Raw genomic sequence first — 461,373 nt, 5'->3', positions numbered from 1 at the left:
TCCACCACTGAAATCACCCGGCCATGCCTCCAGATGCGTGGAATCCGCCGGGATACCGACTTCTCCAAACGCTTGTTCAATACGTTGGCTGGACTGGCGGGAGGGAACTTTCTGCAGTCGGAGAACTTCCTCCATGTGTGAACGGATATTGAAAACCGGATTGAAGCTCGCTGATGGTTCCTGAAAGATATAGCCAATTCCGGATCCCCGGACCTGTCTGAGGGCTCTTTCCCCAAGGGAGAGGAGGTTATCCGGGCTGCCTGCAAAACTCACTTTGCCCCGGTAAGCTGGTGCGGCCTTCTCGGGAAGCAATCTCGTGAGGGCAAGCGCGGTGACGGATTTCCCGCTTCCACTCTCCCCGGCAAGGCCGACTATCTCACCGGGTTGTATTGAAAAATCGATACCACGAACGGCCTCGATGCGGGGACTCCCAAGATGCACGCAAAGACTCTCAACCGTGAGCAGGGGCTTGATGCTGGCATCGACGGAAGTCATTTCCAGCGGATTAGTCGATCAGGTCCAGTTGGTCCGCCCCGGCTTTGCTGATACCGGAAATTGCCCAGCCGGCAGCAGTCAGGATACGGCCCTGTGGGGTGCGCTGGAGGTAGCCTTCCTGGATCAGGTAGGGTTCATGGACTTCCTCAAGCGTGTGTCGCTCCTCGCCGACCGCCACGGCAATTGTCCCGAGCCCGACTGGTCCGCCTTTGTAGTGACGAGCCATTACATCCAGAATGCGTTTATCCATTTCATCAAGGCCTCGTTCGTCTATTTCCAGCAACGAAAGAGCCTTGGCCGCGATATCGGCCGTGATCACGCCGTCTCCGCGTTCCTCGGCAAAGTCCCTGACAAAGTGAATCAAGTTATTTGCGATCCGCGGTGTGCCACGGGCGCGGCCGGCAATCTCGGTTGCCCCATCATCCTTGACAGGAACTCCGAGGAGTTTGCAACTCCGCTTGACGATTTTGACCAAATCGCCCCGGTTGTAGTAATCGAGTCTCGACTGCAGGGTGAAGCGACTTCGTAGAGGGGCGGTGAGCAAGCCCATCCGGGTGGTTGCCCCAACGAGGGTAAAGCGCGGCAGGTTCAGACTGACTGACCGGGCATTCGGGCCCTGGTCGATCATGATATCGATGCGGTAATCCTCCATCGCGCTGTAGAGGTATTCCTCCACGGTCTTGGGAATGCGGTGCATCTCATCAATAAAGAGAATATGTCCCTCTTCGAGATTGGTGAGCATCCCGGCAAGGTCCCCGGGCTTTTCGATCACGGGTCCCGAAGTGATGACAACCTGTTTTTCCATGACATGCCCGATGATGTGGGCGAGGGTGGTCTTTCCCAGACCTGGAGGACCGCTCAGGAGCACGTGGCTCATCACATCGCCCCGCTTCCGGGAAGCACCGGTCATAATCATCAAGCGCTCAATCGTCTTTGGCTGTCCGGTAAAATCATCGAAGGAGATGGGCCTGAGGGCGGCATCCCGGTTCTCTTCGCGATTCAAGGCTTTCTCGAGAAATTCATTGCCTTTCGGAGTTTCTGGCGCGTCAGGCATCTTCAAGTAATTCGCTGGGCAATAAGGATTCATCAACCCGGTTAATCTTTGCCCCGAGTGCATTCAGCTTGCTTTCGAGGGATTCGTAACCCCGGTCAAGGTGGTAGATTCGCTGGATCCAGGTCGTGCCTTGTGCGGCAAGCCCGGCAATGACAAGAGCGGCACTGGCGCGCAGGTCGGAGGCCATAATCGGGGCCCCGTAAAGCTGATCGACGCCTTTGACGACGGCAGAAGCACCTTCCATGGAAATGTGCGCTCCCATGCGCAGCAACTCCGGCACGTGCATGAAACGGTTTGGATAAATGCGTTCGGTGATGAAGCTGAGACCGGGTGTGAGGCTCATCAAGGCGAGCATCTGTGCCTGCAAGTCAGTCGGGAAACCGGGGTGGGGCAGGGTAATGATCTCGACCGGCTTGTATTCACCTGAATTTTTCTTGACCGTAATCTGGCGCTGGTCGGGAAAAATTTCACATTCCACGCCACAGGATTCCAGTGTGTCGAGGAGTGCGCGCATGTGGCCCGGGACAACGTTTTCAACGGTGACCTCCCCATGTGTCATGGCCCCGGCGATCAAAAGCGTTCCAGCCTCAATCCGGTCGGGTAAGACCGAGTGCTGGCATCCCTTCAATTCCTTGACTCCCTCAATCTTGAGGTAGTGGCTTCCAATGCCGTGGATTTTGGCTCCCATCTTGACGAGCATCTGGCAGAGATCGACAACCTCTGGCTCGCAGGCGGCGCTCTCGATCCTCGTCACTCCGGGGGCAAGCACAGCTGCCATGACCATATTGGCCGTTCCGGTGACGGTGGGTCCGTGTCGGCCTCCCAAATAGAGATAATCCCCACGCAGCCCGGATCCATCGACCTCGACGTAACCGTTGCGGACATCAATGGTGCATCCCAGACGGCTCAAGCCCTTCAAATGCAAATCAATCGGGCGGGGCCCAATGACACAACCGCCTGGCAGGGATACTTCGGCCCGCCGCAACCGGCCGACCAACGGACCGAGGAGGCAGACAGAAGCACGCATTTGACGCACCAGCTCGTAGGGAGCCCGATGATGGACTTCCTTAGCCTCAATCTCCCATGAATGCGGTCCGGTCTGGTCAACCCTTGCCCCAAGGTATCGGAGAATCTTGGCCATGAAGCGGATGTCCGTCAGGTCGGGGACTGCCTCAATACGGCATGTCTCTCCGGTCAGGAGTGTTGCCGCAAAAATCGGCAGGGCTGCATTTTTAGCCCCACCCACGGAGACAGATCCGTTCAGCGTGTGGCCTCCCTCAATTTGGAAAACGTCCATTTCCGAAAACCTTAGTTTGGCTGTCCTGATTGTCCGCCGTCCTTGGGTTGTCCATCTCTGGAAGACCCTTGGCGGTTGCCCTGCGAACGCCTCCCGCGGCGCTGACCCCTCGAGCGATTCCTGGACTTGGCTCCGTCAGGTTTACGCTCACTGCTGCCTTCTCCCGGCTTGTTCCTGTTTCTATCCTGCCCCTGTTTCTGGTTATCCTGTTTTGGCTTGTTGGAGCGACTGCGCTTGCGAGGCCTTTTGCCGGACGGTTTGCCCTCTTCCTTGGGATTTCCTCCCTCTGGACGGGGTTTACGCTTGCCCTGGGGACGTCTTGTACGATTTCGAGACCGTGGCCCCCGCTGTTGTCGCGGCCGGCGGTTTTTCTTCTTTTTCTTTCCGAACAGGGAAGAGAGGAACTCGCGGAGAGCCTTCAGTAATCCGGCCAATCCGGATCGCCCCTGTCGCTTTGCATCGATACGGGCAGCCTGACGGAATTCCTTTTCCATCTGGCGGATGGAAACTGGCTCCACATCCACCTTCTGGTAAGGCGCAGTGCGCTTGCGCTCCCTTGGTTTTTCACCAGATCGCTTAACCGGCCTGTAATCAACAGCTTGCATGGAATGCGGGGCAATTGGGACTATCCGTTTGCGACCCGATTTGGGCCCCTTGGATTCATATTGATCAATATTTTCAAAATCTGGCATGAGTGTCTTCCGTCTTGGACCGATTGAAGGTTAAAAGCCCATCAACCAGCAAGATAAAAGGATATGAACTTGCCCTAAAGGCGGGATAATCGCATCACCTAGGAATGGATAAGTTGGAAGAGATATTCTCGATGCAGGCAACGCTCAACCGGCGAATTGGCGTGGAGCTTGAAGGACTTGATGAGGCTGAAAAGACGCGTTGGGTCTTGAATTACACGCGGGCCATGGAGCAGGAGCTGGCAGAGCTGGTGGATTCCGTTCCCTGGAAATGGTGGGCCAAGTACCAGGAATTTGATGAGCAGAATGCAAAAGTCGAAGTGGTGGATCTCTTTCACTTTCTTGTATCGCTGGCCCAGGTTCTTGGGATGACGGCAGAAGATGTCTATGATGCCTACACCAAGAAGAACAAAGTCAACCATGAACGCCAGGAGAGCGGTTACTCCACCAAGGACGAATCGGACTCACGGCATATTTGACCGGGACTGGTAGCTTACCAATAGATCCGGTGCTTTGGCTTGACGGGCAACTTGCCCCGCCAGTACAGGATGAGGAGGGCCCCGAAGAGCATACCGCCCAAGTGGGCAAAATGCGCGATGCCGGTGCGCAATCCTGAGACACCCAGAAACAATTCCAAGCCGCCGAAAAGGATGACAAAATAGCGTGCTTCCATTGGAATTGGCGGGAAGAGAAGCATGATCCGGCGATACGGGAAGAGCATCCCAAAGGCCAGAAGGATGCCATAGGTTCCTCCAGACGCCCCAATTGTGGGGTAGGGGTTGCCGCCGCTTTTAAGTGAGATTGAGGCGACAGTGAGCTGGATAATCCCCGCCCCGACGACACAAGTCAGGTAATAGGTGAGGAAACGCTTGGAGCCCCACCGCAGTTCAATTTCGCGCCCGAACATCCAGAGCGCGAGCATGTTGAAAAAGATATGGGCAAAATTCCCGTGGAGAAAACCATAGGTGAGAATCTGCCAAGGATAAAAACTGATATTCGCCCCGGCAAGAAATCCCTTGGACTGGGCCCACTGGTCAATGCCTATCGGCCATAGGGCCAGATATTTCTCAAGCATTCCGCCATTTTGTCCGCCGAAGAACATTTGCAGGAAGAATAACATCCCGTTGGCGATCAGGAGATTCATGATTACCGGCGGGAGGATCTGGTTGGATTCGCGATAAAACTGATTCGACATTGACGATATAGTGTAGGCAGCTTTTTCACAAAGCAACCCTCCGGAGTAAGTTCATGGGGCAAATTACTCAAAAAATACGCCGCGGGGTTTGCATTGCGACAATCGCTTTGCAAAGTGTTGATTTCAACTATTCATCATCAATCAATTGAACAATGGCCATATCAGTAAACAGCATCGCTCCCGAATTTACCTTGAAGCAGAAGACTGCCGACGGGCTCAACGACGTTTCCCTCAAGGATAATGCAGGAAAGAAGCAGACCGTGCTTCTGTTTTTCCCTCTCGCCTTTACCAGCGTCTGCCAGAAGGAATTGTGTTCGGTCTCCGCTGGATTGGATCAATACAGTGATCTGGATGCCGACGTCTGGGCAATCAGTGTCGACAGCCCTTTCGCCCAGGAGGCATTTGCCAAGTCCACGGGCATCACCATTCCGCTGCTTTCAGATTTTAACAAGGAAGTCGCCACAGCCTACGATGTGCTTTACGCGGACCTTCTCGGTCTGAAAGGCGTGGCCAAGCGCAGCGCTTTTGTCGTCGGCAAGGATGGTAAAGTGACCTACAGCTGGTCAAGCGATGACCCCAAGCAGTTGCCGCCATTTGACGAGATCCAGGCGGTTCTCCGCTAGTTTCATCCTCTTTTAAGATGCCCGGCTAGACAGCCGGGCATTTTCTTTTCCATGTTTAATATAGACAAGGCTGGCCGACCTTTTCTTAAATGGCGGCTTTGTCGAAAGTAACTATGAGTGTAACAAGCGATCCATTTTCCGCCCGCAAGCCCTTCCGTTCCGGCGAACTGTACAGTCTGCCAGCTCTTGAGGAGCAGGGCCTCGGTCCAATTTCCCGTTTGCCGATCAGCATCCGGGTCGTTCTTGAGTCTGTCTTGAGAAATTGTGACGGACAGCGCGTCCACGAGGCAGACGTCCGTGCCCTTGCTGCCTACGATGCAAAAAATCCCGGGACAAAGGAGATTCCCTTTGTGGTCAGCCGCATCGTCCTGCAGGACTTCACCGGTGTTCCATTGCTTGTGGATCTCGCGGCGATGCGCGATGCGGTCAAGTCGGTCGGCGGCGACCCGGCTGTGATCGAGCCGCTGGTTCCTGTGGATCTGGTGGTGGACCACTCGGTCCAAGTTGACCGTTCAGGGACGGCCTCCTCCTTCCTCGACAACCTGAAGATCGAATTTGGCCGCAACCGTGAGCGGTATGAATTTCTCAAATGGGGCCAGCAGGCCTTTGAAACATTCGCCGTGGTGCCACCGGCGATCGGAATTGTCCACCAAGTGAATCTCGAATATCTCGCCAAGGTGGTTTTTGAGCGGAACGGAGTCTATTACCCGGATACGCTTGTCGGGACCGACTCCCACACGACCATGATCAATGGCTTGGGAATTGTTGGCTGGGGCGTTGGCGGAATTGAGGCCGAGGCAGGTATGCTTGGGCAGCCAATTGCTTTCCAGACCCCGGAAGTGATCGGTGTCAATCTCACTGGAGCGATGCGTGAAGGCGTGACCGCGACCGACCTGACCCTGCGGATTACCCAGTTGCTTCGTGCGGAGAAGGTGGTCGGAAAGTTCGTGGAATTCTATGGTGAGGGGACCGAGAGCCTCTCACTGCCGGACCGGGCCACTATTGCCAACATGGCACCCGAATATGGCGCCACGATGGGCTTTTTCCCGATCGATGAGAAGACCCTCAATTACATGCGCATGACCGGGCGCTCAGAGGAAAGTATCGAGCAGGTTCGCGACTATTATATTGAACAAAAGATGTTTGGTATCCCCAAGGAAGGTGAGATTGATTACAGCAAGGTGCTGAATCTCGACCTTGGCACCATTGTTCCGAGTGTCGCCGGGCCAAAGCGTCCGCAGGACCGCATCGATGTGCCTGACTTGAAGAATGTCTTCAATGGCTTGATGGAAATGCCTGTTGCTGAGGGCGGCTTCGGTGTTGAGGCAGGGGAGCGTGGTCGCTCGCTTGAGGTGGAAATTGAAAAGCCTGACAACGGTGGAACCCTCACGGCAACCCGCTCGGGCCTTTCGCATGGATCAGTCGTCATTGCCGCCATCACGAGCTGCACCAACACCTCGAATCCCTCGGTTATGATCGGGGCGGGCCTGGTGGCAAAGAAAGCCGTCGAGCGCGGTCTGGAGGTCAATCCTATTGTAAAGACCTCCCTCGCACCGGGTTCACGAGTGGTGACCGAATACTTAAACAAGACAGGTCTTCAACGCTATCTTGACCAGCTTGGTTTCAATCTTGTGGGTTATGGATGCACGACCTGTATCGGTAACAGCGGACCCCTCGATGGACCGGTTGAGGCGGCAATCGAGGAAGGTAATCTGGTGACAGCATCTGTTCTCAGCGGAAACCGCAACTTCGAGGCCCGGGTCCATAGCGCCGTGAAGGCGAATTTCCTCATGTCCCCGCCATTGGTGGTCGCCTACGCACTTGCCGGGCGTGTGGACATCGACCTCGATACGGAATCCCTCGGCAATGACTCGGAGGGCAATCCCGTTTATCTGAAGGATATCTGGCCGACCCATCGCGAAATTGAGGAGGCTGTGGCTGACGGGATTCGCCCGGCCATGTATTCCAGCCAGTACAGCGATATTTTGAATGCCAATCCTGAGTGGAAGGAAATCGAATCCTCCACCGGGGCCATTTATTCCTGGAAGGATTCGAGCACTTACATCCAGAAGCCGCCTTTCTTTGATGGCTTTGATTTGGAAGTTGGCTCAATCACAACCTTCGAGGGGATGCGCCCGCTGGCCCTGCTCGGGGATTCCGTGACAACCGACCACATTTCCCCAGCTGGTAATATTCCTGAATCCGGACCGGCTGGCCGTTACCTGAATGAGCACGGCGTGGAGAGGAAAGATTTTAATTCCTTCGGGTCACGGCGTGGTAATGACCGCATCATGACACGCGGAACCTTTGCCAACGTGCGCATTAAGAACCGAATGGCAGATGGGAAGGAAGGTGGTTACACCAAGCTCATGCCGGAAGGTGAAGTCGTGGACATCTTTGACGCCTGTCAGGAATATGCCAGGCGGAACACGCCACTGATTGTCTTTGGTGGAGTGGATTATGGAATGGGTTCAAGTCGTGACTGGGCCGCGAAGGGAACCAATCTTCTCGGGGTCAAGGTGGTCGTGGCAAAGAGTTACGAGCGCATCCACCGTTCCAACCTGATCGGCATGGGAGTGCTTCCCCTTGAATTCAAGGATGGCGAGAATGTTGATTCCCTTTCCCTCGATGGATCAGAGGTGTTTAATCTCAAGGGACTGGATAATAATTTGAAACCTGGCCAAGAGGTTGATCTTGAGATCGTCCGAAGTAACGGGAATGTCGATACAGTATCCCTTCTGGTGCGCATCGATACTGGTATTGAGGTCGAATATTATCGACACGGCGGTATTCTTCCCTATGTTTTACGGAGTCTATTGAAGAACGCCAAGTAGCTTAATTACTCCCGTTGAGCCGATCACCATGTCACAGGACGAACCCCATTTCCTTGTCAATCCCTACGACGATCCGGTTATTGTGAAAATCAATGGGAAGGCCTCTTTCATTAACAGCGGGCCGGTCAAGAATTTGTTCGATCGTCTGGTCGAGCAGGGGAAGACCCGGTTTGTCATTGATTTCCAGCAATGTTCAGGAATGGACAGCACATTCCTCGGTATCCTTGCCGGACTGGGAATCAAGCTGATGAAGATGAAACCCAAAGGCACGGTTGTTCTGACTCGCCTGGGTGCGCGTAACAGCGAGCTAGTGCGTAACCTTGGGCTGCATCGCCTGCTCATCCTTGATGATGGAGCGGCAACCGCTGCAGATAATGCACAACTTGAGGCGGTCGGGGATCAATCGGACAAGTCCCATCTTTCGGAAGTCGAGAACGCCCGTCTGGTTTTGCAGGCCCATGAGAATCTTGTGGAAATTGACGACTCGAACAAAACAAAGTTTCAAGACGTCATTTCCTTCCTGAAGAACCAGATGGAGGAACAGTAGGAACGGATTCAACATGCTGCTGGTTTTTTTCTTCGGGTTGGCTCTTGGAACAGGAATTGGCTGGTTTTTCTGGTGGACTGCCCGTCGTGAAAACACGCGCCTTGACGAGCAGCGTCAGATGCTTGCGCAGGAAAAATTGATCGTTTTCGATTTTGTCCATAACATGGTCGAGGCAATCGGGGAGGGCGTTACGCGGCAGGAATTGTTTGAGCGTGTAGTGCACGCGGCCATTCTCAGTACCGGTGCGCTCAGTGCCTGTATTTTCGAGTGTGAAGGCGATCGGATCCGTGGTGTCTCGGTGGAAGGCCTTTTTCCCCCGCACCGTCCCCTGCCGCCCAGTTCACGGGTGAAAATCACCACGCGGGCCAAGTTCATTGAGCAAATCCTCAAGTCGGAGGTCTTCAAGATAGGCGAGGGGCTTGTCGGGACAGCAGCCCAGAGCGGCAAAGGGATCCTGATTGAAAACGCCCTGGAGGATCCCCGCATCATCAAGCATGATGATCCGGCCTTGGAAGTGCGCAGTGTCATCGTTGTTCCGATCCTCTTCCGCGACCGGAATATCGGGGTCCTTGCGATGGTCAATCCTTCCGACGGTGGATCATTCGGAGAGACAGACTTTTCACTCGCACAGAGCCTGGCCGAGCAGGCGGGACTGGCTATCCACAATCTGGATTTGATGGCCTCCCAGATTGAAAAGAACAAACTGGACAGTGATCTGGGATTGGCGCACGAGATTCAGAGCATGCTGCTTCCAAAGGAATTTCCAGCAGTTCCAAATCTGGAAATGGCCACCATCTACAAGCCCGCGCAAAAGGTCGGGGGTGATTTGTATGATATTTTTCCAATTGATGAGAATCGCGTGGGCATCGCCATTGCGGATGTCTCTGGAAAGGGGATTCCGGCCAGCCTCTTGATGGCTATTTGCCAGAGTAACCTGCGCCATTTTGCCCGGCATATGGATTCGCCAGCCCGAGTCTTGAGCGAGTTGAACGAAGTCATGGTCGGCGAGACGCGCCCGGAGATGTTTGTCACCATCATTTACGCCGTGGTTGATCTTGCCGCTGACGAGATTGTCTTTGCCCGGGGCGGACATGAGCTGCCGATTATCGTGCATTCCGCGGATAATGCCCCGGTAGCCCATGAATTTCTTCAAAGTGAAGGAATGGCCCTTGGAATGGTTCCCAATGAGATCTTTGACATGGCCATCCAGGATTTAACGATTCCCTTCAAGAAGGGCGATATTCTCGCTCTCTACACAGATGGTGTGACGGAGGCCGTGAACGTGGAAGGGGTGGAGTTTGGAAACTCACGCCTGGCCGAGGTGGTCAGTACTTTGCGGGCTCGCACTTCAGAGGACTTGGTCAGTGGGATTCTGGACCGGATTTCCCTGTTCTCAGGCGACGGCGACGGGCAGGTGGACGATTTCACGGTCGTGATTGCGAAACACCTTTGATGCCCACCCGGGACCGCTGGCACGGTTTTTATTGTCAAGAAGACTGGCATCTGGTCTAAACCTGCCCACAGTGTCTAGATACATGACTTCCACGCAAGAAATCGACAAATCAAGCGTTCCGGACAGCTCCGGGCACTTTGGACCATACGGAGGGTGCTATGTGCCTGAAACGCTCATGACCTGCCTGCAGGAACTCACCCGGGCCTATGAGAAGGCAAAGGCTGAGCCTGAATTCATGGCGACATGGCACCACTACCTGAAAACCTATGCCGGGCGGCCGACCGGACTGTATTTTGCCGAAAACATGACCCGCAAACTCGGGGGTGCACGCATCTACCTCAAACGCGAGGACCTGCTGCACACGGGAGCGCACAAGATCAATAATGTTCTCGGTCAGATTCTCCTCGCCAAGCGGCTTGGGAAAGAGCGTATCATTGCTGAAACAGGAGCCGGACAACATGGGGTCGCGACGGCTACAGTATGTGCCAAGTTTGGCATGGAATGTGTGATCTACATGGGTGAAGTCGACATGGAGCGTCAGGCCCTGAATGTGTTTCGCATGCGTCTCTGCGGTGCGGAGGTGCGTGGCGTCAAGACCGGACAGCGTACGCTGAAGGATGCAGTCAACGAAGCCATGCGTGATTGGGTCGCCAGCTCAGGCAACACGCATTACATCCTGGGTTCCGCCCTTGGGGCACACCCATTTCCGATGATGGTCAGGGATTTTCATAGTGTTATTGGTCAGGAGACGCGGACGCAAATCATGGAGGCTGAGGGCCGCCTTCCGGATGAGATGGTTGCCTGTGTCGGCGGCGGCAGCAACGCCATCGGGTTTTTCCACGAATTTCTTGAGGATCCGTCTGTTCGTCTCGTCGGCGTTGAGGCGGGTGGGCGTGGCATATCACAAGGCGAGCATGCCGCGCGCTTCCAGGGCGGGAAGATGGGCGTCCTGCAAGGTTGCAAGACCTATATCCTCCAGAACGCTGACGGTCAGATTGAGCCCACTCATTCAATTTCGGCAGGCTTGGATTACGCCGCCATTGGTCCGGAACATGCCTGGTACCGGGATCTGGGACGAATCGAATACGCCTATGCCTCGGATGATGATGTGCTCAAGGCCTTCAAGTTCCTTTGCCAGACCGAGGGAATTCTGCCCGCGCTTGAGAGTACGCATGCGATTGTTTATGCCATGGAACGGGCCCCGCAAATGGCGCCGGAGGCAATCCTCTGTGTCAATTTGAGCGGGCGGGGAGACAAGGATGTGAGCGAAATTGAACGGGTTCTCAAGGAAATGGGAGAAAATGCATCATGATGTATTCAATGACGGGGTTTGGCCGTAACCAGACGAATTTCGCCGGGATGGATATCTCCGTCGAGATCAATTCGGTCAACCGCCGCAACCTCGAGATTTCGGTTTCCCTTCCACGTGAGTGGCAGTTGCTCGAGCGTGACATCCAAGCGCTTCTGCGCGGGGCCTTTGCCCGCGGCAAGCTCCACGTGAGTATCCAGGCCCAGCCCGCTGCGGCGGAGAGCGGCTTTCACTGGGACGAGGCTGGCTTGGATTCCAGCCTCAGGCGCCTTGGTGAGGTTGCTAAGCGTCAGGGGATTGACTGGCCACCCGGCGCGGATGCCCTCGTGCGCCTGGCTGCCCTGAATAAAGTGGATGTCCTCCTTCCGGGCAGTGATGAAATTTCCGTTCCGCTGATGGAGTGTGTCAAGCTGGCTGCCGGGGAGTTAAAGGACATGCGCGGCACTGAAGGCGCTGCCCTTGAGAGCGATTTAAAGGATCGCCTGAGTGCGTTGAGAGGAGGGCTGACCACCATTGGTGAGGAATCTTCCAGCACCGTCCCCCGGTATCGCGAGATCCTCTTCCAGCGTCTCGGCCAGGCTAACCTTGAACTCGACCTCAATGATGAACGTGTGCTCAGGGAAATTGCCATCTTTGCGGACAAGTGTGATATATCGGAAGAACAAACCCGACTGGAGAGCCATTTTGACCAGTTTGCGGAGTGCCTGGCAGCCGGGAGCCCAATCGGACGCAAATTGGAATTTATTCTCCAGGAGATAAACCGGGAATTTAACACCATTGGATCAAAGTCCAATAATGTCGAAATCAGTCGGCATGTGATTGAAGCCAAGAACGAGGTTGAAAGGATCCGTGAGCAGATCCAGAATATCGAATAAACAGTATTTTTTATCATGAAAACAGCTCGATTTTTCCCCATTTTGATTCTTCTTTTCCCAGCTGTGGCATTTGCTGCCCGGGGCGGGCATGCCCCCTCTGAAGATACCGTCACGCTGCCATTTTCGCTGGCAGCCTACGAAGCCTATGAAAAGGCGCACGGGATGGAATCGCTCACGAGCATTCTGCTGCACCGGATTCAGGAAAACCCGTTCAATCTTGTAGCGAGCATCATTTTCCTGATGGCGGTCGTGCATACCTTCATGGCCAGCAAATTCCAGAAGATGGCTCATCATCTGGAGATTAAGCATCGCGAGGAGCTTGAGAAAAAGTATATCGCAGAGGGAAGGGACCCGGCTGACAGCAAACGCAAGGATACCAGCTTTTCCGCAACAATCTACCATTTCCTTGGGGAAGTGGAGGCAATTTTCGGCATCTGGTGCGTGCCTCTCCTGGTTTCGATTTTCTATTTCTATGGATGGGGTTCCGCCACTTACTACATTGACGAGGTCGTTAACTACACTGAACCGGTCTTTGTCGTTGTGATCATGGCCATCGCCTCCACACGGCCAGTGCTGCATTTCAGCGAACTCATCCTTGGCAGGATTGCGGGTATCGGGGGACGCTCACCCAAGGCATGGTGGTTTAGTATTCTGATTGTCGCTCCCTTGCTTGGATCCTTCATAACAGAACCTGCAGCAATGACTATCGCCGCCCTTCTGTTGGCGAAGACGATTTACACGCTCAAACCCAGCAATAAATTCAAATATGGCACCCTCGGGCTCCTCTTTGTCAACGTCTCGGTTGGCGGGACCTTGACGCATTTCGCAGCCCCTCCAGTTCTCATGGTGGCTGGCAAATGGGGTTGGGACATTGCCTTCATGTTCACGCATTTTGGTTGGAAGGCTTTTGTCGGGATCATTATTGCCACCTCTGTTTACGGGTTTTTCCTGCGCAAGGAATTTGCTGTCCTGAAGGAGACTGCCGATGCGCGTGAGGCTGAGCATACAGGTGCTCAAGAAGAGCCAATTCCGCTTTGGATCACGATTGTCGTGCTGGGTTTCATGGCATGGACCGTCTTCAATCTGCATAATCCACCAATTTTCATCGCCGGTTTCCTCTTCTTCATGGCTTTTGTCCAAGCCACCGCCACGCACCAGGACGACGTAAAGATCAAGGGACCGATTCTCGTCGGATTTTTCCTTGCTGGACTGGTGACGCACGGGTCCCTGCAACAATGGTGGATTGCACCCATCCTCAGTCAGCTGGGTGAGTTCAGTCTCTTTACAGGTGCAACCGTTCTCACTGCCTTTAACGACAACGCCGCCATCACTTTCCTTGCCAGTCAAGTACCTGCGTTTGATCCGATGTTGGGTGAATCGGCAGTCATCAAGGAATATGCCGTTGTCGCCGGAGCCGTTACCGGTGGGGGCTTGACGGTCATTGCGAATGCGCCCAATCCTGCGGGGCAATCCCTGCTCAGTCGTTACTTTGAGGATGGTGTCGCTCCGGGCAAATTACTCCTCGGTGCATTGTTCCCGACTTTGGTCATGGCCGCCTGTTTCATGATTCTCCAATAGGGGGCAATTTTATCGAAACAAATTCCACGGGAAGTTGTCTTCACGGCAACAAGTCCTAAATTTGTTTCTTATTATGCCTGTTGCCCGTTCCCTATCATGCATCGCGTTCTTCGCGATCCTCATTAGTAGTTCCTCCCCCGTTTTCGCACTGGATCGGCCCCTTGATCCATCCTCGGAGGCAGGCGATTCATGGCTTATCCAGATTGCTGAGGACGCTTCCCCACAGGATGTTGCCAAATCGCTTGGGGCCATTTATGCCGGACCCGTACGCGGAGTGAAGGGTTATCACAGGGTTCGCTTTTTAGAGAATCTGCAAAGCCGCCCGGACGATCTTGCCAGCAGGGACAACATAATCCGCCAATTAAAGTCCCGGTCAGAAGTGCTGCGTTTTGAGGAGAACCGGATTATTTATCGCTACCCGAGAAGTTTTGCTCCCTTGGATCCACGTTTTCCCGAGCAGTGGCATCTCGAGAATGTCGGCCAATCCGGCGGCCTTCCTGGTGCGGATATCAATGTCCGTCCAGTTTGGGATTCTGGAATTACGGGTGCCGGTGTCACAATCGGTGTTGTTGACGAAGGTATCCAGTACGCGCATCCGGATCTTCAATCAAACTGGATCAACGGATCTGGCTACGATTACAATGATGACGATTCTGACCCTGCGCCTGACCCCTTCGATACCGATGATCGTCATGGAACAGCGGTGGCGGGGATTTCCCTTGCAGCATCGAACGAGCTGGGCGGTTTGGGTGTCGCGTATGATGCGTCGCTGGTTCCGCTTCGCCTTATCGCCGGGGGTTTTGAATTTGGCGAGGAAGCGGAGGCCCTTTCCTATCATGTCTCTTCCGGGATTCCGGTCGACATCTACAATAATAGCTGGGGGCCTTCTGATGATGCGGGTATTCGCTATGTCGATATTTCCAGTGTCTTGAAAAGCGCCTTCGCCAGTAATACCTCGAACGGTCGAAACGGGAAAGGGACGATCTACGTGTGGGCAGCAGGCAACGGGGGACTGAACGGAGACAACTCCAATTACGACGGATATAACGCCTCTCCGTACACCATTTCCGTAGCGGCGTTGGGGGATAATGACGTAAAGGCGGGATACAGTGAGCCGGGAGCCAACCTTCTTGTTTCAGCCCCAAGTCGCGGGTTGGGAGCGGGCATTCTGACCACGGACAATACCGGTACTTCCGGATATTCGGATGCAGACTATTACGAGAACTTCAGTGGAACCTCAGCGGCTGCCCCGATTGTCTCAGGCGTGGTCGCCCTAATGCTCGAAAGACGACCGGAACTGGGCTGGCGGGATGTTCAGAAAATTCTCGCCCTGACCGCCGTTCCTGTCGACTTCATCGAAGGGGAATGGACTTCCAATGCGGCTGGACACTGGGCCAGTCACAATTACGGCTTCGGCCGCGTTGACGCGCATGCCGCTGTCCAGTTGGCCGCTGATTGGCCGCTCCTTGGAGCAAGGCAAGTTGCCCAGGCCACCTCCACCGCATCTACATTCCTCCCGGAGGGCTCTCTCGTAAATCAGTCCCTCCAGATTAACCGTAATATCCGTGTCCAGCACGCGCGCATCCGGGTTAGCCTGTCCCATTCGGACTGGGGAGATCTGCGCTTCGAGCTGCGCTCGCCAAACGGGACCCGCAGCGTTCTTGCGGAACCTCATCGTAATTCCAATTCCAGCGGAAGCCCGGGAAGCTGGACCTATTTGTCCACGCACTTTCTTAATGAACTATCCCTAGGCGAGTGGGTGCTTTCCATTACCGACGATGGAACTGGGGGAAGCGGTTCCTTACTCGGATGGTCCCTCGAGCTTTGGGGAACGGAAATTTCAGCGCAGGAAAACAAACCGCCTGCAGCCGAAAGTCTTGTTGTTGAAAGCACGAGCTTTCCCATCGAGGTCGACGTGCTGGACGGAGTCACCGATGCGGATGGGGATTCCCTGACTATCCTCTCCATCCAGCAGCCACGCTTTGGAACCATCGAAAGTATCTCATCCAGGCGGATCGGATTCTCGATGGGCCAAACAAAGAATGGCCTCGATTCATTCAGTGTCTTAATTTCAGACGGCAACGGCGGGGTCCTGCGGCGAATTGTTCAAATCCGTGACCCACGTCCCGTTGGCCGGAATGATCTCTTTCCGGTTCTGGCGGACAGCACTACTGAATTGCCTGTCCTGGAAAATGACCTTGATCCCGACGGTGACACATTGCGGTTGACCCGTATCTTGAGTGAAGTCAATGGCAGCGCGACAATCACAGGCGAGGGGACCATAGCCTACACGCCGCCCGCTGGATTCAAAGGGGTCGAGCGCATCCAGTATGAGCTGACGGATGATTCCGACGGAATATCCACGGGGTGGGCCACCGTGATTGTCCAGCAGTCCGCGGATGTTGTCCTGGATTTTGACGGGGAGGATGACTTTGTCCGTCTTGATAATGCCCCCGGCCTCTCGATCCGGGATGATTTTACCGTGGAAGCATGGATCTATCCGGAAGACTACGGCGAATATGTGACTGGCTTCGGGCGGATCTTTGACCGGTCTACATTCATATTCTTCCTCAACGGATTTGATCATTCCTTCTACAATGACAAGAGCCTTGTCGCCTACTTCATTCTGGAGGACGGTTTCACCACAGTCGCAGCCAACTCGATCAGCGATTCCATCCAGCTTAATGAATGGCAGCATGTAGCGATTTCCTATGACAGCGGCAATTTTTCGACGCCGGTCCGTATGTATGTCAATGGAGTCCCGGTAAGTCTAAGCTATCCTCTTGAGGGGAGCAGTGCACCCTCACAGCCACTTGCTGACAACAGCAACGCCCCTCTTTACATGGGTGAAGCCCCCTCGGGAGCTCGCGCCTTCAAGGGCTCAATGGGTGAGTTCCGGATCTGGGACAGTGTTGTTTCTCCCGCGCTTATCGGCGCACGCCATGCCAGCCGCCTGACCGGAGTCGAATCCAGTCTGCAGTTTTATCTGCCCCTGAACAAAACCCTTGCCCCAGAAGCTATCTCGGGAGGGTCCCTGCCTGTTGTTGCAGATATCTTCGAGGCACAGCGAGTACCGCGGATTCTTCCGTGGCGCGAGTTGGAAAATAACTACACGATTCTCTCCAATGAGGGTAACGGCTGGTGGCAGGATCGAACACTTGGACGGCTTTACGGAGACTTGTATCCCTGGGTTTACCTGCCGACCCTTGGTTGGGTCTATAGCGGACATGGCGAGGGCAATGATCCTTATGTCCTTTATTCGGATAGTTCCGATCTGGGCTGGCTGGCGACAGACAGGAATCTTTACCCATGGTTCTATCAGTATGGCACCGGGAATTGGATCTATTACCTGCAAGGACCGGAAAATCCAACCTGGTTTTATTCCTTCAGCCGGTCGGATTGGTTCTCTTTAAATTGATCCTCCGAGGGCCTTTGATCTTCCAGCCATTCAAGTGCGTCTGCCCGGGTGGTGAATGCCCCGTCCAGTTGTCGCTCGTAGGCATTGTCCAGAAATCTGCCCATGTGAGGGCCGGGTGTCCAACCTCTCTTCATCAAGTCGTGTCCATTCAAGAGCGGCTTGGGTCGGGTTGACGTCACTTTCAATTGGCGTGCCTGGGCAAGCAACCAGTCGTTGGCTTCATGACTGTTGTCCGGGATCGGAGGCCGGCCCGCCGAATCAGCCCGGAAGACCCGCAGAAGAAGATCCAGACGCCCGCAATCCCGCGAAAGGCGCCGGATGGCCGAAGGTGAACTCTTCTCCTGAAAGAGAATCGCTGGTCGCATGTGACACTTAATGAGCGGAAGAACCTGCTCGGCCAACTTCGTGGCCAGATTCAGGCGTTTCATGAATGCCCTTGCTGGTTTCAAGCCAGCGGTCTCATGGCCGTAGGAGCGAAGGTGGCCATCGATCAATTTGGTTGTCGAGGGCTTGCCCATGTCATGGCAGAGCACGGCAAATCCAACGATGAGATCTTCCTCCCGATTGCCAGACCGCTCCCGGGCAAAGGCGTCCAGACAATGCAAAGTGTGTTCATAAACATCCCCTTCCGGGTGCCATTCAGGATCCTGGGGGCATCCGGACATGGCTGCCAGCTCGGGAAAGTATTGAAGCCACCTGCATTCCTCCAGGAAATGAAGCCCGGCGGAAGGGCTTTTCCCTTCCAGCAAGAGTTTTTCCCATTCGGCAAAGTATCGCTCCGGCGAAAGTCCCTCAGGGGTGAGGTTCTTACAGAGGTCGGTTGTTTCCCTGCACACGGTTGCAGGAATCCGGGCTGCGAATTGCATTGCGCGAAGAACACGCAGGGGATCCTCGGAGAATCGTTCCGAGCAATGCCGGAGGCGCTTTGCCTCAAGGTCGGCAAGACCTCCCAGCGGATCAATTAATCCTTCCTCGAGCATATCGAAGTAGATTGCATTGACCGTGAAGTCCCTTCGCATGGCCGCTTCCTCAAGTGACATTCCGGGATCGATCGAAATATCAAATCCCCGATGTCCTGATCCCCTCTTGGATTCTCTTCTCGGCAGACCGACATCCACGGGCCAACCGGATAGCTTGTAGATACCAAAGGCTTTTCCAACCTTTGTAAAAGGGGCTAATTCACGAAGGAGGGATTCAAGGATGTCCGGTTCCAGTTGAAATACTTCAACATCAAAATCGAGGACTTCTTCTCCCAGAAGGGCTGAGCGGACGCAGCCTCCAACGAGGTAGGCCTTGCCTCCCGCATCGGCGCACAAGCGGGCCAATCTCATCAAAAAAGACCAGTGCGACTGTGTGTAGTGGCGGGTAAGGTCTTTCATAGGGGTTTCAAGTTGCCAAAGCGGATGCGCTCTGACAATCAAACATCACCCAATTATGACGGAGATTACCGGAAGAAGCCCCGCAGTCCTTGTTGTCGAGGATGATCCTCACGGGCTGAGCTTTATGGTATCGAGCCTGTCCCTTTCCGGGTTTCGGGTGATCAGTGCACAATCAATCACGGAAGCACGCAGGCAATGTGAGAGCGAATCCCTGGCACAACTCTGGGCGATTCTTTGCGATTACCGCCTTCCCGATGGAAACGGAATCGAATTCCTGAAATGGGTTCATGCCGAAGATCCGAATCTCGCGTTTTTGATCATCACGGGTCAGGGCGAAAAAGCGATCGTCCAGAGCGCGCTTACTGGGGGGGCTTTTCACTACTTGGAAAAACCGGTCACCCACCGCGAGCTTCAGCGGGTCATGAAGGACGCCGTGGTCGATACCCAGCGACTGAGGCAATCCGTTCTAGACAGGCAGGGGCTCAGGGATCTGAAGCAGTTTGATCAAAAGATGAACAGCAGGATCCCCGAGGAACTCAGTGACAGGGTCCAGATATTTTACCAACCCCTTCATGAGGTTGGGGGAGATTTTTTCATCACACATTCTAAATCGCCCGGCGAGTGGGTCCTGCTGGTCGGGGATGTTTCAGGACATGAGATCAAGTCCGGTTTTGTCTCCACTTATATTCAGGGCATGTTCAGGGGTTGCCTGGAAAACGGTTGCCCAGTCCAGGAGTTTCTGGAGTTGTCCAACAGCACGCTCAGAAAGAGAGGGTTTTCCCAATCCCTGGATGAGGATGTGATCAGTCTTTCCTGCTCCACCTTTTACATCCCGCCAAGTGGGACCAGTATTTGCCACTGGAACTTCGGGTTTACTCCATGTTATGTCGTCTCGGAAACGGGCAGGATTCAGACAGGTGACTCTGGAAAATTCCCTCTGGGTTGGATGGAGGAAATTGATGTTGCCGATGTTCGAATACCCATAAAAGGGAACGCCCAGCTAATAATTTTTACAGATGGATTGCCCGAATTTGCAGATGAATTGAAAGTGAATGCATTTAGTTTGCTGTATGCTTTGATGCACGGCCAAAAGTCTATCTATGACTTGCCTATTAGTCCGAAGGACGACATACTCGTTCTCAGTTATTCATTGAAATCCCAAATACCCTTGAACTCCCAATTTCAGCCAGTTTTAAGCGAGCACTACGCCGGGACGGAGGTTGAGCATATCGACCACCTTCAGTCCAATTGGCGTCGAAGTATTTCCTTTGCCTTGGAAGACAAGCTCGGTGACCGACTCTACGATCTCCTCATTTGCATCCGGGAAGGCATGCTGAACGCGTTCATCCATGGATGTGAAAAAGCCCCGGACAAGTTTGCTCATTTACAGATCAGTATTAGTCCTGAAAAGGATCGCCTCCGGATTGTTATCGATGATCCCGGCCGGGGACATTCATTCGACTTGAAGAAACGCCTTGAGGATATCGGCCATACCGGCTCTCAGCATTTGGGGTTGGGAATTATCCAGCATTTGAGTGACGAATTTCATTTGGAAAACAAGGGGACGTCACTGGTCTTTGATTTTGAAATTTCCCCTGTGCCGGCGTAAGGATATCTAGGAATGGTCAAGGAACAAATTATTGTGGGAGCCGATCTTTCGGACAGACTTTCCAGCCATCTGGACGCTGCCAAGAAGCGGCTCCATATTGAAATCAAGGATGATGTGACAAGCACCCCAGTGCCAGATCTCCGTATTGGCATCAAGGAGATCATGGAAAAGGTGGACCCAGCAAAGTGGAACGCCCTTTACCTGGACATGCGCTCTTCCCGGGTAGTTGATTCAATGGGAATCAACTGGCTCTTTGCGGAAAGTGTCCGGGTCAAGGAGCTGAAGAAAAAAATGGTCATCCGGATCAGTAGTCCGGCGATTCACCGGGTCATGGAATTTGCCGGGCTGGATAAACTGGTGGTTCTGAAATACCGCCGCCGCAAGCAGACCCGTTAGATTGTTCCCGGTCTGGTCAGACGTTGATATTGAGTTTCTTCATTATCATTTCCAGATCCACATTATCGGCGATCAGTTTCTTAATAACTGGAATCTTGTCTGCATCCTGAGGTTGTGTCTTTACGGTCATTGAATTTATCCTGGACGCGACGGTATAACTTTCGCCCTTGCTGATCACCACGGGAATATTGGTCTGGGCAATCATTTCCATGATGTGATGGGACGGTTGTATGTTGCGGGTCAGGACAATTCCCGCAAGGGGCCGCTTGCCGGCCACACTGCATGCAGCAATTGTCAGCAGCAGGATATCCTCACGGTCTCCCGGGGTTATGATCAACATTCCCGGCTTGATGTAATCGATCAGGCTGTTGGCGGTCATGGCCCCGACAACGATGTTCCGAACACGGTTATTCTCGCCGGTTGATTCCCCATTGAGCCATCGTCCTTCGACTGCCTCGACAACCTGTGAAAGATTCGGGTAGGTGAGGGTTTCGGTATCCGGGATGAGCCCGAGAAGAGGAATCCCCATGGCCTCCAGCGCCTTCCCTGTATACTGGCGAACCAACTCCATGCGAGATGGATCAACCTTGTTGAGAATGGCACCAATGACCTCGACGCCAAACTTATCAAAGAGGCTCTTGTTGAGGGAGATCTCATCGACCGGCTTCCCAATGCCTCCACGGGCGACAATAATGGCCTTGGCTCCAAGCAGTCGGGCTACCTCAGCATTTGACAGGTTGAAAATGGAGCCAACCCCAGCATGCCCCGACCCCTCAATGATTATCATATCCTTTTCATATGCTGACCGGTCGAAGGCCCGCAGGACGCTATCGACCAATACGGGATGCATACCCTTCGGGTCATCTATAAACCGACGGGTAAAGGTGCCATCGATCGCCACGGGGCTCATGCTTTCGATGGGAGTGTGGATATCGTAAGTCGTATCAAAGAGGACTGTATCCTCGTCAATCAGGTGATCATGAAACTTAACAAAACGTTGGCCGATCGGCTTGATGTAACCGACTTTTTCCAGCTTGTGCTGGATGGCTGCAAAGAGCCCAAGGCAGGTCGTTGTCTTGCCATCGTTCTGCCGGGTCGCGGCCACAAACAATCGCGGCGTCAATGAGTTTTCGGGTTTGGTCAGGTATTCCTTCATCCAACAAAGCGCTCGAGGGATTCTACTGGCTTCCGAAGAGGAGCTTCCGGTTGATGGCCTGGGAGGCCGTGATAACAGCTGTTCCAAAAATATCGTACACGTGGGCTCCCCGACTGATTTCGGCACAGGGCTTTTGCAGGCCAATAATGACCTGCCCGTAGGTTCTCGCGCCCGCGACCACCTGGAGCAGCTTGGAGGCAATATTCCCTGAGTTAAGGTCGGGGAAAACAAGGATGTTGGCCGTTCCGGCAACCTCGCTATTGGCGAGTCCCTTTTGCTCTGCAACTTCGGGATCGAGAGCGGCATCGAGCTGCAGTTCACCTTCAAAATCGACTGGAATAGCCCGCGCGGCTGCCTTTGCTTCGGCGATTGGGACGGCCTCGCGAATCTTCCCGATGGAGGCATGGACGGGACGTTTGGCATGCGAGGCAAAGCTGAGAAAGGCCACCCGTGGGTTTTCCCCGGTGAGATGCCAGGCAATTTCCGCAGTGGAAACTGCAATGTCGGCAAGCTGTTCCGACGAGGGATCGGGAATAACCCCGCAGTCGGCGAAAAAGAGTAATCCGTCCATGCCGATTTTCGTGTTTTCCTGATCCAGGACAAGCATCGATGAGGCGGTATTGACTGTGGGTTGTGTCGGAATTATCCGGAAAAGAGATCGCAAACCGCTCGAGGTTGTGACGGTGGCGCCTCCTACAAGGGCATCGGCACGTCCAGAGACAAGCATCAGGGCGGCGAAGTTGTGACGGTCCAGAAGGAGGCTCTTCTTTTCCTCAGGGGAAAGGTCCGCATAGGCAGGTAAGGCCTCAATCATTGGGAGGAACATGTCAAAATCATCACTCCGCTGGGGATCCATAATACGGATTCCGTCAAGGCGTATATCCAGTCGCTGTGCCCGGTCCTTAATTTCGGTACGGTCACCGAGGAGGACGGGAACGCCGCACTTCTGGGTGGAAAATTGACGAGCCGCCTGGATGATCCGCGGATCGCTTCCCTCCGGGAAGACGACACGTTTTGGGTGCCTCTGCAGCTTGCCCAATAATGAATCCATAAATGACATGACGAGTGGTGATTTAAAAGAGGCGCATAATGGGTGAAGAATTGACCTAGTGGAAGGGAAAACGGATGGGAGATCAAAGTTCCGGCAGGACTTTGGATAATTTTCTCGTCCTTGGACGACCCTCTGGGCAGAAAGACAGATATGGGTAAGTTTTCACGGAGAGTCTCCGAAGTGGCTGGCTGGACTATGGCCTCCCGTGTGCTTGGCCTTGCCCGCGATGTTCTTCTCTTTGCCTCGCTTGGCTCGGGCCCGTTGAATTCCGCTTTCATCCTGGCTTTCACGATTCCAAATTTATTTCGCCGACTCCTTGGTGAGGGAGCCCTGACTTCCTCCTCAATACCCGTCCTGGCCAGCTCGCTAGAAAAAGACGGTCAGGAGCAGGCCTTTTCTCTCCTGAATGCGATCATGGTGCGTCTGGGTTTGGGGCTTCTGCTCCTGCAGGTGGTCGCCATTCCCCTTTTCTGGGGCACTCGACTGATCCCCGGTCTTCCTGAACGCTGGTACCTTGCCTCAGACCTTTCGCTGATCCTGTTCCCGTATATGTTCTTCATTTGTCTCGGGGCTCTGGTTTGCGGGATGCTTAATGTCCTTGGACGATTTGGCTTAGCCGCCCTGAATCAGGCCTGGCTCAATATCGCCATGATCTCGGCAATCCTTGCGGGTCTCTTTTTCGTCCCAATGAGTGGTTGGCAAAGGGTCGTCCTGATTTCCGCAGGGGTCCTGCTCGGAGGCGCGCTTCAATTGCTGGTTCCCCTTTTCGGGTTGGTCCAGCAAGGTTGGCGCCCGCGCCTTGGATTGGATTCCCATCCAGAGCTCTCCAAAGTCATGCGGCTATTCCTTCCGGGACTGCTCGGGGCTGCAATTTTCCAAATCAATATTCTCGTTTCGCGATTTCTCGCCTTTTCCCTGGATGACACGGCCACCGGGCTGCTTTACATTTCCAGCCGTCTGGTGGAATTGCCCCTCGGAGTCTTTGCCATAGCAATTACAACCGTTGTTTTCCCCGAACTGTCACGCCTGAGCTCCAGTGGCTCAGAGGATGGGTTTCAGAAGGTCTTCACCAAGGGACTTAGTCTCATTTTCATGATCACCCTTCCCGCCGCCCTCGGGCTCATCCTCCTGGCAGAGCCCATCCTCGGCTTTCTTTTCGAATGGGGTTTGTTTGAATCGGGAGACGTGCGAGCTGCCGGACCGGTTTTGATGGCAGCTGCTTGTGGCTTACCCTTTTTTGCGTGGTCGACACTTCTCACGCGTGCCTGGTACGCACGGCAGGAGATGCGAACACCCGTGCTCTTCGCTGCGGTAAACCTTTTTCTGAACCTTTTCCTTGGACTAATTTTGATGCGGATCTACGGAGCTGTCGGCTTGGCCCTGTCCAACACGCTCAGCTCATTGGTCCACTGCCTGGCCTTGCAGGCATTTCTTCCTGGTCGCTCGATCAAGTGGAAAGGATGGCAAACTCCCGCAATTCTATTACTTGGCTTGAGCGCCCTCAGCGCCCTTGCCGTTTTCGGACAGCAATTGATTCAGGAACTGAATTTGCCCGGCAAACTGGAAGATTCCCTTATTATCTTTGTTCTGATTCCGCTGGCCGCTGGAAGCTATTTTCTCGTCCTTTGGTTTTTAAGGCATCCGGCCTTGAAAAACCTTCTCAGAAAAGCGCTTTAGGCGATTTACTGCGGTGGCAATTCCACCGGTGGACTGAAGACGGTATTGAGAATCCCGGCGTTTACCTGAATTTCATCGAGGGTAAGTGTGGAAAGTGTTTTTCCTTCACTGATCCGGCTGATCTTCCTCGCAAAGGTCACACCTTCAATCGATTCAAAAGAAGCGGGAATGAGCTCTGAAAGAAGCGTTCCTTCCTGATCATACTCAAGGATTCTGCGCTCTAGAAAAGTTTTCTTTTCAATATGGTGCACCATGCTGGACCCATCTGGAAAGCGGGCGATCACCTTGTAGCAAGGAAATCCGGCAATCTCCACATCTTCACCCAGCTCAATTTCCGCATCCGTCTCCGTATAATTCACGAGCACATTCTCGAGCGGGGCTTGCCGGATGAAGTTCTTCATGAACTGTCCACGCATCCGGTCATGAAAGGAATTCCTCCCGGATTCGCGGGCGTACCAGGCGACCTTGCCATCGTAAGCCTGGACAAAGCGAACTTGACCCTTGTCTAAAATGACCCGGACAAGGTTGGGCTTTTTCTTGAGGACCGTGATGGCATCTGAGACGCCGTTACTGTAGATGATTTCCCCACTTAGCCGGACACTACGGATTTCTTCCAATGCGGCCCGTCCTCCCATGCTCTCGATGTAGCGCTCGAGGACATAGATGACATCCTCTTCGTTGCTTTGACCCATAGTGGGGGTACAAATTCCTGCTGAGGCGATTATGGTGACCCAGATAGAAAAGATTCGGAATGCCTTCATAAGCATCGTGATACCGGATTAATTATCTCCGGTCAAGCGAACCGGCAACCCCGCGGATGCGAGATGCTCCTTGGCCTCCGATATGGTGAATTCACCAAAGTGGAAGATACTCGCCGCAAGGACTGCCGAAGCATGTCCCTCCTTGAGCACATCAACCAGGTGTCCGAGCGTACCCGCCCCACCGGAAGCAATGACAGGGACCTCAACCACATCTGCAAGGGCGCGAGTCAGCGGAATATCATAACCAGCCTTGGTGCCGTCCGCGTCCATGCTTGTGAGGAGAATCTCACCTGCACCCCTGCGGACAACTTCCTTTGCCCAGTCGACAGCAAGCAATTCCGTCGGTTTACGACCCCCATGGGTATAAACACGCCATGTGCCTACCGTGGCATCCCACTTTGCGTCCATCGCGACAACGATGCATTGGTTTCCAAACCGGTCGGAGGCGGAGGATATCAAATCCGGATCGAGAACAGCGGCCGTATTCAGACTGACCTTGTCCGCCCCGGCATTGAGCATGTCGCGGATATTTTCAACAGAGCGAAGGCCACCCCCGACGGTCAGCGGCATAAAGCAGTGAGAGGCCGTCTCCTCGACGATGTCGCGCATGATATCGCGCTCGCTTGAAGAAGCCGTGATATCGAGAAAGACCAGCTCATCGGCGCCCTGTTGTTCATAGACCTTGGCAATTTGCGCAGGATCGCCAGCATCCCTCAACTCCTTGAAGCGCACTCCCTTAACGACACGTCCGGCATTCACATCCAGACAGGGAATGATGCGGACAGAAAGCATTGTTTCGGGGCGACTCCTTAGGAGTCGAGCATTCCGACATCCGGCGAGAAAGAGAGGGTCAACCGGTATTGTTGCCCGGGGCGCATGACGAGGGGATGATCCCGGACGAGCGTCTGGATATAATGAATATTGCCCCAGTAGGTACGGTACCCGAGCTCATTGGTCACGACTTCAGTTTCCTGCCACACGGCTTGGAAGTCATCCTTCTCAACATTGCAACCAAGACCTTCTTCGCCGAGGGCGAAGGTCATCGGGGCATGCTTTTCAGAGTGCGGGGATCCGATTGCCAAGGCATAACGGAATTTTTCGCATTGCACCTGGCGCTTGACCGTGAAGAGGAATTCGCTGGTGATTTTGTCATCGGCGAAAGTCCAGGAAACCTTTACGCTGCCCAATCCGGAAACAATTTCCTCGTCAGTGGTAATCAGCTCGGGCTGTTCATAGCGGAAATAAAAACTTTTGCGTAGGCCGAGACCGGTCACACAGCGTTTACCATAAAAGGCCGGAATGAAGGTTTTTCCGTCGATCGTCAGCTCGGGGAGCATGATCGGGAGGTACTTGTTCACCGGCCAATCAAAAATTCCGGGGCAATGCGGGAAGGGAAGGTAGTCGGATGTCCCGGATTTGCCACTGCCCATCAGGGGAAGCTGTAACTGCAGTCCACTCTCCGGATTCTGGTACAAGAAGAGGCCTTGTTCCTTCTTGGAACCGCGATCAAACATGATGTAGCGGCCACCGGCTTTGCGTGTTGTGACCGCGCCTTCCATCGGTTTTCCGATGGCGCTGGCCAGTCGAGCCCATTGGGAGAGATACCGGACACCATCGAAGTTGGCCATCCGCGTTGTATGCTCAGGCCGCGTGTCCCGTTCACCATCACGGATCACGAGAAATCCCTGATCCTGGTCGAGATAGGTGAGGAAGAAATACTGGAAGAGACGGCGCAAGGTATCAATGTAGAGCCCCTCCTTGTCCGAAGTGATCCAGCCGTCCCGGAGGGCCTGAAGTATCAGGGAAATACAGTGCATCTGTCCGTAGACCCCAATCGACTTGCCGATAATCCAACCCTGTCCGTCTGAGCGGACCAGGTCTGGCAAGAGGCGGAGATACTTCTCAGCCACTGTGCGCAGGCTGGGAAGTTTCCGGTCACGCAGGTGAATATTCGCGTGCAACTGGAGTGCCTGGCGCATGAAGACCAGACTCATCGGGCCGTACAAATCAAAGACCCCGCCAATGCCTACACGCGGATTATCGTCAATAAAGCCGCCCGAGCTGGTTTGCTGGACGCGTTCGATGAAACGGTCAATGATCTTGCCGGTCTCATCCTTCTTGGAAAGCCCCATTGAAAATCGGGTGACTGCCTTTGCGACGTTAAAGGCCTGAAAGTGGCTATCGTAGTCCGTCCGGCTGAGCAGGCGCCGGTCAAGGCACTCCCGGGTCGGATCGAGAAGGCGTTCCCAGACCGGGTTGCGCTCCTTTGCCGGACCAAATGAAAGCAGTCCGAGGGCGGCATAGCCGAGACCATTTTCATAGGATTCATCATTGAAGGCCTGTGCGGTCAGGCATCGGGCGGTCAGATCGACCAGATCGGAACCATCAAACTGGTTGTCCGAAGTGGCGCGATAGAATTCGCCCAAGGCAAGGGCCACATGCCCGGGTTCGTCTTGGCGGCTGGCCTCCCCTGGAACCGGGTCGATTGTCCCGTCCGGCTGAATGGCGCTCACATTCTGGCCGAGCATTGCACGGGCCATATCTAGGCATTGGTCTGCGAAGTTTTGCATTCTCGAAAGTTGAGGAGTTAAGGCGTGGGCAAAATTGCGGGCAAGTTAAAAAGCCGTGTAAACGCCATCCTGCTGAAAAAGGTTCTCTAAATATCGATGAGTTTGAAGAATTGTTCGTTTGTTGTGGTCTTGGAGAGGCGTTCAACGGCACTTTCCGCGGCATCCTCGATTTTCTGTGCAGCAAGGGCCCGGCGGAAGAAGTGGGCTTTCTTGAGATCGTCCTCGGGGAGGATCAATTCCTCGCGCCGGGTACCGGAGGCGGCGATGTTGATGGCCGGCCAGATACGCAGCTCCGCGACTTTTCGGTCAAGGACCATTTCCATGTTACCGGTTCCCTTGAATTCCTGGAAGATGAGGTCATCCATTTTGCTGCCTGTCTCGATCAGGGCGGAGGCAATGATGGTCAGGCTTCCCGCTTCCTCGGTGTTGCGGGCGGCAGAAAAGAGCTGACGCGGTTTTTCAAGGGCCCGGATATCAAGTCCGCCTGTCATTGTGCGGCCACTGCCGCCCTTGGCGGAGTTGTAGGCGCGGGAAAGCCGTGTCAGGGAGTCCATGAGGACGACGACATCGGCCCCGGCTTCCGTCTGGCGTTTGGCGTAATCAATGGCGAGCTCGGCAATGGCGAGGTGGTTGCGGGTATCCTCGTCGTTGGAGGAAGCAAAGATGATTCCGGGGCAATTCCGCTTGATTTCCGTCACTTCCTCAGGCCGTTCATCGACGAGGAGCATGACAATCTTGCATTCCGGATGGTTGTGGTTCACGCCGATGGCGATGTCCTGAAGGAGGGTTGTCTTGCCGGTCCGGGGTGGAGCAACAATCAAGCCGCGCTGGCCTTTGCCAATCGGGCAGAATATATCCATGACCCGGCAGGTCATATTTCCCGAGCCGGATCGCTCGAGCCGCAACCATTCATCCGGCGCAATCGTTGTCAGCTGCTCGAAAGCGAGTTGCTCACGGCGTTCCTCAAGGGTCATGCCATCGAGTTTTTCGATGAACCGAACCTTGGGATTGGGATGTTTGCCATCGGCCTGTCCGTTGCCCTCGACATGATGACCGCGCTTCAGCTTGAAGCGGCGGACCAGCTCGCGGGGGACAAAGGGGTCGCTGGGACGTGTTTTGCCGTTGTGGGCAGGATTTAGCAATGTGCCGGCCTTGTTGTTCTGAGGATCAAAAATCCCCTCAACCGGGACAGAATTCTGGGAGCCGTTTTCGGATTCCATGGATACGAAAGATGATAACTTGTTAATAGTGCAGTCCGTTTTCACAAATGGACCAAACGCTCGAGAGCGAATCATGCAGAATGCCGGTCTTGGATATGCTCAGCAGGATAAATCCCTCATCCCTACGACCTGACGCAAGATAACCGTCATTAGGAGACAATTTTCCAGACTGTCAATGCCGGATAAATTTGGGTGAAAAAGTTACTTGGGGGACAGGCAGACTGGGTTCCAGAATTGTTTTCATGATTTCGAGCAAACTGGATGCACATGGAAAAGCCGGGTTCAGCCTTCTTGAACTTCTCGTTGTTTTGGGAATCCTCTCGCTCCTTGCGGGGTTGGCGACTGGGGGAAGCAAGGGCATCCAGAACTGGCTCGCAGCCAGTGAGAGCCAGAGCCTATTCATGGAGATCGCGAATGCCTGCCAGCAATACCGGATGGAACACGGAGAGTGGCCGGAGGCTTTCCGCGCTGGCGAAACCGACTTGAATGCTGCAGCCGAGGATTGGTCCAAAGCGTTGGCCGGTTATCTGGAACGGCGGGTTTTGGACCGGGTCCTCCGGGATGGGTTCGGGAACACGCGGCTCTTTCTGGTTCTGGATTCAGACGGAGACCATTGGATTGAACCCGGGCAGTTTGAAGCAATGGAGGAGGGGATTGTGCCCGACCGTATCTGGGCGCGAGTGGCTATTTACAGCCTGGACGAAGCGGGCAGGTTAACTGCAAAAAGCTGGACCGATGAGGATTAAGGTCAGCCACGGGTTTGTCCTGCTTGAGATTCTTCCTGCGCTCATGCTCTTGTTGGGAGCCTTGGCCATTTCTGGACGCCTTCTCGCACACACGGTGGAGACGAGGGATCGCAGCCACCGGATGCTGCTGATACAAGACGGTATCATGCCGGTTTGGATGGCCTGGCAGGTGCGGGGTGGGTTTGCTGCGCTGGCCAGTTTGGACGAAAACGGGACCTGGATGATCAGGACCTTTCCGGATTCCTCCTGGCTGCCGATGGATCCTGAATCAGCCCGTGCACGGCAGTTTCTCTTTCGCCGGATTCCTTCTTTAAACCCGGACAGTTGGAAAATCAGTCTGTTTATGAAAGATGGCAGCGGGGTGGGGCGATGGATTGAACTGACCCGTATTTTAAACCTCGAGGAGTTGCCTGAAGAATGAATCTGGAGCGAAGAGGCGGAGTCTCAGGCATGATATGGATGGAGATTCTTGTGGCCCTTGCGGTTACCGCTTTCATTTTCCTTGCCGGAATGCGGGCCCTGCATGGATTTATGGAAAGTCTTGCAGCTGGCCGGGTTCAACAAGTTCGCTTACTTGAGATGGAAGGGCTCCGGGATTCTATCCAACGTGCTTGGGATCAACGGTCTTCCCATCCCTTTCAGAATTTACCCTGGCTGGAGGTCGAGGGCTTGCAGATTGGGGATTTTGTCAACCTTTCGACCTTGCGGATGCGTACACATTCTACAGGAGGAGATCCTGTCTTTTGGGAGTTGAAGCGTGACCGAGCACACTGGTTGCTTTGGGATACTCCAAGTGGCGTAGAGGGCGATTACCAGCAAAGGCAACTGCGCTACCAGGGCGAAATCCATGTTGAAGTGAAAAAGGGCTCATGGTTACCGGGTGAAGTGCCGGAACGTATGACCTGGCTCTTTCCAGATGCCGTGGACAGTCACATGAAGGAGGGATTTGCCATTCTTCAGGTTTGGTGAATGGTTTTGGGGACAGTATGATGAAAAGTTTTCTTCACTGGGTATGGGCCGCACGGCCCAAGACTCTCCCCGCCGCCGCTGTCCCGGTAATGATTGGCGGGGCACTGGCCTTTTTATCCAGTCAGTTTGCATTTGTTCCCTGGCTGCTCTGCCTGGTTTTCGCGCTTTTGATCCAAATCGGCACAAATTACGCGAATGATTATTACGATTTCATCCAGGGAGCCGATGATGAGCGCCGGATTGGCCCGGACCGGGCCGTCGCCTCGGGATGGATTCGCCCAAAGGCAATGCGCAACGGCATGTGGCTTGTCTTCGCCATTGCCTTCATCGCGGGATGCGCCCTCGTTCCATATGGTGGGCCTGCCTTGTTGATCATCGGGATCGCCTCGATTGTCTGCGGAGTGGCTTACACCGGCGGACCTTATCCGCTTGGTTACAATGGCTGGGGCGATGTCTTTGTCTTTATTTTCTTTGGTTGGATTGCCACCGGGTTCACCTTGTTTGTCCAGTCCGGGACATTTGTCCTGGTCCTGCCGTCGGCCAGTGGCCTCTATTGGACCTGGCTCGCGGGCCTGCTTCCGGGAGCCCTGGCGACAAATTTGCTCGTGGTGAACAATGTGCGTGACGAGCCGCTGGATCGCGAGGCTGGAAAACGAACATTGGTCGTGCGCTTGGGCCGGACTTTCGGACTTTGGGAATACGGGCTTCTTAACGCCCTGTCCATTGCCGTCCCGGTGTGGTTTGCTCTCGCTGGTGGAGCCTGGTTCTGCCTGCTCGTGTTGCTGGCCACTCCGTTAATGATTCGAGCTACACAATTGCTCGCCGGCGCGCGTGACCGTTCAGCCTATCAGCGCGTTCTTGGAATGACAGCGGGATTGCTCGTCATCACCGGTGTCCTGTTTTCCCTTGGCCTGGTTTTGTCTCGGACCTGAGGGCGGGCATCAGCCCAAGGCCTCCATGTCCAATTCAAAGGAGCCGACACGTGTGGCGGGGCCCGTCATCCTCACAGAAAAGTCATCATCGATGTGCAACTGGATCTGGCCACCGGGCATGTTAACAGTGATATCAGGCCCAACGCAGCCCATACGGCGGGCGACAGCCCCCGCAGCGCTCGAGCTGCTTCCGCTGGCCAGCGTGTAACCAGCACCGCGTTCCCAAATTTCGATTTGGATCGTATGGTCATCAATAATCTTGAGAAACTGGACATTTGTGCGGTTGGGAAAGAGGGGATGGTTTTCAATTATCGGGCCGAGTGTGTGAGCTGTTTTGGAAGAAATCTCCTCCATTGGCAGGACGCAGTGCGGGTTGCCAATTGTGGCGGCGTACATCCGGTACGTCGTGCCTTCCAGTTCGATTTCCTTGTCGACCACTTCTCCCTCAATCTCATTAACCGGGATGACGGCCGCCTCAAAAGACACTTTACCCATCTCCACTGTGATGGAGGAGGCATCCTTATTGACTTCACAGGAGACAATGCCGCCCAGCGTCTCAACCGTGAAAGATGCTGTTGTGACCCGGCCGGTGTCGCGCAGGTAACGGGCGAAAATCCGCAGGCCATTGCCGCTTTTCTCGGCTTCGCTCCCGTCAGGATTCAGGATGCGCAGCCCGAAATCCGCATTATCTGTTTCTATTGGGCCGTACAGGATGCCATCCGAGCCGAGCCCGAAATTACGGTGGCAGATTGTCCGAATGTCATTCTCGGAGGGGAGCTCCGGGCAATCCTTCGGATCTAGGACAAGGTAATCATTTCCGAGCGCGTGGTATTTTGAGTAATGCATATGTCTGATTGATCTGAATATCCGCAATTTCGCTGTTTTCAACACAGGAAAAATGTCTAAACTGCAAGCATGGTTCGAGTTCAGCTTGATGAAACGCTTCTGGAGGACCGTATTCAGGAGCTTGGCAGGGAATGTTTTGAGGAGATTCGCGGACAGAAGTTGAGTTTGATGGATCCCAAGGCCTACACGGGAAAGCTCATGAATTGGGCCATGGAAGATCCGGATTTCCGAGTGGCGCTCTTCCGCTTCGTCGATGTACTCCCGGGACTGACGGATAGCGCATCCGTCATCCGGCATGCCCAAGCTTACTTCAAGCCGGTGGCGGGCCGCTTGCCCGGCCTGCTTCAGTGGGGGCTTGATCTGGATCCGGAAAGTCTAAGGGCAAAGGCCGCGGCGGCATTGATCCGGAGGCAGATTTCTTCGCTTGGGCAGCAGTTTATTGTTGGCGGAACCCCGGCTGAGGCGATTCGAAGGCTTAAGAAAATTCATGCCAAGGGAATGTGCACGACGGTCGATCTTCTTGGTGAGGCCTGTGTGAGCGAATTGGAGTCAGAGGTTTACCTGGATCGCTACCTTGAGTTGCTGGAAGCCCTTGACGGGGAGCTTCCGGTAAACATCTCGGTCAAGCTATCTGCGCTTTATTCGAGGAGCAAGCCAGTCGGTTTTGATGAAAGTGTCGCTGTACTGAAAAAACGACTACGCAAGATCTACTCGCGGGCCAAGGAAATCGGAGCCTTTGTCTATGTCGACATGGAGGACACGACAAAAATCGACATCACGCTTGAAGTGGTCCAATCGCTACTGATGGAGGATGAATTTCGTGGATGGGCGGACGCGGGAATTGTCCTGCAGGCCTATTTGCGCAGAACCAAGGTGGATGCAGAAAGGATTCTGTCATGGGTAGAGGCAAGGGGCACGCCGATCAGTGTCCGTCTCGTCAAAGGGGCTTACTGGGACACAGAAACAATACTTGCCCGCTTGGCATCGTGGCCTATCCCGGTATGGCAGAAGAAGCCTGAGAGTGACCGGACTTACGAGGACATCAGTCGGTTCTTATTATCTCATGCGGATGTTCTCCGGCCGGCTTTTGCTTCACATAACCTGCGTTCCCTGGTCCATTCCATTGCGGTGGCCGAGCAGTTGGAGCTGTCCTTGGAGGCCTATGAGTTCCAGACCTTGTATGGAATGGCAGATCCCATAAAGTCTGTATTCGTCAAGCGAGGTGTGACAGTCCGTGAGTACGCTCCGATTGGAGACATGTTGACGGGGATGGCATACCTCGTCCGGCGGCTTTTGGAAAATACCGCCAATGAAGGCTTTATCCGTTCGGGCTTTCTTGAAGGCGAGTCAGCGGAGCAATTGCTGGCCAAGCCGGAACTGGATTCCAGTGACACCGGCAGGGAGTATCTCGAGGTGAACCCAAAGGAGGAATTCCTCAATGTTCCATTGCTGGATTTCAGCATTGGAAGCAACCGGGATGGAATACGCGAGGCCCTCGGCCAACTTCGTCAGCGTCGTGAAGGAGATTTTCCCCGCATTCTCCCTTTCATTAACGGTAAACCCGTCAAGGACTGTCCGCATTTCATTGCCAGCGATTCGCCGGAGGAGACGGGGTTTACGCTAGGGACCGTGGGAATGGTTGGGCCAGAGCACCTTGAGCAGGCTGTAGAGGTCTTGAAGGGCGGCTTTGCTAAGTGGCGTGAGACAAATCCCGCGCTTCGGGCCAGGGTGCTCTTCAAGGCAGCAGACCTGATTGAAGTCTCCCGAAGTGAGCTTGTGGCCCTTATTATTCTGGAATGTGGCAAGCCTTGGATCGAAGCAGATGCCGATGTGGCAGAAGCGATTGATTTCTGCCGCTATTACGGGAAGAACGCGCTCGATCTTTTCAAATCGGAAAATCTGTGTGCCTACGACGGTGAGGAAGACCACCACTTTTATGAAGCACGTGGTATTTGCGGGATCATCTCCCCGTGGAACTTTCCGTTGGCGATTCCCTGTGGAATGTTCAGCGCTGCCCTCGTCACGGGTAATGCCGTCATCCTGAAACCGGCTGAACAGAGCACGCTGGTCGCCTCTCGGTTATTCCAGATATTTTTGGAAGCCGGGATGCCGGCGGATGTCGGGGCCTTCCTGCCCGGGGAAGGGGAGACAATCGGAAGGTCAATTGTCCAGCATCCGGAAATTGACACACTGGTCTTCACGGGCTCAAAAGCCGTTGGGATGGATATTATCCGGGAGGCGGCCGTCCTCCGGAAGGGCCAAACCCATGTCAAACGCGTGATCGCTGAAATGGGCGGAAAGAATGCCATTGTTGTCGACGATGGAGCTGATCTGGATCAGGCCGTGAAAGGTGTTTTGTATTCAGCTTTTGGATACGCTGGGCAGAAGTGCTCGGCCTGTTCACGGCTTTACGTGCATACATCGATCCATGACCGGTTCATCGAGCGCCTGACCACTGCTGTCCAATCCTTGGTAGCTGGCCGGGCCTCGGATCCTTCGGTGGACTTGGGCCCGGTCATCGATGATGATGCCATGAAGCGCATCAACGGGGCAATTGCCTCCGCGGGATTGGAGGCCGTCATGGGCCGTCTTTCTGCCGACAGGGAAGCAGGCCGTTACATTCCTGCCACGCTCTTTGTCGAAGTCGACCCGGACCACAAACTTCTTCAGGAAGAATTGTTTGGTCCTGTTCTGGCCGCCGTCCGTGTGGACAGCTTTGAGGAGGGCATCCGGCTGGCCAATGCTCATGAATACGGCTTGACGGGAGGTGTTTTCAGTCGCCATCCGGGACACCTGCAGTACGCCGCCCGGCATTTCCGGGTTGGCAACCTGTATTTGAACCGGAGTTGCACCGGTGCCCTCGTGGGCAGGCAACCCTTCGGCGGATTCAAGCATTCAGGCGTGGGATCAAAGGCGGGTGGACCAGACTATCTGAAGCAATTTGTTCTCCCCCGGATCGTCTGTGAGAATACCTTGAGACAGGGATTTGCCCCGATGGAGCATGATTCCTAGGATTTTCCTTTAACTTACTGCTGTATATGCCTTTAACCCCTAAGGCATGAGCGATTTAAGAAAGGCCTTTCTCGTGACGGATGCCTCAGGCTTTCCGGGGCACAGCTTGTGCATCCTTCCAAAAGCGGGAGAAATTTGGACTGGATTTTGTTGCAGTTCAGCCTGTTCAGGATTGGTTGCTTGCTGGGAATTGATCAGCAGCCCCTAATTTTCTAAGAATGAATTTCTATTTTACATGGTTTATTGTTGCCGTCGCCCTTGGGGCCTTGGGGGTTTGGTTGGCCCGTGGCTACGCCCGCAAATTCAAGCTATTTGACCAGCCCAACGAACGCAGTTTTCACAATGTGCCCACGCCTCGCATTGGTGGGATTGGCCTGCTCCTCCCGGTCCTGGTCGTGACTCTCCTGCTTGTGGGGATCCGGAACATGGGATATTCAGTCTACTGGCTGGGCATGCTCCTGCCGGCTGTCCTCGTGGCTCTGTTGTCGTTCTTCGATGATTGTTTTGATTTGTCCCGTTTGATACGGTTTGCCGGTCATGGAGTTTGCGCGATCCTCCTGATGCTACTTCTGCGAAATGCCTGGGTTGGGGCACCGTTGCCATTACTAGGGACTTTGCTTCCGGTCCCGATTGTCGCATTACTGCTCTTTATCTGGATTACCGGCCTCACTAATTCCTACAATTTCATGGATGGGATTGACGGTATTTCCGCCATTCAGGGGATTGTCGCCCTCGGTGGTTGGCTCAGTATCTGGTTTTTTGATCCTGCGGTTTCACAGGCATCAGGTGTCCAACAGCTGGTTATGCTCGGCATTCTGGGAGGCCTGGTGGGTTTCCTTGTTCTCAATTGGGCTCCAGCCAGTATCTTCATGGGAGACGTCGGCAGCACCTTTCTCGGGTTCTACTTTGCTGCGATTCCCTTTGGTGCGACAGCAGTAGGGCTACCGTTTGACCGTGCCCTCGAGGCCTCCGTGTTCTTTGTCTGGCCGTTTATTGCCGATGCCTCAATGACCTTTGGACGAAGGGTCATTCACCGGGAGTCTATATTCAACGCCCATCGGTCGCATGTTTACCAGATATTGGCCGGGACTTTTGGCACGAGGGATGCCGGACACCAGTTTACCAGTGTCTTTTACGGGCTCTTAGCACTGGTTGGAGTGGGGCTTTACTGGACGGGGGGTCCCCTGTGGGCCAAGCTTTGTGTCCTGCTTTGGGTCTGGCTGGCCGTGGTTGCCTGGACTTACGGGTTGCGTAAAAATTCACAATTAGGTCGTTCTGTCTCGACAGTTAAGGGAGCGGGGGATGACAATTCCCTTTCCCAATCTTCCTCAGCTGTTTCCATAATGCCATTCGATATATTTCTGAGCCCGCCAGAACTTACCGAAGCCGAACGACTCAATGTCATCAAGGCCTTGGATAGTAATTTTATTGCTCCGGTGGGTCCGCAGGTGAACGAGTTTGAGGAGAAGTTAGCCAGTTACCTGCAGCTGTCTGAGCTGCACGCCTTGAACAGCGGGACGGCAGCAATTCATTTGGGGCTTCGAGCCTTGGGTGTCGGCCCGGGGGATTGTGTCATATGCCCGGATTTGACCTTTATCGCCTCGGTGAATCCTGTGCGCTACCTAGGAGCTGAACCTGTTCTGGTGGATGTGAGTGAGGACAACTGGGCAATTGATCCAGACTCAGCCCGCGAAGCCATCCGCACCTTGAAAGCGGAGGGGCGTACGGTCAGGGCCATGGTGGTTGTCCATGCCTTTGGCTTGCCGGCTCCCATGAAGGAGTTGATGGAAATCGCCGACGAAGAAGGGGTTCCCGTTCTCGAGGATTGTGCCGGTGCCTTTGGGAGCCGGATTGGGGATCAATCGGTTGGTTCATTCGGGGCGGCTGCAGCTTTCTCATTCAACGGCAACAAAGTCCTCACTACGAGCGGAGGAGGGGCACTTTACATCAAGGATCCTCAACGGCGGCAAGCAGCTCGCAGTTGGGCCAACCAAGGTAAGGTCGCCGGACAGATCGGTTACGAACACAATACACTGGGTTATAATTACAAACTTTCCAACATATCCGCGGCCATTGGTCTTGGACAGCTTGAGACACTCGATCAGCGCCTTGCCCGCAAGGCGGGACTATTCCAAAAATACAAGGAGGCCTTTTCAGGAATGCCGGAGGTCACCATGATGCCCGAGCCGGATTATGGTCGGAACAACTACTGGTTGAGCTGCCTCGGCGTGAACAGTAGCGGCCACGCTGAAGAAATTGTTGCCGATCTTCGCACGCATCGAATTGAAGCCTCTCCCATGTGGAAGCCGATGCATCAACAATCGCTGAACCAGGATTTACGTTACTTCGGCATCAAAGCCAGTAATAATATCCATCGCCGATTTCTTTCCCTGCCGAGTGGATCCAGCCTGACGGCTGAACAATTGGAACAGGTCTGTTCGATTGTCAGGGAAACCCTCAAGGGGAGATAGGGAATTCCGGTTGGTGGAGCTTCCCATCAGGGTAGCCTGCAGCGTTTACGGGATTGCTGCCCAAGGACCTGCCTCCGAAATTAATAATAACGGATGTAAGCTTCCCGGCGCAGGCGCTCAAGCCACTGTTCCTGGGCTTGGCGAGCGAGTTGGCTGGCAAGGATCTCCTCAATGCGGTCACGCACCTCATTTATTGGTTGGATACCCTCGTCGCGCTTATCCTCAGCAAAGAGAATGAAGGTCTGGTCTCCAAGTTTGACCGGATTGCTGTAGGCATTCTTGTCCAATTGGAAGGCTACCGCACTGAGCTCATCCTTCAGGTCGGGTCTCTGAATCCAGCCCCAGTCCCCACCGCGCTCCCGGCGTGAGTCCTGACTGTACTTCTGGGCAACTTCGGAGAAATCCGCCCCATCATTCAGCTCAGCATAGATGTTTTCGATCGTTTGCCGCATCTGATCCGGGTTTTCATCCGCCAGCGGGCGCAACATGATAATGCGCAACTTGACGGCTTCCTCTTCGTAGAAATTGATCTTGTTTTCGTTGTAGAATTGCTCGATGCGCTCAGGGGAAATCTGTGACTGTGATTTTCTTTTTTCGGCTCGCATGATGCTCACGACAATGCGCTCGCGCAGGTCATTGCGAAATTCCCGCACATTCTTGCCTTGGCTTTGGAGGTATTCGAGGAAGCGGGAACGGTCATTCTCGAAATCCTCGATGAGGATTCTGTCGTACTCGTTCTCGACGTAGGTCTGAGGGATATTAAATTCCTTGTCCTTGAACTCCTCGACAATGAGGACGCGGTCGATGAGGTTTTGCAGGACCTCAAAGTACAGTTCTTCCATTCTGGTGGTGAATTCCGCCCGTGAGCGTGAGGATTCACGTATTCTGGGGATCAGCGGAGCCATTTCCCGGCGCAGTTCCTCAAATGTGATGATGGTGTTTTCGACTTCCGCGGCGATCCCTTGCTTAAAGGGAGGATCCCAGACATTATGGGCAGTCTGGGAAATGAGGGAGCCGACTGGTATCAAAGCCAGGCAGAATAAGGAAAGTCGTGTGAGCAGTGTAGATCTCATGGTTTAGTGTTGTGACACTGGCGTGTCAGGAATTGTTCAATATCGCGTAACCTTAGGTCTGCGGTATTGCCGGTCAAGCGGGGAAATCTACCGGATAATTTGATGTACTGGCCACTCCTGGCGTGGGCTGGGAGGCACTTCAGCCGATTGCCTTCCGTTTCCACTGACCGGATCTGCGCCATTTCCGCGCGGACGCGGATCCGGGAAACCGTCAGGAGGCGTTTGACCGGTCGAGGATGCTTGCCAAAGCGGTCCTGTAATGCCTCGCCGATCTCATCAACCGTTTCCAGAGAGCCCGCCATTGCCAGCTGGCGGTAGAAATCGATCCGTAACCGGGTCTCCGGAAGGTATTCACCCGGCAGGTAAGCGGAGACCGGATCAATGCGGGTAGCAGCGATTTCCTCCTCCACAAGTGCGCCAAATCCGGTCTCGGACCGGCGCGCAGAGGCCTCCCCGGATCGTCCCTCCAAAATAAAGTCGAGGGCGACATTGGCGCGGATGCGGGCAGCGACCTCTTCGCCTTTCAAGCGCTGGATACTTTGCCGGAGCAACTGGCAATAGAGGTCAAAACCGACTCCGGCAATATGGCCGCTTTGCTGGTGGCCCAGGAGGTTTCCAGCCCCGCGGAGCTCCAGATCGCGCATGGCGATACGAAATCCCGCCCCGAGCTGGTTATGCTGGCGCATGGCTGAAAGGCGCTTGCGGGCCAGATCGAGCATCTGTGCGTGACGGTGAAGAAGGAGGTAGGCGTAGGCCTGCCGCTTGAAGCGCCCCACGCGCCCGCGCAATTGGTAGAGCTGGGATAATCCAAAGCGGTCAGCCCCCTCGATGATGATCGTGTTGCAATTCGGGATATCGAGGCCGTTTTCGATAATCGTCGTACAGACCAGAATGTCGGTTTTTCCGGCAACAAACTGGGTCATCACACGCTCCAGTTGCAATTCCGACATTTGCCCGTGGCCAACTTCAATTTTAGCGCCCGGAACAAGGTCATTGAGCTGGGCGGCGACGGAGTCAATTGTCTGGACGCGGTTGTGCAGGTAAAAGACCTGGCCACCCCGGTCCAGCTCACGGGTGATGGCCCGCTTGACGAGATCGGGGTCGTAAGTGCGGACGAGTGTCTCGATAGGCAGGCGGTCGGCTGGCGGAGTCTCGATGACACTCAGGTCACGTGCCCCCATCAAGGCGAGGTAGAGTGTCCTTGGAATGGGTGTGGCGCTCATTGAAAGCACATCGACTTCGGTTTTGAATTGCTTCAGCCGTTCCTTGTGCCGAACGCCGAAGCGGTGCTCCTCGTCGATGACAAGAAGACCAAGATTGGCAAATCGCACATCCTTGCTCAGGAGGCGATGGGTTCCGACAACGAGATCGATCTTCCCATTAGCCGTTTCCGAAATAATCGCCTTTTGTTGGGCGGCATTGCGGAACCGGCTGAGCATCTCGACTGAAATGGGGTAGGCGGCAAAGCGCTCACGGAAGGTTTCGAAATGTTGCTGTGCAAGGACTGTCGTGGGTACCATGATGGCGACTTGGTATCCATCCATCACCGCCTTGAAGGCCGCCCGGATAGCCACTTCAGTCTTTCCAAAACCAACATCCCCGCAGACCAGTCGATCCATGGGCTTGGCCAGTTCCATATCGAGCTTGGTATCCTCAATGGCCTGTGCCTGATCCTCTGTTTCCTTGTAGGGAAACGCGTTTTCGAAGGCGCGTTGCCAGTCGGTATCCGGATTGAAGGCGTTACCCGGTCCATGGGCGCGGGTTGCCTGCAGCTGCAGCATGTCCGAGGCAAAGTCGATGGTTGCTTTTTCCGCGGCGGCGCGGGTCTTGTCCCAGAGGTTGCTCCCCAGCTTGCCCAGTTTGGGGTTGGATCGAGTCAGGCCGACGTAACGGGTCAGCAGGTGGGCGTCGTGTAGCGGGACGTGCAAGGTGACATTTTCAGCGAACTCAATTGAAATGACCTCTTCTTCACGGCCGCGAACCTCCATCTTTGACAGTCCCCTGTATCGGCATATGCCATGGGACAGGTGAACAAGGTAATCCCCGTCGGCGAGGTCGGCAAAATCGAGAAGTGAATCGACGCGTGTCCGGTGCGGGAGGAGCCTCTGCCGGTGGATCTGCTTCCTCGAAATATGTCTCCCCAGCCATTCCCTTTCGGAGACGACTACCAGTGGGCTGCCTTTCGGCCTGTCCATCCAGCGGAATGAATCCTTTGCTTCTCCCCGGATGAGGAAGCCCTCCGGAATATCCCCGGGAAGAAATTGGACATTCAGGGAAGCGTGATCCATCTGCCCGAGGAGGGTTTGGATTTCACGGACTTTACCTTCCGAAGAAGCGAGTCCGATAATCCGGGCACCGTCCCCGGACTGCCATTCCTGCAGACGTGAATAAAACTCCTTCCGGGCCCGGGTTTCCTCCTCGAGATGCTCCAGTCCGAGTGTGGACTCAAGGGGTTGTGGCCGGTAGGGTTCAAGCGACTCAAACGGAAGCGTTGTAAATGTCGTGGCCGTATCGATACATTGTGGATCCGTCTCCAGCTCCTGCAGGCCGATCCATGTATCGGATTTGTCATGACGAAAATCGATCAGCGAGGCAAGTGTGGCCCGTTGGTCGCGAATCCGCTCGAAGACGGAAAACTTCTGTGGCGCGGATTCAACCAGTCGGGCCGGTTCCAAAAGAATCCATTGGACCGATTTCCCGAAGTAATCAAACAGGGCCTGCTCCGAGGTATGGCTTTCCCCAACCGAGCGGGCGGCGATGGTTACCTCCTCCAGCTTTTCAAGGGATCGTTGTGTCGTTGGATCAAAGCTGCGGATTGATTCCAGCTCATCCCCGAAAAAGTCGAGGCGTACGGGTGCGCTTGCGTTTAGCGGATATACATCGATCAAGCCCCCACGGAGGGCGAATTGACCCGGGCGCTCACAAACTGCCTCAGAATCATAATCCATATCTCCGGCCAGCCGTTCCCGGAGCTGTTTGAAATCAACTGCCTTTCCCGCCCGCAAGCGCACCTCGAGCCGTATGAGCTGATCGCGAATGGGAACCGGTGAGAAAAGTCCCTCTGGTGTTGTGAAAATGGCCAGACGCTCACTCTTGCCCGTTCCATCGAGGAAGTTTGAGAGTTCTGTCAGCGCTGTGAGGCGGTCGCATTCAAGCTCTTCCCTCAAGCGTTCCGGAAGTGGGTCGTCTGGATCTTCCACAGGCGGGGGAGCTGGAAGGAGTGCGAAGTGAAATTGGCGGGAAGCTTTTTTTTCAAGCCCAGTGAACAGGGGAACTGTTCCGATCAAGCTCTGGGTTTCGGTGGCACTGGGGCACAGGATGACGGAAACCGGAGACTTCGACTCAAGTAGCCGGTCGGCCAGGGCGAGTGGCATCGCGGATGGAACAATGCCCGAATACAGGCCCACATTTTTGCCGGCCGGGATGCGGAATGCTTTCATCGATCAGAAATGAGAAAGTGTGGGAGTCCGGGCCCGTTAATTCTGGACCGGCATTTTTTCGAGGGCATCCAAAGCGGCAGCGGCCTCAGCCAGTTTCTTTGAAGGGCCCGATCCTTCACCTTTGCAGGTCCCTTCAATCCAGACCTCGACTGAGAAATGCTTGAGATGATCCGGACCCGATTCCTCAACCAAGCGGTACTCAATGGATTCATTGCCCAGAGTCGGCTGGAGCAATTCCTGTAATCGGCCTTTGGGATTGTGGCTTTCCGTTTGCCGGTCAAGACGAGTCTCTATTTCGCCATAAATTTCCCGGGCGACTTGGCGGGTGGCCTCAAGCCCTCCATCAAGGTAAATTGCCCCGACGACCGCTTCAAAGGCATCCTCCAGAATGGAATCCCGGTCGCGCCCGCCCTGTGCTTCCTCCGCATCGCCAAGTCGAAGATAGCTTCCCAGATCCAGTTCCCGTGCGAGTTGACAGAGCTGGTTGCCCTTGACGAGCATCGAGCGGAAGCGGGTCAAGGCACCTTCCCGCTCCTGGGGCAATTCCGCAAAGAGTCGTTCAGCGACAACCAGTCCCAGAACGGCATCCCCGAGGAACTCCAGACGCTGGTTATGCTCACTTTTACGATCCTCCTGTCCATAGGACGGGTGAGTCAGCGCGCGGCGGAGCAAGTCCTTGTCCGTGAACTGGTATTTCATCCGCTCTTCCAATGCGGTAGCGCCTGCAAGTGCTTCAGCCATTGGAAAGAGCCTGTCCCTATTTCCTTTTCAGGTCAAATCGCTTGGCGACTTCCTTGGAGAGCTCACGATAGGCGAGGGCGCTTGCGGAAAGCCCGTCGTAATCATAGATGGTCTGCCCGTAACTGGGGGCCTCGCCAAGGCGGATGGAGCGGGGGATGACTGCCTTGAAAATCTTTTCGGGAAAATGGGTCTGCACCTCGTTCACGACCTGACGGCTGAGATTGGTGCGGACGTCGAACATGGTCATCAGGATGCCGCCGACATCCAGCTCCGGATTGATTTCCGCTTCCCGCAGTTGTTCCACCACCTTCAGGATTTGGCCAAGCCCCTCAAGGGCCAGATACTCGCATTGCAGGGCGATCAAAAGGTGATTGGCGGCAGCGAGGGCATTCATTGAGATCATCCCGAGTGCAGGCGGGCAGTCCAGGATGATGGCCTTGAACTCGCCTTCGTTGCGAAGAGGCTCAAGCATTTCCTTGAGCCGGATGAGATAGTTTTCCTGCTGGCCCAGTTCAATCTCCAACGCCGCCAGATCGACCTCGGACGGGATCAGGAAGAGGTTCTTCCGCTTCGTCTCGATGACTTTCTCAGCCAGTGAACCCTCACCGTGAAGGGGACCATACACACTTCCGCCCGGGCTTTTCTCATACCCCATTCCGGAAGTGGCATTGGCCTGCGGATCCAGGTCAATGAGCAGGGTGGGGATTTTCAGGTCCGCCAACCCCGCTGCCAGATTGATGGCGGTCGTGGTCTTCCCCACACCGCCCTTTTGATTCGCAATTGTAAATACTGTCGCCGACATGCCCAGAGTGTGCCCAATCCATGGCACTCAAGTAAACGACAAAGTCAGCCTTCAGGGCAGGTTTTCTAAAATTTCCCGTTGACCTTTCCCTCAGATCGCTGATTTTTCCTATCTTCTTTGGGCGCGGTAGCCAAGTGGTAAGGCCGTGGACTGCAAATCCTCTACCGTCGGTTCGATTCCGACCCGCGCCTCCATCCTTCGCTCCTCACTTTGTTCGGAGCTTCGGATGGCAAGCCATCCCGGGTCTACAACAAAAAAGGGGTCTACAACAAAAAGTGGGGACTGCGTATTATTTTGATGGTTCATGATGTGTAACAGGCCTCTGGCCTGTTGTTTTGTTTACAGAGGGTTAGCCGCACTGAGCGATAACGCGGTTTCGCTAAGTCAATTCAAAGGCCAGAATGGTGATATCATCCTGCTGGTTGGGTGATTGGGTAAATGCAGAAACCTCTTCATAAAGGGTATCGATCGTTTCCTGGATCGGCTTTCCTGCGAGCGCCTTGATACGGTCCATCATGCGCTTGTTGCCAAATTCGTTCCCCTCAAGGTCTGAGGCTTCGATGATTCCATCCGTGAAGGCAAAGAACCGATCACCAATATGAAGATCGATTGTGTTTGCTTTGGAGGCGGTGGTGCCGGGGATGCCCATGACAGTGCTGTTGGGCAGATCGATCAGTTCGACAGAGTAATTTTCCTTCCGATAGACAAGCACTTGTCGGTGTCCCGCATGCGACACGATGAGGTTGCGGCTACCGTCTTCCCGGCGCGCTTCGAAGTGACCTGCGAGTCCTGTCACGAAGCCGTTGTTGATTCGACCGGTGATCCCTTTGTTGACGGAGTCGAGGAAGTCACGCGGATCATCGTTATACACTTCAGCACTATGAGCGGTGAGGTATTTGATCAGGACCGTATAGAAAGCCGCCGTCACGCCATGACCGCAGACATCGCCCATAAAGAAGAGCAGGCGGTTGCTTGGGTTGCGCGGGAAATTGATGATATCGCCTCCAACGAGTGTCATCGGTTTCCAGAGGTGGGCAATTTCGAGATGCTTGATTTGGGGAACCCGACCCGGGATCATCACACTCTGGACGTTCTGGGCACTCTCGTAATCAGAGCGCATGACCTCGTTTTGTTCACGCAAGCGTTGCTCGCTCTTGGCGAGTCTTTCCTGAGCGATCTTCTCGTTTGTGACATCCCGCGAAATGCCGATAATGCCTGCGAGTTTTCCAGATTTCAGATAAAGCGGGGCCTTGGTCGATGAAACCCAGGTGATGTGCTTGTCCTCCCAAGTCTCCTTCTCAATCTTGTTAATGATCGGTTTTTCCGTCCTTAGGATTTCCTGTTCGTCCTCGTAGGCCTGCTGGGCATGCTCCTTGGTGAAGAGATCAAAGTCCGTCATCCCTTCAAGGTCGTGTCGGTTCTTAAACCCGTGCATATCAGCGAGTGCCTGACTGCAGGATATGAAACGGCTTTTTTTATCTTTGATGTAGATGCGATCGGTTGTCTGTTCCATTAAGCTCTCAAAGAGGCGCTTGGCAGATGCGCGCAATAGCATGGAATTGCCGTCGGGCTCGATTTTGGCCGGCTTTTTCATTTGGCGTTCGAAAGCTAGTTCATTTGGAATGCATGGCAAATCCAGAGCGTTTTTTTGCGGACGGGAGTGGGTCGGCCCGGGAGTTGCATTTCCTTAACATGACCAAATCGGGCGAATTCCAATTCAAAATGAGCCCAATCTGCTCTTGAAAGGGAGTTGTAAACGCTTGATGCTGGCAATTTCTAATGGACCAAGCCATCTATAATTCAAACAAACAACGATACTCCACATGTTAAATATCGCCCTTTTTGGACCTCCTGGTGCCGGTAAAGGCACACAGTCTGAATTTCTGATTGAGAAGTACAATCTGACCTATATCTCGACAGGCGAACTCCTGCGCAAGGAATTGACTGAGGGAACGGCGCTTGGAGAGCAGGCACGTGAGATCATCGCTTCGGGCGGGTTGGTGCCGGACGAGATCATCGTGCAGATCATCGAGAAGACAATTGCGGAGAATTCGCAGGCAGACGGATTCCTTTTCGACGGCTTTCCGCGAACAACGATTCAGGCATACATTCTCGAGGGGCTGATGATCAAGCTCAACACCTCCCTCACTTGCCTGATTGACCTTGAAGTTTCGGAAAAGATTTCCATCGAACGTCTGGTCAACCGGGGCAAGACATCCGGCCGAAGCGATGACAATGAGGCCGTCATCCGGAACCGGCTGAAGGAATATCATGAGAAGACCCTGCCGGTCCTGCAGTTTTACAAGGACAAGGGTGTTCGCTATCAAGTGGATGCCTCCCGCTCGGTTGAGGAAGTAAATCGCGACGTCCTTGAAATTGTGCGTAAGGAACAGCGTAAGCGCTTGTTCAATGTGGTCATTTTCGGTCATCCCGGATCGGGACGCGGATCACAGGGGCGAGCCTTGGCCGAGCACTTCGGCCTCGAGTATGTGGCCACAGGACCGATGCTTGAGAAGGAGATCCGGGAAGGAACGGAACTGGGCAAGAAAATTGAAGCGCTCTACGAGAGCGGCAAGCTGGTCACGGATGAGATTGTCGTCCCGCTGATTGAGCAACGGCTCGAGAATTCCAAGGGCGTGAGGGGATTCATCTTTAAAGGGTTCCCGCGTACGCTCGTACAGTCGTACATTCTGGAAGGTCTCCTGCGGAAGCATGATGCGACCATCTCAAAGGTTATTGAGATTGAAGTGCCCACCTTGGAGCTGATCCGGCGATTGGATGAGCGCAGCAAGACGGACCGCTGCATGCCCTACGACAGCAGCACGGCGAAGATCGTCAAGCGCTTGCAGGAGCATGAAACCAAGACCGTCCCGGTGATTGAGAAATACAACCAGCTGCACGAGGTTTTTAAAGTGGATGGCATGGATTCGTTCGAGGTCGTTTTCAAGCGGATCGCAGATATTATCGAGCCTCCCGTGCTTTAGCGACGCAATTTCCGGTCTATGCGGATTTCGGCGGCCTTTTCATTGCTGACAAGGGTTGAATAATCCCGCCAAGGTGCATTAACTTGGCTGTTATGAAAGAACATGAGCAGCCAGACGCGGGCAAGTGCCCGGTCGACCACACAGCAATGGCATCCGCGGGCAAATGCCCGGTCATGCACGGGGGAAATACCGCCGCCGACAAAAGCATGGATTGGTGGCCCAATTCCTTGAATCTGGAAATTCTTCATCAACACGATTCCAAGACTGACCCGATGGGCGAGGGTTTTGACTATCGGGAAGAGGTGCAAAAGCTGGACTTTAACGCCCTCAAGAAAGACCTGCACGCCCTGATGACAGAAAGCCAGGACTGGTGGCCGGCTGATTGGGGCCATTATGGCGGGCTCATGATCCGCATGGCCTGGCATGCCGCCGGATCCTACCGGACTTCCGATGGTCGTGGCGGTGGTGGCACCGGAAATCAGCGCTTTGCCCCCCTGAATTCATGGCCCGACAATGCCAACCTGGACAAGGCTCGCCGCCTTCTCTGGCCGATCAAGAAAAAGTACGGAAACAAGATCAGCTGGGCCGACCTGATGATCCTTGCGGGCAACATCGCCTATGATTCCATGGGCCTGAAGACATTCGGGTTTGCCTATGGACGACCGGACATCTGGCATCCGGAAAAGGATATTTACTGGGGTGCTGAAAAGGAGTGGCTCGCTCCCAGCGACGAGCGCTACGAGAATGTTGACGATCCCAGCACGATGGAAAACCCCCTTGCTGCTGTGCAGATGGGGCTGATCTACGTGAACCCGCAGGGCGTCAATGGCAACCCTGACCCGCTCAAGACAGCGGCCCAGGTGCGCGAAACCTTTGCCCGCATGGCGATGAATGACGAAGAGACCGTGGCCCTGACCGCAGGCGGTCACACAGTCGGCAAATGCCATGGCAATGGGGACGCTGAGTTGCTTGGTCCTGAACCGGAGGCGGCCGATGTGGAAGAACAGGGCCTTGGCTGGAACAACAAGACGAAGCGCGGTGTCGGCCGGGATACGGTCACCAGCGGCCTCGAGGGAGCCTGGACAACCCATCCGACCAAGTGGGACAACGGTTATTTCCATCTCCTTTTCAAATACGATTGGGAGCTTAAGAAGAGTCCGGCTGGAGCATGGCAGTGGGAACCCATCAACATCGAGGAAGAGGACAAACCTGTCGATGTGGAAGACCCGTCAATCCGCTACAATCCGCTCATGACGGATGCTGACATGGCCATGATCAAGGATCCGGAGTACCGTAAAATCTCAGAGAAATTCCACAAGGACCCGGATTATTTTTCCGAAGTCTTTGCCCGCGCATGGTTCAAGTTGACGCACCGTGACATGGGTCCCAAGACGCGCTATATCGGCCCGGATGCTCCCGAGGAAGAATTAATCTGGCAGGATCCGGTTCCGGCAGGGTCCACCGCTTACGATGTTGAGGCCGTCAAGACGAAGATTGCGGCCAGCGGTCTTGGTATCAGCGAAATGGTGACAACTGCCTGGGACAGCGCACGGACCTTCCGGGGATCTGACTTGCGCGGTGGCGCAAACGGGGCCCGTATCCGCCTCGCCCCCCAGAAGGATTGGGAAGGCAATGAGCCCGAGCGGCTCGCCAAGGTCCTTTCCGTTCTTGAAGGCATTGCCGCCGAGGCAGGCGCCAGCTTGGCCGATGTCATTGTGCTTGCTGGGAATGTCGGTGTTGAGCAGGCCGCCAAGGCGGCAGGCATTGACCTGATCGTGCCATTCACACCCGGTCGTGGTGATGCCACCGATGAGATGACCGATGTAGAGGCCTTCGACGTCCTTGAGCCGATTCACGACGGCTTCCGGAACTGGCTCAAAAAGGATTACGCAGTCAGTGCCGAGGAGTTGATGCTCGATCGCGCGCAGCTCATGGGGCTGACCGGGCCTGAAATGACGGTTCTCATTGGCGGAATGCGCGTTCTCGGGACAAACCACGGGGGCACCAGGCACGGGGTCCTCACGGACCGTGAAGGTGTGCTCACAAACGACTTCTTCGTCAACCTGACGGACATGGCGTACACGTGGAAACCAACCGGTGAAAACCTGTATGAAATCCGCGATCGTAAATCAGACTCGGTCAAATGGACAGCCACCCGGGTGGACCTCGTCTTTGGCTCCAACTCAATTCTGCGATCATACGCGGAAGTGTATGCCCAGGACGATGCCCGGGAAAAGTTTGTGAAGGACTTTGTCGCGGCATGGACAAAGGTGATGAATGCGGACCGGTTTGATGTGGCCTGATCGCCCTCTTAACGTGGTTGCTCTTTGGCTGCTCGCACTTGGGCTCCTGCCAGTTCTGGCAGGGTGCTCCAGTGGCGGGCAGATTGCCGACTTCCACAGTGATGGTTGCTCGCTGTTTCCCGACCGGTCATTGATCTCGGAAGAGGATTGGTGCGACTGTTGTTTTGAACATGACATCGCCTACTGGATGGGTGGCACGAAGGAGGAACGCCTCGCAGCCGACATCGCCCTGCGGGAATGTATCCTTGAGAAAACAGGCAATACCGAGCTTGCCGAGCTGATGTATCTTGGGGTAAGGGCTGGCGGCAGTCCCTATTTCTACAACTGGTACCGCTGGGGATATGGATGGAGCTACGAGCGCAAGTATCAGCAACTCACACCAGATGAGCGGGCAATGGCCGAAGCCAAACTGGAGACCTACTTTGCCAGTAATCCAGCTCATCCCTGCGTGGATGATTGAGTCGCTCGCGCCCCTTTCGATTCCGGATCCACACTTTTCACTGATAACGATTAAGGTTGTCAGCATCGCTCTTTGCTGAGCACCTGCCGGTATGAAACCACGTATCAAGCTCGCCGCCGCCACGACACCCGATGGAGGGACACTTGCTCTCTATGAGCATGATGGCGCCTGGTCCATGAGCCTGAACGGTCAGGAACTGATGCATTCCCGGGCAACTGCCTCAGAGACACTGATGGGGGAATTGGGCGTGGAACATCTGGATAAAGATGGAGCTCCCCGGATCCTGATCGGAGGCCTTGGCCTTGGGTTTACGCTCCAAAGCGTCCTGAGATCGGTTTCCAGCAAGGCAATTATCGAAGTGGTTGAGTTGTTTCCCGATGTGGTTTCCTGGAATCGTGAATTCCTGAAAGATTTAAACGGGTCGTTGCTGGAAGACCCGCGGGTCGAGGTGAGAACCGAGGATGTGGGGGGAGTGATCCGCAGCGCGAATCCAGGTACTTACGATGTCATCCTTCTTGATGTGGATAACGGCCCCGTGGCCATGGTGGTCAAGGCGAATGCCTCCCTTTACTCACCATCTGGCACTCACTCGATTCGCAGGGCATTGAAGCGCAAGGGCAGGGCAGTGCTTTGGTCAGCGAGTCAGGACAAAGCCTTTGAAGAGAGGCTGACCCGTCAGGAATTTTCCGTGCAGGCTGTTCCGGCCAAGGTGCATGCCGGTGCCAAGCGACCCGCATACACGCTATATATAGCGGACCGTGCCTGATTCAGTTGCCTGTGACTTTCTCATCCAGCAAAGGTGGGGCATTTTGCGTACCGCCCGCCTCAGCCTTCACATAGGAATGAGCCACTGAACCAATCCAGCAGACGAGCAGGACGACATGGGCAATCCCAAGTAGCAATGCGTCGTCCCCGGTCGGCTTTTCATAGATCAGGACTTGAATAGCCGCTGGATCCAGCGGTACTTCGCCGCTGATGATCCGATCCATGATGCTGTTGGCCCGATTGTAGGCATATTTCACTACAAAGATAACCGGGATCAGCGTCCCGACCATGAACAGGATTCCCCACGACCAGAGCCGCAAAAGGAAATGTCCTGTTCCCGGAAAGACAAGCAGGGAAAACAGGACGACCTTGGTGGACTTTTTCATGGATGCTTCAAATTCACCTGTCCCATGGGCAATGACAATGCAAAAGCAGGAGTTGCCATCCGATAGTTGATGGGTTTAACTGGGATGACTCGTAAACATGGACATGGACAAACAACTCGCCCTCAGGATCACGGCTCTAACTGGCGCTCTTGGAATTGCCCTTGGGGCCTTCGGGGCACATGGGCTGGAAAGTCATTTGCTGGAGTCTGGCCGTCTGGAGACTTGGAAGACGGCAGCCTTTTATCATCTTCTGCATGTTGTCGTCATGCTGGTTCTTGTTCTCCGTACAGATTGGCGACCTTTGCCCTGGTTGGGCTTTTTTTCGGGAGTCTGTATTTTTTCCGGTAGCCTGTATCTTCTCTCCCTGACTCAAATCGGCTGGCTGGGAGCGATTACCCCCATTGGCGGGGTACTCCTGATCGCTGGATGGGTCAGTCTTGCATTCACTAAACAATCCGCATCATGAATCTTCTTTTAAAAATTCTTTTGGCCATTGTCTCGCTGACGGTGGTGGTATTTCTTGGTTTCGCACTCCTTCTGCTTTATAGCCCGGGATTGCAAAAGAGTCTTCTTCTCAAGACTCTCGAGGCGCGGCCCGGGGTTGTCGCTTCGGTGGACACAGTGAAGATCCGCCTCTCAAGCGCGCAAATCCACGGTTTGAAGATTGTCGCGGGCCCGGAAAGCCTGAATCTCGCCTCCTTGGATGCGAAGTATTCCCTGGGTGGACTCTTCGGGGGAGGGCTCAAACTCGACTCGCTGCGGATGGAAGGATTTCATCTCGATGTAGCGGCAGACAGTGGCAACTCCCTCTTGAACGGGTTGGGGGCACCTCAAGCCGAGACTGTTCCGAGAGGGACAAAATCGCCCGGCACCACGGCTGGCGGAATTCCGGTTGATATTGGTCTGGTGCGCCTCGAGGGCCTTGTCAGTTTGCCGAATGACCTTGAAGTGAGTTTTAACCTGAAGATGGACAACATTCGTCCCGGCAATGCGGGTGCAATGGGCTTGGATGTTGATGTCAAGGGGATCGGTCCGGAGGCGGCCTTCCAATTAGCCGAGCTCCGCATGACAGGCGCACTGAACCAGAGCGAAGCTGGTATATTTGATCGAGTCGAAGGGCAGTTGAATGCTCGGCTGCTCGAGAAGCGGGCAACCGAATGGCTGGAAGCAAGCATGGAACCGCGATTCACAGGCAACTCAACCGAGTTTTCCGCAGTGGTGCAGTCCCTGCAGCTGAGTAAAGGAAGCACAAAACTCATTGAAGGGAATTTGAAAGCGAATGGAACCCGCCCGGGTGAAGATGCATGGTTGGTTGCCTATTCGGCTGAATTGACTTCCGATCTCGCCCTCGTGTCCGGACTCTCGATTGTCCCCATCCCTCAGCCCTTGGACAGCGGTAAATTAGATTGCCGCTTGAGCGGTCAATTTGTTGAGGGGCAGGAGGCGACGTTAAATGGTTTTCTTGAAGTGCGGGATTTGCGCCCAGCCAATTATGTCGGCCGGACACTTTCCTTGCAGATCGAGCCCGCCCTTGTTGCCCGCATGACCACCGAAACCCTCGAGCTGAGGAGCAAGTTGCGCCTGGTTGGTCCAGAGACAGTGACCACCGGAACAATTGCCGCCGACTTTGTGCCGGGGAGTGAGGGTCGTCAGAGCTTTGACTGTACGGTCGATTTGGATGAGTTGAATCCGGAAGAATGGGAGCCTCTGAAGGCATCATTCGTCAGTGTGGAATCCGCACCATCCGAGCCCCGCGACACGACAGCGGATACGACTGCCCCTTGGTCAAATTTCGAGGGCAAGGCGACAGTTCGGATCAAGCGCCTTCATATCGGGGAGAGTTCCTTTGAGGACATGGTCTCGACGCTGACAATTGATGCCGGCAAGTCCGTTCAAATGCAACTTGGCGGGCGTACTGGACAAACCCCATTGGAGGCAATTGCCACTGTGAGTTTTAATCCTGTTACTCCTGCCCGTCCGTATGCCCTGAATGGTGCCCTCAAGGTAGAGGGTTTGGATGTAACGCCTTTTTTGAAGGCTCCAAACAGCAGGCGTCCAGTGATTCTTGAGGGAATCTTCGACGCCAAGGGAACCTTTCAATCAAGCGCCCCCAATCTCGCTTTTCTTGCAGATCAGCTGACAGGAGATTTTATTCTTCGCTCCGCAAGCCGCGGAATATTTCGTCCATTGGGCGAGAAAACATCCCTTGCTACTGGAATCTCCGGGCTGCTGGGAGCCCTCGGGGGAAGCAGCAACAAGGTGGGCTGGGTCCAGGAGGTCATTGATCAGCTGAAGGAAATCCCCTTTACTCAAATGAGTTTTCATTTTGGACGTGAAGACAACTTGAATCTCTTTCTCCGGGAGTTGGATCTGGTAAGCCGGGAGACACGTATTCGCGGGGAGGGAATTCTGCAATACCGGGAAGGCGCATCCTTGATGCAACTCCCCATGGATTTGCGCTTCAATCTCTTTGCCAAGGGAAAGCTTGCGGAAGCGCTTAGGACTGGAAACCAACTTAAGTCAGATCAGCCGGACGATTTGGGCTATTTCCCGGGCCCTCCGCTTCCACTGCGGGGCTCGCTCGCCCAGCCGGAATCCCTGCTGATCAACCTGCTTATGGAATCAGGTTCACAGTTGCTTCCCGGCCTGTTGGGACCGAAGAAATAATAAAGAAAATTCAGGGCTCCTTCAGGCGATCTTGTTGATCATGCTGGCCAGATACCCGGCCCCGAAGCCGTTGTCGATATTGACGACGCTGAGGCCGGAGGCACAGGAATTCAGCATTGCCAGAAGGGCTGTGGCACCACCGAAACTGGCCCCGTAGCCAACGCTTGTAGGGACTGCAATAACTGGTGCCTTCACCAATCCGGCAACGACACTTGGCAAGGCGCCTTCCATGCCGGCAACGGCAATGACAACGCGGGCCTGTCGTAGGACTTCCGTTTCCGCGAGGATCCGGTGAAGACCCGCAACGCCCGCATCGTAAATTGGTTTGACCGAATTGCCATAGAACTCAGCTGTGATCCGTGCCTCTTCGGCGACTGGCACGTCGGACGTACCTGCACAGGCAATACAAATAAAGGTCTTTGTGAGTTCGGGCTTGGTGTGCTGGAGTGTAAGAATCCTCGCCGTCTCATGGTACACCGACCCGGGAAATTCCTTCACCAGGGGCTCGGCTTTTTCTTCGGTCAAGCGACTCACCAGAATATCCTGACCATGCTGGCTGAGGCTGTTCATTATGTCCCGCAGTTGATCAACAGTTTTCCCCTGTCCGAAAATAACCTCCGCAGCGCCGTTGCGGTCCAATCGATCGTGGTCTACACGGGAGTGGCCCAGATCGTGAAAGAGTTTTCCACGAAGCTGCTCTTCCGCAGCCGCGGGATCCAATTGGCCGTCTTTGACCGCCTGTAGAATTGTATTAACTGTCGACATCTTGATTACGAATAAGGGTTTCTATCTCCGCGAGGGAGAGATTGTTTTCACGGGCCAGCTTGGCCAAATCATCAAATTCAACTTTGGAGCGGGTTGTTCCACCCTTGAGTGTAGCGATTTTTTCGCTCACTGTTCCCAGGGGAGTTTTCACTTCCCGTGATTCACGGTTCAGGCTGTTGCGGTTCCATTCCCTCCAGCGAATGCCCAGCGTCGTGCTGTGCTTGAATATCAGGGCAGTGAGCTCTTTCCGCTTTCCGGGGTCGGCGAGAACCGTGAGGACGCACCCCATCCGGCCCTTTTTGAAGGTGGCCGGTGTTTGCCAGACATCCAGTGCCCCGGCTTCCATGATCAACTCAGCCAGGAAGGCGATATGCTCGGGCGTCATGTCGTCCAGATTGGTCGCCAGCTCAATGATTTGCTCATTGCCCGAATCAGAATCTGTATCGGTTTCCAGCATGGTGACATAAAGGACATTTGCCACTGACGGATCATCGCGTTGACCTATCCCGATCCCGTTGGCGACGGAGCGCCCGTTGAGTGCCTCGCCAAACACGCAGCCTTTGCCCGCGAGGAGGGCGGCCCCGGTCGGGGTGGTTGCTTCCTTGGCAGTGCCTCCAAGGCTTACCGGAAATTCCGCGACCAGCTTGGCGGTGGCAGGCGCAGGGACCGGCATTTTTCCGTGCGCGCACTGGACGGTCCCGGAGCCCAGTTCGATGGTGGATGCTGAAATCTTTTCCACACCAAGCAGATTCCAGCAAACGGCCGCCCCGACAATGTCGAGGATGGAATCCACCGCGCCGACTTCGTGAAAGTGGATCTTATCAGCCGGTTTCCCGTGAACTGCTCCCTCTGCCTCCGCGAGGACGCGAAAGACCTGGATGGCATCGTCCTTTACCGCACTGTCCAGTGAGGAGCTTTCAATGATGTCACGGATATCCGCGAAGGTGCGGTGATGGTGTTCGTCCTTGTAATTGACATCACAACGAGTGCCGCTGATGCCTTTGCGCTGGTCCTTGTGAAAGTTGATCTCCCAGCCCTCAAGGCCGAGTTTGTTTAATTCATCAACGAGTGCCTTTGGATCAACCCCAAGATCGATCATTGCTCCGAGGTGCATGTCGCCACAGATTCCAGCCGGACAATTGTAGTGCAATACCTTCATAAGTCAGTGTAGTGAGAAACAATTACAGGCCCAGATGGATTGCCGTGCCACATCCAAGGATGACAAGTCCCGCCATAACATGCCCGTAGCGTGCAAGTGGTTTCAGGGCGACCATTTGAACACCCTTTGAGAGGAGGAAAACGGTGCCGATCATGGTGGCAACTGTCGAGACAGCAAAGACAAGCGTTGTTGCCACTGCCAGTTGGCCATTTTGTTGAAAGGCGGGAAAGAGCAGCAGGGGAATGAATGCTTCACAGGGCCCAAAGACAAAAATAATGAACAGGCTCCACGCGGTTGTGGAACTGCGTACCCCTTGTCCTGCCTCATGCGGATGCGCATGCGCTCCGTGGTGCGTATGCTCGTGGGAGTGCACTTCGCCGTCCGCATGCCCGTGCCAGTGTTCGTGTGGTTTTGACCGGGACAGGTTTCGTGTTGCCCAGATCAGGTAAAGCAAGCCGAGGATGATTAAAAGCCATGCAGCGAGCTCACCCCGGACAGCTTCAATGGCCTCAAGCCCGCCAAGGCTCCAGCCAGCCGCCAATCCAATTGCACCGAGGAGGATGGATCCGGCAACGTGTCCGATTCCACACAAAAGGGTTACTGTCAAGATTCGCCTTGTACTCCAGTCTCGAGCTTTCCCGAGCGCGACAAATGGCAGATAATGATCCGGGCCCATCAGGGTATGCGTGATGCCGATTACGCATGCGGTGAGGAGCAGGGCTGATGTGCCTGGGTCGGTCGGGATCATGCATGGAATATTGTGGCAGTCCCGTAATCGTGCAAATCAAAAGCGGGTCGGAGGGAGTCCAGGGCCTGACAAAGTTGTATTAGTTGTATGCCAAAGTCACTCTCGCGGCAGTGGTTGACAAGCGATTGCCTCTATTCAATCTGTAGTTATGGCTCCCTCGATGACATCCCTGCAAAAGCATTTAAAAATGCTGGAGGACTGGTTTTCCAAGTCCCAAGGGGCCCTTGTCGCTTTTTCCGGCGGGGTGGACAGCTCCCTCGTCGCCTTTCTGGCCCTTCATTTCCTGGGAAAAGACCGGTGCCTTGCGGTGATCTCCGCTTCGCCCAGCCTGAAAATGTCCGAGCTGGACGGAGCGCGGCAATTTGCCCGGAAACACGGTATCCCGATCGAGGTGATCGTCACCCGTGAGATGGAGAATCCGAATTACACCAGCAATCCGAACAACCGGTGCTACTACTGCAAGCATACGCTCTATACCGAGCTGGACAACTTTCGGGAGCGCTTCCCGGGTTGGCAGGTGATGAATGGACAGAATACGGACGACCTCGGGGACTATCGTCCGGGATTGCAGGCGGCAAAGGAATTTGAAGTACGCGCACCGCTGGGCGAGTGCGGAATCGACAAGGAAGGGGTCCGCAACCTGGCCTCACACTTCGGTCTGGAATGTTGGGACAAACCGGCCAGTCCCTGCCTTGCCTCACGTGTTCCCTACGGTGAGGAAGTGACCTTCGAGAAGTTGCGCCAGATTGAGAAAGGGGAAGCGCATCTTCTCAGTGCTGGCTTTCCTGTTTGCCGTGTCCGGCACTTCGGCGAAGCCGCGCGGATCGAAGTTCCACCGGAAGAGATCAGTCGCCTGAAGTCGCTTGAAGCAGAGACGCAACAAGCCTTCAGGAAAATCGGATTTGGGCAGATCGAAATTGATCCTGAAGGATTTGTTTCAGGAAAATTAAACCGGGTCCTTGGAAGCGCCAGCTAGGCGCTGTACCTAGGCGAAGTAGTATTCCGAGCGGCGGGCAATTTCCGGATAATCCACCCGGTACTGGCACTGGTCACGCAACGACTCCAGGTCAATATGGGCAAAGTCACGCTCAGCCTTGTTGAGGTTCCTGAACTCTTCCCGTGCCTCGAAGTTGCCATCCAATTCGTAATACATGACGTAGCGGGATATGTCCTGGAAAGCGTATTCGGTCTTCTTTGCCGCGGCATCACAACTCGGGCAACCGGGACACATCGGAATTGTTGTCAGGGCAGCAACTTCACCCAGGGCCCTGCGCGTTTCCAATGGAAGAGCCTTGCTGAATGAGCGGGCGGCAACCGTATTTTCCTCCAGTTGTGAAATATTTTCCATTGCTGAACAAATCGACGCAATCCGCGGATCACTCCAGACTGCCTGGAGAACCACTTGATGCGTGGTGAGCTCGGTTCCCTCGAGCTTTGGATGGGTCTTGGGAGCCTTGGCAAACGGGCGCATTTCCTTCATTGCCACCAGACCGATCCCCGCCTTGTGGCAGGCATCGAGTGCCTTGTCCAGGTCATCACCGGGTTCCATCATCGGATTGTACTTCAGCATGATCACATCGACAAAGCCTCCCTCGGCAGCGGCGTTCAAATATTCGATGAGGTGCTTGTCGTGACAGGAGAAGCCGCAGAGCTTCGTTTTGCCGGAAGCCTTCAATTCATCGAAGACCTTCTTCAGGCGATCGCTTTTCGGCCATTCGAGTGATTCCTCCCCATATTCCTTGACGCCCATTGCGTGAATGAAAAACAGGTCGATATAGTCGATGCCCATATTATCCAGCCGCTTGTCAATCATCGTCAGGAGCTCTTCGGGACCCTTTTTCGGATGGTCCTTGGTGACAATAAAGGCGTCCTTCCGGCGTTCCGGGTAACGATTCACCCATGCGCCGACATCCTGCTCGGACTTGCCCTTCTTGTAGCAATCAGCGGTGTCAAAATAGCGAATCCCCATTTTCCAGGCGAGATCGATGTATTGGGGATTGTGGGCCGACATCATGCCACCGAGGTTGAGCATGGTCACCTCCGGACCGTTGCGGCCCAGTTTGCGCATCGGGAGGGGCTCCGGCTCTTCAGCCTTTTTGCTGCTGGCATGGGCTGTGGCCGGAATAGCGGTAATCGCAGCCGGAATAGCAACACTGGATTTCAGGAAATTACGACGAGATGTGGGTGTTTGTTTTTTCATGACACTTTTATTTCAGGATTTGAGTTTTCGTTCGAGGGAATCGATCCGTTTAGCCATACGGCCGAGGATTTTCCGGTGGGCGGGAGGAAGCTGGGCGCACACCTCACAATGAAAGCGAGTGGCGTTGCTGTTCTGTTCAGGGTATACGTAGGGGGCCCCGCAGACTTGGCATTTCTTGTCGCGGGTGGCTGGTTGGAGCTTGATCTTTTTTTCTGGCATGGCTGATCAGCGTTTGCGTTTCACAAGATCCAAAAGGGTTGAGGTGTCACCGCCATCCATGAGCAGGCGGCGCTCGTCCGAGCGGGTTTCACCAATGGCTGTTACACGGATGGCAGCATGGTCCTTGACCGGACATTCATGTTCGCAGATTCCACAGCCGATACACAACGACGGGTCCACATAGGGACGGCGGAGCGTGATCATGTTGCCGTCGCGTTTCTTGATTGTCACCTCGCGCGAATAGATGGCCTTGGGCGAGGTGGGGCAGACCTCCTCACAGACGACGCAGGGTGTTTCCATGGTCCAGGGAAGGCAGCGGCCATGATCATAGAAAGCAGTCCCGATGCGCACGGGTCCCTGCTCGGCAAATTCTCCGCGTCCATTCTTTTCCTCAATGGAGATGCGCTGAATGGCTCCCGTCGGGCAAACCTGGCCGCACAAGGTACAATTCAGCTCACAGTAGCCAATCTTCATGTTGAGGATGGGTGTCCAGAACCCTTCCAGGCCGGCCTCCATCAAGGTGGGTTGAAGGACGTTGGTGGGGCAGACCCGGATGCACTGGTCACATTTGATGCAACGCTCAAGGAATCCATCCTCGTGTACGGAACCCGGTGGGCGAATCACTTTCTTGTTGAAATTGGAATCGCTGTCGCCCGAGCCCCTTGCCACGGCATAACCGGCCATGCCGAACAAGGCCCCCATTGCAGCCCGGCGGCCGGGAAGTGGGGGACCGCTCACTTCGTGAGCTTTATTCGGCATGAAGCTGAAGGAAATCGCATCTACCGGGCAGTCGTCGATACATTCAAAGCAGACAAAGCATTCGCTCTTTCTCAACTGTGTATGCGGATCGCTGGCGCCCTGGCAATTTTTCAGGCAGGCATCACAATCGATGCAGGTGTTCGGATCGCGCTCAATGCGCCAGAGGGAAAAGCGTGAGAGAAATCCGAGGAAAGCGCCCAGGGGACAGACCGCGCGGCAGAAAAAGCGCGGAATGATCACATTCATTCCAACAAAGAAGAACAGGATGAATCCCACCAGCCACGCGCCGACGTGAAAGTATTGCTTGATGTAAAATGAATCGGGAAGAAGGAGGTTGATCCCGGGAAGGATGGCGGTGCTCATCGACCGGTGAAAGAGGCAGATCGGATCCAGCAGGCCGATCTGCAGGGAACCGAAGAGGGCGGCGACCAGCATCGCGACAAGCAAGACATACTTCAATTGTTGCAGATGGCGGAACCTGTTGGCATCGATGTTCCATTGTTCGTCCCTGCTGCCAAAGAGGAAACGGGTAAACTGATGCAGGGTTCCGTACGGACAGATCCAGTTGCAGAAGAATCGCCCGAGGACAAGGGTTGGGATTAACAGGACCAGTCCCAAGATCAGGGATTTGTAAATCGTTCCCGTGGTCAGGGAGGTCGCAAATCCAACCAGGGGATCCAGCTCAAGAAAGAGCGAGACCGGATATCCCTTCAGGTAACGCAAGTCGGTGATGATGACAAAAAACAAGAACAGGCAGAAAAAGAAGGTCTGCGAGACAATGCGGACGCGTGTGATGCGCATGTCCGCAATGACCGTCTTGATAAACCAGCTGACTGCCCGCGAAAAGAGGTTCTTCTTTTTTTCCGGACCTGAGTGTTCCTTCTTTTTTGCTGATTGAATGTAGGCTGTGACCGGCGAATCAGTTTGCGGAGGATTCGGCGTGGAGCCTCCACCGCCGTCGCAACCGCAGGTTTCCTTGTTGCAGCTCATACGCGCACCTCCTTCCAGGATGAATCCTTCCAGTTGATGTTACCCAGGCCGCGGGCATGCGCCTTGTGCAGGTAATCCAGATTGGCCAGGTCCCGCTCAAGCAATTGTGTGTATCCATAACTGTCTACAGCGACCATGTCCGTGCCAGCGACAACAGTACCCATTTCCTTGACATCGGAGAGGCGTCCACCGGTCGGGCCATTGCTTTGGAGGACGTGCATTCCATCGAGGACGACGAGCGTCGGCTTCATCATCAGGGCAAAGTCCGAAATGATGCTGTGGATATGTTGATGGAATTGGTTTCTCCTCCCGCCGAGAAGACCGTACCAGTTCTTCATGGTCATGGAAGCGCTGCACAAGTTGTGATCCTTGCAGGGGGCAATTCCGATAACCTTGTCCGCCTGTTCAAACGGGCGGTGAAAGAGTGGCCAATGGCGCAGGATTTCCCCTTCGAGTTGCAAGTGGGTGAAGGCCCCTTGTTCCGGGTAGATCAATTCGAGATTCAGTTCCTTGGCAACCGCCTCCAATCCGCTTTTCAGGAAACATCCTGCCGGGCTGTTGATGGGATTGTCCGCGACGATCACCTTGCGCGCGCCGGCTTCGAGGACCAGTTGGGCAACCGCCCGCAGGCTGTCGGGATGCGTTGTTGCAGCAAGTGCGGGTGGCCGGTCAAAGGCGACATTCGGTTTCAGCATGACGACATCACCTTTTTTCACAAAGCGCTTCATGCCACCAAGGGCCTCAATTGCGGCCCGCGTAGTCGCGATCCGTTCCTGCCCGTGGGCAATTGCCAGATCGGCGAAAGTTCCCGTGTTTTCGACGGTGAAGCCGGGCAGGATAATGCCGGACTTGTCACCAAATCCGGGCACAAAATGCTGTCGTTCCCAGAGCCAGAAGCCGGCCGCAAGGGCAGCTGCTGAGGTGGCACCGGTCAGGGTCAGCTGCCGGATAAACTGGCGGCGATCCATTCCTTTGGGATCGGGGACTACGGGTTGGCGCGGCATGGGTTTCTTTTATTAGTAGCTAAAGTCTTCTTCGGGTTCGCTTGTCTCTGCCCCGGCAAGCTGTGCCATGACAAATCCCAGCGCGAGCTCCCGGTCAGGGGCATTTATGACACCAGAGACAAGTTGGTCACGGGTGTAGATGACGCTCCATTCTCCAAACACTTCCCCGATGAATACACTTGTTCCGGCTTCCTTGAATTCCTCGTCAAGGGTTCCGTATTTTGAATAAAACTCCCGAAGCGATTCCCAATTGGACAAGGCGGTCGAGGAGTCGGCAGACTGCTGGGCAAAGGAGGACAATTCCGTACCGTCAATGTTGTAACGGGCCTCAAAGACCGCGTTCAGGACCTCCTGCCCGTAGGCGTTTTCATTGATATAGGTGAGCGTTCCGGGTAACTGGCCGGAAGCGGGTAGGGCGAGGCGGCCCTCCATGCCGGAATCATCATTCGGGAGTGAGATGACGAGCTGCCGGGCAAATGATTCCGCGGCCGCCAGAACGGTGGGGTCATCCGAGGAGGCGAGCAATTGCACATAGACCGGCCCGTGCCGGAGAAAAAATCCCATGCCGCTGAGGTAACCGTCGCCGGCAAACTCCAGGGGAATTCCAGAGGGATCGCGTTCCGCTGAGAAAATGCCGAAGGCGTTCAGCGGGGAGGCCATCCGGAAAAGGAAAACATCGACAAATTCGCCTGCTGAACCCTCGAGGGAGAATGACCGTGCAGTCAGTTCCTGGAAATTGTACTCAAAGTAGGCCGGCGCCCGGCCGTTGATTTTCTCGTAAAGGGTCGCCTCCGTGTAATGCTCGGTAGTGCCCATGGGGACGAGGGACTCGACAAATGACGGCAGAACCTTTGCCGGTGCGGTAGCGCTTCCGCTACTCTGTGCGACAAACGCCTCATTGGATCTCAAATCTGTTTCGTTCCGCAATGTTGCCGCTTTGCCCTCAACCGCTTGGCGCGTTGATTCAAGTGCGCCGGCGTCACCCGTGTACGTTGCCGGATCAAAGCGACTGCCTTTCATGACGATGCCAACCGCGATTCCAGCCAGCAAAACGAGAATAATCCCACCAATGGTCTTTTCCTTCAGGTGGATATCCGTGCGGTGGAAGGGTTTTCTCTTGGCTACTTGAGTCACGTTGGGGGGATGGTTGGTTGAGAGCTGCCGAGAACGGCGCGAACACCGCCTCTTTCTTCTTCTTACAAGAAACGCCCCGTGGCTCAACAAAATTTTGTCTCAGTCACCCCACAACCACGGTCTGGATGTTGGTAAATTCCCGGATTCCCAGCTTGGCCAGTTCGCGCCCGTATCCGCTTTTACGGATGCCACCGAAGGGCAGCCGCGGGTCGGATTTGACAAAATCGTTAATGAAGCAACTGCCCGCCTTGATCCGTGAGGCGATTGAGCGGGCCTTTTTCGTGTCCTTGCTGAATATGGCGGCTCCCAGCCCGAATTCTGAGTCATTGGCGATATTCAGGGCCTCCTCAGCATCACTTGCGGCGATAATTGCCGCCACTGGGCCAAATGTTTCCTCCTCGTATGCGGGCATGCCCGGCTTGACCTCGTCGAGCACGGTCGGTGGGTAAAAATATCCGGGACGGTCGGGTATTTGACCGCCCATGAGCAGCCTGGCTCCAGCCGCCACACTTGATGTAACCTGCTTGTGCAGGTCGTCCCTGAGATCGGCCCGCGCAAGCGGCCCGAGATCGGTGTCGGGTTCCTCGGGGTCTCCCATGAGACGCGTGGTCATGCGGGAAATCAGTTTTTCGGTAAACGCCTCCCTGACGGAATCCAGCACGATGAAGCGTTTTGCCGCGATACAGCTCTGGCCACTGTTTAAGAGGCGGCTCTGGGCGCACTTTTCAGCTGCCAGATCCAGGTCGGCATCCTCGAGGATGATGTAAGGATCGCTCCCGCCGAGCTCGAGGACACTCTTCTTAATCGCTTTCCCCGCCGCCGCGGCGACAGCGCTTCCAGCAGCTTCGCTGCCCGTCAATGTAACGGCCTGAATATCGTCGGACTGAATTGCCTGTTGGATTTCCTCCGGGCCGGTGATGATCGTCCGGAACAAGTTTTCCGGGTAGCCGGCTTCGCGGAAGACATCTTCAATGGCCAATGCGCAGCCGCTGACATTGGAGGCATGTTTTAAAATGGCCCCGTTTCCAGCAGTCAGTCCCGGAGCGGCAAAGCGGAAGACCTGCCAGAATGGAAAGTTCCACGGCATGACTGCGAGGACCACACCCAGCGGCTGGTAAGCGACATAGCTCAGTGCGGCATCCGAAGGAACTGACTCGTCTTGGAGAAACGTCGGGGCATTTTCTGCAAAATAGCGGCAGACCCAGGCGCATTTCTCGATTTCCGCGCGCGACTGGCTGACCGGCTTGCCCATTTCGCGTGTGATCAGAAGAGCAAACTCATCCAATCTTGATTCAAGGACTTCTGCGGCCTGGTGGGCGAACTGAGCCCTTTTGTTACACGATACCTGAGCCCATTCCTGTGCGGTCGAGGTTGTTTTATTCAAGATTTCCCCGACCTGCCCAAAGTCCATGGACGGGTATTCACGGATTAGCCCTTCTGTGGCAGGATTAACAGATTTCACCATGCCTATGTTCTATGACTTGAGCGTTGCAATTGCAAGGGGCTCCTTTCCATCAGAAGCAAGTGTTCTATCGAGCCGTTCTGGATGGAATTTTCACTGAAGCGTTGTCTTCTCCCCGAATCCGGTCATATTCCTTTTCATGAAAGTCAATAAACTCCTTCTTGTTCTCCTCGCAGTTTTTACCCTGTCCATGAACCAGCTATCCGCCCATTGCCAGGTCCCTTGTGGCATCTACGGGGATGATGTCGTATTCGGGGAATTGACGACGGATGTCGCCACCATTGAAAAAGCGATGAAAGAGATCGTTCGGCTCGGCGGGGAAGAATCCGTCAATTATAACCAGCTTGTTCGCTGGGTGACCAACAAGGAAGCGCACGCACAGAATATTCAGGATGTCATGTCCGCCTATTTTCTCGCCCAGCGTATCAAATTGGAAGCGAAAGATACCGCCCCGGAAAAGTACACGCAACTGGTTGAACTAGCGCACGAGATCACTGTCCTTGCCATGAAGTGCAAGCAGACCACGGATCTGGCCAATGCGGCTAAATTGAGCGAAGCGTTGCACGATTTCCAGCACGCTTACCAGGGAAAATAAGTTGCTTCAGCTTGTCTCTTGGGCTAGGTTCCAAGTATGGACTTCGGGGCAACCGTATCCGATTTGCACATCTTCAGCCACCACTCGCGGTCGAAGCAATACCTGCGGCACATTGAGGAAACTGCTGGCAAGGCGAAGGTCTTTGTCCTGAACGGGGATATCTTTGATTTCAAGTGGTCGGAGCATGGCGTATTCAGCCGTTCCGTAACGGCGGCGACACGGTTTATCAAGGAACTGATTGAGCAGGCGCCGGACTGCCAGTTCTTCATTACATTGGGCAACCACGACGCGGTACCTCCCTACATGGATGCCTTGGACGAGCTGGCGCAGAGTCATCATAACCTCACTTGGCATGAGTTTGCCGTCCGGGTGGCCGACCGGGTATTCCTCCATGGCGATGTTATCCATGCGGGTTGTACCAACGATGCCCTGCGTACTTTCAGGAGCAAGCTACAGCGACCGGCAAATGGTCATGCCCTGCAGCGTATGGCACATTCAGCGATACACCGGTCGCGTGTCTCGTCGGTGGCTCTTCGAATGGTTCCCAAGAGACTGCTCGCATCGCGAATTCTGGCTTATCTCGACCACGAGGACTGGCTGAATAATGGGTCCATTCGGCATGTCTACTTTGGTCATACACATAATCACTTTGAGGATTTCCAGCACCAGGGGTTTACCTTTCACAATTGCGGTGCGGCAACTCATGGCGCACGGCTCCGTGTTGTCCGGTTCCCGCTGAAAAAGAAGTCAGCATGAAGAATGATTTGGAAACCCCCTTGGATTCCGGAGAGCACCGAGCTCTCAGGGATCAAATGATTGAGCAGCAACTGCGCCCAAGGGGAATTGAGGATGAGGCTGTTCTTGAAGCAATGGCGCGTGTTCCCAGGCAACTCTTTGTTCCTGTGGAGCTCCGGGCAATGGCTTATGCTGACGGACCACTTCCAATCGGCGAAGACCAGACAATCTCCCAGCCCTATATTGTCGCTGTAATGAGTGAGGCACTACAATTGAAACCGGGTCAGCGTGTGCTTGAGATTGGAACGGGTTGTGGATACCAGACGGCGGTGCTTGCGGAAATGGGACTTAAAGTCTATACCATTGAGGTCTTGCCGGGTTTGGCAGATGAGGCAAAAAGCAGGCTTCGATCAATCGGGTATGGGGACGTTGAATTTCGCACAGGCAACGGCCGTCATGGCTGGCTGGAAGAAGCCCCGTTTGACGGAATTATTGTCACGGCAGCGCCGGTGGCTGTTCCGAACGTATTCCTTGATCAGCTTGCTCCGGAGGGGCGTCTCGTTATCCCGGTCGGCAGATGGAGCCAGGAGCTTCGTGTGTATCGAAAAGATCGTGACGGCTGCATCGAGCGACAATCCCTTTTTCCGGTCCGGTTTGTTCCCCTTGTCAAGACCCCTTGAGTATTCGGGTCTGACGGAACATTCCGGAATCAATCCTGCACCAGCTTGAGGTGGTGCCGATGGTCTTCAAGCAGCTTCAGTTCAATTGAATAACAAGGATAGTCCTCGAAAAATCCGGGTATGTGCTCAGGCCATTCAACTGCGATCAGGAATGGGGACGCCAGAAATTCCGCAATGCTGAGGGTGTCCAGCTCATGGGCGTCCGAAAGGCGATAGGCATCCATGTGGACCAACTGTCGCCTCCCTTGATATATCGTGTAGATATTGTAAGTGGGACTGGTAACCGATTTTCTGATTCCCAAGCCGTGGGCAATGCCGCGGACCAAAGTTGTTTTCCCGCTGCCAAGGTCCCCACTGAGGGCGAGGGCAACATCATCCGGCAAAGCTTGTGCCAACCTGGCCCCGAGGGCTTCGGTTTCCTCGGCAGAGCCGGTGCAGATGCCCGCCTTCAATTCCTCCAGAATACTCATGGCCTTTTATCAGTTTGGGACCGGCGGCCTCAGCCAGTGACATTCGCCGGAAGGAGCAGGATCCAGATAATGGAATTCAGATTGAAGAAGGCGTGGAAGAAAATGGGAACGCGGATACTTCCAGAAAGTTCATAAGCAAAGCCGAGACAGACCCCCACTGCAACGAGGCCCGGAAGGCTTTGCACATTCCCGTGCACGAGGCCAAACAGGGTTCCACTGATCAAAAGGGACAAGGCCACGGAAGTTTTGCCCTTGAAGAAGCGATAAATTCCTGCCCGGAAGACCGTTTCCTCAACAACTGGGGCAACCACGACAGCCAGAAGAATCAATCCTACGAAGACAATTGGGCTGCTTGCTTCCTGAAAGAGGACGACGGCATCCTGCAAAGGCAGATTGATGTCAAATCCCTGTTGGCGCAGATACTCGAGCAAACCATTCCATGCAACACCCACACCGTAGACAACCGGGAGGGAGGCGAGAAAGTAAAACAATCCGAGAAAGAGGCTCTGGCCCAGCGAAATGATCTTCGGACTGATGGGCCCCTCATTTGCACTGCGGAAGTGAAAACGAAAGCGAAGGAATACGTATAGCATCCCTGCCTGAAGCAGAATCCCGCCCATAACCATCATGCCTGTTCCCGGTTCAGAGCCTTCCCCGCTCATCCAGCTATAGAATTGCATGAGCATCGCCCCGGAGAGAACAAACCAGAGCGTCAGGGTCACCATGAAGAGGGCGAAGTCACTCGTCTTGAGGGGCCAAGGGGAAACGGTATGTGTCCCGATCCGGCGGGCACGGCCAACTTTGAGAATGAGGACGATGAAGGAGACCAGGCTTCCCAGCAGGAGCAGGATCATATAGGCCAGGACAAAGGGCTGCTCCAGCAACCATGCTTCAATCTCTTCCGGTGTCATTGTGCGGTAATTTGGTTTCCATCCCAGACAGTCTTGCCAGCGACGATTGTGCGAAGGACCTTGCCCTTCAAGCGCTTTCCGTTCCACGGGCAGTTGGTGGATTTTCCATGAAACTGGTCTGGATCGACAACAATTTCCGCATCGGGATCGAAAAGGGTGATGTCTGCCTTGGCTCCCGTGGAGAGGGTGCCCGCGGGAAGATTGAGGATCTCCGCGGCCATGTGCGTCATGCGGGCGATCAGGAACGACAAGTCGCAGCGACCGGAATGGACAAGGACCTCAAGCGAAGCGGCAAGGGCGGTTTCCAGGCCAATGATGCCGAACGGGGCAATGTCGAACTCGTTGTCCTTCTCGTCCGCTGTGTGCGGAGCATGATCGGTGGCAATCACCTCAAGGGTGCCATCCAGGACGCCTTCGATGACAGCCTGCCGGTCTTCCTCAGTACGGAGTGGGGGATTCATCTTGAAGACCGGATCGTAGTCCTTGCAGCACTCGTCCGTAAAATACATGTGGTGGGGTGTTGCTTCGCCCGATACGCGGATTCCGCGTTTCTTGGCCCGGCGAATGATGTCGACCCCATAGGCTGAGCTCACGTGCTGCATGTGGATGTGTGCGTCAAACTGTCGGGAGAAGACGACATTGCGGGCAATGATCAAGTCCTCCGCAGCACTGGGCCAGCCCTTCAAGCCCAGCTTCAGGGACCAGTAACCCTCATTCATGACGGCGCCTTGGGTCATGCTGGCATCCTGGCAATGGTCCATTACCGGGAGGTCAAACATGCGGGCGTATTCTACGGCCCGCCGCATGATTTCATTGTTCTGCACGCAAAGCCCGTCATCCGTCACCGCGACGATTCCCTCGTTTTTCAGGGACCCGATCGGAGCGAGCTGCTCGCCCTTCATTTCCACGGTCAGGCAACCTGTCGGGTAGACATTGACGATGGCGTTGCGTGTAATGGAATCGTTGATACGCCGGATGGTTCCCGGATTATCACCGACTGGGCTGGTATTGGGCATGCAGACAATTGTCGTGAACCCACCGGCTGCTGCAGCCCGGGTCCCGCTGGCAATGTCCTCCTTGTGTGTCTGGCCGGGTTCGCGCAGATGAACATGAATATCGACAAGCCCCGGACAGACCACAGCGCCTTGCGCGTCGATGACCTCGGCCGCCTTCAACTCCGATTCACTGAGCGAATCGACGATGACTCCATCGCGTGCATACAGGTCGCCCGTTCCGTCCCGTTTGTTCGCCGGATCGATCACGCGTCCATTCTTAATCCAAAGTATGCTGCTCATTCTGAAATCAGGTTTTTATTATTGGCGGCCATGCAGAGGTAGATGACTGCCATCCGGTTGAAGATGCCATTCGCGACTTGCTGGAGGATGACCGAGCGGTTGCTGTCGGCGAGGGATGAATCCAGCTCAACGCCGCGGTTGACCGGCCCCGGATGCATAATGATGGCATCCGGCTTGAGCCAACTGGCCCGTTCCTGGTTCAAGCCGTAGAGGCTCTTGTATTCGCCCAGGCTCGGAAAATGGGTGGAAGTCTGCCGCTCATGCTGTATGCGGAGCAGCATGACCACATCGGCGTCCGCGAGGGCGGACTTCAGATCCAAATCCACTTCCACGCCGAGTTGGCGGAACCCGTCCGGGACAAGAGTGGCCGGGCCAGATAATGTGACCGAGGCGCCCAGCTTGTTCAGGGCGAATATATTCGATCGGGCAACGCGGCTGAAAAGGATGTCCCCAAGGATGGTGATTTTCTTGCCCTCGAGCGACTGGCCCAGCTTTTCGCGCATCGTGAAGGTGTCGAGCAGTGCCTGGGTCGGATGCTCGTGGGCCCCGTCCCCCGCATTGATGACCGGCACATTGAGGATTTTGCTTAAGTAGAGCGGGGAACCGGCTGCACTGTGTCGCAGGACCACCGTGTCCGCCTGAAGGGCCTCGACCACCTGGGCTGTGTCGCGGAGAGATTCTCCCTTGGTCAAGCTCGAGGCAGCCTGCTCGACGAGGGTGACATCGGCTCCGAGGCGCTTGGCGGCGATTTCAAAGGCAATCCGCGTTCGCGTGCTTGGTTCGATGAAGAGGTTCAGGATGGTCCGTCCCCTGAGCGAAGGTAATGACGCGGGGTTCGTGGCCATGATCTCCTTGAAATGCTTTGCCAGAGCGTGAACGGTGTCGATTTCCTCCCGTGTGAGGGATTCGATGGAGATCAGATCCTTGCGGGTCCAATTTGCGATCAATTCATTCATGGTTTGGATGGAGGATTCGCCTTGGAGTGATCGGCCAATCCCTTGATTCACTGGGGAGTTTTGGAGGATGAATTCCAACGACGCAACCCTTTAGGATAATCATTGGACAAGGTTGCCATTTCAGGAGGGATATCTACGGTTGCCACAATGTCAGAGGACATCTCAACGGCTGCCAGCCATGCCAACCTGCCTTTCGGGACGCTTGTCATTCAGGCATTGGACCGCCTCGGGGTGGAACATTTTATCCTGTCCCCGGGGTCCCGGTCGACCCCACTGGCCCTCGCGGTGGGCTCCCTCGGTGCGGGCAAGTCCACGGTTTTTATCGATGAGCGGTCGGCTGCATTTCATGCCCTGGGCCGGATCAAGGCCACCCGGCGACCAGTCGCCCTGATCTGCACTTCCGGCACTGCCGGTGCGCATTACTATCCGGCAGTCATTGAGGCACGGGAGGCAGGACTGCCCCTGATTGTGTTGACTGCTGACCGGCCACCTGAGCAAAGGTATTGTCATCACGGCCAGACGATCGACCAGCAAAAGCTTTTTGGCAGCTATCCGCTTTTCCACGCGGAGCTACCTGTCCCGGAAACTGGTTCTTCCATTCTGCGCGCGGTGCGGGAAATTTGCCGCAGGGCGGTTGAGGCTTCGCTTGGAATTCCCAATGGACCCGTTCACTTGAATTGCCCCTTCCGGGAACCGTTCTTTCCCAAAGAAGAGGAGGCCGGTGATCCGGATCCTTCTTTGCTTGAGGGACTGAAACCGGTGGTGGCTGCAAGAAGCACAAGCGATCTGCCCCTTGAGCTGCCCGAGCGCACGCTCATCCTTGCTGGTCCGAGGCCATGGAAGGATCCGCAAAGTGAGTTGGATGCCATTCTTGAGCTATCAACAAAGCGCGGGTTTCCCATCCTGACCGACGGGAGCAATCCCTTGCGCTATTCAGCTGGTGATGCCGCACAAGTCATTGTTCATCACGACCGCATCGTCCGGGATGACGCGCTATGGAAATCCCTTGCACCCGAGGCAGTTGTGCTCTGGGGCGAGCCACCGACCAGCAAATTGCTCCGGCAGCGCCTTTCGGAGCTGGATCTGCCAGGCTTTCAAGTCGGGAGTGGCAAACCGGGAATGAACCCTTTCCACGGAAAAATCGAGTGGGCCGGCACCTCCCTGGAAGCCTTTGTCGGGCGTGTCGACGGCCCCGCGGGATCTTTTGGCGCTATCTGGGCTGAGGAAGATGGTCGGATGGAAAGCCGGTTGGCCGCGGTATTGGACGAACCACATCCACTTTTCGAGGGTGATATTCATCGTGTACTCTCTCAGGCCCTTGCTGCGGGTACACCTGTCTGTTTCGCCAGCAGTCTGGCCATTCGTGATGCCGAGTGGTTCATGCCGCGCAGCAAATCCGGATTGGTACCGTTTAGCCAGCGCGGGGCCAATGGAATAGACGGGACCCTATCCCTTGCACGGGGGATTGCCGCCGGTAGTGGCCACCCGGTCTGCCTTGTCACGGGTGACCTCGCCTTTTTGCATGATTCAAACGGGCTCCTCGGCTCGGCCAGTGACGAAAACGGGCTGCTCGTCATCCTTATCAACAATTCCGGCGGTGGCATCTTTGAGCATCTGCCAGTGGCCGGGAAGAGCGCCGACTTTGAGCGCTTCTTTGGCACGCCACAGGAAGTGGATTTCAAGCAACTTTCGGAAGCGCACGGGGCACGACATCAGCGGGTTGAATCAATCGACGAGCTGCAGTGGGCCATCGAGGTCTGGAATCCGGCAGGCGTGACCGTCATTGAAATCCCCGTTGACCGGAAAATCAGCCGTGACTTGCATCGCCGCTTTATTGGATCAGGATTTGGAAAATAGGAGTTTGATATGAAAGCCCAATGGAAAACCGTTAAAACGTATTCAGATATTCTCTACGAAAAGTGGAACGGCATCGCCAAGGTGACGATCAACCGGCCGCATCGGCGCAATGCCTTTACGCCTGACACGGTGGATGAATTACTCGACGCATTCCGCGACGCAGCCAATGACACGCAGACGGGGGTTGTCCTCCTGACGGGTGCAGGACCGCACACCGACGGGAAGTACGCCTTCTGTTCAGGTGGTGACCAAAAAATCCGTGGCGAGCAGAAGGGCGGCTACGTCGGCAAGGACGGTGTTCCGCGCCTCAATGTCCTCGAGCTGCAACGGCTGATCCGGAGCATGCCGAAGCCGGTTATTGCGCTGGTTGCGGGCTACGCAATCGGGGGCGGCCATGTCCTCCATGTCATTTGTGACCTGACAATTGCCGCTGACAATGCCATTTTCGGGCAGACCGGTCCTCGGGTTGGCAGTTTTGATGGAGGATTCGGCAGCAGCTACCTGGCCCGGATTGTCGGACAGAAAAAGGCGCGGGAAATTTGGTATCTATGTCGTCAATACAACGCTGAGGAAGCTGAACGCATGGGCCTGGTGAACAAGGTGGTACCTGTCGACCAACTGGAAGAGGAAGGCATCGAATGGGCACTGGATATTCTGGAAAAGAGCCCCCTTGCAATTCGTTGCTTGAAAAGCGCGTTCAATGCGGATGTCGACGGACAGGCTGGCCTGCAGGAATTGTCCGGAAATGCCACGTTGCTTTACTATCTCACCGAGGAAGGCGAGGAAGGGCATCGGGCCTACGTGGACAAGCGCAAACCGGATTTCGGGAAGTATCCCTGGCTCCCTTGAGGACGAGACTGCGGTTGTCCCTCCGCGTGTGAAGCAAACCTACTCCTTGGTCGGATTGCGTTTAACCTTGATCGTGCGGAATGGCGCGCCCGTGATGGGCTCATTCTTGGAATAGGATTCCTGCACCATGTAGGGAAAATCCAAGCGGATAATGTCCTTGCTGTTGTCGACCCATGTAATGACGACGCGGTCATTCTGGAGACGCCATTTGCCCGGGTCAGTCCCCGTACTTCCTGTAACTGATGGTGAGCGGTAGGCATTTCCCCATCCTTCAATGGAAATATATTCGCTCCTCCCTTGCTTTTCCACAGGTGTCCATGTCCCGCGGATATCGACGACTGTCAGCCGGCTGAAGTTACCGGCATCAAAGTAACGTTCTGCCTCAGCTGGTTGGACCTTCTCCGCTGTGGCGGGATTGCGCGGCTTGTCGGTGAGATTGTCCTTCGGCTTGTAAGTCCCGAGGGAATATCCCCCTTTTTTATTTTGCATCAGGACATCCCGACGATTGTTAGGCCATGAGACGATGACACGGTCCCCATCTGTCCGCCACTTGCCGCGCACGGCCTGATCACCTTCCCAGTCCCGGAGAGCCACGGTTGCTTCCCCGCTGCGGGCCAGCCTCAAGTAAAAAAACGGCTCGCCACCACCAATGCCGAAGATCCCGGTGGACTGGTCGATCTTCCAAAAGCCAATGAAGGCATTTCCCATCGTAATGGCAGGGGCTTGCTGTGGATCGGGAATTTCCTCTTCCCGGATACGGGTTTCATCACTTTTGATGGTGAGGCTGCCCGGAATTCGTGAATCAACGCGAACGCCTCGAATTGTCAGGAAGGGGTCTTCCATGAGGGAGCTGCCCGGCTGCCAGCTTTTGCGCTCAACAGCGTTGTCCCCGAGTTTTTTAAAGGTATCCACATGACCTGTTTCCCAACGGGCGGTCAGCACATCTCCGGCTCTCGTCCATGTCCCCTTCTGGATGGCGCGGCTGCTGGTGCCAGCCCAGAAACAAGAGAGCCGGCCACCCCGTTTGATGATGACCACGCACTTGTCACCTGCGGGTTCCTGGATTTCCCAGAATCCGTAAAAGGGCCCCGGGTCAACTGATTCAACCTCGTCGCTGGTCTGTGCGGCAAGCGGAAGGGCCAAAAGCAAAATGGAGAAAACCAAGAAGGACTGGAAGGGAAGGGGATGTTTCATGAATTTAATGGTCAGTTGTCTCTATAATTGTTCCCCGCTAATTCGGGGTCAATGGTTTAGGTCTCTTCCCAAGGCAGAAAAGTTCAAAATTGAGTGACTGACCTCACCCTCAATGAGGGCCTCCCGGTCAGTTTTCTGCTTCGCATCAACAGTTATTCCATGCTGGAAATTGAAGGAGTAGTCCCCTGAATCATCCCGCTTGTAGAATGGGAGTTCCTGAAGCGGTGCGGGGACCGTACGCACCGTGTTGAACGGTTTTTTAGGGCGACTTGGGTAATTCAGGTTGTGGACAACGGCGTCCGCCCCGCCAGCCCCGTTGGACAGGATCTTCCCGATTAGCTCGGAAGCGTGTTGGGCGCTGGCATCGAGCAGGGACTGCCAATCATCCGGAAGCGCTCCTTTCGAATGTGTGACATGCTCGAAAATGTTGTCCGGGATTTCCTGTGAAATGGCAAAGGAGGGAAGTCCCCAGAAGGCTCCTTCCAATGCGCCGGCAACCGTGCCGGAACAGTAAATCAGGGGAATCGAAGTGTTATACCCGATATTAATCCCCGAAACAACGGCGTCTGGCCGCTCTGGCAACAGGTTGCCCAATGCGATATTGACACAATCGGTAGGCGTTCCGTCGATGGTCCACGCCTTCCAAGGCAATTCCGGGTGCTCCTCGACGCGGACCGGGCGGCGCCTTGAGACAGCGCGGCCAATCCAGCTTTGTTCCTTGGCTGGTGCGGCGATTGTGATTTCAAAGTGTTCGCTCAGCGCGCGGGCAATGGCGTGGAGGAAACCCGATTCGATTCCATCGTCATTTGTAATAAGGATGTGCTTGGGCATGTGGTCTCTAGTGTAGGAGAGCTGGGCTTTCTTCAAGACCATTGGCCGGAAATTCGCAAAAGAAATTCCCATGGTCGGCCGGGGTTAACCTTGAAATGAGGGCCGGAAGGCCTCAGTTTCAAACCATGTCACGCGATGTTACTCTTTTTACAGGCCAATGGGCCGACTTGCCCCTGGTAGAACTGCTCCCGCTCGTAGCCGATATGGGCTATGACGGGGTTGAACTGGCCTGTTGGGGCGATCACTTTGATGTCAGCAAAGCCCTTTCGGATGAGGCTTACATCCCGGCAAAATGGGAATTACTCCAGAAGCACGGACTGACCTGCCACGCTATTTCCGCGCACCTTGTAGGGCAGGCGGTCTGCGACCTCATCGATGAACGGCACAAAGCAATCCTTCCCGACAGTGTCTGGGGTGACGGTGATCCTGAAGGCGTGCGCCAACGCGCTGCGGAGGAAATGAAAGCCACCGCGCGCGCCGCGAGAAAGTTTTTCGATGCCCGACCGGACGAGCAGGTCCTTCCGCCTGTGGTCAACGGCTTCACCGGCTCCTCCATCTGGCATGCGTTGTACGCCTTTCCGCCAACAAGCCAGGACTACCTCGACAAGGGATTTGAGGATTTCGCCAAGCGCTGGTTGCCGATCCTGGATGTTTTCGAGGAAGAGGATGTGAATTTCGCCCTTGAGGTCCATCCAACCGAGATTGCCTTTGATATCGCCAGCTCCGAACGGGCTCTTGAGGCCATCAACGGACACAAGCGCTTTGGATTCAACTATGATCCCAGCCACCTTGGCTACCAGGGTGTCGATTATGTGAAGTTCATCCGCGACATGTTCGAGCGGATCTATCACGTCCACATGAAGGACGTCTGGTGGAATCGCGGGGATGGGTCAGTGGGCGTGTTCGGGGGGCATACCGAGTTCACGGATCCGCGCCGCTACTGGGATTTTCGCTCCCTTGGGCATGGCGATATCGACTTCGAGGAGATCATTGTCGCCTTGAACGATATTGGGTACACGGGGCCGCTCTCTGTCGAATGGGAAGATGGACGCATGGATCGTATCCATGGAGCAGAGGAGGCCTGCATGTTTGTCCGGAGTGTGGATTTTCCCCCGAACCGGATCGCTTTCGACGCGGCCTTTGATAAAAGCAACCAGTAGCGCATTCCGCCATTCAGGAGACTTGATATGAATCGCAAACTACGCATGGGAATGGTTGGGGGAGGACGGGATGCCTTCATTGGTGCGGTACACCGCATGGCGGCCAATCTTGACGGGCAGATTGAACTGGTGGCAGGTGCCTTTTCCTCCGATCCTGAGAAGTCGCGCTTGAGTGGTGAGGATCTATTCCTTGATCCATCCCGGGTCTACGGCAGCTACGAGGAAATGGCCGCGAAGGAGGCGGCTCTTCCAGAGGAGGAGCGCATCGACTTTGTCTCGATTGTCACGCCGAACCACATGCATTTTCCGGTCGCCAAATGCTTTCTTGAGGCAGGCTTCCATGTTGTCTGCGACAAGCCGATGACATTTGATGTCGAAGAGGCCGTGATGCTGAAGGAGATTGTCGAAAAATCCGGAAAAGTCTTCGCCCTGACGCACAACTATACGGGCTATCCGATGGTCAAGGAGGCTCGTCAGCTGGTTAAATCCGGCAAGCTCGGGAAGATACTGAAGATTGTCGCCGAGTATCCACAGGGCTGGCTGATCAAGAACATCGATGCGGAGGGCCAGAAGCAGGCGGCCTGGCGGACCGACCCGACGAAAGCGGGAGCCTCCAGTTGCATCGGGGATATCGGCACGCATGCGGAAAATCTCGGACGCTACATCACGGGGCTTGAATTGGAAGCGGTCTGTGCGGAGTTCACCTCCTTCGTACCGGGAAGGAAACTCGAGGATGATGGAAACATTCTCGTCCGCTACAAGGGCGGGGCCAAGGGTGTCCTTTACGCCTCGCAGGTTTCAGTTGGCGAAGAGAACAGCCTGACCATCCGGGTTTATGGCGAGAAGGCATCCCTTGAGTGGAAACAGGAATATCCCAATGACTTGCTCATGAAGTACCCGGAAGCACCGCGGGAGCTGTTGCGTCGCGGAAACCCTTACCTCAGCGAGGAAGCGAACAAGTTTTCCCGCATTCCCGCAGGACATCCTGAGGCCTTTATCGAGGCCTTTGCCAACATCTATCTGGAGGCCGCACGAGCTATCCGGGATGCGGTTGAAGGCGTTTCTGTTGGCGGCCCTTACGATTTTCCGACTGTCGATGACGGGGTGGAGGGCATGCGGTTCATCCAGACAGCTGTCAATTCCGCCAAGGCGGAGGCGTGGACGCGGTTCGAGCGCTAGGTCATCATCCCTGCTGGTTAAAACAGGCCGACAACAATACTCAGGGAAATAATGGAAAACACCGTGCTGAGGACGATTCCCCCGGAGGCCATGGCCTCGTCCCCGTCCAGTTCCTTGGCCATCACATAGCTGGCCACAGCCGTCGGCGTTGCCGCAAAGATCATGAGCAGGAGGGTTGTTTCGCTTGAAAGGTTGAACGGCAGGCTCATCACCCATGCAAAAAGCGGGGTTACCGCTGTTTTTAAAATGGCCGAAAATGTTGCACTCCGATAACGGCCTTCCATGGAGACCACGGCCATGCCTCCCCCGACACAGATAAGGGCCGCCGGTGCGGCTATCCTTCCGACAAACTCCAGTGTATTGTAAACCGGCTCCGGCAAGCTGAAGGGAAGCAGAAAAAGAATGACGCCGCCCACCGAGGCTAGAATGAGGGGATTTGTGGCAATGCTTTTCAGCATGCCCCGCATTCTGTCCGAGGCGTCCCCATCGCGACTACCAATGAGCAGCAGGACTGAAACAACATTATAGAAAATCATCGTCGGGGCGAAGACAAAGATGGCCTGGGCGACAATACCGGCCGCGAATTCCTTTGGGTAATCCCGAAGTGCGTAGACGAGGACGGGGATGCCGATGAAGGCGAGGTTTCCGCGGAATGAAGCTTGGATAAAGGTCCCGAATTGCCAGCGCTGGAGCTTCAGCAGGCGCGCTGTCAGAAAGGCGGCACCAATCACAAGAAAGGTGGCCGCCATGTAGATGAGGAAAGTGGGAACAGTCCCGCTTGGAAGGCTTTGTGCAGTTGCCAGCCCGTTAATAATCAGTGCAGGCAGGGAGATATAATACACAAACCGGTTCAGCTCATTGAGAAAATCCCGCGAGAGGAATGTCTTTCGAGCCAGAATGTAGCCCAGTCCAAGGACTGCGAAGACCGGGAATAAAGTTGAAATGATGTAGCCCATGCAGATTCGACAAGCTGGGTTTCAAGGATGGTATTGTCAACGCACCGGCAATTGTCTAATCATTCAGGAATGAAGATGACGGAACGTATCGAAGACGGATTTGAGGATGTGCTGGGAAAAGCCGCCTCGGGGTTGGGACTGGACCTTCTGCAACTGAGTGAAAGAACCGGCATATCAATTGAAGACCTGAACGCGCTGATGGAGGGCAAGTTCGATGAGGAAGCTTGTCTTCTTGTCTCAAGGGAGCTCCACCTGGATGGGCCGTCTGTTGTGCAGTTGGCCAAGGGAACCTGGCGTCCCGAGCCGGTTGATCTGAAGGGTCTGACCGGTTATACAACACCTTTCCCGGTTCCTGGATACGAGGAAATGACCGTCAATAGCTTCCTCGTTCTTGATTCAGAATCAAAATCGGGGGCGGTCTTTGATCCGGGGGCCGATGTCAGTGCCCTGCTGGCCGACATTCAGCGTCTGGATATCAAGATTGAGCGGATTTTTTTAACCCATTCGCACGATGATCACATCCACGCCCTTTCGGAATTACTTGAAAAAACAGGAAATCCTCCCGTGTGGATTCATGAGAATGAGCCCTTGTCGGGCTTAAATCATTTTTGCGAGGGCAGAATTTTCCGGGTGGGCGGCCTCGAGATTGAGAGCCGCCTCACCAATGGGCATTCCCCGGGTGGAACAACTTTTGTCGTCAGTGGGCTCTCAAAGCCGGTGGCGATTGTCGGCGACTCGCTCTTCTGCTGCTCACAGGGTGGAGCGCCAAATGCTTATGAACGGGCGTTGGAGAACAACCGTAAGAAGATTCTCAGCCTTCCCGATGAGACAATCCTCTGCCCCGGGCATGGACCGGCGACCACCGTCGGGGAGGAGAAACAGAACAATCCGTTTTTCCGTCGCTCCGATTCCTGAGGAGACAGCTCCGCTCTCCTTTTGGCGATTCCCGGCGCAATTATTCGCGCACCGGAACGGGCGGCCTGACAATTAAATCCCTCCGCATTCCTTGTCCTATGTCCTTTGGAATTTGGTGATCTTGTGCGGTAGATTTTGTCTTTTCACTTTAAAAATAAATAAAATGAAAATCATTTAAGTAAAAACTTAAGTAATTATCAGCCATAATTATCACATCTATCGAATACTTTAATACATGTTCAGACATCCAAAGTAGCCTTGAATTTAGGAATCAGGGGAAATATTCGTTGTGTAACCAAGCCGGGGTTGTCGAAGGATTCGATCAGGCAAATCCGGAAGAATTAACCACAAACGAAATAAATAAGATGAAAAGTACCCCCCAAATGTTGTTACGGATAGCCAGTGGCCTTCTGTTGCTTGCTCCGCTCGGGCTGATTGCCCAGCACGGGAGCATGAACTACGTCGATGCGACAACCTGTCTGAACTGCCACCAGAACTTCCACCCGAACCTGCAGTCGGATGTCATGAACAGCCTGCACTGGACCTGGGAGAAGACCGATTCGGCAACCGGCCAGGTTGTTGGCAAGAAGAACGTGATTAACAACTACTGTATCGCGGTTGCCTCGAACGAGCCGCGTTGCACAAGCTGCCACATTGGTGTCGGTTACGCGGACAATACATTTGATTTCGATGATCCGAGCAAAATTGACTGCTTGGTTTGTCATGACCAGACGGGTACCTACAAGAAGGTTCCGACCGGGGCCGGTGCGCCTGATCCAGGAGTCGACTTGACTGCGGTGGCACGCAGTGTCGATTTGCCAGACCGCAACAACTGTGGTATCTGCCACTTCTACGGAGGTGGTGGTGAAGGGGTGAAACATGGCAGCATGGATTCATCGCTTTTGAATCCATCCCGCGAGCTTGACGTGCACATGAGTGCCGACGGTGGAAACATGGTCTGCTCGGATTGTCACGCCCCGGACGAGGACAACCCGCACGACATCGTGGGCTCCCGCTACTCGCAGGCTGCTCCTGACAACATGATGTGTAAGAACTGCCACGAGGCAGAGGGACCGGTTCACGCAAACGGCTTCCTCAACACGCACGCCGATACGGTGGCCTGTCAGACCTGTCACATTCCGGCCTATGCTCGCGGCGGCAAGGCAACCAAAATGTACTGGGACTGGACTACAGCCGGGCAGAAGAATCCTGATGGATCTCAGATTGTCACGAGGGACGCTGACGGAAACGTCATCTATGACACCAAGAAGGGGTCCTTCATCTGGAAGGAAAATGTCATCCCGGAAACAAAGTGGTTCAACGGAACAGTCACTTACACACTTCTCGATGATCAATTACCAGCAGGCCGTGTGACCATCAACAAGCTTGGTGGAGACATCAATGATGACAATGCCTACATTTTCCCGGTAAAGCGCTTTGTCGGCCGTCAGCCTTACGACGCTGGGGCGAACACCTTTGCCGTGCCGAATCTCTTCCCGAACAATGCGGAAGACACGACTGCCTATTGGAAGGCCTTTGACTGGGATGCCGCACTGACTTCCGGTATGGATTATGTCGGACGCACCTTTGTGGGACCGGTTGGCATCGTCGATACGGAAATGTTCTGGATCCAGAATCACATGGTGGCTCCAAAGGAAATGGCCCTTACCTGCACGGATTGCCATACTTGGGGAAGCCGCATCAACTTCTACGAACTCGGGTTTGAAAATGCCCAGGCGCTTCAGACCAGCATGCAGAGCGACCCATGGGTCAATACCGGTGACTGGATGGGCTGGATCAATGTGGATGCAGATCCATGGATCTGGGTCATGGACATTGGCAAATACATCTACATGCCGGGTGGCGCGATCTCCAGCGATGGTGGCTGGGCCTACGCTCCTAAATAATCCCGGGCGGTATTTTATCAGCTTTGTGGTTTCGACCATCGGTGGGACATTCCCACCGGTGGTTTTTTTTATCTGAGCCGCGTTGACGAAGAGGATGGCTAAGGTATTCTCAGGAAAAGGTGTTTTATGAAAGTCGGTGTAGTTAAGGAAGTGAAGGCGGATGAAAACCGCGTAGCTTTGACCCCTGCGGGAGTGGAAGCCTTCTGCGATCGTGGACACAGCATACTGGTTGAAGCAGGCGCAGGCGAGGGAAGCGGATTTAGCAATGAGGAGTATGCGGAGGCTGGAGCGGCCATCCTGGGCTCAGCTGGTGAAGTCTGGTCAACCGCGGAGATGGTCCTCAAGGTCAAAGAGCCACAAATGAGCGAGTTCGGGCATATTCGTGAAAACCAGATTGTCTTCACGTATTTCCATTTTGCCGCTTCCGAGGAACTGACCCGGGCAATCATCGAGACCAAGTGCATCGCGATTGCCTACGAGACAATTGTCGACAACAAGGGCCAGCTGCCACTCTTAACACCAATGAGCGAAGTGGCCGGCCGGATGGCGGTGCAACAGGGTGCGAAGTATCTTGAGAAGGCACATGGTGGACGAGGAATACTTCTGGGCGGGGTGCCTGGAGTGCCGCCGGCTACGGTGGTTGTTCTTGGAGCCGGGGTCGTCGGCATGAATGCAACCAAGATGGCGGCCGGGCTGGGGAGCCTTGTTTATGTGCTGGATGTCAACCTGGAACGGCTTCGCTACTACAGCGATGTCATGCCGTCGAATGTGATCACCATGATGTCCAACAAGGCAAACCTTCGGAAGACGCTCGCCGATGCGGATCTGGTTGTATCGAGTGTTTTAATACCTGGAGGCAAGGCCCCAAAACTGATCACCAAAGAGACGCTTAAGATCATGAAACCCGGGGCGGTCATTGTGGATGTGGCGATTGATCAAGGGGGATCAACGGAGACCTCTCGTCCAACAACGCATCGTGACCCGATTTACACGGTGGACGGAATTGTTCATTACTGTGTCACCAACATGCCGGGAGCAATGCCAATGACATCAACCATGGCCCTGACCAATGCCACGATCCGTTACGCGCTTGAACTGGCGGACAAGGGCTTTGCTGCCGCGATACGGCAGCACAAGAGCATTGCCATGGGGGCCAACATTGTCCGCGGCACCATCACGCACCACGGCGTTGCGGAAGCGTTCGGGCTTCCCTACGAACCTGTTTACGAAGTGCTCAAGGGCTAGTGCCCATCGGGTATTCGGGCATGAATCAGCAACGGCCTCCGGTCGGCCGGGTCGGATTGCTTTCCACCTCGATTGTTATCAAGGATTAGAAACACATCAGAGCCATCGACAACAAGCCCCTCGGCCTGACCATAGGTTTGTGACCGGTATGCCCAGCGAGGATCAGTTTCGATGTTTTCAAAGCCCCAGGCCGCTGTTTCTTCCCATACACCGTCCCGCTTCTCCAGCTGAACGACCAGATGGGCATTTCTGAATAGTGCGTAAAGGTTTGAATTGTCCGCATGCAGGCCTGAAAAATCGGGTAACCGCATGAGCGGGAGAGCCCCTTTGTAGGGAGATTCCATGTGGAGCTGTGCCTCGATCTCCAGGGAGCTGTCCAATCCGCTCCATTCGACCAGTCCCCGTTTTTCCCTTTCGGCAGCTCCGATCCAGTGGTTTGGGCCGAGCCATGCTACGCCTTCAAAACCGGCATTACTCTTCGCAAACAAGCCAAGTGACCGTCCCTTATTCCTCAGGTCCGGGGTTATCCAAACGGCCGTCCCGTCCGCGGTGACACGCAGGAGCCTGCCGCGTTCCTCAGAAATCAGGTAAAAGCTTCCCCCGGGATCCGATGTGATTCCCTCCCAGTCCATGGTGCGGCGATCCGGTGGAGAAAACTGGATGTGCGGAACGAGCCTTGCCACATTTCCCTCAAGTTCCACCCGGAATATCTGGTTGTTAACCTTGTCAGCGACCGCATAGAGGCGCCCGTCATGCAGGGTCATTCCCGACGGTTCAAGAAGTGTGGGGGATTCAACCGGATAAACTGAGACAAGCTCCAGGTCGGGGATGATGGAGCCAGTCGTGGCCTTGCCGAACGGGCGACATCCGGTGAAGAAACACACACCAAGGCACAGCAAGAAATGTATTCGAAACATCATTACTTAAATGGGAGGAAAGGCAATTGGGGCAAGAATGATAAAACCCAGACCCGCGGTAACGGTTGCGGAAAGAAGGCGTAACTTGTTGAGCGAACGAAGGGAAATATCTTCCGGGACGCGATGGCCGAATAGCCCTGCGACAACGATGAAGTGAAGATGCCAAAGCATCTGCCCGACAACCGCTCCGAGTGAAAAGAGGCAGGCGGCCATCCATCCGGGTCCGCGCAAATGGATTCCGACCGATAGAATAAAGGCCGCCCAGAGTGGGAAACGCCAGGGCATGATCAAGCTGCGCCAAAAGCTCATGACGAAGAGGCCTGAGATATTGGCCGTGGTGGCTGTCTTCAGTAACCTGACTTCGGGGGCCTTGATGCAACGGTATGCCATCCAGAATAGGAAAAGAACCGCGATTGCCCTGAGGTGGAAATCCATTTCCTGCCAGAAAAGGGGATACTGAAAGAGCAAAACACTCGCCAGGAGGCACCATGGCAACTGGCCAAGGGAAAGTCCCAAGGCCGAAGCAATCCCGGCCATCCATGTTCGGCTGACGGTGACCTGGATAACCCAAACGGAAGCAGGCATGACAGCAGCTGAGTAAAGCAGGCTGAGCCAGATTCCACCGAGAATTGCCAATTGGGGACCACTCATTTTCGCAGGTAGTTAGTTTAAAATTTGGCGAGAGGTCAAAGCCTTGTCGTAAATCCTGCCTGAATCCCTATTGGGACTTGAAAAGCAACTGAGTTTGAATCACTTCTCGGTGTATGGTTATTGATTCTGAAATTCGAAATCAGCTGGAAGAAATCACACGGCGTGCCGGACACCTGTGGAGGTATCTTTGACGTCCCCAAGCAGGAGGAAAAAATTGCCTCGCTCGAGGAGAAGATGGCCCAACAGGACTTTTGGGACCATCAAGAGGCGGCCAACAAGGTCGTGACGGAAGTCAGCCATACCAAGGCGCGGATCCAGCCCATCAAGAAATTCCATGAGCGCATAGACGATGTGAAAACGCTCGTGGAGTTGGTTGAGGACGCTGATGATGAGGATGGTCAGGAGTATTTCAAGGAGATCGTTGAGAGCGTTGGGAAGATGGTCAAAGATCTCGACGCGCTTGAAATCCAGAGCTTCCTGGGAGGTAAAATGGACCGCAATAACGCGATCTTGTCCATTAATGCCGGAGCCGGTGGGACCGAATCCTGTGATTGGGCGGATATGCTCTACCGGATGTACGTCCGCTGGGCGGAACGAAGTGGCTACACGGTGGAAACGGATGACCTCTCACCCGGGGAGGAAGCAGGAATCAGCCATGCCACCATCCGGATTATCGGAGCCAATGCCTATGGCTATGCCAAGGCTGAGCGCGGAGTGCACCGCCTTGTCCGGATCAGTCCCTTTGACAGCAATGCCCGCCGCCACACCTCTTTCTGCGCAGTGGATGTGATCGCCGAGTTGGATGATGACATTGACGTGGAGATCAAGGATGAAGACCTGCGTGTTGATACATACCGCGCATCCGGTAAAGGCGGGCAGCATGTCAACAAGACTGATTCAGCTGTCCGGATGACCCATCTTCCGACGAATATTGTTGTCCAGTGCCAGAACGAGCGCTCACAGCTGAAGAACCGGGCGACCGCCTTGAAGATGCTCAAGTCACGCCTGTATGAAAAGTACGAGGATGAAAAGCGTGCCGAGATGGAGAAGTTCTACGGGGCCAAGGGCGAAATTGGCTGGGGCAACCAGATCCGGTCATATGTTTTTCAACCCTACCAAATGGTGAAGGACCTGCGCACGGGCGTCGACACGTCGAACATCCAGCAGGTGATGGATGGTGACTTGGACCGGTTTATCCACGCTTGGCTTCGGGCTGGGTGTCCGACAAGCCGGAACAAGGATATCAAGATCGAGGACTAGGGTTCTGGTTTGGAATTTTTAATTGGGAAACGCGACCATTGAGTGACGGACTGACATATGAGGCACTGAAAAAGGCCTTTGGGGCGCAGAGCCTATTTGAGGACAAGACCTGGCGGATTTCTCCAGAGGCATGGCCTTTGGATAAAAAGCAGATCAAGGAGATTCATCAGATAGGGCAGGCATGTCTTGAGTTTTACCGTGCCTCTGAGCTTCTTTACACACGCTCTCACGAGAACAAGAATCTTCTCCGCAATGCCGAGCTGAAGGCTCCCTGGGTAGCCGATTATCTGGATCGGGGAAAGCCCGACTGGCTGGTGCGCCATGCGCGCTCAAAGACCATGCGCCGGAGCCAGCCAATGGTTATCCGACCGGATCTGCTGGCAACGGAGGAGGGCTTTGCATTGACTGAGGTTGACTCGGTTCCCGGCGGTATCGGGCTGACGGCGTTCCTCAATGACTTGTACGCCCCCGAGCCCGGCATTGTCGGCGCAGAGGAGCGAATCGTGCATGCCTTCTACTCATCGATGGCCTCGCTTCGTCCGGACAAGGAGTATCCTGTTGTTGCCATTGTTGTCTCGGATGAAGCCTCCACTTACCGTCCGGAAATGGAGTGGTTGGCCCGACGCCTCCAGACGCATGGGAAACGGGTTTATTGTCTTCATCCCGGCGATGTCTTTCCCGTTGGGGATACATTGTGCGCGGACATCGATGGGAACCCGGAGGAAATTGATGTGCTATATCGCTTCTGGGAGCTGTTCGACCTCGATAACATTCCAATCTCGCGGCATATCCTGCAAATGCTTGAAGACGGTGCTCCGCTAGCGGTAACCCCGCCCATGAGACATTTTCAGGAAGAGAAGCTGAACCTTGTTCTCTTCCATCATCCGCGGCTGGAGCACTTCTGGCGTGAGAACCTCAGCAAGCCCAGTTTTAAGTTATTGAACCGGATCATTCCAAAGGGCTGGATCATGGACCCTGTTGATTTGCCCCCCAATGCCGTGCTGGACGCGCCCCATATCGGAGGCAATCCCATCTATAAGTGGGAGCAGCTGGCGGATGCCTCACAGAAGGAAAGAAACTTGATCATGAAACTGAGCGGTTTTCATGAAAATGCCTGGGGAGCGAGAAGCGTGCTATATGGAAGCGATGCCTCCCGGGAGGAATGGCTCGACGGGATCAAGGAAGCGCTGGAAGGTGCCGGGGATAACCTGTATCTACTTCAGGAATACAAGAAACCAGCCAGATTAAAACACCCTGTATTCAGCCCGGAAGGGGAGTTGTTTCAAATGAATGGGCGCCTTCGGCTTTGCCCGTATTATTTTGTCGAGGGTGAGCAAGTCGAAACCGGCGGGGTTTTGGCCACCTTTTGTCCGGCTGATAAGAAGATCATCCATGGCATGCGCGATGCCGCTCTCCTGCCGGTGAAGCTGTCCTGAGTCCTAGGCTGAAGTCCCGCCTTCAGGCAGTCTTATCAACCCCAGAATTCCTTCTGTATAATATCGTAATGGGCCTTGTCAACGGGCTGGATGGAGAGGCGCATTCCTCGCTGGGCCACCTTCATTTTACCAAGCTCCGGATGGGCCTTGATTTCCTTTAAGGTAACCGGACGCTTGACCGCTTTGCGGTAGCGGACATCCACAACCAGCCAACGCGGGTTTTCCGGATCCGACTTTGGATCGAAATAGTTGCTCTTCTTGTCGAACTGCGTTGGATCGGGATACGCCTTCGAGCTGGAAATTTCCGCGAGGCCGACGATTCCCGGCTCCTTGCAATTGGAATGGTAGAAAAGGACGACATCCCCCTTGCACATGTCATCCCGCATGAAATTGCGCGCCTGGTAATTGCGCACGCCTTCCCACATGGAAGTGCGCTTGTCAGCCTTTTTCAGGTCATCGAACGAGTACACGTCCGGCTCGGATTTCATCAGCCAGATATTCATGAGAGTCGTAGATCTTGTGTTGGAGTCCCGCCTTCAGGCGGTCTCAGGTTGGCTTTTAGTCTGCGAAGGCCGGTAGAGGGAGGCGGTGTGGCCGACTTCCCCGCACACCGTGGAGCGCGTGGACTCGGCAATGGTCTGAAGCCATTGCTTCCGGGTTGGCTTGTCCGGTGCTTCAAGGCGAATCTTGATCAACCCATCCTGTGTGAGCGCCTGGTCAACGGCCTTGATCACAGTGTCTGTGGCACCAGAGCGACCTACCATCACAGCCGGTTTAAGATTCATCGCGCGACCACGATAGAGTTTACGTTCAGCTGAACTGAGGGCGAGGGATGATGTCATTATTCACTTTTCTCCAAATTGTTTAGCCAGGCGGCCAGAACGGCCTCCAGCTTGTCGGGCATGGTGCCGCCACCCATTGCGAAGTCGGGCTTGCCGCCCCCTTTGCCGCCTAGTTCGGCGGTGAGTGTACGGACCAGATCTCCAGCCTTGAAGCCCTTTGCGATTGCTTCATCGGAAGCCATGGCGACCAAGGTCACCTTCTCGCCCAAGGGGGCACCAAATACGAGAAGATCTCCTTCTATTTCCTTGAAAGCCTTGGCAGCCAAGGTGCGCAAGTCGTTTGGATTATCAACCTGTAGTCGCTTAACCAATACACAAAGCCCTCCGATCTGCCTGGTTTCATCCTTCAACTCGGCCGTCTGGCTGCTTTGTGCCTGTGCCTTCAACTGCTTCAAGCTTTTCTCCGCTTCAGTCAGCCGGTTTTGCAGGTCCTTGACGCGGTCCGGCAGCTCAGCTGGCTTGGAGGCGAAGGTTTGCGCCAGGTTGGCCAATATCGAGAAGCGCTCCTCAATCAATCCGGAAGCAGCACTTCCGCAAACTGCCTCTATTCGGCGCGTACCGGCAGCAATTGCCGATTCGGAGACAATCTTGAAAGGACCAATTTCCCCGGTTGCTGAAACGTGTGTGCCTCCACATAGTTCCTTGCTCCATCCTCCCACATCGACAATGCGGACAGTGTCGCCATACTTTTCCCCGAAGAATGCAATCACGTCTTCCGGCTTCTCGGAGTAGGGGACTTCATACCATTTTACCGGATCGTTCTCCAGGATCTTTTCCTGGCAGAAGTTCTCGATTGCGCGGAGATCCTCCGTACTGATCTGCTCAAAGTGGCTGAAATCGAAGCGAAGGCGGTCTGGGCCGACAAAAGAGCCTGCCTGTTGGACATGGGTGCCAAGAATGGACCGCAAGGCATGATGGAGAATGTGCGTTGCGCTATGATGGCGTTGTACCGCTTTACGGTAAGGGACATCAACATTCACTTTGGCCGTCTTGCCGACAGCGGAAGCATCCAGGTTTCCGCTTACCTCGTGCAGGGAATGGCCGTTTGCATCACGGGTTGTATTGACGAGTGGATACGTTTTGCCATCGATCGACAAACTCCCCTTGTCACCGACTTGTCCACCCATTTCCGCATAGCAAGGTGTCTTGTCCAGGACAATAAATGTCTTTCCTTCGTCTGTTATCACATTGGTGACGACTGCTTCAGTGCCGGTGAGTCTGCCGTTGTCGAAACCAATAAACTCGGTGGAGCTGCTGTCATCCGAATCTTCCGAAACGCGGATCACGCTGGTCTGTCGTGCTGCCCGTGCCCGCTCCCGCTGGATATTCATTGCCTTCTGAAACCCTTCCGTATCAACGGTGAGGCCCTTCTCAGCGGCTATGATCTGGGTGAGGTCAAGTGGGAAACCGTGTGTGTCGTAGAGGGTAAAGGCATCTTCCCCGGAGATCTGGTCTGGGTCAGTAGAGAAAATCTTCTCGAGCATCAGGAGCCCTCGCTCGATCGTTCGCTCAAAGGCTGCTTCCTCGCTGGCGATGATTTTCCGGATGATCGTTTCCTGGGTTTTCAGTTCCGGGAAGACTCCTCCCAGGATTTCTATCACTGGTTCAACCAACTTGGTGAAAAAGCCATCCTTTAAGTCAAGCCGGCGTCCATACAGGACAGCCCTGCGGAGAATTCGTCGAAGGACGTAATTACGGCCTTCATTTCCGGGCAGGATTCCGTCAGCGATGGCACAGCTCAGTGTCCGGATATGGTCGGCAATGACACGGAAGGCGATATCCAGCATTTCCGCCTCAGTTGGTTCGTGTGGGTTAGCCGGCAGGGTGGCCTTGTATGAATGCCCGCACATTTCCGAAATCTGGGCGAAGATTGGCGTGAAGAGGTCGCAATTGTAATTACTGGGCGGATTTGAGAAATCCGTGAATCCCTTGGTTGTGGCAATAATCCCGGCAACCCGTTCAAAGCCCATGCCGGTATCGATGTGCTTGTTCTTCAACGGGCTGAAATTGCCATGCTCATCGGCGTTAAACTGGATAAAGACCAAGTTCCAGAGCTCGATGCAGTAAGGTGAGTCGGCATTGACGAGCTTGCCTTGCGTATCGCCGGCAGTGGTCAGGTCAATGTGGATCTCCGAGCAGGGACCGCAGGGGCCCGTATCTCCCATCATCCAGAAATTGTCTTTCTTGCCGCCGGTCAATATCCGCTCTTCCGGGACAAGACCGCTCTTCTTGAGTACCTTCGCCCAAATGTCGTAGGCCTCCTGGTCAAACTCGGCCGGATCGCCCTTGCCGGGCTTGTAGACGGTCACGTACAACCGGTCTGTCGGGAATTTCCACACTTCGGTCAAAAGCTCCCATGCCCACTCGATGGCCTCTTTTTTGAAGTAATCCCCGAATGACCAGTTTCCCAGCATTTCAAAGAATGTCTGGTGATAGGTATCCAGTCCGACATCATCGAGATCGTTGTGTTTACCGCCTGCCCGGATACACTTCTGGGTATCTGCGATGCGCCGGTCTGCCGCTTCCCGGTCACCGAGAAAATACGGCACGAAAGGATTCATGCCGGCATTGGTAAAGAGCAAGTTGGGCGCGGTTGGCATCAGCGAGGCTGACGGCACGATCTTGTGCTGCTTGCTGGCAAAGAAATCAAGAAACGACTGACGGATTTCAGCGGAGGTCATGGCTTTTGATAGTAATATTTTGTGGCGTAGTGAGCGGGTTTATCCCGCAAAAACCGTAATTGCGGGGTAAACCCGCTCACTACAACAAGCGATCATCTTATAAGTGGGTCAGAATGGCATCGGCCATTTGGCGCGTGTTGACGGCTTCGAGACCAAAGGCGATGTCACCGGTGCGGATGCCTGATTCAACAGTTTGGCGGACAGCATTCTCAATCCGCGAGGCCACCTCGTCCAGCCCGAAGCTGAAGCGGAGCATCATCGCACCGCTCAGGATTTGCGCGCAGGGATTGGCCACGCCAAGTCCGGCAATGTCGGGAGCCGTCCCGCCGGCCGGCTCATAGAGTCCGAAAGGATGACCGAGGGAGTTCATTTCCAGTCCGAGGCTTGCGGAACAAAGCATACCGAGACTTCCGCAGACAATTCCCATCTCGTCGCTGAGGATGTCCCCAAACATGTTTTCGGTAAAGAGGACATCAAACTGGTTGGGCTCTCGGGCCAGTTGCATGGCGGCATTATCGACATACATGTGGCTGAGCTCGATTTCCGGGTAGTTTTTGGCGAAAAAGGCTGTCACTACTTCACGCCAGAGAACAGAAGTGGTGAGGACATTGGCCTTGTCGACTGAGCAGACTCGCTTATCCCGTTTCAGGGCGGTCTGGGCTGCGACTTCAGCAATTCGCTCAATTTCGCTGCGCTTGTAAATCATCGTATCCAGCGCCTCGATGTCACCATCAGGCAGTTCGCGGCGCGCCTTTGGCTGGCCAAAATAAATACCTCCGGTCAATTCCCGGATACAGACAATATCGATCCCTTCAGGAATGCGCTCGGTCTTGAGAGGGGAGGCGGCGACCAAATCCGGGTAGAGGAGTCCAGGGCGGATGTTCGCGAACAACTGGAAGTGCTTGCGAAGTGGCAGGAGTGCGGCTCGCTCAGGCTGTTCGGCAGGTGGAAGGGATTCCCATTTGGGGCCGCCTACACTGCCAAATAAAATCGCCTCGTTATCCTCGCAGACCTTGACCGTTGAAGGAGGAAGGGCCTCTCCATGTTCATCGATAGCCGCCCCGCCGACGGCGGCATTCGTTGTTTCCAAGGTGTAGCCTGAGCCATCGATCGCCTTTTGGAGGACTTCGAGAGCCACTTCCATGACTTCAGGGCCGATTCCATCACCGGGGAGGACTGCAAATTTCAAGGATTTCATAATAATTGTTACAAAACCTTGGACAATGGGAAATGTGTGCCTGAATTGGCAATCTCTTTTCCGGTCTCATGAGGAAGGATCGGCTTGCGGTTACCCAGGAATCTTATTGTGATCTATCTATGTTTCAAAGAACTAAGGATGGCTGGAGGCAAGCAAGTCCACGTTCGAAGGTACTCCTAGTGGGTTCTGCTGTCGTGATTTTCATATTGTTAGCGGCCGTTGTCTGGTCCGTCTTCCGCAGCTTGAATGAGGAACCGCCTGTTTATGAACCATTGACGAACAGTTTGGAGGTAGACGACTCCCTCGAAGCGCTGGTTCCGGATGCAAATGCTCTTCCGGCGCCGAAATCACTCAATCGCGCAGTCCTCGAACGCCATTTTGCGGCAATCGGTGGGGTCAAGCGGCTTACGTCGATCAACAGTTTGCTCGTATCGGCCGATATCGACTTAACGGATGGAGAGTCGATGTCCTTTGTTATTGCCAAGAAGAAAGGGGAGCGAATCCGTCTTTCATACAAGAGGCAAAACGTGACAATCACGATGGTTGTTACGCCGGAGGACGCCTGGCGCAGTGTCCGGAGGGATGGGAAACCAATCCAGGTGGAAGATCTTGCCCTGAAGGAACAGGACAACTTGAGGCGGTCATCCTATGTCGTGAGCGAGCTATTCCTCGCCATGAATAATTCCTGGACAACCGAATATCTTGGCCAGCAGGCGTTCAATTATCAAATGGCCTATTGTTATGAGGTTAAAGTGAATCCAAGACATATTGTCCGCTTTTTTATAGATCCGGATACCTTCCTCGATATTGGACGCGAGGAGCGGACATTTGAGGAGGATGGGACATTGACCGTATCCCGGTCAATCAACTCTGACCATATGGATATCAGCGGCCTCAAGGTCCCGGCTATGATAGAGACCTACGTGAATGACAAACTCACGCAGACGCTTGTTGTACGGGATGTTGAGCTGAATCCAGGTATTCTGGACAGCACCTTTATACGCCCGGATTTACCTCCATCTCCAGAGGAATAATTCTGGTCAAACCGTTACGGCTTTCAAGGGGACAGGATCCAGGATCTGGCATTTTGGGTCCCATTCAGTCAGTCGGCTCTTGAACCAATCCCGCGAGTCGGGATCACCGTGGTGAAGGACGACGCATCGGGGATTCCTTGCCTTGGCAAATTCAAGTAATTCCTCCCGGTCAGCGTGGGAGCTCAGATCAAACTTCTCAATCCTCGCCATTGCCGCGACGGCTTTGCCCAAGCTCTTGAAAAGGAATTTGTCACCTTGGTGCAATTTAAGGATCTTCCCGCCCGGCGTATCGGGATCACAATAACCGACGAAGGCGATGGTATTCTGGTGTGACTCAAGAAGAGTGGAAGCCGCCTTGTAGGAAGGCGTGTTTTCCACCATCATGCCGCTGCTGAGCAAGTAAATTCCGGGTCGATCCTTACCCGGGCGATGCTTGTCGGGCATCTTGCAGGCATTCAATTCCCGGAGGATTTTGCGCCGGATGCGCACATGGGGACTCTTGCGTGAAATCCGGTCAAACTGGTTCAGCAAGTCGATTCCAAGACCGCTTATATAAATCGGGAGTTCTTTTAATTTACCGGTTGATCGCGCATGATGGAAGACAGCGAGGAGTTCCTGCATTCTCCCCAGGGCAAAGACCGGAATGAGAATGGATCCGCCATGCGAGACGGTATCCATGATGCAGCGAAGCAAGCGCTCAATCTCACTTTCACGGCTGGCGGCGCGCTCGGTGGATCCCCGTGTCGTCTCAAGGATCACCGTATCCATGTCGCCTTGGGGGAATTCCGCACCGTCCAGAAGGATCGTTTTCTCAAAGAGGACATCCCCGCTGTGGAAAATCCTCTGATGGCGGTATTCAAAGAGGATTCCCATCGCGCCCGGGATGTGTCCGGATGGATGGAGAGTGAAGGAAATCCGGTCTCCGGAGTCTGCTTCAAAGTGTCGTGCCTGACCCGGTGTGAGCCCGATCACCTGGCGTGAACAGGCTGAGATGTCCCCGTAGGAATAGAGAGGATAATCCGCAATCCCGAGCTCGGCCCGCTGTCGATCCATGACATTGCAGGAATTCTGTAGCATGCGCCGATAGAATTGGGCGGTATCATGGCTCATGATGATCGGCGTGTTTGGATGGTCCTTGGCGATGACTGGCAAGGCCCCCAGATGGTCAAGATGGCAATGGGTGACGAATATCAGGTCAATATGCAGCCCATAAAGCTTTTCGAACCGGGGGAGGGCCTCACGGCCAATTTTCTTTGGATGGATTCCGGCATCGATGATGATGTTGAGTCCTTCAAATTGAAGCAGGAGACAATTCGCGCCAATCCCGCCGTGAGCGTTCAGGTCAGTCAGTTGCACGCTGCATCTCCGGGAATAGTCATCTTGAACTCCGGTATCACGACGGAGAAAAGGGCTCCCTCGGCATCAACTCCATGGAAGGCTCCTCTTGCGTGGGCATTGCCTGGAACCAAGTGAAAGGAGGTGTAGGAAAAGGACTGCCCGGGGGTCAGCTCAGGAGTCCGGCCAATCACCTTGTCCCCCTCGAATACATCCATCTTCCCATCTTCATATTCGAGAATCCATTTGCGGGCCAGGATAGTCACGCTGGTTTCCGCATGGTTGTGTATGGTCAGGTGGTAAGCAAAGAGATGTGGCTTATCCGCCGGGGCATGGATCGGATTGTAGCTGTATTTCAAATCATCCAGAGTCACAAAAAGGCCCTCTGGACTTGGTTTGGATCTGGCGCCTTGCTCATCCATTAGTTGGCTCCTCGTTCCGTCATAAATCGATGAGTCAGGGCAGTCTTCAGCCCGGTAACTGGCAAGAATAAAAGCTTCTTCCCGGGAGCAGGAATTTACGCTTGCGAAAACGCCTTCAGTCTTTGTCGTCTTCGATTGTGACGAAAACAGCCCTCATCAGCGTCAGCGACAAAACTGGAATAGTTCCTTTTGCAAAGGAGCTTGTAACGCGCCACGGCTTCCGGATTCTCTCCACTGGAGGAACGGCCAAGGCCATTGCCGAAGCCGGAATCGAGGTGATTGAAGTAGGCGACTACACCGGCTTCCCCGAAATGATGGAGGGCCGCGTGAAGACGCTTCACCCGAAGATCCACGGCGGGCTTCTCTGCCTGCGGGAGAAATCGGAGCACATGGAGCAGGCGGCGGCACATGATATTGAAATGATCGATATGGTGGTCGTGAATCTGTATCCCTTTGAGGAGACCGTGGCTAAAGACGGAGTCACTCGGGAGGAGGCCATCGAGCAGATCGATATTGGCGGTCCCTCGATGTTGCGGAGTGCGGCCAAGAACCATGCCTCTGTCACTGTTATCACCGATCCGGCGGACTACAGTCGTGTGCTGGCAGTCCTCGATGAGCCCGGTGAATTGGCAGCCCTGCGCCGCGAGTTGGCTATCAAAGTCTATGCGCGGACAAGTGAATATGATGGGGCCATCACAAAATTCCTGAGTCAGGCCGGGACAGACGAACCCGACTTGTCAGCCATTTCCGGACTTCCTGACACATTTTCAATCGAGGCCGAAAAGGCGTCTTCCCTGCGCTATGGGGAAAACCCACACCAGCAGGCAGCGTTGTACGGGCGGTTTTTTGAGGTCTTCGAGCAGCTCCAAGGGAAGGAACTCAGCTTCAACAATATCATCGATATTTCCGCCGCGACCTACCTCATTGGTGAATTTGAGAGCCCGACCGTTGCGATTCTGAAGCACACGAACCCGTGTGGGGTGGCCAGCGCCGACTCGCTTGTCGAGGCTTGGGATCAGGCCTTTGCCACAGACCGACAGGCTCCCTTCGGGGGAATCATTGTCGTCAACCAGACCGTTGACGGTGAGCTCGCCCAGAGAATCCGGGAAATTTTCTGTGAAGTCATTATCGCGCCACATTTTTCAGACGATGCGCTCGAGCAATTCGGTAAGCGCAAGAACCTGCGCTTGATGATCAACCGCGAGGGGGTTCGAACCGATTCATTACAGGACATCCGTTCAGCAATCGGAGGCTTCCTCGTCCAGGACCGTGACCAGAAACGTTTGCGCCCCGCTGAGTGCAAGGTGGTCACGGAGCGCCAGCCAACCGAGGCGGAGTGGGCGGCCATGTTGTTTGGCTGGAAAGTCGTGAAGCACGTGAAGTCCAATGCGATCGTCTATGCCGCTGCTGAGCGGACCCTCGGTATTGGGGCAGGTCAGATGTCCCGCGTCGACAGTTCACGGATTGCGGTATGGAAAGCTGGGGAAGCTAAGCTTCCGCTTGCCGGGTCAATTATTGCTTCGGATGCCTTTTTCCCCTTCGCCGACGGGCTCGAGGCAGCCGCTGACGCTGGCGCTACTGCCGCCATCCAGCCGGGTGGCTCAGTTCGAGATGAGGAAGTGATTGCCGCGGCAAACAAGCGCGGCATGGCAATGGTCTTTACCGGAATCCGGCACTTCCGCCATTAACTGGCGATGTTTTCCTGGTAGAATTCCTGGAGGACTTCCATCCGCTTTTTCTCGAGGATCTCTTCCTCGATCTCCTCGGTGCTCCGCTGGCGCTCGTTGGCGATCAATGCCTTCCGCATCCGCGTCAAGGCCATGTTTTGCAGCTGGCGCACGCGCTCGCGGGTGATTTCGAACATTTCGCCGACTTCTTCCAAAGTCTTTGGCTTGTCCCCGCCGAGGCCGAAGCGCAGGCGGACAATCTCCGCTTCCCGTGGGTCTAATTCGTCAATGAGCTGGTTCAGGTCGTTGACGACATTCTTGCTCTGGAGGTTGTCCAGTGGATTGATCGAATTCTCATCTCCAATAAGATCACCAAATTCGGTCCCATCATTGTCCCCGATAGGCGCATCCAAACTTGCCGGACGCACGCTCACGGATTTCAAATGGGCGACCTTGTTCACCGACATTTCCATTTCGTAGGCGATTTCCTCGTCTGTGGGTGGGCGGTCAAGGGCTTCCTCCAGCTCGGTGGCAATACGGCGCATCCGGGCAATTTTGTCCACAAGGTGGACGGGAAGGCGGATCGTTTTGCTTTGATTGGCCAAGGCGCGCTTGATGGATTGCTTGATCCACCAGGCTGCATAGGTCGATAATTTCCCGCCTTTGGCAGGGTCAAATCGCTCAACCGCCTTGATCAGGCCGATGTTTCCTTCGCTGATCAGATCGAGCAGCGGAAGTCCGAAATTGGAATAGTCATGCGCTATTTTAACGACAAGGCGCAGGTTTGCCGTGATCATCTTCTCGCGAGCCTTGTGGTCACCTTTTTGGATCAAGGCCGCCAACTCAACCTCTTCCGAGGGCTTCAAGAGCGGGGTTTTCCCGATTTCCTGAAGGTATAGCTTGATGGTGCTTCTATCCGCACTCGGAAGCTTGCGGACATCGTCAACCTCTGGGGTGACGGCGGAAGCACTGCGGCCTACCTGTATTTCTTCGATCTCGGGTGCGGTGTCTATGAGTTTCATGTTCTTAAAGGTTTGAGTTAATGCGACGTGGAATATTCTCAAAAATTTACCGGCTGGCGTAAATCTAACTGCGGAATACGGGTCGGATTTCCGGTAAATGGGCCCCGGGTCGGGTAAACGGTAATTCCGGGAATTCAACTGTGAAAATATACGCCACTTTTAATTGAGACTAAGAATCAATAAAAACGTTCAAAGAGACAAGGGAAAAAGGCTGAAGGGAGAGGTTGCATGGAAGGAGAAAGGAAGAAATAAGAGAAACTGATGCGAGGAAGAGAGGAGACGGTAACGGTCGTACCGCTGCGCGGGTTGGGGCGCGGACTGGCTTATTGCATACCGGAGGGGATGGAGGACCGGATTGGTGTGGGGAGCCTTGTCCGGATGCCGCTGGGGAACCGGACTGAGCACGGGATAGTGGTACGGATGGGGGATGATGGTGAATTTGAGCGTGGCCGGATGAAGCAGTTATTTGGGCTGGAGCAGGCCTTTCCGGTGGTGCGGGAGGATGGCATCCGGCTGGCGAACTGGATGGCCGGGTATTACAGCTGCGGGATGGAACAGGTGCTGGAAGTGATGATTCCGGGGGCTGTTCGCCGGGGGATGCAGCAGAAGCAGGAGCGCTTTGTAACACTCGCGGAGAAACTCGATGGAGAAATCCTGGCACAGCTTGAGCGTCGTGCTCCCAAGCAGCACGCGGTGGTTGAGTTCATGCGAGGGCAGGTAGCCCGCGACAGCTGGCCCCGCGGGCTTATAATCAAGCGATTGAAGGTGTCGCCGACTGTAATCGACGGGCTGGTGGAGAAAGGCCTGTTGGTGGAGCGCCGGGAAGCATCCGAGCGGGTGGCCTACGCGGATGGGATCAGCGAAGGGGAGCATGTGGTGACAACCGGGTTTGAGCTGACGGGCGAGCAGGCAGCGGCGGCCTCAAGTATTCGCGAGAGCCTGAAGGAAGGCGGATTCCACGTACACTTGCTCCACGGGATAACAGGTTCCGGAAAGACGGAAGTCTACATGCGGATCATGAAGGACGTCCTCGCGGCCGGGGGAGGGATTATTTTCCTCGTCCCGGAAGTGGCCTTGACGCCTCAAACCGTGGGACGACTCCGGGCACGCTTTGAAGCGGTTGGGGGTGACAAAGTCGTGGTCTGGCACAGCCACTTGTCGGACGGCGAGCGTTATGATGCCTGGCGCGCCTTGGCCACGGGCGAAGCGAAGGTCGTCGTCGGAGCTCGCTCAGCGGTCTTTGCGCCTGTGGAAAACCTGCAATTGATTGTTGTCGATGAGGAGCATGAGCCTGCCTACAAGCAGGAGGAAGTGCCCCGCTACAACGGAAGGGATGTGGCGGTTTACCGGGCCATGATCAACAAGGCCCTGTGCGTTCTTGGGAGTGCCACGCCCTCTCTGGAGACCCTCCATAACGTGGACATCCAGAAATACAAACTGGACCGCCTGGACAAACGGGTGGACGACCGGCAACTTCCCTTGATGCATGTGGTGGACATGCGCCGGGAGAAGGGTGGCAAGGTTTTTTCGCAGTTGCTCGCTGACAAACTGCAGGACCGGTTGGAAAAGAAGGAACAGGCAATTCTTTTCCTCAATCGACGTGGCTACGACGCTTCCCTCCACTGCCCGGATTGCGGCTTTGTCGCGGTATGCGATTTCTGCGACATCACGATGACCCATCACTTCTACGATCGGCGCATGCGGTGTCACATGTGCGGATCGGAAACCTCCGTGCCGTCAACGTGTCCGAAGTGTCGGTCACCAAAAATCCGCTACAAGGGTTCCGGCACACAGAAGGTGGAGACGATTGCCAAAAAGATTCTCCCACACGCGAACATTGTACGCATTGATGCGGACACAATGCGCCGACGCCATGCCTTCCGGGAGCAGCTGACGGCCTTCCGGCAGGGAAAGATCGACGTTCTTGTCGGGACGCAGATGATCGCAAAGGGACTGGATTTTCCGAATGTGACCCTTGTTGGCCTTTTGGATGCCGACATCTCGATGCACCTTCCCGACTTTCGTGCCTCGGAGCGGACCTTCCAGTTGTTGGTGCAGGTATCCGGACGGGCTGGACGTGGCGACCGTGCCGGGGAAGTGGTCGTGCAAACTTATATGCCCGCATCCCCGCCAATCCAGTTTGGCCGTCAGCAGGATTTTGACGGATTTACCAAGGAGGAATTGGATCACCGGAAGGAATTTGGTTATCCGCCATACCGCCATTTGATTCACCATCTCATCCGCGGACAGAATCAGGAGAAAGTTGAGTTCTATGCAAAGCAATGGGTCCAGCAGGTCGGGAAGGGGCTCCAGAAGAGGGGAGTCGAGATCCGGGGTCCAGCACCTTGCCCGGTGGAGCGGATTCAGAACATGTTCCGTTACCAGATCTGGTACTTCACGCCCAACGTTGGCCGTATAATGCCCTTTTTGAATGAACAACGCCGTGCCTTCAAGTGGGACCCCGAGCTGATCGAGATCATCGATGTCGATGCGCAGCACCTGATTTAGGGAGGCAGGTCCAGTGTCCCTTGATTTCAGATGGGAAGGAACTTAATCAGATATTTGGAGCGGTGGTCCCTCGATGCAGTCCTGGTGGCTGGTGCCTGGGGGATTGCTGTGGGCAGAACAGCTGCAAGGGATATAGACTTGTGGTCCATCCTCGTCCTGATCCTTTCGACTTGGCTGACCTATGTGGCTGACCGCCTGTGGGACGTTCGTCCGGGCCGACCCGTGCCGCAGACAGATCGCCATATGTACTATAAATGCCACTACAAGGAATTCTTCCTGTTGTGGGGCACACTGTTTGTCGGGTCGCTGGTGTTGTCGTGGTTGGTTCTTCCCTTCTGGAAGTGGGCTGGAGGCTTGGTGCTTGTCGCTGGAATTGTGGGCTACCTCGCCGTGCTAAGCTGCACCTGGAAGGACTCCACCCGCTTCTTCCTCAAGCGTATTGCGGTGCCAGTTATTTTTATGGCAGGTGTCGGATGGATGTCGGAAGGCTGGCGCACGCCTGAGGGCCTCGCTGCACTATTCGTCTTGTTGTGCTGCGCCTTCGCCAACTTGTTCCTGATTTCGTATCAGGAAAGTCGCGACAGTATCCGGCCCAGCTGGCTGGAACCAGCCCTGAAGTGGTCCCTCTTCGGCGTAGCTGTATCCGGCACTCTCCTCGTTTTTCCCTTTTGGTCTGTTGGGTCGGGCGCCCTTTTTTGCGGAGTGCTATATCTGGGGCTTTACAGCCACTTGATGAAGAGCAAGGAAACTGTTTCGGGGATCCGCGCAGTGGTCGACACAATCCTGGCACTGTCTGCGATTGTGATTCTGTTGCTAGGGATGCTGCCAAATGCCTAGCAGGCAGGGATGCCTGCCACACATCTCCATGTCTCAGTGCTTGGCTTCTTCCACTTCTTTCTCGGACACTTCCCAGCAGTCGTCCGTGTAGAGGAGCGATTCGATCGAGCCATGGCCCAAGCGTGACTGGGCTTCTTCAATCTGGCCCGCGACAGCGGCATCATAAGTCGGACGCTCAACTTTGCGCAGGATGCCCATTGGCGTCGGGTAGTCGGGATGTGTCATCTGGGCCAGCATCTGGGTGTAGAGAGGGCTTGGATGATCAGACTGGTGGACGAGGATTTCCGACATGTCGGCCCCACCAGCGCCCACGATAACCTTCTCCGGGGTCAGTCCATTGAGGCGAATTCCGTGGTTGCGATCCTTGCCGCAGAGAAGTGGCTGACCCTCCTGCAGGAACATCAGCTCTTCCTCTCGGGTTTGCTTGCTGTAGACGGAGTCCCAGGTCTTGTCATTGAAAATGACGCAGTTCTGAAGGATCTCAATGAAGGAGACCCCTTGGTGAGCGTGGGCGGCCTTGAAGATTTCCACCATGTGCTTGACGTTTGTGTCATAGGTCCGGGCGATGAAAGTCGCCTCGGCTCCGAGGGCAAAGAGGAGGGGATTGATCGGGTTGTCGACTGATCCCATGGGCGTGCTCTTGGTGCGTGTGCCAACGGGTGAAGTCGGGCTGTACTGCCCCTTGGTCAATCCATAGATGCGATTGTTGAAGAGGATGATGTTGACGTTCAGGTTGCGCCGCAGGATGTGCAGGAGGTGATTGCCGCCAATACTCAGCCCGTCACCGTCACCGGTGATGAGCCAGACGCTCAGGTCCGGATTGGCGACCTTGACCCCGGTGGCCACAGCGGGTCCGCGTCCGTGGATGGTGTGGAAGCCGTAGGTTTCCATATAATAAGGGAAACGGCTGGAGCACCCGATCCCGCTGATCACGGCAAAGTTTTCACGGGGCACACCAAGCTCGGGAAAGGTGCGTTGCAGGGCGTTGAGGATGGCGTAGTCGCCGCATCCCGGGCACCAGCGTACATCATTCGCGGTGACAAAATCTTTTTTCTTAAGCGGTTCTTCGGGTGTGGTTGTCATGGCTCAGGAGGGGATGAGGTTAAGGATGGCATCGCGGATTTCCGCGACCTTGAAGGGGCGGCCCTTCATTTTGTTCAGCGGCACGGCATCGATCAGGTAGCGTGCGCGGACCAGCATGGCGAGCTGGCCGGTATTCAATTCTGGAATGATCACTTTTTTGAATTGTCGTAGTGTTGCCTCGAGATCATTCGGGAGCGGATTCAGGTGGCGCAGGTGCACACTGCTGACCTTGTAGCCTTCCGCTTGCAGCGTTCTCACGGCAGAGGTCACGGCACCAAAGGTCCCGCCCCATGCAAGGGCAAGGACATCGCCTTCCGGTTCGCCGTTTATAATGAGGGGCGCGTATGAATCAGCGATCCGCTGGATCTTGCTGGCTCGCATTTCCGTCATGTGCTCGTGATTTTCCGGATCGTAACTGACTTCCCCAGCATCGTTCTTTTCCAGACCGCCGAGCCGGTGTTCGAATCCCTTCGTTCCAGGGATTGCCTGGGCGCGTGCGAGCGTTTCAGGATTTCGTTCGAACGGCCGGTAAGGGCCGTCAGTGTTGGGCGTGGGGACTTCAATTGGGCTAAACTCACTCAGGTCAGGCAGGCGCCATGGCTCAGCGCCGTTGGCGACGTAGAGGTCACTCAGGATAATCACCGGAGTGCTGTAAGTGATGGCAATCCGCATTGCCTCGTAGGCGACCGGGAAACAGTCCGAGGGCGACATCGCCGCGACGATTGGGAGAGGGCTTTCCCCGTGCCGGCCAAACATCGCCTGCAAGAGGTCTGATTGCTCGGTCTTGGTCGGCAGGCCAGTGCTGGGACCACCACGCTGGATGTTGCAGATGACCAGCGGCAATTCGACCGAGGCCGCGAGCCCCATGAATTCGGATTTGAGGCACATCCCGGGTCCGCTGGTTCCGGTGATCCCAATGGATCCGGCAAAGCTCGCTCCAAGGGCCACCCCGATCGCGGCAATCTCATCCTCCGCCTGGACCGACTTGATCCCGAAATGCTTGTAGGTGGAGACCATCTCCAAAATGGAGGAGGCAGGGGTGATCGGATAACCCGAGTAGACGAGTTCCTTTTCCGCCTGACGAGCCCCCGCAACCAAGCCGAGGACAAGCGCTTCGTTGCCCGATATCTTCCGGTAGCGGCCCGCGCGGACAACTGCCTTGGTCACCATATAGCGGTTGCGATGAATCTCCGAGGTCTCCCCGAAAAAGTAGCCGGCCTTCAGGACCTGGACATTTGCTTCCGCGACCTCGGGAAGTTTTTTACCCCACTTGTCCTGGACAAACCTGGTTGTCGGATCGAGCGGGCGACCATACACCCAGTAGGTGAATCCAAGGGCGAAGAAATTCTTGCAGCGCAGCTTGTCGCGGGTCTTCAAGGCGCTGTCCTTGAGAGCTTCCTTGGTCAGTTCGGTGATATCAATCGGGACAAGCTCGTACTTCTTGGCCAGCTCCGGATCCTCAAGCGGGTTGCTCTCGTAGCCCGCCATTTTCAGGTTCTCGGGCGTGAACGCCCCCGTATTGACGACCAGCATGCCGCCTTGTGTGAGGTCGTCCAGATGGACCTTCAGGGCCGCCGGATTCATCGCGATAAGCGCATCCGGCTCATCACCGGGGGTGAGGATTTCGCGGCTCCCAAAGTGCACCTGAAAGGCGGACACGCCTGGGATCGTCCCTGCGGGTGCGCGGATTTCCGCCGGGAAATCCGGGAAAGTGGCAATGGCATTCGGGACCACGACGCTGCTGTCGGTAAACCGTTCCCCAACCGTTTGCATGCCGTCGCCGGAATCACCCGCGAACCGCACCACCACCGATTGGCGCTCTTCAAAACCAGAAATTTTTTCAGTCATGTTTCTTCAGGAGTAGGGAGTGAGAATTGCCGTCAACTTGCGAAAGCTCCGGTCGGAAGTCAACGCGGGATGATGTGGGGTCCCTGCCTAAATGCCTCCTAGTGATCAAGAATCGACAATTGGCGGGATTCTGTCGCACTGGATCAGTGTGGATATGCAGATAAACCGCCCACGAGCTTCATTATGCCCAGCAATTGGCCTGCTGGCCGGGCTGGCTTGTCTCCTTATCTGCTTTTCCGGATGTGCGAGCACTTCAGCAGGGCCTCGCGACCAGATCGGCCAGGTGGAGCAGATCGAATCCTCCTCACTCCGGACAGCTTTGCTCGCGCTTGGTCCGGATGTGGCCTACGATGAAGCCTATCGCGTTGCCGAAACCGCCCTCAGGACATCAAGTATATTGGCTGAGGAGTATGGAGTGGGGGCTTCTCCCATTGTCCACAACATGCTCGTCAATGCGGGCTTGCGTGACCGGGGACTCTGTTACCACTGGGCCGAGGATATGGAAGCCGCCCTGATCGGACTTACCCTGTTTACCCTCGAAGTGCGCCAGATCATTGCCCGGGAGAATACTATTCGTGAGCACAATGCGGTCGTTGTGACCGCCAGGAACCAGCCGCTCAGCGAGGGAATTGTCCTCGATGCCTGGCGCGATTCAGGGGATCTGTTTTGGGGCCCGCTCAGCGAAGACAAGTATCCCTGGCAGGAAAAGATCCCCTCGGGACAATAGCAGCTGTGGATTCGGTCCGCCCAGTGCCTTTTCTTCGTTCTTAGGCTTGCCATCTTACCCCCCTTTTGGCCAATTTCCTTCCCTTTGACGGAGAGATGGCAGAGTGGCCGATCGTGACTGACTCGAAATCAGTTGTACCAGCAATGGTACCGGGGGTTCGAATCCCTCTCTCTCCGCCATCCTTCGCTCTCCGAGCTTCGGATGGCGCAGCCATTCGGAGTGAGGCTAGAGCAAGGATGCCCTGCGTAGCTCGAACGCAGTGAGAGCGAAGCACGGGCTCAAGATCCAACCTACAGGCCAGCCATAGCCGAGGGTGTGCCAGACGTACACCGGGCATAAATAAAATGGCACTTGAACAGCTTCTCGGTTATCAACCCTCCAATCTTTCCAGGAGCTAACGTCACCTACATCTGACTAAACAACGAAACACCCAGCCCGCCTTCCTCCTTCGCCTTGCAGGCTTCGGCGGACAGGCTGTGGGAAACCGGTAATCGCGCGACCCATCCTTCGCCACACTGCGGAGGGCACCGCTGTTCAAGCTATGAGCTCCGCAGCAGTGCTCCAAGCAAGCTGAGGTCAATTGGATTTAGACGCTCGCGGGTTCAGCATGGATTTTCAGTCCCAGTGCGTTGATGACCTTGAGGATCGTTTCAAAGCCGGGAGATCGTTCACCGGACAAAGCCTTATAGAGACTTTCGCGGGATAAGCCGGCATCGCGGGCGACCTGAGTCATCCCCTTAGCCCGGGCAATATCTCCGAGGGCCTTGGCAATGCGGGCGGCATCTCCGGGAGCATCTTCCATGACAGCTTCAAGATAGGCAGCCATCTCCTCCGGAGTGCGCAAATGTTCGGCGACATCGAATCGACTGGTTTGAATCTTTTTCATGATGGTTCCTCCAAATTTTTTGATAAGTGAATAGCTCGTTTGATATCCGTGGACTGCGTTCGTTTGGTACCTCCTGCCAGCAAAATCACGATCTCCCGCCCTTGCTGGCAATAGTAGACCCGGTAGCCCGGTCCGTAATCAATCCGCATTTCAGAAACTCCCGACCCAACCGGTTTTACATCGCCCGTGTTACCCGCTTCCAGTCTTTGGATTCTCACCAGGATGCGGGCCCGAGCACGGATGTCCTTTAGTCCATCCAGCCACTTGCCGAAAACTTCTGTCTTGCGGATTATTCGCATGATTCAATATGTAGCCTACTGGCTACGCCTGTCAATTGATTGTTCATGCCTATTTTTCCCCGGGGAATCCAACAGAACACGACTAATCGCTACTCTGGTGCATTGATTATGCCTCCACGGAAAAATTACCAATTTGGTAAGTAGCAGTGAATAAGAGCTTTATAAAACCCAGTTCGAGTCCCTCTCTCCCCCAATCGTCTAGCTCATGGCAGGAGGGACAGGGAAATAGTCCGGTACATAGCCGCACGGAACCGCGTCTGGGCCGGAAAACTTATCTTGGAAAAGATGAAGAATTCGCCAATATTCCCGTGCACGAGCTATGGAAGAAGAATTGGAAAAACTACAAGGCCTCAAAGATCAATTGATCCTCTACCTAGTGGAAAACGGCATGCGCCTCTTTCTGGCGGTGGTCATTATCCTCGTCGGATTCTGGGTTGGGAAATCGCTGTCCAAGCTGATTCTGAAGATCTGCGACAAGCGCGGGCTCGATGTGACCCTCGCCCGGTTTTTTGCCGGATTCACCAAGCTCATCGTCATTGTCTTCGCTGTCATCATTGCTCTCAGCAAGGCGGGCATTGAGATTACCCCGTTTGTCGCGCTCCTCGGTGCCAGCGCCTTCGGGCTCTCCCTTGCTGTGCAGGGTCCGATCTCCAATTACGGAGCTGGGATTGTCCTTATCGTGACGCGGCCCTTCAAGGTTGGCGATACGCTCAGCGTCAGCGGGCAATCGGGAATCGTTGACAACATCGCCCTTGGGCACACGCAACTCTACAATGAGGATGATGAAAAAATCACGATCCCCAACCGGAAGGTGCTGGGGGAGATCTTTGTCAATTCACAGGAATTCAAGATTGTCGAAGGTGTCGTGGGAATTGCCTACAGCGAGGACCCTGAAGCAGCGATACGATGTGTCCGCGATGCCATCCATTCTGTTAAGGAAGTGGCCCCTGACCGCCAACCAGATGTGGGGATTGACGCGTTTGCCGACTCCTCAATCAACATCGGTTACCGGGTCTGGGTGCCTACCCAGATTTACCATAAGACCCGATACGGGATTAACTTGGCCATTTTCCAGGCACTCCAGAAGGAGAACATCGCGATCCCGTTCCCCCAGAGGGATATCCATATTATCAACAAGGAAGTATAAAGCGACCGGCAAACGGTCTTACGGAAGCGCTGGAAGCCCTACCACTCTTCCCAGCTGAGGGTGCAATAGTTGTAGAATCTTCGAGGATCCATCGAGTCCTTTTGGTAATACAACCAGCAGCCATCGGAAAACCTGAAGGCAAAGGGGTAGAAGCTGGATGAAGTCCACCAGAAGGCCTCCATTCCGCTGTCCCAGAAAACGATGTTCTCCGGATTGTCGCCAATCGGGTGTAGCCAGTGGTTTTGCTGGTGGTAAGTCCACGATTCGTGCGCCACGTTGAAGTACCCAAACCAGTCCAGCCAGAACCAGTTGTTGGCGAGCCCGATTGCGCCGGTCCAGAGAGATTTCCTTCCCGACAAGGTTTGCCAGTCATCACTGGTGAAACCAACTCGATAGACGGCCATGAACTCTGTTCCATCGGGATGAATGGTCAGGCAGAGATCCCCACAGTCATCTGGAGGCCCAAACGAGGGGGCTCGTGACCAAGTGCCGAAAACGGTTTGCCCGTCCAGTACGCCATCAAAGCGTGCCTCGGCGCCATCCATAGCAAAGGAGCCCGCCACTCCGTCACCGCTCTGACTCGCCTCAAGCTTGCCAAGCTCCGTATCCCATTGTCCATCCATGGAATAGCCGCCCGGGGGTGGGGTGATGGTGGCCGGGTCCCTGCTGCAGGTGTAGAAGAACTGGTTTTGTCCCACGTTGCTCTCGCTGTCCCGAAGCCTCACGAGGAATCCGGCCTTGCCGGAAGTGAAATCGGGCGGGAAATCAATAGCCGTGCAACCCGTATTGCGGTAGATGATCCCCTCCTTGCTGCCGGAAACCCCAGGATCGTATTCATCAAAGACTCTCAATCCGGGCTCAAATGGATTCACTTCGAGGAATTGAATCCATGTGATGTCCCCGTCCGGGTCTTCATAGGTAATTTCGACCTGATAGGTGTCCTCCGCGATCCAGACACCGGGCGCATCGACACTCTTGATGACGGGTGAGTTGCCACCGGTAACAGCCGCCCCCGGGCATATCCCGATAATTGCCCGGAAGTCCCATTTGTAGTAATCGCCATCGTAGGCACTGTCGTCATGGATAAAGAGCCTGAAATCCCCGTAGGGAGGGGTGATGCTGCCCGGATGCAAATCGTTCCTGCCACGGACAGCCGCGGCAACAACCTCCGAACCACCTGTCATATCCCAGGCACGCACGCTGTAGGTGCCCGGCTCAAGTGTGACATACGCGAGGGCGAGGTGTGTGTTGGTTTCCGGATCCCGGCCGCGTTCTGTTCTGACAAGGGCAACAGGTGCCCCGTCCTTGAGGACCTGGACAATGATATTGGGCAACGCGGGCCATACGAGGGGGCTCGCTTGGCAGTCAGCTTCCGGATCCGGCCACCTGTTGTGCGATGTCTGGATTTCCACGAGGTGCTGGCGAGCCGTCGCGAGCGTCGCCAAAAACAGTACTACGGTAAAAAGCAACCCGGTAAACCTGGCCCTGAAACGCGCTATCCTCATGGGATCTGCCAATCGCTCTAATGTTGTGTGTAATCTGTGTACGAAATACGGGGGCGAAGTTTAATAAATGTATCCGATTCGAATGAGACAGTCAAGTCGCGAACCCCCGCCTGCTTGATCGTAGAGAACTAATCAATCAGACAGTAGCTCCCTTTGATTCGGCTCCCACCCGCACCGTACCGTAACTGTTTACCTGTCCCTATGTTCCTCCTATGTTCCTCCCGAAGAGGAAGCAGGTTGACCGTTATCGTCAATTAAAGTTGGGGACCGGTTTGAGAGGCTGACGTTTAGGAGACGCGTGCTTTTTACCATTGAGCCATTTCCCTATAATCGTGCTCCTTACGAAGAGGTGGTAACTGGCAAACAGAATCGGAAGGGAAACTGCCAGAATAATGAAATACTTGAGTGCTGCCGGCCACGGTTGCTCCGCTATGGCGATTTGCACGGGAACGACAACGACGAGGTGGACCAGGTAAATCCAGTAGGAGGCGTCCGCGATATACTTCCAAAATGCAGACCGGGTCTGCGCAAATCGCTGGAAGAGGGTGATTGTCCCGATAACGAAGGCCCACATCATCGTCACATAGGCAAGCTGGTACACGTGCTTGTAAAGCTCACCTTTCAGCGACACCAGTCCGAGCAGGACCAACGCGTCGTTCAGGAAGTAGACGAGGAATGAAAGCCCAATTCCCAACCCGACCAGGAAAAACCCGCTTGAGGCACACTTGAGTTTGCCAAGGAGACCTGTGTTCCGATGAAGCATCCAGCCAACCAGAAAGAATAGCCCGTAGAGCAGAGTCGTTGGCAGGTGAGGAATCAGCGATTCATTCGGCGTATCAACGGTCCATTCATTCATGGTCCAAAGAATCGGAACAGTCACAACGACGAGAACGAGCCAGCCAAAGCGAGCGTTGAAGAGCATTGCAAAACCGTTATCGGCAGCCCTGCGCAATCGGTGATTGAAGCTACGTCCAGCCGTGCTGCTGACCAGCGCCCGGGCGACCAGAATAACTCCGTAGATAACAAGCAATTGATGGAGGAACCAGAGGTGCATCAAGCTAAAGTTCTCGATCCAGAAATCCTTTTGCATGAGGGCACCTATGGTGAGTTTCCAGGCAGGCATGGAGTGGAATTCCTCAGGGATGCCCATGTCGGATAACCGTCCCGCTTGAGCAAATCCTGAGATCCAGATCCACGATAAAACAGGAAACAGGATTAACCACCCCATCATGAAAGGAAGGAAAATGCGGGACAGGCGGTTAAGGATGAAATGCCGGGCACCTGCTCGATGATAGACGAGATGGGCGAAAAATCCGGCAATCAGGAAGAAAAGTTCCATTCGGAAAGAGTGACTCAAGAACTGGAACCAATCGGCTATCCAATGAGTATTTTTGTCGAGAACAGCCCATGACAAACGTTCCGGACAAAAGGATTCAGCCGCATGAAAAAATACCCCAAGGAGCAGCGCGAATCCACGCAGAGCATCAAGCGAGTGGAAGCGTTCGGTTTGAGGAAGCTCTTGGGTTGTCTGCATGTCCTGACCTTTATTCATAACGGCATATGCGTTTTCTTATTGTCGCGAACGAGGTGATTGTGTTCGCGAACGGGATTACGTCCAGAAGTTTGCTGAAAACCGAAAACACAGGGGATTTGTCCAATTTTGAAAAAGAATTCGATGATCCGTGCCCCATCGGCTTTCTCCTTGCCCGGTTTATAAATATAAATCAGGCTTGAAAGCATGATATGGAAAGAACTTTATCGGATCATGTTGTGGGTGGTGCTTATGCCACTGACTGGGTGGGCTGCGGAGCATTGGATTGGCTCCGATGACGAGCTGGCGAATCTCTTTGACGGGGGGCAGGTGGGGCCTGGTGACACGATCATATGGCGGGATGGTGTTTACCTCGACCAACGGATCCATGTGTCGGCGAGTGGAATTGCGGGGGCGCCGATTCTTCTCCGGGCGGAAACGCCTGGCGGAGTGATGTTCAAAGGTGAAAGCGCGATCAAGTTTGGGGGCGACTACATTGAGGTTTCCGGGTTTTATTTCTACAATGGAGATGACCACGACCGGGATATTCCATCATCGTTGGTGCAATTCCGTTCCAACAATGGCAACCGGCACGCACACCACTGCCGTCTGACGGAATGTGCATTCGTCGACTACAACTTTTGGGAAGTGGACAGTGATGATGACGACGAGGACGGGGATACCACGGAAAAGATCTGGGCAAATTCCAAATGGGTGCAGATTTACGGAACAAACAACCGGGTGGATCATTGTCACTTTTCGGGGAAGATTGTCCGTGGAGCCCTGATCGTTGTGGAAATGGTCCCGCAAGACGGGGATGACGGAACACCCTACGCCTCGTTTGCCCATCGGATTGACCACAACAGCTTTGGTCCAAATCCGGTTGGCTGGTCCGATAATGAATTTGAAACAGTACGAGTGGGGACCAGCAATTATGCCAATTTTCGCGGGGATATCGTTGTGGAGCACAACCGGTTCTTTCAATGCGACGGGGAGATTGAAGTGATCTCGAACAAAAGCAGCTATAACACGTATCGCAACAACGTGTTGATAGGCTGCAAGGGATCCTTGGTCCTGCGCCATGGTGACCATTGTGTCGTCGAAAACAACCTGATCCTTGGCATGGGGCGTAGCGGCACGGGTGGGATCCGTCTCAACGGCGAAGGCCACCTCATACGTGGCAATTATATTGAGGGCATCCGTGGGACCGGACTTCGAGCGGGAATCACCTTGCGGGCAGCGGGGCGTGTAACCGGAGCGGACACAAACGGAGGGTACGAGCAAGTGCGCAATGTCGAGGTCGTCCATAACACTGTGCTTGATGCCCGGGAATCGCTGCAGCTCTGTGAACTGGGCTCAAAGGATAACAATTACAGGCCAACTGATACCATTATTGCGAACAACCTGATTGTATCGGCGACCGGTCCGCTTGTGCAGTGGGATGAACCGCCATCGGCAATGACCTATGCTGGCAACCTTCTTCACGGAGCGACCGCCGGCATCAGTGACCCGGGTTTTATGGAGGCAAACCCAAATTTGGAGTTGCGCAAGGACTGGCTGATGCAGCCGGGCATGACGGGTGCCGCGATTGATACTGCGGATATACTTTACGCAGGACTCGAGTCTGATCTGGATGGTGACCTGCGGTCAGATGGAGCTGATATTGGCGCTGATGAAAGAACTGAGCGGACACAGTTGCTGGCACCGGTTTCTCCCGACACAGCCGGACCGAGCTGGCTGTCCGAGTCTGTTCTGGACACCGCTCATGCAGTTGAATTTTCCAGCGCCAGTGAGCTGGTATGGAAACTGAATCTGGGGGCCATCCCCTTGGTGGGTGAGCTTGACCTGCGCCGCGGTGAACTGGACGGCAGCACAGCCTGGCCAGCGCTTTTTGAAGCAAGCCGGGAGGGAGAAGTTTGGTCTTTGCGCATTCCCTTGGATGAAATGACTCCCCGGATGTTTTTCTGGATGAAGGCCGCACAAACTTTGGACGCATCCCAAGAGGAATTGATGAGGGACTATAAATGAAAATTCCAATTGAGTGCGGGGATGGTTCCAGACTCCACGTGAGCCGGGTGGCGATCGGATGCTGGGCCATGGCTGGCCGCGAATACTGGGGTCAACAGGACCGGAAAGAATCCACTGCAACCCTGCATGCGGCTTTGGAAGCAGGTATCAACTTTTTTGATACAGCGCCCGTTTACGGAGACGGCGCTTCAGAAGAACTTCTTGGGGATGTCTTCCGCGGATGTCGGGATGAGGTGGTGATCGCAACCAAGGTTGGCCGCCATGACCTGACGGAAACTGGCATGCGTCAATCCTGCGAGGAGAGTCTACGCCGTCTTCAAACGGACATCATCGACCTGTACCAAGTGCATTGGCCGAGCCATGTCCTTCCACTCGATGAGACGCTCGCGACGCTTCGAGATCTCCAATCAGAGGGAAAAATCCGCGCATTCGGGGTCTGTAATTTCGGTCCGCGGGATTTGTCAGACTGGTTTTCCGGCGGGGGACCGGCAACGACGAACCAGTTCCCTTATTCTCTCCTGGCGCGGGCAGTTGAATTTGATGTGATTCCGCCGATGATCAACAAAGGGATGCGCATCCTTGCATACAGTCCACTTATGCAGGGATTGCTCACGGGAAAGTTTTCCGACGCGGATGAAGTTCCCGATCGCCGGGCCCGCAGCCGCCACTTCCGTGCCGATCGTCCATACAGCAGTCACAATGAACCGGGTTGTGAAGATCTGACCTTTGCCACGCTGGAGGCAATTCGCGCCCTAGCCGGCGAATGGGGTTTGGATATGGCTCCCCTGGCCCTCGCTTGGCTTCTCCACCAGGAGGCGGTGGGGAGTATAATTGTTGGAGTACGCTCACCCTCGCAGTTGGCCGAAAACCTGGCTGTGGCCAAATTACGGTTGGATCGTCAGCAACTTGACTCCCTCTCTGCAGCAACGACAGCCTTGAAGGCGACTCTCGGTCAGGAGTGTGACCTATGGATGCATCCAAGTCGCATTCGATGAAATGATCACCTGATTCCGTAGAGTTGGTAGAACCGAAGCTCCGCCAGATAAGCCTAACCGGCGTTTAGGTCTGGCGATGGAAATTATTATTAAACATCTTATTCTGTTTGGGGATATCGTTAAATATTTCGATAAGTACATTAAGCATAAAGGCTTATGAATTTGTATGCCGCCTCTGATTCACCTTTGGTTGGAGAGAATATATTCGATTGTCCTTGCCTCAGAAATCTCTATTCATATTTATAAATATCTCTATCTAGAACCTTTGACTGCGTGTTCTCTGTCAAGAACCATCAAATTTTCTAACTAATCCAATCCCTAATCAGATGAATATGAAAAAGCTCATTACCTTCACAATTGCTAGCGCGTCGGCCTGTGTGGCCTTCGCTGAAGTCACAAGTATCTTCATGGATACAGGCGACCTTGCGGCAAACTTTTCCACAATCAAGGGCGACGCCAGTTCCACCCCGGATGATTCTTCCGGTGAATTGCGGATTGCTGATTTCAGCACTGCGGACAAGCCGGAAGCTTATGTCTACCTAACTAGTCCTCTTATGGACGGATTCCAGTTGGACTTCGATTTCCGTAATGAAAGCCAGCCTACCTACAATGCGGATGGCAGTGCCCCGGGAACCGCTTCGAATGGTGAAATTCGATTCCGCTTTGGCAATGACATCGATCCCACTTCCAACAGCAAGACCGGGCTACAACTTGGTTTCAAATGGGACACGGATTTCCGTTTTGGTTATGACAACGGCGACAATGGTGGTTTGAGCACAAGCAGTGTGTCCGGCGAACACGATGGTGGAACAACCTATTCGGTTTCTCTCGTGGCCAACAATTCCACTGTCAATACGTTGGACTTCACCATGGGTGGGGTAGCCTACACGCTCCAACCGCTTACGTACTCGATCTTTGTCGACGGCGTCCTTGCCGACCAGGATATCCTTCTGCAGACCGGAACCGCTGATTATGATCCAGCCGCCGGTATCAGCCGCTTTGGTTTCCTTGGAGACAGCGACGCCAAGGGTGGCGCCGAAGTCTATTTTGACAATGTGGTCCTCAAGACTGGTGATTCGATTGGCGAAGGGGGATCTTCCGGCTGGCTCGGTTACATGGTTGAGGATGGCTATGCTGACACAGGCAACTGGTTGGGCTTGGTCAATGTAGTCAACGCCCCGTGGATATACAACGAAGCTCTCACGGGCTGGATGTATCTGGAAGAAACGAGTGCCTCTGAAGACGGCGCCTGGATCTGGGTCTATCGTCCGTAATCCCTGTTCTGTATTTAGCGCATTTCCAAATCGGGGAATTCGGTGGGCTGGGGCCTTCCGGTCAACCCCAATTGTACCGGTGAACCCCTCATTGGCAGCTAATTTGCCCAGGTGAGTTTTCTGTGCTTGCGTTTCAAACAGGAGTCAATTCATAATTATAAAATGGGATCATTACTCAAAAAGAATGCCTTTGTTTCCGGTGCGGAACAAGGAATTGGTAAAGCGGTGGCGGAGCATCTGATTGATGCGGGTTGCGATATTTTCATCCATTATTTCATGGGTGAGGAGGGGCCGAAGGAGCTGGTCGCCCGAGCCGAGGCGAGAGGGCAGCGGGCCGCTTACGGACGGGGCGACCTGACCGATGAAGGCGAAGCCACAGCTTGTGTGCAGGAGGCCATTGAGTTCCTCGGTGGTATGGATGTGCTGGTGAATAATGTGGGTGGCATAATCGGCCGAAAATACCTTGGTGAGATCGACGTAAAGTTCTGGCAGACGGTTCTGGATGTGAACATGACAACGATGCTTCACGTCACGCAGGCATCCCTTCCAGCACTTGAAAAGGCGCAGGACGGGGCGAGCGTGGTAAACCTTGCTTCACTTGCCGGTCGCTGTGGAGGCCACTCCGGCTCACTGGCGTATTCTACAACAAAGGGAGCGGTACTCACTTGGACGCGTTCCCTTGCCGCCGAGCTTGGAGGCAAGGGCATTCGGGTAAATGCGGTGGCCCCGGGCTTGATCCTCGGAACCCGTTTTCACGACAAGCACACGACGAAGGAGTCCGCTGATGCCACGATTTCACAAATTCCCCTGCAGCGAGCCGGTAACGCCGGAGATATTGCCCGCACAATCACTTTCCTCGCCAGCGAGTATGATGGCTTCATTTCCGGAGCGACAATAGACATCAACGGTGGTATCTACAGGATGTAGGGGCCAGAGCGAGCCATCCGGCAAAAGTAACCAGTCTTGAGGCTTAGGGTTTCCTGACCTGAAGCCAGTCCGCGATTTGCCCTGCTAGGCTTGCGTAGTCTGTTTCCGGGCCCGAGTCACCGGAGGGAAACTGGTCGAGGTCGACGACGAAACAATCGCCCTCGGGTTCACCCGGAGTATTCTTTCCTCCGGGGACTTGAAGGTCGCGATACTGGCCATCCAGCAACTCTGGATAAATGGCCGGCTGGAAATAATGGGGACGGTAAGACGGTTCCCGCTGGAGACGCTCCCAATCGTCGCGAAGGCGCTTTATGGCACGCTTCTCAGCACTGGCACGGCTAAAAACAAGAAAAATAAAGCGAACTTCCCCATAGCTGCGAAGCTCATCGCGGAAGGCCCGGGTGAGGGCGGAGCACGAAATGATGCTGACTGGTCCCTCCTCCCGGTTGCGTATGATATCTCCAATCTTCGCTTTCCAGATACGGCGATCTGCGTCTGTGAGGGGCCTTCCGAAGGTCATCGATTCAATGGATTCCTTCGTGTGTAAATCATCTCCTTCGATGTATTTAAAATCAAACCCGCCGCGGCTTGTGAGGCGCTTGATCAGGGTTGTCTTTCCGGTCAGGCAAATGCCGCCGACAATGATGGTAGGGAAATTCATCTTCAACCAGGGTGTTTAAAATCAGCGAGGGAATCCTCTGGGGCGGGCGGATAGCATTCAAGGAGAGTCAGCCCGTCCGGGCCCGGTTCAATTTGAAATTTTTCCAGATCCGCGGGACAAAAGAAGCGATCGTAAGGACCGACTGCGCGCTGCCCTTGACTGTCGTCGATAACGCCGGTTCCAGAGGTCACGATCCCGATGAAAGCTTGGGCTCCTTCCCATACAGCATTTCTGGTGAATGTGGACTGGCGCAGAGTGAAGCGCGGATTCCGGTCTTTTTCGAGAAGCGAGAACTGGTGTCCTCCCCCCGACCATTCACGGCGTGCCAGGGGATTGCAGCGATAGCGGGCAATTGCTTGTTCAAGTGGCAACGGATCGTAGTCAAAAACATCAAGACAGAAGTCGAGATCGCGCTGCATGAAGCGAGCTGATTCAGGCAGGACATAGCCGCCGCGTTCGAACTCAAATCGAACGGCAAGATCAGAGGGTTCCATCACCTCAACCATGAGGATGCCTGGCCCGATGGCGTGCGGACGGCCACCCGGAATAAAGTACGTTTCCCCGACCTTGACGGGGATACGATCAAAGCAGGCTTCGATTGCGGCAATGTCCTGCTCTTCAATCATGCGCTTGAACTCGGCCCGCGATGGTGGGCGCTGGAAGCCGATATAGATGTAGGGATCCTTGATCTCAGGCCTCATTGCCAGAATATGGTAAGCCTCGGCTTTCCCTGAGGGACCAAGCTTGTGCCTTCTCGCGAATTCTGCGGTCGGATGAGCCTGGAAGTGCAGGCGGATAGCTGAATCAAGCAATTTTACAAGAACCGGCAAGTTTGCCCCATAGGCTCCGGTGTGGTCTTTCCCCAAAAAGGCAACAGGATCCCGGGCAAGAAGGTCGCGGAACCTTGGCTGGTCTCCTTCAACCACTCGTGCAAGGCCTTCCCCGTCGGGTCGTTTGACCGGGTTGACAGCCTCGGTTGTTGAGCCCACCCAGTCCTCAGGCCAATGGTCATCACGTGGATTGGATTTACCTTGAAGTCGGTCCAATGTGGCGCCTCCGGGATAGCTGCGCCACACTCGCTCTGGCTGGAAGGTCAGGATTCTACCGGATAGTTCCATCGTAATCAGGGTTTCCGGTCGCCCGGATTTACTTTCTTGGAAGCTTGGTACAGAAGGGTCCCGATCGCGACAATCAAAAGTCCGCAAAAGGCAAAGCAGAGGCGGCCGGAGAGCTGGTTGGGAATGGCGACACCCAGCAAGGTGATGAAACCTCCGTAGACAAAACAGAGTAATCCCAGAATCCTGGCCTGCTTCCCGTCCGATTCAACGCCTCCTTCGCCCGTATAATTGACCGGTTTCTTCAGGTTTTCGAAGAGCTTTTCAGTGGCTGGCTTTTCCTTGTAACCGGTGAGACGGCCGATCCAGATCGTGAGGAAGAACCAGACGGAACAGACAAATATGTTTCCCAATCCACTGATTATATAGAGAAGATCGGATGCTTCACGGCCGCTCAGGTCCGTGTATCCCAGCCAGGAAGGATCAAATTGGAATTTGGCGATGTAGGAGAAGGTCAGGCCGACGATCAGGCTCGACCATGCCGCCCATCTTGGGGCCCCTTTGAAAAAGATCCCCCAAACCAATGGCATGGCATATGGGATCGCGATAAGCGCCCCGAAGAGGACCATGATTTCAAATAGATCATACTGCTGGATTTGGCTTATCATCAGAGCTGAGCATATGATCAGGACACCAAAAAGTGCGGAAGCGATCTTGCCCGCAACGAGAAGTTCCTTCCCTGATGCGTCCGGCCGGAAAACCGGATTGTAGAAGTTCTTAACGATTATGCCGGCGTTGCGATTGAGGCCCGAATCCATCGAGGAGATGGTTGCGGCAAAGAGCGCACAGAGAAGCAACCCAAGCATTCCCGCTGGCATTAGCTCCAGTCCGATGAAAACAAATGCCCCTTCGTGTGCTTTCTCTCCCAAGTGGGGGAAGACAAGACTCAAGTCCGGCTGGATGATTGAGGCCGCCATCGGCGGAATGAACCAGATGAAAGGTCCCACGAACATGAGGGTAGCTGCCATCAAAGCCGCCTTCTTGGCTTGCTTGTCGTCTTTCACCGCAAGGTAGCGGTAAGACTCGAACATGTTGTTCAATTTGAAGGATTGGATGACAAAAGCAGCAAATATCCAGAGGTAGACAAAAGATGCATCCTCGGACTCCCACACCTTGAAGTGGTGCTCCGGCACTTTCTCAATAAAGCCAGAAAGTCCGCCAACCGCCGGGTGACTCAGCGCTAAAAAACATGCCACTATGGTGATGCTCATCAGAAGCACAGTCTGCATGAAGTCCGAGGCAATGATGGCCCAGGATCCTCCGGTCACGCTCATGAATACCACGACCACGCCCACGATGATGATCGTCACGCTCATCGGAATATTGAAAAAGCTCGAGGCCACGATGCCTAAGCCGTTCAACCAGATCCCGGCATAGACTATACTCATCGGAACCTGAATCCATGTGAAAACCTGCTCATTCTTGTTTCCATAGCGGTCTCGGACCGCCTCGATCGGAGTGATCACCCGCAGACGGCGAAACCGGTGGGCGGTCAGGAAATAGTTCCCCAGGTAGCCGACCGCATTTCCAAAGAAGACGGCCGCCACCAGCGAACCGTCCAGATAGGCTTTGCCGGCCGCCCCGGTGAAGGTCCAGGCGCTGAATTGCGTCATGAACGCCGATGCCCCGACCAGCCACCAGAGGATACTCCCGCCGGCGCGAAAGTAATCGCTGGCATCCTTGCTGAATGCCCGGAAGATGAGACCCAGGCTGAGTTGAAAGCCAAAATAGAAGACCACCACAAGGAGGTCCCAAGAGTTGAGGTTCGTGCCAAACATAGAGCAGTTGGTTGAATGGGGTGATCTGGGCTTGCCGGCCTCAATCCCGGAGGATCAGACCGCTCTCCGTTAATAATTATTAAATTCTGATCAGGAGCTTCTGGAGCTGGCAAGACTTTTCGGCACCCCGGGATGAATTTTCAGCGCTGGCAAGCGAGCCGACCCGAGAGAAGTGGGGGCACCCGAAGGACACCTCAGGAGATCGGCGGAACCGTCGGCGGGGTGCGCTTTAGAGCTTTAACGAGGCCCTCTCAGGGGAATTTATAATTCTTCCGATAATTATAAAAAGAAGATTGCAAATCTGATGGGTGCGGCCATTGGTAGGAACAACTTGTTCGGACCGCACTGGGGTTCTTGATGGCCTCCGCGCCGTGTCCGCCAACCAGACAAATTTCAACATATGAGCAAGAAGACTCCCAGCCAAGCTGCCATCGCGAAACACCTTGGTGTTTCACAGGCCCTCGTTTCAATGGTTTTGAATGGTCGCAAGGAAGGGATTTCCCCGACGACTTTTGACCGGATTTGGAATTATGCCATCACCGCCGGGTACACCCCAAAGGGAATGAAAGTGGATCATGTGTCTGGCGGAGCGGTTCGCCGCACCGCTATCGGTTATTTTCTGCGGTCCCCATTCAAACTCGCGACAAAAACCAATTTTTTCAGCCATGTGACCCAAGGACTGCATGACTATGCCTCGGAGAATGACCTTAACTTGATTTTTCTTGGGCCCGAGTCGGATGCGGATGACCGCATGCTGCGACGGGTCAAGGAGACGCTTCCCACTTTGCGTGGGCTGGTTATTCTGGGCGAGATCGCCCCCGAGTTCCAATCATTTGTAGATGATATGCAGATGCCGACAGTCATCGTGAGCTCGCGGGCCACCGGCATTTTTCACTCGGTTAATTCGAATGAGGTGAAGGCCGCCCAGCTCCTCACCCATCATCTTTTTGAATTGGGGCACCGCCAATTTGCTTTTCTCGGGGGATTGGCCCCCAAAGGACGCTACCTCGAGCGGCGCGAAGCGGTTATTCAAAGCTTCCAGCAAGCAGGTGTTGATCCAGCCAGGTGCCGGTTTATTGAGGAGGCCAGCGGTGCGGACCGGGCCGAGGGCTTCAAGGCAGCTGATCAATTGATCAGGGAATGCGCGGGCAAGGACTTGCCAACTGCCTGGATTGTCGGGAATGGAACCATGGCCCGCGGGGTCTGTAGCAGGCTGTTCCAACAGGGGATCAAAATTGGCGGGGAAGTCAGCGTAGCGGCTATCGATATGACACGCGTCTGCTGGGAGGAAATTCCCACACTGACCTCCGCTTCCGCGATTCCCGAAGACCTCGGATGGGAAGCAGGACGCCTCCTTATTGAGGCGCAACAAGGGGACGACCAGCCCCTTCAGGACATCGTCCTTCCCGTTAAACTGGTTGTTCGCGATTCAACAGGCCCCGCTCCCGTGTCCGTCCCCACTAATACTACCCTGGTCGACGCTTGAGGCGGGCCGTCTTTCTCCCTCTCCCAGGTGTGAAATGGGGTTAATATATTAATAATAATTATTAATATAGTATTGACCCCGGTCGTGTGCCTGAGAGACTATGAGGGAAATCCCGAGTCTCCGAATTCCCCTTGCTGAATCACTGTTCGGGCAGCCTTTTGCAAGTAGTCCAAACATGTACTTCCCGCCGTCTTCGCGTCGGCACAACCCAAAATAATAATTATGAAAATCCGGTTCCGTTCCCGGGTTATCCCGTTTATGAGTGGCTTAAATCCTAGAATTCTGGACCTGTTGCAGGTCTTCTCAACCCCTGGTTTTCGCTTTAGCTGTCATGGGCGTGGGCGAAGGAATCTCCTTGAATTCAAGAGGTTGCTTGCGGTGAAGAAACATTTCCTTCGCTTGCTAAGCTATGGTGTTTTGGTGATTCCCTGCACGTATGCCATGGGTGCCGACTATGTGGTATCGAGTGAAGCTGATTTCTCAGCCTTGCCGACGACCTTGCAAGCTGGAGACACCGTCAGGATTCAAGCCGGGACTTACACGGATATCCAACGGACTCTCAAGGGAACTGGCACCGCGGGGAGTCCCATAAGCGTGTATGCCGAGCCGCTGGGCGGAGCCGTATTCGAGGGATTGACTCGGTTCACCCTTGATGGATCACACATCATTCTGGCTGGGCTTGTTTTTGATGGCAACGGCGGGCCTGTATCCAGTAACGGAGTTGTCCAGCTTGCGAAGGCATCGGATTCCTGCCGTGTGACAAACTGCCAATTCAAGGACTTCAATGCAGGCCCGGCATCTTCGTATTGGCTTTTTGCCTACGGGTTCAACCACCGGATTGACCACTGCAGTTTCGAGGGAAAAACAACCGAGAATGTGACGGTCAATTTCAAGCCAGACAGTTCGGAGGGTGGGGCATCGGTCACCCGGAACCATCGGTTTGACCACAATTACATGGGTCCACGGACCGTCATTGGAACAAACGGCTACGAGGGTATCCGGATCAGCGACAGCAGCAGGCAAGTCTACCGGATGGAAGTGACGGTGGAACACAATCTGTTTTTCCAGACGATCAAGAATTTGAGCGCGGACGAAATGGAGGTCATTTCAAACAAGTCAGCGGGGAACATTTTCCGGTACAACACGTTTATGGACAACGATGGACAACTTACCCTGCGGCATGGTGACGAGTGCATCGTGGAGGGGAATTTCTTCTTTGGCAGCGGAACCGGTCGCGACTCGGGTGTACGTGTAATCGGGCAGGATCACGTGGTCAGGAACAATTATTTCGAGGGAATCCAAGGGACTGGGCTGCGTTCAACGGTTGTGGTCATGGCAGGGGACAACGACTGGCCAGCAAGCGATGACAGCAATGGCTACGAGGCGGCAGACCGGGCCGTCATTGCCAACAACACGTTCGTGGATTGTAAGCGCCCGATCAACATAGGAGAAGACAAGTCAGACGGCGTTGTTCCGGATGATGTGCGGATCTTGAACAATGTTGTCCAGAACTCAGGTATATCCGGAATTGTCTTTGATCTCCAATATGCCACATCCCTGATGGAATTTGGTGGTAACCTTGTCTATGACATTGGTGGCAATTACGGGACAACAGGTCTTTCCGGGGTGACTTATGGTGTTTTTCCCGATCTTGTTCCCGACGTTGGACTGGGGTATTCTATTCCTTCCGGAACCAGCCCCTGTCTGGATTCCGGTCTAGTGGATCCACTGATTTTTAATGATATACGGGGCCTTCCACGAACTGACGGCAACCCGGATATCGGGGCGTATGAGGTCGGTGCCGCTGGAACTCCAATTGGAGCGCCTCTGGCCAGGGCTGAAGTGGGACCTGCCTATTATGGAGGCCCATCCGGCAGTTATTCACCTCCGGGTTCAATCCCGGAAATCCTGACAGCTTCGTTTCCGGAGGCACCGCTCAACGGGGCCTACTCCGTGAGCGTTGTCTCCATAGGTGGAGACGCTCCTTTGAGCTATTCCGTCAGCGTTGGTTCCCTGCCCGTCGGGCTTACCCTCGATTCGGTCAGCGGAACCATTTCGGGGACGGCAACTGCGCCCGGTGTCTTTCCGTTTTCCCTGAGGGTTAGCGATAATGACGGGGACTTCTCCGACAAACCATTTAGTATCACAGTCCAGACGCAGGAAACTTTAATAGTTGACGAAACCTTTGCGGACGAAGAGCGGGCAACGCAGGATTTGTCCAATAACTCGATGGCGTGGTATTCCTCATCGGGGACATCGAATGTGATTGATCCGTCAGCCGGCGTACCGGAGCTGACCCAGCTGACTGGGAACAGCGGGCGGGGGCTTCTGGCCTTCTTTGCGGATTCGGGTAGTCCGGTTTCGCTGGCAGCCGGCGAAACTTTGCTCATCCGTTTTGAAATCCGTTTTTTTGCCGGAACCACGGTCTTGGTTTTCGACGGGACGGAGAATGATTTCCGGATGGGGACTTGGGACAGCCATGGCAATCGGGACACTACGATGATGGACAATTTCAAGGGTACCTCTACATCAAGCCCGAACCCCGACTTTGTTGACTATACGGGCTACATGTTTTCGGGCGGTTTAGACTCGGCGCGAAATATTTCCCTCAGGAAAAAGATTGTTCCTTCTGATCCAATTCTGATCGGCTCGACCTCCGTCTACACCTCCCTGGGATCCACTTCCAACAGTGAGCATACCACGATTTCCGATGGTGTGATCTACACGGGAAGCCTGAGCCTTGCAAACACAGGCAGCGACCTGACCCTCACTTACTCATTGGATCAGGGGAGCATCAACTATGCGCTCCTGACGCGAACTGACTCGACCAGTCCCAACCTGACTTTTGACACCGTGGCGTTCCACCTCAACAGCCGTGTTGCGGACGGGTTCACATTGGACCGGGTGGAGGTTCACAAGCTGAGCTCGGTCAACCTTTCCCAGGAATTGATCTCCGGCGAGATCCTTAGCGGAGGGGACATGAAGGTAGTCGTCCCAAGCCAGTCAGGAGCCCGTTATCACCTGCAGGTCTCAACGGATCTTTCCTCAACTTCGTGGGGAACTGTTTCCAGCCTTGACGGCACCGGGGCGGACTTGGAATTCACAACGTCCGGACCGACCTCCCCGGGCGAGAAACTTTTCTACAGGGTTGTAGCAATCGTTAACCCGTAATGCTTTACGGGATAGAAAATCCACCTTGGTTATTATATTACCCGGCAGGCCCTTTCGGGGCCTGCCTTTTTGTTGCGGCAAACCGGCTTTGCCGCAGGCAGGTACTCGAGTTGAAAACCCAATGCTTATCGGAAACAGGCTGGCCAATTACTGTCAATTCGGATCGAGTAGATCCGGGATCGGTAACCATTCAGCGCAAGGGCGCGCCTTTAATCTTTAAATCAAGTCTGCTACTCAGGAGAAAAAAGATAATGAAGAAGTTACCATACATATTGTTGACCCTTTTGGTAACCCAGGTTCTGGCGCCACCTTTACCCGCAGGCAGTGAAGGCTATCACCCGCCTGTGGCTGAGACCTTTCCAGATCTTCTTATGCCGGTTAATTTACGCCATCTCAACATACGCAATCCTTCCGTGACGGCGATCGTCCGGATTGGAACTGATGGCGAAATCCTGGATCATGTTGTTATCAGCGCTAGCCATGCGCAGCTTATTGGACCAGCCGAACGGGCTCTCAAGTTCGCTCGGTTTCAACCAGCCCACGATGAAACCGGCACACTTGTTGCCGACTTGAATCTGGAGGTACATTTCCGCGACCCTGGCCGGGAAATTGCCGGAACAATAGCCATGTCGGTTACAGATCACATCGATGAAAATATCCAAGGTCTGGCGCACACCCAGCCAGCGATGCAAATGAGCCTTCCTGATGAGCTCGACAAACCGCTTTCAGTGTCCGGGGACGGTGAGATCCTGGTGCCCGTGGACGCCGATGACCAACCCGTCAAGGGACGAGCTGTGATTGAGCTTTACGTCGATGCCCAGGGAATTCCGCGCCTCCCCAAAATTCTTGTCAGTGATCATCCGGCGATTACGAAGGCGGCTCTGCACCGGATCGAGGGTCTGCGATTTGAACCGCCAACCCGGAACGGTTTGCCAACCGTGGTAAAGGCCCGTCTTCCATTCAACTTTGATTAAAACTATTTCACCGGTTCAGTGAAATACATCCAATCGAGAAAGAATCCCGGTTTGCGGTGGGGGGGTTCGCCACCGCGCCTTGATCAGAAACCGCTTTCTTCAGGGAGTTTGACGACCCCCACGGTAAGGATAAGGTTTGCGAATCGACGCTGTTCACCGGTGGCAATTAGAAGCGTGGTTTGAGGGGACTTGATCTGGTCATAAAAGGCCCATCGCTCCATGGTTTTCCACTCGACTTGGGTCCCCAGTTTTTCCCGGTATCTGAGGTGGATATCAGGCTCGATACCCGCTGGCGGTTGCATGACGATAGCACCCTGGATGTTGACCATTTCAAGCAGGCCATCAAGGACCTGTTCCGCGTCGAGTAGTCCCGGGCGGAAATTCAGGTAAACAGTGCTCGCATTTGGACCGCCCATTGCCTTGAAAGGGAAATTGCCGTCAGCGATGACAACCTGTGCAAAGTGGCCGCTTTGGCCAAGGGCCTCGAGGATCTGGGGATGAGTAATAATTGTCTTCAACATGGGTCAGGCGAGTGGAACGATTAGGGTTTCTGCGTTGAGGCAGCGAACGGAGAGAGCGGCATCGGGTGATACGGAACCTTCGATTTTCAAAGCCACAGTGACGGTCTCATCCGGGTCGAGTGCGGCGGGCGCACCCTCCTCAAACGTGAACCGGGCCGAGCCCTCGTTTGTCAGGTCCAGTACGAGGAAAGCGGCGCTTGCAGGTCCGGCATTGGAGATACGGACTGATCTGGAACCGTTCTGGTCTTCTGGCTGAATCTCCGCACTGAGCGATGCACGTGGTCCTTCGACAATCGGGCGGAAAAATTCCATGCGCCGGTTGTAATCGGTCAACTCCTTCTGCAGATCGGCTGGAGTGGCTTCGCGCAAGTAGATCATCATGGTGAGTCCGAAGCGCTTGTCGGTTGCGGAAGCGATGCGGCGACCACTGAGCTGTATTTCCAGGCTATTGCCTGTTGGCTTAAGCAGGGAACCAGGAACAGGATAGTGGCGGCGCGGGAGGTTGGGCCAGCGCAGGGGATCAGCCTCGTAATTCCATTCGCTCTCGAGGTCGATCAGTCCTTTGCCGATTTGTGTCCCGTTCAGTAAGACGACATCGTCTGCGGAAAGGCCCGGGAGGTAAATTTCCAGCTCTTTTCCATTAAGGTTTTGTGGAACGTCGAAGTCCCGGGAGTAGATGCCATCCAGCTCATCGGCTGCCGCCTGTTTCTGCTCCTTGTCATGCTCAGTCGGCTCATCGACAATTTCAGCGAGGGTGTAGTAGTGCGGTGCGTTGACCACCGAAGATTTCCCCATGTATTGCAACTTGAGGTGAGTTCCCAGTTCCATCGCGTTTGCCTGCCGGGTGTCGGGAGAAACGGCTATGTAGTAGGTATTCCGGTGCACAGGGGAGCCATCGATTACGGTCTTCAAGGAAAGATAGAGAGCCTTGCAGGCGAGTTCCGACGGTATGCTGAAATCCAACTTGCCGAAGGAGTGGCGGTCATCCGGTGAAACCAATGCGGAGTGCAATTGGCTGTGCAGTTCACGGCCATCCAGCGAAAAAATGCGAATTGTCACGTCAACCTGGACAGGAGTGTGGGTGTCATTGACGGCAATGATTTCCGGGTTCAACTGCTCTCCGGGATGATAGACGAAGCGCTCGAAATCAGCCAGTGTGATGACCGGTTTGCAGGCGTTCTTATACCAGTAGTAGACAGGCTTTGGGGCTCCATACCAATCCACGTGTTCGCGGTGGAAGGAAGGCCATGAGGCGTTTAGCTGCCAAGTCCAGCAGCCGGAGCTCTCGTATTTGCTGGCACGGGCAAACTCCATGTTCATCCGGCTGTCCATGCAGTGGAAAACGGACGCGTGCAAAAGGGCTTGTTCCCAGGTTTCCGCAGGTCCGAAGGGCTTTGAAACCATTTCCCATTCCGGTCGTTGTGCGTGGTGGTTCTGATAGACTTCCCAGTCGATCGGCCACAGCTTGTCCCCCGGCACGAATTTGCGGATATTGTCCGGACGGGTCGGGGAGCGCCCCACGGCGCATTCGCTGCGCAAAAGAACCAGACGTTTGCGACCCGGAAGGAGATCACGATACTTGTTCGTCGTGTAGTGAGGTGTCGATACAAGACCCCCATGCCTGTCTCCCTTGTAGGGTGAGCCGCGTCGGAATTCCCGGGTTCCGTCAACCTGGTCGACAAGCTTGCCGATAAGATCAATAATCGGGCGATTCTCGTGATTGTCCGGATTGAATTCGTTCCCCCCGCCCCACAGGGCGATCGAGGTGCGTTCACGGAGGCGGATCAACTCGCTTTCCGCGTTTTCGAGAAATACGCGGTAATCCATTGCGGGTGCGGACCCGCAGGCAAACCAGAATTCCTGCAGGCAGAGCAACCCCATCTCATCGCAGCAGTCGTAGAAGTGATCAGACTCAGTCAGGCCGCCACCCCAAACGCGAATGAACACATAATGTGCGTCCCGCGCGAGCTCAAGTAGACGGGTCACATGCTTGTCACGGTTTCGGTAAAGGTTGTCGACCGGACACCAGTTGGTTCCTTTGGAAAAAATCCGAAGACCGTTCACTTTCAGTGTCCAGGGATAGGGCTTGCCAACAATCGACCACATGCGGTTGGACTGGCCACTCTCAGCCTGGACTTCGACGTCATTGGGATTGGGGACAAACTCGATGTGGCGGAATCCCAGCCTTCGGTGGCGCTCGTCGCAGGTTGTGCCGTCCTTTGTGATAAGGCGGGCTTCAAAATTGTAGAGCGGTTGGTCACCAAAGCCGTTCGGATACCAGAGTTCCGGATCCGGGATTTCCAGTTGCAAGTCCACTTCGCTTCCAGAAATTTCCTCCAGTGCCTGCGTTGTTGTGCCATTGGGATGGCGGATGGAGACCTCGACCGCCAGTGCTTTGGTTCCTTTGCCCAGGTTTTCGATAGAACCGGTAAACCGGATGCTGCCTGTCTTTAAGTCACTGGGAAGTTCGGCATGCACGCGCGTGTCCGCGAAGCGTGCTGACTCCATCCATTCGAGAATAACCGGGCGCCAGATTCCAACGGCAATGAGGTGAGGGGACCAATTCCATCCATAAGCATATTGCGGGGTTGGACGTTGTGTACGGATATGGGCTGAACTGTTCTGGAATCCTCTCGGATCGGGCTGGGTGCCATCCTCCCATGCACGCTCCTGCGTGCGAACCCGGATGGCGAGACGATTTCCGGATGCCTTGATCAAGTCCGGGTCAAGATCGATTGATTTGCGGAGGAAGCTGCCTTCCCAGACGGCAATCTGGACATCATTCAACCAGGCTTCGGCCCGGTAATTCACCCCTTCAAAAGTGAGGCGGTAGCAACCGTCGGTACGCGGAAGATCAAAATCTTTCAGGTACCACCACTCCTTTTTCTCCATCCAGAGAATGTCACGGCTGTTCATGCCCACATAGGGATCCTCAATGCGTTTGTCCTGAAGCCATGCTGTTGGAGCGGTTACGGGAACATTGGCCGTGACGCAGTCGGAAGGCGAGTAACCACATTGATAAGCGCGGCCAGCGTTTCCGAGCAGGCCATGGTCCAGGTCGAGGGGAAAAATTCTCCAGTCGGAGGAGAGGTCAATTTGTTTGTACATGGTGCATTCAGTTGGTGAATGAAAGGTCGGGTGAAGCTCTATTGAATGGTCCAAATTCCGCTGCAAGGTGCGCTTACCTGGAATCCAACCGGCCCGTGTTGGACCGTATAGGCATTCTCTGACCAGGAAAAATCGGGCATGGAGGTGACGGGTCCGTCCACCGGAAGGAGTAGAGTGTGAAAGGTAATCCGCTTACTTCCCTGCTGGGTAAAGCGAAGTTCTGGCGCAGGCCGTAACTGATCGTAATAGGGGCAGTGCCAACCGGCAATAAACGGTTCCTTCTGCCCTTCATAGACAGTGGCTCGGCCTGGCGAGAGAATGATCAGGTTGCTGTCGGGAAAATCAGTGGACCAGGCACTGCGCTCCTCATTGAGGGGTTTGAGTGGCCCTTCGAAGAAATGCCAAAGCTGATCGGCATGCGTTATGCCGGGACCTTCAATCGTGTCCCGGATGATCCAGCCGTACGGTTTGGCAAAGAAGACCTGGCGGCGGTGGACAACCCCGGGTAACCGGTTTTCCATCAGGGTCGAGAGTCCTCGCTCGCGGAACAGCTTCTCATCGCGGCCCGGAACTTCCTCTCCGAAACCCGCCCCGAAAGTTCCATCGGCATAATCACAATTATCCGAGATAACCATCCGTCCCTCCGCATCACCGAAGATCTGGCCGAGTCCATTGACGAGGACACAATTGTAAGAAGCCGTGGCCTTGAAGTACTTGGCCAAGGGCATCCACTCCGCATTGGGATCTGATGTTGTGTAGCGCCACTTTCCGCCATTGATGAGGAAATGGCGGCCCTTTGCGGAGACCTCGATTGAGAGCTGGTCCTGGTTCATGTGGTTGTCGCCCCATGCCCCCATGTCAAAATAGAGGTAGTTGCCATCCGGGGTCCATGCGCTTCGCATGACGCCGATCCTTGAGTGCGGGTAAAAGTAGGATGTCACCGCTGGGACAGGCCCTTCTTTGCCACCGTTCAGGAAAAATCCAATCTCTGGAATTTCCAGAAGACGGTGGATGCGCAGAAGTTGTTCCCGCCGGTTGATCGTGGAACTGGAATCGTTGCTGATGGGGGTCGAGCCATCCGGCTTGTCCTGATACAGTTCAGCATAGCTGTTGAGAATTAACCGTTCCCGGTAGTGGGCCGGAAAAATTCCGTCATGGCCGTTCGCGCAGGCGACCTCGAAAAAGCTGAAATAGCTCCGCATTGCCACCCAGTGGTAACTTCCCGACATTTCCTTCGAGTATCCGTCCTCCGCAAAGAGGTCGGGCCACATTCCATCAAGAAATTTCACTGCGTAGGCCAGCCACTCAGGGCTTTCCTTGAATTCCGGGTAGAAGCAGGCAATGATCCCCAGCGCAGCGACTTCAAGGGTTGCATGGTTGCCTGTTTTCCAATGCTCCTTCCGGAGAAATACGGCATGTTCGTGCACTGAAATGAGTATCCGGGCCCACGCATCCGCCGTCATTGCCCCGCTGCCGATGACCTTTGAAAGTGCTTCGGGCCAGGTTTCGGCCACCCGCCCCGCCGCTTCAAAGGGACGCCAGGTCGACTTCTTGTAATCCAGATAAGCCTTTCCCGCCGGATCAAAGACCGGTACATGCTCAATGTAGTGCAGCATGTGCTCCAGAATGGTTTCCGCGTAAACCTCCCGGCCGGTTTTCTCGTACTCTGTTGCCAGAAGCATGAAATACCCGTGGCGTACGAGACCCCCGTTCCACTCTAAATCGCCAGCAGGGGCGGCATACCAGTCAAGCCCGTCGGACATGTCCATCGTCGCTTCCCCCAAATGGAATTCCTTCGCCACAAAGCGGTCCGCTTCTCCGGGAAGGTCGTGATGATAGATCGGACCCACTTCTTCCTGATGGTAGTTGCCGACCCGCGATGGAAAAATTTCACGGAAGTGCTCAAGGCAGGCCTCAAGATCTGGGAATGGGCGTTCCAGAAGGATGTTCAGGCGCTGGAGTAGGGTTGTGTCGGACATGGATTGATCTGCTTGCGGTGGGAGCCTTTTATCGGGCGCAGGAGCGCGTTATTGGCACTTTTCGGACTATTGGATATCTGACGGAGAAATCAATTAATAAATATTAATCATGCCCGCTTTCTTTTCGATGAATTCCCTGCGAAAGTAAGGCTCCTGTGAATTTATAATGATTAATTTATCTGAAAGGGCCTGGGTCCGATGATAGAATGAGTGGCAACAGGGCGGCGACTGGAACGGGGCCTCGGTCTGGAGTCCGACTGAGCCGGTATGCTTTCTTGCTGACGGTTGGGCTATCGCTGTTCAGGGTGTGGGAAACAGGAATTACCGGTTGCTGGTTGAATAGCCGGGGCGACCTGACAAATTATGCGTACAAAGCGATATATGCAAAGCGTGGTTATACTCGCCGTAACAAGCCTGATGGCCTTAGGCTCTGCCGAGGCAAAATCCTGGAATACAATGATCACATCAGGGACAAGTTGGGAAGATACCGCCGGCGATCCGATACAGGCACACGGTGGTGGATTGTTGAAACACGGTGACCTCTGGTACTGGTATGGAGAAGACAAGCGCAATGGCTATTTCCCGTCTCCCGGGGTTTCCTGCTATTCATCCAATGACTTGATAAACTGGAAAAATGAAGGGGTTGTCTGCCCGATTTGGGTCCGGGACGGGGAATCGATAGTTCCCAACACGCCAGCGGAATTCCAGTCATCCACAAGACGTGCGGTAATGGAGCGCCCCAAGGTCATCTACAACGACAAGACGAAAAAATTTCTCATGTGGGTACATCTGGAAGGATATGCTGATGGAGATCCCCGATATCAAATTTCAAGCGCAGGGGTTGCTTTCAGTGACTCGCCAGTTGGCCCCTTTGAATTTGTCGATTTTTTTCGTCCTGTTCCCGCTGAGCTGCATAAGACATTTTGTGAGGAGACCTCGGCAGACCAGATGGTTCGCGGATCAACATTCCGGGATATGACACTGTTTAAGGATGATGATGGCAGAGCCTATGTCATTTATGCTGCCGAGAGCAACTACACCATGCACATCATTGAACTCACCGATGATTTTTGCGGGGTAAAGCCCCTCGTGCTGGGAAAGACCTGGAATCGCATTCTCATAGGAGAGCACCGGGAAGCACCTGCGATGTTCAAGTATAGAAATAATTACTACATCTTGACTTCTGGTGCAACCGGATGGACACCGAATGCGGCGCGGATGTATACGAGCGGCCAAATTTTGGGCCCTTATTCTTCGCTGGGGAACCCTTGTCTGGGGGAGCTGTCGGAAACCACCTTTAACAGCCAAAGCACATTTGTTCAGCCGTTGCAGCCCGACAAGGGAATCTTCCTTTATATGGGGGATCGTTGGACACGTGATGACCTTGGCGACTCCCGATATATCTGGCTTCCCCTTACCTTTGATGGAAATGATCAGCCTGTCTTGCGCTGGAAAGACAGTTGGAGTCCAAGTTCCTTGACTCCGCAAAATTAAGGCGAAGGAAATTCAACCGACACATCAGTCATAACCGTCCCCATAAATCTCAGGATGCGTAATTCCAGACCCACGAACTCTTATGAAAACCGACTCCAATTCCTTCGTAAAGAGCCTGCAAAGTTGTCTCTGTTGCCGCCTCGCAACGGTAATAATTTTCCTGGTACTCTTCCCTCTCGCACCTGATGCGGCTGGCGATTCCCTTGTCGCAGGTGGGAATTTCCTGCCGCAGGAGATGGCCTATGCCTCATCGATCACAAAGTCGGAGACTTACCTTGGATATGAAATCGGCAACCGTCTTCTGACACACGGGGAGCTGATTGGATACCTGCGCCTGTTGGCCGCTGAAAGTGATCGAATCCAGCTTGTTGAGACCGGAAAAACCCATGGTGGCCGGCCACTCATCACGCTCATCATTTCCTCGCCGGAGAACCTTGCCAATCTGGAATCCCTGCGCGAGCAACACCTCCAGCTTGCGGATCCGCGTCGATCGGGGAATTTGAACCTTGAGGAGCTGCCGCTTGTGGTCGGCATGTACTACAGCATCCATGGCAACGAGCCAAGTGGAGCGAACGCGGCGCTGCTGATTGCCTATCATCTTGCCGCTGGGACCGGGCCTGAATTCGAGGAGTTCCTGGACAAGACGGTAATTCTGCTCGATCCTTGCCTGAATCCGGACGGCCTCGACCGTTTTGCCAACTGGTCCCGCAACAATGTTGGTAAAAACCCGAATCCGGACCCAAACACGCGCGAGCACGTCGAGGATTGGCCGGGTGGTCGTGGCAACTATTACTTTTTCGACTTGAACCGGGATTGGATGCTCCTCACGCAACCCGAATCCGTTGCCCGTTTGCAGCTATATCACCATTGGTTGCCCAATCTCTTGTTTGATTTTCATGAAATGGGGACGGCTTCGACTTACTTCTTCCAGCCGGGTGTGCCGGAACGGACACATCCCCTCATCACGCCTGAAAACGTCGCCCTTACGGAGAGGATTTCCCATTACTTTGCCCAAGCGCTTGATGAAGCGGGTTCCCTATACTTTTCCAAGGAGCGCTTCGATGACTTTTACATGGGCAAGGCCTCCACGATCTCCGACTTGAAGGGGGCAGTCGGTTTTCTCTTTGAGCAGGCCAGTTCGCGCGGACTTTTGCAGAAAAGCAAAACGGGCGATATCTCATTTGCCTTCACGGTGCAGAATCAGGTCACGATTTCCCTCGCTGTCCTTGAGGCGGCGCGCGAGCAAAGGGCAGATCTACTCGCCTACATGCGTGACTTTTTCGAGGACAGCCTCGAAGAGGGTCGCAACGCTGACGGTGCGGGCTTTACCTTCTCGTCTCCCGGAGATCCGGACCGCGCCCAGCTCTTTGCGGAAGTTTTGCAAGGGCATGATATTGAGGTCTCCCGCACGGGTGACGGAAACCTATGGTTTATTCCGGCGGAGCAACCGCAGTACCGTTACCTGCAAGCCCTCATCGAGCAGCAGACGGAATTTGACGAGAACATCTTTTACGACATCACGGCGTGGACGCTTCCGCTTGCCTACAATCTGGAATGGGAGCAAGTGGGCAAAGCCCCTAAACTTGCGGATCCGCCTCCACCGCGAACCCTGCCTGAGAGTGATCTCGGCTATCTGATCGACTGGGCCTCCTTGAACGCGCCGCGCCTCCTGTTTGATCTTCTGGAAGAGGATGTCCAGGTGATGGTGGCAAAGGAGCCGTTCACCATGGCAGCGGAAAAATTCGGGTATGGGACATTGTTCGTTTCGCTCGCCGGTCAGTTTGAAAAAGCTGCGCAGATCCATGAAATTTTATCCGCTTCAATGGAAGACCACGCAACACGTGTCCGGGCAGTTTGGACCTTCCTCACCGAGGAGGGCATTGACCTTGGAAGCAACCAACTGGTCACGGTCAAAAAGCCGAAGATCCTCCTCGCCAGTGGTGGCGTCTTCAGCTCGACGCAAACGGGCGAGGTCTGGCATCTGCTCGACGTGTTGCATGATTATCCGGTGACATTGGTGAAGGCCAGACAGTTGGATAAACTGAATCTCGATGAATACACCGTACTCGTGGTTCCCGGGGCCGACACAGTCGAATTCTCCGCCGAATTGTGCGACAAGTTGAAAGGGTGGGTCGCGAGAGGCGGGAGTCTTGTCTTTCTCGGGAAGAGTGCCAAATGGTCCATTGAAAACCAATTGGTTGAGCTGTCCCTTCTCGGGGTTACCGAACCTCCAGAGAGGACTGTCTCCACGGAGCCTACAGATCCCACAGACCTGGCTGCTGCTTCCGTCGCAGCAACCCCAATCCCGGTCCCTGCCCCCGAGAGAAGGCCCTTTGAGGCAGCGTCGGACGACAAGGCCCTGACGCGGATTCGCGGTGCCATCTTCGATACAGTCGTTGATCTTTCCCATCCGATTGCCTACGGGCTCAATGCCATGAGCCTTCCGGTCTTTGTTGACGAGGACTTTATTCTCGCTCCCTCGAGCAGTCCGTACCAGACACCCTTGGTTTTCGCCGAGCAGCCCCTGTTGGCCGGCTATGCCTCAGGGGAAAACCTTTCCCTGATGGCCGGGGCGGCGGCAGTTGTGGTTGAGCCGCAGGGTAGAGGTGCTGTTGTCCTGTTTGGAATGAAGCCGGTATTCCGTTCCTATTGGCGGGGCACGGAGAAGCTCCTGCTGAATGCGATCCTCTTTGGTCCGCTTATGAAGGATGCGTTCGAGGATGGTTGAGCATTGATTAGTCAGACCAAGGATGGAGCATCTTCTCCCTTCATGAAAAATTAAATGTAACCGATGCTGGCGCAGCAGGCACTTATTCCTGTATGAATGAAAAAACACGGAATTCGATGGCGGTAGTTCAGGAACAAAGTGATGCGGAACTGGTTGCCGGTTGCCTTGAGGGCGACCGGGAGTCGTTTGCACGCATCGTAGAGCGTTATCAGCGGTTGCTGTGCTCGCTGGCCTTTTCGGCGACGGGCGATTTGTCCAAAAGCGAGGACATTGCCCAAGACGCGTTTGTCACGGCATGGCAGCAATTGGGCAAGCTGAGGGAGCCGGAAAAGTTGCGCTCCTGGCTCAGTGGGATTGTGAGAAACCGCATCCGGCGGACATGGCGTTCCGCTGAACGGGATCCTGTAGCCCTTTCTGAGGGGGAGGAAACGATTCCCAACCTGGCTTCGGGGGAAAATTGTGCGGCCGGTGAGGCGATGGAAAAGGAGGAGCAGCAGTTGCTCTGGAAAGCCTTGCAAAGCGTTCCCGAGCGTTACCGTGAGCCGCTGGTCCTGTATTATCGCGAGGAGCATTCCGTAAAGGCAGTCGCGGCCTCATTGGATCTCACCGAGTCAGCCGTAAAGCAGCGTCTTACTCGCGGCCGGGCGCTCCTGAAGCAAAAGCTTCTCCAATTCGTCGAGGGCGCGCTGGAACGGAGCACCCCGGGACCGGTTTTTACGGCAGGTGTGATTGCGGCGATCGCGACCCTCTCGCCGCCGGCGAAGGCGGCGGTCACGATTGGGCTGGGTGCCGCTGCTACCCATGTCTCCGCCACGGCCAAGACGGCGAGCCTCGCTGGCTTGCTGGCCATGTTTTCCGGAGCCATTTCCGCGGTTTTCAGCGTCCGCGCGGGATTGGATCAATCACGCACGCAAAACGAACGCCGGGCCACGGTGTGGACGGCGGCCCTGCTATTCGGGAGCTTTGTCGTGCTGATACTAGCCGTTCTTGGATTGCGGTTTGCGGCCGCCCGCTGGACGGAACACTCAGTCGGCCTTGCGGTTTTGAGCCAGGTCGTGGTTTTGGGCTTTGCCCTGTCATGGCCGCTATTGCTGAAATCGTTATTAACCCATGCCCGGAACCTCCGGGGAAGGGAACGTCGGGAGAATCCCGAGGCCTTCGCGGATCCAAGGGATTCGGTCGACTCCAAGGCGGGAACCTACAGGAGCCATTTTGAGCTACTCGGAATTCCGTTTGTTCATATTCGCTTTGCTGGCCCTGAGCCCGGTTCCAAGCCGGTTGTGGGTTGGATCGCAGGGGGCGACCGGGCAATTGGGATTTTATTCGCGTGGGGAGCTTTCTCGTGCGGGCTTGTCAGCGTGGGAGCAGTTTCTGTTGGTGTATTCACGCTGGGAGCGGTCGGGGTAGGGCTCCTCTCTCTGGGGTCGGTGGCTTTTGGCTACCTTTCCGTTGGGGCAATGGCGATCGGCCAGCATGCCATCGGCTCACTTTCGGCAATGGGGTGGAAATCCGCCCTTGGGGGAGGGTTTGTCCTCGCCCGCGATTTTGCAATGGGCCCAATCGCATTGGCTGAGCATGCTAATGACGCAGTTGCGGAGGCCTTTTTTGCAAACCCACACGGGGATACCCTGATGCTGATTTTCTTCGTGACTGTGACCCTGATGACACTGGTTCCGGTCTATTTGTATGCCAAGGGCGTGCGCACGCGGTTGGGTCCCAAAAAATAATTCGGGAATTTTTGTAACCGACGGGCGTTTTAGGGGCACTTGATTAGTGAACCTTAACAGAAATATACAAAATGAAGAAAAGTATCGTAATCACAAAAACCATTAACGCGCTCCGCAATCTGCTTTTGCTGGGATCCATCGCCATGGCAGGCACCGTGGGTGCCACGGACTTTCCGCCAATCTTGGATGCCTTCGAGGATGCCGGGAGCACATCGGTTGAGACACCAAGATTTGTCATCACTGATGCGGAACTCGGGGGAAACTCGACAGCGACACAAGTCTATCAGGACGGCGTCATGCGCATGGAAGGCACAATAGAGCCGGCTCGTGGCCAACCCGGATTTGTCAGCTTCGTGATGTTGCTTGGTCCGCAAGGGCAGCCGCAGGATTTGAGCGGCTACGAGGGTATCGAAATGCGGATACGCCTGCTGAAGGGCACTCTCAACGTGCTTGCGGCAAGTTCGGAAATCCAGAATTTCGACTTCCATGCCAAAACTATCACCCGTTCCAAGGAATTCCAGGTGGTCCGGATCCCTTTCAAGAGTCTGAAACGGGTGTGGTCGGAACCCACAGCCCTGAATCTACAGACAATAACAAGCATTAACCTTGTCGCCTCCGGGATGCAGGCGGGCGGCTTTGTCTTCGAGATCGATTCTGTCGGCTTCTATAAAGACTGAGTCTTTGCCGGAAGAGATAAACCAATGCAAAAGGAGAATTTCTGATGAGTACTAATGACCGAATTCATGACCTCGACGCGGTGCGCGCGTTTGCGCTCCTGCTGGGCGTGGTTTTCCATGCTTGCCTATCCTTCGTGCCAGTCCCGATCGGCTGGGCGGTAATGGATATATCCGCGAGTCAGTCGATTCTGGCTTTCGTACTTGTCAGTCATTCTTTCCGGATGCCCCTGTTCTTCCTGATTGCGGGATTCTTCGGCCGGATGGCCTTCCACCGGAAAGGGGTAGGGACTTTCCTGCGAAGCCGGGCAGTTCGCCTTGGTATTCCGTTTGTGGTTGGTTGGTGGATACTCTGGCCGCTTATCATATCCGGCTGGATAATGGGTGGTGCGAGCATGCGCGGAGAAGTTGATGTATGGAAGGCCCTGATGGGCGGGTTTGCCTCATTCGGCCAATTTCCCAAAGGCCTTTTTGTTCAGACCCATCTCTGGTTTCTCTATTATCTGATCCTGATCACACTCCTGTCGCTGGTCCTGCGCAAGCTAACCGGATTGGCGGGTCCCATTCGTCCACGCCTTGTGAAAGCAGGCGACAAACTGGTGGAATGCCTTTCCCGTCCATGGGGCGTTCTGCTGGTCGCATTGCCGGCGGCCCTGGTGCTCTGGTTTATGCGTGGGTGGGGAATGGATACACCTGACAAAACCCTTATACCGCACATCCCCGTCCTCCTTGTTTATGGCGGAGCCTTCCAGTTGGGTTGGATTATACAACGGAATCCGTCTGTATTGGATGGCTGGGCACGACCGGGTTGGTTCCAGTGGGTCCTCTTGTCGCTGGCTTTTGGATGCTCGCTTTGGCTGGTCGGGTACCAGGCGGATCCCAGCCATCCACGCCTGCTGCTTTTCCGCACGGGATTTGTCGTCAGTTATGCCCTGATGATGTGGTTGCTGGTCTTCCTGACAATCGGCTTGTTCCGCCGGTGGATGAGCCGTTCCCGGGCATGGGTCCGGTATTTGGCGGATGCCTCCTATTGGATGTACCTTATTCACTTGCCGGTGGTGGTCTGGTTGCAAGTTGCTGTATCGGAATGGCCGATACACTGGTTTCCAAAATGGGGATTCCTGTCGGTTGTGACAATTGGCATTTCCCTCCTCACCTACGATCTTTTTGTCCGGTCTTCCCTGATTGGGAAAACCCTCAACGGGCGTCGCCAGCAACGGGAATTGAGATTCGGGTTGATTCCAGACAATGTCCGGCGGTCCGGAGTTGCCAGAAAAACCCTCAATGTAACAGAAATCAACTAAGCTCTACACTTGTGTCTCGACTGCGCCGCACAGAATTGCCCACAACAGGTCCGCCTGTCCAAGTTCCCGCCTGAATAACCATTATTGTCGAATGAAATCAGTGCCCGCTCTCGAAGCGGTGTATCCTTAAGGGAGCTTGCAGGGAACGCCAGACCCGTCCTTGAAGAGCTCGCGCGCTGATCAACCACCCACGCGCAGGGTATAGGCGCGTCCCTGGACGGCATGGTTGCCGACCCCGATAACGATGGCGTCTTCGGAGAGGACGCTGATGTTGCTGGCCCCGCCGCCGGTCTCATTGCTGCCCTTGACCTTTCCCTTTGCCTCCTGGGCGAGATCAACCCATTCATGCCAGGATGCGCCGAGGTCGTCTGAAATGAGGACAAGATGACGGTAGATCTCCCGCGACTGATCGGTGGCCGACATGAGGAGGTAGGCTTTGCCGTCCCGCTCGTAGGGAACGCATTGACCGAGGAATCCTTTTGGATAAAATTGCCGGGTCTTTGACCAACTCTCGCCGTTGTCGCTGCTCTTGAAAATGGATCCAGTACCCGAGACAAGGACGCAGATGTCATCACCCGCCTTGAAGAAATCCATGACGTCCCGGGCTTCCGGAATGTCTGCCTTCAAGGACCAAGTCAGTCCGTAGTCTGTTGACTTGTAAACCTTTCCTGAGCCTTCGAATCCAATGCCGGCGAACACTTCCGCGCCGCCCCAGTAGCCGAAGCAGGTCACATTTTGTCGTGGCTCGTCCTCTGAAACGACAATCCATTGATCGGTGGCGAAATAGTCCTCCGACCGGAGGAGGCTGGTTTTTCCGTTTTGCGAGCGTCGCAGGCCGACCAGCATGGCCCCGTTGTCAAGTTGGACCAGACCGACTGTACGGGAGGCCTTGGCAGTTGTCACCAGTTGCCAGGTTTCGCCCTCGTCCGTCGATCGGCCGATGGTGGCGGGTTCGGTGGTCGTTATGTAGATGTTGCCATCTTGCCCGCGGATATAATTGCGCACATCAGCAATTCCCCACTCGGTTCCCCCGTCGAAGACCTTCCGCCAGGACAGGCCGCCGTCTACCGTCTTGAAGATATCCGCTGACTCCTCGGTGCCGATGAGGCCGCTATCCGTTGCCAAGGGGAACGAGGAACGCACATTGGATTCACCTTCCGGCTCGAATACATTAACGACCTCGACGGACGGAAAACGCCCTTCGGGAGCGGCCTTGGGAGCGGACGCTGTGGTCGTCTCGCCTGTTGAGCAAGCTGAGAGGCAGGCTAGAAGCAACGGGGAAATGGCTAAGCCAAGTGTGCGTCGAATATTATCTTTCATGGATCTGCAGATGTTGAATTGAATGAAATACGGCCCCATCGCATAATAATTATTAGTTGCTGGCGAGCCTAAGACAGCTTACCCCTTGATTCAGGGAAGGGCTGCGAGATTAACCCATTTCCTTTACTCCAGTAACTCACAACTCCTTTTTCGGGACTTCTTCCGAGGAGAATCCCCCTCCATCAATGCGTTCACCGACTCAACTTTTTGGATATTTAAGCCTTCTTGCCGGACTCCCCCTTGCGGGACTGGCAATGGAGTACACAGTCTCTTCCGCCGCTGAGGTCTCCGCCCTCTCACCCGTCGCCGGCGACACCCTGATTCTGGAATCAGGTCAATGGATCAATCAGCGTCTTTATCTGAATTTTAATGGCACTGCGGGCAATCCAATCATTGTCCGGGCAGCAATTCCGGGAAAAACAGTCTTCCTTGGTACCTCATCTATCGAGATCAATGGAGACTACATCGAAGTGTCGGGAGTTGTCTTCGCTGGAGAGAGTAGCACGAAGAACACAGCCGTCACCTTCACCGCCAATTCCTCCAATTCCCGGCTCCACGACACGGCTATTGTCGGGTTTAATCCAACGGCCCAGAGCTCAATCCATTCATGGGTGAATATTTATGGCACCGACAACCGGGTCGACCACTGTTTGCTCCAAGGTAAAGTCCACGCGGGACAAACCCTGCGCATTCGAAGGGTCGCGGATCAGGCGGATCGCCATTTAATCGATCATAACTATTTTCTCGATCGTGTTCCACTGGGGGTGAACGGCGGCGAGACCATACAGATCGGCCTTAGCCAAACCCAGTATGCCGATTCCTTGACCACGGTTGAACACAATCTGTTCGAGAACCTCGACGGGGAAATCGAAATTATTTCCGTCAAGTCGGGAGGAAACACACTCCGCTACAACACGGTGGTTGATTGCGCCGGCCTTTTTACCCTGCGGCATGGCAACGGCTCCACCATTGAGGGGAATTTTTTCTTCTGCAATCAGAAGAGTGGAGCGGGTGGAGTCCGGATCTACGGCAAGGATCATCGCATAGTAAATAACTATATTTATGGAGCTGAGGGAACTTCCAAAACCCGGGGAGGTATCTCAATCCATTCGGGCGACCTGCTACCCCCGGAAGAAAATCCATCCGGTGCGCAGGCCGCTGAGAATTGCCTGATTGCTTTCAATACGCTTGTCGATTGTGACCGGAGTTTCAATTACGGCAATGGACATGTCGTGCCTCCGGAGGCCATCACCCTGGCCAATAATATTGTTTCCACGACAGCTGCAGCGATCATTTACGTAAACGAGGACATCATCAATCCCATCTATGAGGGAAACCTATTCTTTGGTCCCTCGCTCGGGATTCCCGTGCCCGCAGGCATCACTCTTGTTGATCCTCTTCTCGTTGCTGGTAGTGACAGTGTCTTCCGGCCCACGGCCGGTTCGCCTGCCATCGATGCCTCAGTTGGCACCTATGCCACAATTGTCAGCGACATCGATGGTCAGCCAAGGGTTGATGGATTCAAGGATGTCGGTGCCGACGAGCTTTCCCTGGATTCCCCGACCAATGCCCCCCTGACCTCCGCTGATGTGGGGCCTTCCTGGGCCAGCTATCCCTTCGTTGTTGATACCTTGCCGGGAATTGAAGAGGTATCGTTGGATGATGGGAGATTAAACACTGCATACACATTTACGCTCCACTCGTTCGGCGGCAATGAGCCCTTGGTGTGGTCCATTCAATCAGGAATTCTACCGGCGGGTCTGGTCTTGAGCGAGAGCGGAACGATTAGTGGAATACCAACTGCCTTGGGATATGAGACTTTCACGGTGGCTGTAGTTGATGCTGACGGTGACAGCGATATCCAAACGCTGACCCTCACCATTACGGAACCGTTCCCCCATTACGGAGCTTTTATCGAAAGCGGAGGAAGCGTCACCATCGAAGCTGAACACTTCAGCGAATCCATACCTTTGTTGGGGAAGGAATGGACACCGGTTTTCAATTCTGGGGCAACGGGGACCGATGCTTTGAACGCGATCCAGGCATTGCCGAATAACTCTGGTATTGTCAGTATCGAAAACGGCGTATTGGTGGACTACAATGTCGATATCTCGCTTGGCGGAACGTACTACATTCATGTTCTGGGCGCAGGGCCCAACAGCTCAAGCAACTCCCTCTTTGTCAGTGTCAACCAATCCATGAACCAGGCTCAAGTGATCCACCTCCCGGAAGTGGATTTTTCGTGGGCACGTGCCACCACTCCCTTCAATCTGGTGGCGGGGTCGCACCGGATTTCCATCTGGATGCGCGAAGCGGGATCAATTGTCGACAGGATTCTCCTGACGACCAGTGCCACATCTCCCACCGGGCCGGGAGATGCTGAGTCGAGTCGACATTTGGACATCTTTCCTGTCTGGCGCGCCAGTTACTTTGGCGATGCAACCCCCGGTTACGACGATGACTCGGACAAGGACGGGCTATCGCTTCTGGTTGAATATGCCCTTGGTTCAGATCCCCAAAGCGGCGTACATGCCGGTAAGATCCCCATTCTTATTAGTATGGATTCCTCCCTACGCTATTCTTTCCCCCGGAACCCTAATCTGGCCGATGTAATTTATCGGGTGAACTCCGGGACAAATCCAAGCCAATTGACCACAACGCTCTATGATTCCTCGTTGGACGCCAGCCCGAACAACGCCGGCGAGCGTATGGAGATCGTCACGCTTCCCCTCGAATCAGGTTCATTGTTCCTGGTTCTGGAGGTCTCGATCAAGGCTCTTTAGCCAGGGAGTTCTTCAGGGTCATAGGCGATTCTAGATACCAAAAAATTGCCTGTTATTCGGAAATATATCTAATTTCCTTTATAAAATACTGTTTTTCTGATAAAAACAGTATTTATGAAAGCCAAGCTGGATGCCCTCGATGGTGAAATCCTGACCCTGTTGCAGGGGGACGGGCGTATGAGCAATGTCGATTTGTCGCGCAAGATTGGCATCTCGCCGCCAGCGACCCTGGAGCGGGTGAAGAAGCTTGAGCAGGCAGGCGTGATCAACGGCTATGCTGCCTTGACGAATCCGCAATCGCTCGGGCTGAGCTGCACCAGTTTTGTCGAAGTGACGCTGGGCCGCCATGGACGGGCAGGGGTGGAGCGATTTATTGCCGACGTGACGGCGATGAGTGAAGTGCTGGAGTGCCATCACATCACGGGCGATGCGGATTTCCTTTTGAAAGTCGTCAGTCGGGACATTCCGGCCTATGAGGATTTTGTCCTGCGGAAGCTGACTGCGCTGGCCGACGTCCAGCATTTGAAGACCCTGGTGGTGCTCTCCACCTTGAAACAGGAGACACGGCTTCCGATACCAATTGAATCAAAAGACAAGGAGTGAAAATGAAAAGCGCAGAATATTGGATTGCCCGCGGAAAGGAAATGTCCGCGAAACGCGAGGAGCGGTTGAAGAACGCCATGTCATGGAAATTCGATACAGTGGCGACTCACGGGTTGTACGATCTTGAGCAGGCCCTGGGTTCCCACAGTGGTTCGATCATGGAACCGGTTTACCTGAGTCCGGCGCAGGCCTATGCCGATTCGGGCCATATGGAGGCTGCGCTTTCTTACCAGATGCCGACATGGTGTTACTCGCGCATCGCGAACCCATCGAGCTTTTTCCTGGAAGAGACCATTGCCCTTTTGGAAGGGTATGGGACAGATCATGTGTGTTCGGGTCTGGCGACCTCCAGCGGGATGAGTGCGATTCGCACCGCGACGGATCCCTTTCTTGTCCGTGATGATTCCCTTCCGCCGGCGAACATCGTCACCTCCGCTCAAGTATACGGGGGAACTTTCCAGCAATTCCGGGTCCGGCGTTTTGAGGAGCAGGGGATAGAAGTGCGGTGGGTCCGCAATCCGGCCATCTTCGAGGAATGGGCGGAGCTGATCGATGAAGGGACACGCTTTGTCTATGGCGAGTTCCCCTCCAATCCATCCCTTTCCATATTTGATATCCGCATGGTGGCGAGCCTGGCTCACGACAAGGGGATTCCGCTCATTGTCGACTCAACCTGTGCTTCTCCGGCCCTGACCCGACCGATTGCCCATGGCGCGGACATTGTCATTCATTCAGCCTCCAAGGTAATCGGTGCCTCCGGGTATGCCATTGCCGGATTGATTGTCTCCAAGATGAATATCCCCAGCAAAGTCGGACCTGATGAGATGCGGGCCGACTTTGCCACATGGGCCAAGCTCTGGCCGTTCCGGGATAATGGACCCAATATCAGCCCGATGACGGCCATCCTCATCCTGAATGACTTGCGTTCACTTCGCATGCGGATGGCGCAGATGAGCAGTACCGCAGACACAGTGGCCCGATGGCTGGAAGAGCATGACCTTGTTGATCGCGTGAATTATCCGGGCTTGAAAAGCTTCCCCAATCATGAGCTTGCCCGCGAGACCATGCAACTGGTGGACTCCGGCGAACCCACATTCGGGTTCATGCTTTCCTTTGAAGTGAAGGAAACGGTTCCCGGGGATACTGCTAACACGAGGAAGTTCTACGATGGGCTGAATATGATCTGGCGCGCCACGGATCTGGGTCGTGTGAAGACAGTTGCCACTTGGAACGCAATTTCCACGCATCAGCAACAAGGGGAGGAGGGCCGCTCGCTGGCCTCGATCAAGCCGAACACGATCCGCCTCTCCGTCGGCATTGAGCACCCGGATGATATCATCGCTGATCTGGCACACGCTTTCAGTGCGGTCGCACCCAAGGCCAGCCTGTCATTTGTTTGATCAGGTTGGACCTGTTGTACCCAAAAGGAACCGCGAAATGATCAAGGGCGGGTATTGATTACCCGTTTCTTGAAGATGATACGAATCAGAAGGAGATCACTTGATAGATATAATCTGTCGGTGCCATTGGATCAAACACCGTGATGGTGGAGTCGTCGCCAATGATTTGATCACCCAGGTCGTTCCAGACGGTTTCGGTCCCGAGATCTTCGCTGGCCCATTGGACCTGATAGATAACCCCACTGGCGGCAAACCAGGAAATGCCCACGCCGGGTTCAATGCTGAGCACCAAAGGCAAAGGACCGAAAGGGGATACACTCACGGATGAACTATCAAGGCTCGCTCCACCCGCGCCAATCGCAACGACGACATAGTGGTAGGTCTGGCCATTGAGGAGTCCGGAATCGATGTATGTCAGATCGGTCGTGGTACCGATGGAGTCATAAGGACCGCCAACATCGAAGGCCCTGAACACCTCGTAGCTGGTTGCAAATGGGCTGGCTGACCAGCTTAAGGATACCTGTGAATCGCCTTCAAGGCCCGACACTCCACCGGGAGCAACTGGGGGCGCGAGGATGGGCGTGGCAGAAACAAACGGCGTATCAGCGCTCTCCCCTTCAATGTTCACCGCCGACACTGCGTAGTAATAAGTGGTCCCACCCAGAATCGTGTCGATGTAGCTGACGTTCGGGGGGGTTGTGGATCCGATGATCTCGTAAGTCCCACCGGAGGTATCAGACCGCTTCACGTTATAACTGGTCGGATAGCCGCTTGTGGATCCGGTCCAGCTCAAGGAAACCTGATTATCGCCCGGAGTCGCACTCAATCCGGTGGGTACGCTCGGAGGAGCTGTAACCGCATCCACGACCTTATTGTAATTCTCAGCAACGCGTATTTCATCAACAATGATCTCCCCGCCTCCTGCAACCTGCATGCCGATGCCGGAAATGGTACCGACATCGAAGGTGGTAAGGATCCCGACTTCGGACGCTGTAGGCTCACCTGCGGCATTCATTGTCGGATTCAAATAGGCTGTAATGGTATCGTTGTTGCCCGAAGTATCAAATTGGATCCTCAAGACGACCAGATATGTTGCACCATAGGTGCCCAGAGCCAGATCCTTCAGTTTGGTAGCACCCTGAACACCGGTGCCTGTGGTGTTTATGGAAGCCAGACTCAAGTATCCGTCTGTTGCGGAATTGGGATTCAACCCGAAACCAAAGAAAAGTCCCGACCCTCCGTTTGGAAAGTACACACCATTAATATTTGCGCCCGGATTTCCAGGGCTGGTTTTATAAAGAAAGCTGATCCACCTTTCTCCGCTGGAGAGGGGTTCTGCGAGACTCACCGTTTGCCGGCCAGCAGGCGTGCGCATGGCATTGTTGGCCACCGGAAGCCCGGTATAGGTCAGGCCGGATAGAATCCAGCCGGATACCCCGCAAGTCCAGTTACCGGTAAATCCGTCACCGGTGGTGGGGGTGCCGTTGTCCAGATTATCCTCGACGGGATAGTCAAAAGGCTCATAGGCGCCTGTGTAAGTGGAAGGTGTGGCGCTGGCTTGAGTGGAGTTGATTCCCTCTCCAGTCGCGTTTACTCCAGACACGACATAGTGATAAGCCGTACCGTTAATGGCCGTTGTATCGACATAGCTCGTGGTGGGGGCGGTTGTGGTGCCAATAATATCCGTGTAAGGCCCCCCGTCGATGGTGGACCGCTTCACATTGTAGCTGGAAGGATTTCCGATGGCAGGCGCGGTCCAGGTCAAAGTGATTTGGCTGTCGCCTGAGTTTGCTTCCAGGTCGGCTGGAGCGGTTGGCACTCCAAGGGTGGGCGTTGCGGAAACCGGCGGACTGCTGTCCGCGCTTTCGCCGCCCACATTCACCGCCGACACGACGTAGAAGTAAGTCGCACCACCCGTTACTGAATCGGTGTAGCTCACAGTCGGTGAGGTTGTGGTGCCGATTGTACTGTAGCTCCCTCCGCTTGTGGTCGCGCGTTTTACGTTGTAGCTGGTTGGACTGCCCGTGGCTGGGTTCCAGCTCAAGCTGACAGAGTTGTCGCCGGACGAATCGACCATCAACCCGGTTGGGGTCGCGGGAGGGGAAGCCCCATTGGAAGGCGTCACATCAGCCCACGTTGTACCCAGGCGAATCTCGTCGGTTTTCACAATCGAACCACCCAATGCCGTCAGGAAGTCCTGGATCTTGTTCATCGCGGTATATGAACCGGTAAACGTTCCGCTTGCCGCTGGCTCTGAAGCGCCGGGGGTTGGATTGATCCAGATACTTCCGCTTTTATAATAGGTACCGGCAGAATCCTTATCGAATTTCACCACGATGAAATAGGTGGTATTAAAGTTGATGGTTTCGGAGGCCGTTCCCAGAACGGTCCCACTTCCATTGGCGACCGTGGCCACACCGAAAGTCCCGGAGGAAGTCATTCCCATGTAATACCCTTCGTTGGAAGCAGCACCGTTATCGACAGCAAACCCACTTTTGTTGGCCGTGTAGGAGGGGGCATTGTATAGAAAACTTACATACACTGAAGGAGTCGTGGATGGGAGGATTGCAGTGGCGAGATTTTCACCGTGGTAAGGCACTGAGGTGCTCCACTGTAAGGCATTATTGGAGACCTGTAGACCGGGATACGTCAGTCCGTCCACAATAGTGGTTCCCGCTCCGCCTGAAAACCATGTGGCTGTGAATCCCCCGCCCGTTGTCGCGGTGGGGACGCCTGTTGCCGTGGTGGGGGTGCCTCCATTGAGGGCTCCCAGCGGGTAATCAAAGGGCTCGTAGGCGAGGATGTCAGCGCTTGCAATGCTTGTCATCATCAGGAGCACCAGACTCACGGTCAGGGAGGCGAGACTCGATTGAAATTTGTTTAAACTCTTCATAATATTCACCAACTCATACTGTTTAAAATTTATCGGGCTCATACCCTTTACGGCGTTTCAATGACCCGGTAGAACCTTTTGGTATCCCCGGGGCCAAAAGGATCAAAAATGGTTTTTCTAGTCCAGTCGCCCTCAATGACCTGACCCATATCGGTCCAAACTGCGCCGGGGCCGAACTCAGTTGCCCATTCCATGGTGTAGGTCGATCCGTCGGTAGAGGGCCAACTGATGCCAAAACCCCTTTCGACAACTGACGGAACAACAGTGGTTACGAAGGCGATGCCGCCTGAGTAGTAGATGTCGTCCAACTCAATGTCTGAGATCGCCGTATCGACTCCCAAAATCTGGAAGAGCTGGCTGACCTGGGTGAGATCCGTATCGCCAACAATGTCGGCTATCGGGATCTCAATGTTGTGCCAATTTCCGTCGCGGATAAATCCGTACGGATCGCTGCCCGGAGCAAACTTGATCCAGACTTGCCCGACACCGGCGGGTCCCTCATTGGCCCATCCTTCCGGGGAGGGTGGTCCAATGACGTTTCCGCTCTTCATGCCGACATAAAACGTCGTGGAAGAATTGGTCTTCATTGAAAAATTGAGTTTTCCGTTCGGATTATCCCAGGCCGAAAGGTCATACTTGACTGCCGGGGTAAAGGCCGCACCAAACCACTGAAGACCCGGTGCTGAGGTAAAGCTCAGGCTCTCAGTACCCTCGTATGGACTTTGCGCTACCGGATTCAGCGTCTCGCTCCAGATGAAAAACTCACCATCAACGCCCAGCAGGTATTCGCCGGCAGTTTTGTTGGCAGGCGTTTCAGTGTACACGCCGAAATTGCCGCTCGAAGGTCTCGGCCTGACAACGCTCGGTTCCCAGTAAACATTGTCGATTGACAAGGTCGTGGAAGCGGAAGCCGAGTCCGCGGCGATCATGAAAATCTGATGTATTGTATTGAAGTCCGCGTTAGCATATCCGTTCAGCGGAATGCTCACGGTGTGCCAAAGACCGTCACGGGCAAATCCGAGGCCGGCAGTCCCGTCCCCAATCCATTGCCAGGATTCGCCACCACGGGAACTCTTGACACCGATTTTAATGTCATCGGTCAAAGTCGTCTTGATATCAAAATGGAGGAACCCGTCCGAATAGTTTTTCATATTGCGGAAGTTGGGGAGAAAGACCCCCATGCCGAACCACTGGCCCCCAGCGATATCAAATGTCCATACCTCGCTGCCTTCAGAAGTATCCCCGGGCACCGCCGCCTCGGTCATGTTGTTCCAGGTAAACAGCGCTGCCTCAGATCCGTATTCAAACCCCGGTTCGTCACCTGTCAGGTACGCGAGGGAGTTATCGACGGGCGTGGTTTCTGTGAAGACGCCAAAGAGACCGGTCTCTTCCGTATCGGCACTTAGGAAGATTTCTGTATCCGGATTGTCCTGAAGACGAATCCAGTCGATGTACATTTTGGCACTGGATCCTGCGGTTGGCAAGGCCGTCACGCCGGATGGATCGGTAACCCCGGTGTAGGAGCCTTCCCAACCGCCAATGGCAAGGTTCAGAATCGGAAAGTGCGGCTGGTGAAACTCGGTCAGGTAGGCCGGTGTGATGTCCCAGCTCGCGAATTGGACACCATCGAGAAAGAAGGTCAGCGAGGACGGGGTCCAATCAATTCTATAAAGATGGTAATCTTGGCTCAGGTCAACTGCCGCATCGATCCACTCCGCTGCAAATTCATATTCATCCGCGGCATTTGAATAGTGTATCGCGCTGTTAATGCGCTCCTGTTGTTTTCCATCCGTGATTCCGCTTGCAGCACCCATCTCGACAATGTCGATCTCGCCGGCGGCCGGCCACAGAATGCCAGGGAAATTATTCCCGAGCAGCCAGAATGCCGGCCACAAGCCATTGGCGGTATCGGGCATTTTAATACGGGCTTCGAGCGTCCCATATTTGAATGCAAAGCGGCCCTGCGTGTTCAGACGTGCAGAGGTGAACGCTTTTCCAAAATAGTCCTCGCGAAATGCCTCGATGACCAGGTTGCCGTTGTCGATATACGAATTCTTTGCCCGCGAGGTGTCATATTCAAGCTGACCGTTGCCAAAGCCATGGGAAGCCACATCCCATGTCCAGGTTTCCGTATCGATCTCCGTTCCGTTGAATTCATCCTGCCACACGATTGCGGAATGAGCTGAGGTGCCAGCGAGAAACAGCATCGCGAGATTGAGTATTGTTGCTTTCATATGCATAAAATTGCCTTACCTGTGTTTGCCAAGGAAGCTTACCGGTGTCTGGCCGCTCGGGCAGCCGTTAAATAGAGGGTTTTCCTGATGCCGGTGATTGGGGTAGCGGGGTTTAAACTGATCAGATAGTCCGATCGGACCTAGAGCCTCCCGTCCCGTTTCATAACTGTCAACCGCAAAGGTGCAATTAGGTGCAATTGCTGCGGGGGTGGCTAGTTTAGACCAATTTGTGCCGGTCTCCAGACGAAATATATGAGCTTTGGCATCAGCCCAGTTGAGGCTGCATCAGGCTAGTTAGTGCTTCCAGCCCAGGCTGCGCGAGACGGCATCATTCCAGCTATCAAGGAGCGGCTGTATCTCTTCAGCCGACCTGTTTGGCTGAAAGTGGTCGGCTTCTGCCCAATTGTTGTAAATTTCTCCCATGTCTCCCCAATATCCAACGGCAAGACCGGCGAGGTAGGCTGCCCCGAGGGCGGTTGTCTCAACGCATTTGGGCCGGACAACCTCACTTTGAAGGAGATCTGCCTGGAATTGGAGCAGGGGATCACTGCGGCTGGCGCCTCCGTCCACGCGCAGTTGCGCCAGGGGAAGCCCTGAGTCTTCCATTTGGGCGCGAACGAGGTCAGCCACCTGAAAGCCTATTGACTCAAGCGCTGCCCGGCACAGGTGGGCCCGGTTGGTCCCGCGGGTGATCCCGATAGCCGTTCCGCGGGCTTGGGGATCCCAATGGGGAGCGCCCAGCCCGGTGAAGGCCGGGACAAGGAACAGGCCGTTGCTGTCTTTTACTGTAGTGGCCAACTCATTACATTCCTGTGCCGAAGAGATGATCTGCAGTTCATCCCGCAGCCACTGTATGACGGCGCCGCCAATGAAGACGGAACCCTCGAGGGCATACTCTGTGCGGTTCCCGATTCTCCAGGCAATTGTCGTGAGCAGCTTGTGCTGCGACTGGATGGGAAGGGCCCCGGTATTCATGAGCAGGAAGCACCCGGTGCCATAGGTGTTCTTCGCCATCCCTTTCTTGAAGCATGCCTGTCCAAACAAGGCGGCCTGCTGGTCCCCGGCCACTCCCGCGATGGGGATGCCATGTGGCAGAGGGCCTTCCTCTGTGTATCCAAAAATCTCTGACGAGGATTTCACTATTGGAAGCATTGCCTCGGGAATGTAAAGCAGGCCTAGGAGCTCCCGATCCCACTCAAGGGAATGGATATTGAAGAGGAGGGTCCGGCTCGCGTTCGAGACATCTGTCACATGTGCCTTTCCGCCGGTCAGTTTCCAGATGAGCCATGAATCAATCGTGCCAAAAAGGACTTCTCCGCGCTCAGCCCGCTCCCGGATTCCTCCGATATTCTCAAGAATCCAATGGATCTTTGTCCCGGAAAAATAAGGATCAAGCAACAGACCCGTCTTCTTGCGGATCACTTTGGAGCAGCCTTCCTCTTTCAGCCGGCCACAGAGATCAGCGGTCCGGCGGTCCTGCCAGACAATTGCCGGATGGATCGGCTTGCCGGTTGCCTTATCCCAGACCACAACGGTTTCACGCTGGTTGGTGATGCCGATGGCAGCGATATCCTGAGCACCTAATCCGGCGGCCTCAATTGCTCGGGCAGCGGCCATGCATTGGCTTTCCCAGATCTCCTCCGGATCGTGCTCGACCCATCCCGGTTGTGGGTAATGCTGCTTGAACTCCTTCTGGACAGTACTCACCGCCTTGCCGGAGCGGTCAAAGACAATTGCCCGGGAGGAAGTCGTTCCCTGATCAAGGGCGAGGATGTATTGTCTCCTATCCATGCATTCGCTCCGGGTGTGAGTAAACGCCAGTCCGCCAATTTGGTCAATACCCGGAATAGAGGTGCAGGGAAATGCGGGAAAAGGTCGGGAGATTGGCAAATAATTGGCAAATCTGGCTCACCATTTTTGGGCAGGACTCGCTCAGGTCTGGGTTTAATTCTTTAAATTGGCCGGTGTTAAATTTTGAATTGGCTGAAAAAAAACTTTAAATTGGCTGATATTTTATTTTAGATTAGCCGTATGCCGGAAAACGCTCTCTATCCCCGTTTCCTGAAAGATCGCCTGGAGGAAGCTCTAAAGGACACACCGGTCGTACTCATTCACGGACCGAGACAATGCGGGAAAACAACCCTTGCCAAGATGCAGGGTGCGGAGCTGGGGTATGACTACTTTAGTTTTGATGATGATGGACTCAAGGAGGCTGCAGCTGAGGATCCCCAGGGCTTCGTCGGGAACTTGCCTGAAAAAGTCATTTTGGACGAAGTCCAACGAACACCTGAGCTTTTTTCAGCGATAAAGCTACTGGTTGACCGGGACAGAAAACCAGGACGTTTTATCCTGACGGGATCAGCCAACATCCTGACGATTCCAAAGTTATCGGATTCCCTCGCAGGCAGGATGGAGATTCTGAGACTGTGGCCACTCTCCCAATCGGAGATGCTGGGATCAAAGCCGGGCTTTATCGAAAAACTCTTTACAGCCGACTTTAAGATTGAATCAACCAAACGGATGGGAATTGAACTCGCTGAAAAAATTGTGGGTGGCGGATTTCCTGCAGCGCTGGCGCGACAAACGGAACGCCGACGGGAAAACTGGTACAGGGACTACACAGACACGCTCATCCAGCGAGACATCCAGGACCTCGCACGGATTCAACATTTGGAGGCGTTACCTAAACTTGTGCAGCTGCTGGCAGGTCAGTCCGCTCAACTGTTGAACATTTCAAAACTTGCATCGCCATTCGAAATCTCTAACCCGACGATTAAGGAATATGTGACCTTATTAAAGCGGCTGTTCCTTGTTGATGAATTACAACCCTGGTTCAGTAACCGGATGAGTCGACTGGTTAAATCCCCGAAGATCCATCTCGGTGACACCGGCCTTGCCTGTTCCCTTCTTGGTTTGGATGCCGACTCGCTGATGGAAGAAAGGTCGATGTTTGGCCAACTTCTTGAATCGTTCGTTTATCAGGAGTTGCGAAAACTGGCGAGTTGGCATGAAGAGCGATTGGACTTCTTCCACCTGAGAGGGAAAGATGGAATGGAGGTTGATTTCGTCCTGGAAAGGAAGGGCAGGGAGATTGCTGGGATTGAGGTGAAAGCTTCGGCAACAGCCAAATCCTCCGACTTCTACGGGCTGAGAAAACTACAGCAGGCTCTCGGCAAGCGATTCAAATGCGGCATTGTCCTTTATGACGGGGAAACGGTTATACCGTTTGGAGGTCAGCTGTTTGCCATACCCATAAGCCTGCTCTGGAAGTGACGAGTGGCTACGCCATCAACCGTTTCCTGGCAAAAGCCTTGCCCGAATGGGATTTCAGGTATCGTTCAAAGGCGAGAGCGGTGTGTTTATCTGTAAGTGCGATTGCCGTTTCAATTTTCCAGGGGCAAAATTTCCCAGTATGAAACGTTTTACCCGAATTGTGTCTTCTCAACCTTCTGTTAAGGTCATTTGTGTAGCCAATATAAGTCTGTGTTGGAAAGGGAATGCTTCGGAGGATGTAGACATAATGAAACTTGGAGGTTGATTCATTCATTTCCTCATATTTTGGCTTCATTAACTTTTGGCTAGAACGTAGATCAGCCAGATTTAGGTATCCTGCTTCATTTATGTAATCGGCCTGTGCCCTTTATTGTAACGGATTGCAATCTGAGAGTAGCAAAAACAGCCCATGCTACACTTCGTTTCGCAGGGCACGCTTCGTCTTAGCCTCGCCTCTGCGTGGCTGCGCCACGCGAAGCTCCCGCCTGCGACTGCCGTCTTCGGCGGGCGCGGCGGAGAGCGAAGCGTGGTACTCAGGGCGGGACTTGAACCCGGCTGAGTTGTTCCGCTCCCTGCATCTGTTTTCACTTCCCGTTATCTGACAGCATCTTGTGAAACGATGGACCGGAATGGAGATGCAGGGAAATGCGGGAAAATGTCCGGAGATTGGCAAATAATTGGCAAATCCAGATGCCTGATTTGGTTTCACTTCGAGGTTTGAGGGTAGGGGATACCTTCATTGGGCCAATGAGGGATTTGCCCAAAGATCTTCTACCACCTCAGGTGACTCTGAACATAAAGATCCCAGCAAATAACGACTTTCTGACCATTACTGAGTGTTGCACTCACTGAATACAAGCAATCAGGATTTTCGGTTTTCTCGATAGTAGTTGAATCGATCGTTAATCCCTCAAGATTGCGCGATCGAATCTCTTCCATTAGCAGCATTTGAGAGTACTTAAGCAGTTCAATTGAATCCATGGGGTATTCTGACTTTCCCTCAATAGCGATTGCCTCATTCGTTGCCTCCTGGTCAGGAGTTGTTGCCTTTGATTCCGTCTGTCCTGAGGAGTCACAACCGAACAGCAAAATTGCTACAAGCATTGTAAGTATAGTTCTCATTCTCCTGGTTTCCTCCAGATAGTTTCGGTGTAATGACGGACATTCACGATTCTATTGTACTGCAGTGGGTCACTAACCCCCATTAATTCCATGAAACTTTGAAGCGTTGGGCTACTCGCAATGTCTTGCGGTCCATAAATTGTCATCACGGAAGAACCCAGATACTCGGTCCCACCAAAAACGTAATCTGAATTCACAAAGAAGGTTTCCCTGCTGTACCGCAGAACCGGCGTTATTGTATCATCAATTCCAAGGAACTGCTTTATTTGATTCCGAGTTCTAGAATCGATGTAATCAAGATCGCTGAGGAAGGTGCTGAACTTCTCCAATAATTTGGCCGCACCCCCAAATCTGGCAAGAACCGTGTCGTTCACGGGGTAGTATTCGTCGGTTGTAAAGAATAGGACTTCCTCTTTTGTTTCCTGCCTTGTCTGTCCCCCCTGGGCCAAAGGTTTTTCGAATGACGTCGTAAGCATAGGTTTCACCAGTTGCCGATGTCATCATCACTGGGAACTCCGTCCGGACCAAGAGACCAGAGATCATATGAATTAGGATTATGGATTCCAGGAGAGACGTATTGATACCGATTACCCCACGGATCTAAGGGGATCTCAATGACATACGGCCCTTTCCAATTAATGTGAGTCTCGCTATCCGGCCTATTCACGAGAATGCCTATGCCTTCCATTTGAGAAGGGTACCTTCCCACGTCTATCTTGAACTCGAGCAAAGGTTTACTCAGCGAGTGTTCTGCGAATAGTTTTGCCGATTCCTCCTTGGTGTTGTAAGATTCCCGACAGCTGGGAAAAAGGAGAAATACAATCGCGCAGAATGCCAACCAAAAGCTGTTTTTAGAATCCTTCATTTCGACATTGGATGATTTTGTTAACTTCTTCACCCGAAGGAGCACCTTCTATATTTCCCAAATCCCGTCCTATTGGATCAAAGTACTTGGTGAAGCCATTATCGTCGTTCGGCCCAAGAATTCGCATGTCAAGAGCCGGAGTCACTAAGAGGAGCGGCATTTCTTTATTGTGCACAAACGCGTTGTCACTTCTGCGCTCACCCATTGAAAAATTTTCACTGGCGATACCTTTACCAAGTGGATGATTGTGATAAAAAGCTATGTTATCCTTAAACCAAGTACGGTATCCATGCAGGACTATCGACCAGCTACCACCAAATCCACCTGTAGGTTTAGTAAATGAGTATCCTTCACCTACTTGATAAACCGATCCTCCATATTCTCCGTTCCAGTCATCCGCCTCTGCGCGCACAGCAGTTTCAATTCCCGCCGCAACCAACGCTTGATTATCAGTGTCGTAAGTAGTCCGTCCAGGCTGGGAATTATAATAGTTATTCCACCGCTTAGCCAACTGGTCGCAATCCTCTTTATTTGGTTTCCACTGCTCCCCTTGGGCCGAGGAGGGATCAACTTTAATCAAGCAGGCACTTCGTTGACTCATTATCGAAGCCAGTTAGATGATGTAATCGCTCGCGATAACTAATATAGCAAGAACCCAAGAGATGGATCCAATCAATTTCAGATGCCTGCGTGCCGTTGGAGATAATAGAAGCAGCAAGAAAAAACCACCGAAGGCTAGGCAGAATATCGAGATCACTCCATAAATTGAAAATCCGATAATTCGTTCAGGCGTTGTATTCCACCAATACAACGTAAATATAATTAGCATCGGAAGCCCGCTTGAGATAAGGAATCCCGTTTGATCTACGGCAACCTGTACCTCAATTACTCGGTGGGCAATTTTCATCGTATTCATTCTGAAGGTTCGCTTGTTGTCTCTGAAACGTCTTCAGGTTCAGGTCGGTCATCCCGAATGCAGTATCAAGCTCCGTAAAGGCATCATTCAACCAGCCAGGAGAATCTAGGGCCCATAAAAGACCTGCAGCAGTGCCGCCATATTGAACAGCATCGACAACTGCTTCAGATCCTAGCGAGGATCGTCTTGCTGCATCACCAGCCGATCTTGCATTAACAAGTGCCACGTCAGTTGAAACAGGATGCCTGGGGACTATATAATCTCCCCTTGCTGCAAAAGGAGCCCGACTTCTCGAAAAGGCTTGAGCGGCTGCTTTACCTGCGCTTTTGAATAAAGACTCGGCCAGACCATATAAGCCAACTACCGTACTCATGATAACCTGCCTTTGGGCGGTGCCTGCAGCATTCATGTAATCCCGAGCCTCACTGGGCATCTGCTCATTGATTATATTCCACGCGTGTGCCGACAGTGCATTGATTCGTGCCTTTAGATTATTACAATCATCCTCCGTGTACCGATCCTTCCTTTGGGCCAATGAGGGAGCTGAGAACATTTTGATAATCAAACCCATTACAATTCATCCAACCCAATGTAGAATCAATAAAAAGGAAGCCAGAATAAGGTATATCGTCCCTACCACAAATACTATAGCAGTTAGCACATCGAAAATCCGCAGGATTATGATAAAGGGGAGAAAGTCTACTTCTTGGGTCCATGGTAGAAATTGCTTCCGTTTAAAAAGCATCGTACCTGAAGAAGCGACCAGCAAACTCAGAAATAGTACTGCTAGCAATTCGCTCATTCGCAGTTCTCCTTATAGTATGCTTCAAGTGCAGCTTTTCCATTCAAGGTACCGGTCGAAAAAGAATAGGATGGAACCTCCATTCCCGAAGAAGGGTCAGTCACTCCAGATAGGGCGCCCAGGCCGAAGCCGAGCCCACCACCAGCAGAACCTGAACTTCCAGTCAATTCACCTGTCTGGGGGTTTCCAAAGAAATCTAGACTTGTAGATACTGCACCGCCGAATCCGACAGCGGCTCTTCCAGTGACGTAGAGTGATTCAGAAAAACCCTGATTAGGCATAGTTGAAGAACCGACAGCTGGACCCGTTGTCACGAATCCTCCCATCCCGATAGTATCCAAAACACTTACACTATCCTGCACGGAAACGGCGAAATTTAGGGGATCTCGCCAATTTATGCTAGCGGTAACTGCAACGTCCACACTCACTCCCTTACCCGACATATTCTTGGCTAATGGAATACCAAATAGTCCATCCACTGAGAACGATCCTGAGGCTGCACCGTCGTCAATGCCCAAGACGTCTAGAAAAAAACCACCAACTGCTCCAACGAAATTGTTGGCAGCCAATGCTGCCTTAATTCCAGCGCAATCCAGACCAAAAGGTAATTTGCCCTTATTCCCTTGGGCCAATGAGGCAGGCTGAATTTTCAAGCAAACCATTCCGAGCAAGATTTATGACTTTCTATGTGGTCTGACATTTTGCCATTTCCTTAAAGGCCATAGGGCAAAAGACAGTCCGCCAAAGATAATCGCTACGGGGATCAACTCGACCTCAACTCTTCCTTCAATTAACCACTGCCTCAGGAATTCTACGGAGGCTACAGCGAACGCTAATACGCAAAAAATCCCGATAAGCTTAAAGAAGAGTATCAGAAATGAGTTTTCAGTTGTCCCCACAGCCGTACTCCTCCCATTTGTTTTGAAGGTTCTGTAATGTCTCGCCTCCAGTAACGTCAGCATTAATTCGGCGACTTATAGATTCTTGCAATCCGCGTCTATCAAGAGCTTCTCCATGCTTGCGTCCGAAATACTCGATACCCATCGCAGTCCCGTTGCCCAGAGCTGTTCCAACTGCGGCAGGCCAAAACACGACTCCAGCGAAACTTCCCACGGAACTTGCTCCGTAACGTATTGTCCCTCCAGTATCTCCCTGAGAAAATGAATCGTAGGCATTAACCGAATCTAAGACGCCGCCTGCGACACTTAGCACAGTACCCCCTGCTTTAATGACCTTACCTGCTGATCCAGTTAAAAAACTGCCACGGAATCCCTCAGTGGTAATTTGACTGTACCCATATACGAGGGGCTTCCCAGTGGACATCGACCAAAGAGTGTCTCCTACCACAATGCCCGTAGCCCCAATCCCAGAAAGGCTTATACCTGATGAGAGTTGATCCAAAAAGCCTGAAGTATCACCACCTAACTGCTCGAATTGCTGCAACTCCAGATCAATCATACTCATATTTCTGGCAGCAATGTCCCTGACTGTCGCCATTTGGGACTCTATGCCATCGCAGCGAGGATCCCTACTTTGGGCCTAAAAACCCTCCTTCAGACATGATGGAAGATCGGGAAAATCAGGCAGCAAGCTAGGCGTAAAAGGAAAACTTCGGAAGTACCATTTGGATTTACGGTAACTCCAAAACATAGCGCTAACTTCCGCTTTGCCTATCGGATCCTTTCCTGAAAGGTGCTTTATAATAACAATACCCGTGTTTCCATAAACCTTGATTGATTGGACTTCATATACCTTGAAGCCTCCAAGTTGGACAACATAGAAGGCACTTTCCGATTGTGACAATGCTGTTTTGTAATTCTCATCTGCCATATCTTCAACTTCAGCCCCATTTCCACCATCCAACGCATCTTTCAACGCCAGGACTCGAGCATGTAGATTGCCAATTTTCTCAAGCCTTTCTTGTTCCTCTACAGAAACGTCTCTCGAAAGAAATTCCTCAAGAGAATTTGTGGCATTCGAAGATCCGACAGCCAAACACAGAGTGAATGTGAGTAACCAAATTTTTTTAATCACCATAAATACTTGCTCCGTAAACAATTATAACTTTATCCATTTTGACGTACGGTTTGACAGTTGGAACTGCTCTATATTGAATTACTGGATTTTTAAGGCCTAAATAACCTTTGAACCTAAAGTGCTCCATAATTGGCTGGGAGAGAGGCAAGGTCCGCGTGTATGATTGTTGATCAATTAAGTCCCAATTCTGATAGATTTCATCTACAGTTGAAGGGATGAGGCTTTTAAGCCCAGACTTGCCAACACCGAAAGCAAGATCTTTGGCTGCTTTAGGCATGCCTAACAATGCCTTGGCCGCTCCTGCCAACGCTTCATTAAGTTCTTCGGAGGCAGTCATTCCATAAAATCTTTCTTCAATGTGCCAACTGACTTGATGATCCGCCTGTAGAGCCTCTATCTCGCTAATACTATCTACTTCTTTATAGCCTAAATCCTCCTCCTCTTGGGCCAAGGGTTGTGCTTGAAGGATCATCCTATCCTAATATGGCGTTGTTTGTATTCGTAGCCGTATCAACTCCTTGTCTTTGTTATAGAATGCCCTTAAATGAACTGATGCATTTTCTCCTTCTTCCGCACGCTGCAAGAGAAGTGGAATCGCAACTTCGTAGTGGAATTCCGTGATTTCTCCATGGTTATTCTGAATAGGAATTGGCTTTTTACGTGATTTCAAGTAGTGATTCGATCGCATCTTGCTAGAATACTCTGAAAATTCACTTCCTAGCAGTTCAACGGCAGAATCGTACTGTTGAAGTCCTTCGTAATGAGAGAGAAGAAATTTCTCAATTTCCGCTTCTTTCCCATGCTTCAAAATATCAGCAATTTCGAAATCAGTGCACGATGCAAAGCAACCTGAAAGAAAAAAAGAAATTAGAGTTATTAATGATAAAAATGTCATGTGAATACTCATCTTGAATTCCTTTATTTATAGAATCTACTTGGTGCAGGGGAAAAGAACCCAGGGTATTGATTTACGGATCCATACCATTTGGAAATGGTGCCGTTACCTCCAGAATGACGGATCAATCCCGAAGAAAAAGAATTACAATTTCCATACCTCTGTTGCCCTAAAAAGAAATTGGGTATCGGATGATAGGTAAACCCAGCACTATTGAAATTTGACACTCCCGATAGCGCATTTGATATATATGTTAATTCGCTCATCCCAGCAGGGGTTCTAATGTCAGCAACTTTCGTCAAATCGGCGTATACCGCAGGCGAATCTCTGTCATAGTTAACTTTCGCTACCAAATTTGACCCTTCTTTGTATCCTGCGATAATCAAGTGTGCCTTACCGCCAGCATCGACGAGGGGATCGTATCCATATTCAGCGAGCATCGCATCAACAGCCTCCGGGTCTGTTGGGTAGATGACCAAGGCAGAATGCTGTCCAAATTCTCCTGCAGCATCGGTCGGTCTAGAGTATAAACCACCTTCAACCTTCTGCCCCCTTTGGGCCAAAAGGGGATCATTAATTTTCAAATACACCATCTCTAAGTATAAAACCTATCCCATATCCAATAAGATAAAACTAAAAGTGAAATAGCATAAGCAGTTAGTCCAATTATATAAGAATTATTTCTACTTGTTTTCTCGATAATAATCGAATGAATTCTCATTGTAATGTAGATTGCTAAGAGTCCTCCGATTATCAAAATATATGGAGATAATTTGAATAAAAAGTATTCTCCGCAAAATAAAATACTATCGAAAATAACAAGAATTCAGGCCCAAAAAACCAGAATGGATAACGTTTTTCTTCACTACTCTTCACAATGTTTTTCATAAGTTTCATTGAGGTGACGAATTTGCCACAAAGTGCGTCCATGGTTAAACTCTAACTCTTGTGAATATACATCAATGTTGTAATATAGCGCATCCTGAGCTCTTGCGTTCAGATCAAATCCGATAATCTCTGTAAAACTACCTCTGATTGTATCATCAAAAATTGTCTGGCCCATTTCAGCGACCTCATATGCTTCAGTAAGCGATTCCCGAATTGCTTTATTCGTACTTTTAGAATAAGTGAATATGTTGGCGTCTGACCAAAGATTAGATGCCCATTTACGGGCTTTTCCAAACATCTTTGTCGCGCCCCTAAAAGCATTCAGTCCAGATAAAACAGTATCTACAGCAATTGTTGTGACGCCTATTAGTTCGGTATCTTGAATAAACTCATTTATAGATTTGTAATCTCCGATCTGTTCTTTCCCTATCTTTGATTGGAAAGCAATCTTTGATAGTAAGTTATCACAATCCTCCTTCGACCACTTCTCCTCTTGGGCCAAAGATTCATTTCTTCGTGTAAAAGCTAATCTCTCCACCATTCATCATCCCGATTAATTCAGTTAAGGGAAGATTTTCCACAGGTAAAACGGCGTACTCATAGGTGCTAAACATAGCCAATGTGTTGTATCCATAAAAAGTTAAATGAAATCCAAAAATCTGGGCAGGAGCATGTATGTCGCGACCAGCACCAGTAAATTCAATTGTTTTCCGTGCCGAATCCAATTTTTGATTGTTATAATATTTCCAAGCCTCGATTGTAATTCGCTTGGGAGTATCAACTTCATAGTCGCATACCACAATAGATTCGCCTTCCTTTATGAGGATAGTCCCTGCTTCGGGAAGAAGGATGTACCCATTTTTATCAAATATTCTAGCTTCCGAAGGGAAAACTAAAGGCTCCTCTTTTGAGCATCCAAGCCCAGCAAAAAACACCAGTATTACTAATAAAAAATTCTTCATTAGAAGATCCTCAATCAAAGTAGTTAGCTGGAAGGGTTGATGGCGTATTACCAAATTGCCTCCAAAGTGATTGTCTTGATGCAAATTCTCGAACAGGAACTGTTTCCCTTACTGTTCGAGTGCTATAGACGGGATTGATACTGATACCATCCGTTAAGGATAATGTTAGCCATGTTTCTTTTGTTGTTACCGCATAAATCCTAACCTCAATATTTCTGTATACCACCAAATCCTTCGCCATGGTATAGGGCCCAATAACGCCACCCGCACGTGACAAAGCTTTGGACAAAGCCCTCATTGATGCGCCCGAATTCGGTAAATTACTGCCAATATCCCCAGCATCCCCTACACCACTTAACGCATTCAGCGCTCGAACAGCAGCATCACTATCATCAAGTGTTATCCATTTGCCATCCAGATATCTTTCCAACTCAACCTTTTCTGTACTTGTTGATAACCTAATTCTTATGCCGTCCGTCTCAACGTCTCTCCCTTGGGCCCCATCAGCTTCCTCATGATTAAATACTTGAATAATGGCACCTGTGACGGCCCCATTTATGAACTTGCCACCTCCCAATTCTGAGGCAGTGCCGCCAACTATAGCTGCACCAATAACACGCGCTTCCATCGACTCGAAAATCTCACCGTTACCCGAATTTAACTTCATCACTGAACCTCCCAATGATCCAGCAAATCCAGCAAGAAAGCCAGACTCAAAATCCCCACCTCCCAACTCGGAAAATCCTCCACTGGTTATTCCATGTGCCAATGCTCGTCCCATTTCAATCAGAGGATCAGAGTATAACTCAGCCCCATTATATAGATTATCAAAATGGCCCCCTATGAAATGGGCAACAACCATTGAAGCACCTGAGATGAGAGCTGCTTTAAATGCATCACTAGCAGATCCTCCCATTGCTAGGGTTCCCGCAAATGTAACCACAATTGTAGCCACTATGGCTTCAGTCAATGTAAGTACACCGGCTGCCTTCAACAGTGCGGGAATTAAGGCGAACCAATACCCACTAGGATCTGTGTAGCTAAGTGGATTGTTAAGGGTATAGCTATAGCGGTGGTAATTCTGAATATTTGTGGGAGCCTGAACAACTGGATCGGGCGTGAGGAAGCGTGCTAACTGTGGATCATATACGCGCCCACCCATATGAATGAGATCAAAGTCTGCGAGCATTTCATGACCTGTGTAGCCAGAATCACCGGCAATCTCATGGTCCACGACGCTGTCGCTAAGGTCGCGATCCCATGTAAGGGCATCTCGGGATCCTCCAAAGACATCGTAACTGAAGCGACTGACTACATCTCCGATTTCATCAGTTACCAGTACCACACTACCCTGATGATCATAATGGAAGTATCGCCTATGACCATCAAGCGGGGTTGGTGCACCGGAATTCTCGCCTGGCCATTCGTAGACGCCTGCTACACCGGTTGGAGTACTGATAAAGATACGGGTATAATCGAGGGTCCAGTCGACCGAGGATGTGCCGGTATTTTCATATGATTGCTCAAAACCCATCAGATAGAGTTTCTTCTCCAAATAGCTACCAGCTTTTTGACGAAATTGTGCTACCCGACTATCCTGCGTCCCGTATTTAAAGTCAATCTGGTCACCAGTTCCCTCACCTCGGATAGTCGCCAGTTTATTAAAGGAATTCCACTTATAGTGGACCCAACCCCCCAAGGAGCTCCGGTACTGTGATTTAATATTTCCATTCTCATCATGAGCCACCCCAAATCCCCCTGATCCTGTCAGTCGTGTGGGGTCTTGCCCATGACTATAGCTGAGGGTACCACCTTCTGGCTGGAATGCGTGGGTTAGCACATTGCTAAAATCATCATAGGTTGCCACACTCTGCAGGCTGCTACTCACGCTATTGATGAATATTTCGTGGTGAGTAACGCGGTTTAGCGAATCGTAAACAAATTCCTCCCGTCGCTCATCGCCCCAAATGGGTAAAGCACCCTGAAGGGTCTGCTCCTTTTCCTGACGATACGTGAGCCGACCCATTTGATCAAATTCAAATTCACTTTGCTGGAGAATCAGGTCATCGGCACCCATCTGCCCGTTGCGTTGGGTATCAATCTTGTGAATGGTTGCATCGGAATTGTCATAAGTTAATTTCGTGGTAATCAGGTCCGTTCCAAGATCGAACGCATCAACTCGATCTCGATCGTCATAGGCATAGACTTCCGGATTCGCGTCTGTATGAACACTCCACCAGAGTGTGGCCCCCAGCACGCTATAACCTGGCGCAGTATCTTCACCCCAAACGGCGGTTACATACCCACTGGCATCATAGTCTGTTTGCACAATGTAGGGGTGCCAATTGCCTGCGAGGCTATAGTCAGCATCCCCATCTGCCTTCCAAAAACTCCCCTCATGTGTTAAACGGCGATAATTATCATATCCGTAGGTTTTGTAGAACCATTTCCCGTCGATTGCTGCCCACTCAAGATCCATGAGACCATTTCCTTCATACGAATAATATCGCTCCACATAGGGCTCGTGCAGCTGCTTTTCATTATCCAAAACCCCAATTTGTTTGAAGCCTCCAGAGCGTTCTACCCAATTGTAATTGAATTCAGTGATATCGCCATTGCGATTCCGCTTAATCATGTTTCCTGAATTATCGTACTCAAGCCATGTTTCATTCCCTTTGGCATCCTTTTGATAGAGCAATTCTCCGAGGAAATTGTGACGATAGACCCACTCTCCGGTTGATGGATCATCCATTTTCTCTTTAAAACCCAGAGGGTCGAATTCAAAGAGTGTAGAAACAGTGGTGGCATTTGGATAAGACCGATCAATCTTCACCAGTTCTCCAAACGCATCATAGTGATTGATGACATCGTAAAGCTTTGCCCCGTCTACACGCGTCGTTTTCACCTCGCGCCCCTTGGCGTCTTTGACAATGTTGCTTACCTGATTGTATTGGCTATCGGAACTCCCCGTATTCTCGTTGACTGTCACCACAGTTTTCAGCCCTTCGTATGAATAGGTTGTCCGGTTTCCGTTTCCGGCTTCAATAATGGACGGACGACCCAATTCATCATAGGAGTTATTTGCCCAAATGATGTATGTTGAATCCAATCCCGTTACCACGTTGCCAGAGAGGTTTATGTCCTCGCTCCAATCAGTCGTCGCTATTTGCAAACCATCAGCGTTATAGAAACTTGCTTTAAAGGCATACCTGTCAGCAGAAGTTGTATTGGCGGCAGCCTCAGCTGGGGTGGTTGAAGATCCATATAACCCCTTTCGCTCCAAAACTGTCCGACCCAGAACATCCACATAGGATACAGCCGCTACTTGTGCTCCTGTTCCGCTAGCGACTTTCTCAACAATCGCCATAACCGCTGTTTGCTTCGGATAGGTTACAGATCCAATCATCAATTCGTTAATTATGATAGGAGTTGCTGTTAAATCAATTGTCTCAATAGCGGAATCAGCAGCCGTAAAAGGCGCGTCCACGGTTAACTCACGCCCAAGACCATCGTAGGTTATAGTTGATACCCCTCCATTGACGTCTGTTACCGTCTTAGGCTTTCCACGTGGTGTGAAGTCAGCATACTCTGTGTAGAAAGCTTTTCCGTTCTGCAGTGACATGGGGCCGTACTCCTTGACCACGAAACGGAAATTAGAATCGTCCATCTCACGTTCAACAACCTGACGAGAAGAATAGGCTCCCCATGTGTCAGGATCACCATTGAGTAATTCAAATCGGCCCCATTTCCATTCCTTTAAAATATTCCCAAAGGCATCCCGCTCATACTGTGTTCCATTTGTTGAAGGGTCCGCACCCGCTGTCTGCAGCGTAGCCGCATTCACATCCGCCCCGAAGGCATTCATCTCCCATTCAATCAATCCTGTTGTCGTGTTGTACCCGACTTTTGCAACTTTGGTCGAGTCAGGATAGCCCGATTTCTTATGTGTGGCGGTTGTTTTGTTGACGCGTCCCAAGAGCCATTGCCCGCTTGCGGTCCAATTATGGTATTCGCTCACGGTTGCCGTGCTCATTCCATCAGAATGATAGTCAATAAAGGTTTTGGTCGCATTGCCATACTGAATCTCTGATGGGAATTGGGCTTGTTCAGTATCATAATCCTCGTCACCCAGTCCGACTGCTTGGGTTACCCAATCCTGGAGATCGCTTGAATCCACAGCAATTGCTCCAGGCAGTACTGTGACTGGATTTGTATGCACACTCTGGGAGTCAAACCATGTCTGAGTCGTTACCTGCTTCACTTCCGAAACCGTGGCTTCATACCGTTTAACAGTCTGAGCTGAATTAAATGCATCTGGAAGGCGTTGATCATCCCACTCCCAACTCTTTTCAGTTGAATCAGTGATCATCGGGAACATTGTCCCTCCTGTAACAGCATCACAGATCACCGTGCTTTCCACCTCGGTCAAAATGAACCGATTGTAGGATGAGCTCGCGGACCGCTCAGACAGAGGAGGAGGATTATTTTCATCACGAACCGTTGGTCCATTCCCCCAATAATGAGTTGCTGTGTACTTCACAAGCCCCGTCATGGGAAAAGCCTGCTCAACAATTTCTATCTTGCTGATTTTCCGCTGTTTATCATAACTCATAAACTGCTCAAAGCCTAAAAATCCGAGGCCACGCATGTGGCTTCTACCCTCAGCGTACATAAACCAAGACTCATGCAAGACTGGGTCTCCATTGGTATCTCGAAGGCCGGTGTCTTTAAGAACAGACGAAGTCACGAAAGCAGGACCGACAACAGTCTGGAACGGATATCCTAACTCATGTCCAGAGTCATAGACCGTTGAATCAGTCAATGGCGCATAATTGATTTCCGTTCTCTCACCAAGGCCATTTGTTATCGTTTTAACTCGATTTTGCAAAGGCCCAATAAAATCTGAAATAGCCAGCTCTAAGTCTCCATTAAGCCTTCTAAAAGAAATGATTCCATTACACCCATCGTTGTTTGAATCAAAACCACTGAACTGATTGTACTCGTAATAGCCATCCCCATCACTTGGTGTGCTATACAAGATGTATTCACCGACGTAGGATACTGAGTTGCCTAAGTTGCGATAAATTTTGATTTTAGTTGTGTCACTTCCAGATACTGTGTCCTTCGGCAGATATCCTACATCTTGGAAGCCATCTCCGTCATAGTCAAAAAAGATCGCTTTCCCATATTTGGAAAATGAATCATGAATTTTCACATCGATATATTTATCGTTTTCGAAGGCGTAACCGTCTTCGTGCCATGATGCTTGCAAATCTGAAATCCGTTTGCCTGTATTCAGGTATACTTCTAGCCACGTCTCATTGTTCGATTTTTCCAAATCGATGAAGTCTACCCATCCGTCCTGATTCCAATCCACATGGTACGCCGTTCCATCTTCAGTGTCGTCGAGGACTGGATTACCATTTTGGTGCAGAAATCTGGCGTAGTCTACATACCGGTCCGGATCCCCGGAAACCGCTTCATTTCGAATTAAAAGGACTTCCCTTCGCCCATAAATTTCAGACAAGACAACATCATCTCTTCCGTCGTGATTTAAATCGCGAATATCAAAGCCATCCTGGTCATAACCTGGGGGATATTCGCCATTACCTGCATCAAGAATTTGGACAAAATCCATGAAACCATCCCCATCGGAATCAATTACTGAATAGGGATCTGTATATATTAGAATATCCAATTTTTTGTCAGACTCATCCCCATAAAACCCATATATCTCATCTTTTCCGTCACCATCCCAGTCACCGGCATAAAAGCTCTTATGATCAAGACTTCCACTCTTAAGCTTCCAAGGCAAACTATGAATTACAGACTGCCCTTCTACATCTAATTGAATCAGTCTAAAGAAATTATCATAAGTTGGACTGTGTCCACTTACATACATATCTGTTAATCTGGCATACAGTTCAAATCTTGAATCTCCATTGAAATCCCCAAGCACAAATTCTGCTTCATAGAGAGTATGTGTAAAGTACTCAGCGAAGGCATCTAGCAGCGTCAATTCACCATCGCTAAGGGAGTAAATATCAGAGTGAAGATAATTTCCATCCACGTAGACATTCAATAACTCAGCAACTCCATCGGCATCGAGATCAACCATTGTCGTTAGACGCTTTCGATCCGACGGATCAGTCCATGGAGGAGCATATGAAGCTCCAGTGAGATTGATATCAGATTTCGTTACGGAAGCATTATCACCAAACCACTCCACTTCTGTCGCTGGCAATTCCTCTAATCCACTGGAGCCCCAGTAAGAGTAAGCAACCGACTCCATCTTCCAAAGTGGACTTTCTCCAGCCGTGATCGTTTTATACTGTGGAATGTAACGCCATTTTGTTGTTGCGGTCCCAGAACGGAGATTTTCCTGAACAAGGACTTTATCAAGGTGCCCATCTAGCTGTATCTTGTTTCCCAGAACATATACAGGAGTCCTGTCCGGGCGAACATCTTTAACATAAGTGAATTCCACGCGATTGTCCGGAAGCAACCCAGTATTCACATTCCCTGTGTAATCAATATATCGAATCACTGGAACATTTGTTCCGTAGTAGGTCCCATAGTGGAATATCATATAATTTCCCAGCGTATCTTCGACTCGGGAGAGGAGCCAGGTATAGGCAGTTGGATCGCCAGCTGGATTGGAAAAGATAACGCGGCTATTATTTGAATTAGTTAGATAATCCGGATCATACCCGTAGTACATTTTAAGACCATCCTTGGTCTGTACCTCAAGGTAAGAGGGTCCTGATCCCAGTCCCCCAATAGCCTTAACTCGGGCAAAATTATCAACCGCCGTTCGGTACTCATGTGGATCTCCTGTTACGTCCTGCCCGTCTGGATCCCAGTATACATTATCACTATCAACATCAATGAGCCGTTGGCCATCCAAAGTAAAACGATCTACATCTCCCCATGAAACTTGGACTCCACTCTGCACCCCATCAAAGAATAGGTTTTTACCCGTTCGTGTGATTTGAGAAAGGCCTGCAATGGACCAGCCTACCCCCATTGTGCCATTTCCAGACTGGGTCGAATAAAGGAATTTCAGATCTGGCTGCATCCCTCCTGTTCCAGGGATGACCTCAATTGGGATTGCATATGTGGCGGCCCCTTGGTTATCAACCACAACCTCGCCCGGAAGCGTCCCCGCTAGGTCAACAGCTTGAAGGGTCGTTCCAGCACAAATGCCCAATGTTAGAATTCGGAGGAATTGTTTCATGAGAAATATTTTTTGAGTAATTTCAGTACAGATCAGTTGGCCATATCTTCTCGACCCTCGGCTCGTTGTGCTTCCCAAGCCCTAATTCGCTCAGTGCTCATTCTGATAAGTGATTCCTGTGTGGCAGTATTCTCATCAGACATGGGATTACGAACAGAGGCGTCTCGGAAAACAGCAAATTCTGATAAGGTCTGCTCCCTTAAACGCAGCTGAGATTCATTCACACTATTGGCATAAGGAGGTGGATCACCATCTGGCATAGCCTTCAATACCGGCGGAGGGTTATCTGTAGATGCAGTGCCTGCTTGCCTTGGTGTCGAAGCCTTCGGATCAAGCACCGCCTGCTGAAACTTCTTACGTGTGGCTTCCCCAAAGGCCTCATCGGTGACCTTTTCCACATAAGCCAGACGCTCCGCACTGTTATCAGGCTCCGGCGCATTACGCGCCTCATACCAATTGATAATTTGGAAGACCCCAACAAGGACACCCACAAATAAGAAGACTGTAGCGAGATATAAGGAGGATCGTTTCATATTTGAATTGATTGGTAATAAACTATGGTGTCACTGAACCTGTGAGCGGATTAAATTGATAGTCCGTTGAACCATTCGGTTCGCGCCGGAAATAAATCATTCCTGTTGGGGACTGTGTTAATTGTGGCGACACAACTCCAGATAGTGGATCCGCACTTGGATCACCCCCGGTCTGGAACTCTTCGATGTTGCTTATACCGTCCCCATCAACATCGCCATTGGGGTCGCTGGCGGTTGTTGTATTTCCCCATATCCGCTTTTCCCAATAATCTGCGAGTCCATCGGCATCAATTGTGTCACGATCCGGCCAGAAACTGAATACCAGCTTTAATTGTCCAATATTCGCCACATCACTGTTTTCACCGGTAATGATGCTATCCCATGGAACGGTGAACCCATCCAAGCTACTAGTGCTGCCACCGAAGTCTGATATATTTTGTGAGCTTCCATGTAAGCGAGAATCCAGGATCTTATAAAATCCATAGGCTACAGCCTTGATCTGGCCCACATTAACTGGGGAATAATTATCCTGCGAAACAAAGGGGAATGGATTGGTAACTCCGCTTCCCTCGTAAGCCCAGTTCCAGTCCAGCCCCGTATAAATGCTATCTAAATACGCTTTTGCCTGCGTTGCCACATACTTAAGCTGCCCCACATTAACTGGGGAATAATGTTCAGGTTCAGTGGGAGGTGTGGCATTCTCATAAATTGCAGTAGCAGGGTCGGTCCACCAGTCTGGGGTGCTCTGAGCTTTTGTAAAAGAACTCATAACTAAAGTGATTGAGCACAGAACAAACAGGCCCCACCTGACTTGAGGGGATAGAATTGTATGCATTGTACGAACTCCTTTTTCGGTTAATTACTGATCGAAGGACCCCATGTCTATCCCGCCTTTTGGCTCTACCTTCAGTTCAGTATAACCGTTTGCGTACACAACGAGGGCATTTTTCCGCTCACTCGCGATGTCGTCCGAATCGCCAATGTTATTCCCATTTGAATCGGGATCGCCTTGATAATCGACAGTACCATTACCAACCATAAATAGAGGCCGCGAGGACCCTGACCCCAATACGCTTGCGTCATTAGCAACACCAACAGCAGTGGAATCCCAAGTCGTCACATCCAAGAACTGTCCAAACGCTGCTGCAGTCATGTTAGTCACCCTGTTGTGGTATCCACTTGCAATACTTGTCCAGCCCGAGACTTGCGTATCATACCCCAACGCAGTGGCATCATCACCTGAAGCAATATTAAATCGTCCAATAGCAAATGAGCTCACTCCTGTGGATTGATTTGTGAAGCCGAAAGCTGTAGAATAATCATCGGTAGCAATGTTTTGTTCGCCCACAGTAAATGAACCGTAGCCAAGTGAATCATTACTATATCCAAAACAGACTGAATATGAGCCTGAAGCTTCAGAGTAATTCCCGAAGGCCACAGAGTGATTCCCCAAAGCATCTGCGTAATAGCCATTTGAAAAAGAATAAAGCCCGTAAGAATCAGATCCATATCCAAAAGCTGAACTGGCATAACCTGTACTTTCGGAATAAGCACCTGCGGCAAATGAATATTGACCCGATGCAACTGGATAATAACCAAATGCTACTGAATATGACCCGGATGAGGTGGGGTTATAACCATATGCAAAAGATCGATACCCCAAACTGGATGAGCTCAGGTAGGTTGTAGAACTCACATTCCCACCTTTAAAGGCATCTTCAGAAGGAACCCAGAGAAAAATGTCCCCAGTAGTTGAAGGTGGCGCAACTGAATCGCTTCCCGTAATGAACAGATGGCCAGTTTCGTCGACAGCACCTTGAATTGATCTGAACCCAAGAAGAAATGTTAGTGCAGCTATGGTGAGATAATTTTTCGTTTTCATTACTTAACTTATTCGGTTGGTTTAGAGATCTTTTTTGCCTCTTGTGCCCTAATCCGGGCCTCCAGGCGCTGCTGAGAACCAGGTTCCATATGCTCGTACGCCTCAACAGTATCGACAGAAACTTTTGCCTCCTCGACTTCCTTCTCCACGGATGCAATCTCAAACTGCAGTAACTTTGCCTGAATTATTGCCTCAGCATTATCAGAGCGATGCTTTTCCGTAATGGGTTTTGCCAGATCCGAGGTCTTTGCGTCAGATGCGAGTAATGCATTCCTCAATTCGGTGTGTAAGGCGAGCTTCTCGGCAATTAAAATTTCCTTCGCCTCTTCAACCGTCAATTCCTCGACAACAGGTTCCGCTACCTCAGCCGCGCATAAATGTGATGACAGCCCTCCAAGTAACAGACAGACCCCTAGTCGGGACAGTTTCGTACAATTTAACATCATAACTATTTCCACCTTTCGTATTTCCTGTATTAGAATTTCGCTCGTTTCGTTAGCGGAGAATTAGCTCTTCTGATTTAAAATACAATAGTAATTTTTGTAAATTTTTAGATAAATATTAATCAATCCTCCTAGGTATTGCACCCCGGTTCAGTGAATTCCTCATACCCTAAAGCAGAGAGAGCGCTATTAACGGGCGCTAAACGTCTGTAACCTGAAACAGGCGTCATAAGTACATATTGACACTCAATTATAACCATTCGATATCACTTCAACCGGTGATCTCGAAGTTTCTTCCCAGCACCCTTTGAACGTCTTCGCTTTCTCTTAGCCCGGGGGGGCCGAGGCCTGGAGAGCATTCGGCAGGCTCTTAACTCGCTCCAATCCCTGATGGCTTTAATGCAGCCTTGAGCAAAGCCAGGAAAAACAACCATCATGATGGCAATGCAAATCACAAAATCAACCGCCGTAGATTCATTGAAATTACTTACCGACTTAAGAAAAATTGATATCACTATTTCAGGTACTTTTTTCACAATACTCAGGAGAATACCTGAACTCTAAAGACCTAGATAGGGGTCTCATCACGTCAGTGGATCTTTCACATGGATTTTACAATCACGGCGATATGTATCACTCAACAGTCATGCAAAAATACCAATCTTTTAAAGTTCCGTAAATCACCTGATTGTAATATCGTCTCTTTGAATAGGAGATGGCGATTTGCCAATTCCATAGCATTTTCCCGCAATTCCCTGCATTTCCGTGCCGGCCCATCGTTTCACAAGATGCTGCCAGATAACGGGAAGTGAAAACAGGTGAAGGGAGTAGAACAGCTGAGCCCCCCAATTAACAACCCATCGCTATAGAAAGAGGGGGACCACAGCAGTATTTCGGTCAATGACGTGCGTAATTTTCAATGAATACTATTTACCACAAGCTGTAACAAATGCGCCCACGAATTCTGCGATCATAGACTGCTGTTTTGAGGAAAGAAGAGATGCTCTCCTAAAGACGTTCCTAAGGCTTGGAATTATGGGTGCGGCTGTAATTTCCTGAGTATTTCGCCCACAAAGCTCATCGGTCGAGACGTCAAAAATATCGGCGAGAAGGACGAGTTGCTCAGGCCTGATGGAAACCGGTTCTCGCTCCCAGAAAGCATAAGCGCGGGTTGAGATGCCAAGTTTTTCAGCGACCTGAGCCTGTGTTAGGCGGGCTCCTTCTCGGAAACAGTGCAGCCGGCTTCCAAAGGGCGGCCTGGGGCGGAGTGATGGGCGTCCAGTCTTCATGAGTGCATTAAACAGGGAGATAGCAGAACCGCAACAAAGGACTGAAGGATGTATGTAGGGTGGCTACTGTGTGAAAGACGGGGTTGCCATAATGAGGATAGCAGGAATTAGCAACGTGCCTACATAGTAGCAATTTGACATTTTACTTGCATTGTTTGCAGCTTACCTACATTTCATTTGTCATGGCGAATACGTTGCCAGTGAACTTCGGCGGTGTCCGGGGAGAAAGGACCGATGGCACGCATTAGCGAAGTAGAGCTGAAACGGCTTGACGAGGAGGTGGATCTGGTGGCTCTGATCCGTTCGAAAGGCATCGGATTGGAGGTGTGTGCAGAGAAGGCGTATGTGGGATATTCACCCTTCACCAAAGATAAGCTACCGGCATTCACTGTTAATGCTCAGACCAATCAGTGGCACTGTCGGGGAAGTGGCCGAAATGGCGGTGCCATTGATTTCTTGATGAAGCACGACGGGGTGAGCCGGCGCCATGCAGTCCTCCTGCTTAAAGAGCAGAATCCGCAGCTTTTCGGCCTCCGGGCGGGCTCAGGTAAGGGAGGTCCACTCAGCAAGGCAACGGTGCCGAAGCTGGAGTCTCCCCTGGACGCGGAGGCCGACGACCAGACCCTGTTGGAACAGGTGCTCACCTATTACCAGGAACGGCTTCATCAAAACCCTTCGGCAATGGATTATCTAAACTCGCGCGGAATTGGATGCGAGGCGGCAATCGCTGAAGTTGGAATCGGCTTTGCCGACCGCACGCTCGGCCTGCGGATTCCGCACAAAAATCGAAGGGAGGGAGCCCGTATCCGTCAGCGCCTCCAGGCTCTGGGTATCTTCAGGGAATCAGGACACGAGCACTTCAACGGTTGCCTTGTGTTCCCCATATGCCGAGAAGACGGCCGGGTCGTACAGATTTACGGGCGCAAGGTGGGGCCGCAAAAGAACAAGGTGTACCACCTCTACCTGCCCGGACCGCCTCGTGGAATCTGGAACCCCGAATGCCTTCTCTCCCCGGAAGTCATTCTGACCGAGAGCGTCATCGATGCGCTGACGTTCCGGGTCAACGGAATGGGAAATGTCACCTGCATTCATGGGACCGACGGTTTCACGGATGAGCTCCTGAATGCCTTCAGGGAAAAGCGGACCCAACGCGTATACATTGCCTATGACCGGGATCAGGAAGGCGAACGCGCCGCCGAACGCGATTCAGAGCGATTGCAATCAATCGGCATCGAGTGCTTCCGGGTCATTTTCCCGCCCGGACAGGACGCCAATGAATTTGCCTTAAAACACGAACCGGCCTCACATTCGCTCCCCCTGCTCCTCAATTCAGCCCGCTGGATGGGGCGGGGAGTAACCGCGCCGCAGTCAGCTAAGGAAGCGGGTATTCCCTGCATAAATAATGAAGAGGAGAAGCCTTCGGAAATTCAGGGGGAAAGCTGTCTTGGTGCGAACATGCTCCAAGAGTCCGGGAAGGACCTCCTATTGCATGTGGGGGATCGTCAGTACCGGGTGCGCGGGCTGGCCCGCAACACCAGTTTTGAGATTCTCAAGGTCAATCTCCGAATCTGGTACAACGAACGCTACTTTCTGGATATCCTCGACCTGTACCGTGCCAAGGAAAGAGAACGCTTCATCAAGGCTGCGGCCGCCGAGACCCAGCTATCGCCCGACCTGCTTAAGCGGGACATTGGTCGCGTTCTTCTTGCCTTGGAAGGCTATCAGGAAAGAAAAATCCAGGAGGCCATGAGTCCCTCGAAGGGCCCGAGAGTGGCTATAAGTGACCCAGACAAAAAGGCGGCCCTTGAACTGCTCAAATCGCCTGACCTGCTGGGGCGCATTCTCGAGGATTTTCAGCAGTGCGGAATCGTGGGTGAGACCACCAATAAGCTGACCGGTTACCTCGCTGCTGTATCGCGCAAACTGGACCGACCCCTCGCCGTTATCGTTCAGTCCAACAGCGCGGCAGGCAAAACCGCCTTGATGGAGGCTGTCCTTGCCATGATGCCCGAAGAGGAGCGGGTGCACTATTCAACTATGACTGGGCAGAGCCTCTACTATCTGGGTGAGAAAGACCTCCGGCACAAGATTCTCGCGATTGCTGAGGAGGAGGGGGCGCAAAAGGCCGGCTATGCGCTCAAGCTCCTGCAGTCCGAGGGTAAACTCACTATTGCCTCCACCGGCAAGGATGACAAGGGCCGCATGAAGACCGAGGAATACAGCGTCGAGGGACCGATCATGATATTTCTTACCACAACCGCCATCGACCTTGATGAGGAGTTGCTCAACCGCTGCCTTGTGCTCACCGTCGATGAGAGCCGTGAACAGACCCAGGCCATTCACCGCCTCCAGCGCGATGCCGAAACCCTGGAAGGGCTCGGACGCAGGCTCGAACGCGAGGATATCCTCAAAGTTCACCGCAATGCCCAGCGCCTGTTGCGCCCGCTCCACGTGGTCAATCCCTACGCCCCACGTCTGACCTTTCTCTCGGACCGCACTCGCACCCGCCGCGACCACTTGAAGTACCTGACCCTCATTCGCAGTATCGCGCTTCTGCACCAATATCAACGACAAATCCATCAGCGCGACCGAGCCCGCTACATCGAGGTGGAACTTTCTGACATTGAGGCAGCCAACCACATCGCCCACGAGATATTGGGACGCTCCCTGGACGATTTGCCACCGCAGACTCGCAGGCTGTTGACGCTCCTGACCGCAAAGGTCGAGGAGCATTGCAAGGAAAAGAACCTTGGCCGTGACCAGTGCCTCTTTACCCGCCGCCAGGTACGCCAGTGGAGTGGCTGGAGCGAGTACCAGGTCCGCACCCATCTCAACAAACTCGAATCCCTTGAGTACCTTCTGCCCCACCACGGCGGCCGCGGACAATCATTCGTTTACGAGTTGCTCTTTAACGGGGATGCAGAAAGTGCCCGCCCACAGCTCTGCGGGCTCATAGAAATCGAAGGACTCATAGATACGACGCTGACTTCGAGCACCGAAAATCCCCCTTCGGGCATGGAACGAACTGCTTCGAGCCATCAACGAGCCCCCAATGGGCACGTTTCGGGTGCGCTTAGTGATCCGATGGAAGCCTCTATCCAGGCGGACTCTCGCTTGAAATCATCGACCGGGGTCGAAAACGCGCAAGCGGGGGTACACGCCCAGCTCGCGTCGTAACGTAACGAAAAAGCCATGCCGCGAAAAGGTGAAATCCTCCCCAAGGCCCAGGTCGGCGATCCGACCGACCCACAGGGCTTTGCCGTCTTGCGCGAAGCTTACCTCGAAAGCCTGCGCGTCCAGAATTACTCTGAGCGCACCGTGGAGAACCGCATCAGCTATCTTAATGCCCTTATTCTCTGGTGTGAGGATCGCTCGCTACGCCGCCCATCTGAAATTACCAAGCCTATTCTCGAGCGCTACCAGCGCCATCTCCTGCACATGAAAAAGCGGGATGGGAAACCGCTGTCCTTCCGTGCCCAGCACGCACGCCTGATCCCCGTTCGCCAGTTCTTCAAGTGGCTCTGCCGCCAGAATTTGCTCCTCTCTAATCCCGCCTCCGACCTGCTCTTGCCACGACTGGAAAAGCGGTTACCCAAGCATGTCCTGTCGGCCAGGGAGGTTGAAAGTATTCTCAATCAGCCAGACGTGACCGAGTCAATGGGCGTGCGCGACCGCGCCATTCTGGAAGTATTTTACTCCACCGGAATTCGCCGCAGCGAACTGGCTCACCTGCAGCTTTTCGACGTGGATGCCGAACGCGGCACTGTCATGGTGCGCCTGGGCAAGGGAAAGAAGGACCGCATGATCCCCATCGGCGAGCGGGCCATCCGCTGGATCGAGCGTTACACTGAAGACGTTCGCCCCGGATTGGTAGGGGAGGTTGAGGACGGCACCCTCTTCCTGACCAATCTCGGCGAGGCTTTCTCCCCAAACCGGCTCACTCAGATGGTGCGCGGCTACGTCAAGGCTGCCGATCTCGGAAAAAGTGGCTCCTGCCACCTCTTCCGCCATGCCTGCGCAACCCTAATGCTGGAAAACGGGGCCGATATCCGCTTTATCCAGGCCATGCTCGGCCATGCCAAGCTGGAGACCACCGAGATTTACACCCATGTTTCGATCCGCCAGCTCAAGGCCATCCACGAATCCACCCACCCGGCCCGCATGCACTCCCATGCCGTCCAGAAACTTCAAGCCGAACTGGAAGAAATGCAGCAAGAGGAAACGACAGGCTTGATGAACGACTCCGTTTGACTATGTTGGTAAATATGACTGATAAACAACTCATCATGGAGACCCTTGGAGGGCTGCCAGAGTCTGCCTCGTGGGAACAGATCCAGGAGGAGTTTAGCATCCTTGCCGCCATCAAAGAGGGCGAAAGGGCCGCCGATGCAGGCGAGCTCGTTCCACACGAAGAAGCCGTCAAGCTGGTTGAATCATGGTCTACAAAATACGCTGGACAAGGCCAGCAATAGCCGATCTTGGCTCGATTGGCGACTACATCGCCAAGGAGGATCCCCAGGCCGCCATCAAGGTCGGTCAGGCCTTAATTGATCATGTGCAGATACTCGCGGGCTTCCCCCACATAGGCACTCCCTTCCCGCGCCACGGTCATGGCCGGGCACGGGAAATCCTCTGCCTCAATTATCGCATCTTCTACCGTATCCAGGCAAAGCAGCAGGAGGTGGAAATCCTCCGCATCTGGCACGGGGCCCGTGATGAGCCCAAGGGCAAAGACCTGCACATTTAAGTAAAAGATTCTTTTCTTTTAGCTGCCCCTCCACTAGCTTGAGCCCCATCTCAAATGGTCGCCTTCTCTACAGAGTACTTGTCCGTCCGAGACCCCGCACGGACCCAAAACCGCGCCGAGTTCTTTTTAGGGCGGGAGGCCAACCGCATCACGATCGGTGCCCTCCAATCCCGTATGGTTGCCGGAGAATACAGCCCCTTCACCTACGATGCATGCCTGAGTTCGTCTTTGGCCCAAAGTGAACAGGATCCAGATAGAGTAGCTGTTTTGATAGCGAGAAAAGATAATTCAGCAGCAGAATTGGAGAGAGCTGCAGATTATCGTAAAATGTGGAATAGCTGGGCTGAAGGTCGGGATGATGTCATAGTTACGATTCTGGATGTGGATGCTGCTATCGAAATCGAGAATTTCGACACTTTATTTGCTGCAAACCATGATTACGATGCCGTAGTTGTCCACTTTCACGGAACAACAAACTTTTTATCTACCGGAGTTAATAGGGTTAGCTATTATGTCGTAGCTGGATCTGACTATATTCGGATAGATCAAGCTAGCCGTGGAGGCTATCCTATTTGGAAAAAAGCTTTAGGACTTGATAACGTTAACAATGTGCACGCAACTTCCTGTAATCCTCGTCAAGGGCTTACTATAAGAGCCGATAATTTCGATTATTCCGCTGGGCTGGTGGAATATTGGCTAGGGAATTGATGATATGAAAGAATTAGCTCAAACATTTTTGATTCTTTCAATAATTCTGACGGGCTGTGATAAGCCAAAAGACTTTGCATCAGCAGATCACAATCCGCTTGTCGCCTTATATGAGTGCGTTGGCAATTCTTTGTCAGTTACGGGTAAAAATATCGAGAAATCGTTGAATTCAAAATTTGAAGGAAAGAGTATTGGTGACATCGAAAAATGGTATGAGGAACTTCGCCAAATTTCATGCCAAGAAGGTCCAATATCATTCGATATAATTAAGGGTCATAGGGAAGTTTCGATTACTGCAGTTACTGAGAAGGATCAATTCGTATTCTATCTGAACATATCCTTCAAATTAAGTTCTCAGGGGCTATTTGAGCGCGCATGGGTAGCCTCTTCAACTCAATCAAAATATGACAATATGAAACAAACCTATGAAAACTAAACCTCATCTCCCCCTTTTTGGCCCACGGGGAGAAGGGTACAGTAAGGGAATGACATTCAAAAAAGGGGCCTAATCGGCTTCAACTGGATTCGCAATTCACCTAATGAATGAAAAACGGAGTGTAGATCAATTTGCAAGAGATGTGGCAATTACAAAGTATGGTTTGCCGCCTTCGCTTCATGTTCCTATTGCAGCTAGGGAAGTGCAGGACATAATTACTTACATTGGAAGTGCTCGCAAAATCTTGTCATCAGGACCTCCAATCAGAGCCCTTTTTATAGAGCCATATCTTATCCCTCAGAAGGATTCTCTCCCGATATGGGAGTTAGAGGAATCTGCAATCCTGCATCACGATAGGCAGGTTTGGGTTCATGTGGACTATTCGGGCTATAGACGTTCCTACTTGAATGGCTTAGGAGAAAAACTCGACAAAGGATTTGTTCTCGATCATGTGATGAACCGGAGAGTCGCAAGACTTAAGGGTTTTTCCTATTTGAGAATAGTGCCAATTTCCAGAGAGGCAAACTCGAGTAGTGGCGGGCTTTGTGAAAAGTGGGCCGTTGAGTATCACAGCTCTTCTCATATGCGCCAAGTGAACAAAGATTCTCCAGCAAGAATTCAATATGCCGACCTTTCTGACCTTGTGAAAATGCTGAATCTAAAGACAGGAGGTAGCCTTCAGGATCCTGTAAATGAGGCTCAGTACCTTGTCGAAGAACGTCCCAGCACCTCTTGGCCCAAAAGATAATGCCTGTATTGAATGATTTTCGGATCATTTCAATGGTAAGTTCAGGTAGGTGTTTTCGGTTTAAAATTGTAGTGCTTTAAATATCGATTAACGACATCTTCCGTGCTCAATCGGCCGTACACATCCGTAAAGTGTCGAATCGAATGGCCGTGTCTTTCTGCCGCGAGATCGACTGGCAGATTATCTAGCTTGTCCAGGACACAGCTTGAGTGTCGGAGATTGTAGAAATCTGCAGGTTTATCTATTTTGGCGTAGAGTGCCAGTTGCTTCACGCGTTTAGCGAATGCGGGATACTTGTATGGGCGGATACGTTCTTTCGAGTCTGGTGTTGATCCTGGGTATTCGGTGATCCAGAGTGGGCTGTCAGGCGATTTTATCGGATGCGCGTCCAGCCATGCGTTTAACGCTCCAAACGAGCGTCGTAGTATGACAATTCGTCCTCCGGTTTTTCCGGAGCGAATATACGCAATCGCGATGGTGTCTTTTAGTACGATATCACCGTATTTGAGATCAACAAATTCACCAGGTCGAAATCCGCCATCTAGCTGAACAAGGATGATTGCTTTGAGTTGGATAGAGTGGGAGAACGATGCCATTTTCAACCCGTCTTCCCATGTTACCATATCCTCCGGTTTTAAGTTTCGATTCGTTTTGCCTTTTGGGGGACGCTTTACATCCACAAACGATTTTGGTCTTACACCGTCATTAAGCCAAGTAGCAAACTGCAGGGAAACCGCAACCAGTGTGTGATACGTGGCTACTGAATACTTTTGTCTGTAGCGATAAAAGATTTCGTTTATCTTATCTCGGTTCTGGAAGTCATCAATCGAATCGAGTTCCGAACAAAAAAGTTCTAGCTTTTGAAAGAAGATTGCCTGTCTCGCAAAGCCAGCTTCATAGCAATACAAAAATCGCTGAACTTCCTTTTTGATGTTTTCCGGAATGGTGTCGTTGTTGAAAAATCTCTCTTTGTATCGTGTTGCAAATCGTTCGTGGTCCTTTGCTGGCATCTAGTATACACTCCTGGTTAGTAACATATATATTTTACTACCAAACAGTTCAGAAAAGTCCCCAAAATGTACGGGCGTCATACGCCTGGAGTAGAACGCTCCCGCCGTGGGAGAATCCGTCGCTCCATGATAATGAAGGATCTTTCCGAACTAATGTGGAAACTGTGGGATTACTTCCTTAAATAGTTTTCGGTTTTGGCACTACATCATAAAGCGGAAGAGTCCGGAATCTAGGATGCTCTTTAATTTAAATTGATCGTGCTCAATCTAATCGAAATGAAGAAAGCGAAGGAATGGTTAATCAATTGCTTTTCAGCCATTGATGGACGACGGTCCCGCCGTTACAGAATTCTCGTGGTTATTTCGAATGTATTGTTTTCGTGGGATAGGAAGTTTTAAAAAGATTCTAATTACTCCCTTATCTTCGATTTCTAGACACAATAGACCATACCGATCAATGGACATTATCAGAGAGAGCAACCATCCTATTGAACTTTAACTCTAATACCTCATAAACAGATTTATGAAGTTCTGCAACTTGAGGAGAATAGTACCTGCAATTTAGAGCGTATGACTCTCCAACTGGATGGAAGCCCTCGAGCCACATAATACGAGGAGAATCAAATAAAACAAAGTGACTTTCACTGTAGGATTTTATAAATTCAGATCTTTCAATTTTGTTTTCTTTTCCATCTTTAAGAAGAAAGATTTCTAGGTTAAATCCGGATTGAGCGATATCCTTCAGATACCTCAATCCTTCTGGTGCTTGTTGGTTTCCAACCAATAGATAGCGCACTTTTTTGGCAGAGGTAGTCCAAACAGCCAGTTGCTCTTTCCAGTCGCGGTGGTACTCGTACTCTCGAGTAAGATTATGCAAACTAGATCCGATAATAGAAATTGTAGATGCTTTCCAATCTTGCTGCGGATAGTCCCGTCTGATCCTGGAAAGGAGATCTGTTGAAATGGCAGCTTTTCCTTCAATCTCTTCATAATCTAAAGGGAAGATCGGGTCCTCGATGATTCCATCACCAAAGGATTTGCAGCTACTTAAAGTGCTGTGATATTTTTTCCTCAAATCGAGAAATCTATCCCTTGAAATAGGAGAATCAATGTTCATGCCTTTGTGTTGCTGCATACTCCTATATAAACGTTTTCACTCAGACATTCGCGGTCATAAACAACGAGGCACGAATGTTCCCCGAAATCTTTGAGTCCGCCTTGATAGACTAATCCTGAAACAGAATGATCACTTTTTTCTTTGATATGCTCACTAGCCATGAAAGTGAAGTAGGCCCTATGATTTGATGACATATTTCGCTGATTTCCAATACCTTCGGGATATTGGACCTTTGGATTTAGGGAATCAAGATTAAATTCTTGAATCTCCAAGGCCTCGAGCTCTCTAACAATTTTTTTAAAAAATTCCATATTCTCGTGATCGAAAAGGGAGATAAATTCGGGTCCTGCGATATTCGCTTTTACATACACAGTCCCGGAGTTGTACCTCCTTTTCGCCAATTCGCAGGCAAACTGATTAGCCAGCTGGTATTCATTACTTGTGTAATTTATGTAAAAATAGGACCCTTCCCCGAACCTTGGAAAGATGGTTTCACCATGGTCTTCGTGCCGTTGAGAAGGCTTAAATCCATCGCGGCTGATGCTCGTCGCGTGAATTTTGTGTGTGCCATGATAGCCAGTTGCTCTAAGGTTAATTGTGTTCATTTTGTAAAAAACGCAAATTTTGAGGCCTCTCCCTCTTTGTCAAATCTATATGTTACGGTGTTTTCTCTATGAGGGATGCGTTGTTGCGAAATGGTCCGGACACATTACATATCCATAGGATATGTATCCGGGTCCCATCGTTTGAGAATCTTAACTTTCGTACGCATTGTTGGGTATAAGTATAAGGATGATTCCCGGTTGAGAGGGTATGACATCCATACCCAAACAAATTGAGCGACTTTTGGACGACTGTGTGATGCGGTATCCGAAGACGTTGAGGACACCAGCGAGGATTCTGGAGGAGAGACCGCACTACACCGGGAGGAGCGAAATCATGGGATTTCCGTTGCCACTGAACTTTCGACCCCGCCCAGAGGATATTCCCAAACTAGCGAGTACAGAACTGGTCTTATACGACTACCAATACTTTCTTGTCGATGGTGCTTCGGATTCAGAGTACTCTGAGTTCTTATTCAATGTCTGCCGTTCCTATGTGGCTCTAGGCTATTTACCTCCGGCCGTCATCTCAGATGTGCCAGGGGATAAGGCTACAATGAAAGATGCAGATGTTCTGGCGATTGGGGCCTGTAAAAAGTCCTTAGGCATTGCCAAACGGGCATACGAGAAGGCTTTGAAAAGTTTCTGTAAACGATTCGGGATGTAAGCGTACGTATTGTTGGAAAAGTACTTCATTGAGAAGCTCCTCATACAATCGGTATGAATAAGGTACTATTATCAGGAACGGTTTTAAAAACCAAGGAAGTACAAGGGTTATCCGGAGCGGGATTACATTTCACGTTGCAGGTCAATGCACTTGATCTGCCGGGAGAGAAGCGGATTCCCACTACAGATATTTCGTGTGTGATCGTGAATCCCAAATCGGATATCCGATCCTATTTAGAGAAGCATCGTGTGATTGAGTGTGAAGGGAAGATAATTCGATTATCTATCCCCGCAGAAGGAAACACAAAAGCGCATCGGACTCAGGTTGTGGTAAATCAACGAACGATTCGACAAGCACCGCGCTGAGATTGAAGATCTGGTCACGTACCTCTCAGATCGACGAGAGTGTCTGGAAGTTAGGTACAGGTTCATCCCAGATGAAGCCTACTTTTCAATCCAGCCTTTTATGCGGGACAGATACAAATTGAAGACTTAAGAGCGGTTGAGAAATATATTGTATCGTTTCTTGAATCCGATTTTGGTGTTGGTCTTTGTGTAATAGAGAAACGGAAAACTTTCGTCTTCGGAAATGGTATTGGCTAGCATACGTATGGCAGAGAGCGCCTGTGCATGATTACACCGGCACAACCGAGCAAGCATTGTCAGATTCAGGGGTTTGGTTTGGGTTTCATAATATGTCGAGATGAGCTGTTGAACAGTGTTTAGGAACTGTTCTTGGCGTTTGTCGAGCTGTTCAATTATACCGCTCTCAATCCATCGTCGATTCATGCAACCTCCGGGAATCGGACAAAATACGGTCCCCCGCGTGACTTGATTTTCACAAGCGCCTCACCGACTTTGAGTTTGTCCAGGTAATGCATATCCTCTTTTGAGAGAAACAGGGCCTTGGCGGCTGCACGAATATCGTCTTCATGCTGGAGCCCTAGAAACACTAAGGTGTTTGTGTTTCCCAAAACATACGTGGGCAGTAACGACGGATGCTGTGAGATCAGGACTAACCCTTGCCCGAATCCACGGATTTCTCTCAAGAGAGTTTCCAGTGAATGCATTTGGGTATCATTCCGTTGGGAGGGCATCATATTGTGCGCTTCCTCAAACACGAGGACGTGGCGTAGCTTTTTAGATTCTCCTTGTCGGAGCCGGTATAAATGTACCCAGCGAAGAATCAACTCACTGATAAAGACCCGGATAGGTTTTGGGAGTTCATAATCAATTTCCAGTATGGTCGGTTGTCCCAGGAGTTTCTCTAAAGAGGCATGTGCCATCGTATTGAACGTTTTGGCAGATGCTCCAAGGGTGAAGGTTCGTAAGATCCGAACACAGGTGTCTCGCCACAACATTCGCCGTCCGGTGAATTGTCCGGACTGGACTTCAAAGAGCGCTTGCTGGAAGGTTGGGAGACGTTTAATTTTTTGATTCGGTGTCGCCCAACCGTTTTTGGTGAATAATCGGTCGAATACTTCAATGAGAATATCCGCCGTCCCGGGGCCGGAGAGATGGGACTTTTCGAGAAGTTCAGCGACAATATACATCCATGCTTGATATCCCGTTCCGGGTGGTGGTTGGAGGGGGTTCCACTCCAAGTTTTGATGTCCTTCCTGTCCGATTGAGACAATGCGAATATTCGCTTTGGCGATATAGGCCAAATCCCTGTAGGATCGCTTCCAGTCTATCACCAGAAAGGGACAGGAATGAGCAAGCGTTGAGAGCATGAGTTTACAGGCATTGGTTTTCCCTCCGCCCGTGATTGAGAATAATCCGATATGCTTATTGATGTCCTCGGGCTGCAACCGCAATTCGCCCATAGGCCGATTCCCATAATGAACGGTGCCAAAGGGAATTGATCCGTGTGAGAAACTATCATCGGCAGGCAGATATATGGTATTGTTATCAACCGAAGGTCCGGCAAAGCGTAGCCAGAATAGTTCAATGAAGGTCTGCGCCTCGGCCTTGGCCTGCATGGTTTCCGAGGTGATGTATGCAAGCCAGAGGGCCTGAGCATGACCCTTCCCGATAAAGGGGACGAGTTTATTGCACGTATTTTTGAGTTGTTCGTCCATGAACACCTAAAAATTCACCCCGTGCCTGTGATTGGGAATGTGCTTCAAATGCTCCGATAAAGTCACGAAGAACAACAACGATATCCTTCCAGCATTCTTTCTCTTCGCTGATACGTCTGGTCTGTAAACCTTGCAGAGAGTTTTTGAGCATCTGGTAGGTTTGTTCCGTGTCATATGGTCGGCCGCCAAGTTGAATGATCCGATTATCCAGGACCAGTTCCTCTTCAAGTAACTGCTCTAAACTGCGATTAAGGATGGAGATGCGTTCTCGGATAGCACCAGCCCACAGATTAACTTTGAGTTTGTTGACGGAACTACGCGCTCCCAAAAGCGTCTCTATGGATGAGTCCGCCCAGTTCTCCAACGGGTTTTGTGTATTCATCAATGAAAACAAAACCTTAAGTATTCTTATGCTTGTCGAACAATCTATACGATTTCTTTCTTTTTCGTAGGGATTGTTGGCCATGTACTTGAGTCGCATCCAGCTGTTACTCACGGGTGGTTGATAATAAAACGTTTCAATGGATTGGTCGGGGCCATCAAAAGCTTTCGGTTGTCAAGGAACTCAGTGTTCCCATGACGCCAAATTTACTCAGGGAGCGAATGTTCCACGATAACCCGAAAGTACAATTGCGTGACCTGTGGCGACTGCTCAACACGTTTCTTGAAAAGGGATTGCTTGAGGAATTGTACTCAAGCTCAACAATTGGACGAGTCGTTTACTGGACTGAGGAGGGGGAAGTTTACCGCCGATTCCTCAATGCTCCCGTGGTCGATTTTCCGCAAGTAAACTGGGAGACCTACAGTTATTTGTTACGCGGCAAAACTCGCTTTCACGTGTTTGGCCGGTTTGTGAATTTATTCAGTTTGCATCCGACTGGTGTCAGTGCGACCCAGGTGAAAAAGGCCATGCGCGAGCACTATCCACTCAGTTTAAATGCCGTTATTAGGAGCCTCAAGGAATTACGATTACGCGGACTGTTAACCGTTCAGGGAAGTGGCACCAAGTCCACCCAACCTGTTTTTGGCCTCACCCCGGATGGTAAACAATTCGCTGTGCTGATTGGTCACCTCTTCTCGAAGTGATTGTTCACTACTTTTAAGTAGTTGAAATGGGTTCTAGAGGACATGGCAGATAGAACCCAGTTAGAAGAATTCATTTCCACCCTGCGTGAATTCACAGGCGAGCTCAGAGACATCAATCATCGATTGGATCACATCATTGAAGAAATATCCAGTAAACGGGGGATGCCGTGAACCAGTGTTGGATTTCCGGACCCCTGAGAGAGAATGCGACGGTCTTTTCCGAGACTGCCTTACGGTTTACGGTACAGGCTGATTTGATGCGATTTGGAGAAGTGATTGAAATGATGATTCCCTGTCACATGGAAATGGTCTCCTCAGAATTGGCTGACTTTTTAGTTTCGGAAGGGGAGGGGGTCATTGTTGAATTTTGTGGGGAGATCTTCAAGGAATCTGAGAACCTCGTGATTTTGGTGGACCCGGCGTGTTTTCGTATTGTCCGCATTCCCGATGGGAAAGACGGGGATTAAAAGTCCAGCTGTTCCGATGCGGGTTTTCTCAGTCTAGCAATCGGTCAATGTAGTATGGCTGCGCCATCTCCACATACGCTATAGCGGGTCTTTCCCCCTCGTTGCTCCCGCTGCCTCGGCAGACCCGTCGCTTGACTATCGATTGCTGTGCCCGAGGCACCCTTTCGGGAACGGAGCGATACCCTCTACAACACGGTAGGGAACGTAACCTTCCCAAAAGGGTTTACAGCAATGAAAATCCTCGAAGCGAAGATTCAGTATACCATTATTCAACTCGGCGAAGTACAGCCTCTGGACCGCCCTGCGCGGGTCGTCGAGTACATGACAGACGCTCTGGAAGAGTACATGAGCCAGGAGCAATTCTGGGTCATTTCCCTGGATCGCAAAAATAAGCCCATTGGTCGCACTCTCGTGACCGTGGGGACGGCTACGGCGAGTCTGGTGCACCCACGGGAGGTATTCCGTCCGGCAATCCTACAAAGCGCTACCGGGATTGTGTGCGTCCACAACCATCCCTCAGGAGATCCCTCTCCCAGTCAGGCGGATATACGGGCAACCCGGCAATTGCGGGAGGCGAGCGGGACCGTGCAGATTGACCTCTTGGATCATATCATCCTGGGCAACCGGGAAGACGATCCCAATGCGCAGGGTTACTACTCGTTCGCCGAGTCGGGGTTGCTTTAAGCACCCCTTTTTTGCCTCGGAATTGATTCGCGCCTAAGTCGCTGCTGATAAGACGGATGAATTTGATTCCAAATCTGCTTGGGGTGGGGGGTTGGTGGTGGAATGAAAAATTATTTAATGTACATATGTACACATATTTAAATTGACTTTTGTTAATGGATGTGAATAGGTGAATAAGTTTATTGATGATCAGATTGACTCGCGAAAACGGTCCAGACGTATTATCTTATCCAATATGAGTGTCTACATTGCATCTAAGACTAGGCATGCGCCCCGCTGGCGGTCATTACGCAGTGAGGGTCAACCGATTATTTCTTCTTGGCTTGATGAATCCGATGATGGTCAAACCAAGTGTTTTTCCGAACTGGCTGAGCGTTGCATTTCAGAGGCATCTCAGGCGGACGTAGTTCTGTTATATTGGGAGCCAAATGCTGATATTCACGGAGCCCTCATCGAGGCGGGTGCTGCGTTGGCGAGTGGGAGGATGGTAGTACAAGTTGACGAGTCAGAGGAAGACACTTTCAGCAAAGTGTTTAAAAACCATCCTCGATGGAAGAGTGTGAAAAGCCTTGAAGAGGCTTTTGAATTTTTACATAGTAGGCAGGAAAATGGCTATCACAACTCAAGGTGACTCTAAATTTTCTGAGATTTTAAGCTCACTAAAATCTGATGGTATTCCCATCGACCCTATCAAGGTTGCGAGGGAACATGGAATTTCCGTGAAGAATGCGAAATTCTATCGGGATGATATCTCAGGGATGATTTCCAAGAAAGATGACGAGGTGCTCATTCTTGTAAATGTGGATGAGCCTCCATACAGGAAGAGATTTACAATTGCTCATGAATTGGGGCACTACTTTTTGCATCTTGACGAGCAAAATGAATTTGTCGACACGAGCATTAATCTCTTTAGAGATTCGTCGAACGGAGAGGGGGGTCCAGTCCGAGCGAAAGAGATTGAAGCAAACAAGTTTGCTGCGGAATTGCTGATGCCCGAGAGCAAGGTATCAGCTCTTTATAAGGATGTTAAAAGCATTTCTGATTTGGCAAGAATCTTTAATGTTTCTGAAGACGCCATGTCGATTCGAATTGCTCGCCTAGGTCTTGAAGATGAAGTCCTCAAATGACTTGATTTCTTCTATCGGTGACGATGTCAGTAGTGATGATTTAGATTCATTTCTAGCTGTCAGTGAAGAGAACAGAAAATTTGAGAAGCTAAAACAGGTCCTTGACTCCTGGTCGGAAACAGAAGATCAGGACAGGGATTTAAGAAAACGATACGCAGGGTATTTGGTCATCTTCTTGTTGATACAACTGTTCGTAATAGATGTCGGGTTCTTTTTCATCGGGTTTAATATTATTGATGTTAGCCCATGGGTTGCTAACACGTTTATTGTCTCATCGTTCGCTGAGATTTCCGGTATGGTTTATCTTATAGTACGATACCTTTTCCCCGATTCCAAAACAAAGCTCTTGGATTTAATCAACCAATTGTAGATGGATGAAATAGCCTCCAAAACCCAGATCAATCTGATTTCCGATATTGTGCTTAATAGGCCGCCTGCCCTGCGCGAGTTTGACCAGATATATATGAAGGTGGGTGATATGCTGGATCAGTTATTGTTCGTTTCGCCCAACTTTGATGGCAAACGGACGGTTTTTATTGGTGATGGTGATGGGGTCGGATTAGCCATGATTCATCTCAACCACAATGGTGCCTTGCCCTTAGGACCGACTGAGATTGTAGTTTTAGACTTTGACGAACGGATTGTAAATTCGATAAACACCTTTGCTGAGGAGCATGGACTAAGTGACCGGATTAAGGCTGAACTGTACAATGTAGCAGATCCATTGCCAAAGGCGCATTGGCAAAGATTTGATGCGTTCTACACAAACCCTCCGTATGGTGAGCATAATGATGGTAAGAGCGTATTGGCCTTTGTTAAAAGAGGCATGGAGGCAGTGAAGCCTGGTACCGGACTGGGTTGCGTTGTAATCGGTGATGATAAAGATTATTGTTGGACTCAAGAGGTCCTATTCACCACTCAGAAAATGCTTATTGAAGGCGGGTATTTGATAAAGTCTTTTCAACCTGAGTTCTCTCAGTACCACTTGGATGATGCGCCAAAGCTAAGATCAGGAAGTTTTTTTGCCTCCGGTATACATTCAAAGCAGAGCGAATATAAAAGTCGGATTTTATCCGAAAAGAGCATAAAAAATTTTTATGGCCGTCGTAAGGCCCTTGCGGTCAGATACGTAAGGGAGGAATCTTGCCCATACCCTGCTCAAGGGAATTATTTTTTAGAGAATTATGATTGGAACCAGATGAAAATTAAATATCCGAATGAATAATATCTTATTTATGAAAGTGGGCGAGCATGCCAGTGAGCCACTAGACAAAATTATTGAGCGCAAGCAAAGGGAGTATCAGACCGCTGGAATGACCTTCTGGGGATATGGAGGTTCAGCATGCCATCCCATCAGGCAGGTTCAGGCGTTCGCAAAGCGAATGGAGGAAATCCAAGAAGAGTTGTATCTTTTTATGAATCCCGTTAACTCGCGGCATGTAAGAAAGAATGCACCTCCGGCCACACACTATTCTGTCAATGGCTTTGATTGGTTGCCTGTTCCGGATGGTATTCGAGTCACCGGATCTAAGTGGGCCTTAGTTCTTGATGAAATTGAGCCATGTGATTTGGATATCGATTTATCCTCTTACTCAGTGGGGATTGGTCCCAGCACAGGTAAAGTTGCGTCTGCTTATATGAAAGGACAAACTGATAAGGGATGTCTCACGCTAGCTGGATCAACACAAACAGAGTTTCCGCCAATTATTCGCAATGTAGGATTTCGGGCGAAGCTTCTAGAACCGTATGCCGTTTCAATGAGGTATGAGTGATTCAGGTGCAGGGGAAGTAATTTATCTTACCGGAGCTCCTGCTTCGGGTAAATCAACACTCTGCAATAAATTGGCGAGCTTAATTCCTGGTATTAAAATTTATGAGTACGGCAATCTTCTCGCTGATAGGATATCAAAGGACTGTGGTGCGTCAATTTCTCAGGAAAGCTTAAAAGAAAAATCTAGTGCGCTGGTTTTCGAATACCATGTCCGTGAGCTTGACCAGTGGTTGATAAAGGATGTCGATTCCGTTAGGAATTACCGTCACGTTATCATTGATTCACATGCAGTGACACTGGAGCACTATGGATTTCGAATCATTCCTTTTTCCGCGGAGTTTATCCAACAGTTGAGACTCAGTCGGATCTGTTGCTTATACGCTTATTCTCAAACTATTACAGAGAGAATAATCGATAAGTCTGAGGGTAGACCGCTTTCTGGCATTGAAAGTTTGAATATGCACACATCTTTGCAAATGAACCTTGCAGCCACCTATTCAGTTGTTTCTGGCGCGCCCCTATACTGCTTTGAAAATTCCTTCGAGAACCAGGACCTGATTCTTGAAAAAATTGGTGGCTGGTTGGGTGGATAAAAATTGGTTGGTATGAAGGTAGCCCGATTCACCTTTGGACGTTCCGTGTCACACTTGTGACAATCCTCTGGGGCGGTGTGACACGACGTGCGACAGAGTGTGACATCCGATTCCAGGGTTCTCTTGAGCGTGATACACGCATCCTCTTGGCACTTAAGGCGTTATACAAATGTTCACGTGTTTGGCATGGGATTTGCGGTGAACTCTACGTGTTTAATGCAACTTTTATATGCAGCTATCGCCGCTGCGATGGGGACCTAATCCAATCCATTAAGCATGGTCGCCAATTCGAAATTTCATCGGTTGTCTACGGGAGACAGCAAATGGAAGTCAAGTTCTTAACCAAAGGAAAATTCCATGGCTAAAAACGAAAAACGTCGAGAAAAGCGGCATCAGCCGCATCCAGGGTTCTTAGGAACCCAAGGGCATCCAAGGATGCAAAATCAGCAGCGGGATCTGCACTCACGCAATCCCCTGATAAATGTAAACGAAGGAAGAGATAAATGAGACGAAGAGTTAGGTGCGTCAAAAAAGATAACGATGGGGATATAACTCATCTGGGAAATCAGGGCGAATGGTGGTCACCGCGATCCAAAGGCAATGTTATCGCCGATATTAACGGCAATGTGCATTCGTACTTTGTGAAGGTTGGACTAGCTGAGGTCGACATCCACGTTGTGGATAATAGGTACCTCAGAACAGACCCTGATGGAAAGGGGAATAACAATCTGGACGATTTGCCAGATTGCTAAAACGCCCTGGGAAAAGGATGGATGAGATCCGATAACCCCAAGGCGTTTTATGTTTAGACTAAAGCCAAAGCCTCTGGTGTGTATGCGCCAGAGGCTTTTTCAAGGAAAAAATATACGGTCATTCTCCTAGCCATTGTTATTATTGCTGATCTTAAACCCAAACTCTAATACTTTATAATGAAGACAACCAGACAAGAGGGATCTGATCCTGTAGAAGATTTTATTGAAAACCAAATGGACTTAAATTTGGATTTGCCCGGGCTTTTTTATGCTGAGGCAATGAACAGAATTGAGCGCGGAACCAAAACCTACGCTGAGTTGTTAAAATTTCTGGAATTGCATGAGAAGGAAATTTCGAAGCGTGAAAAAATCAAAGACCCATCCGAAAGGGAAAATGTAACCTGCGATCTGATTCAGGGTATTGGTGGATTAGAAGAAATTTTCGGTTCAGTAGTTTCGGATTTCTTGGTCGCTGACATTTTGTTGGTTTCATCTGCTGAAGCCTATATCAATTCGATCGCGCAGATTGTGCTCGCCAGTGCGGATATCAAGGAGTTCGATAAACTTAGTCCCGTTGGCAAATGGATGTTTCTACCACGAGTGTTAAACTTAAAGTGGAGGCCTTCAGTCGATAAAGGGTGTTTGCAAGAATTCTCGCGGATTGTCCGACGTAGAAATAAGGCCATTCATCCTCAAATAGTCGGAGTCAAGGGTGTTTTAAACGTCAAGCACATCCTTAAAAAGATACCGGTAGACCCAAGTACTTCGGAGAGAGGAAGAACAGCTGTTGCCTCTCTTTTTAAGGAACTCTGTTTGGCTTGGACAGGGTCATACGGACCTGGATGGCTCGATCCCGCCGCTGCAAGGGAGCACCCTCCATGTTTCTACGGTGGGAATGCTGAATTCCCACTCAGATTGGGACGCCCTGGGGAAACCTAAATCCTCAACTCCCGCTACGAAAGCAATGTGAATTCAGATCCAGACGTTTAAGCTACAATCTCTCCTTTGCCTATGTGCTTGGGGGAGATCCCAATTTTGGGTCCTACCTTGGGGTACGGTTTCTAGTCCAAATTTCATTCCGATTACACGGCCTCTGGAGAAATCCAGGGGCTTTTTTGGTTTTTGGGCTAGAACCAAATGCAGATTATATGCTGTAGAGTATGAGTCTCAAATAGTGTATGATGGTGTGCAGTGACACCATCGGAACAGTTAGGCCGGGTTATCCGTCGGTTACGGCAGGAAAATGGATACTCTCAAGAGGATTTTGCTGCTGTCTGCGATGTGCACAGAACCTACATGGGGCAAATTGAGCGAGGGATTGGCAATCCATCGCTTCAACTGTTAGTCCGAATTGCGAAGAGTTTAGGGATTTCCTTATCCCAACTAATACAGGAGGCAGGCCTGTGAGTATGGGAATGCTTGGGTCTTATGGAGTAAAGTCCGGAATAGGCCCGAATCTACCTGAATCATCCCTAAAATCACCCTTTTTTCAGGTTTGTTCGGCTCCTGTCCCCCTTTATTCAGGGTTGATTCAGGCGATGGAAATGGGGGAGTCGGCGTGATATACTACACGTTTCGAGTCGGGAATGAAATTAAAGCCATCTACAATGGTAGACTCGTGTTCTTTGATTCCGGGTCTGAAAAAGTACGCAATCTCTTGATCTCCTTATGCGGCCAAAATGACTTTGCCCAACTCTTTCAGAAACCCGCTGGTGGACCGCAGTCTCAGTCAGAAAAATTGATATACAGGGTCTTGGCCCATGAGCACGTCCACAAAGAGGCAGTTGTCCTTTCCAAGGCAGGGATGCTCCTGAATGGATGGCGATTCTGGGCAAGGCTCATGCACCTGCAATTTCAGGATAGGGTGGCGGTCAGGAGATACTATCTGGCTCGAGCGATATACTTAAAAGAAACCCTTGAATATCAGGAGGAGATTGCTGAAGCCTTGGAGTCAAGGATGGGGCAAGGGACGGATCTTGAGAATCTAAGATACCTTGTCTCAGAATATGGATCGGTCATCCATTCTAAGGAGAAAGATATTTGGGAGAAATGGAAGAAAGCTCGGGTCACTCCTGCTCTACCGCTCCGGCCCTTTTTTGAATACGGCGGTAATAAACTACATGAGCATATCGCAATTGTGACCAGTTATGTGGATTCAGAAGGCAAATGGCATGAGGAGTGGATCGCTGATGGGGGCTTGCTGAATGATCTTAAGGGGCAAGAGCGGGAACACCACAAGGGAAGGGCCAGGGCACGGAAAGTGTTGGACTCGATTCGCCCAGAGCGTCTGTTGCGGAAACAAAATTCTCTGACTGATCTAATGTGGCTACGGATTGGCTTTCAGAGCCAACTAAGAGCCCTCGAAGAAGTGTACGGGCTGAGTGAATCTGAGATTCTTGCTCAGTTCTTGGTACCGACTGCCACCTTTGCAATCAAGTGGTCAGGATTGGATCCCCTGGATGATGGCCCACTCAGGCTTTTGGTGTCCGCTGCGACTGACTCCGAGCAAGACTTCAAACAGAATTGGGTGCCTTTTGTGGGAAAACATTCCCAAAATCAACGACTTAGGAAGCTGATAAATTTTTTCTACCTCCACGGGAACTAAAATGCTTGGATATACGTATTTAGCGAATCTGAAAGATATAGAGGAATTTGGCCCAAACGATCTCGCCAGGTTTCCCTTTATCGGGTGCGTTTACTTAGGTCACCTCCTTGAGAAGGCCGATCCCATTTCGATCCAGCAGACTTACCTGCAATTGGCAGGCTACAGAAGCTTGGATATTTGCTTTTTTCTGTGGGAGGATCTTAAGAGAATTCGGACAGATTGTTTTGTCGGGATGTGTCTCCAGCCATTTCTTCATATTGATGAAGAAGCTCCATGGGTGTCTGTTTTATCGTACCGAGAAGGCAATTCAGCGGTACAAGCCTTCCATCCGGTTACTGAGAAGGTGAGCCTTGAGGACAGTGATCCTGAAAGACCGATTCGGGTGGCAGTTCAGGAATCCGTTACTAAAGTATTGGCAAAGTTGATTACACCCGAGTTGGAAAGGATGCATTATAGTTGGCCGGTGAAGACCAAGAGCAGTAAACTACCGAATGGGCCGCTAATCCAGAAAGCAATACAAGCATATCCGACAAAAAAGGAATTTTTGGAACAGGATGTAGATGAGGATGGAAACTTTTTCCTGGATTCTGAGACACTGAATAATTTTAAGGCCTGTGTTCCCGTTGCCGGAACAACGATTGAGAAAGTCTCAAAGTATTTGGGAAGGAAAGAGTACGATTTGGTTCTAAGGTGGATAAAGCCCCGTTCAGACCTGTTGAAGCAACTTCGCAAATCTACCGGCCATTCAAAGGCAGAACTTTGCAGAATTCACTGTATTGGGGTGCCCGAGTTTTTTGATATGGTCGAATCGGCGCACTTGCTTCCGGAGGAGTGCTTTCGGTTCTTGCTCCATATTTTCAAGGAACAAATGCAGGGAAAGTACCTGCCAACTGATTTAATCCAGTTTGAAACTGAGGATTATTAATAATCTTCAATGATCGCTTCGAGTTAGGGCGGTCAGTGCTGTATGATTTTGGAAATGAGGAAAACAAGCCTCAAAAACCCTCGATTATTCAGCATGAGCATCATCGATCAAATTTGGAATTTATATCAGGCCGGGATTCAATCTCTGGGCTCCCCATTCATTAGTTTCCTGCTACGGGCTAACCTGGTTCTTATTGCGGCATCCATCCTGTGCTTCCTCATGTTCCAGAATGGGAACAGGATTAGATTACTGCAATATGCCGCCCTCTGGGGTGGCCTGGCAATCGGGCTCAGTGTCCCGTATCGCTGGTTTGAGTTCCTTGATGGCTATTGGCACATTCTAGTGCCCTTTCTGGTGTTGGGCCTCTTGTTCACTCCTAGCGTCCTTGCCTTTCATCTGGAGCCCATTGCTGCGAATCAACTCCAGCTCAGGAATAGAATCTGGATCGGACTAGGGGTCTTATTCGGTTTGAACACTCTTTTACTATTGGTGATATAATGAAAACGCTTTTCACAAAAGCCAGCAGGTGGATGAAAGGTATACTTGGTTCTCAAGAGAATACCGGTTTTGCTTCGCGTATTCCACAACCCCGCTACCATGAATCTGGTCGCGGAAATCCATCCTGCCGAGAAGCTCAACAGGGCCAACAGCCCAAAAGCGGACATCGGGAACGTGAGCATCATACGTATCGTCCTCTGCGGATGGGGGAATCCATTACACAGAAGGTCTCACACTTTGATCGTCACGGCAACACCATGGAATGTGACACCCGGTCCACATTCGTGGTAACAGGTTCAAACAAGGTGATCGAGGCGGATAAGGTAAAGGCCTTTTGCTCCGTTTGCGGGAACGCTGAAAGCGAAGTTATTTTAAGTGCAATCAGTCAGCAGTCCCTTTGTGAACGCTGCCGCAGGGTGTATGAAAGCCCCGCGGGAGAGAAGCTGAATGTGAGCCCGCACGAATTGCATTTTCTTCTTCGCCAGCACGATACTTGGAAAGATCACGACAGGAGGAATAAGTCATGAAGTCCACCTCTTGTCAGCCGAAAGGGGCCATGCTGATCGAGTACGTTCAGCAGTCCAAGGATTTAGGGTTAGATAAGGACCTGTTGCATGGGCACTACCTGAGCCTAATCGGGACTCCTGCGGATCGAAACGGCAAATTCGAGCAATTCGTTAAAGCTAGAATCGCTGAGGAGGTGGCACGGCAGTTCTTCTCACCTAATGAGAATACTGGACCGGTTGGAGATCCAGCAACAGGCATCCTCCTTGGTAAGATTATTGATTCGGGCTTACCCTATTTTCTCAACCTCCTGTTCTTCGCGACCCATATTCTTGTCATCGCCGCCAGCGGGAAGGGGAAGACAAACATGCTGGTCCAAATCATAATCGGTCTTTTGGCGAAAGGTATAAAAGTCCATTTCTTCGACCACAAGGATACTGGATGCAATTTCCTCAACGTTTTCCCTGATGCGCTTTTCTTGGAACCCAGGCATGAGCGTTGGAATCTTTTCAAAGGCTTTGTCGATCAGCAAACGCGAAATGCATTTGTAGCGAGATGTCTGGGAGATTACGCATCAAGTCACCCAAGTGCCAGAAACACACTTAACTCAATACTGGCAGACTATTGTCACGATCCAGATGACCTTCCTTCCCTGCAAGATATCGCTGGGGTTGTTTCCAAGATCGGAGGGGAAGATTCTGCGAAGCACCAAAACTTGTCCAATGCGCTCTTTAATATCTGCAAATCTATTGGAGATCTCAGTCGGGTTAGAATAGCTCCTGAACCGCCGTTACTGGGTAAGGAATTAATTATTTTCTCCAGAAAGAGCATTCCAGCGAGACAGGAGAATCTTCTTATCAGTTCTGCATGCACACAGGAATGGGAACGCCTAACGGCCACGGGTCACGATTCCTCATTACACTCTGTGCATGCCTGGGACGAAGGGCTAAAGTTTTTTGGCGCGACTGGTGAGACGAGTCAGCATGGCTTAGTACAACGGGAAAAGATTACAAAGGACCGCAGCTACGGTATAGGGAACATACTTTGTACACAGTCCGTTAAAAAGCTGCTGCCCGACGCGGTTGATAATTGCTCCAGCGTGATCGCTCTGGGGATGAACAATCCGAAAGAGGCAGAATTAACGGCAAGAATTATGGGGCTAAATTCTTCTCAGGAAGCCGACTTACTCAACCTCCCGCCAGGTGAAGCCTATATCTACACCGGCTCTGGACCGGTTCAGAAAATCAAGATTCCTTACCATGATCTTGGACGTGGCAAAAGCCGGGCAGAGATCGAGCAGCTGATGACCCCTCATTGGGAAGAGTTGCACTCCCAGGCGACATATTCACCAAAGATCAAAGCCAAGGTCCGAAAGCTCGATTTTCGGGTTACTCTTGGCGAACGGACATCTCCTGAAGAGTCTGAAGATAACTCCCCGGAGAAACGTCCACCTGAGCCTATTCTGGAAGAAACACTCTTACTTCTGAGTTCATGCCGCGGTAACCCTGCATATGGGGTGGTCCAACATTATCGGAACCTTGGTTGGTCGTCTGGGAGGGGTAATCGGGTTAAGTCAGAATTACTCTCCAATGACCTCTTGGCCTCCCGAAGAGTGGTCCCAAGTGCCGGAGGTAGGCCCAAGGAAGTCCTAACACTCACACCCAAGGGCGAAAGCTTCTTAGAGCAGTATGAAAAAGACGCGTAACGAATCACCAGGTCATCAAGCGGAAAAGGATCGGATTGAGGCACTCTGCAGGGATCCCCGTGCCGCAGTCTACGTGGAATACCGAAATGCGGACCTAGTTGTCGTGGATATCCCAACAGTGACAACAGTGGCGATCGAAGTTGAATCCACCCCCCGAAATGTCCTTCGAAACATCAGGCGAAATTTGAAGAACGGCTGTCATGGGGTTCTGGTCGTGAGCCGGGATGAACGATTCTTTGAACAGATCTCAAGAACAATAGCCCGGCACCTGACCTCAACCGAACGGACTAAAGTGCGCCTTGTTAAATCAGGGGATATCTACGCCCTGACCATTCAGGATTTCATTCAAACCATCATTAGTAATCCAAAAAGAAAGAAGAAAAATGAGCATCACAAATCAGAACGCCACTAAGCAACTCGAAGTAACAAGAGCAACCGATGGGATTGCAGAAGTGTATGATATCAATCCCGGGACCCGGCCAGTGGATATCATCGAAAAAATGAATTTACCTCCATCTTGGGAGCTTGTGGCAAATGATGGGCACTCCCAGTACAAGGACACAGATGATTTGTATCAATTGCTTCCGGGCACCTATGAGAAGGCCTATGCGGCAACTCCAACCAGGGTGGGGAGGCTAAAATGATTGCGAATAGGAGGGGCAATCTCGCTCTGGAACAAGACCAGCGCCACCCATTGGTCAGGTACGGGTTTAAACGTCGAGATATTGTCATCAAAGGCTTTTGGAGCAGCACCGTTCGATCTGAATACCATGGATTTCTCAGAACTCCCAGACGGGTGTACAAAACCAAGGTCGAGATGGATGAACAGGGGTACAAATTCTTTATCCAGAAACCACCTCCTGGCCTGAACCGTCATGAGCACAAGTTCTGTTTCTCAAGTCTTGGAGACTGGTACTCGGTTCATTTTATCGGCGGCAGTGAAGCTCATCCGGCTAATGCGATTATTTCATTACAGAAAATACTAAAGGAGGCAGAACAGTTATGACAACGACACTTATTCAGCAACGCATCCAAAATAAGATCTGCACGCAGATGGATATCGGCAATCGAGATCTTTCCGATGTGTACTATAATCTCTTTTTTGAGGTTCAGGATCTGCTTAGAGAACGGCCGTTAACGATAGGATTAGACGCGGCATTTGCGACACGTCTACAGACTGCGCTAACAACTGATCAGAATGAAGATCTGGCATTTATTTGTGGTCCCTCCGTCGAAGGAATCCAAATGACGGCCTCATTTTTGAAATGTCATGAAACAAACCGAACTGTGGGAAGTGCATCTCTGGATGCAGCGTCCACTTCCCGCGCCTTTGTCAAGATCCGGGATGAAGGATATAACTGTTTCCTTGTCGGACATAGCCATCCTGGTTTTGGCATTGGTAGCACCCTCCCATCGAAAACTGATATGGACTGGATTGGGGATTTACAAGAGGGCGGAGCGCAGGTTGTTGGGGTAATTGTGAACCGTGATGGGTATTTCCGCTTTTTCACAAAGTCAGTTCCATTCAATGTCATTACCTATGGTCGACGGATCAAGCAGGAGGAAGAGCATGTCTTCAAACTTCAATCGTAACGAGATTTACGCACGACATGCCGTGATTCCCGGGTATCTACAGGAGATAGTGTTCCATACAACAATTCTTCTCATAGGGGTAGGAGGCTTGGGGAGTCTGATAGCCTTGCTACTGGCCCGTAAAGGAATCGGGACACTTCTTTTATCCGACCCTGATAGGATCTCAGTGTCCAATTTAAGCCGCCAATTGTTCAGTCTTTCGGATGTCGGAAAAAACAAAGCTGAATGTGCCGCGGTTCGTCTCAAGGACCATTGTGTTGGAGGCACCCAGCTGATCGGATCCCCGTTGTCGATTCAGGAATTATCGGAAAATCCCATGATATTGCCATCCTTCGATGTCATGATTTGTGCTGTGGACAATAAGAGTGCGCGAAGGGCGGCCCTTTCGGCTGGATTGAGAGCTAACAGGCCAGTCCTATTTGTTGCTGTCGATTATACTGCAGAGTCCTTCAGTGTTAGCATCCAAGAACCTGGGAATGCCTGTTTTGGGTGCATGGATTTAGATCTAGATAGTGAGAGAGTGGCTCCCTGTGAAATCCCTGCTGCCATCGATATCAATTCTATGGCGGCAGGGCTCACGGGATACGCACTGGACCATCTCCTTATGAATACACGTCCAGTTTCCTGGAATCACCGACGAATCCATGCAGCGGGGTTTATGCCAGACGTATCTCTGAACGTTGCCAAAAACCCCGACTGCAAATTTTGCGGATAAAGCAATGCCTGCAGATAAGCTAGTCAATGCCCCAACCTTACTTGAGGAACTGTTTGAACCGAATTCTAGGCCTTCAATCAGGTGGCTTCGGCAAATGCAGGCGCAGCGACGCATCCCCTACGTAAAAATTGGACACTTGGTCCGGTTCAATGTGGATCAAGTGAAGGAGGCTCTTGAGAAAAACTGTACCGTTCGACCTCGTTAGACTTTTATGGAAGAATGTAGCGTCCTTCTTTCTTTTTCATCTTCTTCGGTAGAGATGCTCCCTTGGGCACAATACGCCAGAATTGGTCTGCCTCCTCGGGCGATTTAAGATCAAGGTAGTGTTTGCGTATGACTGCTTCTGAGTTGCCTGCTTGCAGGGACGCATCGCCGACCGATCGAAACGTTCCCACGGTCATAGAGATGAACGTATGGCGCAGTACATCATGGCCCAAGCTGAATTGATTCCTCAATGCCCTGAGTATGCGATCCGGATTCTTTTTGGGCAGGATGGGATACTGCCCGACAGGATAATGCTCTAACCAGAGTCTGAGATTGGGCTGGATTTTGATAATCCTTTTTTCGTTGGTCTTGGAAACACCAGGCTCGATGCGGATAACGTCTGTTTTGAGATCGACATCCTTTGGCTTTAATTTCCCCATTTCGCCGTCTTTCCAGTCAGGCCGAATACCGGCAAAGAGGGCGAGGGCAAAAAAGGGGACCAAAAAACCGGGTTGATTCCGATAGATTTCCCGTTTGTATTGCGGTCCAGTGTATGTCTCAAGGAAGTTCATCAGTTCTTGTACTTGATCAGCTGAAAGAGTTTTTGCCGTACCTCTTTGGTGCTTGATCTTGTGCTGAGCGACTTTGGCCACAGGATTTTCTTGGAGATATCCTTGATCCACGCAATACTCACAAAATGTGTTAACAAGTCCTCTGCGGTTATTCCATGTTTTTGCGGTTGCTACTTCAGGGACTTTACGGCGGTTTCGGGGGGCATCTTTGGGCTTTTCCAAATATTCGCGGAAATCCTCCGGGGAGAGGGATGAAACGGGAATGTCCCCTAGGCAAAGTTTAATCCAGTTCATTTCTGAACGGATTGCCATTAATTGTCGTTTTTGAATAAAACCTCTCACCAAGTCCTGTTCCCGTTTCCGCAGGTACTCCATGGAAGCATCAGAAACAGATTTTTCGTTCTCGGGAGGGCGATAATTTTTCAAAAGGTAATTTACCGCAAAGCTCAAAGAGCAATCCATGTCATGGGATTTGAGAAGATTGACAGCCGCAATTGCATCACGGTTTTGATTGTGAGTCAGGGTTGTCCAGACGGTCTGACCTTCTGATGTCTCATTGAGTCGCTTAACTTCATAACTCTGCCTTTTAGCGACAGCTTCGTTTCTCGTCTTATAGTTTTCACGGAAACGTTTACCATTGAGTGTTCCTGAGAGTCGCCATACCTTGGCTCCACTTGGATTTAGAAAAGGAGTTATTTTAAATTTCGACATCGCCAGCTGGATTTTAAATTTGCCAATTCATATTGGCAAATATCTGGTGAATGTCGATAAATATTGGTACTCAGGGCGGGACTTGAACCCGCACACCCGAAGGCACCGCCACCTGAAGACGGCGTGTCTACCAATTCCACCACCTGAGCCCAAAGGGCCTTCACGATCGAAGGCTGAGAGAAGGAAAGTTGGTTCACCTTGGCGGGGTGTCAAGCGTGATATAGGGGAATTGAATTGGATTGTCTCTGATTAACTAAAGGTTCATATTCTGGGGTATGAAAGCTGTCTTCTTTCGCTGTTATTTGCTTCTGCTATTTGTTCCCGGCTCATGGGCTTCAGCTGCGGGCTGGTTCGAAGGGGTGAACGATGCGCATTATCCATGGCTTTATCATGTCGACCATGGCTGGATGTACGCCACGGATTCCAATGGTGGCGGGGCCTGGATGTGGGACACCGGCTTGGGCTGGGTTTGGACCAACGAGGCGGCCTATCCGTTTGTGTACGAGCCGCTTGCCGGCTGGGTGAAGTACGAGCCCAGCACACATAATCCGCGCCAGTTTCTGGACATTTCGACCGCCCATTGGCTCGTCGATGAGTCCATTGAAAACCAAAATTCCTACTTTCCGGTCCCGACCGAATGGGAAACCTTCACCTGGTTCTACATCGTCAACAACGGGCAGCCGGTCGATGGCACAATTGACGGGATTACCATGCGCCTCAATTTCTGGGAGTATAAAGTGACTTTCAGCGGGTCTGACCTGAAGCGGAAGGTCAACCTGCAGGCGGGCATTTCAGGGGTCGCCAACATAGAAGGCGAATGGTTTACACTCGGGGGAAATTTGCGCCTGATGACGGAGGAACGGCTTGAGCGCAGCGCCCTCGGCCTGTTTGAGCGAGAGGCTGATTTCAGCCTCTATATGCGGTTGTTTTTGGATGGACAACCCGTCACGATCAACGGCTATTCAACGGCCTATGATTTTGGAGAGCTTCTGATGGCCTTTCCTTGGCAAAGGGATTTGTATGAGGAGCCGCTCCATTCCACTTTCTATCAAGTCATTCCCTCCGGCAGGGTTTCAGGCAGCGTGAAATTCGAGGTCGACGGCTATCCGGAGGAGACAGTGGAAGACTATTTCAATTTCAACTTCGACCCCCTGCCGACTCTCCACATGGAAATTGTCGCCAAGCATGACCATTATTTTCTCAGTACGGGGCAACCGTTCCAGCGGGTGGTCGAGGTGGTCGTGACGCAGACCGTTCCAGATCCGACAACCGGTATTGTGGAGCAATCCCAAGGACGAATTTGGCTGGCACCCGGTATCGGACCTATTCGTTTTATTGAGGATAATCCGGTCACGGGAACGCCCATTGTCGTCGAGTACAGTCACTCCTTCATGTAGCCGGTCAAGCCTCTCGGGAATTCTCATACCTTTTCCGCATCGTTGACAGTAAGCCAGCGGTTTTGATTCTATCCGGATATGGAGACTGGCGGGAAAGCGAGTATCGGCATCATTGGATCCGGAGCCTTGGGGAGCTATTTTGGCATCCGGCTTGCGAAGGCTGGTCATTCCGTTGGCTTTCTTCTTCGTTCGGATTACGAACCGGTGCAGCAACGGGGAATGAGGCTGGTGCTTGCGGGGGACCAGGAGGTGATCTTGCCCAGTCCGGACATCGCCAATGATCCGGACCAGCTCGGCAAGCGCGATTGGGTAATTGTCGGCCTGAAGACCACGCGCAATCATCTCTTCAAGACCCTGCTTCCTCCGGTCGTTGGACCGGATACCTTGCTCATCACGATTCAAAACGGTCTTGGCAATGCCGAGGCGCTGATGGAGCTATTCCCGGACAACCCGGTCATCGGTGCGCTTTGCCAGATTGGTGTAAACCGCAAGGCACCCGGGGAGATTCATAGCTTCGTGCCCGGTGATGGCTTTGTACAGATTGGCGCGGCGGTGGGTAATCGCGGTAATGACTATCTTGATGTGTGCCAGGAAGCGTTCGAAGCAGCGGGGATCCGGACAAAGAAGACCGCTTCCCTCGGCGAAGCGCTCTGGCGCAAGCTGATGTGGAATGTCCCCTTCAACGGCCTCACTGTGGCCATTGGAGGGAAGGGGACTGATGCGGTGTGCGGGAATCCCGAGCTGCGCCAGACCGCGGTTGCCCTGATGGAGGAAATCCGGCTCGCGGGCAATGCCCTTGGGTATCCCATTGAGCCAGCGTATACCGACAAGTTGATGGGCTTCACGGACCAGCTTGGATCGTACATGGCCTCGAGTGTGCTGGACTGGCTGGACGGACGCCGCCTTGAAGTGGAGGCCATTTTTCGCAAGCCCCTCGAAGCTGGGACGGCTGTAGGGGTCGATATGCCAGAGCTGAAGAAACTGGTGGAAAAACTCGACCAGCTCTAACGCCAACCAGTCTTCAAATCACTTGGGAAAGAGGACCCATGTGGGTTCGGGGACCTGAATGCTGGACCATGGCTTATAGGTGAGCTCACCCGAGTCCTGATCTATTTCAAAGATGCCGATATTTGAGCTATGCTGGTTTGCGCAAATGAGCCAATGGCCAGATGGGTCGATGGCAAAATTGCGGGGCCAGCTCCCCCGGACGGGCTCCACCTCCACCCGTTCCAATGAGCCATTCTCCGGATCAATCTTGAAAACCGTGATTGAATCATTCCCTCGATTACCGGTGAAAAGAAACCGGCCTGAGGGATGAACGCGGATTTCCGAGGCCGAATTAACGGCCTCCTTCTCCAGTACCTTTGCTGGAAGCGTATCAATACTTGTAATGAATTTTAACTCACCCATTCCGGTTTTCCAACTGTAGGTATCCACGGTTGAATTCAGCTCATTCAAGACCCATGCGAACCGGCCATCAGGGGAGAACTTCATATGGCGTGGACCCGCTCCAGCCCAGGCCTCTACTTTTTCATGCAGCACTAGTTGTCCGCCTTCTTGCATCAGCTTGTAGACAAAAACCGCATTGGCTCCGAGATCCGGAATCAGGATAAATTTCCCGGAAGGATCGAAGGTGACATAGTGTGGGTGTGCCTTCTCCTGACGGTCATTTCCGCCAAACCCCTCCTCGTGAAGAATTAACTGCTGTCGCTCTCCAATCCGACCCTGATCATCGAGTGGATAAACGGCGACACTGCCTGCCCCGTATTGAACGGTGACCAAAAAATCCCCGGACTCATGAACGGCCATATGTGTCACCACCCCATCGCTGGGGTGGCTGTTAATAAGGGATGCAGAAGCATCACTGCCATCATCCCTGGTGCTCAAGGCGGCTACTTGCGGTTGCTTGGAACCCGGAGCCGCTCCCGATGAATAGATTACATCCAGTCGGGGATGATGGATCAAAACGCCCGGTGATTTCCATGCAAAGGCCAGGGTTGCTGGACTGTTCCATTCGCCTTTGTCCGGATTAAACTCACAAGCATAAATGCCCTCGTTTCCCATTGATCCGAAAATTACCGGCATGATGGTTGCGTGGGCGTTTGCAGAGCAAAGCGCCGAATAGAATAAGCTGATCCCGAGCTTCATTTGATCATGCAAACAGGGATCCGTACCTTCGCCAATTCTTCTTTTACGGAAAGGGATTCCTTACCCGTTCAAGTGCCGGAGAAATACAAAGACGAGCACCCCGGTCACGGAAACATAGAGCCAGACAGGATAAGTCCATTTGGCGATGCGGCGGTGGGCTGGCCACCGACGAGTGGCGGCAAAAAAGACCGTCGTGAGAACGAGTGGGAGGACCACGATGGAGAGAATGATGTGTGTGATCAGAATGAAGAAGTAGGTTGGTCGCAACCAGCCTTGCGTGAGAAACATGGTATCACCGTGTACCGTGTGATGGATGATATAGCCCACGAGGAACAGTGCCGAGGCAAGAAGTGCGGTGCCCATGCTGATGCCGTGGGCCCGCTTGTTTCCCTTGCTGATGAAAATGAGTCCTGTGATGACCGCTGACGCGCTGATTGCGTTGAAAAGCGCATTGGTAGCGGGAAGGAAGGCCCATTGGCTGGAGTCATTGCCTGCTTCCACACCATAGATGATCCAGAATAGAAAGCCGATTGCGGCCGCACTAAGAATCAGGATACCTGCGATGGCTCTTTTCATTTTCAACGAATCGTCAGGTCAAAAGGAGCAAATACTTGCCGGTCGTTCACAATAACCTGGGCCCACACGCGATAATAGCCCGGTTGATCGAATAGAAAGGCAAACTCAAGCTCCGGATTGAGCGGATCCTGTCCCTCGATGAACGGATTTTGCGGATGCAGATGCGCAAAGCCCGTGTTGTTTTCGTCGAAGGCCACCACATGGGCGTATGAATCCATGACCGGCGAGAAACGGGTAGGGGAGTTGTCTTTTGTTTCCACTTCCAGTTTGAACCGGACCTCTTCCCCCGTGACCAGCTTCTCTTGCGAGGGAATGAAGGCAAATTGCAGATCACCGTCCTCGAACTCCATCAAGGATCCCGGGCTTGGGGTCTCCGGTGTGCCAGGAACAGTGAAGCTTGCTTCAAGCAGGGTGCGGCGACTGTTGATCAGCGGAATGAAATCCAGATAGACCTTGTAGTCGCCCGCGCGCTTCGGAGTCATTTCAAAGAGGTAATGCCCGGCCGGACCGGCCGCCTGGGGATGCAAATGCTGGTAATCCTGTAGTGACGGATCCACGACCATTGCGTGAATCTTTTCGGTGTGCGAAACAGCGATTTCCTCCCATTTAACCGGTTTGCCCGTCGTCGTGAAGAGGGTCAGCTTGAACGTGGTCGGCTGGCCGACGACCGGATCGGTCAAGGGTGTGAGGACAGGAAGGATGGGAAACTGGATTTCCGACATCGTGAAGAATTCCGTCTCCTCGTAGCCGCAGCCCTCGATGACGCCTTCGCTGTTAATGAAATCGCCGTAATGCAGGAACTCACACTTCTCCACGGGAAGCGAGCGCAGCCCGAAATAGACGCCAATACAGGCGAGTGTGATGAGGGTGATCTGGATCGGGCGGGACATGATTGATTATGTAATTCTGGAAACTGCTTGGACTCGTCTGTTTTTCAACCACGGATTACACGGAGTTTTGGGATAAAGAGTTATCATAGCCTCTCCAATCCAGAAGATCCGTGTAATGCGTGGTTTTTTCCAGGTCGTACTCCGTAAAGAAATTTACTTCCCCTTGTCCTTCTTGATCTGGTCCAGGAAGGCCTTCGGGCTCCACATACTTCCGGGAATCCGGTAAATGATCTTGCCGGTCGGGTCCATGAGCGCGGTCGACATCGTGTGGCGGACAATTTCCTCTTCATCCGGCTCAGCGAGTACACCCATCTGAATCTTCAGGTCCTCGACAATCCTCTCGGGCCCGCCCAGCAAATGGAATGTCGAGGTGTCAATCCCCTTGTCCATAGCGTAGGCCGTGAAGATACCGGGCGTGTCGTACTCCGGGTCAAGGGTCACGGAAACCTGGCGAAAGTCCTCAATGCCGGCCTCCTTCACCATTCCCTGCAGCTCGACCATGCGGGCTGTCGCGGCGGGGCACATGGTCGGGCTCGCGCAGCGCGTGAAGATGAAATTCATGATCACGTAATTTCCTTTAAGTGACTCGCTCAGGAAAAGGCTTCCGTCCGTATCATAGAGGGCAAACTTAGGCATGTATTCCCCGACGCCCCGAAAGGCCTTCGAGCCGCGCTGTCGGGTGTCCTTTCGCAGTTGGTCCCCCAGGCGCGAGATGGTCCCGCGGGTCACCGGGTCGGCTGGCCAGATGGTCTGCAGACGGTAGCCATGTCCCATCCGGACCAAGTCACCCCGGACCAGATCTCCCGCATTCAGGATTTTTGCGTCGCCGCGCCCGACCTGGACCGGTTGCACGCCGCCATCCGCTCCGCCTGTCTGGAATTGCACTTCCATCCCTTCACGGTCGATTGATGCGATTACCCCCTCCACAGGGGCGCCCAGGCCATTGAGGGCGCTCAGCAGGATGGCGAGGATTACAAATGAGGATTTGTTCATGGAATGTATTATTGCTATAAGAATTACTAACGAGGCACGGCAGGATAATAACAATACCTGTTATCTAAAGTTGTGCGGGTATCTACGGTTGTCAAACCGACTCCAATAAGGAACTTTTTGAAGCTCTATTTGGCTGCTGAAGCGCGTCTATGTGGGGGTTCGAACGCGCAAGCAGGCTCACTCTTTTGATAATATCCCGAACAAAATGGCAGAGACACATCTGAACTCGACAACAAGCGCTCACAAGCGCTGGCTTGCGGGGTATTGTTTCCTGACCTTGGTGGTCACCCTCCTTCTTCTCTATGCGGGTGGTTTTACCACGACAATCGGTGCCGGAATGGTTTTTCCAGACTGGCCACTGTCGAATGGTTCCCTGAACCCGCCCGGATGGACGACCGACCAGTCCATGATGGCCGAGCACGGGCACCGCCTCCTTGGCGCAACCGTGGGAATTTTATGTATCATCCTCTGCGTCTGGATGTGGCGGGTGGAGGAGCGGCGCTGGTTGCGGCTCCTGAGCTATGGTGCCCTCGGGCTCGTCATTTTCCAGGGACTTCTCGGCGGCGCACGTGTGTTGCTCGTGAATATCGATTTGGCCAAATTGCACGGCGTGACCGCACAGGTCTTTCTCTGCACACTGACCGCGGTGGCTGTTGGAAGCTCTGCCTGGTGGCGTCGACTCCAGCTTCCGGATGGTGAAGATGCCCGGCGCGTGTGGATCTTTTTCCGCCGTATGGGACTTGGAATCTGCCTCCTCACAATGGTCCAGCTTGTTCTCGGAGCGATCATGCGCCACCGCGGCGCAGGCCTCTCAATCCCATATTTTCCGCACAGCTCACCGGACGGCAGCTTTTTGCCTCTCTCATGGAATTGGGCTACCCAGCTCAACTTTGCCCACCGGTCAGTGGCCGTGGTAATCTTCATCCTGCTCACCGCATGGGTCGTGGCACTCATCCGGAGTAACCTCGTCAGCGCCTCAATCAAGAAATTCGCCCTTGCCGCCTTCGTGCTCATCAACGTGCAAATTGCCCTTGGGGCAGGCATCATCTGGACTGCCCGTGCCCCGATTGAGACAACCCTGCATGTGCTAAATGGGGCCATTTTCCTCAGCATTGCCTGGGCAATCACCTTCAGCTTTTTCAAACCCGCTCTCGAAAGACCCGTTTAATCATGGCTAATCTCACTCAAACAAACTCCATCAAGGCCCTTTCCACCGACCGGACAGAAGCGCACTTCAGCGACTGGTGGGAACTGACCAAGCCCCGGCTCAGCCTCATGTCGGTGGCCACGGCCGTTCTTGGCTATTTTGCCGCCGGGCCAGCTCTCGACCTGAGCCTCTTCTTCAGCCTTTGTCTGGGGACAACGCTTGCCGCCTTCGGGTGCGGTGTCCTTAACCAGTGGTGGGAACGCGATGTGGATGCAAAAATGGAACGCACAGCCGATCGCGCCATTGCCGCCGGGCGCATTTCGCCGACGGCGGGGTTCATCTACGGTATTGCTCTCGCCCTTACCGGCGTCGTCCTGCTCGCCTACAAGGTGAACATAACAGCCGCACTGCTGACAGCTGCCACCGTGGTCCTCTATATTCTCGCCTACACACCGCTCAAGCGCGTGACGCCTTGGGCGACCGAGATTGGTGCGATTCCGGGAGCCCTTCCGCCGTTGATCGGGTGGGTTGCTGCCGGTGCCGGATTCAGCTCGATGGGCTGGATACTCTTTGCCATTCTTTTTGCCTGGCAGCTCCCGCATTTCATGGCCATCTCGTGGATGTGTCGCCGCGACTACGAGGAAGGCGGTTTTAAAATGCTTTCCGTCTCTGACGCGACCGGCCGGCAAGTGGCCATCAAGGCACTTGCATGGACAATTGTCCTCTGCCTGATCAGCCTTGCCCCGCTGCGTGAACCACAGTTTGGATGGCTACTTCTTGTCGTGTCATTAGTTCTTGGATACGCTCACCTGAAACCAGCCATCCAGTTTGTCCGCGACCCCGGCAACGTGGCCCACGCCCGCAAACTTTTTATCGCAACCTTGCTCTACCTGCCTGCCTACCTTGGGGCCCTCGTGGTGGACCGGTTCTTCATCTAAACTTTGAATTTCTGAAACATGAAGTGGTTAGGATACATCTGGATCGGAATTCTTCTGATCGTCACTGCAATTTCAATTCCCCAATGCCTGTACACGGGCGAGGAGGGCTCTTTCTTCAACATGACCGGGCAGCAGTCAGCGCTCGATCCCATGGGGCCGATTGCGCAAAATCAGGCGAATATTTTCTACATCACGCTCTGGGTGACGCTGTTCCTCTTTATCACGGTGGGCGGGGCGCTGGCCTTTGCCATCTGGAAGTTCCGCGTCCGGAAAGGGGACGATCCGAATTACATTCCCCCGCAATCCCATGGCCATCCGCTCATTGAAGTCGGCCTGGTTGTCGCCTCAGCGGCTCTCCTGGTGGTCATTGCAATCCCGACCTTTGGGGGAATTATCCTGAAGAAGAAAATCCCAGCTGAGTTTGAGGCCGACGCCATTGATGTTACCGTGACCGGTTACCAATGGTGGTGGGGCTTTGAGTATCCTGAAGAGGGAATTCATACGGCAAATGAGCTGGTCTTTCCCGCCGGGCGCGCTGTCCGGCTGAGTCTGCGGGCAAATGATGTCATCCACAGTTTCTGGTTGCCCAAGCTGGCCGGTAAGACGGACCTCATGCCCGGGCAGCAGAACATGATGTGGATCAAGGCCGACGAACCCGGCTACTTTTGGGGGCAGTGTGCCGAGTACTGCGGCGATTCACACGCCTACATGCTCTTCCGTGCCCGTGCCCTCAGTGAAGAGGATTGGGAGGCATGGCTTGCCAGCCAGAAGAGAAAGACCGTTGTCGGCGGGGCTGACTACACGCCGGTCGCCATTACCGAAAGTGCTGAAGATTTGGATACAGAGCTCATCAAGCATGGCACTGAACTCTTTGTCGAGAACTGCGTCCGCTGCCACAGTGTAGATTCAATGATCCAGACCAGTGGTCCCAACCTGGCGCATTTCGGCAGCCGCAGCTCCATCGCTGCCGGATGGCTCGAGAACAATGCCGAAAACCTTGCCCACTGGATTCTCAATCCGGATCAGGTCAAGCCCGGCAATTTCATGTGGGCCGGATTCCCTGACCCCAATGATCCCAAGGCCGTCCAGATGGAAGGCCTCAAGGATGCCAACCTGACCAAGAGCGACGTTGATGCCCTTGTCGCTTATCTTTACACCCTCAAGTAACGGGAGAATTTTTTATGTCCACGACAGCCAGCCCCGAACACGCTGAAGCCACCGCCCACAATGGCGTTTGGTCGCGTCCCTACAAGAAGACCGGAATTGTCGGCTTCCTGACCACCGTCGATCACAAGAAGATCGGAATTGCCTACGCCATCGGCGCGCTCTTCTTCCTTCTCCTTGGCGGTGTTGAAGCCCTGATCATCCGCCTGCAGCTGATGGTTCCGGAAAACGACCTTGTCGATGCCCGAACCTACAATCAGCTCTTCACAATGCACGGTACCACAATGGTGTTCCTCGCTGTGATGCCCCTCAGTGCCGCATTTTTCAACTACATCATGCCACTGCAGATTGGGGCGCGCGACGTGGCCTTTCCGCGCCTGAATGCGCTTGGCCTGTGGGCCTTCCTGCTGGGGGGAATCATTGTCAATATGAGCTGGTTTTTCCAGGGCGGCGCACCGGCCATTGGATGGTTCGGGTATGCTCCACTGACATCCCGACAGTTCAGTCCGGATCTTGGTACGGATTTCTGGATCATCGGTTTGCAGATACTGGGTATCGCCTCCCTTGCGGGTTCATTCAATTTCATCACGACTATTGTCAACATGCGCGCCCCGGGCCTGAGCATGATGCGCCTGCCGCTCTTTACGTGGATGACCCTGGTGACCTCCTTCCTCATCATTCTGGCCTTTCCTGCGATCACCATCGCCTTGGTTGAGCTGATGTTTGACCGTCATTTCGGAACACATTTCTTCGAGGTGGCCGGTGGTGGTAAGCCAATCCTCTGGCAGCACCTTTTCTGGATCTTCGGACACCCCGAAGTGTATATTCTCATCCTTCCGGCGATGGGAATTATTTCCGAGGTGCTTCCTGTTTTCGCCCGCAAGCCGCTCTTTGGCTACCCGCTGGTTGTCTTCTCTGGTGCGGTGATCGGATTCCTTGGCTTCGCCGTGTGGAGTCACCACATGTTCACGACCGGACTTGGTATTGTCGCAACCTCGGCCTTCGCCTTCCTGACCATGCTCATCTCGATCCCGACCGGTGTGAAGATCTTCAACTGGATTGGTACTCTCTGGGGCGGGCGTATCCGCTTCACCACACCGATGCTCTTTGCCCTCGGCTTTATCTGGATGTTCATGATGGGCGGCTTCACCGGTATCATGCACAGTTCTCCTCCAGTCGACGCGCAGCAGCAGGACTCCTACTTTGTCATTGCACACTTTCACTATGTGCTCATCGGCGGTTCCATCTTTGCCTTGATCTGTGGGATCTATTACTGGTTCCCGAAGGTTACCGGTAAGCTCATGAACGAGGCTTTAGGGAAAGTCATTTTCTATACCATCTTCATTGGTTTCAATATTGCCTTCTTCCCAATGCACATCCTCGGGATGACCGGGATGCCCCGCCGGACGCACACTTACAAGGCTGAGATGGGCTGGGCCGACGGCAATTTCTGGTCGACAATCGGCGCCTTGATTCTGGGCTTTGGGATTGCCGCGTTTGTCCTACAAGTCATCTGGAGCTGTTTCAAGGGCGAGAAAGCCGGCAATGATCCGTGGGATTCACGCACCCTGGAATGGGAGACCGACAGCCCGCCGAAAGAATACAACTTTGCCTACAATCCGGTCATCAAGTCACGCGACCAGGCATGGGAAAACAAGTACGGCAAACCCGAGAAGCGCATGGACAAGGTTGCTCCGGGACCGCACGGAATTCATATGCCCGACCAGTCATGGTGGCCGCTTGTCGTGGGACTTGGCCTTTTTGTTGCCGGTCTCGGGATGGTCTTCCACAAGCAACCGCTTGAAACGATGTTGCCCTTCCTGTCAGCGGAAGTGGATTTCTCACTCTTCCACCTCACCGTTCCCGGATTGCTGATTACCTTTGCCGGAATCTTCGGCTGGGCCCTCGAGGGACCTGGCGGATATCATCTGCATCCCGATCCAGCCGAGCTGGAAGGTGCTATCGAGCCGGAAGGCCAGCAGGCACATCACTAGAAATTGTATTCAGGAAATATTGTTATGTCAGATCACGCATCACACGCCGATCCGCTTGAAGCACTGAAAGAGACCAGCACGGGGGTCGAGAACAAGAAAATGGCCATGTGGGCCTTTCTCGCCTCGGATTGCATGTTCTTCGGGACGCTCATCAGTACCCATTTGATTTATCGCAAGATTTATCCGGGAGTGGAAGACCCCACGGATATTTTCAGTATCGAGCTGACCGGGTTCAGTTCCTTCATCCTGCTCATGAGTTCATTCCTCATGGCGCTGACCGTGTCGGCGGCCCACAAGAGAAACATCCCCAGCATGCGTGGCTTCCTGATGGGAACCGTCCTCTTCGGGATGATCTTCCTCGGTGGTCAGGTCTATGAGTTCAATCACTTCGTTCACGAGAAGGGATTGACCCTGAGCAGCACGGTTTTTGGATCGACCTTCTACACCCTGACAGGAACGCACGGTGTGCACGTTGCCCTTGGTGTTCTCTGGCTCAGTATGTGGTTTTTCGCTACACTGCCCAAGCGCTTTGGTGACTTTGCAAAGGAGAGAAATCTCTTCCAGCAGTTGGCGATCTTCTGGGTATCCCCGGTCATTGTGATGATCGCGCTTTATTTCCTGCATCATGACTATTCGGCATACCTTTACTCGGCAGCCGCGTGGGTCGCTCTTTTCCCGATCTTGTTGGTTGTGACAACCCCTCTGCGCGGGCGTTACAAGCGTGAGAACGCGCTGGATGTCGAAGTAGCTGGTTTGTACTGGCACTTTGTCGACATTGTCTGGATCATCATTTTCACTGCTGTTTATCTCGTTGAGTACCTTTAATCCTTTAACGCCAGGACACCATGTCACACGCAACCACTGAAAATCCTGAACCCTCCTTCGATCCGCATCTCCAGGAAGAGCACGCAAAATACTTCACATTCTTCAATGTGGCGATGGCGATGATCCTCATCACGGCGATTGAGATTGTCATCATTTACCTCCCGGTCCACAAGCTCCTCGTTTTCTTTTCCCTTGGGATTCTATCCCTGGTCAAGTTCCTTGCAGTGATCTGGTGGTTCATGCACCTGCGCTGGGATCGCGCCCTCTGCACCATCCTGTTCATGATCGGGCTGTTTATCGCCACAGGGACGGTGACGGCGTTGCTCTTCCTCTTCGAGGTGGATCCAGCTGGTTCACCGCTTTAGCAGATGGTCGAGTGGGTACATTGGCATACCGAGCCGGCATTGCTGATTGGTATCCTGTTGGTGACCTGGGCTTACCTTGTACTGGTAGGTCCGCTACGTGACAAGATTAATCCCCAAGCAGCCTATCCGAAGGCTGAACTGACATGGTTCCTTGCCGGTGTCCTCAGCTTCTACATTGCTGTTGGATCACCGCTGGATGCGATGGGAGAAGGCTTTCTCTTCAGCGCGCACATGGTTCAGCACAACATTCTCATGTATGTGACAGCGGTTTTGACCGTGCTGTCCATTCCCGGCTGGTTCATTGATGGATTGCTCGGGAAATCCGCCACTGCCCTGCGCCTTTTCCGTTTTCTCCTTCACCCGTTGACTGCCGGAGTGGCCTTTACCTTCACCTTCTGTGTGTGGCATTTCCCCGTCCTGTACGAAGCTGCGCTGCATGACAAAGTCCTGCACATGGTTGAGCACCTGACCATGTTCGGGACCTCCGTGATGATGCTCTGGCCGGTTCTCAACAAGTCCACCCTGATTCCGCGAATGAACTGGGGCACGCAGATCCTTTTTATCTTTTTGCTCATGGTCGCGCAAATACCGCTCTTTGGAATACTCACTTTCTCCACGGAAATCCTTTACCCGACCTATGAGCTGGCTCCGCGCATCAGCTTTCTTGATCCCATGTCGGATCAGGTCCTCGGGGGCCTGTTGATGAAAGTGGCCAATATGGTGATCAGCCTGTGGCTGATCGGGCGCGCCTTTTACATGTGGAACCGGGAACAGGAAAACGGTTCGGCCTCACGCGGCCTCTATGCCGCGTAGCATCATCAGCGCCAGCCCATAGCGCAGATTGTGTAGTGAATGGCGGATACCGTCGGCCTGTGCCATCTCCAGCAACACCTTGAAAACGATCATGGCTGCTGGAAAGATGTCTGCGCGTCGGGTGGGCAAGCCCTCAACGGCCATCCGCCTGGTCAGGTCCATCCCGGCAAACTCGATGGCCATGGATTCAATCAGTTTCCGGGGGAAGTAGCTCGGATCAGGATGGTGAGCCTCTGCCCTGGCCGCCACGACATTGCGCAACGCAGCCAGCCCGCCACTACACCCAACCAATGGGGCCCTGACTTCAACCCCCGAAGCCAGGATATGCTCATGGATAAATTGATAGAGTTTCACTTGCTCAATCTTTGGAATGGGTTGCGAGGGGTCCGAAAAGAACTGCTCTGTCAGCCGGACTGCCCCGAGAGGCAGGCTTGTCCTGTCGGTGACGCCGTGATGCTCAAAGCGAATCAATTCGAGGCTCCCTCCACCCAGATCAAAGACCGTGAAGTCGTTCAAGTGGTCTTCGATGGAAGGATCTGTCCTCACTCCAAGGGCAATGGCATCGGCTTCTTCTGCCCCGGTCAGGACCTGGGGACTTATTCCGGTGAGCGCCTCAATGGCCCCGGTGAAAAGTTGGCCGTTGCCAGCCGAGCGGACGGCACTTGTTGCTACGATACGCAACCCGCCCAATGGTCCGTTGTCCTGGCAATCATCCCACAATTCGCGCACGGCTTCCACGCCTGCTTCAATGCGCTCGGCATGGAGCATGGGTGGATTGCCGCCAATGCCCTGGCTGATCCGCACCTCCAAGGTCTTTTCATGCAGGGCCCGCAGGCCGAATGTGCCTCCATCCCGCTCAGCCACCAGGGACTTGATGGAATTGCTGCCAATATCAATGACCGCAACCCGTGGCTTCATAGGGTGTAGCCCTCTTTTGCCACCATGACCACATATTCGCCTTTGGAGGATCCCTTGGCAAAGCGTGACGCGACTTCCTGTAGTGGCCCTGTCAATACTGTCTCATGATGCTTGGTCAGCTCGCGGGCGATACAGATCACCCGGTCGGGCCCAAAGACCGTCTCCGCATCCGTGATGAATTTTTCGATCCGGTGGGTTGATTCAAAATAGACCAAGGTCGTTTGCACCTCCTTGTTTTCTTCAAAGTGGCGCAACCGGGCTGCTCGCTTAGGTGGGAGAAACCCGACAAAGAGAAAACTGTCGGTTGGCAATCCTGACACGGACAAGGCCGTCACAACCGCGCTGGCCCCCGGAATCGGGATGACTGGCAAACCGGCCTTCCGGCAGGCCCGCACAAGCCGGAATCCCGGATCGCTTATTCCCGGCGTGCCCGCGTCGCTGATGAGCCCACAGCTATCCCCATTGCTGATCATGCGGCAGATCTCCTCGGTGAGTGCTGCCTCGTTGTGTTCATGGCAGGCGAGAAGTCCCCGGTCTATCCCGAGATGATTGAGCAACTTTCGCGAATGGCGTGTATCCTCTGCATAGAGCCTGTTCACATCGCTCATCGTCTTGATGGCTCGTTGACTCACGTCACCGAGGTTCCCGATCGGAGTGGCGATCAGGTAGAGACCGGCAGGGAGCTCTTCACCTGATGACATGCCATGCTCCTTGCGATTAAAACCCGCCGCTGGGCATTCCCGGAAGCTGGCCTTCCCAGTTAGCCGGTGTGGCCCAGGGGATTTGCTGCTCGTTGGGATCCTCTTCCGCGAGGCTGCGGCAGCCACTCATGAGGAACAGGCCGGTAAAGGAAAGGAGAAGAAGGAAAATGATCTTAGTTGTCCGCTTCATATCTATGTCTTGGTAAGATGAAGACTTTTTCCCCTTTGACAAGTGTGGATGCGGATGAGTGCCATTGTTCCACATGCCCAATGGCCACGCCGTTCTCGAGCCGGTTGATCCAGCCCTCAAGGCGAATGGAATCCCTCTGGCAGACATAGACGGGAAGGGGCAGGGCATTTGCTTCCGGAAGCGGACCCGTCAGGGCAAAAACTGATCCGTCGGTGGCCACTCCTTCCACATCGAGGCTTGCCGGGTAAAGGGACTGAAGTCCCGCCTGACGATCCAGCGAAGACTCCATTTCCTTAAGGCGGGCCTCCGCCTGGTCCAGCTTAGCCTGCAGCTCGCGGGGCAGGGCGGTCAGTTCCAGTATTTGTTGCCGTGCACTTTCCAGCTCGGTCTTGATTTCCTTAACCGCCAAATCAGCCAGCCTGGCCCGCTCTGATTGGCGATTGGTCTCGGCCCGCAGGTGATTGCGCTGTGCTTCAAGATTAGTGACCCGGTCACGCAGGGAATCATGGTTGATTTGCAATTCCTCGAGGGTCCTCCGGGTGGTTGTCAGCGCCTCTCTTTTCTCCTCAAGCCCGGATACGGTATCCGAAAGGCTTGCCTGAAGCCGTTGGGATTCGGCCCCCCACGCCTTTCGGTTGCCCGCATGCGCCCACTCGCGCCAAACAAGCAGCCCCAGTAAAATGCCCGCTCCGCTGATACTCAGTATGGCCCATCTTTGCATGGGCTCAGGAATTAGCTCATTCCATACGTCGAGTCAAACGGTTTTTTGCTTAGCTTTCTTTCAATTCCCTTGGCGGGATTAAGGAGTGCGTGCTCGAGCAACTTGAAGAGGGTGACTGCCTGCTCCTCAGCCTTGAGAGTGGAAGCTAGCTCGGGAACGGAGAAGTATTTTCCCTTGTTATCCTTGAGGAAGGCGAGCAGATCCGCCTGAAGCTTCAGGAAGCCGGCAGCCGCTTTTTTACCTGCCTCAACGCCTGGCTGGTGGTAGGCATTGATATTGACGAGGGAAGCGTAGTACCCGACGGCGCGCTCATAGAGGGCGATGAGCATACCGACGGTACGGGCATTGACCTCATCAATGGAGATGGTGAGGGAGCTGCGTCCCATTTCGGCAAGGGCGGCACGCGTACCGAGAAGGAAAGCGTGCAGGTAATCCCCGGAAGTGGTGCCTTCATCGACATCAATCGAGGCTCCTTCGCGGTCCTTTTTGACTTCGATAAACGTGGCGAAGAAATTATTCACCCCCTCGCGGAGCTGCTGGACGTAGGCATGCTGGTCGGTGGATCCCTTGTTCCCGTATACGGCAATTCCCTGATAGACCGTGTTGCCATCCAGATCCTTTTCCTTGCCGAGGGATTCCATGATGAGCTGCTGCAGGTATTTGGAAAACAGCATCAGCCGATCCTTGTAAGGGAGGATGACCATATCCTTTTCACCCTTGCCGTTGGTCGCGTGGTACCAGAGCAAGGCGAGCAGGGCAGCCGGGTTTTCGCGGGTTTCCTGTTCAATCGTCAATGCGTCCATGGCGGCTGCGCCACTGAGCATGGTGCGCACATCAAGGCCTTGCAATGCGGCCGGAAAAAGCCCAACTGCGGCAAGCTCCGAAGTCCGGCCACCGACCCAGTCCCACATGGGGAATCGGGCCAGCCAGTCTTCCTCGATGGCGACTTGATCGAGCTTGCTGCCGTCGCCCGTGATGGCGACTGCCTGTGTCCCAAACTCAATTCCTTCCGTGAGAAAGGCCTGAACCGCTTCGAGCATGCCATTGCGCGTCTCAGGGGTTCCGCCTGACTTTGAAATGACGACGGCGAGCGTCCGGTCAAGCTGGCCGCGCAGGTTTGCGAGCGTAAGATCCATTCCATCCGGATCGGTATTGTCAAAGAAGTGCAGCTTGAGGCGATCCTCGCCCGGTTGACCGAGTGCCTGGGCGACGAATTGCGGCCCCAGTGCGGAACCGCCGATACCGATGACCAGAAGGTGTTCAAACGCACCCCCGGCACCCGTGATTTCGCCCCGGTGGACCCTGCCAGCGAAGGCCTCAATGCTCTGCAGACAGTCCTTGATGGCTGACTCTATGGATTCATCAGGTGCCTTGTGCGGCGCACGTAGCCAGTAATGGCCGACCATTCGTCCCTCGTCCGGATTGGCAATGGCGCCGCCCTCCAGCTCACGCATGGCCTCAAAGGCAACCTGCATTTTGGGTTCCATCTTCTCAAACCAGCTGGGCTCAACGCCCATGAGACTGTAATCGAGGCTGAAATCCAGCTCCTGATTGACGTAGGTGTTTTCTGTAAATGTGTTCCAGCTCATAAAATTTATTTGGACAAGTACTTGTCAGTGACCGCTCCCTCGGAAGCCGAGGCAACTGTTGCGGCGTATTTGGCGAGAACGCCGCGCTTTTCGGGACAACCGGGGGCCTTGTAGGCTTCCAGTCGCTTTTCCAGCTCACCTTCCGGGAGGATCACATTGATCTCGTTTGAATTGGCATCGATGGTGATCTCATCGCCATCCTTGATAATGCCGATTGGGCCACCGACAGCGGCCTCAGGCGTGATGTGCCCGATAACAAAACCATGGCTTCCGCCGGAAAAACGGCCGTCGGTGATCAGGGCGACTTCCTTGCCAAGCCCGCGTCCCATGATGGCGCTTGTGGGGCCCAACATCTCGCGCATGCCTGGCCCGCCGACGGGACCTTCGTTGCGAATGACCACGACATGCCCGGCCTGGACCGTCTTGTCGAGGATGCCCTTCTGGGCCGCTTCCTCTGATTCATAAATAATCGCCTTTCCGGAGAAGGTGAGTCCCTCCTTGCCGGAAATCTTGGCCACTGCGCCCGTCGGAGCGAGATTGCCGTAGAGAATACGCAGGTGGCTGTCCTCCTTGATCGGGTTTTCGAAGGACATGACAATGTCCTGATCCGCATCGTAGTGAGGAACGTCAGCGAGATTCTCGGCCATTGTCCTGCCGGTGACCGTCATGCAATCCCCGTGGAGGAGCCCCTTTTCAAGGAGCATCTTCATGAGTGGCGTCACTCCGCCGATCCGGCTGAAGTGGCTCATGTTGTATTTGCCGGACGGCTTGAGGTCACACAAGACAGGGACCCGCTTCCCGATTTCGGAAAAGTCATCGAGGGAGAGTTCCACATCGACTGCGTGGGCAATGGCCAGCAGGTGCAGGACCGCGTTCGTTGATCCGCCAAGGGCAATTGTCACCGTGATGGCATTTTCAAAGGCCTTACGCGTCATGATCTGCTTGGGCGTGATGCCAGCCTGGATCATGTGGTAGACCGCCTTGCCCGCATTTTCACAATCTTCCCGCTTGTCCTTTGAGATGGCCAACTGGGCGCTGGAATTGGGCAAACTCATCCCCATTGCTTCAATTGCGCTGGCCATGGTGTTGGCCGTATACATGCCACCGCACGAGCCCGGACCCGGAATGGCGCATTTCTCGACCTCTGTCAGTTCCTTGTCGTCAATGAGGTCCTGTGCGCGCTTACCGACCGCTTCAAAGACCGAGACAATGTCGACCGGCTTGTCCTTGTGCAGGCCAGGCAAGATGGTCCCGCCATAGACAAAGACAGCGGGGCGGTTCAAGCGCGCGATGGCAATCATGCAACCCGGCATGTTCTTGTCGCACCCGCCGATGGCAACGAGCCCGTCAAAGCCCTCCGCGGCGGTCACGGTTTCCACGCTGTCGGCAATGACCTCGCGTGAGACCAAGCTGTAACGCATCCCCATCGTGCCCATGCTGATCCCGTCGGAGACGGTGATTGTCCCGAAGGAGACCGGCTTGGCGCCGGCGGCCTCCGCTCCTGAGGCAGCATGCCGGGCGAGGTCATCAATGTGCATATTGCACGGGGTCAAGTCGCTCCATGTGGAGGCAATGCCAATCTGTGGCTTTTGGAAATCCTCATCCCCGAAGCCAACGGCCCGGAGCATTGATCGGCTGGGTGCCCGGTCGTATCCGTCAACAACCTGGGAAGAATAAGTGCGGTTTTTTGAATCGGTCATGGTGAAGTGGATAAAGACAAAAGACTGAAGAATAAGGTCAAGATGGTAATTGTTGGGCTGTAGTCTCGCTTGGAATATAGTTGGAGTTCCGCCTTCAGGCGGTCTGCAACCTGAGACCGCCTGAAGGCGGAACTCCAGCCTCAAAGACCGCTCGAAGGCGGAACTACAGCTTTCCGGATTCCCCCATCCTCGATGGTGATGAGGCGGCGCTTGTAGAGTCCGCCAATGGCCTTTTTGTAGGCCCGTTTGCTCACCTTGAAGCGCTCGTAGATTTCCTCGGGCGGGGTGGCGTCGTTGAATGGCAGAAAGCCGTCGTTCTTTTCCAGTTCGGAAATGACCTGTTCCCAGAGTTCGCGCGGATCGTAATTGCCCGAGCGCTGCAGCTCGACATCAATTTTGCCGTCCGGGCGCTGTGCCTTGATGTAGCCGGTGATGTGCTGTCCCGGTTCGAGGGTCTGGAACACCTCATTGCGGAAAACAACGCCGACAAAGCGCTTGTCGATGATGACATTGTATCCGAGATCAAATTCATTCCCGATAATCAATTTCACCTCGTCACCCGGGGAGTAATTGCTGGCCTTTACATTGATGTACTTGTGGACCTTTGAGGTCGCGACAAGGCGTTCGCTGGCGGTATCAAAATAGATGTAAACAATGTAGAATCTATCGCGCACCATGCGCTCCCGTTGCTCGCGAAAGGGGACCAGAAGGTCTTTGGAAAGGCCCCAATCAAGGAAGGCCCCACTGGGCGTCGTGTCGACAACCCGCAGACAGGCCAGTTCATTGACCATTGCGTAAGGCGTCTCCGTGGTGGCAATGAGGCGGTCCTCGGAATCGAGGTAAAGGAAGACTTCCACCCAGTCATCGACATCGCAGCCCTCGGGGACGTAGCGTAGTGGAAGGAGAATCTCCCCAAGCTCCTCACCTCCATCGAGATAGAGCCCGAAATCGAGAGCGGTGACGACACGAAGCCTGCTGACTTTCCCGATTTTGATTTTCTGTTCCTGGCTGCTCATGGATTTGATTGGTTGAAACTGTCGAGGTAGAGTTGTTCCACTTTCTCCCGTGCCCAAGGGGTTCGCCGAAGGAACTTGAGGCTGGATTTGACTGAGGGATCGAACTGGAAGCAGCGAATCCGGATCCGCTCGGCCAGCTCTTCCCAGCCGTACTTGTCGACAAGGTCGGTGACAATCAGCTCAAGTTTGATCCCGTGGAGGGGATTGTTGGCTTGTTGTTGGGGGACGGGCGTGTCGGACGGCTCATTCACACAGTCGAAATTCTCCCAACGAGTGGGCTTCTGGCAAGGGTAGAAACCGGAAAAGGGCAGGGGAGGTCAGCCTGAACCTGCCCGAGGATCGCATAAAAGAACTATTGCCATGATTTGAGGCAGGGGTTGAATGATCGCACATTGTCCCTTTTGGAATATGGAATTTGACCTGAAAAAGACCTTGCTGACCCTTCTGCACTCCACCAACGAGCCGCTCTCGATCAAGGATGTGCAGGCTGTGATCACGCGCTACCATGAGCGCGCTGAACAGTATTTGGAAGATCAGGAGGAATCGGCCGATGGCCCGGGACAGGCTGATGAGGACGGGCAGGAAGTGATGCGCGACCTGCTGGACCAGGTTCCCTCCCTGCTGACCTCTGCCCAGATCCGGGACGCAATGGACTCCATCGCTGACGACCTGAAGGAATCGGACGAAGTATTCCGGCTCAGGGAGGGCCCCAATGGGTACCGGCTCGCGGTTTCCCCTCGCTATGCCGACTGGGTCCGCTTGCTCCGTGATGAGCCGCGCCCGCAACGGCTCAGCCCGGCCGCCATGGAAACCCTGGCGATTGTGGCTTACCGACAACCGGTGACCCGTTCAGAGATTGAGGCAATTCGCGGGGTATCCGCCGATAGCGCCTTGAACAAGTTAATGGAGCGGGAGTTGGTCTTTGTGATTGGGCGGGCAGAATTGCCAGGGCGCCCTCTGCAATATGGAACCACGGACGGATTTCTTGAATTCTGCGGATTGAAGAGCCTTGAGGAACTGCCCTCAAGCGATGTTCTTTCCCCGAACCAGATTACCGAATGGATTCGTTCGGCCACAATGCCGGAGGAGCAGATTTCCGACAAGGAAATGGGCCTTGCCGAAGTCGAACAGGAGTAACATGACAACTACGAATCGCACGAATCTTTCGAATCACTCAAAAAACTTTGAGAATAGAATTATCTATTGGGGTGATTCGCGCGATTCGTAGTTAACTTTATTTGAACAATGGACTTGGACGCACTGAGAAAAGAAATCGATTCGATTGACCAGGAACTGCTGGAGCGGCTCAACAAGCGTGTACAGCTGGCTCAGAAAGTCGGCCATTACAAGCTTGAGCGCGGGATGGAAGTCTACGTGCCCAGCCGCGAGGAGGAGGTCTTCGGCAAACTGACCGCCAACAACCAGGGCCCATTGCCCGCGGAGGCAGTACGCGCCATTTACCGGGAAATAATTTCCGCGGCAATCTCACTGGAGAAGCCGCTCAAGGTGGCCTACCTCGGCCCCGAGGCGACGTACACGCATCAGGCCGCCCTCAAGAATTTTGGTTCCAGCATTCCATTTACGCCGATGAATTCAGTCCCGGATGTTTTCACCTCGGTCTGTCGGGGCGATGCGGATTACGGGGTGGTTCCGGTGGAAAATTCCACCCAGGGAACCGTCATCAGTACGCTCGACATGCTGGTTGAGTCCGAGCTGACCATTGTCGCCCAGATCTACCTGAAGATCTCCCATTGCCTGATCTCCCAGTCACCGCTGGAGAAGATCAAGAGTGTCCATTCGAAGGACAATGCCCTCGGCCAGTGCCGCCAATGGCTGGCCCGGATGCTGCCCGGTGTGGAGCTGGTGGATTCCGCCAGCACGGCCGCCTCGGTGGAGTATGCCGCCAAGAACCCGGAGGCCGCGGCAATTGCCAGCCGGATCGCCGCCGAGCTGTACAAGGTCCCCATCGTCGAGGAAAACGTCATGGACAAGACCGATAACGTGACCCGCTTTCTGGTTATTGGCCGGACACCGACACCGCTGCTGGGCGAGGGTCGCGACAAGACCAGTCTTGCTTTTTCACTCCACGATGAGGCGGGTAGCCTGCTCAAGGCCCTGACTCCCTTCAGCTCACGCGGGATTAATCTCTGCAAGATTGAATCGCGCCCGAGCCGTCGCAAGGCATGGGACTACTATTTCTATGTCGATATCATCGGCCACCAGGACGAACCCCATGTGAAAGAGGCACTGGAGGAACTGGAGGGCATCTGTCCGGTCCTCAAGCTACTCGGCAGTTACCCGAATTCCGGGCTTTAGGAGATGTCCCGTCGGATCAGCGTGCGGGTCATTCCGAATGCCGGTCGCGATCAGGTGGTCGGGCTCCATGACGGTGTACTGAAAATCAAACTACAAGCGGTTCCAGAAGACGGAAAGGCCAACAAAGCGCTATGTGAGCTGCTGGCAAAGCACTTTGGCTGTCTTAAGCGTAAAGTGACTATTGTCGCCGGCGAAAAGAGCCGGAACAAAGTAATCGAGGTTCCCGGGGAAATTTCCCTGTTATGATCCGGGAGGCATGTTACGCCATTCCATGGAGTTGTAGTCAAAAAACCACTCGCCCATGGAGCCGAGGGAATAGATGAGCCAGTTGTCCGTTTCAAATGAATAGAAGAAGGGGTACATTCCCTTGCTGGTGAAGAGCCATTTCCATTCCGTATCGTAGAAATAGAATACCTCGGGTTCGCTTGTCGATTCAACGTATCCGTATCCAAATTCCATGTGGCTGATGAATGGGAAATTTGAGCCTTCGAAGATTCCGAACCATTCACTTTGGTACCAGTTTCCGGTGGGGTTATTGATTCCGGGAAAGGTGGTTTCGACAGTAGCGTCAGGGGCTCCCGCTTCTATGCCGTCGATAACGGGCCGCATGAGGGCCGAAATGTCCGGGGCTTCATTGCCGAGGTAGTTCAGCCGTGTGTAGAGGACTTCCCATTGTTCAGCGGACGGTGAGTTTGCCTCGGCATTGATGATGACAAACAAGGGCTGTCCACCGTTGGGAGAGAAGAGATCAAAGAAGTCCCGGTTGTAATCCTCCATGACGGTTTCAAGTCCATACCTTGCAATAAAGGTATCACTCTGGGATCGGGCTCCTCCCTGCACATTGAGGCCAATGTGGCGGACCGGGAGGCCGGCGGGATTGCCGCCTCTCAAGGCGTAGTACTCGACAATACCTTCTTCTACATTCGCAGCGGCATTCGCGCAGAACGGGCACCACCAGGCAAACCATTCGAGGACAAGGACACCGCCTTGCTCGCCCAATTCGTAAAGGGAAACCGTTTCGCCGGTCGTATAATCTGTGAAGCTGTAGTCATCCACGATGTCCCCGACCTGATAGGTTTGGGCGATGAGAAGAGCAGGAATTACCGGGAGGAGAATTAGAATGGATTTTATGACTTTCACAGGGATGAGGGGGTTGAATTAAAAGACGATGCGCCCGGAAATGCGGGCCCATAGCCAGTCACGATCCTGATAGAGGTAGAAAAAACGTTCGGTACCGATGCCTGTTTGCCCGTAGTGGGTTTCGTAGGGCCCCACACTGAAGCTGTAACTGGAAAGTTGATCCTCGGACTCGTAGCGCAGGGCGATGAAGGCCTGACGGGTGGATAACTCGGGGGCCGCGGATGAGATAAGGTTGGCGGCCTCAATTTGGCCGGTATCCTTGTAATATCGAAAAGTCGCGCTGAGCGACCAGCGGGGATGTATCGCACATTCAATTGTCTGCGAAAGCGACCACGCCTCAAAGTCCGGGTCCTCAGTCGCGTAGGCACCATTTGTGCGTGAGATCCATTTGTCGCTGATCAGGAAATTGAGGGCACCTGACCATCCATAGCGCGGGTCTCTTTCCGTCGTATTGGTGATTCTAATGGTCTGCCGGGTTCTTGCCCTTGAATTGACCACACCCTCCCATTCAATTGATCCGGTCCATGTGTTCAAACTGTCTTCGCCCTGGACGAGTTCAAAGGAAGTTCCAAGGTCCTCAATCTCGTATCCCGGGGCCACTGTGTCCCGAAGAAATCCGATGGAAACGGTTAAATACCCCGCGGCTGGAATGGCTTCATAGCGATAGGAAAAGTTAGTCCCGAAACCCTTTGGCTCGGGGGATTCATAGGATACTCCCGGGATTCCACCCTGGCCGTATTGTTGGCGATAATACCGGTCAATCCAGATGGAAGAGAAATTACGGAAACCGTCATAAGCGTTCAAGGAAGCTGTTATCTGGTGCCGGTTTCTTCGTTTCTCTAAATCCAATTGGAGCCCGACCTGGGTCTCATCGATTTGCACCGCTTCGCCGAAGGGATCGATCGGTGCGTTGGGTTGATACTCAATCCGATGGCCCATGTAGTCCACGCGCCCGCTGATCATGAGGTCCACAGCCAACGGTGCCTGGATGGAGGTCCATGCCGTTTGAACACGGACATCATCACTTTCAAGCCATTCGCCGGAGGCATCCAGCAAGGGCGATTCCTGTGCGAGTGCGGCAAGCGCAAGACAGGAGAACAGCGTGGTTGAAAGCAGGGAGCGCTTCATCGGCAAACGGTACATCCGGAGGCGCTGGCCCCGCCGCGGCTGTCGGTACCCGGTTCAATCGTTGAAATGAGCTCTGCCGAACCTGCCAGAGCGGGTGAGTCGGAAAAGAGCATTGCCGATCGGGAGAGTTGTGCCTGATCGCTTATCGACGGGCTCGCGCAGCCTGAAATCAATAGCATGGCCACAACTCCAAAAACGGAAATGCTCTTCAGCGGCTTAGTTTTCATCAGTAGCTGCATTTTTCTCAGCCGCTTTAAGAAGCTCCTCTGCAGAGAGGCGCACCTTGTAATCCGTATTGGCGTACTTGTATTGGATGATTCCCTCGGCATCAGTCAAATAGACTGCGGGTATTGGGAGAATGTGATGGTCCTCACCCGAGGCTTCTTCGAGATTGATGCCATAGCCCCTGTACAAGGTCCGGGTTGCCAGGCCGACCTTGAACGCCAGACCAAATGCTTTGGCCGCCTCGGCAGAGCTGTCTGAAAGGAGCGTGTAGCTTAGCTTGTTGGATTCAGCAGCCTCCTTGAGCCCTTCCGGCTTGTCGGGACTGATGGCCAGCATCTGGTATCCGAGCGCCTTCAAGTCATCCTGGACATCACCGAGGGAAGCCAGGTGCTTGTTGCAGTAGGGGCACCAGCTCCCGCGATAGAAAATAAAGATGCTGGGTTGTCCGTCTGCCAGGACCGAAAGATCAACGGTCTCCCCATCCACTGTACGAAGCTCAACGCTGGGGACAGGTTGGCCCGTTTCCAGCGGCATGGCCTTGGCGGGATCGTCCGGAACCCCTCCGTAGGCGAGGGGGCAGAACAGGCAGGCGAGGATCGTCAGGCATTCTCTCATACCAAAGAAGACGGCTCGCCGGGAGGATTATTCCCGAAATTCTGGATTGTTTAAAATTTACCAGAGCCGGACAAGGCCATTTGGCGCATATGCCTCAAGCGCTTTATCCTTTGATACGAGAGGACTGCCCATAGACACCGCCTGATGGGCAAGCATCCGGTCAAAGGGATCCCGATGGAGGGCATTGATGGGGAGCTTTCCGTAGAAAGCGGCAATCTGTGGTTCGAGCGGGAGAATCTGCCATCCCTGCTCCTCGCAAAACTGCGGAAACTCTTCCGCCGAGGCACCGGTTATCTTCAGCTTGCCAAGCCCTTGTTTAAGGCTGATTTCCCAAAAGCTGATGGCACTTACGCATACTGTATTGGCAGAATTTTCAAGCGCCTCCCGGGCCTTTTTAGAGAGCTTCTGAGGATCGATGAGTGCCCAGATAAGGGTGTGAGTATCCAGAAGAATCTTCATGATCCGAGAAACTCCTCCTCGCTGATCTTCCAGTCCCTTGAAAAGCTCGCTTTCACACGACCCTTGAGCTTGCCAAGTTTGCGGGGCCTGGCTGTCCGGGGAGGGGAGAGGACGGCAACCGTCTTTCGCTTCCTGCCGTATGTGACTTCGATGGTCGCGCCCTCCTCAACCATTGACAACACATCCGAAAACCGGGCCTTGAATTCCCCCACGGTGAGTGACTTCTTCATGGTGGTAGTATTCTCTTTTCGTGACAACTTGTCAAGTGAACTCACCCTCCGATCAGGCGGGAGGATCTGGTGAAGATTCCTGATCCTGAGTGCTGCGGCTGAGGTGTTGAGGAAAATTTTCTTTACAGGGAATTCGACAAGCTAATAGGCTTTATTAGCCATATTATTGGACTGCGATCGCTATGAAAAAGATATACCTGTCGTGTTTGTTGTTTTCCTGTTCACTGGCCTGTGCCCTGGATGTGACTGTGGAAGGAGTGGTGAATTTCGATCCCTCTGGCGTTTCGCAAGTCGGTGAAACGATTGAGATCACCTTTTCCCTGAATCCCTCACCCCAGGCGGGACTGGAGTCGACGAACTTCAGTGAGGCAAGCAATGCCTGGTCGACAAACACCACTGCGGGTGTCGAGATTTTCACGGCTGTATCGAGTCCTGCCCTTGGGGGGACCCTGAGCCTTCGGGACGCGGAGACCGAGCCCATCGAACTGGTCCGCGTAAGGCCTGGCGCGAACTTTGATTTTCGAGTTGCCTCGCAAGAGAATGACACGGGGCTGACATACGGACCGTTTTCTGTTTCTCAATTATTTTTCTGGGTTGTGGTTGATCTTGCCGTCGAAGTGGGATCAGAAGTTGCAATGGTCGAGTACCTGCAGAATTATGAAGGCAATCATCCGGTCATTACTTCCAATGGCATGGCCATTTCCAGTACTGGTGGCACCATTACAATGGATATCACGGGCTTTTCAATCGGGGAGGTTGTGGCACCCGGCTGGCACGGATATTCTCTTTCGGAGAATGGTTTGATTGATACGGCTGATTGGCTGGGCACGGTGGATATCAGCAATCTTCCGTGGGTCTGGAGTTATTCCCTTGGAACCTGGTTCCTTGATCCGGATCCGACCACTGATGCTCTAGCCGGCGGTTGGTTTTACTTTCCAAGGTAAGCTGTCGCGGCCCAAGGGGCCAATCAGGTTTTTTTGTATCCAAGAAGGATGACAAGCACCTGCGAGAGGATGAAGATCATCAGCCAGAGGAAGGCCGCGTCCATAAAGCCGTAGGAGTGGAGGCCCACACCGAGCATATTGGTGCCGAACCACGACCAGGCGGTGATGATGTTACCGACAATGGCCAATTGCATGATACCCATCGTGCTGGCGGCCTTGCCCCATCGTGCATGCAGGACAACGGCATTCCAGAGGACAATCATCAAGGCGCCGTTCTCCTTGGGATCCCAACCCCAGAAGCGGCCCCATGACTGGTCGGCCCAGATGCCGCCGAGAACTGTGCCGACAAAGCTGAAGAGCAGGGCGAAACAGACCGAACCGTAAACCATCCCATTGGCCAGCTTTTCTGTTTCCTTGTCGACTCCGCCAAAGAGGGTCGAGCGGACGATGTAAAGGAAGGCTATCAGGCCGGCGAGGAAGGTGGCGCTGTAACCGAGGGTGACCGTCGGGACGTGTGTCGCGAGCCAGAAATTGGAATCGAGGACCGCCCGCATCATCTCCATCGTGTCGCCCGAAAAGCTCAAGTGGTGCGCGATGATCAGCGTGGAAAACCCGAGCAGGGCTGCAGCGGCCGCCGCGATGCCGTTCAGCGCACGCCGTTCCAGATACAGGCAAAGGGGAATGGCGGCCCAACTGACAAATATGGCCGAGGAATAGAGGTTGGTGACCGGTGGCCGTGCCTGAATATAAATCCGGGCAACCATGCCAAACGTGTGGACCAGAAATGCCGCCATGAGCAGCCAGAAGGCCGTTTTCGCGAGTGGCTTTGACCAGCCCATCCAGGAAAAGGCCGCTACGATGAAGATCAGCACATACAGCTCCATTGAGTAGTAGAAAGGAGCAAAGTTATTGAAGAATGTCTCAAAGTCCGTTTTGGCAGCGCGCTCATCCGTGCGGCTGTCGTAGAGTGACTCGAGCTTGTCGAGGGCTGCGCTGAAGCGGAACGGGTCGCTATTCTGGAAGGCGACTGACAATTCGGCCCATCCTTCAACAACCGGATCGATGGCACCGGATTGGATGGTGGTGAGGAGACTTCCCCCGAGGGACTCCCATTCGCCGGCAAGATTGTCCACCGCTGGCGGAATAGCCTGCACATGTGCGCCTTGTGCCAGCTGGCTGAATTGTCCGGCAAAGAGGCGCAGGGCGTTGTTGACGGTTTCGAATTGCTCGCTACCCGGTTCGGCACTGGCCCTGTCCTGGAACACGCGGTCAATCATCTGGTAGGTGCCTTGGGCATTACCAAAGAACGGCGGAGGAACAAAGATGTAGGCCACCCGGTCGTAGAGCCCGATACTGTTCTGCAACTTGATGAGCGCCTTGTCGAAAGTGGTCTGCTGGTGCGACTCCTCAGGCACATTGGCAAACTGTTCCCGGAGCGAATCGAAGTGCGGGGAAATCTCAGCCAGCGAGAAATATTTTCGTTCCTCGTTGTGGAATCCGAGCAGGCCGACCAGATCCGGATGGTCGATTCGGAAGACCTGCCGGTTGGCGGCCGATTGCGGATTGAGGATCAGCTCGGCAAACCATTCGATGGCGTCGTGCTTGCTCCCGTTGGCGTCGCGATAGGTCTGCTTGCCCGCGATCATCATGAGGCTGGTCCGGGCAATTGTATCGACTGGCTTGATACGTCCGCCTTCCTGTACGGGCAGGGCGGCCAATCTGCCGAGTTCCCAGTTGTCCGGATAGGATGGTGAGCGAACGTCTTTCAGGAAGAAGAGGCCGGCAAGGATGAAAATCCCAAGAATGACCCAGCCACGGACTGTCTTGAGGGTGGAAAGCAGGCTCATGAGTTTTTCCTCCCGCGTCTGGCATGGACAAACAAGCTGATCAGGAACTGCAAAGTCAGGCCAAGGGTGGTCAGGACACAGGCCGCGTACGGAACCCAGCGGGCCGGATTGCGAACCACCTGAAACATGGACATGGTGTCGCCGCCGGCAAACGAAGCCTGGTAGAAGGTGAGTCCGTCGTAGCGCAACGGGTGATTCATGTAGATAAGCGTGTCGCGGCCCTGGGTGGTACCGGGCTCATGAATCCGCACATCGCTGGAGAAATTGTAGGGAATGTCCGTGCCCGGATACCGGTCGTGCTTGAAATCGAGAAGCTCGATACTGGCATTGAGGTATTTGCGCTTGAAGCGCATGGCAATTTCCCAGGTCTTTCCCTCGTGCTCAAACGTCTGCAACGGGAAAACTTCCTGCATCGGGATGGTCTGGCGGAAAATGTTGGCCACGACCCACGTACCCACTTCCTGTTCACCGTCCATGAGACGGACAATGGCGGAAGTGACATTCCTTTCGCCCTCGGCATAGGAGGGAGGCTTGGCGACTGCGACCAGATTCCGGTCGGCCCCAAGGCCTCGATTGAATGGCATGGGTGGAAAACTGCTTCCCGCCACTGGAGGGCGTGGAAAGATGGCGGCGTTTTTCGCAAACCAGAGAACTTCCACTGAGAAAGGGAGTCCGTCAGTTTTTAATGTATCGCCGGGATTGTTCAGTTCCCGCGAGTCCCAGCTGAAAATCTTATTCGTTCCATCGGGGCCTTTTTCAATGAGGACAAACTCATCCGCATGGAAGGACTCGACGTAATTACCCCGTTCCCCTTCACCCAGCCAGAGAAAGTATTCCTTTTGTTGAAGCTGCGTCCAGAGCTGTCCGAGCAGCAGCAGGATGATACCGCCGTGAATGAGCGGGATGCCCGCCTTCTTCCACGACGGACGAAAGTAGCGGAAATGCGCGCAGAACAAGTTGACGATCAAGAGCGGACCGAGCAGGTAGCCACCGGGAATCGGCAAATGAAACCATGTCAGGTATTCGGATCCCACCCACTGTGCGGGATATTGCCAGATGACAAATACATGCTCGAAATACTTCTGCTGGGTGAAGTAAATCCCGTAATGGACCTGATCCAGCGTGCCGAAAAAGATCAACAGGACGCTCGAGGTCAGCAGGAAGAGCGTCAACTTGATGGAGCTGAGGAAGGCGTATGCGGACTTGATCACTTTCCTTCCTTTCCTTTGGAGAAAAAGGTCTGGCGTATTGCCAGTGGCGTCAGTCCGATTAAGAGCAGGAGAACCGTACTTCCCCCCAGGCCTGCAATGTCCTCAACAGCGGGAAAAATCCAACCGCTTCGCCCGGCGATGCCAAACAAGTTGGCGATCAGGACCAGCCATCCGCACAGGCCAAATACCAACAGGTACAGTCCCGGAATGGTCAGCGCGGACTGGGTCAAATATCCCCGGGCTTTGCGTTGAGGGCTGCGTTGACGACTCATCGAGGGAACTTAACCAGAATTTCCGAAAATGAAAGGGCTGGGTTAACTTGTCTTGTTAAAGCGGAACTCAACGACATCCCCATCCTTGAAGACATATTCTTTCCCCTCGATCCGGAGCTTGCCGGCATCGCGTGCCGCCGCCTTGCTCCCCGCGGAGAGCAGGTCGGCATAAGCGACCACCTCCGCCTTGATAAACCCGTCCTGAAAATCCGTATGGATGACGCCTGCACATTCGGGCGCTTTCATGCCCTTGTGGAAAGTCCATGCGCGGGCTTCCTTTTCCCCGGCGGTAAAGTAGCTCGCCAGCCCGAGAAGGTCGTAGGTGGCGCGGATCAGCTGGCCGGCCCCGGAATCCTCCACGCCCAGCTCCTTGAGGAAGTCATCCGCTTCCGCCTGATCCATTTCGCTGAGCTCTTCTTCAAGCTTTGAACAAATGACGCAGGAGGCAGCATCGTGATGCGCCTTCACGTAGTCCTCGACGGCTTTCACAAAGGGATTGGCAGACGGATCGGCGACGTCGTCCTCAAGGACATTGCAGGCAAAGATGACCGGCTTGGTGGTGAGCAGGAAGAACTGCTTGATGCGTGCCCGATCCTCATCGGGCAAATCCATGACATTGGCCGGCTTGCCTTCATTGAGATGCTCCCTGACCTTTTCCAGGAGAACCACGTTGGCGGCGGCCTCCTTTCCCTCCTTGTCCTGTCCCTTGGCCTTGCGGGATTGGCGCTCAATCTGGTTATCAACGGATTGCAGGTCTGCCAGCACCAACTCAGTCGTAATAATCTCGATGTCCCGGACCGGGTCCACGCTGCCCATGTTGTGAATGATATCCTCATCCTCGAAGCAACGGACCACCTCAATGATGGCGTCGACCTGGCGAATATTCGCGAGAAACTTGTTTCCAAGGCCTTCACCCTTGGAGGCCCCGGCGACCAGCCCCGCAATATCGACAAACTCAATCGCCGCCGGGATGATCTTTCCCGTTTTGGCAATTTTCGCCAGCGGTTCAAGGCGGCTGTCCGGAACTTGCACAATGCCGACATTCGGCTCAATCGTGCAGAATGGATAATTGGCCGCCTCCGCCTTTCGTGTGCGTGTAACCGCGTTAAAAAGAGTGCTTTTGCCAACGTTGGGAAGTCCCACTATTCCTGCCTGCATATCTGATTCCTGTTCCGGATGGATTAAAACCTCAAGGGGATGCCGCAGTCCCTGCCGGGGGTCAACAAGAACTTTCAGCACCGGTGCGACGGACATGAAAAAGCGGCCCACCCGGAGTCGGGAAGGCCGCGAAATTCAGAAACATGCGTCCGCTGAGCGAGGCTCAGGCGTGACGGGAGCCGTCAGGTTTGGACTTACTGTCCGGGTCTACTTTGAATTTACCTTCACGGAAAATCTGGTCCAAGACGCGATGTCCCCACTTGGTTTCTGTCAGGTCAAGGTCCAGGAAAGCGACGGTCGCTTTTCCTGTCCGGGACAGAAATCGACCGACGGAGGCGGTCCATGCATTGTGGTGTATCATACTTGTAATGTACTAAAAACAAAGCCCAAGGCAAGATTATTCCTGTTTATGCAGGATTGCTTAAAACAGCTCGAGGCTGATAAGCCGTGGCTCGGGATGGATCTGGAGGCGGATAGCGGCAATCTTAGCTCCATTTTGGAGAATACCCAGATGCTGGATTGGGTCGGCTGGCTTGGAAAGAGTCTTAATTTGGAGATCGGTCGCATGGGGTGATCGAAGGAGCCAGACAAGTGTGGTGGGGCCATCCAGCGTGCCGGAGAATTCCATCTGCACGGCGGGCTGCTTGAGATTGTATTCGGGGCTGTGGAATCCGGCGATGGTCGGCTCGCTGGAACCGGCGGACAGGGACTTCCGGATGTCTTTGGTCGGTGAAACGAGGAGAAGTGCTGAACTGGCTTCCTCCTGAGTGACATCCGGATGAAAATGCCACAGGGCTTTCCATTCCTGTTTCCGGAACGAAAGGAGATGGTCAAGGATCAGGACAAAGCGCCCTTGCTGGTCGAGGAGGACAGCGCGTGTCCATGGCGTTGAAGACTGAAGGCCCGTGAGAAAGGCAAGGGGGGCCGCGGGCTCGAATTGTGCCGAGGCGGCGGCGAAGGCAAAAGTGTCCGATTGCTCAAAGGCAATTTCCAAGGGGGACCTGATTTCCCGTGGTGCCTGTTTCGAGGGCATCCCGTCGAGCAGCAGGATATTGTGGCCGGCTGGACCTTGAAAGTAATCCTTCCACGGACCGGGCTGGTAGATGTAGCGTCCATTGTCGACGAGGAGCTGGCGACCATTGAGGGCTGCGCTAACATGTAGCCGATCGACATGCTGATGAGCGGTGCCGTACGGTCCGGCATCGAAGTAGACCCAGCTTGCGTCGCGCTCCCATCCGGTTCGGAGGATGGCCTGGCCGGCCCATTCGAAGAGGCGGGATGGTACATCACCGGGCTCGGTGCCCGACTGGCCGTTGCTTGCCATGTAAAGCCAATCGGGGCGATTGAAGCGCTCCCAGACGGCGCGCAGGAAAGCGGCATTATTTTCGGTATCAGAAGCGTTGTTGAGGGGGCCAAAGCCGTCGGGGCGCATGACACCGGCAAAGAAATCCCACATCTGCTCAATCCTTTGCACGACGGCCACGTCTTGTCCTGCGAGATCGGCCGACTCGAGCAGTTTCATGAACTTGATTGTGTTGGTGAGGACAACCCGCTGGTAATGGTTGCTGAGTTCCTTGTAGCTGCCATCCGGATACGTCTGGGAAATGAACTCCGCGGATATTGTCCCGATGGCCTCATCGCGCCATCGTGAGGAGTCGGCAAACTCCGGCCAGGCGAGGGCCATGGCGAGGAGGGCCATCTTCTCGGTGATGAGGTGGTTTCCGCCCCAGAAGGAGGTGTGTTCTGTGAGGGCATCGGCATGATCAAGGATTGAAGACAAGACGAGCAGGCGTGTCTCGTCATCAAGTGTGTTGTATCCATAAAAACAATACGTCCATGAGTTGAGGATGCGCCGGGCCACCTCGAGCGCGCGCCACGGCGCTGAAAAAGTCAACCGGTCTGGATACGGGTTGTTTCGGATCCAATCCGCCCAGAGTGAGTTGAAAGCATTCCTGAAGCGTTCCTCGCCCGTCCGTGTTTCGGCCTCAGCCAGACTGAGTAGAAAGGCGTGACGGTTGAGCATCCAGGCGCGTTCCTTGTCGTTCCGCGCTCCCCGTCCTGTCCAGTCGATTTCTCCCGACGAAGTCAGTGGGGCGTCCTCCCATTCATTGAGGAGAAAAAACTTCCTTTCGATTGCGGCCTCCGCCTGCTCGATGACATTGGCAGGAATGAGCGGAGGATCCAACACCTTGAGAGAAAAATCCTTTTGCTCGTAATAGCGGCAAAGGGCGCTGGCAGCGGCAAGTTGCTCGCCGGAATTCCATTGGGAAAATATCTCGGTAATGCCGGGCTTGTTCGTATCGAGTTTGGAAAACAGCTTTTCCAACCGCTCCTCATGGACCTGCAGGAAATCCTCGCTGACTTGCCCGCGCAAGAGGGGGACGAAGAGAAATATCAGAAACAGAAGCCCGAGGAAGGCGGGCTTTTGAGGCCCTTTCATGACCCCTTTTTGCTGAATGGTTTAGCCATGGTACGGGACATCCATCCCGCGGAAAGACAGAGGGCCGCGGCGACAAGAATGACGACGACGGGCCTGAAAATTGTCGAGAAGAGGAATTCCCCGAGGTAATTCGGATCAAAGCGATACCATGCCTCGGCAATCTGAAAGACAAGCTGGAGCCCGCCGGTCAAAAACAAGACCACCGCCATGAGACGTAATCCGGCGAAGAGGAGGCTTTCAATCAACTCGTGCTTGTTCATGGGATTCAAGATGGAACGGGTCGTTCGTGATCTCAAGGCAAACCTCTCGCAAATGGGCCGCCACTTCCTCGTTGGATTTATCCCAGATCGGGTCATCGGGGGAAATCACCCGCACCGCCAGTTCGATTCGTGCAAACGGCCACGGGACCAGATGGCGGTCCCATGTCTTCAGGCGCCGGGCATTTGTGGTGTTGGGGATGGCCAGCATGACCGGGACCTTCGCCTTGCGGGCGATGGCCACTGCACCAGGTTGAAAGCTGTACAAGGGACCCGACGGGCCATCCGGGCTCACCCCGATATCATTGCCCGATCGGAGCTCACGCAACATTTCGCGCGCCGCCTGAACGCTCCGGCGGGTCGTGGATCCGCGAATAGCCCGTAGACGGAATTGTCTGAAAAAGGCGACCTCCCACGCCGCCGCTTTGCTCGGGCTGATCAGGCAGGCGATTTTTGAGGGATCAAAACAACGCCGGAACAGCTCAGGCATGGGAAGGCTCCGGTTGTGCCAGACGACAATCATTCGCGGTGATGTTGTTGCGGAGAGGAATTGACCGGAGATATCATCGACCCGGACGCGCCATGTGCGGAAATACAATTGAAGGCTCCATGCAGCCGGATAAAAGACTATTTTCTGGTGCCATTTCAGTTCGTGCACCTCGGGACGCTTTGTGTTGAAAGGGTCCCTGGCATCTTTTCCGGTCTCGCTCATGAATCGGGATTGGGCTTGCGGGGAGGAATTACTGAGTTAAGCATGGAGATGCAGTTAAGCATCCCAAACCAGTCATGAAAAGCGAATTAGACGATATTCCCTGTATGGACGGAGAGACCGAGGCAACCCGCATCCTGGAAATGTGTGAGGGCCGCCTGATCGACGCCATGGGCGTCCTTGAGCGCCAGTTCAACACCCTCCACAATCGTGCCCAGGTCTTGTTCAGCTTTTGCGGCATTGTCATAACGGTTACCGGGTTTTCCGGTCGTCTCATTGCCGGGACCAACACGCTGGCGCAAATCCTGATCGTGGCTGGCCTAGCCGTGGTGATTGGTTGCGCCTTCTACATTTACCACTCGGTGATGACGCTTCGCTGGACCACACAGCGGCTTGATACGTCAAATGAAGTGACGGTGTTACGGGTCATTCGCCGGCGTAACCTGAAGACAGCTTGTTACAAGCGAGGAGGGTATGTTCTCTTTATTGGGATTATCCTCTATGGAGCAGCGATCGCCATCATGCTGCTGAACCCGGTTCCGCTCGATGTCCCTTCCCGTTGAGGCTGGCAGCCTGTCATCCCTTGGTGGCTGAGAAGACCGCGTCGCCGGTCCAGCGCAGCTTGTTGCGCAGGACATAGTAGTGGGAATAATCCTCCGGCTGGACCAGGTGGAAGGAGCGTTCCGGCTGGATTTGGATTTGTATCGGAAATTCTGGTACAGAGCCGAATATTTCCCGCCCGTCGGCCGAAATCTGTACATCGGAGGGATCGCCCGCGGCATTGATTTTCAGGATATGCGAATCATCGAGGACAATCGCCCGGTTGGAAAGGGTGTGGGGATTGATCGGAGTGACGACCATGACATCGGCCGAGGGATGGACAATCGGACCACCGGCGGATAAATTATAAGCGGTCGATCCGGTGGGTGTGGAAAAGATCAGCCCGTCGGCATGATAGGTATTCACATGCTCCGCTTCGCAATGCACTTCCAAGCGGATCAGACGGGAAGAGCGCGCTTTGATGACAATATCGTTGAGCGCATGGATCTGCTCCCCGGATGGGCCTTTACAGGCGAGGACAGAGAGGATTCTCGTATCAAACTGTCCCGCGAGGATACCGGCAAAATGGTCCTTGATATTTTCCGGTGAGAAACTGGCCATGAAACCGAGACGCCCGAGATTGACCCCGAGGACCGGCACTTGCCATTTGGAGGCGGATTCCACAACCCCGAGAAGGGTTCCGTCTCCACCCACAACCACGCAGAGGTCGACGCCCTCCAATTGTCCCTCCTCAAGCGGGAAGTGAGTGATCATATTGGAGGTGCATCCGCCTTCCACGGCCATGCCGCTCAGCTCTCCAGCGAGTTGCTCAGCACCTTGCTTTCCGCTGTTTACGACAAATAGGATTTGCTTCATCCGGGCCATGCCTGAATTCAGGAGCCGCCACCGGCAAAGTCAAGACCCTCAGGCGGGATTTCGCGTCCAGCCCGCGAGGTACTCAAGGTTACCGTTCATGCCGCTGATCGGGGATTCGCACCAGCCGATGAGCTCGCTGTTTGGTAGATCCGACGCCGCGAAGTCCAGAATCTCATGGAGGATTCGTTCCCGGATGACGGGATCGGTAATGACGCCCTTGAAGCGGTCTGCCTCCGCCTTGCCCGCCTCGAATTGCGGCTTGATTAGGGAAATGAGGCGCCCGCCGGGTTCCAGGAAATCCCATACCACCGGCAAAATCAGCTTCAAGGAAATGAACGAGAGATCCATGACAATCAACGGATAGGACGGGTGGGGGAGCTGGGCCGGCTTCAAGTGCCGGGCATTGACGCGCTCGAGGTTGATCACCCGGTCATCCGTTCGCAGCTTGTAATGAAGCTGGCCATGACCGACATCCACGCAAGTTGCCTCAATGGCGCCTGACTGGAGGAGAAAGTCCGTGAACCCGCCCGTGGAGGCACCCACATCCAGGAAGCGCATGCCGCTTACTTCCAGTGGGAACGTCTTAAAGAACCCTTCCAGCTTGTCTGCTCCGCGTGAGACAAACCTCGGTGGGGATTCAATCTGCAAGTCCAGATCAACCGGGTACTCCTTCCCGGCCTTGTCCAGGATTTGCGTTCCCTGCCGGACTTTGCCGCTCATAATCAGGGCCTTGGCCTGGCTGCGCGAATCCGCCAGCCCTCTTTGCAGAAGAAGTTCATCCAGCCGTACGCGCCTTTTCGCCATGGCCGCTTTATGAGGCAAATTTTCACACTCTGTCAAATTTTCCATCCGCGGGTGGCTTCCCATCCCTTTGTTTCAAGCGATTTCCAGCCTGTGGGCAATTTGACACCGGTCGTCATTGAGGAGGATTCCTGAGGTGTTTGGTAACCGTGTGATCGTTTTTGGTGAAATTTACTTAAGGTGCTATAAACCAGTATCTTATGGCTTTGCTTATCGACCTTAAGCCATTTCCTAATGCCGCTGGCACTTCAAAACAATCCTGTGAAAAGGGCTGTGAATAAGTAGCGAATAACTCAGTTAAGCCCCTTGTTTTCAGAAAGTTACGCCAAAGAAAAGTTCGGTTATTTACAATAAGAGGCTTGACGAAAATGGGGCGGAATGTCAGGAAATGGGTGAAAGTGGAGAGCAAGAGCATATAAAGCACACGATGATCGAATACGGACAGACAACGGCTTACGTAGGTGAGTTCGTGCATCAGCTGGATGCGCGAAATCGCGTGACTGTTCCTTCAAGCTGGCGTGTGACGGGCGATGACGGGAACTACTACTTTGCCTGGCCCCATCCCGAGGGATGCATTGCCGTCTATCCGCCGCATATGCAGCAGGAGCTTCTGGAGAAGGCGAGCCACATCAAGCAGAGCGACGTCCGCGGGCAGACCATGCTGCGGAAGCTCTTTGGACGCGCATACAAATTTGGCTGTGACAAACAGGGACGGATACTGCTGCCGGACACCTTGAAGGATCACTCAGGGATCGAAAAGAAGGTGAGCCTTGTGGGACTTGGGCACTACTTCCAGATCTGGGATAGCAGCAAACGTGAAATTGAGGACGAAGACTTTAACCTGCTCGAGGCAATGGCCGAGATGGGAATTTAACCAACAAACTACAAACCGGAGGACGCATGAAAACCGAACGACTGATGCAGAGTGGAATCCTGAACAACGGGGAACCCCGGCATTACTCCTCATGGGAGACCCCGCAAATCCCCCGCCTGAACATGGTGGTCTCGGGAACTGTGGGGGAAGCCCTCTACCGGAGACAGAAAGCCCATGCCCCGAGTGTCAGCAGAGGCAGGGCGGGCTGGTTGCAAGTCTGGCATGCACTCCGAAAGGGCTAGCCGGATGGAGGATAAGGATACCAGTCAGCATGAACCGGTCTTGCTCAATCCGGTCGTGTCTTTCCTGACCGAAGGTCGCAGCGGGAATTACCTCGATGCGACCTTCGGCGGGGGAGGGCACACTCGGGCCCTGCTCGAGGCGGATGACCGCAACACGGTTGTTGCCATGGACTGTGATCCAGCTGCGATAGCGCGCGGCAAGCGCCTGCAGGCTTCCTATCCCGGCCGACTTTCCATTTACCACAAGAACTTTGAAGAAATCGGCTCACTGGAGGAACAGGATTTCCTTGGTATCCTCTTTGATTTCGGGGTCAGCTCCTATCACTTCGATGAGCCCGAGCGCGGATTCTCCTTTCGTGAGGATGCCCCGCTCGATATGCGGATGAACCCGACTGAAGGGGTTCCTGCCAGCGAATTCCTGCAGACGGCCAGCCATGATGACCTTGTCCAGGCCGTGCGCGGCTATGGTGAGGAGCAACGCTGGTATCGGGTCGTCACGGCGATCGAATCGGCCCGCGGGACCGAGCAACTTGAGCGCACCCTGGCCTTCGCGGCATTGGTTGAGAACGCTGTTGGTGGTCGTCGCCCCAATGACCGGATCCATCCAGCCACACGCACCTTCCAAGGTGTACGCATTGCGGTAAACCGCGAGCTGGCGGTGATTGAAACCGCTCTGCCGGCTGCCTTTGAAAAGCTGTCCTATGGCGGGCGCCTGGCGGCGATCAGTTTCCATTCGCTGGAAGACCGCATTGTAAAACGTTTTTTCCGCCGCATGGCGGGTCGTCCAGAACATGGACGTGATTCCACTCCCGGACAATTCCGTGTCCGTCAGGCCAACATCCTGACGCGCAAGCCGGTAGTGGCAGATGAAGAGGAGAGTGCCCGCAACCCACGGTCACGATCGGCCAAGTTACGGGTACTGGAGAGGGAGAAGAAAGTGGCATGAGTGCGATGATACAGGAAGAGACACGGATTTATACACGAATTTTGACGCTGCTTATATTGCTGGCAGCGGTTACGGTGAGCGGTTGCCTGGGCCTACTTTGGTTGCGACAGAAGATTGAGTTAACGGCCCAGGCAACTCGTTCGCTGGAAACAGAAATTGCCAAGGAAGAGCGCCGCCTGCGCTACGTTGACACGAAGATAGCTGAAATTCACCAGCCGCTTTACCTTGAGCGGCAGGTCAAGCGTCTTGGGCTGAGCCTGGGTCCTCCGAAAGCGGACCAGGTCGTCTACATTCGCTGGGCATCGGAACGCGGAAATGCTTATGCCGCGAAGGGGACAGCCCCTGAAAAGTCCGGTAAGAAGGATCCCTTTCGCCATTCAATTGACCTGGCTGTGATGGAATCCCTTGTGCCCATAGATTGATGTCGCGGGTATGTGTCAAAAGCTCCCGGTTTCATTTATGCACGGCGATTATCCTCGCCGGCTTTTTGCTGTTATGCGGGCGGTTGTATTTTCTCCAGGTATTAGAGGCTGAAGAAATCGCCGCGGAGGTGGAAATTGTCCGCAAGCGCCTGCTGAAGCTCGAGGCCCGGCGGGGGGATATTCTCGATCGCAATGGGAATCTTCTCGCAGGGACACGCTCACGAATCCTGCTCGGGGCGGATCCGCAAGTCGTGGACGGTGAGCAAAACTCCAAACTGGCCATGCTGGCCGGTGTCATTGACATGGATTTTGCCGAGCTCAGTGCTCTTTTGGACCGCCGGGAACGGATCGACAGCAAGGGACAGGCCCGTCTTGTCCGCTGGGTCCCGATTGCGGAAATTGATGAGGATGTTTACGCGGCAGTCCAGGAAATCGGATTAAAAGGCGTCTATGGCAATCGCCGCTACGAGCGCTATTATCCCGGAAAGGAACTGGGGGCTCACCTCATTGGATTTATCAACAAGGAACAGACTCCCGTGATGGGCGTTGAGAGTGCGCTTGATTATTATCTGCGCGGCCAGTCCGGTTGGCGGGAAACCGAGGTGGACGGACGACGGCGCGAATTGGCCGCCTTCAGGGATCGTGAAGTGACACCGCGCGACGGGATGCACATTCAGCTGACCCTTGACCTGATTATTCAATCCATCATCGAATCGTCACTGAAGGAGTTGGTGGAGGCGACGCAGCCGGAAGCAGCAACGGTGATTGTTTCCTGTCCGCGCACGGGTGAAATACTTGGACTGACAAACTATCCGACTTTTGACCCCAACGAATTCTGGGAATTCCCAATTGCCTCACAACGGAACCGGGCTGTCTCCGATCAGTATGAACCAGGGTCGACCTTTAAAATCGTTGCAGTTTCAGGAGCGCTTGAGGACGGCTTGGTCCATCCGGACAGTGAGATCAATTGCAGCATCCAACGGAAAGAGTTCAACGGCGTATCCATCCCGATGCCATCGGACCACCGGGATCTCGGTACCGTGCCGGTGAGGACTGTGGTTGCCAAGTCAAGCAATCGGGGTGCCGCCACGATTGGCATGATGCTCGGTGAAGAGCGCATGTACGCCTGGGCCCGGCAATTCGGATTCGGGCAACCCGTGGGGTGGGCCCTCGAGGGCGATTCCAAGGGAAACCTGCCCATGGTCAAGGATTGGGATGGCTACACGATCAGCCGGCTTCCCACTGGCTATGCAATCGGGGCGACCCCGATGCAGGTACACCTCGCGATGGCCACTATTGCCAATGACGGAGTTTGGGTTCAGCCACGGCTGCTCGAGAAAGTCCTTGATCCCACGAGCGCACAGGCAATCGCGCTTGATCCTGACAAGCGGACCCGCGTCATCTCCGAGTACACCGCCCGCCAGATGAAACAGATGCTGACCAAGGTGGTCAGCCCGGAAGGAACAGCCCGGCGGGCAGCGCTGCCCGGTTATGCTGTCGCGGGAAAGACCGGAACGGCCCGGAAAATCATAGACGGGCAATATAGTCATAATCACCACGTTGCCTCCTTTAGTGGATTTTTTCCGGCCAAAAACCCGGCGGTCGTCATCACGGTTGTGGTGGATGATGCAAAAGTCGACGGACCTGCCTATGGCGGAGCAGTTGCAGCCCCTCTTTTTCAGGATATCGGGATGAAGCTCATTCCTCACCTCGACATCAAAAAACCAGACAATCTGGAACCCTTTATTGTTTCAAATGACAGAATTTAGTTTAAACTCATTACGTGAACCAGAACGGCACACGCTTCGTCGCGTCTCAGTCGCAGATTGCCGGGCCCAAGGCTCTGCCATGTTGCTCGAGCGCGCCGTGCAAAGGAGGCACATGACACCAACTCTCAAGCACCTGATATCGGGCATTTCCGGACTGATCGTTACCGGTAAGGACACTGTGACGGTCCGTGCCCTTGCGACTGACAGTCGCCGGGTTGTGTCCGGTTCAATGTTCATTGCCTTGCCGGGATTGCGCACGGACGGACATTTCTATGTGTCGGAAGCGATTGATCGCGGGGCCTCAGTCATTGTCTGTGAAAAGGATTGCTGGGTGCCACCGAACGTCACGCTTGTCCAAACAAATGACCTGCGATCCTTTGTCGCCTGCGTGGCTTCACGCTTTTATGGCCACCCGGAAAAGGCCCTTGAGTTGACGGGCTTTCTCGGAACGAGCGGCAAGACCGTAGCCTGCACATTGCTGAAGCACTTCCTGTCCAAGGACGGACCACTTGGTGTTTTGGGAACCATCAATTACTCGGTGGGTGGGCGAACCCTGCCGGCACACCGGACAACTCCAGAGGCCATTGAACTGTTCGGCCTCTTTGCACAAATCAAGCAACGCGAATGTCGCCGGGTCCTCATGGAGGTGAGTGCGCACGGCATTGACCAGAAACGCGTGGAAGGACTTCAGTTCCGTAATCTTGTTCTGACCAATCTCACTCCGGAACATCTCAATTATCATGGCTCCCTTGAGCAGTATGTTTCACTGGAGCGCGAGTATGTGAAGGGTCAGGCGAAAGGGCTCAAATATTTTATCGCCGGTATCGATGATGGCCGGGTCCATTCCATTCTTGAGACGGCTCCGGAAAGCCTTAAAGCAAAGGCGCTGACCTTCGGTTGTAGCGAGGGGGCGACAATCCGGGCTTCGAGGATCACTTATTCGGAACGGGATACGCGTTTTACCCTCAATTGGCCGGAGGGACAGGTCAAGCTGGTCAGCCCGCTATTGGGTGAATTCAATCTGCAAAACACGCTTGCGGCGATTGCCTGTGGCTATGCCGAGGGCCTTGATCCGGTTCAAATGGGCGCGGACCTTCTTTCATTTCCAGCGGTGCGCGGACGCATGGAACGTCTGGATGTGGAGTGTCCTTTCAACCTTGTCGTCGATTACATGCACACGGAGGCCGCATACGACAAGGGGCTGGATATGTTGCGCGGGCTCACCAAGGGTCGCCTGATCACGATATTCGGATGTGGCGGAAACCGGGACGACAAAACCCGGCCAGTCATTACCGATATTGTCGCGCGGAAAAGCGACATCGCAATCGCGACTGCGGACAATCCGCGCAATGAGACCATCGAAGCTATTTTTGAGGATATGCGTCGGAGCAATGAATCCCATGACAACCTTCGCTTCATCGATGACCGAAGGGCTGCCATTGCGGCGGCTATTGCCCAGGCTCGTCCCGGAGACACCGTACTGATTGCCGGTAAGGGACACGAGACTTTCCAGGAGTTTGGTGATTGCGTGGTTCCCTTTGATGATCGTGCGGTCGCCCTCGAAATATTAAAAAACCAGCAATGGCATAACCAATAATGGCGATACTTGACCCAGCGGAAGCTGCGACAATTGCCCATGGTGCGTGGGCGGAAGGTCACCCGTCTTCGCCTCTGACCACCTTCGCCATCGACACACGGGTCCTTGAGCCTGGCCAATCCTTTGTCGCCCTGAAGACAGACCGGCAGGACGGGCACGATTTTCTCCAGCACGCCTGTGATAATGGAGCCCTGTGTGCGATCGTTTCGAAGCCTGACCATTCCGTCAAGCTGCCGCAGATGGTCGTGGAAGATCCACTCCACTCGTTGCATTCCCTCGCCCGCAACTGGCGTCAGCGATTTACCCTTCCGGTGGTCGGGATTACTGGAAGCTATGGCAAGACAACCGTTAAGGAATTGCTGGGCACGGTCATGGGCTCACAGTGGTTCCGGACCTACGCCAATCTCAACAACACGCTGGGTGTGCCGTTGACCCTTCTGGAGCTTGATTCCCATCACGACGCTGGCGCTATTGTCGAGGCGGGCATCAATGATGTTGGGGAGATGGAGTTATTGGCCGACTTGATTGATCCTGAACTGGCCATCATCACAGCGGTTGGCCCGGCTCATCTGGAGCGTTTGGGGGATCTTGAGGGAGTCGCGCAGGAAAAGTCCTTTCTGGCGAAGGGTGTCCGTCCGGGTGGACGCGTTATTCTTCCAGTTTCCCTGCTGCAGTACCAGGCCTTCCGGGAAATTCCTGATTCAATCCAGATTCACGCCATATCGGTTGGTGACGAGGAGATCCCGGCTGGCCTCGAGGAACTCAACAACGTAATACTTTACCACTACAATTGGACTGAGGACGAGAAGTCCCGCGGCATGGGCCATCTGACAACAGATGGCTCCATGCCGCTGGGATCATTCTCCTTCATGGCGGGGAGCCCGGGAATGGTGACCAATCTTGCCCTCGTCGTGCACACCGCCTTGTATTTCGGGGTTCCGGAGGGAACCTTGCAGGCTTGCCTTGAGAGCTGGCGGCCATTTCTCCACCGCGGAGAGGTGTTTTCGCATAACAAGCTTCGCTTGTATGTGGATTGCTACAATGCAAATCCGGGCTCCATGCTCGACAGTGTGAGCCGCTTCAAGAATCTCTTTGCGGATCATCCTCAACTGTATGTTCTTGGGAGCATGAATGAATTGGGGAAAGATTCAATGCAGTGGCACCGTGATACCGCCAGGAAACTTGGGTTGCCGGCCAATTCAAATATTTACCTCCTTGGAGATGGAGCTGAATGGATGCGCCAAGGCTTACAGGAATCCGGCCTTCCTGACGATGCTATCCACATCATGGACAACCTTGATGAGTTGCGCAGGGTTATCCACACTTTCACAGGGGCCGTCTTCCTAAAGGGAAGCCGTAGCTACGGACTTGAATCCCTTGTGCCGGAAGGAGCAAAGCCATGTTAAGCTACCTGGCTGATTTTGAAGGCCTTTGGGGACCGCTTCGCCTTTTCCGCTATATTTCCCTGCGGGCAATGGGTGGCGCAGGGACCGCCTTGATCGTCGGTATGGTGATTGCCCCACTGATCATCAACCGCCTGCGGGCAATCAAGGCGAAACAGATGATGCGCACGGCTGACCAAGTGGGCAAGCTGGCAGACCTTCATATCAAAAAGCAGGGAACCCCGACAATGGGCGGGTTGATTGTTTTTATCGCGGTCGTGACGAGCACACTCCTTTGGGCAAAGTGGAACATTTTCATCTTTACTGCCCTGACGGTCTACTCCGGTTTGACCGTGATCGGCTTTCTCGATGATTATTTGAAGATTTCCCGTCGCAACACGAAGGGCCTTCCAGGAAAACTCAAGCTCCTCGGTCAGGCCGTTCTCACCGTTTTCGCGCTGGGGATGCTGCTCTCAAGTCCGGACAGTGCGGATTTTGTGCGCCAGCTCTGGCTCCCGTTTTACAAGGCGCCGATTGTAGCGGTCATGCCGCTACCATTTCTCGTGATATTCCTCTTCTTCGTCCTCGCGGGATCCAGCAATGCGATCAATCTCACCGATGGGGTGGACGGCCTCGCCATTGGCTGCACGGTGACGGTTGCCATGGCTTACGGCCTGATGGCTTACGCCTCTGGAAACGCCATTTATGCGGATTATCTCCTGGTTCCCTTCATGCCCGGAACCGGAGAATTGACCGTTTTAACATCTGTCCTATGCGGGGCCTGCCTTGCATTTCTTTGGCATAATGCCCATCCGGCCGCCATTTTCATGGGGGATACGGGAAGCCTTGCCCTTGGCGGACTTATTGGCATCATTGCCTTCATGATTCTCCAGCCAATAACGCTTGTCATCATTGGCGGGATTTTTGTCATCGAGGCTCTCTCCGTCATCCTGCAGGTTGGATACTTCAAGTCTTCCCAAAAGCGCCTTTTCCGGATGTCCCCGATTCACCATCACTTTGAGCTCGGCGGTTGGGCTGAAACGCAGGTTGTGATCCGTTTCTGGATCCTTTCCCTCGTTTTCGCCGTCATTGGGCTGGCAACATTGAAACTAAGATGAGCCTCCTCGAAACCATTCCTGATCATTATCGCAAATTGCTGAAGTCGCCGGTCGGTATTCTTGGCGTTGGGGCAAGCGGGCAGGCAGTGACACAGCTGCTCGAGAAGCTGGGCGCGCACTACGTGATTTACGATGAGCGAACCGGTGAGGAAGGCGCTGTGACACACGCTTTCACTCCCGAGGAGGCCAAGCGTCACAAGCTGATCATCCACAGCCCGGCCTTCCGGTTGGACCATCCATGGATTGGCATTGCCGAGGGGGCAGGGTGCCATCTGGTCAGTGAAATCGACTTTGCCCAGCAGTTGCGCCGCGGACCGACCCTTGTCGTCACGGGAACCAATGGGAAAACCACCCTGCAGGAGTTTATCACATTCAGCCTGAAGCGTTCCGGGATCAGCGCGGTTGGTGCAGGGCAAAACCAGTACCCACTTTCGAGGCTTGCCGTCAGGCCTGAGCTGGACGGGGTGACGGCGGTGTGTGAGATTGGGCTTTCCTATGCTGTTCCGCTGAAGGAATTCCGGTTTGATGCGCTTTTCTGGACGAATTTCCACGAGGACCATGTCGAGGATCCAGCTACCCGGAAAGCGCTCTTCGAGCAGCTGATTCGGCTATCAAAGTTGAGTCCCAAAGCAGGATTGTATTTCGGGGACTCGGTATTTGAGACTGCTGCCGAACACGGGCTGGAGATGCCTTCCCGGGCTCGCCCCCTCACTCCGGAAGATTATCCCGACTGGGACCTTCCCTCAAGTTCAGCATTTGCCACCGACATCCACCGGCCCGCATTGGCACTATTTCGGCGATGGTGGCTGGAGAACGGACATTCGGATTCCCTCCTGAAGAGTGCGGCTGAAAGTTTTGAGGTGCGAGCCCATCGACTGCACTTGCTGTCCATTATTGGGAAAACACAGTTCTGGAATGACTCCAATGCCGGCAATTTTGCTGCCACGGAGGCGGCCCTGAAGAATTTTGGTGGGCCGGTCGTCTGGATTGGCGGGGGCCATTATCGCGGAGGGGATCTGCAAAGATTTATCAGCTCAATTGCTCCCTGTTTGCGTGGGGCGGTGGTCACGGGCGATGTAAATGCCCGGTTGCTCCCTGTTCTTCGTGAAAAAGGCGTGCCTTCATCCGGCTCGGGAGACCTCCGTAGTGCAGTTGAGGAGGCCTTCAACATGGCTGGTGGCGATGTGCCCATTGTCTTCAGTCCAGGCTTTGTTGCCGGCGAGGAGTATGAGAACGTAATTGAGCGTGGAATCTGCTATGAAAACGCGGTTTTAGGTTTGAAGCATCAGAGGGGGAGTGTCTAATTTCAACATACAGGAAACTATTATGAAAATCTGGTCCGTATTCAGTCTCGTTATTCTCTTTCATCTAGCAATCATCGGGTTGCTTTTTATCCAGCCAGGGTGCCAAAGCCGGGCTCAGGAAGAACCTGATCCAGCTATGACCGCCATGCCTCCATCTGCGGATTATTCAGCGCCACAACCCATGACTGAGCTGGATCCGGCTTTCAATGCGGGTGTTGCCCAACGCTCGGCTAGCGCAACTGGGCGGACGCTGAGCCAACCAACCCGTCCCACCACACCAACCCAGCGGGTTGAGTCGGACATGGGTCTGTTGCAGCCGGTTGATGAACCAGTGAGCGATTCCTTTTCTCTTCCTCCGGTCACGCGCAAGGTCAGCGTGCAGAAAGGGGACACCCTGAGTGGTATCGCCCGGAAGGAAGGCATTTCCCTGAATGAGCTTCTTTCAGCCAACGGATTGAGTAAAAACTCGACCATCTATGTCGGCCAGTCCCTCCTGATTCCAGAAAGCCGAAACGGGGAGGACGAGGCATCTGTTGAGACGGAATATGCCGGGAAGGAAATTAGCGTGCAGAAAGGTGATACCTTGAGTGCGATTGCCGCCCGTCACGGAACATCCGTCCGGATTATCAAGTCCCTCAACAATCTGAGCCGGGATACCATTTATGTCGGCCAGACCCTTATTGTTCCCGATTCAGTCCAAGGCAGTTCCACGGTGACTAGTTCTCCTGTTCAGACATCCTCGACAAGGACCTCCACGAGCGGCCTGAATACCTACACCGTGAAAGCGGGTGACACGCCCAGCGGAATTGCCCGTAAATACGGGATTTCCTCCAAGGAGCTGATGGCCGCGAACAACATAACTGATCCGCGAAGACTTTATGTCGGGCGGAATCTGGTCATTCCAAGCCAAGGTTCTGTCCAACCCGAACCGCTTCCTGTTGAGCAATCCTTACAGCCTGTCCAGACAGTGCCCACTCCGGCACCTACACGTAGTGATTCCATCACGACAACTCAGCCGCCTTTGGAAACCCGGACGGCTGAAGAGGACCCGATGGCAGCTCTTGAGGCCTTGGAAAATGAAGAACTTCCCTTTGTTGAGGTTGAAGAAGTAGGTCAGGGAGACAACCCACAGAATTGATGCAAGTCGCGGAAAGCCAGAGACTATGGAGTTACACGGTGGGTCGCCGCCTGCCTGTTGTCTTTCTCGGGCTCTCCGTCCTGTTTCTTAACGGCCTCGGATTGCTGGTGCTGTTGAGTATTGGCCGGGCCGACTCTTCCGGCCTCGGTGGCTATTTTTTCCGGCAATGCCTCTGGATGGGTATTGCCATGACAGCTTTTGCCTCGGCGCTTGTCTTTGACTATGAGAAATGGCGTCGTGGAGCCTGGTGGGTGGCAGCCGGTTCAGTTTTGCTACTTGTGCTTGTTCTTGTTCCCGGCATCGGGATGAAGATCAATGGCGCACGGCGGTGGATTGATATTGGCCCGATGAACATGCAGGTATCCGATGTCGCCAAAATTGGCTACATCCTGTGCCTTGCCCAATATTTCTCATTGATACAGCGTGAACGTAACACCCTTTTAAAGGGCTTTTTGGTTCCCCTTGCGATCATTGGGGCGTTTTTTGCTCTCATACTTGCCCAGCCTGATTTCGGGACCGCCTTTTTGTTTGCCGTTGTCGGAGGCGCTCTTCTTTTCCTTGCCGGTGTTTCACTGAAGTACCTGATCCCAACATCCATTCTGGGTGGTGGATTGTTTGCCTTTGCTATCTCGCAGGACCCTGTTCGTCTTGGGCGGATCCTTTCCTTCATGGATGTGGAAGGCAACCGCAGTGAAGGAGCATACCAATTGTGGCAGGGCATCATCGGATTCGGCGTTGGCGGAGTGAATGGCGTCGGCCTTGGTAACGGGCGTCAACAATTCGCCTTTTTGCCGGAGGCGCACACAGATTTTATTTTTCCAATCATCGGTGAGGAGCTTGGGCTGATCTTCACTTTGTCGGTGGTCCTCGCTTTTTCGATTTTCTTCATGGTCACCTGGCATCAGCTGCAGAAATCCCCGAATCTCTACCAGTTTCTTCTCGTCTGTGGCTCGCTACTTTTCATCACCCTTCAAGCGATGATCAACATGGGTGTCTCAACTGGATGTCTTCCGACAAAAGGCATGTCACTCCCGTTTATCAGTTACGGGGGATCCAACCTGGTCGTGACCTACTTCCTCTTCGGCATTATTTGCCGAAGCATCTGGAGATGGAACGATCCTCCGCGCATCGAACCCCGGGAGATCCGGTAGCAGGTATGGCACTACCGGTTTACATCGTATGTGGTGGAACAGGCGGGCATCTGGCCCCCGGAATCGCCACGGCCCAGCGCTTGATTCGTGCGGGAATCTCCGTCGAGTTGGTGGTCAGTGAAAAGGAAGTGGACAGCCGCCTCCTGGAATCCTATCCGGACCTCAACTACCGCCGGGTCAAGGGGGCGCCATTCCGGCTCAGCCCGAAGGGGCTGTTTCTTTTTGTCCTGCATAACACGCGCAGTTTCATTTCGGGATTTCAATATCTGCGGAAAAATCCACCGGCTATGATTCTCGCCTTTGGAGGCTTCATCAGCGTGAGTTATGTCATTGCTGCCTGGCTATTGAAGGTGCCGATTGTCCTGCATGAGGCAAACCGTGTTGTGGGTCGATCGATCCGGTTTCTTTCGGGAATGGCGGACACGGTCTTTCTTCCTGACGGAGTCAGCCTTGCCGGGATTGAGGCTAGGCGAATTCGCCGGCTTGGGATGCCTCTCCGCGAGGAAGTGAAGCATGTTTCCAAAGAGACGATTCGCAGAGAGATGGACATTCCACATCATGCGAAAGTGCTCGTCGTCGTTGGTGGCAGCCAAGGGGCCAAGGCGCTCAACGACTGGGTTGAGGAAACGCACAAGTCTCTCGCATCAGACGGAATTTGGATAATACTGGTCACGGGTCCCGGCAAGAACCAGATGCCGGAGCTCAAGGTCCTTCAATCGGACATGGGTGTTGACGTGGAGATTCGTACATTTGCTTTTCATCGCTCCCTGCATGAGCTTTTCAGTTGTGCGGATGTAGTTCTCAGCCGGGCCGGAGCAGGGACCGTGGCCGAGTTGGTCTGCTGTCTGGCACCAAGTATCCTTGTCCCTTTTCCGTATGCCGCGGATGATCATCAACTGGCTAATGCGCAGGATCTTGAGCGCCGGGGAGGATGCATTGTCATTGACCAGAAAAATTCCTCCAATCTTTACAGGGAGGTCCTCGACCTGATCTTCAATGATTGGTTGCTTGGGCGCATGCGCCAGAATTTACGTCGGCTGAATCATGGAGACGCCGCCGAGAATTTGACCAAACAACTTATTGAAAGCTATTATCCCGGTCATCTCCGGGCAACTGCGGTGGAAAACAGCACCGAAGCAAAGGAGGCGGTGAATGGATAGGAAGGCCTCTATCGAGACAGCCGGATTACGAATTGCCGTGCTCTGCGGTGGTACGGGAACAGAGCGTGAGGTATCACTCGTTTCCGGTCAATCAGTTGAAGCGGCAATCACCGGCCTTGGTCTATCCTGCGACCTGTTTGATTTATCTGCCAATACGCTTCCGGATTCACTGGACCCCACTCGCCATCTGGTCCTTCCCCTGGTGCATGGAGCCTTCGGTGAAGACGGTTGCCTGAGTGCGATGCTCGAGGATGCCGGATTTGCGTATGCGGGATGCGACATGGCATCCAGCGCCCTCTGCTTTGACAAGTTTGCCTGCAAGGCTGTTGCGGCCCGCATTGGAATTCCCGTTGCGGAGGATTTTCTTCTCCTCCCGGGCGAACCTGTGCCATTTGAAAATCTAGCAGCCCGACTGGGACAAAAAATGATCATCAAGCCGCGACTGGATGGCAGCAGTGTTGGATTGCATCTGGTCCATGATAAATCCGGTTTTGAATCCCTTGCTGATGAACTTTCCAGTCGCGATTACCTTGCGGAAAGTTTCCTTGAGGGTCACGACCTGACCATTGGTATCCTGAATGGAAAACCCCTTGGCGTGGTAGCGGTTTTTCCGGATGGGGGATTATACGATTACGAACATAAATACACCTCCGGGCTTAGCCGTTATGAGGTGCCCGCAGAAATCGAGGATGCCCAGAGAGTTCGCCTGGAGGATTGGTCAGCACGGTTATTCCATGCCTGCGGTTGCCGCGATCTTGCCCGTGTGGATTTCCGGCTTGGGGGAAACGGCGAACTCCTTTTTCTTGAAATCAATACGCTCCCTGGAATGACACCGACCAGCCTACTACCAAAATCAGCCAGCTGTCTTGGGTTCACTTTTGAATCACTTGTTCTTGAATGGATTGGGTTTGCCCTTGATCGAAAACAGGGAAGGAGGAGCGATTGATGGCCCGTCAGAAAAAGCCCCAAGGCACCTCATGGAGGAAAATCCAGCAAGGAACCCGGCGTACCAACAAAACCAAGGCCTCCAGGCAGCGCCAACTGGTGATTATTTTCCGAGCCGCCTTGGCGGTCCTGCTCTTGGCGGCAATCGTTGTCGGTGTTCTGGGTATCCGGTATTTTTTCACGGTTTCCCAAACTGCCACTATTCAGGGAGTGCCCCTTTCGGTGGATCTCGTCTTCAAGTCTGATGGTGTTTTGAGTGAGCAATGGTTCATCGAGAAATTCGCTGATGAGCTGCAGGAGGATGCCCGACAGATTGATGTGGGCCAGATCAAGGAGGAGTTGGAAGCTTCTGGGCAGATTGCTTCGGCCGTGGTAGCCGTCGCCCTTCCATCAACCATGACAGTGGAGGTTTCCGAGCGAAACCCCATCCTGCGTATCCGCATTCGCGATGAAAACGGTGAGCCTCTCGTTCTTCTCCTGGCCCGTGACGGGTCGTTGTATCGTGGATTTGGATATCCGACTGATGCCCTTCGCGGATTACCCGGTGCAACGGGATTGAAAATTCGTCGGAAAGGTGACGGATACATGCCGGTAGAGGGAATTGAATCCGTCGCGCGCCTGCTTGAGTACGCGAAGGAAACGCTTCCTGCAGTCTCCCGGCATTGGCGCGTCGTCGACCTTGGCGATTGGAATACGGAGGACGGTTATCGCCCATCTTTGGTGAGGATCAAGAGCGCCCACATCGAGGAATTGGTCTTTTCTGTAAACGGCATCGAGGAGCAAATCGAGCGGCTGGCGGGAATTCTTGAACATACACAACGCTACCAAATGGGACAACCGGTCTTCATTGACTTGTCTTACGGGGAAGAAGCTATTATCCGCTACAAATAAATATCTGAAACGGGAACGATAAAGGACATGAGTCGGTCAAAAATAGTCGGAGCAATTGAAATAGGAACTTCAAAGGTGGTCGTCCTGGTGGCGGAAATGTCGGAAGGCAGAATGATGAACATCATCGGTCGCGGCCAATCCACGAATGTGGGGATGAAGAAGGGCCAGATCATGGATATCCGGAGCGTCAGCGATTGTACACATGCCGCCATTCTTGCCGCTGAACGATCCGCTGGAACCCAGATTGAGCATGTCTATTTATCCCTTACCGGGAGCCATTTGTGGGGATTCCGGCATCCGGGAGCAACGAGTATCAGCAGCAGTGAGAATTTGGTTTCCCGTAACGATATCCTGCGAGCAGTCGAAAACGCCAGAAACAAGGCCCTTGAACCGGGTGAAGTGTATATTCACCATATCCGCAATGGCTTTCTCCTCGACGGGACGCCGGTGGACAATCCCCTGGGGCGCAGTGGGTCACACCTTGAAGTTCAATACTGGCATGTCGTTGCTGACGAGCGTCAGGTCAAGGACAGCATCAATGTAATCAACGGCTTTGGACTTGATGTGAATGACATTGTCGTGTCGGCCTTGGCCTCCGGAACCTTGCTTGCAACGGAGGAGGAGAAACGCATGGGCGTCCTTGTCGTTGATATCGGCAAAGGGACGACTGATTACGTACTTTATCGTGGACGGCGGGCTGTTCAGACAGGTGTCATTCCCGTCGGTGGCGACCATGTAACCAATGATCTCAGTCTCGGGCTCCGGGTAAAAAGCAAGTTGGCGGAAGGATTGAAGAAGCGCTCTGCCAAGGCAATTATCCAGAAAGAAGACCGGACCCAGAAAGTTCCACTGGTTGGTGACTTGAGCATCGGGGACAGCTTTCATTCGCAACTTTCCATCAACAAGATTACGCATGCACGCCTTGAGGAATTGTTTATCATCCTCAAAAACAAACTCGGCAGCGCCCTCACGCGAAAAAATCTTCCGGGGGGTGTGATCCTGACGGGTGGTGTTTCAAAAACGGCCCAGATTGCTGAACTGGCTGAGCTCACCCTCGATGTTCCGGTCAGTCTTGGGACAAGTCCCTCCTGGGTGCAACATGAGGAGCTGCGGCAGCCTGAATATGCCACCGTGCTTGGACTCCTCTACAATGCCCTGCATGACCAACAGGCGGAAGAGCGCGACAAAGGCGCCAAGCCACAGACCAAGTGGCTCAAGAAAATGACAGGATTTTTTGGATAACCCCAAACCAGGCCGAACTATGGAACAACCCGGATTTTTTCCCGAACAGGACCCGCTCGTCGACGACCAGTTGCCGGACGGAGGCTTGCGAATCAAAATTATTGGTGTTGGCGGAGCTGGAACAAATGCCGTTGACCGCATCAAGCTGGAGGATCTTGAACAAGTCCACCTGACGGTTGTTGATACCGACAGCCAGGTTCTTTCTTCCTCACCGGTCGAGGAGTCCTTCCTCCTTGGCAAGACGGTCACATTGGGCAAGAGCTCCGGTGGCTCGGTGGAAAAAGGGCGCATGGCGGCCGAGGCGGACCGGGAATTCCTGCAGCGCCTCATTAAAGGGGTCGATCTTGTCTTCATCCTTTCCGGATTAGGGGGTGGAACCGGGAGCGGGGCCGCCCCCGTGCTGGCCGATCTTGCCGCCGAGGAGGGCGCCCTTGTAATTGCTTTTGTCGCCATGCCCTTCCAGCGCGAAGGCAATGCCCGCGGTGAACGCGCCCGAAACGCCTTGGAAACCCTTCAGAAAAGTTGTCATGCGGTGATTTCCCTTCCCAACGATTTGATTTTCAAGCAAGTCGATGATTCTGCCACCTTGATGGAGGCGTTTGCCATGGCTGACAAGTGGATCAAACTCGGGGTGCACTCGATCTGGTCGATGCTCTTCAATACTGGGCTCATCAACGTCGACTTTTCCACCCTGCAAAGCGCGCTTGCTCAACCAGGCGGCAAAACGCTTTTCGGCACGGGCTATGGCAAAGGGGACGATCTCGTGGAGCAGGCTCTCGACGACCTTCTCAATTGCCCCCTTTTGCATCTGCCCGATTCAGGTTTTGTGAAGGACACCGATCAGCTGATTGTGAACCTGACCGGTGGGCCCGACCTGACAATGGCGATGGTCAACAAGGTCATGGATGCTGTTTCAGAGAAGTTTGGTTGCCGCAATTCCATTGTCATGGGGGCCTCGATCGATGGCAGCTTCTATAATCAGCTCCGCATTACCGTCATGGGGACACTCCGGCGGGTCCCCTCTGTAAAAGGGTACGACCCTGTTCCGTCCGCCAGCATTCCTCCGAATGAGCCGGTGGCTCCGCCCTTGAAACGTCCCGCTCCCGAGCTCGAGCTCAGTCTCCCTCCGGATATCGGCCGGAAACAGCAGGAGGAATTTGCTTTTCCCCGTCCGGAAGACAACCGCGGCGTCTTCGAAAAAACCGGCCGTAACATTTACGAGGGAGATGACCTCGATATTCCGACCTATCTCCGCCGGGAAATTAAGATTCCTCGTGGATAATTGTTAACTAAGAAATAATTCTAATTAACAATTGCCAACCAGCCCAATATCCATCGGATGTGGGGCATGGAAAATTGGAAAAGGACAAGCCCTGAGACAAAGGGTTTTCTCATAGCATTGGTGCTGATGACTCAGGCTGTGGCGTGGAGTGATCCAGTGGTGGAGCTGACCGCATTTCCGGTTTATGCCGGTTCAAGCCTTGCTGGCCCGGATCAGGTTGTTGGCCAGCTGAGCGAACGCATGGAACGGGAAGTCCGGGTGGATCTGCAAAGCCGCGGCGGTTCGCGCTATCAGAACGACATCTCCATCCGCGGAGGAATTTTTGAAGGAACCGGCCTCATGGTTGGTGGCCTGTCCCTTTTTGATCCCCAGACGGGGCACTACTTTTCGGAAATCCCCCTGGATCCGGCTTTTTTCAGTGGGGCGCAACTGTATACCGGGGTGAATAACGCGCTGAACGGTTTCAACTCGACGGCCGGTAGCATTGACTGGAGCTGGGCCGCCATTGAACCGGGGGGACGGCTGAGTTTCAGTCTTGGATCAGACAACCAATGGGGCCTTTCGGCCGTGGTGAGCGAGGAACTGGATGAAAGGACGGGTCTGCAACTGGCGGTTGGCCGTGAATCTGGTGATGGCAGTGTCCAGTTCGGGGATTTTGACCTGACCCGGGTCAGTGGCAGGATCGAGTGGAAATTGGGATCAGGCACCTTGCGGATATTTGGAGGGTACGTGGACAAGTTTTATGGTTGGCCGAGCATGTATACTGGGATTTCCAGCCTGAATGAAACGGACCATTATCAAGTAAGCCTCGTTGGCTGGCAGTATGAGACCCGTGGTGACCGAAGCTTTCACCGGATAGGTGGATACTGGCGCATGCTGGACGATGATTACGAATTCAACCGGAGCGCCCCGAACAAGTTCTTCGAGCACGAGACGGAAGTATTCAGCCTGCAGGGCGACGGGGCCTTTTCGACTGCCGTGGTGGATTTCATTTACCGGTGGACCCTCGTCAAGGATGACCTGATAAGCAGTACAAGCCTCGTCAATGGCAGTTTTTCAAAGCGTGAATACGGGGAGTTGGCCCTTTTGGGGCAGCGACGGATTGGGACAGATTTTGGGGAACTGACCCTTTACGGTGGCATGGGGATTGAAAGCAGTGACCAAGACTCCACAGTCGGCTCTCCTCAAGCGGGCGCTCGATTAAGTGGATCACTGGAAGACGGTTCATGGACTTTGTACGCTGAATATTCAGAGAGTAGTCAGGTTCCGGGTTACACCGTCCTGAATTCCGGACCGAGTGGCCTGTTCGGGGGCAATCCTGATCTAGGAAGGGAACATGCGGAAACGATTGAGGCCGGCTTTCATGCACAGCAGGGAAATATTGCGGGTAAGCTGGTCCTGTTCCAGCGCAGGGATTCCAATCTGGTCGATTGGGTCTTTTCATCAGCCTCCCCGAATGCCCGTCAGGCGGCCCCTGTGGATATTACCGTGGAGGGCATCGAGGCCTGGCTGAGCTGGAGTGCCGGGACGACGCGTCTTGATCTGGGTTACGCCTATCTGGACAAGGAATCCACCTACGCGAGTAACCTGGTCGATCCAGCCAGCTTCTATGCCTTGAATTATGCCCGTCATCGCCTGCTGGCTTCAGCGGAGAAGGAATTATTCAAGGGGCTCTCGGTGCGTGCCGAAGTGGAATACCGGGAGCATCCTTCAAACGCTCTGCGCGCTGGGGGGGATGAGGCCTTTCGCCTGCACCTGCAGGCAGATTGGGATAACTTTTTCCACAAAGACTGGCGGCTCGTTGTTCGATTGGACAACTTGACCGACGAGAAGTTCCAGCCGATCCCCGGTACGCCTGGACCGGGACGGGAAGGGCGGGCAACGCTCAGCTACTCTTGGTAGCTTGTCGACGGCTGGCCCATTCGGCCCAGCCAAGGGCGATCAACAATATAGCCAGTCCGGGAAGCAGGCTGGCCAGATTGGCCTGTTCCCGGAAGAGGTTGATGGAAATCAGGATGGCCACAGGAATCTTGAGGTTGTTGAAGACGGCCAGGGTGGCTGGGTTGACGCGTGCCGCCCCGGCATTCCAGAGGAAAAAGCCGAGTCCGGAAGCAATTGCCCCGAGGTAGAGCAAAGCACCCCATTGGGATCCCGATAGCTGGGCCAGCTCATGTACGGGATTCTGGAGAAGAGCAAAAGGCAGGGCAGCGAGTACGCCCCCCAGATAAAGAAGGGCATATCCGTCGGTGTCGCGTGCAGTTGGCTGCTTTGCACGGATTTGTCGCCAGGCAATCTGGCCCGAGGCAAAACAGAGGTTGGCCAACTGCATGAGGAGGATTCCGGGCCATTTTGCCGGAATGGCCTGCGGCTGGAAAATCCACAGCGCACCCATGACGGCAAGGATTGAAGTCCACCAGAACCATCCCGGGGGTAGTTGTCTTTTCACTACAGCATGGGCAAGTACAACGTACAAGGGCGTGAAAATAGTCAGAAGGGCGACCTCATATCCAGTCAGCCATGTGAAGGCGTTGAAGAGGGCGACATACATCAGTCCATACTGGACTGCGCCGGTGAAGATCAGCCTGATATTGGGCTGCGTCCAGCGGAGGTAAGGCCGCTTGAGAAAAGGAATAAAGCAAGGGAGGGCGATCAGGAGCCTTGTGCAGGCGAGAGTAGCCCCGCTGAGGTCTGAGAATTCTGACTTGACCAGCCCAAAGGAGAAGCCCCAGAGAATCGAAACGGCGAGCAGGTACCACATGGCCAGTAGCTATCTCAACTGGAAGCGGTCTTTGCCCTGGCAGCCGCCCGCTGGCTCAACTGTTGCATATGCAGGTAGAGCTCCCGACTGACCCAGGCATCGGTTGCCGCGTATTGGATCTGAATATCGGTGAGCGTATTCTTGGCCCAATTGGAAACCTGGGCGCGCTTTGAGATGCGAAAACCCAGAAGCAGGGCGGCAAGGCTTCGCAGACCGGTGTTGAGGATACCAGCTTGCGTGCTCAAGGTGGCGATCTCGACAAATCCTCCCGGAGTAAAATCCTGCAGTTCCTGAAGCTTCTTGATGTCATCGGCAATGGCGACCCCGGCTTTGATGATTTCTTCATCAGCAAGGATTTCCCAGAGGGCATCAAGACTGGCAAAGTTACTGATCTGAAAGAGCCAGATATGATGTTCCCCGCCCAATTGGATCAGGGAAGCCGGATAATTCTGGCCCTTCTTGAAAGATGGTCGGGACTCCGTATCGAAGCCGAGGATCTTTTCCTTACGCAGTTCTTTCAGCGCCTTGGCCAGTTTCTCATCGTCGTCGACGATGGTAATCGGACCCTCGTATGCGTTAAGGGGCAGGTCGTTGATTTCCTCTTTAGTGATCTTGATGGCGGGGGACATTTGCTCGTTGGTATTCGCGATTTATCGCTATGGGACCCAGTAATGGGAGCTCTCCGAAAAATGCAAGGTTCAGCGCTTCAACTCGCTTGATTTTTCCAATTTAAGAGGGCTTCACGGATATTCCGGGGCAGGTCGATCCCCTCGAGTTCGCCATCATGGGCCTTTTTCGCACAGGCAGTGACCATGGTGCCAGTTGCACAGCGGCGGCCTTTTGCATTCAGGAAAACGAACCGGTAATGGATTCTCGCCGAGTCGATCTCCTCAATTTCCAATTCCACACGTACCTGCTCGTCGAATTTGAGCGGTCTCCGGAACCGGCATTGGCAGTCTACCCGCGGAAAGCCGAAAAAATTGTCTCCTTCCTGCCAAAGCAGGGAAAGCCCCAATTCACGGAATAATTCCGCCTCGGCGGCTTCCATCAGCTTGAAATAGTTGGAGAAATGGATAATTCCCGCCGCGTCTGTCTGGGAGAACTCAACGCGACGCTCAATTGTGAGCGGACAGGATACAGAACTCATATCAGGGAGTGTGTCCCTGCTTGCTGGAGAGGCAAGAGTGGTCTTTTGTGGCAAAATTCCCTTCAAAGCTTGATCCGCGCGGCGGGGTGTTAGTAAATGGAGGTTTCATTGTGTCCTTATGATCCACCGCACCCCTCAACGCAGCTACACGCCCAACACCATGGAAACCTGGTTTGAGCGCCTGAACCGTGATTGGGAGAATTTCTTTACCGAGAAGGAACTGCGCTGGGGTAGGAATTATTACCGGACCAGCGAAGTGCGTTCGACTGAGCTACTACCGAAGAGTGCGATTATCCATTTCAAGCAGGGTAAGGAACCGCTGTATGTCATTGTTGACTGGGATGAATCGGGGCCCAGTTTCCGGGAGTCTCATCCTGATGTGGCCCCCGGTCATGGCCTGGCCGTGGCCGGGATGTATGAACTTGAGGAGTTCATCGCGGACGAGCTTCCGCCGGTGACGGAGACCGAGAAGGGACAGCACGATCGATTGGAGAACAATGGTGAGGGACCGAAGCCTTTTGAGCGCCCGATCGAGCAGCCCAAAAAGACAGACAAAACCGGCCGCAGACTTCGGGTGCGCCTGACAACACGCACCGACGGCTTATGGCTGGAGTCGGGATGGAAAGGCAAGGAGGACAAGATTGACTGGTCTAAATTTTCCCTGCGAGAGCTCACCAGTTGGGAACGAGAACAATTGATTGGATACACTGCGAGGGCACACCGTTGCGGTTTCCGACCGGGAGATCGCGAGGGGACTTACCGCCTGCAGGAACCCGAGGTCATTGAGCGGTTTTTCCTTCGTGAGATAAGCGAATGGAAACGTCGTTACGGATTGGTCGAAGGCGAGGGTGTCGCTGCGTGGAAACGGGGGCTTGCCCTCGTACGGCCCTCCATCGATGTGAAAGCGGATGGGATTCAGAGCCGTTTCCGGTTCGATTTTTCCCACCGTGGAACTTCCGTCTCCGAGGAGATTCGCCAGCAGCTTTTCCGGCATCCCGGGCATGTTCATTTTGTCCCTGGTGAGGGGATTTTCAAAGTTGATCCGGGCTCGCTGGGAAGCGTCCATGAATGGAAATCGCTTCTTCCGTCGGAAGGTGAGGGGATTCTTCCCCGTTATCTTCTTTTCACGTTTGCCCGTGATCCGAATGTTGATTTGCGACTATCGCGGGAAGTGGCCCGATGGCGGCGCCAGCTGGAGGAGGCCAGCGAGGGACTTGAGGAAGTGGAACTTCCAGACTATCTCCGGCCGTATCAGAAGGAGGGCGTTTCATGGTTGAGAAAACTGGAGGCGGCTGGTTGTCATACACTTCTTGCCGATGAAATGGGGCTTGGGAAAACCCTGCAGATCCTCACTTACCTCAACGCCCAGGATGCCCTCGGGGAAAAGCCCGTGATGGTAGTCTGCCCGGCGAGTGTGGTCCCGGTCTGGCAGGCTGAGGTGGAACGCTTCTTTCCGGGAACCCCGATCAGGATTCTTTCCAGGACAAACCCTCTTGATGCCGATTCGCCCGCCCTCTGGATTTGTAGTTACACACAACTACGTCGCAACAAGCATCAACTGGAGGAGATTGAGTTTGCCTATGCCATTCTCGACGAGGCCCAGAGCATCAAGAATCCGGATGCAAAAGTGACCCATGCCTGTTTTGCCATTCGCAGCCGTCAGCGCATTGCCCTGACGGGAACACCAATGGAAAACCGTCCCCTTGATCTCTGGACACTTTTCCGGTTTCTGATGCCCGGCTTTCTCGGGAGCCGACGCCAGTTTGAAGATCTCGTGAAGCTTGACGAAACCTTCCTGCCTCGCCTGCGTACGCAGATCACACCCTTCGTCCTGCGAAGGACCAAGCTTGCCGTGGCGAGTGACTTGCCGCCGAAGGTGGAGTTTGACTGGATCTGCCCACTCACATCGCAGCAACGCCGCTTCTACGAGGAACTCACCAAGGGGGCTTCCGGGGAGTTCAAGGATGGCCTCTCAACGGCTCTCAAGCACAAGCGGATGCACCTTTTCAGTCTTCTGACACGCCTGCGCCAGGCCTGTTGCGATCCATCCCTGCTTCCTGACCATAGTGACCACTGGACGCACAGCGGGAAGCTGATGAGCCTGATCGGACGCTTGGAAGAAGCCTTTGAGGGCGGGTCAAAAGTCGTCATCTTCAGCCAGTTTGTACAGTTTCTCCGCCGGGCCCGGATCGCCGTCAAATCAGAATATCCGCATATTCCGCAAATGGAGCTGACCGGGTCGACACTCGATCGGGAGCAACCTGTGAAACGCTTCCGAGAAGCGGATGGTGCGGCCGTATTTTTTGTCAGCCTCCGGGCTGGTGGCACGGGCCTCAACCTGCAGACGGCTGATTACGTTTTCCTTCTGGACCCCTGGTGGAATCCAGCTGTGGAAGCCCAAGCGATCGACCGGGTTCACCGGATTGGCCAGAAAAAGCGGGTCATTGTCTACCGTATGATCACAAAGGGCACGATCGAGGAGCGAATAGAGCGCCTCAAGCACGACAAGGGCCAGTTGTTTGAGGATCTGCTCTCGGACATGGATGCGCCTGTCGACATCTTCAAGCAATTTGGAAGCTTGCAGGATTTGATTGCGCTTGAGGACGAACCCCTGAGATAGCGGCTTCTTATACCGGTTACCGCCTAAAACTCTACTGCGGCGATCGTGTAGTTGTCGGGTGAGCCGGCAACTTCAATCCTGAAAGTCAGGGTCTGGCAGATACTCTCGAGTGATTCCCTGACCTCGAGTGATTCCCTCAAGGATTCCTCATCGAGGGCCTTGGTCACTCCGTCTGTTAAGAGAAAAAGACGATCGCCTTCCTGTATTTTAAATTCCGCTACCTGCGGATCGATGTACAAGTCCTGGCCGATGCATTGTGTCAGCGTATGGTGGGCGGAGGCTGGAATTGCCTCGCAAGCCTCCTCAAACTGGCTCGCGATCATGCGGGCAGCGACGGTGTGTTCAACAGTGATCAAGTGAGCCTTATCGTTTGTCACGAGGTAAGCCGCCGAATCACCGATGTGAACCAACTCCAGGATTTCTTCTTCCGCCTTGTATCGGCCGATAGTCAGGGTTGTTCCGAATCCCGACTCATCTATTTCATATCCCACCTTGCGGGATTCCTCATTGATGATGCCAATGGCCATTTCAAGGGTCATTTGAGGATGCTCTCGCAATTGGCGCTTGAGAATATCGAGGGCCAGTTTGCTGGCTCGATCCCCATTCGGGAGGCCGCCCAATCCATCTGCCACAGCAAACAATCCCATCGCTGGGTCTACGAGGTAGCTGTCCTGGTTCTCACGGCGAACGGACCCTGTTTCAGTCAGGCCGAAGGAGGCTTTAATCATGATTTAATCCTACCTGAGGTAGGCTGTGAGGCAAATGCAAAGCTGACAAAATGATCAAGCCACCAAGGCTCAGGAGATCCGTTTGTATTGACTATGTGGAAGGACATCCAAAAAGAGCCTCCCATACGGTTTTGAGAGAATCCGGGAGTCGAGAATCGCCAGTCGGCCCTCATCGGTCTGGTTTCGGATAAGTCGCCCGAGGCCTTGACGGAATTTGACCAATGCCGCTGGCAGGGTGAGCTCGGAGAATGCACTGCGGCCTTCCTCACGGCATTTCTCACCCCTTGCCTCGGCAATGGGATGGGAGGGATTTTCGAATGGGAGGCGGGTGATGATGACCTGCGAAAGCGCGGGTCCGGGCACATCGACGCCGGTCCAGAAGGAATCGGTGCCAAGTAGAATGCCATTGCCCGTTTCGCGGAAGGCGGTGAGCAATTCCGATCGTCCCATTCCGGTTCCCTGGCTGAATAGCGGCCGGCCAAGGCGGCTGCACTGGGGACGAAGACCTTTGTCAACAGCCAGAAGATCGCGATAACTCGTGAACAGGACAAGTGATCCGCCTTTCACTTCACAGGCCAGCCGGAGAATTTCCTTTTCAAGGAATTTCGTGTTCAGGCTACCGTCCTCGGAGGAGGGGCCCGGAGCCCCTTCATGGATGAGGATTTCCATCTGTAGAGGATAATCGAAAGGCGAGGCAACCTGCTCTGAATCAGCCTCGGGCGCCCCCACCTTTCGCTTGAAGGAGTCCATGTCCGGACCTTCGGCCAAGGTTGCGCTCGTCAGGAGCAGTCCAGTATTTCGCTCAAAGAGCCGTTCACGCAATGGGCCGGCCACTTCAAGCGGCGCCGACCTCAAATGCACGCGCTTGCCCTGCTGTCCGGTACCCTCAATCCAGTAGACGGATTCCGGATCGCTGATCTGAAGAGCCTCGTTAATGCCCTCGCGATAAGCCTGCAACCTGCGTCGGACTCCCTCTAGTTCATCCCGCTCGGCACCTTCTTCCATACGGCTTTCGCATTTGCAGATGCCGTGGATGAGGTCTCTCAAGGGAATATCCAAGGAATTCTCGTGCCAATCCGCGACGCGCAGGCGGAACGGGCGTCCGGCCCCGAGATGCTCCTGCTTTACAGATTCAAAAAAGCCCTCCACCTCATCGGTAAGGATCATGACCTGGCTACGAAGGCCCGGGTCTCCGTTTTTCACCAGCAGCCCACGGGACTTCCGCTTGTGCGGATGATAGAGTTTGAGCAATTGCCGCCTCAGACCGAGGCCGCTGATTTGCAGGCCGAAATACTCGGTGGCAATAGCCGGGAGGGTATGGGCTTCATCAATCACCATGAAATCCTCGGGAAAGAGGATTCCGGGAACATCCCCGGTCGGGAAGTGGCCTGCCGCCAAAAGGGCAAACAGCAGGCTGTGATTCACGATAATCAGGTTGCTGTCCCTGACGGCTTCCCGCGCCTTGCGGAAGAAACAGCTTTTGGGGGAACAATTCCTTGGGTTGCAGGAATGTCCGTCTGCCTGGACCCAGTCCCAGACCTCCGGAAGTGGTTCCGGGCTCAGTTCCTGACGCAAACCGGTGGTGGTTGTCTGTGCCCAGTCGGCAATGCGCTCGAGCTCCTTCTGCTCATTTGAGGGAAAAAGCTCTGTGCGGGTCTTGAGGGCCTGTTTCAGGCGCGTTCCACAGAGGTAGTTGCCACGCCCGAGGAGTACTGCGTGACGAAATTTCGCAAAATGCGCCAGAATGGGATCACTCTGGAACAGCTTCCGGCAGAGTGACAGGTCTTTAGTCTCAATCTGTTCCTGCAAGGCGATCGTATGGGTGGAGACGACGAGCGGTCGTTCGGCCGATACGGCCTGCATGATACCCGGGATCAGGTAGGCAAGGCTCTTCCCGACGCCTGTGCCGGCCTCAAAGAAAACGGGCTGGTCCCTTTGCCACGCCTCCAGCGTCCGTAGCGCCATTTGCTCCTGCTGCGGACGGTGTTCCAGCTGCATCTTCTTTTGGAGGGTGCCCTCCTTTTTGAAAATACGGGCAACGGCCTCCCAAGTCTCCTGTGCGGGGATTTTCGCTACAGATCCTTCCAGAAAAGCATCATTCAGCCCGATCATGTCAGGATGATGCGGGGACAGTGGGATTCGCGGCAATGGCAAAAAGCACATAAAAAGGTTTTTCCAATTGCCAATTGGCATGGCACTCGACAAATCTCAGGCATGGTTGCTGACTGGATTCAAAAGCTTTTAATCCTGCAAGATCGGGATACTCGCTGTGATTCCATTCGTCGACAACTGGATGATATCCCACGGGAAATCCAAAAAGAGGAGGTGGCCATCGGCCAGCTTGAGTTTGCGCTGGCCGAAAAGGAGAATGGGCTGAAAGCCTTGGAAGTGCGCCGGCTCGAACTTGAGGGAGATGTCGCTGAAGCGGAGGAGCATATCATCAAGTACAAGACCCAGCAGATGCAGGTCAAAAAGAACGAGGAATTCACGGCCCTCGAAAACGAGATCAAGAACCTGCAATCATCCATTTCAGATCTGGAGGATAAGGAGCTCCAGGTCCTTGAGGATATCGAGCTGTATCAATCCGAGCTGGAGAAATTGAGCCAGTTGACCAAGGAGCAAAAGCACACCCTCGAGGCGCATATCCAGTTACTGAAGGACAATTTTACCTCCTTCCAATCCGAATTGAAAGCTGCCGGTGAGGCAGTTGAAGCTTGTGCGAAGGAGGTGGATGAATCTGTTCTCCAGCAATACAAGTACGTCAAGGGGCAGGTGAAGCGCCCACCCGTTGTCGTGCAGTTGGAGGATGGCCGTTGCCAGGGATGTCACCTCAAGGTATCTGGCGATATCGAGTCCACTACCCGGCGGGGGAAGGAACTTGTCCGCTGCGACAGTTGCGGCCGAATCCTTTACTTTGACCGGTAGGCGCAGGTTCACGGGTTTCCCTGTGGGATTTACAAAAACAGGGCATTGACTTCGGGACTCTGCATGATTTATAGACCCTATTCGATGAACTTATCTATCTTGTCTTTCATCGGTGTCAGGGGCAGGGCAGTTTTTCGAGGGGTAGCAGCCTTTCTGACCATAGGGCTGTCTTCTTCCTACGGATTCAACTGGGTGGACTACCTGCCTTTGGTCTCATTTAACCAATGGGTCATGACCTCTGAATCGACCGAACCGCTCCGGGTTGAGTCGATCGGCGGTCCCTTCTTCCGGACCTCCTTCAAGGATATTGACCGGGATTACCGGGACCAGTTTCAACTGACCCCGGATGGTCTGCATTGGGTGAATGCCTACTGGTTGGATGGAGGAGGCCAAAGCCTTTTTGTAGATTTCGGCTTGCCGGGTGTCCCCTTGTGTCCTCTGGGATTGACCGAAGGTGTTGTCGTGCCGTTTTCCGGATCTGCCAGTGGCACGGTGAATCCCGGGTCAATTCCGGTCACCTGCACTTTTAGCGGTGATGTGTTTTTCGCCAGGTTTGAGAGACGTTTGGTGGCAAATACGGTCATTCCGGTGGCGATTGTGAAGATTGACGTCCAAATGACGGTGGATGATGGTACCTCAACCATTTTCACGCGTGAGATTTCGACGACCTATGCGATCTTATACGGCTATGGTCCGGTGGGGGTGGAAAATTCCAGTTCAGATCCAGTCTGGTCCTATGTCTGGGAACTCGGTGACTTTGGTGGAGCTCTTCCAACCTACGGCAGTGGTTACTGGTCGACCGTTCCGCCGGATCCGCGCACTGGGCGGAAGTTGACCGGAATCGGAGTCATCGATGACCAGAACTTTCCCTGGATTTATCATTATGGGGAGGGTGGCTGGCTCTGGGTAAGCACATCCGCCAGCACGGGTCCTTTCAACCTATGGCTGTGGAGCGCGACGGATGAGAACTGGATCTGGGCGAGCGACTTGTGGGGCGGATGGCACTACCGTTTCCTGTCCGGTTGGACTGAATGGCCCTGATGTGCATTTGGCTATTGTTCCCTCTTTGGGTTTAGGGTTTAACAATTGTGGTTGCCAGAGGGCTTCAATGATCCACGCTTTGAGTTAACCGGTTGGCGGGCTCCCGCTGTCGTTCTTCGGGACGGTAGAGGAAAGTCCGGACACCATAGGGCGGGATTCCTTGTGAAAGCAGGGGCACGCAGGCTGCGAAGCCGGCGTGACGGACAGTGCCACAGAAAATATACCGCCTCGATTCGTCGAGGTAAGGGTGAAATGGTGAGGTAAGAGCTCACCGCCCGGAAGGTAACTGACGGGGCACGGTAAACCCAATCTGGTGCAAGACTGAATAGGGGATCGGGCGGCCCGTCCGATGATCCCGGGTTAGTCGCACCTCCGACTTGTCGGGGGATTCCGCTTCGGCGGGATAGATAAATGGGAGCCACTTTCCCCGACTTGTCGGGGAGGGGACAGAATCCGGCTTACCGCCAACCGGTCCTTTTTTCTACAAGTCCTTGTAGAAAATCTGCGAGTTGCGATCGCTGCGTTCGAGTTGTTCTCGCAAAGGCTTTGGCAGGAGAGCGCGCTGGCCGACCGAAAACCCGCAGGTATCCCGGAAAAAGGCGGAGGTCTGCGTGGTCAGGGCGACCAGCCGGTTCTTGTTCTTTTTCGCGCATGCTTCAGCGGCAAACTGCACCATGGCTTTGCCAATCCGGCGTCCCTGATAAGCAGGATGGACGTAGACTGCCCCAAGCTCGGAGGTCCTTGACCGGGGAAAGTTGGTGATGCGGAAGCATCCGATGATGCTGTCATCAATCTCGTAGACATGGTAGTCCGCGATGTCCGCTTCAATGCTGGCCCGGGAGCGCGGCCGAAGAATTTCCTCGCGCACCGCCGACTTGGTAAGCGTGAAGATTGCCCCGACATCCTTGCGTCGGGCGGCCCGGATCTGGGAGTACGGATTGGAATGAATCATGGATCCGATACCGACTTTGGAGAAGACCTCCATCAGGAGTCCGTCGTGGATGCGACAGTCGATAATGTGGGCCCGCGGCGTGCCGCCCTCGATTGCCTTAACGGCGTATTCCGCCTTTGAGCGGACAGCCTCATCAATGAGCTTTTGTTTGGAATCGAGGTGTTTCTTGACCTCCTGAAAGTCGACATTGAGCCGAAGCTGTCCCTTGTAGGTTAATCCCGGGTAGGGCAGGATATAAATTAACTTGGAGGCCTTGAGGGCAATCGCGAGTTCAGCGCCAAGAAGATCCGAATTAATCCGCCGCTCGGAACCGTCCTTGGTGAAGGCCACCGGGCTGATGAGGGGGACCATTTCATCGGCCATGAGCTTTATAATCAGCTCGGCGTCGATTTTTTCCACTTTACCGGTGAAGAGTTGGTTCACTCCCTTGATGATGCCACGGTCGGTTGCCCGAACGGCGTTGACGCGCGCGCACTTGAGCCCGTTGCGGGTGAGCCCTCGCTCTATCTGGTGACCAACCCGTCCAGCCGCATTAATGGCCACCTCGAGGGTTGCATAATCCGTGGGCCCGTAGCCACGCGCTTCCGACACTTTTAGATGTTTGTCCTTGGCCAGCTTCATGACCTGTTCGCCGATCCCGTAGACAACCACCAGGCGAATGCCAAGGTTTCGCAGGACAGCCAGTTGGAGCATGAGGTTGTTGATCGTGTCCTCCTCAACGACTGAGCCATCCAGCGCGATGACGAAAGTATGGTGACGCCATTGCGGGACATATTTCAGAATGCCGCGCAGGTCGGCCGGGTTCAGCTCCCGGTCATTTTCCCTTCCGTCTAGTTTCATGGAGCAGAGGAAAGCGCAATGAAGCGGGCTTTTCAAGGTTAAGTACAGGCGGGTCGGATGCTAAATTAGCGGTTGATATGGATCCGGTATCCTATTCAATCTGAACGGATGGGTTCCCTCAAAAGCAAGCGCTGGAGTGATTCGATCGACCGTGCGATTGATTCCCTGCCGCCCGCACTGGCCGATGGGGTGGATGCTTTCGGGGTCTTTATCGAGCTCGAGAAGGGGCATTCCCGGCACACGGTGGAAGGGTATCAGCGCGATATTTGTCAATGTGCCCAATTTGTTGCTACAAAGTGCAAGCGCCAGATATGGGAATCCGTCAAGGGCGAGGATATCTCGGCCTGGCTGCAATCGCTGGATGACGAGGACTACAGTGCAGCGTCCCTGGCCCGCAAACTGAGTGCCTTGAAGCATTGCGCCCGCTTTTTGGTCGCTGAGAAAGTCATTCGGGATGATTTTACCGAGCTGTTGAGCGCCCCCAAACTGGCCCGTCATTTGCCGGACACGCTCTCTCCGGAGGAAGTGGACGCCTTGCTTGAGGCACCCAGCCGGCATTCCGCACAGGGGCTGAGGGACCGGGCATTCCTTGAGTTGATGTACAGCAGCGGGTTGCGCGTTTCGGAGCTTTGTGCCCTGACGCTCCAGAACCTTGATCTTGAGGAAGGCTTCCTCCGGGTGGAGGCGGGCAAACGCGGCAAAGATCGACTAACCCCCGTCGGCGGCCGGGCCATCGAAGCGATCAAAGCTTATCTGCATACTGCGCGCCCGCAGTTGGTCCGTCCAAAGACTGGAAGTGTGGTTTTTCTCAGTAACAGGGGAACAGCCCTTTCGAGGAAGACCGTCTGGCACTGGATCAAGAAGTATGCGCAAGTAGCTGGTATCGAGAAGTCGGTGAAGCCCCACGGCCTCCGGCACTCCTTTGCGACGCATCTGCTCAGTAATGGAGCGGACCTTCGTGCTATTCAGGAGATGCTTGGACATGCAGATATTGGCACAACAGAGATTTACACGAAAGTGGATCGCAAACAGCTCATTAGCGCGCACAAGCGGTTCCATCCGCGCAAGGCCTAAAGATCCAATGAGGGTTTTGTGGATGGACAGGGGAGCCCTCGTCGGATAGGTTCGAGGCCATGAAAATTCTACTGATCACACTATTATTCTGTTTTGTTCCTGTTTTCCTGAATGCCGAAACGGGCGGGGCAATGGCCGAACGAAAGGCAAAAATGATGAAGCAGGATGGCGAAGCTGAGCTTGAAAAGGCCGCCAACAAGAAGGAAGTCACTAAAAAGGTCGAGGAATCAGGCGAGATTGTTGAGAAAAAGCAAGTGGAGGTTGAGGAAGATGTCTCCCGGGAAGTGAAGAAAGCCAAGGCGGTGAAAAAGGACAAGTCTCCCGGTATGGCCAAGAAGGAAGGGGAAATGCCACCCGGGCTGGCTAAACAATCGGAAAAGAAGGCTGAACAGGTTCAGAAGGATGCCGACAAGGCCGCTCCTGAAGCGCAGGAAAAGCGCAAGAAGTGGTGGAAATTCTGGTAGAAGAGCTGGCTTTAAACAAAGTCTGGCAACCGGTTTTATATTGAGCCAGTAACTCCGCCTAGAGGCGGCCTGATTGCCGGAGACGCTTGATCACTTCCACGGCCATTCCGCTGCGATTCATGATATACATGTGAAAGGCCTTGATGCCGGCATCCATCAAGCCGGCTATTTGCCGGTGGGTCCAGTCGACGCCAACTTCACGAGTCTTTTTCGGGTCATCACCAGCCGCTTCCAAGGCTGCTTCCAACTCAGCAGGAATGTGCTGGCAAAAGCGCTTGGCCTGCTTGGCGGAACGGATTGGCATCAGCCCCGGTATGATAGGGATGTCAATACCCGCTCCCTGGCATCGCTTTACAAATTCCAGAAAGTTGGCGTTATCGTAGAAAAGCTGCGTCGTGATGAAGGAAGCCCCAGCGTCCACTTTTCCCTTCAAGTGGCACAGGTCGTCTTCGGCGGAAGTTGCCTCCGGATGCACCTCCGGATAGCCGGCCACGCCGATGCTGAACCCGGAGTAGTTGTCCCGGATCAGCTTGACCAGATCACCCGCATAGGGAAGTCCGTCGGGATGCGGTGTGAAGGTGCTTTCTCCACTTGGCGGGTCCCCCCGAAGGGCCATGATGTTGCAGAATCCTGCCGCCTGGTAAGCCGAAATGATCTCCAGCAGCTCCTCGCGGGAGGAACCGACACAGGTCAGGTGTGGCATGACTTCAAACCCGTATTCATCCTTCAGGATCGAAGCGTAGCGGTAGGTCCGCTCACGTGTCCCGCCACCGGCTCCATACGTGATTGAGACAAAATCGGGATCTATCTGTTCCCGGATCTCCTTCGCCGCCGCTACGATCTGTTCCCCGCCCGATTCATCCTTCGGGGGAAAAAATTCCACCGAGATCACTGGGCGATTTCGGGACAGAAATTCAGTTATTGGACGGTTTTTAGACATCAAGATATAAGGATGGGATGATGGGTTTGGATGTAAAGACAAAAGGCCTGGGCTGACCAGCGAGGGAGCAGGGGATCAGGCCTGGCGTTGTTTCTCAGTCTGGAGGCGAAGCTGGCCACAGGCGGCATCGATATCGTGGCCCTTTTCCTTGCGGACGGTGTGGGAGATCCGGGCCTCCTTGAGGATTTTGGAAAAAGCCATCTGGCGGTTGATATTGGGGCGTTTCCAGGGAAGCCCTTCGACGCGATTATAGGGAATGATGTTCACATGCGCATGGAGGGACTGGGCAATTTGAGCAAGCTTATGAGCCTGCTCGAACGAATCATTGACGCTGTCGATGAGGATAAACTCGAGGGTAAGCATGCGACCATGTTTGTCCGAGAAAGCCTGGACTGCGGGAATCAGCTCTTCAAGCGGGTATCGCTTGTTGATGGGCATAATTTTCTGCCTGACCTCGTTGGTGGCTCCATGGAGGCTGAGGGCGAGTCGAAATTGGATCGGCTCGTCGGCGAGCTTGTGAATTTGCGGGACGAGGCCGGAGGTGGAGACAGTGATGCGGCGTGCGCCAAAATGGAGGCCCCATTCGGCATTCAGTGTGCGAATGGCATTGACGACATTATCGTAGTTGGCGAGCGGTTCGCCCATGCCCATGAAGACGATATTGTCAAAGGGAACGCTTTGGTCGGGCCGGCTTGCATCCCTCTCCTGTTCAATCCGGGCAACATGGATGAACTGGGCGATGATTTCAGCGTCGGTCAGGTCGCGCTTCCAACCGGCTAGCCCGGAAGCACAAAACTTGCATCCATAAGCACAGCCAACCTGTGAAGAGACGCAGATGGTCTTGCGTGATGATTCCGAACCCACTCCACGCTGAGGGTAACGAATAAGGACTGTTTCCACGAGTGACTTGTCCTCGCCCTCGAGGAGCAGCTTCTCGGTGACGTCGCTGGCCTTTTTCACAAGAAGGACGGAGTTCGGGCTCATGCAGGCGTTAAGATCGAGCCATTCAATGAGGGCGGTGGGCAGGTTGGTCATCTCCTTGAAGGAGGCGACGCGTTTCCGGTAGAGCCAGTCGAGGATCTGCTTGGCACGGAAGGCCGGAAATCCTGCAGGCTTGAGAAAGGCCACCAGTTGATCAGGTGACATGCCATAGAGGGAAGGCTTGGACGGTTGGAAACGCATAGGGTTAAGGATGAAAGGTGTGTGAAAGCGGGGCGTAGTGGCAATCGGGAAATGGAACCTTGATCCTCGTCGCGATGACGGCATGCTGGCCCCATGATGAAGGGCAAGCGATTAATCTGGCTCCTGGCCGGGATTGCCGTGGTGACTGCGCTGATTGAGATCGCCGGTCTGGGAATGGCTTCGATTTGGCCAAGTGTGGCGGCCCTCCTGCTCGTCTTCACAACACGCAACGTGTTGATGGGCCTCCTTGGCGGTGCTCTCATCGGGACCGTGCTTCTGGTCGACGGACAGCTCTGGCTGGTGCCTTTGCAGCTGGTGGAACGGCACCTTTTGCCCAATTTTGGCAGCTCGTGGAAAAGCGGGGCCATTCTATTCACGCTGATCCTGGGTGGATTTGTCCACTTGCTTGAACGGGGTGGGGTGCTCCAAGCCCTGTTAACCCGGCTCCTGCATGGACGGTCAAAACGAAAAGTGGAAGCGGGTGCCGGGCTTTTCGGACTGGTGTGTTTCTTTGATGGCTTGGCGAACAGCCTCATGGTCGGGCGCCTTTTCCAGCCCCTTGCGGCAAATGCCGGAGTGAGCCGCGTGAGGCTGGCCTACATTGTCGACACAACCAGCGCAGCGGTTGCGTGCCTGGCCTTTATTTCCACTTGGATCGCCTACCAATTGGCGATGATTCGTGAGGGATTTATTCTTGCCGGACAGGAGGCCAACGCGGAACCGTACCACCTCTTTTTTGCCAGCTTGCCGCATAACTACTACGCATGGTTTGCCCTGCTGCTGATGGGTTTCGCGATTTGGAAACAATGGAATTTCGGCCCGATGAAGGCCGCAGAAGAGACCCAACCAGATTCAGGTGGTATTGATCTGCCTGAGGAGGCATTCAAGGGAGCGCTTTGGCGGGCCTGGATTCCGGTGGCCGCTCTTTTGGCGATCATCTTTGTTGGAATCTACACCGACGGGGTTCATCGGGCGGGCAAAGCCCTCCTGCCACTGACCTTCGACAAGCTGGCGATGAGTTTTGCTGAGGCAAACGTGCCAGCCATCCTGATCATTGGCAGTGCAGTCGGAGCCCTTCTTGCGTGGTGGTTCCTTCCCCGTTCAGTCCTCAAGAAGGGCGAAACCGGTGGAGGGGTTTTTATGGAGGGGATGATCCAGCTTTTCCAGCCGGTACTGATCCTCATTATGGCCTGGATGCTCAGTAGCACACTCAAGGATCTCCAAGCGGCCGATTATCTTGGAGAGCTCCTTGGCGACCGGATTCCCGTTTCCCTTTTCCCTCTAGCGGTATTCCTCACGGGGAGTCTTGTCGCTTTTACTACCGGGACATCCTGGGGGACGATGGGTCTGCTGATGCCTCTGGCCATTCCGCTGGGATTCAGTATCTCGGGCGGAGATTACGCCGAAGGCATGCGGGTGATGCCGATGGTCGTGGGGGCAGTCTTCAGTGGAGCCGTTTTCGGGGACCACTGCTCGCCGATCAGCGACACGACAATCGTCTCCTCGATGGCCTGCGGCATCGATCCCATGGATCACGTCCGAACCCAGTTGCCATACGCCTTGCTGGCGGCCATGGCTGCTGCCACGCTGGGCTTTCTTGGTGTGGGAATTCTGGGCGGGCCGGCATGGGCCTCACCCTTGGCAGCCCTCGTTTTTGCCGCGATGCTCGTCGTATTTTCTTCAATTTGGGGCGAGAAAGCATCCAAAGCTTGACCCGCGGAGCGGGAATCTCATCCTTTGTTGATAACTTGATTACCCCATGAGTAGCCGTAGCAGACTTAACAAGACCGAGGAACGCACCGATATCAACATCTCCCCGATGATTGATATGGTCTTCATTCTCCTCATTTTCTTTATCGTAACGACCGTTTTTGTTGAGGAAGAAGGCATCTCAGTCGACAAGCCAACTCCGCAACCTCCTGACAAAGAGCAGGAAGAGCGTGATGAGCCTGTCATTTTGCGGGTAACGACCAATAACCAGGTTATCCACGATGGGAATGTAGTGACCCTCAATCGTGTGGAAACTCTCGTCAAAACGGCAATCTCCAAGTCTGATGTCCCTGTCATCATGCAGGTTGAGCGAGGCGCCCTGGCAGGCGTAATGGTTCAAGTCATGGACCGGGCGAAAGTCGGCGGAGCGGAAAAAATTTCCGTAACGTCAGTTGAAGCTCAGTAGGTCTGTCCAGTCTGGCGGGCGTATTCCCTGAGGACTTCGGAAGCTTCTTTTCTAAGAATATCGCGATCCACAGAAATGCCGCGGCGTTTAAGTCCCTGTATCCAGTTTCTGGGCATGGGACCTTCATCAAACTCCGTCAGCGATTCCACATCCTCACGGCGTGCTCCAATAAGAATCCGGTTAATACCCGCCCAGACGGATGCTCCATAGCACATCGCGCAGGGTTGAGCGCTGGTTGCCATGACAAAATGGTGACGCGAGGCATTGAGGCGATGATTGCGCAACCGGTGTTGGGCGAGCATAAAGGCCATCATTTCCGCATGAGCAGTTGAGTTGAATAGCGGAACGACGCGATTGACCCCGATGGAGATAACCTCGCCTGTATCGGAATTAAAGATAGCCGCCCCGAAGGGTCCACCGCTTGATTCTTCCACATTCTTAGCTGAAAGTTCGACGGCGAGACGCATCTTGTCCTCATCCGTGGGATACTTCTTATCCAGATTCACTTCCCAATCCCGAACCCATTCAGGGAGTGACAGGGAAACCGAAGTATAAAGCTTTGCTCGTTCCATGCACTCATACTGTAGGCAGAATGCCGCACCGTGCAACTCCGGCGTTCTTGAATTCAATTGACGCCCAGCTCAGGGCCTTTAATATTTTTCTTATGGAAGGGAAGTTACGTCGGAAAGTTGTCGTTGTTGGTGCCGGACCTGTTGGTCTTGCTGCAGCTCTCACCCTAAAGGCCAGGGATGTAGAGGTGGAATTGATTGAACGGGACGATCGACCCGGGACGCATAGCTATGCTTTGGCATTACACCCGAAGACCCTCTCCCTCCTGCGCGAGTGGGGCGTGAGTGAGGAACTTGAGAAATCTTCCGTAACTGTTTCCCATCTGGCCTTTTGCGATGAAAATGGACCTCGCCACGAGTTGGACCTTTCCAAGGTCAACGGGCATGACTCAGGATTGCTCATTGTCGGCCAGGACCACTTGGAGGAGGCGCTGGTACGACCGCTCGAACGAGCAGGTGTCAAGTTAAGCTGGAGCCACCGCCTGTCCACCATGCAGCAAGACGAGGACGGCCTGGACTTGGAATTGGAGCGTCTGTCGGAGGGAATGAGTGGATACGCCATGGCGCGTCTGGAGTGGCAGGTCGACAAGGAGTTACACACGCAGGCTGATTATGTCATCGGGGCAGATGGACACTTTTCCATGGTGAGAAGAAAATTGGGTATCGAGTTTCCTAATGTGGCCCCGACGCAGAGTTTTGCCGTCTTTGAATTTAAAACTGATTTCAACCATAATAACCGGGCCCACATTGTCATGGGTGAAGAGGGGACTTCCATCCTTTGGCCATTACCGGGTGGTTATTGTCGCTGGGGTTTTGAAATTGAGGAGTCCAAGGCTGAGCAGTTCTCACGGGATAAGGACCGCCTGTTTGTCCAGGTCGGCGCACATGGCTATCATGTTTTGGAAACTCAAATGTTGGAGGCCTTGATCAAGGAACGCGCCCCCTGGTTCAACGGATCCATCGGCCAGTTCCGCTGGAGAATGATTGTCCGTTTTGAAAAGCGCCTGGCCGAGTCATTCGGGAAGGGGCGCACTTGGCTTGCCGGCGATGCATGCCATCTGGCCGCACCAATTGGGATGCAGAGCATGAACCTGGGAGTCCAGGAAGGCCATTTGCTCGCACAAATAATTGCCGATGTCCTTGATGGGAAGAGTGGCGCCGACCAACTTGAAGAGTACGGAGCATCCCGGCTGAAGGAATGGCGAAGCCTGATGGGGCTTGATGTCATGATGATGGAAACGGCGGTGACAAGCCCGCTCTTGGCAAGATACTCGGATCGTTTAATGGAGTGTATCCCGGCCTCCTTGGATACGCTTGGGTCATTCGCAGACCTCCTCGGGATGGAAATCGTTCCCAAAGAGTAACAAAAAGGGTGCCGCTCGCACCCTCTTTGTTTGTCACTAATTATTGGCTACAAAGTGTATCAGAATACGCTGTATGCCACGGTAACTCCAGCCATGACGATCGAGACCATGCTCATGAGCTTGATGAGGATGTTCAGCGAAGGCCCGGAGGTGTCCTTGAATGGATCACCGACAGTATCCCCGATGACCGTTGCCTTGTGCGTGTCACCGCCCTTGCCCCCGAGGTGGCCTTCCTCGACATACTTTTTAGCGTTATCCCATGCACCTCCGGAATTGGCCATGAACACGGCGAGGACAAAGCCTGTCGCCAAGCCGCCTGCCAAAAGCCCGAAGACACCGGGCACTCCAAAGATGACGCCCACGATTACTGGTACTAAAACGGCAATTGTGGATGGCAGGATCATTTCCTGCTGTGCCCCCACGGTGGAGATTTCCACGCAGCGGGCGTAGTCGGGTTCGGCCTTGCCGGTCAGGATTCCTTCTATTTCGCGGAACTGTCGGCGCACCTCCTCAACCATTTTCTGGGCGGCGCGACCAACAGCATTCATCGTCAGGCCGCAAAAGAGAAAAGCCATCATCGAGCCGAGGAATATTCCGATCAGGACCTTGGGATTCATGAGGGTGACCTCAAAGTAATCCATGAAGGTCATCAGATCGAGGTTTCGGATTGCCTCCTGGGTAGTCAGTTCGATCCCATTTGGAAAAGTGAAGGCGGTTCCCTTGTCCATTAGGTGGATCAAACCGATTTTCAGTTCCTCGATATACGAAGCAAGTAGAGCCAGTGCTGTGAGGGCGGCTGATCCGATGGCAAATCCTTTGCCGGTAGCGGCCGTTGTATTTCCAAGAGCATCGAGAGCGTCTGTGCGTGCCCGTACTTCCGGCCCCAGACCACTCATTTCCGCATTACCGCCGGCGTTGTCGGCGATCGGGCCGTAGGCATCCGTAGCGAGGGTAAGTCCCAGCGTTGAAAGCATGCCAACCGCGGCAATGCCAATCCCATACAGTCCCTGGCTCATTGAACTGGAACTGAACTGCCAATTGCCCGAAGCGAAGCCATAGGCGAGGGTAGTTCCGACAACCACGGCAAGTACTGGAATCACAGTTGAAATAAAGCCCACGCCCATTCCGGAGATAATGACGGTTGCCGGGCCGGTTTTTCCAGATTCGGCGATCGAGCGAGTTGGTTTGAATTCGTGGCTTGTATAATACTCGGTCGCCTTGCCGATAACAATCCCGGTCACGAGGCCTGTGACGATTGCGCCCCAGATCCCGGCCCAGTTGGGAAGCCCAAGTGCGCGGAGCAGAAAAAATGACGCCACAACGATCAAGATCGAGCTGAAGTTGATTGCCCTGCCGAGGGAGCTCATCAGCTCGCGTTGGCGGGCGCCGGGTTTTGTCCGGACGATGTAGACTCCCGCTATTGAAAGAAGGGTACCAAGACCGGCAATGATCATGGGGGCAATGACGGCCTTATATTGAATTTCGGGATCACCTTGTGCGTAGGCCGCCGCCCCAAGGGCGGCTGTGGCGAGGATGGATCCACAGTAGGATTCATACAGGTCGGCACCCATGCCGGCGACATCTCCGACGTTGTCACCCACATTGTCTGCAATCGTGGCGGCATTTCGCGGATCGTCCTCAGGTATGCTGGCCTCGACTTTTCCAACAAGGTCGGCACCGACATCGGCTGCCTTGGTGAAAATGCCTCCACCAACGCGAGCAAAGAGGGCTTGAAGGGAGGCTCCCATGCCGAAGGTCAGCATGGTCGTCGTGATAATGGCCAGCTTCTCCTGGGGGGAATCGGTCACGACAAACTTGTTCAGGACAAGGAACCAGACCGAAATATCCAGCAGTGCCAGACCAACGACGACAAGCCCCATCACTGCACCGCTTCGGAAGGCGAGCTTCAATCCCTCGTCAAGTGACTCCCGGGCGGCGTTGGCAACGCGTGCCGAAGCGTAAGTGGCTGTCTTCATGCCGAAGAAACCGGCCAGTCCTGAGAAAAACCCTCCCGTGATGAATGCGAAGGGGACCCATTTGTTTTGCAGATGCAGACCGTAAGCCAGATAGGCAAAGACGAGGAATATGATGACAAAGAATACTGCAACTACCTTGTATTGCTGTTTCAGATAGGCCATTGCACCGACACGAACATGCTGGGCGATGGTCCGCATGGTTTCAGTTCCCTCAGAGCTCTTGAGCATGTTCCGGAAGAACATGAAGGCGAATCCGAGTGCGGCAATGGAGGCGACAGGTGTGATCCAGAAAAGAAGATTGTTCATGATGATAATTTCAATTTGAGATTTTCTTCTTCTCAGGCTCCGTAGCCTGACAGAGCCGACCGCCACCATGGATAATGGATCGTTTCCAGGTCTTCTTTGCTTGGCAGCGGGAAGTAGACAAAGGATTCCTGGTCACCCAGATAAAAGCCTCCTCGAATGGTCCGGAAAAGGACATCCTGCTTCATCTGGCGAATGACCGTCTTGTTTGGTTTGGCGTAGGTGTGCCGCAACTCTCTCAGGCAATCCCTTAAATGATCCAGATTCATGTACGGCAGGTTTTCGACTTCCATGGAATCCGGATCGCGGGCGAGGTCTTCCAGTTTCATTTCAGCAAAGACTATTCGCGGGACGTGGATGGGACCGGTGGGTGAAGTCAGTCGCTTGCAGAAGTCAATCGGGTTCAGTTTGCTGACGACACGCGGATTGACCGGACAGACTTCCTGATACAGGTGAAGCGGGCGGTCCTCCTCGGCTATATATTCACCGGGCTCAATGGTCAGGGTCCGGCCGTCATCTGTTGTCAGATACAGACGTACAAGAGCATCCGTCGGGATGGCTTCGAGAGCTCGATAGATTTTCAAGTATGACGACTTTCGCGGGCTGCCATCCTCATGGGGGATGCATTTCTCCTCCGCGGTTTTTGTGTCCAAGGCATCGCCTGCTTTTTCCGGGTCGATTTCAAAGAAGATCGCTTGTCCTCGCGAACGCTTGTGCGAGCCCAAGGCGTAATAATTACCGAATTCTTCCGGAGGCAGCATCGAGGCAATGAGTGATTCCGGAATAAGGGAGAGGTAGTAATGTATTTTCATAAGCTGACTTGTCCGAAAAGTTTTTAATTAGTTTAGCTTAATACAGGCAAGTACTTTATTAGAAAGTGTAATTCAAAAAAGAGGATGAGCAGGCCTCCCTTAACATTCGGCGGGCTGCTTTCTTGCCTCAATTTTGGCTTGTCGAGTCCCCCGGAGTGTCATCTCCTTTGCTAATGCTGGCTATTAGTTTCAGGGATTTTTTTTCGCTGACCGGGCTGTGCCTGGTTCTCTCCCAGCTGACAATGTCAGGGCAAATGCTGATTGATGGCTATGATCCATTGACGAATGATCGCTTTGCTAATGATTCGAGTTTTATCGCTGCAGCTTACGACCTGTCAGGCTTGGCCCGTTCTTCCAGTAATAAATGGGGAAGTGTAGTCAGCCAGAATGTTTTTCTGTCATCTGCACATTTTCATCCTGCAATCGGAAACACACTGACCTTTTATGAAACCAATGATCCGCTTGGACCCAGCATCACGCGTACCGTAATCGGTGGTCAGCCGGTCCCGGCTTCTGATGTCTGGGTGGGAATCCTTGATCAATCGCTGCCTCCCCAGTACTCGCCCTTTCCCTTTCTGGACGAACCCGTCAGTAACTCCACCCAATTCAATAATTCATCCATTGCGGAGGCAGAAGTCTTTATGGTTGGGCGCTCAAATGGTTCCGGGGGCTCGGTGACCAATATTGCCTTGGGAAGAAACCGGATCGAAAATTGGAACCAATCGTTCACGGATACCCTTACAGGCGTTACAGACTCAGCAATTGAAACAATTAAACATATTTCAAGTGATGCTGAGTGGGTGCCTTTTGAATCCCGGTTGGTGATTTTTGATTCCTCCGCACCGGTTCTTCTGGATGTCGGAGGTTCATTAGTTATTGTCGGGCTAAATTGGTATGCTGGCACTGACCTTGATATTGATCCCCGTCCCAACCGGGAGGAGTTGCGGGATTTCAGTGGGTTTGCCTACGTCGGCAATTACGCAGCCGAGATTCAGGGAGTCGTTGATGCCTTTCAGGTGGATGCGACGACTGGTTATCTCACCTGGGCCCAGACAGCTTTTGGCGGGCTGACGGATTTGGCCCAGACGGGGCCTTCGCTTGATAGTGATGCCGACGGGCTCGATAATTTCTCGGAGTATGTATTCGTCCTCGACCCCCTTTCGCCCGCTTCCCTCACACCCGCAATGGTCCAGCCTGTCGATGATGGCGGCTCCTCCTACATCGAGATAACATTTTTAGCCCGTGAGGATCCTGATCTCCAGTACGCCCTTCGTGTGGGAAGCAATTTGCTCGCCTGGAATTCCGTCAGTCTGGACTTTTCCGGCGGATCCTGGTCCAGCGAAGATCCATCCGCTTTCTCAGTAAACTCGCAAACTGATCTGGGTAGCGGTGTCTGGCAGCTTGTCCTCCGCCTGTCCGACCCGCTTGCCTCCGGAATGCCCCAGCTTCTCTCCCTCTCCGCAACAACCGTCCCCTGAGGCGCCCTTGCTTATTGACATTCCCCTGCCAATAAGAGGGGATGGGATGTCGTGAAAGGGAGACATCGAGGAGTCTTGATGATGATGTGGCTGGCCGGCGTCCTGTCTGGGGAGGAGGTGCTGGAATTGGAGCCGTATACAGTGGAGGCGTGGCATTTTGACACCTTGGGGTTAGAGGTACCGGCAGACGTGGTACGGCTTGAGCAATCTGAGTTGGAAACCAGCCTTGGAGCGAGTGTCCCGGAATTGCTGGGCCAACTGGCGGGCATACGCTTCAGCGGGTTTACGGGCAACGGGACGGAAGGGCAGTTGGCGATGCGCGGATTTGGGGACAACAGCGGACTGCGGGTACTGGTACTGGTTGACGGACTTAGCTACAATCCCGGAGACATGAGCGGCATCAACTGGATGGGATTGGATGTCGGGGAATTGCAATCGGTGGAAGTGATCCGCGGTGGACAGAGCGTACTTTACGGGAATCACGCGGTATCGGGTGTCATCAAGCTGAAAACGCGTGAACCGGGTGATAAATTGGAAGGGAGATCACTTCTGGAGGCGGGAAGTAACTCCGCGTTTCGTGGTTCCTGGGGGTTGGGGCAGACAATGCACGGGGTTGGAATTCGTGGAGGTATTTATTATTCGGATACAGATGGTTTTCGTGATAATTCAGCAGCTGAATCGAGAGGCGCACAGCTTGCCTGGAAACATGGAGGGGAGGAGAGTGCGAGCTGGACCGGGCGCATTCATCTCGATCGGTCAGAGATTCAGTATCCGGGGCCACTAACTTACCAGCAGGCCAAGGAAAACCCGAGACAGTCAGGATTTCTTGAGGAACAGAGCTCCCAGATAGATTCCCTGTTGGCCACAATTGGGACCACAGGATCCGAGGAGTGGGGTCAGTGGGAGGCACAAGCGGGATTCCTAAGTCGGGATCGAACATGGCGGGAGGGAGCAAGTGGTATTTCTTCAGCGACTGAATCACGGAACCTACAACGCCGGGCAACGTTTTCACCAAGACTTTTGATTCCATTGGGACAAAACTCGTTGATATTTGGTACCGATCTAAGCCGCGATTGGCTGGAAACCGAAAATTACCTGAGCGCAAACGGGAATATCAAACGAGCGGAGGCTGATCTCGAACGAACAGCAGCTGGTGGTTATGCTTTCGGCCAATTAATGCTCACTGATGCGTGGAAGATCTCTGGAGGAATCCGCATCGAGTCGGCTGACACGGACTACCAGTATATTCGGTTTAAAGAGGAACAGCTTCGTCCTGAATTGATTACAAACAGGGGCACCATACCGAATCCCCTCTATAAAAATCCCCCTGAAATCGATCCGTTCCTCTCTTTTGACGGGCCGGTGAAGAAGTCAGGCTGGGCAGCGGAGATTTCCCTTGTTAAGATGCTTTCGAAAACCCTCTCGGTCTGGGGCGGTTGGGATCGTGTCTACCGGTATCCATCACTTGATGAGACGGCATCGTATCAAGATTATCCATTAGCGATTCCTTTCAACACTGACCTCGATCCGGAGACGGGGAATAATTTCGAGCTGGGCATCAAGCGATCCGGTTCACAGTGGAGTGGAGGATTGACCGTATTCTACATGTTGATGAACGATGAGATCTTCTTCGATGAATCGGTTCGCCTTAACCGAAATATGGGCAAGACCGAACGACTGGGCATCGAACTGGACACCTCCTGGCAGGCTGAAAGGTATGGCTATTATGCGCGAATTGCGTGGGTGGAGGCAGGGTTCAGGGGAATAAGGTCTCTTCACGCCGGTGACAGGATTCCGCTTGTGCCCGAATTGAATGCTTCTTTCTCAGCTTGGCTTTTGATTGCCGTAGACTGGCGTGTGTCTGTTGATTTGCAGTACCAGTCAGACCAGATACAAGGAAACGACTTTTTAAATACAGAAAGAACGATTCCAGAATATTTCCTTGGTGGCGTTTCGCTCCAGTGGAATTTTATTGATGATTTTAAGCTCACCGTGCGCATCAACAATCTCTTCGACAGGGAGTATTTTTCAACAGCGTACAGTGGAGGGTTTTATCCGGGATCCGGCAGGGAGTTTCGTGTCGGACTGAAGGGAATTTTCTAAACAATGTACTGTATGGGACATCTAATTCTAACAGGATTGGTTTTGCTGGCAGTCGGACGGTTGGTGGCCTACACGCCCCCCGTTTTTCCCTACGCGCCAGCCGCCGGACAAGAGGGATCAACCGCCATCCCATTCGATGATCCGGAATTCACTGGATGGGCTAATGCTGTTGTGAGTGTCAATTTCGGAAGTGATGTTGGCGATGAGTACAAGAACCCCGCAGCCGCCCTGGGTCCCGCTCGGGAGTCCGCTCAAGATGTCCTGGTGCTTGGACGCGGAGGATCAGTGACCCTTGAGTTTGTTCCTGGCATTGCTGATCAGGATGGATGGGATTTTGCTGTATTTGAGAATGCCTTCCGGGACGCCTTCCTGGAACTCGCCTATGTCGAGGTCTCCTCTGACGGGGTTCACTTCGTCCGGTTTCCGAATTACTCGTTGACGGCGGATCCGGTTGGTGCGTTTGGAGATGTCCAGGCAACATTTATCGAGGGGTTTGGCGGGAAGTACCGGGCAGGTTGGGGGACACCCTTTGATTTGAGCATCCTTGCTGAGGCCCATGCTTCCGCGCTGGCTGGAGAGCAGTTGTTTTCCGGCGAGTTCACTAATGCTCTTTTGCAGAATTATCCCCATCTGGACCCATCCCAGGTGAAATATGTCCGGATTATCGACGTTGTTGGTGACGGTAGCAATCCGGATTGTGAAGGCTTTGCTGTTTACGATCCGTATCCAACAATCATTACATCCGGATTTGATCTGGACGCAGTGGGAGTTCTGAATCCTGCCTCGATAGAGACGATCTCCTTCTCCGATTGGGCAATCCAGTTTGGATTAAATCCTGTTCCCGGAGAGGATCCTGATCAGGATAAGTGGAACAACTACATGGAGTACATGCTCGGCGGAAACCCGCTATTGGATACCTCAAAACCCCAGCTGGAAATTTCCTTTTCGTCAAACGGTACCCTTATCATCAGCTATTGGAAGAATCTAGCTAGTGAGACCGTGCTCCAGTTGGAAAGTAGCATCGACACGATCACTTGGACGCGAATGGCAATTGTCGACGAAGGATCTCCCAAAACAATTGAGATCAGGGCCGGTTTGCCCATGGGTCAGTTTGAACGGCGAATTGAGGGAGTGGTTTCAGGCCGATTTGCACGGTTTGTTTCCGAACCATGACACCAGGCAAGGAACCCTTATTGCGCCTTCTTATTCCTCAAGGACCAAGGTTACTCCGTTGCCATTTGTCTTACGGAATTTACCTGCCGTGAGGTTGCCATCATCAAGCATCTCATCAATCCGGGTCAGGACCTTCTCATCAATTGAGCTGAGGCGTAGACTCACACCAGCTGTCACGCCGACAGCATTGTGTTCCCAATCCCATTTGCCGTTTTGATAAGTTGTTTCAGCAAACTTTGGTAATTGATCTTCCATACCTGCAGGAATGCTGCCTGGAAGGCCGTCCGCCGGCCAAGATCCTTCTTCAAGAGCGTAGATTTCAAAGGCGGCAGCATAAGTCCTGAAATCATTGGCAAGGGAAACAGCCAGTGCCCTGTCCTTGGCTGACATGACAGCCGGTACGGAAACTGAGGTGAGCAGACCAATAATTGTGACGGTAATCATGGTTTCAACCAGCGTGAAGCCCGACTTCTTTCTTGGGATTTGGAATTTCATTTGAAATTGATTGAGATATTTTATTCAGAGGCTGCTGCTGATTTATTTCACTCTGCAGCGAATCTCATTCGCTCCCAACTAGTTTTCCGGGACTTTGAAATTATTTACCAAGTTTTTAAAAATGAAAATCTGGCGTCCCAAGTCCAGGGCGACAGCCAGATGCTACCTAAAAGCGCTCGAAAAGAGCTGGTTGCAATTTAAAAACCTGAAAGCGTCAGTTAGAGGCTACTGACCAGCTGCAAGAGGATTCCTGATCCTCGGCATATTCAAGTTCAGACAGTACATCTGAAACTCCTTGCGGAGAGGCTTGGAAAAGACCCGGTCAAAGCCAGAGGCAAGGGCTTCTGCCTCAATCTCGGAAGAAGGATAGGAAGTGATCAAGACCCGATGGACCGGATTATAGCCAAAATCCTGCCGAAGGGTTTCGTAAGCCTGTGATCCCGTAAACGACTCGCCAAGGTGGTAATCGCAAAGAAACAATGCCATGTCATACTTTTGGACGGCGCGGATTGCCTTATCGATGGTAGCGCACGATATAACTTCGTAGCGCTTTTTCAGGAGATGTTCGACGAGTCTTAGAGACAGGGGATCATCATCCAGGCAAAGTGCCATTTCCTTCATCGATACTGATCTCCTGTGATGCAGAGCTGAGCGCGAAGAGATTTTCCCATTCATAAGATTTGAGATGAATGGAAAATGGAAACTGTCTTCTTGCGTGCTCATGTGTCCGCTGGTGTTACTTCGGTCGAGGGTGGGGGGATGGAATTGGATGTCTTAGGCGACAAACTTGATCTGCTGACTCTTGATCGGGAATGGTTCCAGAGCATAGCGCCAGACGTGAGTGTATTTGTTCCAGGCACCCTTGACAGGACCGTCAAAGATGACCTTTGGCTTCAATGCTGGAAGCCATGGCTGAGTTGCAAGTCGGTCCTTGACCATCTCAAACCCTGACGCCGAGGCAAACTGAAGCAGGTTCTGCTCAGTCTCAAGAACCGGGCGTATCCGTGATCTCTCTGGAGTTGCCTCACGCCGTTCGAGGATAGTCTGTGACCGGCAGGCTTCCAATTGCGCCTTCAATTCAGCGTCTTCCGGGGTCATGCCCGAGCCGATACCGTAGGACGCGACATAGTTGTCCAAGTCCAGATGGCGGATGGCAATGGCGATGAATCCCTTGTATTCGGGTTGGTCGATGAACACGATAGTCGAGTCATCCCGATTAATAATCCAATGTTTCAGGGTGCCGCCCCACCACGCGTCAACTGAATAGTACTCGAATGCTTCATCAATGGCCGAGCGCCGTGCCTGACCCGGGAAAATTCCCGGAAAGGCGGCCATGCCCTTAGTGCTCATCGAGTGCTGGTACCCATACAACATGGAATCCGGACCAGAACTTGTCTCCTGGAAGGCCCAGCGTTCCAAAGCCTCTGAAACAGCCTTGGCGCGTGCTTCCAAACGGGTCTGGCCCATCCCTGATCCATCGGCCGAGCTGAACAGGCACAACTGGCTGTTCATCGGGTGCTGGAATTCCCTCTGCAAAGTAGCCCTGCAGAGTTGCCAGGTTTCCCCAAGGTAAGAGGTACTTCCATATTCCAGGTTTGAGACGGGGCCTCCGTCCTCCGCCACCATCGCATAGCGGATCGGAGCCAGATTCAGGAAGAATCGCTTGGCAAAGCGGGCCTTCTTCATGAACCATTCCGGCGCGCTGGCGAAGTCATATGGGAAGGGAATATCGGTTGCGTGCGTATACGTGGACATGGTTTACCTCTTTCTTACGGGATGGGTTGGTGAATAATGTGTTCTGGAAGGGTCTATCTGTTACCAGACATGCAGTAGATAGTCATCAGGATGGAACCCGAATCATCGGCGTTTAAATCAGAAACAACCACCTTAGTAATTGTTTCGGCTTGAGTAGTAAGGCCTATTGCGGCTAGGGATGTAGCTACAACAAGCAGGATCATGCGTTTTGTCTTCTTCATAGGGTCGTCTTTATACAGTATGTTTCGCTTTCTGTCTTATATAATATTTCCACAGTTCTTATTGCTGATTGGATTAAATTTTATCAATCCGCTCCATGCAGAGTATCAAACTGGACCGGCTTACTTTTTCGCGGACAAGCTGGAACTGGTCCCTGAGCGGGAATTTTACGATGTTCTTAAACTTAAGGATTCCCTTTGGTTTGCCGGGGAGGGTTTGTCTGTCCTGGAAAATGGAGTCTGGCACGATGTGTATACGGAAGGTCGCTACACCTCACTCGCCTCCGACCCGGAGGGCAAACATGTGTGGTTTGCTGGACCGGACGGGGTTGGTTGGCTAAAGGCAAATAATCGCGCCCCGGGTGGTACCGTTTCAATCGAAGCAGGTTACATTTGGGACATTGTATTCCGGAAGGGGAAACTCTGGTTTGTGGGCTCATCCGGCTATGGTTGGATTGATCCGGTGAATTTTTCTATTAACCTGTCTGTTGAGAAGTCTTTCGAACCGCGCCCCTTCACGATGGATCCGGGGGGTCCTTTAGATGGCCTTTTGATCGGACTTTTCTCCGGGTTATGGAAAATTGATGAAAACGGACATGAACAGGTTGTTCCCATTGAAATGACTGGAGGTAATGTTGTTACCTGGATGGCCTGGAGCAATGATCAATATATTTTGGGGACATCAACTTCGATATACACCTGGAGTGGAGTAGAAGGGGAATATCCAGAGCTGGTGAATTCCAATTATCCGGACTATTTCAAAAAGGGCATCAGTAATGCGATTGATTGGGGGCCTTATATTTTGATAACCGACTATCCTTCCGGGGTGGCGTTTCTTGATAAGAGGCAGTTATCAATAACTGGTTATGCATCGGTTTACAGCGGCTTGGATATCGGCGATGTTTATAAAATAGAGAAAGGGTCAGGAACTGATATCGTAGTTTTGGGTACAGAAGGAGTGGCTCGTGTCGACCCGAATGCGGATAGTTTGTTTTTTCCATCCAATGTGATTTTTGAAGAAAACCTGGTTAGGACCTTTCTTGCAGATTCCTCAGATGGGTTTGTTTTTTCTGAAAAGAGCTGGGTAAAGTTCGATGCAAATGGATTCCTGAGGGGCAGCATCAGCGGGATATCCAAATGGTCGAGTGTTACACCTGGCGGGAGCGTTGCCTTTGGAAATGTGGTCAACTACAATACTTTGGAACAGGGGGATTTATCACTTGGAGTACTTCCCGAGCCAGTTCATGACTTAAAATGGGGTAGCTCCGTAGCCTTGGCATCTGGGCAGAATGGCTTGTACACCGTAACCGAAGATCTGGAGATGGAACTGGTCTATCCGACCGACCAGGAGATGAATATTCTTGGTGAATTGCATGGACGCTTCTTTGCCTTGAGCGAAAGGGGACTTCTTGTCTCGCTTTCACATAACGGGGAGATCTGGATGGTCGAGACGCTGAGCGAATCGCTGAAGGGCAGTTTCCAATACTCAGCAATTAGCGACAATCAGATTGTTTTCTCTCAAGATTCAGGGCTGTATCGAATTTCCAATACCGGGGAAATTACCAGAATCCCTATTGCCCAAGACTGGCAAGTGCGGGGAGTTGCCTCCAGTGGTGAATCAAATTATATTTCCTATTATAATCCTATAACGGCGGAGCATGGAGTGGCAGTGTACGGCGGAGGCAGCACTCACATGCTTTCGATTCCCTATCTTGAGCTTTGCGGTGAACCCATAGGCCTGATGGCCAATGCAGCACGGCTTGGCGTGCTCGGCTCCAACGGTGTGGGTTGGTATGCTCTGGATGAGTTGGAGCCTGTGTCTATTCCAGCTGTTCGATTTGATCTCTTTCTGGACAACCAGCCCGTGGCGGACCGGACAATCCGCAGCGGGATGCATTATATTGATCTCAAGATTGACCTGGGGCGCCCGGAAATTCCAAGTCAGGTACAATACCGGATCAACGAAGGCCGCTGGCGAAATGTTAACCTGAAGGATCCCTCACTACAATTTGCCGGGCATGGGGAATTCGCGGTTGAGCTGCGGGCGGTGCATCCAAACGGGATGAGTTCAGTTCCGCGGCGGGTTCAGTTTGGAATTGCCCCACCATGGTATCTCAATCCGATTTTCCAGGGGATACTTTTTCTGCTTTTGCTCATCCTTTCATGGGCGATCTACATGTTCCGAAATGCACAGCTGAAGAAGCGAAACATCTGGCTGGAAAACGAGGTCCGGAAAGCCACACGCGAGCTGGAAGCAGCGAATGCGGCGCGGATCAACTTCCTGGCGGGCCTTTCGCATGACATTCGCAATCCGTTGAATGGCGTGCTCATGATTGCCGAGACCCTGACGCGGGATCCACCTCGCAGCGGTGACGATTCGCGGCTCAAGGACCTGACCGAATTCGGGATCATTGTGGATCGCATGCTTGGGGAAATCCTGGATTTTTCGGCGATTGACCAGGCAAATCTCCCGATGGCGTTAATCCCCGTGTCCATCACGGATATTCTGGGAACTTCAGTGAAGCAGAATCAGTTCAATATCCAGAAGGCGCTGGTCAATATAACCTTGGCGATAGATCCTGAATTGAAGGAAGTGGTCATCAAAACCGACCGTAACTGGATGATCAAGATCCTCACTAACCTGATCGTGAATGCCCTTGAGTATTCCGAATCCGAGCGGATTGAGGTGGGCGCGAAATGCCACAAGTTGAGTCCTGAACATGTTGAGTTGGAGATATTTGTGAAGGACTGGGGGCTGGGCATTGACGATGCCGAGAAAGGGTTTGTCTTTGAGCGGTTTTATCGTGGAGAGAGTGGTATCGACAGCGGAAAGCACGGGACTGGCCTCGGCTTGTCAATTTGCCAGGATGTGGCCCATGCCATGGGTGCCCATCTTGGGCTTTCTGATAATGAGCCAAGTGGTTGTAACTTTTTCCTGAAGGGGCGCTTTGCCCGTGTGGCCGGGGCGAAGGAGCTTGATCAGGATGCCGTGCTGAGCCAGCTGAGGGGAAAGAAGGTGCTTATTGTCGACGACTTGTCCTACAACCGCCGGTCCATCGTGGATTTCTTCAAGACAATCGGTTGTGATTGTGATGATTGTGAAAATGGCCGTGAGGCCCTCCAGATGCTTGAGGACAATTCCTATGATCTGGCCTTGCTTGACTGGGACCTTCCGGGCTTGATGGGGCCGGAAATCGCGGCAATGCACCGTCACAAGCATCCGGAAGACAAAGTGATCATCATTGCCCTCACGGCCTACACAGACGGGGAGAAACTTCGGGAAAGCGAGCAAGCCGGGATGAATGGATACATTTCCAAGCCACTCACTGCCAGCCGCTTAGCTTATGCGATGGCGAATGTTGAGGACAAACAGTTGCAGCGCCCGTCGACAATGGACATGGTCGATAGCGAGGAATTGAATGAGGAAATTTACAAACATATCAGGGATTGTCTGAGGTTTGGCCATCAATCGGAATGGGAGAATTTGAGAAGATGTGCACATCGCTTGACGACCTTGGCGTTGATGAGGAATAATCCCGCCATGCAACAAGTTTGTAGAGATTTGCAAGTATCTGCCCAATCGGGGAATGTGGAGGAGATCCACATCGGGCTTGCTGAACTTCAACAATGGGATCGCCGATGAAAACCATTATTGTTGAAGACCAGAAACTTGGAATTGATCTGGTACGCCAATGCCTGACGGACAAATTCGAACTTGTTGCCACTTGCCAGACCATCAAGGAAGGCTGGAAAGCATTTGAGAAATTTCACCCAAAGGCAGTTATTCTGGATATAGAACTGCCCGACGGGAGTGGGCTGGATCTGGCAAACAGAATATTGAAGAAGGATTCTTCCGTGAGGATACTTGGCGTTTCCGGACGGACTGATGAATATACCTTGTATCGGGTTTTCATGACGGGCTTATTCGGTTTTGTTGACAAGAACACAGAATCCATTGAAGAGCTGCGCCGGGCCGTTCATCAATTGGGCGAGGGAAACTGCTACTACGCTGCTACCGTTCAACAGAACATGCTCATCCAGAAAACCGATCCAAACGCATTTTCAAAAGTCCTGACTGAACGTGAACAGGAACTGCTACGCCATTTTGGAGCAGGTGCCTCCAATGAGAAAATCGCAGAGGCCCTTGATTTGAGACCAGTCAGTGTGCAAAACCACAAGGCGCGTATCATGCGCAAGCTTGGGCTGCACAACACCGTGGACCTGATTCGCTATGCGATGCAAAAAGGGTTCGTGAACCAGACGGATTTTCAAAACCGCTACAAGCGGGAGCTGAAGTAGCCCTGCTAGTTGCGGGATGACCGTAGCCAGAATTCCTTGATTTCAGGCTGGGCAAAGAACGAGTCTTCGGTGGGCACGTTCAATTTTATCCTTTCGTAGGTGACCCTTCTAAACGTCTTGTTCCGGTGGTTCATCTTGTACTCCATCTCCCACCAGACATTTCCCAAGCGCTTCAACTTCGACGGTGTGAGATTGACCAGGACTTCCCGGCCGCCAATTTTGTAGGGGTGCCGGTAATTCAGGATCTGAAAGGATTTCGCATCGAGAAAGATATCGATTTCCAATCCCGAAACAAGCCATCCATGGAGAACATAGGCGGCTCTTCCGAGGTAATCTTTCTTGCCAATGTAGGTGAACACATGGTTCTGCCCAACATGATCAAGCAGGAGAAACGGCAGCCTTGCTTCAAGGTCAAGCAACTTGCCTTCATTTCCCGTGATGCCAGCCGGACGTTCCTTTTCCGGGAGAAGTACCCGTTGCCAGGTGTGCTTGCCGTCACTTGCCTTGACGGTCCTGTGTTCATCTCCCCGCTTCTCAAAGAAGATTTCAAATCGTGCTTCTCCACTCGGTGAGAAAACCCCCTCGATTTTAAAGTCTTTCTTCCCTTCGAAGAGCTTTCCTTTTAGACGGAGCGAACGAACTGCCTCCATGGCTTCGCGCCCTCCACGAGCCTTTATATGCAAATCAATAATCTTGGCGCTGGTAGGATCCGTCTGGGAGGGTTTTGTCAGACCTGGCCAGAAGGAATTGACCGGAGGTGGCGGTGTTTCCTGCGCGTGGGCGAGAGGAGTGTTGGCGCTCAGCAGAGCGAGAAAGGCGAGTGGCAGAATTTTCCTCATGACTGAAAAGTTGTAAATTTACTGACTTCTGGCAACTTCAATCCCTGTCTGCTCAGTTCACATCAGTGATTGGCAATAAGTCGGTTTCCCTTTTGAAGAAGCGGCCCAAATCGTTCACCCAGGAATTCACTTCCTTTGGGTTGGTGTCAATTTGATCAAGTGGGCTCTTGAGGATTGCGGCAATGGAATGTCGTTCCCCTTCATTTTTCCCTTCAAGCCAATGGGCGGCCACGGGATATCCTTCTGAGCGGGCAAAGAGAAAGCATGTCTTTAGCAGAAGGGCCTCGGGGTTGGGCTTTTCCGACAGGGCAGCCAAGGAATCCTGAAGTAAATCCCATGCTTCAGGAAAGTGCTCCATGTGGAGGAGATTCTTTTCGAAGAATCGCGCCAAGCTGGAGGCTGCTTGAAGATGGGCATAGGATCTTCCAATGCCTTTATGGGCCACTGATCCGGAATATTCCTTCAGGAATGCGGGCTTTCCCTCCTCCTTCTGTTCGACGATGAGCTGTCCCGTTTCGAAGAGATCCGGCAGTGCGGCCCCGCCTGGCAATTTGGAAGATCTCCGGGCGAGCACATACTTCAGTCCATTCTCGCGAAGGAAATAGACCAGCAGAAGATTGTGTTCCCCGGAATCGGATTTCCGCAACAAACATCCTTGATCGGAAATGAACACGGTGAAAGAAGCGGTTAAACCATTGGGGTTGTATCACTTGACTGAAGTGACTTGCTATCCTCAGGAAGGGCGTCCTTCCAGGGCGGGACAACTGCGCCTCCCGAAATGATTAGCTTCATGGCATCGGGGATCGACATGTCCAATTCACGGACTTCCTCCTTCGGGACCATCAAAAGAAATCCGCTCGTGGGGTTGGGCGTCGTTGGGATAAAGACATTGATCAGCTCGGAGTGGGTTTGCGCCTGAATTTCCCCTTTTCCGTGGCCGGTCATGAATCCGAGGACCCAGATGCCTTTACGTGGATACTCAATCAAAACTGATTTCTGGAAGACGGCCTTCTCCTGCTGAACAAAAGTGTCCCGGATCTGCTTGACTGTATTGTAAACGTTGCGAACCACCGGCACATTGTCGACAACCCGTTCGAAGGTATTGACGAGGATTCGGCCAATGAGAAGCTTTGAGAGCCAGCCCAGCAGGGTGATGAGGCATCCGACAACGACAATTGCCGCGACATAGAGGCTGTATTCAAGCCAGACATGACTGAATTGTTTGGGTGGGATGAAGAAGAATATCAATTGGCGCGTGGGAATGCCAATCTTCTGTATCAGGAAATTAATGACAAAGAAGGTAACTCCCACAGGCGCCAGCAAAAGGAGGCCCGAGACAAAGGCATTGCGCAGGTTGCGTAACATAATTGGATTAAGATTGTGATGGAGGCAGCTTCATGGCAAGGTAAAGGGAACGCTTGGATTCAGCCGCTCCACTCGGCATTAAGCAGTGCCTTGGCTTTCCGCAATTGCCGCATGACAGACTCTTCGGCGGCGCGCATCTCCTTAACATCATCTTCCTCGCGGTCATCCAACCCGGTCAGGTGAAGACAGGCGTGCACAAGGTAGAGACTGAGTTCTTCGTGGAAAGACATCCCGGAATGCTGTGAAGCCTCCATGGCGACAGCCGGACAGATGGCAATGTCCCCTGCGTGGTCATCTTCCGGCGACCCGGGAAAGGTCATTACGTCAGTCACTTCCGGATCGTCAAAAAAAGATTCATGCAGCTGGCTGCAGGTTGTTTCGTCAACAAAGGCTACCTCCAATGCCCCGTCTGGCAGGCATATTTCCGGGCACTGTTCAAGGACTTCAATGCATTGGACGAGCGATGGCTCAACCATGGAAAGGCGTTCATCGGAAATGACCAACTCGACCGTGCGCATTGCTGCTCAATCCCCGCTAGTCGCAGGTGGGGGCAATTCCTGGTTGGCGGCTGCAGCCCTTTTCCTGGCACGGTTTCCTCCACCATTCTCGGTTTTTCCGTCGGGGTATTCCACGCGGGCGTGAAGCATGTTCAGCAAAGTAAAAACAAAATTTTCGCGAATCTTGATCAGTTGTTTGAAGGTGAGGGGAGTCGCGTCCAACTGTCCATCCTTGAGGCGGGCCATGAAGATTTTCTCCACAAGTTCCTCCACGCTTTGCGGATTCACCTTTTTCAGGCTGCGGCTAGCGGCTTCCACGCTGTCGGCAAGCATAACGAGTGCACTTTCCATGAATTGCGGGATGGGCCCCTCATACCGGTAAGTGTCTTCATTGACTTGGTTTAGCTCAATCCGGGGTGCATTCGGATAGATTGATTCAATCACGCCCTCCTCCTTTTGCTGTTGGAGCGCTTTATAATAGAAGTATTGGATGAGGGAGGTGCCATGATGTTGCTGGATGACATCCATGATCACCTTTGGAAGACGATAATCCTTGGCCATCTGCACGCCTTCCTTGACGTGGCTCTTGATGACCAAAGCGCTCATCGAAGGATTGCGCTCGATATGGGGATTTTGTCCAGAGCGCTGGTTTTCGACAAAATACTCCGGTTTGATCATTTTGCCGATATCGTGAAAGAGCGCGCAAACCCTGCAGACGAGTGGATTGGCCCCAATGGCGGCAGCGGCATTCTCGGCCAGATTGGCGACCATCAAGCTGTGGTGGTAAGACCCCGGAGCCTCCAACTGCATCTTTCGCAGAAGCGGGTGGTTGAAGTCTGTCAATTCCAGCAGGGTGATGTCGGTCGTGTACTTGAACAAGTTTTCGAGGATCGGAAGAATACCGACAATCAGGACACCGGAAATGACACCTGTTCCGACACTCGCGAGAATCTGGTAAAGTACCATTGTCAGCGGGAGATTATCCCGAAGACCGAATAGGAGAGCCCCAATAGCCATTGTCGCCCCAGAAATGGAGCCGGCCCGTACAAGGGAGGCCCGCAGTTGGATGTTGCGGCAGTAGGCAATGGCGACCAGACAGACCAATTGAGAGAGCAGGAGCACGGAGAGGGAATTGCCCTGCATCATGGCGTTGAGCGTACTGACCAGCCCGGCGGCCAGGATACCTGGGCCGGCCCCCACCAGGATGGTGATGATCATCGGACCCAATATGACGGGAACGAGAAATGGCAGGAGTTGGACGAGAATCGGTGTGGACTCGGCCAATACGCTGTCCCCGAGTTCGATAACAAGGCGGATTAAGCCGAGATTACAAAGAATCAGGATTCCTGACAGGCTGAAGATTCTCGGGTTGTGACGAACCTTGTGCCGGGATGTTTTCAGGAAGAAGACAGCTCCCATGACCAGGAGGAGGGTCAGCAGGGCCCGTTCATAGAAAAGGGCATTCAATCCAAAATCCCCTGCCTCCGACTGGCGAAGCGCTTTACGGTAGGCTTCCAGTTGTTCGTATTGCAGGGCATTGACTCTTGAGTTGGGCTCGATGATCGACTGCCCTTCGGGAATCTCAATAATGGTCGGTTTCAATGACTCCTGCGCAGCAAGGACACGATCCTGTGTACGCTCTGAATCAAAAATCAAATTGGGCCGCAGGGCAGAGCGCAGAATGCGAAAGAGGGCAATGGTACTTTCCCGCGGAATGTCCAATGCGGCCAATTGAATGCGGAGGGTTCTCAATCCCTCTTCTTCCGAGAGGATTTGTACTTCCTGGATGTTTCCAAACTCGTCCTCAACAGTGAACAGGCTCAAGCGTTCCCCGGTCCCAATATTAAATGCGGTATCAGCCGGGTAAACACCCTTGCGAAAAATTTCCCCCAGGACAATCAGACCTTCGCCAATGGAGGCCCGCAAGCGCTCTCCACCCAGTTGGTTATGAAGGGTCGCGAGGTCATTTGGGCGCAGGCTAAACGGGTTTCCCGCCGCATACTCAGCCAGAAAGGCCTCCACTTCGGCAACTTGCAGACGGGCCAAGTCTTCGGGTGTGTTTTCGGGAACCTTTGCAAAGGCATCCAGGTCCTCCCCAAGCCGTTCCATATATGAACGGAAATTCCTGTAGGGTTCGAGGTTGAGCAGGAATACCGGGGCGACCTTCTGCCGGACAGCCTCCATCCGCTTGGAAGTCTCGATTTCGCTCACATAGGAAAACGGGATTTCGGCGGTAATACGGATCCGGGAGACCTGGCCTTCCTGGACAAGGGGTCCGGCCGAGGAAAGTCCGTAAAAGCAGAGGAATACCGCTACGAGACCAAATCCCAAATAGAGGAAAAAGCGCTTCACCATCGCCATGTCCACACGTGGCTTGACCGTGGCCTCTCGGCGGGTGCCTAACCGGCGCTTCCGGTTATCCTCGGTGCGTTGCTTTTGCGATTTTCTTGAAAATATCATTATGCTACCTGCGTATCGGGAGCGTTTCACTCCAGTCAATCGGCACTGACTTCACGGGGTTGGTGTGCGCCAGTTTTGGCTTCGTACTGGGCATAGGCATCAATTATCTTCTGGACGATCGGGTTTCGGACCACGTCCTTGCCTTCGAAATAATGGAAGTCCACATCAGGAATGTTGACAAGGACCTTTTCCGCCTCCTTGAGGCCTGAATACTTGTGGCGGGGCAGATCAATCTGTGTTTTGTCCCCTGTGATGACCATTTGGGAGCCATCGCCCAACCGGGTGAGAAACATCATCATTTGCTCCGGGGTGGTATTTTGTGCCTCATCAAGAATGATGAAGGCATTTGATAGGGTTCTTCCTCGCATGTATGCAAGCGGAGCAATTTCGATGCGCGAATTACGATCATCTTTCCGGTCACTGTCTATTCCGATCATTCGTTTGCCCTCTGCCTGTCCCATCATGTCATAAATGGCGTCATACAAGGGAAGCAGGTATGGCTGGATCTTTTCAGTGAGGTCACCCGGGAGGAATCCAAGCGCCTCCCCGGCCTCGACGGCGGGGCGCGTCAGGATCACTTTTTCAACCTTTTCCTCGAGCAGGGCCTTGAGGGCGGCTGCAACGGCAAGGTAGGTCTTGCCGGTACCGGCCGGACCGATAGCAAAGACAATGTCCCCCTTCGAAATGGATTGAAGGTATCGCTTCTGGTTCAAGGACTTGGGAACAATACTCTTCGACCGCAGCTCTATCTTGACCGCCTGGTCAAAGACCTCCCGCAATTCATCGAGGGAGCCGCTTGCCGCAAGCGCCAGCATGTTCCGGAAATCGCTTTGGGCGATCCGCATTCCCTGTCGTCGGGCTTTTTCCAGCAACTGGAAGAAGGTCTTGGCGATCGCCACCTTCTCCACGTCCCCGTCGAATTTGATCCAATCATCCCTTGAGACGACATGCGTCCCGAGGGCCTTTTCCACCTCGGCCAGGTTGGAATCCCGGCCGCAATAAAGTTCCGAAAGGAACCGAGGGCTTTGAAAAAAGAGTGTTTCCTCAGGCATGCGAAATTTGTTTTGTGAGAACCTCCCAAGTCTGGTCAAGGGCTTGGGGAAGGCTGCGGGTTTTTCCTATGACAGGAAGAAAGTTCGAATCGCCGTTCCATCGGGGAACAACATGACAATGGAGATGTTTCGGGATCCCGGCTCCGCTGGACCGGCCCAGGTTGAAACCGACATTGAAACCGTTGGGCTTCATGGCCTTGGTGAGGATATCCTGGGCAAAGACAATCATGTCCATCAGCTCAAGCCGCTCCGCTTTGTCAAGGTCGCGAATCTCCGGGACTTCCCGGAAGGGGACCACAAGGATATGTCCGGGATTGTACGGGTAGCGGTTGAGAACAAGGTAGGTATGTTCTGCCCGGTGGACAATGAGGGCTTTCCGGTCGTCGCCCAACTGCGGCAGGTCGGAAAAGGGGCTTTTGATGCCCTCTTCCGGGTCAGCCTCGGAGGTGACATAATCCATGCGCCAGTATGCGTGTAAGATATCCATGAAGGAGGGACACAAGTCTTTTGTCAGGATGGACTCTGCCCATGGCGTGTAAAGCATCGAATTTCCCTTGGAACTTCGCGGTTCTCTGCTAATTTTTACCTTATGGATATGGAATACAGGCGGCTTGGCCATTCGGGACTCCAAGTGAGTGCCCTTTCATTTGGTTCATGGGTGACTTTCGGGAGCCAGATAGGGGATGATACGGCGGAATCCTGCATGCGCATGGCGTATGAGAGGGGAGTGAATTTTTTCGATAACGCGGAGGCCTACTCAGACGGTAAATCCGAAGAGGTGATGGGCCGAATCCTCAAGAAACTTGGATGGAGGCGGGACACCTTCCTCGTCTCGAGCAAGGTCTTCTGGGGCGGCAAATTGCCCAACCAGTCGGGATTGTCCCGCAAACACGTCATGGAGGCTTGCCATGCCGCTTTGCGGCGCCTGCAGGTCGACTATCTCGACTTGTATTTCTGCCACCGTCCGGACCCGCACACGCCAATCGAGGAAACTGTGCGGGCAATGAACACGCTGATTGAGCAGGGCAAGGTTCTTTATTGGGGGACAAGCGAATGGAGTGCCCGCGAAATCCAGGAGGCAAAAGGGATTGCCTCCCGCCTGAACTTGATCGGGCCGACCATGGAACAACCCCAGTATAATTTATTGCACAGGGATCGGGTGGAATCCGAATATGATCCGCTATTTAAAAGTGCGGACGGTTTGGGAACCACGATCTGGTCACCACTTGCGAGCGGTTTCCTGACTGGCAAATATAACAAGGGGATTCCCGAAGGAAGCAGGCTCGCCCAGAAGAACATGCAATGGCTACGGGATATGGTGGAAAAGGACCCAGATGGCTGGGATAGAAAACTTTCCAAGATAAAAGCTCTGGGAGGAATTGCCGATGGGTTGGGGGTTTCATTAGCCCAGATGTCGATTGCCTGGTGCCTGACCAATCCCCATGTCAGTACTGTCATTCTCGGGGCATCAAGGCCCGAACAACTTGAGGAAAACCTCAGTTCACTCGATGTCCTGCCAAAGCTGGACAGTGAGATCAAGGCGGCGATTGAAGAGGCTGTGTCCGAATAAACTGAATAATAAGAAGGGTTAAGAATATGAAAAAGCGAGTTGGGGTTATTCTGTCCGGTTGCGGCTTTCTGGACGGTGCGGAAATTTATGAGAGCGTGCTAACGCTGATTGCCCTTGAGAAAGCAGGGCTGGAAGCCGTCTGCATGGCGCCTGACGTGGAACAGCATCATGTGATTAACCACCTGACCGGGAATGAGGTCGCGGAAAAGCGGAATGTTCTCGTCGAGGCGGCTCGCATTGCGCGCGGAAATATCAAGAACATTGCTGAGATCACTGGCAAAGAGATTGATGCGCTCATCCTGCCGGGCGGGTACGGGGCCGCCAAGAATCTATGCAGCTTTGCCATTGATGGACCCAAAGGGAAGGTAAACCCTGAGGTGCGGCGTCTTGTCAGGGATATTTTCGCTGCCCGCAAGCCGATGGGGTTCATCTGTATTTCCCCGGCGGTGGGGGCGATGGTTCTTGGGGAAACCGGGGTCGAACTCACTATTGGCGATGACCCGGGGACCGCTGAAGCCATTGAGTCCCTTGGGGCGCACCATGTGAATTGCAGCGTTTCGGAAATCCACATGGATCCAGACCGGAAGATTGTTTCCACACCTGCTTACATGTTGGGACAGAATATTCTGGAAGTTTCCTCGGGAATTGAGAAGTTAGTTCAGTGCGTTGCAGAGTGGATTCAATGATCAGGAGTTTCCCGGGACTATGGCGTTCGCCGATAGCCGTTCTGAGCGTTGTCGCCGGGCTTTTTTCTTCTTTGGTACTGTTGGGGCAAATGGTTCCTGATGCGCCTATCCAGCATTTTCGTCTCCCCATGTTTGGCGAGAACGGTTACAAGAGCTGGGAGTTGCGCGGATTGAAGGGCAGTTATCTCAGTGATTCCGAAGCACTTGTGGAGGGTCTTGAACTGGTGGTATTCTCTGGGGACGAGTTTGTCTTTGAGGAGACCAGCATTCGCAGCCCGAAGGCTACGATTTACCTCAAGGAAGCCCGGGCTGAGGGCGATTCATCGCTCTTTGTTTTGGGCCCCGGGTATGAAATCCAGGGCCGGAATTGGACATGGGAAGGATCGAAGCGGAAAATCACGGTCAGGGAGTCCGTGCGCGTTTCCTTTTCCGGGACCGTAGACATTCTGGATTAAATTTCTTATTCATATGATACAATTTACGCGAAGATTACTGTTACTCATTCCGTGTGTTCTGGCCGTCTCCGGATTATCGGGACAAACGCCCGACCTGCGGGAGACAATCATCACCAGTGACCGGCTCGAAATGCAGGGCACGCCCGACCGGAATTACTTCTACTTTACAGGGGAAGTGAAAGTGGATGGCACGAACCTGCAGATCCTTTGCAACGAGCTGACGATTGTGGCCATGAGGAAGGGGGAGGAGACTGCGACTATCGGGGAAATTGATGCGATTCAGCAGATTACCGCCCGCGGTTCTGTCGAGATTCACCAAGCCGGCCGTAGTGCCTATGCCGGGTTGGCCGAAGTCAACCCGAAGGTAGGGACCGTCACTTTGTCGGAGAACCCCAAAATCATTGATGGGGAGGTCGAGGTCGAAGGCTACCAGTTTGTCCTCCATAAAGGTGAACGAAAATTCGAGTCTATCCCGGATCCCAATGCTCCCGCTGATGCTCCAAGCCGCTCAGTTGTTCGATTGGGGGCCATGCCGGATATGGGGTTTGACCAGACCGAGGAGGAAATCACGGTCGACGACCGTATCGAAAGTATTCCCGAGGACAATCAGGCCACACCTGACGAAATCGATGAAGAGGAAGGGGTTGATCGTGTCGATCCCTAAGCCGGAAGCGCATTCCATTGAGACTCGTGGCCTCGTCAAGCGTTACGGAAAGCGCGAAGTTGTGCGCGGTGTCGACTTGAAGGTTTTTGGAGGTGAGATTGTCGGACTTCTTGGGCCAAACGGGGCAGGCAAGACGACTTCTTTTTATATAATTGTCGGTCTGGTTCCAGCCAGCTCCGGGGACGTGTCTATCAACGGGAAAGTGGTCACGCGACTGCCGATGTTCCGCCGGGCCCGTATGGGTATCGGGTATCTTCCGCAGGAACCCTCCGTCTTCAGGCGGCTCTCAGTCTATGACAACCTGGACTGTATCGCCCAATCGCTGCCCATGAAAAAGGTCGCCCGCAAGGAGCGGGTTGAGCAATTGCTGCACGAGTTGGGCCTTGAGACGGTTGTCCGCCAGAAGGCCTACACCCTCAGTGGTGGAGAGCGGCGCCGGCTCGAAATTGCCCGGGCCCTCCTTACCGAGCCCCGTTTTTTGCTGATGGATGAGCCATTCAGTGGAGTTGACCCGATCAGCGTCAGCGAGGTGCAGAAGATTGTCCTGGGTCTCAAGGACAAAGGTATTGGGGTCCTCATTACAGACCACAACGTCCGCGAAACGTTACGCATTGTGGACCGGGCTTATCTGCTGCATGACGGACAGGTCCTTGCCGAAGGAAACAGCGAATCGCTGATAAACGATCCCGATAGCCGGAGATTTTATCTTGGTGAGGATTTTGCGCTTTAATCCTGCTGTTAATTCTTCCAGAGTGAAGGGGTAATGCCGCTCAGAGCCCAGCCCAAGTTTGTCGAAAGTGTTCCTGTTAAAAGTTTTCTTAAAGCGGCAGATGGAGATCTGCACTTGAGTCTAGTCGCAGGGGAGAAGGGCCTGTCCCGGTCAATCCGGGACAAATCAATGAATCGTCCGGCGCTGGCCCTGACTGGGTTCTTCAAGAGTTTTGGTTACAAGCGGATCCAGCTCTTTGGGGCTGGAGAAATGGCTTACATGAGGGAAATTCCCGCCAGCCGACAGTTGGATGTGATGAGCAGGATGGTGGAGAAAAAGATTCCCTGTATTGTTGTCTCGAGGAATCTGCTCCCGACGCCAGCCATGGAAACGATGTGCGAAAAGTCAGGCACGCCGCTTTTCCGGAGTTCCCTCACAACCAAGGATTTCTCCGCCCAGGCGATGCTTCTCTTGGAGGATCTTTTTGCCCCGCAAGTGGCCGAGCACGGGACGCTCATGGATATCAAGGGGATTGGAACATTAATCCGTGGTGAGAGCGGTGTGGGCAAGAGCGAGTGCGCCCTCGCTTTGATTGAACGTGGGCACAGTCTTGTCGCTGACGACCTTGTCTACATTAAACTTGAGAATGAACGCATTCTCACAGGGCGCAGTAGCGAGCTCAATCGCGGTTATATGGAGTGTCGTGGCCTCGGAATCATCGATATCAGCGAGCTCTTTGGCATCCGTTCAGTCCGGCTTTCCAAGGAGATCAATATGGTCATCACCTTTGAGGTCTGGAAACATGGAATGGACGAGGAGCGAACCGGTCTGGAGCATGATGTCTTCGAGGTCATGGGAATCCGCATTCCGCACATCATTCTTCCGGTTCGGCCGGGACGCGATCTTGCTCGCCTCGTTGAAGTTGCCGCCATGGTCCATTCCCTGAAAAAAATGGGACACGACTCGGCAAAGGAATTTAATGACCGATTAATTGCCTTCATGGCAGAGGAGGGAGAGTGAATTATTCCCCTCAGGTACCCCTCAGCCCCGATGATCCGCGGCTCGCAAGAATTGTTTCACAAATTCAACGCTTTTGTACTAAAAGTTATTGGTGGGGAGAGTGTTAATAACTTGTGTAGAAGTATGGCTTGAAAAGACTCATAAGGCATTGGAGACTCATCGTCTCATCTGCCTTCGTAAAAAGGTCATTGCTGCAGATTTCGCTCTTCCACATTCTATTCCTCTTGTCTCCTTACCAAACTAATTTTCTCTAAGTAATTAAACTACAACAATTTACAGATATGCTCTTTCCTAACCAGACTGAATTCCATGAAGAAATTTTTATTTCAAAGATCATTGATAGTGAGGCAGTTACTGCTTCTTTTCCCGTGAGTCTTGGTGTGGACTGCCAGGTCGTTCCCGCAGTGTGAATAAATTGCCATCTGAACGATCATGCCACACTCCTCTGTGACGGAATCCCTCTGGACGGAAGTCCTACAAGACTTCCGAAATTCCCTATCCCAAGACATTTACGCAAATTGGTTTCAGTCGATTGATGCCATTCTTGACGAAAGCGGGACACTTGAATTACGGGCCGCGAACGAATTTGCCCGTATCTGGCTTGAGGATAATTACCTCGAGCTGATCCGGGAGAAGGCCGCGGCCATTGCCGGGGAGGAAGTCATGGTCCGGATTACGGCCCAAGACAGTGGTTCTGTCCAGGTGGCTCCAAGGGAGCCTGTTGATGTTGATTCAGACCGCGGTCGTGGAGGTAAATTTGGCAGGACAGGGCAACGCACACTCCATCCAGCCCGCAACCCATACCTGAATCCGAGAAATACCTTTGATAACTTTATTGTCGGCCCGAGTAACCAGCTCGCTCATGCAGCGGCGACCGCTGTCGCGGACTCTCCGGGAAGCGCCTACAATCCGCTTTTTGTTTATGGGGATACCGGGCTGGGCAAAACTCACCTGATGCATGCAATGGCTCATGCCATTCAGCAATCCAATCCGGAGGCCAAAGTGGTCTACCTCTCCTGTGAGAAGTTCACCAACAACTTTCTGCGGGCAATCCGGGAAAATTCCCTCGATTCCTTTCGGCGCTTCTATCGCAAAGTCGACGTTCTTCTGATTGACGACATCCAATTCCTTGAGGGCAAGGAGCGGACCCAGGAAGAATTTTTCCACACTTTCAATGAGCTCTTTGAAAGCCAGCGCCAGCTCTGCCTTTCCAGTGATCGCCCGGCAAGCGAGATAAACAAGCTCGAAAGCCGCTTGATCAGCCGTTTCCAGTGGGGAATGGTAACAGACATCCAGCCGCCGGACCTGGAAACCCGGGCCGCCATTTTGAAGAAGAAGGCCATGGCCATGGGCTTTGACCTGATCCCCGAGGAAGTTCTCGAATTCCTTGCCAGTCGAATCACGCGGAACGTACGTCGCCTGGAAGGGGCCCTTATCAAGGTGGGAACATTCGCCCGCCTCATCCGCGAGCCTTTGACACGTCGCAAGGCGGAGGAGCTTATCCACGATATCCTTCAAGAGGAGGTCCAGCACCAGATCACCATTGAGCGCATCCAGCGCAAAGTTGTTGAAATGTATGACCTTCGTCTCAGCGACATGCAGAATCGGCGCCGTCCGAGCCATATTGCCTTTCCGCGGCAGGTGGCGATGTATCTGAGCCGACTGCTCACCCATCATCCCTTGAAGGAAATCGGGGAGTCCTTTGGCGGGCGCGACCACGGAACGGTTATCCATGCGGTCAAGACAGTGGAGAATATGATGGAGCAGGACGAAAAGGTCCGGAACTCGGTTGAGTATCTTGTCCGCCAGTTGCGCGGGAACCGTCAATAATCTGGACTCCACAGTTGCCTCCAGGGAATCTTTACTCACCCTGATAGGGTATGAGTTTAACTGATGAGCAAAAATCGTCTGTAGCGGCCTGGATTCGCGAAGGAGCCAGTCTTTCCGATGTACAAAAGCGCCTTGAGACTGAGATGGATGTACGAATAACGTACATGGACTTGCGCTTTCTGGTTGATGATCTCGATCTGGAAATCAAGGCGGTAGGGCCCCAGTTTGATGACCCAAAAGTCGAGGAGGTGGGCTCAGCCCAAGCAGGCAAGGTATCTGTGACGCTCGACAAGGTCACGCGTCCGGACGCCTTGGTAAGCGGGCAGGTCACGTTCAGCGATGGCGTTTCCGCACAGTGGCATCTCGATCAAATGGGGCGACTTTCCCTGAATGCGAAACAGCCCGGCTACAAGCCCTCGCAGGAAGACTTGCAGGATTTCCAAAACGAGCTGCGGCAGGCTGTTGAGAAGTCTGGAATGATGTAGCTGGCAACTGAGAAAGGATCGAATCATGACAACAAAATTCCTCCATACGCGAATTCGGGTCAGTGACCTCGAGCGCTCCATCGATTGGTATTCCCGAACTTGCGGATTTGAAGTGCTTAAACGCAACGACAAGTCACCAGCCGGTAACCAGATTGTTCATCTTCAATTACCCGGGAATGCCCACACGCTGGAGCTGACCTATTCCCCGGACTATACAGTACAAGTCCCGGAGGACCTCATGCATACTTGTATCGGTGTCGATGATATCGCCGAATACTGCGCAAAGCTGGAGGCCGACGGCTTTGAAATCTGGCCAGGAGACTGGAAAGAGAAAGCCGCTGCCAACAATTTCCGGATGGCTTTCCTTACCGATCCCGACGGGTACGAACTGGAAATTCTCGAGAACTGATTGAGTTTCTTTATCCCCTTAGGGAAAGCGAACCCGAATTCGGGCAACTTTCCCCGTGCGGTTGAATATTTCCCGGCTTAACTCCTTGGGAATACGCATGTCGGGTAACTCTTCAACAGTGCCGTCTCCAAGCTCAACGCTGACGCAAGATGAGTCCTGTCCGCTGAGGTAGATGACGGGTACCTGACAGAAGCTGTATGCCAGCGAGCCTGCTGGCAGTTCCTCGGTGATCTCGCCTCCGGTCAATCCCGGCAGGACAAACTCGGTCTTATGATCGAGGAGCTCTTCCCGTGAAAGAAGATCGGTCCGGAATCCAATCAAGCCATCTGCAACATAGACTCCCAGTTCCGCCATGCGTATCAGGAGGTCTTCCTTGACCTGGCCGGTCATCCCGGGTTGCTGTGCTCCCGCCCCTTCAGGCGTATGGGAATACGCATCGGTGGGGATTGCCCCATAAAGGGCGGGGTTTTTGCTGATGCCAATGCCGTCACGCAGGGCACGGTACCGCTCAATAAGCTCCTGAGTGGCCTTTTGCTGATCTCCCATCGGGATGAGCTCCTGGACGGCGAGAACCAGCTTGGAGACCATATGCCAGTAAATGCTGCCCAATCCTTCATAAGCGAAGAATGTTCCGGAACGACCCGTGAAGGCATGGTGATTAAAAGTGTTTTCGAACAATTCCAGAACCGCCGGACCATCAGAGGAGACAAGGTCGGAGAAATCCGGGTTCTCAGCCAACCCATTCAGTACATTCTCCACATCCTGCTTGTTACGGAGTTTTCCGCTGAAGGCATATGAACCCTTCGAACGCTTGCGGACCAGGGATTGGTTGCCTGCCCAGACCAGCTTCAATAGCAGGGGAATGGCATCAATATCCTCCTTGGAAAGACAGTTTTTATCGAGAAAGTCGGGAAGCCTCTTGTTCGGGTACAGGATATAGCTGTCCTGGTCCGCCCGGTAGAGCTCACTTTCCCGCAGGCTCTTCAACAGCTCAAGGGATTCATTTGTATCGAGAATTCCAGCACTCAAGATAGATACTTGCCCTTCAAGCATGACATGCAGGTGGGAAACTTCGATTGCCTTGTCCTCGATCTTGATCAGGTTGTAGGAGTGCCAGAGGGCGTCTTCGCGTTTGTTTTCCCTGAGGCACAATTCCACATGCGCCAAGGCAGACTTGGCGTACTCGAGAATGTCCTTGCCGGTCACCTGGGTCTTCGTTCCTGAAAGCGCATTGTCGTACAGGCTGCCACGAAAATCGCTGGCTGACTGGCCGAGCTTTTGCATGAGGGCAAAGCGTTCCTGAGGTGAGACCTCGCCAGGAGTGGCGGTGAACACGTTAATCTGCGCGGTCAGAAGCTCGCCGAGCTCGCTGGAAAGGGCGTATTCTCCGGATTCGAGGGTTTCGCCGAATTCGGTGATGAGGAATCGCAGGTATCGGGCGACGTACCCCAGCGTAACAACGGAAATCCCGTAGCCGACAAGAGCGTTATTGGCATCGTTCCACTCGGGCCGCTGCGTATTCATCCAAATCCCTCCACTGGGGACAAAGTTCGACAGTTTGGCCATAAGCGGAGCGAGCAACTTCTCCATGAGGCTGACGTTGATGATCGCGCCTTCGCCTCCGTGCATGAGCTTGCCGTCTGATCCCTTTTGCTCGACCCGGGCTTCAATCCGCTTGGCCCACTCCTCGTCATAATCAATCGTTTCCCGAGGATCATTGAGGATTTCCTCATAGGACCGAATCCGGTAAGGGATTTCCGCGTAGACGCATCCTTCCTCACTGAGAAGTCCAGCCAGCCGGTCTGGATGAAAACGCGTTGAAGCTTCAAGCAGACGCAGGAGATAAATAATCTGGTGATCGCCCCAGTAGCCAATGTTGGCCCAGGCATCTCCCGGTTCGAGCTCTTCCCATTCAAACCCTTCCTTGGTCAGGCGATAGGGATTGTAACCATCCGCAGTGGTGGCATTGAGAAACCGGAAAATAGCGGCTTCGAGATATTCCGGATACGAATGGAGCAGGGCTTCCCAGTTTTGGAAAATGTCCCGCCAATTGCCTTGGTAATTGAACCGGGGAGAGCCGTCATCCTCCTTGATCTCAATGCTGAAACGGTTCCAAGGGCGGCTGGGATCACCATGTCGGCGACTGAAACTCAGTGGGAGATATTCCCGGACCAGACGGCGGGCATCCCCATCCGCCTTGCAGAGCGGGTGATCACTGCTCCACGGATCGCGGCAGTGAAGTTTTTCATCGGCCGGAAGCAGTGCCTTGAGGCGCTTGCCCGCCTCCTTGTTGAAACGAGTCACTGTCTTCACCACATCGTCGACCGGTAGCTCGTAACCTGTAATAAGGGCCCCGCCCCGCATGAGGTTGAAAACCGTATTGGAGGTGTGCCTCATGGTGCGGCTCGATTCATTGCTTTTTTGCAATCCATCTGCCTGGCCAAGCATTTTCAAAAGGTTTTCCTGGGTGCGTTCACAATCGGCTTCGATTTCCTCCTGCAATTCCGTCGAAGAGGAGATAAGCTCGAGCAGCTCTTCAATTTCCCCCGGCTCCTTATCCACATCCGCACAGTTGTACCAGCAAGCCGACCCGCCTGCCTTCAATTCATGCCCGTCCAATGTCAGGTAGGAACCGCGCTTCCCCCGGCATTCGCTTTCCGTCTCCAATTTCCCGCCAGCGAGAAAGCTCGAGAGCTGCTGTTCAGAGATTAGATAAAGTGGCTTATCAAGCCCGCATTGCCATGCGATATTCGCTCTCAGGGCCTCCATCGGAGAGGCAAGGTCCGTTGGTTCGGAACTCAAATGGTAAATTCCCATCCCGGCCGGTTCCACCAGCTCGGTTTGCTTGTAGGCGTTGCCAAGAATACTGAACTCATTCTGAAAACGCTGTGCCAATCCCGGAGGAAGAATGTTCTGCAAACCATCCAGGACTTCAATCCGGCGGGGTTTGGTGCTCTCATTCAAAATCTCGACTTTCCTGACAAATCCAAAGCGACCGCTTGGGCGCCAGCTAATCCGGATCAGAAGTCCCAGATCCTTGTTTCGTTCCTCGAGAATGATATGATTGCCGGTCGTATTCTTCTGTAAATGTCGTTCAATACAGGCGCCCCGCTTGCCGTGCTCAGTGAAGGGTTCCCAGTAAGTTGTCGCACCTTCATCCTGGTGGATTCGCACGATCGTCCGGCTGCCAGTGGATGCGGACAAGTCCTCGATCTTGTCCTGGGTGTAGTAGGGCAACAGCGCATGGTCGGGATTTATCCGGCCCGCCGTCAAGGCTCCGGAACTTGTGATGAATAGCCAGTGGTCTGAGTCACTGATCAGGCTCATCAGGAAACTGCCCATCAGGTCTGTTCGCTCAATACGGTACCAAGTCTGTCCGCTTTCTTCCAATACGCTTCCCTTGACCTCCTTTTCAAGATTATCAGTTAAGGGGCAATCGGGAGAAATCGATGAGGGTGGGGTGTTCTCTAGGTGTGTTTTTTTAGTCATAATGTGTTTTCCTTTCGAGCAAAGGGTCTAACCAGTTGCTCTTGAAATGGTTTCCCCGGTTTGGATATCACCATCCACGAGGATGTGTCTCCGGGGAGCGGTGGGCTGTTCGATACGGCGAACTAACTGATGCGTCGCGGATCGCCCTAATTCCTCATAAGGAACCAGGACAGTGGCCACCTGTTTTTGCCGGTGCGGTGGATTGACACCATCAAAACCAGTCACGGAAAGATCTTCCGGAACACGGATGTCTTCAGTGGCAAGGTCTTCAATGAGGGCATATGCTTGATGGTCTGCAGCGCATACTACAGCAGTGATATCGCCGTTTCGGACTTGTTCGGCAACGCGTTGTGCGCACTCTTCGGGCGTTAGCTCCTGTCCGGCGTGAACATTTATCGCAGTGGACTGATTGAATTCCAGTTTCAACCGGAAGAGTGCTTCGACATAGCTGCCAAATCTGCGCATGACCCACGGCGTGTCGACACCGTAGACCCAGCTCATAAAGCCGATCTTACGGTGCCCCTGGTCATGCAGTTGTTTGATAAGCGTATAAATGGCTTCGCTCTGATCCACATCAACGCTGTCAATCAGATCGTGCCGGTAATTCTCAATGATGGAAACGCAGGGCACCTGGTTGGCGATTTCATGTGCCATGACTGGATCAAGAGGATAAATCAGGATGACCCCTTTCCATCCGGTGGAACGGACTCTGCGAAGGATTTTCTGGGAGTTTTTCTCGGCAGGATCATAATAGACAACGTCCAGAACAGATTCGTGGAGGGAGCTCTTGTCGGCAATGCCCCGAAGGACTTGCTGGAAGGTCTCCGAGGGACCACTGAATTGTTTGGGCATGGCAATCAGAACTCCCCAGATGGATGGCTGCGTTGTTGATTCTGATGTGTTTGTCCGCTTGATACGCTGGCTGTAGCCAAGTTTCGCCGCAGTATCCAAAACAAGGGCTTTTGTCTCTGCGTTAATGGCCGGGTGGTTCGCCAGAGAGCGGGAAACTGTCGTTTGTGACAGCTGTAGCATCTCGGCAATTTTGTGCTGGTTGACTCGGCTCATCAGGATTAAAGTTATCTCAGGTATCTCCATCGTGATGCAACAAAAAATTGCATAAATATGCAGTCTAAATTGATGTCTTCACCAACATATCTATTGGGCTGGCGGGCCGACTGGACAGAGGTGATTAAGATGCAACTTCAAGCGATTTCATTGACAGGCGGGACGGGTCAAGCTGAATGAGTTTAATGAATCAGAAGGAAATTGCGGAGAGACTGGGATTATCCCGGACAACAGTATCACGATGTTTTACAAACCACCCGAAAATCAACCCGGAAACCCGGGCGCGGGTATTCGAGCTGGCAGCTGAAATCGGGTATGCGTATTCCCCGCCGAGAAATTTGACACAAAAGCGTCCGCGGGCAGCCGACTCGGTTGCGGTCGTAGCGGGCATTCCTTCAAACGCGGACCGTCGGGTGGGGACCGCGCGGGAGATTCTGGCGGGCATCAGTGAGCGTCTGGCGGCCGAAAAGTTGACCTTAAATGTGAATTACGTTGATCCTGCCGATTTCAATCTCACACCCCGGGCACGCCGGATCCTTCCCGGATTGAGAAATGCAAATCTACTAGGCTTTATCCTTCTCTATCCTTTCAGGGAGGAATCAGTAAGGAATCTAATCAGCAAGTTTCCGACAATTTGTGTATTGAATGATTTTGAGGAGGTTGACGTCGATTGTGTAGGGGTAAATCAGACCTTGGGGATAGTCCGGATGGTCCACCATCTGGTGGAATTGGGCCATCGGGAACTGGGTTATCTCAGCTGGAAGTACACGGTGCCCACCCCTTGGGTAGAAAGGCGGTTTGGGGCCTTTGTGGAGAGTTTATACCGTTTTCACCTGCCATTTCATGGTGACCGGGTGATCAATGTGCATCGCGAAGGGCAAATTGAGGTGCCGGAAGTTCTCCAGAGGGCGAAGAAAATGATCAGCGAAGGCGTGACCGGAATTGTTTGCGCTGCCGATCACCAGGCCTACCCCCTCATCAAGGCTCTCCGGGAAGATGGCATCCGCGTGCCGGAAGATGTTTCCATCACAGGATTTGACGGGGAAGTTCCCACTGAGGGATTACCCCAAATGACCACTATCCGGACGCCTTTCCGGGACATCGGTGTATCCAGCGTGGTTTCTCTTTTGAGGCGAGTGACACACCCATCAGCTCCCAGACGGCATATTATGGTCGCGGGTCGGCTGATTGCTGGAGAAACAACGGCCCCTCCCAGAAAATAAAAATTTCCCCTCGCAACCGGCTATTTCATAAACTGGCAACGGAATTTATTTGCAGGATTATTCATTGTTCTGTGCGCGCAGATTGCTTGTGCGGGATCGTGAACCGTGTTTCATCAAGGGAGGGAGTGGGGCATCCCGCCTGTTCCTATAAATGTTAGGCGAAGGCAAGATTGTTGCGACGGCCAATTTCCCATTTTTAGTGGAATAAAAAAAGGGCGGGATTTGCATCCCGCCCTTTTCAGATCCTATTCGAATCGCTTAGAAAGTGACTCCGAAGTTGATCTTCCAGGAAATCCCGGGTGCCCAGATGTAACCATACTGGTCTTGGTCATCGAGGAAGTTGTCCACATTCAGCTGGAGGAAGGCATCGTATGAGTCGCGGACCCATGAATACTTCGCCATCGCATTGAGTGTCAGACGCGCGTCGGTGACAGCCTTGATGGTGGTTCCGGTCTCATTCTGTTTCTTCTGTCCAGCCGAGGTAAATGCGGAGGCGTATTCGCGCTCGCTTTCCCACTGGCCACCAAAACCGATTTCCAACCCGCTGAACAGGCTGTCTTCAAGGAAGGTGTAATGGGCCCACCAGGAAACGACATCCTCAGGAGTATCATCGAGTGATTCTCCCTTGCCCCAGCCAACACCGGTCCAAGAGGATGTATCGGTGTTCGGGAGGTATGGACCGTCTCCGCCTGGATAGACCAGTTCAACAGGTGCGCCACCAAGTCCCCAGTTTGCGTTCGGGAAGAACCAAGTCGCCCAGCGGTCTTCATTACCCTCAACAAATGGTGTTTGTACAAAAGCACCTGGATCGATGACTTGCCGTTCAACATGAGAGTAGTTTAAGATAATCTGCAGGTTCTCGAGCGGGCTCATGATAATTTGAGCTTCCCAACCATCCGATTCATCGGAAATGGATTGGTAATAACCCTGGTCGGAGCGGTCCTCACTTGCAGTGTTGACCTCCTCGTCGTCCAAGCCCTCGTACAGGAATCCAAGCCATGGATCGAGATCCTTGTTGGGGTCATCCAGGGGAAGCAGAAAAGCGTCCTGCAGTTCCCGGAAGATGGCATCAAGCCACGCAGCTCCCTCAGGTGTCGAGGCATTCAAATAGGTGAATGTACCGTCATCATTTGACTGCGTATAAACAGCTCCTTTCGGACCTGATCCTGTCGCTGCTTTCGCAGCAAGCCATTCGGCTTCAGTTGCCCTTTGATAAGGATTGATGATTTCCCCGGTATCCGGGTCCCTGTTCGCGATGTCCGGGTTGACGCCGTCCAAGCGGTAAATGATGTCATCAGATGGTCTGAACTGACCATGCACAGGAGCTGGGGCCCACCAGTAACGGAAAGGCAGACCTTCGCGCTGGATATTGAACTTGCTGATAGTACCGGCAATACGCCCGTCGAACAGATTGAACTTGAAACCGTATTCGGTGGCATCGGCAACCGTGGAATCCAGAGCAATGCCGTTTCCATCACGCTCACCACCAAAGTTTGGCTCAACACCTTCCGATTGCAGGGCGAAGAGAGTGAATCCTTCGATGACTTCAACGCTGATACCAAACTGACTGGTCTGCTTCTTCACCTCTGAGTCTTCAAAAAACTGACGACCCTGACGTGATCCGATCACCTCACCAAATCCATCCTTGCTTTGGGTCGTATCTTCACGAATACCGGCAACGAGGAAGAGGCGATCATCGAAGAAACGGCCGGAATAAACACCATACATGCCAACATTCTCAGCCGTATTGCCATCAATACGCAGGGGTTCGTAGGGCAGACTGGGGGATCCGTCCCAGATTGTGTCGAAACGGATGTAGCTTTCGTCGGTCGGATCCTTGTACATGAAGTCATCCGTCGCCCCATTAGACCGGTAGGCAGTGTTCTCGTAGTCCTGACTTTCAAAGGAGTAGCCGAGAAGGATGTTGTGTTCGGACTCGAGCCACTTGTTTCCTTCGAAAATGCGGTCGCTAAAGTTCAGCTCGTGACGATGTTGAAGCCAGTCGATCTGCTCATCCGAACCGACCCAGTTGTACTGGAAAACGCCGTCATAAACAGGCACAACCGTATCACTGTTTTTACCATCAATAACCTGACGGGCAAGGAAGCCACGGCCATTGGCCTGCATGTCATCAAGAATGACCTGAGCTGCATCAGCCCCGCTACCCCTGGAGATACCGCCAAAGACGTCACGGGTGACAAAATTCACCCTGGAGTAATTGAGACCACCATTGTAATACAGGTTGTCGAGGATCTTGACCTCAACCGAGAAATTCGCGTTTTGCGATTCTGTATCGATGAAGGTATCCGGACCTGACCAACGGAAAGTGCGGGGGTCGCGCGTAAAGTCGATCTGACCATTGTCATTCAGGTCCTCTCCGGGATCCAGAACTTGGTTGGCGTTCTTGTCTTCCGAGAATTCCAGGAAGCCAAAGGTCTCCAGTCGGTCAGACTGGAAGATGTTCACGCCTTCAAGGGACGGAGTCCGAACACTGCGGAAGCTGACACCGTTCTCATCGGCTTTTCCATACTCATAATCGAGAGTCAGCTTGATGCGGTCAAAAATCCGCCATTGCAAAACGGGAGCAATGAAGAAGTGATCCTCAGTATTGATATCGGTCCAGCTTTCACGATCCTCGATGGCCATACTCAGGCGATAGCCGAGATTTTCGAGAAAAAGGGGGCCTGTGCTGTCTATGGATGCACGCTGGAAACTATCTGAACCAACCCCAATGCTGAAATTCTGCTGGAATTCGGGAAGAGGGGTTTTGGTGACATAATTGACCACACCTCCGAAGTTCCCGACCCCGTAGAGGAGGGCACTGGGTCCGCGAACTACTTCGATACGGTCAATGTTAATCGTATCGGTGGCATGTTGCCGCCGAAAACCGTTTCGGAGAGTGTTCTCCAGAACAAATCCCCGAATTTTGAAGGAGGAATCGCTCTTGTTGCCGGTCGCCCCTTCAGGGTTGTTGATTTGGCCGACATTGCTGGTTGATCCGTAGGCATCATTCTGGGACTGGAGGAGAATACCCGCACTGTACTTCAGGGAATCCCGAAGGTCAGTGGCGCCGGTGTCCTCGATAAATTCTGACGTGACCACCTCGATGGTCAAAGGCATGTCCTGGATCGGAACACTGATACGTGATCCGGAAATGGCATTTGAGGCGTAGTAACCCTTGTCGCCACTGGTCTCGACTTCAAAGGGTGAAAGTTCAAATACAGGATCATTTGAACCGGCATCATCCTGTCCAATGGCGGATCCCGTTGATAGGACCGTGGCCAGGAACAAGCCGAGCAGTTTGTAATGGGGTGAGTTTGTTTCCATTTTTCTAAGTTTGTGGTGTTTCAATCAAGAGAGGGTAAGAGGGGAGGGCTAAAAAAAAGAGCCAGCCGGAGTTGATCTCCGGCTGGCAGAATTACTTGAATGATTACTGGTCAAGGGCGTAAATCCACGCTCCTGATTCAGAGACAGCCTCGGCTGGAATGTAGATGTACTTCCCGAGGTCATAGACATAAATCCATGGATCCGAAGTAACATTAACGATGCCCATCCATGCGCCTGTATCGGCGAAGCCGTTCTCATCGACATCGTACCCAGCCCAAGTCACAGATGCATCGCCTTCGATGTAACCTGAAAGGTTTTCGAAGTAGATCGTTCCTGAATCCATGGTGAAGGAATTCCCATCAAATTCATTAGTGATTTCGAAGCCCAGTTGGATAACCTGAAAGGGCTCGGCTGTCACATCATCCGGGTAGGTGATAGTCAGGTCGAACGGTTCCAATGCGGATCCAATATTGTGAAATACAGTATACTGCGGAATAATCCCGAATGCATCCGGGTTATATCCCAATGTCTTGATGAAGGCACGGATCAGCATATCACTTGTGTCAGCGCCGACACGTGTCGCCCTTGCCGAACCTGTAAAGCGGATGACGTCGCCAGGTTTGAACAGAACCCGGAGGAAGGCTGGATCACCATTTGGCGAGGCGGCGGTATGCTCATTGAAAAGATATTGTTCGATCCGGTCGGAGGCACCGTCATCCCATGAATTAATGGTGACACCCGAGCCACCCGGGACAACTTGATTACTCCAGAGGAATGGATTGATTTGGTCGGTGTTATCAGCAGTCAAGAAGGCTGCCCAAACTCCGCCCGGGAAGATGTTGGCACCGAGGATCCAAGAATCCTTGTAACCAGCGGAGAAATCCGGGTTTTCAATCAACGGGGTATTTGAAAAGGCCATGGAACCCGTCAGGAGGGCCAGGGCGGTTGCTACGGTTATTTTTTTGTTCATAATGAGTATAGGTTTGTTTTTAGAGGTTTTTTGTGGGTTGGAAATTAGCGAGGAATGAAGATCCACTGGTTGTCAGCGCTAAAGGTGTCTTCCAGAGCGACCGGCATGAAGATGTAGTCTTCGAACTGGTAGGAATAAATCCATGGCGCTGCATTGATATTGATCTGCCCCAGCCATGAGTTTGTTTGAGCGTTTCCAAATGCATCTATGTTTAGACCTTTCCAGACCGATCCCTCACCTTCACTGACATCAAACGCAGCAATGGTGAACCCACCAGTTGATGTAGTCATAGTTAACGTATTGAGGCCTTCCATCAAGTTTATTTCGCCCAATTCGACTGACTGCCAAGTATCATAGCTTCCAGTGTTGGGAAGCTCGATTGCGGGTGTAGAATCTCCTGAGTCAGGAACGCTGAGAGAGAGGAGCCTGCTGTTATTGGGAGTGGCGACTGTGGCATGAACCATGTAGGCGCCTGCTTGAGGGACCGTGATGGCGAATTCTGCAGAATCATCCGGATCAATGTTAACCAGATTGTGTGGGAGTTCCGGCACTCCGGATTGGACGATCAGGATGCCGTCACTGTGGTCGAGATCCGTCGCCAGGATCCGGCCGGGGACAGGGGTCGCTTCCGGCGGCTCATCTTTTTTGTAAACTCTGACGTAATCTACTTCCATGCGTTGCGGCCAAACGCCATTATCATCGATTCCACGTCCATAGGGAGAGCTCGGAAAGCTGCCGGTACTAAAATTTCCGCCCCATCTTCCGCCAACAGCAACATTCAGAATCATGAAGAATCTTTGGTCAAAAGGCCAATAGTAATACAGGGGTTGTGGTGGAGGAACACGAAAAGTCGGAAGCTCCAGGGAAAAGTATTTGATGCCATCGACTTCCCATTCAATCAGGTCTTCCGTCCAATTGATGGCATAGGTGTGAAATTCGGTGCTGGCATCAGAGAGATAAGTGCTGTCGCCATCACCATTGCTTCCTACACCCCCATCACTCCTGATAAAGGAGGTTCTTCCCAAGTGGGCGGTTCCGTGTATGTTGGGAACCTCCGGGTTGCCGACCAAGTCGAGGTACAGTGGGTCTTCTTCGTAGCCAACGTGCTCCATGATATCGATTTCACCGTTGTCTGGCCATCCTCCGTTTCCGTAGAGGCGGTCGGCTCCAAGCATCCAGATGGCAGGCCAGGTGCCTGTTTCGCTCGGTAGCTTGGCTCGGATTTCCATCCGCCCATACTTCCATTGCGCCTTCTCGCGGGTGATCAAGCGTGCTGAAGTATAGCCTGGGACTCTGCCTCCATCCACTTGGTGCACCTCAATGACCAAATTCCCGTTCTCTACACGAGAATTATCAAGGGAATCGGTATACACCTGCACTTCGTTGTTTCCCCATCCGCCTGCTCCGACCTCATGAGTCCAGAATTCGGGGTTTGGAGCTCCAACATAATCAAATTCGTCGGACCATTCGAGAACGTAGCCTTCTGGGGCGTTGGCTGAGAGGTTTGCCGCGGCAAATGCGACTGTTACGATAGAGAGTAGGGCGGAATATTTAGTCATATCAGGGTCACGATAGGGTTATTGCATTCAATTTCACTTTATAGAGAGAAAGGTCAAATTAAAATTATGTTTTTTTATGCAGAATTAAAAAAACCTGTCCTCGAATTAACAAGGACAGGCTTTGAGGAGATAAGTTCGATCTTTTTTAATGGTCGATCAGGGTGTGTCCTGACTCATCATAAAAGCAGATCAAAGGCATCCAGGTGGGCAAGAGCTATCGGGTCCGCCCACCCCCGGAAGAGTGGGGGTGGGGGAAATGAACCGGATAGGCAAATATATCAAGGAACGGTTATGAGGACGATGCCTGAAGTAGAGACGCCATCGGTGGCGGTCGGGTCGCAAACAGTGGCGACCAAGGTGTAGTCTCCCGGGTCAGCGAAGTTGATTGTTACGCTGGAGGAATTTCCACCGGTGATGGTGGCCGAATCAAACGGATCATCAGGGAACACTTCCCAGACGTAATCGAGGTTAGTCGCGCTCCCGCTGATAGCAACACTGTAGGATTCATCAACCCCTGCGGCAGGGGTTGTGGTTCCTGTCACTGTCGCGGTCCCGAGATCGGCGACGGGTGCCACCACCATGGAGACATTGGAAATCTCCAGCTGCCCGCCACCCCCTGGGGTAACAATGTTGTTACGGAATACCAACTGGATGGCATTGATTCCATCTGTTATGGCAGGAATCAGGGTCGAGATGGTAAATGCACCGGTAACTGGATCGTAAGTTGTTCCATCACAATTGATGTCATCGAATGTGGTCAGGTCTGAAATGAACAGGGTGGCTGCGTTAATTGAGTTACCCAAGTTCAGGACCTGAATGCCAATCTCGGGAAAATTCCCGCCCGCGTAACCGCTGGCCACAGCATTTCCGGAAATGGTGACATACCGGTCGTAAACATTATACGTGTTGTTGGCATAGGCATTATTCTTCGGGAGGAAGAAGTTCTGCTGGAAGCTGGCTGCTCCACTATCAGTGGCATCCACTCCAAAGGTGACTACACCACTGCTGGCCGTAACATTTCCGTCAGAAAGCGGTGTGATAGTATCATTTTCCCAAGTCTGGAAGAGCTCCCATTCGTCAAGTCCTTCAGTGCCTTCAGTGAATAGATTATTCCGCACGAGGTTTGTGTTATCCGGAACGGCTTCGCCAAGCCACGGAGCGAGTGTAGCTGCGCTGATGATTTGGAGCGTGGGTACGACAGAGTCGATAATGCTCATCTCTCCTGCAGAATCAATTGTGCCCGTATTGCGAAAACCGACATTGATGTAATTCAAGTCGCTTTCGGGAACATAGGCAAAGAACGAGAATTTGCCGTCAGTTGTGGCATTCATGAAGCCATTATCATAATCTCCAGTCGCCGGATTGTCCTGGCTGATGTCAAAGGATTTGTATCCCACAACTTCATGATTAGTGCCGATGAACTCAATGAACACTTCCCCCAGATTCCCTGAATCATATGCTTCAGAGATCGTCACTCCTCCGCGGAAAATAATGGTTCTGCCGCGAAGGTTCACAAAGGGGCGTACCCCATCTGTGTTCTCCGGGGTTGGGAATGATTGGTAAACTGAGACTTCAGCTGTGCCTCCATCCCAGAATGCATCGCCATCATTTTTTAAATCATTGATTCCGAAGGTGGCGGAGTTGCTGTCAATCACGGCGAAGGGTGCCTCTGTTGTATTGTAGGGCCCTTCTTCAACTGTAGCCCCTTGTGTGAATACCGCCTTGCCCAGCCAATCTGTCATTGTGGGGCTTCCTGTATCGAAGGGGTCTTGGATCAATCCGTTTGGAATCGGTCCACGGTCGATTGGATCAGATTGAATGCGGAAAAACTTCTTTTGGCCAGCTGCTGGAGCTGCACCCAAGACCGTGAAGGTCACTTCCTCACCGGTACCACCAACGACACCGGATTCATCCACCCAGACTGTGGATACAGGGTCGATCAGAGTCGTTGATTCAACGACATAATCACGCGGGGCAACGGATTGCCATGTGACATCGATATCTCCACCATTTGGAACTGCAACTATCTGTTGTTTAGGATAAATGTAGCTGGGTCCGTCGAGCTTGTATCCAAAGACGTCATCTACCCAGACGCCCCCGTCGGCCACCGGAACATGCAGGATAATGAGTTGGATGAGGTCACAGTTTTCAGGGACGGTTCCACGGACTTCGAGAAATATCCAATCGTCAGAAAGAGTCCCGCCGTTTGAAACGGTGGATCCTTGCAGCGCATCTGTTGCAATTCCGGGGAATGAGGCATCATTGTCGATAAACGTTCCCGGGAGGAGCTCGGGGTCCTCGACGACCGGTTGAAGGTTTGTCGCTCCGACGGTGTCCCGGAAGTTGATTTTGAAGGTGGCAAAGTCGATTTCATTGTCGACCTTGACCCATCCTGAGAAATAGAAAATATCGCCGGGAACGGCAGCGAATCCCTGTTGAATGAGCGCCGGTGCACTGAAGTTTCCGATGCCATTATTGTTCAAATAAGCTGATCCAGTCCCGGTGCGCGCCGCATCCGAGTTGCAACCCCCACCATTAAAGGCTTCCCATCCGTTGGGAATATCAAAGCCCGAATTCACACCGCCAGTGTCAGTGGTACAGCCATCCTCGAAGCTGGGGTTTGCTATAATGTTGGCTTGCGCGTGGGCGTTCGAGGCAAACAGTCCAATTGCCGCAATTGCTGCGGCGAAGCGGAGTATGAAGCCTGCACGGAGTGTACTTTTGAATCTCATGTTTTTATTGATTAGGGTTACTTTTGAAGGGGATTTTAGTGCTACGAAATAACAGAACAGTGGTTTTTGCATGAGGCGTTATGGGAGTTCAAGCCAATAATGCACAATAATGCAATTTTACAAAATTGGACTCACTGCATTTGGTTAAATTGCCGTGCCTGCTTTTGCCCGTTGGGTATTTTTTTGCAGGCGAGAGCTTCCTTAAGTCCGGGTGGGGGTTGATATTTTCGCTTGCATAATTATGCATTTGGCTTTCCTCAGTCGGCATCCTGGTCATAATAGCTAGTATACACCCGAAATCACCTCCTAACCAGCAAACCCGCAAAATTATGAAACTAATCCCGTTTTTCCTGCTTTCCATTCTAATTTCAACCGGACTTACCGCACAAATCCATCAGACGACCCGTCAAGGAGACCGTCTGGCGAAGGTTCGGGAGCTGTCGGAAATTCCCGAAACCGAGGAAGTGCGTGTCTTGTCGGTGGATCCATCCCGGGAATTCCAGACCCTTCTCGGTATCGGGGGGTCCTTTACCGAGTCGGCGGCCGAGGTCTTTTACGAACTCTCGAAGGAGCGGCAGGCGGAATTACTGAAGGCCTGCTTTTCTCCCGAGGGAGCACATTATTCGCTAACGCGCACCCATATCGCGAGCTGTGATTTTTCCCTCCGCAATTTCACCTACGCCCCTGTGACCGGGGACCTTGAGCTGGAACATTTTTCCATTGAACCCGACCGGACCTGGCTTTTGCCACTGATCAAGTCGGCGCAGGCAGTCGCTGGGGCGGATTTCCGGATTCTTGCTTCACCGTGGACGGCTCCGCCTTGGATGAAGGACAACAAGACCTGGAACGGCGGTAAACTGCTCCCGGAATATTACGGGGTCTTTTCGGACTATCTGGTAAAATACATTCGTGCCTACGCGGCTGAAGGCATCCCGATCTGGGGAATCACCCCGATGAACGAGCCTCTTGGCAACGGCGCTAATTGGGAAAGCACGCATTTCACGCCCGATGAAATGCGGGTGCTTATCAAGGATCATCTTGGACCGACCCTCAAGAAAGCGGAACTCGACATTCTGATCTGGATCTTTGACCAGAACCGCGATGACGAATTGATCGACTGGACCAACACCATTCTTGGGGACGAAGAGGCGGCCGCGTTTGTCGCAGGTACCGCCGTCCATTGGTACGAAAGCACGGTTTCTTCCTCGGGTGAGGTACTCGACCAGGTCCAGCAGGCCTTTCCCGACAAGCAGATCCTTCACTCGGAAGGTTGCATTGATGCGATGGGCGACGATGAGACAATCGGGGCCTGGCTTGAGGACGATTGGTATTGGCGGGCTGAAGCAACCGATTGGGGTTACATCTGGGCCAGTGACGAGGACAAGCCCGATCACCCGCCATATCGGCCTTTTTACCGCTATGCAAGGGACCTCATTGAGGGACTCAATCACCACCTGACCGGCTGGATCGATTGGAACCTGCTTCTTAACTTCAGGGGCGGCCCCAATCATGCCCGTAATTACTGCCTCGCCCCAATCCTCGTCGATAGCGGACGCGACCGGATCTACTACACGCCCCTTTATTACGCGATGGCCCACGTCAGCAAATTTGTCCGTCCAGGGGCCGTGCGGGTTGGCCTCTCCGGTCAGGATGACGCATTCCTCGCAACCGCTTTCCGCAATCCCGACCAGTCAATTGCCGTGGTCGTTTTTAACCCGCTGGAGGAGGATGCGCTCTATTCGATCAATTTGCCTGGGCGCCCCGAGCCAATGACCATCCGTATCCCCGGTCAGGCTCTCCAGACAGTTGTTCTTCCCGCCGGTTCCTGAAAATGGGAACGAGTCTCAATAAGGAGTTGACGAGGGGATAAAGTTGGCGGAGATTACCGTCAATGGATGCGGTGGTGAAGTTAAAGGACATGGAGCCCGGGCAGCGCGGTATCGTGAAGGAGTTCACGGGCGGCGAGGGGGACCGTCTTCGTTTGATGGAAATGGGCCTTTTGCCGGGTACGGAAATCCGGTTTGTTCGCCGCGCCCCGCTTGGTGATCCCCTTGAAGTGGAAGTCCGCGGATTCCATTTGTCGCTTCGGTCCTCAGAGGCCGCCCGCATAGGAATTTCAGTTGTCTAGCGCATTGAAAACAGAGCCACCATTTGTTGCCCTTGTGGGCAATCCCAACTCGGGAAAAACCACGCTCTTTAACGCCCTTACGGGGCTACGCCAAAAGGTGGGCAATTACCCGGGAGTGACGGTCGAGTGGAAAGAGGGCATTCTTTATTCCCAGCACGGTCATCCTATCCGGATTCTCGACCTGCCGGGAAGTTACAGCCTCAATGCCCGGTCACCCGACGAACAAATTCTAGTCGAGGCATTGCTCGGACGAATCGATGTCCTGCCCGAGCCGACCGCAGTGATTTGTTGTGTGGATGCCAGCAACCTGGAGCGCAATCTCTACATGGCGACCCAAGTCATTGAACTGGGTTTACCGACCGTTGTGGCCTTGAACATGATGGACGTGGCGGAGCGTCGCGGGATGCGCATCGATGTTGAGCGCCTGCAAAAGCGCTTGGGGGTGCCGGTTGTGCCCTGCGAGGCCGCGCGTGGAAAAGGCGTCATGGAAGTGCGTCTGGCCCTGAGCCAGCACCCGTTGCCGGTGCCGGAGCTGGATATGGAGAAGCCACCCCTTGTCGAGGAGGCGATCGAGGATCTTGTTCCGCTCTTTGAACACCGGAAAACACTTGATTCTGTTCTTGCGCACGGCGAGGCGCGCTTACTTCTTTCCTGCGACGAAGATCCCGGTTTGGGCCAGTCGGTCTGGCAACAAATCCGTGACTGGCAGAAGCGCTTTGATGTGGAAATTCCGGGTTGGCGGAGCGAGTGGATTACCCACCGCTATGCCTGGATCGGCGATGTGATGCGTGAGTGCGTCAAACGGTACAATCCTGAAAAGACATCAGTAACTGAGCGGGTTGATCGAATCCTGCTACACCCTTTTATTGGTTTTCCCGTGCTGGCCTTCGTCATGGGCGTCCTTTTCTACAGCATTTTCACTCTGGCAGTCCCGTTTATGGATGCGCTGGATGGCTTGATTGCCTGGCTGGGGAACGGCGCAGGAAATTTGCTTCCAGACGGGCAGCTAAAGAACCTTGTCGTCGACGGCATCTTTGGCGGGGTTGGGGGAGTGGTTATTTTCCTGCCACAGATTCTATTCCTTTTCTTCTTTATCGCGCTACTTGAATCGACGGGTTACATGGCTCGGGCGGCCTTTCTCCTCGATCGCATGATGAGCAAAGTGGGACTGCACGGAAGGTCCTTTATCCCTCTCCTGAGTTCGTACGCCTGCGCTGTTCCGGGAATTATGGCCACGCGAACCATCGAGTCCCCGAAGGAACGGATTGTCACGATCCTCGTGGCCCCATTCATGACTTGTTCAGCACGGCTGCCCGTCTATCTGGTCATGATCGCCGCCATGCTGCCCGATGGACCCGGTCACGCGCTCAAGAAATCGCTCATCCTGCTTCTTCTCTATTTTCTCGGCACCTTCGTTGCCCTCGGCTTTGCCTGGGTCTTCCGGAAGACACTTCTCAAGGGCCCGAGTCCGTCGACTATCATGGAGTTGCCGTCCTATCGCCTGCCCCGCTGGGACAGCGTCTTTCATGAAATGATCGACCGGGCATGGACTTTCCTGAAGCGGGCGGGAACGGTCATTTTTGCGCTCTCCATTGTCCTTTGGTTTCTTATGAACTATCCGCTGCTGGAGGATCGTTCTGAGTTTGAGGCACCCGTGCAGGAGGTGGTTGTTGAAACCGTGACCGAGGTGGATTCACAGCTTGAATACAGCTTTGCCGGACGCTTGGGGAAAGTCCTTGAGCCAGCCTTCAGTCCTTTGGGATATGACTGGCAAATCACGGTGGGGATTCTGTCCTCATTCGCAGCGCGTGAAGTCTTTGTCTCGACCATGGCCATCATCTACCGGGTCGATGACGAGGCGGATGATTCGATTGTCGATGCCTTCCGCTCGGCCCAACGCGATGACCACAGCCCGCTGTTCACGCCCTTGACCTGCCTGAGCGTGCTTATGTTTTTCGTTTTTGCCCTGCAGTGCGTCAGCACAGTGGCAATTGTCCGCCGGGAGACGCGCTCCTGGCACTGGCCGATTTTCCAGTTTGTCTATATGTTTGCCTTCGCCTGGTTGATGGCTTTCCTTGTCTTTCAAGGAGGGCGCCTTCTGGGCTTTTCCTAATCAATCACGATCATGCCAGTTTCATTCGAACACCTTGTTATTTACGGCATCGTCCTTGTGGTCTTGTTTTTCCTCGGACGTCGTTTCGTCTGCTCGCTCCGAAGCAGTGGAAAGTGCAGCAAGAACTGCTCCTGCGGGAAAGGCGAAATTCGTCGTGACCCGGTCATTACAAATTACCTGAAGAAGCACGACTAGGAGCTGTTCCTCACAAGAGGTCCTTGGCCTTGTCGAGGATGCGCTTTTCCTCATCCGTCAGCGAGCCGAACCCATCGGTATTGATCTTGTCGAGGATCCGGTCGACTTCCTTCTTCATGCTGCCGCGGTTCCGCAAGTTCACGGTGAACTTGTTGCCGGTCTTTTCCTTTACGGCCGCGGCCCGCTTTTCCCATTGGGGCTTGCCCACAGCCGGAGTGAGTTTGTCCCGGAGGAAAGCGATCAAGGATCCACGATGGAGGCATTTACGCTCATAAATGAAGGCGCCAAGAATGCCTCCCAGATGGGCGGAATAGGCAGTGGCATTACCGCCGGTTCCCGGTAATTCGGCAAAGAGGAGAAAAAAGGCCTGGAAGCCGAAGAGAACCCAGAAGAGTTGTTGTCCGGTGAAGCGGAGGGGCAGGAACATCAGCTCCATCGAGCTCTGCCAGCGGGCACGGCAGAAAAGGTAGAGAATTCCAAATACACCCGAGGAAGCACCAATCACGATAATGGCGTTTCCGGTCAGGAAGTGAACGACGGACCAGATGATCCCGCCGGCGAGGATGCAGAGCATGAAACACTCAAGAAATCGCTCTGATCCAAAGCGCACCTCGACTTCGCGACCAAACCAGTAAAGCATCAGGCCATTGAAAAGCAGGTGCCAGGGAAGGGCTCCGTCGGTGGAGTGAAGAAAGCCGTAGGTTAGAAAAGTATGAATCCAGCCTTCCCGGAGGCGATACAGGTTCAGGGCAAAGTTCTCCTCAAGGAAAGTCGAGCCGAGCCAATGGCGGAGAATGTTCTGCAGGATGAAGACGACGAACAGCGTGATCAGGATACTCTTCAGGGCCCATGGCTTGGGCTCGTATCGCGTGTGCTCCTCACGCATGTAACTGCGGCTGTAAATACTCATCAGGGAGTTTTGATAAGATATCCGATTATCCGGCGGAGCAAGAATTTATGGAAAGATCTGCAGGAGAACGGAAGATTGCACGATGTCCTTGACAGTTGAGCCAATTCCTAAAAGAGGTTTTCTTGTTATGGCAGATAAAGACGACAAGTGGGAGGAGAATGTAGCCGGCAAGTTTTACGTCGATGAGCAATGCATCGATTGTGACCTGTGCCGTGAAACCGCTCCGGATTTCTTCACGCGCAACGAGGACGGCGGATATTCCTTCGTCCACAAACAGCCTACCACGGATGAGGATATCGAGGCCTGTATGGAAGCGCTGGAGGGTTGCCCGGTCGAGGCCATCGGTGACGACGGCGACGAGGACTGAGCACCACGAATTAAAGACTTTTTATAAAGGCGGTTTCCCGGACGGGAGCCGCCTTTTTTTTGCCCGCAAACCTCAGCGGGCGATATCACCCCGGCTGAGGCAACGCACCTGCCGGGCGTGGAGGACGGATTCCGCGAATTCGTAGTCTTCCACATTCATGGCCAGACCACAGCGGCCGTTCGGCCGCGTGATAAAGGGATACAGGTAATGAATGTTGATCTCCGCCTCCAGGAGGGCCGAGGTGATGAACTTCAAGTCGGCTTCCGAGTTCATTTCCACCGCGAGAACGGGGCACTCGGAAAAGGCATAACTGCATTCCTTGAGCATTTGGCGGGCTTCCTCCGGATAATCCGGAATGAAGCGCATGATAGTGCACTCCGTCGAATCGAGCTGCGAGAGAGCCATGATATGGATCCCCTTGTGCCCAAAGCGCTGAATAAGGTCATTCAGGCGCCCGACCTTGTTGTCGGAAAAGACCGAAAACTGGAGCACGGGCTCCTTTTCTCTCGACTGCGCTACATCCGCTTCCATGAAGTTTTACATGATCTTGGTCAACGACTTGGCAACTGGCAAACGCAATTACTCACCAATTTAGATCTAGGGAACGAGCGATTCCAACACCTCCGCGATTGTCATTCCCCGCTTTTTTGCCTGACGCTTTAAGCGCCTGTGGATTTCGGGTTTCATGCGGATCTGATAGGATTTCCGGCCGGTCGGTTTTCGCCCGCTTCCCGGACGTCGGCCACCATGACTGGTTGTCTTATTCCAATCAATAAACGCGTCAATCTCATCAGATCCCGCATCAAAGAGCTTCTCGAATTCTTCCCAGCTAATGGTTCGGGTCCCGTCCAGACTCGTGATGCTGTCTCCATGTCCGGATTTCATTTTTGCGGCTGCGACGGACTGATATGATGCGGATTTCTTCATGGCGTTGGGTGATGATGGCACTCCAGAATTTTTGATTAATCCTTCCGACTACCATTGAGCGCGGCTCAAGCGGGTAGGACAGTTGGGTCTTGGTCAGACGACCCGACCAGAGTACTTGCACCTCTTCAAAGTCGATTCCGTGTTTGGCTTGATTCGAAGCGCTCTTGGCTGGATCAAAACTGAACTGTGGCGGCATTCGGATGATTGGGCAAGTTGAAATTATGTTACATGTTTTCAAGAGCGCTGCTGGCTGCTGATGAACTGAACAACGGGTAAAGGAGTTTTGAGACTGTTTTTGAGAAACTGCCTGCAAAGCCTGATTTTTGCCCAAATTAAGGTAGGCAGTGAGGAAATCGCCGGATAATTCCCTTGTGGGATTGACGATCGCGTCCTTTTTGAGACAGCTTCTCTCGAAATCTAAATCTGAAGAATTATGGGAAAGAGCCTATTTGAAAAAGTCTGGGACGCGCACGCCGTGCGTGACCTGCCAAACGGTCAGACACAGCTGCTGATCGGGACGCACCTCATCCATGAGGTGACGAGCCCGCAGGCCTTTGGGATGCTGCGTGAAAAGGGCGTTCCGGTGAAATACCCGGAGCGGACATTCGCCACCGTCGACCACATTGTGCCGACCAATGAGACAAACGAGCCCTACAGCGACCCGCTGGCCCAAGCGATGATTGAGGAGCTGCGCAAGAATTGTGCGGACAACGACGTCACTTTTTTCGACACGACCACCGGGATGCAGGGGATTGTGCACATTGTCGGGCCTGAGCAGGGGATCACCCAACCGGGCACGACAATCGCCTGCGGGGATTCCCACACCTCGACGCACGGCGCATTCGGGGCGATTGCCTTCGGCATCGGGACAAGTCAGGTTCGGGATGTCCTCGCGACGCAGACCATGGCGCTCAACAAGCTCAAGGTGCGTCGTATCAATGTGGACGGCCAGCTCTCTCCGGGTGTGTACGCCAAGGACGTGATCCTGCACATCATCCGTACCCTCGGCGTGAACGGCGGGACAGGCTACGCCTATGAGTACGCCGGTGAAGTCTTTGACAATTTCACGATGGAGGAGCGGATGACCGTCTGCAACATGTCCATTGAGGGCGGAGCCCGCGTGGGTTATGTAAATCCGGACGAGACCACTTTCGAATATCTGAAGGGCCGCCCATATGCGCCCAAAGCGGGAGACTGGGACGCGGCCGTTGAGCGATGGAAGTCGTTCGCATCTGACGCGGACTGCGAGTATGATGATGTGGTTAACATCCGGGCGGAGGAAATAGCTCCTACCGTGACCTGGGGAATCAATCCTGGGCAGGCGGTATTCATCGACCAGTCGGTGCCGCGTATCGAAGAGGGTAACACGGCCAGTGAGCGCGCTGGGATTGAGGAAGCTCTCGAGCACATGAAGTTCGAGGGAGGCACGCCAATCAAGGGCGTGAAGGTCAATGTGGCTTTTCTCGGTTCCTGTACCAACGGTCGCCTCAGCGACTTGAAGGAAGTGGCCAAGTACCTCGAAGGTCGCACGGTTCATCCGGATGTACAGGCAATCTGTGTTCCGGGTAGCCAGGCAGTGGCCAAGATTGCCATGGAACTCGGACTGGATAAGATTTTCAAGGAAGCGGGCTTTGAATGGCGTGGTGCCGGATGCTCGATGTGCCTGGCGATGAATCCCGACAAGCTTGTCGGGGACCAGCTCTGTGCAAGCTCCAGCAACCGGAATTTCAAGGGCCGCCAGGGCAGCGTGACTGGCCGGACCATTTTGATGAGCCCACTCATGGTTGCCGCAGCTGCAGTGACGGGTGAGGTCAGTGACGCCCGGGAAGTTTTCGGGATTCTTGAACCTGCCGGCGTTTAAGCCGTCCAAAGAACAATAGCATCATGGCATTGGAAAAAATCACACAAATCACCGGCCGCGGAGTTCCTGTTCCGGGCGATGACATCGATACCGACCGCATCATCCCGGCACGCTTCATGAAGTGTGTCACTTTCGACGGGCTGGGGGAGTACCTCTTCTACGACGTCCGCATGAATGAGGACGGCACCGAGCGCGGGCATCCGCTCAACGAGGAACGCTTTGCGGGTGCAGGGATTATTATCAGCGGTAACAACTTCGGTTGTGGAAGCAGCCGCGAGCACGCGCCCCAGGCAATATACCGGGCAGGGTTCCGTGCGGTCATTGCGGAAGGCTTTGCCGAGATCTTCTTCGGAAATTCCACGCAGCTTGGTGTGCCTTGCGTCACCGCTAGTAGCGATGATCTGGATACACTTCGATCTGCAGTCAATGACGATCCGTCACTTGAGATCACCATCGACGTGGAGAACAAGGTGATCCGCTTTGGTGGAAAGAGCATTTCCTGTGAAATCCGCGAAGGCGCCCGCAACGCCCTTGTGAATGGCAAATGGGATCCGCTGCAGGATCTTCTTAACGGCGCTGAGTCAGTTGAGGCCGTTGCGGCAAATCTGCCTTACATGGCGGGCAAATAAGGCTTTCGATGCGTGAACTGGTTGAAAACGCGGGGATCTTTGCCTGGCCGCTTGGTTTGTGTTCCCTGCTGGCGACAGTGATCATCCTGGAGCGTCTCTTCGCGCTTCGCCGTAGCCGGATTATTCCCCACAGTTACGAGGTGGCCTTCAGTCAGGGAAGTATCCCGGGTGAAGGAGACGAATCATCCGTCGCCGGCCGAATCGTCAAGTTCTTCCATTCGGGCCGGCTGGATTCGGAGCAATTGAAAGCGTTTACCCGTTTGCAGGTAACAAGGATGGAGCGTGGCCTGTTCATTCTCGAAATTGTCGTCAGTGCGGCGCCGCTTCTCGGGCTTCTGGGAACGGTGACCGGCCTGGTCACTGTCTTTAGCCAGATATCCCCGGAGACCGGGCTTCCTGATCCAGCTTCATTTGTGGAGGGCGTGTCCCTTGCCCTGACGACCACTATCCTGGGGCTTTCAATTGCTATCCCGGCTCTTGCCTTCAACAGCTTCCTGAATCGTCGCGTGGATACATATGAGGCGCAACTGGAAGTCGGCGTGGAGCGGCTCATCGCCGAGATGAAGAAGTCCGCGCGCCGCCCATGAGTGTCATCCCAAAACGTCGTCGGCGAAAAGCGGAGATCAATATTGTTCCGCTGGTCGACGTGCTGGTCGTCCTGATTTTCTTTTTTCTGGTCTCGATGCAGTTTCGCAACCTGACCTTGCTGAACCTGACCCTGCCGAAGATTGAGACTGCCGGCAAGGAAGAGCCCAGCGAGAGTCTGCAGGTCGGTGTGGATGTGGATGGAAAGTTCTATGTCAACGGCAAGGAAGTGGATCAGGAAACGCTGGTGGATGCCGTTGAGGAGATTGGCCGCCTGAGCCCCGAAACGCCTGTCCTGATCATGGCCGATGAAAACAGCCTCCTTCACAAGGTGACCTTTGTCATGGATACCTGCCGCAAGGCTGGCCTTGAAAAGGTCCGGCTTCAGTCGCGATAGGCCGGATTTATCCCTCCGTCATCAGGTAGACGAAGATATTCACCCCAAGACGCGTGTAGAAAGTATGCGCATACCCGGAAATCTCTTCACCGTGGTAGTACCGGAAAACCCGCCAGCGGCCATTGGGTTCCTGGACCCATGCCGGAACATTGGGTGGTTGGGTGTAAATCACCTCGATGGAGCCGTCTTCCCGGGTTGTTTCATAGCGCGGCCCGGAAAAGGCGGCGCTGCGCAGGCGCTCATCCATTCCCTCGGCTGCTTCCCGTACCCGGAAGGAGATGGGTGAAGACCATTCACCGAATCGGTCCCGGCCCCAACCCATGGCAATGATCGGGGTCGCCAGTACGCCAATACGCCCGCCGTCCATCTTGAGGGCCATGGCGGAATAGGATCCCTGTGGCCACTTTTCCTTCACGATGAAATCACGAATTGCTTCAGGAAGGGGAGTCGGATCGGGAAGGCCGGAATAGAATCCCTGGAAGACCGGATGCGAGCGCGGCAGGGCTTCGAAATTTTTGTCCGGGAAGACCCGCTGTAGTTGCTCAGCCAAGACAGGTGTTACTTCCCAATCAGCAAAACTATGGGTCTGTCCAAGGGCGGCATTCTCGCGAAGAAATGCACTGTTGATGCCGGCATCGATGTAGAGAAAGCCGCCGCGTTGCAGGTAGGCACGCAGGGCGGTGACTTCCCCGTCGGTCAGGGTCCAGTCAAGGCGGTCGGCGTAGTTGACATAGGCAATGCCTGATTCAAACAAGCGAGGATCGTCGAAGGATTTTATGAAGATGGGATCCGGAGAGAAATTGAACCGCGTGATGCGGGAGATTTCCAATAAGAGCGAGGGCAGCCCGGCTGGATGATTCCGGCGAAGAGGCTCACCACCGACCAGTTGCACAATGCGCAACCCGGACTGGCCTGTTGTTGCTTCCTCCTGTGCCCCCAAGGCGGCAGGGAAGAGGATTAATCCGATGAGAAACAAGTATACTGGAAAGCGTAGGGACATACAAAAAGTTACTGGATACCGAGCCGCATGCGAATGAGGGAAGAGATTTCAGAATCGGGATAATCGTGGACAAACTCAGTTGCGATTTGCTGACCCTCGGGCCCGAGTTCGTCAAGCAGGGCCTTTGCGGTTGTGCGCTGGACTTCCGGGGACGGGTCACGCAGGGATGCCTTGAGAATGCGGGACCAGTTGCTGGGGCGGAGCTGGATGATTCGGCTGATTGACTGGATGCGGATATCCGGGAGGGTATCCATCAGCAGGCGCAGGGCCAGGGCTGCTTGATCTTCCGGGGATGATGCGGCGGAAAGGGTTAGCGCCTGGCGACGAACATCCTCAAAGGGGTTTTCAGCAAGGGCCATGAGGGTATCGCGATCCAGCTGGGCCGGTCGGCTGGAGAAATAGCGGATGGCAACTTGCCGGATCTCGGAAGCTGGATCTGTCAGGACGGAATCCATGAAATCAGGGCCACCCCCGTCGGGATTCCATTGTAGCCACCTGAGCACGGCTTGCCCGCGCACTGTGGCTGACGAGGACTTAAGGAGCGGAGCGATTAGCCTTTTTCGATCCTCCTCAGAAAGCCGGTTTACTGCGTTGAATACCCGGTAGACAACGGACGCTTCAAGATTCTTGTCCATCAGGGCAGTCTTGAGGATGTCGGGAAATCCGGATGCGGGATCTGCCTGGAACAATCCCACGGTCGCCTGTAGTTGAACACTGGCTACAGGGTCTTCAGCCAACTTCATGAGCAATGAAACGGATCCGGGAATTGCCTGGCGCGAGAGGACCTCTGCAAGAACAAGCCGGACCCCCGGGCTCTCATCGGGATACAGGCTTCTCGCAATGGTGATGTACGTGCCGTGTGGCAGTTTCGAATAGAGCGTCTGATACGCCTTGAGCCGGACCCGCTGATCCGGATCTCCCAGCAAGGGGACCATCAGTTCATGCGGAAGTGGCCAGCGAATGTATTGCAATGCCTCAACCGATTTCAGTCGCACAAGCGGCTCCGGATCCTGAAGACCGGCAGATACGCCGGTGACCAGGAACTCCCGGATTTTGGGATCGGGTTGTGCGGAGCCTTGAGGTGGCCTGATCGTCGGAAAAGTGGATGACTTCAGGACAAGTTGCGGAAGCCAACCCGCGCTGGTCAGCCGGACTTCAGGGTCTTCATCAGTGAGGGCACCCACGAGCCTGCTGGAGTGCATGGGGTTGAGGGTCCGTATATTCTCGCCAAGCGAAACCGCGGCCGCCCGGCGTACCGTAGCCTCGGGATCGTCAAGGGCCGAAACGATTGCAGGGAGGGCTGAGGGATGCTGTGGATATTTTGCAAGCAACATGATCCCGCCCCGTCGCTTTTCAGGAAGTCCCGAACGCAGATCCATCAAGGCATTGTTGACCGTCTCTTCGATGTTGGCCTGTGTGTTTTGTCCAGAAATTTGTAGCGGAAAAACGAGTATAAATCCAAGCAGGAGACACGTCAGGGGCCTTGCATGTACTTTGTTTAAATGGGAAATGGGGTTGACGTTTTGCATGGGGATTAACGCAGGCCATGACGGCGACGAAGCCACCATTCGATGAGAAAAAGCGTGATCGCGGCAAGGAGGAATGGCAGTGAACGGGTCCAGTGGACCTTTTGTTCGACTTGTGGAATCAGGTCAGAGACTGGAAGCGGGAGGAGCTCCTTCCAGTTTTTGAAGGACCGGTATTCACCTCCTGCAACCCTGGCAATGTCGCGAAGGGTTTTCTCCTGAAAAGCGGTTTCACGGGATTCGGGGCTATTTGAGGAAAGCGCGAACCAGCTGGATCGGATCAGGCGGTCGCCGTCGGGAAAAAGGGCCTCGTAATCAACCTGATACTGACCGGCCTTCTGAAGGGGCAAGGAGAGAGTGTAGCGGCCCGGCTCCTCGATGTCGGGAAGCAACCGCTGCTCCGAGATAGTGCCGTCTGGTCCGGTAATAACCCCCGTGACGGTTGCATCCATTCGCGGAGTAAAGTCAGCTCCAAGGAGTCGGATATCCAGTGACGTTTCCTCTTTAACCGGGATAATCTGTGCGTTGACCGGCGAGACTAAGCGTTCCTTGCCACCAGTCGCCAACCAGGAGAGGGTCGCTTGCCAGAACGCGCTGTATTGCTCGCTTGAGCGATCACTCCCGAGCTGCCAGCGCCAGAGGAAGTCACCTGCCAGCCATGCTGTGCGCCCAGCGCCGTACGCCTGGGTCACCAGCAAGGGATAGCCCTCCATCTCGGAAGACGCGTGCACTTGTGCCGCTCTACTGAGTGTGGAGGGGACGGCCACCTCTGCTCCGGCTGGAATTTCCGGCTCCGGTCCATTGAACAAGGCTCCCCCAATCTGGTCGGTGAAGAGCGGATTGACCTCCAACTGGAGAGGAATGGCTGAGTTAAGTCGCCTTTGGGAAAAATCCCTTGCCGGGAATATTTCGCGCAAGGAGGCCGGAAGCTGGAAGGAATAGATTTGCGGGCCATTGTGATAAAGCAGCAAGCCGCCTCCTTTCGTGCCGGAGAATTCCGTCAGCACCGGCGTGAGCCGCTTGCTCTCCTCAAGGAGCATGGCCGCATCGACAATGATTGCGTCATAGGTAAAATAAAAATCAGCTGCTTCGGGGAGCGCATCCAGGGTCTGGCGGTCAGACGCGAGCCTTTCATCACTGCCTGATCCATCTTCATTGCGCGACAACTTAATAAAACGCCCTTCATCAATTCGGATCAGGCTGTCCATCTCAATAGTGGTTGATTCCATGGCCATGAGCCGCAGAAATCTCGATTCCCAACCGGCCCGCGCACTCATGAGGAGAAAACGGAATTTCCCTTCCCGCTCCACTTCAGCGATGGAGTAACTCACGTTGGTAGCAGGGTTTCCACGTTCCCGTTCCGGCTTGTAAACAGCACGGAAGGTTTCAACACCAGCGCCTCCGGGATCGACATCGATTCCAACCGTCAGGCTCTCGCCGGCGGTCACGGTGACAGAGCGCTGATCGACCAAGGCCTGTCCCCGGAATAATTCAAGCTGTCCAGTTTCATCGCTTGAAAAGCTATTGGAGAGCGTGATCTCAACCGCTGCCGGCTGGCCCTCGGTGAAAGACAACTCAGGTTGGGCAAAGTCGACCGTGAGGTCACCGGATTCCACCTGTTGCCCGACACCGATCACCGAGACTGGAATACCGTCCCGCTTGTATTGCAAGGACACTTGTGCGGGACTTGAGCCACCTAGGCTGGCTCCATCGCTGATCAACAAGACTCCTCCAAGCGGGCGGCGGGAGCTTGTCGATCCCGATTTGTTTATGGATTCAAGGGCATCGCCGATTGCGGTTTGGCCGGATAAAGGATCCGCCAACGATGCGCCGTCCCAAGGCTGAGTCCTCGAACTGAACAGGTTCACCTCCACAGGCGTCTCCGGGTCCGCAAGGGCCTTGTAGGCGGGATTGGGAGAATCCGGATTCAACCAATCCGCCACCCATTCAAACCGGCTTTGGCCATCCGGGAGATCCCGGGTTTCCATTGAAGCGGAGACATCGACTAGCACCGCCAACCGGAAGGCGTTTGGATCCGGTCGCTGGGATCGCCAGAACGGATCCAGAATGGCAAGGATCAAGCAGGCAAAGGCAAGCGTGCGCAGGGCGATAATCGTCCAATGTACTTGTTTTATAACGACAGGTGCACCCGCACGGATGACCCGGTAGAGCCCCCATAATCCCAACAGGGCAAAAAGGAGAACAATCCATTGACTGAATGGTAGCAGGGGCAGGTTCATCAGTTTTCGGGCTCCCTTGCCAGACGGCGAAAATACTCTTCAACCATCTTCCGGTACTGGTCAGGTGGCGGCGCTGATTCCCGGTTCATTTGCAGATCGGATTGGCTCGCCTCATCAAAAAGGAATGAACGAAGCAGGCGCGCACCCTCTTGAAGAGTGTTGCGGGTCGAACTGAGTTGGCCATCCCAAGACCCTTCCGCGCTACCGGCGATTTGTCCCGACAAACTGCCAAACTGGGGAAGCCCGGACAACTGCTGCAGCTCCATGAAGCGTGTGCTCCATTCATTTTGGATTTCGGATAACCTTTCCTGAGGGGCGGAATCGGACTTGCGGGCGAGGCTTTGCAATTCCTCAAGGGTGGTTTGCAACTCCCGGTTGAGGGCCTGTGCCCGACGTGTTGGATCACTTGCCATTTGTTCGCGTGCGGCCTGAAGGTCGCCGGCAAGCTGGGAAATCTGGCCGGCTGCCGTGGCCTGCATCGGAGCGGCCATTCCCGGTTGGCCGTAAAGCAATGCATTGGCTGCCCGTTCCATCCCATCAGCGGTCCCACGCTGTCCTGCACTACGGGCAGCTTCGCGGAGAGCTTGGCTCAATTGGGGACTCGAACCAGCGGCTTCTTGTGCTCGTTGCTCCATTGATTCCAGCAACTGTTCAAAGCGCGCCTGAAGATCTCGCTGAGATGATTCCATTGAAGTCATTTCTGATTCGGAAGGATTTCCTTTTGCGGCACTTTCGCTGGCACCAGCTTCAGCGGCTTGCTGTTCAGCCAGCTCAGCCGCGGCTTGGGCGGCTGAGTCCAATTCACGGGTGGCCGCTTCCGCTATCATGCCCGCCAGCTCACCGGCTGCGATCCGCAGGGCCTCCCGCGCACGGAATCCTGACCGTAGCGCGCCTTCGGCATCGGCCTGCGCGGCATCACCAGCGGCGTCTTTCATGTGCTGCCTGGCTTCCGCCAAGGCTTGGCCGGCATTTTCGGATCCCTCCAATGAATTCAGCTTATTCCTGAGCGAACGTGTATCTTCGCCCAACTTCTCCTGATTGGCCGAGCTGGCATTGGCCTGCTCGCCGGACCATCCACTACGGGCCGCCCGGTCAAATTCCGAGACCAGGGCATTTTGTTTTCGAAGGAGTTCATCAAGCTGTTCCTTGGCTTCCTTCAACGCTTCTGTAACCGACTTGCCCTTGGGGGGTTCCTTCTCCATCTCCTCCGATTGTTCACCGGATTCGCCCTCGCCCGAGCTGCCCTTTGCGGGCTGTTTGGATTTGGTGTTCTGGCGAAAGGCATTCTCTAGTTTTAACAAGGCGCTCAAGCTGGAGGATTGCGGGGTCACAGATTTATCTGCTTGGCCATTTTCAAAGGAATCCACGGCCTGCGCGTTTTCGGCAAGTGCCTGCATGAACAATCCGGCCAAATCCATCCGGTTCGAGGAGACCAGTGCCTGCTCGACTTCATTATAGATCCGCTGGATTTCCACAGCGAGTGCTCCCAGGGCAGCGGGGATTTCCTGACGCATCTTCTCGGCTGTGGTGGACGTGGCGGAATCGACGCGATGGGTTTCCCGCAGGAGGCGTTTTTGTTCTTCTATCAGCTCCCGAAAGTCGATGGCCTTTTGCTCCATCGGCATGCCATCCATTTCAACCGGTTCGATTGGTTCCCGAATCTCGACAAAGAGTAGGTCGGTGCGTGTCTGGTTGGGTTCTGGCTCCCGGTTGTCCTCCATCACGATATATATTGCGAGCAGGTCTCCATCACTTGCCTGTAAAGATCCAAGATCGATATGGCTGAGAAGATTGGTTTCCTTCAAGGGCAGGGGATTGCCTGTTGCATCCTGCTGGATCACTTCATCGAGTGGCAATTCCAGCGCCGGCAAGTCGGTTCCGGAAATGGCCAGATGGACACGGCCTTTGGAGAGTCCAAAATCATCTGCGGCAAAGATTTCCAACGGGAATATATCCCCCGGGGCGAGAACGGAATCCCTTTCAGGGGTGAGGATCTCGACCGTTGGAGGATTGTCAGTGAGGATCGTCAACTGCTTTGAGGCAGTCATGTTTTTGCGACCCCTTTCATCCAGCAGGCTGAGACTGTAGGGAGTTGAATAGGTTGGATGGAATACAGTTGTGAATGCGCCTTCCGCGTTATCGTCAAATTCCTGCACACGGTCCTGCATGAGCAGCTCAATTTTCTCTGAAGCAGGGGAGAGGACTTGTATGGAAATCTCTGACCTTTCCAGTGCTTCGATATCGCTCAATCCTTCGAGCACCTGTTCCTCAAGACGCGTGTAGGCTGGCGGGGAAACGGTGATTTGGAGCTTCTCGATCCGGGCGGGCGCATATACTTCCAGATCATGCCAAGTCGAACGGAGGGAGGGGGTGATAATCCGGAATTGTAGTGATTCCGTCATGTTATAGAAGGTGAAGAGACCCACGCCGCTTTCGTCCACGACAACTGGTTCACGATTCTCCCCGGCGGAGTCGATCCATTCGATGGATGCCTGCTTTTGCCAGCGATGAATCTTGAATTGGACATCCAAATTATTCGGAGCGGCGACTTCATCCGGGATTGAAGATATGACAAGCCCGGATGGGGACCTGCCGAAATCATCCCGGATATGGTGCAACGCCTTTTCAAGAACCACCGATTGGAAACTGGCGAAGAGCAGGATAATCCCAATGGCCAGCATCCCGAAAACGAAGGAAATCCGTTCGAAGGAGCGTGTGACCGCGGGTTTCCAGCCAAGCTCTCCCAGGCGCTTTTCAGCCGAGTCCATGACATGCACCTCAAGCGGATTTGGGTTGGCCAGGTCTTTTTCCTCAAGGTGAGTGGCCGTCACGAGGAGATCATTCAGCTCTGGGAAAGTGGACTCCATTCGCTGAGCCAAGCGACTCTGGGTGATCCGGTAAGATCGTCTGTGCCAGCGGAAGACCGGATATAGGCTGCCGATGTAAAGCAGACAGAGAATGAACAACACGATGGCCGCGGTCTGTTCCTGGAAAGGAGAAACCCATCTGTCGTAGACCGCCAGCAAACCCCATGCACAGGCCCAGTCGATAAGGTAAAGCCCTGCTCCGAGGAGCAAGTGGCGTCGATTGAGTGCTTCGCAAAACTGGTTCAGTTGGGTGAAATGGGTTTTCATGCCTCCCTCCTTCCGCCTTGCGGGATTTCAATCAACTTTGCCGCCAGCAGGGATTCGAGTAGCCAGATGACAAGTCCGGCCAAGAGCAACCATGGGGCCAGGTGGATTCCCGGAGATTCCATTCCTTGGCTTTGTAGTGGAGTGCCGCCTGATTCCCCTGAAACGATCCCCCCGCGCAGTCGGTTTACGAGGGCATCACGGGGAATGATTGACGTCACGGATTCACTTTTTGGAAAGGCACTTTGGTAGCCTGATTGGGAAATAGCGCGGGTGGAATCCAGAGACATGCCCATGACCTCACGGACCACCGGAAGAAAAGAGGGGCGCAAGGGAAAGTCGCTGGCCATGCGATCCCATGGAAATGCCGAGATAACAAGATGGCCGTTGCCGACAGGTAAATCCAGCAGGAGAGGATCTCCCGATTCACTTTGCAAAAGTGCAAGACCATCCTCGGGCGCCTTCAGTCGAGTATATTGACGAATTGTCATGAGGAACAAGTCGCGCATGGCGGGTCCCTCAAAAATCTCAGCAAGCGGCGATGAATCAGCTAGCGGACCAATATAGTGGCGGGTGAAGCGATCCCGTCCAGCGAGTCCGAGATAGTCGGGTACCGGGATTTCACCCATTTTCATTGTCTGGATTGAGCGAACGGCATCCTCACCTAGGGTGACCAGGACCAAGCCACCGTCTTGGGCGTATTGCTTGAGTTCACGCCACGGGACAGATTTGTCCCCGGTGGTGGAAGAAGGAACAATGACTGCCGCTGTCCGGGCCAAGGTATCCGGGTTGATTGAATTCGGCCCGGCTGGCAGGACCGAGAATTGGATCCATTCATTTTCGGAAGCAATCTGGAGAGCCTGATCAATAAAGAAAATCTCCTCGCTTGGCCCTGAGAGGTTGCCCTCAGAATTCAGGGCGAGAACGTTCAAGGGAGGCGGGGGTGAAGCGGAGAAGCGGGCTGTGTTGTCGCGAGGGTAGGGATCGTCCTCCAGGAGGATTGTCAGCACTGAATCAGCCGCACCCTCGGGTTGTTGCAACTCGAAAACTACCGGGGAGCGGGCATTCGCCTTGAGATTGAGTTCCTGGGAGGTCTTCTGTCCGTCAATCTCCAATTCTGCCATGGCCACCAGCTCGTCGCCGGAAAAGTTCATGACTTCCGCCAAGATGCGAATACGCCCCTTTTCACCCGGAACAGTTTGTACTTGATGGATGGATACATTTTGTTCCCGCATCCGGGTTCCCACGCGTTGTATCTCCAGATTGATGGTATCGGGAATTGCGGGAAGCGTGCTGCTCCAGTCAGTGGACTGAAAATCTGAAACCAGGACCAGTTTTCGCAGTGCGGTGTTCCCAAACAAGGCAACAGCCTCTTGCAGGGCGGCAACTGGATTTCCCGCTTCCGCGGGGGGAGTATTCTCCTCCAGAAATCGAAGAAGGGAGTCAATCGAGTCACGCTTATCCCCCGCTGGCTGTCTTGCGATAACTCCATCCGCGTGGACAATCCAGGCAATCTGGTCTGGTGATTCCGTACGCAGCTTTATGAGAATCTCCCGGATTTCCTCCATGGCGCCCCAACCGGACATGCTTGAGGAGAAGTCCACGACAATCACGGAGCTGCCGTCTTCCGCGCCCGCAGTGGCCGAGTCTGGAGACTGTGTGCGCCATACCGGACCCGCGAGGGCAAGGATGAGCAAGGCGAGCAACAAGATCCTCAACAGCAGTAGTAGCAGATCACTGAGGGAGCGCGATCCATGCCGGGGCAGGGGAGTCTGGCGGATTTTGGAAATGGAGGGGAAGCGCCACGGGGTTGGACGTGAGCGGCTGATCCGGTGGATCAGAACCGGTATCACCAGCCCACCGAGGGCAATGAGAAGCAAGGGCTGGGCGAAAGTGAGCATCAGGGATTACGGCGGTGCAGGTAAGCGGAAAGAGCGCGCCCGAGGGAGGATTTTGTCGAGAAGACCGTGTGCTCGACCCGCGAATCAATATAAGCCTTCGTGAGGCGTTCCTGGCTTTGCTGCATGGATCGATTGTAGGAATCGGCAACGGCCTTGGGCGAGGTCACGCACTCCTGCCCGGATTCCAAGTCGACAAAACGGGCCGCCTCAGCTTTTGGAAAATCCAACTCATCAGGATCGAGGACCTGAAGAGCGACTGTATCGTAATGGCGGATACGAATTCGTGCGAGGAGTGACGGGAGGTGATCCTCCTCATCCAGCATATCAGAGAGAAAGATGAAGAGGCCTCGTCCGCGGACATGATGTCCCACGTATTCTATCGCCAGTTCATGATTAGCGCTTTTCTCTGGCTTTGTGCGGGAGAGCGCGTGAAATATCGAGGCAAGCCGGTTTGAGCGCTGGGTTGGAGAAATGGCTTCCGTTATCGTCGAATTATAGATGGTCAAGCCAACCTGGTCGCCTTGTCGCAGGGCGAGGTAAGCGAGGGCGGCCGCGACCATGCGGGCATAATCAAATTTGGAGCAACTGGCGCTCGAGCCTTGATAGTCCATTGAGGCGCTGGCATCCAAGACGATGTTGCAGGTCATGTTGGTTTCTTCCTGGAAGATCTTTGTCTGGAGGCGGTTTCTCCGGGCATAGGCCTTCCAGTCAACAAGGCGCGGATCTTCGCCGGGCGTGTATGCCCGGTATTGCACAAATTCGCTCCCGAACCCTTGGAAGCGGCTACGGTGTAGGCCCGACAAGTAACCTTCAACGGCGACCCGCGCCATCAAGGTGTAGTTGGAAATTGATGACAAATAGGCCGGATCGAGCAGGTCTACCGGCGATTGCTGGGAAGAATCCGGCACGTTAACAGAACTTGTGGGTGAGTTCCTTGATGATATCGTCGCTGGTCATGTTCTCCGCCTCGGCATGGAAATTCGGGATGATGCGGTGGCGCAGGACCGGTTGGGCAAGGGCTCGAATGTCTTCCGTGGCGAGGTGCGCCCGTCCGTGAAGAAGGGCCCGCGCCTTACCGGCAAGGACAAGTGCCTGCGAAGCACGTGAACCAGCTCCCCAGCTGACCTTTTCCTTCACGATCGTTGGTGCGTCGGAATTTTTCGGACGCGTCATGGCCACCAGATGGACGGCAGTGCGAATGACTTCGTAAGCTGCCGGGACTTGAAGGACCAAGTCCTGCAGCTCAAGGATTTCCTCTCGGCTGAAGATAGCCTCCGGGAGCGCGCTGGCGGGCGAAGTCGTTGCGGCTACCATTTCGATCTCCTCCTCCTCGGTGAGGTAATCCATAATTGGATTCATCAGGAAGCGGTCCAGTTGTGCCTCCGGGAGTGGATAGGTGCCTTCCTGCTCAATCGGGTTCTGTGTTGCGAGGACGAAGAAGGGCGGCTCAAGGGCCATTTGCTGTCCGGCGGCAGTAACCTGACGCTCACCCATCGACTCAAGCAGGGCTGCCTGGGTCTTGGGAGGTGTCCGGTTGATTTCGTCGGCGAGGAGCAAGTGCGTGAAGACCGGTCCCGGGACAAAGCGAAAGTGCCGCTTACCAGTGACCGGGTCCTCCTCGATGACTTCTGTTCCAAAAATATCTGCGGGCATCAAGTCAGGGGTGAACTGAATCCGTTTGAAATTGAGGGAGAGGGTCTGTGCCAACGTCTTGATCAAGAGCGTCTTACCCAATCCCGGGACACCTGTGAGAAGGCAGTGACCCCGCGCCAGAAGGCTGATCAGGAGCAGGTCCATGATCTCTTCCTGACCGACAAGGACCTTGCGTAATTCCTGAAAAAGCCGTTCCCGTGCATCCGCAATCCGTTGAATACTTTCCATATGCTTCAAAGGTTGGCGGGAGAAGGCTCCGCCGCAATAAAATTAGGGCTTTTAGAGCAGGCCATGCAGCGCGATCAGGCTTCGTTCAGACTGGATTTACGGTAGTCGGTGGGGGAGGTTTTCATCTGCCTGCGGAAAGCGCGTGAAAAAGCCGAACGGCTCTCATAGCCGCAGCCAATGGCAATCTCAGTGATGTTGAGCGGGGAATCGGCGAGGAGCTTGCAAGCCCTTGAAATGCGGAGCTGGGCCAGAAATTCACCGGGTGAAAGGCGCATGTGCAACCGGAAGCGGCGGGCCAGTGTGGCCACTGACATGCCAGCGTGCTGGGCAATCCCCGGAACATCAATCCCCTCCGACAGATGCTCGCGGGCAAAGTCGACAATTCGGGCGAAAGAGGCGTATGGGGCGGGCAGGGGATCCGCACCGCCTGTCCGGAGCGGGCGTGAAATTCCTGTTGTCCCGACAACGTTCCCCTTTGTATCGATCAGGGGAACCTTCGTGGTGGAGCGCCATTCAACCCCGCCGAACCGATTGGCCAGAAGTTCGAATTTCCGGTGGATGGGAAGCCCTGTGTCAATGACCTGGCGGTCATCGGCCATGAAGGTGCGTGCAAGCTCCGGGAAATAGAAGTCAGCATCGGTCCGGCCGAGAATCCGGTCTTTCGGCAGGTTGACCCGTTCGGCAAAGGCAGGGTTAATCGCAATTAGCCTTAATTCCGTATCCTTGACCCAGAAAAGGGTGTCCTGAAGGTCTTCAAACAGCTCAATAAGCCCATTTGCGAGTGAATCACCCGATAGGGACATCCTGTTTGCCAGATTTGCCATTCTGATTAAAACTGCACAGGAATTGATGACGAGTGCAATTCTCTTTTTATGGGATTATGATACAATACAGCCCTTATGAGCGACTATTTCACTGTACCAAAAATCTCCTTTGAAGGCCCGGACTCAAAGAACCCGCTTGCTTTCAAGCACTACAACCCGGACGAGCTTGTCGAGGGCAAGTCAATGCGCGATCATTTGCGCTTTGCCGCGCCTTACTGGCACGTGATGCGAAATGTCCTGGGCGACCCGTTTGGCGCGGGTACGGCCCTCATGCCCTGGGATGACGGAAGCGACTCCGTTGAGAATGCCTTGAGACGCGTCGATGTGTTCTTCGAGTTTCTCGATAAGATCGGGATTGATTACTACTGCTGGCATGATCGTGACATTGCCCCGGAGTTGAACGACCTCGCCAAGAGCAACGCCGCACTTGAGGCAGTTGTCGCCAAGCTGAAGGAGAAGCAGGCTGAGCATAATAAGAAATTGCTCTGGGGAACCGCCTGCCTGTTTGCCCATCCGCGTTTTGCGCAAGGAGCCGCCACATCACCCGATTTAAATGTCTACGCCTACGCGGCCGCACAGGTCCGCAAGGCGATTGAGTGCACGAACGAGCTGGACGGGCTTGGCTACACTTTTTGGGGTGGCCGCGAAGGCTATTCCAGCCTGCTCAACACGGACATGAAGCGCGAACTGGACCATCTCGGTGCCTTCCTGCACATGGCCGTGGATTACAAGAAGAAGATCGGCTTTGAGGGACCGTTTTATATCGAGCCCAAGCCGCGCGAACCCTCGACGCACCAGTATGATTCGGATGCCGCGACTTGCCTGAATTTCCTGCGTGAATACGGCCTGATGGAGCACTTCCGTCTCAATATTGAGACCAACCACGCTGAGCTGGCCGGGCATACTGTCGAGCACGACCTGACCGTTTCCGCCAATGCGGGCATGCTGGGCAGCATTGACGCCAACCGTGGGGACCAGCTGATCGGTTGGGATACCGACCAGTTCCCGACCAACATCTACCAGACCACACAAGTCATGCTGGTGGTCCTTGGTATGGGCGGATTCACGACAGGCGGGCTGAATTTCGACGCAAAACGCCGTCGTGAGTCACACCATCCTGATGATTTATTCCACGCGCACATTGGGGGCATGGATGCCTTTGCCCGCGGCTTGAAAATTGCCGCGGCGATCCGTGCGGACGGGCGCATGGCGGAGTTTGTCCAGCAACGCTACAGCAGCTTTGATTCTGAAGCAGGCCAGAAGGTGGAGAGCGGCAAGATGACGCTTGAGGAACTGGAGAAGATCGCGCTTGCCAATGGCGAACCGCAGCTGGCTTCCGGTCGTCAGGAAATGTTGGAGAATCTGATCAACACGTTTCTGTAAATTAAGAAAACAACTACGAATTTCACGGATATACACGAATGATTGGACTATGGAAGAACAGAAAAAACGGAAATTTTGCTTGGAAGTGCTTCCTTGTTTAAAAGTCTTTCCGTATATTTTGTATATTCCGCAGTTAAACAATCCGTTCTATTCGCGTGATTTGTAGTTCAATAATAACGACAGAAAGAAAGCCATGGCTCAGTATCTGGGAATTGACTCTTCGACGCAGAGCGTGTCTGCGCTTGTGTTCGACGGAATAACGGGAAAAGTGGTCGCTGATGCGTCAGTCAACTTCGGGACGGACCTGCCGCAATACAAGGCACCGCAGGGATTTATTCCGGATGGTGAACATGGCGAAGTGCATTCTGATCCGCTGATGTGGCTGGATGCCTTGGACCTGTGCCTCGAACGTCTTCTTGCGACCGGTGTGGACTTTCGCTCAATTACCGCGATCAGTGGCGCAGGGCAGCAGCACGGAACGGTTTACCTGAATGCAGACGGTGTTGCACGGCTCAGTTCAATTGATCCGGCAAAGTCACTCTCCGAGCAGTTTGCCGGTTGTTTTTCGCGGAAGACTTCACCGATTTGGATGGATACCTCGACAACCGTCCAATGCCGAGCGATTGAAAAGGCTCTTGGTAGTTCGATCAAGGTGTGCAAAAAGTCCGGATCGATTGCCATTGAGCGCTTCAGCGGTCCGCAGATCCGCCGCTTTTTTGAATCCGAGAAGGCCTCCTATGTATCGACTGCCCATATACATCTGGTGAGTTCCTTCATGGCAAGCGTGCTGGCCGGAACGGACGCCCCGATCGATCATGGTGACGGCGCGGGGATGAACCTGCTCAATCTGGAAACACTCGACTGGGATGATGATTTGCTCGAGGCGACGGCACCCGGATTGCGCGAGAAGCTACCACCTGCCTTGCCATCCCAGACCGTTGTTGGTCCGGTAGCGGGGTACTTTGTGGCAAAGTATGGTTTTGCCCCTTCGGCGAGTGTTGTCGCCTTTACCGGTGACAATCCCAGCAGCCTTGTCGGCATGGGGGCCACTGAGCCAGGCAAGGTGATCATCAGCCTTGGCACATCGGATACCTTCTTTGCCGCGATGCCGGAACCCCTGACCGATCCTGCGGGGTGCGGGCATGTATTTGGAAATCCGCTCGGCGGGTTCATGACGCTGCAGTGTTTTATCAATGGATCACTTGCCCGGGAAAAGGTGCGCGACCGCCTCGGCATGGACTGGGACCAGTTTAGCAAAACTCTGGAAGAAACGTTGCCGGGAAGCGATGGAAACCGGATGCTTCCATTCTTTGGCCCTGAGATCAGCCCGCGTGTTGATGTAAAGGAACCTGTTGTGTCCGGACCGTTCGCGGACGATTGGGTCAGCAATCCAACTTCCGCGCGGGCCTGCGTTGAGGGACAATTCCTGAACATGCGCTTATGTTCGGAATGGATGCAGCTCTCCCCTGATGTGATTTACCTGACCGGTGGCGCATCGCAGAATGATGCCATCGCACAGATCGCTGCGGACGTCTTCCAGGCGGAGGTCAAGCGACTGTCCGTTCCCGGCTCGGTCGCCCTTGGGGGTGCTTTGCGGGCCGGACTGGCAACCGGCGAACTTTCGTCCGCTGTGATGGACACCTTCTTTAAGAAAGCTATCTCCGGCAAGGCGATCCTTCCGGACAGGGCAACATCGGAGACCTATACCCTCGCGGCGGAGGACATCCGGAAACTTCAACTTTCCTTGAACTCCTAAGCCAGAAAATCAACCGGGGGAAACTTGCCCCCGAGTATTGGCTCCGGGTCTGTCTCAAACCAGCGTTGAAGGACTGTGCCGTAAACGGAGCGGAAATCGGTGCTGTGCTTGAGATCCTTGTTTATCCCAACCGAGAGGTCGGGAGCCTGACCCAGCAGCGACTTGTTGAGTTGGCTACCCATGACAAACTGCGGAGCTGCTGTACCATGGTCGGTACCGCCGGAAGCATTTTCGGAAGGCCGGCGGCCAAACTCGGAGAAGGTCATGGTCAGGACCTGATCCTGCAAGGCGTGTGCCTCGAGATCCGATTGAAAGGCATGCATGGCATCCGACAATTGCGTGAGAAGATCCTTATGGCGAAGGGCCTGGTTTGCGTGGGTGTCAAATCCCCCGTGGGAGACAAAGTAGACCCGTGTTTCCATGCCTGAAGCGATGAGGCCGGCAACCTTGTTGAGAGCGTTGCCAAGGCGTGTCTGCGGATACTCCTCCATTGAACGATAATTCCCGATTTTCTCGAGAACACGTCTCTCCGTGACGAGGGTATCCATGAGCGTGTGCTGAAGGAAATTGGCATTGCTGTCATCCTTGTACGAAAGTCCCTTCACGCCCGAGAGAAGACCGTTGAGGTTCCCGTTGCGTCGCCCCTGATTTCCCTGAAGGCTGAATATGTTGTGTTCCTGGTTCGAGAGGAAAGCGTCCGGTAATTCATTGCCGATGTTCAGTCCTGCGGGATCGGGCGAGGGTGAACCCGAGCAGGCATTGTCAAAGTAGCGGCCAACCCAACCGTCGGTCAGGTAATCGTTGCTGTCTGAAGCCGTTTCCCAGATTTCCATTGAGCGAAAGTGGCTCCGGTTGGGGTTTGGGTAACCAACATTCTGGATGATACCGAGTTTTCCGTCCTCAAACAGGCCGTGCATTTTTCCGCAGGCCGGGTGAAATCCGAGCTGGTCGTTGAGTTTGTGCAACTGCTTCTGTTTCAACCCAAGCTTTGGACGGAGCCGATAGTAATTGTCATCGGCATAGGGAACAACTGTATTCAGTCCATCATTACCCCCTGCCAGCTGGATGAGAACCAGGATGCTTCGATCTTTTTCCGCAATGGGGGCTCCCGCCCGCAATGATTGCGTGATGAAAGAGGGGGCCACTGTGCTGAAGGCGATGAATCCGAGTCCGCAAGTGGATTGCTTGAGGAACTCGCGGCGGGTCTTTGGGTAAGATGAAGAGTCGGTACTCATGGTTATACTTTCAGCAAAGGTGATAGGCAGGTTGGGCTAGGGCGGCGATCAAGCAGGCAACACCCTTGCGGCGATCGCTCATCTTCGGAGATACCGTTTCATTCAGGATGCCCTCCAGTTGGCGGGAATCCGGATTTGTGTACAATCGTGCCGCAAGATCCTTTGCAACCTCGTCCAAAGGCATCTTCCCCAGCCGAGTCAGCCACCCTGGATCAACCTGAAGGCGTGCTTCGCCTGCTTCAACAGCCTTTTCCAAGGCTGCTTTTTCATCTGCGTTCAGTTGGCCCATCGGAGGACGATTCATGACGCTTTGGACGAGTCGATTCCTTGCGATCAAGGTAGCCGAATTAATCCAATGGCGCCCGCCAACCCAACCCCGGACATTGGGAGGGTTGAAGAAGGCTTGTCCCATCGAACGGATCATGTTGGTCGTCAGCCTTGGTGAGGGGAAGACGTCCAGGTCAAGGTCCTGTAGCAGGCCCAGGTAATAATGGAAAGGCGACTTGATGAGGTTGTCCCGAAAGCGCTCATCATAGAAAAGCCTTGAGCTGAAGAAGGTTGAGATCAGGTAGGGAATTGAGAATCCGGCCGCTTTCCATTGAGTACCCAGCTCAGCAATATATTGATCCGGCAGGCCATCCTCGGTCAAGTATGCGCGAACAAGTTCCCGGGGCAGAAACTCATCCGCTGCGGGTTGCTTGAAGACTAGATCGATCAGCTCCTCCAGACCGAAGTTTCCAGTCTGACCAAAAATGGTTTTCCTCGAGTTATCATGCCTCCTGTCGATGAATCTGACTTCGTCCTCCTGGTTGACAACGTAGCCGGTGAGGGCGCGCGCCGCCTCCTTGATGTCATTCTCCGTATAGTTGCCTTCACCGAGACAGAATAATTCGAAGAGCTCACGGGCAAAATTCTCATTGGGGGAACCTTTACGGTTCTGGTTAAGGTTCAGGTAGCGCACCATTGCCGGGGAGACGGCCAGATGCTTGCACATCTCTGGATATGTTCCGCCAATGGAGCGGCGAATCCTTTCCTGATAATCAAGCAGGGCAGGGGTGCTGCGAACACCCGCAAAGGCGACCACCCAGACATTCTGGAAAAAGAGAGTGAGCTTTTCCTGACAGCTGTTGGCTGGATTTCTTGCAAAACGGATCCATTGAAGAGCGAAGTCATTGTATCCGGTACGGTTAAGTTTTCTCAAGTTTTGCCGGATCTCCCGTTTCTCTATTTCGTCCGCTTCCCGCAGGGACATAACGGACGCTTCTATCTCCTCCATCATCCCCACCAACATCTCCGGCTGGGGCATGCCGTTGATACTGCCAAGGGCAATCTTGATGGAAGTTTTCGGTCCCCCTTTTAGGAACGCCTCGACCAGATCCGGCTGAACGGAATATCCCAAACGGCTGGCCAGATGCCTGCCGGTTGTTTCGTTCCATTCTGCTTTGGGAAGGGGTAGCCAGGCATCAACAGGAGCCAATAAATTGGAATCGGGCATGTAGTTGAATTACTCCTTCGCATCCTTCTTGTAAAGCTCACACTACGCGGCAGATGGGAACAAATTCGCACACAGTTGCAAGGGTCGGATCTCCTGAATCCGGAGAACCCTAATTGACGGAGTGCCGGTTGAGGATTCTGTCCAAAAGACTGGATCCAAGCTTGATGTTCAGGCCGATGTTGATTGAGCGGGATCCCTCGAAATTCCCTACCATGCGCTGGGTGGATCCCTGGTAACTTGACCGGTCCGGCTTGTTGAGATTGGCCAGGCCGATTGAGAGGTTTACCGTGTTGTTGATCTTGTAGTTCAGGTTGATGGCATGTGTCCAGAAAGCCTCATTGAACTGGTCCTGGCCTGGCCGGATCAAATTGTTGAGCTGTTCACCGCGGTAGCGTGCCCGGTAGGCAAGGGTCCAGTTCTGGAAACGCCAACGCAAGGTCATGTTGATTGTTTGTTCAACCTGCTTGGGCAGCATGATGTTTTCCCCGGGATAATTGGGATAGGCGGCGGTGCTGTCCGTGAGGACGTACATTGCGACGAATTCAGTCTCTGCGAAGGGATCTGGAAGAAAGGTGAGCCGGGTCGCATAGGATGCTTCGAGACCATACAAATCCGCGGGGGAGCCGTTAACCGATTGGGAAAGGATAAAGCCGGGTTCGCCCAGATACTCGGTCTCCTGTTCGGTATCGACGATAAAGTCATCGATCCGCTTGTAGAAGAGTGCGAACGACATGGAGCCCCATTTGTCTGAAAAGAAATCCGTTCCCAGATCGATGGCCTTGGCATCGAAGGGATCGAGTTCAGGGTTTCCTGCACGGATACGCTTCCTGTCCAGATCAACGCGTGCTGAGGGGCTTTGGTCGCGGAAATCCGGACGTTGCAGGGTGCGTGTCAGGGAGCCCCGGATAACCCAGTTTGGAGTGGGCTTGAACAGGGCGTGAAACCCGGGAAGGAGCATGTTATATTGGTCCGAAATGGACACTGGATTCACCTCAACAATCCGCTCATTGTTTTCGTCAATCTCAGAAATTGTTTGAAATCCCTGTGTCTTGGAATCCGTTCGTTCAAGCCGCAGCCCGGCGATTATGACCCACCGATCGCTTTCCCGCTGGATCATCCCGTAGGCGGCATAAATGGATTCCGAGACGGTGAAATCCCCGGCCGCCGAATCAAAGAGTGTTTCCAGAGGATCGGACCGAAACGCATCCGGATCGTTCAAGAAGCGATCTCGCATGGCCCCGGCCGACCAGGATGGCCCAAGCGGGTAGCGGCTTCGGAAGATACTTTTCTGACCCGGTGCGGCGATCTCATCCAAAGAAAAGGCCTCGTCAACGGGAAAGTACTTCACCTTGTCCTGATCATTTTCGGCGTCGCGAATTCTCGCCTTCAAACCGGTTTTGTAGGTCCACTCGGACGAATCCTTTTCCACCTTGCGGGTCAGATTCAAGCGAAGCGCGAGTTCGGAATCATCTGCCAGGTTGTCAATAATGTCATAACGCTGGAAATTGAAAGGGGTGGGGTCCAACAGGTCGGTAATGCTTGATTCGGCCCCGTCTTTCAGGATGCGGATTTGCGGGCGAAATGGATTAACGGAAAGGTCGTAGGAGCCATCGTACTCATTGGCTGTCAAGAAGACGCCATTCACGGAGCCCTTTGATTCGGATTTGGCAAAGGAGTAGCCAATACTCTCGTCAACTTTCCAATCCCCCAGGAGATGTTCCGCCCCGAAGACAATGCTTCCCGAATTATCCTCGGGCGAGTTTTCAAGGAACTGCTTCTCGAGCCGGAAATTTTCAAATTCCCCATAATCTGGAAGAAGGGAGATTATTTTTCCCTGGATGAATTGCGGTGTATGAAACTCAACCGAGAGGTCGGTTTGCCTCTCATTCCACATGCCTTTCAGATAGAAGTGGTTGTTCTGATTGAGCTGCAGATCCGTATTCAAGACGACTCCGTAACCCCGGTTGGTGATTTCGCGTGTCCCCATGCGCAGGCGGGCAAGGGTTTGCACGGGTTCACCTGTTTCCGGGCTGATCCGTTCAGGCCATTGGTTTTGGACGCGGAGCATGTCAGGGGCGTTCTCGTTTTTCTGGCCATTCACTGCGAGGAGTATGCCCAGACGTGAGCCGCTTTCGCCTAACTCGATGGGCTCTGCATGGGCGAGGTTGATCCTGTGGCCCCATTTTCCCGGTTCCTCCTGCCATCCATTCCACATGGAGATTGAGCTTCTCGCCTTTTTCGAGGATGCCACGCGGCTTGTCTGCAAGTCGACAGTGCCGCCGATGGCATCGGCATCCATGTCCGGTGTCGGCGCTTTCATCACTTGGATGTTGTTGATGAACTCTCGTGGAATCTGGCTCATGGCGCGAATCCCCCGGGTCGTTCCCCGACCGCCGCCTCCCGCGACACTTTGCCCGTCGACAGTAATGCGCGTCTGTCTTGGGCCCGCACCACGGATATTGACTCCGGATACGGATTCGCCGTCGGTCTCAACAGTGACCCCGGAGACTTTTTCAAGGGTGTCTTCGAGCCCATTGTCGGTCACATCCTGCAAAGCCTCTCCGGACAACTGGTCCACTGGGGCAACGCTTTCACGCTTTGCCAGTGCGTCCCGGTCGGCATCCGTCAGGCTCCCTTCTACCTCGAAGGCTGCCAGGTTCACAATGAGTGGGTTGAGAAAGAGTTCCTGACGAAAGGAAGGCTTGTCTGCGGCAATTTCGAGCCGGAAGCGGCGGCTGCCGTAACCGTCGGCAGTCAAAATCGATTCAAAAATGCCTTCCAGCTGTGTGTCGATCTGGATCCAGCCGCTGGCATCGCTCCGTCCGCGCAACCCGGCCCCTGGAAAAACCAATTCCGCATTGGCGATTCCCGTGCCGCTGAGTTGGTCAACCGCCCTCACCATGATGCGCTGCCCTACCAATGGTATGGCTGATGCGATGATGACCAGAATGATGGCCAATGTAGGCCATTTAAGGCGGCCTGGCCTCGGTGGGATGGGCATTGTGATGACTATTTTTTATAAGCTTTCCCAAAAAATAATCTCCGGCAAGGTAATCCTTCCGGATTTTAACCTTATCGGAGATCTCTCCCTTGACCGCGCAGGTTTCCCGGCGGCTTCAAGATAATCCAGGTGGAAATTGATCGTAATCAGGTGGCGTGAAAGGGCTCTAGTACCAAGGTGCCCAGCCGCTTTGGCCGTATTCGGGATCTTCCAGGTTAAAGTGCCAGCCATCGATATCGTCGGCTGTCCAGAACCAGAAACCATAGGCAAAGTTGTAGCCGTAGATGGATTCCAATGTTGCGCTGTCCGAATCGATATACAGCCAGGTGTCCGCATTGAAGTGGTAGACATACGGGTACTGGGAATCATCGATCCAACCGATCCCGGTGTCGCGTACGATGTCGCCAATCAATGGATACACATCCGCCCATGGGGAGCTTGCCAGCTCCGGGAAAACGACATTCTCGCCGGTTACGACCATGTAATCGATTTTAACGCTGTTACCCACCTCAGGGTTAGCCGCCTGCATGCGAATTTGATCAATATCGCCGTATGGCCATTCGCCCGTGTAGATCGTGTAGTATTCGCTTTCGTTGACACCATAGTCGATGATGTAGGTATCGGGCTCGGCTGTGAAATCGACCGTGTAGCGGAACTTAAGGCTGTCTCCAGCACCAAGGGCTGGAGCACCCTCGAATTCGATTTTGGTTGCCTGATCGATCGGCACCCGGGGCTCAGGGATGTCCGCACTACTGATGGTGTTGCTGAGAAAGTTCACAACGTCTTTGCTGATTGAATCCCGTGTGCGGATGCTGGTCCCGTTTCTGAGAATTGTGACAGATCCGTTTGTGCCGTCACCGGGAGAGTAGAAACCGAATCCGATATTGGGATTCTGGGTTACAGCACTCCAGTCCCATGAACTGTAGGCCCATTCAAGGATCAATTTGTCAGCGGAAACAGGTTGCTGGCTTTCGTGCAGCCAGTAGCCAGAGAAGCGGTTTTCACTTGTACCGGTGACATGCCAGTTGCCTTCGCCGTCGGTGGTTGTTTCGAGCCAGTTCTCGGTGTCGGCACCGGCTTGGACGCCTGTGTTCAAGGCATCATTGAAAACGGCGGTGCCGGCTGCGTCGTTGAATTGCCAGTCGTGGATGACGACGGTTTCCTGGGCAAATGCCGTTACTGCAAAGGATGCAGCAATAACAGTGAAGGGGAGATTTTTCAGTAGTGGAGTTTTCATTTGAACGAGGGTTTAAGGGATAAACTAACAATCAATTATTCGGGCAGTTTCATATTGTTCTGCTCTTCAAAGGAAACAAATCCGTCTTCATTGGTATCCTTGTTTTGAAAACGCTTTTCGGCAGCTTTTTGGTAACCTTCCTTGCCGTTTTTCTCGAATTGGACCCGGGTCATTTCGGTGTACTCTGCCTTATTCAGCTGGCTGTCACCGTCGGTATCCCATTTCAAGAAGACCTTTGCCTTCTTTTCGACGTCGGACAGCTCGCCCCATTTCTTATTGGCCCAGCTGTATTCGGCTGAGGCGATGCTCAAGGCAAAGAGGCTGCCAAGGAGTGTGATTACTGTGATTTTGATAGGGTATTTTTTCATGATTGTTTATACGATTGGGCGAATGAGACAGTTTTCAATGTGTTATCTCGGTGATTGTTTGCCTTAAACCAATGAGAAAGTGTATTCTATGGACTAGGCGCCGTTACGTGGAGCCAATCGAGGTTTGGTCCAACATCGGGATCTGCGACAACCTTCAGGCTTTCATTTCCGATATCCGCACTGGTGCTCCCGCTGAAATTGATTTCAACCTGAAGCGTTGCCCAGCTGTCGTTACTTCCGGTTGAGGGAAAGACGACGTTGGTCAAGGTTTGAGCACTTGAGACCAGACGGACAGTTCTTTCAATTGCTGAGGCGTAGTGAATATTCACGACGTAGCTTCCCGTTGTGGGGATATAGATTCCGTCAACCCTGGCCCAGGTTCCCAAACCGGTGGTTTCCGGGTAGGCGGCATAACCGCTGCCGGTAAATCCCGGAAGAAGGTCTGAACTGACAACACCGCCTCCGGTAGAGCCGTCTTCAAATTCGTACCGTCCGACCAGCGCCTCAAGTGGGGCCGCATCAAATGTCCGCAGGGATGGATTATTTTGTTCGCTACTAGTCCACGGCCCCATGCCCTTTGAGGAATCGGAATTATTGTACATGTTCCAGTGAGCCCATGAAATATCCCGGGCTTCCGCCTGCATCCGAATCCAGCTGAGCCAGCGTTCGCGATCTTCGTTCCAGTTGTCGGCATCATTATTGACCCCGAATTCCCCGAGGTAGAGGGGCAGGGGATCGGTCGCATTTCGCGTGGCCCAGGCTTCATTTGCCGCAACGACTTCATCAAAGTCAGATGGCGTTGTCGAAAATTCGGCTGGGGTTCCCCAGCTTATGTCCTCATTAAGCTGTTTGGTAAAGGGCCTTGGATCGTAATAATGGAAAGTGCCGATCAGGTAATTGTCATTGCTGGGGATTTCGTCATTATCCAACGCATCGATGAGGGCCTGGCGCGTTGAGAAGCCGTCGCCGGAGACAATGACAATGCGTTCCTCGTTGCCGGCGACTCCGCGAATGGCAGTGAGTCCAATATTGATTATCGTCGCGACATTATCCTCACCGTGCGGTTCATTCATGATCTCGAAGACGACCTTATCGAGGTCATAGCCGGCGAAATGGGCGGCCACCTGTTCCCAGATACGCTGGAGCTTCAGGCGGTCTTCTGGGGTGTCATTGTATTCCTGGGCAGGGTCGTTGTTGTTGGCCCAATTATGAACCGGATCAACAATAGCAATGAGGCCTTCATCAAGGCACCAGTCGACCATCTTCTGAAGGACGTTCATTTCGCTGGCGGGAATGAGGTGGCCCGGAGCGGGCCCGGCCACTTCGTCCATCTTGTAGCCGATACGGCAGTGATTAAAATGGGAGGCATTTAATAGGGCGTAATCCTCCTCGGCCCCCTGGTCATTCATGGACTTCGACGCCATGAAGTTGTTTCCACGGAACAAGCGCTTGTTCAATGCCTGTGCGGCGGCTCTTGCTCCTGTGGCAGGTGGTTCAATCTGGCCAACCCGGTAAAACCATGGCCCACCGCTTGGATCAAAGTCGACCCACCACTCGTTTAATGGAGGAGTCGCCTGTAAGCCCGTTGACTGGTCTCCGAATCCGGACAGGTCTGAGCTGGATTGTACTGAATATGTCATGCCCGTCCTGGAAGGCCAGGTGATCAGAAACTGATTTATTCCCAGAGCGCGACGCTGGATACTAGCAGAAAAATCGGTTGATCCACTTCCGCCAGTGGAGGGAGCACTAACAGCACTTGCCTTCAAGTAATCGACTTTGATGCTGTTGCTCACTTCAGCATTGGCTGCTTGGATGCGGACGGCATCAACTTGGCCCCACGGCCAGGTCCCGGTGAAGATGGTGAAGTAGGCCCCACTATTTATTCCATAGTCGATTGTGTATGTTGCCGTTGTGCCGGAGAAATCGACTGTGTAACGAAATTTCAAGCTGTCTCCTGCTGCGAGGGCGGGGGCCCCGGGGATTTCAAGTCCAGTACTCTGGTCGAGGGGAACCCGGGGGGAGGGGATTGCCGAACTGTCAATCGTGTTACTCTGGAAATTAATAACATCTGTGCTGATTGAATCCCGTACGCGCAGACTGGTTCCATTTCTCAAAATCGTCGCGGATCCGTTTTCCCCGGAAACAGGCGTTAGAAGGCCGAATCCGATATTCGGACTGAGGGTCGCCGAGCCCCAATCCCAGGACGAGTAAGCCCACTCAACAATGACCTGATCCGCTTGGTACGGGAGCTGCGTGGATTGAAGCCAGTATCCCCCGAATTTGTTGCCGGTCGTGCCCGTGACATGCCAGTTGCCGGCCCCGTCGGTGGATGTGCCGAGCCAGTCCTCAGAATCAGCACCAGCTTCCTGGCCGGTGTTTAGGGCGCCGTCAAAGACGGGAGTGCTTGCCGGATCATTGAATTGCCAGTTATGGAGGACGACGGTATCCTGCGCGGAAAGCGAAACAGCGAAGAAAAGGGAAGCTAGGGAGATTGTGTAGTGAATTTTCATATATTTAGGTAAGACCTCAAGGGATTGATACAATTTCAATATAGGGAGTGAATCCGGCTTCGCTGCTGTCGAATTTTCCGAGTGAGTTTCCTTGTTCGTCGAGAGCGAATGAGTAAGTTCCGTCGCTCGAAATAGCGGGAGTGATGTCAATTGATAACCATGCTCCTGCTGTCGGGATGCCCGAGCCGACAAGCGTCGAATATGGAGGACGGTTGTCCCAATTCAATGAGCCTTCGCTCCATGACGTGTCGGTAACAAGGTGTACATTGACAGGATCTGTCTCTGTATTGGAATGCAGATACAGCCGCACTTCCTGAACCGTGCCAATACCGGAGACAGAAAATTTAAGATAAGTGATCCGGGTGAAAATACTGGCTCCGTCCTGACGCACTTCCAAGACAGCCTGCCCGCCTGGGATAAGCGTCGTATTACTTAGCTTGGCGAAGGTGTCGTCGGTTGCATAAAATGTGTCGGTTTGCGTTGCAGGCCCGGCAGGAACAACGGATAGACATACCTCGGCAAGGTCAATCGCACCACTCGCGTCTGCCACTTCGACCTTGGCGTAATGCACCCCAAGATCACCCGTGAGAGGGTTGCCGGAGATTGTTCCGCTTGGTGCGACGGTGAGCCAAATGGGGCCGGATACTTTGCTGAATGTGAGAGAGTCACCAACATCCGGATCCTCAACAAATGCTGACAGCTCAAAACTGTAAGAGGCGTCAACCTCAGCGTCATCAGCTGTAATGGCATTCCTGTTGAACAAGGGTGGGGTGTTTGAGCCGATTGCGATCTGGAAAAACCGGCGTGTTCCATTCAGGGGAACAACGATTTGATCTCCTGAGATTCCATCAGGCGAGGCGCTCCAGCTGGAAGGGGCAAGTGTCGTGCTGCTCATGATGTCGTAGGAGACACCAGTCGCTCCCGGCCAATCCAAGGTCACCATGGGTGATCCGCTGGCTGAGGAGGCCTCGATTTTGACACCCGGCAGATAGCCGTTCCCCAGTGTGATTTCCGCCCCGCTTGCCGGGATAGGAGCAGATCCTTGCATCCTGTCGGCCCCTCTTGAGCTTGTTTCGGCCCGCATGGAACGGGAAAGCTGATAAGCAATTGCTGCATTGGCAGGATCATCAATGACGTTCCTCGTCTCAAAGGGATCCATCTTGTAATCATATAGCTCCCTTGCCTGAACAACATTTGAAGAGTCTACCCATTCTATGTAGCGATACCGGTCACTACGATAGGAATAACCATAACCGCCATTGCGTGAAATATAGGTAATGGCACCACTGTTCACAGCGGCATCGGAATCGTGCAACATTGAGGCCAGGCTGCTTCCGCGCAAGGGACGTCCCGTGGTGATGGTATCGTTGAGCGGTTGTTCTGGAATCGGGAGGTTGGCCAATTCAACGAGGGTCGGATAAATATCAATCGAGTTGGCGGGATGAAAATTCATTACACCACCGGCTGGGTTGCGGGGATCATATATAATCAGTGGAGCGGCGGTGGCGCGTTCCATCACTGTGTGCTTGGCCCATTTTCCATGGTCTCCAAGATGAAATCCGTGGTCGCCCCAAAGGACGATGATGGTTGTCTCCGACATGTTCTTAGCCGGATCCAGCGGGTCGGATTTTGTTGCCAAATGAGCGAGGAGATTTCCGACAAGCGAATCTATGAAGGAAACACAGGCATAATACCCATGAATTAATTCCTTCTGTTGTTCATCCGTGGGAAGTCCTGTCACATCGTAGGGTTCATATCCCAAAAGCTCGTCATTATCCCCGAGGGTCGCATCCACATAACTACTGCTGTTGAAGGGCAAATCCTGTAATGGGGCCGGGCTGAACTGGTTGCGGTCATAAAGGGCCCAATCGGCCGCCGGTGCGATGAACGGGAGGTGCGGTTTTTTGAATCCAACAGCAAGAAAGAACGGCTTGGTGCCTCCTTCAAGAATATCGAGAAGCGCTTTGCCCTCATCGAGAATCTTATAGTCGCCATGTTGGGTTTCATCGGCCAGGGAGTCATCCACAGCTGGTTTACCCGATGGAGAATACCCGGCGTCAGCCCGAACATAAGGGATGGACCATGAAGCGGGATCGTCAATGTTGCGCCCGTCTGTGGTCTGGCTGTTGGGGTCGACAATATTGCCGACGGTTCTTGGATCGTGGAATTTCCCGGTAGCGGCGGTTTCGTATCCGTTGTTGCGAAAGTGCTGGGGCAGCGTGATGACATCCGGCAGAATTGCCCGGATCGGTCTGAATCCCATCACGCCTGTCTCTTCGGGGAGCAGTCCGGTTGTCAGGGCTGCCCGGGAAGGTCCGCAAACGGGCCATTGGCAATGGTGATTCCGGAATGTTGTGCCTTGGCTTGCCAGGGAATCCATGGCAGGCGTGATGGCATGGGGATCATCGTAGGGGCCGATTGTCGTCACCAGGTCGTCGATCGCGATGAACAGGACGTTGGGTTGGTCCTCTGCGGCAAGGTGTGCGTTCGTTAGAGAACAGAGAGTTAGCAGGGATATGGGGACAAGCTTCAGTTGCATGGGGTATTACTTTAAGGGGGGGGTATGAAATGTGAGAACCGGTCCTGTCTCGACCGGAATCAATGGGCGAATTAACTAACAGTTGCTGCCCGTGCAATCGGAGGGGCGTCGGCATTGCTAGTGGCTTTTCTCATAGTTACGACAACCCTGTTTTCCGAACCCGGTTCCTGGACGGGGATTGTGTTTGAATCTAACAGTGTTCCGTTCAGTTCTACCGTGGCAACTCCACTGCAAATGTTTTCGGAATTATCCACTTCAATGATGTAAGTTGCATCACGGAAGACACGCCGGACCTTGAAGCCATTCCATGCGGACGGAATGCAGGGATCAATACGCAAGCCCTGATGAGTTGGCTGGATGCCGAGAATGTACTGAGTCGCTGCCTGATATGTCCATGATGCGGTTCCTGACAACCAGCTGTTACGGCCGAGGCCAAACTGCGGATGTTCGTCGCCAAGGATGTTCTGTGCGTAGACATACGGCTCAATCTCGTATGTATCGATATCGTCATTCTTGGCGGCAGGATTGATCTGGAGATAGTACTTGTACGCACGATCTCCATTTCCCCGCATGGTTTCGGCAATCATCACCCAGGGATTCGAGTGGAGGAAAATACCGCCATTTTCCTTGGCACCCGGAGGGTAGGTGGAGACACCACCGATTTCGGAGTCGAAGCGAGTATAGCCCGGGCTGCTGAGCTTGATTCCGTGGGCCGTGTTGAGATGCGTAAAAACGGAGTCCAGAGCCTTGTTTACGCGTTCTCCTTCGGCAAATCCGGAAAGGACCGCCCACGATTGGGCGTTAGTGTAGATTTTTCCTTCGGTATTTGAGGAGGAGCCTATGGGTTCGCCCTTTTCGGTGAAGTAGCGAATAAACCACTCGCCGTCCCATGCATGTTCATTCACATGCTTTCTCATGACTTCATAGTCCTCCCGGAGTTCGGTGACCTTGGCTGTTTCCCCGAGGTATTCCAGAAGATCCATTATCTCGAGTAATCCTTTTCCATAGAGGTGGGCATTGAAAAGGCTTTCCGCATCACCCAGGAGATTGACCGTGTCATTCCAATCGGCAAACCCCAGAAGCGGTAGTCCGTGCATCCCCGTGTGGGTTTTGGTGTAGTCCAAGGCGCGAAGCAGGTGCTCCAGGACAGGGGCGCTTGCCCTCTTTTCCAGCGGAAGCTTTTTGTCATAGAATGTCACTTTTTCCCGGAGAAAATCATAGTCCCCGGTCTCCTTCACGTAGGCGCATACTGCGAGGATTGACCACAAGTGATCGTCTCCATAAACAAGCTTGTGACCTTCCTCAAGTGCATCTCCTTCGGTTGCCTCCATTGAAAGCGGGAAGAATTGGTGCATTGCCGAGCCGTCGGGGTTTTGCACGCTGATGAGTTTTCGCAGGAGATCCTTTACTTCACCGGGAGCACCGGCCACTGCGCCCATTGTATCCTGGGAACTGTCCCGGAAACCCAAGCCGCGGGAACCCAGTCCCAGTTGGTAGAGTGAAAGATAGCGGGACCAATTCAAGGTCATATAACACTGTCGAGGATTGTGCACGTTGACCGTTGTGTTGAAGGCCTCGTCGGGCGTTTCACAGGAAAACTTGGAGAGATAGTCATCCCAGAAACTGGCTAATTCGCGGAAGGCAGATGCGACATTCTTTTCATCTCGGTAGCGGTGGACAAGGCCGGCCACTTCTTCTGCCTTAGCCTGGCCAAGCTGGGTAATGATTCGCTTTGACTCGCCTGGGGCGAGGGTTCCCAGCTTATGGAGCAGGGCCCCGATGTTATTGCCCCGTCGTGCCTCGTAGTTGGAAAAGGACTCCTTTTTCAGAGCCTCAGGCGCCTGCCAAGTTGCATATTCATTGTTTCCAAGGAATCGAGCCCGATCACTTTCAAAGGAATCCACCGGATGATTCGAAGTGAAAAAATTGTGTTTCGTTTCCTTTCGCATGAAGGGAAACTGCTTGAGGATAAGGAGACCGTTTTCATCACGATCCGCCTCAGACATCATTGTCTGGGGAACCCAGTCGGCATTGGTGAACTGCTTCAATGCCTCAAAGTGCGAGTACTCAACCAAGGGGATCAAATCAATCTCAACAGGCTTGTTGCCTTCATTGGTTATTTTGATGTCGCGAATTTCAACCGGGGAATCATTGGGGACAAAGATCAGGACATCAGTCCGGATACCATGGGATCGCGATACAATCCGCTGGTATCCGAGACCGACATGACAAGCGAAGTCGTCATAATCGTCCAAGGTGGGGGTGAAAAAAGGTGAAAGGATCTTGTATGAACCGTTTTCCCTGATGCGCAGGTATAAAGTTTCTCCCTTCGGCTCTGACTCAGGCAATTGGGGGATGTATTTCAAGATTCTATTGAGGGCCGGATCTCCCGCGCACAGCAGTGCTCCGCCAGTGTGATCGACGAGCCCGCCAAATCGAATAGTCCCGATATAATTCACCCATTTCGCGGGAGTCCGCGGGTCTGTGATTACATATTCCTTAGCAGTGTCGTCAAAGTATCCGTATTTCATGGGAGTGGGGTGGGAAAAGTGTTTGTTTGTATGCCTTTTATGCTCCCATCCTCTATTGTGCCCACCCAACGACAAGGTATTCTATCATTGAAAAAGCATTGCCTTTTATTGAATAAATGCACCTCATTTAATTTCCCACATCTCCAAATACCCCCAACAATGGCTCAAAAATCCAAATCCTTCGTCATCCCCTCGACGCGAGCGCAAGTCAGCCAACCCAGTATTATTCTGGCCTTTGACTGGTTTGACGAGCGTCTGTACCGGGGCGTTTTCAACTATGCCAAGGAGAAGGGATGGCACATGTCGCCGTACCTGCTTTCCGATCGGTTCGTTCCCAAGGGCTGGCCCGGAGATGGGGCCATCACCTGTTACGGTCAAAGTCTTGCCGACTTTATTGATCATCTGACCATTCCGACCGTTGATGTGACCATTGAGAAAATGCCGCGGTCGGTGCCGCGGGTGGTCGTCGACAACCAGAAGATTGGGGAGATGGCCGCCGAGCATTACCTTACCCGTGGATATACGCATTTTGCTTATTATTCCTGGGCGGAAGTGACGGTTAACAAAGTCCGGCGGGATTCATTTTTTCAAAGCCTGAAGAATCGCGGGGTTCCGGCGGATCATCTCTATGAGATCAAGCAGACCCCGGATGAATTGATCGGCGACTGGCATAAACACGAGGAAGATATCTTTACCAAACTGAGCCAGCTCCCGCGTCCATTGGCGGTCTTTGCGGGGCAGGATAATCTTGGCGCAACCCTGATTGAGATTTGTGTCCGTAACGGAATCCATGTGCCCGAGGAGGTGGCCGTGATGGGCGTGGATAACATTGAGCTACTTTGTGAAAGCGCGATTGTGCCGCTTTCCAGCATCCGCACAAACCTGACTGAAGTCGGCTATCGCGCGGCGGAGCAGCTCGACCGCCTCATGAGAGGGGAAATTGACAACAGCGAACCCGTCAAGAAGGTCAGCCCGCACAGCGTTGTGCGGAGGCAGAGTACGGATGTCCTCGCAGTGACACATCCGGCAGTTGTCAGTGCAATTCGTTTTATCCGCGAAAATTTTGGCCAGCCAATCACGATTGAAGATATTTGTGATTACACGAAGCTCTCCAAGCGCGGCCTGGAAAAGGCCTTCCAGACACATCTTGGCCGATCTCCGGCCTCCGAGCTGAGGCGGCTCCGCATACAAAACGCGAAGCGACTCCTCACCGAAACAGAAGATAAAATCGAGTTTATCGCTGTTTCTTGTGGATACAGCAACAGCTCCAATCTCAGTTGTGCCTTCAAGAAGGATACAGGCATGTCACCCCGGGGATACCGCAACAAGTACCAAATGCTTGACCAGCACGCGGGTCGTCGCTGATCGCCTAAAGGCGAACGACCAATTCGAGACCGCCTTTAGCGAGCTCCAGATTGTCAATTGACTTCGAAACACCGTTATGGGTGACGGTGATCCGGTACTTGCCGAGGAATCCCCGCTGGGTACAGGCACCGTCCTTGTTGGTGAAATCTTCCTCCCAACCCGTCCACCATTCATTGAAGACAAGGTTTCGATAAGCGTGATAGTTGGGTTTTTCCCGCCAGTCACTGGTCAACAGCGCCGCCTGTGGCAACCAGTGTGCGGATTCCCAGAATCCCCAGAAGAGGAAGGCGCGTGTGGATGGATGGGCAAACCAGGCGGTAAGGAAGTCCCTGGTGTAGGCGGCTTGCAGTAATTCGTCTTCCATAATGACATCAAACTCGCTGCATTCAAGCGGTAGTCCGTATTCCCCAAAGCGGTCGCAGAGCTCCCAGATACGCTCAGGCGCTGTCAGAAAATTGTGCCGGTAGTGGTTTTGAAATCCCACAACATCCAAAGGCGCGCCCTCCTTCAGGAGGCTGGCAATCAGCTCATCATAGAAATCGAGCTTTTCCGTCCACTGGCCACCATTGGAAAAGAGGAGGAAATCATTGAGGCATAGTCGAGCCTCCGGAAGGAATTGCTCTGCCTGCTTGAACCAATCAGCCATCACCTCATCCCCGAGAATCCTCATGAAGTCGTTGTTGTTAAAGGGTTCGTTCAAGACATCAAAAGCAGCCAGCTTTCCGTTCATTGAGCTTCCCATGTCCGCAATGTGGGCTTCCACCAATGCCTCCAACGCGGCAGGATTGTCGGCAGCTGCTTTCATGTATTCCGGAGCGTTTCTCCAGCCTGGCCAGACCAGGACGTGTCCCTTCCCCTCAAGTCCCTTGGACAGGAGCCAGTCAATCGAAGCAAACGTGTCCTCAATTCGGAAGCCTGCCCAATCACCGGCCCACGCTTGTCCTTTCAGTCCGTTTTCGGTCACGAAGTAGTTGAAATTCACGACAATTTCCTCGAAGTAACGTTTGGCGTTGGCCCTTGCCTCGGCCCGCTTATTGGCTTTGCCGGGGGCATCTCCGGAGAGCAGGGAAGACTCTCGTGAAGGATCGGCGGGACCCTCTTCCATCCACCGGAACAACTGTGTGGCAACGGCTGTTCCAAACTGATATGCGTGCGTCTGTTGTTCCAAAACAACACGGGCTCCTTCAACAGGCAAGCCCTCCCGGTCGACAACCCGCACTTGCACAGCGGCCTTGCGGTTTTTCTCGATCATCTCCTGTGCACGCTCGCGCCATGGCGCATCCGCCTGTTGCCCCTTGTACCAATGCCCTTGTCTGCGAATTGTTTGCGGATCGGGCTTTTCTGTAGTACTTGTCAGGACAACATTACGCACCTCCACTTCTGAGCTGCCCCATCCGTAACCAATCGTCAAATACACAACATTAGAGGCGTTATCCTCCTTGCGAAGGATGACGGCTTCATAGCTCTCCCAGTCACCATGCAAGATCGGCCCGCACAAGAAAAAGGGGCGCGCTTTAGGGCCCGTGGACAGATTGAGCTTAAGAGAGTGATTATACTCACCCGGTTTTCCGCCTGCTGCTCGCGCCTCAAACTTCAGCGACCAAGCAACAGTATCTTTCTCAACCGCAATTTCACGCTGATAGCCGGGACCCACCGCGTACGGTTCGCCACCATCCGGAACGGGTTGTAAAATGAGAAGGTCCTGTGCCTCCGGTTCACCTGTCAGGTTTCCCGACCGGTCAAACGAATACCAGCCTGCCCGCAGGCTCAATAACGGGGCCAGCAGGGCCAGGATACACAGTGTTCTGGGATTTTGGATAAGGGATTTCATGGTGTGAATAGCTCCGTGGGGTTAATCCCGTCTCTTTTGACATGACTCATTCAATATGGCAACTTGAAGAATTGTGCACACTGTTGTAATAGGTTGCTGGAAATCGGTTCGATCGCCTGAATTTACGCTCTAAACCCCAATTGAAATGATCAAAAAAACTCTCCTCTTCCTTGTTCTGGCCATGGCGATGAATTTCCTTCCGGGGAAGGCAATGAACGTGGTCTTCTTTCTAGTCGACGATATGGGCTATCATGATCTTTCGCTGACCGGATCGGAGTTCTACGAGACGCCCCGTATTGATTCCCTTGCGGGAGATGGACTAATGCTGGATCAGGCCTATTCCGCCTTTCCCCGTTGTGTTCCCTCACGTTTTGCAATGATGAGCGGCGTGCATCCAAGCCGTGCAGAAGGTGACGGTGAGAATACCGGTCGGATGAAACCTGAGCGGGTAACGCTTGCGGAGGCGCTTAAAGCTCATGGGTATGCAACTTTCTTTGCCGGCAAGTGGCACATAGGAAAGAAGAAGAACGAGTTTCCCGAGGCACAGGGCTTTGATGTGAACATTGCTGGAGGATCTGCTGGAGCGCCGGGGTCCTATTTTCCACCATACGGGAGTGATAAACCGGGACTGACTGGTCCCGAAGTGCTGAACAACGATGAGGGAAAGTATCTTACGGATGTGCTGACGGACAAGACACTGGAATTCATTGATGAACACCAGGAGGAACCTTTTTTCGTCTACTTCTCGCATTACGCCGTCCATACGCCCATTCAAGGGAAGCAGGACAAGACTGAGCGCTATTCAGAAAAGGTGGAGACAATCCAGTATGAGGGCCCCGAATACGACATGGGCAAGGATGGGCGCCATCTTCGCCATCAAAACAATGCCGGGTATGCTGCCATGGTGGAAAGTGTGGATGAGAGCCTTGGCCGGATTGTGGAAAGGTTAAAGGAGCTGGGGATTTATGATGAGACCATCATCATCCTGACTTCTGACCATGGCGGGCTTTCCAACGCGGGGATCAACAACAAGCGGGAACTGGCAACGACAAACCTGCCGCTTCGAGCAGGGAAGGGCCACATGTATGAAGGCGGTATCCGCGTTCCGGTCATCGTGCGTTGGCCCGGGCACGCGGAGGAAGGCAAGACAGCATCCTTTCCGATAACGGGAATGGATTATTATCCGACAATCCTGCAAATGCTGGAATTGCCACTTCAGCCAGACGTGCACGAGGACGGGGTGAGCTTTGTCCCTGGTATCAAGGGCGAGTGCGGATTCAATGAAGACCGCTCCTTTTTCTGGTACTCCGACAAGGGCCGTCTCACCAGCACGGGCGACCGCAACGCCGCGGTGATCCGCAGGGGAAATTACAAACTCCTCGAGTTTTTCAGTGAAAAGGAAATTGAACTGTACGATCTATCCAAGGATCCGGCAGAGACGGAGAATCTAGCTGAATCGTTGCCCGCAATTCGGGAATCCCTCTACAAGGAACTGCTTGAGTGGAAGTCGGCAATGAAGGTCAAGGACCGGAACCAGACCACGAAGTTTGATTACTGATCCCAACCAATTCCAGATAAGATGAAAAATCGAATTCTATCTGTGGCCGGCCTTCTGGTGGCGGGAGCTCTTTTTGCGAACCGGCCAAATGTTCTCTTCATCGCTGTTGATGACCTGAAGCCAATGCTGGGAACATATGGCTATGAACAGGTGAAATCTCCCCGGATCGACAAACTATCAGAACAAGGAGTTGTTTTCCTCAATGCGGCCTGCCAGTTCCCTGTTTGCGGGCCTTCGCGGGCGAGTATCATGACGGGGCTCCGTCCGGAAACAACGGGAGTCCTCAATCTCAAGACAAAGATGCGGGATGTGAATCCTGATGTCCTGACTCTTCCCCAGCATTTCAAAAACAACGGGTATGTGACCGCCGGGGTTGGGAAAATCTTTGACCCGCGCTGTGTCGATAGCCGGAATCAGGGGGACGAGATTTCATGGACATTTCCCTATGATGAAAATCCCTCCAGCACGGTTCCTTCAATGCCGAAGAGCCGGGAAGTGGTCCAAGCCTACGATCTTCCTGACGAGGCGTTCCCGGACGGAAGAATTTTCAGGGGAGCCGTTGAAAAGCTCCGGAAAATGGCCGAACAGGAAGAGCCCTTTTTCCTGGCGGTGGGTTTCAAGAAACCCCATCTGCCGTTTGTCGCGCCCCAGCGCTTTTTCGATTTGTATGATCCCGAGACTATCCAGCTGGCCTCCTTTCAGGAACGAGCCCAGGATAATTCCGGCTATGGATACTGGGATTCAAAGGAGACTCGTGGATACGATGGGGTTCCCGACAAGGGGGACATTCCCGATACGGTGCAGCGCCAAATGATTCACGGGTACCTCGCCTGTATCTCATGGATCGATACACTTGTCGGACAGTTGCTGGAGGAATTGGAGGCCACAGGCAAGGCCCAGAACACGATTGTTGTTTTGTGGGGAGACCATGGATTCCACTTGGGAGACCACGGCTTGTGGGGAAAGCACACGCCGTTTGAAGAAGCTGTTCGTGCGCCGTTGATTATTGTAGATCCGAGGGTGGGGAAGCCGGTCAAGACGGTGTCACCAGTGGAGTTCACGGATGTATTCCCGACATTGTGCGATCTGGCAGGATTGGAGCTGCCAGAGCGCTTGCAAGGCGTGAGTCTGGTTGCATGTCTTGAGGATGAAAGTGCCAAGCCGAGAGAAGTCAGCACATCGATTTACAAGAGCCGAGGCGCCTTCGGATATTCCGTGCGGAACGAACGCTACCGCTACATCGAGTGGATCAGCAACAAGGGAGCAAATTTAGTGGGTCGCGACCTGTTTGATTTTGAAGCTGATCCCCTTGGGAAAGTAAACTTTGCCAAGCACAAGGATTATCAGGATGTGGTGAAGGAACTTTCAGACGCCTTGCATGCGGAATCACACGGATGGAAGCTGCTCCAGCGGAGCCTTGACTGATTTGCTCAATCGGGGTGATCAATCGAGTATACGGTCAATTATCTGCTGCACTACAGTGGGTTTTCCCGTTCTCCTGTCCCTTACGGCAAAAGCTCCCTGGTAATCCCAGACGGCCCATCCAATCCTGTGCGACTCACATTGCTCGAGAACCACTTTGTACCAGTTTTTCAATGACGCATCGGGAGCCTTGTTGTACACTCCGAACTCGCCCAGATGCAGGGCAGCTCCGCTCTCTTCAGCCCATTCAATGAGTTCCTTGAAGTCATTGACAACCATAGACGCGTCGAGTTTATCGCCTTCAATTGAATAGGCGTAGTGATCTGAATTAACGAACGCCTTGAGGTCGGGGACCTTCCCCGGGAACTCAATTGGTGGGAAGTCGGGATCCCCATAACCCACCCAGCTGGCTGACTGGTGTGTGAAGACATGGGGTTCATAGTAATGGACACCAACAATAATATTATCGAACGCCAGTATGGGTTCGAGGTGGCGGACGGTCTTGAACGAAGCCCATTCGTTGGAACAAACGATCAGTGTTCTCTCCGGTGAAACGGCCCGGATTGCTGGAATCAGGGATTGATAGAAGGTGGTCAAATCCGCTGGGTCCTTGGCGACCGGCTCATTGAGCAGTTCAAATCTTAGTTCAGGACCAATCTCCACATAACGGGCCGCAATTCCTGTCCACAGGCGGATCGCCTGCTGTTGCAATTCGGGTGAAGTAAAGAGCCGGTTGTCCGGATTAAAAGCAAAGTCGCTTCCCAGCAATTTGTGCATGTCGAGGATAACGCCCAGTTCGAACTCCCGTGCCAATGCCAGGACACCGTCAACCGCTTTCAGTCGATGCCATAGAATCTCCCCAGCTTCATCAAAGAGCAGCGGACCGTCGAGTGGCAAACGAATGTGGTCATATCCACGGTTGGCAATCCACTCCATGTCTTTCCTGCCAAAATATTCCGGATCAGCAAATTGCTTGTTCCCGATTTGCGACAGGTAATGGCTGACATTCACGCCATGTTGAAAAGTGGGAGGATTATTTGGTTTCATGGCGCTTGCCTCTTCGATTCGATTTAATGTACAACCGCCTGCCGCCAGGATTATCAGGAAGCAAAGGAGTGCGTTTGGAAAATGAAACCAGCACTTCGACGAAATGGTCATGAACCCTTTATATATCTCCCGGCGGGACCCTTGTGCAAGAGCGTCGAGAAGGACTCAAGCTGCTTGGCATAATCCGGATGTTCCGATCGGTTCAAGTTTTCATCCGCATCAAGCGCATGGTCGTATAATTCACGGGAACGTATTTCCCCGCTCTTTAAATGGATCCACTCGGTGTAGCGGAAATTTCCGGACTTCATGGAAAACCCGGTGACTCCGCCGTGTCGCTGGAATTCGCTGTAGGCGGCTTCCGTCTTCTGCTTGCCAGGGTCACAGAATAGATAAGTGAGACTTTTCCCCTCGCAATGCTCAGGGATGGGCAAGTCCAGATAGTCGCAGAGGGTGGGGTAGAGATCGATCAGCTCGGTCAATTCCTCCGCTGTTGTGCCGGCCTGGCGTCCATCGGGCAGGCGAATAAAGAGAGGGACGCGCGTATCGATCTCGTAATTCGTATGTTTGCACCACATGCCGTGTTCGCCGAGTTTCCATCCATGATCGCTCCAGACAATGACAAGCGTGTTTCCAGCGAGCCCTTCTTCATCGAGGGCTGCCAGTAAACGACCAATCTGGTCATCGACAAAGCTGACACAGGCGTAGTAGCCATGGATCAGATCAAGAGCCATCTCCTCGCTGACTGGGCCCTCTTCGGGTACTCCTTTGTACGCGCGCAGCTCACCCCATGTCATCAGGGCAATTTCGGGTGCGCCTTTTGGGGCATACGGGTTGGCGGCTGTCTTCAACTCGCTTTTGTCATACAAGTCCCAGTATCGCTTCGGGGCGACAAAGGGCAGATGCGGCTTGCGGTAGCCAACATTCATGAAAAACGGCTTCTTGGAATCCTTCAGCCCCTTCAGCTTTTTAATGGCGATATCGGTCAATGCATAATCATGATAGCGCTCGTCGTCACCAAAGTCGTGTTCTGTGGGGCCGAGCCGCACATACTGACGGTACTCCTTCCCCTTCAAGCCCAACTTCCTGGCCTCCTTCGCAAGGCCAACAAGCTTGGCCTCGCTTTCCGGGCTCGCGTAGCGGGATTTGAGGACATCCGACCTGTTCATCATCTCCGTCCAGTCATCCCATTCCTTCCATTGCTCATCGTGAAGGATCTTCCCCATGGCCACAGCATGGTAGCCGTTGTTCCGGAGATGCTTCATGAGGGTGAGGGGATTATCATGCAACTGCCAGAATTTGTCCTGGAGGGTCGTGACGCCGGTCGTCTGGGGATATTGTCCGCTGTAGAGGCTGATGCGTGAAGGGAGGCAGACTGCCTGCTGCGTATAGGCCCTGTCAAAGCGGATACTTTCTGTGGAAAGCCGATCCAGGTTGGGGGTGACCATGTGTGCGGCGCCGTAGCAGCCGAGCTCCGGACGAAGGTCATCGACCCCGATCATGAGGACATTGACCGGTTTTTCAGCAAGCAGGGACGCGGTGCCGAGGAGGCACAGAAGAGACGTGGTGATCGATTTCATTTTCATAACATGCTATTTAATTATTATCGAAGTTTGATCGGAAGAACAACGGTAACCGGTTCAAGATTGCCGCTGCGAACACGAGGGAAAAACAGCCACTTGCGAATGTTCGTGGAGAGAAGGGATTTTAATTTGGAATCTACCGGTTCAACAAAGGAAAAGTCGCCAACACGGCCGGTTTTTTCGATAGTCATTTGCACTTGGACTGTGAAGGGCTCGTTTCCCTCTGGAAGCAGGGCTGCATCCGGTTTAGTGACCGGCATGTAGAACGGTTGGGGGTTGGCATCTCCTGATCCGACCGAGGCCATATGGCGTCCGAGATGCAGGATGAATGCCTGTTCCGGGGTTGCATCCTTGAGGTCCTGCGTCTGGTTGGTATAGAGTTGGCGTTGCCCGTTGAAGAAATGCAGTTTCCAACCGGAATCCGGCACCATGTTGCTGTTAAAGCGAAGCTTGATTTTTTCAGGTTCCCCTGAAAACCCCGGGATGCCGTCAAACTTGCAGCGGAGTTGCCCCTGTGCCTCATCGGTATAAATAATTGCGGCGTATGGACTATCCAGCGGGTCGCTGCTTTTCAGTTCCACCGTCAGCAAGATCGCCTTTTCCGTCCGTTTTTCCTCAACGGAAAAGATTTCCACCGACAAATCATTGATCTGGGCGACCGGGCTGACCTTTATAAAGTATTTTCCCGAATCCACGACACCATCCGGCGTCATTATTAATGGCGTGCGCTCACCGATGCCGACAACCGGATAGTTTTTCTCGTCGGTATACTTTGCCTCCATCTTATAGCCTTGGAAAACCTTCGTGCGATTTGGTGCCGCTTGTGCCATGCCGACCACTACCGTGGCGATGAGGAGAATCAGGTATTTGGATACTTTCATAAATTTACTTCTGCCGGAAGTGCTTTCCCGACCAATCTCAAGGATGGCGCTGTTGGACCATCCTCCCAGAATGTGTCGACAATCAAGGTCTGCCGAATCTCCGGCTCACCAATTTCGCCGATCAGCAACTGGCTGTTGAGGAGGTTAACGGCAACCTGTCCGACCATCTGGTCATTGACATTTGTTCCGGCGATGCGGTTTTCATTCTCACTATTGAGATTGAGGGAGGCAAAGGCAACATCCTCGGGAATACGGATACCCGCCTCCACGAGATGATCATAAATATGATTATAGGATAGAATGGCATCCGGCCTTTCCTCCTCATACCACTGCAGGATCTGGCTTGTTTCGCACTCCTCGGAGCTCGGGTGGCACATCGGCACACATTCAGTGTCGGGCAGGTAGGATTGATAGCCGAGATAAGCTGTGCGGATACGGTCATCCACGTGAAAGTTGAGCCGTTCCAGAAGAGCCAGCCCGATCCGTTTGTAGCCCTTCGCCCTTAATACATCCATAGCCTGCCGAACAGACCCAAAATGATTGGGTGTTACGGTGTTTATTCTTGGATGGGAAATGAAGCGGCCAATTGCCACAAAGCTGAAGTAATTGATGCGTAAAGGCAGTTCAATAAGGTGGTTCTCCTTCGTCAGTGGACCAACTATGATTCCCTTGACGCCTCTTGAACGAATGATCTCCGATTGGCGGGTGGGCGAGAGGTCGTCCTTCCAAATGTACTCCTGCAAATCAAACCCCAGCCGTTCGGCCCTCTCGTGAGCACTTTGAATAATGTCCTCCCAACCTTTCACAACATACGGGCCGACAACAAAGGCTAGCGCATCACGTTGTTTCCTGAGTTGAACCCTTGACCGGTAAGCGGTGAGCGCAGACAACATCGGGTCCGGGCGATAGCCCATTTTTTCGGCTAGCTTGACCAGTTTACTTCTCGTCTCCTTCCGTACCAGAGGCGATCCCTGCAGGGCCCGGCTCACCGTTGAGTGGCTAACACCGGCAGCCTTGGCGATATCCCTTACGGTGATGCGTTTGCCTGACTGGTCAACGGTATCCATTAATCCATGACTGGAGCTGTTGCAGTAGTCCTCAAAGCGGGAACTCTCCTGGAAGGGTATCGATATACTTCTGCAGGAGGCCTTTCAGTTGAACGGATTTCTCAAGGTATTCCGGATTATCGACCAGATTGACCTTTTCCTTGGGATCCAGCCGGACATCATACAATTGGTCTGACTCATAGTAATGAGGATAGGACTTAACGGCTCCCTGCTCGGCATCGTGTCCGCCGGGAACAGGCATCAGGTGCCCGAACGGTGCCATTGGGTCCTCTGTATGGACCGGCCGGCGACGCTCACGCAGATTGTCATTCATTTCATCAAGATTCGCCTGCCGTTCCTCGCGTGTCATGTTGGCGATGGCCGGAGGGTAGCGCAGGGCGATGTATTTGACACCATCCTTGAGCACGCCCCTTGTGAATCCCATTTCAAAAAACAGGGAATCACGCACGGCTTCCTTTTCGCCTTCAAGGATTGGCAGAAAGCTGACGCCATCGACGTTCTTGGGCTCCTTGGCATCTGCCATGTCCAATATGGTTGGGACAAAGTCGATATTTGAAACTAGCGCGTCGGATTCCGGACCGACCGGCCACCCCTTGTCCCTCCAGACAATACTCGGATTGTAGGCACCACCTTGATAGATGGAACCCTTGGCGGACTGCCCATGATCATTGAAAAAGAAGATGATCGTATTTTCCAGTTCGCCCGTTTCCTCGAGCTTGTCCATCAATGCACCCAGCGCATCATCAATCCAGATCAAGGTTTCCTTACCCTCGACATCCTCATGACAAGCGCGCTTGGCAATGGAGGCTGCATCCGGCTGAACCTTTGGAGGTTGTTTGAGCCATCCCAGAGGCGTTGCTCTCCGGTCAGCATTCCATGAGCGTTCCGGAGATGTCGGTCCATGAGGGATAGTTGTTGCAAAGTAGAGGAAAAAGGGACGCTTGTCCTCGCTGCCCATAAACTCCAAGGCACCCTCAGTGACCCAATCCTGATTATGGACGGCGAGGCTCCGGCTTCCATTGAAATCCGGGTTGTTATGATAGACCCGCTCAACAAATTCGAATCCGGCCTTTTGAATAGCCTCTTTGCTGGCCTTGGCATTATTAATCATCTTTTTCTGCACTTCCGGATCTTCGATATCAGCCGACAGGCCAATATGTTTTCTGCCCCGGGTATGAATGACATGGTCCTTGCCGACAAATCCCGTGCGGTAACCAGCTTCGCGGAGATAGTTGGCCACTGTCTTCTCCTTGCCCGGCTCAACAAATGTATTCCATTGCACATGTGACTGCCCCTTGCGCTTGGTGTCGGCCAGGAAATTCGGATCCTGTGAGCGGCTGGCGTAGCGCCCGGTCATGCAACTGTAGCGACTGGGCGTGCAGACAGTCGATGAAACGTACTGGTTACGCATGATAGTTCCCTCACGGGCGAGACGGTCCAGATTGGGTGTGTAATTTTGTCCTTCACCCTCCGGCATGAAATTCATCTGCCATGGATACATGTCATCCGTTATGACAAATATAATATTGGGGCGTTCAGCTGCTTGAAGACCGGCTGACAGGCCGAATGCGAGCAATGCGCCGGTGTACAGGTTTTTGAATGTTTGAGACTTCATAATTGGTGAATCAGTTGGAATTAATCTTGGGTCCTCCACGAAACGCCCAAATGCTCGAGGGCGAATTCACGGATCTTGTCCATTAAGTTGTCGAGGATAGGTGTGTATTCAGCAACGCCGGCCACATTACGGGTTTCGCCGGGATCGGTTTCGTAATCGTACATTTCCGTGCTGACCAGCTCTCCGCTCCGTTCGCCCTTCTTGAAGGCCATGTCAATCCAGAGGATCACGCGGTAGCGCTCATCGCGAAAGGCATATCCCATCAGGTTGTTGGCGGCTCCTTTTGAACGGGCAAACTGGCTCACGGCAAACGGCTTGGAGTCTGCGGAATCGCATGACATCAGGGAAACCAGACTTTGACCTTGGAACTCGGGCAGCGCAGGGATTCCGCACAGCTCGGCAAGGGTGGGGGCAATATCCACAAATTCAGTTGGGCGCTTGATGCGGCCCGAAGACTTCTCCATGCGGGGATCCACAATGATCAACGGGGAGCGCGTGGCTTGTTCGTAGTTGGTGTGCTTGCACCACATGCCATGGTCTCCCAGATGCCATCCATGGTCTCCCCAGAGGACGATGATCGTATTGTCTTCAAGTCCCTGTGTCTTCAATTCCTGGAGCAGGCGTCCGACTTGCGCATCGATATAGGAGACGCAGGCATAGTAGCCATGAACCATTCGCCTCTGCATGTCCTCGGGTAAAATTCCTTCAGGAATGTTTTTGTACCCGCTGCGAAGTTCCCACGAATCCTGGAAATGGAAAGCGGGGGCGTCCTCAGGCATTTGCTGGAAGGGTGCGAGTGGAACGCTTTCCCTGTCATAGAGATTCCAATACTTTTTGGGAGCGACAAAGGGAAGGTGAGGCTTCTTGAAACCGACGGCGAGAAAGAATGGTTTTTCGCTGTCTTTTTGTTCCTTGAGGATTTCAATCGCCCGTTCGGTACGGAGGCCATCCCCATAAAAATTGTCATCCACGTTTTCAGGTAAGCACTCTGTTGTTTTTCCTTCGTTTGCCGGATTACCAAAATGGTTTTTGGTCAAGTTTGGGGTGTCTGCGGTCCAGTGAGGCTGGCTCCACGAGGCGGCATCATTGGTATCGCGCCCATCGCAGCAGCGGGGATCAAATATCTTGCCGAGTGAGGCAGTATGGTAGCCGTTCTGTAGAAAGTGCTGGGGAAGCGTCACCAAATCGGGAAGCTGATCACGCATGCGCGACTTGAAGTCCCATACCTGGACCGTATCCGGCCGCAGCCCTGTCAGTGCGCTGGCCCTCGAGGCACCGCATACCGCCTGTTGGCAGTGGTTGTTCAAGAATACCGACCCCCTTGAGGCCAGCCGGTCCATTTCCGGTGTGATGGCAAAGGAGTCCCCGTAGGCACCAGTCGCCGGCTTGAGATCATCCACGACGATCATGAGAACATTCGGGCGTTGGTCTTGGGCGCCCAAAGTCACTACGAATAACGCGAATAACGCGAATAATATGGATTTCTTCATTTATCTCCTATGATTGCGACCACTTCAACTGTTCCCCCGTTCGAAATATAGGGGATGCGATTTCCGGAAACGGGTTGTCCATCTACGGAAAGTTCCTTGATACCGGTGCAAACCCCATCGGGATTCTTTACATGGATCTCATAGCATGTTCCTCGGATTTGACGGCTTACCTTGAACTCGGGCCAGTCTGAGGGAATGCAAGGATCCAGCACCAAGGCGTCATAATCGGGCTTCAAGCCGGCGAAACCCTGCATGATGGAGAGAAGGGTCCATGCGGCGGTTCCCGTCAGCCAGGCATTCTTTGCTTCGCCATGATTCTTGGCCGCCTTGCCCGCGATCATCTGTGAGTAGACATAGGGTTCGGATTTGTAAGTCTCCTGGTCCGGCTGGGCGGCCGGGCAGATGCTCTTGTAGTAGGTGTAGGCGCGGTCGCCTTCTCCTTCCTGCATGAGGGCAAGGTGAATCCAGGGATTATTGTGACAGAAGATACCCCCGTTTTCCTTGTAACCCGGAGGATAACTTGAGACCTCCCCAAGATTGAGATCATACTCGGCATAGGGCGGATCCAGAATCACGCAGCCGTGATCCGTGGAAAGGTGCTCATGCACGCTATCAAGCGCTTTCCTTGCCCGTCCGTTATCCTTTCCAGCTCCTCCGAGAAGCAGCCAGCCCTGACTTTCAATGTAGATTTTCCCGTGGGTGTTTTTGGCTGAACCAACCGGCTGGCCATTGGCGTCGAAGGCCCGCAGATACCAGTCGCCATCCCAGCCCTTGTCCTCGACGGTTTGGAGCATTTTCGAGTGAGCCGAATTGACTGAATCCGCCCGATCCTTGTCACCCATTTTCTGATACAAGCTCTCCAGTTCCCTGGTCGCCTTCAAAAACAGGCCGGCGATCATGAGGGATTCAGCGACTTTTCCGTCGGTCCGGTGCGGAGCGGTCTGGAAGGACTCGTTCGGCTCGGTCGACAGGCAATTCAGGTTCAGGCAGTCGTTCCAATCGGCATGGCCGATCAGGGGAAGTTCATTCGGGCCAAGATTGTCCAATGTGTAGTGAAAACTTGTCCACAAGTGGTCGCCCAAGGTGGCATCCTTCACCTCCTGGTCTGCATAACCGATGTTCTCGGAGAGGATATCAAAGTCCCCGGTCTCCTTGATGTAGGCGGTGGTAGAGAGGAGGAGCCAGAGGTGGTCATCCATGAATTCACCGCCAATGTCAGCATTCCCCTTCTTTGTCAGGGGTTGATACTGGTGATAGCAGAGGCCGCTGCTTAGCTGGGTGGCTGCAATATCCAGCAGCCGTTGACGGGCCTTCTCGGGCACCATGTGGACGAAGCCCAACAGGTCCTGATTGGAGTCGCGGTAGCCCATGCCGCGACCGATGCCGGTTTCAAAGAGGCTTGCCGAGCGGCTCAGGTTGAAGGTGGCCATGCACTGGACCTGGTTCCATGTGTTGCCCATCCGGTTGACGACGGGGCAGGGCGTCTCTACCTGGAATCTGGACAGGAGATCTATCCAGTCGCTGCAGAGTTCAGAGAAAGCGGATTCCACCTTTTCCGAAGTATCATACTGGCAGATAAGATCTTCGGCGGGTTTCCTGTTGAGCCTTCCTGAGGGCTCCCGTTTTTCACTTTCCGGAACCTCGATGTATGCGAGGAGGAAAGTGATCTCCCGTTTTTCACCCGGAGCCAATTTGATCTGGATGGAATGTGAGCCGATTGGATTCCATCCGGAGGCCACGCTGTTCCCAGGCTTTCCTGACTCGACAACCACTGGCTTACTAACACTCCGTTGGTTCCCAAGGAAACTGAACTGGTCGGTATCGAATCCGTCAATGAGCTCGGATGAGTAAAAGACGGTGTAGTGACTGCGCCGCTCACGGTATTCGGTTGTGTGATAAATCGCGCTTCCATGAATCTCCACCTCGCCGATTGACCATGTGCGCTGGTAATTGGTGGCGTCGTTGTTGGCCTCATAGAAACAGAACTCCACGTAGGAGGTCAGGGTCAGCTCCTTCTCCTCGGATGTCGTATTCTCAAGTTGGAGTGTCCAGATTTCGACTGGGTCATTCCTTGGAATGAAGAAGCGCAATCCCGCGCGGATTCCATCCTTTTCAGCCTGAAACTTTGTATAACCCGTCCCATGCCGGCATTCCCAGCTGTCAAGTTCCGTGCGCGCTGGTTTCCACGCCGGGCTCCAGACGGTGTCGCCGTCCTTGATGTACAGGTAGCGGCCACTCTCGTCGAGTGGAACGGAATTATACCGGTAGCGCGTGATCCGCCGCAGCTTCGCATCCCGGTAGAAGTGATATCCACCGGAGGTGTTGGTGCAGAGTCCGAAGAAGTCGTCCATGCCGAGGTAATTGAGCCAGGGCAGGGGCGTATCGGGCCGCGTGATCACATATTCGCGCGTGGCGTCGTCGAAGTGTCCGTATTCCATACAATAGTGGGATAAACTTGATTCAGTAGGGCGCGGGCCCCGGATCATACCGGGACCCGCGGGGTGTAACAAACCTCAATCTAGAACTTAAACGTGTTCGTGATCCGCCAGATGCGTGGCGGGCCTGGGCGCCAGACAGCCACTTCATAATCGGTGTTGCGTGAGGCGGCCACAGCGATCAGGTCATCCGCGTCTGTATTGATATTCTGGACACGCAGTTCGATTGTCCAGTCAACCTTCTTATTGAAGAGCTTCCGGCGGTAGCGCAGCCAGACATCGACATTTGTTTCGCTGGGTGCTTTGTGTGGACTACTTACATCAGAAATGATCTGGCCATTGATTAGCTCAGCCGGATAGCCGACCACAGCTCCATCTTGCCAGCGATAAGCTCCCCCTATACTGAATCCGTCGAGAAAACCGTCGCGGAAATTGTAGTTTGTAATGAGGTTGACACGCCATTTTCTCTGCTGGTCGGATATCCGGCCCTCCTGAGATTTGAAGTTGCGGTAATCTGAATACACCAATTTCTCCAACCATTCACCGATGTCGTTATTATCAGTGAATTCGCCCGTCATGTAGGCTAGTGGCTCATTGTCATAGTCCGGATAAAACCGCAGGTCCTTGATACTGCCATTGGCGCTCCCAATTATAGAATCCGTTTGTTCAAGAAGGGCGGCAAGGCGCGGTGAGTAATTAGTGACAACGGTCTCCTGCTTGGCCACATTGAGGGAAATGCGCCAGTTCCGGGTTGGGTTGTAGGTGACTTCTACTTCCAAGCCTTCTGCGGTTACATCCTCAGTGTCTCCAAAGAGCAGCGTATTGGCCGGGTTGGAATTGTCCGTCACACGACCGGTTCCATCAAAATCGACTAGATTGGCTTGTTCAAGGACCTCCTGCGGAATTAAAGCAGACAAGTCACTCAAGGCCTGCATACCCAGATCGAAATTGGGTGTGCCCGGATCATAATCCGTGGAATCCGGGTCGCCGGAGGGCGGGATGAATCCACGGACCTGTGATTCGGAGAGGTGCCCGTAGATATGCAGCATCCCCCGGGTGATGAACTTTGTGTAGAGGTTGTTGTTGTTTTCCAAGGCCCTGTTCAGGAGGTCTGTTTCAAACCAGTTCACGCGGGCGAAGAGTTTTCCATCGAACAGTTCCAGGGTAAATCCATATTCCTTGGTTTCGCCGGAAGGGGCAGGGACATCGTTCCCGTACAGGTCACGCTGGGAGGCCCCAAGGGTGAAGTTCTCGGATACTCCATAATGAAGACTCAGGCCGGTGCCCTCCGGCATAAAGCGGTCGGGGACGTGCCCGACAACCGACCAGCTGACACTCTCCGTTGTGACCTCCTTGTCACTTCCGATAAGGTTCATCATGTCAAGGTCCGGGAGGCCGGTGATGGGATCGAGAGCGGCGTCATATGAGACAGAGCGGGCTTCATCGCGGCGCCAGCCAGCAAGCCCGATTAAATGGTGATTAAAAAATGAACCGTTCCAGATGGCTGCATAAGAATCGACGCTTTGAGCATTTGTATCGTATCCATCCATCAACACATTGTATTGAAGTTCTTCCGTGTATCGCTCCCCGGTGACTGGATCCAAGCCAGTGATGGTTGTGGTCTGTCCCGGATTCCAGATGTTCTGGTAGGTGAGCCGATTAAGCCGGACTTCATCGACAGAATTTAGCTGAGTCAGGTCCTGATCGCTGAGGTAGAACATGTAATTGTAGCGACGCTGTGCCGAGGTCAGGTTCTCAACCTCATTGGCCCGAATAGTTGATCCGGCAAACTCATCCGTAATGTACTGGTTATAAGTTGAGCGGGAATCGTCCTGGTCGTAATTGTTATAGAGGCCGGTGAAGGTGTGTTTCCCAAGCCAGCTGGCCAGACGGGAATCGCCCCATATTTCCTCGGGGACCACACGCAGGAATGAGGTGATCCGGATCGTGTCGCGCGAGTCCTCTATGTCGACCTTGTTGGTACGCGCTTGAATGAAGGGACGCCCAAAGTTGGGATTGGGCTGGCCAAGATAATTCTCCATGACGTCGACAAAGACGGCTGTCCATGCCTGGAACGGAATAAAGACTTCCCTCGAGTAGTCCTGATTATCATAAACGACCTCAAACCCGAAGTGGTCATTCAGCAGTAGCTGCTCAAAAGTGATATTGTAGTGCTTCCAGTCGTCGTTCTGGAAGGAGGAATTTCCAGAGAGCAGGTTCTTTGTGTAATCAAAAATATCCAGGTTACTGATGCTGGTTGGTACGAGGGTTGCATCCCATTCCCTCCATGGCATGATGCTAGCATTGTAGTTGTAAGACGTCTGGCCATTGCCGCTTGGATCAATCTCGAATGGAAGGGTCGCGACTTTCGGCAACCAGAACTTTGTATTAATGTTTGTCTGAATGGCACTGACGCCACCCGCCGCGCCACCCTTGTCAATCTGGTTGTAGTTGAACACGTCGAGGATCTGTCTGGAGGCGTTGGGGTGCTTGACAAAGCGGTCAGCGTTATTCTGAGGAAAGACAACCTGGTTCCGCAGGCTGTGGATTCGTGCCAGGTCATCGGCTGCGTCGATTGTCCCGTCAAGATTGACGTCTCCTGCATTCAAAACCTTGGTCTCGTTTCTGGCGTAGATGTCATAAAGGAAGGGATCAAAGGCGATTGCCATGTTGCTGGGAACGGTAAGGGGATTACCGTTGATGTCAGTGACTCCGTTTGTGTCCAGAATGTCCTGTACGCGCTGGCGGACAATTGGGTTGGAATCAAACCATGTTTCGAGTGTGCTGGCAGGGAAGATGATACTGGGGCGGTTTGCGTCGCGGTCCCCGCTTTCAATAAAACCGCGCAGGGCAGCGCCTTTCCATGGCTTGGCAATGGCGCTGAGGTAAACCCGGTCATCATCCTCAAAGGCCGGCTCCTGATAGAACTTTGTCTGGTCAGCGAGAAGAGCCAGGCGTACAGCCAGCTTGTCTTTGATCACTTCCTTGTTGTAATCGAGTTCAAATCGCGAAGTTCCCTCACTGTCGAAGCGGTGACGAATTTCCCCGAAATCTGAAAAGCGTGCCTGGCTGAGGGAAGTGTTGGCAATACCAGCCGGACTACCAAGTCCGAACAGTATGGAATTGGCCCCGCGGTTAATTTCCACCCGCTCCGTGTTGAACTGGTCACTGGGAATGCGGGTGAGGAAATAATTTCGCGTGTTGTCGGCACGTGTCAGTCCGCGGATCCGCTGGGCACCCTGCGGATTTGCGCGGAAGGCCTCATCTCCAAAGGAGGTTGCTCCAACTGTATAATCTGCAAAGTTTCCATTTAAACCGGATGACTCGGTATTGGTTGTATATAAAAACAGGTCATTCACATCATCTGCGCCCACATCATCGATAAACTCGGACGTGAGGATTTGAATGGATGAGCCGACATCCCTGACGTCCGTCTTCAGGCGTGTGCCGGCGAGCGTCTGACTGGCGTAGTAGCCGGTGTCATCCTGTGCGTCGACAACGAACGGGGAGAGTTCGAAGACCTGGGAGTCTGATTCCTCCTCGTCAGTTTGCGCGAGGAGTGGCGTTATTGGGAGCAGTATTGGGATGAGGTATTTTTGGAGTTTCATAATTTGCATGGTTTGGATTGGATTGAATATTTGGTCGATTTGAATTGGGGAAGACACATTCTATACTTTACCGCGTCGTGCCTCCAGTTGGGTTCGAATGTTGCGCGCATATTCCGGGGTGATGGGAAATGCGCGAAGAAGAACAATAGCGATTATAAGGGCGGCTACAGGGATGGCAAAATAGCCAATCCGCATGTTCAGAAGGACGGACGCAGGCTGCTCTCCCCCGAGCTCAGCCTTGAATCCAGTCATTTCGAGTAGCGGACCGGAAATGAGAAAACCGATACAAAAACTCAGCTTGAGGACCCACGAATAAATGGCGGCGAAGCTGCCTTCACGGCGTTCGCCGGTAGCAAGCTCGTCGCTGTCGATGACATCCGCCTGCATCGAGGGGATCATGAGCCACAAGCCTGCGTAGCCAGCGCCGATGAAGATGGTATTGACCAGCATGAGGTAGGGCAGGTCGGGCCGGTTGGAAAACCAGGTAAGGGCGCCGGAGAAGAGGACCAGTCCAGTTGCGATGAAGAGGGTCTTCTTCTTGCCAATATGCTCGGAAACCCGGCGGAAAACCGGGATCAGGCTGAGGCTGCAGGCGGTATAAATGAATGTGCCGTATATCTGGAAGACTGAGCTGCGTTCCCAGTCACCGCCAAGGACGTAGTAAGTCCCGACGTAGCGCCCGTAGCTGTCATAGATGCTGGTTCCAAGCAGGAAGAAGATTGTGAAGGCGCACAGGATGATGAACGGCTTATTGCTCAGTGTCTCCTTCATGCTTTTGAAGAGATTGACCCGGCCTTGGTTCTGTACCGTCTCCGACTCGTAGTAGCGCTCCTTGACAAAAATCGCGGGAAGGATCCCGAGGATCATGATAATACCAGCGATGACAATTGAGATGTAGCGCATCCCGTTGGCGGTGCTGGCGACACCGGTCACAGGATCGGCAAAGACCGGTCGCAGAGCCAGCCACCAGCAAAACCCGACGACCAGACCGGCTACAGACTGCATGACGCCGCGGACCGCAGCGACGCGCGTCCGCTCATTGTAGTCCGGCGTCATCTCCATGAGCAGGCTCTGGTATGGCATGGCCCAGATAGTGAAGCAGGTATAGAATATGATTCCAAAACCGATGACCCAGCCGACAATTTGCCAGTCGCCAAGGCCTTGTGGGAACCACCAGATGAAGGGAAAGGTGAGGCCGGCGAGAATGGCACCGACGAAAATATAGGGGCGACGCCGTCCCCAGCGTGTGCGCGTATTGTCGGAAATCCAGCCCATGATCGGGTCGGCCACGCCGTCCCAAAGCCGCAGGCTCATCAGGATAATGGCCACCTTTGTCGGAGCCAACTGCAGTTCCATATTAAAGAGCGGGTAGGCGATACTGACGAGAATCCAGACGCTCAAGATGTCAACCGGGCCGGCAATTCCGTAGGCGAGTTTTTTCGGGAACGGGACGTGGTCCTCCGCGGAAATTACGTTTGTCGCCTGATCAACTTGGGGTGTGGGATCTGTCATGGGGATGTTCAGATTGTTTCAGAAGAATGATACCGTGTTCAATGTGTTTAATCAGTGAAATAGTAATTCGGTTGAATGATTATGCGCACGCTTTCATCGGATTTATGATGAAAATGGCGCAGACTTTCCAGTCTAATATAGTTCGCTAATTCATTGTATAGGCTGACAGTATCAATGAAGAAAGAAATTGCGAAGACCCTCTTGCAGGGTAGGTTATTTCCTAAACTACCCATGGAAACCTTTAAAAAACCAAAACTCCCAGCAATCTGCCCCATGGCTGGATTTCTGCTTGTCCTGATTCAGATCCTATCCGTTCAGGCGCTCTATTCTTCCTCAGCGCGTTTGACCTTGGAACCGACTGATTCCGGTAGCCCGGTTGATCTGTCTCATTTATTGGGTACAAATCTCGCGCTTTGGTATGAGCCTGTGGACTTGGCCAAGCCCGGATTTCAAAAATATCTGGAGAAGTGGTCTCCTGGCCTGATCCGGCTTCCGGGGGGATCCTGGTCAAATGAATACTATTGGAACGGGAACGGTGTCCGGACTGGGAAAAACACTTTCAACCACGAGGCCTTCAAAAACGGTCGCTGGGAAGTTGATTATTCAGGGTATGCGCCCGGATTCCGTATCCACGGAACCAGTCAGGAGCTCTCTGACTACCACGGCGTCATTGATGTCCGGACACAGCACGAGCTGGCTGAGTCCCTCGGGGCAGACCAGATGGTCACTGTTAATGTGGGGACTGGCACTCCTGAAATGGCGGCGGAATGGCTCAAGTGGACAATAGAGCAAGGCTACTCTGTTCCCAATTGGGAGATCGGAAATGAACTTAATGGTCAGTGGGAAGTCGGGCACTTCCTGCCGGATGGGACTGGAATGACCGGGGAGATCTACGCCCAAAAGTTTATCGAATATGCCAAGGCTCTCAAGGCCATTGATCCATCAATCAAGGTCGGCGGACCGGCAAGCTCCGATTTGAGCCTCGCTTTTATCGAGGAACTGATCCGTGACGCGGGCGAGTATGTCGATTTTGTCACCTTTCATGCCTACCCGGTGGGTGTGCAGCGGACCGATACCGCGGAGAAGTTCAAGGATATTGACTTGCTTCGCGATGCCCTTGCGAAGTTGCGGGGTTGGAAGAAACAGTATCAACCCGATCGCTACAAGGAGATTGAAATTGGCATCACCGAGTGGAATATGAAGGTCAACGAGGACCGCGACACGGCTGACCTGATCAACTCACTTTGGTCCGCAACCTGGATTGGGGCAATGCTGGAGGGGGAAGTCACGCTCTCGAATCAATGGGATTTGCTGACCCGTACCCCGGAGGGCGGGCATGGAGCTTTCTTCCCAAAGGCGGATGAACTGATTCCGACAAGTCTCTTTTGGGCCCAGTACATCTGGGGGCATTACATGGGCGATCGATTGGCGGCGCATTCCCTTGCCGGAGGGGAGGACCTGGAAGTGTTCACAACCCAGTCAGAAACAGGCCTGCAAGTCATGCTGATCAATAAATCGGAAACGGCCCCTGCAAGCGTGGAGCTCAACTTACCCGAAACAATTGAACTGTCGGGTGAAGGGCGCCTGATCACTTTCTCCCGTCAGGAATACTTCTGGGACCCGCATCATCATGAGCCTCTTTGGAGCCTTCCGCCAACCGTGACCGCATTTTCTCCCGAGGCAACCAGGACAATTGAGGTCCCGGCATTTTCGATCCGTGTAGTGGAATTACCATACAAAGGATCACAGCCTTCAGCTGTTCCAACCGTTGAAACCGATGGTGAGCCCGAGCTACGACTTGTGATTCCTGAGACTGCGCCAGCAGATCTACCGCTCGAAGTGTGGATCGTGGCATGGGACACAACGAATGAAAGACCGTATTCCGGCGAGCTGGGCCCTGTTGCGCTCAAACTTGAGGGATCTGTCGATGCCGAAGCAGAGGAATTATTTCTCAAACAGTCCGTGGCCAAAACCTTTATCGAAGTGAATTCACCCGGTGCCCTGAAACTGAGTGCATCAAGTGGGGATCTTGCGGTTTCCGGGACTGTCCTTCTTGAGGCGGTCGAGTCGCGTCCAAGCGTACTCTGGACATTTGACAATCCAATATCCGAGTGGGGAGCCACGGCCACATTTGAAATTGGTATGGAGCCCTCCGTAAAGCCGAATGAGTTTGTTGCCGAAGCGATTCTGGATGGTGCTACACCGGGGAATAACGCAGATGTGTTGATGCTTCTGGAAAAATTTCCCGACAGCCTGCCGCTTGACCGGATTGGCGGCGTCGTTGGAGAAATGCAGGCTTCCCCTGATTTTAAATGTGACGATCCGGGTGCGCAGGTGAATATTGTCCTGCAGAGTGAGGCTGACCACTGGATGTTGATCGGATCAATCCCGCTCGAAGCCATGAGAGGCGAGTGGAAGCACTACTCAATTGAGATAAGCGACCCGATGCGTCTGAAGGCGATGGCCCGGCTTTATGGGGTCCGGTTCCAGATCCAGTCAAAGAAACCAGTGAGCGGGGAAATCTACTTTGACAATCTGGGCTTCCTCCTCCGCGAGGCGCCGGCAAAAAAGAAGAATGTCCTTTTCATTGCGGTTGATGATTTAAAGCCGGCAATTGGGGCCTATGGGGAAGGCCTGCACACACCGGCGATGGATCGCCTGGCGGCGCAGGGCACGACTTTTCTAAATGCGCATTGCCAACAAGCTGTCTGCGGGCCATCCCGTGCCAGTCTGTTGACGGGCATGCGTCCCGACTATACCCGGGTTTGGGATTTGAAAACACAGATCCGGGACATTCGTCCGGAGATCGTCACACTTCCACAGTACTTCAAGGAAAACGGCTACGAGACAGCCGGTGTTGGCAAAATCTTCGATCCGCGGTCCGTTGACAATGAAGTGGACGGTGTTTCGTGGAGCCTGCCCTTCGGCAAGACATGGGAATTGGACTTCAACACGGAGTACGGCCAACCAGCCGCCCATTACCAGGATCCACAGACGAAGAAGTGGGCAAAGGAGGCTGAGGCGTCGGGTGAGGCCGGCTGGTGGGTGGTTAACAAGTATTTGAAGGATCGTGATGCGTGGCTGCCTTACGAGAGCGAGGACGTGCCCGACAATGCATATGAAGATGGCGCTATCGCCGATCGAGGCGTGCAGTGGATCAAGGAACTGGGAAGTGGCGAAAAGCCGTTCTTCATTGCGGTTGGTTTCAAAAAACCCCACCTGCCGTTCGTCGCCCCGAAGAAGTATTGGGAGCTTTATGACAGGGAAGCCATTGAATTGGCGGCCTTCCAGAAACGTGCCAAAGGCAGTCCGAATTACGCTTACCACACATTTCCCGAGCTTCGAAGTTATTCAGGCATCCCGGCGAAGGGTCCCCTTGATGAGGCGATGCAAAGAACCCTTATCCACGGCTATTACGCCTGCGTTTCCTACATCGACGCTCAAGTCGAAAAGTTGATGCAGGCACTGCAGGAAGCAGGGGTTGCGGATGACACGATCATCGTTCTCTGGGGTGACCACGGATTCCACCTCGGTGATCACGGGCTTTGGTGCAAGCATACGAATTATGAACAAGCCACACGGGCCCCGCTCATGTTTGCTGGACCCGGAGTAGGGGAAGCCAGCGTGAACAATTCACCCGTTGAGTTTGTCGATATCTTTCCGACGCTGGCTGAACTTTCCGGATTGCCGGTTCCTGACCATCTCCAGGGAACGAGCCTCGGCTCCATTCTTGACGGGACAAAACCCGAAGTGAAAGCCTTTGCCGTGTCCCAATATCCACGCGGAGACAAAATGGGCTATGCCCTGCGGAGCGGACGCTTCCGCTACGTGGCATGGTTTGAAGTGGCAAAGGGAGAAATTCCGGTTGGTTCGGAACCCGCACTCGCCGAGGAGCTTTTTGACTACGAATTGGATCCGCTTGAGTCGGTCAATATCATCGACGAGGCAAGCTACGCCGGGATTGCAGAAAAATTCCGTACAGCGCTGAAGAGGTTTCTGATTGAACAAGCCGTAGATAATCGTTCCTGACGAATCCCATTGGCGCGGACTCAACAGCGATCGGGTTGGTGATCAGGGTTCCGTTAATTGATAACGTACAGCCAGGCTCCCGCGTCAGCCGCTTGGCCATCCGGAAGGTAGATGTAATCTGCCAAGTCATCCAAATAGATCCACGGGTCGTTGGTAATGTTGACCCAGCCGAGCCAGGCGCCTGTGTTGACCCAATTGTCTGCCTCGATATCGTATCCAAACCAGCCTGCTGCTGGTGCCGCTTCTGTAGAGAACAAGGAAAGGCGAGACACCTTGAAGAAGTCGTCACCTGTCCCATATGGATTATTCCCGACGACAAAGCGGATTACATTGAGGCTGCCAACCGTGGCGACACCGCTTGCCTGCACTGGACCATCATTGACCTTGGTTTCCCATTCGCCCGTGTTTGTGTTGAGCTGGATGGAGATGACATAGGTTGTCTGGCTGACGGATGAGAGTGTTCCATAGTCCGGAAATACAAAATTGGTGAGTCCGGCATTATCCGAAACACGAAAACGGACGTTTCCAGAGCCCTGTTGGTTGACCTGAACTTTTACCACATCGCTTGCGTTTTCAGCATCACGCAGCTGAATTTCGATATTCCGGAAGGTTTCCACATTATCGAGGTCCCATGAATCAATTTCTATCTCATAGGTCAGGGTTCCCGCGTATGGCCCGATGTTGGCGCTTTTGTAGCCAAGGGAAATATCCCCGTTGCCGATCAGGTAGTTGCCCGCGCCATCGGTTGTATGGGTGAGGCCCGCGTTCCAGGCCGCAGTGCCCGGATCACCCGTATTGGCGGCTTCTTCAAGGAGTGTTCCGACAGGGTCGTCAAATGTCCATTCGTGATAGGTGAATTGGGCGCTGACAGCGAATGCGGCTGTCGTGAACAGTGTAAGGGTAATGAGCTTTTTCATGGTGGAGAGGGTGTTTTTGCAGATTAATTTTTAGGGGTTAACTTTGTCGTAGGTTTTGAACCACGATTAAGGGTATAAGCATTCCGCGGGAATCAGCCATGCAAAAATTCAGTGAATTTTTTTGTCCGATCATTGAATATGCGCCATTAGGCGACTCCATTTAACTCGATCAGGTGGTCATTGCAAAAACCCTTCCAGGGCCTTCGACCTGCGAGATTACTGTCAACAGTGCCCCGCCTTCCTCTTTTCTAAGGAAGTGTTTGTGCCTGAAGGCGTATGAAGAGAGGGCTTTCGGCAAGTGGTGAGGACGCCTTGAGGATGTCAGCGTTTCCGGCGGAGCCGGTCCCCTCAATAATCAAGTCACTTGGATTCCATGAGGCAGCGGAGAGGTCATTTGACTTGAAGACCTCAAGGCTGGCATCGGTGCGGGAAATAATTTCCGGATAGGTCATGACCAGTTTGTTATCTTCAACCCATGAATTGATGTCGGGCTGATCCGGCTCAAGCGGGTGTGTCCCGAATTTGTATTCAAAAATATTCATCCATCCATCGGCGTCCGGATCAATGAAGAGATCCAGAGAACCAGCGGGCACACCGGGCGTCCCGTAACTATCCGACCACGAGGAGTAATCCAGTGGAAATTCAGCGGGCGCGTTGACCTCTGTCTGCTTCCACCCGTCTCCCGCAAACGTGTTGTCGGTATCGTTCAAGAGGGCGGAGAGCTCCGTGACAAGTCCCGCATAGGCAGGCTGGGCAGCGAGGTTGACGGTTTCCCCCGGATCAACCAAATGGTCATACAACTCAACATGCTCAGGTGAAGAATAGACAGGCACATGCAGGTCAAGGGTCTGGTCGCTCGAGACCGTGCGCCACCATTCGGTGTAGCGGTAACGTGCTGTCCGGATGGAGTAACCCATTCCGGTGCCGTTGTGAGCGATGGCAACATCGCCGCTTCCGTTGGCATTAATGTAGCGTTGGTACTGACTGAAGGCCGCCTTTTTCCAGGGTTGCTTGGGGTCCTCGAGCAAGGGGAGGAAGGAGGTACCCTGCAACTCCATCCCCGCGGGTTGGACTGGATCGGGCAGGGAACACAAATTAACCAGCGTCGGATAAATATCGACAAGCTCAACGGGGGCCGGACAGAAGCTTCCGGATGAGCCCAATGCATCCATTCCGGGCGCCTTGACTATCAGTGGAACCCGCGTGGAGATTTCATAGTTGGCATGCTTGGCCCAGAAACCGTTGTGTTCCCCGAGGAAAAAGCCGTGATCGCTCCAAAGGATGACGATGGTGTTCGTGGCGACGGAGTCATCCGTGGCTGGATTGCCATCGGGATCTTCCAAGGCAGCCAGTAGCTTGCCCACCTGTGTATCAATAAATGAGGCGCAAGCAAGGTAACCGTGGATCAGGTGGCGGGCGTCGTCGATCCCGGGAGCCTTGGTATCTGGATGGCCATCGACATCGAGAAAGGCCTCCGGCTCACCGCCGTAGGGTGCTGTGAAGTGGTTGGTGCCGGCTGGCATGTCGTGTGAGCCATCATATCCGGTCAGGTCAATCTGTGCGGGATCATAGAGATCCCAATACTCTTTTGGACAATTGAAAGGCAGGTGCGGTTTTTTAAACCCGACTGCGAGAAAGAAGGGTGTGCCACTGGAGTTGTATTCCGCAGCGTAAGTCCCGATCTTCGCTACGCCAGCTGCCGCGGCAGCGCCATCGTCGTAGGCCTCGTCGGTGATCGGGTTACCGGCCCGGTCAAGCTCACCGGCATCAGTGGCGGAGACTTTCTTCACCCCGGCGTCTTCCTGCGCGGCTTTTCCCGCTTCGTACCAGACATGCGCACCTTTGGCATTGGCATCCCAGCCATCGCTCCAGGAACGGGCACCGCTCGGATTGTCGTCCTGGCTGGTGCTGTTGGTGTTGTGATAAATCTTCCCGATTCCGTGAGTGGAGTAACCTTGGTCGGCAAAGTGCTGGGGCAAGGTTTTCAGGTCATAGCCTACCGTGTCGCGGAAAAAGGTGTCCAGCTTCCAGCAGCGGGTGGTGTCCGGTCGCAGGCCGGTCATCAGGCTGGCCCGGGAGGCATTGCAGACGGCCTGCTGGCAGTGTGCGTTACTGAAGGAGACGCCCTGTTCGGTCAGCCGGTCCATGTTGGGCGTGATGGGCCGCAGGGGCTCCGTCTCCCCGTAGGCGTTGATCAATACACGGAAGTCATCAATCGGAATGAACAGGACATTGTAGTTTCCAGCAGGAAGCAGCCGGGGGCGGTCCCCAAAAGTAACAGTGGAGGAAAATAAGAGGATGAACAGGAGGGAGTTTTTGAGCATGCGTAGCGTAATTTTGAGTTGGTATACTCTGGCAACTGCGCCATCACCACAAGCTTTGCATCCAATGAAATTATTCCTCCTTGGGCTTATATTGTGAACTCGGTGAAGAGATGCCAGAACTCCCAAGGCGGTGCGTCTATGCAGAGAACCCTATGCGTTTATCAGTGCTTAAATTCATTGCAAGCAACCCATGTACCAGACCCTTTTATTATCGCACAAGTGGTTTCAAAACCGATCAATTCACCTTTGGTCATTCCATGGCCGAACTCCCCATATTGTTAACCTCAAATGAAATAAAAATGAAAAAGCTAGTTATCTCAATTATCTCCGCTCTCCTTCTCGGTACTGTGACGATGGCCGGTCCGGAGGAGAATTTTACTAAATATGACACAAACCAGGATGGCCTCATGCAAAAGGAAGAGTACATGGCGATGCGGGCAAAGTGGGGTAAGGATCCGGCGGAGTCAGAAAAAGGCTTCAAGTGGAAGGACAAGGACGGTGACGGAGCCCTGACAAAGGAAGAGTTTCTGTCCCATTTAAACAAGAAGAAGTAAATTCTCGAGGCCCATCTCCCGATTCCCGTCCTCTAAAGCTACATGGGGTATACCCCGGAAGGCCACTCGCTTGCCAGTCTGAAGGGACTGGTCTGCCATCCCAAACCGAAACAACCCGAATGGGTTTTACGAGGGTTTTTTCATTGGTTTGAGCAAGAACTTCATTATAAAGCGCACTTGCCGGCTCTTAACATTTTCGAAAGCTGGCAATATACCACCCGCGAGCAGTGGATGGAATTTCACAACCCAAAATTACCATGAATAAACTCCTGAAAAGCATTACTCTCCTGGCCGCTGCGGCATCTGTCGCAACTGCCCAGACCACGACCATTGTCGAACAATGGGATTTTACCGACAACAGCCTCATTGGGGTAAACGGTACAGCGACCACCTTCTTTGACTCGGCCTCCTCTGCCGTTCAAAACGCTGATCAAACCGGCGGTGCGTTTGACAACACCTACACCGTGAACCGTTCGTCGGGTTTCTCCGGCAATGTCTTTTCGGATAACCCGCTGAACATCAGCGTCGATAATACAGACACCGTGACGCTGCAATTTACTCTGGCCGCATGGGACGTCTCCAATAGCCCAGGCAGCGACTCCAGCTTCAATATCCGTTTGCGCAATGCTTCAAACCAGAATGTCATGCAGATACAAGTGCGGGGTTGGCAGGACCCCAATGACAGCCAAACCTATTTGCGTCTCCAGGGGAATTACTACAATAACTCTGGCGGCGGACAATTCATCCAGGGCGGTTGGGTCGGCGGCTTGACCGGGTCCGCATCCATCACGGTCGGACTGACCTTCAATTTAGTCAATGAAACCTACACGTTCTGGTTCGGGGATCCCGCTACGGATGATGGCAGCGGTTGGGTAAATCGGCTGAACAGCTACACGGGCGACGCCCCTGGAATTGGCAGCCAGACCATCACTCAACTCGGTTGGGGGCTCAGTCCTTTTGAGGGGAATGGCGACATGACCGGTGACTTTCTCGAGCTCGACCAGGTTATCTTCTCCACCACTTACACCGGAGGAGGCGGAGACGGCTTCTGGGGCGGTTTCCCGATCGGGGAGGGCGGTTACGTTGATACCGGCGACTGGATCGGCTGGGTATGGGTCGACCAGGATCCCTGGGTATGGAGTTTCGACTTGGATAAGTATGTTTACGTCCCCCAAGCCTCCGCCAACGCGGGCAAGGGATGGGTCTACGCACCCTGAATAATTCTTAAGGAGTGGCAGACCGTCATTCTTATGGTCTGCCACTTCCGATTTCCAATTGCCAACCCCCCCCCATAATGACCTTTAAAAGATGTCCTGAAACCCTGCTTATTCTGCGCGGATTTGTATCGATAATTCTAGTCTCCTTTTCCGTCTTACAAGTTCGAGCCGCACCGCTGACAACGGAAGAAATTGTGCAGATCGAGACCGATCTGGGTATCACCCTGAGCACGGCGGAAAAGAATGACCTCGCCCAGATTGCCAAACCGGATTCACCCTTTCCCCAATGGCGCATTGATGCGGAAGCCCGGATTGAGGCGAACCGCAAGGCAAAACTGGATGTACAGGTTGTGGATGAGCTGGGCTTCCCCGTGCAGGGGGCGGAAGTGGCTGTCCGGCTGAAAAAGAATGCTTTCAAGTTCGGCGGGGTGGTCCAGGCACAGGACCTTACGGACGCAGATGGAGACCTTTCATCTGCCGGTTCCACAACAGCCGACTGGGAGCGCCTGGTGAAGGGCCTGTTCAATGCGTTGGGAACAGCTAATAACTTCAAGCCCAAGCTTGCGGGGTTACATGAATATCTGCCCGGTTTCCTCGACTGGGCTGATGCCAATTCGCTCGACGTGCGCGGACATCTGCTTATCTGGCCGGGGTCACAAGGTATTGAGGAAATGGATACGCCTGGAAGTATCATTGGTGAGGATTATGGGAAGCACTTGTCCCAAGGCTGGCCGGAGTCGTTGAATTCTATTCCCGGATACGAGGGGGTTGTCAGTTACGATGTCCAACAGGCCGTTCTTACTTTCAAGGACAGCACCCGCACACAAGCGGACAAGGACGCGGTGGAAGCAGTGGTTGATGCTGAGATCGGCCAATGGGCAGGCCTTTGGGATGTCTACGAGTGGGACGTGATCAATGAAACCCTCAATAACCGCCTGCTGATGGAGATCATGGGATACGACCAGATGGCTGAATGGTTCAAAATTGCCGATGCCAACAAGGTCAATCCGGACTGCAAGCTGTTGATAAACGACTACAAAATCATTTCCGCCCCGGAAGAATCGGGCGCGCCCAACTTTTTGAAGTACAGCATCCGGCGAGACACCTACAAGTCGAGGATCGACCAAATCCTTGCCGATGGCGGCCCCCTTGACAGGATTGGCTTCCAAAATCGCTACACGACCGGTGTGCCTGACCCGGTCACCACCTACAGCCGGCTTGAGGAATGGGGGAATGCCTACGGCTTCGAGATGGTCGGTACCGAATTTGAGATTGTCGACAGGCCTTTGGACAACTGGTATCCCTATGACTTTACTGAACTTGAACGGGCACAAATCACAGAGGAGACCCTGACCGCCTATTTTAGCCATCCCCTTGCCACCGGCCTGAACGCATGGACGTTTATGGATAACGGAGACGAACAGGAAAAGGCTCTCGCCTATTATGACGGAACGGTGAAACTGAACGGGCTGGTTTGGTATTATCTCCACCGGATCCGTTATAATACCGATGAATCCTTTCTTGCTGATGCGACCGGGCAGGGGACCGTTCGCGGCTTCAAGGGCGATTATGAAATCACAGTGACCCACGACGGAGAGACGCAAGTTTTTGATTACAGCCTGCAGGGAGATGACGTGTTGGTCCTCACAGTTAATAGTACGATTTCCTCCGCTGTGGTTGTCGAGAAGTGGGATTTCACAGGCAACAGCCTGATTGGCATTAACGGCACACCGACTAGTTTTTTCGAAAATTCCAACATTGCCGTTACCAATACAGACCAGACCGGCGGTGCCTTCGACAATACCTTCACGGTCAATCGCTCGTCCGGATTTTCGGGGAACATTTTCGATACTCCCCTCGGTATCAATGCCGGTAACACTGATACCGTGACTCTGCAGTTTACATTGTCCGCCTGGGACCTCTCCAATACCGCCCTCAACAACAACAGTAGCGGTTCAAGCTTCGGCATCAGGCTGCGGAATGATTCAGCCCAAAATATTATGTTTTTACAAGTAAGGGCCTACAAGGACAGTGGGGGTACGGAATATCTTCGCCTTCAAGGTAGTTATTATGACGGCAGCAACGCTGGCCAACTCATCCAGGGCGGCTATGCGGCTTCGGGCCTGACCGGTTCGTCTGCGATTACCGTTGGGCTCACCTTTAATCTCGATGCTGAGACCTACACCTTCTGGATGGGGGACCCAGTCACTGACGATGGTAGCGGCTGGAATGACCGCTTTGTTTCCTACACTGGTTCCGCGCCGGGAATCAGTGCCCAAACCATCAGCCAATTCAGTTGGGCGCTGTTCCCCTTTGAGGGGAGTGGTGACATGACCGGTGACTTCATCGAGCTGGACGAGGTGGTCTTTAGTACGGCCGCTCTCAACACCTTCAACTTTGATTTGACCGACATTCAGGTATCAGGCGGCAACCTTATCATCGATTTCACGGGTACCGCCGGCACTGCATGGACCGTCTTGGGAAGCACGGACCTTAGCGATTTCACGGACGTCACTGCCGATTCCACAATTGTTGAAAGTCCCGATGGAACCTACAATGTGACTGTCCCGATGATTGGGGACCGGTATTTTGTCCGCTTCGGGAGCCCTTGATGGGATGAATCAGGTCAAGCTTCTGGAGCTTTACATTCAGTCCGATATTCACTGAACGCGTTCCCGCCGCGTTTCCCGCCATGCGGGAGCGGGATTCCTGTAGCAGGATTAACACTACGAGTTCATTTGCCATCCAGGTGTCTCGATTGGTCGGGATTCACCGGAATCAAGGCAAATAGTGCGCATGATCAAGGTTTTTGGTAGAATTTTCACTGCCTTAACGGCTTTACCAGATATCTTCCCGGCAATTACCTGAAGCTTGTAATTATATCACCCTAAACGCGAAAAGTCATGAAATTAAATATTCTTCTACCCCTGCTCTTTTTATTCATCGTGGGCAATTTGAATGCTCAAGAGGTTCCTCTGGAATTCTGGAATTTCGATGACCCTTCCGGGACTGATCTCAACGACCTGTCAAATTCAGGAACATTGGGAAGCAACTGGAATTTTAACACGCCCGAAGACCTGACAAACGGCTCAGGACAATTTGTAATTGGTAGCGGAGCAGGGGTTTACACGAGGAAGTTGCCGGATGGCGCGAATGAGGATGGGGCGACAAACAAATATGCCTTTCCCATTACAACCGGCAAGTACCTCTTTGAGGTGACCTTTGCCAGCTGGACAGCCGATGCGGCAAGTGTTGGAGATTCATGGAATTTCAAGATCCAGGACTCAACAGGTGCCAATGTGGCCAATATTATCTGGCAGGTCGACACAGCCTCAACAACGCGAATCAGGGCTTCAACAATTGCAACTGCCGGGACACAACAGTATTTCCGTAACTATAATAGCACCGGCCTCACACAGTCCACTGCCGTCACTTTGGCCATCGAATTTGATTTCGATAATGATACTGTACGGTACTTGCTGGACGGAGTTGAGGAATTCTCCGCCACCGACTTCAGCGGTGATGGCATCAGCGGGTGGGTTTATTCCAAGGGTGGAGTTTGGACATCTACAGCGACTTCCCTAACCCTCGAATCCATGGGCCTTACGGACCTCAGTGGTGAGCCCCCCGTCGTTCCGGGTCTCCATGTCGAAGAACAATTCCGCTACCGCAATGGAGGTGGTGACATTGGAACCACTGCTGTTGATGCTACGGGTGCGGCAGGAGGCTTTGGGTCCTACTCTAATTACGATGGAGTGGATACGCTGAATCCATGGGATTTCACCATCTTCACTGGAACGGGCTTTAATTCCAACGGGAATGAGGGCTTTGTCCCCACCTTTAATGAACTGGACAATACAACCTGGCGCTCGACCACGACAGCTGATGACAGCCTGTGGCGTTCGGCAACCGGTGGAACGGGCCTTGCCATCTATTCCGGCACGGGATTGAGCTTTGGCCTCATGCCCACCCTTGGCGGATCTCTTAAGCGTTCATCCCAGAATTCTTATTCAACTGCTTCAAGGACTCTGAATTCTACCGCTCAGTCAGCGGTGACTATTCCCTCAACGACGACCTACATCGCTATGGTGATGGAAGTATTCTCCGACAATGACACGCAAGGTGAGGGTGGAACGAATGACAATAACGAGGCTGGCAACTTTGGCTTCGCCTTTTCCTCCGAGGACTTTGGCGTGGCTGGGGCAACACCGCAACTCATTCCCACGCCGAATTCCGCCGGTATTGGCTTCCGTGCCTTCGCCCCGGACCCATTGGACCCCATTGACAGCACCAGCGCGCGCTTAACACCGGCATTCTTCAAAGTGTATAGCACGGGAACGGTTGGTGTGAGCACAGCTGATGAGTATATTTATTTCTCAGAAGGCGACACCATGATGATCATTGCCGAGATAGAGTGGGGCCCTGCTGTCGGTAGTGAACCGGAGGAGGAACCGGTCATTCTTCAGGATACGGTGAATGGTGATCTGGACATTGTTATGCCAACCGCGGAGGGTTACAGCTACCAGCTGAAGAATTCATCTGATTTGTCCGGCTGGACCAATTCGGGAGATGCCATCGAAGGCACAGGCGCTGCAGAGACTTGGAACCGTCCCGTTCCGCTTGCCGGTGAAAAGGCCTTTTATCAGGTTCAAACTGAATCCTTGACACGCATCACCCTTTACCGGGTCACTCTCGCACAGGCCGCAACGACATACCCGGACCTGTCCGCCTTTGACAGCGTCAGCTTCTTCGGATCGATTGATTCCTCAATCCTGGACCGGATCACATTTTACGATAATCGGCTCAGCGTTTTCGATGAAATCCGAATTGGCAACACACCCTCGGATGTTGCCCCTGGAATTATCGTCCCACCTGCACCCTGATCTTTCAGAATTCCCGTATTAATTTTTGGGTTAGGGGTTAAATTCAGGGCGGATCCGGAAACGGGTCCGCCTTATTCTATTACGGGTACTCAGCTCATGGGGATAATATTTCGTTTATTCACTACTTTCCCTGGATTTTTCACCGTTGAAACCGGTTGTTATGCTCAGCAAGGGCACTTCAATTATGGTATATCAAAGGACCCCATTAGGTTTTCGGCCCGTTTTTTTAGAACCAGCGTTAGCATCAATCGAACAAATACCAACTCACTATGAAAAAAGTCATATCCCTCCTCTTTTGCCTGTTGCTGTCATTTTCTTTGGCACAAGGACAAATAGTCCCTCTGGAATACTGGGATTTCGAAAGTGACTCCTCCGGGACTGATCTCAACGACCTTTCAAATTCAGGAAGTTTGGGAAGCAGCTGGAATTTCAACACGCCCGAAGACCTGACAAACGGCTCGGGGCAGTTTGTAATTGGTAGTGGAGCAGGGGTTTACACGAGGAAGTTGCCGGATGGCGCAAATGAGGCCGGGACGACGAACCTTTACGCCTCTCCATTGACGACCGGGAAGTACCTGTTCGAGGTGACCTTTGCCGGCTGGACAGCCGATGCGGCGAGTGTCGGAGATACATGGAATTTCAAGATCCAGGACTCAACAGGTGCCAATGTGGCCAATATCATCTGGCAGGTCGACACAGCCTCCACAACGCGACTCAGGGCTTCGACAATTGCAAATGCCGGGGCAACCCAGTATTTCCGTCAGTATAATAGCACCGGCCTCACACAGTCTACTGCCGTCACTTTGGCCATCGAATTTGATTTCGATAATGACACCGTACGGTACTTGCTGGACGGAGTTGAGGAATTCTCCGCCACCGACTTCAGCGGTGATGGCATCAGCGGGTGGGTGTATTCCAAGGGTGGAGCCTGGACGTCTACAGAGACTTCCCTAACACTAGAGTCAATGGGTCTTAGCCAAGTGGTCCCTGAACCATCAACTTATGCCCTTGTCACAAGCCTTTGCGTCCTGGCTTTCCTCGTCGTACGGCGCCGACGCAAGTAATATTTTCAGTCTATCACTCTTGTAATAGCCTCCGCTTCGCCGGGGGCTATTTTCTATTTAAACATGGTTTTTAAATCGCTGGTGGGGCGTTTTGCCAAGGCATTACTAAACAGAAGGTTGGCAGGTATTTTCCTGCAAAATTGGTACTTATTTTAATTGGACAAATTTGATCTCGCAAAAAGCAATCAATCCGTCATTTCGATGAATCGTATGAAGCTGTCACATCAATTTTTTGTTTTCCGCACCATTGCCGCAATCATTGGATTGCTGGCTTCATCACTCTGTCTCCATGCCCAACAATCCAACAGCAATGGTGAGAACCTTCCCACCTTTGACCTGGATGCAGTGGAAGTGGTCCATAGTGAGACCAACTTTGCTCCGGATTTTTCATCGGACAGCCCGAGCTTCACCTATTTCGAACTGCCCGAACTCCCCAAGGCCTATCTGATCCTTGTGCTGGAGTTCATGGACCAGTACCGTGAGGCCACTATTCCGGGCCGGCAGAAGTGGGCGGGAGTGCTCAGCTTTCCGATCATTGACGGGTATGGGAACGAGTTCATGAAATTGATCTGCCTTTACATGTATGATGACCGCATGTTCGGGTACGACCCTGCCCCTCCTTCCGAATCGGACCGGCGCTTTGCCGTTCCGATCCAATATACAGATCGTGGCAATCAGGATGTCCTGTTTCGTTTCGCGACCAGTTATGTCGACCGGATGTACCCGGGTGGGGATGAGGAAATCTGGTATGAGGAAAGTGGCGATCCGGAAGACCCGGAAGCCTGGCAGGAAGGCTACTACGAAACCATCTCGGTTGATCCCGGGAGGATTGCGCCGGTGCTTTCTTCCCAAAAGGGCATGAAGGATGAACAGTTGGTCAAACTCATCTACCGCTATTCCGCCCCGAATCCCAATCCAACGGTCAAGCCTCTGCTGGGGCGGATCAAGGACGCGACCAAGGAACCCTTTTCATGGAAGGCATTTTTCGGCGAGATGGGGCCTCCACCTGACCCGCTTGAAGTTGCCGCCAGTTTGGTCAGCCCGCGCTGGTCAGGTATCCTGAAGCTTCATTTCGATCAGAGTTTTCTTGTTCTCTTTCAATGGAAGGTCAGCCGGAAGATTATGCTCTTCAATATTGGCCAAAGAATTTATGCCTATGATCCGCGGCTTGGGGTCTGGAAGACGAATGGAACACTCGATGACATCCAGAATATTCAGGTTTTCACGGAAAAGTTGAATCATCCGGAGATTCCCAAGATTGCTGAAATTGAAGTTGTGCCCTTTAAGGGCCTTGAGAACAAAGATTCCTGAGCGGAGTATTGCCTTTCGGAATTACCAGTTTCTTGCCAGTTGGATGTAGTGGGCTGTCGAGTCTTCAAGGCCGCCGTAGCGTGAGCGGGCCAGCCAAAGGCGCCGATGGTTGGCAATGATGTCGACCATGCGGGCGGCAAGTTCCTTGCGCTGGTTTGTAGTGGGATTATCACGACGGATTATGGCGCGATCAGCGGCCCAGCGGGCAAGGTCGACCGAAAAGGCGCACTCATCAGCCAATAACCCTTCCACGCCATCGGGTAGTTTTAAGAGTTTGGTTAACCTTTCGCGCACGCGTTCCCATGCGGCAACATCGCCGTATCCTGTTCTGTCGAACAGCTGCGTATGCATGTCCTTCCAGAGAGCGGTGGAATTCCAGAACTGGCGGCCTTTGGAAGGGCTTCCGTCAAAGCATGGCACCTCGCCGCGGCAGATTTCCACATCGACATTTCCGAGCCTGGCTAGCCACGGACCGAGGTCAGGATTACCAAATGTGTGGAGCCCGTTGGCGAGGTCGTTGTAGTGGCCGGGTCCCGACCATGCCGCCATGGCGGCATCGGCAAATCCGAACAGGGTAATCGGCCATGGCTGGCGATGCCCGCCGTCTCCCCACGCTGTGCAGAGAAAGCCCTTGGCAATGTCTTCGGAGGCTGCCTTATCGAGGTTGCCCCGGCGGTTCCAGGTCCGACCGGTTGAGGAATTCCAGCAGCTTGTTCCCGGGGCGACCCAGACTTCCCGGCCAACGCTGGCGTGTGCCTCGACCCGTGGCTTGAACGTTCGCTCATCCTCATATTCCCAGACGAGGGCGACAAGGTCACGCGTCAGGCCATCTCCCTCGTTGGGATGCGGGTCGCACCAATATTGCGGTCGTTTGCCGAGGCGCTGGCATAGCTCCGCGACTTGGCTGACATATTCTGAAAAGACGACGCCTTTGCCGCGTTGTTCGCATTCCTCTTTGCTACGTCCCGTCCCGAGGTCCCACGGCTCGTCACAACCGATATTGGCGTAGTTTCCCGAACAGTGGGGAAGCAGCTGGCCCAGCAAATCCTCAATCAGTGCGAGGCTGCCCGGATCGCCCGGGCAGAGTGTGTTGGGTTGGACAAAGTGCTCACCACGCACCATGCTGCCGGACGAGCGTTCCCCAAGGGGAGCATAACGTGGGTGCCGCAACCATCGTTCAAAATGGCCGAGACAGTTCTGATTCGCGGTGAGGGCAATGCCTTTCCCGGCAGCGTAGGCATCCAACTCGTCCAGTTCATCCATGGTGATGGGGGAAGCGGCGCGCCAGGCATCTTCATGTCCAGCGTAGGCAATCGTGTGCTCAACATACAACTGGAGGTGATTCATTTTGCATGCGGACAGATGATCAACCAGCTCCTTCAAAGTCTCCATGGTCGGGACGCGATCACGGCTGATGTCCAGCATGACGCCGCGATGCTCAAACCGTGGCGCGTCCTCAATGATGAGGCATGGAATTTTCGAGTGGACGCAAAGCTGGGCGAGCGTGGCTTTTGCCCAGCGCAGGCCAGTCAAAGTACGGGCAACTAGCAGAATGCCACTTTGCGAAACTTCAATTCGATAGGCTTCCGGTCCGGTCTCACCGGCCATGGCCGGGTCAACCACTTCCCGGACTTCCAAACTGTTGGGATCAACGGTTCCTCCAGTCTCTTCAAGCCTGAGCGGGTGGGGGAGTAAATGGAGATCCTTCATGCGTGAATTCTCTGCTTGGCTGATTCGATGACGAGAAAATTATTGGGATGGAGCCACGGATGATGCCCACTCACCGTATGCCGTCATGACAGCAACTGCGTCGACGGCGACCCATTGTGGAACCTCATACGGATGCGCCTCATCAACTAGTTTCTGGAGCGCTGACTCGTTTTGTTTCGGGTACTTGATCCAGAGGCGAACCTCGTTTGAGGATTCAAGCTTTCCCTCCCAGTGAAAGAGGGAACGGACTGGCCCGTCTATTTGAACGCAGGCGGCCTGTCGCGACTCCATGATGGCATGGGCAAGGCGGTTGGCGTCTTCCGGCGTTTCGACCGTTGTCCATGCAATCCGGAGCTTCACTTCGGCGGGTTTTTCCATGTTTGCTTCAGGCATATCTTCTTATTATTGGATTACCGGACGGTTCCAAGAACAATAACGATTCCGGATTGCCATCTTGAGCCGGGCATGGAAAATTCCGCCTTATTCATGCGATGCTTGGGAATAGATTATGGCGAGAGGCGGATCGGGCTGGCCTACGGCGACGAGCTGGGCGTGGCCACCCCTTTGCCTGCTGCCGTGCAGGAGACCGTTGAGGGGAGATTGGCCCGGATTGCGGAGTTGATCCGTGAGCGCCAAATCACCGACCTTGTCGTTGGCTATCCTTACAACATGGACGGCTCGGTCGGCTTCAAGGCCAAGGAAGTGGATGCCTTCATTGCACAATTGGAGAAGCAACACCCACTACCGGTCCATCGTATCGACGAGCGCCTGACCTCCCACAGCGTTGAGCAGGGACTAGGTCTGACAGGTCGCAAGGAACGCGCCCTTCGCAAGACGGGAGCAGTCGATTCAGGAGCTGCCACATTGATCCTTCAGGACTGGTTGACGATGAATGCTCCCGTAGCCGAACTTGATGAATATGATCCTGAAATGGGCTGATCAAAATGCGCTGGAAATGTACAGTCGCCTATGACGGAACACAGTTTGAAGGCTGGCAATCACAGCCTGGAGGAAACACCATACAGGACTTTATCGAAGCCCGGTTGGCGGTCATGTTTGAGCGTCGTGTCGTGATCCATGGATCCGGTCGCACCGATAGCGGAGTTCATGCGCGCGAACAGGTGTTTCATTTCGATGCGGATTGGTCGCATGGACCGGATAAGTTGATCCGGGCGCTACGCACCGGCTATCCCGACAGTATTCAGGTCTACAAGGCTGAGGAAGTTGATGAGGATTTCCATGCACGATTTTCTGTCGTGAAAAAACGCTACACATACCAATTCTTTGAGGGCTTTGCCGATCCGTTTGAAACGCGCTATTTCTGGTCCACCGGTAACCGCCGCATGGATGTGGAGCGAATGAACACCGCCGGGAAGCTACTTTCCGGAAAGAATGATTTCTCCGCCTTCACAGCCAATCCCGGCGAGGAGCGCGACGACGATCCGGTCAAGGATCTTTCCCTTCTCCGGGCTGAGCGAATCGGCCCGAGAGTCATTCTCGCGGCGGAAGCCGATGGCTTTCTTTATCGCATGGTACGAAGTCTGGCTGGTTGTCTCTTCGACGTGGGGATCGGCAAGCTTGAGCCCGAAGATGTCCTGAGAATCCGCGACAGCCGTGAACGTAAAAACCTTGTTCTTACTGCACCGGCCGAAGGGCTCTTCCTGGACCGGGTCTGGTACTGAGGTATTGCAGCGCCTCCGCCTGCCCGGTTGGTGGTCAGAGTAGTGGGGCCAGCAACCGGATCCCGTGAGCGGCCAGCCTGAACATCAGGCTGCGGGTAGCCAACGGGTCCACCGGGTCCTCCACTGAGAGGTGGAAGTCCTGCTCCATTTGCTCGTGGCACAATTGGACGAGTCGGGAGTCTTGGAGGATCAGGGAAATTTCAAAATTTATCCTGAATGAGCGGTTGTCGAAGTTGACCGTGCCGACGGAGACCAGCTCATCATCGACAAGGAGCATCTTGCTATGGAAGAAACCCTCCTTGTAGCGAAAAAACCGTACTTTATCGAGCCGGCTGAGTGAACTGAAGTAAAACGAGCTGATCCAGACCAGCCACTTGTCAAATTTGCCGGGCAGGAGGATTTTAACATCGACCCCACGGAGTGTTGCCAACTGGAGGGCGACAATGATTTCCTCGGATGGAACAAAATAGGGGCTTTGAATCCACAGACGGTGCTGCGCCTGGTTGATCATGTGTACATAGGCGAGGGTACAATTGTCCCCGGGATCTGCCGGTCCTGTCGGAAGGCAGAGGGCGCGGGCGTTTTCCGGTTGTGCCGAGGCGGCATCCCAATCCAACGACGGCATCGTGCGGGTCACCCAGAACCAGTCCTCGAGGAAGGTCAGCTGGATTGCGTTGACAACAGGACCCATGACATGGACATGCGTATCGCGCCACGGACCATAGACGGGAGATTTCCCGGTGTATTCGATACCGATGTTGTTGCCCCCCAACCATGCCTCTTTTCCGTCGATGACCACGATCTTCCGGTGGTTGCGGAAATTCAGGCGAAGCCGACCTCGAAGGCTGCGTCCGGGAATGAAGACCCCTGTCTTGATACCGGCTTGCTCGAGTTCCGAGAAGAATGCTTTCGGCAGCCCACGCGATCCAATAGCATCGACAAGGAAGTAGACTTTTATGCCTTCTTTTGCGCGTTTCTTGAGAAGGTCCACAAAAGGCCGGCCCTCTTCGTCATCCCGAAAGATAAAGAATTGGAAGAGGATATAATCCTTTGCCCTTTCCAGGCCATCCATGATGGAGGCATAGGTTTCCACGCCCTTGAAATGGTAATTGACGGAGTTCCCCTGCGTGAGGGGAACTTTTGCCAGATCTTCAAGGATCTGCCAACGGGCGAAGGCGATGTGCTTCTCATCAACGACGCCTTCAGGGTGAGCCGGATCGGCGGTGTGGTGGCGCTCAAATTGTTGGTCGACCCGTCGGCGTACCTGAATATAGGAACTGATCCGGTTTCGTCCAAGGAGGATGTAGACCGGGACCGCGGCGATTGGTAACAGGATCAGGCTGAGGACCCAGGCGATGGTCCCATGGGTTGAACGATCGCTGAGAATGACGCGGGCCGCCAAAATAAATCCCATCAGTTGCATGGCAAACAGCGCCACCGCCAAGCTATTCTGCCAAAGAGTGCCTTCCATGGTGCGGAACCATACCACTTTGCGCCTTTAAATGCCACATGAAATCGTTGGCGGCCCGCCTTGATTCTAAGTTGGAGTTCCGCCTTCAGGCGGTCTTCACATGACATGAGACCGCCACAAGTCGGGACTCCAGCGATTTCACGGAACTCCAACTCTGGACCAACTTTGTCTCAGGGCTTGACCTTCCATGGGATGGGAATTCCTCATACAGGTATGTTCAGGAGTTTTTTGGTCCCTATTCTTGTAGTGCTCGTATTCGCGGGAAACGCCTTGGGCGAGGTTCTGCGTGTGGGCGTGAGTGTCATTCCCCTTGAGCCTGTCGTGCGGGAGCTTGGAGGAGAATGGGTGGAGGTGAAATCCCTGCAGCAGGAAGGGGACAGCTGCTCAGTCTTCGAGCCGCGTCCGTCCTCGATCAGTTGGCTTGCCCGGGCTGACCTCTTTTTCCGGACAGGAGTGGGCTATGAAACAGTCATTATGGAGAAAGTCCGGGCGCGGTTTCCGGGATTAAAGGTAATTGATTTACGGGGGGCCGTTGATACGCTGGTCCAGCAGGAACATGCCCATCACCACCACGGGGCGGACGGACATGCCTGCACGGTCTGTGGTGACGGAGTGGAATCAGCTGATCCCCATATCTGGACTGATCCGCATCGCTTGTCGGAAATTGCAGCGCTTATTTCATCAAACCTGATTGCAGCGCTTCCGGAAAGGGCTCCCGAGCTCCGGGAAAGGCTGAAGGCGTTTCAGGCAAGATGTGATGAGATTGATAATACGCTGGAGAATCTCCTAAAACCCTACACGGGTCGTGCTTTCTACATCTATCATCCTGCTCTTGGGTATTTTGCCGACCGCTACGGGCTTCGTCAGATTGCCATTAGTGGCAATGGCCCGTCCCCGACAGCGAAGGAATTGCATCAACGGGTTGTGGAGGCCAGGGCAGAGCGTGTGAAGGTTGTCTTTGTCCAACCGCAGGAGAGTCGCAAACAGGCGGAAATCATTGCGAAAGCAGTCGGTGCAGAAATTGTGGAGATTAACCCCATGGCCCCGGACTGGGAGGAAAACCTGTTGGAAATTGGAGAAGCGCTGAAAGCCTCCTTCGCAAATTGATAAGGCTCGGTTTATCAGGAATGATCTGCTAGGACCAGTTGCATGAGTTCTGAACCTGTAATCCATTGCCGGGATGTCGTTGTCCGATACGGACCTGTGACGGTATTGGATCACGTGAGTTTTGACGTTCCCGAGCGAAAGACAATCTGTCTTGTCGGTCCCAATGGGGGAGGGAAGAGCACGCTGTTGAAGGTCTTGCTGGGCTTGGTGAAACCACAGAGCGGGACAGTTAAAGTGCTGGGAGAGGATCCGCGCAAGGCCCGCCTGCAAGTGGGCTACATGCCTCAGCATGTGCAGATTGACTCAATGTTCCCCATTGATGTTGAGGGAATTGTTCGCATGGGTCGCCTTCGGCACGGGGGCTTCGGCTTCTATACAAAGGAGGATAATGCAGCCACTGAGCGCGCATTGGAAGAAGTCAATCTGCTCGATTATCGCAGGGAGACCTACATTAACCTGTCGGGTGGCATGAAACAGCGCGTCCTAATCGCCCGGGCACTTGTCAATAATCCGCAACTCCTCCTTCTCGACGAGCCGACCGCGATGGTGGATGCCCATATCGAGGCCAAGTTGCTGGAGCACTTGAAGTCCTTGCACAACCGCATGACAATTATCCTTGTGACCCATGACGCCTCTTTTGTCTCGGGTCTCGTGGATGAGGTACTGTGCATCAACAGGACTGCTGAATATCATCCTCTTGAAAAGGTCGAGGACCGTGCCGTGCAGCGGCTCTACGGGGAATCCGTGAAGGCCGTCCGGCACGATCACCATTTGCCCCACGGGCATTCCCATTCCAGTGAAGAGAGGGAGGAACCGGAATGAACGCTTTCATGGAGGCGCTTACCGACCCGGATATTAATTTTCTCCGGGTGGCTCTTCTCATGGGCCTCATGTCGAGTGTGGCCTTCGGGATGACTGGTAGTCTGGTTGTCGTCAAGCGGATCAGCTATGTCGCCGGAGCCATCTCCCATGCTGTTCTGGGCGGAATCGGGGCGGCCCTTTATTTTCAGCGAGCGCATGGAATCGAATGGTTGCACCCGCTTCTCGGAGCCCTTCTTGCCGCACTGCTCGCTGCTGTCATGATATCCCTGATACGCAATTCCGGATTTGCCCGGGAGGACAGCGTTATTGGGGCGGTCTGGGCCGTGGGCATGGCCACCGGGCTTGTCTTTCTTGCGCGGACACCGGGCTACACGGATCCCATGACCTACCTCTTTGGCAATATCCTGATATTATCACCGACCGACCTTGTCCTGGTCGGCTTGATGGACCTTGTCCTGCTTGTTGTCATGGTTTTTGGTTACAACCGGCTGCAGGCGGTCTGCTTTGACGAGGAACAGGCCCGTCTGCGCGGCTTGGGGGTGGGATTTACCTACACGCTTCTGCTCTGCTTGATCGCTGTTACGGTGGTATTGCTTGTCTCAGTTGTCGGAGTCGTCCTGGTCGTGGCCCTCCTCACAATTCCCGCCGCGATGGCCGGTCAATATGTCCGCTCCTTGAAGGCAATGATGGTATTTTCAAGCGTGCTGACCTTCGTCTTTGTTACCGTCGGTATTGTCGTCGGTTTCCTCTGGGACTGGCCCACTGGACCTGCGATTATTCTCCTCGCGGGAGCTGTCTACCTTCTGCAGAGCCTTTTCAGGCGTGTAACCGGTTATAGGCGCTGACTAGCGCCATCAGGCCGCCATTCTCGACATTCGAGTCGATGCTGGCACCCCAGAAACTGTACTTGTCGCTCGAACGCTGGATCTCGACAAAACTGACCGCATCAGCCGCACTTCCGCGGGAAATGGAGTGCTGTGAATAGTTTTGCAGGTTGAAATCCTTCAGCCCTCCGGAATCCAAGGCGCTCACAAATGCGGCGATCGGTCCGTTTCCGCTGCCCTGAAGAACACGTTTTTCTCCCTCAAAGACGACCTCGGCAGACATGTGCACGCTGTGCACATCGTCCGGTTTGTGATCGATGTCGTAATCCACCAATTCGAGTGGAGAACTGCGCTTCAGATACTCGTGCTCGAAGGCTTCCCAGATTTGCAGGCTGTTCAGTTCGGCGCTCTGGTCGTCCGCGAGGGCGGTGACGACATTGCCGAATTCGGGGTGCATGGGCTTTGGCATCTGGATACCGTAGGTTCTTTCCAAGACATAGGCGACACCGCCTTTACCGCTCTGGCTGTTGATCCGGATAATCGCCTGATAGGTCCGTCCGATGTCCTCGCAATCAATCGGAAGATAGGGAACCTGCCAGAGAGGTGAGTCCGATTTGGCGCGTGCGTCCATGCCCTTCTTGATAGCATCCTGGTGCGAGCCGCTGAAGGCGGTAAAGACAAGATCGCCCCCGTAGGGATGGCGTTCATGCACGCTCATCCGGGTTGTCCGCTCGTAAATCTCGCGGGTATTGGGCAAATCGCTCAAGTCGAGATTAGGATCAACCCCCTGAGTGTACATATTCAGGGCCACTGTCACAATATCGAGGTTACCGGTGCGTTCACCATTGCCGAAGAGGGTTCCTTCCACCCGGTCTGCACCGGCCATCAGGCCCAGTTCGGTTGCCGCAACGCCGGTGCCACGGTCGTTATGGGTATGGAGGCTGATGAGAACCGACTCTCGCCCGGAGATGTTGCGGCAGAACCACTCAATCTGGTCAGCATGCACATTCGGGGTGAATAGCTCGACCGTGGCCGGCAGATTCAAAATGAGCGGGTTGTCGGGCGTAGGGGCAATGACGGCCTTGACGGCCTCGCAGACCTCAAGCGAATACTCCAGTTCAGTATCGGTGAAGCTCTCGGGTGAATACTGGAAGCGAACGTTGCGGCAGGATGTCGAATCCTTCAGCTCCATACAGAGCTGTGCGCCTTTGACGGCAATGTCTCGAATCTCCTCCTTGGACAAGTTGAATGTGACCCGTCGCTGGAGGGGATTGGTACTGTTGTAAAAGTGAACAATGGCGTTTGGAGCCCCGTCAAGAGCTTCAAAGGTCCGTCGAATCAGGTGCTCCCGGCATTGCACGAGGCATTGCACGGTAACATCCTCGGGGATGCGATTTTCCTCGATCAGATTGCGGAGGAAGCGAAATTCGGTCTCTGAAGCGCTTGGAAAGCCGACTTCAATCTCCTTGAAGCCAAGCTTGACCAGGTGCTCAAACAGCTCCGTTTTTTCGTCGACGGTCATGGGAATCGGGAGGGCCTGGTTACCATCCCGCAAGTCGACCGAGCACCAGATCGGAGCGTGCTCAATACGGTTGCCCGGCCATGTGCGATCGGGGAGATCAATCACCGGGTAAGGAACATACTTTTTGATGGGATCTTTTTCCATGAGCGAGAACCTCTGAGCCTCAGCAAAGGATTCGAGGCTGTCAAGGATTGGGGATTTCAGGCCGGGAAGTGGCGATTATTGTTTTCAGAAGGAAAGAAATGGGTTTACTGGGCGGCATGTTAGATGAAAATGTAACAACCGAGGAATTCCTGCTTGAAGAAACCCGGCCGGCCGGCTTCTGGATCCGTGTCGCCGCCTATTTTATCGATTTCCTGATTCTACTGGTTTTCGGGGTCTTGGCCCTGTTTATCAAATCCGTACCGGCATATATCCTCTTGATGATCCCCCTGATCGCCTACAAGCCCGTTTTGGAGGGCATTCTTGGCGGGACAGCGGGTAAGCTGGCCATCGGTCTCCGGGTGATCAATGCGGAAGGCCAACGGATCGGGGTTGCCGGAGGATTTGTCCGGTCAGGACTTTTTATCCTGCCGATCATCCCCAACATGCTTTTGCAGATCAAGATGATCGAGCAGGGGCTTTCCCCGTTTGATCCTGCCGCAATGGTTGAGTTCCAGCAATCCAACGAGCTTCTGTACTATGTTTATTACGGCCTGAGCGCCTTGATGATAATCAGTTGCGTGGTCGTGGCCTTCACTGCGCACAAGCGGGGCCTGCATGATATGGTCGCAGATTCGTATGTCATTTACCTCAACAAGGAAACTCCCGGCAGTGAAGGATAAGTGTATCGTCCTCGGGGTTACCGGCTCCATTGCCGCCTACAAGGCTGCCGACCTGACCAGCCTGCTTGTTCAGGCCGGGGCGCAGGTGCGTGTGGTCATGACTGAGGCGGCAACGCGAATCATTGCCCCGATAACGCTGCAGACGCTGAGCCGGAATCCGGTCGCAGTCGACCTCTGGGCCGAGGAGAAGGGCTGGCAACCCGGCCATATTGACCTTGCCGATTCGGCTGACCTGCTGGCCGTGGTGCCAGCGACAGCCCACACGATTGCCTCTTTCTCAAACGGTTTGGCGCCCAATCTTCTCTGCAATATCTATCTGGCAACCCGGGCACCTGTCCTCATTGCCCCGGCGATGAACGGCAAGATGCTGACCCATCCAGCGACCCAGCATAACCTGGAGGTTCTGGAAAAACGGGGCCACTCCGTCATGGAAACAGCGGAGGGCATGCTGGCTTGCGGATATGAAGGGCAGGGCAAGCTCGCCCCCGTGGAGAGTATTTTCAAGCGTATCGAAAATATACTCAGCAAGACGAAATGAGGGATCTTCGGCAATTCTGGTCAGCGAGGAGAATCGGTGAAAACCGCGTGAGCCTGGCGCGTCTGGGTCCTCTTAAGTTATGGGTTTCGCGCAACGATCAGGAATGGGCATACGCCTGCGAGTATGGCGACCTGTCCGATGTCCAGGATATTGCCCAGGTCCCTTTTGATGTCATTCCCGAAGGAATGGAATGGACCAAGACCGTATTTGCCTCTGCTCCACGAGAAGTCCGCTTCCAGCCAACCGTCCCGGACCGCCCGCTTGTCGTGAAGCCGGAGCATCCCGTTGTTATCCCTGTTGGTGAGCTTGGCCTCTTTTTCGTGCTGATGCCGGTTTTCATTTCCATCCGGGTCGAGGACAAAGGAAAGGAAATCGAGTTGGGAATAGTGCCATCCCGGCAACTATCCGATACCTGGTTCGGACACCCCACCGTTGGTGAATTCTGTTATTCCCTCCCATTTGCTGCAGAACGGGATTTCTCGGTCCTGAATCCATATCCCCATCATGTTGTTTGCCCGATTCAGATCAAAAACCGTTCGGATGAGAGTCTTGTTTTCGAGAAGCTGTGTTTTCGACCCAATTACGTGTCCTTGTATTGTGGCAACCGTCACCTCTGGAGCTCGAAGGTCGGAATCAAGCATGACGGCAATTTTAAGGGCACCAATATCCGCTATGAGGGGCTTCAACCGGAAATGGAAGACGATGCCCTCAAGGTGGCTTCTGCCGTCAAGCAAACCGATAAGGGCCTTCATCGCCTGACCTTTCATTCAGGATTCAAAAACGATTTCATAATTGGTAGATAAGGAAGACATGCTGGCTTTGATTGATTTGCAAATGATGATGGATGATCCGGAGACAGGAAGTCTGATCCGGGTAATCCTTCTGGTGTTTATCGGCTTTGCACTACTCTATCTTTTCTCCTTTGCGGTCAGCCGCTTCCTGGCAAGCCGGCAAACACCCCATTTTTCCCAACTTGCCCGAAAGTTCATCTTCTACGTTGGATCGATCATCATACTTTTGTCGGTGATGCTGGAACTGGGCTTTGACCTGAGGGGCCTGCTCGCCACAGCGGGCATTGCCACCGTTGCCATTGGCTTTGCCGCCCAGACCAGTCTCAGCAATTTAATCAGCGGCCTCTTCCTTATAGGCGAACAACCTTTCAGCATCGGGGACCTTGTACGCGTTAATGACACGCTCGGGGTAGTGGAGTCAATCGACCTCTTGTCCATTAAATTGCGTACGCTGGATAATCTGTACGTACGCATTCCAAATGAGTCGATGATCAAGAACCAAGTGACGACTGTCACCAAATATCCGATACGTCGGATGGATCTGGACATTGGAGTGGCTTATCGGGAGGACGTGGGTAGAGTCATGGAAGTACTCAAGGATCTCGCGACAAAGAACCCCTTTGTTCTTGATGACCCCGCCCCCCTGATTCTCTTTAATCATTTTGGCGACAGCGCCCTGCAATTCCGTTTCGGATTGTGGTTTGAAAAATCAAATTACCTTGTTCTGAGAAACAGCATCATGAAGGATATCAAGGAGCGTTTTGACGAGGAAGACATAGAAATTCCATTCCCGCACATGACCCTCTACAGTGGCAGTGAAACAAGCCCTTTCCCTGTGCAGGTGCAGAACACAACCTCCAAGAACGACTGATAGATCATGTTGGCAGAATTCATCCAGATCCCCAAGGAAGGCGAGACCATTGGTCCATACCTTTTGAGGAAGCACCTTTCCTCAAGCATTTTAGGCAGCTTCTTCTCCGCGACCCACAAAGGCATTCATGAGACCGTCCTGATCCATATAATCCCGGAAGCCTTGCTCCGGGCAGATTCCCGGTTTCATGCCCGGTACAAGGAAGTGGTCGCCCGGCAAAAGCGGCTTTCAGATCCAGCCGTTCTTGCTGCACAGGAAGTGAATCGCATTGCCGGTAATCTCGTTGTGCAATATCCGGGTGGTAACTTTCGTTCAATGAACGATGTTGTCCTGAAGCGCCGCGATCCGATGTCTGCTGAGACCGTGCAGATAATTCTTCATTCCATCGGAAAAGGCCTTGAGGATGCCGCGAAGATTGAGCAGATGCACCTGTTCCTGACGCCCGATTTCCTCTTCATGAACGAGGATGGAGAAGTGCGCATAGCCGGGGTGGGCCTTTTTCAATGCATCTCCTATACCGCCTTTGAACGCTTTGTCAGCGGTGCGGTAATCCCGATACAGGTTGACAAGAGCAAGACGTTTGAGGCGATCGAAATCCTCAGTCCGGAAATACGCAATTTCAAGAAGCGTGACCAGCGGAGTGACTTCTATGCCATTGGAATGTGTGCCTACTTCATGCTGACCGGATCAAAACCGGTGAGTCGATGGAAGCTTCCCAGCAAAGTGCGCAAGGATATTGATTCCGGATGGGATTTATTTATCAGCCACTGCCTTGAGCCTAAACCGTCTGACCGCTTTCCCCATTACCGCTCATTTGTGCGTGACTTGGCCCGGATCGAGGACCTGGCGGGTGATCCGGTCAGCAAGGGCGAGAAGAAGCGGGTAATGAGGACTCTCGACCGGATTCCGGTCCCGCAAGGATTGGAGCGGGCCCTGGGAATGCGCGCGCTGTTTCTTGTCCGGCTTCTCATGCTCAGCTTTGCGGGGATTCTTGCAGTGGGAACCGCAGCCTTGTTAAAGCATATTATTGACTCGGATTTTGATGCGCCGGACGAGGTGCCTTCAATCCGAAGGGTGTATGCACCGGAGGCGGCCAATCTGATTTTTGAAGTTTCTCCTCCCAATGCCATGGTCAATATCAGCGGGACTGAAAAAGGCCGTTTTATCGTTCACGGAGAGGACCTGATGCTTTTTGGTCGCTCGGGCAACTATTCCGTGCAGGTCAGTGCTCCGAAACGAAAACCCCAGACTCTTGATATTGAGTTAATTGCCTCTGAGCCCGTGCGCAGTGAATTTTCCCTTTCCTATGATTTTGGAAGCGTGCGGATAGAAGCGGCTATTGGGACGGATGTCTATGTTGAGAATGCACCGGATCTTTCCCTTTTTCTAGGGACAATCACCAGCGAGGAGGGTCTGGAAATCAGTGATCGCCTCTTGAAGGGGGAACACACCCTCATCGGGCGGCACAGCGCCTACCTTCCTTTCAGGAACCCACCTGTTGAGCTCGATGCTGAGACATCCACGATAACGTTCCAGCAGGTTCCCCGCCCAACGGAACTGATCGTCATTTCTGATCCGGATGGTGCCTCGGTGTATGTGGGTGACACAATGGTGGGATTGACTCCCTTGCGTGTTGAGGGACTTGAGATCGGTGTGCCGATCGATGTACGGGTGGAAAAAGAAGGCTACCGGGTTATCGACGAAGTCATTGAGTTATCCAAAGGGGAGAGCCGGGCCCTCAATGCCGGCGCACTCGTCCAGAAAATTGGTGACCTTGTTTACACGCTTGAATTTCCAATGGAAAATCCTCCCCCGCTGGACGAGTTTTTCCTGACCATCAATGATGAATTCTATCGGCTGACGGATTTCTTCGAGAGCAGATTTCCAGAGGGAAAATACACGGTCTTCCTGAGCCATCCGGACTTCTTCACCTTTGAGGAAACAGTCGATGTTATCGACGGTGAGACGACCACCTTGACAATTGCCCCGCGTCCGAGACCCATGCGCCTGATCCCGATAATCGAGGGAGGATTCCAGGCACGTTTCAAACTGGCCGGGGAAGAAGTTGCTCTGACGGAGAAAGGAGCCCTTCTTGTTCCCTCGTTCCAGCGCGTTCGAGTGTCTGCCACAATTCGCAACCACCATGACGTCAGCCAGTGGTTTGAGGGACGGGCCAATGAAGTCCGTGAATGGCGGGTCCCCCTAAAGCTTCTTCCCGGACCGGAGGAAGGTGAGAATTATTCTCCCCCTTACTTCAATGTTCCCCTTGTCTGGGTAAAGCCCCAACCCTTCAAGATGGGAAGCCCTCTCAGGGAAGCAAGGCGCCTTCCCAATGAGGATGACCTGACTTCCGTGACCCTTGATTATGGATATTGGATCGGGGCTACTGAGGTCACTCAGGAGGTTTATGAACACATTATGGGTACCAACCCGAGCACCTTCGGAGGCGATCAGTATCCGGTTGATTCTGTCTCTTGGATAGATGCCACTGAATTTTGCCGGCGCTTGACGGAGTTTGAGCAGCAAAGCGGCCGCCTCCCTGAAGGCTATGTTTACCGGCTACCCACCGAGGCTGAGTGGGAGTACGCTGCCCGGGCAAATACCTCGACGCCATTCTCCTTCGGCTCGAGTGCAGATCCAAGCATGGGCAATTTTCAGGGATCTTATTCGGCAAGCGGGGAGATTCTCGGCAAATCCACTGAGGACCGGTATGGCACGCTTCGGGTGGGGTCATTCCAGCCCAATTCATTCGGCCTTTATGATGTTCATGGAAATGTAGCGGAATGGATCATTGATCGTTTTTGGGATCGCCATCCGGGCGGCACTGTCAGGAACCCTTACAACGCCGAGCGTGGGCGAGGGCATCCAATCCGAGGCGGCAGCTGGGAAGACAGTGCGGACCGGGTCCGGACTGCTGCCCGTGAAGGGGCCCCCGAAAGAACTTCCCGTAATTCGATCGGATTCCGGCTGGTGATTGGTCCGGAGCTCTAGGATCCATAAGTGTTAATTCGGCCCGAGATTCAGGGACTAAGGCTTGCCTTCGGTTGGTGGTATCCCCATAGCCTATAGACTTTGATATGTCAGACAAGGCACTGGAAAACCCGAAAGAGCAGGCAGCAAAGCGTACCCTCGATCTCGAGATCAAGGATGCTCAATTGATATTCAATTCCGTTTGGAGCGAGCTTCTGGAAGAACTTGGCGAGGAAAAGCTGGTTTTTCCGCGCGAGATTTTCTGGCTAAACGGAGCGCCCGGAGCGGGGAAGGGGACCCAGACTCAATTCATCATGGAGTATTGCGGGCTCACTGCAAAGCCCATCGTCATATCCGATTTGCTCGACAGTCCTGAGGCCCGGCGCCTGAAGGACGCCGGCATGATGGTCGGTGACCGGGAAGTGACGTCTCTTCTTCTCAAGGAATTGCTGGCTCCCCGTAATGCGACCGGTGTTGTCGTGGATGGATTTCCGCGGACGAAAGTACAGGTCGAGTGTTTGAAGCTCTTCTACCAGCGGCTGTCATCGCTGCGCTCGAAGTTCCTGGGAACCTCGATGGAATCAGATTTCCACCGCCCGAATTTCCACATCATCGTCCTTTATGTTGAAGAGGCGGTTTCAGTGAATCGCCAATTGGAGCGCGGACGAAAGGTCCTCGAGCACAATGAGCAGGTCAGGTCGACTGGATCAGGAAACCTGGAGGAGACACGGAAGACGGACTTGAGTGTTGAGGCCGCCCGAAATCGTTACCGGACATTCAAGGAGATTACCTACGAGTCACTGACTTCATTGAGGCAGATTTTTCACTACCACTTCATCAATGCGCAGCGTTCTGTTGAAGAGGTTCAGGCGAGTATTGTCGGTGAGTTGAAGTATCAGAGTTCACTTGAGCTTGATCAGGTGACCAATGATTTGATTTCGCGGATTCCTGTTGCGCCGGATATTGTCATCCATGCGCGGCAGGACCTTGTGGAGCGATTGGAGCAGTACACAAAACGGCACCTGCAGCTGTTTGAGCAGATCGTGCTCCTGATCGATGAGAAGTTCATGCCAATTGTCTTGCGGCATGCCGTCTCCGGCCGGGCCTACATCAATTCAGAGGATACTGTGTTTGACGATTCGCAGGCACTAGCGATCGCCATTGATGTCTTTTCCGAGAGGGGATACCATGCGGCAGTGGATATCCGTCAGGAAGAAGTTCCGGACCGTATTGATTTACAGACCGGCAAGATCTTCACGCGCCGCAAAAGAGTCTACCGTTTCAGTATCCATTTTCAGGGATCTGTCATTCGGCGGGGCAACTAAGCAGGCAGTCCAAACTTGTTGGGGCCGAACCTTAAAGGGCCTCAAGCCTCTCGGGTAAATTGCCCGGGTATATCAGGTATATTCCCGATAGTATGCACACGGCTAATCCTGTATAATCCAATTACAAAGTTTGTTGATTTTATTGTTTTGGTTAGGAGTAGTTGAGAGTTCGATAGAACAGGAGCCTGTGCAAGGGGTGAGAGCCTTCACAGGCTTCTTGTTATGCGGGATTGGCCAAGGCGGCTGAAGACAAGGATGGCAACCAAGAGGCCACCCATCAACTGCTGGAAGAGGTTGACGCCCATATCGTGATGGTGCACAGCCTGCGTAACCATCAGGGAGAGCCCACTGAAATCGAGAGTGATGGCGGCAACCCAGCACGTTGCGATAATTGAAAGGATGTAGCCCACGGTGGCCCGTCCGCCTATAATCTTCCACAGCGAAGTGACCGTTGCCGCGTTGCTTGCTGGCCCGGCAATGAGGAAAATGAGTACAGCACCCGGGCTGAGCCCGCTCTGCAGGAAAGTAAAGGCCATTGGAATGGATCCCGTAGAGCAAATGTACAAAGGCAGGGAGATCAGTGTCATTCCCAGGTAAACCCCAAATTGGCCTCCGGGAATGTTACTGAAGAAATCCTGTGGTATGAATGTGGAAATGGCCCCGGCGAGGAGTAACCCGACAACAAGGGCACCGAAAAGATCCCGGGGCAGGGTAACCAGTCCGAATTTCAGTCCGGAAAGGAGGAAGGCCAGCCTGTTTTCCTCCGGTTGAGGATCTTCGGATCCGGAGCAGCAGGATTCAGTCTCGGACTCACAGCAGCAAGATGTTTCCGTTGTGCTTGCACAACACGATTCCTCGCTGGAATCACAGCAATCTTCTTCTTCCGTTGCCGTTATGGCCTTGTTTCCATCGCCCCACTTTTCAACAACAAGTCCCGCCACGATTCCGTTGATGAAGGCAATAATCACGCGCACGATCGCAAAGACCCAGCCCAGCATGCCCACAGTCGCGGCTATGGCATCCACGCCCGTTTGTGGTGTGGCGGCCGTGAAGGCAGCCACAGCACCGCGGGAACCACCTTGGCGGCGAATACTGGCCGCGACAGGGATGACTCCACATGAGCAGAGCGGGAGGGGAATCCCGATAATGACAGCCTTTACAATCTGATAGAGCCCCTTTTGTCCCAAGTGGCGGCGCACCCATTCCTCTGTGAAGAAAGCGCGAAGGACGCCCGCAATGACAAAGCCAAGGACCAGATATGGGGCCATTTCAGAGGTCAGCCACCACGTTTCCTTGAGGTAGCGGATTATCAGGGAGACAAAGTCCATACTGAAATAATGCCCCGCTTCCAGTACGGGTCAAGGATGCCAGTCAGTCTATCGGGAAGCGGACATATGGGGGCGTTCCAAGAGTTCCTTATAAATGCCCGTAACCAAGGAGCCAAATTCAACTGGCCCGGACTTCCAGGCCAGCGGTGCTCCGGATTGGATGGTGTGTCGCATGCCTGCCTTGGCGTTCGCATTATCAATTGCATGGATCAAGCTGTCGCTGAGTGGTATGGTAAGTTGCCTCATCAGCCTGGGCAAATGCGCTTTGGCGTCCTCCAGAAGATCCTTATGATCGATAACCGCCATATGATCGACAAGGAAACTGCCTTTTTCCTCCAATAAGATGCGGTAAGAATGGGCGAGGGCAGTCTGGTATTCAAGTGACACGATATCGGATGCGGCCAGAGTCCCGCAGAAGGCCAAGCCGGGCCGGAGACTTTCAAGACTGGAAGTCAGGGCGGCACGTGGTTCACGGACGCAGACAAGATAGCGGGCGTCGGGAAAAAGGAACCGGAGGTCTGGAATCCATGAGGAAAAGGCAGGATTACGGGATAGAAGCCTGGCCCCTCCGGGAACCTCGTGCAGGTGTTTTTGCATGCAGCGCCTGTAGAACCGGACCAGGGTTTGACGATGATTATCTGGAATTTCCTGAAAGCGGCCAAGCTGCCAGAGGCTGGAGCTGGCGGGAAAGGCGGTCATCATGAGAAAAAATCCACTTGCTGGAATCATGCAAAGGGAATCCTCAGCCGGAGCGTAAAGTCCTTCCTCATTGAGGGCAGCTGCCGGGCCTACCGTTTTTCTCAATAGAAAATTCAAGACGCGGTGAATGGGAGCGCCTAACAACCTGTCGATTTTTGAGATGCCACGAATGAGACGCCTCTCGACGATCGAAGGGGCGAGGATCGCCTCCCAGCGCTTGAAAGTTGTGAATTGGCCCGTATCGCGTGCGATAGTCCGATGTACAAACAATGATCCACTTGAAGGAATACCGGAAATGAAAAGGGGCTCCTTGATATGAACTTTCCGGTAGTTCCGGAAAAACAGTTCATCGAGAAGGAAGCAAAACCAGTGAGTGGCTTGTAGAACCAAGTACATGGGAAAGACAAACAACAGCAAAATGATCCGGCGAAATCCGATTGGCCCAAGTAGGCGCCCACGCGAGCTGAAGGCCTCCATGAACCAGCTAAAATGCATCTGCAAACTCAGCAATAACGCGTCTCTCATCCTTGATGCGGATTAGGAGCATTAAATTTTGCGGGTCAATCACTGTTCCCGCGAGGCGCGGAAATGGGGCTGTTTTTACAGATGAGGAGGAAGCTTCGAATTGTTTTAGGAATAAATTTACAACCAACGACTCCTAGAAGCGTATATTATGATAACAAAATTCAACACAGGTCTACAATTACTGCTCGGGCTCGCTTTTGTCGTCTTCGGGCTGAACAAGTTCATCGGATTCATGCCACCCCCTGAGCTTCCTCCTGCGGCAGGCGCCTTCATGGGCGCACTGATGGAAACAGGTTACATGTTCCCACTTATTGCCGTCACGGAGATTGTTGCCGGCGCCTTGATACTCTCAAGGATGTTCAGTGCCCTCGGGTTGGTTATCCTGATGCCGATAAGCGTGAACATTGTCCTTTTCCATCTTGCCCTTGCTCCCGCTGGCGGGGTTCCCGCCTACGTTCTGGCAGGAATTAATGTGTACTTGCTTTTTATCTACAAGCCCAAGTTTGATTCACTGCTTTTGCCAAAATAAGGAAATCGCCAGTGATCAGGGCTGGATGAGTCCGGCCTCGAGTTTGTTGAGAGCGCTCCGTGCATTATTGTATTCCGGATCTATTTCAAGAGCCCGTTTGAAGGCAGCGGATGCATTTTCCGGCTCTCCCAAAAAGGCATTAACAAATCCGAGATTGAGCCATGCCCTCTTTGATCCGGGTCTCAGCGTGACAGACTGCTGGTAGGCTTCCTTCGCTTCCTGGAATTTTTCCAAACGTCTCAGGACCAGACCAAGATTGTAGTGGATGCGGGCGTTATCGGGTTCCAGGGCGGCCGCCTTTCGTAGAAGGTCCTCTGCCTTTTCCGCCTGCCCCAGGCGCAGCAGGGCAGTGGCCTTGTTGATGTAGGAAGGAATATGAGACGGGTTCAGCAGAAGGCTCTCGTTGTAGTAGCGGACAGCCTCTGAATCATCCCCTTTGTCGGCAGCAATCAATCCCAGCTGGTAGTAGGCCCTGTTGAACCGACTTGAGCGTGTCCGTTCAGTGATTTGAAGGAATGAAGCCTTTGCGGCTTTCAGGTTGTTTTCCTTGTAGAGCAGGAGACCGAGATTATACCAGGCCTCGTAATAGAAATCGTTCAGTTGAACTGCCTTCTGGTAAGCCTCGATTGCTTCGCTGTTTCGGTCCAACTTTGACAGGGCCATTCCCCTGTTGAAATAGGCCCGCTCGTAATCCGGATCCAGATAAATGGACTTTTCCAACGCCTCCAGGGCTTGTTCAGGACGGCCCCTCCGCATTTCGACGTATCCCAGGTCGTTTGCAAAGGCCGCCTCCGGTTCGGAGCCCTCGAGGAGCAGCGCTAGCAACGATGCCGCAATATCCCAGTCCTCCTCTTCCATGGCTTCCTTGGCGAGCGAATAGTCGGCGTGGGTCCGTTCCAGGTTTTCTGAAAGGCCAAGGGGAGCCGACACGTCCCGCTCTGGTGTCGTGAAGCGGTTTTGTTCAGGCCGTTTGCCGCATCCAAATAAACAAGGAAGAACAATTAAGCAGGCAAGAATCAGATTAATGGGAAGTCGTTGTCGCGTCATGGAAGTTCACTACAAATCGTTTAGAAAACCCTTGCGGTTGGCCGTCTGCAGGGCCAGCCCGGGACGCGCATTCACCTCCAGGACAACCGGTCCATAGCGCTTGTCCCGCATGAGATCAATGCCGATGTAACCAAGCTTGAATGCGCTGGCACAGCGCTGGGCCAACTCGATGCACTGCGGAAAATCTGCAATAACATGTCCTGCAAGAGGGAGTCCGTTATCCGGATGAAAGTCACACGGGCGGTTGTCAAGAATGCCACCGGTGGTAATTCCCTTATCAAGGTCAATTCCAGTCCCTGCGGCTCCGCAGTGAAGGTTTGCCCGACCGTCCGAAGCGCTTGTCGGGAGGCGCACCATCCCCATCATGACCTTTCCCTGGCACACCTTGATGCGCAAATCAGGAGCCCCCGGCAAGTCCGGCATGATCCAGTCACTATCGGTCTCGAGGAGCTCTTCAATAAGGATCATGTCATCAGGCCGCCCGAAAGAGTATTCCCCATGCAGAATTCGGTGAAAATGAAAAATGAGATCCCGCCAATCCAGTTGTTCACCGCTTGTTTTAGTCAGGGTATCCTCATTCAGGGAGCGGCAGAGAAGGATCCCTCTTCCCTGGGCGGATTTGGATGGCTTAACAACAAAGCCTCCCCGGAGACTGGAAAGCATTTCCAGAACGCCGGGAATTTCCTTCGAGTGCTTGATCAATGCAATTGTACGGGCTGTGGGAATTCCGAGAGGAATCAGTCGGTCTTTTGTCGCAGACTTGTCCCGGGCCACGGAAATTTCCGCACGCGGGTTCAGGCGATCGACAAGATGCCGGTTCCTGAAATTCATACCGACGACGCCGCGGTCGAGGGACTCGCGTACCAATTTGGTAAGGCTGTTCGACTTCATGATTTTGCAGGTCCAAGTAAATGCTTGAAGCGCAGGTATTCCATGAGGCGCAGACCGTGCCATGAACCCAAGGCGAGGTTCAGTGCAATATTGATGAGAAGAAGTTCAGGAAAAGCAGCCACGAGAAGTTGAAGATCACGCTGCGCGATAACCAGATAACACGCTGCTGATACGATGTAGGTGAGGGCAGTCCGCACTCCGGCTTCCTTCCATCCATGCTCATCAATCGTCCTGGTAAAGCGTTCGCTGGTCAAAGAAAGGATGGCGATAGGGAAGAGACTGACGCCGGCCGAGCCGGGAATACCCAGATTAACGGAGAGTACCGAAACCGCCATGATGGCCATGACCACAATTGTCAGAATGATGACAAGCCTTGGTAGATGCAGGATGCGCAGGCGAAAGAGAAGCAGGTTGATCATGCTGGTCAGGATCATGATCCCCATAAAGAGAAGGGACCCTGTGAAGAAGCCAGTCTGTAGAAATGAGACGGCAATTAGCGACGGCATGAATGTTCCGAAGGTTTGCAGGCCGATCATGGACCGCGAAATGCTGACGACGGAGGCCGCGATCGGAATAAGCAGGATGACCATGATTAATCGGATCGATACATCGCTGTTTTTCAGTGAAACCCAGTAGTTGAGAAAGTTCAAGGGGTTGTTCGCGTTGGCCTGCACAGCCTCCTCAAGCGCTTGTACTTGAGGAGTCACGACAAATTCCCAGTCAAACCCGATTGAACGGGAGTGGCGGAAAAGGGCACGGTCGTCCTTGGCCAATTCAAGATAATGCACGGGTATCCTGGAGAAGTATCCATTTGTCGGGCAAAACGGGATCCATTGTCCACCAAGATACACTTCAGACCAGGCATGGGTGGTGCGTTTGTTGCTGTTTTCAAGGATCAATCCCTTGGCAAATCGTGCAGGGATACCTCTCGCCCGGCAGAGTGCGATCAGTAGCCGGTTTTTTCCATTACAGGAAGCCTCTTTCAGGCGGAAGGCCGTCAGGGCATCGGTAGGCCCGCGGACCTGTTTGTAATCCACTTCGCGATAGACAAAGTCAAAGAGGTTACGCATGCCTTCCTTGACCGTAATGCCAATCGGCATGAGCTCCCAAGCTTTTGCCACAACATCATCCTCCTTGCATTGGATTGAGTTGGTCTCGGCAAGGAATTCCTCCAGCAATGGATCCGGGCGAGGTCGGCTCAGAATTCCTGTCGGCAGATCAAAGACACTTTCCTTGGTTTGTACAAAAAAGCTGTAACGGATCTGATACTGTCCATTGGCAGCCCTTGCATGCCAGATAGCCTCCCGCTCCGGGGTGATGGCAAATTCAAATGCCTCGGAGGATTCCATTTCATCACGGACTTGCTGTCGTGGCGTTTGTAGCGGCAGAAAGGTGGAAATCCGTACGTCCTGGTTGGAGGCATAAAGGTCAACAGTAAGGGAAACCTTGTAACCTGGTTCAGGATCAATCTCCACGACCCGATAACCGAGAACGTAGACTTTATAGAAGACTAATCCCAGGGCAAATACAGTCAGCCCAAGGGCGAGCACCAATTCCCGGATTCCGAACTGGCGAAAAAACTTTGTCGGATGGATCACAATGAGCTACCGCATGGAAGCGATAAAGGCATCAGCCTCGGCAATGGAAGCCTCCATTTCGGCAACAAGTTTCTTAACCTCGGAGGCAATGGCTCCGGCTTCGGTATCGAGGGAGGCAATGGCCCGTGCATTGAGGTTATGTTTCAAGAAGAGGACCTGGTCGCGGAACAAATCCAGAACAGGATACATGCTGGCTTCCGCAGCACGCATTTTCTGCATCATGACGGCGTAGCTTTCGCGTGTGAGGATGAGGGCCTCACGGCTTTTACGACGGAGTTGATCACTGGTGTATTCCTCAATCTCGGATTCCCACTCACGGAAGAGATCCTGGCTGACCGATTCAATGCTCCGGATGCCCTCCCTCACATTGGCGGCTGCCGCTTCGCTACTCTCGAATTTTTTCCTGAGTGAATCGTAGACTTCCTCCAGTTCTCCACCTTCGAAGTTTACCAGCGCGGTAAACTGCTCAAGGGCATCCGTGAACTCTTCCTTGGTTTCCTGCTGGGCATCCCGGCCTTCCTCCACGCGGTCAACAAGAATGTCCCGCTTCTCAACGCCGAATTTCTCCATCGTCTTGTAATAAGCGGACTGGCAGCCGACAAACACGAGGGTGGAGAGAAGCAGTGGAAAAACGATTTTAATGTTCATGGCGAATGGTTTAGGACTTTTGCCTCAATTGGCAACGCTGGAGGCGCAAATCCGCATTGTCGAATTTTAGGGTATTCTCTTTACATCTCGCCATAAATACCATACCACCCATATACTTATGAAATCGTTCCTGTCTTCAAAATTCGCTGTTGTTACTGTTCTTTCTGTCTTCTCATTCCTGTCCATAGGCCTTCAGGCTTCGGATTGGGATGTTTCCCTTGAGCTCAGTTCAGATGGTTCAAGCTGGGTCCCAGTGACCCCGTTCCTTCAATCGGTATCTGCCACCCAGGCGTACGTCCGGGCAGTTATTGAGCCCACTGCTGGCGGAGCCTCCGTTTCCAGCAATCCGATCAAGTTCGATTTTCCCGCGTCTGGAGGCGCTCTGGAGGTTAACCTCGAGAGCAGCACGGACCTTTCAGGATGGCAGGCTGATACCCCGGGGACGTTTACAATAACGGATAAACAGTTCTTCCGGCTTAAAACCATTGGCTACTCCCTGATTCCTGCAGGCACTTTCACAATGGGGAGCCCGGTGACCGAACTTGGCCGCGAGCCGGTTGTGCCGAATGAGACCCAGCACGAAGTCACGCTGACGAGAAATTTCTATATGCAACAGACTGAGGTGACCTGGGACCAGTGGAATGAAGTCCGCGACTGGGCTCTTGCCAATAGCTACACTGGTTTGTCGGTCGGAACGAATGGAGTGGGCGGTGACGCATCGGGCACTCACCCGGTTGCAGAAGTGGATTGGTTTTCTGTATTGAAATGGTTGAACGCCAAAAGCGAGCGTGAGGGATTAACACCCTGCTACACCGTGGGCGGAGTTGTGTTCCGAACCGGATCAAACATCCCCATATGCAATTTCAATGCGGATGGCTATCGTCTTCCGACTGAAGCCGAATGGGAGTATGCTTGTCGTGCAGGTACGAGTACTGCCTTTTATAATGGGGAAATTTCCGAGACAGGATCTTCACCAGTTGACCCGAATCTTGATCTAATCGGATGGTATAATGGCAACAGTAGCGGGACCACGCAGCCCGTCACAGGTAAGGTGCCCAATGCCTGGAAATTGTTTGATATGTCGGGGAATCTGTTTGAGTGGTGTTGGGATTGGTATGATGGAGATTTGGGAAGTGGATCTGTCACGGATCCTCTTGGCGCCCCTTCCAGTACTTTTAATCAGCGTGTCATGCGCGGAGGTTCATGGAATGTTGGTGCCGAATTTTCCCGATCAGCCATGCGGTTCTTCAATATCCCGAATCCTTCGCCGAATCCCCAATACAATTATGTCGGTTTCCGGCCGGTTCGGACTGTGCCTGCGGAGGATTAGTAAGTTTCTCGTCCCAGACAACAACAGTAGGCAGTAAATCCTGCCCCGAAGCTGGTCAGCCAGAGTTGGTTTGAATCTGCACCACTGTTGAGGGCTTCCTTGAGCACATAGAGGACCGAGGGGCTGCTCATGTTGCCATGGTTCTTCAGGACATTGCGGCTTAGAGGAAATTTCTCACCGGGGAAGGCCTCTTCCATCGAGTCGAGGACATCGCGTCCGCCGGTGTGGGGGAGGAGGGTAAGCCCATGGGGATTCATGCCTCGATTAAGCGATGCATCATAGAGCGTGCGAACGGCTTTGGCGGCCTCATCCGGTATATCCTTGCTTAACCGGTTCCGCAGTGCGCCATTGGCATTTTCAAAGCGAAGAAGCTGTCGCTTATCCGGAAGATGCAGGCTGTCAAAACGTGACGCCTTCCATGCACCGGCTTTGGCGTTTCCTGTCCAGATGCTGGCGGCGGCCCCGTCACCAAAAAGGCAGGCACTGATGATGACCCCGGGGTCATCGTCGAGATAGAAAGCGGCGGAACAGACTTCCACTGCGATGACGGCTATCCGGCTGTCCGGGTCTGCGGCAATCCGGTGCGATGCCTGTCTGAGTGAAGGAATGGCTGCGCCGCAGCCCATGCCGACAAGATCGGTCAACTCCGCTGAGTCCCGGACACCAACCTGTTGGGCAATGAAGCTGCTTAACCCCGGACAGAGGTAGCCGGTGCAGGTGCAGACGATTAGCCCGTCCAGTTCATCGGGTGACATGCCGGCTGCTTCAAGGGCCTTCTCAAGCGCCCGTGTACCAAGTTCCGGGGCTTTCTGCTCGAAGACCTGGTTCAGTTTTCCCGGATTAGCATCAAAAATTGTATCGATTTCCGGATACGAAAAACCGCGTTTTCCAATGCCATTGTTGCGCATGAGCACTTTCTCCATAAGCAAGGCAGAGCGTTTTCTCATCCTCTTGGGAGCTTTTGAGCGCAGGAAGATTTCGAGGCATTCCTGCTGCGTAAAAAAGGTCTCAGGATCTGCGGTTTCGAGTGACAATAAATACATCTGGTTTCGTTAAGTGGGACAGGTCTCAGGCATGCGTCAACTTGTATAAGGCCGGGAATGGCAACAGGCGTGCTCGCGAGAGGATTGTGAGAATTGACTGCAGGGAAGGGGAGAGCAGGAAGGGGTGAAGGAGATTGGCCGTCCTGTAGCGATGCGCGAATTGCTCACGCAGGCGAGTATCGCTCTCTTCAAGAAATTGCTCCCATGCCAGGCGACCTTCGGCATAGGCGACTGCCAAGGGAAGGACAGATGCCGCACTCTCGATGGCGATGGTCATGCCGTTTCCCGTGAAGGGCGGGATGAGGCGATGACGATCTCCCAGCGTTCCCCGGAAATGCCCCCTGATTGAGTTGTAGTGGAGCCCCGCGACAGAGCATAGGCTATCCTCCCGAAGATTGGCCTTGGAGAGACGTTTGGCGAGATATCCGAGACCGTTCCTTTCGAGCGTCGCGAGAAACCTGTCCAGACGTGAGCCGAATTCTCCGACGGCGATTTGTTTAAAGAGGCCGCAGACATTGATATCGCCATTTTCCACGGCTGACAGGCCGACATAGGAGTGTTCGCCCATGTGCATCTCGAGGTCTGCCCGGGTTTCGAGGTCACCCCAGTGGCCCTTCATGCCACTGAAACCACCTGCTTTTGGCTTGTTTCCGCCGGTCTGGATAATCCCGTTGCCCGGGCTCAAGTCAGCTCGAACCCCTTCCCGGACAATGCCACCCCGCTCCCGGACAAGGTTTGCCATCCGCAGATCCAGTGTGTGGCGGCTGATCCCAAGGACTGGACTTGGCAGGGCGTAGGTCCGGATTGCCTTTCCTTTGCTGAAAAAGCACGTGGTGGAATGGCGAAGCGCATCGACAAAACAGCTCTTCAGTCCAAGGTCCTGGATTGTCTGCTCCGTCAGCCCAGCCATGAATTCGCCGCACACCCGATGCCTTGGATAGTGCCCGGCTTCCATGACTTCGACCGGCACGTCCGCCAGCCTAAGGCCATTGGCCAGCGCAAGCCCTCCAAGTCCGCCCCCGATAATGGTTATCTTCTTCATCGTCGGGTACAAATTAAACGGTTGGCGCCCATGAAGGTCTCCGAAAAAGTGATCTTCCACTCGGTATTCTTGAGGCCCATAATGCGGACCAACTCATCACGGCGAAATCCCGCGCGGATACTGACTTGCCCGTCGTGCAGGCTGACGGGATGGCAACCCAACAAACGCGATAGCCTGATCTGCCAGATGTGAAGGCGACGCCTTGCGGGTTCGCAAATCAAAAGGCGCTTGATGTTGGAAGCGGAGATCTTTTTTCCCAGGCGGGTGAGTTCTTCATCTGTAAACTGGTGCAGAATCAGGTTGGCCAGAAGGGTAGAAGGGCTCCGGATCAGATCCAGGTCGACCAAGTCCACCATTTCCCATGTCCAGATTCCGGGCCAGTTGGCTGGTGCTGGTATCAAGTCGACACCGGTGTAGACTGTGTCGGGTTGAAAGCAGTCATGATTTTTTAGATACAGAGCAAGGCTTCCATCGCCCGCACCGAGCTCAATTATGCTTTTCGGATAACCGCCTTGGGCCAATTTTTTTTTGAACCACTGGAAGTTACCCATCAGGTGATTGTACAACCTTAGATCTTTTCGGCTGGCCAAGGCAGCCGGATCATCCGGAGGAAGCGTGTCGAGTAGCTCCGGTTCGACAATGCGGGGCATGTCGCTACTTACTGACCCAGAGCCAGCCGCCCGCTTCGTTGATGTTTTCCTCGGGCGCGTAGAGGTAGTTGTCGAGTGTGTAATTGTAGATCCACGGAGCATTGGCAACATCGACAATACCGATCCAGCCATCGGTGTCCACACTACGTCCGTCTTCTCTGATCAAGTAGCCAGCCCATCCCGCCCCAGGTGTGCTGAAGGTGATGGTCAATTGTGGACGCTGGGCTGCGACAGTATGCTCGCGACTATAAAACCGCTTGGCGCTGGTGACGCCCTCCAGACCAATCAGGATCCAACCAAAATTTGTTTCCGGGGCTTCAATCCACGACTGGACGTCAGCCACCATTCCCTTGTCGCTCCATGTGTAGACCACAGGGGATGATACGGTTCCCCCTGCCACGGACTGGGTCGCTGATGGAGTCGGCTCATAATCACCCCCGACAGTTGACCAGAACTGGTCGGAATAGAAAGTATGAGTCCATGTGACATCTCCTGCCTGGGCTGCTGTGCCACGTCCCTCCTGTCCTGATGCATCCGAGGCGCCTTCGCCCCAATCCTTTGCCAGCCTGTGCAGGGTCATGGCCTGGTTGCCCGTGATCGTCTTGTTCATGCTCAGCTCAAGGGAAACCGATTCAATCACCGCTCCCGCCGGAATTTGCCCGTTGAGGTCAAATTGGAGCAAGGCCCGGCGTCGGGCACTATTGTTACGCGGGGCAGTCTGGCCCGCAAAAAGGTATGTTCCCTGCCCATTGCTTTCATCAGCCTCCTCAAACATCGAGTTATCTTTCGAGGGCTCAAGGGTGATTGATTCCGCTTGGATTTGGTGGCTGGCAGCAACCAGAGTCGCGCACAGTCCGGAAAGGAAGATTCTTGTAGATTTATTCATGATTTGAAGATTTGGAGAGTTAAATTAATTATATGTTTAATCAGGTACTGCTGATATCAATGCTAAGCCATCTGAGTGGTTGATTTCCTGCTGTCGACGGGTTGTAGGGTGGGCATGGACGGTTTAATATTTAATGAATTTGAATATTTTGTGCAAACCTAGTGGTTCTAATTAGTTTTTCTAATGAATAATCGCTTAAAAATTAAATGATTGACCCTATTCCGTTGTTTTTATAGGGAAACTTCATCGGCTAAGGGATTATTTAGTATCCCTTGACTGAGGGGATGGAGCGTTACTGCTTTGGGGAAGCAATTAACAGATGTGAAGAATTTTCAGTTGGAGGGCTTGGAGCCCCGGCTCTTGCTGTCTGCTGACGGGTTGTCCGGCATTACTTCACTGGGTAATTCAGATGACCTCGAAGATCCCTTGAGTGCTATCATTGTCGTGGACGACTTGGAAGAAGCGCGAGCGGTCAATGCCATGGAAGAGGACGCGGCTGGCATCTTTGACATTGAGGATAAATCTCTGCTGGAAGCCACTTCAGTGAAAACTGATATCAAGGAGCCGACGACTAATTCTGTTGGTTTAGATCCTGTGGAGGCACTGACAGTTGTCATAAATGAGTCCCAGCAGGTTCCCGAGAGCGAAATCCTTTCTGCCAATCAGGTGAATGCTTCTGAGTGGTCGATGACGGAAGAAATTGTCCAGACCTTGCATGCGGGAAATGGTCCCCCAGTTCTGGAAACCGCGTTGGACCAGCAAGTTGAAGATTCCTCACTGAATACGACGAAAGCCGCAGGGGATTCATTTAGTAATTTCAATACCAGTAGACAGGCTACAGAGCCTGTCTTTTTTAGTACCCTTTCCCATGTGGTCGAAGGCCCGCAGCCCGCATATAGTGAACTCGCTCTCACGGATACGGACATAATGGGGATTATTGATACAATCCTCACAGGATACAGTGACGGGACCTACACTCCCGGAGTGGCCGAGGTCTTTGATTATACCGATCTGACAAAAACTTTAGGAACGGATCTCCTTTCACTCATTTCGCCGGTCATCACCGCAAACACTGATATCACCTATAATCCGACAGACGGCTGGAGCGGGACAATCACCATCGCCGCTGGTGAGGTGAATCTCGAATTGGGCAGCTTTGCCTCAGCGAGCATCACAGATGGACCGGACGGAGGTGATGATGCGGTTGTTGCCACCTATACGATAAGCACCTCAACAGCGACGGACGGCGGATCCTTCAGCATTGTCCTGGATCAAGTCCTCCTGACAGCCCTTGACGGGGTCGTGACAGCCGGTGGTGAAAACCTGACTCTTGCCTACGACCCGACGACGGGTCTTACCGCTGACGGTTACACTTTCAGCAGTGTGAACATCGATTTGTCGACCGGCGCGGATAATTCCGGGACTCAGGTCTTGAGCGCGAGTGGGTCGGGTATTTTTGAAATTAGTGATTCAGGAGTCGCTGCCCAGGCATCCGTCACTTTGGTTTCCGGACCGGCATTTCCTCAGGCAATCAGTTTTGATGTATCCCTTACTTTCAAGCTCAATACGACTGGGAGTCTGGTTACGGACATCGATGGAACCGTCGTTAATTTGCCGGCCAATTATTTCAGTGTTGAGCTGTCACCTGGATCCGGACCGACTGCCGACATATCTATTGCCGGGGGCACCTTCTCCGCCGCATTACTGACTTTGGAAAAATCCGGTGACGATGTCACGGTTTCCGGTTCCAATGTCTCCTTCAATCTGGAGGCAGGTTCCGAGCAGATTATTTCCACGACGAGTAGTGCTTTCGCGATACGCTTTACTCCGGATGGATTGGTCGCGGCGGTACGTGATGCCACTGCTACCGGGCCGGACTTTGGTGGTTCGTTCACCCTGACCGGGTTGGTTGATTTCGATATCAATACAACCGGAGCGGATGCCACGCTACCAGTGATCGGTTTGGTGCCGGGAGCTTTGGGGAGTGTCTACATCAAGGCATCGATAAGAGGGACACCTGCGACCTTCAGTTTTGCCGGTCTTGAGTTTTCCGCCACTCTGCTCGAGTTTGAATACGACGGCGGGGATGTGTCCTTTGTTGGAACGGGACTTAGCCTTACCCTGACCGCTGGGGGAGAGACGGTTTTCAGTGCCACTGCGGACTTCGACTTTGAATTCAACGGGACATCCAATGAGTTCATCATCAACTCGGCTACCATTACCGTGACGAGTGGATTGTCCGTCGGAAGTTTCCTTAATATTACTACGCCTTCTGTGAGCCTGACGAATGTTGTCATCAACTCCAGCGGGTTGGTTTCTGGCGAGCTGCTTATCACGGCGGGCGCAGTCGTGCTGTTTGATGACCAACCTTATACGGCTTCGGTGACAGACCGGGACAATGCAACAACCGATGATGATGATGAATTCGGGATTACCGGGGAGTTCAATTTAACGACGGGAGCATTTGAGCTCACGCTGGACGCTTTTGAATTGGTTCTCGGTGAAGTCTTCACCGCGAGTGCGGTAGGCGTGGTCATCGGGTATGATCCGGAAATTGTGGGGGACCAGGACCTTGTGGAGATCGACTCCGGGACGATCACATTCCCTAAATTGGACAACTTGAGCGTTGCCCTCGAGAACTTCATCCTGAGTACCAACGGATTCCGCTTTGAGTCCCTTGTCATAAATGTGCCGGGTGAACAAAGCCTCGGCTCGGTCCTCACAATCTCAAACTTCACGATTACCTTCACGGACTTTGTGGTCGACTTTGACGCACTCGACACCATCAGCGGGACCCTTTCGATTTCCGTGGCCTCGGCCACCCTGTTCCCATCCGGGCCCATTACCGCGAGTGTGGAGGATACCGATAGCGACGGGGTAGGCCTGATAATTACATTCGTCTTTGTCGATGGCGCATTCGAGCGATTAGAGATTAACGCAGACAAGGTCACCTTTGACATTTCCACTTACCTGACACTCACCGCCACCGGTGTGGTGATCAACACCGATCCACCGGATGCGCGTCCCTTCGTAGTCGAATTCACCTCAATCAGCGGCACCTTCAATGCGGGCCCGCTGGAGAACCTGACGGTGGCTGCGGAGAACATTGGAATAACCGACGAGGGCAAGCTACGGGCACTGCCTGAAGGCGATTTTGTCGTCCGCATCACGGATTTCAGCTCCGACAGCCTGGCCTCCATCGGTTGGCCGTCATTTCTGGGGTTTGAGCTCTCGTTGCTTGAGTTGAAGTGGGAGAATATCGAGAATGCCCCTGAGGACTTTACCATCCGGCTCTCCGGCAGTATCACGACCTTCTTCGATCTGGGTTCAGATTCGGGCCTTGTCATCAGCGGCGGTGTGGAAGATCTGGTCATTGACATCGGCCTGCTGGCTGAGGGGAAGTTCCCCTTCACCAGTGTCGGTGGTTTCTTCGTCTACCTGAAGGGTCCGCTATTCGGTGGTGAAGTTGAGGTGGGTCTCAGCGCGAGGATAGTTCGGATCGATACCAGCACGGATCCGTACACTTTGTTGGCGGAGACGGCAGACCCGAACGGGCCAAACGTAGAGTCTGTCTTCTGCGTGGCCCTGCTTGGTGGCTTTAGCGTACCGGGAATCGGGATGAGCATGCGGCTGGCCATGTCCTCCCGTGGTCCTCTGGCCTTTTACGTGTCAGCCGACATCCCAATCCTACTGGATCCCAATACCGGGTTGACTCTGGGTGGCCTCCGGGGAGGCGTGGAATTCAGCAAGGAAATACCGACGCCGGAAGATGCCTTTGCACTGCGTGATCCTGAATTTGCTCCTCCGGGCGAAAAGACCATGGATCAGTGGATTGAGGAACTGGAACTGCAGGTCCTTCAGCAGGTCATTGACGACGTTTCCTTTGATAATCCACTGGCAATCCTGACCAGCCCAATCACCATTTCTGCAGGGGCGACCCTGTATACTTCCTACACCTCCGAACTTGTTTTCCGTGCGGAGGTGGATGTCTCCATTGATACCACTGGCAAGATTCTGATTAACGCCAGTGCCGTCTTTGGCGATACGCTGAATGCCAAGACCTACCTGTTTGGGGACTTGTCACAGATCGCCCAGGGAACTGGACGCTTTGTCTTCCTTGTTGACTTGCCCGAAGCATTCGCGGGTCTCGATCCCCTGCTGACTGTGTATGGGGAAATCAAGTTTGAATTCCTGATGGTGGGTGGTGATCCAATGACCACGGCCGAGTTGCAGGCGCTTTACCTGAAGGACCGCTTTGTCGACACGTTTGAAATTGAGACCGCCACCACAGTTGAGGAATTTGACCTGACCTACGCGCCTTCCTCGCGTGCCAATGTCATTGTTGAGGTAAACGATTCGCCAGTCACGACATTCACTTTTGCCGATGATATCCTCACCTTGACCGATGACTTGTCCCCGGGCGATAGCGTAACGGTTAGTTATAAGGTGGAAGGAGAGGAAGTCACGCAAAGTGAGGAAGTGCCTTTAGGCGACACCTGGACCGAAGTCACGTTGTCCAATGTCCCAATCGTTTCAGAACTACCAGCTACGGATGCGGCCGTGGCCACAGAGATTGGCCTGGTAGTGAGTGTGGATGACACCGAACTGACCTACGGAACCGATTACACCCTTGATGCTGCCACTTGGACCGTGACCTTCGCAACAGCAGTGGCCGAGGAGTCCGCCATTGTCCTGACGTATCAAACATTCAAGACTTTCGCCGACGAGGCCGCCACTCCCGATCCTGAATTGACTTTCAAGATCACGATTGCCGGTGGAGCCCTGTTCTCCTTGCCGGGTGACCTCTATGCAGCCGCTGACGGCCAACTAATCCTGAGTTTCAGCGCTACCCAGTTTAAGTTATCCTTCTCCGCCAAGATGGATGTTTCCCTGATCGGTAACATTGGCCAGGCAGCTGGTGAATTTGTCGTGCAGTACGGTGGAGATGAATGGGGCGTATGGGGAGCCGTTGAGTTCAGTGCCGGTGAGGGGCTGACGGAATTCCTTGGAGCAGGCGGCATTCACCTGACTGGCATCGTCCGGCTCTCGCTGAACAGCACGGATGAGGCCAAGGTCGTCACACTGAACTTCCCGTTGCCGGGAGCCTTCCCGCCCTATGCACCCGAGGAATTAAATGCCGTCCCTGTGACCATCAAGCCACTATCCTTCACCCTGACCATCCAAGCGGATGTAGCGTTCCGGCCGGCTGGATTGGATTTCCAACTCTTCCGGGTGAACGGGTTCTTCTACTTTGAATTGTCCAATGAAGGTATCGAGGTATTCGCTACCGGAAGCCTCTTCCTTGGTCCCGAAGGAGGAGAAATTCTTGAATTCCAGTGCACCCTTTTGCTGCTTGTGAAATTCACGGTACTCGAAACCGTTGAGTTTGGTGGATTTGAGTTTGATATTGTTGGTCCATATGGGTTTGGGGGCCGCATAATTCTTGCATTGTCAGTGGATGCCGGAGCCATTGGAATCCCGGGCATCAGCTTCAATGCAGTCTTCTCAATGGTGATCAACACCACAATGGAACGGCTTGAATTTGAAATTCCTGTTCTCGATCCGGAGGTCCCGACCATCATGGGACCAAATCCTGATTTCTATGCTGGACTGCCAGGTGAGGAGGCCTTGATCCCTTATGAGATTGATGATGCTGGCACGCGCAAGATCATCATCCCAGCCGGGGCGCCTCCAAGTGGTGACTTTGATCCGGCCGACTGGACACCGGATTCGGCGGGTGTCTACCTCTATATATTCGGTGGTGGCGACATCCAGTTCCTGGATGCCTTATCGATGACCGGGACTTTCACCATCATCGCCCAAGTCACCCCAACAGAGATCACTTTCAGGCTGGAATTTACGATGAACCTGGACTTGGATCCACTGGGGATCGTCCTTGCCACCGGTAGCCTTGAAATCAGTGCAGAAGGAGTTTTGGCCAACATTGCCATTGCCGCGGGAATATCCCTTGGGGAAGGCTTGCCAATAGGGTTCACGCTTTCCGGACTCTTCGCCCTTGAGATCAACACCAAGGATATCCCGGGAACTGTATTGCGGCCCGCGATTGACCCGGACACCTTCCTGCCGACAGGGGAGACCGAGGAAATTGAAGTCGCTGAACATACTGTACGAATCTTTGTGGCAGGTTCAGTGGTCATTAACGGTCTTGCTGAAGGGAAGGGTGGCTTCCAGATAGAATTCTCCGATGACGGATTGATCCTCCTCTGGAGTGGAAATTTCACACTGCTCGCGGGCGATGTGCCCCTTTTGGCATTCCGTGCCAGCGGAGCTGTCGTCCTGAATGATGCTGGCGCTGCTGGACGCCTGAGCCTGTCGGTCTACGACAGTGGCCTGGCTATCCCCGGCATCAGTTTCGGCGGATCCTTCCACGCTGTCTTCAACCTGACCAGTTCCCGGCAGGTGATTGACGTACCCGCGACACTGGCCCTCGAGGGACCTGACCTGACGGAAGGCAATGAGGGCGAAGTCATCAGTTACAAAGTCTGGGAAAACCAGGCCATCATGCCCAAGGGCGCACCCCCGGATTCGCTGACTAACGTTACGGCGCCGGACTGGGATCCGGCAGATACCGGCACCGCTGAGCCCTACTTTGTGGTTCTTGGAAGCGGGAGCATCACCCTTATGGGGCTTGTGGATATTACCGGTATCTTCCAGATCCAAGTTTCGCCAAGCCAAGTGGTAATTGCCATTCAGGCAGGGCTCGATCTGGACGTCCTTGGGACGCCTCTGTTCTCCTTTGACGTTGTGGGTGAGCTGCTCTTGCGGCCCGATGGAGCTGCTGGGATACTTGCCTTGTCCTTGAGTACGGGAACGCCTGACATTTTAGGCAGCTTTGGCTTTAGCCTGAGCGCAACCTTCCAGCTTGAGTTCAAGGCCATTGTCGGGGATGTGACACAGACTTTCTCCGGCTATGTCTTTGGGAATGATGGAACTGTGAGTGGTCCCACGGACCTGACACTCGCTAGCGGGACCTATCTCCGCGTGACTTCCGGCGGAACGCTCACCGTTCTCGATTTCTACAATTTCAGCGGTAAGTTCGTCTTTGAAATATCGGACACGGGCCTGTCCATGTACGCTTATGCTTACCTGCAGTTGGGATTCATTGGCTCAATATATTGTGAAGGCGGGATTATCCTTGATTCCGACGGACTCGTGGCGCGATTTGAAGCGGTAATCGATTTCAGCAGTGCCGCCTTTGGCATATCCTTGTACGGTGGGGTTCGCATCAGCCTGAACACAACGGGTGATGGAGCTTGGTTCCCCGACGATTCCTCGCCGGACAACTGGGTCGATCCGGGCCTCCTTGTTCAAGGCTTTGTCGATATCAACATTTTTGATATTGTCTTCCTGTCAGGTAATATCGGTTTCCAATTGGGGCAACAAACGGATGTCGTCATGGCGGACGGCTCAACCAAGACGGTGAGCATCACCTCCCTCAGTGCCACCAATGTGGTCGCCTTCGTTGGTGCCAATGGTCCGTATTGGACGGATACTGATGGCGATGAGGAGGTTGATCCCTCGGAATTGAATGGGGACTCGGTCGGCTTCCATGTGACGGATTTGGATTTCGGCATGCTCTTTATGGAATCCGTGGGATTTGGCGACACGGGTTTCTATCTCGCCCTGAAGCTGAACATATTCGATTTTGGTCTGGTAAATGTCCCTGGAGTTACGGCTTCCGGATCCTTTAATGTCGAATTGAACGTTGGTATTGGGCTGTCTGGGTTTGATCCGAGTATCGTGCCCGTCGATCTTTCGGCCAGCTTTGGTGAGGCAGTTGTCCTGTTTGATCTTCTGGATGAGTCCGGGGATGGAGTCCTCGATGTGGATGAGCAAAATGATGCCTTCACTTCGGGCTATATCGGGGTCGATATCACCTCGGTTTCGCAATTAACCGCCGTACTGGATTCGGGCAGTGGGCCACCGGATGGCCTCCTTGAAATGAGCGAGGTTGAAGGCTTCCTTTCAAGCAGCTACAAGTCTGCGAATGCGGCTGCCCTCTCTGCCCTTGACGCCAACAGTAACGGGCGCGTGGAGAGTGGATTCGAGGTCTTCACTGGCGATTCTTCGGCACCGGTCATGCTCGACTTTGACGACTTCCAGATCACGGTTCAACTGGGTGGTGAAATCGGTTTGGCAGGCATCTTCCGCCTGTCCGGGGTTTTCCTTTTTGAGCTGGATCCGAACGGGCTGACTGCCTTTCTTGCCGCAACCCTCGAGATCGGTCCGGACATCGGGGCCATTCCGGGTAGCAAGATTTTTAACATGAGTGCCCTCGGTGCCCTCGTCATCAACGGCGACGGAATTGCCGCGGATATTGATGTATCCCTCTCGGTTGGAGGGGCCTTGAGCAGTGTGATCAGCTTTAATGCCTCAGCGCGAGTGATTTTTAACTACACTGGCTCAGACCAGTCGATCACGATCCCAGCACGGTTTGTTGAGTACCTGACTGGTGTGACAGACCTGAGTGAAATACCAGGATCGACAATTGCGGATTCCCCGGGCCTGGAAGGATTGGTTGTGGAGGGTGAGGGTGACCTGGATTCCCGTTTCACCGTACACACGGACGGATCGGCAACCTTCACAATCAGCGGTGGTGCGCCCAGACTGGACGGAACCTTTGAACCGGATGGTTCATACTTCCTCGTATCCCTGAATGGGCAACTGACGATCGTCAGTGCCTTTGTGATCACCGCCGACTTCCAGCTCAAGGTTAGCTCCCTCGGACTGGAGATGGGCTTCAACGGCGACATCGACATTGGTGGCTTCATTACCCTGGATATTGACGGTGGTGCCGTGATTGAGGGTGGAGTCTTCGCCGCCTACCTGAGTGTTGCCGTCGATTTTAATGTCATCGGCGTTAATATTAACGGAGTTGCCATCCTGGAGATTAATTCAGGAACAGGTTTAAAAACCGTCTATGATGCTGAAGGTACTGGACACCCGGTAACCGGAAACACCTACATGGTGACCTTTAATGTCGAGATCGATCTCTTTGGTTTCTTCACCGCCAACGGTTTCATCTATGCCGGGCTGGTGGACGGTAACTTTGCCATCAATGTGGTGGCCACACTCGACTTTTATGGTGAAGACTTCGTGAGCATTGAGGGATACTTCAGCGTATCCAGTAGCGGAGCGGTCACTTTCCGTTTCACCGGTACGGTGACCTTGGACCTTACATACATGGGCTTCGGGCTTTCGGGAAATCTCTCGATCACGATCACAAACACGAGCTTTACTGGAAGTGGCTCCGTGGCGATTGTCCTCTTTGGTGAAAGTTTCAACATCGCTGCGGCCGAACTGACGGTCAATTGGGGCGATGGAAGCTGGTCCATCTATGTCGAAGGTCCACTCAGCGTCTGGCTGCGTGTCTCTGGAAATGCCGACGGCTCCTACACCATTACTGGTGGACTCGGATTCCTTGAAGATGTCCTTGAAGCCTTGGGTGATGCTGCAGAAGCGGTCGCAGAGGCAGTTGTGGATGCCGCAGAAGCCGTGTGGGATGCCCTCACGTCCCTCGGTCAGGCTATCCTTGAATTCGGTGAGGATGTGCTTGAATTTATTGATGGAATCCTGACGGACATCGGTGACTTCTTTGAGGGGCTGTTTGATGAAATTGCCAGCTGGTTCAAGAGCAAAAAGACTGAGGTCGAGGCAAAGACCATTTATCCTCAGTACACCTACACAACCAGTTTGTCGTCCAGCGGTGTCCTCACGATCACCAACAACAATACCTCATCCATTGATAATGAGTTGGCCTTGGCCGTGGTTGATACATCGGAGGGAATGAAACTCATTGTCGATGCGCCTGATTTTACCGATAGTGTCCTCGTTGCGGTGTCGCGCTATTACACGCGGTATTACTATTGGGACGGCTGGCCGCCCTTTGGCCAATGGAGCTCCTGGAGCTTGCAGAGCACCGATAATATTTACCGGAACATCACTTTCTCCAATATGCAGAGCTTTGATGTCGCTGATGTTACCCAAATTGTGATCAATGGTAATGGGGCGGATGAAGTCATTGTCCTTGATCCGGATAGCATAGATATCGATACGGATGTATATGCGGCAGGTGGTAATGATGTGATTGTAACCGGCAGTGGGGATGACTACGTCGAAGCCGGATCCGGTAATGACATTGTCTTCACAAATGACGGAGACGACATCCTGAAGGGCGAGGCCGGCAACGACAAGTTGATGGGTGGATTTGGAGATGATGAACTCTATGGTGGCATCGGCAATGACCTGCTTGATGAAAATGAGTGTCGGACTGACCAGCTCACCCTGATCACGGAAACTAACATCCTGAGCGGCGGTGACGGGGTGGACATCCTTCTAGGATCGCCCGGGCGGGACACCATCGAGGGTGGAGATGATAATGACGTGATCACAGGCCTGGCCAATGACGACACCTATGTATTCAGGAATGACTACGGAACGGACAACCTCGTGGACGGCCTCGGCGTTGAAACCATGGATTTCAGCGCCATGACTCACAATCTGGATGCGGCCCTGACCGATTCCGGATTCACCGCCAGCGCGGGCACTGGGAATTACCTTTTTGTTGATGATGTCATTCCTATCAAGACGTTTAAGCTTGGATCAGGAAATGATGACTTTGCCATCTCAGCGTTCCCTGTAAATCCCTCTATTCCTGCAATCCCAGTAATCCTCATCACGGATGCCGGCGGGGCCGATACCTATGATTTGGATCTTGATCCGGCGGATGCCGCGCTGAATCTCTCCCGGATCAATATCTTGGATAACGGGGGTAGCGTGGATTCAATTGACCTTGATCTGGATTCGACAGGCCTCCAGCTCTACATACATCCGCAGGCTGTGTTGCTGGACAATTTCGAGCTGACCTACAATTCCGGTGTGGAAGAAGTAAACATCACCGATAACGCATTGAGCACGACCGTCACGACGAGTCCCTCCAGTGGCTTGACCGAGTTGCTGATCGGCAGCGAGGTCTCTCTTACATCAGCAACCGGCGGTCCGATCACTTTGCTTGGCCGGGGTGATGTTACACTCGAGGCCGGATCGCTTATCAGTACAACAGGCAATGTAACAATCTATGGCGATAACGATGACCTCGACTCAAATGGTGCCGTTATCCAACTTTTGGGCACGATCAATGCCGGCGCGGTCATGGTCCATGGTGGCGATGATGATGACACGGTGACGATTGGAAATGTCACCAGCGGTACAGAGACGACGATCTGGACCTACGGCGGTTCCGATACGATCAACGTACGCACGATCAATGCGGAAACCACGGTCAATGCCGGTAATGACAATGACACAATCAATGTTGGCAGCCTGGCTCCGGCCACGGGTGGAAATGTCAACGGGATTGACGCCGGCCTGATCGTCAATGGAGATGGCGGCTCCGACACGCTCAACGTGGATGATACGGGTGATACGACCGCCAACACTGGTGTCCTGACCGGCACTCAAATCACCGGCTTGGGAATGGGTGGTAGCATCGCCTATGACAGCATTGCGACCTTGAACATAAACCTTGGGTCAGGTGGTGACACATTTACGGTCGAAAGCACGCATGCCAGTGCCACGAACCTGAACTCCAACAGTGGCAACGATATTATCAATGTCCGGACCATTAGCGGGACCACCACAGTCGACAGCGGGAACGGATCCGACACGATCAACGTGGGTAATGAGGCTGGCACGGTCAACGACATCAGTGCGGCACTGATTATTGAAGGCAACAATCCCGCGAGCGGCAGTGACACCCTGACCATCGATGACACTGGGGACACCGTGGGCAATACCGGCATCCTGACGAGTACAACAGTAACCGGCCTTGGCATGGCGGTGGGCATCACCTACACGGGCATCGAGCACCTGATCATTTCCCTTGGCAGCGGTGGCGACACTTTCACGATCAATAGCACGCATGGATCCGCGACAAGTCCCTACCAGGAAGAAACCATCCTGAATACGGGAGCCGGTAGCGATACCGTTCATATCAACAATGTCACCGACCTGCTAATGGTGAATGGTCAGGATGACGTTGATACATTGAATATAAACGGGACTGGAACGGGCAGCGTATCGACCCTCCACGGAAACAACGGCAACGACATCTTCAACATCCGGGCCATGAACGGCGAAGTTGAGGTCTTTGGAGATGCCGGGAATGACACCGTCAATGTGGGCAGCGTGGCCCCAAGCCTGCCCGGAGTGCCGACAAATCCGACCGGTAACATTGACGCCATCAACGGACTGCTTGCCGTCGACGGTGGAGCAGGAATTAATGACATCCTCAATGTCGATGACTCAAATCCGGCAACAACCAACAAATCAGGTACCTTGACGGGCACCACCATCCGGGGTCTGGGACTGGAAGAAGGCATTGATTACACCACACTTGAGACCCTGAATATCTGGCTCGCCTCAGGCGCCAACACCTTTACCATCAACAGCACACATGCCGGTGAGACAACTGTTTCCACTGCAGCGGGTGCAGACACCCTCCACATCAACGATGTCAATGGCGTTTTGGTCGTCAACGGTGAGGCCGATGCCGACACTTTCAATGTCAACGGAACCAGTGCGGGCAGTGATTCCACTCTCAACGGGGACGGCGGCAACGACACCTTCAATGTCCGGGCGATGTCTGGCCCAGTCACCGCAAATGGTAACGACGGATCTGATACATTCAATGTTGGCAGCCAGGCCCCGGCCACCGGCGGCAATGTCAACGGGATTGATGCCAGCCTGATTGTCAATGGCAACGGCGGGACCGACACCCTCAACGTCGATGATACGGGCGACACGGCAGCCAACACCGGCACCCTGACCAGCACCCTTATCACGGGTTTGGGAATGGGTGGCAATATTACCTATGGCACGATTGCGACACTGAACATCAACCTCGGGTCAGGCGGTGACACCTTTATTATTGAAAGTACACACTTTAGCGCGACAAACCTGAATGCCAACGGTGGTAGCGACACCATTAATGTCCGGACCATCAGCGGGACCACCACGGTCGACAGCGGGACCGGATCCGATACGATCAATGTCGGAAGCCTGGCACCCGCCAGCGGTGGCACGGTAAACGATATCAGCGCGGCCTTGATCATCGAAGGTAATGATCCTGCCAGTGGCAGTGATCTCCTGACAGTCGATGGCACCGGGGACACCGTGGGCAATACCGGAACCTTGACCAGCACTACAATAACCGGCCTTGGCATGGCGGTGGGCATCACCTATTCGGGCATCGAGCACCTGATCATCTCGCTGGGAAGCGGTGGCGACACTTTCACGATCAATAGCACGCATGGATCCGCGACAAGTCCCTATCAGGAAGAAACCATCCTGAACACGGGAGCTGGCAGCGATACCGTTCACATCAACAATGTGACCGACCTGCTCTTTGTGAACGGTGAGGACGATGGCGATACAATCAACGTCAACGGGACTGGAACCGGCAGCGTTTCGACCCTTCATGGGGACAACGGCAACGACATCTTCAACATCCGGGCCATGAACGGGGAGGTTGAGGTCTTTGGAGATGCTGGGGATGATACCGTCAACGTGGGCAGTGTGGCCCCGAGCGTGCCCGGAGTGCCGACAAATCCGACCGGTAACATTGACGCCATCAACGGACTGCTCACTGTCGATGGTGGAGTAGGGACCAATGACGTCCTCAATGTCGATGACTCGAATCCGGCCACCACGAACAAGTCAGGCACCTTGACCGGCACGACCATCCGTGGTCTTGAGTTGGAAGAGGGAATCGATTACACCACACTTGAGACCCTGAATATCTGGCTCGCTTCAGGCGCCAACACTTTCACCATCAACAGCACACATGCCGGTGAGACAACTGTCTCCGCTGCAGCGGGTGCAGACACCCTCCACATCAACGATGCCAACGGCGTTTTGATCGTCAACGGTGAGGCGGATGCTGACAAGGTGACGGTCGGATACACCAGTGCTGGAAGCGCAACCACGATCTACGGCCAAGGCGGCAATGATCTAGTCGCGGTGCGGACAATGGATGGCACGGTGACTATCGATACCGGGGTTGGCAGTGACGTCGTAAACGTGGGAAGCAATTCCACGCCTACGGACAATCCATCCAATGTTGGCGGTGTCCTTGATGGCATCCAAGCTGCACTCGTGATCGAAGGCAACGAGCCCACTAGCGGGAGCGATATTCTGAACATAGATGAATCCGGGGAAACGGATGATGACAGTGGTATCCTGACTTCAACGACGCTCACTGGATTCCAGATGGCTCCGGCGGGCATTACCTACACGGGCTTTGAGTACTTGAATTTCTGGATGGGGACCGGTGCCGATGAGCTGTACATTGTCAGCACGCATGCCGGAACGACGAATGTCCATGGCGGAGATGGATCAGAAGTCGTTGGTGATGTCGATGATCGTGTCCACATCAATACAATCGCTGGCCTGACCACCGTGCATGCTGAAGAAGGGAATGACTTGATACAGGTCAACGTCATGTCCGTTGGAGGAGCCTATGTACGGACTTATTTGAATGGCATTGATGCCATCCTCAACCTGCACGGAAATGGCGGATCTGACACCTACCGCATCTTCCTCGCCAATGAAGGAGAGGCCTTGATCAACGTCCATGACCAGGGGGCACCAGACGACGGTGTGGACGTGCTGGAAATTGAAGGATCCCTTGCCGATGATCTATTCCTCCTGCGCAAGGAGTTTGTGGCCTTGATCAACGACTTTGATGGAAGTGGCGGAGTGAGCTCCGGCGATCTTGTTGAACGGGTCAACTACAACGAAGAGATCAACGCCCGTCTCATTGTTAGTGCCCTGGACGGCAACGATAAATTGTATGTCGACGACAACAGCTCGATCACGACCCTCGATGGTGGTCCCGGCAATGACTTCATCCAGATTGGGCAAGTATTCAATACCCCGCGGGATGACCGTGGTGGCGAATTTGATCCGTCACTGGTGGGAATTGAACCGGATGATCAATTTGCAACCACAGCGGTCTTCACCGGTGTCATCAAGGACGCTGATGGAAATGTGATTTTTGACCCGACGACTGACGAATTGGATGCGACTGCCGCGCAGGCAATTGAAGATGCCCGCTTGCTGGCCTTGGCTTCAGGTGAAGGACTTGCTGGGGTGGGGTACATCAGTAATGGCATCACCCACCCGACGACAGCCTTTGGAGGGGACGGCAACGACACCTTCTCCACGTATCACAATTTGGCCACGCTGCGCCTCGACGGTGAGGCCGGTAATGATGAGTTTATTGTTCGGGCCTTTGTAAGGTTACCATTTGAAACTGTGGATGAGCAGGCCGAAACCGAGGTCGATGGAGGCGCGGATGAGGACTTGATCGCCTACACGATGAATGCCCCGGTCAGCATTGAGGGCGGAGATGGCCTGGATACGCTTGTCATCATTGGAACTGTGTTCCCGGATAATTTTGTTGTGACCAAGGATGGTATTTTTGGAGCAGGCCTAAGCGTCCGCTTCACCGGAATTGAAAAGGTTGAAGTCGATACACTCGAAGGAGATGACAATATCTTTGTCCGTAGCACGGGTGAAGGCGTGGTCACCACCGTAACGGGTGGAGTGGGCAGTGATACGATCGAAGTTCTTGGGGATGTCACGGGGGAAATCTTCACCAATGATCTTTTCGGCCAGTACAGCATTATCGGCCATAACTCGGACGGCGCAGACTTTGATTACAGCGATATCGGGATGCCGGGCCTTGAGGTTCTTGTGATTGATCCGGGTTCCGGCCAATTGGTGGATATCACAGAACCGGACAGCTTCACCCGAGTTGGCGAAGGCGGATTACTGGATAGTTACTTCATCATGTTGACCGGCAGTATGCCCGCCGGATTTGATGCGGTCTATCTGACGATTTCAGCGGGTGTCAGCAGTGCCAAGGATCAGTCAGCCGGAGGTGACAGCATTGAAGTTTCCCTGGATGGAGTCACATGGTCAAAGGCTGTCGTCCTGACAGTTGATTCCGGCTCGTTCGGTGATTTGGTTGGGATTCATGTCCGGGCAATTGATGACGTCGCTGAAGAGGGCGAACGGCTCGTCATGATCAGCCATAGTATCAACAGCGGACCTGGAGCCGTTGCTTACGAAAATTATGCCCTGCGGGATGTTGAGGTGACCGTGATCGACAATGATCTGCCGACGCTCGTCATTGACCAACTGGATCCGGGTACACTGGCCGTCGATTTCATGACCAACGTTCTGGAAGGGGGCTTTACGGATCTCTACACGATTGCCTTGAATGCTTCTCCTGCTGCCGGGGAAATCGTCCTGGTAACAATCCTACCCGATAGCGATGTTAATCTCAGCATATCGAGCCTGACATTCACTGAAACCAACTGGTTTCTCCCACAGACGGTGATCGTTTCGGCAGCTGATGATGGCGAATTTGAAAATACCGAGTTGAGCAAGATCGTCCACGTGATCAGCACGGATGGCCCTGTTTATTCCGGCTTGGACGATGTCGTGATTGAGGCAGAAGTTTACGACAATGAAACACCGGGTCTCATCGTCCGTGAATCAAACGGACAGACGAAGGTCTTTGTCGGCGCCTCCACGGACACCTATGCTTTATTCCTGGCAAACGAGCCAGCAGATGATGTGACGCTCTCGATTCAAACAGACGAGAGGACGCTCGTTCGCCTGGCTGGAACAGCAGACCCATTCCTTGATTCGATCGAAGTGACCTTCACGGCCGCAACCTGGAGCGCCGGAATAGAAATTGAAGTCCAGGGCAACGCTGGTTTCACCGGCAGCACGGACACGCGCCCATTCGCTTATCAGGTGCACACGCTTGATCATCTGCGCGGCCCGCTTATCATTAATGGCGATATTTCTCCCTTGAGTGATCGTTCACTGCAGCCCGCTGTCACCCTGCCGACAGAAACCGATCCGGTTCCTGAATCGGGCGATCCATCCGGTCCCGTTGGCGAAGTTGATGATTCCGCAAGTGTGGATGTTCTCAATATTTATAACGACGGGAGCCAGACGCCTGCGAGTGGTCTGCTGACTTACCGGAGCGATGTGGAAAATGTCGGCTACGCGCTTGAGGGCTTTGGAATGAGTGATGATCTGACCTTGGATCAAGGAACCCCGGGCATTCCTGATCTCGTGACCTTTGGTGGCGGAATCAATTACGGTGATCTGGAAATCGTGGAAATCCTTTTTGGAAAGGCTGAGGAAGACCTCCTCATCAATGCCACCGCTCACGATACAATCACGGTCGTCCACGGTGGTGGAGCTGATGATTCGATGACGGTTATTGAGGAAGGTGGCAATCTAACCGTTAAGGGCCCGTTGATCCTTTATGGAGACACCTCTGAAAACGGATTACTTCCCGGTGGTCGCTACAGCGGAGTTTCCGGCGTTCTGAGCGGAAATGCGCTGGCCTTTAACAATCCCGGAAATGACACCATAAATGGACAGGAATCCAATGCCGTCCTGACAATATTTGGTGGCCCGGGGAATGACATTCTCATCGGTAGCACTTCTGGTGACCAGATTGCTGGTGGTACGGGATCTGATTGGATATTCGGTTGGTCCGGTGATGATCACATTTATGGGGATTCTCAATTCAATGTGCATCTGGACACGCTCCTGACCATCCTCAGGACGACAGATCCGGCAGATCCGGATTATGATCTGGAAGCGCTTGAAATCATCCTCGGGGCAGAGGCTTCTTCCGACTTTATCCGTGGCGATGATGGCTTGGATGTTATCCTCGGTGATCATGGTGTGATCACACAAGGCGAGGGAGTTCGCCGCATTTTCTCATCCGCTGATGTGATCAGGGTCGAGTCAACCAATCCGGATCAGGGCGCGGGTGACCTTGTCTATGGTGGATCCGGTAACGACCTGATCCTTGGTGGAACTGGTGCCGATTATCTCCACGGAGGGAATAGCACGCTACCCTTCCCAGCTGTCTTCAGTGCGGAACTGGCAGTCACAACAAATCCATTTGATACCGTTAACCTCGACGGATTGTTCACCGTTCTTCAGGGATTCAGTGAATCACTGCCAGATGACGATGTCGTCTTCGGCGATCACGGACGGATCGAACTGTCTTCAGATGATCCGTTGAGTATTGTTTCCACTTACTACACAGTCGGGGATAATGACCGTCTTGAAGGTGACTCCGGTCATGATGTCCTGATTGGTGGCGTCGGGCTTGATGAAGCGCATGGCGGTCTGGGCAATGATCTGCTCTTGGGCGACCTTGGGTTTGTCCTACTTGGAGTTCGCTCAGGCAGCCTCTTTGGTCGGATTGATACAGTCCATGCCGGATCAACCGAGACAGAGCTTCTGATTGGAAATGACGATGTCCTCTATGGAGATGCGGATGACGACATCCTCATGGGTTCCGTTGGTTCCGACAGGATCGATGGCGGATCAGAGGACGACATCATCTTTGGTGACAACGCCGTGATTGATCGCGCCTTGCGATTGGGGAACATGACCAGTCTGCGATTCCAGGAATTGTTGGATGGTACGATCTATGATCTCGCCGGTTTGGTTCAGGTTGATGGGATTCCGCAGCTTGATCCTGCCGGAGGCGCTGTCTGGTCAGACTTTGCCATCATGTTCCTTGACCATTCAGACACGACTCCTGTCGCCCTCTACGGCAACGACTACATCGCTGGCGGGCCACAGAGTGATATGATCTTTGGCCAACTTGGTGATGATGTGATTCAGGGCGATGGCTCGATTGGTCTGACCGAAGATGTATCGGCTTACCGCGACAGCAGCGGTGTCCTTCAGGTAACCCCATCCGTTGAATCCCTCACAGACGGCGATGACTACATCGAGGGCAACGGTGGTAATGATGTCATTTTTGGTAACCTTGGTCAGGACGACATTGTTGGCGGAAGCTCCACACGCTTTGGGCTGGGAGCTGATGAGTCGCTTCGTCCCGATGGGTCAGACCTGATATTTGGCGGGGCCGGAGAATCAAGCGATTTGGCACGGAATTCCCACGGTGACTACATGCACGCACGTGATGCCGACACAATTGTCGGGGACAACGCCAACATTTACCGATTGGTCGCAGTCAATGGAACGACAACATTCCTCAGTTTCAATTACGACAACCAGGCCCTGAATGCTGGTTCGGCAACGCTTTACGACTCTACAAATCGGCTGATTGTGCGTGCGGTCCAGCTGGTTGACTACACCCGAGGTGGCCCGGATTGGTTGGGCGAAGGGGCTTTCTCCGCAGCCTGGAATGATAATGGTGCCACGGATGAAATCCATGGCGAATCCGGGGATGACCAGATTTACGGAATGGTCGGTAATGACATTCTCTTTGGCGAAGCGGCCGATGATGATTTGATTGGTGGCTGGGGCCATGACTGGATCTCAGGCGGCACAGGCGATGATGGCGTCCTCGGTGATGATGGCCGGATTTATACCAGCCGTAACACTGAGCTTGGGGAACCCCTTTACGGCATCTCCGGAATTGATGCGAAGGATCTGAACCTGGTTATCACAACACCCGGAAAGATTCAGCAGGCCCTCATCAATGTGGAGAACGAGTTGAAGAAGACCGTTAACCTCACGCCATTCAACTTTGGATTTGATGCCTTTACGCCATTGTATGATCCGCTCCATGCAGACGATATCATTTACGGTGGGCTTGGGAATGATTTCCTCCATGGCGGTTCGGGCGATGATCTGGTGTCCGGGGCAGAAGCACTACCCGAGGCCTGGTTCGCGGTTTACGGACCTGGCGGCTCATCCACCGATGTTCGTTCTGACTATACGGTTCCATACAATCCCGGAAATGCGCTGGCATATGAAGCACTTCGGGTAGAGGAATTCGGAGCCTACGATGAATACAATCCGCTCAGGAAGATCATCCTCTCAAGCGGTGAGTACTTCACGAACTTTGATGCGGCAGACACGGGTGCTCCGTTCGGCCTTACAGCGGATGGCTCAATCGATACGGTATACACCGATGGCAATGACCGGATCTTCGGTGACCTTGGCAATGACTGGCTTGTCGGTGGAACCGGACAGGATCACCTCTACGGCGGTTATGGGAACGATTTGATCAATGCGGATGATGATCACGATAGCACTGCTACCGGTGCGGATCCGCTTGCCAATGATATCCCAGACACTTACGCCAGCTACCAGGATATTGCTTACGGTGGAGCAGGGCGTGATGTACTGATTGCCAACACAGGTGGAGACCGACTCATCGATTGGGTAGGGGAATTCAACAGCTTCCTCGTCCCATTCGCACCGTTTGGTGCAGCAACGATTAGCCGGACTCTACAGCCACAACTTGCCGAATACCTGTACGATCTCTCTGAAAGTGATGGCGCCGATCCGACGCGTTCAAGTGATTCAGGCACGGAAGTATCCCGTAATGGTGAACCGGAAGGTGAACTTGGAATGGTTCGTCAGCAGGACTTTGGCTGGCAGGATCAAACGGGAGCTCCCGATGATCCACAACCCGGAAATATTGCCGGCGGTAAACGCGATGTGCTCCGGGCAGTCGGCTTCAACAACGGTAAGCCGGAAGGATTCTACATCGACAGCGGTAGTTGGACTACTCAAAACGGCAGCTATTACGTCGAGCCGGCAAGTATTGGTGGGGATGCCTTGAGCGTGTTCTATGTCGATTCGTATATCCCGATTTATTATGAAGTCATGGCGACGCTGAATCCGGTCAAGCCGAATGGCGGCTTCAAGAGCAACGCGTACCTGGTCTTTGACTACCAGAGTTCCACCGATTTCAAGTTTGCCGGTATCAATGTCTCGACTAACAAGCTCGAGATCGGCCAGTACACGGCGGACGGATGGACAGTCGATGTGCAGAGCCCGCACCTTGGCTCCCTTAAGTCCAATACACCTTACAACGTCCTCCTGGCAGTGAACGGGACGACCGTGACTCTCGTCGTCGATGGCAGCAGCGTACTGACGCACGAGTTTGAGGCCGTCTATGATGAATACGGTATCCTGCAGGGCCTCAATGACGGCATGATCGGACTTGGTGGACAGAACTCCCGCGCAGCAATTGATAATGTGGTTGTCCAGCGCATAGCCCCGGAAACAACCTTTGTCCTGGAAGACAATTTTGATTCGGATCTCAACAACCTTTTCCTGACCCCGGTCGACGGTGCATGGTCTGCCGGCAACAGCCTGTATCGAGGAACCGTGGTGGATGATCCAGCGATCAGCCTGATTGGTATCGAGGTTGCCCCGGCTTCCCTGATCCGTCTGCAAGCAATCCTGCAAACCTCCGGTGAATCCGGTTTTGTCTTCGATTACTACGATGCCGACAACTACAAGTTCATCACGATTTCCAGTGAGACCGACGAAATCAGGATTGGGCACATCACACGCAAGGGCGTTGTTGTGGATGCGGTCTACACGTATGATACACTCGATCTTGGATCTCTCCAGGAACTGGATGCTATTCTCAAGGGGAATACGGTCAGTGTCAGCCTGAACGGGAACCTTCTCCTTAGCCATGCCTTCAATGCTTTGGTAACCGACGGAGACTACGGATTAATCGGTTTCAGCGGAACAACTGACTTTGACGAAGTGGTCTTCCAGACGGATGATCCGGCCCTTGCTCCTGAAGATGGTGTGGATCCGGATCCGATCATTCTTGTTCCTGTCCTGGTTCTCCCGGAAATTGTGGAGGATGTTTCAATGAGTGAACCGGAAGTGGAAATTGTTGAATCCATCGACAAGCCGGTTTCCCTTGGCAACCCTGTTGATCACACAGCTTCAGGCCGCGGCTTGATTGCCCCGAATCACCTGGGGGATACATCGCTGGTCCTTGACGCGTGGCCGGTCAGGCAGGTCTTCTTTTCAACTTTGAGTAATTCCGACAGCGCGAAGGCCTCTGCTGGCCAATCCTCAGACAACCCTGTTCCTCAAGAACCGGTGGACACTTCCAATGATGCTCTGTTCCACACATGTTTGCGGACGATTGAGGGATTTGGGGCACGTCACCTTTCCTCAGCCCACGAGATTGATTCGCGACTGATTCATATGGATCAGGGCGTGCTCATACGGCTCCATAATGAGCTACTCGAGGACGGGCCGGACGCGACCCTGTCTGTTTATTGATCCCGTTTGAATTCGAGGGGGAGAATCAGCCGCAGTTTCTTTACGGCATTTGAACAACGCGGTAATAAGCGTTATTCCGGTCCCATGGAACAATCATGGTTTTCCGGTCACCTGTTGCCTGTTCCCGGGCTCCAATGGGGAAGAAGTGAATGAGGTCCGTACTCTTCTGCACTTCATAATACAAACCGCGGATTTGATCCCATTCCAATTTGAGATCCTCTTGAGGGGTCACGGAGATGCTCATGTCATTGAGATAATTCAAGATGCTCCCGTCGAAGTAGGGAATGCCCAAGTCCCATGCGCCCAAGCCGCACAAGGCTCCCATTATTCTGCCAGGGCCGTCGTCCGCTGGAACGTGGATGCCTCCGTAGAGCCGTGAAATACCTGCTTGATCGGCAGCGTCATAATAGGTGGCCCATTGGAGGACAACGGTATCAGAAGGCCCGTATTCAAAGTCCAGGCTGCCTGGTTCCTCCGTGTGGGTGGCCATTCCGCCGGGGAAGAAGGCGCTACCGGTCAACTGGGTAAGGATCTCCGCGGCGGCGCGGCTGAAGGTGCTGTGACCGGAGACAAATCCGGCAAAGGCAGGTGTGACAAACGTGTCGCGCTGATAGGGTAACCAATCGACTGCGCGAATCCATTCTGTTCCGGTAAATTGGGACTCGGGGAACAAGGGCTCACCGCCCCAGCTGTAAATGGCAATCTCCCCGACGTGGTCTGAAAGGTGGCTGTGCCGTTGTCCCGGTGATGAGCTCTCAAGGGTAATCTCCTCGACCAATCCTTCGACGAGGGGAAGACCGTCCGGATGGAATGAAGAGCGGCTGGGATCGGTTGATTGGCCGAGTCCACCCATGTAGCGAATCGAAGAGATGGGACGGACAAAATCATATGCACGTTTGCAGTCCCATGCAGCCACGGCGGCATCGTGCAGGGCGGCATTGATCAGGAAATACATTTTGACATCCCATTCGAGAGGCTCGAGTTCCGGTCCTGCCCCCCCGAAGCGGCGCTCGAAGTCGGGATGGTCAATGACAGAATTCGCAATGTCATTCCAATGGCCGGGCGGGGTTTCCGAATCGGGTCCATCCGCCCAGTATTCGGCGATGACTCGGCCGAAGTCAGCCCGCCTGACCCAGTTGGGCGGGTAGGGGGCGTTGGTGACCGGATTCACCGCGTGTCCTTCCCCATCATTGGCCCCTAATGAATTGTTGCCCATTGCACCGGGCGAAGCGTCAATCAATACGCCATCTTCTGGATCCAGATAGCTGCTGAAGCGAATGACTTCGAGGTTACCAGTTTTAAATGCATCGTCCGAGTCAGGATCGCCGAGTTGCGGGGGCCTGCCTGGATCCAAGTAGACCTCGTCGGTAAATTCCCGCATTAAACCGAATGGCCGGACATCTCCCCAGTGAGAGCCGAGGAATCCTTGGACGGTGGATTCAAGGACTTGTCCATTTTGGGAAAACTGCAGGACAAACTCGAGCGGTTGCCAACGATTGGGGTCGTTCATGGTGGTTCCCGGCAGTCGGAGTTCAAGGGGAGGATTGACAGGGTCATAGGTGTTATCGCTAAACCCCTGAAGTTCATTGGACCCATCTGAGGCCCCCCATGCAATGATGGCTTCGGCAATGCGATTCCCGATTGCTTCGGGGCTGCTTCCCAAAGTGGTTGTGATATTCGGATCGTAGCCGAGTTGACGCATCACCTTGTCAAAGGAGGCCTGACTGGCTTCAGCGCTTTCCAATGGCGTGAGCGGATGAGGGTAGGCATTGTATTTTCGACTGAGAATCCTGTAAGCGGCATAGGTGATCGCCTTCCTTTGGCCCTCCGCCAAATCCGAAGTGGTTGCATCCTCCCGGAACAAGTATCCGACAGCGACCGGGTCATAGGCCGCCCATGCGTCCCACATGGCGACAGAAACATGGAATAAGTTCCATGCGTGGACAGCGGGGTCCGGGAAGGCGAGCCGGATTGCCTGGAGGTTTTCCTCGTTCCAAACACGGGCGATGGAACGGACTGGAATGTCATTGGGGGAAGCAGGGTCCGAGGCAAAGGCCACTTCTTCACCGTCGAGAAACCCATCAGCATCACTGTCCTCTTTATTGGGATCGGTTCTGTTCTCGAATTCCTCGAGGTTGGTCAGGCCGTCCCCCTCCAAGTCCTCATCGGGATTAAGTAAAGTGGTCGACGTCCCGTCAGTATGCATCAATTCAAAGGAATCCGGTATGCCATCTTCATCCGAATCCAGCTTGAGGGCCAGCACGCGGTCTGCCGTGAGGTTACCGCGGTAAATTCTTACGTCATCGATAACAGCAGAAGTATTGGAATTTTCGCTACTGGTCCATGCACCAATGGTCATCGGCATTTCCCCGCCGGGCTCGTCAAGGAAAGTGCCCTCGGCAAAAATGGTCGTATCTTCCAGCACGCCATCAATATAGAGAGAGTGCCGTCGGTTACGGTAAGTTACCACGATGTGTCGCCAGACACCGTCCCCGACAGGGGTTGTACCGGTGAGTCGAATATCCCCTTCAGCTCCACCATAAGGTTTCCAGATGACCACGGCGTTGTCCGGATCAGCGCGGTCAAGGGAGAGGATTTGCTGGGATCCGGTAGTGTCCCCATGTCTGGCTATCACTGCTCCGTAACTGCCGGCCTGATTACCGTCCTGAGTTCCAATCCACTTGACCCACATTGAAATGGTTCCAATTTGCAGGGCATTGAGGGCGCTGCCATCGGACCATTCAACGTAGCTCGTTCCATCGAAGGCGAGTGCTCCATCAGGAATGCCATGTCTGTCGGTCGTGTATTGAGGAAATGCAGATGCGGTGCCTGAGTCTGATGTGAGTTCATCCGTCAAGTCCCCGTCAAGTTTCCAGTAGCGTAAAAGGAAACTTGGAGCCGAGGTGTCGCGGCTCGGATCCGTTCCGGCATCCGCTTCTTCCTTATCCGTAAATCCGTCAAAGTCGGTATCGGCGCGAATGGGGGAAGTTCCAGTATTCCGGATGGAGATGAAAATCCCGGTATTCGTCTCGACGCCGTCGCTGAGTCCGTCGCCGTCGGTATCCGATTTCAGGGGATTGGTTGGAGGAACAAAATCCGTCCCGGCAATTTCTTCACCATCGAATAGGGTGTCATTATCGGTATCCTCATTCAGGGGATTAGTCCCGGCCAGGTATTCCTCAAGGTTCGTCAATCCGTCCCCGGCACCCCCGAGTTCGAGATCATCCCCAGGATTGAGGGCGGTGGCAGAGGTGGGATCCGTGTAGCGGAGCTCAAAATCATCCGGTAGCCCGTCGCCATCGATGTCCATACCGAGTACGGGGACAACGGACAGGGCACAACTGAGAATCCCTGCAATATTCCTGAGATAAAGGACTCCCATGACCCGAGGATCACCAAGTTCTCAAGCGGGTCAAGGTCCGCTAATTTCTTCCAGACGGAAGAAGAAGCGATTGCCCGCAGGCACACTGAATTCAAAACGGTTTCCTGAAGGTTCCAATACGGTCGTCCGGTCGGAAACGGCAGTAAAGCCCCCGAGGACCGAAGATTCCACCGGCACGACTGTTTGACTGCCGTCGTATGTAAACTCGATAAAGACCGTTGTGCTGTCGATGAAGCCGAAGTCAGTGATGGATACCATGCCGGGTGGGGGAGGTACCTCGAAGATCGATTGGGCAATTCCAATCGACGCCGTCTTCACCTCGTAGTGACTAACGCTGTCCCCGGGTTCTCCGAAGCGGAGCTGGATGCTGTCTCCAGGGCCTGCACCCGTCAGGTCGACGGCAGCATTGGATTCCCAGATGGCAGGGGATTGGACGGCAACCGTATCGCGAACGCCTGTGCTCGTGCCGTAGTTGACATAGTCAATAAGCGCTGAGCGGGTACTGAAGGTATTGGTGCTGTACAGCCCCAGCTCACCCCCGGAAGCAGGAAGAAAGGCGGAGGTCAGGTCAAAGACCAGTACTTCCTGATATCCTATTATCAGATCTGTTCCGTCACTGTTTGCACCGTCAATGTCGCTCGCGCTGACAGCAGGATAAAACGGGCTGCCATTGACGCGGTTGCACCAGAAATACCCAGTCAGATCTGCCAGACCAATACCGACATTGACAATTTCCACCTTACTGTTGTCCAAGTCGATCTCGCTGATAACCAGTTTAGCGGACTGGGCTGCCCCGATCGTGCCAGCGGCGACGATGTAATCATTGACGCTGTCTCCAGCGGTGCCTCCAAGCAGTTGGATAGTCTCTCCCGGAGCCGCTCCGCTCAGGTCGACGGCCGCATTGGATTCCCAGATGGCAGGGGATTGGACGGCAACCGTATCGCGAACGCCTGTGCTGGTGCCGTAGTTGACATAGTCAACAAGTGCTGCACGGGAACCAAAGGAATTGGTGTTGTACAGCCCCAGCTCGCCCCCGGAAGCAGGGAGAAAGGCTGAGGTCAGCTGGAAGACCAGGATTTCGCCCGAAGCCATCACCAGGCTGGTGGCGGTGCTGTTGGCGGCGTCGATTTCTGCTGCGCTGACCGCTGGATAAAATGGGCTGCCGTTGACCCGATTGCACCAGAAATAGCCGGTGAGATCAACGGTCGAGGCGGTATTGTTCACAATTTCGACCTTACTGTTGTCCAAATCGATTTCGCTGATGACTTGGGCCTGGGCTAGTTGGGTAGTGGCAAGTGCTGCCAGGGACAGGAGGAATAACTTCTTCATATTGGTGACTGGATTTGTGGTTTGCGGAGTGTTGTGGGTTGTGAAGTCCTTTAGACAAAGCGTTGAGCAGGATTATTAGGGTATCTTACACTATTTATTAGAAATTTCATCAACATGGGGCAATTTATCTCAAGCTGTGGCCTTGCGGGTAGCCGCCTGCGCACTATCCCCATTGTTTTGCAAAAATTAGGGTGTAATTATGCATAACATAAGGAAATTCCTTGCATGAACGCTGAGGGGAATTATTCTGAGTTCTCGAACTCTCTGCTATGGCCTATCAAGCTACAGCCTTCCAATCAGTTGACCAAATCACATGTGCCCGTTGCCATCGAGCCCCGGCAGTGCATTCCCATTTTTGCTCGAATTGTTCAAGCCTGCTCAGCGATCCGAGGCACCCGCTCAATGACCGGGAAGCGGAGTTATTGAGACGTGCCCTTCCCATAGCCCGCTTGCGTCAGCAAAAAGCGTTGTATCAGATGAAAAACTCCGGCGCACCGTTTCCCCACTAGGCGTGATTCGCCTTTTTGGCCGAATTCACCTCATCAAAAATGAGACTCACTAATTTGGGTCCGATCGCCCACCGATTCCCCCTCAAATGAATCGAGGAAGCATTCGCTGGGAATCTCCGTCAGGAGGGCAGCAAGATTGTCGTGGATGTCGCTTGGGGAGTAGCCGCAAATCTGACAGTTAAGGGGCTTTTCGGTGGCTTGACCTGGCCCATTCCCGGGGTGATTTGCCAAACTGCTGCTTAAAGGCGCGGGAGAAGTAATAAACTGAGGAGTAGCCGAGCTCCTCCGATGTATCCGAGACACTGTTCATGCCCGATTGAAGCATTTCACTGGCTCGGTTCAGCTTGATCCTGATTTCAAACTCCCGCGGGGAGTATCCGGTTTGTGACTTGAAGAGGGCACGGAACTTGGAGTAACTGACCCCAAGGGAAGCGGCCAGGTCCTGAAGGTCGGTGCGGGCGCCCTTGGCAAATGGTTGTACCTCACCGATTCCGAATGGGTCTACTTGATGTAGAAGGGATCGATTACCCAAGTCCATCAACGGGGGATTCCACCCGAAAGTGAGGAAATCCAAACAGGCCAGAGGCCTGTTACACAGCATGAAACATCAAAATAATACGCACTCCCCACTTTTTGTTGTAGACCCGTAGACCCGCCGAATGGCGGAGAGAGAGGGATTCGAAATCACTTAAAGCACTTATAAACAACGGTTTAGGACATGTGTGCCGCTGTTTATCTGGAATGGAAAAGTAAGCAGTTGTATGGAGTGGAATCTATTCTGACAGGAATTTGGCAATAGGATTCCTCTGCCTCCTTGATCAATTGGGGTCCCTCCCTGGGCGTCCTGCTGGCCGCAGCGAATTCCCCCGCGCGCGCGCGAGCCCCCATAGCCTTTTCTGGGGCATAATCCGCGGAAATGGATTTTTTGGTTTTTGGGAGGTAGGGGTCTTGGGTGGCGTGGCAGGGCGCAAACAGTTGTGGGCGCTTAGGGGGGTGGTCTCAGGGTTCAAAAAGGGTTCTCACCCTTGATAACATTAGGCTAGGGCATGGGGGTGATCAGTTTCCAAAAGGGGGAAGCTTTTGGATTCTGCATTATCGAAGATTCTCCGGTTTCACCTTTACAGTAGTGGATCAGGCTTTTAGAAAATCTCTAGTCGATTTGTAAAAAGCATCCCGGCTGTCGTTCTTCTCTCTATCTCTCAACTCATAGCTCTTATGAAACGAATACTCCTCGTTCTCCTCTCATGGTCGCTTGCCTCCGTCTGCGCGAGCGCCGCGACCCATGCCGTACTCCCCGGAACCTCAATCCAAGCCAAAGTAGACATTGCCGCCCCAGGCGATACGATTGCCATCTTTGGGGGGACTTATCAGCAAACTGTAAACATTGATAAGGCCCTGACCGTCGTCCCCGTGTCAGGGGAGATCGTGACGATTGCTGGACTTGTTTCTGTGACCGATGGGCAGGGAGTCCTGATTCAAAACATTGACACTGATGGAACAGGTATATCTGTGAGTGGCACATCGTCTGTCAGTATACAAGGAGGAACTCACCAGAGTATTAGTCAGACGGGAGGGGAATTGGCCGTTAGTTCAGCTGAGATATTGGGTTCTTTCACCGCCAGTAGTGCTGCACAAAAGACCACAGCCTTCCGGATTGTGGTTGGATCTGCAGTAAATTGGGCGGCGCAGAAAGCATGGCTGGGATATTCTGAAGCAGACCGTTTGTATTTCTCTGGTACTGGGACCAGAGCGATCATAGTCGGCTGTACGATTGATCGCGCCTCATACCCTGCTATTAGTCTATCGGGAAGCGACAATGAATACTCGATTATTAATAATATTTTACGGATTTATTTTAATACCTCCGATTATAACAAGCCTGCAATCTTGGTTCAAAGCACAGGTACTTCAACGGTTTCAAATAACTACATACAAAATGCATACCCTTCCGCCCGTGCTACAGGCATATACTCGCCAGCTTCCACCAGCATCAATATATCAAACAATATTTTCCATAATTTCGTTTTTGGAGTTTACGAACCCTTTGGCATCAGCGCCTCAAATAACCTTTATTGGCAAGTCTCCACGCAAGTCGCAGGCGGCGTAATTCAAGAGAACCCACTTGCCGGCGACCCCCTTTTTATAGACAACGACCCACGCACCCTCCAGCCTGACTCTCCCTGTATCAATGCCGGGACGGATAATCCCCTGTATGCGAATCGGGATGGTAGTCGCAATACGATTGGACCGACAGGTGGGGCTTGGTTTGATCCTGATGGCTGGACAACGGAGAATCCTGTTGTAATCAGCTTTGATCTTGGTCCGGAGGTGTTGCTTGAAGGTGTCGATACGGAAGTCCTGCTCAGCAACGGACAAGCCGTGAGCCAACCGTGAAGCTTACCCGGAAACTGGGCATTATGAATCCTGCGAACAGGCAGTTAAATTGGTTCACTTTGCTGCTTTGTGTGGTTATCGGACCGTTAACCTTTGCCCAATCCGTAATTACCCAGGCGGAGTATTTTATCGGCGCTGATCCAGGGGAGGGGAATGGCACGCCGCTGACTTTGGAAGGGACTGGACCGCTTTCCAGCGGGATCAGTTCGATCAGTGTCCCGGTTGCCCTCCCGGCGGGGACGCATGATGTAAACATCCGTGTAATGGATTCCCTGGGACGCTGGAGCACACCGTTGATTCGCAGGTTTACTGTCTACCCGGGTGACTACACCTATCCGGGCAATGGAGAGGCGACAGTGACAAATGTTGTCGCAGCCGAATATTTCATCGGAGGCGATCCTGGACCTGGTGCTGGCATTCCTATGACAATTGCTTCCACAAATGGTCCAGCCGCCGATCTTGAGGATATTGTCATTGATGCAAACCTTGTTGACGGAACCTACGAGGTTGGTGTCCGGGTACAGGATAGCCTTGGTCGATGGAGTACACCGGCACTCAGACGCTTCACCATATATGATGGAGCCTTCACGCATGCGGGTACGGTGGGAGATCCAATTGCCCCGCCGATGGTTGCGGCAGAGTATTTTGTGGATAGCGATCCCGGCCGCGGAGCCGGAACGCCCATTGCCTTAACCGAAACTGATGGTGTCGCGGTGACGATTGCGTCAGCGACAATTCCCGCAGATCTCTCTCAGGGTACTCACACGGTCTACTTGCGCGTCCAGGACGAGACTGGGCGCTGGAGCCGTCCCATGATGCGCCGGTATAATCTATTTCCCTACGCACCAATTCAGGCGATTGAGGACAGTGAAACGGGCCAGCCGGACAGAGAGATACCTGTGAATCAGGTACATGTTATCGAGGTCGGCAATTCCTACTCTTGCGACCAAAGCTTTACAGTATTCGTCGGGAACCAAGAGCTGACGATTGCTCCACGCCCTTTCGAGACGCCAAAGTCCTTTTTTGACAGGTTACTGCTGGCTATCAATCAGGATCCCGTCCTCGGCCTCCTGGTGACCGCAGAGAGGACCGGTAACACTCAGCTCACCCTGTCAGCCATTGTGCCTGGGCTGCATCCGGACAACTGGATTGATACCTCTGTCAACCTGACAAGTTACCTTCTGACCCCCGGCAATATTGGCAGCGCAGAGCGGAAAATTGTCGCTGCTGAATACTTCCTTGACCACGAAGGACCGGGAGGAACCGGCATACCTCTCGCGATCAATACTGACTTCTCTGGAAACGCCTCCACTTTTCCAGACTTCAGCCTTGGGACAACCACCCTCCGACCTGGCTCTCACAGTGTGGGAATCCGCTTTCAAAACGCCGCAGGAGAGTGGGGCGCCCCTATCTATCGGCGCTTCAGCATTTTCTCACTGGAGAATCCTACCGATACCATCGGACCGGAAATCACCCTGATCGGAGGAACACAAATCGACTGGCCATTGCATCAGGTCCCATTTGTGGAGCCGGGTTTTTCCGCATCCGATAACTTGGAGGGCGATTTGACCTCGGAAGTGCTTGTCCTCGGATCGGTCAATCCGGAAGTGCCGGCAGATTACATTCTGCAATATATCGTCAGCGACCTTTCGGGTAATGTCACCACGGTCGAGCGGACTGTCAGCGTCGTCTATTCCGGCACTCCCTCAATTACGGGAACCGGTACACTTACCTATACAGACCCGCCGTCAACTATTGACCTGTTTATCGATCTTCAGGCTTCAGAGCCCGAGTTTGGCGACTTGAGCCACAGTATAGAGTTGGTCACGACAAACATCGATTGGTTCACTCCTGGATCCTACCAGGCGGAATTCCATGTGCAGGACCCGGCAGGGAACACATCGACCTTCCTGAGAACAATTAACCTCCTCGAGAACGCCGTCTTCTATCCATCTTACGAAATTTGGATAAACGGCTATGGAGCACTCTACGGAGCCCTGCCGGAGGAACTTCTTCCGGGGGCAAATCCAGACGGTGACAACCTTCTCAATTTCCAGGAATGGGAGGCCGATACAAATCCCTTCGATGCCTATTCCACTCTGGTTCTTGATCTAGAACGCAATGGCGGCTTCGACCTCCTTGCTTTCCACGGACAGCACCGCATCACCTATCAGCTCAAAGTTTCCACCGACCTGACCAACTGGAGTGCTCTTGGTTCCCCGATCTTCTTTGAGGAGAATTGCCTCATGCTCATGGACCGCCCATTGGCGGGGGAGGGTCCGGCACAATTCTACCGGCTTGATTATGTCCCTCGTCAGCCAGTGTTCCCGGAGGCGCCCTAGGGAAAAGGGTAAAGGAGATGACACAGGAAATCGGAGCAGGTCATATTTATCTCAAGTCCATAAATTATATCTTTTTTTTGCCTTTATTGATCAGGGACATAACTCGTCCCTTTATCCCGATTTCAGTAGAGTAGTATTTTTTAACAATAATATCTGAAATTTGGTTATATCCAGCAGCATCAATAAAATTGTCTTCTTGTAGGGATTTAATCTGTTTAAGAGCGTCTTCAAGACTAACCACATCCATATTGATTTTTATATACTCGGAAAGGATAAAACAAAATTTATCAGCATCGATTAGGTTCTGCGATCTAAGTTTGATTAATTCTTGGATTTTTCCGTAGAGCCTTGTTGTCTGTTGGTCGAGGTTGTAAGTATACTCTCTAATTTCTTTCTGCATCTTTTCATGCAAGACTTTTGTTGAACGCATTCTGTCGCCGTAAACAATAAGCTGCCTTGCTTTAAATAAGGACCTCTCTTCGATTTCTCTGAGGGCCTTCTTTTTAGCCTTGATAGCGGCGTCGTTAATCCAAATCCATTTTCCTATGATTAGGATTAATGAAGTGATTAGGAAAGCGAGTCCTATTGTGAAGGTAACAAGACTATGCGAGTATAAATACTCTCCTGTTTCTTTAAGGAATTGGAGCATGTCTCATTTTAGTTTTTTTGAGGGAACGAATCCTAGATTGGTAGTAGGTAGTTAAAAGATCAGTCAATTGCTGAAATTGCCAGAAAAAGTTCTTGAGGATTTGTTCAGTGATCTGCTCGCATTAACTAATTGATTTCCAATACGAGAGTCCTCGAGCCCCAACTTCTTGTTGCGTGTGAGCATGTCATAGCGGCTAAGGAAGTCTGTCGGTAAATGTATGCCCAAACACCTCCAGAGAGTGGAAGGTTTGCCGGTTAAATACATCAATAGTCCCGATCTTGCCTTCGATATTTCGACTTCCATCCCAGAAATTGACGACCCCTTTCTTTCTGTCAAATGTGGCTCTTCCCTGGCCTATTATTTTGGGAGGGATAAATGAATCAGACCGTTTGAGGGTATAGACGCCTTGGCCGTCAATCGTTAGCTCCCACAGAACCTGGTCCGCGGATAGATAGTACCAACTCGTGAGATTGACGGACTTAAGCGGTCCTTTACGATCAGCGGTGCATGCATGAAAGACTACAGCTCCCAGAATAAGCAGGAAAATATAGGCATATAAAGAGTTTGAGGCGTCCCTGCTGCTAGTTCTTGAGTTCACAATGTCGCGGATATTAATGGGTTTTGAAGACTTTTCTAGCCTAAAAGGAAAGCGGCTCTACTTGAAAAATTCTTCCCGCTCAGGCACTTCCCTGGCAGCATCAAATTCCTCCATAAGGTGGAGTTGGGGGAAATGGGCTTGGGCAATTTTTATGAAATTCTCATCAGAAAGGGTCTCGTAAGTGACTCCTTTGAAAAGTAAATTCACGGACATTTCCTCGGTGTATTTTTCTGGTTTGCCAAAACTGTTAGCGAACTGGTCTTTCAGAAATCTCTTTAAATCCTTGTCGTTAGGATTTCTCCCGAGCGAACCTCTCCATTCCTTTGGAATATTCGATTTAACCGGATCGAAGAAAGTTTGCGTGAGGTCATGCGCATTGTTTTCGATGTAGCCTGATATTTTATCCCTAATGCGGTTTCTATAAACCTCAATTTCCTTCTTCAGTTCCGCTACCTCTCTCAAGAAGTCCTCCTTTAAGTCTCGTCGAATTACTTTTCCAAAACCCGTAATATTGCGTAGATAATTTTTATCCAAGACTTTCCGTTTTTGCCGAATCCGATCCTCGAAGGACTTTCCGTTTTCTTCAATAAGATCCTTTTTCTCAACCAATTTATAAGAAGCAGTCAGCTTTGCAATCATCTCATCTGAGGCGGCAAGTCCCATTAACGCGGAAGGAATTTTTGCCGTGCTCTTGGAGAGCAAGCATCCCTTTATTTCCAGGTTCACGAATTCAAGTTGGGAATTGAAAACCCTGACTGTCCGAGCAATGTCAAATTTTACTGGAGGGTTTTTATCCAAATCTGATTGGGTCTTCGACATGGTCTCCTGATCCACATGATCAAGGCCGACTGTCTGCTCACAGGCACCTTCGGGCCCGAGGCCGACATCGCGCGCAATGTCATTTGGCAGAGCAGACAATTCAATAGCATTTGGGTGTTCCGGAATACTGGAGCCCGCCTCGATAAGGAGCGGAGTCGGCGTGAAGATGAGAGTATTATCGTCGCTGATAACCAATCCGATGCGCACGCCTTCCTGATGTCTGCAGATGGAGGCCCCGTATTGTTGGGATGCTTTCTCCAGCAATTTCAATCCACCAGGCGTTCCATAACCTAGCCGATAGACCTCAGGATCAACGTCAAGGATGACAGAGCCTGAGTCTGATCCCAGAGTTTGCCATAAATGCTCAATGGCTTTGGCAATTTCCTCACTGAGGGCGGGGGCCATGTACAGCCATCGGCGTTCTGCCCTCAGCAAAAGATCGGTGATTCTGGATTCGTTGGCGTAAGTTACGGTTGGTTCGCTCATGGTTAGGATTTTGAAGTTTCAAACGCCTCCGGACGACCCACGTAGAGCCCAGCCCAGTATCCTGCATCCATTATGGCTTGAAGGGTCGCCCATAGCTGCATCGCTCGGGCGGGGCTCTCAGGATCGGGCACAATTTCCGGGAATCGTTCGGAAATGGACACAAGGGCATCTGGCCAGAGCTGGGAATACGCTTTCTTAGGATCGCAGGTGGCGACTGCGTGCTTCTTGATCAGCCAGATCCGGTCAGCAGAGGTATCTTCAGCCGGGGCATTCGCCAACTCTTGTATGATATTCTCCAGAATTTCTGGCTCGGATCTAGCGGCTTCCACCCCGGCAAAAAAGGCCCCTTTGAATAAACTCTCGTTCGGATCATGTTTCACGCCTTCTGGGATATTGGTGGTAATCTGCTCGAACAGGGCGGGCATGATTGCCTGTAAGGTTGGAATCTCGGTGTAGCAGCCTCCGATAAACCGCTGGAGGGGCGTTTCCCAGTTAAACCATTCCCGTTCTTGTGCGTGGAAAATAACAAATGAAAACAAATACCATTCCACCCGTATCCGCAGCCTCGCCAATTTTTGTAGGACATACCGGGCTCCGCCTGTGCCTCGCTGACGAGCTAGGACGCCAGCGCAGAAGGCCAAAGTATACCATGATTCGGGATTGGCATTTGAGCTGCGAGTATCGAACAGTTCGTTTAGCCCTCTCAGCACTTGCGCATGGGCTGCATGCCATGCGCGCGTGGTTTCAATAGGGTCAACTTTCCAACTCTCTTGGGCATCCCTGTAGGCTTCCTCTAGCGAATCCAGATATGTAAATAGGCAAGCAGGGTCTGGCCTCAGCGATTGGAGAATCTGGGCAGCAAGGGGTGGGTCGGTGTTTGCGGCTACGACACCGCTTGAGAAGCAATAAATCATCCGGCGATAGGACTCTCGAATGCCGAAGAATGCCTGCTCGTCCAGAAACGCACGCATGGAGGAGTTCCCGTCCGGGTTGGCGGGATACTCGAGGGCTTCTGAGCTTATTTGCGAAGCTGAGTTATGCCAGGGTACGAAGCTCATGATTCTTGTGATGGAGTATAGCGTGAAGGGTCGGACAACCATTGGGGCAGGCCCGGTGCTAAAATCGGTATATTCCCGCTGCCTTGGGCTGGCCAGAAATTTCCAAAGGTAGGGCGCCATCTGCCTGCCATGCTATGGCTGGAAGCCGACATCGATTTAGGGGCTTTCTAGGGGCCAATTGCCGTGGAACTGCTCAATAGTTTTTACAGATTTGCTTGATGTTTGGTTGCGGGTCAATTATTCCGTTGAACCGCACTTCGTCATCTCCAATGAAAACACAAAAGCTCGTATCATTTCTGATTCTCTTCCTTCCATCTCTCCTGGGCGCTCAAAGCTTCGCTGTATATTT

General features: G+C 53.4%; 371 protein-coding genes, 3 tRNA genes, 1 other RNA gene and 1 pseudogene (1 of these 376 running past the window's edge). 183 read left to right on the top strand and 193 right to left on the bottom strand.

Annotation, left to right across the window (positions count from 1 at the left end; translation table 11 throughout):
* The 4 genes in view from G0Q06_RS13720 to G0Q06_RS13705 are tightly spaced (at most 11 nt apart) and all read right to left on the bottom strand, a layout consistent with a single transcriptional unit that may run on beyond the window.
* Window positions 1-495, bottom strand: partial view of an ABC transporter ATP-binding protein gene (locus G0Q06_RS13720; protein WP_163967133.1) — the 5' portion only. Its footprint begins 318 nt before the window's first position; 495 of the gene's 813 nt are visible here — the first part of the coding sequence; its start codon is at window positions 493-495; its stop codon lies off the left edge, out of view.
* Between the two features lie 10 nt (window positions 496-505).
* Window positions 506-1,549, bottom strand: a complete 1,044-nt coding sequence (ruvB, locus tag G0Q06_RS13715) for a Holliday junction branch migration DNA helicase RuvB (protein ID WP_163967131.1) — start codon at window positions 1,547-1,549, stop codon at window positions 506-508.
* Complete coding sequence (gene murA, locus G0Q06_RS13710) at window positions 1,542-2,846, bottom strand: UDP-N-acetylglucosamine 1-carboxyvinyltransferase (protein WP_163967129.1); 1,305 nt, start codon at window positions 2,844-2,846, stop codon at window positions 1,542-1,544. The genes ruvB and murA overlap by 8 nt, the downstream gene beginning before the upstream one ends.
* 11 nt (window positions 2,847-2,857) lie before the next feature.
* Window positions 2,858-3,538: a hypothetical protein gene (locus G0Q06_RS13705; RefSeq protein ID WP_163967127.1), complete on the bottom strand. Its 681-nt coding sequence runs from the start codon at window positions 3,536-3,538 to the stop codon at window positions 2,858-2,860.
* 104 nt (window positions 3,539-3,642) lie between these two features.
* On the opposite strand from G0Q06_RS13705, the gene G0Q06_RS13700 reads away from it, so the two are divergent.
* On the top strand, window positions 3,643-4,014 hold the full coding sequence (locus G0Q06_RS13700; protein ID WP_163967125.1) for a dUTPase: 372 nt from the start codon (window positions 3,643-3,645) through the stop codon (window positions 4,012-4,014).
* 14 nt (window positions 4,015-4,028) lie between these two features.
* On the opposite strand, the gene G0Q06_RS13695 is transcribed toward G0Q06_RS13700, so the two are convergent.
* Complete coding sequence (locus tag G0Q06_RS13695) at window positions 4,029-4,730, bottom strand: rhomboid family intramembrane serine protease (RefSeq protein ID WP_163967117.1); 702 nt, start codon at window positions 4,728-4,730, stop codon at window positions 4,029-4,031.
* Window positions 4,731-4,882: 152 nt separating this feature from the next.
* On the opposite strand from G0Q06_RS13695, the gene G0Q06_RS13690 reads away from it, so the two are divergent.
* The 8 genes from G0Q06_RS13690 to G0Q06_RS13655 all read left to right on the top strand — a co-directional run bounded on the left by G0Q06_RS13690 (window position 4,883) and on the right by G0Q06_RS13655 (window position 17,367).
* On the top strand, window positions 4,883-5,353 hold the full coding sequence (locus G0Q06_RS13690) for a redoxin domain-containing protein (protein WP_163967115.1): 471 nt from the start codon (window positions 4,883-4,885) through the stop codon (window positions 5,351-5,353).
* Between the two features lie 113 nt (window positions 5,354-5,466).
* Complete coding sequence (gene acnA / locus G0Q06_RS13685; RefSeq protein WP_163967113.1) at window positions 5,467-8,187, top strand: aconitate hydratase AcnA; 2,721 nt, start codon at window positions 5,467-5,469, stop codon at window positions 8,185-8,187.
* Window positions 8,188-8,215: 28 nt separating this feature from the next.
* Window positions 8,216-8,734, top strand: coding sequence for an STAS domain-containing protein (locus tag G0Q06_RS13680; protein ID WP_163967112.1), 519 nt, complete (start codon window positions 8,216-8,218; stop codon window positions 8,732-8,734).
* Window positions 8,735-8,747: 13 nt separating this feature from the next.
* On the top strand, window positions 8,748-10,187 hold the full coding sequence (locus tag G0Q06_RS13675; RefSeq protein ID WP_163967110.1) for a GAF domain-containing SpoIIE family protein phosphatase: 1,440 nt from the start codon (window positions 8,748-8,750) through the stop codon (window positions 10,185-10,187).
* Between the two features lie 82 nt (window positions 10,188-10,269).
* Window positions 10,270-11,499 carry a tryptophan synthase subunit beta gene (trpB, locus tag G0Q06_RS13670; protein WP_163967108.1) on the top strand — a complete coding sequence of 410 codons (1,230 nt, stop codon included), beginning with the start codon at window positions 10,270-10,272 and terminating at the stop codon, window positions 11,497-11,499.
* Window positions 11,496-12,371, top strand: a complete 876-nt coding sequence (locus tag G0Q06_RS13665) for a YicC/YloC family endoribonuclease (RefSeq protein WP_163967106.1) — start codon at window positions 11,496-11,498, stop codon at window positions 12,369-12,371. Before trpB ends, G0Q06_RS13665 begins: the two co-directional genes overlap by 4 nt.
* A gap of 15 nt (window positions 12,372-12,386) precedes the next feature.
* Complete coding sequence (locus tag G0Q06_RS13660; RefSeq protein ID WP_163967104.1) at window positions 12,387-13,949, top strand: putative Na+/H+ antiporter; 1,563 nt, start codon at window positions 12,387-12,389, stop codon at window positions 13,947-13,949.
* A 73-nt stretch (window positions 13,950-14,022) separates the two neighbouring features.
* The gene (locus G0Q06_RS13655) at window positions 14,023-17,367 is read left to right on the top strand and encodes a S8 family serine peptidase (protein WP_163967102.1); all 3,345 of its coding nucleotides are present in this window, start codon (window positions 14,023-14,025) and stop codon (window positions 17,365-17,367) included.
* Here G0Q06_RS13655 and G0Q06_RS13650 read toward each other — a convergent pair.
* Window positions 17,328-18,746, bottom strand: coding sequence for a CCA tRNA nucleotidyltransferase (locus G0Q06_RS13650; protein WP_163967100.1), 1,419 nt, complete (start codon window positions 18,744-18,746; stop codon window positions 17,328-17,330). The genes G0Q06_RS13655 and G0Q06_RS13650 overlap by 40 nt on opposite strands.
* A gap of 55 nt (window positions 18,747-18,801) precedes the next feature.
* On the opposite strand from G0Q06_RS13650, the gene G0Q06_RS13645 reads away from it, so the two are divergent.
* Window positions 18,802-20,355: a response regulator gene (locus G0Q06_RS13645; RefSeq protein WP_163967098.1), complete on the top strand. Its 1,554-nt coding sequence runs from the start codon at window positions 18,802-18,804 to the stop codon at window positions 20,353-20,355.
* Window positions 20,356-20,367: 12 nt separating this feature from the next.
* On the top strand, window positions 20,368-20,751 hold the full coding sequence (locus G0Q06_RS13640) for an STAS domain-containing protein (RefSeq protein ID WP_163967096.1): 384 nt from the start codon (window positions 20,368-20,370) through the stop codon (window positions 20,749-20,751).
* Window positions 20,752-20,767: 16 nt separating this feature from the next.
* Here G0Q06_RS13640 and G0Q06_RS13635 read toward each other — a convergent pair whose 3' ends face one another.
* On the bottom strand, window positions 20,768-21,907 hold the full coding sequence (locus G0Q06_RS13635; protein ID WP_163967094.1) for a phosphotransacetylase family protein: 1,140 nt from the start codon (window positions 21,905-21,907) through the stop codon (window positions 20,768-20,770).
* 22 nt (window positions 21,908-21,929) lie between these two features.
* Window positions 21,930-22,967: a phosphate acyltransferase gene (locus G0Q06_RS13630; protein ID WP_163967093.1), complete on the bottom strand. Its 1,038-nt coding sequence runs from the start codon at window positions 22,965-22,967 to the stop codon at window positions 21,930-21,932.
* A gap of 141 nt (window positions 22,968-23,108) precedes the next feature.
* Between G0Q06_RS13630 and murJ the strand changes: the two genes are divergently transcribed.
* Entirely contained in the window at window positions 23,109-24,635 is a 1,527-nt protein-coding gene (murJ, locus tag G0Q06_RS13625; RefSeq protein WP_163967091.1) for a murein biosynthesis integral membrane protein MurJ, read from the top strand.
* Window positions 24,636-24,640: 5 nt separating this feature from the next.
* On the opposite strand, the gene G0Q06_RS13620 is transcribed toward murJ, so the two are convergent.
* The 4 genes from G0Q06_RS13620 to rho form a co-directional block, all read right to left on the bottom strand.
* A complete protein-coding gene (locus tag G0Q06_RS13620; RefSeq protein ID WP_238710864.1) occupies window positions 24,641-25,327 on the bottom strand; it encodes a LolA-like protein in 687 nt (228 codons plus the stop codon).
* 87 nt (window positions 25,328-25,414) lie between these two features.
* Entirely contained in the window at window positions 25,415-26,188 is a 774-nt protein-coding gene (hisF, locus tag G0Q06_RS13615) for an imidazole glycerol phosphate synthase subunit HisF (RefSeq protein ID WP_163967088.1), read from the bottom strand.
* A gap of 17 nt (window positions 26,189-26,205) precedes the next feature.
* Window positions 26,206-27,966, bottom strand: coding sequence for a hypothetical protein (locus G0Q06_RS13610; protein WP_238710862.1), 1,761 nt, complete (start codon window positions 27,964-27,966; stop codon window positions 26,206-26,208).
* Window positions 27,967-28,052: 86 nt separating this feature from the next.
* Window positions 28,053-29,186 (bottom strand): transcription termination factor Rho, encoded by a 1,134-nt coding sequence (rho, locus tag G0Q06_RS13605; RefSeq protein WP_163967086.1) that lies wholly within the window; start codon window positions 29,184-29,186, stop codon window positions 28,053-28,055.
* Window positions 29,187-29,428: 242 nt separating this feature from the next.
* On the opposite strand from rho, the gene G0Q06_RS13600 reads away from it, so the two are divergent.
* Genes G0Q06_RS13600 through G0Q06_RS13585 form a run of 4 tightly spaced genes read left to right on the top strand, consistent with a single transcriptional unit; the run spans window position 29,429 to window position 31,833 of the window.
* Window positions 29,429-29,932 carry a type II secretion system protein gene (locus G0Q06_RS13600; RefSeq protein WP_163967084.1) on the top strand — a complete coding sequence of 168 codons (504 nt, stop codon included), beginning with the start codon at window positions 29,429-29,431 and terminating at the stop codon, window positions 29,930-29,932.
* Window positions 29,922-30,353: a hypothetical protein gene (locus G0Q06_RS13595; protein WP_163967082.1), complete on the top strand. Its 432-nt coding sequence runs from the start codon at window positions 29,922-29,924 to the stop codon at window positions 30,351-30,353. The genes G0Q06_RS13600 and G0Q06_RS13595 overlap by 11 nt, the downstream gene beginning before the upstream one ends.
* A 29-nt stretch (window positions 30,354-30,382) precedes the next feature.
* On the top strand, window positions 30,383-30,901 hold the full coding sequence (locus G0Q06_RS13590; protein WP_238710860.1) for a PulJ/GspJ family protein: 519 nt from the start codon (window positions 30,383-30,385) through the stop codon (window positions 30,899-30,901).
* A gap of 17 nt (window positions 30,902-30,918) precedes the next feature.
* Window positions 30,919-31,833 (top strand): 1,4-dihydroxy-2-naphthoate polyprenyltransferase, encoded by a 915-nt coding sequence (locus tag G0Q06_RS13585; RefSeq protein ID WP_163967078.1) that lies wholly within the window; start codon window positions 30,919-30,921, stop codon window positions 31,831-31,833.
* 9 nt (window positions 31,834-31,842) lie between these two features.
* On the opposite strand, the gene dapF is transcribed toward G0Q06_RS13585, so the two are convergent.
* Window positions 31,843-32,679, bottom strand: a complete 837-nt coding sequence (dapF, locus tag G0Q06_RS13580) for a diaminopimelate epimerase (protein ID WP_163967076.1) — start codon at window positions 32,677-32,679, stop codon at window positions 31,843-31,845.
* 69 nt (window positions 32,680-32,748) lie between these two features.
* Here dapF and G0Q06_RS13575 point away from each other — a divergent pair, with 69 nt between their 5' ends.
* On the top strand, window positions 32,749-35,691 hold the full coding sequence (locus G0Q06_RS13575; RefSeq protein WP_163967074.1) for a proline dehydrogenase family protein: 2,943 nt from the start codon (window positions 32,749-32,751) through the stop codon (window positions 35,689-35,691).
* 218 nt (window positions 35,692-35,909) lie between these two features.
* Window positions 35,910-38,162, top strand: coding sequence for an aminotransferase class I/II-fold pyridoxal phosphate-dependent enzyme (locus G0Q06_RS13570; RefSeq protein ID WP_163967072.1), 2,253 nt, complete (start codon window positions 35,910-35,912; stop codon window positions 38,160-38,162).
* Window positions 38,163-38,242: 80 nt separating this feature from the next.
* Here the strand turns inward: G0Q06_RS13570 and G0Q06_RS13565 are convergent, their stop codons facing one another.
* The 4 genes from G0Q06_RS13565 to G0Q06_RS13550 are packed head-to-tail and all read right to left on the bottom strand — an operon-like array spanning window position 38,243 to window position 44,218.
* Window positions 38,243-39,235 carry a peptidylprolyl isomerase gene (locus G0Q06_RS13565; protein WP_163967070.1) on the bottom strand — a complete coding sequence of 331 codons (993 nt, stop codon included), beginning with the start codon at window positions 39,233-39,235 and terminating at the stop codon, window positions 38,243-38,245.
* On the bottom strand, window positions 39,232-42,675 hold the full coding sequence (mfd, locus tag G0Q06_RS13560) for a transcription-repair coupling factor (protein ID WP_163967068.1): 3,444 nt from the start codon (window positions 42,673-42,675) through the stop codon (window positions 39,232-39,234). The genes G0Q06_RS13565 and mfd overlap by 4 nt, the downstream gene beginning before the upstream one ends.
* 36 nt (window positions 42,676-42,711) lie before the next feature.
* Window positions 42,712-43,416 carry a ribonuclease III gene (rnc, locus tag G0Q06_RS13555; RefSeq protein WP_163967066.1) on the bottom strand — a complete coding sequence of 235 codons (705 nt, stop codon included), beginning with the start codon at window positions 43,414-43,416 and terminating at the stop codon, window positions 42,712-42,714.
* A gap of 16 nt (window positions 43,417-43,432) precedes the next feature.
* Window positions 43,433-44,218: a ParA family protein gene (locus tag G0Q06_RS13550; RefSeq protein WP_163967064.1), complete on the bottom strand. Its 786-nt coding sequence runs from the start codon at window positions 44,216-44,218 to the stop codon at window positions 43,433-43,435.
* A 120-nt stretch (window positions 44,219-44,338) separates the two neighbouring features.
* Here G0Q06_RS13550 and G0Q06_RS13545 point away from each other — a divergent pair.
* Window positions 44,339-44,412 (top strand) — tRNA-Cys (locus G0Q06_RS13545).
* 185 nt (window positions 44,413-44,597) lie between these two features.
* On the opposite strand, the gene G0Q06_RS13540 is transcribed toward G0Q06_RS13545, so the two are convergent.
* Window positions 44,598-45,812, bottom strand: coding sequence for a SpoIIE family protein phosphatase (locus G0Q06_RS13540; RefSeq protein WP_163967062.1), 1,215 nt, complete (start codon window positions 45,810-45,812; stop codon window positions 44,598-44,600).
* Between the two features lie 229 nt (window positions 45,813-46,041).
* Here G0Q06_RS13540 and G0Q06_RS13535 point away from each other — a divergent pair, with 229 nt between their 5' ends.
* The 4 genes from G0Q06_RS13535 (at window position 46,042) to G0Q06_RS13520 (ending at window position 50,731) form a co-directional block, all read left to right on the top strand.
* Entirely contained in the window at window positions 46,042-47,202 is a 1,161-nt protein-coding gene (locus G0Q06_RS13535; RefSeq protein WP_163967060.1) for an adenylate kinase, read from the top strand.
* 146 nt (window positions 47,203-47,348) lie between these two features.
* On the top strand, window positions 47,349-49,505 hold the full coding sequence (gene katG / locus G0Q06_RS13530) for a catalase/peroxidase HPI (protein ID WP_163967406.1): 2,157 nt from the start codon (window positions 47,349-47,351) through the stop codon (window positions 49,503-49,505).
* Entirely contained in the window at window positions 49,480-49,965 is a 486-nt protein-coding gene (locus tag G0Q06_RS13525) for a hypothetical protein (protein WP_238710851.1), read from the top strand. Before katG ends, G0Q06_RS13525 begins: the two co-directional genes overlap by 26 nt.
* A 91-nt stretch (window positions 49,966-50,056) precedes the next feature.
* Window positions 50,057-50,731 carry a spermine/spermidine synthase domain-containing protein gene (locus G0Q06_RS13520; protein ID WP_163967059.1) on the top strand — a complete coding sequence of 225 codons (675 nt, stop codon included), beginning with the start codon at window positions 50,057-50,059 and terminating at the stop codon, window positions 50,729-50,731.
* Between the two features lies 1 nt (window position 50,732).
* On the opposite strand, the gene G0Q06_RS13515 is transcribed toward G0Q06_RS13520, so the two are convergent.
* Entirely contained in the window at window positions 50,733-51,116 is a 384-nt protein-coding gene (locus tag G0Q06_RS13515; protein WP_163967057.1) for a hypothetical protein, read from the bottom strand.
* Between the two features lie 103 nt (window positions 51,117-51,219).
* On the opposite strand from G0Q06_RS13515, the gene G0Q06_RS13510 reads away from it, so the two are divergent.
* The gene (locus tag G0Q06_RS13510; RefSeq protein ID WP_163967055.1) at window positions 51,220-51,582 is read left to right on the top strand and encodes a DUF423 domain-containing protein; all 363 of its coding nucleotides are present in this window, start codon (window positions 51,220-51,222) and stop codon (window positions 51,580-51,582) included.
* Window positions 51,579-53,783, top strand: coding sequence for an AsmA family protein (locus tag G0Q06_RS13505; RefSeq protein ID WP_163967053.1), 2,205 nt, complete (start codon window positions 51,579-51,581; stop codon window positions 53,781-53,783). The genes G0Q06_RS13510 and G0Q06_RS13505 overlap by 4 nt, the downstream gene beginning before the upstream one ends.
* A 21-nt stretch (window positions 53,784-53,804) precedes the next feature.
* On the opposite strand, the gene larB is transcribed toward G0Q06_RS13505, so the two are convergent.
* From larB to G0Q06_RS13490, 3 genes are read right to left on the bottom strand one after another with little or no spacing between them, the layout of a single operon-like run.
* A complete protein-coding gene (gene larB / locus G0Q06_RS13500) occupies window positions 53,805-54,548 on the bottom strand; it encodes a nickel pincer cofactor biosynthesis protein LarB (RefSeq protein ID WP_163967051.1) in 744 nt (247 codons plus the stop codon).
* Window positions 54,535-55,707, bottom strand: coding sequence for a nickel pincer cofactor biosynthesis protein LarC (gene larC / locus G0Q06_RS13495; protein WP_163967049.1), 1,173 nt, complete (start codon window positions 55,705-55,707; stop codon window positions 54,535-54,537). Before larC ends, larB begins: the two co-directional genes overlap by 14 nt.
* A 22-nt stretch (window positions 55,708-55,729) precedes the next feature.
* Window positions 55,730-56,455 carry a sulfite exporter TauE/SafE family protein gene (locus G0Q06_RS13490; protein ID WP_163967047.1) on the bottom strand — a complete coding sequence of 242 codons (726 nt, stop codon included), beginning with the start codon at window positions 56,453-56,455 and terminating at the stop codon, window positions 55,730-55,732.
* A 160-nt stretch (window positions 56,456-56,615) separates the two neighbouring features.
* Here G0Q06_RS13490 and larE point away from each other — a divergent pair, with 160 nt between their 5' ends.
* Window positions 56,616-57,431 carry an ATP-dependent sacrificial sulfur transferase LarE gene (gene larE, locus G0Q06_RS13485; protein WP_163967045.1) on the top strand — a complete coding sequence of 272 codons (816 nt, stop codon included), beginning with the start codon at window positions 56,616-56,618 and terminating at the stop codon, window positions 57,429-57,431.
* A gap of 9 nt (window positions 57,432-57,440) precedes the next feature.
* Here larE and G0Q06_RS13480 read toward each other — a convergent pair whose 3' ends face one another.
* From G0Q06_RS13480 to G0Q06_RS13455, 6 genes are all read right to left on the bottom strand, one after another.
* Window positions 57,441-58,655 carry an aldo/keto reductase gene (locus G0Q06_RS13480; protein WP_163967043.1) on the bottom strand — a complete coding sequence of 405 codons (1,215 nt, stop codon included), beginning with the start codon at window positions 58,653-58,655 and terminating at the stop codon, window positions 57,441-57,443.
* A gap of 12 nt (window positions 58,656-58,667) precedes the next feature.
* Window positions 58,668-58,874: a hypothetical protein gene (locus G0Q06_RS13475; RefSeq protein ID WP_163967042.1), complete on the bottom strand. Its 207-nt coding sequence runs from the start codon at window positions 58,872-58,874 to the stop codon at window positions 58,668-58,670.
* Between the two features lie 6 nt (window positions 58,875-58,880).
* Window positions 58,881-60,623, bottom strand: coding sequence for a 4Fe-4S dicluster domain-containing protein (locus G0Q06_RS13470; protein ID WP_238710850.1), 1,743 nt, complete (start codon window positions 60,621-60,623; stop codon window positions 58,881-58,883).
* Complete coding sequence (locus G0Q06_RS13465; protein WP_163967041.1) at window positions 60,620-61,627, bottom strand: DUF362 domain-containing protein; 1,008 nt, start codon at window positions 61,625-61,627, stop codon at window positions 60,620-60,622. Before G0Q06_RS13465 ends, G0Q06_RS13470 begins: the two co-directional genes overlap by 4 nt.
* A gap of 12 nt (window positions 61,628-61,639) precedes the next feature.
* Window positions 61,640-62,761 (bottom strand): DUF6599 family protein, encoded by a 1,122-nt coding sequence (locus tag G0Q06_RS13460; RefSeq protein ID WP_163967040.1) that lies wholly within the window; start codon window positions 62,759-62,761, stop codon window positions 61,640-61,642.
* 103 nt (window positions 62,762-62,864) lie between these two features.
* Window positions 62,865-64,226, bottom strand: coding sequence for an NAD-dependent succinate-semialdehyde dehydrogenase (locus G0Q06_RS13455; protein WP_163967039.1), 1,362 nt, complete (start codon window positions 64,224-64,226; stop codon window positions 62,865-62,867).
* Between the two features lie 136 nt (window positions 64,227-64,362).
* Between G0Q06_RS13455 and G0Q06_RS13450 the strand changes: the two genes are divergently transcribed.
* From G0Q06_RS13450 to G0Q06_RS13440, 3 genes are read left to right on the top strand one after another with little or no spacing between them, the layout of a single operon-like run.
* Entirely contained in the window at window positions 64,363-64,818 is a 456-nt protein-coding gene (locus tag G0Q06_RS13450) for a superoxide dismutase [Ni] (protein WP_163967038.1), read from the top strand.
* 36 nt (window positions 64,819-64,854) lie between these two features.
* Entirely contained in the window at window positions 64,855-65,574 is a 720-nt protein-coding gene (locus tag G0Q06_RS13445) for a metallophosphoesterase (protein ID WP_163967037.1), read from the top strand.
* Entirely contained in the window at window positions 65,571-66,233 is a 663-nt protein-coding gene (locus tag G0Q06_RS13440; RefSeq protein WP_163967036.1) for a protein-L-isoaspartate(D-aspartate) O-methyltransferase, read from the top strand. Before G0Q06_RS13445 ends, G0Q06_RS13440 begins: the two co-directional genes overlap by 4 nt.
* A gap of 29 nt (window positions 66,234-66,262) precedes the next feature.
* Here the strand turns inward: G0Q06_RS13440 and tsaE are convergent, their stop codons facing one another.
* Genes tsaE through G0Q06_RS13420 form a run of 4 tightly spaced genes read right to left on the bottom strand, consistent with a single transcriptional unit; the run spans window position 66,263 to window position 69,865 of the window.
* A complete protein-coding gene (gene tsaE, locus G0Q06_RS13435; RefSeq protein ID WP_163967035.1) occupies window positions 66,263-66,703 on the bottom strand; it encodes a tRNA (adenosine(37)-N6)-threonylcarbamoyltransferase complex ATPase subunit type 1 TsaE in 441 nt (146 codons plus the stop codon).
* Window positions 66,704-66,732: 29 nt separating this feature from the next.
* Window positions 66,733-67,614 (bottom strand): CPBP family intramembrane glutamic endopeptidase, encoded by an 882-nt coding sequence (locus G0Q06_RS13430; RefSeq protein WP_163967033.1) that lies wholly within the window; start codon window positions 67,612-67,614, stop codon window positions 66,733-66,735.
* On the bottom strand, window positions 67,611-68,909 hold the full coding sequence (locus G0Q06_RS13425) for a dihydroorotase (RefSeq protein ID WP_238710848.1): 1,299 nt from the start codon (window positions 68,907-68,909) through the stop codon (window positions 67,611-67,613). Before G0Q06_RS13425 ends, G0Q06_RS13430 begins: the two co-directional genes overlap by 4 nt.
* Complete coding sequence (locus G0Q06_RS13420) at window positions 68,906-69,865, bottom strand: aspartate carbamoyltransferase catalytic subunit (protein WP_163967031.1); 960 nt, start codon at window positions 69,863-69,865, stop codon at window positions 68,906-68,908. Before G0Q06_RS13420 ends, G0Q06_RS13425 begins: the two co-directional genes overlap by 4 nt.
* Window positions 69,866-70,012: 147 nt before the next feature.
* Between G0Q06_RS13420 and menD the strand changes: the two genes are divergently transcribed.
* Together menD and menB are read left to right on the top strand one after the other, a co-directional pair.
* A complete protein-coding gene (menD, locus tag G0Q06_RS13415; RefSeq protein WP_163967030.1) occupies window positions 70,013-71,722 on the top strand; it encodes a 2-succinyl-5-enolpyruvyl-6-hydroxy-3-cyclohexene-1-carboxylic-acid synthase in 1,710 nt (569 codons plus the stop codon).
* Between the two features lie 9 nt (window positions 71,723-71,731).
* Window positions 71,732-72,571 (top strand): 1,4-dihydroxy-2-naphthoyl-CoA synthase, encoded by an 840-nt coding sequence (gene menB, locus G0Q06_RS13410; protein WP_163967029.1) that lies wholly within the window; start codon window positions 71,732-71,734, stop codon window positions 72,569-72,571.
* Between the two features lie 39 nt (window positions 72,572-72,610).
* Here menB and G0Q06_RS13405 read toward each other — a convergent pair whose 3' ends face one another.
* Both G0Q06_RS13405 and surE read right to left on the bottom strand, forming a co-directional pair.
* Window positions 72,611-73,765 (bottom strand): hypothetical protein, encoded by a 1,155-nt coding sequence (locus G0Q06_RS13405; protein ID WP_163967028.1) that lies wholly within the window; start codon window positions 73,763-73,765, stop codon window positions 72,611-72,613.
* 48 nt (window positions 73,766-73,813) lie between these two features.
* Window positions 73,814-74,668 carry a 5'/3'-nucleotidase SurE gene (gene surE, locus G0Q06_RS13400; RefSeq protein ID WP_163967027.1) on the bottom strand — a complete coding sequence of 285 codons (855 nt, stop codon included), beginning with the start codon at window positions 74,666-74,668 and terminating at the stop codon, window positions 73,814-73,816.
* A gap of 53 nt (window positions 74,669-74,721) precedes the next feature.
* On the opposite strand from surE, the gene G0Q06_RS13395 reads away from it, so the two are divergent.
* Window positions 74,722-75,756: a sugar phosphate isomerase/epimerase family protein gene (locus G0Q06_RS13395; protein ID WP_163967026.1), complete on the top strand. Its 1,035-nt coding sequence runs from the start codon at window positions 74,722-74,724 to the stop codon at window positions 75,754-75,756.
* 27 nt (window positions 75,757-75,783) lie between these two features.
* Window positions 75,784-76,935, top strand: coding sequence for a Gfo/Idh/MocA family protein (locus G0Q06_RS13390; protein ID WP_238710845.1), 1,152 nt, complete (start codon window positions 75,784-75,786; stop codon window positions 76,933-76,935).
* Between the two features lie 17 nt (window positions 76,936-76,952).
* Here G0Q06_RS13390 and G0Q06_RS13385 read toward each other — a convergent pair whose 3' ends face one another.
* On the bottom strand, window positions 76,953-77,891 hold the full coding sequence (locus G0Q06_RS13385) for an AEC family transporter (RefSeq protein ID WP_163967025.1): 939 nt from the start codon (window positions 77,889-77,891) through the stop codon (window positions 76,953-76,955).
* Between the two features lie 75 nt (window positions 77,892-77,966).
* On the opposite strand from G0Q06_RS13385, the gene G0Q06_RS13380 reads away from it, so the two are divergent.
* The 3 genes from G0Q06_RS13380 (at window position 77,967) to ald (ending at window position 81,958) form a co-directional block, all read left to right on the top strand.
* Window positions 77,967-78,806 (top strand): MBL fold metallo-hydrolase, encoded by an 840-nt coding sequence (locus tag G0Q06_RS13380; RefSeq protein ID WP_163967024.1) that lies wholly within the window; start codon window positions 77,967-77,969, stop codon window positions 78,804-78,806.
* A gap of 365 nt (window positions 78,807-79,171) precedes the next feature.
* Window positions 79,172-80,713 carry a tetrathionate reductase family octaheme c-type cytochrome gene (locus tag G0Q06_RS13375; RefSeq protein ID WP_163967023.1) on the top strand — a complete coding sequence of 514 codons (1,542 nt, stop codon included), beginning with the start codon at window positions 79,172-79,174 and terminating at the stop codon, window positions 80,711-80,713.
* Between the two features lie 126 nt (window positions 80,714-80,839).
* On the top strand, window positions 80,840-81,958 hold the full coding sequence (ald, locus tag G0Q06_RS13370; protein ID WP_163967022.1) for an alanine dehydrogenase: 1,119 nt from the start codon (window positions 80,840-80,842) through the stop codon (window positions 81,956-81,958).
* On the opposite strand, the gene G0Q06_RS13365 is transcribed toward ald, so the two are convergent.
* Entirely contained in the window at window positions 81,955-82,878 is a 924-nt protein-coding gene (locus tag G0Q06_RS13365) for an SdiA-regulated domain-containing protein (protein WP_163967021.1), read from the bottom strand. The two genes, ald and G0Q06_RS13365, sit on opposite strands and share 4 nt — an antisense overlap.
* Before the next feature lie 3 nt (window positions 82,879-82,881).
* Window positions 82,882-83,526, bottom strand: coding sequence for a hypothetical protein (locus G0Q06_RS13360; protein ID WP_163967020.1), 645 nt, complete (start codon window positions 83,524-83,526; stop codon window positions 82,882-82,884).
* A gap of 113 nt (window positions 83,527-83,639) precedes the next feature.
* Between G0Q06_RS13360 and prfB the strand changes: the two genes are divergently transcribed.
* Both prfB and G0Q06_RS13350 read left to right on the top strand, forming a co-directional pair.
* A protein-coding gene (prfB, locus tag G0Q06_RS13355) for a peptide chain release factor 2 (protein WP_163967019.1) occupies window positions 83,640-84,786 on the top strand; the annotation gives its coding sequence in 2 pieces (ribosomal slippage) (window positions 83,640-83,714 and window positions 83,716-84,786; 1,146 coding nt in all).
* Window positions 84,787-84,824: 38 nt separating this feature from the next.
* Entirely contained in the window at window positions 84,825-86,222 is a 1,398-nt protein-coding gene (locus tag G0Q06_RS13350; protein WP_238710843.1) for a hypothetical protein, read from the top strand.
* A gap of 35 nt (window positions 86,223-86,257) precedes the next feature.
* Here the strand turns inward: G0Q06_RS13350 and G0Q06_RS13345 are convergent, their stop codons facing one another.
* The 4 genes from G0Q06_RS13345 to leuB form a co-directional block, all read right to left on the bottom strand.
* Entirely contained in the window at window positions 86,258-86,725 is a 468-nt protein-coding gene (locus tag G0Q06_RS13345; RefSeq protein WP_163967018.1) for an EVE domain-containing protein, read from the bottom strand.
* A gap of 33 nt (window positions 86,726-86,758) precedes the next feature.
* Window positions 86,759-87,064 carry a YhbY family RNA-binding protein gene (locus tag G0Q06_RS13340; protein ID WP_163967017.1) on the bottom strand — a complete coding sequence of 102 codons (306 nt, stop codon included), beginning with the start codon at window positions 87,062-87,064 and terminating at the stop codon, window positions 86,759-86,761.
* Window positions 87,064-89,745, bottom strand: a complete 2,682-nt coding sequence (gene alaS / locus G0Q06_RS13335) for an alanine--tRNA ligase (protein WP_163967016.1) — start codon at window positions 89,743-89,745, stop codon at window positions 87,064-87,066. Before alaS ends, G0Q06_RS13340 begins: the two co-directional genes overlap by 1 nt.
* A gap of 97 nt (window positions 89,746-89,842) precedes the next feature.
* The gene (gene leuB, locus G0Q06_RS13330; protein ID WP_163967015.1) at window positions 89,843-90,943 is read right to left on the bottom strand and encodes a 3-isopropylmalate dehydrogenase; all 1,101 of its coding nucleotides are present in this window, start codon (window positions 90,941-90,943) and stop codon (window positions 89,843-89,845) included.
* A gap of 119 nt (window positions 90,944-91,062) precedes the next feature.
* Here leuB and G0Q06_RS13325 point away from each other — a divergent pair, with 119 nt between their 5' ends.
* Window positions 91,063-91,977 carry a hypothetical protein gene (locus tag G0Q06_RS13325; protein ID WP_163967014.1) on the top strand — a complete coding sequence of 305 codons (915 nt, stop codon included), beginning with the start codon at window positions 91,063-91,065 and terminating at the stop codon, window positions 91,975-91,977.
* 6 nt (window positions 91,978-91,983) lie between these two features.
* Here the strand turns inward: G0Q06_RS13325 and G0Q06_RS13320 are convergent, their stop codons facing one another.
* Window positions 91,984-93,333 carry an MBL fold metallo-hydrolase gene (locus tag G0Q06_RS13320; protein ID WP_163967012.1) on the bottom strand — a complete coding sequence of 450 codons (1,350 nt, stop codon included), beginning with the start codon at window positions 93,331-93,333 and terminating at the stop codon, window positions 91,984-91,986.
* Complete coding sequence (locus tag G0Q06_RS13315; RefSeq protein WP_163967010.1) at window positions 93,324-93,734, bottom strand: ApaG domain-containing protein; 411 nt, start codon at window positions 93,732-93,734, stop codon at window positions 93,324-93,326. Before G0Q06_RS13315 ends, G0Q06_RS13320 begins: the two co-directional genes overlap by 10 nt.
* Window positions 93,735-93,871: 137 nt before the next feature.
* Between G0Q06_RS13315 and purH the strand changes: the two genes are divergently transcribed.
* Window positions 93,872-95,422, top strand: a complete 1,551-nt coding sequence (gene purH / locus G0Q06_RS13310) for a bifunctional phosphoribosylaminoimidazolecarboxamide formyltransferase/IMP cyclohydrolase (protein ID WP_163967007.1) — start codon at window positions 93,872-93,874, stop codon at window positions 95,420-95,422.
* Here the strand turns inward: purH and G0Q06_RS13305 are convergent.
* Window positions 95,419-96,423 carry a sigma-70 family RNA polymerase sigma factor gene (locus G0Q06_RS13305; protein WP_163967004.1) on the bottom strand — a complete coding sequence of 335 codons (1,005 nt, stop codon included), beginning with the start codon at window positions 96,421-96,423 and terminating at the stop codon, window positions 95,419-95,421. The genes purH and G0Q06_RS13305 overlap by 4 nt on opposite strands.
* A 261-nt stretch (window positions 96,424-96,684) precedes the next feature.
* Between G0Q06_RS13305 and priA the strand changes: the two genes are divergently transcribed.
* Both priA and G0Q06_RS13295 read left to right on the top strand, forming a co-directional pair.
* Window positions 96,685-98,931: a replication restart helicase PriA gene (gene priA, locus G0Q06_RS13300; protein ID WP_163967002.1), complete on the top strand. Its 2,247-nt coding sequence runs from the start codon at window positions 96,685-96,687 to the stop codon at window positions 98,929-98,931.
* Window positions 98,932-98,985: 54 nt separating this feature from the next.
* Complete coding sequence (locus tag G0Q06_RS13295) at window positions 98,986-99,768, top strand: hypothetical protein (RefSeq protein ID WP_163967001.1); 783 nt, start codon at window positions 98,986-98,988, stop codon at window positions 99,766-99,768.
* A gap of 33 nt (window positions 99,769-99,801) precedes the next feature.
* Here G0Q06_RS13295 and G0Q06_RS13290 read toward each other — a convergent pair whose 3' ends face one another.
* Both G0Q06_RS13290 and G0Q06_RS13285 read right to left on the bottom strand, forming a co-directional pair.
* The gene (locus G0Q06_RS13290) at window positions 99,802-100,851 is read right to left on the bottom strand and encodes a 2-oxoacid:ferredoxin oxidoreductase subunit beta (RefSeq protein WP_163966999.1); all 1,050 of its coding nucleotides are present in this window, start codon (window positions 100,849-100,851) and stop codon (window positions 99,802-99,804) included.
* A 3-nt stretch (window positions 100,852-100,854) separates the two neighbouring features.
* On the bottom strand, window positions 100,855-102,699 hold the full coding sequence (locus G0Q06_RS13285; protein ID WP_163966997.1) for a 2-oxoacid:acceptor oxidoreductase subunit alpha: 1,845 nt from the start codon (window positions 102,697-102,699) through the stop codon (window positions 100,855-100,857).
* Between the two features lie 91 nt (window positions 102,700-102,790).
* On the opposite strand from G0Q06_RS13285, the gene G0Q06_RS13280 reads away from it, so the two are divergent.
* On the top strand, window positions 102,791-103,426 hold the full coding sequence (locus G0Q06_RS13280; protein ID WP_163966995.1) for a hypothetical protein: 636 nt from the start codon (window positions 102,791-102,793) through the stop codon (window positions 103,424-103,426).
* An 89-nt stretch (window positions 103,427-103,515) separates the two neighbouring features.
* Window positions 103,516-103,605: transfer RNA gene (locus G0Q06_RS13275), tRNA-Ser, on the top strand.
* A gap of 407 nt (window positions 103,606-104,012) precedes the next feature.
* Here G0Q06_RS13275 and G0Q06_RS13270 read toward each other — a convergent pair.
* Window positions 104,013-104,312 carry an addiction module antidote protein gene (locus tag G0Q06_RS13270; RefSeq protein WP_163966994.1) on the bottom strand — a complete coding sequence of 100 codons (300 nt, stop codon included), beginning with the start codon at window positions 104,310-104,312 and terminating at the stop codon, window positions 104,013-104,015.
* Window positions 104,309-104,611, bottom strand: coding sequence for a type II toxin-antitoxin system RelE/ParE family toxin (locus G0Q06_RS13265; protein ID WP_163966991.1), 303 nt, complete (start codon window positions 104,609-104,611; stop codon window positions 104,309-104,311). The genes G0Q06_RS13270 and G0Q06_RS13265 overlap by 4 nt, the downstream gene beginning before the upstream one ends.
* A gap of 319 nt (window positions 104,612-104,930) precedes the next feature.
* Here G0Q06_RS13265 and G0Q06_RS13260 point away from each other — a divergent pair, with 319 nt between their 5' ends.
* The gene (locus tag G0Q06_RS13260) at window positions 104,931-105,758 is read left to right on the top strand and encodes a mechanosensitive ion channel family protein (protein WP_163966989.1); all 828 of its coding nucleotides are present in this window, start codon (window positions 104,931-104,933) and stop codon (window positions 105,756-105,758) included.
* A gap of 38 nt (window positions 105,759-105,796) precedes the next feature.
* On the opposite strand, the gene G0Q06_RS13255 is transcribed toward G0Q06_RS13260, so the two are convergent.
* Window positions 105,797-107,263, bottom strand: coding sequence for a hypothetical protein (locus G0Q06_RS13255; RefSeq protein WP_163966988.1), 1,467 nt, complete (start codon window positions 107,261-107,263; stop codon window positions 105,797-105,799).
* A 250-nt stretch (window positions 107,264-107,513) separates the two neighbouring features.
* Window positions 107,514-108,797 carry an acyltransferase family protein gene (locus G0Q06_RS13250; protein ID WP_238710839.1) on the bottom strand — a complete coding sequence of 428 codons (1,284 nt, stop codon included), beginning with the start codon at window positions 108,795-108,797 and terminating at the stop codon, window positions 107,514-107,516.
* A 204-nt stretch (window positions 108,798-109,001) separates the two neighbouring features.
* Here G0Q06_RS13250 and G0Q06_RS13245 point away from each other — a divergent pair, with 204 nt between their 5' ends.
* From G0Q06_RS13245 to G0Q06_RS13230, 4 genes are all read left to right on the top strand, one after another.
* Complete coding sequence (locus G0Q06_RS13245) at window positions 109,002-110,822, top strand: polysaccharide lyase 6 family protein (protein ID WP_163966983.1); 1,821 nt, start codon at window positions 109,002-109,004, stop codon at window positions 110,820-110,822.
* On the top strand, window positions 110,819-111,817 hold the full coding sequence (locus G0Q06_RS13240; RefSeq protein WP_163966981.1) for an aldo/keto reductase: 999 nt from the start codon (window positions 110,819-110,821) through the stop codon (window positions 111,815-111,817). The genes G0Q06_RS13245 and G0Q06_RS13240 overlap by 4 nt, the downstream gene beginning before the upstream one ends.
* A 332-nt stretch (window positions 111,818-112,149) precedes the next feature.
* Window positions 112,150-113,091: a hypothetical protein gene (locus G0Q06_RS13235; protein ID WP_163966979.1), complete on the top strand. Its 942-nt coding sequence runs from the start codon at window positions 112,150-112,152 to the stop codon at window positions 113,089-113,091.
* 162 nt (window positions 113,092-113,253) lie between these two features.
* Window positions 113,254-114,018: an SDR family NAD(P)-dependent oxidoreductase gene (locus G0Q06_RS13230; protein WP_163966977.1), complete on the top strand. Its 765-nt coding sequence runs from the start codon at window positions 113,254-113,256 to the stop codon at window positions 114,016-114,018.
* A gap of 43 nt (window positions 114,019-114,061) precedes the next feature.
* On the opposite strand, the gene G0Q06_RS13225 is transcribed toward G0Q06_RS13230, so the two are convergent.
* The 3 genes from G0Q06_RS13225 to G0Q06_RS13215 are packed head-to-tail and all read right to left on the bottom strand — an operon-like array spanning window position 114,062 to window position 117,572.
* The gene (locus G0Q06_RS13225) at window positions 114,062-114,679 is read right to left on the bottom strand and encodes a hypothetical protein (protein WP_163966974.1); all 618 of its coding nucleotides are present in this window, start codon (window positions 114,677-114,679) and stop codon (window positions 114,062-114,064) included.
* Window positions 114,680-114,681: 2 nt separating this feature from the next.
* Complete coding sequence (locus G0Q06_RS13220) at window positions 114,682-115,797, bottom strand: type I phosphomannose isomerase catalytic subunit (protein WP_163966972.1); 1,116 nt, start codon at window positions 115,795-115,797, stop codon at window positions 114,682-114,684.
* A gap of 5 nt (window positions 115,798-115,802) precedes the next feature.
* Window positions 115,803-117,572 (bottom strand): sodium:solute symporter family transporter, encoded by a 1,770-nt coding sequence (locus G0Q06_RS13215; RefSeq protein ID WP_163966969.1) that lies wholly within the window; start codon window positions 117,570-117,572, stop codon window positions 115,803-115,805.
* Between the two features lie 400 nt (window positions 117,573-117,972).
* Between G0Q06_RS13215 and G0Q06_RS13210 the strand changes: the two genes are divergently transcribed.
* The 3 genes from G0Q06_RS13210 (at window position 117,973) to G0Q06_RS13200 (ending at window position 123,203) form a co-directional block, all read left to right on the top strand.
* On the top strand, window positions 117,973-119,058 hold the full coding sequence (locus G0Q06_RS13210) for a LacI family DNA-binding transcriptional regulator (RefSeq protein WP_163966967.1): 1,086 nt from the start codon (window positions 117,973-117,975) through the stop codon (window positions 119,056-119,058).
* A gap of 378 nt (window positions 119,059-119,436) precedes the next feature.
* Window positions 119,437-122,229 (top strand): chondroitinase-B domain-containing protein, encoded by a 2,793-nt coding sequence (locus tag G0Q06_RS13205; protein WP_163966965.1) that lies wholly within the window; start codon window positions 119,437-119,439, stop codon window positions 122,227-122,229.
* A 251-nt stretch (window positions 122,230-122,480) separates the two neighbouring features.
* On the top strand, window positions 122,481-123,203 hold the full coding sequence (locus G0Q06_RS13200; RefSeq protein WP_163966962.1) for an energy transducer TonB: 723 nt from the start codon (window positions 122,481-122,483) through the stop codon (window positions 123,201-123,203).
* Window positions 123,204-123,286: 83 nt separating this feature from the next.
* On the opposite strand, the gene G0Q06_RS13195 is transcribed toward G0Q06_RS13200, so the two are convergent.
* From G0Q06_RS13195 to G0Q06_RS13185, 3 genes are read right to left on the bottom strand one after another with little or no spacing between them, the layout of a single operon-like run.
* Window positions 123,287-123,724, bottom strand: coding sequence for an RbsD/FucU family protein (locus G0Q06_RS13195; protein ID WP_163966960.1), 438 nt, complete (start codon window positions 123,722-123,724; stop codon window positions 123,287-123,289).
* Between the two features lie 3 nt (window positions 123,725-123,727).
* Window positions 123,728-126,832: a beta-mannosidase gene (locus G0Q06_RS13190; protein WP_163966957.1), complete on the bottom strand. Its 3,105-nt coding sequence runs from the start codon at window positions 126,830-126,832 to the stop codon at window positions 123,728-123,730.
* Between the two features lie 38 nt (window positions 126,833-126,870).
* The gene (locus G0Q06_RS13185; protein WP_163966955.1) at window positions 126,871-128,811 is read right to left on the bottom strand and encodes a heparinase II/III family protein; all 1,941 of its coding nucleotides are present in this window, start codon (window positions 128,809-128,811) and stop codon (window positions 126,871-126,873) included.
* A 363-nt stretch (window positions 128,812-129,174) separates the two neighbouring features.
* Here G0Q06_RS13185 and G0Q06_RS13180 point away from each other — a divergent pair, with 363 nt between their 5' ends.
* From G0Q06_RS13180 to G0Q06_RS13160, 5 genes are all read left to right on the top strand, one after another.
* Complete coding sequence (locus G0Q06_RS13180; protein WP_163966953.1) at window positions 129,175-130,305, top strand: glycoside hydrolase family 43 protein; 1,131 nt, start codon at window positions 129,175-129,177, stop codon at window positions 130,303-130,305.
* Between the two features lie 82 nt (window positions 130,306-130,387).
* Entirely contained in the window at window positions 130,388-133,033 is a 2,646-nt protein-coding gene (locus G0Q06_RS13175) for a M14 family metallopeptidase (protein ID WP_163966951.1), read from the top strand.
* Window positions 133,034-133,125: 92 nt separating this feature from the next.
* Window positions 133,126-134,760, top strand: coding sequence for an RNA polymerase sigma factor (locus G0Q06_RS13170; RefSeq protein ID WP_163966948.1), 1,635 nt, complete (start codon window positions 133,126-133,128; stop codon window positions 134,758-134,760).
* Window positions 134,761-134,831: 71 nt separating this feature from the next.
* Window positions 134,832-135,437, top strand: a complete 606-nt coding sequence (locus G0Q06_RS13165; RefSeq protein ID WP_163966946.1) for a CIA30 family protein — start codon at window positions 134,832-134,834, stop codon at window positions 135,435-135,437.
* Window positions 135,438-135,481: 44 nt separating this feature from the next.
* Window positions 135,482-136,738, top strand: coding sequence for an acyltransferase family protein (locus G0Q06_RS13160; protein ID WP_163966943.1), 1,257 nt, complete (start codon window positions 135,482-135,484; stop codon window positions 136,736-136,738).
* Between the two features lie 180 nt (window positions 136,739-136,918).
* Here the strand turns inward: G0Q06_RS13160 and G0Q06_RS13155 are convergent, their stop codons facing one another.
* Window positions 136,919-138,058 carry a WD40/YVTN/BNR-like repeat-containing protein gene (locus tag G0Q06_RS13155; protein ID WP_163966942.1) on the bottom strand — a complete coding sequence of 380 codons (1,140 nt, stop codon included), beginning with the start codon at window positions 138,056-138,058 and terminating at the stop codon, window positions 136,919-136,921.
* Between the two features lie 185 nt (window positions 138,059-138,243).
* Between G0Q06_RS13155 and G0Q06_RS13150 the strand changes: the two genes are divergently transcribed.
* The 3 genes from G0Q06_RS13150 to G0Q06_RS13140 all read left to right on the top strand — a co-directional run bounded on the left by G0Q06_RS13150 (window position 138,244) and on the right by G0Q06_RS13140 (window position 142,844).
* A complete protein-coding gene (locus G0Q06_RS13150) occupies window positions 138,244-140,841 on the top strand; it encodes a chondroitinase-B domain-containing protein (RefSeq protein ID WP_163966938.1) in 2,598 nt (865 codons plus the stop codon).
* 114 nt (window positions 140,842-140,955) lie between these two features.
* Window positions 140,956-141,444: an Lrp/AsnC family transcriptional regulator gene (locus tag G0Q06_RS13145; RefSeq protein ID WP_163966936.1), complete on the top strand. Its 489-nt coding sequence runs from the start codon at window positions 140,956-140,958 to the stop codon at window positions 141,442-141,444.
* Window positions 141,445-141,446: 2 nt separating this feature from the next.
* Window positions 141,447-142,844, top strand: coding sequence for a trans-sulfuration enzyme family protein (locus G0Q06_RS13140; RefSeq protein WP_163966934.1), 1,398 nt, complete (start codon window positions 141,447-141,449; stop codon window positions 142,842-142,844).
* A gap of 85 nt (window positions 142,845-142,929) precedes the next feature.
* On the opposite strand, the gene G0Q06_RS13135 is transcribed toward G0Q06_RS13140, so the two are convergent.
* The 3 genes from G0Q06_RS13135 to glpK all read right to left on the bottom strand — a co-directional run bounded on the left by G0Q06_RS13135 (window position 142,930) and on the right by glpK (window position 149,762).
* The gene (locus G0Q06_RS13135; protein ID WP_163966931.1) at window positions 142,930-145,737 is read right to left on the bottom strand and encodes a fibronectin type III domain-containing protein; all 2,808 of its coding nucleotides are present in this window, start codon (window positions 145,735-145,737) and stop codon (window positions 142,930-142,932) included.
* A 47-nt stretch (window positions 145,738-145,784) separates the two neighbouring features.
* A complete protein-coding gene (locus G0Q06_RS13130; RefSeq protein WP_163966928.1) occupies window positions 145,785-147,971 on the bottom strand; it encodes a glycoside hydrolase family 16 protein in 2,187 nt (728 codons plus the stop codon).
* Window positions 147,972-148,265: 294 nt separating this feature from the next.
* Window positions 148,266-149,762 carry a glycerol kinase GlpK gene (glpK, locus tag G0Q06_RS13125; RefSeq protein ID WP_163966926.1) on the bottom strand — a complete coding sequence of 499 codons (1,497 nt, stop codon included), beginning with the start codon at window positions 149,760-149,762 and terminating at the stop codon, window positions 148,266-148,268.
* Between the two features lie 240 nt (window positions 149,763-150,002).
* Between glpK and G0Q06_RS13120 the strand changes: the two genes are divergently transcribed.
* Window positions 150,003-151,244 (top strand): ATP-binding protein, encoded by a 1,242-nt coding sequence (locus G0Q06_RS13120; protein WP_163966923.1) that lies wholly within the window; start codon window positions 150,003-150,005, stop codon window positions 151,242-151,244.
* A gap of 7 nt (window positions 151,245-151,251) precedes the next feature.
* On the opposite strand, the gene G0Q06_RS14825 is transcribed toward G0Q06_RS13120, so the two are convergent.
* From G0Q06_RS14825 to G0Q06_RS14925, 19 genes are all read right to left on the bottom strand, one after another.
* Window positions 151,252-151,518, bottom strand: a complete 267-nt coding sequence (locus tag G0Q06_RS14825; RefSeq protein WP_163967388.1) for a GIY-YIG nuclease family protein — start codon at window positions 151,516-151,518, stop codon at window positions 151,252-151,254.
* Between the two features lie 844 nt (window positions 151,519-152,362).
* Window positions 152,363-152,842, bottom strand: a complete 480-nt coding sequence (locus tag G0Q06_RS13110) for a hypothetical protein (RefSeq protein ID WP_163966922.1) — start codon at window positions 152,840-152,842, stop codon at window positions 152,363-152,365.
* 5 nt (window positions 152,843-152,847) lie between these two features.
* Complete coding sequence (locus tag G0Q06_RS14930; protein WP_163966919.1) at window positions 152,848-153,231, bottom strand: type II secretion system protein GspG; 384 nt, start codon at window positions 153,229-153,231, stop codon at window positions 152,848-152,850.
* On the bottom strand, window positions 153,218-153,832 hold the full coding sequence (locus tag G0Q06_RS13100) for a hypothetical protein (protein WP_163966916.1): 615 nt from the start codon (window positions 153,830-153,832) through the stop codon (window positions 153,218-153,220). The genes G0Q06_RS14930 and G0Q06_RS13100 overlap by 14 nt, the downstream gene beginning before the upstream one ends.
* A gap of 280 nt (window positions 153,833-154,112) precedes the next feature.
* Window positions 154,113-154,520: a hypothetical protein gene (locus G0Q06_RS13095; protein ID WP_163966913.1), complete on the bottom strand. Its 408-nt coding sequence runs from the start codon at window positions 154,518-154,520 to the stop codon at window positions 154,113-154,115.
* A gap of 425 nt (window positions 154,521-154,945) precedes the next feature.
* Entirely contained in the window at window positions 154,946-155,518 is a 573-nt protein-coding gene (locus G0Q06_RS13090) for a hypothetical protein (RefSeq protein WP_163966910.1), read from the bottom strand.
* Window positions 155,519-155,834: 316 nt separating this feature from the next.
* A complete protein-coding gene (locus tag G0Q06_RS13085) occupies window positions 155,835-156,407 on the bottom strand; it encodes a hypothetical protein (RefSeq protein ID WP_163966907.1) in 573 nt (190 codons plus the stop codon).
* Between the two features lie 81 nt (window positions 156,408-156,488).
* Complete coding sequence (locus G0Q06_RS13080; protein ID WP_163966905.1) at window positions 156,489-156,986, bottom strand: hypothetical protein; 498 nt, start codon at window positions 156,984-156,986, stop codon at window positions 156,489-156,491.
* The gene (locus tag G0Q06_RS13075) at window positions 156,976-157,458 is read right to left on the bottom strand and encodes a hypothetical protein (protein WP_163966902.1); all 483 of its coding nucleotides are present in this window, start codon (window positions 157,456-157,458) and stop codon (window positions 156,976-156,978) included. The genes G0Q06_RS13080 and G0Q06_RS13075 overlap by 11 nt, the downstream gene beginning before the upstream one ends.
* A 6-nt stretch (window positions 157,459-157,464) precedes the next feature.
* Window positions 157,465-157,881 (bottom strand): hypothetical protein, encoded by a 417-nt coding sequence (locus tag G0Q06_RS13070; RefSeq protein ID WP_163966900.1) that lies wholly within the window; start codon window positions 157,879-157,881, stop codon window positions 157,465-157,467.
* A 23-nt stretch (window positions 157,882-157,904) separates the two neighbouring features.
* Window positions 157,905-158,465, bottom strand: a complete 561-nt coding sequence (locus G0Q06_RS13065) for a hypothetical protein (RefSeq protein ID WP_238710837.1) — start codon at window positions 158,463-158,465, stop codon at window positions 157,905-157,907.
* Between the two features lie 281 nt (window positions 158,466-158,746).
* Window positions 158,747-159,310 (bottom strand): hypothetical protein, encoded by a 564-nt coding sequence (locus G0Q06_RS13060; RefSeq protein ID WP_163966895.1) that lies wholly within the window; start codon window positions 159,308-159,310, stop codon window positions 158,747-158,749.
* On the bottom strand, window positions 159,276-159,731 hold the full coding sequence (locus G0Q06_RS13055; protein WP_163966892.1) for a hypothetical protein: 456 nt from the start codon (window positions 159,729-159,731) through the stop codon (window positions 159,276-159,278). The genes G0Q06_RS13060 and G0Q06_RS13055 overlap by 35 nt, the downstream gene beginning before the upstream one ends.
* Before the next feature lie 10 nt (window positions 159,732-159,741).
* Window positions 159,742-166,968 (bottom strand): RHS repeat-associated core domain-containing protein, encoded by a 7,227-nt coding sequence (locus tag G0Q06_RS13050; RefSeq protein WP_163966890.1) that lies wholly within the window; start codon window positions 166,966-166,968, stop codon window positions 159,742-159,744.
* 32 nt (window positions 166,969-167,000) lie between these two features.
* Window positions 167,001-167,501, bottom strand: coding sequence for a hypothetical protein (locus G0Q06_RS13045; protein ID WP_163966887.1), 501 nt, complete (start codon window positions 167,499-167,501; stop codon window positions 167,001-167,003).
* 22 nt (window positions 167,502-167,523) lie between these two features.
* On the bottom strand, window positions 167,524-168,270 hold the full coding sequence (locus G0Q06_RS13040) for a hypothetical protein (protein WP_238710835.1): 747 nt from the start codon (window positions 168,268-168,270) through the stop codon (window positions 167,524-167,526).
* Between the two features lie 90 nt (window positions 168,271-168,360).
* Window positions 168,361-169,383 carry a hypothetical protein gene (locus G0Q06_RS13035; protein ID WP_163966881.1) on the bottom strand — a complete coding sequence of 341 codons (1,023 nt, stop codon included), beginning with the start codon at window positions 169,381-169,383 and terminating at the stop codon, window positions 168,361-168,363.
* Between the two features lie 8 nt (window positions 169,384-169,391).
* A complete protein-coding gene (locus G0Q06_RS13030) occupies window positions 169,392-169,721 on the bottom strand; it encodes a hypothetical protein (RefSeq protein WP_238710833.1) in 330 nt (109 codons plus the stop codon).
* Window positions 169,722-170,752: 1,031 nt separating this feature from the next.
* Entirely contained in the window at window positions 170,753-171,115 is a 363-nt protein-coding gene (locus G0Q06_RS14925; protein ID WP_163966876.1) for a helix-turn-helix domain-containing protein, read from the bottom strand.
* Window positions 171,116-171,349: 234 nt separating this feature from the next.
* Here G0Q06_RS14925 and G0Q06_RS13020 point away from each other — a divergent pair, with 234 nt between their 5' ends.
* The 7 genes from G0Q06_RS13020 to G0Q06_RS12990 all read left to right on the top strand — a co-directional run bounded on the left by G0Q06_RS13020 (window position 171,350) and on the right by G0Q06_RS12990 (window position 177,754).
* Window positions 171,350-174,292: a toprim domain-containing protein gene (locus G0Q06_RS13020; RefSeq protein ID WP_163966873.1), complete on the top strand. Its 2,943-nt coding sequence runs from the start codon at window positions 171,350-171,352 to the stop codon at window positions 174,290-174,292.
* 15 nt (window positions 174,293-174,307) lie between these two features.
* Window positions 174,308-175,366, top strand: a complete 1,059-nt coding sequence (gene xerC, locus G0Q06_RS13015; RefSeq protein WP_163966871.1) for a site-specific tyrosine recombinase XerC — start codon at window positions 174,308-174,310, stop codon at window positions 175,364-175,366.
* A 14-nt stretch (window positions 175,367-175,380) separates the two neighbouring features.
* Window positions 175,381-175,587, top strand: a complete 207-nt coding sequence (locus G0Q06_RS13010) for a hypothetical protein (RefSeq protein WP_163966868.1) — start codon at window positions 175,381-175,383, stop codon at window positions 175,585-175,587.
* Window positions 175,551-175,862 carry a type II toxin-antitoxin system RelE/ParE family toxin gene (locus G0Q06_RS13005; protein ID WP_163966865.1) on the top strand — a complete coding sequence of 104 codons (312 nt, stop codon included), beginning with the start codon at window positions 175,551-175,553 and terminating at the stop codon, window positions 175,860-175,862. Before G0Q06_RS13010 ends, G0Q06_RS13005 begins: the two co-directional genes overlap by 37 nt.
* A gap of 174 nt (window positions 175,863-176,036) precedes the next feature.
* Entirely contained in the window at window positions 176,037-176,570 is a 534-nt protein-coding gene (locus G0Q06_RS13000) for a hypothetical protein (protein ID WP_163966861.1), read from the top strand.
* A 4-nt stretch (window positions 176,571-176,574) separates the two neighbouring features.
* Window positions 176,575-177,006 carry a hypothetical protein gene (locus G0Q06_RS12995; RefSeq protein WP_163966858.1) on the top strand — a complete coding sequence of 144 codons (432 nt, stop codon included), beginning with the start codon at window positions 176,575-176,577 and terminating at the stop codon, window positions 177,004-177,006.
* Between the two features lie 103 nt (window positions 177,007-177,109).
* Complete coding sequence (locus tag G0Q06_RS12990; RefSeq protein WP_163966855.1) at window positions 177,110-177,754, top strand: hypothetical protein; 645 nt, start codon at window positions 177,110-177,112, stop codon at window positions 177,752-177,754.
* 41 nt (window positions 177,755-177,795) lie between these two features.
* Here G0Q06_RS12990 and G0Q06_RS12985 read toward each other — a convergent pair whose 3' ends face one another.
* From G0Q06_RS12985 to G0Q06_RS12975, 3 genes are all read right to left on the bottom strand, one after another.
* Window positions 177,796-178,764 (bottom strand): tyrosine-type recombinase/integrase, encoded by a 969-nt coding sequence (locus G0Q06_RS12985; protein ID WP_163966852.1) that lies wholly within the window; start codon window positions 178,762-178,764, stop codon window positions 177,796-177,798.
* A 454-nt stretch (window positions 178,765-179,218) separates the two neighbouring features.
* Window positions 179,219-179,899, bottom strand: a complete 681-nt coding sequence (locus G0Q06_RS12980; RefSeq protein ID WP_163966849.1) for a hypothetical protein — start codon at window positions 179,897-179,899, stop codon at window positions 179,219-179,221.
* Window positions 179,878-180,486 (bottom strand): hypothetical protein, encoded by a 609-nt coding sequence (locus G0Q06_RS12975; RefSeq protein ID WP_163966847.1) that lies wholly within the window; start codon window positions 180,484-180,486, stop codon window positions 179,878-179,880. Before G0Q06_RS12975 ends, G0Q06_RS12980 begins: the two co-directional genes overlap by 22 nt.
* 334 nt (window positions 180,487-180,820) lie before the next feature.
* Between G0Q06_RS12975 and G0Q06_RS12970 the strand changes: the two genes are divergently transcribed.
* Together G0Q06_RS12970 and G0Q06_RS12965 are read left to right on the top strand one after the other, a co-directional pair.
* Window positions 180,821-181,150, top strand: coding sequence for a hypothetical protein (locus G0Q06_RS12970; RefSeq protein WP_163966844.1), 330 nt, complete (start codon window positions 180,821-180,823; stop codon window positions 181,148-181,150).
* Between the two features lie 53 nt (window positions 181,151-181,203).
* Window positions 181,204-181,515, top strand: coding sequence for a hypothetical protein (locus G0Q06_RS12965; protein WP_163966841.1), 312 nt, complete (start codon window positions 181,204-181,206; stop codon window positions 181,513-181,515).
* A gap of 419 nt (window positions 181,516-181,934) precedes the next feature.
* Here the strand turns inward: G0Q06_RS12965 and G0Q06_RS12960 are convergent, their stop codons facing one another.
* Entirely contained in the window at window positions 181,935-183,230 is a 1,296-nt protein-coding gene (locus G0Q06_RS12960) for an ATP-binding protein (RefSeq protein ID WP_163966839.1), read from the bottom strand.
* Window positions 183,199-183,696 (bottom strand): hypothetical protein, encoded by a 498-nt coding sequence (locus G0Q06_RS12955; RefSeq protein WP_163966836.1) that lies wholly within the window; start codon window positions 183,694-183,696, stop codon window positions 183,199-183,201. The genes G0Q06_RS12960 and G0Q06_RS12955 overlap by 32 nt, the downstream gene beginning before the upstream one ends.
* 110 nt (window positions 183,697-183,806) lie before the next feature.
* Between G0Q06_RS12955 and G0Q06_RS12950 the strand changes: the two genes are divergently transcribed.
* The 20 genes from G0Q06_RS12950 to G0Q06_RS14920 all read left to right on the top strand — a co-directional run bounded on the left by G0Q06_RS12950 (window position 183,807) and on the right by G0Q06_RS14920 (window position 198,255).
* Window positions 183,807-184,316, top strand: coding sequence for a hypothetical protein (locus tag G0Q06_RS12950; RefSeq protein WP_163966833.1), 510 nt, complete (start codon window positions 183,807-183,809; stop codon window positions 184,314-184,316).
* 167 nt (window positions 184,317-184,483) lie between these two features.
* Window positions 184,484-184,783 carry a hypothetical protein gene (locus G0Q06_RS12945; protein ID WP_163966830.1) on the top strand — a complete coding sequence of 100 codons (300 nt, stop codon included), beginning with the start codon at window positions 184,484-184,486 and terminating at the stop codon, window positions 184,781-184,783.
* A gap of 231 nt (window positions 184,784-185,014) precedes the next feature.
* Window positions 185,015-185,467, top strand: a complete 453-nt coding sequence (locus G0Q06_RS12940) for a JAB domain-containing protein (protein WP_163966827.1) — start codon at window positions 185,015-185,017, stop codon at window positions 185,465-185,467.
* Between the two features lie 235 nt (window positions 185,468-185,702).
* Window positions 185,703-186,098: a hypothetical protein gene (locus tag G0Q06_RS12935; RefSeq protein ID WP_238710831.1), complete on the top strand. Its 396-nt coding sequence runs from the start codon at window positions 185,703-185,705 to the stop codon at window positions 186,096-186,098.
* Entirely contained in the window at window positions 186,076-186,594 is a 519-nt protein-coding gene (locus G0Q06_RS12930) for an ImmA/IrrE family metallo-endopeptidase (protein WP_163966822.1), read from the top strand. The genes G0Q06_RS12935 and G0Q06_RS12930 overlap by 23 nt, the downstream gene beginning before the upstream one ends.
* A complete protein-coding gene (locus G0Q06_RS14565; protein WP_238710829.1) occupies window positions 186,578-186,964 on the top strand; it encodes a hypothetical protein in 387 nt (128 codons plus the stop codon). Before G0Q06_RS12930 ends, G0Q06_RS14565 begins: the two co-directional genes overlap by 17 nt.
* Window positions 186,965-187,819, top strand: coding sequence for a bis-aminopropyl spermidine synthase family protein (locus G0Q06_RS12925; protein ID WP_163966819.1), 855 nt, complete (start codon window positions 186,965-186,967; stop codon window positions 187,817-187,819).
* Window positions 187,812-188,366 carry a hypothetical protein gene (locus G0Q06_RS12920; RefSeq protein WP_163966817.1) on the top strand — a complete coding sequence of 185 codons (555 nt, stop codon included), beginning with the start codon at window positions 187,812-187,814 and terminating at the stop codon, window positions 188,364-188,366. The genes G0Q06_RS12925 and G0Q06_RS12920 overlap by 8 nt, the downstream gene beginning before the upstream one ends.
* Window positions 188,359-188,958 (top strand): ATP-binding protein, encoded by a 600-nt coding sequence (locus G0Q06_RS12915; protein WP_163966815.1) that lies wholly within the window; start codon window positions 188,359-188,361, stop codon window positions 188,956-188,958. The genes G0Q06_RS12920 and G0Q06_RS12915 overlap by 8 nt, the downstream gene beginning before the upstream one ends.
* Before the next feature lie 503 nt (window positions 188,959-189,461).
* A complete protein-coding gene (locus G0Q06_RS14820; RefSeq protein WP_163966812.1) occupies window positions 189,462-189,710 on the top strand; it encodes a DUF3892 domain-containing protein in 249 nt (82 codons plus the stop codon).
* Between the two features lie 177 nt (window positions 189,711-189,887).
* The gene (locus G0Q06_RS12905) at window positions 189,888-190,649 is read left to right on the top strand and encodes a hypothetical protein (RefSeq protein WP_163966810.1); all 762 of its coding nucleotides are present in this window, start codon (window positions 189,888-189,890) and stop codon (window positions 190,647-190,649) included.
* A gap of 252 nt (window positions 190,650-190,901) precedes the next feature.
* A complete protein-coding gene (locus G0Q06_RS14815; protein WP_163966807.1) occupies window positions 190,902-191,117 on the top strand; it encodes a helix-turn-helix domain-containing protein in 216 nt (71 codons plus the stop codon).
* 151 nt (window positions 191,118-191,268) lie between these two features.
* A complete protein-coding gene (locus G0Q06_RS12895) occupies window positions 191,269-192,315 on the top strand; it encodes a hypothetical protein (RefSeq protein WP_163966805.1) in 1,047 nt (348 codons plus the stop codon).
* A 1-nt stretch (window position 192,316) separates the two neighbouring features.
* Window positions 192,317-193,240 carry a hypothetical protein gene (locus G0Q06_RS12890; protein ID WP_163966801.1) on the top strand — a complete coding sequence of 308 codons (924 nt, stop codon included), beginning with the start codon at window positions 192,317-192,319 and terminating at the stop codon, window positions 193,238-193,240.
* A 530-nt stretch (window positions 193,241-193,770) separates the two neighbouring features.
* A complete protein-coding gene (locus G0Q06_RS12885; RefSeq protein ID WP_238710827.1) occupies window positions 193,771-194,265 on the top strand; it encodes a hypothetical protein in 495 nt (164 codons plus the stop codon).
* A complete protein-coding gene (locus tag G0Q06_RS12880) occupies window positions 194,262-195,947 on the top strand; it encodes an ATP-binding protein (protein ID WP_163966796.1) in 1,686 nt (561 codons plus the stop codon). Before G0Q06_RS12885 ends, G0Q06_RS12880 begins: the two co-directional genes overlap by 4 nt.
* Window positions 195,931-196,359 (top strand): hypothetical protein, encoded by a 429-nt coding sequence (locus G0Q06_RS12875; protein WP_163966793.1) that lies wholly within the window; start codon window positions 195,931-195,933, stop codon window positions 196,357-196,359. Before G0Q06_RS12880 ends, G0Q06_RS12875 begins: the two co-directional genes overlap by 17 nt.
* Window positions 196,331-196,591, top strand: coding sequence for a hypothetical protein (locus tag G0Q06_RS12870; protein ID WP_163966790.1), 261 nt, complete (start codon window positions 196,331-196,333; stop codon window positions 196,589-196,591). The genes G0Q06_RS12875 and G0Q06_RS12870 overlap by 29 nt, the downstream gene beginning before the upstream one ends.
* A gap of 358 nt (window positions 196,592-196,949) precedes the next feature.
* On the top strand, window positions 196,950-197,540 hold the full coding sequence (locus G0Q06_RS12865; RefSeq protein ID WP_163966787.1) for a ferredoxin reductase domain-containing protein: 591 nt from the start codon (window positions 196,950-196,952) through the stop codon (window positions 197,538-197,540).
* A complete protein-coding gene (locus tag G0Q06_RS14920) occupies window positions 197,437-198,255 on the top strand; it encodes a HesA/MoeB/ThiF family protein (protein ID WP_425496124.1) in 819 nt (272 codons plus the stop codon). The genes G0Q06_RS12865 and G0Q06_RS14920 overlap by 104 nt, the downstream gene beginning before the upstream one ends.
* Window positions 198,256-198,464: 209 nt before the next feature.
* Here the strand turns inward: G0Q06_RS14920 and G0Q06_RS12855 are convergent, their stop codons facing one another.
* Together G0Q06_RS12855 and G0Q06_RS12850 are read right to left on the bottom strand one after the other, a co-directional pair.
* Complete coding sequence (locus tag G0Q06_RS12855; protein ID WP_163966781.1) at window positions 198,465-199,742, bottom strand: tyrosine-type recombinase/integrase; 1,278 nt, start codon at window positions 199,740-199,742, stop codon at window positions 198,465-198,467.
* A 64-nt stretch (window positions 199,743-199,806) separates the two neighbouring features.
* Window positions 199,807-199,891 (bottom strand) — tRNA-Leu (locus tag G0Q06_RS12850).
* A 126-nt stretch (window positions 199,892-200,017) separates the two neighbouring features.
* On the opposite strand from G0Q06_RS12850, the gene G0Q06_RS12845 reads away from it, so the two are divergent.
* Window positions 200,018-201,139, top strand: a complete 1,122-nt coding sequence (locus tag G0Q06_RS12845) for a hypothetical protein (RefSeq protein ID WP_163966778.1) — start codon at window positions 200,018-200,020, stop codon at window positions 201,137-201,139.
* Window positions 201,140-201,217: 78 nt separating this feature from the next.
* Window positions 201,218-202,147, top strand: coding sequence for a 2-dehydropantoate 2-reductase (locus G0Q06_RS12840; RefSeq protein WP_163966775.1), 930 nt, complete (start codon window positions 201,218-201,220; stop codon window positions 202,145-202,147).
* 18 nt (window positions 202,148-202,165) lie between these two features.
* Here the strand turns inward: G0Q06_RS12840 and G0Q06_RS12835 are convergent, their stop codons facing one another.
* From G0Q06_RS12835 to G0Q06_RS12820, 4 genes are all read right to left on the bottom strand, one after another.
* Entirely contained in the window at window positions 202,166-203,224 is a 1,059-nt protein-coding gene (locus tag G0Q06_RS12835; RefSeq protein ID WP_163966772.1) for a lactonase family protein, read from the bottom strand.
* Between the two features lie 123 nt (window positions 203,225-203,347).
* Entirely contained in the window at window positions 203,348-203,863 is a 516-nt protein-coding gene (locus G0Q06_RS12830; RefSeq protein ID WP_163966770.1) for a DUF420 domain-containing protein, read from the bottom strand.
* A gap of 2 nt (window positions 203,864-203,865) precedes the next feature.
* On the bottom strand, window positions 203,866-204,753 hold the full coding sequence (locus G0Q06_RS12825) for a hypothetical protein (RefSeq protein WP_163966767.1): 888 nt from the start codon (window positions 204,751-204,753) through the stop codon (window positions 203,866-203,868).
* 153 nt (window positions 204,754-204,906) lie between these two features.
* Window positions 204,907-205,746 (bottom strand): SCO family protein, encoded by an 840-nt coding sequence (locus tag G0Q06_RS12820; protein WP_163966765.1) that lies wholly within the window; start codon window positions 205,744-205,746, stop codon window positions 204,907-204,909.
* 205 nt (window positions 205,747-205,951) lie between these two features.
* Here G0Q06_RS12820 and G0Q06_RS12815 point away from each other — a divergent pair, with 205 nt between their 5' ends.
* The 7 genes from G0Q06_RS12815 to G0Q06_RS12785 are packed head-to-tail and all read left to right on the top strand — an operon-like array spanning window position 205,952 to window position 212,992.
* A complete protein-coding gene (locus G0Q06_RS12815) occupies window positions 205,952-206,914 on the top strand; it encodes a COX15/CtaA family protein (RefSeq protein ID WP_163966763.1) in 963 nt (320 codons plus the stop codon).
* A gap of 2 nt (window positions 206,915-206,916) precedes the next feature.
* Window positions 206,917-207,831 (top strand): heme o synthase, encoded by a 915-nt coding sequence (cyoE, locus tag G0Q06_RS12810; protein ID WP_163966760.1) that lies wholly within the window; start codon window positions 206,917-206,919, stop codon window positions 207,829-207,831.
* Between the two features lie 18 nt (window positions 207,832-207,849).
* Window positions 207,850-208,998, top strand: coding sequence for a cytochrome c oxidase subunit II (gene coxB / locus G0Q06_RS12805; RefSeq protein WP_163966757.1), 1,149 nt, complete (start codon window positions 207,850-207,852; stop codon window positions 208,996-208,998).
* A 14-nt stretch (window positions 208,999-209,012) separates the two neighbouring features.
* The gene (gene ctaD, locus G0Q06_RS12800; RefSeq protein WP_163966754.1) at window positions 209,013-210,989 is read left to right on the top strand and encodes a cytochrome c oxidase subunit I; all 1,977 of its coding nucleotides are present in this window, start codon (window positions 209,013-209,015) and stop codon (window positions 210,987-210,989) included.
* A 24-nt stretch (window positions 210,990-211,013) separates the two neighbouring features.
* On the top strand, window positions 211,014-211,814 hold the full coding sequence (locus G0Q06_RS12795; RefSeq protein ID WP_163966752.1) for a cytochrome c oxidase subunit 3: 801 nt from the start codon (window positions 211,014-211,016) through the stop codon (window positions 211,812-211,814).
* 20 nt (window positions 211,815-211,834) lie between these two features.
* Window positions 211,835-212,179 carry a cytochrome C oxidase subunit IV family protein gene (locus tag G0Q06_RS12790; protein ID WP_163966749.1) on the top strand — a complete coding sequence of 115 codons (345 nt, stop codon included), beginning with the start codon at window positions 211,835-211,837 and terminating at the stop codon, window positions 212,177-212,179.
* A 3-nt stretch (window positions 212,180-212,182) separates the two neighbouring features.
* Window positions 212,183-212,992 carry a cytochrome c oxidase assembly protein gene (locus G0Q06_RS12785; protein WP_163966746.1) on the top strand — a complete coding sequence of 270 codons (810 nt, stop codon included), beginning with the start codon at window positions 212,183-212,185 and terminating at the stop codon, window positions 212,990-212,992.
* Here the strand turns inward: G0Q06_RS12785 and G0Q06_RS12780 are convergent.
* The 8 genes from G0Q06_RS12780 to G0Q06_RS14645 form a co-directional block, all read right to left on the bottom strand.
* Entirely contained in the window at window positions 212,969-213,910 is a 942-nt protein-coding gene (locus tag G0Q06_RS12780; RefSeq protein ID WP_163966744.1) for a Ppx/GppA phosphatase family protein, read from the bottom strand. The two genes, G0Q06_RS12785 and G0Q06_RS12780, sit on opposite strands and share 24 nt — an antisense overlap.
* Complete coding sequence (gene rsmI, locus G0Q06_RS12775; protein ID WP_163966741.1) at window positions 213,907-214,611, bottom strand: 16S rRNA (cytidine(1402)-2'-O)-methyltransferase; 705 nt, start codon at window positions 214,609-214,611, stop codon at window positions 213,907-213,909. The genes G0Q06_RS12780 and rsmI overlap by 4 nt, the downstream gene beginning before the upstream one ends.
* A 16-nt stretch (window positions 214,612-214,627) precedes the next feature.
* The gene (locus G0Q06_RS14560) at window positions 214,628-214,801 is read right to left on the bottom strand and encodes a hypothetical protein (protein WP_238710820.1); all 174 of its coding nucleotides are present in this window, start codon (window positions 214,799-214,801) and stop codon (window positions 214,628-214,630) included.
* Window positions 214,785-215,522, bottom strand: coding sequence for a hypothetical protein (locus tag G0Q06_RS12770; protein ID WP_163966738.1), 738 nt, complete (start codon window positions 215,520-215,522; stop codon window positions 214,785-214,787). The genes G0Q06_RS14560 and G0Q06_RS12770 overlap by 17 nt, the downstream gene beginning before the upstream one ends.
* Window positions 215,523-215,533: 11 nt before the next feature.
* Window positions 215,534-217,111, bottom strand: coding sequence for a glucose-6-phosphate isomerase (locus G0Q06_RS12765; protein ID WP_163966735.1), 1,578 nt, complete (start codon window positions 217,109-217,111; stop codon window positions 215,534-215,536).
* A 5-nt stretch (window positions 217,112-217,116) separates the two neighbouring features.
* Entirely contained in the window at window positions 217,117-218,811 is a 1,695-nt protein-coding gene (gene ilvD / locus G0Q06_RS12760; protein ID WP_163966733.1) for a dihydroxy-acid dehydratase, read from the bottom strand.
* 140 nt (window positions 218,812-218,951) lie between these two features.
* Window positions 218,952-219,827 (bottom strand): CvfB family protein, encoded by an 876-nt coding sequence (locus tag G0Q06_RS12755; RefSeq protein ID WP_163966730.1) that lies wholly within the window; start codon window positions 219,825-219,827, stop codon window positions 218,952-218,954.
* On the bottom strand, window positions 219,824-220,078 hold the full coding sequence (locus tag G0Q06_RS14645) for a VF530 family DNA-binding protein (RefSeq protein WP_163966727.1): 255 nt from the start codon (window positions 220,076-220,078) through the stop codon (window positions 219,824-219,826). The genes G0Q06_RS12755 and G0Q06_RS14645 overlap by 4 nt, the downstream gene beginning before the upstream one ends.
* Before the next feature lie 130 nt (window positions 220,079-220,208).
* Here G0Q06_RS14645 and scpB point away from each other — a divergent pair, with 130 nt between their 5' ends.
* The 3 genes from scpB (at window position 220,209) to G0Q06_RS12735 (ending at window position 222,389) form a co-directional block, all read left to right on the top strand.
* A complete protein-coding gene (scpB, locus tag G0Q06_RS14640; protein WP_275106729.1) occupies window positions 220,209-220,964 on the top strand; it encodes an SMC-Scp complex subunit ScpB in 756 nt (251 codons plus the stop codon).
* Window positions 220,965-221,072: 108 nt separating this feature from the next.
* Complete coding sequence (gene pheA, locus G0Q06_RS12740) at window positions 221,073-222,143, top strand: prephenate dehydratase (RefSeq protein WP_163966724.1); 1,071 nt, start codon at window positions 221,073-221,075, stop codon at window positions 222,141-222,143.
* A 3-nt stretch (window positions 222,144-222,146) separates the two neighbouring features.
* A complete protein-coding gene (locus tag G0Q06_RS12735) occupies window positions 222,147-222,389 on the top strand; it encodes a DUF167 domain-containing protein (protein WP_163966722.1) in 243 nt (80 codons plus the stop codon).
* On the opposite strand, the gene G0Q06_RS12730 is transcribed toward G0Q06_RS12735, so the two are convergent.
* From G0Q06_RS12730 to G0Q06_RS12705, 6 genes are read right to left on the bottom strand one after another with little or no spacing between them, the layout of a single operon-like run.
* A complete protein-coding gene (locus G0Q06_RS12730) occupies window positions 222,384-223,283 on the bottom strand; it encodes a TlpA family protein disulfide reductase (RefSeq protein WP_163966719.1) in 900 nt (299 codons plus the stop codon). The two genes, G0Q06_RS12735 and G0Q06_RS12730, sit on opposite strands and share 6 nt — an antisense overlap.
* Window positions 223,284-223,301: 18 nt before the next feature.
* Window positions 223,302-224,411 carry a hypothetical protein gene (locus G0Q06_RS12725; protein ID WP_163966717.1) on the bottom strand — a complete coding sequence of 370 codons (1,110 nt, stop codon included), beginning with the start codon at window positions 224,409-224,411 and terminating at the stop codon, window positions 223,302-223,304.
* Window positions 224,408-224,638, bottom strand: a complete 231-nt coding sequence (locus tag G0Q06_RS12720) for a hypothetical protein (RefSeq protein WP_163966714.1) — start codon at window positions 224,636-224,638, stop codon at window positions 224,408-224,410. Before G0Q06_RS12720 ends, G0Q06_RS12725 begins: the two co-directional genes overlap by 4 nt.
* Window positions 224,628-225,251, bottom strand: coding sequence for a peroxiredoxin-like family protein (locus tag G0Q06_RS12715; protein WP_163966711.1), 624 nt, complete (start codon window positions 225,249-225,251; stop codon window positions 224,628-224,630). The genes G0Q06_RS12720 and G0Q06_RS12715 overlap by 11 nt, the downstream gene beginning before the upstream one ends.
* 57 nt (window positions 225,252-225,308) lie before the next feature.
* Window positions 225,309-225,710 carry a type II toxin-antitoxin system VapC family toxin gene (locus tag G0Q06_RS12710; protein ID WP_163966708.1) on the bottom strand — a complete coding sequence of 134 codons (402 nt, stop codon included), beginning with the start codon at window positions 225,708-225,710 and terminating at the stop codon, window positions 225,309-225,311.
* Window positions 225,707-225,940, bottom strand: coding sequence for a type II toxin-antitoxin system Phd/YefM family antitoxin (locus tag G0Q06_RS12705; protein WP_163966706.1), 234 nt, complete (start codon window positions 225,938-225,940; stop codon window positions 225,707-225,709). The genes G0Q06_RS12710 and G0Q06_RS12705 overlap by 4 nt, the downstream gene beginning before the upstream one ends.
* A 182-nt stretch (window positions 225,941-226,122) precedes the next feature.
* On the opposite strand from G0Q06_RS12705, the gene G0Q06_RS12700 reads away from it, so the two are divergent.
* The gene (locus tag G0Q06_RS12700; protein ID WP_163966703.1) at window positions 226,123-226,884 is read left to right on the top strand and encodes a hypothetical protein; all 762 of its coding nucleotides are present in this window, start codon (window positions 226,123-226,125) and stop codon (window positions 226,882-226,884) included.
* 23 nt (window positions 226,885-226,907) lie between these two features.
* On the opposite strand, the gene G0Q06_RS12695 is transcribed toward G0Q06_RS12700, so the two are convergent.
* The 8 genes from G0Q06_RS12695 to G0Q06_RS12660 all read right to left on the bottom strand — a co-directional run bounded on the left by G0Q06_RS12695 (window position 226,908) and on the right by G0Q06_RS12660 (window position 234,781).
* Window positions 226,908-228,731, bottom strand: a complete 1,824-nt coding sequence (locus G0Q06_RS12695) for a cytochrome c biogenesis protein (protein ID WP_163966700.1) — start codon at window positions 228,729-228,731, stop codon at window positions 226,908-226,910.
* A complete protein-coding gene (locus tag G0Q06_RS14715) occupies window positions 228,728-229,942 on the bottom strand; it encodes a cytochrome c biogenesis ResB family protein (protein ID WP_163966685.1) in 1,215 nt (404 codons plus the stop codon). Before G0Q06_RS14715 ends, G0Q06_RS12695 begins: the two co-directional genes overlap by 4 nt.
* On the bottom strand, window positions 229,939-230,214 hold the full coding sequence (locus tag G0Q06_RS12685; RefSeq protein ID WP_163966682.1) for a hypothetical protein: 276 nt from the start codon (window positions 230,212-230,214) through the stop codon (window positions 229,939-229,941). Before G0Q06_RS12685 ends, G0Q06_RS14715 begins: the two co-directional genes overlap by 4 nt.
* A 42-nt stretch (window positions 230,215-230,256) precedes the next feature.
* Window positions 230,257-231,372, bottom strand: coding sequence for a redox-regulated ATPase YchF (ychF, locus tag G0Q06_RS12680; protein WP_163967384.1), 1,116 nt, complete (start codon window positions 231,370-231,372; stop codon window positions 230,257-230,259).
* Between the two features lie 163 nt (window positions 231,373-231,535).
* Window positions 231,536-231,733: a hypothetical protein gene (locus tag G0Q06_RS12675; RefSeq protein WP_163966680.1), complete on the bottom strand. Its 198-nt coding sequence runs from the start codon at window positions 231,731-231,733 to the stop codon at window positions 231,536-231,538.
* Window positions 231,734-231,793: 60 nt separating this feature from the next.
* The gene (locus G0Q06_RS12670) at window positions 231,794-233,812 is read right to left on the bottom strand and encodes an alginate lyase family protein (protein ID WP_163966677.1); all 2,019 of its coding nucleotides are present in this window, start codon (window positions 233,810-233,812) and stop codon (window positions 231,794-231,796) included.
* Window positions 233,809-234,072 carry a hypothetical protein gene (locus G0Q06_RS12665; RefSeq protein WP_163966674.1) on the bottom strand — a complete coding sequence of 88 codons (264 nt, stop codon included), beginning with the start codon at window positions 234,070-234,072 and terminating at the stop codon, window positions 233,809-233,811. The genes G0Q06_RS12670 and G0Q06_RS12665 overlap by 4 nt, the downstream gene beginning before the upstream one ends.
* Window positions 234,050-234,781, bottom strand: coding sequence for a lysophospholipid acyltransferase family protein (locus G0Q06_RS12660; RefSeq protein ID WP_163966671.1), 732 nt, complete (start codon window positions 234,779-234,781; stop codon window positions 234,050-234,052). The genes G0Q06_RS12665 and G0Q06_RS12660 overlap by 23 nt, the downstream gene beginning before the upstream one ends.
* Window positions 234,782-234,855: 74 nt before the next feature.
* Here G0Q06_RS12660 and G0Q06_RS12655 point away from each other — a divergent pair, with 74 nt between their 5' ends.
* Complete coding sequence (locus tag G0Q06_RS12655; RefSeq protein WP_163965681.1) at window positions 234,856-235,341, top strand: hypothetical protein; 486 nt, start codon at window positions 234,856-234,858, stop codon at window positions 235,339-235,341.
* Window positions 235,342-235,354: 13 nt separating this feature from the next.
* Here the strand turns inward: G0Q06_RS12655 and G0Q06_RS12650 are convergent, their stop codons facing one another.
* The gene (locus tag G0Q06_RS12650) at window positions 235,355-236,194 is read right to left on the bottom strand and encodes an NAD(+)/NADH kinase (RefSeq protein ID WP_163966668.1); all 840 of its coding nucleotides are present in this window, start codon (window positions 236,192-236,194) and stop codon (window positions 235,355-235,357) included.
* Window positions 236,195-236,242: 48 nt separating this feature from the next.
* Window positions 236,243-236,998, bottom strand: coding sequence for a TlyA family RNA methyltransferase (locus tag G0Q06_RS12645; protein ID WP_163966665.1), 756 nt, complete (start codon window positions 236,996-236,998; stop codon window positions 236,243-236,245).
* A 385-nt stretch (window positions 236,999-237,383) separates the two neighbouring features.
* Between G0Q06_RS12645 and G0Q06_RS12640 the strand changes: the two genes are divergently transcribed.
* The 17 genes from G0Q06_RS12640 (at window position 237,384) to G0Q06_RS12560 (ending at window position 256,360) form a co-directional block, all read left to right on the top strand.
* Window positions 237,384-237,869 carry a division/cell wall cluster transcriptional repressor MraZ gene (locus G0Q06_RS12640; RefSeq protein ID WP_163966663.1) on the top strand — a complete coding sequence of 162 codons (486 nt, stop codon included), beginning with the start codon at window positions 237,384-237,386 and terminating at the stop codon, window positions 237,867-237,869.
* Window positions 237,870-237,895: 26 nt separating this feature from the next.
* Complete coding sequence (locus tag G0Q06_RS12635; protein WP_163966661.1) at window positions 237,896-238,111, top strand: hypothetical protein; 216 nt, start codon at window positions 237,896-237,898, stop codon at window positions 238,109-238,111.
* Window positions 238,112-238,115: 4 nt separating this feature from the next.
* The gene (gene rsmH, locus G0Q06_RS12630; RefSeq protein ID WP_163966658.1) at window positions 238,116-239,057 is read left to right on the top strand and encodes a 16S rRNA (cytosine(1402)-N(4))-methyltransferase RsmH; all 942 of its coding nucleotides are present in this window, start codon (window positions 238,116-238,118) and stop codon (window positions 239,055-239,057) included.
* Window positions 239,054-239,479, top strand: a complete 426-nt coding sequence (locus tag G0Q06_RS12625; RefSeq protein ID WP_163966655.1) for a hypothetical protein — start codon at window positions 239,054-239,056, stop codon at window positions 239,477-239,479. The genes rsmH and G0Q06_RS12625 overlap by 4 nt, the downstream gene beginning before the upstream one ends.
* An 83-nt stretch (window positions 239,480-239,562) precedes the next feature.
* Window positions 239,563-241,248, top strand: a complete 1,686-nt coding sequence (locus G0Q06_RS12620) for a peptidoglycan D,D-transpeptidase FtsI family protein (protein WP_238710818.1) — start codon at window positions 239,563-239,565, stop codon at window positions 241,246-241,248.
* 112 nt (window positions 241,249-241,360) lie between these two features.
* The gene (locus G0Q06_RS12615; RefSeq protein ID WP_163966652.1) at window positions 241,361-242,845 is read left to right on the top strand and encodes a UDP-N-acetylmuramoyl-L-alanyl-D-glutamate--2,6-diaminopimelate ligase; all 1,485 of its coding nucleotides are present in this window, start codon (window positions 241,361-241,363) and stop codon (window positions 242,843-242,845) included.
* Entirely contained in the window at window positions 242,845-244,251 is a 1,407-nt protein-coding gene (locus tag G0Q06_RS12610; RefSeq protein ID WP_163966650.1) for a UDP-N-acetylmuramoyl-tripeptide--D-alanyl-D-alanine ligase, read from the top strand. Before G0Q06_RS12615 ends, G0Q06_RS12610 begins: the two co-directional genes overlap by 1 nt.
* Window positions 244,245-245,345, top strand: coding sequence for a phospho-N-acetylmuramoyl-pentapeptide-transferase (mraY, locus tag G0Q06_RS12605; protein WP_163966648.1), 1,101 nt, complete (start codon window positions 244,245-244,247; stop codon window positions 245,343-245,345). Before G0Q06_RS12610 ends, mraY begins: the two co-directional genes overlap by 7 nt.
* Complete coding sequence (locus G0Q06_RS12600) at window positions 245,342-246,649, top strand: Mur ligase family protein (RefSeq protein ID WP_163966646.1); 1,308 nt, start codon at window positions 245,342-245,344, stop codon at window positions 246,647-246,649. Before mraY ends, G0Q06_RS12600 begins: the two co-directional genes overlap by 4 nt.
* A 22-nt stretch (window positions 246,650-246,671) precedes the next feature.
* On the top strand, window positions 246,672-247,787 hold the full coding sequence (locus tag G0Q06_RS12595) for a muramidase family protein (RefSeq protein ID WP_163966644.1): 1,116 nt from the start codon (window positions 246,672-246,674) through the stop codon (window positions 247,785-247,787).
* On the top strand, window positions 247,787-248,938 hold the full coding sequence (locus G0Q06_RS12590) for an FtsW/RodA/SpoVE family cell cycle protein (protein WP_163966642.1): 1,152 nt from the start codon (window positions 247,787-247,789) through the stop codon (window positions 248,936-248,938). Before G0Q06_RS12595 ends, G0Q06_RS12590 begins: the two co-directional genes overlap by 1 nt.
* On the top strand, window positions 248,896-250,098 hold the full coding sequence (locus G0Q06_RS12585) for a UDP-N-acetylglucosamine--N-acetylmuramyl-(pentapeptide) pyrophosphoryl-undecaprenol N-acetylglucosamine transferase (RefSeq protein WP_163966640.1): 1,203 nt from the start codon (window positions 248,896-248,898) through the stop codon (window positions 250,096-250,098). Before G0Q06_RS12590 ends, G0Q06_RS12585 begins: the two co-directional genes overlap by 43 nt.
* A complete protein-coding gene (locus G0Q06_RS12580; protein ID WP_163966637.1) occupies window positions 250,091-251,044 on the top strand; it encodes a D-alanine--D-alanine ligase family protein in 954 nt (317 codons plus the stop codon). Before G0Q06_RS12585 ends, G0Q06_RS12580 begins: the two co-directional genes overlap by 8 nt.
* Complete coding sequence (locus G0Q06_RS12575; protein WP_163966634.1) at window positions 251,044-251,934, top strand: cell division protein FtsQ/DivIB; 891 nt, start codon at window positions 251,044-251,046, stop codon at window positions 251,932-251,934. The genes G0Q06_RS12580 and G0Q06_RS12575 overlap by 1 nt, the downstream gene beginning before the upstream one ends.
* A 27-nt stretch (window positions 251,935-251,961) precedes the next feature.
* Window positions 251,962-253,176, top strand: coding sequence for a cell division protein FtsA (gene ftsA / locus G0Q06_RS12570; protein WP_163966633.1), 1,215 nt, complete (start codon window positions 251,962-251,964; stop codon window positions 253,174-253,176).
* A gap of 19 nt (window positions 253,177-253,195) precedes the next feature.
* A complete protein-coding gene (locus G0Q06_RS12565) occupies window positions 253,196-254,458 on the top strand; it encodes a cell division protein FtsZ (protein WP_163966630.1) in 1,263 nt (420 codons plus the stop codon).
* A gap of 66 nt (window positions 254,459-254,524) precedes the next feature.
* Window positions 254,525-256,360, top strand: coding sequence for a TonB-dependent receptor domain-containing protein (locus tag G0Q06_RS12560; RefSeq protein WP_238710811.1), 1,836 nt, complete (start codon window positions 254,525-254,527; stop codon window positions 256,358-256,360).
* Here the strand turns inward: G0Q06_RS12560 and G0Q06_RS12555 are convergent.
* The 3 genes from G0Q06_RS12555 to G0Q06_RS12545 all read right to left on the bottom strand — a co-directional run bounded on the left by G0Q06_RS12555 (window position 256,344) and on the right by G0Q06_RS12545 (window position 258,363).
* Window positions 256,344-257,216, bottom strand: a complete 873-nt coding sequence (locus G0Q06_RS12555; protein ID WP_163966625.1) for an EamA family transporter — start codon at window positions 257,214-257,216, stop codon at window positions 256,344-256,346. The two genes, G0Q06_RS12560 and G0Q06_RS12555, sit on opposite strands and share 17 nt — an antisense overlap.
* 14 nt (window positions 257,217-257,230) lie before the next feature.
* Window positions 257,231-257,845, bottom strand: a complete 615-nt coding sequence (locus G0Q06_RS12550; RefSeq protein WP_163966623.1) for a 3'-5' exonuclease — start codon at window positions 257,843-257,845, stop codon at window positions 257,231-257,233.
* A 77-nt stretch (window positions 257,846-257,922) separates the two neighbouring features.
* Window positions 257,923-258,363: an acyl-CoA thioesterase gene (locus G0Q06_RS12545; RefSeq protein ID WP_163966621.1), complete on the bottom strand. Its 441-nt coding sequence runs from the start codon at window positions 258,361-258,363 to the stop codon at window positions 257,923-257,925.
* Between the two features lie 118 nt (window positions 258,364-258,481).
* On the opposite strand from G0Q06_RS12545, the gene G0Q06_RS12540 reads away from it, so the two are divergent.
* Complete coding sequence (locus tag G0Q06_RS12540; RefSeq protein ID WP_163966619.1) at window positions 258,482-260,983, top strand: DEAD/DEAH box helicase; 2,502 nt, start codon at window positions 258,482-258,484, stop codon at window positions 260,981-260,983.
* 23 nt (window positions 260,984-261,006) lie between these two features.
* On the opposite strand, the gene G0Q06_RS12535 is transcribed toward G0Q06_RS12540, so the two are convergent.
* Window positions 261,007-261,711, bottom strand: a complete 705-nt coding sequence (locus tag G0Q06_RS12535; RefSeq protein ID WP_163966616.1) for a PP2C family protein-serine/threonine phosphatase — start codon at window positions 261,709-261,711, stop codon at window positions 261,007-261,009.
* 69 nt (window positions 261,712-261,780) lie between these two features.
* Entirely contained in the window at window positions 261,781-263,874 is a 2,094-nt protein-coding gene (locus G0Q06_RS12530) for an ATP-dependent DNA helicase (RefSeq protein ID WP_163966613.1), read from the bottom strand.
* 51 nt (window positions 263,875-263,925) lie between these two features.
* Between G0Q06_RS12530 and G0Q06_RS12525 the strand changes: the two genes are divergently transcribed.
* From G0Q06_RS12525 to rnpB, 3 genes are all read left to right on the top strand, one after another.
* Window positions 263,926-264,636, top strand: a complete 711-nt coding sequence (locus G0Q06_RS12525) for a zinc ribbon domain-containing protein (protein WP_163966610.1) — start codon at window positions 263,926-263,928, stop codon at window positions 264,634-264,636.
* 84 nt (window positions 264,637-264,720) lie between these two features.
* Window positions 264,721-265,677 carry a hypothetical protein gene (locus G0Q06_RS12520; protein WP_163966608.1) on the top strand — a complete coding sequence of 319 codons (957 nt, stop codon included), beginning with the start codon at window positions 264,721-264,723 and terminating at the stop codon, window positions 265,675-265,677.
* A gap of 87 nt (window positions 265,678-265,764) precedes the next feature.
* An RNA gene (rnpB, locus tag G0Q06_RS12515) (RNase P RNA component class A) lies at window positions 265,765-266,154 on the top strand.
* Between the two features lie 4 nt (window positions 266,155-266,158).
* Here rnpB and argA read toward each other — a convergent pair.
* On the bottom strand, window positions 266,159-267,469 hold the full coding sequence (gene argA, locus G0Q06_RS12510) for an amino-acid N-acetyltransferase (protein ID WP_163966606.1): 1,311 nt from the start codon (window positions 267,467-267,469) through the stop codon (window positions 266,159-266,161).
* 108 nt (window positions 267,470-267,577) lie between these two features.
* On the opposite strand from argA, the gene xerD reads away from it, so the two are divergent.
* Window positions 267,578-268,543: a site-specific tyrosine recombinase XerD gene (gene xerD, locus G0Q06_RS12505; protein ID WP_163966604.1), complete on the top strand. Its 966-nt coding sequence runs from the start codon at window positions 267,578-267,580 to the stop codon at window positions 268,541-268,543.
* Between the two features lie 59 nt (window positions 268,544-268,602).
* Window positions 268,603-269,007: a hypothetical protein gene (locus G0Q06_RS12500; RefSeq protein WP_163966602.1), complete on the top strand. Its 405-nt coding sequence runs from the start codon at window positions 268,603-268,605 to the stop codon at window positions 269,005-269,007.
* A gap of 58 nt (window positions 269,008-269,065) precedes the next feature.
* Here G0Q06_RS12500 and metF read toward each other — a convergent pair whose 3' ends face one another.
* Together metF and rlmN are read right to left on the bottom strand one after the other, a co-directional pair.
* A complete protein-coding gene (gene metF / locus G0Q06_RS12495) occupies window positions 269,066-269,947 on the bottom strand; it encodes a methylenetetrahydrofolate reductase [NAD(P)H] (RefSeq protein WP_163966601.1) in 882 nt (293 codons plus the stop codon).
* A 75-nt stretch (window positions 269,948-270,022) separates the two neighbouring features.
* The gene (gene rlmN / locus G0Q06_RS12490) at window positions 270,023-271,129 is read right to left on the bottom strand and encodes a dual-specificity RNA methyltransferase RlmN (protein WP_163966598.1); all 1,107 of its coding nucleotides are present in this window, start codon (window positions 271,127-271,129) and stop codon (window positions 270,023-270,025) included.
* A gap of 93 nt (window positions 271,130-271,222) precedes the next feature.
* Between rlmN and G0Q06_RS12485 the strand changes: the two genes are divergently transcribed.
* Window positions 271,223-272,842 (top strand): Na+/H+ antiporter NhaC family protein, encoded by a 1,620-nt coding sequence (locus tag G0Q06_RS12485; protein WP_163966595.1) that lies wholly within the window; start codon window positions 271,223-271,225, stop codon window positions 272,840-272,842.
* A 46-nt stretch (window positions 272,843-272,888) separates the two neighbouring features.
* Window positions 272,889-273,305: an ExbD/TolR family protein gene (locus tag G0Q06_RS12480; protein ID WP_163966592.1), complete on the top strand. Its 417-nt coding sequence runs from the start codon at window positions 272,889-272,891 to the stop codon at window positions 273,303-273,305.
* Here G0Q06_RS12480 and G0Q06_RS12475 read toward each other — a convergent pair.
* Window positions 273,299-273,877: a nucleoside deaminase gene (locus G0Q06_RS12475; protein WP_163966589.1), complete on the bottom strand. Its 579-nt coding sequence runs from the start codon at window positions 273,875-273,877 to the stop codon at window positions 273,299-273,301. The two genes, G0Q06_RS12480 and G0Q06_RS12475, sit on opposite strands and share 7 nt — an antisense overlap.
* A gap of 92 nt (window positions 273,878-273,969) precedes the next feature.
* Here G0Q06_RS12475 and G0Q06_RS12470 point away from each other — a divergent pair, with 92 nt between their 5' ends.
* Entirely contained in the window at window positions 273,970-275,238 is a 1,269-nt protein-coding gene (locus G0Q06_RS12470) for an FAD-dependent oxidoreductase (protein WP_163966586.1), read from the top strand.
* A 59-nt stretch (window positions 275,239-275,297) separates the two neighbouring features.
* Here the strand turns inward: G0Q06_RS12470 and G0Q06_RS12465 are convergent, their stop codons facing one another.
* Both G0Q06_RS12465 and G0Q06_RS12460 read right to left on the bottom strand, forming a co-directional pair.
* Window positions 275,298-277,520, bottom strand: a complete 2,223-nt coding sequence (locus tag G0Q06_RS12465) for a sodium-translocating pyrophosphatase (protein WP_163966583.1) — start codon at window positions 277,518-277,520, stop codon at window positions 275,298-275,300.
* A 32-nt stretch (window positions 277,521-277,552) separates the two neighbouring features.
* On the bottom strand, window positions 277,553-278,329 hold the full coding sequence (locus tag G0Q06_RS12460) for a hypothetical protein (RefSeq protein ID WP_163966581.1): 777 nt from the start codon (window positions 278,327-278,329) through the stop codon (window positions 277,553-277,555).
* A 173-nt stretch (window positions 278,330-278,502) separates the two neighbouring features.
* Between G0Q06_RS12460 and G0Q06_RS12455 the strand changes: the two genes are divergently transcribed.
* The 3 genes from G0Q06_RS12455 (at window position 278,503) to G0Q06_RS12445 (ending at window position 283,083) form a co-directional block, all read left to right on the top strand.
* A complete protein-coding gene (locus G0Q06_RS12455; RefSeq protein WP_163966578.1) occupies window positions 278,503-279,807 on the top strand; it encodes a hypothetical protein in 1,305 nt (434 codons plus the stop codon).
* 78 nt (window positions 279,808-279,885) lie between these two features.
* Complete coding sequence (locus tag G0Q06_RS12450) at window positions 279,886-281,910, top strand: TonB-dependent receptor (protein ID WP_163966575.1); 2,025 nt, start codon at window positions 279,886-279,888, stop codon at window positions 281,908-281,910.
* A 12-nt stretch (window positions 281,911-281,922) separates the two neighbouring features.
* Entirely contained in the window at window positions 281,923-283,083 is a 1,161-nt protein-coding gene (locus tag G0Q06_RS12445; protein WP_163966570.1) for an alpha-amylase family protein, read from the top strand.
* 30 nt (window positions 283,084-283,113) lie between these two features.
* Here the strand turns inward: G0Q06_RS12445 and G0Q06_RS12440 are convergent, their stop codons facing one another.
* From G0Q06_RS12440 to G0Q06_RS12430, 3 genes are all read right to left on the bottom strand, one after another.
* The gene (locus G0Q06_RS12440; RefSeq protein ID WP_163966567.1) at window positions 283,114-283,578 is read right to left on the bottom strand and encodes a type II secretion system protein; all 465 of its coding nucleotides are present in this window, start codon (window positions 283,576-283,578) and stop codon (window positions 283,114-283,116) included.
* Window positions 283,579-283,803: 225 nt separating this feature from the next.
* On the bottom strand, window positions 283,804-284,199 hold the full coding sequence (locus tag G0Q06_RS12435) for a response regulator (RefSeq protein WP_163966565.1): 396 nt from the start codon (window positions 284,197-284,199) through the stop codon (window positions 283,804-283,806).
* A gap of 153 nt (window positions 284,200-284,352) precedes the next feature.
* Window positions 284,353-285,333 carry a hypothetical protein gene (locus tag G0Q06_RS12430; protein ID WP_163966563.1) on the bottom strand — a complete coding sequence of 327 codons (981 nt, stop codon included), beginning with the start codon at window positions 285,331-285,333 and terminating at the stop codon, window positions 284,353-284,355.
* 282 nt (window positions 285,334-285,615) lie between these two features.
* On the opposite strand from G0Q06_RS12430, the gene G0Q06_RS12425 reads away from it, so the two are divergent.
* The gene (locus tag G0Q06_RS12425; protein ID WP_163966561.1) at window positions 285,616-289,194 is read left to right on the top strand and encodes a response regulator; all 3,579 of its coding nucleotides are present in this window, start codon (window positions 285,616-285,618) and stop codon (window positions 289,192-289,194) included.
* Window positions 289,191-289,850, top strand: coding sequence for a response regulator transcription factor (locus tag G0Q06_RS12420; RefSeq protein ID WP_163966559.1), 660 nt, complete (start codon window positions 289,191-289,193; stop codon window positions 289,848-289,850). Before G0Q06_RS12425 ends, G0Q06_RS12420 begins: the two co-directional genes overlap by 4 nt.
* A gap of 5 nt (window positions 289,851-289,855) precedes the next feature.
* Here the strand turns inward: G0Q06_RS12420 and G0Q06_RS12415 are convergent, their stop codons facing one another.
* Genes G0Q06_RS12415 through G0Q06_RS12385 form a run of 7 tightly spaced genes read right to left on the bottom strand, consistent with a single transcriptional unit; the run spans window position 289,856 to window position 296,607 of the window.
* Window positions 289,856-290,689, bottom strand: a complete 834-nt coding sequence (locus G0Q06_RS12415; RefSeq protein WP_163966557.1) for a LolA-like protein — start codon at window positions 290,687-290,689, stop codon at window positions 289,856-289,858.
* 52 nt (window positions 290,690-290,741) lie between these two features.
* Complete coding sequence (locus tag G0Q06_RS12410) at window positions 290,742-291,338, bottom strand: hypothetical protein (protein WP_238710809.1); 597 nt, start codon at window positions 291,336-291,338, stop codon at window positions 290,742-290,744.
* A 38-nt stretch (window positions 291,339-291,376) separates the two neighbouring features.
* Window positions 291,377-292,054 carry a DUF502 domain-containing protein gene (locus G0Q06_RS12405; RefSeq protein WP_163966552.1) on the bottom strand — a complete coding sequence of 226 codons (678 nt, stop codon included), beginning with the start codon at window positions 292,052-292,054 and terminating at the stop codon, window positions 291,377-291,379.
* 59 nt (window positions 292,055-292,113) lie between these two features.
* Entirely contained in the window at window positions 292,114-292,572 is a 459-nt protein-coding gene (ybeY, locus tag G0Q06_RS12400) for an rRNA maturation RNase YbeY (protein ID WP_163966551.1), read from the bottom strand.
* A gap of 6 nt (window positions 292,573-292,578) precedes the next feature.
* On the bottom strand, window positions 292,579-295,011 hold the full coding sequence (locus G0Q06_RS12395; protein WP_163966549.1) for an HD family phosphohydrolase: 2,433 nt from the start codon (window positions 295,009-295,011) through the stop codon (window positions 292,579-292,581).
* Window positions 295,012-295,046: 35 nt separating this feature from the next.
* Entirely contained in the window at window positions 295,047-296,063 is a 1,017-nt protein-coding gene (locus tag G0Q06_RS12390) for a PhoH family protein (protein WP_163966547.1), read from the bottom strand.
* Window positions 296,056-296,607 (bottom strand): HIT family protein, encoded by a 552-nt coding sequence (locus G0Q06_RS12385; protein ID WP_238710807.1) that lies wholly within the window; start codon window positions 296,605-296,607, stop codon window positions 296,056-296,058. Before G0Q06_RS12385 ends, G0Q06_RS12390 begins: the two co-directional genes overlap by 8 nt.
* A gap of 51 nt (window positions 296,608-296,658) precedes the next feature.
* Here G0Q06_RS12385 and G0Q06_RS12380 point away from each other — a divergent pair, with 51 nt between their 5' ends.
* From G0Q06_RS12380 to G0Q06_RS12340, 9 genes are all read left to right on the top strand, one after another.
* Window positions 296,659-297,633 (top strand): potassium channel beta subunit family protein, encoded by a 975-nt coding sequence (locus G0Q06_RS12380; RefSeq protein WP_163966544.1) that lies wholly within the window; start codon window positions 296,659-296,661, stop codon window positions 297,631-297,633.
* A gap of 26 nt (window positions 297,634-297,659) precedes the next feature.
* Window positions 297,660-298,319: an isoprenoid biosynthesis glyoxalase ElbB gene (gene elbB, locus G0Q06_RS12375; RefSeq protein WP_163966542.1), complete on the top strand. Its 660-nt coding sequence runs from the start codon at window positions 297,660-297,662 to the stop codon at window positions 298,317-298,319.
* Window positions 298,316-298,774, top strand: a complete 459-nt coding sequence (locus tag G0Q06_RS12370) for a hypothetical protein (RefSeq protein ID WP_163966539.1) — start codon at window positions 298,316-298,318, stop codon at window positions 298,772-298,774. Before elbB ends, G0Q06_RS12370 begins: the two co-directional genes overlap by 4 nt.
* A gap of 13 nt (window positions 298,775-298,787) precedes the next feature.
* On the top strand, window positions 298,788-299,438 hold the full coding sequence (locus G0Q06_RS12365; protein WP_163966537.1) for an LptA/OstA family protein: 651 nt from the start codon (window positions 298,788-298,790) through the stop codon (window positions 299,436-299,438).
* Complete coding sequence (gene lptB / locus G0Q06_RS12360; RefSeq protein WP_343203192.1) at window positions 299,431-300,168, top strand: LPS export ABC transporter ATP-binding protein; 738 nt, start codon at window positions 299,431-299,433, stop codon at window positions 300,166-300,168. Before G0Q06_RS12365 ends, lptB begins: the two co-directional genes overlap by 8 nt.
* Before the next feature lie 33 nt (window positions 300,169-300,201).
* The gene (gene hprK / locus G0Q06_RS12355) at window positions 300,202-301,167 is read left to right on the top strand and encodes an HPr(Ser) kinase/phosphatase (RefSeq protein WP_163966532.1); all 966 of its coding nucleotides are present in this window, start codon (window positions 300,202-300,204) and stop codon (window positions 301,165-301,167) included.
* Window positions 301,168-301,599: 432 nt separating this feature from the next.
* Entirely contained in the window at window positions 301,600-302,997 is a 1,398-nt protein-coding gene (gene dnaA / locus G0Q06_RS12350; protein ID WP_163966528.1) for a chromosomal replication initiator protein DnaA, read from the top strand.
* 50 nt (window positions 302,998-303,047) lie between these two features.
* Window positions 303,048-303,482, top strand: coding sequence for a hypothetical protein (locus G0Q06_RS12345; RefSeq protein ID WP_163966525.1), 435 nt, complete (start codon window positions 303,048-303,050; stop codon window positions 303,480-303,482).
* 25 nt (window positions 303,483-303,507) lie between these two features.
* A complete protein-coding gene (locus tag G0Q06_RS12340) occupies window positions 303,508-303,891 on the top strand; it encodes a VOC family protein (protein ID WP_163966524.1) in 384 nt (127 codons plus the stop codon).
* 18 nt (window positions 303,892-303,909) lie between these two features.
* Here G0Q06_RS12340 and G0Q06_RS12335 read toward each other — a convergent pair whose 3' ends face one another.
* Both G0Q06_RS12335 and G0Q06_RS12330 read right to left on the bottom strand, forming a co-directional pair.
* Window positions 303,910-307,380 carry a hypothetical protein gene (locus G0Q06_RS12335; RefSeq protein WP_163966522.1) on the bottom strand — a complete coding sequence of 1,157 codons (3,471 nt, stop codon included), beginning with the start codon at window positions 307,378-307,380 and terminating at the stop codon, window positions 303,910-303,912.
* A 27-nt stretch (window positions 307,381-307,407) separates the two neighbouring features.
* Window positions 307,408-308,445, bottom strand: coding sequence for a LacI family DNA-binding transcriptional regulator (locus G0Q06_RS12330; RefSeq protein WP_163966519.1), 1,038 nt, complete (start codon window positions 308,443-308,445; stop codon window positions 307,408-307,410).
* A 185-nt stretch (window positions 308,446-308,630) separates the two neighbouring features.
* Here G0Q06_RS12330 and G0Q06_RS12325 point away from each other — a divergent pair, with 185 nt between their 5' ends.
* Window positions 308,631-309,668 (top strand): LacI family DNA-binding transcriptional regulator, encoded by a 1,038-nt coding sequence (locus G0Q06_RS12325; protein ID WP_163966517.1) that lies wholly within the window; start codon window positions 308,631-308,633, stop codon window positions 309,666-309,668.
* Window positions 309,669-309,926: 258 nt separating this feature from the next.
* Here G0Q06_RS12325 and G0Q06_RS12320 read toward each other — a convergent pair whose 3' ends face one another.
* The 4 genes from G0Q06_RS12320 to G0Q06_RS12305 form a co-directional block, all read right to left on the bottom strand.
* On the bottom strand, window positions 309,927-312,995 hold the full coding sequence (locus tag G0Q06_RS12320; protein ID WP_163966515.1) for a TonB-dependent siderophore receptor: 3,069 nt from the start codon (window positions 312,993-312,995) through the stop codon (window positions 309,927-309,929).
* Between the two features lie 103 nt (window positions 312,996-313,098).
* Window positions 313,099-313,965: a hypothetical protein gene (locus G0Q06_RS12315; protein WP_163966512.1), complete on the bottom strand. Its 867-nt coding sequence runs from the start codon at window positions 313,963-313,965 to the stop codon at window positions 313,099-313,101.
* A gap of 44 nt (window positions 313,966-314,009) precedes the next feature.
* Window positions 314,010-315,524: a family 16 glycosylhydrolase gene (locus G0Q06_RS12310; RefSeq protein ID WP_163966509.1), complete on the bottom strand. Its 1,515-nt coding sequence runs from the start codon at window positions 315,522-315,524 to the stop codon at window positions 314,010-314,012.
* A gap of 278 nt (window positions 315,525-315,802) precedes the next feature.
* Complete coding sequence (locus G0Q06_RS12305) at window positions 315,803-318,256, bottom strand: hypothetical protein (protein ID WP_163966506.1); 2,454 nt, start codon at window positions 318,254-318,256, stop codon at window positions 315,803-315,805.
* Window positions 318,257-318,585: 329 nt separating this feature from the next.
* Here G0Q06_RS12305 and G0Q06_RS12300 point away from each other — a divergent pair, with 329 nt between their 5' ends.
* The 4 genes from G0Q06_RS12300 to G0Q06_RS12285 all read left to right on the top strand — a co-directional run bounded on the left by G0Q06_RS12300 (window position 318,586) and on the right by G0Q06_RS12285 (window position 322,692).
* On the top strand, window positions 318,586-320,085 hold the full coding sequence (locus G0Q06_RS12300; protein ID WP_163966503.1) for a glycoside hydrolase family 30 protein: 1,500 nt from the start codon (window positions 318,586-318,588) through the stop codon (window positions 320,083-320,085).
* A gap of 74 nt (window positions 320,086-320,159) precedes the next feature.
* A complete protein-coding gene (locus tag G0Q06_RS12295; RefSeq protein ID WP_338045136.1) occupies window positions 320,160-320,384 on the top strand; it encodes a FeoA family protein in 225 nt (74 codons plus the stop codon).
* 4 nt (window positions 320,385-320,388) lie between these two features.
* Window positions 320,389-322,497 carry a ferrous iron transport protein B gene (gene feoB / locus G0Q06_RS12290; protein ID WP_238710800.1) on the top strand — a complete coding sequence of 703 codons (2,109 nt, stop codon included), beginning with the start codon at window positions 320,389-320,391 and terminating at the stop codon, window positions 322,495-322,497.
* 12 nt (window positions 322,498-322,509) lie between these two features.
* Window positions 322,510-322,692: a hypothetical protein gene (locus tag G0Q06_RS12285; RefSeq protein ID WP_163966497.1), complete on the top strand. Its 183-nt coding sequence runs from the start codon at window positions 322,510-322,512 to the stop codon at window positions 322,690-322,692.
* Window positions 322,693-322,702: 10 nt separating this feature from the next.
* On the opposite strand, the gene G0Q06_RS12280 is transcribed toward G0Q06_RS12285, so the two are convergent.
* Window positions 322,703-323,602, bottom strand: coding sequence for a rhomboid family intramembrane serine protease (locus G0Q06_RS12280; RefSeq protein ID WP_163966494.1), 900 nt, complete (start codon window positions 323,600-323,602; stop codon window positions 322,703-322,705).
* Window positions 323,603-323,729: 127 nt separating this feature from the next.
* On the opposite strand from G0Q06_RS12280, the gene G0Q06_RS12275 reads away from it, so the two are divergent.
* Entirely contained in the window at window positions 323,730-323,969 is a 240-nt protein-coding gene (locus G0Q06_RS12275) for a ferredoxin (RefSeq protein ID WP_163966491.1), read from the top strand.
* A gap of 72 nt (window positions 323,970-324,041) precedes the next feature.
* Here G0Q06_RS12275 and G0Q06_RS12270 read toward each other — a convergent pair whose 3' ends face one another.
* From G0Q06_RS12270 to G0Q06_RS12260, 3 genes are all read right to left on the bottom strand, one after another.
* Window positions 324,042-324,500 carry an acetolactate synthase gene (locus G0Q06_RS12270; RefSeq protein WP_163966488.1) on the bottom strand — a complete coding sequence of 153 codons (459 nt, stop codon included), beginning with the start codon at window positions 324,498-324,500 and terminating at the stop codon, window positions 324,042-324,044.
* A 66-nt stretch (window positions 324,501-324,566) separates the two neighbouring features.
* A complete protein-coding gene (locus G0Q06_RS12265; protein WP_238710899.1) occupies window positions 324,567-324,896 on the bottom strand; it encodes a hypothetical protein in 330 nt (109 codons plus the stop codon).
* Window positions 324,799-325,092, bottom strand: coding sequence for a BrnT family toxin (locus G0Q06_RS12260; protein ID WP_163966483.1), 294 nt, complete (start codon window positions 325,090-325,092; stop codon window positions 324,799-324,801). The genes G0Q06_RS12265 and G0Q06_RS12260 overlap by 98 nt, the downstream gene beginning before the upstream one ends.
* A 237-nt stretch (window positions 325,093-325,329) precedes the next feature.
* On the opposite strand from G0Q06_RS12260, the gene leuC reads away from it, so the two are divergent.
* From leuC to G0Q06_RS12240, 4 genes are read left to right on the top strand one after another with little or no spacing between them, the layout of a single operon-like run.
* The gene (gene leuC / locus G0Q06_RS12255; RefSeq protein WP_163966482.1) at window positions 325,330-326,757 is read left to right on the top strand and encodes a 3-isopropylmalate dehydratase large subunit; all 1,428 of its coding nucleotides are present in this window, start codon (window positions 325,330-325,332) and stop codon (window positions 326,755-326,757) included.
* Between the two features lie 23 nt (window positions 326,758-326,780).
* Window positions 326,781-327,386 (top strand): 3-isopropylmalate dehydratase small subunit, encoded by a 606-nt coding sequence (gene leuD / locus G0Q06_RS12250; RefSeq protein WP_163966478.1) that lies wholly within the window; start codon window positions 326,781-326,783, stop codon window positions 327,384-327,386.
* Between the two features lie 8 nt (window positions 327,387-327,394).
* Window positions 327,395-327,973, top strand: coding sequence for a MotA/TolQ/ExbB proton channel family protein (locus G0Q06_RS12245; RefSeq protein WP_163966475.1), 579 nt, complete (start codon window positions 327,395-327,397; stop codon window positions 327,971-327,973).
* Window positions 327,970-328,368, top strand: a complete 399-nt coding sequence (locus G0Q06_RS12240) for an ExbD/TolR family protein (protein WP_163966472.1) — start codon at window positions 327,970-327,972, stop codon at window positions 328,366-328,368. The genes G0Q06_RS12245 and G0Q06_RS12240 overlap by 4 nt, the downstream gene beginning before the upstream one ends.
* 7 nt (window positions 328,369-328,375) lie before the next feature.
* On the opposite strand, the gene G0Q06_RS12235 is transcribed toward G0Q06_RS12240, so the two are convergent.
* The 8 genes from G0Q06_RS12235 to G0Q06_RS12200 form a co-directional block, all read right to left on the bottom strand.
* A complete protein-coding gene (locus G0Q06_RS12235) occupies window positions 328,376-329,368 on the bottom strand; it encodes a DUF4159 domain-containing protein (RefSeq protein ID WP_163966470.1) in 993 nt (330 codons plus the stop codon).
* Window positions 329,369-329,376: 8 nt separating this feature from the next.
* Window positions 329,377-330,897 carry a HEAT repeat domain-containing protein gene (locus G0Q06_RS12230; protein WP_163966467.1) on the bottom strand — a complete coding sequence of 507 codons (1,521 nt, stop codon included), beginning with the start codon at window positions 330,895-330,897 and terminating at the stop codon, window positions 329,377-329,379.
* 5 nt (window positions 330,898-330,902) lie between these two features.
* On the bottom strand, window positions 330,903-333,134 hold the full coding sequence (locus G0Q06_RS12225; RefSeq protein WP_163966465.1) for a vWA domain-containing protein: 2,232 nt from the start codon (window positions 333,132-333,134) through the stop codon (window positions 330,903-330,905).
* Window positions 333,134-336,268 (bottom strand): coiled-coil domain-containing protein, encoded by a 3,135-nt coding sequence (locus tag G0Q06_RS12220; protein ID WP_163966462.1) that lies wholly within the window; start codon window positions 336,266-336,268, stop codon window positions 333,134-333,136. Before G0Q06_RS12220 ends, G0Q06_RS12225 begins: the two co-directional genes overlap by 1 nt.
* Window positions 336,265-338,166, bottom strand: a complete 1,902-nt coding sequence (locus G0Q06_RS12215; RefSeq protein ID WP_163966459.1) for a vWA domain-containing protein — start codon at window positions 338,164-338,166, stop codon at window positions 336,265-336,267. Before G0Q06_RS12215 ends, G0Q06_RS12220 begins: the two co-directional genes overlap by 4 nt.
* Window positions 338,166-339,074, bottom strand: coding sequence for a DUF58 domain-containing protein (locus G0Q06_RS12210; RefSeq protein ID WP_163966456.1), 909 nt, complete (start codon window positions 339,072-339,074; stop codon window positions 338,166-338,168). Before G0Q06_RS12210 ends, G0Q06_RS12215 begins: the two co-directional genes overlap by 1 nt.
* Before the next feature lies 1 nt (window position 339,075).
* Window positions 339,076-340,047, bottom strand: a complete 972-nt coding sequence (locus G0Q06_RS12205) for an AAA family ATPase (RefSeq protein ID WP_163966454.1) — start codon at window positions 340,045-340,047, stop codon at window positions 339,076-339,078.
* A gap of 74 nt (window positions 340,048-340,121) precedes the next feature.
* Window positions 340,122-340,871 carry an AraC family transcriptional regulator gene (locus G0Q06_RS12200; protein WP_163966451.1) on the bottom strand — a complete coding sequence of 250 codons (750 nt, stop codon included), beginning with the start codon at window positions 340,869-340,871 and terminating at the stop codon, window positions 340,122-340,124.
* A 75-nt stretch (window positions 340,872-340,946) separates the two neighbouring features.
* Between G0Q06_RS12200 and xylA the strand changes: the two genes are divergently transcribed.
* Together xylA and G0Q06_RS12190 are read left to right on the top strand one after the other, a co-directional pair.
* Complete coding sequence (gene xylA, locus G0Q06_RS12195) at window positions 340,947-342,254, top strand: xylose isomerase (protein WP_163966449.1); 1,308 nt, start codon at window positions 340,947-340,949, stop codon at window positions 342,252-342,254.
* Window positions 342,255-342,447: 193 nt separating this feature from the next.
* Window positions 342,448-344,010, top strand: a complete 1,563-nt coding sequence (locus G0Q06_RS12190) for a xylulokinase (RefSeq protein WP_163966446.1) — start codon at window positions 342,448-342,450, stop codon at window positions 344,008-344,010.
* Here the strand turns inward: G0Q06_RS12190 and G0Q06_RS12185 are convergent.
* The 8 genes from G0Q06_RS12185 to G0Q06_RS12150 form a co-directional block, all read right to left on the bottom strand.
* Window positions 344,007-345,245, bottom strand: a complete 1,239-nt coding sequence (locus tag G0Q06_RS12185; RefSeq protein ID WP_163966444.1) for a DUF1501 domain-containing protein — start codon at window positions 345,243-345,245, stop codon at window positions 344,007-344,009. The genes G0Q06_RS12190 and G0Q06_RS12185 overlap by 4 nt on opposite strands.
* A 10-nt stretch (window positions 345,246-345,255) precedes the next feature.
* Window positions 345,256-346,740, bottom strand: a complete 1,485-nt coding sequence (locus G0Q06_RS12180) for a DUF1800 family protein (protein ID WP_163966441.1) — start codon at window positions 346,738-346,740, stop codon at window positions 345,256-345,258.
* Between the two features lie 109 nt (window positions 346,741-346,849).
* On the bottom strand, window positions 346,850-349,741 hold the full coding sequence (locus G0Q06_RS12175) for a TonB-dependent receptor (RefSeq protein ID WP_163966439.1): 2,892 nt from the start codon (window positions 349,739-349,741) through the stop codon (window positions 346,850-346,852).
* A 166-nt stretch (window positions 349,742-349,907) separates the two neighbouring features.
* The gene (locus G0Q06_RS12170; protein ID WP_163966437.1) at window positions 349,908-350,978 is read right to left on the bottom strand and encodes a hypothetical protein; all 1,071 of its coding nucleotides are present in this window, start codon (window positions 350,976-350,978) and stop codon (window positions 349,908-349,910) included.
* Between the two features lie 35 nt (window positions 350,979-351,013).
* The gene (locus G0Q06_RS12165; protein ID WP_163966435.1) at window positions 351,014-351,346 is read right to left on the bottom strand and encodes an EF-hand domain-containing protein; all 333 of its coding nucleotides are present in this window, start codon (window positions 351,344-351,346) and stop codon (window positions 351,014-351,016) included.
* Window positions 351,347-351,432: 86 nt separating this feature from the next.
* Window positions 351,433-353,856 (bottom strand): cellulase family glycosylhydrolase, encoded by a 2,424-nt coding sequence (locus G0Q06_RS12160; RefSeq protein ID WP_163966432.1) that lies wholly within the window; start codon window positions 353,854-353,856, stop codon window positions 351,433-351,435.
* 16 nt (window positions 353,857-353,872) lie between these two features.
* Window positions 353,873-356,395: a sulfatase-like hydrolase/transferase gene (locus G0Q06_RS12155; RefSeq protein WP_163966429.1), complete on the bottom strand. Its 2,523-nt coding sequence runs from the start codon at window positions 356,393-356,395 to the stop codon at window positions 353,873-353,875.
* 71 nt (window positions 356,396-356,466) lie between these two features.
* Window positions 356,467-358,926, bottom strand: a complete 2,460-nt coding sequence (locus G0Q06_RS12150) for a glycoside hydrolase family 94 protein (RefSeq protein WP_163966426.1) — start codon at window positions 358,924-358,926, stop codon at window positions 356,467-356,469.
* Between the two features lie 159 nt (window positions 358,927-359,085).
* On the opposite strand from G0Q06_RS12150, the gene G0Q06_RS12145 reads away from it, so the two are divergent.
* Window positions 359,086-360,291, top strand: a complete 1,206-nt coding sequence (locus tag G0Q06_RS12145; protein ID WP_163966423.1) for an AraC family transcriptional regulator — start codon at window positions 359,086-359,088, stop codon at window positions 360,289-360,291.
* Window positions 360,292-360,295: 4 nt separating this feature from the next.
* Here G0Q06_RS12145 and G0Q06_RS12140 read toward each other — a convergent pair whose 3' ends face one another.
* Window positions 360,296-362,122, bottom strand: a complete 1,827-nt coding sequence (locus tag G0Q06_RS12140) for an endo-1,4-beta-xylanase (RefSeq protein WP_163966419.1) — start codon at window positions 362,120-362,122, stop codon at window positions 360,296-360,298.
* Between the two features lie 145 nt (window positions 362,123-362,267).
* On the opposite strand from G0Q06_RS12140, the gene G0Q06_RS12135 reads away from it, so the two are divergent.
* Window positions 362,268-363,680 carry a sulfatase gene (locus G0Q06_RS12135; RefSeq protein WP_163966416.1) on the top strand — a complete coding sequence of 471 codons (1,413 nt, stop codon included), beginning with the start codon at window positions 362,268-362,270 and terminating at the stop codon, window positions 363,678-363,680.
* A gap of 21 nt (window positions 363,681-363,701) precedes the next feature.
* Complete coding sequence (locus tag G0Q06_RS12130) at window positions 363,702-365,105, top strand: sulfatase (protein WP_163966413.1); 1,404 nt, start codon at window positions 363,702-363,704, stop codon at window positions 365,103-365,105.
* Window positions 365,106-365,123: 18 nt separating this feature from the next.
* Here G0Q06_RS12130 and G0Q06_RS12125 read toward each other — a convergent pair whose 3' ends face one another.
* The 9 genes from G0Q06_RS12125 to G0Q06_RS12085 form a co-directional block, all read right to left on the bottom strand.
* Entirely contained in the window at window positions 365,124-366,149 is a 1,026-nt protein-coding gene (locus tag G0Q06_RS12125; RefSeq protein ID WP_163966410.1) for a glycoside hydrolase family 5 protein, read from the bottom strand.
* 107 nt (window positions 366,150-366,256) lie between these two features.
* The gene (locus G0Q06_RS12120; protein WP_163966406.1) at window positions 366,257-367,726 is read right to left on the bottom strand and encodes a sulfatase; all 1,470 of its coding nucleotides are present in this window, start codon (window positions 367,724-367,726) and stop codon (window positions 366,257-366,259) included.
* Window positions 367,727-367,749: 23 nt separating this feature from the next.
* Window positions 367,750-368,610 (bottom strand): hypothetical protein, encoded by an 861-nt coding sequence (locus tag G0Q06_RS12115; protein ID WP_163966403.1) that lies wholly within the window; start codon window positions 368,608-368,610, stop codon window positions 367,750-367,752.
* Window positions 368,607-369,677, bottom strand: coding sequence for a LacI family DNA-binding transcriptional regulator (locus G0Q06_RS12110; RefSeq protein WP_163966400.1), 1,071 nt, complete (start codon window positions 369,675-369,677; stop codon window positions 368,607-368,609). The genes G0Q06_RS12115 and G0Q06_RS12110 overlap by 4 nt, the downstream gene beginning before the upstream one ends.
* Window positions 369,678-369,708: 31 nt before the next feature.
* On the bottom strand, window positions 369,709-371,292 hold the full coding sequence (locus tag G0Q06_RS12105; RefSeq protein WP_163966397.1) for a sulfatase family protein: 1,584 nt from the start codon (window positions 371,290-371,292) through the stop codon (window positions 369,709-369,711).
* A 20-nt stretch (window positions 371,293-371,312) separates the two neighbouring features.
* A complete protein-coding gene (locus G0Q06_RS12100) occupies window positions 371,313-372,782 on the bottom strand; it encodes a sulfatase (RefSeq protein WP_163966394.1) in 1,470 nt (489 codons plus the stop codon).
* Window positions 372,779-375,220 carry a glycoside hydrolase family 94 protein gene (locus tag G0Q06_RS12095; RefSeq protein ID WP_163966389.1) on the bottom strand — a complete coding sequence of 814 codons (2,442 nt, stop codon included), beginning with the start codon at window positions 375,218-375,220 and terminating at the stop codon, window positions 372,779-372,781. Before G0Q06_RS12095 ends, G0Q06_RS12100 begins: the two co-directional genes overlap by 4 nt.
* Window positions 375,221-375,300: 80 nt before the next feature.
* Window positions 375,301-378,825 (bottom strand): TonB-dependent receptor plug domain-containing protein, encoded by a 3,525-nt coding sequence (locus tag G0Q06_RS12090; protein WP_163966386.1) that lies wholly within the window; start codon window positions 378,823-378,825, stop codon window positions 375,301-375,303.
* A 60-nt stretch (window positions 378,826-378,885) separates the two neighbouring features.
* Window positions 378,886-380,337, bottom strand: coding sequence for an MFS transporter (locus tag G0Q06_RS12085; protein WP_163966384.1), 1,452 nt, complete (start codon window positions 380,335-380,337; stop codon window positions 378,886-378,888).
* A gap of 273 nt (window positions 380,338-380,610) precedes the next feature.
* Between G0Q06_RS12085 and G0Q06_RS12080 the strand changes: the two genes are divergently transcribed.
* Window positions 380,611-384,366 carry a sulfatase-like hydrolase/transferase gene (locus G0Q06_RS12080; protein WP_163966382.1) on the top strand — a complete coding sequence of 1,252 codons (3,756 nt, stop codon included), beginning with the start codon at window positions 380,611-380,613 and terminating at the stop codon, window positions 384,364-384,366.
* Between the two features lie 53 nt (window positions 384,367-384,419).
* On the opposite strand, the gene G0Q06_RS12075 is transcribed toward G0Q06_RS12080, so the two are convergent.
* Together G0Q06_RS12075 and G0Q06_RS12070 are read right to left on the bottom strand one after the other, a co-directional pair.
* A complete protein-coding gene (locus tag G0Q06_RS12075) occupies window positions 384,420-385,283 on the bottom strand; it encodes a hypothetical protein (RefSeq protein ID WP_163966379.1) in 864 nt (287 codons plus the stop codon).
* Window positions 385,284-385,531: 248 nt separating this feature from the next.
* Window positions 385,532-387,607 (bottom strand): sulfatase, encoded by a 2,076-nt coding sequence (locus tag G0Q06_RS12070; RefSeq protein WP_163966376.1) that lies wholly within the window; start codon window positions 387,605-387,607, stop codon window positions 385,532-385,534.
* A gap of 299 nt (window positions 387,608-387,906) precedes the next feature.
* Between G0Q06_RS12070 and G0Q06_RS12065 the strand changes: the two genes are divergently transcribed.
* The 7 genes from G0Q06_RS12065 (at window position 387,907) to G0Q06_RS12035 (ending at window position 396,636) form a co-directional block, all read left to right on the top strand.
* The gene (locus G0Q06_RS12065) at window positions 387,907-388,161 is read left to right on the top strand and encodes an EF-hand domain-containing protein (RefSeq protein ID WP_163966374.1); all 255 of its coding nucleotides are present in this window, start codon (window positions 387,907-387,909) and stop codon (window positions 388,159-388,161) included.
* Window positions 388,162-388,203: 42 nt separating this feature from the next.
* Window positions 388,204-388,422: a hypothetical protein gene (locus G0Q06_RS12060; RefSeq protein WP_163966372.1), complete on the top strand. Its 219-nt coding sequence runs from the start codon at window positions 388,204-388,206 to the stop codon at window positions 388,420-388,422.
* Window positions 388,419-389,378 (top strand): hypothetical protein, encoded by a 960-nt coding sequence (locus G0Q06_RS12055; RefSeq protein ID WP_163966369.1) that lies wholly within the window; start codon window positions 388,419-388,421, stop codon window positions 389,376-389,378. Before G0Q06_RS12060 ends, G0Q06_RS12055 begins: the two co-directional genes overlap by 4 nt.
* Window positions 389,379-389,455: 77 nt before the next feature.
* Complete coding sequence (locus G0Q06_RS12050) at window positions 389,456-391,990, top strand: endo-1,4-beta-xylanase (RefSeq protein WP_163966366.1); 2,535 nt, start codon at window positions 389,456-389,458, stop codon at window positions 391,988-391,990.
* Window positions 391,991-392,281: 291 nt separating this feature from the next.
* Window positions 392,282-394,261 (top strand): hypothetical protein, encoded by a 1,980-nt coding sequence (locus G0Q06_RS12045; protein WP_163966362.1) that lies wholly within the window; start codon window positions 392,282-392,284, stop codon window positions 394,259-394,261.
* A gap of 269 nt (window positions 394,262-394,530) precedes the next feature.
* Window positions 394,531-395,325, top strand: a complete 795-nt coding sequence (locus G0Q06_RS12040) for a PEP-CTERM sorting domain-containing protein (protein ID WP_163966360.1) — start codon at window positions 394,531-394,533, stop codon at window positions 395,323-395,325.
* A 210-nt stretch (window positions 395,326-395,535) separates the two neighbouring features.
* Window positions 395,536-396,636: a hypothetical protein gene (locus G0Q06_RS12035; protein WP_163966357.1), complete on the top strand. Its 1,101-nt coding sequence runs from the start codon at window positions 395,536-395,538 to the stop codon at window positions 396,634-396,636.
* A gap of 21 nt (window positions 396,637-396,657) precedes the next feature.
* On the opposite strand, the gene G0Q06_RS12030 is transcribed toward G0Q06_RS12035, so the two are convergent.
* Window positions 396,658-398,346 carry a family 20 glycosylhydrolase gene (locus tag G0Q06_RS12030; RefSeq protein WP_163966355.1) on the bottom strand — a complete coding sequence of 563 codons (1,689 nt, stop codon included), beginning with the start codon at window positions 398,344-398,346 and terminating at the stop codon, window positions 396,658-396,660.
* Window positions 398,347-398,385: 39 nt separating this feature from the next.
* Window positions 398,386-398,739: a divalent-cation tolerance protein CutA gene (gene cutA / locus G0Q06_RS12025; RefSeq protein ID WP_163966352.1), complete on the bottom strand. Its 354-nt coding sequence runs from the start codon at window positions 398,737-398,739 to the stop codon at window positions 398,386-398,388.
* A gap of 72 nt (window positions 398,740-398,811) precedes the next feature.
* Here cutA and ruvX point away from each other — a divergent pair, with 72 nt between their 5' ends.
* Window positions 398,812-399,285: a Holliday junction resolvase RuvX gene (ruvX, locus tag G0Q06_RS12020; RefSeq protein ID WP_238710793.1), complete on the top strand. Its 474-nt coding sequence runs from the start codon at window positions 398,812-398,814 to the stop codon at window positions 399,283-399,285.
* Window positions 399,286-399,290: 5 nt separating this feature from the next.
* A complete protein-coding gene (gene truA / locus G0Q06_RS12015; protein ID WP_163966350.1) occupies window positions 399,291-400,028 on the top strand; it encodes a tRNA pseudouridine(38-40) synthase TruA in 738 nt (245 codons plus the stop codon).
* A gap of 34 nt (window positions 400,029-400,062) precedes the next feature.
* Here truA and cls read toward each other — a convergent pair whose 3' ends face one another.
* Window positions 400,063-401,499 carry a cardiolipin synthase gene (cls, locus tag G0Q06_RS12010; RefSeq protein WP_163966349.1) on the bottom strand — a complete coding sequence of 479 codons (1,437 nt, stop codon included), beginning with the start codon at window positions 401,497-401,499 and terminating at the stop codon, window positions 400,063-400,065.
* A 213-nt stretch (window positions 401,500-401,712) separates the two neighbouring features.
* Here cls and G0Q06_RS12005 point away from each other — a divergent pair, with 213 nt between their 5' ends.
* Genes G0Q06_RS12005 through G0Q06_RS11995 form a run of 3 tightly spaced genes read left to right on the top strand, consistent with a single transcriptional unit; the run spans window position 401,713 to window position 404,273 of the window.
* Window positions 401,713-402,606 (top strand): metal ABC transporter solute-binding protein, Zn/Mn family, encoded by an 894-nt coding sequence (locus tag G0Q06_RS12005; RefSeq protein ID WP_163966347.1) that lies wholly within the window; start codon window positions 401,713-401,715, stop codon window positions 402,604-402,606.
* 42 nt (window positions 402,607-402,648) lie between these two features.
* A complete protein-coding gene (locus tag G0Q06_RS12000; protein ID WP_163966345.1) occupies window positions 402,649-403,428 on the top strand; it encodes a metal ABC transporter ATP-binding protein in 780 nt (259 codons plus the stop codon).
* Window positions 403,425-404,273 (top strand): metal ABC transporter permease, encoded by an 849-nt coding sequence (locus G0Q06_RS11995; protein ID WP_163966343.1) that lies wholly within the window; start codon window positions 403,425-403,427, stop codon window positions 404,271-404,273. The genes G0Q06_RS12000 and G0Q06_RS11995 overlap by 4 nt, the downstream gene beginning before the upstream one ends.
* Here G0Q06_RS11995 and leuA read toward each other — a convergent pair.
* Complete coding sequence (gene leuA, locus G0Q06_RS11990) at window positions 404,245-405,918, bottom strand: 2-isopropylmalate synthase (protein WP_163966341.1); 1,674 nt, start codon at window positions 405,916-405,918, stop codon at window positions 404,245-404,247. The genes G0Q06_RS11995 and leuA overlap by 29 nt on opposite strands.
* A 98-nt stretch (window positions 405,919-406,016) precedes the next feature.
* On the opposite strand from leuA, the gene G0Q06_RS11985 reads away from it, so the two are divergent.
* The 6 genes from G0Q06_RS11985 to G0Q06_RS11960 all read left to right on the top strand — a co-directional run bounded on the left by G0Q06_RS11985 (window position 406,017) and on the right by G0Q06_RS11960 (window position 413,093).
* On the top strand, window positions 406,017-406,598 hold the full coding sequence (locus G0Q06_RS11985) for an RDD family protein (RefSeq protein WP_238710791.1): 582 nt from the start codon (window positions 406,017-406,019) through the stop codon (window positions 406,596-406,598).
* Entirely contained in the window at window positions 406,588-407,136 is a 549-nt protein-coding gene (locus G0Q06_RS11980) for a flavoprotein (RefSeq protein ID WP_338045135.1), read from the top strand. The genes G0Q06_RS11985 and G0Q06_RS11980 overlap by 11 nt, the downstream gene beginning before the upstream one ends.
* Window positions 407,133-407,939, top strand: a complete 807-nt coding sequence (locus G0Q06_RS11975) for a DUF432 domain-containing protein (protein ID WP_163966336.1) — start codon at window positions 407,133-407,135, stop codon at window positions 407,937-407,939. The genes G0Q06_RS11980 and G0Q06_RS11975 overlap by 4 nt, the downstream gene beginning before the upstream one ends.
* Window positions 407,929-408,798 (top strand): mechanosensitive ion channel family protein, encoded by an 870-nt coding sequence (locus G0Q06_RS11970; protein WP_238710784.1) that lies wholly within the window; start codon window positions 407,929-407,931, stop codon window positions 408,796-408,798. The genes G0Q06_RS11975 and G0Q06_RS11970 overlap by 11 nt, the downstream gene beginning before the upstream one ends.
* A 6-nt stretch (window positions 408,799-408,804) precedes the next feature.
* The gene (locus G0Q06_RS11965) at window positions 408,805-411,789 is read left to right on the top strand and encodes an SUMF1/EgtB/PvdO family nonheme iron enzyme (protein ID WP_163966324.1); all 2,985 of its coding nucleotides are present in this window, start codon (window positions 408,805-408,807) and stop codon (window positions 411,787-411,789) included.
* Between the two features lie 86 nt (window positions 411,790-411,875).
* Complete coding sequence (locus tag G0Q06_RS11960) at window positions 411,876-413,093, top strand: nucleoside monophosphate kinase (protein WP_163966315.1); 1,218 nt, start codon at window positions 411,876-411,878, stop codon at window positions 413,091-413,093.
* Window positions 413,094-413,299: 206 nt separating this feature from the next.
* Here G0Q06_RS11960 and G0Q06_RS11955 read toward each other — a convergent pair whose 3' ends face one another.
* Both G0Q06_RS11955 and G0Q06_RS11950 read right to left on the bottom strand, forming a co-directional pair.
* The gene (locus G0Q06_RS11955) at window positions 413,300-414,421 is read right to left on the bottom strand and encodes an SO_0444 family Cu/Zn efflux transporter (protein WP_163966311.1); all 1,122 of its coding nucleotides are present in this window, start codon (window positions 414,419-414,421) and stop codon (window positions 413,300-413,302) included.
* Window positions 414,422-414,469: 48 nt separating this feature from the next.
* Window positions 414,470-415,645, bottom strand: coding sequence for a sulfotransferase (locus G0Q06_RS11950; RefSeq protein ID WP_163966307.1), 1,176 nt, complete (start codon window positions 415,643-415,645; stop codon window positions 414,470-414,472).
* Window positions 415,646-416,115: 470 nt separating this feature from the next.
* Between G0Q06_RS11950 and G0Q06_RS14915 the strand changes: the two are divergent.
* Window positions 416,116-416,163, top strand: a pseudogene (locus tag G0Q06_RS14915) (hypothetical protein); the annotation flags it as partial.
* Between the two features lie 26 nt (window positions 416,164-416,189).
* Here the strand turns inward: G0Q06_RS14915 and G0Q06_RS11935 are convergent.
* Genes G0Q06_RS11935 through G0Q06_RS11920 form a run of 4 tightly spaced genes read right to left on the bottom strand, consistent with a single transcriptional unit; the run spans window position 416,190 to window position 420,358 of the window.
* On the bottom strand, window positions 416,190-417,221 hold the full coding sequence (locus G0Q06_RS11935; protein WP_163966298.1) for a tetratricopeptide repeat protein: 1,032 nt from the start codon (window positions 417,219-417,221) through the stop codon (window positions 416,190-416,192).
* 9 nt (window positions 417,222-417,230) lie between these two features.
* Complete coding sequence (locus G0Q06_RS11930) at window positions 417,231-418,112, bottom strand: sugar-transfer associated ATP-grasp domain-containing protein (protein ID WP_163966293.1); 882 nt, start codon at window positions 418,110-418,112, stop codon at window positions 417,231-417,233.
* Window positions 418,109-419,710, bottom strand: a complete 1,602-nt coding sequence (locus tag G0Q06_RS11925; protein WP_163966291.1) for a 7TM domain-containing protein — start codon at window positions 419,708-419,710, stop codon at window positions 418,109-418,111. The genes G0Q06_RS11930 and G0Q06_RS11925 overlap by 4 nt, the downstream gene beginning before the upstream one ends.
* 6 nt (window positions 419,711-419,716) lie before the next feature.
* A complete protein-coding gene (locus G0Q06_RS11920) occupies window positions 419,717-420,358 on the bottom strand; it encodes a DUF2959 domain-containing protein (RefSeq protein WP_163966286.1) in 642 nt (213 codons plus the stop codon).
* A 118-nt stretch (window positions 420,359-420,476) separates the two neighbouring features.
* Here G0Q06_RS11920 and G0Q06_RS11915 point away from each other — a divergent pair, with 118 nt between their 5' ends.
* Window positions 420,477-421,688: a formylglycine-generating enzyme family protein gene (locus tag G0Q06_RS11915; protein WP_163966284.1), complete on the top strand. Its 1,212-nt coding sequence runs from the start codon at window positions 420,477-420,479 to the stop codon at window positions 421,686-421,688.
* On the opposite strand, the gene G0Q06_RS11910 is transcribed toward G0Q06_RS11915, so the two are convergent.
* The 4 genes from G0Q06_RS11910 to G0Q06_RS11895 are packed head-to-tail and all read right to left on the bottom strand — an operon-like array spanning window position 421,685 to window position 425,309.
* Window positions 421,685-422,731, bottom strand: a complete 1,047-nt coding sequence (locus tag G0Q06_RS11910) for a type III polyketide synthase (protein ID WP_163966283.1) — start codon at window positions 422,729-422,731, stop codon at window positions 421,685-421,687. The two genes, G0Q06_RS11915 and G0Q06_RS11910, sit on opposite strands and share 4 nt — an antisense overlap.
* Before the next feature lie 25 nt (window positions 422,732-422,756).
* The gene (locus G0Q06_RS11905) at window positions 422,757-423,773 is read right to left on the bottom strand and encodes an NAD(P)/FAD-dependent oxidoreductase (RefSeq protein WP_163966279.1); all 1,017 of its coding nucleotides are present in this window, start codon (window positions 423,771-423,773) and stop codon (window positions 422,757-422,759) included.
* Window positions 423,770-424,423, bottom strand: coding sequence for a class I SAM-dependent methyltransferase (locus tag G0Q06_RS11900; protein WP_163966276.1), 654 nt, complete (start codon window positions 424,421-424,423; stop codon window positions 423,770-423,772). Before G0Q06_RS11900 ends, G0Q06_RS11905 begins: the two co-directional genes overlap by 4 nt.
* A 4-nt stretch (window positions 424,424-424,427) precedes the next feature.
* A complete protein-coding gene (locus tag G0Q06_RS11895; protein ID WP_163966273.1) occupies window positions 424,428-425,309 on the bottom strand; it encodes a DNRLRE domain-containing protein in 882 nt (293 codons plus the stop codon).
* Window positions 425,310-425,630: 321 nt separating this feature from the next.
* Here G0Q06_RS11895 and G0Q06_RS11890 point away from each other — a divergent pair, with 321 nt between their 5' ends.
* Window positions 425,631-447,458 (top strand): LEPR-XLL domain-containing protein, encoded by a 21,828-nt coding sequence (locus G0Q06_RS11890; RefSeq protein ID WP_163966271.1) that lies wholly within the window; start codon window positions 425,631-425,633, stop codon window positions 447,456-447,458.
* A 40-nt stretch (window positions 447,459-447,498) separates the two neighbouring features.
* Here G0Q06_RS11890 and G0Q06_RS11885 read toward each other — a convergent pair whose 3' ends face one another.
* From G0Q06_RS11885 to G0Q06_RS11875, 3 genes are all read right to left on the bottom strand, one after another.
* Window positions 447,499-450,840, bottom strand: a complete 3,342-nt coding sequence (locus G0Q06_RS11885) for a LamG-like jellyroll fold domain-containing protein (RefSeq protein WP_163966268.1) — start codon at window positions 450,838-450,840, stop codon at window positions 447,499-447,501.
* Between the two features lie 30 nt (window positions 450,841-450,870).
* On the bottom strand, window positions 450,871-452,169 hold the full coding sequence (locus G0Q06_RS11880) for a lamin tail domain-containing protein (RefSeq protein WP_163966262.1): 1,299 nt from the start codon (window positions 452,167-452,169) through the stop codon (window positions 450,871-450,873).
* Window positions 452,170-452,856: 687 nt separating this feature from the next.
* The gene (locus tag G0Q06_RS11875; RefSeq protein WP_163966259.1) at window positions 452,857-453,216 is read right to left on the bottom strand and encodes a helix-turn-helix domain-containing protein; all 360 of its coding nucleotides are present in this window, start codon (window positions 453,214-453,216) and stop codon (window positions 452,857-452,859) included.
* A gap of 677 nt (window positions 453,217-453,893) precedes the next feature.
* Here G0Q06_RS11875 and G0Q06_RS11870 point away from each other — a divergent pair.
* Both G0Q06_RS11870 and G0Q06_RS11865 read left to right on the top strand, forming a co-directional pair.
* The gene (locus G0Q06_RS11870) at window positions 453,894-455,072 is read left to right on the top strand and encodes a NosD domain-containing protein (RefSeq protein ID WP_163966256.1); all 1,179 of its coding nucleotides are present in this window, start codon (window positions 453,894-453,896) and stop codon (window positions 455,070-455,072) included.
* A gap of 23 nt (window positions 455,073-455,095) precedes the next feature.
* Window positions 455,096-457,414: a DUF5011 domain-containing protein gene (locus G0Q06_RS11865; protein WP_163966253.1), complete on the top strand. Its 2,319-nt coding sequence runs from the start codon at window positions 455,096-455,098 to the stop codon at window positions 457,412-457,414.
* 64 nt (window positions 457,415-457,478) lie between these two features.
* Here the strand turns inward: G0Q06_RS11865 and G0Q06_RS11860 are convergent, their stop codons facing one another.
* The 3 genes from G0Q06_RS11860 to G0Q06_RS11850 form a co-directional block, all read right to left on the bottom strand.
* On the bottom strand, window positions 457,479-458,063 hold the full coding sequence (locus tag G0Q06_RS11860; protein ID WP_163966251.1) for a hypothetical protein: 585 nt from the start codon (window positions 458,061-458,063) through the stop codon (window positions 457,479-457,481).
* 655 nt (window positions 458,064-458,718) lie between these two features.
* On the bottom strand, window positions 458,719-459,885 hold the full coding sequence (locus G0Q06_RS11855; protein WP_163966249.1) for a hypothetical protein: 1,167 nt from the start codon (window positions 459,883-459,885) through the stop codon (window positions 458,719-458,721).
* A gap of 83 nt (window positions 459,886-459,968) precedes the next feature.
* Complete coding sequence (locus tag G0Q06_RS11850; RefSeq protein ID WP_163966246.1) at window positions 459,969-461,024, bottom strand: hypothetical protein; 1,056 nt, start codon at window positions 461,022-461,024, stop codon at window positions 459,969-459,971.
* Between the last annotated feature and the right edge of the window lie 349 nt (window positions 461,025-461,373).

Origin of the sequence: Oceanipulchritudo coccoides (assembly GCF_010500615.1) — a bacterium.
In the GTDB taxonomy this organism is placed as follows: domain Bacteria; phylum Verrucomicrobiota; class Verrucomicrobiia; order Opitutales; family Oceanipulchritudinaceae; genus Oceanipulchritudo; species Oceanipulchritudo coccoides.
The sequence above is the reverse complement of the archived record's forward strand: the minus strand, read 5'-3'. Positions and strand labels throughout refer to the sequence as shown.

Coding starts and splice junctions, on each gene's coding strand:
- ruvB (WP_163967131.1), bottom strand. CDS start 1,549: ATGCCTGACGCGCCAGAAACTCCGAAAGGCAATGAATTTCTCGAGAAA.
- murA (WP_163967129.1), bottom strand. CDS start 2,846: ATGGACGTTTTCCAAATTGAGGGAGGCCACACGCTGAACGGATCTGTC.
- G0Q06_RS13705 (WP_163967127.1), bottom strand. CDS start 3,538: ATGCCAGATTTTGAAAATATTGATCAATATGAATCCAAGGGGCCCAAA.
- G0Q06_RS13700 (WP_163967125.1), top strand. CDS start 3,643: ATGGATAAGTTGGAAGAGATATTCTCGATGCAGGCAACGCTCAACCGG.
- G0Q06_RS13695 (WP_163967117.1), bottom strand. CDS start 4,730: ATGTCGAATCAGTTTTATCGCGAATCCAACCAGATCCTCCCGCCGGTA.
- G0Q06_RS13690 (WP_163967115.1), top strand. CDS start 4,883: ATGGCCATATCAGTAAACAGCATCGCTCCCGAATTTACCTTGAAGCAG.
- acnA (WP_163967113.1), top strand. CDS start 5,467: ATGAGTGTAACAAGCGATCCATTTTCCGCCCGCAAGCCCTTCCGTTCC.
- G0Q06_RS13680 (WP_163967112.1), top strand. CDS start 8,216: ATGTCACAGGACGAACCCCATTTCCTTGTCAATCCCTACGACGATCCG.
- G0Q06_RS13675 (WP_163967110.1), top strand. CDS start 8,748: ATGCTGCTGGTTTTTTTCTTCGGGTTGGCTCTTGGAACAGGAATTGGC.
- trpB (WP_163967108.1), top strand. CDS start 10,270: ATGACTTCCACGCAAGAAATCGACAAATCAAGCGTTCCGGACAGCTCC.
- G0Q06_RS13665 (WP_163967106.1), top strand. CDS start 11,496: ATGATGTATTCAATGACGGGGTTTGGCCGTAACCAGACGAATTTCGCC.
- G0Q06_RS13660 (WP_163967104.1), top strand. CDS start 12,387: ATGAAAACAGCTCGATTTTTCCCCATTTTGATTCTTCTTTTCCCAGCT.
- G0Q06_RS13655 (WP_163967102.1), top strand. CDS start 14,023: ATGCCTGTTGCCCGTTCCCTATCATGCATCGCGTTCTTCGCGATCCTC.
- G0Q06_RS13650 (WP_163967100.1), bottom strand. CDS start 18,746: ATGAAAGACCTTACCCGCCACTACACACAGTCGCACTGGTCTTTTTTG.
- G0Q06_RS13645 (WP_163967098.1), top strand. CDS start 18,802: ATGACGGAGATTACCGGAAGAAGCCCCGCAGTCCTTGTTGTCGAGGAT.
- G0Q06_RS13640 (WP_163967096.1), top strand. CDS start 20,368: ATGGTCAAGGAACAAATTATTGTGGGAGCCGATCTTTCGGACAGACTT.
- G0Q06_RS13635 (WP_163967094.1), bottom strand. CDS start 21,907: ATGAAGGAATACCTGACCAAACCCGAAAACTCATTGACGCCGCGATTG.
- G0Q06_RS13630 (WP_163967093.1), bottom strand. CDS start 22,967: ATGTCATTTATGGATTCATTATTGGGCAAGCTGCAGAGGCACCCAAAA.
- murJ (WP_163967091.1), top strand. CDS start 23,109: ATGGGTAAGTTTTCACGGAGAGTCTCCGAAGTGGCTGGCTGGACTATG.
- G0Q06_RS13620 (WP_238710864.1), bottom strand. CDS start 25,327: ATGGGTCAAAGCAACGAAGAGGATGTCATCTATGTCCTCGAGCGCTAC.
- hisF (WP_163967088.1), bottom strand. CDS start 26,188: ATGCTTTCTGTCCGCATCATTCCCTGTCTGGATGTGAATGCCGGACGT.
- G0Q06_RS13610 (WP_238710862.1), bottom strand. CDS start 27,966: ATGCAAAACTTCGCAGACCAATGCCTAGATATGGCCCGTGCAATGCTC.
- rho (WP_163967086.1), bottom strand. CDS start 29,186: ATGGAATCCGAAAACGGCTCCCAGAATTCTGTCCCGGTTGAGGGGATT.
- G0Q06_RS13600 (WP_163967084.1), top strand. CDS start 29,429: ATGATTTCGAGCAAACTGGATGCACATGGAAAAGCCGGGTTCAGCCTT.
- G0Q06_RS13595 (WP_163967082.1), top strand. CDS start 29,922: ATGAGGATTAAGGTCAGCCACGGGTTTGTCCTGCTTGAGATTCTTCCT.
- G0Q06_RS13590 (WP_238710860.1), top strand. CDS start 30,383: ATGATATGGATGGAGATTCTTGTGGCCCTTGCGGTTACCGCTTTCATT.
- G0Q06_RS13585 (WP_163967078.1), top strand. CDS start 30,919: ATGATGAAAAGTTTTCTTCACTGGGTATGGGCCGCACGGCCCAAGACT.
- dapF (WP_163967076.1), bottom strand. CDS start 32,679: ATGCATTACTCAAAATACCACGCGCTCGGAAATGATTACCTTGTCCTA.
- G0Q06_RS13575 (WP_163967074.1), top strand. CDS start 32,749: ATGGTTCGAGTTCAGCTTGATGAAACGCTTCTGGAGGACCGTATTCAG.
- G0Q06_RS13570 (WP_163967072.1), top strand. CDS start 35,910: ATGAATTTCTATTTTACATGGTTTATTGTTGCCGTCGCCCTTGGGGCC.
- G0Q06_RS13565 (WP_163967070.1), bottom strand. CDS start 39,235: ATGAGATCTACACTGCTCACACGACTTTCCTTATTCTGCCTGGCTTTG.
- mfd (WP_163967068.1), bottom strand. CDS start 42,675: ATGAAAGCATTCCGCATCCCGGCCGGCAAAAATGTGGGCCTGTATTCG.
- rnc (WP_163967066.1), bottom strand. CDS start 43,416: ATGGCTGAAGCACTTGCAGGCGCTACCGCATTGGAAGAGCGGATGAAA.
- G0Q06_RS13550 (WP_163967064.1), bottom strand. CDS start 44,218: ATGTCGGCGACAGTATTTACAATTGCGAATCAAAAGGGCGGTGTGGGG.
- G0Q06_RS13540 (WP_163967062.1), bottom strand. CDS start 45,812: ATGAAAAAGCCGGCCAAAATCGAGCCCGACGGCAATTCCATGCTATTG.
- G0Q06_RS13535 (WP_163967060.1), top strand. CDS start 46,042: ATGTTAAATATCGCCCTTTTTGGACCTCCTGGTGCCGGTAAAGGCACA.
- katG (WP_163967406.1), top strand. CDS start 47,349: ATGGCATCCGCGGGCAAATGCCCGGTCATGCACGGGGGAAATACCGCC.
- G0Q06_RS13525 (WP_238710851.1), top strand. CDS start 49,480: ATGCGGACCGGTTTGATGTGGCCTGATCGCCCTCTTAACGTGGTTGCT.
- G0Q06_RS13520 (WP_163967059.1), top strand. CDS start 50,057: ATGAAACCACGTATCAAGCTCGCCGCCGCCACGACACCCGATGGAGGG.
- G0Q06_RS13515 (WP_163967057.1), bottom strand. CDS start 51,116: ATGAAAAAGTCCACCAAGGTCGTCCTGTTTTCCCTGCTTGTCTTTCCG.
- G0Q06_RS13510 (WP_163967055.1), top strand. CDS start 51,220: ATGGACAAACAACTCGCCCTCAGGATCACGGCTCTAACTGGCGCTCTT.
- G0Q06_RS13505 (WP_163967053.1), top strand. CDS start 51,579: ATGAATCTTCTTTTAAAAATTCTTTTGGCCATTGTCTCGCTGACGGTG.
- larB (WP_163967051.1), bottom strand. CDS start 54,548: ATGTCGACAGTTAATACAATTCTACAGGCGGTCAAAGACGGCCAATTG.
- larC (WP_163967049.1), bottom strand. CDS start 55,707: ATGAAGGTATTGCACTACAATTGTCCGGCTGGAATCTGTGGCGACATG.
- G0Q06_RS13490 (WP_163967047.1), bottom strand. CDS start 56,455: ATGATCCCGACCGACCCAGGCACATCAGCCCTGCTCCTCACCGCATGC.
- larE (WP_163967045.1), top strand. CDS start 56,616: ATGACATCCCTGCAAAAGCATTTAAAAATGCTGGAGGACTGGTTTTCC.
- G0Q06_RS13480 (WP_163967043.1), bottom strand. CDS start 58,655: ATGAAAAAACAAACACCCACATCTCGTCGTAATTTCCTGAAATCCAGT.
- G0Q06_RS13475 (WP_163967042.1), bottom strand. CDS start 58,874: ATGCCAGAAAAAAAGATCAAGCTCCAACCAGCCACCCGCGACAAGAAA.
- G0Q06_RS13470 (WP_238710850.1), bottom strand. CDS start 60,623: ATGAGCTGCAACAAGGAAACCTGCGGTTGCGACGGCGGTGGAGGCTCC.
- G0Q06_RS13465 (WP_163967041.1), bottom strand. CDS start 61,627: ATGCCGCGCCAACCCGTAGTCCCCGATCCCAAAGGAATGGATCGCCGC.
- G0Q06_RS13455 (WP_163967039.1), bottom strand. CDS start 64,226: ATGGTGAAATCTGTTAATCCTGCCACAGAAGGGCTAATCCGTGAATAC.
- G0Q06_RS13450 (WP_163967038.1), top strand. CDS start 64,363: ATGAAAGTCAATAAACTCCTTCTTGTTCTCCTCGCAGTTTTTACCCTG.
- G0Q06_RS13445 (WP_163967037.1), top strand. CDS start 64,855: ATGGACTTCGGGGCAACCGTATCCGATTTGCACATCTTCAGCCACCAC.
- G0Q06_RS13440 (WP_163967036.1), top strand. CDS start 65,571: ATGAAGAATGATTTGGAAACCCCCTTGGATTCCGGAGAGCACCGAGCT.
- tsaE (WP_163967035.1), bottom strand. CDS start 66,703: ATGAGTATTCTGGAGGAATTGAAGGCGGGCATCTGCACCGGCTCTGCC.
- G0Q06_RS13430 (WP_163967033.1), bottom strand. CDS start 67,614: ATGACACCGGAAGAGATTGAAGCATGGTTGCTGGAGCAGCCCTTTGTC.
- G0Q06_RS13425 (WP_238710848.1), bottom strand. CDS start 68,909: ATGAGCAGCATACTTTGGATTAAGAATGGACGCGTGATCGATCCGGCG.
- G0Q06_RS13420 (WP_163967031.1), bottom strand. CDS start 69,865: ATGAATGAATTGATCGCAAATTGGACCCGCAAGGATCTGATCTCCATC.
- menD (WP_163967030.1), top strand. CDS start 70,013: ATGTCAGAGGACATCTCAACGGCTGCCAGCCATGCCAACCTGCCTTTC.
- menB (WP_163967029.1), top strand. CDS start 71,732: ATGAAAGCCCAATGGAAAACCGTTAAAACGTATTCAGATATTCTCTAC.
- G0Q06_RS13405 (WP_163967028.1), bottom strand. CDS start 73,765: ATGAAACATCCCCTTCCCTTCCAGTCCTTCTTGGTTTTCTCCATTTTG.
- surE (WP_163967027.1), bottom strand. CDS start 74,668: ATGGGAATTTCTTTTGCGAATTTCCGGCCAATGGTCTTGAAGAAAGCC.
- G0Q06_RS13395 (WP_163967026.1), top strand. CDS start 74,722: ATGTCACGCGATGTTACTCTTTTTACAGGCCAATGGGCCGACTTGCCC.
- G0Q06_RS13390 (WP_238710845.1), top strand. CDS start 75,784: ATGAATCGCAAACTACGCATGGGAATGGTTGGGGGAGGACGGGATGCC.
- G0Q06_RS13385 (WP_163967025.1), bottom strand. CDS start 77,891: ATGGGCTACATCATTTCAACTTTATTCCCGGTCTTCGCAGTCCTTGGA.
- G0Q06_RS13380 (WP_163967024.1), top strand. CDS start 77,967: ATGACGGAACGTATCGAAGACGGATTTGAGGATGTGCTGGGAAAAGCC.
- G0Q06_RS13375 (WP_163967023.1), top strand. CDS start 79,172: ATGAAAAGTACCCCCCAAATGTTGTTACGGATAGCCAGTGGCCTTCTG.
- ald (WP_163967022.1), top strand. CDS start 80,840: ATGAAAGTCGGTGTAGTTAAGGAAGTGAAGGCGGATGAAAACCGCGTA.
- G0Q06_RS13365 (WP_163967021.1), bottom strand. CDS start 82,878: ATGATGTTTCGAATACATTTCTTGCTGTGCCTTGGTGTGTGTTTCTTC.
- G0Q06_RS13360 (WP_163967020.1), bottom strand. CDS start 83,526: ATGAGTGGTCCCCAATTGGCAATTCTCGGTGGAATCTGGCTCAGCCTG.
- G0Q06_RS13345 (WP_163967018.1), bottom strand. CDS start 86,725: ATGAATATCTGGCTGATGAAATCCGAGCCGGACGTGTACTCGTTCGAT.
- G0Q06_RS13340 (WP_163967017.1), bottom strand. CDS start 87,064: ATGACATCATCCCTCGCCCTCAGTTCAGCTGAACGTAAACTCTATCGT.
- alaS (WP_163967016.1), bottom strand. CDS start 89,745: ATGACCTCCGCTGAAATCCGTCAGTCGTTTCTTGATTTCTTTGCCAGC.
- leuB (WP_163967015.1), bottom strand. CDS start 90,943: ATGAAATCCTTGAAATTTGCAGTCCTCCCCGGTGATGGAATCGGCCCT.
- G0Q06_RS13325 (WP_163967014.1), top strand. CDS start 91,063: ATGTTTCAAAGAACTAAGGATGGCTGGAGGCAAGCAAGTCCACGTTCG.
- G0Q06_RS13315 (WP_163967010.1), bottom strand. CDS start 93,734: ATGGATGAGCAAGGCGCCAGATCCAAACCAAGTCCAGAGGGCCTTTTT.
- G0Q06_RS13305 (WP_163967004.1), bottom strand. CDS start 96,423: ATGAAACTCATAGACACCGCACCCGAGATCGAAGAAATACAGGTAGGC.
- priA (WP_163967002.1), top strand. CDS start 96,685: ATGCGAGGAAGAGAGGAGACGGTAACGGTCGTACCGCTGCGCGGGTTG.
- G0Q06_RS13290 (WP_163966999.1), bottom strand. CDS start 100,851: ATGACAACCACACCCGAAGAACCGCTTAAGAAAAAAGATTTTGTCACC.
- G0Q06_RS13285 (WP_163966997.1), bottom strand. CDS start 102,699: ATGACTGAAAAAATTTCTGGTTTTGAAGAGCGCCAATCGGTGGTGGTG.
- G0Q06_RS13280 (WP_163966995.1), top strand. CDS start 102,791: ATGCCTCCTAGTGATCAAGAATCGACAATTGGCGGGATTCTGTCGCAC.
- G0Q06_RS13270 (WP_163966994.1), bottom strand. CDS start 104,312: ATGAAAAAGATTCAAACCAGTCGATTCGATGTCGCCGAACATTTGCGC.
- G0Q06_RS13265 (WP_163966991.1), bottom strand. CDS start 104,611: ATGCGAATAATCCGCAAGACAGAAGTTTTCGGCAAGTGGCTGGATGGA.
- G0Q06_RS13260 (WP_163966989.1), top strand. CDS start 104,931: ATGGAAGAAGAATTGGAAAAACTACAAGGCCTCAAAGATCAATTGATC.
- G0Q06_RS13255 (WP_163966988.1), bottom strand. CDS start 107,263: ATGAGGATAGCGCGTTTCAGGGCCAGGTTTACCGGGTTGCTTTTTACC.
- G0Q06_RS13250 (WP_238710839.1), bottom strand. CDS start 108,797: ATGCAGACAACCCAAGAGCTTCCTCAAACCGAACGCTTCCACTCGCTT.
- G0Q06_RS13245 (WP_163966983.1), top strand. CDS start 109,002: ATGATATGGAAAGAACTTTATCGGATCATGTTGTGGGTGGTGCTTATG.
- G0Q06_RS13240 (WP_163966981.1), top strand. CDS start 110,819: ATGAAAATTCCAATTGAGTGCGGGGATGGTTCCAGACTCCACGTGAGC.
- G0Q06_RS13235 (WP_163966979.1), top strand. CDS start 112,150: ATGAAAAAGCTCATTACCTTCACAATTGCTAGCGCGTCGGCCTGTGTG.
- G0Q06_RS13230 (WP_163966977.1), top strand. CDS start 113,254: ATGGGATCATTACTCAAAAAGAATGCCTTTGTTTCCGGTGCGGAACAA.
- G0Q06_RS13225 (WP_163966974.1), bottom strand. CDS start 114,679: ATGAATTTCCCTACCATCATTGTCGGCGGCATTTGCCTGACCGGAAAG.
- G0Q06_RS13220 (WP_163966972.1), bottom strand. CDS start 115,797: ATGGAACTATCCGGTAGAATCCTGACCTTCCAGCCAGAGCGAGTGTGG.
- G0Q06_RS13215 (WP_163966969.1), bottom strand. CDS start 117,572: ATGTTTGGCACGAACCTCAACTCTTGGGACCTCCTTGTGGTGGTCTTC.
- G0Q06_RS13210 (WP_163966967.1), top strand. CDS start 117,973: ATGAGCAAGAAGACTCCCAGCCAAGCTGCCATCGCGAAACACCTTGGT.
- G0Q06_RS13200 (WP_163966962.1), top strand. CDS start 122,481: ATGAAGAAGTTACCATACATATTGTTGACCCTTTTGGTAACCCAGGTT.
- G0Q06_RS13195 (WP_163966960.1), bottom strand. CDS start 123,724: ATGTTGAAGACAATTATTACTCATCCCCAGATCCTCGAGGCCCTTGGC.
- G0Q06_RS13190 (WP_163966957.1), bottom strand. CDS start 126,832: ATGTACAAACAAATTGACCTCTCCTCCGACTGGAGAATTTTTCCCCTC.
- G0Q06_RS13185 (WP_163966955.1), bottom strand. CDS start 128,811: ATGTCCGACACAACCCTACTCCAGCGCCTGAACATCCTTCTGGAACGC.
- G0Q06_RS13180 (WP_163966953.1), top strand. CDS start 129,175: ATGCGTACAAAGCGATATATGCAAAGCGTGGTTATACTCGCCGTAACA.
- G0Q06_RS13175 (WP_163966951.1), top strand. CDS start 130,388: ATGAAAACCGACTCCAATTCCTTCGTAAAGAGCCTGCAAAGTTGTCTC.
- G0Q06_RS13170 (WP_163966948.1), top strand. CDS start 133,126: ATGAATGAAAAAACACGGAATTCGATGGCGGTAGTTCAGGAACAAAGT.
- G0Q06_RS13165 (WP_163966946.1), top strand. CDS start 134,832: ATGAAGAAAAGTATCGTAATCACAAAAACCATTAACGCGCTCCGCAAT.
- G0Q06_RS13160 (WP_163966943.1), top strand. CDS start 135,482: ATGAGTACTAATGACCGAATTCATGACCTCGACGCGGTGCGCGCGTTT.
- G0Q06_RS13155 (WP_163966942.1), bottom strand. CDS start 138,058: ATGAAAGATAATATTCGACGCACACTTGGCTTAGCCATTTCCCCGTTG.
- G0Q06_RS13150 (WP_163966938.1), top strand. CDS start 138,244: ATGCGTTCACCGACTCAACTTTTTGGATATTTAAGCCTTCTTGCCGGA.
- G0Q06_RS13145 (WP_163966936.1), top strand. CDS start 140,956: ATGAAAGCCAAGCTGGATGCCCTCGATGGTGAAATCCTGACCCTGTTG.
- G0Q06_RS13140 (WP_163966934.1), top strand. CDS start 141,447: ATGAAAAGCGCAGAATATTGGATTGCCCGCGGAAAGGAAATGTCCGCG.
- G0Q06_RS13135 (WP_163966931.1), bottom strand. CDS start 145,737: ATGAAGAGTTTAAACAAATTTCAATCGAGTCTCGCCTCCCTGACCGTG.
- G0Q06_RS13130 (WP_163966928.1), bottom strand. CDS start 147,971: ATGAAAGCAACAATACTCAATCTCGCGATGCTGTTTCTCGCTGGCACC.
- glpK (WP_163966926.1), bottom strand. CDS start 149,762: ATGGATAGGAGACAATACATCCTCGCCCTTGATCAGGGAACGACTTCC.
- G0Q06_RS13120 (WP_163966923.1), top strand. CDS start 150,003: ATGCCGGAAAACGCTCTCTATCCCCGTTTCCTGAAAGATCGCCTGGAG.
- G0Q06_RS14825 (WP_163967388.1), bottom strand. CDS start 151,518: ATGAATGAATCAACCTCCAAGTTTCATTATGTCTACATCCTCCGAAGC.
- G0Q06_RS13110 (WP_163966922.1), bottom strand. CDS start 152,842: ATGCTTACGACGTCATTCGAAAAACCTTTGGCCCAGGGGGGACAGACA.
- G0Q06_RS14930 (WP_163966919.1), bottom strand. CDS start 153,231: ATGAAGGATTCTAAAAACAGCTTTTGGTTGGCATTCTGCGCGATTGTA.
- G0Q06_RS13100 (WP_163966916.1), bottom strand. CDS start 153,832: ATGAGTCAACGAAGTGCCTGCTTGATTAAAGTTGATCCCTCCTCGGCC.
- G0Q06_RS13095 (WP_163966913.1), bottom strand. CDS start 154,520: ATGAGTACGGTAGTTGGCTTATATGGTCTGGCCGAGTCTTTATTCAAA.
- G0Q06_RS13085 (WP_163966907.1), bottom strand. CDS start 156,407: ATGATTGATCTGGAGTTGCAGCAATTCGAGCAGTTAGGTGGTGATACT.
- G0Q06_RS13080 (WP_163966905.1), bottom strand. CDS start 156,986: ATGGTGATTAAAAAAATTTGGTTACTCACATTCACTCTGTGTTTGGCT.
- G0Q06_RS13075 (WP_163966902.1), bottom strand. CDS start 157,458: ATGATCCTTCAAGCACAACCCTTGGCCCAAGAGGAGGAGGATTTAGGC.
- G0Q06_RS13070 (WP_163966900.1), bottom strand. CDS start 157,881: ATGACATTTTTATCATTAATAACTCTAATTTCTTTTTTTCTTTCAGGT.
- G0Q06_RS13060 (WP_163966895.1), bottom strand. CDS start 159,310: ATGGTGGAGAGATTAGCTTTTACACGAAGAAATGAATCTTTGGCCCAA.
- G0Q06_RS13055 (WP_163966892.1), bottom strand. CDS start 159,731: ATGAAGAATTTTTTATTAGTAATACTGGTGTTTTTTGCTGGGCTTGGA.
- G0Q06_RS13050 (WP_163966890.1), bottom strand. CDS start 166,968: ATGAAACAATTCCTCCGAATTCTAACATTGGGCATTTGTGCTGGAACG.
- G0Q06_RS13045 (WP_163966887.1), bottom strand. CDS start 167,501: ATGAAACGATCCTCCTTATATCTCGCTACAGTCTTCTTATTTGTGGGT.
- G0Q06_RS13040 (WP_238710835.1), bottom strand. CDS start 168,270: ATGAGTTCTTTTACAAAAGCTCAGAGCACCCCAGACTGGTGGACCGAC.
- G0Q06_RS13035 (WP_163966881.1), bottom strand. CDS start 169,383: ATGAAAACGAAAAATTATCTCACCATAGCTGCACTAACATTTCTTCTT.
- G0Q06_RS14925 (WP_163966876.1), bottom strand. CDS start 171,115: ATGAAGACTGGACGCCCATCACTCCGCCCCAGGCCGCCCTTTGGAAGC.
- G0Q06_RS13020 (WP_163966873.1), top strand. CDS start 171,350: ATGGCACGCATTAGCGAAGTAGAGCTGAAACGGCTTGACGAGGAGGTG.
- xerC (WP_163966871.1), top strand. CDS start 174,308: ATGCCGCGAAAAGGTGAAATCCTCCCCAAGGCCCAGGTCGGCGATCCG.
- G0Q06_RS13010 (WP_163966868.1), top strand. CDS start 175,381: ATGACTGATAAACAACTCATCATGGAGACCCTTGGAGGGCTGCCAGAG.
- G0Q06_RS13005 (WP_163966865.1), top strand. CDS start 175,551: ATGGTCTACAAAATACGCTGGACAAGGCCAGCAATAGCCGATCTTGGC.
- G0Q06_RS13000 (WP_163966861.1), top strand. CDS start 176,037: ATGGTTGCCGGAGAATACAGCCCCTTCACCTACGATGCATGCCTGAGT.
- G0Q06_RS12995 (WP_163966858.1), top strand. CDS start 176,575: ATGAAAGAATTAGCTCAAACATTTTTGATTCTTTCAATAATTCTGACG.
- G0Q06_RS12990 (WP_163966855.1), top strand. CDS start 177,110: ATGAATGAAAAACGGAGTGTAGATCAATTTGCAAGAGATGTGGCAATT.
- G0Q06_RS12985 (WP_163966852.1), bottom strand. CDS start 178,764: ATGCCAGCAAAGGACCACGAACGATTTGCAACACGATACAAAGAGAGA.
- G0Q06_RS12980 (WP_163966849.1), bottom strand. CDS start 179,899: ATGCAGCAACACAAAGGCATGAACATTGATTCTCCTATTTCAAGGGAT.
- G0Q06_RS12975 (WP_163966847.1), bottom strand. CDS start 180,486: ATGAACACAATTAACCTTAGAGCAACTGGCTATCATGGCACACACAAA.
- G0Q06_RS12970 (WP_163966844.1), top strand. CDS start 180,821: ATGGGATTTCCGTTGCCACTGAACTTTCGACCCCGCCCAGAGGATATT.
- G0Q06_RS12965 (WP_163966841.1), top strand. CDS start 181,204: ATGAATAAGGTACTATTATCAGGAACGGTTTTAAAAACCAAGGAAGTA.
- G0Q06_RS12960 (WP_163966839.1), bottom strand. CDS start 183,230: ATGGACGAACAACTCAAAAATACGTGCAATAAACTCGTCCCCTTTATC.
- G0Q06_RS12955 (WP_163966836.1), bottom strand. CDS start 183,696: ATGGCCAACAATCCCTACGAAAAAGAAAGAAATCGTATAGATTGTTCG.
- G0Q06_RS12950 (WP_163966833.1), top strand. CDS start 183,807: ATGACGCCAAATTTACTCAGGGAGCGAATGTTCCACGATAACCCGAAA.
- G0Q06_RS12940 (WP_163966827.1), top strand. CDS start 185,015: ATGAAAATCCTCGAAGCGAAGATTCAGTATACCATTATTCAACTCGGC.
- G0Q06_RS12935 (WP_238710831.1), top strand. CDS start 185,703: ATGAGTGTCTACATTGCATCTAAGACTAGGCATGCGCCCCGCTGGCGG.
- G0Q06_RS12930 (WP_163966822.1), top strand. CDS start 186,076: ATGGCTATCACAACTCAAGGTGACTCTAAATTTTCTGAGATTTTAAGC.
- G0Q06_RS14565 (WP_238710829.1), top strand. CDS start 186,578: ATGAAGTCCTCAAATGACTTGATTTCTTCTATCGGTGACGATGTCAGT.
- G0Q06_RS12925 (WP_163966819.1), top strand. CDS start 186,965: ATGGATGAAATAGCCTCCAAAACCCAGATCAATCTGATTTCCGATATT.
- G0Q06_RS12920 (WP_163966817.1), top strand. CDS start 187,812: ATGAATAATATCTTATTTATGAAAGTGGGCGAGCATGCCAGTGAGCCA.
- G0Q06_RS12915 (WP_163966815.1), top strand. CDS start 188,359: ATGAGTGATTCAGGTGCAGGGGAAGTAATTTATCTTACCGGAGCTCCT.
- G0Q06_RS14820 (WP_163966812.1), top strand. CDS start 189,462: ATGAGACGAAGAGTTAGGTGCGTCAAAAAAGATAACGATGGGGATATA.
- G0Q06_RS12905 (WP_163966810.1), top strand. CDS start 189,888: ATGAAGACAACCAGACAAGAGGGATCTGATCCTGTAGAAGATTTTATT.
- G0Q06_RS12890 (WP_163966801.1), top strand. CDS start 192,317: ATGCTTGGATATACGTATTTAGCGAATCTGAAAGATATAGAGGAATTT.
- G0Q06_RS12885 (WP_238710827.1), top strand. CDS start 193,771: ATGAAAGGTATACTTGGTTCTCAAGAGAATACCGGTTTTGCTTCGCGT.
- G0Q06_RS12880 (WP_163966796.1), top strand. CDS start 194,262: ATGAAGTCCACCTCTTGTCAGCCGAAAGGGGCCATGCTGATCGAGTAC.
- G0Q06_RS12875 (WP_163966793.1), top strand. CDS start 195,931: ATGAAAAAGACGCGTAACGAATCACCAGGTCATCAAGCGGAAAAGGAT.
- G0Q06_RS12870 (WP_163966790.1), top strand. CDS start 196,331: ATGAGCATCACAAATCAGAACGCCACTAAGCAACTCGAAGTAACAAGA.
- G0Q06_RS12865 (WP_163966787.1), top strand. CDS start 196,950: ATGACAACGACACTTATTCAGCAACGCATCCAAAATAAGATCTGCACG.
- G0Q06_RS14920 (WP_425496124.1), top strand. CDS start 197,437: ATGGGTATTTCCGCTTTTTCACAAAGTCAGTTCCATTCAATGTCATTA.
- G0Q06_RS12855 (WP_163966781.1), bottom strand. CDS start 199,742: ATGTCGAAATTTAAAATAACTCCTTTTCTAAATCCAAGTGGAGCCAAG.
- G0Q06_RS12845 (WP_163966778.1), top strand. CDS start 200,018: ATGAAAGCTGTCTTCTTTCGCTGTTATTTGCTTCTGCTATTTGTTCCC.
- G0Q06_RS12840 (WP_163966775.1), top strand. CDS start 201,218: ATGGAGACTGGCGGGAAAGCGAGTATCGGCATCATTGGATCCGGAGCC.
- G0Q06_RS12835 (WP_163966772.1), bottom strand. CDS start 203,224: ATGCCGGTAATTTTCGGATCAATGGGAAACGAGGGCATTTATGCTTGT.
- G0Q06_RS12830 (WP_163966770.1), bottom strand. CDS start 203,863: ATGAAAAGAGCCATCGCAGGTATCCTGATTCTTAGTGCGGCCGCAATC.
- G0Q06_RS12825 (WP_163966767.1), bottom strand. CDS start 204,753: ATGTCCCGCCCGATCCAGATCACCCTCATCACACTCGCCTGTATTGGC.
- G0Q06_RS12820 (WP_163966765.1), bottom strand. CDS start 205,746: ATGAACAAATCCTCATTTGTAATCCTCGCCATCCTGCTGAGCGCCCTC.
- G0Q06_RS12815 (WP_163966763.1), top strand. CDS start 205,952: ATGGCAGAGACACATCTGAACTCGACAACAAGCGCTCACAAGCGCTGG.
- cyoE (WP_163966760.1), top strand. CDS start 206,917: ATGGCTAATCTCACTCAAACAAACTCCATCAAGGCCCTTTCCACCGAC.
- coxB (WP_163966757.1), top strand. CDS start 207,850: ATGAAGTGGTTAGGATACATCTGGATCGGAATTCTTCTGATCGTCACT.
- ctaD (WP_163966754.1), top strand. CDS start 209,013: ATGTCCACGACAGCCAGCCCCGAACACGCTGAAGCCACCGCCCACAAT.
- G0Q06_RS12795 (WP_163966752.1), top strand. CDS start 211,014: ATGTCAGATCACGCATCACACGCCGATCCGCTTGAAGCACTGAAAGAG.
- G0Q06_RS12790 (WP_163966749.1), top strand. CDS start 211,835: ATGTCACACGCAACCACTGAAAATCCTGAACCCTCCTTCGATCCGCAT.
- G0Q06_RS12785 (WP_163966746.1), top strand. CDS start 212,183: ATGGTCGAGTGGGTACATTGGCATACCGAGCCGGCATTGCTGATTGGT.
- G0Q06_RS12780 (WP_163966744.1), bottom strand. CDS start 213,910: ATGAAGCCACGGGTTGCGGTCATTGATATTGGCAGCAATTCCATCAAG.
- rsmI (WP_163966741.1), bottom strand. CDS start 214,611: ATGTCATCAGGTGAAGAGCTCCCTGCCGGTCTCTACCTGATCGCCACT.
- G0Q06_RS14560 (WP_238710820.1), bottom strand. CDS start 214,801: ATGAAGCGGACAACTAAGATCATTTTCCTTCTTCTCCTTTCCTTTACC.
- G0Q06_RS12770 (WP_163966738.1), bottom strand. CDS start 215,522: ATGCAAAGATGGGCCATACTGAGTATCAGCGGAGCGGGCATTTTACTG.
- G0Q06_RS12765 (WP_163966735.1), bottom strand. CDS start 217,111: ATGAGCTGGAACACATTTACAGAAAACACCTACGTCAATCAGGAGCTG.
- ilvD (WP_163966733.1), bottom strand. CDS start 218,811: ATGACCGATTCAAAAAACCGCACTTATTCTTCCCAGGTTGTTGACGGA.
- G0Q06_RS12755 (WP_163966730.1), bottom strand. CDS start 219,827: ATGAGCAGCCAGGAACAGAAAATCAAAATCGGGAAAGTCAGCAGGCTT.
- scpB (WP_275106729.1), top strand. CDS start 220,209: ATGATCGCACATTGTCCCTTTTGGAATATGGAATTTGACCTGAAAAAG.
- pheA (WP_163966724.1), top strand. CDS start 221,073: ATGGACTTGGACGCACTGAGAAAAGAAATCGATTCGATTGACCAGGAA.
- G0Q06_RS12735 (WP_163966722.1), top strand. CDS start 222,147: ATGTCCCGTCGGATCAGCGTGCGGGTCATTCCGAATGCCGGTCGCGAT.
- G0Q06_RS12725 (WP_163966717.1), bottom strand. CDS start 224,411: ATGAAGCGCTCCCTGCTTTCAACCACGCTGTTCTCCTGTCTTGCGCTT.
- G0Q06_RS12720 (WP_163966714.1), bottom strand. CDS start 224,638: ATGAAAACTAAGCCGCTGAAGAGCATTTCCGTTTTTGGAGTTGTGGCC.
- G0Q06_RS12715 (WP_163966711.1), bottom strand. CDS start 225,251: ATGAGAGAATGCCTGACGATCCTCGCCTGCCTGTTCTGCCCCCTCGCC.
- G0Q06_RS12710 (WP_163966708.1), bottom strand. CDS start 225,710: ATGAAGATTCTTCTGGATACTCACACCCTTATCTGGGCACTCATCGAT.
- G0Q06_RS12705 (WP_163966706.1), bottom strand. CDS start 225,940: ATGAAGAAGTCACTCACCGTGGGGGAATTCAAGGCCCGGTTTTCGGAT.
- G0Q06_RS12700 (WP_163966703.1), top strand. CDS start 226,123: ATGAAAAAGATATACCTGTCGTGTTTGTTGTTTTCCTGTTCACTGGCC.
- G0Q06_RS12695 (WP_163966700.1), bottom strand. CDS start 228,731: ATGAGCCTGCTTTCCACCCTCAAGACAGTCCGTGGCTGGGTCATTCTT.
- G0Q06_RS12685 (WP_163966682.1), bottom strand. CDS start 230,214: ATGAGTCGTCAACGCAGCCCTCAACGCAAAGCCCGGGGATATTTGACC.
- ychF (WP_163967384.1), bottom strand. CDS start 231,372: ATGCAGGCAGGAATAGTGGGACTTCCCAACGTTGGCAAAAGCACTCTT.
- G0Q06_RS12675 (WP_163966680.1), bottom strand. CDS start 231,733: ATGATACACCACAATGCATGGACCGCCTCCGTCGGTCGATTTCTGTCC.
- G0Q06_RS12670 (WP_163966677.1), bottom strand. CDS start 233,812: ATGAAAGGGCCTCAAAAGCCCGCCTTCCTCGGGCTTCTGTTTCTGATA.
- G0Q06_RS12665 (WP_163966674.1), bottom strand. CDS start 234,072: ATGAACAAGCACGAGTTGATTGAAAGCCTCCTCTTCGCCGGATTACGT.
- G0Q06_RS12660 (WP_163966671.1), bottom strand. CDS start 234,781: ATGAGCGAGACCGGAAAAGATGCCAGGGACCCTTTCAACACAAAGCGT.
- G0Q06_RS12655 (WP_163965681.1), top strand. CDS start 234,856: ATGAAAAGCGAATTAGACGATATTCCCTGTATGGACGGAGAGACCGAG.
- G0Q06_RS12650 (WP_163966668.1), bottom strand. CDS start 236,194: ATGAAGCAAATCCTATTTGTCGTAAACAGCGGAAAGCAAGGTGCTGAG.
- G0Q06_RS12645 (WP_163966665.1), bottom strand. CDS start 236,998: ATGGCGAAAAGGCGCGTACGGCTGGATGAACTTCTTCTGCAAAGAGGG.
- G0Q06_RS12640 (WP_163966663.1), top strand. CDS start 237,384: ATGGGTGAAAGTGGAGAGCAAGAGCATATAAAGCACACGATGATCGAA.
- G0Q06_RS12635 (WP_163966661.1), top strand. CDS start 237,896: ATGAAAACCGAACGACTGATGCAGAGTGGAATCCTGAACAACGGGGAA.
- rsmH (WP_163966658.1), top strand. CDS start 238,116: ATGGAGGATAAGGATACCAGTCAGCATGAACCGGTCTTGCTCAATCCG.
- G0Q06_RS12625 (WP_163966655.1), top strand. CDS start 239,054: ATGAGTGCGATGATACAGGAAGAGACACGGATTTATACACGAATTTTG.
- G0Q06_RS12615 (WP_163966652.1), top strand. CDS start 241,361: ATGACACCAACTCTCAAGCACCTGATATCGGGCATTTCCGGACTGATC.
- G0Q06_RS12610 (WP_163966650.1), top strand. CDS start 242,845: ATGGCGATACTTGACCCAGCGGAAGCTGCGACAATTGCCCATGGTGCG.
- mraY (WP_163966648.1), top strand. CDS start 244,245: ATGTTAAGCTACCTGGCTGATTTTGAAGGCCTTTGGGGACCGCTTCGC.
- G0Q06_RS12600 (WP_163966646.1), top strand. CDS start 245,342: ATGAGCCTCCTCGAAACCATTCCTGATCATTATCGCAAATTGCTGAAG.
- G0Q06_RS12595 (WP_163966644.1), top strand. CDS start 246,672: ATGAAAATCTGGTCCGTATTCAGTCTCGTTATTCTCTTTCATCTAGCA.
- G0Q06_RS12590 (WP_163966642.1), top strand. CDS start 247,787: ATGCAAGTCGCGGAAAGCCAGAGACTATGGAGTTACACGGTGGGTCGC.
- G0Q06_RS12585 (WP_163966640.1), top strand. CDS start 248,896: ATGGAACGATCCTCCGCGCATCGAACCCCGGGAGATCCGGTAGCAGGT.
- G0Q06_RS12580 (WP_163966637.1), top strand. CDS start 250,091: ATGGATAGGAAGGCCTCTATCGAGACAGCCGGATTACGAATTGCCGTG.
- G0Q06_RS12575 (WP_163966634.1), top strand. CDS start 251,044: ATGGCCCGTCAGAAAAAGCCCCAAGGCACCTCATGGAGGAAAATCCAG.
- ftsA (WP_163966633.1), top strand. CDS start 251,962: ATGAGTCGGTCAAAAATAGTCGGAGCAATTGAAATAGGAACTTCAAAG.
- G0Q06_RS12565 (WP_163966630.1), top strand. CDS start 253,196: ATGGAACAACCCGGATTTTTTCCCGAACAGGACCCGCTCGTCGACGAC.
- G0Q06_RS12560 (WP_238710811.1), top strand. CDS start 254,525: ATGGAAAATTGGAAAAGGACAAGCCCTGAGACAAAGGGTTTTCTCATA.
- G0Q06_RS12555 (WP_163966625.1), bottom strand. CDS start 257,216: ATGTGGTACCTGCTCGCCGTTTCGATTCTCTGGGGCTTCTCCTTTGGG.
- G0Q06_RS12550 (WP_163966623.1), bottom strand. CDS start 257,845: ATGTCCCCCGCCATCAAGATCACTAAAGAGGAAATCAACGACCTGCCC.
- G0Q06_RS12545 (WP_163966621.1), bottom strand. CDS start 258,363: ATGAGTTCTGTATCCTGTCCGCTCACAATTGAGCGTCGCGTTGAGTTC.
- G0Q06_RS12540 (WP_163966619.1), top strand. CDS start 258,482: ATGATCCACCGCACCCCTCAACGCAGCTACACGCCCAACACCATGGAA.
- G0Q06_RS12535 (WP_163966616.1), bottom strand. CDS start 261,711: ATGATTAAAGCCTCCTTCGGCCTGACTGAAACAGGGTCCGTTCGCCGT.
- G0Q06_RS12530 (WP_163966613.1), bottom strand. CDS start 263,874: ATGTGCTTTTTGCCATTGCCGCGAATCCCACTGTCCCCGCATCATCCT.
- G0Q06_RS12525 (WP_163966610.1), top strand. CDS start 263,926: ATGGTTGCTGACTGGATTCAAAAGCTTTTAATCCTGCAAGATCGGGAT.
- G0Q06_RS12520 (WP_163966608.1), top strand. CDS start 264,721: ATGAACTTATCTATCTTGTCTTTCATCGGTGTCAGGGGCAGGGCAGTT.
- argA (WP_163966606.1), bottom strand. CDS start 267,469: ATGAAACTAGACGGAAGGGAAAATGACCGGGAGCTGAACCCGGCCGAC.
- xerD (WP_163966604.1), top strand. CDS start 267,578: ATGGGTTCCCTCAAAAGCAAGCGCTGGAGTGATTCGATCGACCGTGCG.
- G0Q06_RS12500 (WP_163966602.1), top strand. CDS start 268,603: ATGAAAATTCTACTGATCACACTATTATTCTGTTTTGTTCCTGTTTTC.
- metF (WP_163966601.1), bottom strand. CDS start 269,947: ATGTCTAAAAACCGTCCAATAACTGAATTTCTGTCCCGAAATCGCCCA.
- rlmN (WP_163966598.1), bottom strand. CDS start 271,129: ATGCGTTTCCAACCGTCCAAGCCTTCCCTCTATGGCATGTCACCTGAT.
- G0Q06_RS12485 (WP_163966595.1), top strand. CDS start 271,223: ATGATGAAGGGCAAGCGATTAATCTGGCTCCTGGCCGGGATTGCCGTG.
- G0Q06_RS12480 (WP_163966592.1), top strand. CDS start 272,889: ATGAGTAGCCGTAGCAGACTTAACAAGACCGAGGAACGCACCGATATC.
- G0Q06_RS12475 (WP_163966589.1), bottom strand. CDS start 273,877: ATGGAACGAGCAAAGCTTTATACTTCGGTTTCCCTGTCACTCCCTGAA.
- G0Q06_RS12470 (WP_163966586.1), top strand. CDS start 273,970: ATGGAAGGGAAGTTACGTCGGAAAGTTGTCGTTGTTGGTGCCGGACCT.
- G0Q06_RS12465 (WP_163966583.1), bottom strand. CDS start 277,520: ATGAACAATCTTCTTTTCTGGATCACACCTGTCGCCTCCATTGCCGCA.
- G0Q06_RS12460 (WP_163966581.1), bottom strand. CDS start 278,329: ATGAAAATACATTACTACCTCTCCCTTATTCCGGAATCACTCATTGCC.
- G0Q06_RS12455 (WP_163966578.1), top strand. CDS start 278,503: ATGCTGGCTATTAGTTTCAGGGATTTTTTTTCGCTGACCGGGCTGTGC.
- G0Q06_RS12450 (WP_163966575.1), top strand. CDS start 279,886: ATGATGATGTGGCTGGCCGGCGTCCTGTCTGGGGAGGAGGTGCTGGAA.
- G0Q06_RS12445 (WP_163966570.1), top strand. CDS start 281,923: ATGGGACATCTAATTCTAACAGGATTGGTTTTGCTGGCAGTCGGACGG.
- G0Q06_RS12440 (WP_163966567.1), bottom strand. CDS start 283,578: ATGAAATTCCAAATCCCAAGAAAGAAGTCGGGCTTCACGCTGGTTGAA.
- G0Q06_RS12435 (WP_163966565.1), bottom strand. CDS start 284,199: ATGAAGGAAATGGCACTTTGCCTGGATGATGATCCCCTGTCTCTAAGA.
- G0Q06_RS12430 (WP_163966563.1), bottom strand. CDS start 285,333: ATGTCCACGTATACGCACGCAACCGATATTCCCTTCCCATATGACTTC.
- G0Q06_RS12420 (WP_163966559.1), top strand. CDS start 289,191: ATGAAAACCATTATTGTTGAAGACCAGAAACTTGGAATTGATCTGGTA.
- G0Q06_RS12415 (WP_163966557.1), bottom strand. CDS start 290,689: ATGAGGAAAATTCTGCCACTCGCCTTTCTCGCTCTGCTGAGCGCCAAC.
- G0Q06_RS12405 (WP_163966552.1), bottom strand. CDS start 292,054: ATGTTACGCAACCTGCGCAATGCCTTTGTCTCGGGCCTCCTTTTGCTG.
- ybeY (WP_163966551.1), bottom strand. CDS start 292,572: ATGCGCACGGTCGAGTTGGTCATTTCCGATGAACGCCTTTCCATGGTT.
- G0Q06_RS12395 (WP_163966549.1), bottom strand. CDS start 295,011: ATGATATTTTCAAGAAAATCGCAAAAGCAACGCACCGAGGATAACCGG.
- G0Q06_RS12390 (WP_163966547.1), bottom strand. CDS start 296,063: ATGCCTGAGGAAACACTCTTTTTTCAAAGCCCTCGGTTCCTTTCGGAA.
- G0Q06_RS12385 (WP_238710807.1), bottom strand. CDS start 296,607: ATGCTTTACACGCCATGGGCAGAGTCCATCCTGACAAAAGACTTGTGT.
- G0Q06_RS12380 (WP_163966544.1), top strand. CDS start 296,659: ATGGAATACAGGCGGCTTGGCCATTCGGGACTCCAAGTGAGTGCCCTT.
- elbB (WP_163966542.1), top strand. CDS start 297,660: ATGAAAAAGCGAGTTGGGGTTATTCTGTCCGGTTGCGGCTTTCTGGAC.
- G0Q06_RS12370 (WP_163966539.1), top strand. CDS start 298,316: ATGATCAGGAGTTTCCCGGGACTATGGCGTTCGCCGATAGCCGTTCTG.
- G0Q06_RS12365 (WP_163966537.1), top strand. CDS start 298,788: ATGATACAATTTACGCGAAGATTACTGTTACTCATTCCGTGTGTTCTG.
- hprK (WP_163966532.1), top strand. CDS start 300,202: ATGCCGCTCAGAGCCCAGCCCAAGTTTGTCGAAAGTGTTCCTGTTAAA.
- dnaA (WP_163966528.1), top strand. CDS start 301,600: ATGCCACACTCCTCTGTGACGGAATCCCTCTGGACGGAAGTCCTACAA.
- G0Q06_RS12345 (WP_163966525.1), top strand. CDS start 303,048: ATGAGTTTAACTGATGAGCAAAAATCGTCTGTAGCGGCCTGGATTCGC.
- G0Q06_RS12340 (WP_163966524.1), top strand. CDS start 303,508: ATGACAACAAAATTCCTCCATACGCGAATTCGGGTCAGTGACCTCGAG.
- G0Q06_RS12335 (WP_163966522.1), bottom strand. CDS start 307,380: ATGACTAAAAAAACACACCTAGAGAACACCCCACCCTCATCGATTTCT.
- G0Q06_RS12330 (WP_163966519.1), bottom strand. CDS start 308,445: ATGAGCCGAGTCAACCAGCACAAAATTGCCGAGATGCTACAGCTGTCA.
- G0Q06_RS12325 (WP_163966517.1), top strand. CDS start 308,631: ATGAATCAGAAGGAAATTGCGGAGAGACTGGGATTATCCCGGACAACA.
- G0Q06_RS12320 (WP_163966515.1), bottom strand. CDS start 312,995: ATGGAAACAAACTCACCCCATTACAAACTGCTCGGCTTGTTCCTGGCC.
- G0Q06_RS12315 (WP_163966512.1), bottom strand. CDS start 313,965: ATGAACAAAAAAATAACCGTAGCAACCGCCCTGGCCCTCCTGACGGGT.
- G0Q06_RS12310 (WP_163966509.1), bottom strand. CDS start 315,524: ATGACTAAATATTCCGCCCTACTCTCTATCGTAACAGTCGCATTTGCC.
- G0Q06_RS12305 (WP_163966506.1), bottom strand. CDS start 318,256: ATGAGATTCAAAAGTACACTCCGTGCAGGCTTCATACTCCGCTTCGCC.
- G0Q06_RS12300 (WP_163966503.1), top strand. CDS start 318,586: ATGAAACTAATCCCGTTTTTCCTGCTTTCCATTCTAATTTCAACCGGA.
- G0Q06_RS12285 (WP_163966497.1), top strand. CDS start 322,510: ATGCCAGTTTCATTCGAACACCTTGTTATTTACGGCATCGTCCTTGTG.
- G0Q06_RS12280 (WP_163966494.1), bottom strand. CDS start 323,602: ATGAGTATTTACAGCCGCAGTTACATGCGTGAGGAGCACACGCGATAC.
- G0Q06_RS12275 (WP_163966491.1), top strand. CDS start 323,730: ATGGCAGATAAAGACGACAAGTGGGAGGAGAATGTAGCCGGCAAGTTT.
- G0Q06_RS12270 (WP_163966488.1), bottom strand. CDS start 324,500: ATGGAAGCGGATGTAGCGCAGTCGAGAGAAAAGGAGCCCGTGCTCCAG.
- G0Q06_RS12265 (WP_238710899.1), bottom strand. CDS start 324,896: ATGAAGAAATCCGCATCATATCAGTCCGTCGCAGCCGCAAAAATGAAA.
- G0Q06_RS12260 (WP_163966483.1), bottom strand. CDS start 325,092: ATGCCGCCACAGTTCAGTTTTGATCCAGCCAAGAGCGCTTCGAATCAA.
- leuC (WP_163966482.1), top strand. CDS start 325,330: ATGGGAAAGAGCCTATTTGAAAAAGTCTGGGACGCGCACGCCGTGCGT.
- leuD (WP_163966478.1), top strand. CDS start 326,781: ATGGCATTGGAAAAAATCACACAAATCACCGGCCGCGGAGTTCCTGTT.
- G0Q06_RS12245 (WP_163966475.1), top strand. CDS start 327,395: ATGCGTGAACTGGTTGAAAACGCGGGGATCTTTGCCTGGCCGCTTGGT.
- G0Q06_RS12240 (WP_163966472.1), top strand. CDS start 327,970: ATGAGTGTCATCCCAAAACGTCGTCGGCGAAAAGCGGAGATCAATATT.
- G0Q06_RS12235 (WP_163966470.1), bottom strand. CDS start 329,368: ATGTCCCTACGCTTTCCAGTATACTTGTTTCTCATCGGATTAATCCTC.
- G0Q06_RS12230 (WP_163966467.1), bottom strand. CDS start 330,897: ATGCAAAACGTCAACCCCATTTCCCATTTAAACAAAGTACATGCAAGG.
- G0Q06_RS12225 (WP_163966465.1), bottom strand. CDS start 333,134: ATGAACCTGCCCCTGCTACCATTCAGTCAATGGATTGTTCTCCTTTTT.
- G0Q06_RS12220 (WP_163966462.1), bottom strand. CDS start 336,268: ATGAAAACCCATTTCACCCAACTGAACCAGTTTTGCGAAGCACTCAAT.
- G0Q06_RS12215 (WP_163966459.1), bottom strand. CDS start 338,166: ATGCTCACTTTCGCCCAGCCCTTGCTTCTCATTGCCCTCGGTGGGCTG.
- G0Q06_RS12205 (WP_163966454.1), bottom strand. CDS start 340,047: ATGGAAAGTATTCAACGGATTGCGGATGCACGGGAACGGCTTTTTCAG.
- G0Q06_RS12200 (WP_163966451.1), bottom strand. CDS start 340,871: ATGGCAAATCTGGCAAACAGGATGTCCCTATCGGGTGATTCACTCGCA.
- xylA (WP_163966449.1), top strand. CDS start 340,947: ATGAGCGACTATTTCACTGTACCAAAAATCTCCTTTGAAGGCCCGGAC.
- G0Q06_RS12190 (WP_163966446.1), top strand. CDS start 342,448: ATGGCTCAGTATCTGGGAATTGACTCTTCGACGCAGAGCGTGTCTGCG.
- G0Q06_RS12185 (WP_163966444.1), bottom strand. CDS start 345,245: ATGAGTACCGACTCTTCATCTTACCCAAAGACCCGCCGCGAGTTCCTC.
- G0Q06_RS12180 (WP_163966441.1), bottom strand. CDS start 346,740: ATGCCCGATTCCAATTTATTGGCTCCTGTTGATGCCTGGCTACCCCTT.
- G0Q06_RS12175 (WP_163966439.1), bottom strand. CDS start 349,741: ATGCCCATCCCACCGAGGCCAGGCCGCCTTAAATGGCCTACATTGGCC.
- G0Q06_RS12170 (WP_163966437.1), bottom strand. CDS start 350,978: ATGAAAACTCCACTACTGAAAAATCTCCCCTTCACTGTTATTGCTGCA.
- G0Q06_RS12165 (WP_163966435.1), bottom strand. CDS start 351,346: ATGAAAAAATACCCTATCAAAATCACAGTAATCACACTCCTTGGCAGC.
- G0Q06_RS12160 (WP_163966432.1), bottom strand. CDS start 353,856: ATGAAAATTCACTACACAATCTCCCTAGCTTCCCTTTTCTTCGCTGTT.
- G0Q06_RS12155 (WP_163966429.1), bottom strand. CDS start 356,395: ATGCAACTGAAGCTTGTCCCCATATCCCTGCTAACTCTCTGTTCTCTA.
- G0Q06_RS12150 (WP_163966426.1), bottom strand. CDS start 358,926: ATGAAATACGGATACTTTGACGACACTGCTAAGGAATATGTAATCACA.
- G0Q06_RS12145 (WP_163966423.1), top strand. CDS start 359,086: ATGGCTCAAAAATCCAAATCCTTCGTCATCCCCTCGACGCGAGCGCAA.
- G0Q06_RS12140 (WP_163966419.1), bottom strand. CDS start 362,122: ATGAAATCCCTTATCCAAAATCCCAGAACACTGTGTATCCTGGCCCTG.
- G0Q06_RS12135 (WP_163966416.1), top strand. CDS start 362,268: ATGATCAAAAAAACTCTCCTCTTCCTTGTTCTGGCCATGGCGATGAAT.
- G0Q06_RS12130 (WP_163966413.1), top strand. CDS start 363,702: ATGAAAAATCGAATTCTATCTGTGGCCGGCCTTCTGGTGGCGGGAGCT.
- G0Q06_RS12125 (WP_163966410.1), bottom strand. CDS start 366,149: ATGAAACCAAATAATCCTCCCACTTTTCAACATGGCGTGAATGTCAGC.
- G0Q06_RS12120 (WP_163966406.1), bottom strand. CDS start 367,726: ATGAAATCGATCACCACGTCTCTTCTGTGCCTCCTCGGCACCGCGTCC.
- G0Q06_RS12115 (WP_163966403.1), bottom strand. CDS start 368,610: ATGAAAGTATCCAAATACCTGATTCTCCTCATCGCCACGGTAGTGGTC.
- G0Q06_RS12110 (WP_163966400.1), bottom strand. CDS start 369,677: ATGGATACCGTTGACCAGTCAGGCAAACGCATCACCGTAAGGGATATC.
- G0Q06_RS12105 (WP_163966397.1), bottom strand. CDS start 371,292: ATGAAGTCTCAAACATTCAAAAACCTGTACACCGGCGCATTGCTCGCA.
- G0Q06_RS12100 (WP_163966394.1), bottom strand. CDS start 372,782: ATGAAGAAATCCATATTATTCGCGTTATTCGCGTTATTCGTAGTGACT.
- G0Q06_RS12095 (WP_163966389.1), bottom strand. CDS start 375,220: ATGGAATACGGACACTTCGACGACGCCACGCGCGAATATGTGATCACG.
- G0Q06_RS12090 (WP_163966386.1), bottom strand. CDS start 378,825: ATGAAACTCCAAAAATACCTCATCCCAATACTGCTCCCAATAACGCCA.
- G0Q06_RS12085 (WP_163966384.1), bottom strand. CDS start 380,337: ATGACAGATCCCACACCCCAAGTTGATCAGGCGACAAACGTAATTTCC.
- G0Q06_RS12080 (WP_163966382.1), top strand. CDS start 380,611: ATGGCTGGATTTCTGCTTGTCCTGATTCAGATCCTATCCGTTCAGGCG.
- G0Q06_RS12075 (WP_163966379.1), bottom strand. CDS start 385,283: ATGAAAAAGCTCATTACCCTTACACTGTTCACGACAGCCGCATTCGCT.
- G0Q06_RS12070 (WP_163966376.1), bottom strand. CDS start 387,607: ATGCTCAAAAACTCCCTCCTGTTCATCCTCTTATTTTCCTCCACTGTT.
- G0Q06_RS12065 (WP_163966374.1), top strand. CDS start 387,907: ATGAAAAAGCTAGTTATCTCAATTATCTCCGCTCTCCTTCTCGGTACT.
- G0Q06_RS12060 (WP_163966372.1), top strand. CDS start 388,204: ATGGGGTATACCCCGGAAGGCCACTCGCTTGCCAGTCTGAAGGGACTG.
- G0Q06_RS12055 (WP_163966369.1), top strand. CDS start 388,419: ATGAATAAACTCCTGAAAAGCATTACTCTCCTGGCCGCTGCGGCATCT.
- G0Q06_RS12050 (WP_163966366.1), top strand. CDS start 389,456: ATGACCTTTAAAAGATGTCCTGAAACCCTGCTTATTCTGCGCGGATTT.
- G0Q06_RS12045 (WP_163966362.1), top strand. CDS start 392,282: ATGAAATTAAATATTCTTCTACCCCTGCTCTTTTTATTCATCGTGGGC.
- G0Q06_RS12040 (WP_163966360.1), top strand. CDS start 394,531: ATGAAAAAAGTCATATCCCTCCTCTTTTGCCTGTTGCTGTCATTTTCT.
- G0Q06_RS12035 (WP_163966357.1), top strand. CDS start 395,536: ATGAAGCTGTCACATCAATTTTTTGTTTTCCGCACCATTGCCGCAATC.
- G0Q06_RS12030 (WP_163966355.1), bottom strand. CDS start 398,346: ATGAAGGATCTCCATTTACTCCCCCACCCGCTCAGGCTTGAAGAGACT.
- cutA (WP_163966352.1), bottom strand. CDS start 398,739: ATGCCTGAAGCAAACATGGAAAAACCCGCCGAAGTGAAGCTCCGGATT.
- ruvX (WP_238710793.1), top strand. CDS start 398,812: ATGGAAAATTCCGCCTTATTCATGCGATGCTTGGGAATAGATTATGGC.
- truA (WP_163966350.1), top strand. CDS start 399,291: ATGCGCTGGAAATGTACAGTCGCCTATGACGGAACACAGTTTGAAGGC.
- cls (WP_163966349.1), bottom strand. CDS start 401,499: ATGGAAGGCACTCTTTGGCAGAATAGCTTGGCGGTGGCGCTGTTTGCC.
- G0Q06_RS12005 (WP_163966347.1), top strand. CDS start 401,713: ATGTTCAGGAGTTTTTTGGTCCCTATTCTTGTAGTGCTCGTATTCGCG.
- G0Q06_RS12000 (WP_163966345.1), top strand. CDS start 402,649: ATGAGTTCTGAACCTGTAATCCATTGCCGGGATGTCGTTGTCCGATAC.
- G0Q06_RS11995 (WP_163966343.1), top strand. CDS start 403,425: ATGAACGCTTTCATGGAGGCGCTTACCGACCCGGATATTAATTTTCTC.
- leuA (WP_163966341.1), bottom strand. CDS start 405,918: ATGGAAAAAGATCCCATCAAAAAGTATGTTCCTTACCCGGTGATTGAT.
- G0Q06_RS11985 (WP_238710791.1), top strand. CDS start 406,017: ATGGGTTTACTGGGCGGCATGTTAGATGAAAATGTAACAACCGAGGAA.
- G0Q06_RS11975 (WP_163966336.1), top strand. CDS start 407,133: ATGAGGGATCTTCGGCAATTCTGGTCAGCGAGGAGAATCGGTGAAAAC.
- G0Q06_RS11965 (WP_163966324.1), top strand. CDS start 408,805: ATGTTGGCAGAATTCATCCAGATCCCCAAGGAAGGCGAGACCATTGGT.
- G0Q06_RS11960 (WP_163966315.1), top strand. CDS start 411,876: ATGTCAGACAAGGCACTGGAAAACCCGAAAGAGCAGGCAGCAAAGCGT.
- G0Q06_RS11955 (WP_163966311.1), bottom strand. CDS start 414,421: ATGGACTTTGTCTCCCTGATAATCCGCTACCTCAAGGAAACGTGGTGG.
- G0Q06_RS11950 (WP_163966307.1), bottom strand. CDS start 415,645: ATGAGAGACGCGTTATTGCTGAGTTTGCAGATGCATTTTAGCTGGTTC.
- G0Q06_RS11935 (WP_163966298.1), bottom strand. CDS start 417,221: ATGACGCGACAACGACTTCCCATTAATCTGATTCTTGCCTGCTTAATT.
- G0Q06_RS11930 (WP_163966293.1), bottom strand. CDS start 418,112: ATGAAGTCGAACAGCCTTACCAAATTGGTACGCGAGTCCCTCGACCGC.
- G0Q06_RS11920 (WP_163966286.1), bottom strand. CDS start 420,358: ATGAACATTAAAATCGTTTTTCCACTGCTTCTCTCCACCCTCGTGTTT.
- G0Q06_RS11915 (WP_163966284.1), top strand. CDS start 420,477: ATGAAATCGTTCCTGTCTTCAAAATTCGCTGTTGTTACTGTTCTTTCT.
- G0Q06_RS11910 (WP_163966283.1), bottom strand. CDS start 422,731: ATGTATTTATTGTCACTCGAAACCGCAGATCCTGAGACCTTTTTTACG.
- G0Q06_RS11905 (WP_163966279.1), bottom strand. CDS start 423,773: ATGAAGAAGATAACCATTATCGGGGGCGGACTTGGAGGGCTTGCGCTG.
- G0Q06_RS11900 (WP_163966276.1), bottom strand. CDS start 424,423: ATGCCCCGCATTGTCGAACCGGAGCTACTCGACACGCTTCCTCCGGAT.
- G0Q06_RS11895 (WP_163966273.1), bottom strand. CDS start 425,309: ATGAATAAATCTACAAGAATCTTCCTTTCCGGACTGTGCGCGACTCTG.
- G0Q06_RS11885 (WP_163966268.1), bottom strand. CDS start 450,840: ATGGGAGTCCTTTATCTCAGGAATATTGCAGGGATTCTCAGTTGTGCC.
- G0Q06_RS11880 (WP_163966262.1), bottom strand. CDS start 452,169: ATGAAGAAGTTATTCCTCCTGTCCCTGGCAGCACTTGCCACTACCCAA.
- G0Q06_RS11875 (WP_163966259.1), bottom strand. CDS start 453,216: ATGGACTTGGGTAATCGATCCCTTCTACATCAAGTAGACCCATTCGGA.
- G0Q06_RS11870 (WP_163966256.1), top strand. CDS start 453,894: ATGAAACGAATACTCCTCGTTCTCCTCTCATGGTCGCTTGCCTCCGTC.
- G0Q06_RS11865 (WP_163966253.1), top strand. CDS start 455,096: ATGAATCCTGCGAACAGGCAGTTAAATTGGTTCACTTTGCTGCTTTGT.
- G0Q06_RS11860 (WP_163966251.1), bottom strand. CDS start 458,063: ATGCTCCAATTCCTTAAAGAAACAGGAGAGTATTTATACTCGCATAGT.
- G0Q06_RS11855 (WP_163966249.1), bottom strand. CDS start 459,885: ATGGCCCCCGCCCTCAGTGAGGAAATTGCCAAAGCCATTGAGCATTTA.
- G0Q06_RS11850 (WP_163966246.1), bottom strand. CDS start 461,024: ATGAGCTTCGTACCCTGGCATAACTCAGCTTCGCAAATAAGCTCAGAA.